The following is a 461,373-nucleotide window of genomic DNA, read 5'->3' on the forward strand; positions in this document are numbered from 1 at the left end:
GTCGTCCTCGCGGTCCAGCACCTGGCCGCCCGTTTCGATAATGCTCACCTGGCTGCCGAAGCGCCGGAACATCTGCCCAAACTCTAGCCCGATGTAGCCGCCCCCCAGGATGAGGAGGTGGGTAGGGACTTCCTGAATGTCAAGCAATTCGGTAGTCGTCAGGAAGCCCGCCTCGGCCAGGCCGGGTATCTCGGGCACAGCGGCGCGGGTGCCGGTATTAATGAAAATTTGTCTGGCCTTGATAACGCTGGCGCGCTCCTGGGTTTCCTGCACCCGCACCTGGCGCGGCCCGGTGAAAGTAGCGTGGCCGTGCAGCACGGTAATATTCTCGTGCTCCGGGGTCAGCGACTCGCGCAAGTGGCGGCGCGACTTATTGAGCAGGGCATCCTTGCGGGCTATCACGGCGGGCATGTCAATGGTGACTTCGCCGCCCGGCCGAATGCCCAGCTCGGCGGCCGTGCGCACCTCGTGCGCCCGATTGGCCGAGGCTAGCAGGGTTTTGGTAGGCACGCAGCCGTAGTTGAGGCACGAGCCGCCCAGGTGGGCTTCTTCCACTAAAATGACTTTTTGGCCGGCTTCGGCCAGCGCTTTGGCAAGTGGATTACCGGCCTGGCCGGAGCCGATAATGAGAGCATCACAAGAATAATCAGGCATATACAAGTAGGAAATCCGCCGAATGAAGCGGTGCAGGCTATACGTATTTTGGGCTCTGAGTGAACAACCGGCTGCAACGTTTGAGCGCCCGCCCGGCTCTAGGAGGGGGGTAGGCTACTGCGCTTTAAGGTACTCTAAGCATACGATTCCCGCCTGTTTCGCGCGCGGCTGGTCGCTCATCAACCGGATTGACTTTGCCGCTACCAGCCCCAAGAGCGGCGGCCGTTTGGGTTCCGAAAGCCGCACCTTCGCGCAAAATAACCAGCATGAGCTGGCCGTGGGCACCAGCCAGCCGCTCGGTATAAGTATTTTTCCGCACCTGTTTTGGGAGCACTAAAGTCCCGCAGCTGACTGAAAAAAGCTGGTTTTTGGGGTAATAAAAGCAGTATTTAAACCGTAGCCTGCGCCGGGCTGGCGTCTGATAAGTCGCACATTGGCTTTGGAAAGTGGGCGGCCGAGGCCCGTTGTTTGCGGTGCATTAAGTAGTTGATACCTCTATCCTCTTTCATTCATGAAAACTCTTTGCTTCGCCTGCCCCCTCGTGCTTGGCCTGTTGCTCGGCGGCTGCGCCGTGTACGTGCCCACCGTGCCCAGCACGCCGCTGCTCACCCAAAACCAGGTGGAGATAACGGCTGGCCTGCGCGGCATCAACTCGCTCGAAGTAGCTGCCGCCTGGGCGCCCGCCGCCCACCTGCTGCTGGCCGGCGAGTCGGCCTTCCAAGGCAGCACTACCGAAATGACCACCAATAACAATGTCACTACTACCTACCACGACTCGCACCGGCAGGTGGGGGTAGGGCTGGGCTACTACCGCGCGCCCACCGCCCGCTCAGCCTGGTACCTGGCGGCGGTAGGGGGGGTAGGGTTTGCCAGCGTCGAGCTGCATAGCATAGATTTTGCCGCTCCTTCCGTCTTCCTGCCCCTTCCCCTGCCCTACGTTTCGGGTTTCTACGAGGCGCGGTACCGGCGCTACTACGGGCAGCTGTACGCGGCGCACCCGCTGAGCCCGCTCGTCACGGCCGGAGCCTCGGTACGCGGCACGCTGGTCGATTATACCCAGCTCACCTACGAAGGCCAGCCGCTGGCGCCTACCAACCGCTTTTTCCTGGAGCCAACGCTGTTTATGCGCATCGGCCACGGGGTGGTGCAGGGCGAAGGCACGCTGGGCCTGTCGCTACCCACCAGCGGCGACCGCAGCAACCCGCTCAACCCGCGCACCGCGCCGGTTTCAACGCTCGTGAGCATCGGCGTCATCTTCCGGCCCGACTTGCTGGGGCGCGGCGGGTGGTAAGCTAGCTGGTTACTGCTTAGTTTCGAAAAATTTGCTCAAGGGGCGCTTGAACAGACCGCTGGTGGTACCGATGTATACCGTGTCGCCTAGTTGCTCTAGACCACTAACCGAGGCCTGCTCCAAACCGTCGTTTTTTAGGAGTCGAACACGGTAATTTGAGCTATTCCAACGCAATGTAAAAAGCGTATTTCCCCCAAAGCCGTGCGTGATGCCTACCAAGCTATCACTAATTACGTGGTATGCATTGAAGGCAAAAATTCCCGGGGCATCTGCACGCCGCTGCCAGGTAGTGCCGTCATCTGTAGAGGATAGTAGAATATTATATTCTTCCAGAGCATAAAGCGTGCCTTGCCACTTATAGAAAGTATCGACAATAGCGGGTTGATAAACCCGTGTTAGTACACCATTTTCCTGGATTTTATAAATGCCTTCGTCACCACAATCAGCTAAAAAATAGTCGTCTATTGCTGTCAGCATTCGTATGTAAGAGGAGCGGTAGCGAGAAGTACGTGGGATATTTAGCACCTGGGGCTGCACCTGGACTTGGCCAGCGACTAACCTGACGCTAGCCAGTATGAAGTGTAACTGCGGGTCGGCTTGACCAAGGTCAGTTTCATAGCCGAATAACAAAAAATTATTACGGCTAAAAGCACCAAACTTGGCAAACGATAAATAATTGGTTGCTACGCCGCTGGCTCGTGAATCTAGCTGGCGGAGGACAATCGCGGCATTTGCGCCACTATTAACCGGGTCTTTGGTACTCGACACTATTACGTTGGCACCCAAATAAGGCCGCGCAAAGAAATCAGCAGTAATAGGAATGCGCAGGTTGATATCGGAGGGCATCGCTGCGGAAGCTGACGTATAATACTGGCGATAAGTCGGGTAACTTTTGGCCGGCGACAGAATACCTAGTGCATTAGGTACTTGTAAATACACCGTATTAGCATCTTTTGCCATACCCAGTACAATCCTATCGGTGCCGTACAGTTGCTTGGCTTCCGACCAACTATATGTTTTATCTACCTGCTGCACCACAATTTTCTCCACTTCCTTCTTGCAAGCCGTAGCCAGAACCAACGCTGCTAAAGTCGCCCCGTAGGCAAACCAACTAGTTAGCCCTTTCATAAAGCAGTTTCTTATCTATGTGTGGCACAGACCGCTAATATAGCCCATAAAAAAGCCTCGGTGTAAACCGAGGCTTTTTGGGGTGAAACTGAGTAGTAATTACTTCGTGCCCAGCACGCGCAGCATGGTCTCGCCAATCTCGGCGGGCGAATCCACGACGTGGATGCCGCACTCGCGCATGATGGCCATTTTGGCGGCGGCCGTGTCATCGGCCCCGCCCACGATGGCGCCGGCGTGGCCCATGCGGCGGCCGGGAGGCGCGGTTTGGCCGGCAATAAAGCCCACGACGGGCTTCTTGTTGCCGGTTTCCTTAATCCAGCGGGCGGCTTCGGCTTCCATACCGCCGCCGATTTCGCCAATCATCACGATGCCTTCGGTTTCGGGGTCGTTCATCAGCAGCTCCACTGCCTGCTTGGTGGTGGTGCCAATGATGGGGTCGCCGCCGATGCCAATGGCCGTGGTCTGGCCCAGGCCGGCCTTGGTGAGCTGGTCAACGGCCTCGTAGGTGAGCGTGCCCGACTTCGACACAATCCCTACCCGTCCTTTTTGGAAGATAAAGCCGGGCATGATGCCCACCTTGCACTCGCCGGCCGTGATAACGCCGGGGCAGTTGGGGCCGACCATCGTGATGCCGGGGCGGTCCTTGAGGTAATGCTTCACGGCAATCATATCCTTAGTAGGGATGCCTTCCGTGATGGTAACGATGACTTTAATACCCGCCTGGGCGGCTTCCAGAATGGCATCGGCGGCGAAGGCCGGGGGCACGAAGATGATGCTGGTATCGGCGTGGGTGGCGGCTACGGCGTCGGCCACGGTGTTGAACACGGGCCGGCCGAGGTGCTCGGTGCCGCCCTTGCCGGGCGTTACGCCGCCCACTACCTGGGTGCCGTAATCCATCATTTGCTGCGCGTGGAACGAGCCTTCGGAGCCGGTGAAGCCCTGCACGATGACCTTGGAATCTTTGTTGACGAGAACGCTCATGGGCGGCTAACTTGTTGGGAAGAATGAATTGGGGCAAAAGTAGGGCCGGGGCGGGCATTACCCGCCCGGCGGCCCCCGCCCGGCCGCCGGGCCTACCTTTGTGGGCCACTCAGCCCCCTACCCCCTCCCCACCTGGCAGTATGTATTACGACCATATTATCGACACCCTCGGCAACACGCCGCTCGTGCGGCTCAACAAAGTTACCCAAGGCATCAAAGGCACTATTCTGGCTAAGGTTGAGTACTTTAACCCCGGCAACTCGGTGAAGGACCGCATGGCCCTGCGCATGGTGGAAGACGCCGAAAAGGCCGGCCTGCTCCAGCCCGGCGGCACCATTATCGAAGGCACCAGCGGCAACACCGGCATGGGCCTGGCCCTCGCGGCCATCGCCAAAGGCTATAAAACCATCTTCGTGATGAGCGACAAGCAGAGCAAGGAGAAGCAGGATATTCTGCGCGCCGTGGGTGCTGAGGTTGTCGTGTGCCCCGTCGATGTGGCCCCCGACGACCCGCGCAGCTACTACTCGGTGGCCCGCCGCCTCAACGCCGAAACGCCTAACTCGTTCTATCCCAATCAGTACGATAACACCTCCAACACGGCGGCGCACTACGAAACCACCGGCCCCGAGCTTTGGGCCGGCACCGAGGGGCGCATTACGCACCTGGCGGCGGGCGTGGGCACGGGCGGCACCATCTGCGGCAGCAGCAAATACCTAAAGGAGCAAAACCCGGCCGTTTTCACGCTCGGCATCGACACTTACGGCTCCGTTTTCAAGAAATACAAGGAAACTGGCATCTTCGACCCGAACGAGATTTATCCCTACAAAACGGAGGGTATCGGCGAAGATATTTTGCCGAAAAATGTGGACTTTAGCGTTATCGACCAGTTTATTAAAGTGACTGACAAGGATGCCGCGCTGATGACGCGGCGGCTGGCCCGCGAGGAAGGCTTGTTCGTGGGTTGGAGCTGCGGCTCGGCCGTATTCGGGGCGTTAGAATATGCCCGTGAGCACCTTACGGAACAGGATACGATGGTCATCGTTCTGCCCGACCACGGCACGCGCTACCTAGGCAAGATTTATAATGATGACTGGATGCGGGCGCAGGGCTGGCTGTAGAGGTGGCTTTCCTTGCCAAATCGGACCCGATTTGCTAACTTCGTTGACTTAATTCCAAATGGCTTATGACGGACGCGCTCAACCACATCGTGCTGATAGAGGACAATGAAACGACGAGCTTTCTAAACAACCGTTTGCTAAGCCGGCTGGGCGTGGCGCGGCAGGTCAGCTCCTTTTCGAAGGCCGATGAAGCTACGCAGTTTTTGTGGGGTAGTGATTCTGCCGCGGCTCAGGACGCGCCCGATTTGATATTCGTGGACCTGAAAATGCCCGGCATGAGCGGCTTCGACTTCCTGGAGCGCTACAGCCAGCTGCCCGCCGAGGTCCAGGAACGCACCGTGGTGGCCGTGCTTACAACCTCCATGCATTCCGCCGACACCGCCCGCGTGGCTCAGTACCCCAACGTAGAATACCTCACCAAGCCCCTGACCGAGGAAAAAATGCAGCGCCTGCTGGCCAAGCGCTTCGCCTTGAGTCAGTAGGGGGCAACAGGCGTAATTGCTCCGCGACGATACCCTGGAGCGGTCTTGCAGCAAAGGTGAGAGACGAGCCCCGTCATAGCCCTGCTGCTAGCCCCCAAAGCCCCCGGTGTCCCCTTTCGGCTGGTTTTCAATCGTGTTGGCGGGCTTGTTAGTCCCCAGAAACCAGGTAAAGCCCAGGTAGCCCACGCGCGTTTCGTATTTGGTTCGGATGTCGGAAGTAAGCCCATCTGCCCCCAGTTGGGTGTACTGGCGGCGCGTGTTAAACAGGTCGCTGACCCGCAGGGTAAGCGCGGCCCGGTCGTGGAATAGGCGCTGGCGCAGGGCCGCATCAACGCCGTACACGGCCAGCAAGCGGCCTTGCGGCACCACCAGCGGGGCGCGGTAATTGCCGCTGAGCTGCACGGCCAGCGTCTTGGTGGGGCTGAAGCTATTGAGCAGATACGCCGTGCCGGTAAAGTTGGCGCGCGTCCCGTCGCCCGAGTAGCTGGCCACCTGGTTGCGGTAGAAAGAACCGTTTGCCGTAAGTTTCCACCACGTTGTCAGAGGCCGCGTCAGCGACAGTTCGAGCCCGTAGCTGGCCGTATTCCCAAAATTGGCGTAGCTGGTGCGAGTGATGAAATCGGGCTGGCCGCTGAGGTGGGTCGCCAGCGTATCAATGGTGCGCAGGCTCTGAATAGACTGGCTGGCAAAGTGCCCGAAAAGGGTCGTGTTCAGCGTTGTGGCCTGCCACGCTAGCTGGTGACTCAGCTCCGCGACGTGGACGTACTCGGGGCGCAGGTCGGGGTTACCTACCACGTAATTGCGGGCATCGGAATAGATGGGCAGGGCAATAATTTGCAGAAAATTGGGTCGGTTCAGCCGGCGCGAGTAGCTGAACTGCAGGCGCTGGTCGTGGGGTAGGGCACGCGCCACCGTGGCCGAGGGAAACAGGTTGAAAATGCGTTGGCTGGCCGAGCCGGTGGGTAGCACCTGGGCGCGCAGCCCCGTGTATTCGGCCCGCAGTCCGGCCTGGTAGTCCCACGAACCTGCTTTCTGCTGATAGGAGCCATAAGCCTGCGGAATTACCTGCTGGTAGTGGTAGCGGTACGAACCCGCCTCCTGGCGAATGAATTCGCCGCTGGCCGCCGGCTGCACCGCATAATCGGCCGTGCCAGGACTTACGAGCAGGTCCGTCTTCACCCCCGCGCCCCAGCGGCGCTTGTCATCCAGCGGCTGCACGTAGTCCACCTGCGCCGAAGGCATGTGAATAGTTACGTCGAGTATCTGCTGACGGGCGTTTCGCGCATAGCCAGCGGGTCCGCCCAGTACGCGCTGCTGGGTCGTGACGGTGCCGCCATCCCGGTTGTAGGTGGCGCTGGCGGTCAGCTCGCGGCCGGGGCGCGCGGCCCAGGTGCGCCGGTAGTTGCCCGAAACGCGGCCGTCATAGAGGTTATCGACTTCCAGATTCTGGTTTTGCAGGGCAACGGTGGGGTCGCTGTCGTGGGTGAGCAGGGTGGCAAAGTCCTGCGTGGTTCGGAAATCCTGTTTATTACCCTGGACCGTTAGGGTAAGGCGTTGTTCATTGTTAAGGGCGTAGTCAACGCCCAGGCGCAGATTATAGTTGGTTTGATGGCGCGTGCTGGCCCCCGTCTGGTCAGTGCGGGTGGTGCGGCCTTCCACCGTGGCGACCTGCTGCAAGGCCGAGCTGCCGCGAAACTGATTATTCAGCCCGTCGGCATTGCCAAAAAAATTAAATTTGCCGACCTGCCGGTTGAGGTTGAGCGACGCGCTGTATTTATCGCGGGTGCCCCCCGTGGCCAGCGCATCGCCGTTCCAGCCGGCTTGGGTCTGTTTTTTCTGCATCAGGTTAATGATGCCCCCCGTGCCCTGGGCCGAGTACTGGGCACCGGGATTAGTGATGATTTCAATGGTTTCGAGGCGGCTGGCGGGCAGTTGGTCGAGGCGCAGGTTGCTGGGCGCGGGCTTGCCGTCGAGGTAGAGCGTCACGCTCGGGTTGCCCCGCAGGCTCACTTGCCCGTTCTCATCCACAACTACGGCGGGCACTTTCTGGAGGATATCCGCCGCCGTGCCGCCCGCGCTGTTGAGGTCTTTGCCCACGTTGAGGATGGTTTTGCCCAACTCGTTGACTATTGCCGCTTTTTCGCCCTGCACCACCACGCCGCCGAGCTGCACGGCCGCCGGCACCACCAGCCACTCGCCCAGGCGGACCACCGGGGCAGCCACGTCCAGCGTGATGAGCTGGTGGGCGGGTCGATAACCCAGCGCTTCGACCCGCAGCAGGTAACGGCCCAGCTTGACGTTAGCCAGCGCAAAGCTACCGTTTTCAAGCGTTTGGGTAGTGGCTACGACGGTCGAGTCCGGCAGACGCACCAGCAGGACGTTGGCAAAAGAAAGCGGCTGGCGCGTGGCCTCGTCCAGCAGCATGCCGGACACGGTGCCCAGGGTCTGAGCGGCCAGCGCACTGGGCATCAGACCAACCAGTAATAGCACGAGCCACCGAAATTGCCGCCCGCCCCGACGGGCAACCAGTAAACCCGCAGAAAGCGGATGTGGTAACCAGGTCTTTGCCTTTTTGTTTCCTTTCGCAATCGCTTGATTATTAGAGCTTATTGCGATACAAGTTACCAGGCAATACCTAGTAGATTGCACTGTAAATTCCTGCTGATTCATCGGGTTTGGAGAAAAGGTAACGGAAAAAGGGTACGGTGGAGGAATAGATTCCCCCCGCCGCTACTCCTGCGGCCGAGAGCATCGCAAGAGGTTGTGAAAAAAGAGTTGCGCGGGTTACTTCGCTTGCCGGCGCAGGTAGAGGTAGTAGGCCAGGAAGCCGAAAGCCGTGCTGAAAAGCAAGATGATGATGGAGTGAATGCCCAGGGGCAAGTACCAGCTGCACGCTGCAAGCCCCGCCCCACTGCTGAAGAGCAGCGCCATCCACTTTACCACTCCGTTTTGCTCATCCTGCGGACTGGGCAGCAGGCGCTCGACGATACTCTCCGAAACGGCCGCCGCCACTATCTGCCGCTTCAGCAGGTAGTTCAAGACCAGTTTGATAGCCGCCAAAACGAAGTAGCCAAGCAGGAAAAGTGCGATGGTGGGAAAAATGACCCGTCGCGCAATCTCCACTAAGTTGGCATCAAGGGCCGGTACCAGGGCACTTTGGGCCGAAGCTTCCCAGGTAATCAGGCAAAAAAGCGGGAGCAGCAAAAACCTTTTCATACGTCGGGCTGGGGGTAGTACCGCATGAGACCGGCCAGTGCCGGTCGTGTTGCAAAAAATTACGAAAAAGTGAGCAGGCGCATTTGCCGGCGATGCCGGGCCAGCAACTCCAGACACTGCCCAGCCACGACAAAGCCAGCCACCACTACCAGTCCGGCCCCTAGTAGAGTGAATAAGCCCTGGAAAGCCTGCGCCAGTACGCCGCCAAACAGGGCCAAAAACGCGACTACTACCCCCAGCACAGGGGCGGCTACTAATGTGAGTGCCCAGGGGAAAGCCGGTTTCGCCCTGGGTAACTGGGCCAGCACCGCCGCCGCGAGGTCAAACGCAAATGCGGGCTGTGGCAGGCGGGCCGTGGCGGCAAACAGGTGCTGGTAAGTGGCCAGCCGGGCCTGGCACTGGCCGCAGCCATTCAGATGAGTTGCCGCGGCAGCCGGCAACGGGGCGGCGTCAGCGGCCAGTTGCAAGTCGCGGTCGGAAAGATGGAGCGTCATAAGTCGTCGCGTTGATAGGTAGCCAGTAGTCGTTGTTTCAATAGTTTTCTCGCCCGAAACAGGTAGTTTTTCACCGTCCCGTCCGGCAGAGAAGTTATCTGGCCGATTTCCTCGTAACTCAATTCCTGTTGGTGATACAGGGAAATCAGCGTGCGGTAGAGCGGAGGGAGCTGCTCGATGGCCGTACTTAAAATACCGGCCAGGTCCTGGTCAAAAAGGGCCGTTTCGGGGTCGTAGTCCGGCCCGGTAGCCAGGGTTGGCGGGACCCGGCGGCCTGCTTCTGGCGAGTCATCGGGCGGTTGCTCCGCTAAGTCCACCAGCACCAACTGCTTTTTTTCCAGGTAATGCAGGCAGGTATTGTAAGCAATCTGGCCGACCCACGTCGAGAGCTTGGCCTGAAACTTAAACCCGGCCAGGTTCTTAAAAACCTTCAGGTACACTTCCTGCGCCACATCCGGGCGGTCGGCGGGATGGCGAATCATCTTGAACACCAGCTGCGTTACCAGGCCCTCCGTGCGCCGCACGAGCTGCCCGAAAGCCGCCTTGTTGCCCCCCAGCACCTGCGCCACAAGCTGCTGGTCTGTCACGGAAGGGGTAGGCAAATGGCTCATCTACGGATGTGACCGGTCAGCCGATAGGATGTTGCACCAGGACATTTTGGGGGGTGCTAGCCGGCGCACATTTTCCTAACCGCTGCCTCCGTTTTTCAACTCTTGCGCTACCCCTACTACCGGTCAACTGTGAAAACGCCCTACCCCCCCCCTTACTCGTTTACCCACCTGCTCATTTACCGCTCCACGAAGGCAAACCGCTCGCCGTCGAACAAACCCTTATCGCTGAGCTTGAGGCTGGGAATAACCAGCAACGCCATGAACGAGAGCGTCATAAACGGCGCTTGCAGGCCCGAGCCGAGCCGGGTTTTGGCAAAGTCATCGAGAGCCGAGTAGGCCGCCGCCACGTCGGGGCCGGGCTGGTCCGACATGAGGCCGGCCACGGGCAGGGGTAGGACATGTTCAGCGCCACCGGCACCCACGGCGGCCAGGCCGCCCCGCGCGGCCACCACCAGGTTGATGGCGCGGGCCAGGCTCTCGTCGTCGTAGCCCACGGCCGTGATGTTGTGCGAGTCGTGGCCCACGCTGCTGGCCAGCGCACCCTGCGTCAGCCCAAAACCTTTGATAAAAGCCACCGCCGGCGGCGCGCCGGGCGCGTAGCGGTTGAGCACCACCAGCTTGAGCACATCCTGGGTCGGGTCGGGCAGCACCAGGCCGTGGGCGAGGGGTAGGGGCAAGTCGCGCCGCGCCGTAATGAGCTGGCCATCAAAGCACTCAATCACGGGGTAAGTTTTCGGTTCCTGGTTGTTGGTTCCTGGTTGTTGGGTTTTGGCGGGGTAGGCCAACGCGGCAGCCTCAATGGGCCGAGCGTGGAAGTTATTGACCACCGCCACCGGCGCGGGGGGTAGCAGGCACTGGCCGTTTTCAGCCACCAGCACGCCGTCGAGGTAAGTTTGCTGCACCGCAAATTCAGTGAGATTATTCACCAGAATAAAATCGGCGGGGTCGCCCACGCGCAGTTGGCCAACCGGTAACTGATAGTGCGCCACGGGGTTGAGGCAGGCCACTTGCAGCACGTCGAACACCGAGTAGCCCAGCGCCACGGCCCGCCGCACCAGCTGGTTGATGTGGCCCAGCAGCAGCGTGTCGGGGTGCTTGTCGTCGGAGCAAAACATGAGGCTTTCGTAGTGCTGGGGCAGCAGTTCGATGAGCGCGTCGAAGTTGCGGGCGGCCGAGCCTTCCCGAATCAGGATTTTCATGCCGGCCGCCAGCTTGTCGCGCGCTTCGGCGGCCGTAAAGCACTCGTGGTCCGTGCTGATGCCGGCGCTGGCGTAGCGCGCGGCGTCTTCGCCCTGCAGGCCGGGCGCGTGGCCATCCACGGGGCGGCCGTAGCGGTGGGCCAGCGCTATTTTTTCGAGCACGCCGGGGTCGCGGTGCAGCACGCCGGGCCAGTTCATCATCTCGGCCAGGTAGCCGATTTTGGGGTTTTGAAACAGCGTTTCGATATCCTGGGCCGTGATTTCGGCACCGGCCGTTTCGAAGGGGGTAGCGGGCACGCAGCTCGGCGCGCCAAAGCAGAACTTGAACGGCACCGGGGCCGCGTTGTCCAGCATATACTGCACGCCGGCCACGCCCAGCACGTTGCCGATTTCGTGGGGGTCCGAGACGGTGGCCACCGTGCCGTGCGGGAGCGCCAGCCGCGCAAACTCGCTGGGTACCAGCAAAGAACTCTCGACGTGCACGTGCGCATCCACGAAGCCGGGCAGGGCGTAGGGCAGCGCCGGGTCGGGGGTAGGCGCGCCGGTGGGCTCGATGGCGGCCACGCGGCCCGCCGCCACGCGCACCGTAGCCGGCAAAATGGTGCGGGCCAGAATATCCACCAGATTAACAGAAAGCACGAAATCAGCTGCCATACCGTTCAGAAAAAAAAGAAGGCCCGGTTATCGGACCGAAAAAAGACTATTTTTGTAAAAAACCGCGCCGTGAAGCTATCTATAAACCTCCACTTGCTGGCTCGGCCGGCAATGCTACTGGTCCTGGCGGCCGGCCTGGTCACCAGCGGTTGCGCGGGCCACGGCTCCTTGCAGAAAAAAACGCGCTGGTACAAACACCACAGCGGCGGCAAATCAATACCTTGCCCGTGTGGTCACTAGTTGGCTTTCTTGAATTTTAGCACTATGTTAGCTACTGCTTCCGTCCAACAGCCTGCTAACTAATGAAATATCAATACCAGTTAGGACTATTCTTATTGCTGGCAGGTCCGGCCGCCGCCCAGCAGCCCGCCACGCACCTGCCGCCCACAAGTTTTCGGAGTGGTTCTTACCAATTAAAAAACGGCGACTGGCAGCGGGCCAAGCTGCTCTACGACCCGCAGAGCCTGCGCGTGAGCGATGCTGAACACAAGCCCGACTACCCGCTTGAGTTTCCAGCCGAGCAGGTGCAGGCGTTCGTGATAGGCCGCGACACGTTCACGGTTGTGCGCGAGGTCGATATTCCGCGGCCCACGCAGCATCTGCGCAGCGCGTTCGTGCGGCAGCTATACCGGCGCGGGGGCTTCCAGGTGTGCGAATACGTGGCCGCGCAACTGCCGCCCGATTCGCCCCTGGCCTACACGGTGCTTGCCCAAGGCGATAGGCTGGCGGCCGTGCTACCCCCCGGCAACGTGGGGTTTCGGCTGGCGCTAGCCAAGGCGCTTCAGGATTTCCCGGCCCTATCGCACCAACTGGAGCTGGACCCTAGTATCTTACCCGTGCAGCTGCCGCAGCTGCTGAGCGCCTACGGCACCTGGAAAAATAGTCATTCAACGGCATTAAAATAGTAAACATTTTAGTATTCAAATACATTATTTACTATTTTGATTGATAATTCTTCTGAAGTAGATTCGTTGCAGGCCGCCGCCGAGCAAGTGCGCCAGCAGCTCAACCTGCCCGCCTTCGATGCCGCCGCCGTGCTGGAGCTCGACCATTTCATCGAAGTGCAGCGCGCCGGGCTGCCCGCCCAGGCGTCTGAGCGCGAAGGCGTGGTGACCGCGCTGGGTTGTTTTCTGGGGCAGTGCCTGGTGCACGCCTACCACGCCGAGTGGGCCGCCGGCCCCGACGGCAGCACGGGGGTAGGGCTGGCGAACAAGCTTTTTTTTAACCCTTTTTATTTAGTTAATCAACAGCTCACTAAGGGCGAAGCGGCGTCGGTAGCGGCATTTTTTCGGTCGGTGCCGCAGCGGCTGGTGGCCGCGAGCAGAGCGCGCAAGCGCTGGATTTCGTAATCTTGCGGGGCCAATGGCCGAATCCGCGCGTTTATGAAAAACCTCGTCATCGCCATTGATGGCTACTCTTCCTGTGGCAAAAGCACTACTGCTAAGGCAGTTGCCACTATCCTGCACTACGCTTACCTCGATACCGGGGCCATGTACCGGGGCGTTACGCTTTTCTTACTGGAAAACGACATCGCCTTCGACGACATGGCGCGGGTTGAGCAGGCCTTGCACCATGATATCCGGCTCAGCTTTAAGCGCAACCGCCGCACGGGCCGCAACGAGCTGTGCCTGAATGATAAAATTCGGGAGGATGACATTCGCCAGATGCGAATTTCTAACTCCGTGAGCGAAGTGTCCGTGATTCCGCAGGTGCGCCACGCGATGGTGGCCCAGCAGCAGCAGATGGGCCGCAAGCGGGGGGTAGTGATGGACGGCCGCGACATTGGCACCACCGTTTTCCCCGATGCCGAGGTCAAGATTTTTATGACTGCTGACGTGGCTATCCGCGCCCGCCGCCGCCAGGACGAACTAACCGCCACCGGCGAGCAGGTGGCGCTCGATGCCATTATCGAAAACCTGCGCAAGCGCGACCACATCGACTCAACCCGCGCCGAAAGCCCCCTGCGCCGCGCCGCCGACGCCGTGCTGCTCGACACCACGCACATCACCATCACCGAGCAAGTTGATTTTGTGCTCGATAAAGTGTCGTCGGCCCTCTTCGCGGCCTACGCGCATAAGATAAATGGTTAATGACGAGTGACTAATCATTCAGAGCTTACGCAGAAGACGTTTGTCATTGCGAGCAAAGCGAAGCAATCGCACCCGAACGATGCCCGAACGATTTCGTTCTGATGCGATTGCCGCGCTTCGCTCGCAATGACAAACGATTTGCGTAAGCCCTGAATGATTAGTTATTCGTCATTAAAGCAATATCAGTGGCCAGGCGCTGGCTGAATTCGCGGGCGGCACCGCGCCAGAGGTGGTTGCCATCGGTGGTGAGGTAGGGCTGGCCGGCGTAGTTGAGGTAGGGCACGCCAAGTGAGCCGCCGGTTTGCCGCATAAGCTGGTCAAAATCAGGCTGATAGGTGGTTTCAATTGCCGTCATGGCCCGGCCCGTGGGCACGCGCACCAGCACTACCCGGCCGTGCGGCTTCAAAAAAGTGATGAGCTGGCGCAGGCTGGCTAGCCGCGCCGCCGAGGGCTGGCTGGTCGTGGCCAGCTGGCGATACGTGGCCAGGCGCTCAGTTTCACGTTGGCGGGTGCGGGCGGGGGTAGTGAGCGGCGAAGGCAGCGCGATTTCGAGCCAGCCATCGGGATGCAGGCGCTCGACGGTCGTGGCGGTGTCGTGCAAAAAGGCTCGGTAGAGCGGAAAGTTCAGGTAATGAGTCAAGTAGCCAAAATTCGGGTTCTGGTTGACGTTGCGCAGCTGCCCAATCATCAATTGGTTCTCGGGAAAAGCCACGGATTTATACGCCCCCGTGGGCCGCGCCACCGACAACGACCACGGGTCCACGGTCAGCACGAACAGCCCGTTGCGGGTGCCGGGTGCCAGCTTGCGCCGGATGCTGGCCACATAAGCCGGCCCATAGGGCGACTGGTAGAGCGTGAACGCGTAGTTGAGCCACGGCCCGGCGTAGCGCCCGCCCAGCCGCGCCCGCAGCACGCCCGGCAGCACCGCCTGCGCCGCCCGCGAGGTGCCCAGCACCAGCGAGGCCGCCGGCGCTGCCGTGAAGCGCGCGTAAAACGCGTCGAGGTAGGGCCGCCGCAGCGCCGGCCCCAGCGCCAGCCCCGCCACCAGCCCTACCCCCCCCAGCAGCAGCACTAGCTGCGTAAGTAGCTTTTGCATAGGTAGTTGTTGATAAGTGGTTGTTGATAGTTGACTGTTTGGGAATTTAGTAGAACGTCATTCCGAGCTTGCCGAGGAATCTCGCCCGCATCGGTGAACGACACCCAAACGGCGCGGGCGAGATTCCTCGGCCAGCTCGGAATGACGGGCTGAAACAGCTTCAGTAATCAATCAAGTAACAACCAGCTCAAAATTGAAAATAAATAAACTGCGTGCTGTTGAAAAACCCGAAGAACAGCATCGCTAGCAGCAGTGCCGCGTAGCCGGCCCAGCGCACGGCCGGCACCGGCCGGGTCCAGCGCGCCGCCAGCGCCGGCACCTCATTGTGCAGGTCCACGGCCAGCAGCAGCGCGCCGGCGGCCAGCGTCACTGCTATTTCGGGCGGGTAGTTGAGCAGAAAATGGCCCACCGTGAGCACCGCTTCGTGGCGCGTGAGCTGCCCCCAGCCCCGGAATAAATGGGTGCTGACGTACCAGGCATCAGCCAGCGAGTTGGCCCGGAAGAATATCCAGGCGTAGGCCACCAGCCCGAGGGTAGTGGCCACGCCCAGCGCGTGCAGCAGGCGTGGCCGGGCCGCCAGGCCCAGCCCGCGCGCCAGCGCAGCCCGGCCGGGTTGCGTAAAAGCCTCCACCACCAGGTACAAACCGTGTAGCGCGCCCCAGGCCACAAACGTCCAGCTGGCGCCGTGCCACAAGCCACTCAACAGAAAGACGGCGAACAGGTTAGCGTAGCGCCGCGCCGGCCCGCGGCGGTTGCCACCCAGCGGAATATACACGTAGTCTCTGAACCAAGCCGAGAGCGACATGTGCCAGCGCCGCCAGAAATCACCCACCGAGGCCGCGAAGTAGGGCTGCCGAAAGTTGAGCACCATCTGGTAGCCCAGCACCCGCGCCGCGCCGCGCGCCAGGTCGGTATAGCCCGAAAAGTCGGTGTAAATCTGGATGGTGAAGCCCGCCACGGCCAGTAGCAGGGGTAGGCCCTGGTATTGGCGCGGGTGGTCAAAAATGGGCGTTACCATCTGGGCCAGGCGGTCAGCGATGACGACCTTTTTAAACATGCCCCAGGCCATGAGGCGCAGCCCGCTGGCCACCCGGCCGTAGTCGAACCCAGGTGCCTGCCGAAACTGCGGCAGCATCTGCCCGCCCCGCTCAATCGGCCCGGCCACCAGCTGCGGAAAAAACGCCACGAACAGCGCAAACCGCCCCAAATTCTGCTCGGCCGCCAGCCGGCCCTGGTACACATCCACGATGTAGCCCACCGACTGAAACGTGTAGAACGAGACGCCCACCGGCAGCGCCAGCGCCAACACCGGCGCCACAAACGGCAGGTGAAGCGCCGTGGCCAGGCTGCCCGCCGCGCCCCAAAAGAAATTGAAGTACTTGAAAATGAATAACGTACCCAGATTGCTAATCAGGCTTAGATAAAGCCAGGGCCGGCGCTCGGCCTTGGTGGCCAGCCGGCTCATGCGCACCCCGCTGATGTAGTCGAGCAGGGTAGTGGCCGCCAGCAGCAGCCCATATATGGGCTTCCAGCTAATATAAAAATAGTAGCTGGCTGCCAGCAGCAGCGGCCCCCGCCAGCGCGCCGGCAGGCCAAAATACAGCCCGACGACGACCGGAAAAAAGACGAGGAAGTGAAGCGAGTTGAACAGCATGGGCGGGGGTAGGGCGGCAAAGTTCGGGCGAAAGCGCGTTGCAAGCGCCGGTGCGCCCCTGGCCGCCAGGGCGGGGGTAGGGCCAGCGCCGCGCCAACGGACTCCGCCGCCTCATTCGCAACCATCTGTTACTTGCGTACCTTTGCGGCCAGCGAACCCAAGGGCACATCGGGGGGTTTGATTGCTACTATGCAGGTAACCATCGATAAAAACTCCGGATACTGTTTTGGGGTCGAGTTCGCCATTCAGATGGCCGAAGACGAGTTGCAGCACAGCGGCGGCACGCTCTATTGCCTCGGCGATATCGTGCATAACCGCATGGAAGTGGAGCGCCTCAACCAGCAGGGCCTGCGCGTTATCGACCGCGAGCAGCTCGGCACGCTGCACGACTGCAAGGTGCTCATTCGGGCGCACGGCGAACCGCCCGAAACCTACCAACTGGCCCTGCAAAACAACCTGGAGCTGATTGACGCCAGCTGCCCGGTGGTGCTCAAGCTGCAAAATCGCGTGAAGCACGCCTTCGACGCCACCACCCGCGAAAACGGCCAAATCGTCATCTATGGCCAGCCCGGCCACGCCGAAGTCATCGGCCTCACCGGCCAAACGCGCAACCAGGCCCTCATCGTGATGACCGAGGCCGACCTCGACCAGATTGACTTCGCGCGGCCCGTCACGCTCTTCAGCCAGACCACCAAAAGCACGGCCGGCTTCTACCAGATGAAAGCCCTGATAGAAGCCCGCATTGCCGCCGCCGGCGGCGCGCTCGAAAGCTTCGACGCCAACGACAGCATTTGCCGCCAGGTGAGCAACCGCGAGCCCCAGCTGGCCCGCTTTGCCCAGGAGCACGACGTAATTCTATTCGTAAGCGGCCGCAAAAGCTCCAACGGCAAAGCCCTGTTCTCCGTAGTAAACGCCGTGAACCAGCGCAGCTATTTCATTGAGAACGAGCACGAAATCCAGGAAGAATGGTTTGCCGAAGCCACGTCAGTAGGTATCTGCGGTGCCACCAGCACCCCGCTCTGGCTCATGCGCCAGGTAGCCGACCGCGCGGAGAGCCTGGAAGTAGCGGCGTAGAGAGGGGGTAGGGCTACGGGTTATAGTACCTTTGGCGGATGACCCCTTCCTTTAACCTTCCAGAGAGTAGTCCCATCCGGCGGGCGTTGCTATTAGCTAATGGGGCGCAGTTTTACCGCTGTGCATTGCAGGTCAATCCATTTTCTTACACGTTGGAAAACGGTAAGATGCAGCATGGTTTTACTACCGAGGCTGATTATAATGTGGCTTTGGTGGCGGCGCTGGTAAAGGCTGAAATACAGGTCATTGCTATTACCGACCACTGGAAGGCGCGCACGGCGGCGGGCCTGCGCGACGCGGCTGAGGCGGCGGGCATTTCGGTGTTTCCGGGGTTTGAGGCAGCAACTATTCTTGGCCATCATGTTCTGTGTCTGTTCAATCCTGGCTCCGATTTGGAGCGCTTGGAATACTTGGCTAGTGAGTTACGCGGTAGTTCCGGGCCGGTTCCTGACGGAGATACCTTTGATGGCGTGAAGACGATGGATGAATTGGTAGCGCGAGTGCAGTGCCCGGATTGGGGAGGTATTTGTGTAGCCGCCCACGTTACGTTGAAGAATGGAATATTGAAAAGCGATGGCGAGCAAAGCAGTAAGCCCTGGAGATGTGACCATCTGTATGCTGCTGCTATTCCAGGGGCCATCAAAGGTTTATTGCAAGGCCCTTCGGACATTGTTTACAACAAAGTGCCTGAGTATCGCCGCAAGCGTTTGATGGCACTCCTGAATGCGGGTGATATTAGCGGCCCGGACGAAGTAGTTAAACGAGGGACTTCGTGCAACATTAAGCTGGCCGAATTTACCGTGGAGGGACTACGGCAAGTCTTTCTCGACCCTACCCCCCGCATCCGGCTGGATGGTGAGCCGGTGCCCGCGGGGCATATGGAGCTGCTCGCCGCCGCGTGGGAAGGGGGAAAACTCGATGGGTTGGCCTTGCATTTCAATGCGGACTTGAATGTGCTTATCGGGGGGCGGGGAGCGGGTAAGTCCTCAATAATTGAAACGCTCCGCTACGCTTTTGAGGCCCCAATAGCGGCTAAGGAAGCGCGGGTTAATCACGAAAGCCTGGTAAAAGGAATGTTGGGGGCGGGTGGAAAAGTGTCCGTGGCCGTGCAGCGCTACACCCCGTCCCCGGTGTCGTATTTGATAGAGCGCACCTATCCGGGACCGGCCTCGGTGCGCGATGAGCAGGGCGACGTGCTGGACGTGAAGCCGCTGGATGTGCTGCGCCAATTGCCGGAAATATACGGGCAGCATGAAATTGCCGAAATGGCTAACGACCGGGGTAAGGAAGGGCACCTTACCAATTTATTGCGGCGTTTCCTGCCCGCCCGCGCGGCCGATGGGGAGGTTCGCAAGTCCGCGCTTCAACAGGCTCTGGCCGAAACCCGCGAACGGTTGCTCAAACTGGATAAGGAAATAAGTGTCGCGGATGAGCGGTTGGCTGGTTTGCAGACCTTACAATTGCGGCAAGCCGAATACGAAAAAGCCGACCTGCCCGCAAAACTTGACGCCAATGCGCGCTGGCAGCGGGAAGGCGGTTTGTTTCAGTTGACTCGTGACCGGCTGCGCCCCGTGCAAGCGGCCGTAGAAGCGCTGCGGGCAGCGCAAACCCTTGACCAGGATGGGTTGAACGAGGTAGCTCTGCGCGGCTTGCCCAACGCTGACCTGTTGCAAGCACTTCACCAAGCATTACGACTAGCTGAGACAGTAGCAAGCGAAGCTGCTGCAAGGGTAGCCGATGCATTGACAACCGCGCAAAATCAAGTCACGGCGGTAGAACAGACCTGGAAGCCGTTGCGAAAAGCGGCCGATGAGGCCATGCAAGTTCAACTCAGGGCGTTGCAGGCTGACAACGTGGATGGGTCAGATTACCTGAAGCTGGTGAAAGAGATTGACAAACTCCAGTCGGTAGAAAAGCATCGGCAGGCGCTCGCAAATGAGCGTAAAGCAGTGGACCAGCGACGGCGCAACTTGCGCAGCGAGTACCACGACCTGCTTGGCAACGAACGCCGTGATTTAGAGCGCACCGCCAGCCAGGTTACCGCTAAACTGAACAATCGGGTGCGGGTGCGGGTAACCCACGCGGCTCCGCGTACCGCCTTGCAAGACCTCATCCGAACCGCGCTGGCGGCCAATAATCCGGGAGGCATGAAATATGCGCCTATTTTGGAAGCCCTAAATAATAAGGATGAAATTTCTCTGGTCGGATTAGCGGAAGCGTGCCGCCGCAACGACGTGGCCGCCCTGCGCCAGGACTTTGGCCTTTCGCCTGGTCAGGCCGACCAATTGGCCAATATCGGCCCGGAGGCTTGTATGCGGCTAGAAGAATTAGAGCTGCCATCTACCACCGATTTAGAATTGAACAAAGCGGACAATGGGGCTGCGGAAGCCGATTGGAAGCCCTTGAGAGCATTATCGGCGGGGCAGCGAGCTACGGCCGTGCTGCGGCTATTATTGCTGGAATCGCCGGTGCCGCTATTGATTGACCAGCCGGAAGACGACCTGGATAACCGGTTTATCGCGGATGACATCGTGCCCATTATTAAGAAAGAGAAGAAAAAGCGGCAGTTTTTATTCGCTACGCACAATGCGAACGTGCCCGTGCTGGGCGATGCGGACCTGATAGTGGGGCTGGCGTATGAACACGACCACATCGAGGTGGATACCAGCGGGGCGCTGGAAACCCCGGCCGTTCATCGACTGGTAGAAAAAGTGTTGGAGGGTGGCAAAGAAGCCTTCGCCAGTCGCCGGGCTAAATATAATTTTTGATTTGCTTAATAATGCTGGCTGCCTTAACCAAAACTGACCTGCTAATTACCATTGCCACGGGCGAAAACTCGGCCGTAGAATTTAAGCGCGATGACATTCGGCCCGAGCAGTTAGCTAAGGAGCTGGTGGCCTTCGGTAATTTTGAGGGCGGGCGGGTGCTTCTGGGCGTGGAAGATGATGGTACGGTAAGCGGTTTGCGCTATAGTCAGGAGCGCGACGCGGCCCGCGTAGAAGAATGGGTGATGACCGTATGCCGCACCCACGTGCAACCAGGCATTATTCCATTTTTTCAGATAATCCGCGACGTAGAACCCGGCCGCGACGTGGCAGTTATTCAGCTCAACCGGGCCGTGCAGGTACTGTACGCCTGGCACAACCAGCGCCGTACGTACTACGTGCGCGCCGGCACCGTGAGCGCCGAAATGGACTCGTATGAACTGGCCCGCTTATTTCAGCAACGCGGACAGGTGCGGGCCGATGTGCAGCCCGTGGGCGGTACTTCGCTGGCCGACCTCGATTTGGGTCGTTTGCTCGATTATTTCCGGCGAGTGCGCCAGCAGGAGGACACCCCTGAGGCGGACGATGCGGCCGGCTGGACGCAATTGCTGCTGAATACCGAACTGATGGTGGAGTTGCGCGATGCCGTAGTGCCAGCCGGGACCCTGGTTTGTTCACTAGCCAGCTTGCTACTGTTCGGGCGAAATCCTAACCGCTTTTTACCGCAGGCGGGCATTACGGCAGTGAGGTACGCGGGGCAAGAAAAAGAGTATGCTACCCCCCAAAGGTTTCGTGGCCCCTTGGTAGCCCTGTTTCAGAAAGATGACAGCGGGCAAGTAGAAAAACTCGAAGATGGCGTCATTGACCGGGCGCTGGCCTTCGTGCAGCAGCACGCCAGCGACCCCGAAAAACTGGTGGGCGCGGTACGCACTGAACAGTGGCACTACCCCCCCGAAGCGGTGCGCGAGGCTATTGTCAACGCTGTGGCCCACCGCGATTACCTATTGGGTGCCACGGACATTGAGCTAGCTATTTACGCCGACCGGCTCGAAGTCATTTCGCCCGGCCGCCTCCCCAACGGCATCACCCCAGCCCGGATGCGCGCCGGCACCCGCGCCACCCGCAATCAGCTGGTGCTCGACGTGCTGCGCGATTATCGCTATATGGAGCACATGGGCATGGGCATCCGATTAAAAATTATTCGACTGATGCGCGAGTATAATGGCACCGAGCCGGATTTAGAAGTGAACGAGGACCGGTTTACGCTGCGCTTGTGGCGGTAATTATTCGCTACTGCCCGATTTCCTCCTCGTACAGCCGCTCGTTTTCCTGGTCAAACGCCACCAGCACCACCGCGCGCGGCCACTCGTGCGCCGCCAGCCACTGCCGAATCTCGCGCCCGGCAATGGCCGCCGCCTCCTTTTTAGAATAGCCATAAATGCCAGTGCTGATGCCGGGGAAGGCCACGGAGTCGAGTTGGTTTTCCAGGGCCAGGCGCAGGCAGTTGCGGTAGCAATTGGCCAGCAGTGCGGGCTCACCTTTCTGGCCGCCGTTCCAGACCGGCCCCACGGTGTGAATAACGTACTGCGCCGGCAGCCGCCCGCCGGTGGTGATAACGGCCTCCCCGGTTTTGCAGCCGCCCTACCGCGCCCGGATTTTTCGACAATCTTCCAGAATGGCCGGCCCGCCCGCGCGGTGAATGGCCCCATCGACGCCCCCGCCGCCGAGCAGCGACGAGTTGGCCGCGTTGACGATGGCTGTGGTAGCTATTTTGGTGATATCGCCTTGCTCAACGCGCAGGCGGGGGGTAGGGACAGGGAGCATGGGCCGAAAAACAGGGGGTAAGGCCCAAGGTACGCAACGCTTCGGGCGGCGTTTGGGCGGCTTGGGTGGGGTAGGAATACGGTTCGGCATCGGCCAGTTGCGGAGGGGTAGGGCAAAAGCTACTTTTGACCATCATCCTCAACCACTTAAACGACCCTAGCCATGCAGCCGACCAGCCCTACCCCCGCCTCCCTCCGCGACCAGCGCCTGTGGCAAGTTGCTCGTGCCCGCACCAAGTTTCAGAGCCATGTGCTCGTGTTCTTCGTCATCAATGCCGGCCTGTGGCTGCTGTGGGCCTTTTTGCCCGAAAGCCACGGCCGCCACGACGAGCTGCCCTGGCCCATCTGGACGAGCCTATTCTGGGGCATCGGCCTGGTGCTGCAAGGCCTGGCCGCCTACAGCCGCCTCAACAGCGGCGAGCGCACTCAGCGCGAATACGAGCGCCTGCTGGCCGGGGAGCAGAGCTAGGAACCGTTTGTCATTGCGAGCGCAGCGCGGCAATCGCCCCGGAACGATACCCGAACGGCTCGTTCTGGGGCGGTTGCCGCGCTGCGCTCGCAATGACAATTCCTGCTTTTCTTTACGGCTGATGACAGTGAAAAAACGCCCCGCCAAACGCCTGCTCGGCCGCCGTGAGCTCATTGACCTGCCCTTGCTAAATCTGCGGGGGGTAGGGGCCAAGGTTGATAGCGGGGCCTACACCAGCGCCATCCATTGCGCCGACCTGCACCTGGTGCCCGACCCCGCCACCGGCCAGCCCGTGCTGCACGTGCGCCTGCTCGACCCCGAGCACCCCGCCACCGACGGCCAACCGCTGGTTTTCCGCGAATTCACGCAGCGCGACATTCGCTCCTCCAACGGCGAGGTGCAGGCGCGCTACGTCATTCGCACCGTGGTGCGGCTGTATGGGCAGAATTTCGATACCGAGTTTTCGCTGGCCAACCGCTCCGACCTGCGCCACCCGGTGCTGCTGGGGCGGGCGCTGCTGCGGCAGGGCCGCTTCGTGGTCGATGTGGCGCGCCTCGAACTCTCGTATAAGGCTGAGCGCCGGGCCGCTGAGAAAGTGCGCCGCGCCGCCGCCGCGCCCGATGGGCCAGTTTAGCCGTAGTTTGGTAGCGAAATTCAGGTAAAAAACGGCCGCAAAGGTGGAGTAGCGCCCGCCTACGGTGGCGCTTGATTTCCTCAACCTGCTCACTCCTCCGCTATCCTGGGCACTGATTAGCTATATTTTATGAAACTGGCAATTCTCTCGCGCGAACCCAACTCGTACTCCACCAAGCGGCTGGTGGAGGCGGCCATCGCGCGCGGCCACGAAGTGCGGGTGCTCGACCACCTGCGCTGCAACCTGGTGCTCGAAAAAGGCCAGCCCAGCATCCTCTACCGGGGCCAAGTGCTGGACCGGCCCGACGCCGTGATTCCGCGCATCGGGGCGTCGGTCACGTTCTACGGCACGGCCGTGGTGCGGCAATTCGAGATGATGAAAGTGCGTACGGCCGTGGACAGCCAGGCCATCGTGCGCTCCCGCGACAAGCTCCGCTCGATGCAAATCCTGAGCCGGGCGGGGGTAGGGATGCCCAAAACGGCCTTCACCAACGACACCGACGAACTGCCCGCGCTCATCGAGCACGTGGGTGGTGCGCCGGTCATTATCAAGCTCTTGGAAGGCACTCAGGGTCTGGGCGTGGTGCTGGCTGAGAGCGCCAAGGCCGCGCAATCCGTCATCGAAGCCTTTCACAACCTGAAGGCCCGCATCCTGGTGCAGGAGTTTATTGATGAGGCCAAGGGGGCCGACGTGCGCGCCTTCGTGGTCGATGGCGAGGTGGTGGGGGCAATGCGCCGACAGGGTAAGGAAGGCGAGTTTCGCTCGAACCTGCACCGCGGCGGCACCGGCACCTTGGTCAAGCTAAGCCGCGCCGAAAAAGCTGCCGCCCTGCTGGCCACCAAGGCGCTGGGCCTGGGCGTGGCCGGCGTCGATATGCTGCAAAGCAAGCGCGGCCCGCTGGTGCTCGAAGTCAATTCGTCGCCCGGCCTCGAAGGCATCGAGAAAGCCACGGGCCTCGACATCGCGGGCCGCATCATCGACTACACGGCCGCCCTCACGCTGCGCAAGCGCGGCGGCAAAACCAAGCCCAAGCGCGCAAAGGCTGCCCCCGACCCGGAATAGATTTCCTGGTTGAACTCGTTCGTCCTTGCTTGATGCGCAACATGCTCGCAATGACGAACGATTTTAATCAGAACTGAGAAGCTATATGTTATTAGGCAACGCGCTGACTATAAACGGCCTGCATATTCAGCCTGGCGAACGGGTACTTACCCGGCTGGTTATTTCGCGCCTGCCCTCCGGCACGGTCATCGACGTGCCGGTGCACATCATTCGCTCGCTGGAGCCCGGCCCGGTGCTGCTGCTGATGGCCGGCATGCACGGCGACGAGGTGAACGGCATCGAGACCATTCGGCGGCTTATTCGGCGCGATTTGTTGCAGCCCACGTGCGGCACGGTCATCGCCATTCCAATTCTCAATATTTACGGCTTTCTCAATTTCAGCCGCGAAGTGCCCGATGGCAAGGACGTGAACCGCTCGTTTCCGGGGCACCCGCGCGGCTCGCTGGCCAGCCGCGTGGCCCACCGCTTCATGCGCGAGATTATGCCGCTCGTGGACTACGGCATCGATTTTCACACCGGCGGCAAGGCGCGGGCCAACCATTCGCAGCTGCGCTGCCTGCTGGGCGAGGAGCCGGCGATTGACGCGCTGGCCGCCGCCTTCGCGGCGCCGTTTACGCTGCATTCGCGGCTGCGCACGGGTTCACTGCGCGCCACCGCCCACGCGCTGGGCAAGCCCATTATTGTCTATGAAACCGGCGAAAGCCTGCGCCTCGACGAGCCCGGCATCGAAGAAGCCGTGGCCGGCACGCTGCGGGTGCTGCACCACCTGGGCATGGGCCCCGAGGGCCCTACCCCCGCCCGGCCCAACGTAGTGTGCCACCGCCACCGCTGGCTGCGGGCGCGCTACGCCGGCCTGTTTCGGGCCCACGTTTCGCTGGGCGACTACGTGGCGGAAGGCCAGATTTACGGCTCCATCGCCGACCCCTACGGTGAGCAGGCCGTGCGCCTCGAATCAACGCTCAGCGGCTACGTTATCGGCCTCAACTACATGCCCGTCGTGAATCAGGGCGATGCGCTGCTGCACCTGGCCGTGCCCGTGCAATGAACAGTGAGCAGGCCAGGACGAGCAAGCGTTGACTAATTGTTGCTTGTTCACTGCGCATTGTTCATTGCAAACTTACTTTTGCGACCATGAAAAACCCTGCCCAACTAGCTTTTAATGCCGTGCTGCTCCTGGCAGTAGCTGTTTTGTACTTTCTGCATTTCAACCAGCGCCAGGCCGCCACGCCGGCCGTGGCCCCAATAGCTGCTACCGAAGCAGCCGCACCAGCCGATACGGCTGCGGCCAACAGCCCTACCCCCCCCGCCGCGCCCGAAGCCGCTGCGGCAGTAGTTACGGCCGAGCCCACCGGCCCGGCCCCGGCCGCCGGGGCCATCGTGTACGTCGAGTCGAGCAAGCTGCTCGATGGCTACCAGGGCATGAAGGAAGCCCGCCGCGCGTTTGAGGTCAAGGCCAAGGGCTGGGAGAGCCAGAACCAGGCGCTGGTGAGCAGCTTCCGCACCGCCGTGGAGGCGTACCAGAAATCGGCCCCTACCCTCACCGCCGAGCAGCGCGCCGCCGCCGAGCAGAAGCTCCAGCAGCAGCAGCAGCAGGGTGGCGTGGAGCAGCAAAAAATTCAGCAGCAGGCCCAGGAAGCCGAAGCCAAGCTGACCCAGACCGTACTCGAAAGCGTGAATAAAAAAGTGGAAGCCTACGGCAAAGCCCACGGCTACAAGATGATACTCGTTGCCGCGCCCAGCGGCACCATCGCCTACGGCGAAAAAGGCCTCGACATCACGGCGCCCGTGCTCACGTACTTAAACAGCTCATACCGGAAGAAATAGTGAGCGTTCGCGTGTATATTCGCTCAGCTGTCTTTCGCCGCTTATTCCTCTTTTCTTTTCAATGAACGCCGACCAACGCCTCGACCAGCTCGAACCGCTCCTGTCTGAGAGCATGGCCATTCTGGACCAGCGTACCGCGCTGCTTAACCGCCACACGGTTCAGCTAAAACAACTGGTCACCACCGCCTTGCAGCATAGCGATAGCCTCAGCTACGTGCTGCACGAGGTAATAGAGATTAAGGAAAGACAGGGTGAGCTACTTGCTAATCAAGTGGGCTTATCGACCCGCATGGACGCGCTGGACAGCCGCATGGACGCGCTGGACAGCCGTATGGACGCGCTGGATGGCCGCATGGACGCGCTGGACGGCCGGATTGCTACGCTGGATAGCCGGATTGCTACACTGGATGGTGGAATTAAGCAAGTGGATGGCAAGATTGACCAGATTTTAGGCTTACTGAGCAACGCGAAATAAGCTCCTTTTTTTACGCTTCAAAAAGCGTCGGCCGGCCATCAGCAACATGCTGATAGCTGGCCGACGCTTTTTCAGCACGTCAGCACCACTTTGCCAAGCTGCTGGCCGGCTTCTAGGTAGCGTAGGGCGGCTTCGCCCTCGGCCAGTGGGAAAACCTTATCGACCACCGGCACGAGCTGATGCTCGTTTACCAGGGCCAGCATGTCGTCAAAATCCTGCTCCGAGCCCATCGACGAGCCCAGGATGCTGAGCTGCTTCCAGAACACCTTGGCGGCGGGCAGCTGCGGCACATTGCCCAGCGTAGCGCCAAAAAACACGAGGCGCCCGCCCGGCGCGGCCACGTCGAGCAAGGTGTCGAAAGCCGCACCGGCCGCGCTGTCAATAATCACGTCGAAGCTGCCGCCGGCCTGCTTGGTGAGGGTGCGGCCCCAGTTGTCATGCCGATAATTAATGCCGCCGCGCAGGCCCAGCGGCAGCGCCAGGGCGCGGGCCAGCTTGGCATCGTCGCCCGACGTCACCCACACCTCGGCCCCGCGCGCGGCGCAAAACTGCGCGGCCACCTGCGCCACGCCGCCGCCTACCCCCGTCACCAGCACCCGCTCGCCGGGCTGCACCTGCGCCCGTTTGAAGGCTGCGCGGTAGGCCGTGAGGCCCGCCAGCGGCAGCGCGGCGGCCTGCTCCCAGCTCAGGTGGGCCGGGCGGGGCCGCACGTAGTGGGCCGGTACCACGCTGTATTCGGCAAAGGTGCCAGGGTCGGGCATGCCTAGCACCCGGAAGTTGCGGCCCTGCGCCCGCTGCTCGTCGCCCCAGTCCACGCCGGGATAAATGATGACTGGCGCGCCCACTTCCAGGCCGGTTACGCCCGCGCCCAGGGCCGCGATTTCGCCGCTGCCATCGGCGCCCAGCGTGCAAGGCAGCTTAATGCCCGCGTATTGGCCCAGCTGAATCCAGACGTCGCGGTGGTTGAGGGCGGCGGCGTGCAGCCGCACCAGCACCTCATCGGTACCGGGCTGGGGGGTAGGGATTTCCCGCACGGCGGCGGGCTGGTGGGGAGCATCGAGTTGAAGAGCGCGCATGGGAGTTTTAATAACGAATGACGAATTTTAGTTTTGAGAGTCAGGTGCTGCTGATAGAGGCTTGAGCGAAAACGCCACGAATGGCCCGGCCACGAGTAGGCCCAGCAGCAGGCCGCCGAGGTGGGCAATATTATCAATATTACCGGTAAGGCCCGAAATCAAATTGCTGAGCACTAGGTATAAAACCAGACCCAGGAGCCCGCGGCGATCCCACTTATCCAACACCAGCTTTTTGCTGAGCAGCAGCGCCAGCAGCAGGCCATAGAGTCCAAAAATCGCCCCGCTGGCCCCCGTCGAATTAATGCCGCCACTGTGATACCAGAGCGTGGCCGCCGAAGCAGCGATGCCGCTGGCCAGGTAGGCGGCCAGCAGGCGCGCGCCGCCGGTGCGCACTTCCAGCAGCACGCCCAGCAGCCACAGGCTGGCCATATTGAGCAGCAAATGCGTGATACCACCGTGCACGAACAGGCTGGTAACCAACCGCCAGGGCTGGTGCGGCCAGGTGAGGCCCGACACGTTGGAGCCCCAGCGGGCCAGCTCATGCCCGGTGGGCGCGGTAGCCGATACGCCGCTTAGCGTCATGGCCAGCCACACCAGCAGGTTGAGGTCGATGAGCAGCGGCACGGCCCAATACTGCCGGGTGGGCCAGAACAGGCCGCGCAGCACCGGCCGCAGCAGCTGGGCCCAGGTTTCGTCGGGTGGCGCGGGGGGGGTAGGCGCTTCGGCGGGTGGCGGGGGGGGTAGGGGCGCGTCGGGCAGCAAGCCCCGGCGCTGCAGCTCGGCCACGGCGGCGGCCCCCACGGCGGGCGGGTAGCGGCTGGCGTGGCGGGCCAGGTACAGTAGCTCAGCATCGGGGCGCTGGGCAAAGTGCGCGGCCGCCGCCTCGGGGGTGGAAACATCCATGAGCAAAGTAACCGGCGAGGGGGCCGCTTGGGTTTCGGGAGCCGCCCTAGGGCTTCATGTGTAGCACGGTGGCGCGGTAGGCCCGGCCCGTGACCGGCGAGGTGGGTCGGATACCCCGCAGGAGGTCCTGCACGTCAGCTTCGCGCGCCACTAGCTCCTTATCGGTCAGAAACTTGCGGTTCGGCAGCAGCCCCGGCATCCGGTCCAGGATGTGCTGCTGGCTGCTGGCCACCTGCGCCATGCGCTCAAACTGGTCCTTCATCTTCGGCCCAAAATCGTAGCTGTACACCACGGCCTTGTTCCAGTCGCGCCAGGTGCCGCGCACGGCCAGAGCCTGGTCAGCAAACAGGTCGCCCGCCTGGCCGGCGTGGGCCTGGGTGGTGAGAAACTCGGTCTGGGTTTCGGCCGCCCAGAAGCGGCGGCATAGCTCCCGAAACTGGCGCAGCGACGCTGCCTGCTGCTTCTCGGCGGCCGGAATCCGGGCTAGCTGGGTGGCCACGATGGGGTCGGGGTCGTAGCTGGGCAGCGGATGGGTCGCTACTTCTACCAGTTTCAAGGAGTCGGGCGAGCGGTGGTGCGGGCGGCTCATGGTGACGGCGGCCGCGGCGGGCATGCGCTTTTGCCACAGCCACGCGCCGGCCAGTACCAGCACCACGGCCGCTATCCACAGCAGCGGCCGGCGGCTGGCCGCTGGTGCGGCATCGTCCAGGTCGTAGGCCGAAGCCGGGTATGCGGCCGGATGGGCCGGTTCGGCCGCCGCAGGGGGGTAGGGCTTGGCGGGCGAGGGCCGGAAGCAAGCGTTGGCCCGGCCGAAACCGGGCCGCGGTGCGTGAGCTCGCGCTGGGCAGCAGCCACGATGTCGGCGTGGTAAAAACTGGGGTTATCGACAAAAAACTGAAGTTCCGCGTTCGTTTTGGTGCGTAGCGCGTCGGTAGAGAAGCCATAGAAGCAGCGGGTGGCGCGACCCAGGCGCTGGTTTGGGCCGGTAAGATGGGCATAAATCCCTGAATACTGCTGCTAACCAGTCGCCCCCGGCTGCGTACACCCGCTACATCCTTTTCCCCTCACGCTAGGTCTGGAGGAATGAAGGAGGAAGAATTGCTCACCCCGTTGATTTTTCCTCCTCAATTCTTCCTTCCTAGTTCTTTAATTTCCTCAAAATGGTAACCCCCAACCCCGCCCCCAACTCCGGCCGCCCTGCCCCCATCGCAGAAGGCAAAAACCCCAGCACCGCCGGCCCCATCACCAACCCCGACGCTGACCGCGACCCCAACGCCAGCGGCAACCCCGAAACCGCCACCCAGAAAGACCTAGCCAGCAGCGACGGTGCCGGCATCCGGGGCGACTACGGCGATGCCGAGCAGACCAACGGCCTCGAAGGCGGCGAAAACTCACCCCCCGATGCCGGCCCCGACCGCGCCAGCAAGTAGAAGAGTTAAGAGTTAAAAGGGAAGAGTTAAAAAGGGAGCGCTAGCATTTCGGCTCCCTTTTTAACTCTTCCCTTTTAACTCTTAACTCTTCTCCCTGCCCGTACTTTGTGCTTGTGTTGAATTTCTGGTCGTCCTACCCCCGCTTTCTTTTTTATTGTCTTTTGAGCTTGCTGCCGCTGATTGGGCGGGCGCAAGCGCCGCCTACCCTCGGTGCCATTGCCGGTTCGGAAGACCTGCGCCCTGCCCCGCCCAAGCGCGAACTGCGCGGCTTTTGGGTGGCCACGGTGGCCAACATAGACTGGCCCAACCAGCGCGGCGAAGCGCCCGAACAATACCGCCGCGAGTATCGCCGCCTGCTCGACGCTGGCCAGCGCGCCGGCCTCAACGCGGTGTTCGTGCAAATCCGGCCCGCGTCGGATGCTTTCTATAAGTCTGACTTAGAGCCCTGGAGCAAGTACCTGACCGGCCGCCAGGGCCGGCCGCCCGGCGAAAACGACGACCCGTTGCCCTTCCTCATCGCCGAGGCGCACCGGCACAATATGGAGTTCCACGCCTGGTTCAACCCCTACCGGGCCACGATGGACACCGTGACGCGCTCGCTGGCTCCGCTGCACCCGTATAAAAAGCATCCCGAGTGGTTTATCAAGTACGCGGGCCAGTACCTCTACAACCCCGGCCTGCCTGAGGTGCGCAACCACATCAAGCGCGTAATTATGGACGTGGTGCGGCGTTATGATATTGACGGCGTGCATTTTGATGACTACTTCTATCCTTACCCCGAGCCGAACCAGGTATTTCACGACGAGCAGGCTTTTCGCAGCCAAAACCCCGATAGCCTGAAGCTGGCCGACTGGCGGCGGCAGAACGTGAACGTGCTCATTCACGACCTGCACGACAGCATTCAAGCAGCCAAGCGCTGGGTGAAATTCGGAATTTCGCCCTTCGGCGTCTGGATGAACAAGAGCGCCGACCCGCTCGGCTCCGACACCCGCGCGGGCCAGCCCAGCTACTCCAACCTCTATGCCGACTCGCGCCTGTGGCTGGCGCAGGGCTGGGTCGATTACATCCTGCCTCAGCTTTATTGGAGCACCAAATTCCGGCTCGTGCCCTACGCCACGCTGCTGGAATGGTGGACGCGCAACCACTTTCAGCGCCACCTCTACATCGGGCACGGCACCTACCGCATGCTCGAAAGCACCCGCTCGGACACCGCCTGGCGCAACCCGCGCGAGCTGCCCCGCCAGATTCGCCTCAACCGCGACTACCCCCTCGATGTGCAGGGAAGCGTGTTTTTCTCGGCCAAATCACTGGCTACCAACCCGCTGCACACCACCGATTCGCTGCGCCAGGACCTGTACCGCGCCCCGGCGCTGGTGCCCGTCATGCCCTGGCTCGATAGCCTGGCCCCGCGCCCCGTGCGCGAGCTGGTGCTCAATCGCCTGGGCCACACCGCTACCCTCACCTGGCAGCCCGACCTGCGCCCCGCCGCCGATGGCGACCTGGCCGCCTACTACGTGCTCTACCGTTTCGAGCGCGGCCAGGTGATGGGGCCGAATGACCCGCGCCGCATCCTGACCATCGTGCGGCCCGGCGGCCCGGCCCAGCCTGGCACCTTTGCCGACACCACCGCGCTGCCCGGCGTGGCCTACGCCTACTTCCTCACCGCCGTGGACCGCCTGCACAACGAGAGCCTGCCGGTGCGCATTTTCAGCGAAGGCAAGCTGCCCGTCGAAACGCTGGCCGCCGCGCCGCCCGCCGTGGCCGTGGCGCCGCCCGTGGCCGCCCGCCCGGCCCCACGCCCGCCGGTGGCCGTAGTGCCCCGCCCGCCGTCGCGTCCCGCCGCATCTGGCGCTGAAGAGGCCGCCAAAACGAAAATTAAAGTCAAGGAGAAGCCGCGCCGCCGCGGCTTCTTCGCCCGCCTCTTCGGGTTGAAATAGGGGGGTAGGGAGTTGGATTAAAAGTGAAGAATTACGCAAAAGGCGTTTGTCATTGCGAGCAACGCGAAGCAATCGCACCCGAACGACACCCGCGCCAGTCGTTCGTTCATCGTTCTGGTGTGATTGCCGCGCTTTGCTCGCAATGACAAACGCCTTTTGCATAGTTCTTTACTTTTAATTTTTAATTCACTCCCGCCCATGCGTCCACCCGCTACGCTCTCTACCCGCCTGGTTTCGCTCGATGTATTCCGGGGCCTCACCGTGATGCTGATGACGGTGGTGAACAACCCCGGCGACTGGGGCCACATCTACCCGCCCCTGGAGCACGCCGAATGGAACGGCTGCACACCCACCGACCTCGTGTTTCCATTCTTCTTGTTCATCGTGGGCGTGAGCCTGGCTTATGCCCTGGCCGGAGCCAAGCGCGACGGCGTGCCGCTGGGACCAGTGCTGGCGCGGGTGGCGCGGCGGGCGGCCGTGCTGTTTGGGCTGGGCGTGTTCACCTCGCTCTACCCGCACTTCGACTTGGCCACGGTGCGCATCATGGGCGTGCTGCAACGCATTGCGCTGGTGTACTTTGGGTGCAGCGTTATCTGCCTCACCACCAGTTGGCGCACGCAGCTACTGCTGCTGGTCGTGTTCCTGGGTAGCTACGCCGCGCTGATGCAGTTGGTGCCGGTGCCCGGCTTTGGCCCCGCCAACCTGGAGCCCACCACCAACCTCGGTGCCTGGCTCGACCGCACGCTGCTCACCGAGCCGCACCTCTGGAAAACCTCCCGCACCTGGGACCCCGAAGGCCTGCTCGGCACGTTGCCCGCGCTGGGCACCGGGCTGCTGGGCCTGCTGGCGGGCACGTGGCTGCGTCGGCCCGCCGCCGGGCTCAGCAAGCCGGTGGGCCTGGCGCTGGCCGGCTTGCTGGCGGTGCTGGCCGGCCTGCTCTGGAACGTCTGGTTCCCGATTAATAAAGCGCTGTGGACCAGTTCCTACGTGCTTTATGCGGGTGGGCTGGCGCTGGGGCTGTTGGCGCTGCTCTACTGGCTCTGCGACGAGCGGGGCTACCGGCGGGGGGTAGGGCCGGCGCTGGCCTTCGGGGTGAATGCCATCGCGGTCTTTTTCTTCTCCGCTATCCTGTCGCGCACCTTTGGGCTGCTGCGGCTGCCGGGGCCGGCGCGCCCGCCGGTCGGCCTCAAAGAATGGCTCTATGGCTGGGGTATTGTGCCGTTTTTCAGTGACCCGCGCAATGCGTCGCTGGCCGGCGCGGTGGTATGTTTGCTCATCTGGTGGGGCGTGCTCAGTTTTCTGCGGCGGCAGCATTGGGTCTGGAAAGTCTGATTTTTGATTTAAGCAACGTTGCTGCATTTATGTTTGAATTAAAATCGCATCAATGTTGCATTTATTATAAGATGTTAACTTTCAGAAGGTAAAGATTCCGATTCTAACTGTTTATTCTTCCTTATTGGTTACGGTCTGGCCACCCAAGTAGCTTGCGCGCTTGCCCAACCAAGCGCTGATGCGCCGAGCCGCTGACCCTTTCACTACATGAAAATCCTCATTATCGGCGGCGGCAACATGGGCCTGACCTACGCCCGCAGCTTTGTGCGCGCCCACATCACCTCGCGCCTTGACTTGCGCCTGCTGGCCCGTTCGCCCGAGCGCGTGCCCGCCCTGGCCGCCCACGAAATAGGCACCGTGTGGGGCCAGCCCGAAGACTGCGTGCCGGGTGCCGACATTCTCATTCTGGCCGTGAAACCGCAGGATTCGGCGGCGTTGTTTGACCGCCTACGCGGGCTGGTGCAGCCGCAGCAAGTGGTGCTCAGCATCATGGCCGGCGTGCGCATCGACACCCTGCGCGAGGTGCTGGGCACGCCCAAAATCATCCGGGCCATGCCCAACCTGCCCGCCCAGATTGGCATGGGCATGACCGCCTTCACCAGCACCGACGAGGTAACCCGCGCCGAGCTGGTGCAGGTCCAAAACCTGCTCTCGACCACCGGCAAAACTGTGTACGTGGAGCAGGAAAGCGCCATCGACGCCAGCACGGCCATTTCGGGCAGCGGCCCGGCCTACGTTTACTACTGCATGGAAGCCCTGATGGCCGCCGCCGCCCAAATGGGCTTTGCGCCCGCCGAGGCCGAACTGCTGGTGAGCCAGACCTTTCGCGGTGCCGTGGAATTGTATAGCCAGGCCGGCCTCAGCTGCCAGGACTGGATTGCCCGCGTGGCCTCCAAAGGCGGCACCACGGAGGCCGCCCTGGGCGCTTTCGGCCGCGGGGCCGTGCGCGAGAGCCTCATGGCCGGGGCCGAAGCCGCCCGCGCCCGTGCCGAGGAGTTAGGCAAAAAATAAGGTGGTAGGGCCGCAACCCGGCCGAGCGCTTTCGCTTCTTTTGCGTAAAGCAGATGCACGGCCACTTCTTTTGACGCGGGCTATTGGTTTCACTCGCTTGTCGCCCTTTTCTACCTTGCTGGCTATGAAAAAAACCGCGCTTTTGACTGGCGCAACTGGCCTCATTGGCAGTGCGTTGCTACCCCTGCTGCTGGCTTCGGACCGCTACGCCAAAGTCATCGTGGTGGGCCGCCGCCCGGTAAGCACTAGCCACCCCAAGCTCACGCAGGTAGTCACCGACCTGGGGCAGCTCGAAGCCGAGCGCCTGCGCCTCATTGCCGACGACGTGTACTGCTGCCTGGGCACCACCATCCGGCAGGCCGGTTCGCGCGTGGCATTCTATCAGGTTGATTTTCTGTACGTAGTGCAACTGGCGGCCCTCACGGCGGCCAATTTTGCGGCGCAGTTTCTGGTGGTGTCCTCGCTGGGGGCCGATGTCGGTTCGCGCTTCTACTATAGCCGGGTGAAAGGCGAAATGGAAGCGGCCGTGCGGCAGACGCCATTTCGGGCCATTCATATTTTTCGGCCCTCGCTGCTGCTGGGCGAGCGCCCTACCCCCCGCCTGGGCGAGCGGCTGGGCGCGGCCGTGCTGGCGCTCGCCCGCCCGCTGCTGCGCGGCGGCTGGGCCAAATACCGCCCCGTAGCTGCCGTCACCGTGGCCCAGGCCATGCTGCGCGCCGCCGAAGACGATGGGGGCGGCATCCGCATCCACAACTCCGAAACCCTGTAATGCGGTTTCAGCCAGCAAAAGCCCCCCGACGAACCAAGTCATCGGGGGGCTTTTGCTAGCTGAAATCGCGGAGCTATCGGCGGCCGCGGCCACCGCCGTAGCCCCGGCCACCACCACCGTAGCCACGGCCGTATCCGCCACCGTAGGCACGGCCATATCCGCCACCGTAGGCACCATAGCCGCGCCCGTAATAAATTGGCGGTGCGTAGTAGCGTGGCCTGGGCGCGTAATAAATGGGTGCCGGCGCGTAATACACGGGCGGATAATAGCCGCCGCCGTAGCCGCCGTAGCCACCGCCGTAACCGTAGCCGCCGCCATAGCCACCATAAGGAGTGCCAACCTGGGCGCTGATAACCACCTGGGCCGAAGCCGCACCTGCACTGAACAGACCCAGCAGGAGGGTAAATAAGAAGAGACGAAGGCGCATGACGTGAGTGGGTGCCGAAGCACACCGGTTAAAGTGAAAAAATGCGGGCCAGTGCCCAACGAATAGAGAAAAAACTATTTAAAGATTAAAAAAAGGATGTTACTACCGGCCGCGCCGGCCACCGTAGTGGCCACCACCGTAACCACCCCCATGACCGCCGTAGCCACCACCACCACGTACGCCGTAGCCGCCGCGCTCACCGCCGCCGTGCCAGCCACCCCGGTAAATGGGCTGCACGATAATCGGGCGCGGAGCATAGTAGCGTGGCCCGTAGTAGCCACCACCATAACCGTAGCCGCCGCCATAGCCAGGCCCACCAATGCTGGCTCCGGCATAAATGCCCGGCGTGCAGCTGCTAAGCCCTAAGCCGAGGCCCAAAATCAAAAACAAGGAAAAAAACAGGTTACGACGCATGACAGAGCGGGGCCGAAGCTCCCGGATTTAGTTGTTAAAAAACAACGCTCGGTTGGATAACAAATCCAGCGGCTGGTTTAATTCAGGTACCACTTTTCGTAGTACGTAACCAGCTAAAGTACCGTTCGACATGACTGATAATACCAAAACCCTGCCAAAAATGCTTGGCCGTGTCGAAGGTTAAAAATACTTTGTAATACGTTGATTATTAATGAAGTAAAAATGAAATAAGGGGAATCTAACGCGGGCTTGTCCTGTTTACTTATTACCTAACCACCTGCTTCCTCTTACTCCATGAAAAACCCCGCTGATTACCTGTCTGGCCACGTTTTCGAAGCTCGCCGGCCCCGCCGCGAGTTGCAGCAAGTGGTGGCCTACGCCGATGCCGAGCTAGCCATCACCCAAGCCCTGGCCGACGCCGAAAAGTATAAATACCTGCTCATGCGCGCGCTGCGTCACCATGCCGACGAGCTAACCACGCCCACCGCGAATGCGCCCCAGCCCGAACCAGGCCGCGTACTGCCACTTTACCCCGAAAACCTGCCGCTGGCCGCCTGAAAAAGTGGCTTGGATATTTCTGAAAAAACGCCGCGTTGGTACCCCCGGCGCGGCGTTTTCGTTGGCTGGTTTCAAGGCCAGGGCAGGGGGTAGGGAGGGCCCACGGCCAGCTTCACTTGGGAATAACCCGAATTAAGCCGGAACTTGCCGGCTGCTTATGCCTACCTTCCTGCTTTCGCTCGAAACCTCGTCGCCCATCTGCGCCGTAGCCCTGCACCACCTCGCCGACGGCCGCCTGCTGGGCCAGGCCGAGCTGCGCCTCGAAAAGTCGCACTCCACCCACCTCACCGTGCTCATTGAGCAGCTGGTGACCAATGCTGGTCACGCGCTGGCCGACCTCGGTGCCGTGGCGCTCAGCGATGGCCCCGGCTCTTACACCGGCCTGCGCATTGGGGCGGCCGCCGCCAAGGGCCTGTGCTTTGCCCTCGATGTGCCGCTGCTGGCCGTGGGCACGCTGCCCGCGCTGGCCCACCAGGTGGCCGCCCAGGTGCCGCGCCCCGACACTTATTTATATTGTCCCATGCTCGACGCCCGGCGGCAGGAGGTGTACACCGCTCTGTACCAGGCTGATGGCTCGGCGCTGCTACCCCCCACCAACCTCGTGCTCGACGAAACCAGCCTAGCCGAACATTTGGCCCACTATTCCGTGTTGTTCTTTGGTTCGGGCGCGGCTAAATTTCAGCCGCTGGTTGCTGCCAACCCAAACGCCATTTTTCTGACTGGCGTGCAGCCCTCGGCCGTGAGCATTGGCGAACTGGCCTACGCCGCGTATCTGCGCCAGGAGTTTCAGGATGTGGCTTATTATGAGCCATTTTACCTGAAAGAAGTATACACTACTACCCCTAAATCAGTTAACAGTTAACGTTTATCAATTAACAGCTTGGACTTGTGCTAAGCGGAAGTTACCCAGCCTGATAAGTGTTAAATGCTAAATGTTAAATGAAAATTATGGAACCGCTATTCGTCAACCGCGTCGCTGCCTCGGGCCTCGTCACGCTCAACCTGGAAGAGTTCATTCACCCCGGCGACCGGGTGGTGTACGATATGAAAGACAATCTTTTTCACGGGCTGATGCTGCGCGAGAAGGACTTCCGTGAGTTTGTGAAAACCCACGACTGGGCGCGGTACGACGGTCAGAACGTGGCCATTATCTGCTCGGCCGATGCCATTGTGCCCACCTGGGCCTACATGCTGCTGGCCAGCAAGCTGCAAAACCACGCCCACCGCTACGTATTTGGCAACCTCGAAGCGCTGGAGCAGTCGTTGTTTGAGGAAGCCATCGCCGGCATCAATCCCGCTGATTATCAAGATGCCAAACTGGTAATAAAAGGCTGCGGCGACAAGCCGGTGCCCACGTTTGCCTACGTCGCCATCATGCAGCGGCTGCTGCCGGTGGCGGCCAGCATGATGTATGGCGAGCCGTGCAGCACCGTGCCGCTCTACAAAAAGCCCAAGGCCATTGCTGCCATAGCCGAAGGGTAGGGGAGGGGAATGGCCGGGCTGGCCGCATCTTTGCGGGCGCAAGTTTCCGCTCATGCCCGACCCGTCCAGTTCTTATAAAATTAATTTTCGCACCGGAGCCGCCATTGTCATCGCCAATATGGTAGGCACGGGGGTTTTCACCAGCCTCGGTTTCCAGGTGCTGGGCATCCAGAGCGGCTTTGCGCTGCTGATGCTGTGGGGGGTAGGCGGCCTCATCGCGCTGTGCGGGGCCGTGAGCTACGGCGAGCTGGCCGCCGCCATGCCCCGCTCGGGCGGCGAATACCACTACCTGAGCCAGATATATCATCCGGCGCTGGGCTTTCTATCGGGCTGGGTATCCGCCACTGTGGGTTTTGCCGCGCCTACCGCGCTGGCCGCGCTGGCCCTGGCCCGCTATGCCCAAAGCGTGTGGCCGGTCCTGGCCGTGCCCCTGGCCACTGGCAGCGCCTACAGCTGGGGCACCGTGCTGGCCGTGGCCGTAGTGCTGAGTTTAGCACTGGTGCACGGCCGCAGCACCCGCGCTGGCAGCCGCTTGCAGGTAGTCATCACGGCCTTCAAAGTGCTGGTACTGATTGGGTTTATTGGGGTAGGGATGGTGCTGGGCAAGCCCCAGCCCATCGCCTTCGCCCCCGACGCGGCAGGCTGGCGCACGCTGCTGAGCCCAGCCTTCGCGGTGTCGCTGGTCTATGTCAGCTACGCCTACTCGGGTTGGAACGCCGCCGTGTACCTCACCGGCGAAATCGAGCGGCCGCAACGCAACCTCTCCCGCATCCTGCTCACCGGCACGGCCGTCGTACTCTTATTATATGTAGGGCTGAATTATGTGTTCCTGCGCGCTACCCCCCTGGGCGTGCTCAAAGGCCAGCTCGAAGTGGGCTACCTGGCGGCCAGCTGGCTATTCGGCCCCGCGCTGGGCCGCCTCATGGGCGCCGTAATCGCGGCCCTACTGGTATCAACCATCAGCGCCATGATTTTTGCCGGCCCGCGCATCGTGCAGACGATGGGCGAAGACCTGCCCGCCCTGCGCTGGCTGGCGGGCCGCAGTCCGGCCGGCATTCCGGTGCGGGCACTGCTGCTGCAAGTGGTTATTACGCTGGTATTTATTCTCAAACCCGATTTCAACGCCGTGCTCGTCTATGCGGGTTTCGTGCTGAATCTGTTCACGTTCCTCACCGTGCTGGGCCTGTTTGTGCTACGCTGGCGCCAGCCCGAGCTGCCGAGGCCCTACCGCGCCTGGGGCTACCCCTTCACGCCGCTGCTGTTCCTGGCCCTCAGCGCCTGGACGCTGGTTTTTATCATTCGCGACAAGCCCGCTGAGTCGGCCTATGGCCTGGCTACGGTAGCCAGTGGCCTGCTGGTCTATTTCGTAGCCCAAAAAGTTGGGGCCAAATCTCAAGTGCCTGCTTGATAAGAAGCTGTCTGTAAATAGTTAAGTTCTCAACCGGCGCTCGCTTCGCGGTGCCTACCCCCGCTAATTCAATTGCTCCTCGACATGCGTCTTTCGCTGCTATCCTTGCTCCCGGTCTTTGCTCTGCTGGCGGCCTGCTCCAATTCCTCCACCGAGCAGCAAACCACGACTACCACCAAAACGATGGCCGACACGGCCAACAAGGTAGCCGGCACCACCCGTCCCATTCCGCACCCGGATACGGCTCACACCAAGGCAACGCATAAGGCTCCGGTCGCGGCCCTTGCCCCCGATACGGCTAATGTGCAGAACGTAGCCGCTTATCTCGCCGGCCTACCCCCTCAGGCCGGCACGCCGCTGGCCAAAATGGCCGCCCAGCCCGCCTGGCAGGCCTTCGCCAAAGACCAGAATAAAAGCTGGGCCAAGTACCGCACCACTCACACCGACCGCATGAATCACTGGGCCGCCACCGAGCTGGATTCGGTGCGCCAAAACAGCCCCACGCTGTTCTACCCCTTCAGCGGCCCCGATTTCTTGAATGCCTTCACGCTTTTCCCCGATAGCCGCACCTACGTCATGTTTGGCTTGGAGCCCGTGGGCAGCGTGCCCAGCCAGGCCACGCTCGAAAACCCTACCCTATTCGCAGCGGTCAAAGCCTCGCTGTGGTCAGTGCTGAATTTCAGCTTCTTCCGCACCAACGACATGGCCGTGGACCTCAAGTCGGTGGACCTCGACGGGGCGGTGCCGCTCATTATGCTGTTCGCGGCCCGCACTGGCAACCATATTCAGTCCGTGCGCCCGGTGCAGCTCGATGCCCAGGGCCAGCTGCACGAAGCGACGGACACTACCCGCGCCCCCGGTTCCAAAGTCATCCAAGGCGCTGAGCTAAAGCTGCAAGCCGCCGACGGCTCCGAGAAAACTGTCTATTATTTCTCGGCCGACCTCAGCGATTGGAAGCTGAGCGGCAAAGATGCACCTCTGCGCTACGTGCGCAGCCTGGGGCCGCTCACCACCTATGTGAAGTCGGCTACCTACCTCATGCACAAGTCGTATTTCTCCAAAATTCGCAACCTCATTCTCGCCCAAAGCCAGTATGTGTTGCAGGATGACTCGGGCATCGCCATGAAATACTTTCCCAAAAGCAACTGGCAATTCACCTACTACGGCACCTACAAGCGCCCTATCAATCTGTTTGCCAAGCAGTATCAGCCCGAATTGACGCTCGCCTACCACGACAGCCTGCGCCGCGCCCGTCCACTGCCCTTCGGCACCGGCTACAACTGGCGCCAGACCGATAGCAACCTGCTCCTCGCTCGCCGCCGTTCGCGGCTCGCTCAGTAAAGAGGGGGTAGGGGAGGGCCGCAGAGCCGTCAGTTGCCAGCCAGCGCTGGCAAGCTGGCCGCCCCGCTCACGTTAGCAAGGCCGTGGTGTCCGCATCACGGCCTTTCCTATTATATACTGCATAAGAAAACGCTTGGTATGAAATTACTCCTCCTCCTCTGTGCCCTGTTGCTCGCCGCCGCGACTGCCTACGGCCAAAGCCCGGCGTCCGATTCGCCGCTCCTCGATAGCCTGCTGCACACCAATCCAGACCTGGCGCCCGTCCTGGCGCATCCCGAAACCTACCAGCTTCAGATTATCTACACCCAGATAAACCGCGACGCCCGCAACGTGCCGCATTTCACTCAGCATACCTACCACCTCAATCCCCGCCAGTATTTTAACCCCGCCAGCCTGGTCAAATTGCCCGTAGCGCTGCTGGCCCTCGAAAAGCTGCATTGCCTACCCCCCCCCATAAGCCGCAACACTATTATGTCAACCGGGGTCGCCGGGCGCTGCCAAACGCCGGTGCCCTTCGCCGCCCCCGCCGATTCCGACCGCCAGGCTACCGTTGGCAACTACATTAAAAGGATGCTTTTAGTCAGCGATAATCTTGCCTACAACCGCCTTTATGAGTTTTTGGGTCAGAAAACGATTAACGACCGCCTCCAGCAGTTCGGCTACTCCGGCAGCCGCATCGTGCGTCGCTTTGCGCCCTGCGACACGGCTGCCAACCGCTCTACCAATCCCATCTACTTCCACACGGCCACCGGTGATACATTATATAAACAGCCTGCCCAAACTAACCCCCGTACGCCTACCCCCCCACTAGGCCCCATCTACGCCGGCCGCGCTTATAAAGCAGGCGACCGCATCATCCATCGCCCCTACGACTTCACCACCGCCAACAACCTCCCCCTGCCCGACATCACGGCCCTGCTCCAAACATCTCTTTTCCCCGAGGCCATGCCGGCCGCCCAGCGCCCCCGGCTCACCCCCGCCGACTACGCCTTCCTCCGCCAATACCTCCACCTCACGCCCCACGGCAGCCAGTTCACGCCCTACGCCACCTCCAAATACTTCGACGCCTACAAAAAATACCTCTATTACGGCCGCCGCCCCGAAGCTCAGCTCCAGCCCGGCCTACGCATTTTCAACATCGTGGGCATGTCGCACGGCTATCTCGCCGACGTGGCTTACTTCGCCGACTCCCTGCATCAGTCAGAATTCCTGCTTAGTGCCGTCCTCTACGTCAACCAAGACGGCATTATTAACGATGGTGCCTACGAATACGACAGCATCGGTGAGCCCTTCCTAGCCCAATTAGGCCAGCTCTTCTACCAATACGAAGCCCGTCGCCCCCGCTCATTCGCCCCCAACCTGACCCTTTTCTTCCAGCCCGACCCGAAACCCTAAAATATCTCCTCCCGTAAAAGGTCGGCTAACTATCTGAGCCGCACCATCCACTCACGCCAGCCTACCCCCCATAGGCCCGCTCAACTCAGAAAATCTAGCAGCACCCACTTAAAACCACCACTTCCCCGCGTACTTTTGTACTCCCAAATCGAACGGATGAGGGCAACGGCCAAAAGAGCTTGAAAATAAACACTCAAACTGTTTTGCCGATTTAAAAATTCTAGTTGTACCTTTGCACCCCGTTTAAACCACTGCTTATTCGGATACGCCTGAAGAGAGGCTAAAAAATTATTTTTTTCGCCTTAAATTTGGAGAGTCAAAAAAAAGACTACCTTTGCACTCCCAAATAAAATAAAAGATAACGAAACACAAAAAGTAACTAAATCATCCTTAGTTAGTTGCGGAAAAAAACTTTACTCAATCGGAGTAAGTAAAACTTGAAAAGCTCAGTGAAAACATTATAAAAATATCACTTTAAGTTTTAAAAGTTAAAAACTCTTCTTACCTTTGCAGAACGCTTCAACCGGAAGCAAACGCAAAAAAGCCAAAATGAAAAAATAAAAAAATTTCGCTTTTAAACTTGTAAGAAAAGAGAAGCTTCTTACCTTTGCACTCCCAATTAAAACAGGGTATTGTAATCGGCAAGAAAATGAGCCGCTAAACAAGCTCACCATGTTGCTTCAATTGGAAGCAACAAACGTTCTTTGAATGACTGGAAAAGACAAATGGTAAGTATGCTTACGCAAGTAAGCAGAAACGTAATAGTAGAGTTGAACTCATTAATACGAGTCGGATTAGCATCTCGACATCAGCCATAGTTTGCTATGGTGCAGGAATTTTTACAATGGAGAGTTTGATCCTGGCTCAGGATGAACGCTAGCGGCAGGCCTAATACATGCAAGTCGAACGGTGGCAGCAATGTCACAGTGGCGCACGGGTGCGTAACACGTAACTAACCTACCTATACCTGGGGGATAGCCCGCCGAAAGGCGGATTAATACCGCATAAGCTATTAACCTGGCATCAGGTGATTAGTAAAGATTTATTGGGTATAGATGGGGTTGCGGGTCATTAGCTAGTTGGGTGGGTAACGGCTGCCCAAGGCGACGATGACTAGGGGAGCTGAGAGGCTGGTCCCCCACACGGGCACTGAGATACGGGCCCGACTCCTACGGGAGGCAGCAGTAGGGAATATTGGGCAATGGGCGAGAGCCTGACCCAGCCATGCCGCGTGCAGGAAGAAGGCTTTCTGAGTCGTAAACTGCTTTTGACAGGGAAGAATAAGCTTCACGTGTGGAGTGATGACGGTACCTGCAGAATAAGCACCGGCTAACTCCGTGCCAGCAGCCGCGGTAATACGGAGGGTGCGAGCGTTGTCCGGATTTATTGGGTTTAAAGGGTGCGTAGGCGGTCGATTAAGTCTGGGGTGAAAGCCCGCTGCTCAACAGCGGAACTGCCCTGGATACTGGTTGACTTGAGTACAGACGAGGTTGGCGGAATGGACGGAGTAGCGGTGAAATGCATAGATACCGTCCAGAACCCCGATTGCGAAGGCAGCTGACTAGGCTGATACTGACGCTGAGGCACGAAAGCGTGGGGAGCGAACAGGATTAGATACCCTGGTAGTCCACGCCGTAAACGATGGATACTCGCTGCGAGCTAAAGATTGTTCGTGGCTTAGGGAAACCGATAAGTATCCCACCTGGGGAGTACGCTCGCAAGAGTGAAACTCAAAGGAATTGACGGGGGCCCGCACAAGTGGTGGAGCATGTGGTTTAATTCGATGATACGCGAGGAACCTTACCTAGGCTAGAATGCGCGTGACCGGTTCAGAGATGGACTTTTCCTTCGGGACACAAAGCAAGGTGCTGCATGGCCGTCGTCAGCTCGTGCCGTGAGGTGTTGGGTTAAGTCCCGCAACGAGCGCAACCCCTATGGTTAGTTGCCAGCACGTAATGGTGGGGACTCTAGCCAGACTGCCTGCGCAAGCAGTGAGGAAGGCGGGGACGACGTCAGGTCATCATGGCCCTTACGCCTAGGGCGACACACGTGCTACAATGGACGGTACAGCGGGTAGCTACTGGGCGACCAGATGCCAATCTCGAAAAGCCGTTCTCAGTTCGGATCGGAGTCTGCAACTCGACTCCGTGAAGCTGGAATCACTAGTAATCGCGCATCAGCCATGGCGCGGTGAATACGTTCCCGGGCCTTGTACACACCGCCCGTCAAGCCATGGAAGTTTGGTAGACCTGAAGCTGGTGCTCCGCAACGAAGCCAGTTAGGGTAGAACAGGTAACTAGGGCTAAGTCGTAACAAGGTAGCCGTACCGGAAGGTGCGGCTGGATCACCTCCTTTCTGGAGCAGTTCGACTCGTGAGTTCAATTTGTTACGTGGTACTATACCACGCGTCTTTTCCGTCATTCAAATAATAAAGCTTGGTATATTGGGCTTGTAGCTCAGGTGGTTAGAGCGCTACACTGATAATGTAGAGGTCCCTGGTTCGAGTCCAGGCAGGCCCACTCTGCCATCTATACCAAATAAATTACTGGTTCAGCTTGAAGCAATTAGGCTACTCCACATTTATCACGAATTGCGTGATAAACGTTCTTTGACGTAAGGGAAAACAAGAGAGAGAAGTAAAAGCGGGCTTATATCCACAAGATATAAGCAGTTCATTCTACCCCGTGTAGGGTGAATCGCAAGCGAGAAGTAAGTAAGAGCACACGGGGGATGCCTAGGGTCTCAGAGGCGAAGAAGGACGCGATAAGCTGCGATAAGCTGGGGGGAGGGGCACATACCCGTTATATCCCTGGATTTCCGAATGGGGCAACCCCACTGGTTGAAGACCAGTGACTTATTCTTCAGTGAATAAGGGCAAACGCAGGGAACTGAAACATCTCAGTACCTGCAGGAAAAGAAAATAACCATGATTCCCCAAGTAGTGGCGAGCGAACGGGGAGGAGCCCAAACCACGGCGGTTACGGCCGCTGTGGGGTTGTAGGGTCGCGACATCTGATTGAATCGAGATAACTGAAGCAGGTGGGAAACTGCGCCAGAGACGGTGAGAGCCCGGTAAGTGACATTTCTGATTCACGGTAGCGATACCCTGAGTAGGGCGGGGCCGGAGAAACCCCGTCTGAAGCGAGCGGCACCATCCGCTAAGGCTACATACTCCTGAGACACCGATAGTGAACCAGTACCGTGAGGGAAAGGTGAAAAGAACCCCGAATAGGGGAGTGAAAAGAACCTGAAACCGTGTGCTTACAAGCAGTTAGAGGACTTTTGTAGTCTGATAGCGTGCCTTTTGCATAATGAGCCTACGAGTTACTCCTCCCTGGCAAGGTTAAGCGCTTGAAGGCGCGTAGCCGCAGCGAAAGCGAGTCTGAATAGGGCGCGTAGTCAGGGGGGGTAGACGCGAAACCTAGTGAGCTACCCTTGAGCAGGATGAAGGAGCGGTAACACGCTGTGGAGGTCCGAACCAGTTTCCGTTGAAAAGGATTTGGATGACTTGAGGGTAGGGGTGAAAGGCCAATCAAACTAGGAAATAGCTCGTACTCCCCGAAATGTATTGAGGTACAGCGTCGTGGTTAGGTTTGTTGGAGGTAGAGCTACCAATAGGACTAGGGGGTGTCAGAGCCTACCGAATCCTGATGAACTCCGAATGCCAGCAAATTCATACACGGCAGTGAGGCCTGGGGTGCTAAGGTCCCCGGCCGAGAGGGAAAGAACCCAGACCCGCCGCTAAGGTCCCTAAGTTCTAGCTAAGTTGAACAAAGGAGGTCCAGTTGCTTTGACAGCCAGGAGGTTGGCTTGGAAGCAGCCATTCCTTTAAAGAGTGCGTAACAGCTCACTGGTCGAGCGACCGGGCATCGATAATACGCGGGCATCAAGCTAGGCACCGAAGCGCGGGATTTGACATACTCCTCGGAGATAGTCAAGTGGTAGGGGAGCATTCTGGTTGCGGAGAAGCCGTCCTGTCAGGGCACGGTGGAGCGTCCAGAAAAGCACATGTAGGCATGAGTAACGATAAAATGGGTGCGAAACCCATTCGCCGATAGACTAAGGTTTCCAATTCAACGCTAATCGGAATTGGGTTAGGCGGGACCTAAGGGAGAGCCGAGAGGTGTACCCGATGGCAAGCCAGTTGATATTCTGGCCCCCGGATGTAGAAGTGATGCAGGGACGCAGGAATGAAAGTACCGCGAGCGGACGGAAGTGCTCGTTAAAGCCCGTACCTATTGGTTGAGTAGTTAAGTACGCTCGATTAGGGGAAAGGTGATAGTACCACACGGGCTTCGGCTCACGTGGATAGTGTACCTAAGGACTGCCAAGAAAAGCTGCTAAACGTTGTATCTACAATCGGCCCGTACCGCAAACCGACACAGGTAGTCAAGGAGAGAATCCTGAGGCGCTCGAGTGAATCACGGCCAAGGAACTCGGCAAAATGGTCCTGTAACTTCGGGAGAAGGGACGCTTCCTCTGTGCAAGCAGAGAAGCCGCAGTGAAAAGACCCAAGCGACTGTTTAACAAAAACACATGGCTTTGCTAACGCGTAAGCGGACGTATAAGGCCTGACACCTGCCCGGTGCTGGAAGGTTAAGAGGGGATGTTAGTCGCAAGGCGAAGCGTTGAATCGAAGCCCCAGTAAACGGCGGCCGTAACTATAACGGTCCTAAGGTAGCGAAATTCCTTGTCGGGTAAGTTCCGACCTGCACGAATGGTGTAACGATTTGGGTGCTGTCTCAGCCGTGAGCTCGGTGAAATTGTAGTCTCGGTGAAGATGCCGAGTACCCGCCACGGGACGGAAAGACCCCGTGCACCTTTACTATAGGTTGCCATTGGTGTTGGGTTCAGTATGTGTAGCATAGGCGGGAGGCGTCGAAGCGGGGCCGCTAGGTCTGGTGGAGCCAACGTTGAAATACCGCCCTTACTGTGCCTGATGCCTAACTCTGAGTATCTCAGAGAACAGTGGCTGCTGGGTAGTTTGACTGGGGTGGTCGCCTCCAAAAGAGTATCGGAGGCTTTCAAAGGTCCACTCAATCCGCTTGGTAACCGGATGTAGAGCGCAATAGTAGAAGTGGGCTTGACTGTGAGACTGACTAGTCGAGCAGGGTCGAAAGACGGATATAGTGATCCGGTGGTTCCGCATGGAAGGGCCATCGCTCAAAGGATAAAAGGTACGCCGGGGATAACAGGCTGATCTCCCCCAAGAGCTCATATCGACGGGGAGGTTTGGCACCTCGATGTCGGCTCGTCACGTCCTGGGGCTGGAGAAGGTCCCAAGGGTTCGGCTGTTCGCCGATTAAAGTGGCACGCGAGCTGGGTTCAGAACGTCGTGAGACAGTTCGGTCCCTATCTGTGGTGGGCGTTGGAGGCTTGAGAGGACCTGACTTTAGTACGAGAGGACCGAGTTGGACCAGCCGCTGGTGCGCCGGTTGTCCCGCCAGGGGCAGCGCCGGGTAGCTACGCTGGGAGCAGATAAGCGCTGAAAGCATCTAAGTGCGAAACTCACCTCAAGATGAGGCCTCCCAAAAGAAGGTTCGTGGTAGACGACCACGTAAATAGGCGGCAGGTGTAAAGCTAGAAATAGCATAGCTGAGCCGTACTAAGGAACCGAGGGCTTCCGCTGGCCCCGCGCAGGTGACTGCACTTTTGCTTCTTTCTCTTTTCCCTTATGTCAACGGTTTTGTTAACCTATCCTTGAACACGATAGGTAACGCCAGCAATGGTGGCTTTAGCCCGGGTGTTCACCTCTTCCCATTCCGAACAGAGTCGTTAAGCCCCGGTGCGCCTATGGTACTGCCTTCACCGGTGGGAGAGTCGGTCGCCGCCAACTTTTTGCTGCTGAGCCCCCGGCCAAGCGCTTTCATCAGCGCCTGGCCGGGGGCTCTTCGCGTTTAACTAGGCCCTCTGCCCTGTTAGACGTTCTGGCACGCTTCTGCCGTCTTAAGCAGGTCGGGTAGAAATGGACACGGAGAAAGTAACTTCCCCTTGTCATGGAAGCAGAAAAACCAGCCGGTAAACGGCAGCGAACCAAGTATGATGCGGCCTTTCGAGTCGAAGCGGTCCGCCGCGTAAGCCAAGATGGCCAAGCGGCGACGCGCGTGGCCCAGGCGCTGGGCATGAGCGAGGCGCTGCTCGGACGGTGGGTACGCGCCGCGCGGGCGCAAGCCGCCCGCCCCGCTGGCAGTGAGGCCCTGGAGCAGGAAAACAAGCAGTTGCGGGCCCAATTAGCCCGCGCCGAAACGGAGCGCGATAGTTTAAAAAAAGCGCTGACGATATCCCAAATGCTTGACGCGCATTTTCACAAAAGACGGGCCGATGAAACGCTTCGCTTTCATTGCCTTACACGCCTACCGCTGGCCCGTGTGCCAGCAGTGCCAGCTGCTAAGAGTTAGCCCCAGCGGGTACTACGCCTGGCGCAATCGTGCGCCCGCCCCGGCGGCCGAGCCCGCACCTGCCGCCTAGCAAGTAGCCGCCCAGCGCGTGTTCACCACCCATGCCGGCCGCTATGGCCAACGCCGCCTGCGGGCCCAGCTACGGCGCGAAGGCCATGCGGTGGGCCGGCAGCGTTTGCGCGGCTGGCTCAATAGCAGTGGCTTACGGGCCCTCTGCACGCGGGTCGGCACCCGGCCGCCGCGCACCACCCAGGCCGACCCGCATGCCATTGCCGCGGCTAACAAGCTCGCCAGTTGGCCCGCAGCTACGGCACCCAATCAAATTTGGGTGGGCGACATTACCTACCTGGCCACGGGCGAGTGGGCGTACCTGGCCTGCTGGCGCGATGCTTTTTCCCGGCGCGTGGTGGGCTGGCACGTGAGCGAATCCCTGCACGCGGACTTGATTCTAACGGCTTTTAATCGAGCGTGGCCGTCTGCCAGCCGCCACCCGGCCTGCTCGTGCATGCGGACCGGGGCAGCCAGTACACTAGCGACGTTTTTACCTCGCTGCTGGACCGCACCCAGGCTGTTGCCAGCTTGAGCCGGCCCGGCAATCCCTACGACAATGCCCTGGCCGAGAGTGGTTGGAGTACGCTTAAAACAGAGCTACTGCCCCGTGGAGCCTGCTTTGCTGACTTGGAGGAAGCCCGCTTAGAGCTGGTTGAGTACCTGCACCATTACTACAATACCCAGCGCCTGCACTCGGCCCTGGGTTACTGCACCCCGCTCGAAATCGAACTCCACTACCGTTTCAACCTACCTTAGCTTCGTGTCCACTGACACCCGACCCCCTCACTATCAAAACGTTCGGACTGACGCACAATACAAAGCGGCAACCGGGCTGAGTCAAGCGGCATTCAATGCGCTCTATCCCTGGTTTGCTCGGTACTATGAGCCCAAACAACTTATAGCGAATTCGCAAACGCTTAAACCGCTTTTTGGGCAGGTTTGGTGTGGTAGCCACAATGGTCAAACCAGTTTTGGGCGTCCTGACTACTAATCCAGTCGATGGCCTCACGTACGGCTTCTTTTAGGGCCTCGTAGGAACGGGCGGCGCAGGTGCGCAGCTTGGTTTTGAGCTTGCTCCAGGCCTGCTCGATGGGGGAAAAATCGGGGGAGTACGGGGGCAGAAAGACCACGTCCACGCCCCGCTTGGCCAGCCACTCGCGCAGGCCCGCGAGGTGGTGCACGGGCAGGTTGTCGAGCACTAGCACATCGCCCCGGCGCAGGGTGGGGGCCAGGCACCGGCCTACGTAGAGGGCGAAACTGTGCTTGTTGAGGGGCTGATGGAGCAATTGCAGGGCTCCAAGCCCGCGCACGGACAGCGTACCAATAAGGGTGTAGGAGCGGCCCCGACGCAGCGGCACGGCCCCCCGGACGCGTTGCCCACCCACCGCCCGGCCGTGGGTGCGGGCGTAATCCAGCCGCAAGCCCGTCTCATCCAGAAAATGGAACCGGGCAACATCGGGGCGGGTGCAGACCTGTTCGACATGGTCCTGACGGGCCTGGCGTACGCGCTCGGTGTCGCGTTCAGCCGCGTGGGGGCTTTTTTTTTCGCCGCAGCTCGTGTTCGTCCAGCACTTGCCAGAGGCAGGTTTGGCCCACGGGGCGGCCCCCGCTGGCCTGCCAGGCCTGGTTTAGCTCGGCCAGCGTAGCATCGGGGTGTTGCGCCACGTAGGCCACGAGCCAGGCTTGGGCGGCGGCATCGAGGTAGCGGGCCCGGCCGCCACTGGCCGGTTTGGGGGCCAGTGAGCCGGTTTGTTGCTGCTGGCGAACCAGGCTTTTGACAAAGGAGCGGCTCACATCGAAGCGCCGGGCAACGGCGGCTTTTTTGGCCCCCGGCTCCTGGCAGGCCGCCGCCACCCGGGTACGTAAATCAAGCGAGTACGGGTTCATAAACGCTAATACGACAAGTAACTGATAGTGGCTTAACTGTTTGCGAATCCGCTATAATCCTTATACTACTTCTGGTAGCCCGGTTTTGACAGATAAAAGGGAAGCCTTATTCTTTATCCTGCATTACTATAAAGCCTATCCAACCCTGCAAAATCCAGGTATGTATTTTGGATTTTCTAATTTCGCCGCGAGTATCTGCTTAAAACGAATAAAGCCGTGTTTAAAGGCTGCCTTACAGGACCAAGGAATTGATAAAAGTACGTTATTTAAGAATCAAGCCGACTTTGACCAACGCTTCGCGGAGGTGACAGACTTGGTGATTGATGTAACCGAAGTTCCTATCGAACGTGCTGTTAAGCAAGAAGTACAGGAAGAAGATTATAGTGGTAAAAAAAATTCCACCCGGTAAAGTGGTTACTTATTAGTACGCTTGATAGGCGTATTTTGTGGGTTAGCAAGTGGTATAATGGCAGTACCCATGACTTTACCATTTTTAAAGATATTTTTGCCCACTTAACCTTAGAAAATTACCAAGTTCATGTTGATTTAGGCTTTATGGTTATTGGCAAATTTATTGATTGTAAGTACGTTTTTATTCCATTTAAATCGCGAAAAAATTATCCACTTACTACTTGTCAAAAAACGATTAATCACTGTTTAGCATCTGTTCGGGTAGCCGTAGCCCATCTAAAAGCTTTTTTCGTATTGCGGATAGAAAATCGGATCAGAAAGAGGGAAAAATTAGCCGATGCCTTCTCCTTGTGTGCTGAGTTAGCCTGTTTCAAGCAATGTTACGCAAGTTCTTGATTTTTAACTACTAACAACTCTAATAGCGTGATTTTCTAGGTTCAGTTCGGCGTATAGCTGCTTTAATTGCTGATTTTCGGCTTCCAGGTGCTTGAGCCGCATCAACTCGCTGACTTGCAAACCCGCATATTTCGTTTTCTGCGTGTGAAACATGGCCTCGCTGATGCCGTGCTCCCGCACAATCTGGGCGATGGTTTGACCGCTTTATTGCTGCTGGAGAATGGCGACAATTTGGGCGTCACTGAATCAACTCTCTTTCATAAGGACAAGTTGGAGGTGAGGAAATTACGCCTTTCTCCACTCTCAACTGGCCTGCTTGCAGGGGAAGCTTATACCAGCGCCTTCTTCATGGCAAGTGTCTGTGGTTTTAAGATACTAGTAAGTGCCCGACTTTTTCTACTGTTAGCTTGGTCTAGTTTTATAGCAGGAGGTCAGTCAAGAAGCGCCTACCCCCAATAGGGTAGGTGCCTTTGTGGTTATAGCGTGGTTTAGCGTGATTCCCCCGAACTTTGCGGGCGATGTCCGTTTTCACCACTTACGTACAGTTGGGGTTTCTACACATTTGTAGCTGGCAGGCCACCGACCATTTAACTTTCTTATTGGCGCTGTGCGCGCCCTACGTGCTGGCCGATTGGCGGCGCGTGGTGGCGCTGGTCACGAGCTTCACCGTGGGCCATTCGATTACGCTGGCGTTGGCTACGTTGGGGGGGGTAGGGGTGAATGTAGTGGTGGTGGAAACGCTGATTCCGATTACGATAATGGCGACGGCGCTGGTAAATATGTACCAGGCCGGCCCGGCGCTGGCACGCCGGTCGCGCCGCGAAATGCCTATCTGGTGGACGGTGCCGAACGCGCTGGCAGCAGCTTTCGGGCTGATTCACGGGCTTGGTTTTTCGAGCTATCTGCGCGCGTTGCTGGGTCAACAAAGCCGCCCGGTGGCCGAGCTGCTGTCGTTTAACCTGGGCGTGGAGCTGGGGCAGCTATTGGTAGTCAGCGTTATTCTGTTGGTGGGGTTTGTGTTGCTGCGAATGATGGGCGTAGTGCGCCGCGACTGGATACTGACGACCAGCGGCGCGGCGCTGGGGGTGGCTTCGCTGCTACTGCTCCAGCTGCACAGCTAACTGCGGCGGGGCAAACCGCGCGGGCGGCCACAATGGCTGGCAACTAAAAGAGGCAATGGGCGCACAATAGACTGGCCATCCCGCAACCCGCTGTGTATCTTCGCCGACTTTAGGACTTGACCCTTTTTTACTTTCACTTTATGCGCATTTCGCTACTGGCTCTGGGGCTGGGGCTGCTGCTGGCTCCGGCGCTTAGCCGGGCCCAGACTACCAACTCCGGCACCGACAAATTCGCGCAGCTCGAAACGATGCTGCCTACCCCTAACTCGTACCGCACCGCCAGCGGCGCGCCTGGCCCGGATTACTGGCAGCAGCGCGCTGACTATAATATTCGGGTCAGCCTCGACGACCAGAAGCAGGCCATCACGGGTTCGGAGACGATTACTTACACTAACCTGTCGCCCGACGTGCTGCCTTATTTGTGGGTGCAGCTCGACCAGAACATCTTGGCCAAGAACTCGATAACTACGGCCACCAACGTGGGGCAGGTGACCAACGGCCGGCTCTCATTTCAGGAGCTGGACAACCAGTTGTCCACGGCCGAATTTGATGGGGGCTACAAAATCGGGGCCGTGACTGATGCCAGCGGCCGGCCGCTGCACTACGTTATTAACCATACCATGATGCGCATCGACCTCCCTACCCCCCTGCGGCCTCGGCAAGCGGTGTCTTTTGGGGTGAAATGGAGCTACAACGTGAACGACCAACTCAAAATTAACGAGCGCAGCGGCTACGAATATTTTCCGGCCGATAAGAATTACTTGTACGAAATCGCGCAGTTTTATCCCCGCATGGCGGTGTATTCGGACGCGACGGGCTGGCAGAACAAGCAGTTTTTGGGCAATGGTGAGTTTACGCTGCCTTTCGGTGACTTTCGGGTGAGCATTACGGCCCCGGCCGACCACGTGGTGGGCGCCACCGGCACGCTCCAAAACCCTGAGCAGGTGCTCACCGCCGCCCAGCGCCAGCGCCTGGTGCAGGCCCGCGGCGCTAAAAAACCAGTGCTCATCGTGACGCAGGACGAGGCCACGCGCAACGAAAGTAGCCACGCCACGGGCACTAAAACCTGGACTTTCGCCGCCAAAAACGTGCGCGACTTTGCCTGGGCCAGCTCGCGCAAGTTTATCTGGGATGCGATGGGCATTACGCAGAACGGCAAGCCGGTGCTCTGCATGAGCTACTACCCCAAAGAAGGCAACCCGCTGTGGGGGCAATACTCGACTGAGGTAGTGGCACATACTATTAAGACCTATTCGAAATTTACTATTCCCTACGCCTACCCGGTGGCCATTTCGGTGCATGGGCCGGTGGGCGGCATGGAGTATCCGATGCTTTGCTTCAACGGCGGGCGACCCGAGAAGGACGGCACCTACTCGGCTGACCGGAAATACGGGATGATTTCGGTAATTATTCACGAGGTGGGCCACAACTTCTTTCCGATGATTGTGAACTCGGACGAGCGCCAGTGGACCTGGATGGACGAGGGCCTGAACACCTTTTGCCAGTACCTGACCGAGCAGGAATGGGAGCGCAACTACCCCAGCCGGCGCGGCGAGCCCAAGAACATCGTGGACTACATGCGCACCGATAAGAGCCTGCAAACTCCGATTATGACTAACTCGGAGTCGGTGTTGCAGTTCGGCAACAATGCCTACGGCAAGCCCGCCACGGCCCTCAACATCCTGCGCGAGACGGTGATGGGCCGTGAGCTGTTCGACTATGCTTTCAAGACCTACGCCACGCGCTGGGCCTACAAGCACCCGCAGCCGGCCGACTTTTTCCGCACGATGGAAGATGCCTCGGCGGTGGACCTCGACTGGTTCTGGCGCGGCTGGTTCTACGGCACCGACCGCTGCGACATCTCGCTCGATGGCGTGAAGTATTTCCGACCCAATACCAAAAACCCCGGCCTCGAAAACGCCCGGCTGCAGAACGAGCGCCAGGGCCAGGTGCCTACCCTCTCGGCACAGCGCAATGCCACCGACCTCAAGACCACGGCCGTGGAGGACAAGCCCGACCTCAAGGACTTCTACAACGGCTACGACCCGCTGACCGTGACGGAGGCCGACAAGCAGCGCTACTTCCAGTACCTGAGCACCCTGAGTCCGCAGCAGCAAACGCGCCTCAACGGCAACCTGAACCTCTACGAGCTGAGCCTGCGCAACGTGGGCGGGCTGGTGATGCCGGTTATTATTCAGATGACGTATGATGATGGCACGCAGGATATTGTGAACATTCCGGCTGAAATCTGGCGCAAGAACAACGAGCAGGTGACCAAGCTCATTGTGTCGCCTAAGAATGTGGTATCGTTCGTGCTCGACCCTTATCAGCAAACTGCCGACACCGACCTGAGCAACAACGCCTACCCCCGCCAGCCGGTGGCATCGCGCTTCGAGATGTTCCAGGCCGGGCAGTTGAGTAATGGCGTCCCGCTGCCGCTCAACCCCATGCAACAGGCCGCCCGCGCCACGCCCGGCACCACCGATAAGCCGGCCCCGCCCTCGCCCATGCAGCGCAAGGAAGACAAGCCCAACCCCGATGGCCGCCCAGCCACCGGCAACCGCTAAAAGCCAAAAGGGTCAGCCGGATTCGGCTGGCCCTTTTGGTTTCTTTGCGAGATAATTAGCGGCGCGGGCGATTGTTCGAGCATGGGGAGGGGGGGTAGGGGGTAGGAAAACAAAGCTACTGGCAGCGCTGCTGAAACACCGCCGATTGCCAGCCAGCCGCTTTCTTGCAGCCCGTATGAAGCCCGCTACCTTGCCCGTGCTGCCGCTGGCGGCTTTTCCGCCGCCGCCAACGGCCCCCGCCGGACGCCGGCCCTACTACGTGCAACGGCTGGAAACCCACGCGGCCCGGTTTCCGGGCGTGAGCGCGCCGCACAGCCACGACTTCTACCTGCTGCTCTACATTACCCAGGGCAGCGGCGTGCATACTATTGGTTTGCAGGCGTATGAGCTGCGGCCGGGCGCGCTGTTTTTTCTGGCGCCAGGGCAAGTGCATGGCTGGGAGCTGAGCAACGACGCGGCCGGCTACACCGTGTTCTTCGAGGCCGAGTTTTACCAGCGGCGCTACCCGGCTGGGCGCTTGCAGGGCTACCCGTTTTTTGATGCCCGCCACCCGCCGGTGCGCTACCTGCCCGCGCCCGATAATGCCCTGGCGCCGCTGCTGGGCCAGCTGTGGCAGGAAACGGGCCCGCCCGCTATCCCCGACGACGACGTGGTTGCGGCCTACCTGTTTTTGGTGCTCGAGCTGGCGGCGCGCCACTACCCGGCCGTAGCCGCGCCCGAGGCAGCGCTGGGCGGCCAGCAGGTGCGGGCTTTCAGCGCGCTGCTCAATGAGTGTTTTCGGGAGGCGAAAACGGTCGGGTTTTATGCTGATAAGCTGCACGTTACGCCCAATCACCTCACGGCTATCTGCCAGCGCGTGGTGGGCCACCCGGCGCGCGACCTCATCCTGGCCCGCGTGATGGCCGAAGCCCAGCGTCTGCTGCGCCACTCGGCCAGCCCGGTGGCCGAAGTAGCCGCTACCCTGGGCTACGACGATGCTTCGTATTTCAGCCGGGCCTTCAAAAAACACGTAGGAACTACTCCCGATGCTTTCCGGCGGCAGCGTTGATTTGTGCGGTTTTTGCCCGCATGCGGTTCTGGCAGGGGGGTAGGGCGGGCAGTATCTTTGCTAGGTCATTTCAATAGTTCGTTTCCTATGTCCACTTCGGCCGCTCCCATCGAATCCTCCGCGCTCGCGCTGCTGGCGTTGCGTTGCCCGCGCTGCCACCAGGGCGACCTGTTTGAGTATCCCGCCACCAGCCTCACCAAGTTCATGGATATGCCCGCCGAGTGCCCGGTGTGCGGCCAAACCTACGAGCCCGAGCCGGGCTTCTACTTCGGGGCCATGTACATCAGCTTTGGTTTCGCGCTGGCTATCTTTCTGTTCTGTGGCATCGCACTCTATTACCTGGCCAACGACCCCGACTCGTGGGTGTACGTGGTTACGGTAGCCGTCATCAGCTTGGCCCTTACCCCCCTCATTTTTCGCTACTCCCGAGCCATCATGCTGTATTTGTTTGGCGGCACGCGCTACAACCCGCAGTGGAACACCCGGCGAACTTCCTGATGCGTTTAAACAACTGCCTGGTGAAAGGCTTGTCAATCAGTTGGCAAGCCTTTTTTTATTGAAGCGATAACCAGGGGGTAGCGATGGTGGTAGTGAACGAGGTACCTAGCCAGTATACTTAAGTTTAGCCCGAAATTCTGCTGTGAAAATGGTAAAAAAGAAGGGATTAGGATAAACAATCGGGTATCGCCAAGCGTATTGTGTTGTTGACTGACTCCCTACGTATTCGCTACTATATGCATCCCGACGACCAAACCCCCGCCGCGCCTACCCCCGCGAATGGCCCTTCGCGCCGCACGTTCCTGAAGCAGACGGGCGGCCTGCTGGGCGTGGCACTGGCCCCGCCCATCGCCAGCCAGGCCGAAGCCATCGCGGAGAAAATGGCCCCGGCCAGTCCCATTCTTTCGGGCCAGACCAACGTGAGCCTGAACATCAATGGCCAGGCCAAAAACCTGCGCCTGGAGCCCCGCACCACGCTGCTCGACGCCCTGCGCGAAAACCTGGACCTCACCGGCACCAAAAAAGGCTGCGACCACGGCCAGTGCGGTGCCTGCACGGTCCTTGTTGACGGCCGGCGCGTTAACGCCTGCCTCACGCTGGCCGTGATGGCCCAGGGCAAGCAAATCACGACCATCGAAGGCTTGGCCAAAGGCGACGAGCTGCACCCCATGCAGGAGGCTTTCCTCAAGCACGACGGCTTCCAGTGCGGCTACTGCACGCCCGGCCAGATTATGAGCGGCGTAGCCTGCGTGAAAGAAGGCCACGCCACCACCGATGACCAGGCCCGCGAGTGGATGAGCGGCAACCTCTGCCGTTGCGGTGCCTACCCCAACATTCTGGCCGCCGTGCGTGAAGTGGCTGCTCAACAAGCAAAAGGTTAGTCCAATGAATAACTTCAGCTATACCCAGGCTGCTTCCACCAAGGAGGCTACCACCGCCAAGGCAGCCGATAAGCAGGCCGCGTTCATCGGCGGCGGCACCACGCTCATCGACCTGATGAAGTCGGATATCGAGCAGCACTCGCTGCTTATTGATATTAATAAGCTCTCGATGCTGGGCATCGAAGACGCGGCCACTGGCCTGCGCATTGGCGCGCTGGAGCGCATGAGCGACGTGGGCGAGCACCCGCTGGTGGTGCAGAACTACCCCGTTATTTCGCAGTCGTTGCTGGCCTCGGCCTCGCCGCAGCTGCGCAACATGGCCAGCATGGGCGGCAACCTGCTGCAACGCACCCGCTGCGGCTACTTCCGCGACACCGCGTTTCCGTGCAATAAGCGGGTGCCCGGCTCGGGCTGCCCCGCCCAAAACGGCGACAACCGCACGCTGGCCATCCTGGGTGGCAGTTCCAGCTGCATTGCTACCCACGCCTCCGACCTAGCCGTGGCGCTGGTGGCCCTCGAAGCTAAATTGACGCTGGAAAGCCCCAAGGGCACGACCCGTACCGTGGCGCTGGCTGATTTTTATAAGCTGCCCGGCTCGACACCCAACAGTGAAAATCATTTGGCCCCCGGCGAATTAATTACCGCCATCACGGTGCCGGCCGCGGCGCACGCCCGCAAGTCGCACTACCTCAAGGTGCGCGACCGCGCTTCGTACGCCTATGCGCTGGTATCGGCGGCGGTGGGGCTCGATGTGCAGGCGGGTATTATTCGCTCGGCTCGGGTGGCGCTGGGGGGGGTAGGGACCGTGCCGTGGCGCGTGCCCGCCGTGGAGAAATATCTGGTGGGCAAGCCCGCCACGGAGGACAACTTCCGCGCCGCCGCCGCCCTGGCCGTGCGCGATGCCAAGCCTTACGAGCGCAATAAATTCAAGCTGGAGCTGGCGCAGCGCACCATCGTGCGCGCTTTGCTGGAAGTAGTGTAGCGGTGGCTACTGCGCGCTTTTTTGTCATTGCGAGCGCTCCATCTCTGCTTGATGCGCAGAATGTTGCGCTCGCAATGACAGGCGATTTTAACGACTGATAATTGCTTACTGCTTAAGAAACTACTATGTCTGCTGAACCCCAATTTTTTGACCAGCCCGGCGGTTTCGTGGGCCAGCCCATTGTGCGCGTGGAGGGCCGCGAAAAGGTAACCGGCAAGGCTAAGTATTCGGCTGAGTTTCCGCTACCCGGCCTCACCTACGGCGTGCTGGCCACCAGCCCCATTGCCAAGGGCAAGATTATGAGCATCGAAACGGCCGCTGCCGCCCGCGAGCCGGGCGTAATTGCCGTGCTCACCCACCAAAACCTGCCCAAGCTGGCTAAAACGCCCGATACGCCGGAAGGCAAGAAAGATACTGGTTCGCAGATGGGCTTCATGCCCCTCACCAGCGACGAGATTTTTTACGCTGCCCAACCGGTGGCGCTGGTGGTGGCCGACACCCTGGACCACGCCATGCACGCTGCTACCCTGGTGAAGGTGACGTATCAGAAAGCGGCCCCCATCGCCAGCTTCCACGACCCCAAGGCGGAGCTGTTTGACCCGCAGAAAATCCAGGACGGCAAGGCCGACGGCCACACCCGGCGCGGCGATGCCAAGGGCGCGTTTGCCAGCTCGGCCATTCAGTTGACGGCGACTTACAACCACCCGGTTTATAACCACAACCCGATGGAGCCGGGTTCGACCACGGCCGTGTGGGACGCGCCCGACCGCCTCACGGTGTACGAATCGACGCAGGGCATCACGCGCACGCAGTCGTCGCTGTCGGCCATGCTGGGCCTGCCGCGCGAACAGGTGCGCGTGATTACCAAGTACTTGGGCGGTGGTTTTGGCTGCAAGGGCTCGATGTGGCCGCACACCATTCTCACGGTGCAGGCGGCCAAGGCGGTGGGCCGCCCGGTGAAGCTGATGCTGACCCGCCCGCAGATGTTTACGAGCATGGGCCACCGCGAGGACCAGGTGCAGACCGTGCAGCTCGGGGCCACGGCCGATGGCAAAATCACGTCCATCGTGCACACCAAGACGGCGACCACCTCGCCCTGGGACAACTACACGGAGTCGAATTCCAAGATTCTCGACATGCTCTACGCCACGCCCAACTTCGAGGCGACGTACCAGCTGGCGCGGGCTAACGTGATGACGTCCACCTTCATGCGCGCGCCGGGCGAAGCACCGGGCTCCTTCGCCATTGAGTGCTCGATGGACGACCTGGCGTATAAAGTGGGGGTGGACCCCATCGAAATCCGGCTGCGCAACCACGCCGACTACGACTACAGCACCGGCCACCCCTGGAGCAGCAAGAGCCTCAAGCAGTGCTACGCCCGCGGCGCTGAGCTTTTTGGCTGGAGCAAGCGCAACCCTACCCCCGGCGTCACCCGCGACGGTCGCTTTCTGGTGGGCATGGGCATGGCCACGGCCAGCTACCCGGTGCATAGTTCGCAGGGCACGGCCCGCGCCCGCCTCTACGCCGACGGCCACGCCGTGGTGCAGGCCGGTGCCACCGACCTTGGCACCGGCACTTACACCGTGATGACCCAAGTGGCCGCTGATTCGCTGGGCCTACCTCTCGAAAAAGTGCGCTTTGAGCTGGGCGATACCAACCTGCCCACGGCCCCCAACTCGGGCGGCTCGGTGGCGGCCGGCACGGTGTCGTCGTCGGTGTACCTGGCGGCGCAGGACGTGTGGCAGAAGCTGATAAAAATGGCGGTGATTGACAAAAAATCACCGCTTTATAAAGCCAAGCCCGAGGACGTAGCCACCGAAAAAGGTCGGCTTTTCCTCAAAAAAGACCCGAAAAAGGGCGAAGCCTACGGCGACCTCATGAAGCGCGCCGACATGACCGACATCGAAGGCATGGCGCAGGGCAAGTACGGCGCGGGCTACGAGGCTGCCAGCGCGGCTGCCAACGCCGACCCGGCCCACAAGGACGAGGCGGCCCAGCATTCCATGCACTCCTTCGGCGCGCACTTCTGCGAGGTGCGGGTCGATATGGACCTGGGCACCATTCGGGTATCAAAATGGGTGAGTGTGATGGGCGCCGGCCGCGTGCTGAACGCCCAAACCGCTCGCTCGCAAATCATCGGCGGGGCCATTTTTGGCATCGGCTCGGCGCTGATGGAAGAAACGGTGCGCGACCAGAATTTCTCGCGCTACACCAACGCCGACCTGGCTGGCTACCACGTGCCGGTAAACGCCGACATCCCCAACATAACCGTCGAATTTGTGGAGGAGCACGACCCGTTCATCAACGCGATGGGCGTGAAGGGCATCGGCGAAATCTCGATGGTAGGGGTGGCTGCTGCCGTGGGCAACGCGGTTTTTCACGCCACCGGCAAGCGCCTGCGCGACCTGCCCCTCACGCCGGACAAGGTGCTGATGAGTGGGATGAATAGTTAGAAAGATATCTGTCATTGCGAGCAAAGCGAAGCAATCGCACCAGAACGAAATCGTCCGTGCCTTTTTGGCCTTCCTGGCGTAACTGTTCTGATGCGATTGCTTCGCTTTGCTCGCAATGACAGAATAGATTTGTCTCAGTTCAACAATTCACCCATCCAATAGATGCACAACGACCCTACCGCCACCGTGGGCCTGCTGCTGCTCGCCGCCGGCTCGTCCTCGCGCCTGGCGCGGCCCAAACAGCTGCTACCCTACCAGGGCCAGACGCTGCTGCGCCACGCCGCCGAAGTAGCCGTGGCCTCGCCCTGCCGCCCGCTCGTGCTCGTGACCGGCGCGCTCCACGACGAGCTGCTGCCCGAAATCGACGGCCTACCCTTCCACGTGGTGCGCAACGATGCCTGGGCCGATGGCATGGGCGGCAGCATCGCCGCCGGCCTCGCCGAGTTGGAAACCGCCGCCGAAGCGCCCAAAGTAGATGCCCTAGTAGTTATTCTCTGCGACCAGCCGCTGCTGACCGAAGAGGTTATTGGCCGGCTCATCGTGCAGTTCCAGGCTACCAATCAGCCCGTCGTGGCTTCGGCCTACGCGGGCACGCAGGGCGTGCCGGCGCTGTTCAGCCGGGCGGTGTTTCCGCAGCTGTTGGCGTTGCGCGGGGCCAGCGGTGCCCGCGAGCTGTTGCAGCAATACAGCCACTTGCCCACCGTAAACTTCCCCGGCGGTGCCACCGACGTGGACACCGAGGCGCAATACGCCGCGCTGGGGGGGTAGGGCGGACGCTGCGAGTCCGCGCGCAGAAGTGACCAACTGCCAAACAGGCCCGCCGAACTTCGGCGGGCCTGTTACTTTTGGGGTATTCCGACTTTTTAGTTTTCGTACAATGGCTGCTAAACCAACTCCGCCGCCCCCGGCCTACTTCCTCTCGCTGAGCCTGGAAAACGTGCGCAGCTTCGGCGAGAAGCAGACGATTTCGTTTGCGCGGGAAGATGGTCGGCCGGCGCAATGGACGATTATTTTGGGAGATAATGGGGTAGGGAAAACGACGGTTTTGAAGAGTTTAGCGGCGTTGATGCCAGTTAATTTTGATAAAGAAGATAGTATTTATTGGCCTGATTTTGATTCTACTTGGCGTAGCAAATGGTGGCCAATTAGATATAGTGGAGAAATGACATCTTTAATGATGTTTCGGATAGAAATAGGTGAAAAATTAAACTCTGTAACAACTAACCTGAGTTACACAGACCTTGACGCAAGAATACCAGGTAAAGCTAAAGCTACTTTTCTGGCATCAGGAACAGATGATGCAGTTGGAGGACTAATATGCTATGGCTACGGCGCAAGCCGCACCACCGGTAACTCTACCCTCAGCGAAACCCCCGAAACCATTGATACCTGCGCCAGCCTCTTCGATGACCGCGCCGACCTGCTAAACCCCGAGGAGTGGTTTCTCTTTGCCGATTACCGCATAGCAAAAGACCAAGACCCGCTCACTACCCAAAACTTCAACCTGATAAAAGCTGCCCTGCTCAAAGTGATGGAGGAGGGTGAAGTGACTGAATTAGAAGTAATATCACCTTCGTTGCCCGGCCGTGGCAGCCCCCGGCAGGGCGTGCGCTTCAAAACGCCCTACGGCTGGGTGCGCCTGCGCGACATGAGCCTCGGCTACCAAACGCTGGTTGTCTGGCTCACCGACTTTGCCGATAAGCTTTTTGTCCGGTATCCTGACAGCAAGAATCCGCTGGAGGAGCCAGCTATTGTGCTCATTGATGAAATCGACTTGCACCTGCATCCCAGCTGGCAGCGCAAGCTGCTGAAGTCGCTGAGCGAGATTTTTATCAATACCCAATTCATTGCCACCGCGCATAGCCCGCTGGTCGTGCAGGCGGCCGGCGACGCCGGGGCCAACGTGGTGCTGCTGCGCCGCGAGGGCGACCAGACGGTGGTGGTGCCGGATTTGCCCGACGTACACCGCTGGCGCATCGAGCAGATTCTGAGCAGCGAGCTGTTTGACGATACCTCCCCGCTGTCGCCCCAAACCGAAGCAGATTTGAAACGCCGCAACGAGCTGCTGCTGAAGAAGCGCCTCACGGCGAAAGACAAAGCAGAATTAGCGCAGCTTGATGCGGCGCTGACTACCCAGCCCATTGGCACTAACGCCCCCGAGCGCCGGGCCGAGGACCTGTTGGCGCAGCTGGCCCGCAACCTGGGCAAAGCCGACGTGCTGCAATAGGCCGGCTGGTATGATTCAGATTACCAAAAGCCAACCCGCGCCCCTACCCCTGCCTAGCAGCGGCACGCGCCATCGCCAAAAGCTGGAGGCCCGGCAAGCTGCCGACCCCGCCGCCTGCCAGGTGCCGGATAATAAAGTGCTGGCTACCCGCGACGGTATCTATAACGATGCGCGGGTGAAGGAGCGCCTTCGGGCCGACCAGCACGACAAATGCTGCTACTGCGAATCATATTTCAGCAGCACCAGCTATGGCGATGTCGAGCACTTTCGGCCCAAAGCTGGCTACCGGCAAGCTGCGGCCGACGACTTGCACAAGCCCGGCTATTACTGGCTGGCCTACGAATGGAGCAATCTGTATTTTGCCTGCCAGCTCTGCAACCAGCGCTACAAAGGCAACCTATTTCCGTTGGCTGACCCTACCCGGCGGGCTGTCGCGCATACTGATGCGCTGGCCGCCGAACAGCCCCTTTTGCCCGACCCGGCAACCGAAAACCCAGCGACTCACCTAACATTCGTGCAAGATGCCGCCCAGGCCCTGGATGCGTGCGGGGCGGCCTGCATTCAGGTTTTCGGGCTCGACCGACCAGAATTGATTAAGCGACGTTTGGACAAGCTGAAATCGCTGAAGCAGGCTCACTTTCTGAGTGGACTTGACATGAGTTTGCCGCTGAATCCAGTTATTGAGGCTTATTTTCAGAAACTAAGATTAACGTATGCTGAAAGCGTAGATATGGTTGCTTATGCCAAGCAAATTTGGGAAGCCGCCGCTCTGGATGCCGCCGAGTTTGCCGGCATGGTGCGGGCTAATTTTCCGGCGTTACCCCGGCGCTAGGGGGGTAGGGACCTACCCGGCGATATTCAACTTCCTCTTCCACGCCCGGCAGCTGAGGCCCCACCGGGAAGGCCAGCACCAGCGTGCGGCGAGCCAGCTTCTGCACCTGCTGGTCGTGGAAAGACGAGCCATCGGCGCTGCCGGGGCTGCTGGCTTGCAGGTGGCCGTTGGTTAGGGAATAGGTGCCGGCTTCGGTGCGTTGCTGCTGCCTGTTGCGGGTGATGGTGAACTGGTAGCTGCCATCGGCCCGAAACTCGACCAGCAGGTGCGCCTCCCCCATAAAAATGGCCTGGTTGAGGTCGGCGATTTCGGGGTCGTCGAGCTGGTCGCGCACCGAGTCGGGAACGGCCGCCGTGGTGGTGAAGGCAATCTGGCGGGTTTCCCAGCGGCCCAGCAGGGTAGGGGGCTCCTTGGGCGCTTTTTGGGCCAGGGCCGGCGCGGCCGAAAGCAGCAGAAACAGGCAGCCAGTAGCTGGCAGAAATTTAGGGAAGCGGCGCATGAAGGACCAAAAATAAGGTTTAGGCTTAACTTGGCTCTCGCCGGGAGCCGGCCGCCCACTGGGGCCGCCCGTGCTGCTAAGCCAAGTCGTAGGCTAGTACGTATTACCCGAATTTCTGTGCTTTCGCTATGCCTTTTCGCCTGCGCCAACTCTGGCAGCCCCTACGTGAGTCGTTGTGGTTTGTGCCGCTGCTGATGGTGCTGGCCGCGCTGGGGCTGGCCTACGGGCTGGTGCAGTTCGACCAAAGCACCAGCGCCAACGGCACGCGCCGCCTACCCCTGCTGTTTGGCATCGACGCGGGCGGCGCGGGCGGGATGCTCACGGCCATCGCGGGCTCCATGCTGACGGTGGCGGCCCTCACGTTTTCGCTGCTGCTGGCGGCCATCGCGCAGGTTAGCAACCAGTATTCGCCGCGGGCGCTGCGCAATTTCATGCGCGACCCCGTGAACCAGTTCGTGATGGGCTACTTCGTGAGCGTGTTCACGTTTGGGCTGCTGGTGCAGGGCACCATCCGCGATGGGCAGACTGATAAGTTTGTGCCCACCACGGCGGTGCTGGTGGGCCTGTTGCTGGCGTTGGGGGGGGTAGGGGCCTTGATTTTTTTCATTCACCACGTGGCCGAGTCGCTGCAAACCGGCACCCTCGTGCGCCAGATAACGGTCGAAACCGAGCGCGAAATCGACCGGCTCTTCCCGCTCAACTTTGGCCAGGAGCTGCACGCCGAAGACCGCGCCGCCGCCGAAGCCTTCGCGGCCGCCACCGCCGGCTGGTTTCCGGTGCTGGCCACGGATGCCGGCTATTTGCAGTATATCGACGCGCCGGGGCTGCTGGCCTGGGCCACCCGCCACCGCACGGTGCTGCGCCTGGAAGCGCACATCGGCGACTTCGTGGGCACGGGCCAGCCGCTGTTCAGCGTGCGGGCGGGCATGGAGCGCGCCGCCACGCCCCAGGCCGACTGGCCCGCCGACCTGCTGGGCCACGTCAGCATTGGCCGCCACCGCAACCCCGACCAGGACGTGGCCTTCGGCTTGCAGCAGCTGGTCGATATTGCCCTCAAGGCGCTGTCGCCGGCCGTGAACGACACGACCACCGCCATCATGGCCATCGACTACCTGGGCGAGCTGGCGGGCCGGCTCGCCCGGCGCGAGTTTCCGGGCGTGCTCCGCTCCGATGGCCAGCACCTGCGCGTGCTGGTGCGGGTTTATTCGTTTGCCGAATACGTGCGGCTGGCCTTCGACCTGGTGCGCGAGAACGCCCGCGGCAACCCGGCCGTGCTGCGCCGCCTGCTGCGCGCGCTGGCCCTGGCCGCCCAGCAGGTGAGCGGCCCCGTCCGCCTACCCCCCCTGCGCGAGCAGGCGACCCTGCTGCTGGCCTGCGCCCAGGCCAGCCTCGGCACCGCCTACGAGCGCCAGGAAGTGCAGGCGCTCTACGACGAGCTACGCGCCGTCTGGGAGGGGTAGGGCGGCGTTTCGCCACCCTGGAGCAGGGTTTCGCCAGCCCCAAGCCGGCTGCCTTGCACCCCGAACCAGGGTTCTTTCCCATAAAGTAGGATATCTTCGAGCCCAATTAGGATATATTTAAGACTGAGTAGCCTGTCTTCGGCTAAAAGTAGGATATCTTTAAGACCAAGTAGAATATCTCTGAGCCTAAGTAGGATATCTCCGGGTAAGAGTAGGATATCTTTTAGGACAGGCGGCGGGTCGGCGGGGACGCTGGCCCAACTGCCGCCTTTTCGGGCGTTGCGGAGAGGTTCTCAGCGCAACCTTTGCCCTCACTCTGTATCTCGGAGGGCCAGACGCAGCAGTTTCTTTGGCGGGTGCGGCTTGCGGACCGGGCGGGGGGTAGGGCAGTGGGGCTAAGCCGCACGCGCTAAAGCGGATGCTACGTTGCCTAGTATCTTGGCAGCGGCCAACCCCTACCCCCCCCGCATGACCCCTACCCTCCCCACCGTCGAAAAAGACAACAAGCGCATCACCAATGGCTGGACCTTCTACGACTGGGCCAACTCGGTGTACCCGCTCGTCATCACCAGCTCGATTTTCCCCATCTACTGGGGCAGCATCACCAAAGAAATCAACCCTACGGATGTGGTCGATTTCCTGGGTTTTCAGGTGCCGGGCTCGTCGCTGCTCACCTACGCCATCTCGGCCTCGTTTCTGATTATCGCGCTGGTGAGCCCGTTTCTTACTTCGCTGGCCGACTATTCGGGGCGTAAGAAGCTATTTATGCAAATTTTCTGCTACCTCGGGGCGGCGAGCTGCGCGGGGCTGGCTTATTTCACCAAGGACACGCTGACGCTGAGCACGTTTATTTTCATCGCAGCCACGGTAGGCTTCAGCGGCAGCATCGTTTTTTATAATTCCTACCTGCCCGAAATTAGCTCCGAAGCGAAGTTTGACTCGCTTTCGGCCAAAGGCTTTTCGATGGGCTACGTCGGCTCGGTGCTGCTGCTGGTTATTTGCCTGGGCATTATTATGGGGCCGCACATCGCGGGCGGGCCGGAGGGCGTGGCGCTGTTTGGCATGAGCACCGGGGCGGCCACGCGGCTCAGCTTCTTGCTCACCGGCGTGTGGTGGGTGGGCTTCGCCCAGATTCCGTTTTTCACCCTGCCCCCCGATACCGGCCGCCCCGCCGACGCCCCCGCCAGCCAGGATGGCTGGCTGCTCAACGGCTTCCGCGAGCTGGGCAAGGTCTGGGACCAGCTCAAGCAGCTGCCCAATCTCAAGCGTTTCCTACTGGCCTACTTCACCTACAACATGGGCGTGCAAACGGTGATGTACGTGGCTACTATCTTCGGCGACAAGGTGTTGCAGCTCGATAGCACGTCGCTCATCGTGACCATTCTGCTGCTCCAAATCGTGGGTATTCTCGGGGCCTGGCTGTTTGCCAAGCTCTCCGAGCGCATCGGCAACACGCGGGCGCTCAGCTGGGCGGTGTTCATCTGGATGCTCATTTGTATTGCTGGCTACTTCGTGCAGAAGGGCTGGAGTTTCTTCGCGCTGGCCGCCGTCATTGGCCTCACAATGGGCGCGGTGCAAAGCCTTTCGCGCAGCACCTACTCCAAGATTATCCCCGAAAACACGCCCAACTCGGCCGCGTTTTTCAGCTTCTTCGACGTGGTGGAGAAGCTGGGCATCGTTATCGGCACGCTCTCGTTTGGCCTCATCGGGCAGCTCACGGGCTCCATGCGCAATAGCATTCTCTCGCTCATCGTATTCTTCATCCTGGGGCTGGGCTTCCTGCTGACCCTGCGCGGCAAGAAGCTGCGCGATGACCCCGCCGAGGACAGTTTCCTACCCCCCCCGCCCGCCTCGGCCTCGGTTGAGATGGGCCGCCGCTAAACTGTTTGGCTTATTAGCAGTTGACTAAAGAATTTACCTACCCCCCTTGCCCCATGCACACTTCCTCCATCCAGCAAAATATTCTCGAAGAACTCGACCGCGAGCTAGTCGTGACGCGCGAAGTCCTCGCGCGCGTGCCCGACGATAAGTTTGACTACCAGCCCCATCCCAAGTCGATGAAGCTGGGCCAGCTGGCCTCGCACGTAGTGAATATTCTGAAATTTCAGCAGCTGTTTGTAGAAGCCGACGGCCGCGACTTTCTTGACCCCAACGCGCCCAAGCCGCCGCCCAGCCCCACCACCACCGCCGAGCTGCTGACTCGCTTCGACCAGTTTAGCGCCGAGCTGCGCGATGCCCTGCGCGCCAGCAGCGACGAGGCGCTAACCGGCAACTTCCGCCTCCACCGCGGCGAGCAGACCCTAATGGAGCGCCCCAAAGCCGCGGCCCTGCGCATCATGGGCCTCAACCACAGCATCCACCACCGCGGCCAGCTCACGGTGTATCTGCGCCTGCTCGATATTCCGGTGCCCGGCGTGTATGGCGCCAGCGCCGACGAGATGGGCGGGTTTTAGAGCCGAATCAACCGAATAAAAGAACGTCATGCTCATCTGGCGTCCGCTTGCCGAAGCATCTCTACCGCGTAAGTAATCCTATTAATTGGAAATTACTTACGCGGTAGAGATGCTTCGGCAAGCGGACGCCAGATGAGCATGACGTTCTCTTTTAGGGTATTGCGTTGAACACCCGCTTACCACCAATCCACGTCTGCTGCACTTTCAGGTCGTGCAACTTTTCGTTGGGCGCGGTCAATAAATCGGCGTCCAGCACCACGAAATCGGCCAGCATTCCGGGTTTTATCTGGCCTTTGCGCTTCTCTTCGAAGGCGGCGTGGGCGGCCCAGGTGGTCATACCGCGCAGGGCCTGCTGGCGGGTGAGGGCGTTTTCCATCTGGAAGCCGCCGGCCGGGAAGTTCTTCGCATCCTGGCGCGCCACGGCGGCGTGAAAGCCATAGAGCGGGTTGATATCCTCGACCGGGAAATCGGAGCCCAAGGCTAGCTGGCCATATTGCTTCAGCAAATCCTGGTACACGTAGGCCGTTTTGAGGCGCTGTGGACCCAGGCGCTCGCCGGCCCAGTACATATCGGAAGTAGCGTGGGTAGGCTGCACCGAGGGCACAATGTGGTACTGGCCAAACTTATGCACATCCTGCGGGCTCACTATTTGGGCGTGCTCGATGCGCCAGCGCCGGTCGGTTTGCCCGGCCAGCGCCGCCCCGTAGATGTCGAGCAGCAACCGGTTGCTGGAGTCGCCGATGGCGTGAGTGTTCATCTGAAACTTGGTGGCGGCCAGCTCTTTAGCTATTGCCCGGTAGTACTCGGGGTGTTGCAGCAAAAAGCCTGTTTCGTGCGGCCGGTCGGTGTAGGGGGCCAGCAGCACCGCCCCGCGCGAGCCCAGCGCCCCATCGGCGTATATCTTGAAGGAGCTGATAGTCAGATTATCGCTGAAAAATGGCCCCTTGGGCAGGTAATACGCTTTATTAGAGGGGGTAGGGTTGAGCATGGCGTAGAGGCGCAGGTGCAACTTGCCCGCCCGCTGCAACGCGGCCATGCGCTCGATGTCTTCGCGGTCGAGGCCCGCGTCGGCGAGGCTGGTGAGGCCCACGGCCAGGCAGTTTTGCTGGCCGGCCAGCAGTAGCTTCTCGGCCTCAGCAGCACTAGGCTCGGGTATTTTGGCCGCGACTAGCTTCACGGCGTTATCCACCAGCAAACCCGTGAGGTGCCCTTGCGCATCGCGCCCGATGATGCCGCCGCTGATGGGGGTAGCGGCCGTGACGCCCGCCAGGTCAAGCGCCTTTTGGTTGACGAGCGCCGCGTGGCCATCCACGCGGACAATGAGTACGGGCACGTCGGGAAACAGCCGGTCCAGGGTGTCTTTGGTGGGGTAGCGCTGGCCGGGCCAGTCGTTCTGGTCCCAGCCCCGGCCCGTGAGCCAGGCGGCAGTGGGCTGCTGCCGCCGCTGCGCACTGAGGCGGCCCACCGTTTCGGCCCATGACCCCGCGCCCACCAGATTAGCTGAGCGCAGGCCCAGCGCGTAGCGGTAGAAGTGGCAATGCGCGTCGTAAAAGCCGGGATATATAAACTGCCCATGCGCATCTACCGTCTGCGCCGCCTTATACCGGCCCTGCAAATCGGCCGCGCTGCCCACGGCCACAAAGTGCCCGTCGCGCACGGCAAAAGCCTGCGCCTTGCTAAACGTAGAGTCAACCGTGTACACCGTGGCATTGGTTACCAGCAAGTCAACCGCCTCACGCTGAGGCTGGCAGCTCGCTAATCCAAACGCAAAGCCAAAGCAAAGAGCACTCCCAAGTTTAAAAAGAAGGCGCATAGTACAAAAGGGTATGCAAAGTTCCAAAACCAAACCAACCCACAAAGCTAAGCCCGTTCTCCCCAGAGAACGGGCTTAGGTAAATCGTCCACAAAATCCGTGAAATCCGCGTAATCCGTGATTTATTCGAAGCGCATGTGCTTCACCGACTCGCCCGAATTCTTCAATTCCAGCAGCGAATCGATGCCAATGGCCAGGTGCTGCTTCACATAGTCAGCAGTCACTTTTGAGTCCGATTCGGCCGTTTTCACGCCTTCGGGCGTCATTGGGTTGTCGCTCACCAGCAGCAGCGCGCCGTGCGGAATGTCATTCATGAAGCCGCACACGAAAATAGTGGCCGTTTCCATGTCCACGGCCAAAGCGCGCACGCGCTTGAGGTAATCCTTAAACTCCTCGTCGTGCTCCCACACGCGGCGGTTGGTGGTGTACACGGTGCCGGTGTAGTAGTCGAGCTCGTGCTTCTTAATCATCGAAGAAACAGCGCGTTGCAGGCGGAAGGAGGGTAGAGCCGGAATCTCCTTGGGCAGGTAATCGTCGGAAGTACCATCGCCGCGAATGGCCGCGATGGGCAGCACCAGGTCGCCGAGCTTGGTCTTCTTCAAGCCGCCGCATTTGCCCAAAAACAGCGCCGCTTTAGGCTTGATGGCCGAGAGCAAATCCATGACTGTAGCCGCCATTGGCGAGCCCATGCCGAAGTTGATAATGGTGATGCCGTTGGCCGTGGCCGACTGCATCGGCTTGTCGAGGCCATGCACTTTCACCCCAAACTGCTCGGCAAACATGGTCACGTAGTTGCTGAAGTTGGTGAGCAGAATGTATTGCCCAAACTCGTTGAGGGCCACGCCTGTGTAGCGCGGCAGCCAGTTGTTTACGATGTCTTCTTTGGTCTTCATAAGGTGAGTTTTGATTTGGTTATCAGGTACAGATTGTTTTTTAGAACGTCATTTCGAGCTTGACGAGAAATCTCGCCGGCATTCGTTGAACAACGACACCCGAGCGACCCCAAGCGAGATTCCTCGGCAAGCTCGGAATGACGTTCTCGTGGAATTAGCAATAAAAAAAGCCGCCTACCCGGTAGGGTACGGCGGCGCAACGGGCGGAAAACCCAACGAAATGCGACAGCCAAACCCATACCTTTGGAGGTGATGCAAGTGCTCGACCTGCCGCCTTTCGACCACAAAATTAGGCAAAATTCCGCGGATATCCTTGAAATATGGGATGAGCTGCGCCGCAAGTACGTGGTGCTGACCCCCGAAGAGTGGGTGCGGCAGCACGTGGCGCATTACCTGATGACTCACCTGGGCTACCCGCGCGGCCTGCTCAGCCTGGAGCGCGGCCACCGCTACAACCAGCGCCAGAAGCGCACCGACCTCGTGGCGCTGGGCCCCGATGGCCGCCCGCTGCTGCTGGTAGAATGCAAGCGCCCCTCGGTGGCCATCACGCCCGCCGTGGCCCAGCAGGCCGCCACCTACAACCAAACTATGTGCGCGCCCTTGCTGCTGCTGAGTAATGGCTTGGTGCACTACTGCTGGAGTGTCGATTTTGAGCGCGGCGCGAACGAGCGTCTGGCCGAAATTCCGACGTATGCGCAGGCCATTGGCTTGGCTGGCGACGAGGGGGGTAGGGCGCTCAGACCTTAACGCGCACGACGACCGGCGCGTTGGTAGCGGCATCCAGGCCCTTAAACTCGATATAGCGCACGTTGGGCACCCAAAACGTGCCGCCCTCGATGCGCAGGTACACGCGGGTGAGCAGAATCTGCTTGTTGGCCACCACGGTATAAACGTGGAACGTCTTATCGGCCGCCGATTTCAGGAGGTAAAACGGCACCTTGTCGTAGGCGGCAAATTTCAGCTCGTACTTATCAGCCGTCAGCTTTTTGGCCGTGAGGCCGTAGGCAAACTTGCGTTGGATGAAGTTCAGCTCCTTGCGCTGGCCCCGCTCGTCGTAGCGCAGCCAGAACACGTTAATCGGCTCTTCCTCATCTACCTGGCCCGCGTTGTTCACATTGAGCTGGTAGATGATGGTATTGGTATTGGGGTCGCGCTGCAAGTAAAACAGCTGGTTGGTCACCCCCGTCGGCACCGGATACGTGAGCATGGGCTGGGCCGGCTGCGCGGGGGGTAGGGGCCGAGCCACCCCAGCAGCAGCAGCAGAGTGGGCAAAAAAGAGAATAACATAAGCTTGAAGCAGGGAAAGGGTACACCCGGCCGGGCCGATTTGTTCACGCCAGCTCGGCTGCCCACCAAAAAAGCCTGCCGGACGCTCGTCCGGCAGGCTTTTTAGCAAAGCGCGCAGGCTCACCGAGCCCGCGCAGTATATTTATACGGCAGCGCCTTCCAGCACCGATTCCACGTCCACGAGGGGCAGGTTCCAGGCTTCGGCCACGCCCTGGTACACCACGTCGCCGTGCACCACGTTGAGGCCGAGGCGCAGGGCCCCATCGCGGCGGCAGGCTTCCTGCCAGCCCAGGTTGGCCAGCTTCACGGCGTAGGGCAGGGTAGCGTTGGTGAGGGCCAGCGTGCTGGTGTAGGGCACGGCACCCGGCATGTTGGCCACGCAGTAGTGCACCACGTCGTCGATGATGAAGGTCGGGTTTTCGTGGGTCGTGGGGCGGCAGGTTTCGATGCAGCCGCCCTGGTCCACGGCCACGTCCACGAGCACGGTGCCGGGGCGCATAGTCTTGAGCATGTCGCGGGTGATGAGGTGCGGGGCCTTCGCGCCCGGAATCAGCACCGCGCCCACCACGAGGTCGGTCGTCTTGATGGCTTCGCGAATGTTGTACTCGTTCGAATACTGCGTCACCACGTTCTTGGGCATGAAATCGTCGAGCTCGCGCAGGCGATTCAGGTTGATGTCCATGATGGTGACCTGCGCGCCGAGGCCGGCGGCTACCTTGGCAGCCTGCGTGCCCACGATGCCCGCGCCCAGCACCAGCACGTGCGCCGGCTTCACGCCGGGCACGCCGCCCAGCAGAATGCCGCGGCCTTTAAGGGGTTTTTCCAGGTATTTCGCGCCTTCCTGCGGGGCCATGCGGCCGGCCACCTCGCTCATCGGAATGAGCAGGGGTAGGGCGCGCGAGGGCAGCTCCACCGTCTCGTAAGCGAGGCACACAGCCTTGCGCTCAATCATGGCGTGGGTCAGCTCCTCGCCGCTGGCAAAGTGGAAGTAGGTGAACAGCAGCTGGTTCTCCTTGATGAGCGGGTACTCCTCGGCAATCGGCTCCTTCACCTTGATAATCATCTCGGCCTGCCCATACACGTCGGCGATGGTCGGCAGCAGCTTGGCACCCGCCTGCTCATACTCCGCATCAGCAAAGCCCGAGCCTTCGCCGGCGCTCGCCTGCACCAGCAGCGAGTGGCCGTGCTTGCGCAGCTCGGCAACACCGGCGGGCGTCAGGCCCACGCGGTTTTCATTATTCTTAATTTCCTTCGGAACGCCGATAATCATGGGGCAGGGGAGGGGGGTAGGGGAAGAGAAAACGTGCCGTAAAGATACGGTTGCTACCACGCCGCGCGGCCGGTTTTAGTTCGCCAGGCGCAGCAACCCCGGCAGGTCAAGCGGGTGGGTGTACATGGCCAGCTTGCCGTCGGGCGTGGTGGGCCACTCGGCGCGGGGGCGGTCCCAGTACAGCTCCAGGCCGTTGCCATCGGGGTCATCGAGGTAAATGGCCTCGCTCACGCCGTGGTCTGAGGCCCCGTTTAGGGGGTAGCCCGCCGCCAGCAGGCGCTTCACTACGGCTGCCAGCCCAGCCCGGTCCTGATATACAATAGCCGCGTGGTAGAGGCCCGCTACCCCCTCGCGCGGGGCCGGGCGGCCACCTTTGCTGTGCCAGGTATTAAGCCCGATGTGGTGGTGGTAGCCGTCGGCCGATAAAAACGCGGCCGAGCCCATATCCAACATCACTTCAAAGCCCAGCAGGTCATGGTAAAAAGCCAGGGCACGCGGCAAGTCCGTGACTTGCAGGTGAATGTGGCCAATGCGGGTGCCGGCGGGCACGGTGTAGAGAGTAATTTTGGGAGCGGGGTTAGCGGGGTTCATGGTGGAAATAACTAAACGACTATGGACTGTAAGTCCATAGGTTTGAAAGCGAATGGAATTCGGCGGTTTCGGCTAAAGCCGACTGAAAGAAGCCACTGAAAGTGGGTCGCTTTAGAATAAAATTCTGCTGGCTAAACGCTGGCGTCGGTCATTGAGCAAATAGCAATAACTAACTGACAATCAAAAATTAAACAGCCTTGCCTGAACAAGACCGGCAAAAGTGAGTAGCAACTAAAGTCTTGCCCTAAAGGGCATAGCTTTAACTAGCGTACTTGAAAAGTAAAGCAGATGCAAAAATAATGTATCTACATTAATCAACAAGCGAGCCTAAAAAAAGCCCTGCCAATCCGGCAGGGCTAGCAGCAGGGCTTGTTAAAACCAGTGGTTGGCCTGGGTGAGCATTATAGCTTATCGTACACGTCGCGGAACGTGAGCATTTCCCAAACCCGGCGCTCGTTGTGGCGCGGAAACCCGCAGGCGGGCGCAAAGTCGTCGGCTTCCTTAAACGTGCCAAACAGCCGGTCCCACCAGGTAATGTCGCCGTAGTTGTAGCGGTGCACGCCGAGCTGATGATGAATGCAGTGGTGCTCGGGCCGCTGAAGGAAGTAGCCCAGCCACCTGGGGGTAGCGATGTTGGAGTGGTAGAAATACTCGCCGGTGGTGCCAAAAAGCGAAGTCCAAGCGGCGGCTTCGGCCGTGCCGCCCAACACGAAGAACAGGCAGAAGCTGGTGAGGAGCGAATCGGCGAATATCTCCACCGGGTGCTTGTAGAAGGAGGTGAGCAGCTCGATGCGGGCGGGGCTGTGGTGCAGCTGATGAAACACCAGCCAGAAGCCGTTGGCGTGCCGCAGCCGGTGCCACCAGTAAAATACGAAGGTGCCGCCAAACCAGTAAGCTAGCCCCTCCGTCAGCGGCGTGTGCCAGTGGCCGACATGCAGCAGGGAATACTGTCGAAAATACGTGTTCCAGGTGAGGCCACCCAGGCCAATCAGCAGTACCTGGGCGGCATTCACGGCCACCGCCCGCAGGTACCAGTTTTTGGCTTCGGGCAATTCCCGGCCAGGAAATTTCCGCTCTAAAACAAAGAACAGCAGCGTAATCAGGCAAATTAATATTCCCTGAACGCCCTGCGTGGCCAGGGGTAGTTTGGCTTCCATACGACAGTGGGGGGGCGGCAAGCAGCACGTGCTTCCGGCCACAAATTTCCGATGCTGCCTTTAGTGAGCACTTGACAATTATCAAGTTCGAGCCAGCAGGCGCGGTCAGCGGGCTAGAGGCAAAAATCCAAGAAGTAGTGTTCGTCGCCTTGCCCAATCAGTAGGGTAGAAGCTAATTTATCGTCTTGCAGTAGGAAATACCAAATAATTTTTTGCTGGTAGCGGGCCACGTACACGTGGGCCGTAGAGCCCAGCATATGAAAGGGGCAAGGGGGTATTTCGGGACCCGGTAAGGCGTCGTAAGCCGTGAATACTATTTCTGTGAGGTGGAGGTCTTGCGTCCACAAAAATTTCCGCTGCTGGTCGAGCCAAAAAATTAATTCCTTGCGAGCTTGCTCCCCGCTCTGGCCCGGAAAATGCAGCAGAGCCGGGCAGAAATACTTCTGCATGAGCGCGGCGCTCGTGTGCGTGCTGTCGGCCGCGTCGCTTATAAAGCTGCGCAATGGTAAAGTATCCTGAGCGAAGCAGCCACTAGGTAAGAGGCTGATTGTCAAAGCGGAGAATAAGTTTTTCATACGGGAGTTCGCAACTAATAATAGCTAGTCCTGAACCGGAATGCCGTCTTGTTTGCGCCGCAAAGCTTGGCTGGCAAAAAGCAGCAACCCTTAATAGATGTCAAGTTCGCTGAGCGCGCAGCCGGCTCAGAACTTTGGGCGTGATGCCCAAGCGGGAAGCCAGTAGTTTCGAGAAAATTCGCCGAAGGAGCTTCGGAAACTCTTGTAGCAGCCGGTGGTAGCGCTTTTAGTTGGGTCTAATGGCAAAAGTCAAGAAAATAATATTCGCCTCCTTGATTAATAAACATTGTGGAGGCGATTTTTTTTTGATCGTCCTGCAAAAGGATAAACATAACAATTTTCCCTTGATATTGAGCCACGTAAACGTTTGCAGTATCGCTAAGCATATGGAATGGTTTTGGCGGCATCTCCTCTTCAGTCAACTTATTAAAGTGCTTAAGGATAATATTATTTTCCTTTATTTGTCGCCTTCTTAGATTAATGCGATGTTCTGAAATAGTAGATTCTAGGTAACTGCGCGCCTCAATTCCATATTTATCAGTACGGTGTAGTACGGTAGTGCAAAAATATTTATCACCAATCTCTATGTTATTCAGCTTGCCATCGATAATATCGCGAATAAACTCTCTGATTGATGCCGGGTCATTTTCCGTCCGGATTCCTAATAAGGGAAGGAGGAAAATTAGGAGTAAGGAAAAAAATCTCATATTATTAAATAAATTAACATCCTCCTGTATTGGCTGGGGAAACCCCATTTCCTCCTCTCTGAGCACCTGCTGGCAGTAGCATTGTACTAATATCCCGTCCTAAATTACCAGGATTACTTCCGCCGCTTATTCCTCCCCACTGTCCCCAAGTGTCAGGTAAATTTAAGCCCGCTGCGGCAGCAGCACCGATGGCAAAATCCGTACAATTGTAAAGAGGTAATTCATAACTTGCGCCCGCTTTTATATAAGTATATTGCAAAAGACTGTACAAATTACCCCCAAAAATCTGTTTGGACATACTCACTGTATAGGCAGTTTGGCTATTATCGCCGAAGATACCTGGCGAGTCCGATATAATAGCAGCTTTCGAAGTAGGGTAAAATCCAAAAACACGTGTAATACCATTCTGGCTAATTGAAATGAAGGCGTGTCCTACCCCGCCGTTTATGGACCAAGTGTCACTCGTCCCAGGTGTTGGTTGCCGGACATACACTGTTAAAGTAGCAGGTTGATTGGTATCAAAGCACTTTAAATATTGTTTAATATTAGTAACAGGAATATCGGGCGGGACAACTAGTATTGTGGTAGCCGTAAGTGATGAGGTAGGATTGGTATTCGGGCCAGGAGCATGCGGCCCGCCGCCGTAGCCACCGGGGCCGGGGCCGGGGCCGCTGCCGCCCGAGGCGCCGGGGCCAGTATCTGCCCCGTTGCCACCTGCATCCCCGCCTTGCGGACTGCAATCGCCCGTTGTAGTGATGTATACTGAAGAACCATCGGGCATGACCTGATACCAATCGGTGCAGGTCGAGGGGGGCATGTTATTGGGATGCGCCCCCCCTGGCGACGGCAACTGGGCGGCCGCTACGCTAGCAGCCTTGGAGCCCCCAGCCGGAAAGCGTAAACGCACACTACCAGGCAGCCAGCGCCCTTGCTCGAAGCGCTGGCCGGTCAGGTATTGATAATCGGCCGAATACAGGAAGATAGAACCTTTAGTCAAGCTAGGAGCAGTGGACTGCCCGCTTTGGTAGCCGCGGTACAAACTTGTAAACAGGGCCAAGGTATCGACGGGTTGGCTGGCGCGTGGCACCAGCACCTCGATAATTTTACCATCCAGTGCATTGGTCGCTTGCTTGGCGACGATAAGGTAGCGCAGGCCAGTATAGATACCGTGCGTAAACAAGGCCGCGTCGTCGGCGAAGGGCACTAGTACTAACTGTTGCGCGCCTGCGCCCACGGTCAAGGCACGTTGCCAAGCTAGCTGCGCCATAGTGGAAGCCGAAGGGCTAGCTGCCGCTAGGTTAGCCGTAGTCGCGGAAGGTTCGCTAGGTATAGCTCCCGTTAGCCAGCCCGGATAAGTAGTTTGGTACCAACGCTGAGCTTCCAAGATGGACGGCCCATTGCTGAGCGCTTGGAGCGTGGGAGCTGGTAAGTCGGCTGGGCGACGCGAGCAGGATTGGCCCGTAAGTAAGCTCAGGGTAAATAAAACTCCGCGGAGGATGGTGGAGGAAAAGCGCATGGGTAGGGACTGTTAGCGGTGTTGCCTTTTGTATTACAAATCTCTACTCTTGCTATCAACTATAAATTGACAAATGTCAATTTCGCTTGGCCCGTAGCCGGCTCAGGGTTTCGGGCGCGATGCCCAGGTAGGAAGCCAGCAGATTCAGGGGAATGCGCCGGACGAGCGCCGGAAACTCTTGTAGCAGCCGGTGGTAGCGCTCAGTGGCCGATAGCGTGCGGAGCTGAAAAGCGCGCTGCTCGCTCAGCATGTAGTACCGTTCGGTGAGCACCCTCCCCACCAAGTTGAATTCGGGAAACTGCTGGTACAGCTCCTGTAGCCGCGCGTGGCTGATGGAATAAAGCACGGCCGGCTACAATAATTCTATATATTCGCTTGAAGGCTGCTGGGTGAAAAAGCTAACGACCGAAATAATAAAGTCGCCCTCGGCCATAAACCAAGATGAGGTTTCCTGCCCGGCATACAAGGCATACCCACGTACTAATCCCATTTCCACGAAATACAGCCGCTGTGCGACTTGCCCCGGCCGCAGAAGCGCGTGCTTGGCCGGCAACTCTTCGTGCCGTATGCTGGCCAGTATAGCTGCTTGTAAGGCCGGGCTAAGAGTAAGCACCGACCGCACCGCCTCCAGTAGCGCTATCATGTCATTTAAACGGCACCGACGAGCCACTTTCCTTCACCAGGCTCGTGGGTACTAAGTCCTTCACCACGTTGGCCTTAAGGGTCAGCTTAGTGTCGCCGTGCATATCATTAGAGTCCAGCGTCACGACCTCCGCGGCTGGCCCCACGGCGCGCTGCCCGTACACCAGTTCCACCACGGCGCTCTGGCCGGGCTTAATGGGCGCGGGCACCGTGCGGTAGCCCACGCAGTAGCACGGCGACGACACGGTGCTCAGCACCAGGTCTTTGGGCCCAGTGTTGCGCACCCCAATGCGCGCCACCAGCTGCTGGCCGGCCTCCATGCGGCCAAAGTCGTAGGTGCCGCGCTCCAGCACCAGCCTGGGCGAGCTGGCCAGCTGGGCGGGCGTGAGGGCAGCCCGAAGCTCCTCTTTGGTGAGCACGGTGCCCTTGAGGCTGAGGACCTTGCTGGCCTCGGTGGCGTTGCTCATCACGGTCACGGTCTTGGCAAACACGCCGGGCCGGCCGGCGCTGTTATACACTGCCTTGATGACGCCCGACCGGCCCGGCAGCACCGGCGATTTGGTCCATTCCGGGGTGGTGCAGCCGCAGCTAGCCTGAGCATTGGCAATAACAACGGGCTGATTACCTGTGTTTTTGAACTTGAACTCGTAGGTCGCCATCGTGCCCTCGGGCACCTTGCCAAAGTCGTGGTTGGTATTTTCGAAGGTGATGACGCCCTGCGCGTGGGCGGCCAGCGCCAGCAGACACAGCACGATAGTAGAAGCGATACGCATGGGAGAAGATAAAAAATCAGGCCCTGACCGGAGCCATTGTGCGGAATAACAATTACTTAACTCCGACTGGCGGGGCCAGCCAGACAAATATACGGCCCGCCCCCACGCGATTTCGTAAATTTGCGTCCCTGCCCTACCCCTTCCCCACCCACCACTTCCCTATTTCCCCCGAATTATGTCTGAGACGCTGCTTGCCCCGGCCGAAGCCCTCCCCGGCACCGCCCCCCTGCACCAGTCCCTCTCCCGAGCCGAGCTGCTGGACGACTACCGCCTCGGTTGGGAAAGCCGCCACGCCTCGCTGGCCGGCCGCCGCGAGGTGTTTATGGGCAAGGCCAAGTTTGGTATCTTCGGCGATGGCAAGGAGCTGCCGCAGCTGGCGATGGCTCGGGCCTTCCAGAACGGTGATTTCCGGTCCGGCTACTACCGCGACCAAACCTTTATGGTGGCCATCGGGGAGCTGACCTGGCAGCAATATTTTGCCCAGCTCTACGCCCATGCCGACCCCGAAGCCGAACCTAGCACCGCCGGCCGCGCCATGAACGGCCACTTTGGCACCCGCCTGCTCGACGACGACGGCCAGTTCAAGCCCCAGACTTCGACCAAAAATTCCTCAGCCGATATCTCGCCCACCGGCGGCCAGATGCCGCGCCTCGTGGGCCTGGCCTACGCCAGCAAGCTCTACCGTCAAAACCCGGAATTGCACCAGTTTACCGATTTTTCGGTGAATGGCAACGAGGTGGCGTTCGGCACCATTGGCAACGCCAGCACCTCGGAGGGCGTGTTTTTTGAGGCCATAAACGCGGCCGGCGTGCTCCAGATTCCGCTGCTGATGTCGGTGTGGGACGACCACTACGGAATTTCAGTACCCGCTGAATACCAGACCACTAAGCAAAGCATCTCGGCTATTCTGGCCGGCTTCCAGCGCGAGGGTGAGGGCCAGGACGGCTTCGAGATTTTCGTGGTGCGCGGCTGGGACTACCCCGCCCTCGTGGACACCTACCAGCGCGCCGCCGCCGTGTGCCGCGCCCAGCACGTGCCGGTGCTCATCCACGTCACGGAGGTGACGCAGCCGCAGGGCCACAGCACCAGCGGCTCGCACGAGCGCTACAAGCCCAAAAGCCGCCTCAGCTGGGAAGAGCAGCACGATTGCCTGACCCATTTTCGCGCGTACCTGCTCGCGGAGGGGGTAGCGACGGAGGATGAGCTGACGCAGATTGAAAAGACGGCCGCCGCCACCATCAAGCAGGCGCGCACCACGGCGTGGTCGGCGTTTTTCGACCCCATTCAGCAGGAGCGCGAAGAAGCGCTGGTGATTCTGAATAAAATGGTGGCCGAAGCCGGCGAAGAAAATCAGCTGGCTGAGCTGGTTAAGTCGCTGAAAACCAACGTCACGCCCATTCGGGCCGACATTGTGCGGACGCTGCGCCGGGCGCTGCGCCAGATTCGGGGCAACCGGCCCAGCGCCGGCCGCCGCGCCGCCCAGCGCCTGCTGGAGCAGTGCGAGGCCGAAAACGCCGACCGCTACAACTCTTACCTCTTCAGCCAGAGCGAGGAAGCCGTGGGCAATATCGCCGAAGTGCCGGTAGAATTTGCCGCCGACGCGCCTCTGGTTGATGGCCGCGAGGTGCTGCAAGCCTGCTTCACGGCCAACTTCGAGCGCGACCCGCGCATCTTCGCCATCGGCGAGGACGTGGGTCAGATTGGCGACGTGAACCAGGCCTTCGCGGGTTTGCAGGAGAAATTTGGCGAGCTGCGCGTCACCGATACCGGCATTCGCGAATGCACCATCGTGGGGCAGGGCATCGGCGCGGCGCTGCGCGGCCTGCGGCCCATCACCGAGATTCAATACCTTGATTACCTGCTCTATGCCATTCAGGTGCTGAGCGACGACGTGGCCTGCCTGCAATACCGCACCAAGGGCGGCCAGAAGGCCCCGCTCATCGTGCGCACCCGCGGGCACCGCCTGGAAGGCATCTGGCACTCGGGCTCGCCGATTCAGATGATTCTCGGGGCCATCCGGGGCATGCACCTGTGCGTGCCGCGCGACATGACCCAGGCGGCGGGCTTCTACAACACGCTGCTGCGGAGCGACGAACCGGCCATCGTTATTGAGTGCCTCAACGGCTACCGCCTCAAGGAAAAGCTGCCGGCCAACATCGGCGAATTCACCCTACCCCTCGGCCGGCCCGAGGTGCTGCGCGAAGGCACCGACCTCACCATCGTCACCTACGGCTCGATGTGCCGCATCGTCATGGACGCCGCCCGGCAGCTCGCCGACGCCGATATTTCGGTAGAAGTCATTGATGTGCAGACGCTCCTGCCCTTCGATACCGACCAGCTCATTGCCGACAGCCTGCGCAAAACCGGCCGCGTCATCTTCGCCGATGAGGACGTGCCCGGCGGCGCCACGGCCTACATGATGCAGCAGGTGCTCGACGGCCAGCAGGCCTACCAGCTCCTCGACTCGTCGCCGCGCTGCCTCGCCGCCCAAGCCCACCGCCCGCCCTACGGCTCCGACGGCGACTACTTCTCCAAACCCAACGCGGAGGACGTATTTGACCTGGCCTACGAGATGATGCGCGAGTCAGACCCAGCCCGGTTTCCAGCTATTTATTGAATTAAAAAGTAAAAATGATAAATTAAAAATGGGTCGGGTAACGCCTCTGTGCTAGGGTGTGAGGACAATAAAGCGGGCTAATATATATTTGCGTTAAATTTAGTCTCTTATGCGTCGCCACGAAGTTTCGGATGCCACCTGGGTCCTGGTCGCCCCCCACCTGTCAGGCAAAGTTACCGACTGCGGAGTAACGGCCAAAGATAACCGCCTGTTTTTCAATGCGGTGCTTTGGATTGCGCGCACCGGCTGCCCCTGGGCTGACTTGCCGGAGCGCTTTGGCAAGTTCAATTCCGTGTGCAAGCGCTTCCGCCGAATGGCCCAAAAAGGGGTCTGGCAGCGTCTGTTTGCCGCAGTCCAGGCCCCCGACCTGGCCTGGGTCCTGCTCGATTCGACCGTATTGCGAGCCCACCAGCACTCGGCGGGCCAAAAAAAAGTAACCCCGAAACCGAGTGTCTCGGGCGCAGCCGGGGCGGCATCAGTACCAAAATCCACGCCTGCGTCGAGGCTCAGGGCCACGGCGTGCGCTTGATTGCCACGGCCGGCCAGGCGGGCGACTCGCCGCAAACTTTACCCTTACTGGCGGAGCTGCGGCCGGGCAAAGTACTGGCCGATGGAGCCTACGATAGCGATGAAAACCGGGCTTACTGTGCCCAGCAAGGCATTGAGGCAGTCATTCCGAATCGGCCCAATCGCCTGGAGCCCGTCGAGTTGGACACAGCGGCCTACCGGGAGCGCAATAAAATCGAGCGCTTTTTCGGTCGCCTCAAACAGTACCGCCGCCTGGCCACGCGCTATGAAAAAACCATCGTTTCTTTTCTGGCTTTCTGGCATATTGGAGCAGCGATGGATTGGCTTAAATGATTTTTTATTTGTCCTCACGCCCTAGACGTTACCCGACCCATTTATCATTTTTACTTTTTAATTCAAGCTACAGCGGCGCGATAACGATGCTGTCGGTGCGAATGGTATTGCTCAGGTGCAGGGCACGGTCGGCAATGCTCACGTCGAAGCGTATTACGTCGCCAGCACTGAACGGAGTGCTGTAACCAAAGGCGATGGTGCGGGTCAGGGTGCCTTTGATGGGCGACGTTTTGCTGTCGGTGAGGCCGGTAATGTGGTCAAAACGGCCATTATATTCCCCCATTGTTCGCCCTAGCGCGATTACCGTTGACACGAACTTACCCGTCTTGGGGTCCTTCAGAAAAGGCTCAACGAAGTAGTTATTGTTGAAAATGCTGGGGTAGGCGTAGGGCGCTACCTGGCTCTCAGCGGCCGTCAGACCCAGGTCGCCGTCGCCATCCTGAAAATTGATGGTGATGAAAACCGAGTCGATGGGTTGCTGTTTGGGGTCCGCATATTTGTAGCGCTGCACCCGCACGTTGTTGTTGCTGATGGAGGGGGTAGTAGAATATTCGGGGGCCTTGAGGCAGCCGCCCAGCCCCGTAGCCAGCAGCGCCAGCCCGCTCAATGAAAATACAAATCGAAACGGTTTCATACGCAAACACAGTCAAAAATTGGATGCCCGACCCGCCTACCCCCGCCCGCGTGGCCAACGCTCTGGCGCCGGGGTTTGTTGTGCCGGTGTAAATGTAAGCCGCCCGCTGCCAGTAGCTCCGGCCGCGTATTTTGCCTAACCCTCGTTGCTCACTATGAGTTTCCGCACTTCTTTTCTGGGCCCGCACTACCAGGCCCTTACCCAGCTCGCTAACGCCGATTTTGCCGCCGCCGCGCTGCAATTGTTTCGCCACCAGGCGGCGCACTGCCCGCCCTACGCCGCCTACCTGGCCGGCCTGGGCCGCGACCCGGCCGCCGTGCGGGGGGTAGGGGACATTCCGTTTCTGCCCATCGAGTTTTTCAAAACCCAGGAGGTGCGCACCGAGCCGGCCGCCTGGCAGCCGCGGGAGGTGTTTCGCAGCAGCGGCACCACCTTGCAGCAGCGCAGCCGCCACCTCGTGCGCGACCCCGCCCTGTACCGCGCCAACGCGGCCGCCATCTTCGAGGCTGCCTACGGGCCACTCACGGGCTGGACGTTTCTGGCCCTGCTGCCCTCTTATTTAGAGCAAGGCGAGTCGTCCTTAGTGGCGATGGTGGCTGATTTTGCCCAGCGCTCGGGGCAGGCGCAGCCGGCGTTTTTCCTGCGCGACCACGCCGGCCTGGTGCGGGCGCTGGCCGAGGCCAAAGCGCAGCCCGGCCGCCGCGTCCTGCTTTTCGGCGTCACCTACGCCCTGCTCGACCTGGCCGCCGAATATGGGGGTAGGGCTGAATTGCAGGACGTAGTGGTGCTCGAAACCGGCGGCATGAAGGGCCGCCGCCGCGAGATGATTCGCGAGGAGCTGCACCAGGAATTGCAGGCCGCCTTCGGCCCCGCGCCCATCCACTCCGAGTACGGCATGACCGAGCTGCTGAGCCAGGCCTACTCGCCCGGCCACGGCCTCTTCTACTGCCCGCCCCAGATGCAGGTGCTGCTGCGCGACCCCGCCGACCCGTTCTCCGTGGCCGCTGACCGCCCTGAAGGCGCCATCAACGTCATCGACCTGGCCAACGTGGATAGCTGCGCCTTTATCGAAACCAAGGACCTGGCGCGGCGGCATCCTGATGGCGCGTTCGAAGTGCTGGGGCGGCTGGATAACTCGGATATTCGGGGGTGCAGCCAGTTGGTGTAGTTTTCAATCGTTTGTCCTTGCCGCGCTCCACTTCGTTGCGCTCGCAAGGACAAACGATTTTATTTGCCCGCAAACGCCTTAGCGTCAGCTTCTTCAATCGTAGCGTCGCTCATGATAACCAAGCGCTCCACCACGTTGCGCAGCTCGCGGATGTTGCCGCGCCAGTCGAGGCTTTGCAGGTAGGTCAGCGCGTCGGCCGAGATTTTCTTGGGCTTATTGCCGTAGTCGGCGGCAATGTCCTGCAAAAATTTCTGCACCAGCTCGGGAATATCCTCGCGGCGCTCGTTGAGGGACGGCACCTGGATGAGAATCACCGACAGGCGGTGGTAGAGGTCCTCGCGAAAGTTCTTGTCGGCAATTTCCTGCAAAAGGTCCTTGTTGGTGGCGGCCAGCACGCGCACGTTCACCGAAATCTCCTTTTCGCCGCCCACCCGCGTGATTTTGTGCTCCTGCAAGGCGCGCAACACCTTGGCCTGGGCCGAAAGGCTCATATCGCCGATTTCGTCCAGGAAAAGCGTGCCGCCGTCGGCTTGCTCAAACTTGCCGATGCGCTGCTTCACGGCCGAGGTAAACGAGCCTTTTTCGTGGCCAAATAGCTCGCTCTCAATTAATTCTGAAGGAATGGCGGCGCAGTTGACTTCCACCAGCGGGCCGTTGGCGCGGGGGCTGAGCTGGTGCAGCTGCCGCGCCACCATTTCCTTACCCGCGCCGTTGGGGCCGGTGATGAGCACGCGCGCATCGGTGGGCGCGACTTTTTCAATGGCCTTGCGCACGGCGCCCAGGCCGGCCGAGCCGCCAATCATCTCAGAGCCCTTGGTGGTGGCAAGCTTCTTCTTGAGTGTCTTGGTTTCGGAGGTCAACTTCGTGCGTTCCAGCGCGTTGCGCACCGTCACGAGCAGGCGGTTGAGGTCGAGTGGCTTGGCGATGAAGTCAAACGCGCCCTTCTTGGTGGCGTCCACGGCGGTTTCGATGTTGCCGTGGGCCGATACCATGATAAACGTCGCGTCCGGGGCCAGGGTGCGGGCGCGCTCCAGCACTTCGAGGCCGTCCATCTTGGGCATTTTGATGTCGCAGAGCACCACGTCGTACTTCTGCTGAATCAATAAATCAAGCCCCGCCGGCCCGTCCTCGGCCTGGTCCACCTGGTAGTCTTCAAACTCCAGAATTTCCTTGAGGGTGTTGCGGATGGCCTTTTCGTCGTCGATGATGAGAATGCGGGGCACGGTGGGGAGTTAAGAGTTGAGAGTTAAAAGTTAAGAGTTAAAAATTGATAGGAAGCTCAGAGGACGAGCAGCCAGTAAGGCAACTCTTAACTCTCAAGTCTTAACTCAAAAAAAGGCGGCTGCCTCCGAAGAAGCAGCCGCCGAAATTACGCAATGAGCCGATAAGCCGGGTTCTGTCCGGCCCCGCGTTTCCGCCGGGCCGGCCCCACCATTTATCTAGGCCCGTCGTCGCCGACGGGCTCCAGCGACCTACCCGCGAACCCGGACGGGCCGCCCGGTGCCAACTGCCCGAAAGCCGCCGACGTGTTCGCTTATTTGGTCTTGCAACCCCTGAGGTTTACCCAGCCGGCGTGGTCACCCAGCCGCTGGTGCGCTCTTACCGCACCTTTTCACCCTTACCTTTTTTAAGAGTTAAGAGTTAAGAGTTAAGAGTTAAGAATTAACCGAACGTTAACTCTTAACTCTTAACTCTCAACTCTTAACTCAAATAACGGCGGTTATTTTCTGTGGCACTGGCTGTACTGGCCCGATTGGCCAGTCCTACCCGTTAGGTAGCAGGGCGCCCTGCGTGGCCCGGACTTTCCTCCCCGCCCGCATTTGCGTTGGGCGCGGCGGTGGGGTGGCTCACTGCGGGGGCAAAGATAGGGGTTATTTGGTGGGGGGTAGGAAATCTTCGCGCGCGGGGCTGAACGAGTCGAGCAGCGTGCCGGCCTGCCGGGCCACCACGCCGTGCGGCACGTTGGGAGCGGCGTAGAACGAGTCGCCGGCGTACAGGATGCGGGTTTCCTCGCCCACCGTCACGGTAAACTCGCCGCTCTCGATGTACGAAATCTGGCTATGCACATGGTGGTGCAGCGCGCCCACCGCGCCGGCCTCAAACTCTACTTTGACCAGCATAAGGTCATCGTTATAAGCCACTAACGTGCGGCGGACGCCGGGTGTCATCTTCTCCCAGATGAGGTCGGTGGCTGGTCGGAAAGCAAGGGTTGAATGAGTCATGGGAAAGGGAAAGGGGGGTAGGGCCGCGCTATGGCACCCACACCAAATGGTCAGCGTTCAGCGTCTGCTCGCCATTCCAGCGGTAGCCGATGAGCTGGCCGCCGCGGGCCACGCTGTAGTCGAGGCACACGGCGTAGGGCTGCAAAAGCCGGGGCGTGCCACGCAGCCAGTAGTGCCCGAAGAAAACGGGCTTTTCGTCCTGATAGTGCCAGGGGTCCAGATTATTTTTTTCGACGGGCTGGCCGCGCAGCTCGGGCAGGTCTTCGAGGTAATAATCGCGGTAGGTGGCGGTGGCGGGGTTTTGCCACCAGCGCACGCGCATCAGCTCGCGGCGGTGGCCGTCTTTATCAGCGAACGACAGGCCGCCGGGCAGCCGCACCTCGCGGCCCTTGAGCGTCACTTCCACCGCCTCGTACTCGGGGCTACCGCGCCGACTGGCTCGTAGCATAAAGTCGGGCGTGAGGCGCAGGCCAGGCAGCTCGCGGCGCAAATATTCCACGTGGCGCGGCTCCCAGCAGGCGTGCACCGCGCGCAGGCCGGGCAGCTCCAGCAGCAGGGGTAGGGTCTGAAACCAGGCCAGGTAGTCGAGCCACTCGCGGTACAGCTCGGGCGTGCTAAATTCCTGAATAGTAGCCCAATGCTGCTCCATGTGCCAGGGCCGGTGCGGCCGCAGGTAGCCGCCGGCCGGGTCTTTTTGCCAGAAAGCCAGCGCGTTATATTCGTGGTTGCTCAGGATGGCCAGCGCCGCGCCGCCCTCCACCATGCCACGCACCAGCTGCAAAGTTTCGCGGATTTTGGGGCTGCGGTCCACGTAGTCACCCAAAAAAATAACCTGCCTACCCCCGCGTGGCGCGGCACGCCGGCCGCGTCGGGCCGGTAATCCAAGTGGTGCAGCAAGGCCCGCAGCTCGTCAACGTGGCCGTGAATGTCGCCGATTATAGCGGATTCGCAAACAGTTAAGCCACTATCAGTTACTTGTCGTATTAGCGTTTATGAACCCGTACTCGCTTGATTTACGTACCCGGGTGGCGGCGGCCTGCCAGGAGCCGGGGGCCAAAAAAGCCGCCGTTGCCCGGCGCTTCGATGTGAGCCGCTCCTTTGTCAAAAGCCTGGTTCGCCAGCAGCAACAAACCGGCTCACTGGCCCCCAAACCGGCCAGTGGCGGCCGGGCCCGCTACCTCGATGCCGCCGCCCAAGCCTGGCTCGTGGCCTACGTGGCGCAACACCCCGATGCTACGCTGGCCGAGCTAAACCAGGCCTGGCAGGCCAGCGGGGGCCGCCCCGTGGGCCAAACCTGCCTCTGGCAAGTGCTGGACGAACACGAGCTGCGGCGAAAAAAAAGCCCCCACGCGGCTGAACGCGACACCGAGCGCGTACGCCAGGCCCGTCAGGACCATGTCGAACAGGTCTGCACCCGCCCCGATGTTGCCCGGTTCCATTTTCTGGATGAGACGGGCTTGCGGCTGGATTACGCCCGCACCCACGGCCGGGCGGTGGGTGGGCAACGCGTCCGGGGGGCCGTGCCGCTGCGTCGGGGCCGCTCCTACACCCTTATTGGTACGCTGTCCGTGCGCGGGCTTGGAGCCCTGCAATTGCTCCATCAGCCCCTCAACAAGCACAGTTTCGCCCTCTACGTAGGCCGGTGCCTGGCCCCCACCCTGCGCCGGGGCGATGTGCTAGTGCTCGACAACCTGCCCGTGCACCACCTCGCGGGCCTGCGCGAGTGGCTGGCCAAGCGGGGCGTGGACGTGGTCTTTCTGCCCCCGTACTCCCCCGATTTTTCCCCCATCGAGCAGGCCTGGAGCAAGCTCAAAACCAAGCTGCGCACCTGCGCCGCCCGTTCCTACGAGGCCCTAAAAGAAGCCGTACGTGAGGCCATCGACTGGATTAGTAGTCAGGACGCCCAAAACTGGTTTGACCATTGTGGCTACCACACCAAACCTGCCCAAAAAGCGGTTTAAGCGTTTGCGAATTCGCTATAGGTCATAATGCATTGGAAAACTACTATTTAAAATAATTTTTCCTGTAAAGCAGCATTTAATATGGAATTTAATAGCAACATTGTATTAGTTATGAAATTATTAAAACCAAGACTGCCTTCGATTGTACTTAATTCATCTACTTTGCCTATTTCTAAAAGGGTTTGATTCGCATTATGGCCTTTGTGAGCCATTGTAGAATTACGAACAAGATTAAAGTTCTTGGAGTACTTCTTGTCAAGTACCTTACGCTCCTCGACCACTAAGGCTAAATTACTCAGAAGACCTAATCTTGATAATAAGAATGTATCACTTATCAAGTCTCGTAACTTTGAGCCAGTGAGAAATTTACTGTCTTGCAACAGCTCATAGCACAGCATTGCGAGTTGTCGAGCGAAGAGATTCCTGGATTTAGCGCTATACAAGTCTTGTTTTTTTGTTGGCATGATAAAAATAATTTTGAATATATATATATAAATCAGTCTTATAAATTAGCAAAAACAATCCAAGATTACAAAGCTCTGCGAATTTGTTTTTGATATTTATATCGATAGGAACGGACACTCCAATTATATTTTGAATATCGATGATTTGCTTCTGAAGGGCACTTAGTGCTGCTAAATTGCTTTCACCATAAGGTAATTCAATTCCTAAGCGGCGCTTAATACTAGATAATATTTCCATAAACACTAATTATTTACTTTTCAAGTACGCTAGTTAAAGCTATGCCCTTTAGGGCAAGACTTTAGTTGCTACTCACTTTTGCCGGTCTTGTTCAGGCAAGGCTGTTTAATTTTTGATTGTCAGTTAGTTATTGCTATTTGCTCAATGACCGACGCCAGCGTTTAGCCAGCAGAATTTTATTCTAAAGCGACCCACTTTCAGTGGCTTCTTTCAGTCGGCTTTAGCCGAAACCGCCGAATTCCATTCGCTTTCAAACCTATGGACTTACAGTCCATAGTCGTTTAGTTCAGCCTCACCAGCGTGGCCCCATAGCCAAACTTCTCCTTCTGGGCTTCTTCAAAGAACTTGATGTCCTTGTTGCGGCTCAATTGGCGGTGGATTTCCTTGCGCAGCACGCCATTGCCGGTGCCGTGGATGAAGATGATTTCGTGCATATTGGTGGCCAGGGCACGGCTCAGCGCATCCTCAAACGCATCGAGCTGGAGGCGCAGCATGGCCGTGTTGCTGAGGTCGGCGGCGCCTTCGGGGCGCAGGGCTTCGAGGTGCAGGTCGAACTCGTGGGGCGGGGCCACCAGGGCGGCGGTCGGCCGGGGGGGGGTAGGGGCCAGCACGGCCGGCGTGGGCGCGGGCTTGTCGCCGCCCAGCGCCTGCTGGAGCTTGGTGGCCTGCTGGCTATCGAGCACGGGCGGGGGGGTAGCGGCAGTTTCGAGGGCGGCTTCGGCCTGGGCAAGCTTTTCGGGGGTGAGGGCCGGGGCGGGGCGCTCATCGAGCTGAAACAAATACGCCTCCTTGCCAATGACCGGCGCGGGCCGGCGGCTGGTGTAAAACGTGGTAGCCTTGAACGACTGGCGCTTGGTGAGCAGGTCGTAGGCTACGTCGCTGTTCAGCTTAAAATTTAATAGCTGAAACACTACGGCGGGCCACTGCTCGAAGTCCTTGAGGTGCAGGTGGGCGAGCGGGGCGCTGGCGGCCTTGGCCTGGAGCTGGCCGGTGGCCAGGGCGCGGTACTTGCCCGCGCGCTCCTCGCCGTAGGTGAAGACCACCTCGGCTTCGGTGTTATTGAGCAGGTGCAGGGCCAGCAGCTCGGGGGCCTGGTGCACCAGCGCCAGGTAGAGGCCCTTGGCGGCGGGCGGCGGCGGGGTTGGTGCTTGGTGCTTAGTGCCTGATGCTTGGGCTTGGGCGGAGGGGGTAGGGCCGGCTTGGGGCTGGCCGGGGGGGGTAGGGGCGGGGCGCGGGGCTTTGGGCTGGCCGCCCTGGGGCTTGTTCTTTTTGCTGCCGGTGGCGGGGCGGGCAAATTCCGGCGCGGCGCGGCGGAAAGCCTGGCCTTCTTCGGCGGCCACGGGCACGAGCTCGCGCAGCAGCACCGGAATGGTGAAATCGTTGTCGATGGCCACTTCCACGAGCTCGCTGTCGAGCACGCGGGTGATGATTCCTTCTTCGGTGCCCGTGAGCAGGCGTACTCTATCTCCTACGTTCATAATCTACGGCTTTTGGCGAATCGTACAAAGTACGCGTCGCCGCCGGGAAAGGTCGCTGCGGCGGGTGGCGCGGGCACTGGCGGGGCCCTGAGCCGAGGGTAAAACCGGCCCTGGGAGAGCGCAAACGTTTGGGGTGGCTATCCGAAAAAAACGAGGAATTTCACCTAAAATGTGCTCGCAGTGGTGGTATCTTAGCCAAACACTCGCAGAAGCGCGACGCTCGCGCTCGCTTTCGCAGCTTTCCCCACCCATTTTATGAAAAAACCTCGACTCCACGGGCAGTGGCTACTGGCCTTGCTAGTGCTGCTGGGCTGGGCCTCGGCGGCCCAGGCGCAGGTCACGGCCAGCCCGGCCGCCTTCACGGCCGATACGCCCGTGACCCTCACCTACGATGCCACCCAGGGCAACGCGGCCCTCAACAACTTCACGGGCGACGTCTACATCTATACCGGCGTGGTCACGACCGGCCCCACCGACATCGGCTGGACCTACGTCAAGAGCCCCACCTTCGGCCAGGCCGACCCGGCGGCGAAGATGACGCGCAGCCCTACCAACCCCAATCTCTACACCATCACCTTCACGCCCCGCACGTTTTACGGGGTGCCGAGCGGCACGCCCATCTACCGGCTGGGCATGATTTTCAAGGATGCGGCCGGTGCCACGGTGGGCCGCACCACCGCTGGCGGCGACATTTTTGTGAACGTGGCGCAGAACTCCTTCAACCTGCGCTTTGCCAGCCCCAGCGGCGCGGTGCCCTACTACTTCCCGCTGAACACGGCCACCAGCGTGACCGTGGCGACCAACTCGGCGGCTACGATTACGCTGTTTCTCAATGGCGTGCAGGTGGCGCAGCAGGCCAACACGACCAGCCTGACCGCGCCCATTACGCTGACCTCAGCGGCGGCGGGCACGCTCACGGCCACGGCCACCGATGGCACCACTACGGCTACCATTCAGGCGGCGGTGCAGAGCTACCCGGCCGTGACGGTGGCCGCGCTGCCGGCCGGCGCCAACGTCGATGGCATTACCTACCTCAACGGCGGCACGTCGGCCATTCTCACCCTCACGGCCCCGCGCAAGCAGTTCGTGTACGTGGTGGGCGATTTCAACAACTGGCAGCCCACGGCGGCCGGCTTCATGAACCGCACCACCGCCAGCAGCCCCGCTGCGCTCAGCGACCCGGCCTCGGCGGCCGACGCGGCCAGCGCCCGCTGGTGGGTGCAGGTTGACGGCCTCACGCCCGGCACCGAGTATGCCTACCAGTTTTTGGTAGATGGCCAGCTGCGCGTGGCCGACTCGTACTGCGCCAAAATTCTGGACCCCGCCAATGACAAGGCCATTCCGGCCAGCACCTACCCCGGCCTGGTGGCCGCCTACCCCACCGGCAAGGCCACGGGCATCGTGTCGGTGCTGCAGCCCGGCAAAGCTGCCTACCCCTGGACGGCCACCAACTTCCAGCGCCCGACCCGCCCCAACATGGTGGTGTATGAGCTGCTGGTGCGCGACTTCGTGGCCGCCCACAATTACCAGACCCTGCGCGACACGCTCAACTATATTCAGCGCCTCGGGGCCAACGTGATTGAGCTGATGCCGATTAACGAGTTTGATAACAACGATAGCTGGGGCTATAACCCGAGCTTCTACTTCGCGCCCGACAAATACTACGGCACCCAGGACGCGCTGAAAGCCTTCATCGACGAGTGCCACCGCCGCGGCATCGCGGTGGTGCTGGATATGGTGCTCAACCATTCGACCGGCAACAGCCCGATGGTGCAGCTCTACGGCAATATTTCGAGCGGTCCCACGGCCGATAATCCCTGGTTCAATACCGTGGCCCCGCACCCGTACAGCGTTTATAACGACCTCAACCACGAGAGCCCCTACACCCGGCTCTTTACCAAGAACGTCATCAAGTTCTGGCTGCAGGAGTACCACGTCGATGGCTACCGCTTCGACCTGGCCGGCGGCTTTAGCCAGGTGCCCAAAACGACCGACAACTACGGCAACTACGACCAGTCGCGCGTCAACATCTGGGAAGATTATTACAACTACCAGATGAGCGTGGACAATACCTCCTACCCCATCCTGGAGCACTTTCCCAACGGCGTGAGCAGCACCAACCCCACCGACGAGGGCAAGGTGCTGAGCGACTACGGCCTGATGCTCTGGAGCAACCTGAACCCCAACTACACCCAGGCCGCGATGGGCTACAGCTCGGGCTGGGACCTGAGCTACGGCTACTACGGCGGCCAGGGGGGGAGGGGCTGGAGCGCGCCCAACGCCATCGGCTACATGGAAAGCCACGACGAGGAGCGGATGCAGTTTAAAAACACGGCCTATGGCAATGCCAGCGGCAGCTACAACGTGAAGGACCTGGCCACGGGCCTCAAGCGCGATGAGCTGGCGGCGACGCTCTTCTTTACCCAGCCCGGCCCGCGCCTGGTGTGGCAGTTTGGCGAAGTGGGCTATGATTACAGCATCAACACCTGCTCGGACGGCACCACCATTACCACCGACTGCCGCACCGCGGCCAAGCCCATTCGCTGGAACTACTACCAGGATGCCAACCGCCGCCACCTCTACGACACCTACCGCGCCCTCATTGCCCTAAAAAAGCAGCCGGTATTTACCGCGCCCACCGCCTACACCCAAAACCTGGGCGGCGCCGTGAAGACCATCAGCCTCACGAGTACGGACCTGAGCGTGGTGTCGTTTGGCAACTTCGATGTGGTGGCTAACACGGCTACCATCACCTTCCCGGCCACCGGCACCTGGTATAACTACCTCGACGGCACGCAGTTGAGCGTCGCGAACCCTGGCACGGTCCTCACGCTGCAGCCCGGCCAGTACGCCGTGTACACGAGCCGCAAGCTCACGGCCCCCACCGGCTCCACCCTGGCCACCAAGTCGCCGGAAACCGCCGTGTTCCAGCTCAGCGTGGCCCCCAACCCGGCCGCTGGCACCACCACCCTGGCCTACGCGCTGCCCACGGCGGCCACCACCACCATTGTGGTGCAAAACCTGCTGGGCCAGACCATCCGGCAGCTGCCTGCCGCCCGCCAGGCCGCCGGCCCGCAAACCCAGGCGCTGCCGCTGCAAGGCCTGGCCCCCGGCGTGTACCTGGTGCGCCTGCAAGCCGATGGCCAGACCCAGACGGCCCGCCTGCTGGTGCAGTAAATAAGTTGAAAAGAGGGGGGGTAGGAAATACGCGCCACGTTTTCCTACCCCTCCCCTCTGCGTGGTGAGCTGTTAGCTGGTTGAATTTTACCTTTCCTTTTGACTAATAGCTTATTGCAGACAAAAAAGCGTTGATTTGATTTCGCCTGCCTACCTCCTGAACCAGGCCGGGAGGTCGTCTCGGATTCACTTATTCGAAAAAAAACACTCGCAGCGGGAACCCTTTGAAAATAGTGTGAAAATAAGTTGACCTTTTCACTCATTTAACAGAATCTTTTTAATATATTTACCACGTAAAATGATGCTTGCCAAGCAGGTTAGGCGTCGCTTGTATTTCCACTTTATTTCCACTCATTTTTTCACCATCATGAAAAAAATCTTTACCCTTGCCGCAGCCGGTGTTTTAGCGGCTGCTTCTCTGAGCGCCCAGGCGCAAGTAACCGTTGACGGCGTGCTGAACACGGCCGAAATTGGCGGCACCGGCGGCTACGTGCTCATCGGTAAGTTTACGATGGCCCGCGGCTTCGGCAATGCTGGCCTGCTGAGCTTGTACGCGGCCACGACGGCCACTAAGGTTACCTTCTTTTTAGGCGGCACGGTGGAGCCTAACGGCAACACGGACCCCACGAAGAACCCGAACGGCAACGCGTTCCAGCTCTACTTCAAAACGCCGGCGGGCGCGGGAGTGCCGATGGGCACCGCCTTGCCCAAAGGAGCGGTAGGCACTTCTTTTGAAAATATGGGGGCCAAGATGGACATGCCCGTAAACCTGGCGCTGGCCATGCACAGCACGGCGTCGGTGCTGCCCGCCAACTCCACTTACGTATTGGAAGGGATTTCCTATACCAACGCTACTACCGCTACTACTGGCGTTATCGCCACCGGTGTTAAGGGCGACGGCACGGTAAGCACCGTTACCAGCGCGACCATTCCGGCGCTGGTAGGGGCACGGCTGGCCTATAAGAATACTACGAATAGCGGGGTAGACATGAACCCCGGCAACACTACCCCCAACACGGGTGCGAGCTACGGCGCGGCGGGTAGCTACGGCATGGAGGTGGAGATGGACCGCGCGGCTACCGGCCTGGTCGGCACGGCCGTGCTCCAGGTTTTCGCGCTTCAGAACAGTGGGGATGGCGGCTACCTCTCCAGCGATTACATCCCGCAAAATACTGGCCCGCTGCCTGCCGGTGGCACCTTCAGCGCCACCAACGGCAACCTGCAAGGCAATCCTGACTTCGCGCTGGTGCCCGGCACGCAGGCCGCCACCCTCAACCTGTCGGCCACGAGCGTGACCCTGGGCGCGAAGGCCGCCGCCGCCGCCGCCGTGGGCCTGAGCGTCTATCCCAACCCGGTGCAGGGCGCTTCCACCGTTACCTACCAAGTGACGGAGCGCGCTGCCAACGTCAACATCGTCCTCACCGACCTGCTGGGCCGCACGGTGCGCACCGTCGAAAGCGGCCTGAAGCCCGTGGGCACCCAGACTGCCGCCGTGGATGCCTCGGCCCTGGCCGCCGGCACCTACCTCATGCGCGTGCAGGTGGGCGACAACGTTTCGACCAGCAAGGTATCGGTATTGTAAACTGCCTGCTAAGTAGTTAACTAAAAATCCCCGCTGCGCAGGCAGCGGGGATTTTTTGCGTTTGGGCCCAATGAGGGGGGTAGGGATTTTCGGGGCCCTACCCTCTGCTTATAGCTTCACGAGGCGCTGAGTGCTGGTGTAGCCGTCGTGGCTGAGCCGCACCAGGTACACGCCGGCGGGCAGGCCGTTGAGGGTGCCCAGTGGGAGGCGGTGCGGGCCGGCCGGGGCACTGGGCAGCATAGCCAGCGGGCGCACCAGCTGCCCGGTGAGCGAATACAGGGCCACGGCCACCGCCGCCGGCTGGTCGAGCACGTAGCTGATGGTGAGGCTGCCCGTGGTGGGGTTGGGGTAGAGCTGCGGCGCAACCGCGGCCGCGCTGGCGGGGGTAGTGGCCAGGGCGGTGCCGGGCACCAGCTCCACCTCGTCGAGGCTACAATAGTTGCCGGCAGCCGCCACCGAGCGCAGGCCGATTTCGCACTGGCCATTGGCCACCACGATACCCGGTATCTGTATCTGCGTCCAGGTGCCCACGGTGGGCAGCGTCAGGCTCTGCGCGGCGGCCGCGCCGCTGGCCTGGGCGTAGAGCTGGCAGGTGGTCTGGCCGCCGCCGTTCTGCACCCAGGCGCGCAGGGTGTAGGTGCCATTAGGCAGGTTGCTGATAGTCTGGGAAGTAGTGACCTGGTAGGCCGTGGCCTTGTAGTGCGTGAGGCGAAACTGGCTGGCATGTCCGCCCGTTTCGGTGTAGTCAGCGTCGGCGTCGCCGGTGGCCGAAGCGGTGGCCCAGCCCAGCGGGTTCTGGGTAGCGGCCGAATACTCAAAGCCAGGGTTATACACCAGCGGGGGGGTAGGCGGGGGCAAAAAGCCATCCATGCCCACGGTGGCGTGGCCGTCGGTGCCCCAGGCACCCAGTGCGTAGCTCTGCCAGTTATAAGCCTCAGGCTCCCAGTATAATACACCCAGGCCCGCACTGTTGGGCACGGCCTGGGTTTTGGCGATGAGGTCGAAGAGAAACTCGCGCGTGGCGATGGGCAGGTAGGCGGGCATGCCGGCTTCCACCACCATCACCTGCTTGCCGGCGTAGCGGCTCACCAGGTCATTCATGTTGGCCTGCGTTTGGGCGGTGTAGGTGGGCCAGGTAGCCGCGTCGGGGTAGAGGGAAAGGCCCATCACGTCCCAGCGCGCGCCGGCCGCCTGCAAGCCGTCGAAAATGTAGCGAAATGTGCCGTTGCTGTAGCCGTTGGCGATGTGCATCACAACCTTGGTAGTTGGGCTCACCGCCTTAACGGCCGCGTAGCCCTGGTCCACGAATGCCGCGAAGTTGCCGAAGCCATTGACCGTGATGCGTCCTTCGGGCCACAGCATGCCGTCGTTGGTTTCGTTGCCCACCTGCACCCACTCGGGCGTGATGCCGTTGTTTTTGAGGGTAGTAAGTACCGCCGTCGTGTGGTCATACACGGCCTGCTTGAGCTGGTCCACGGTGTAGCTCTGCCAGGCGGCGGGCTTGGTCTGCTTGCCGGGGTCGGCAAAGCCATCGCTGTAGTGAAAGTCGATGAGCAGCCGGTAGCCCAGGGCCTGCGCGCGCTGGGCCTTGGCCAGCACGTTGGCGGGGCCGCAGTAGCCGCCGGGCGGGTTCACCCACACCCGTAGCCGAATGGCATTCAGCCCATAGTCACTCTTGAGCAGCCCAAACAGGTCCTGCTGCGCCCCGGCTTTGTTATAAAATTTGTAGTTGTTGGCCTCCATTTCCGTCACCCAGCTAATGTCGGCGCCCTTGGCGAAGGCCGTAGGGGTTTGGGCCGCCGCCGGCCGCCAAAAGGTACTAAGCGACAGTAGAACAATGAGTAAGCGAGTAGAAGTAGCCATCGGGAAGGGAGGGGTAGGGCCGCGCCACGGCGCGTTGCTACAAAAAAAAGGCAAGGGGCTGCGTAACAGCAGTAAATTAATCCAGCGCCACCAGCTCTGCTTACGCCCGCGGCGGCTCGGTGAGGCCGGTCGAGCGCCACGGGCAGCACCGAGCCGCGCCGACCCGGCCGGGCTATCCAAGAGGGGGTAGGAAAACCGGGGCCGGATGCCGGGCGCTCCCCGGCGCGGAATAACACGCAAAAAAGCCCGTCAGGCTGAGCCACGCTCAGCCTGACGGGCCGCTTATCACAAAAAAACCGGGGCCCTACCCCTCGTGAAAGCTCACCAGGTCGTCGATGGGCGAACGCACAATCTTGCCCACCTGCATGCCGTGGCCGTTGGCCACCTGCGTGAGCGCGTCGCGGAAATTATACGCTACCGACCCGATGCAATTAAAGCTCAGGTCCCGATAGCCAGGGTAGTGCACGACAATGTTTTGGAAGAATGCCTCGAACGCCTCCACCACAATCTGGCGGCAGTAGCTCACGTTGTTGTGGTCGTAGGCAAACTTGGCGAAGCTGGCCAGGAAGCGGTTGGGCAGCGGCTGGTTATAGAGCCGGTCGATGATATCGTTGCGGTTGCCGAGCTGATATTCCTGTTTCAGGGCTTCCTGCAAGCCGTCGGGCAGCAGGTTGCGCAGGTAGTCGCGCAGCAGGCGCTTGCCCAGAAACGAGCCGCTGCCCTCATCACCCAGAAAATAGCCCAGCGAATCCACGTTGTGCGTAATTTTCTCGCCATCATAGATGCACGAGTTGGTGCCCGTGCCCAGAATGGCCGCGAAGCCCGGCGCGTGGCCCAGCAAGGCGCGGGCAGCGGCCAGCAGGTCTTCGGTCACCTCCACCTTGTTGGCACCGGTAAAAACCTGGCGCATGGCGGCGGCAATCACCTCGGCCTTGGCCGGGCTCGACACGCCCGCGCCGTAGAAGTAGATTTCGCGGGCCTCGGCGCGGGGCAGCGTATCGGGCAGGTTTTTTTCGAGCGAAGCCACGATGAAGGCCGTGTCCACAAAGTCAGGATTGTAGCCTTCCGTGTTGAAATACACGCGCTGGCCCGTATCAAAAAGCTGGCACCAATTGGTTTTGGTCGAGCCACCGTCGGCAATGAGAATCATGGGCAATGAGGTAATGGGTAGTAGGTAATGGGTAATTCGTTCGTAAAGAAAGGGCCGGTTAATCGTTCTTGCTTCCAAGCGTGAGAAGCAGGCAGCTGCTTGTCTTTATAAGCAGCGCTGGCATTACCCATTGCCCCTTACTTAGTGCTAATTGCCGAAGGCAGCAGGTCAATCCAGCCGTCTTCGCTCACCACGATGGCCAGGCAGGGGTAAGGCGAGGAGCTGACGTAGCGCACGGCCGAATTGTAGCGCGCCCCGCGGCTGCTGTCGCCCTTTTCGGTGGCCTGCCCGTCCAAAATCACCCCAATGGCGTGGCACACCCCATCGGGCTCGATGAGCACCGCGCCGTCGATGCTGCTGGCCTGGCGCAGCACCGGGGCCGTCATGGGCCGGGGCACCACCCGGAAGCACTGGCGGCGCAGGCGCTCGGCCTCGGGCTTGGCCCCGGCCGTGATGCAGAGCATGGTGCCGTGGCTTTGGTTGGAGGCCTCCAGGGCTAGCTCCCAGAGGTAGTCCACGCCCGCATCGTCCACGGCCGGAAACACCTGCCGAATGGCGCGGGCAAAGTTGTCGGCCTGCACCTTGCCCTGGGGCAGGCGCGGCGTGTTGCTCACCACCCGCATGAGGGTGTGGCCAGCGTGGCGCAGCTCCCAGCCATAGTGGTTGGTGAAGTGCACCGTGGCCAGCGGTTCGTAGCGGGCATCGGTTTCGGCCACGGCGTGGCCCAGGCCAAACACGTGCGTTGCGTCCGACACCAGGCCCGTCGGGCCCTCCGTCAGCTCCAGCAGCTTGCGAATGGAGCGGTGGTCGCGCAGGGTCACGGGCGTTTCCAGGGTCAGGACCGGCACGATGGCCGCGTGCTGACGCCGCCCAATGAGCATGGTGCCGCGGCCCTCGTCGCCCTCGTGGCGCAGGGCGGCCACGCCCAGGCAGGCATCATACAGGCCGTGGGCATTGGCCGGCGAAATGCGCAGCATGAGGCGGCGGCCCGCCCCGCGCAGCACCTCGTTGTAGTCGCGGTCCAGCACCGGCTGCTCGTTGTCGGCGGTGTCGGCCTCGCGCAGGGCGCGGGTGCATTCGTGCAAAAACTCCAGCACCGCCGCGTGGGGCAGCGAGCTGGGCCGGTTGGGCCCCGGCTTGCCGGGTAGGGTGTAGTAAGAGTCATAAGTGTCGGCCGCCAGCTGCACCACCACCACCACCAGGTAACCATTGAGGCTGAGGGGGGTAGAGCAGAAGCAGCGCCGCTTTTCGCCGCGGCCTTCCACCAGCTCCCGCAGGGTTTGGTCGGTGGCGCGGCACACCAGCTCGTACCAGTGCTGCTTCTCCAGGCGGTCGTGGTCCTGCGGGTGCAGGTGATACACGCTGTCGCGCGGGCTCAGGTCGGCCGCCTCAAAAGAGCCGGCCAGCGTTTTGATGCCCCCAAAATCGGCCGGGCCGTAGCGCAGGCTGGTAGGCTCCACCACCACGCTCTCGGGGTCGTCTTCCTCGCGGCCCGACGCCAGGCCCAACAAAAAAACCTCGGGCCGCAGGTTGCGGTCGAGCAAATTAAAAATTCCTTCGGCAAACAACTGTGCCGAAACGCGAAACAAGCTTTGGTGTTCCCACATAGGGGTAGTCGGGGTGGGGGGCGATGGGGCGATGGCCGCCAGGGCCGGAAGGGCCGCCCGCGCAGGCGAAGCGGCACTGGCTTTTTGCGCATACGTAAAGTTTCGACAAATAGTAATGAGTGAGGCGTAAAGCCGCTCGTTTTTACGTAGCCAAGTCGTATCTTCGGGCAACCGCCCGGCCCAGCTCACCAGCGCCTCACTTTCTACCCGCCCATCCTATGCCTCTCGTTGACATACTTCTGATGGTGTTGGCGGGAATCTCGTTCATCCCCATCGTAACCGGCTACTGCGCCGCCTCGCGCGGGCGCTCGTTCTGGGTGTGGTTTGCCCTGGGCTGGCTCTTGCCCATCGTGTCGTTTCTGCTGCTCTTCGCCCTCATCGCCCGCGACGAGCTGGACCCCGGCCGCCGGCTGCTGCGCGAGGCCCGCCAGATTTTGAAAGAAGCGGAGGACAAGAAAGTGGAGCGTTTGTAAACAGGAATGGCTTATGCAGGCAACTATCTGATTGCAAAGGGTTGACATAAATAAGCTAAGCAGCATTACGCTGGCCGGCTTGAGCAAGTGGCCGGTTTGGGTAAGTATCCCTGTGCATGAGTAAGCAATACCTGGCCCAGGCCCGCCTGTTGCGGCAGCGCATTCCCATCGGGCTGCTAGAAGCATTGCAAATGCTGGCCGCTGTGGATGGCGACCTTAATCGAGCCGAGCAGCAGGCGCAAACGGCTTATAGCCAGCAAATTCAGGAAAAAACCGGAATAATTGCCGCCGTCGCGCTCGAAAAGCTTCACCGGCTGCACTACGATAGTGGCCGCGTGCTGGACGAAGTAGCGCGGGAGCAACACCGGGAAACGGAGCTCGTATTGCAGCGCTATGCGACCCGCAAAGCCGAGGCCCTGCCCCGCCTTTACGCAGCTATTGCCCATGCTACCCTCCTTGAGCGCGAGCAAGGCTGGCTGCTCCTGGGGCACTTCAGTGCTACCCTAAGCCCGCCGCAATACTGCGTAGTGGTATTGAGCGAATGGATTGAATACGCAGACTATGAAGGGTTTGATTATGCGCTATGCTTCTGGCCCGATGAGGTGGCCGGCGTAATAACCCAGCAGTTGAGGCTGCCCGAAGTGGCCAGCTACCTCTGGGTGGCCCGCCACCGCCAGGAGCATTTTTGGGCGTCCGTCAAAACCAATGACCAGCAGCAAGCTTTCCGGGCGGCATCCCTGCTGGCCAGGGACCCGGCGTTTCGGGCCGCCGAGCAGGGTTTTGACCAAAGTCGCCAATTGCTGCTCGAAACCCTCTATGACTACGTGCAAGAACGTGTGACAGAGTTTCCGTAGCTGCTATCGGGTCAGCTTTGGCTGGTCAAGTACCCACCCACGCCCGCCGCCACCCACGCGCCCATGCTGAAGCAGCCTTGCAGCAGGTAGCCGCCGGTGGGCGCTTCCCAATCCAGCATTTCGCCCGCCACGAAGGTGCCGGGGCGGCGGCGCAGCATCAGGTGCTCATCCACCTCCGAAAACGGCACCCCGCCCGCGCTCGAAATAGCCTCGGCCAGTGGCCGCAGGCCCGCCACCGGGATGGGCAGCGCCGTGAGGGCTTCCGCCAAATCCGGGGGGGTAGGGCCGGCCAGCTCGCGCAGCAGCGTGGGCACCGGGTTTTTGAGCCGGAGGGCTTCGGCCAGGAAGTGGGGTAGGGAGGTGCCGGGCCGCCGCCGCGCCAGCCGCGCCCGCAGCTCGGCGAGCGGCAGGTCGGGCTTCAGGTTCAGGTGCAGCAGGGGGGTAGGGCCGCCCGCCGCCAGCGCCGCCCGCAGGTGCGGCGTGAGGGCGTACACGGGCGTGCCCTCCAAGCCGTAGTCGGTCAGCAAAATTTCGCCCCACACGGTATGGCCGCCGCAGCTCAGGGCAATGTTTTTGAGCGGCGCGCGGCCCACTTTCTCCCGAAAAAAGGCTGACCACCCCACCTCGGCCCCGCAGTTGGCGGGCTGCCAGGGCCGGCACGGCACGCCTATTTCGTGTAAAAACTGGGTCCAATGCCCATCGGAGCCGGTTTGGGGCCAGCTCGCGCCGCCCAGCGCCAGCACCGTGGCCGCGGGCTCCAGGGTGAATTCCCGGCCGGTTTTTTCATCCAGAAACCGCAGGCCCGCTGCGCCCGCGAAACCCAGCCAGCGGTGGCGCACGTGGATTTCTACCCTCAGCCCGGCCAACCGGTGCAGCCAGGCGCGCAGCAGGTCGGCGGGCTTGTGCTGGCTTTCGGGAAACACGCGCCCGCTGCTGCCCACGAAGGTGCTGATGCCCAAATCGGCGGCCCAAGCGCGCAAATCAGCGGGTGAGAAATGCGCTAGTAGCTTCGCAAAAAAAGCCGCCGCCGCGCCGTAATGCACCGCAAAGGTCCCTACCCCCTCGCCATTGGTCAGGTTGAAGCCGCCGTGGCCGGCCACCAGAAACTTGCGCCCCACGGTGGCTTTCTGCTCAAAAACATGCACCCGGTGCCCGGCTTCGGCCAGGCGCTGGGCAGCCAGCAGTCCCGCCGGCCCGCCGCCGATGACGGCCACCAGCGGCGCGGAAATAGCTAACGGAACGAGAGGCTGGGGCATGTGCGGGAAACAAAATTAGGAAGCTGCTCAGGAAGTCGTGGGATGAACACGACGCTACAAGCGGCGCAAACCGGAAACGAAACTTTTTGCGCGGCTATTCAGTATTTAACCAAACGGTTAACTCTTCCCGCTATGCCCGACACGCCCAAGCTTTCGACCGAGCAGCTAATCCTGGAAGCCGCGCAAGCCGTGTTTCTGGAAAAGGGCCTGGCCGGGGCGCGGATGCAGGAAATCGCCGACCGCGCAGGCATCAACAAGGCGCTGCTGCACTACTATTTCCGCAGCAAGGAGAAGCTCTCCGAAACGGTGGTGCACCAGACGCTGGGGCTGCTGGTGCCGCGCCTGTGGCTGGTGCTGGAAGCCGAGGAGGAGCTATTCGAGAAAATTCGTCGGTTGGCGCACGAGTACGTGGAGTTTTTGCAGGAGCACCCGCTGCTGCCGTTGTTTATCGTGAACGAGCTGAACCGCAACCCGCGTTTTTTTGCCGGTTTAGTAGCGGGCGATGAGCCGGGCGGGCGGCTGGCCAGCTTCCGGCGGCAGGTGGAAGCTGCGGAGGCGCAGGGGCACATCCGGCCCGTCGGCACGACGCAGCTGCTGCTTAATATCGTGTCGATGCTGATATTTCCGTTTCTGGGCCGCCCGCTGTTTCAGGCGGTACTGGGGCTGTCGGCGGCCGAGATGCAGGCGGAGCTGGCCAAGCGGCAGCACGCGGTGGCCGAGTTTGTCATTCAGGCAATTACGCCCTGATATTTTTTTAATTCTTCCTTAACCAAATGGTTAACTTTTTTTCATCTTCCCCCTTTTCACCCATGAGCAAGCTACCTGATGCCCCGGTCGCGCTGGTGCCCGAAACCAACCCCATTCTGATTATAGGAGCCGGCCCCACCGGCCTCACCGCCGCGCTGGAACTGTCGCGGCTGGGCGTGCCAGTGCGCCTTATTGAGCAGCGCACGGAGCCGGCCACTACTTCGCGGGCGCTGGCCGTGCAAGCCCGCACGCTGGAGCTGCTGGCCCCGCGCGGCGTGGCCGCCCCCATGCTGGCGCTGGGCAATCGGGCCTGGGCCACCACTATTTACGACTCGGAAAAGCAGCTGGCGCAGGTGAATTTGCGTGATATTCCGAGCCGCTACAACTTTATTTTGCTGCTGGCGCAGTCCGAAACCGAGCGCCTCTTGCGCGAGCAGGTGGCGCGGCAGGGCGTGGCCGTGGAATGGGGCACCGAGCTTGTGGCGTTGGCCCAGACCGAAGCCGGCGTGCGGGCCGTGCTGCGCGGGCCGGGCGGGCAGCTGGAGGAGCTGGCCGCCGCCTACCTCATCAGCGCCGAGGGGGCGCACAGCCTGGTGCGCCACACGCTGGGGCTGGCCTTTCCGGGCACCTCCCTACCCCAGCATTACGCCCTGGCCGACCTGCACCTGGACAGCGACTTGCCCAATGATGAGCTGTCCATTTTTCTGGCGGAACACGGGCTACTGGCGGTTTTTCCGATGAGCAACCAGCGGTTTCGCCTCATTGCCACCGACCCCAACCCGGCCGGCGTGGCTCCGCCCACGCTGCCCGAATTACAGCGCCTCTACGATGCCGGGGCCTGCCGCCCGGCCCGCCTGCGCGATTTGGTGTGGAGTTCGCGCTTCTACATCAACAGCCGCATGGTAGAGCAACTGCGGGTGGGCCGGGTGCTGCTGGGCGGCGATGCGGCCCACCTGCACTCGCCGGCCGGCGGGCAGGGTATGAATACCGGCATTCAGGACATGCTAAATCTGGGCTGGAAGTTGGCCCTGGTCTGGCGCGGCCAGGCCCCGGCCACGCTGCTGGACACCTACGCGCAAGACCGGCTGCCCGTTATTCGGGGGGTAGTGAACACCACCGAGAAAGCCACTGATGCCCTCAACTCGACCAACCCGCTGGTGCATACGCTGCTCACCCACGCCTTGCCGCTGCTGCTCAGCTCCGACTTCGTGCAGCACAAAGGGGCGGCCGTGCTGAGCCAGGTGGCGGCCGACTACCGCGCCAGCGACTTATCCCAAACGCCCCACGCGGGCGGCCAGCTGCGCGGCGGCGACCGCCTTCCCGACCCCGACGTGCAGCCCGCCGCGGCCCCCGGTCCCGTGCCGCTCTCCTCGCTGCTCGACCCCTCGCGCCTCACGCTGCTGTGCGTCGGCCCCGAGCCGCTACCCGCCGCCTGGTTGGAACAGCTGCGACCCTGGCAGCCCCTGCTGGGCGTGCAAATTATCGCCGCCGCCGCCGGGGCTGCGGGGCCATTTACCGACGCTTTTGGCAGCGGCCCGGCGCTGGTGCTGGTGCGCCCCGATGCCTACGCCGCCGTGGTGGCGCGCCCCGATGCCAACGGCCGCGCCGCCGTGCTGGCGTGGCTGCAACGCTGGCTGCCGCGCCCGGCCGGCGCGTAGCCGCCCCCAAGCCGCCCACCCCGGTCCCGCGCAAAAGGGTGGGGTAGGGCCTGGGGCGGGCAGCACAAATACCGGCTGCCCGCCAACGCGGCCCGGTTTGGCCCGTACGTGTACGCCGCATGAGTTCCTATAGCATCCTGATTGGCCTGAGCCTGGCCGTAATTCTGTCCTACCTCTTCAACCTGGCCTCGCGGGCCACGCGGGTGCCGTCGGTGCTGCTGCTGCTGCTCACCGGCATCGGCCTGCGCCAATGGGCCGAATACCAGGGGGTGGACTTCCATATTCCCAAGACGCTGCTAGAAATATTCGGCATTATCGGCTTGATAATGATAGTGTTGGAGGGCGCGCTCGACCTGCGCCTGAGCCGCGACAAGGTGGCGCTCATCCGCAGCTCGTTCTTCGCGGCGGCGCTCATGCTGGTGGCGCAGGCCGCCGCCATCGGCGGGCTGCTGCACCTGTGGCTGGGGGCCAGCTGGCAAACCTGCCTGCTCAACGCCGTGCCGCTGGTGGTCATCAGCAGCGCCATCGCCATTCCGAGCGTGGCCAACCTCACGGGCGAGAAGCAGGAATTTATCGTGTATGAAAGCACGTTTTCCGATATCCTGGGCATTATGCTCTTCAATTTCGTGGACCAGGAGGACTTCTACCAGAGTCAGGGCCTGCTCACCTTTGGGCGGGGGGTAGTGCTGATTATCGTGGTGGCCATTGTGAGCACCGTGCTACTCAGCTTCCTGCTGGGCCGCCTGCGCGAGCACGTCAAGTTTTTCCTGCTGTTCGCGTTTCTGATTCTGATTTACAGCTTGGCCAAACAGCTGCACCTCTCGTCGTTGCTGCTGGTGCTGGCCTTTGGCCTGGCCGTGAACAATGCCGACCTGCTGCTGGGCTGGCTGCGCCTGCGCACCGGCTGGCGCGGCTTCACGGCCGAAGACTTGGCCCCCGACCTACATCAGCTCAAAAGCATCACGGCCGAGTCGGCCTTTCTCATCCGCACGTTCTTCTTCCTGCTCTTCGGCTATTCCATCACCCTGGCCAGCCTCATGAGCTGGCAGCTGCTGGGCCAGGGCCTGCTGATAGTGGGCGTGCTCACGGCCATTCGCTACGGCTACCTGCGCTTCATCGCCAAAACGGACCTCATGCCCGAGCTGTTCATCGCCCCCAAAGGCCTCATCACCGTGCTGCTTTTCTACAGCATTCCGGCCCAGCATCTGCTGGGCGACGTGAGCGAGAATATCCTGTTCGTGGTCATTCTCCTCACCAGTATTTTGATGATGATAGGCCTGATTGTCAGCCACCAGCGCCAAACCGAAGCCATCGAGTTCTGAGCAGGGGGTAGGGAATTGGCTGTGCGAGCTATGCACCTCCTTTAGTAGTTAGGGCTTACGCAAAAGACGTTTGTCATTGCGAGCAACGCGAAGCAATCGCACCAGAGCGACACCCACGCCAGTTCTGCATCCATCGTTCTGGTACGATTGTCGCGCTTCGCTCGCAATGACAAACGATTTGCGTAAGTCCTGTACTCAATAAACCACCGTGAGCGAGCCGCTGTAAGATTTGCCGCTGCTCAGGGTAATGACGTAGTAGTAGGTGCCAACTGGCACGGGCTGCCCGCCGGTAGTGCCATTCCACTCGCCGCCGCGCTGGTAGCCCGAGGCATCAAAAATTTTGCCTCCCCAGCGGTTATACACCAGCACGTGATTGGTCGAGTAAGCGCCGATGTTTTCAATCTGCCAGGTGTCATCGCGGCCGTCGCCGTTGGGGCTGAACGCGTTGGGAATGCGCAGGCGCGGCAGCACCGTCACCGTCACCGAGCTTTGGTCGGTGCAGTCGCCGACCTTGGCCGAGAGCGTGTAGGTCGTCGTGACCGTGGGGGCGGCCACGGGCCGCAGCGGGTTGCCAGCCCCGATAGTCAGGGTCTGGGCCGGCGTCCATTCCACCGGGTAGTTGCCGTTGGCCTGGCCTTCGAGCACCACCTGGTCGCCATCGGTAATAGTCTTGTCCGGCCCGGCCTTCACCGCCACGGGCGGGGTCACGCGCACGCGCACCCCGTTGGAAACCACCGTAACCGGCCCGCAAACCGTGAGCGCGCGCAAGGCTAGCGTCACGGTTTGCCCGTCGCGCAACGTGGTGCTGCTGAACGTCGGGCCCTGGGCACCGGCCACGGCCACGCCATCCACCTGCCATTGGTACTGCGGGCTGCTCCCCTGGTTGGTGGCCTGGTCGAGGTTGAAAGCCACCGCCGCGCCCACGCACACCGGCAGGGTAGTGGGCGTGCTGATGGTTGCGGTGGGAAGCGCTACCGGGGTCAGGCTCACTACCACCGTGGCCCCGGCCGGGCCGTTGGTGCAGCTGCCAGCCGTGGCGGTCAGCTCCACCCGCACCTGGTCGCCGTTGCCCAGCGTAGTGCTGGTGTAGGTGGGGCTAGTGGCTACCAGCGCGTTGTTGACAAACCAGCGGTAGGTAGGGGCCGCCCCGGCGTTGGTGGGCACCGGGCTGAACGTGAGCACCGTGCCGGCGCACTGGGTAGGCGGAGTGTCCAGGGCTACCCCCACCGTCAGCACTGGTTGCAGCCGCACCGCCACCGCGCTGGTCACGGCCGGGTCGCACCCGCCCGAGGCCACCCGCCGGTAATACGTGATGCCCGTCGCCGGGCCGGGCGCGTAGCTGGGGCTGGTAGCACCCCCGATGGCCGTCCAGGTCGCATTGTCGGGCGAGGACTCCCACTGGTACGTATAGGTGCCGTTGCCCCCGCTCGCGCCCGCCGTGCTGGTGAGCACGCCCGGCGCGGTGCCCGGACACACGGCCTGGTCGGCCCCAATGCTACCCGCCTGCACGGCCGGGTTCACGGTAACGGCCACCGTGGCGGTGGCGGAGCAGCCAGTGGGGCTGGTCGTGGTCAGGGTGTACGTCTGGGTAAGAGGCGCGCCGGTGGCATTGGGTAGCGAAACGGTAGGGTTGGCCACGCTGGCGCTGCTCAGGCCCGTGGCCGGGCTCCAGCTATAGGCAAGGCCGGCGGCCGGGACCGCGCCCAGCTGGGCCGAGCCGCCCGCGCACAGCGTGGCCGCCGCCCCGGCCAGGGCCGTTGGCAACGGGTTTACCGTGACGGCCACCGTGGCGGTGGCGGAGCAGCCGGTGGGGCTGGTCGTGGTCAGGGTGTACGTCTGGGTAAGAGGCGCGCCGGTGGCATTGGGTAGCGAAACGGTAGGGTTGGCCACGCTGGCGCTGCTCAGGCCCGTGGCCGGGCTCCAGCTATAGGCAAGGCCGGCGACCGGGACCGCGCCCAGCTGGGCCGAGCCGCCCGCGCACAGCGTGGCCGCCGCTCCGGCCAGGGCCGTTGGCAATGGCTTCACCGTAATCGTAGCCTGGAAGGTGCTGCTGCAGCCGGCCGCGTTGGGCACGTCCGCGAAGGTGTAGGTCGTCGTCTGGCTCGGGCTCAGCACAAAGGGGCCGGCCCCGGCCAGGGGGGTAGGGCCACCCGTCACGGTGTAGGGAGCCGTGCCGCTCGTCACCGTTAGCGTAGTGCTGGTGCCCTGGCAGATGGTGAGGTTGCCCGCCACTACCAGCGGCGGCACGGGCGCTACCAACACGGGCAGCGCGACCGAGTCAGTGGGGCAGCCATACTGGGTCAGGCCGCGGGCTACGAGCGTGCCGGTGCCGGCCGCCGTCCACTTCACCTGCACCGAATTGCCGGTGTTGCCCCCCACAAAAGTGCCCCCTACCACGCGCCAGCTGATTTTGGGCGCGGCGCCCCCGCTGGCTGAGTAGCTGTAGGGCGTGTTGAGGCTGCATACCTGGGAGTTGCCGCTGATGGCCTGGGGCCCGGCGGGCCGGGTCACGGTAATGTGCAGCACGTCGGCCACTGTTTTGCCGGCGCAGCCGATGTCTTTCACCGTCAGGGCCACGTCGTAGGGGGTAGCGCGGGCATCGCCGCAGCTCGCCACGAACACCAGCGTGCCCGTGATGGTGCCGTTGGTGCCTTTCACCATTGCCACGCCCGTGGGGTTGCCCGGTGCCACGGTGCCAGGGTCGCCGTCGAGCGCGGCGTTGTAGCCGCCGGGGCCATCGAGCAGCACGCTGTTCAGCGCCATCGTCAGGGGGTGCCCGTCGGCCTGGGTGGCCGTTATCGGAATGGTCAGCGTGCTGCCCGCTTCCATCGTGTAGCTGCGCGGCGTCACGGCAGGGGGCGGCAACACCGGAATTTTGGTCGGCGGGCACAACGCCACTACCAGCTGCAGGTCGCGCCGGGTAGTGCCAATGAGCACTTCCTGGCCGTTGAGCGTGCGGTACTCCTTCACGTCCACGGCCACCACATATTTGCGGCCCACTACGGTCGCGCCATACTTGGCCAGGCCCGTCGAAGGATTGAGCAGGGCAAAATTGCCCGCGCTCGTGCCAAACGGCGTGGCGGGCGCGTAGCCGGCCCCGGTGTTATACTGCGCCAGCAACGGCGGCGGGGTGAAGCTGGTAGTAGGCAGCACCGCCGTCATGGCGTAGGGCTGCCCAAAGGAGTACACCAGCCGGTCGCCATCGGCGTCCACGGCATTGTTGAGCAGGTAGGTGGTGTCGTTGGCGCACACGATGGCCACGGCCTCATCCGAAAACACGGGCGAGTGGTTGGGTAGCTGGGGGGGAGCCAGGGCGGTATAGAGCGTCAGCGCCTGGGTGCCGGGGTCGTAGAGGTTGGTGATGTCAACATTGCGGGCCCCGTCCGTAAACAGGGCGTAGTAGCCGGTAGTCGTCAGGGGCAGGTTCACTATCCCCACGAATTTCTGGAGCTGGTAGGGCTGCGACACGCCCGATATCGTGCAGCCAGGCGGAATAGTGGGCGAAATGCAGGCCGAGAGTGACGTTTGCGGAATGCTCATCATCCCCGTCTGGTTCGTAAACGTCGTCGTGTAGAGGTAGTTAGTGGTCGTCAGCGCCAGGCGTTTCCCGGTGCCCTGTTCATATATACCTACGCTGGCCGAAGGGCGCGGCGCGGTAATGCCAGGGCTGCCGCAGTTGTTGTAAATCATCACGGTCAGCTCGTAGCGCAGGGGAGCCCCCACCGGGCCATTGGCGTCGAGGTAGCGGTAGGTCATCTCGCCGCCCAGCAGGTGCGTTGCCCAGGCCGGGCCCGCTACCCCCAGCAGCAACCCCAGCAACACCAGGCCCGGCAGTAGCCCCAGGCGGCTCAGTAAATTTGAAAACATAGCAGAAAAAAGAAGGAGCAGTGATGGCAGGACCCTGGCCCCGGCAGCTACCCGCCCGGCAGGAGGCCGCGCGCCGGGGTTGCCCGGCTACCAGCCATCGCCGGGCCGGGGTGGACTATCGCGTGGAAATACAGGAAAGTGAAATGGCCCGGCCGCGGCGGCGACCAACGAGGCCCACGGCCAAGGGTCGGAATTTTTGGCCAAAATAGCTAAATACTGATTTATTAACGTGCCACGGTTAAAAAACGTTGTGCTCCAAAGATACTTACGCCCACCTGGCTTTCACCAAACTCTCATCGGGTAAAAGTCTATAAAAAAATGGCCTGGTGTAAATCTATTCCGCGCCGCCGTCGGCTCACGCCTGCCCTTCCTCAATCAGCTCGCGGCGGTAGCGGGCCAGAATGGCAGCTTTCACGATGAAGCCCAGGTAGTTGCCATTGTCGTCGCACACGGGTAGGGCGGTGCTGGCGGTGCGTTCCAGCAAGTCTAGGGCGTGTTCCACGCGGTCGGTGCCGAGGATGGTCATAGGCGGCGGCTGCATCAGCTCGCTCACTTTAATGGTGTTGTAGTGCTCTCCATCGAAGAGCGTGTCGCGCACCATGTCCAGCGTCACGATGCCGCGCAGCAGACCCGTGCGGCCCACCACCGGAAACACGTTGCGGTGCGCGTGCCGAAACACATCAACCAGCTCGCCGAGGGTAGTGCCGGGGCGCAGCGTCACAAAATCGGTGTCGAGGAGGCGGTGCAGGTCGAGGCGCGCGAGCAGGTCGCGGTCGCGGTCAGCATACACGTCCACGCCCTTCAGCATAAGCTTGCCCGTATACACCGAGTAGGGCTCGAAGTGCTTGGTAATGAGGTAAGAAAGGCTGGTCACGAACATCAGCGGCACGAACAACGCGTAGCCGCCCGTGATTTCGGCAATCAGAAAAATGGCCGTGAGTGGCGCGTGAATTACCCCCGCCAGCACGCCCGCCATGCCCAGCACCACGAAATGCACCTCGGGCACGGCCACCAGGCCCGTCATATTAAGGAGCCGCGCAAACAGAAACCCGCCCAGCGCCCCTGCCACCAGCGACGAGCCAAACATGCCGCCGTTGCCGCCCGCGCCCACCGTAATGCTGGTGGCTACCACCTTCATCAGCATCGTGAAAAAGACCAGCAGAATAAGCAGCCACACGTTGTTGTCGCCATACACCGAAAACAGGCTGCCGTCGGTCAGCTCCTGGGCGTGGCCGGCCAGCAGCTTTTCCACCACCGTGGTGTAGCCCTCGCCGTAGAGTGGCGGAAACAGGAAAATGAGCGTGCCCAGCGCCGTGCCGCCCAGCAGCACTTTTTGCCAGCGCAGCCCCGGCCAGCGCGCCCAAAAGTGGTCAAACCAGTTATATACCCGAATCATATACACCGACAGCAAAGCCATCAGCAGGCCCAGCACCAGGTAAAACGGCACCGTGTTCACCACCCACGAGTGGGTAATAAGCGCAAACGGCTGGCCCGCGTACAGCGCCTTCGACACCACCGTGGCCGTGGCCGACGAGATGAGCAGCGGAATAAAATACTGCGCCGGCAGCTCCAGCAAAATGCTTTCCACCGCAAACAGCACCCCCGCGATGGGCGCGTTGAAGATGGCCGCGATGCCCGCCGCCGCCCCGCAGCCGGTCAGCAGCCGCCGCCGCCGCCGGCCCGCCCGCAGCACCCGCGCCGCGTTGGAGCCAATGGCCGCGCCCGTCACCGAAATCGGGGCCTCCATGCCCGCCGAGCCCCCAAACGACACCGTGAGAAAGGCCGTAATGAGCTGCGAATACAGCTTGGAGCGCGGCACCAGCGCGTTTTCGCGGGCCGTATTATAGATGATGGCCCCAATGCCCCGGCCCAGGTTACCGTGCAGCAAGTATTTGGTTACCAGCACCGTGAGCGTAATACCGATGAGGGGGTAGAGCGAGAGCGCGAACACCCGGTTGGGCTCCGTCACGGCCGAGGCCAGGCGCTCCTGCTGCCAATGCACCGCCGTTTTGAGAGCCACCGCCGCCAGGCCCGCCAGCACGCCCACCAGCACCGCTAGCCACACCACATACACCCGCTCGCTCACGTGGCGCAAGCGCCACAATAAGAAGGGATTAAGCAAGCAATAGAGGAGCTTTTTCAATGTTTCTGGTTTCGGATTAAATCGTTTGTCATTGCGAGCGCAGCGAAGCAATCTTTCCTAATCGTTGAATTACTAACCCTAACAGAAAGGAAAGATTGCTTCGCTACGCTCGCAATGACAAACGATTTTAAATGGAAACTTACCGCGCGCAAATGCCGCGATACGGGCAATATTCGCACTTGGCCAGGTCGTCGGTTTTGCGGATGGGCTCGGCGGGGTCCAGCATGCGGCGCGCCAGGCGGCCCACCAGCTCGGCGCTGGCCCGCAGAAAGTCGGGCTCGCCGGTGCCTTCGGTGATGAAGTCGAGCGGCGCGCTCAGCAGGCCCTCGTCGATTTTGCGCAGCGACATAATGGCCGCCTCTGAACCGGGCGGCGCGGGGTTCAGCTCGTCGCTTTCCAGCATGAAGCGGTAGAGCCAGAGCTGCCGCACCTTGTCGGCCCCGCTGCTCGATTCGCTGAGCAGGCGCTCCACCGTTTCGGCGGGGGGTAGGGGCTTTTGGGTGCCGCGCAGGTTCAGCTCGCGGCGCTCCACGAGGCCCGTTTTGTAGTCCACCACCCGGCGGCGGCCGTCGGGCAGCGCGTCGATGCGGTCGGCCCGTCCAAACAGGCGCACCGCCAGCGGCGCGGCCTCGCCCGGCAGGTCGGCAAAAACGGTGGCCGCCATCGGCTTTTCCTGGCCCACAATGCGCAGCGGCAACACGCCCGGCTGCCCCGGCAGGCTCTCCAAGTACTTGCGAATGAGGCGCGTCGCCACCTGGCCCAGCACGTGATTAAGGCCATCATCGGGCCGGGCCTGGCGGTCGGCTTCCTCCTGGCGCAGCTGGCGCGTCACCTCGGCCGGCACCCGCTGGATAATGGCCGGCAGGTCGGCGGCCGTCAACTCGCGCTGCTCCAGCTCGAAGGGCTTGAGCAGCATTTCCAGCGCGTCGTGCACCACCGTGCCGAAGCCATCGGCCCCCAGCGCCTCCTCTACCTCCTCATTTTCCTGAAAGCGGGCCAGCCGCGAAAAGTAGAATTTGAGCGAGCAGGCCAGGTATTCGTTCAGCGCCGAGGGCGACAAGCCGCGCTCCAGCACGCCGCGCAGGCCGGCCAGCATGAGCGCGTCTTTGTGGAGGGTGAGGTCGCCGAGTAGTTCGCCCTCCGCGTTCACCTCACCCCCTAGCCCCCTCTCCCGTGGAGAGGGGGGACTAGTTTCTAGTTTTAGACTAGGGCTAGAGACTAGTCCCCCCTCTCCACGGGAGAGGGGGCTAGGGGGTGAGGTGCCCACCGGGGGCGTCACCACCTCAACCACCCGGTCTTCCAGCGTCAGCTGCGGATTCTGCGGGGCCAAATCAAACTCCAGCTGCCGCAAAAACCTGCTCCTTTCTCCCGTCCTTACCCCCTCGGCCCCCGGCAGCACGTGCACCAAATCGACGCGGCCGGCGCGCTGCAACAGCCGCCAGAAATTGTAGGCCGCCGTGGCCTCGCCGTCGGCGTAGGTGGGCAGCTTGAACTCAGCCAGCACGTCGTAGGGAAAGAGCGAGTTCTGGCGTTTAGGGGGGGGTAGGGCGTTCTCGTTGCAGCTCAGAATAATGACGTGGTCGAAGTCTAGCGCGCGGGTTTCGAGCAGGCCCATTATCTGCACCTGGGCCAGCGGCTCGCCCGCGAAGGGCAGCCGCGTGCCGCGCATCTGCTCATACAAAAACCGCCGGAACGAGCGCACGCTCAGGCGCTGCGCCCGGCAGTCGAAGGCCGAATCGAGCTGCCGCACCAGCGTGTAAAACAGGTATAAATATTCCGCCTCAATGGCCCCGTGCTCGTGCAAATACACCTGCTTAAGCAAGTCAACGAGCCCGTAGCAGGCCCGGATAATGTCGTCGCAATTGTTCCAGGGCTTGAATAATGCCTCGATGAGTGGATGGCCCAGGCCCAGCTTCAGCAGCGCGGGGGCGGGTAGCAGCACCAGGTGCCGCTGCACTATCTGGCGGCAGATGCCGTCCAGCAGGCCGTGAAACTGCGGCACCTCCGCCTGCGCATCCAGATACTGCTGGTAGCGGCGCAAAAACGGGTGCGCCAGCAGCTTGGTCACCGCCTGGTGGTGGTACTTGGGCACCCCAAAATCGGAGCCGTCCGCGCCCTCCCGAATGCCCGTCAGATGCACCTCAAACAGCAAATCGACCAGGTTAAACAGGGCCGTGCTCTGAAAGCTCAGGCCCATCGTCACGTTGAAGTCGGGCACCAGCTCGGCGGGGGGTAGGCCGTGCAGCACGGGCAGCAGCAGGGTTTCGTCGGGCAGCACCACGGCCACGGTGGCCTGGGGGTTCAGCCGGCGGGCCTCGGCCAGCAGCTGGCCGGCCAGCTTGCCTTGCATACTGGCGTTGGCCACGCCCAGCAGGCGTACGTGGTGGGGGCGCTCGCGCAGGTGCTCCTGCCGGGTGTAGGTGTCGCGGGGCAGGTCCCACTTCTGCCAGTAGCGGCGCAGGGCCTGCCCGGCGCGGTTGGGCGAGTCGGCATCGAGGTAAAACGGGTCGGCGTCGAAGCGCAGCTCGGCCCGCCCCACGCGGTGCAGGCGGTCAATAAACGTTTCCTCGGCCTGGCTGAGCCCGCCCAGGCCCACGAAGTAGTGGAGGGGGGGTAGGGGGCGCTTGGGGTCAGCCAGCTCGGCGCGCAGGTGCTGCACGGCGCGCCGGTAGGCCAGGCCGGGGTAGGCCAGGTGGTCCTTGTTGAGCAGCTTTTTGAAGCGCAGATACACCCGGTGCAGCTGCCCCCAAAAGCCGAAGTAGCGATCCAGCCCGGTGGTTTTCAGCTCGGGGTCGAGCTGCCAGCGCTCCAGCGCCTTGGCCTCGGCCAGGTAGGCAAACACGCCCTTGGTGTCGGTCAGGTTCTGGTCGAGGCTCGAAAAATCTTGCAGTAGCAGCCCGCCCCAGCCCACGAAGTGGTCGAAGCGCAGCTCGGGGTCGATTTCCTTGAAAATATCAAACAGCCGCAGCTGCAACGCAATCGGCTCCTCCACCTGCACGCCGGCGCGCTCCACCAGGTAGTCCTCCATCGCCGCGATGCGCGGCGCCCACAGCGCCTGGCCCAGTGGCGTGGCCAGGGCCAGCTCATTTTTGAGGTACACCACGGCCCGGCGCGTGGGCACAATCACCACCAGGTCGGCCAGGGCGTCGGCGTCGTAGGTGGCCAGCAGCTCGGCGGCCACTTCGGCCAAAAAGGAGGGGGTAGGGGCCAGGGCCGCGGCCAGCGGCGCGGCCAGAGTTGGGGAAGGCAACATGCTACCCAAAGGTACAACTTCCGCAACCCCGGCCCGGCCAGCCGCTTTGCTGGCCCGCTGGCCCGCCGTTTTACCCCGGCGATTGGCCGCTCCTTCGTCCACAGCGCCAAGGCTTAAGCTCCGCTAGCAGAAGTACTCATTCACATGGTGCAACTTTTTAATCGCCGATTGAGTCTGACCTTTGAATTATTCTACTTTGCGTCCCCTCGCAAAGCCTGCTCTTCTACTACCTCCGCTCACTACTTATTCAGCTATTGCAAAATGAATTATCAACCCGCTAAGGGCACCACCGAAGGTGTGCCCGAGCTGCTCGTGCTGGGCAGTGGGTGCACGAAGTGTTGGGCTGCGGGCTATTGCGCCGTTTTTTCGCCCACTAGCCCCACGCCGCCGCCCGCCTGCCCGCTGCTGCTGCCCGCCCCCCGCCCGCCCGCTCCCAACCCCAAAGGGGTCCGCGACTAAATCTTTTGCCGTTTCGAATAACTCCCGCTTTCGCGCTATTTCGTAACCTACTTGTTGCAACGGCCGCTACGAGGCCGGTGAGCTGCCATTGGGTGGCTCACCGGCCTTTTTTGTGGGGGTAGGCGGCCGCATCCGGTAACTTCACGGCCCTAACCGGTTTACCGCACATGTCCCACACGTTCCGCGCCGCCCGCCTGCTCCTGGCATTTCTACTTGTTAACTGTTCCTGGATACTCGTCAAGGCTCAGGCACCCAAAACCTACTCTTCTTCAGAAATTCTGCAAGGGTTGAAAAAACTCGACGTGCTAGGCTCGGTGATGTACATCGCCGCCCACCCCGACGATGAGAACACCCGCCTGCTGGCCTACCTGGCCAACGGCCGCCACCTCGAAACGAGTTACCTCAGCCTCACCCGCGGCGACGGCGGCCAAAACCTCATCGGCCCCGAACTGCGCGAGCAGCTCGGCGTTATCCGCACCCAGGAACTGCTGGCGGCCCGCCGCCTCGACGGGGCGCACCAGTTTTTTACCCGCGCCAACGACTTCGGCTTCAGCAAAACGTCGGCCGAGGCGCTCAGCATCTGGGACCACGAGCAGGTGCTTTCGGATGTGGTGTGGGTTATCCGCCAGCAGCGGCCCGACGTGCTCATCACCCGCTTCCCGCCCGATGCCCGCGCCGGCCACGGCCACCACCAGGCCAGCGCCATCCTGGCCGCCGAAGCCTTCGACGCCGCCGGCGACCCCAAGCGCTTCCCCGAGCAGCTGAAATTTGTGCAGGCCTGGCAGCCCAAGCGCCTCTACTGGAACACCGGCAGCTTCTTCGTGAAGCCCGGCGAAAATATGGACGGCTACCTCAAGCTCGACGCCGGCGGCTACAACCCGCTGCTAGGGCAGAGCTACGGCGAAATCGCGGCCCACTCGCGCTCGCAGCACCGCAGCCAGGGCTTCGGCTCGGCCGCCCAGCGCGGCGAGGCCATCGAGTACTTCCAGTTCGTAAAAGGCACGCCCGCCAAAACCGATTTATTCGAAGGCATCGACCAAACCTGGAACCGCGTGCCCGGCGGCGCGGGGGTAGGGAAATTGGTGGGGGAAGTGATTAAGAAATATGACGCGGCGAATCCGAGCGCGAGCGTGGCGGGGTTGCTGGGGGTGAAAAATGCTCTTGAAAAGTTACTCTCCGCCGCTTATGGGAAAGATGCTGGCCTGCCAATCAATAAGCCTAAAGCCGATAAGGAGTTTTGGCTATCAGAGAAGGATGATGAGTTAGAGGTATTAATAAACGCAGCACTGGGGCTTTATGTGGAAGCAACAACCAGCGTTGCAACAGTGGCGGCAGGGCAGCCTATCGAAGTGACTTATGAAGTGATAAATCGTTCGGGTATAGCTGGTCAATTGAAGAATATTGAAAGCTCTCCTAAAGCCATTGGTGGGGACACAATTTTTCGCACACCTCTCGAACTAAGTAAAACCTTGCGCATAACCAAGCGCCAGCTTATCCCGCTTTTTGTGCAGGAAACTCAGCCTTACTGGTTGCGTGAGAAAGGAACGATTGGGATGTACACTGTTCCAGAAAAATCTCCCATAGGTGTTCATTCACAGTCGGAGAGTATCGTGAGGTCATACACCCGCGCAGAATACAAGACATTTAGACAATCACTAGAAGTTAAACCTAATGACTTTCTAGAGCTTCAATTCTTAATTGGTTTGCCTCAAAATCCGATACCAATCGAAGCGTATTTAGGGTTGAGTTTTGAAGAGAATAAGTATTACGTGAGGCTGCGTGTCCCCGTCCAATACAAGCACACCGACCCCACCCTCGGCGAGCTATACCAGCCGCTGGTGGTGGTGCCGCCGGTGCTGGTGAATATTCCCGCCGCCCGCGCCTACGTCTTTGCCGACCAGCAGCCGAAGGCCGTGCCCGTGACGCTGCGGGCGGGGGCGGCCGGCGTAGCAGGCGCGTTGGCCTTGCAGGTGCCCGCCGGCTGGCAGGCCGAGCCGGCCGCGGTGCCCTTCGATTTAAAGAATAAGGACGAGGAGCAGACCATCACCTTCACGCTGCGCCCGCTGGCCGGCGCGGCCGAGGGCAAAACGGAGCTGCACGCCGTGGCCACCGTGGGCGGCGTGGCGTATAGCCGCGGCATCCACCAGATTGCCTACCCCCACATTCCGACCCAGACGCTGTTTCCCGAGGCCACGGCCCCGCTGGTGCGCCTGCACGTGGCGCGCGGCCACACCCAAACCATCGGCTACCTGATGGGGGCCGGCGACGAGATGCCCGAGGCCCTGCGCCAGCTCGGCTACACCGTGACCCTGCTCGACCCCGCCACCGACCTCACCCCCGAGCGCCTGGCGAAGTATGACGCCGTAGTGCTCGGCGTGCGCGCCTACAACGTGCTCGACCGCCTCAAAACCCAGCAGCCCGCCCTGCTCCAATACGTCGAAAACGGCGGCACCATGCTGGTGCAATACGTGGTGAACCGCGGTGTGGTGCTGCCCCAAATAGGTCCCTACCCCCTCACGCTCTCCAGCAACCGCATCACCGTCGAAAACACGCCCGTTACCTTCCTCAAGCCCACGGTGCCCGTCCTCACCGAGCCCAACAAGCTCACCCCGCAGGACTTCGACCAGGGCTGGGTGCAGGAGCAGGGCCTCTACTACCCCTCCAGCTGGGACGCACACTACCAGCCCGTTATCGCCAGCCACGACCCCGGCGAGGCCGACCAGCAGAGCGCCATCCTGGTGGCGCCCTACGGCAAGGGTCGCTACATCTACACCGGCCTGTCGCTGTTCAGGGAGCTGCCGGCCGGCGTGCCCGGCGCGTTCCGCATCTTGGCTAATCTGGTAGAGTCGAACGGGAAGTAGGGGCTGGATTAGACGGTTACCTTTGCCAGCAATATGCGCGAGTTTGTTACCTACGTAGATGCTAAAGGCCATGATGTTATCGCTGGCTTTATGGCGGACCTATCCGCCCCGGAGGTTGCTAAGCTGCTAACTATGCTCGAAGCGCTGACGCAAGTGGACGAGTTGCGAATGCCTTATTTCAAATCGTTTCGAGGCTTTACGGTGACGCTGGGCGAGTTGCGGATTGGCGCGTTTCGTATCTTCGCTCACCGGCTCGACGCGCTGCCCGGCCAGGAACGCTGGCTGCTCGTGCATATGTTTCGGAAGAAGTCGGAGCGCACGCCGCACCGCGAAATTGACCTTGCCATCAAACGCATTATCGCCTACCGCTATGAGCACGACTAAAAAAGCCAACGCCCCCGGCCTTACCCTGGTTCAACTCAAAGAAAAGCTTTTGGCCGAAGGCAAGGTCACAGAAACCGACCTAACCAAAGCGCGCCAGGCACTAGCCGCCGACCCCACCTGGCAGGCTTTCGTTGCTAATCAGCCCCAATCCCAATCTTAAAGCCGTCTTTTTGATGGTTTGACTTTTAACTTGCCAGCCGTTTGCTTTTTCAAAAGTAAACGGCTGGCTTCTTTATTAAGAAAAGCCCTCCCTAAAAAGCTCCGCTCCGCCGTGGCTCCCCCTCTCCCGAAGGGGAGGGGGCCGGGGGTGGGGTGAACGCGGAGGGCGACCCCCACATGCTCACAGTAGAAAAAATCGGCGGCACTTCCATGACCGCCTTCGCCGATGTTCTCCAGAACATCATCTTCCACCACCGCCAGGGCGAAGAATTATACAACCGCATCTTCGTCGTTTCGGCCTACGCCAACGTCACCAACTGGCTGCTGGAGAACAAGAAAACCGGCGCGCCCGGCGTGTACCACCGCATCACGCAGCACCAGGAGTTTCGGATGGCGCTGCAAGGAGTGGCCGACCAGCTCAAGGAGCTGAATAAAAACTACGCCCCGCTGGGCCTCGACCTGGCCGCAGCCGACGCCTTCATTCAGCAGCGCATCGACCAAGCGCAGGCTTACCTGGCCAGCCTCACCAACGTGCTGGCCTCGGGCTACGTCAACGGCCCCAATATCCTGCAGGCGGCCCGCGAAATCCTGGCCAGCATCGGCGAGGCGCACTCGGCCTTCAACGCGGTCAACATCCTGCAAAACCGGGGGGTAGGGGCCACGCTCGTGGACCTCAGCGGCTTCGACGATGCCCGGCCGCTCACCATCGACGAGCGCATCCGGGATGCCTTCGCCCACATCGATTTTGCCCAAACCATCTGCATTGCCACCGGCTACTGCAAGGGTACCGAGGGCATTATGCGCGAGTTCGACCGTGGCTATTCGGAGGTGACGTTCAGCAAGATAGCCGTGGCCGTGAAGCCGCAGGAGGCCATTATTCACAAGGAATATCACCTCTGCTCAGCCGACCCCATGCTGGTGGGCGTGGACCAGTGCCACCCGGTGGGCTTTACCAACTACGACGTGGCCGACCAGCTCGCCGACGTGGGCATGGAGGCCATTCACCCCAAAGCCTCGAAGCCGCTGGAAATCAACGCCATCGACCTGCGCATCAAAAATACTTTCGAACCCGACCACCCCGGCACCCTCATCACCCGCGACTACGTGGCCGCCAACAAGCACGTCGAAGTCATCACCGGCACCGATAAAGTGGTGATAATCGACATCTACGACCCGCTGATGGTGGGCGCGGCCGGCTTCGACCTGCAGCTCATGCAGGCGTTTTTTGACCTCGGCGTGAGCTATATTTTCAAAGCCACCAGCGCCAACAGCATCTCGCTGGTTATCTGGCAAAAAGACCTCAAATCCGAATTGGTACCCACGCTCGAAGCCCGGTACGAGAAAGTGACCGTGGAGCAGGCGTGCATGGTGTGCCTCATCGGCTCCAACATCGACCAGCCCGGCCTGCTGGCCCGTGCCGCCGGCGCGCTGGCCGAGGCGGGCGTCAACATTCGCAGCGCGGGCTTCGCGCTGCGCAAGGTGAATATTCAGTTTATCCTGGCTCGCGAGGATTACAAAAGTGCCATCGTCGCGTTGAATAAGGCGCTGGGATAAAAGGGTAGGGTAAGCTTTAGCTTGCCCGGCGAGTACCTGCGGAGTACTTCCGGCAAGCTAAAGCTTACCCTACATTCATTCACGGCAAGCTAAAGCTTACCCCACACTCCCTTACTTCCTACCCCCCTTCTTGGCTTCGGCAATCAGCTCCTCGTCCATTTTCACGTAGTCGCCGTTGGGTGGCAGGGCCTCCAGGGCGAGCTTTTTGGAGCGCTCGGCGGCGGCGATGGCCCCGCGGTAGTCCTTCATTTTGAGGCGGATTTTGGCCTCCGTGTTCACGTTCCAGTACTTGGGCTGGGTAGCGTTGGCCTTTTCCATCCAGGCCAGGGCCTGCTTCGGGTCCTTGTTATTATCATTGTAGTACACGGCGGCCCCGGCCAGGTCATTGGCCGACGGGTTGGCGTTTTTAACCACCTTCTCGTCAATCTGGGCCATCACTTTGCTATCGACATCGCTGGTGATTTTGAACTTGATGGCCGTGTTTTCCCACTCCATCACCACGTTGGTAGTGGCCGGCGTCAGGTCCGCGAAATTGATGGTAAACGTCTCGACCTTGGCCGGCAGCTGGTAGGGCTTGATGGTGAAGCGCGCCACGTCCTGGTCGTCTTTGAAGCCGTCCACGTCGGCTCCCTGCTTGAGGCTTTTGTTGAGCACCACGGTCCACTCGTTGGCCTGCGGCACGGTGTACATCCCATACTCGCCGGCCGGAATCTTCTGACCCTCAATGGTTACCTCATCCGAAAACTTGATGCTCGTGGTGGCGTTGGCCCCCGTGCGCCAGCGCTTGCCGTTGGGCACCACCGAGTTGTCGGCCCCAAAAATGGCCCGGCCCTTGATACTGGGCCGCGAGTAGGTGATGGTGACGTCGGTGAGGCCCACGCGCTGCATCACCGTGGCTTTGGGGCTGGGCTGGGGGGTAGTAATCTGGGCGTGGGCGGCCGGCGCGGCCAGCAGCGTAGTGGCGAGCACTACGGTAGCACCGAGGTGCGTGGCAAAATTTTTCATAAGGCGCAAAAAAAACAGGGCAGCAACTGCTTGCCGCCCCAAAAGTAACAAAGCCCGCCGGGAGGGGCGGGCTTTGGTCAGTTTCACCTGCGCGGCTAGCCTATTTTTTCGAAGCCGCAGTAGCTGTGCAGCACCGCTGGCAGCCGAATACCGGCGGGCGACTGGTTATTTTCGAGCAGCGCGGCCACGATGCGGGGTAGGGCCAGGGCTGAGCCATTTAGCGTGTGCAACAGCTGCGTTTTGCCGCCTTCGGCCCGGTAGCGGCACTTGAGGCGGTTGGCCTGGAAAGTCTCAAAATTGGACACGGAGGAGACTTCCAGCCAGCGGCCCTGGGCGGCGCTCCACACTTCGAGGTCGTAGGTGAGGGCCGAGGTAAAGCCCATGTCGCCGCCGCAGAGGCGCAATACGCGGTACGGCAGCTCCAGCTTTTGGAGCAGGCGCTCGACGTGCGCCACCATCGTTTCGTGCGCGGCGTAGGACTCTTCGGGCCGCGTGATTTGCACAATCTCCACTTTATCAAACTGATGCAGGCGGTTCAGGCCGCGCACGTCGGCCCCCCACGAGCCCGCCTCGCGCCGGAAGCAGGGCGTGTAGCCGGTGTTGCGCACGGGCAGCTTCTCGACCGGAATAATCTCGTCGCGGTACAGATTGGTAATCGGCACTTCCGACGTGGGAATGAGGTAGAGGTTATCGGCCGCGTCGTGGTACATCTGGCCCTCCTTGTCGGGCAGCTGGCCGGTGCCGTAGCCGCTGGCCTCGTTCACCAAAATGGGCGGCTGTATCTCCGTATAGCCCGCGTCGCGGGCCTCGTCGAGAAAGAAGTTGACCAGCGCCCGCTGCAAGCGCGCGCCCTGGCCCTTATACACCGGAAAGCCCGCGCCCGTTATTTTGATGCCCAGCTCAAAATCAATGATATCGTACTTCTTAATCAGGTCCCAGTGGGGTAGGGAGCCGGCGGGCAGCGCGGGTTTGGTGCCGCCTTCGCGCACCAGCTCGTTGTCGTCGGCCGAGCGGCCGGCGGGCACGCTCTCGTGCGGGATGTTGGGGATTTTATAGAGCAGCTCGGTTTGCCCTTTTTCCACGGCCGTCAGCTCATCGGAGTGGGCGCGAATCTGGGTTTTAAGCTCGGCAGTGCGGGTTTTGAGGGCGTCGGCCCCGGCGCGGTCGCCGCTTTTCATTAGGCCGCCAATCTGGCGGGCCAGCTCATTAGCCTCGGCCTGGGCCGCGTCGTGCTGGGTTTGCAGGGCGCGCCGGCGCTGGTCGAGGTCCAGAATCGCCTGCACGTCGGCCTCGGCCGTTTGGTAATTGCGTTTGGCAAGGCCGGCCAACACGTGGGCGGTTTGCTCTCTAAGAACGGAAAGTTGCAGCATAATGAGGCAAAGGTAGTTTTTTAAGAAAGAAGCGGGCCGATATCCCGCAGGGAAGCTCCCACTACGCTGCCGACGTGGCCGCTCCCGGAAAAAGCACGTTCAAGCCCCACGGCTTTCCGCTCGTCTTGTTTCGACTTTCAAACAACCAAAATGCGACTTACGCAGCCTCACCTGCTCCTGGCGCTGTGCGCCCTGTGCGGTGCCAATCTGGCCCCGGCTATGCCCATCCAAGTCCCTACCCCCCTCGGCAGCGCGGAAACGGCCGCGGACCAGCCGGGCGCGATGGTGCTGCTCAACGCCAACGATATCAGCAACTTACGCCGTACTAAAGAAGCCTACGCCGCGCTCATCCGGGCGGGCACGGCGCAGCTGGCTTACGTGCCCCAGCCCGTGGCGGTGCTGGCCCCCGACCCGCACTACACGGCCGATGGCGTCAACGAAAGTGGCAACACGGCCAAGCAATTGGCCGCCGATGCCCAGGTGGCGTACCGGGCCGGGCTGTGCTACCTGCTCACCACCGACCCGCGCTTTGCCGCCACCGCCCAGCGCATTCTGGATGCCTGGGCCGGAACGCTCCGGCAAGTAGGTATGCCGCAGGGCAAGGCCGATGTGAATTTCAACCTGCCCTATATGATTATGGCGGCCAGCTGGGTGCGGGGGGTAGGCGGCTGGAACAGCGCGTCGTTTGACCAGTTTCTGCGCACTACGGTGCTGCCCGTGTCGCAAGCTGCCAACCCGCGCAACCACGGCCTCTGGGGCGTGCTGCTGGATGCCAGCGCCGCCGCCTACCTGGGCGATGCCCCGCGGCTGCGCGCGGCAAGCGCGCGCTGGCAGCAACTACTGCGCGGCGAAGTGGCCGCCGATGGCACTCTGCCGGAGGAAATGCAGCGCAGCGGCACCAGCAACTGGCGCGGCGGCCCCGACAAAGGTTTCAAGGGTCTGGCCTACACGCACTACGCGCTGCTGCCGGCCAGCCTGGCCGCCAAAATTTTTGCCGACCAGGGGCAGCCCGTGTGGCGCACCCGCGGCGGGCTGCTGCTGCAAGCCGCCTTCGCGCGGGCGGCCGCCTGGACCCTGCACCCCGACACGTTTCCGTACTTTGCCAGCAACGGCGGCCACCTGGAGGGCGTGCGCAATGCCGCTTATTTTGCCCTGCTGCTGCATTATTACCCGAATCAGGATGCCGAAGCCGTGCTCCGGCAGGGCAACGTGGGCATGAACGGCTTTCAGCTGCTGGAGCTGTTTGGCCCGCCGCCCGCCGGCCAGTAGCGCCCCGGTTGCCACGCACTGAATTTTTCGAACCCGTTGGCCGTTTGCTCGTAATGGCTTAATATTGCAGCAGCAAGCCGACCCACGGGGCCGGCGGGGCTAGCCTACTAGGCCGGCCCGCTGCGTGGCCGGCTCAATCAGGTTGCTTTTGGTGGAGCTGCCGGCTACCCTTCTCACACCTCACTCATTTCCTGTTTGTTGCCCCCTGCCTGGCTGGTTAAGTGGCGCGTTGGCGCTTCGTGTTGTTGGTTTCCGACCCCCGCGGCCGGCCTGGCCCCGCGCGGCCGGGCAGCTGGGTCCCCCAGGCTGTCCCACGAGCCGGCTCCGTTCTGATTTCCCCTCCCTCCCTAGTATATGTATACCCTTAATGAGCTGAAGGACCGGCTGTTGTCTGAGCTGAAAGAAGTTGCTGAGCAGCTGAACGTTGGTAACTTTAAGCGCCTCAGCAAGCAGGATTTGATTTATAAAATCCTCGACCATCAGGCGTCGCTGCCCACCGGCCAGCTGCCCGATAAAAAGCCTACCCCCCCTCCGGCGGCCGAAGCGCCCGCGCCGGCCAGTGCGGCCCCCGCTGAAGCCGAAGCGGCCCCCGCGCGCGGCAGTCGGGGCGGTGCCGGCCGCCGGCGCTCTTCCGCCGATGAAACGCCCGGCGAATTGCCATTTTCCGATGTGGCGGCCCCCGCCCCAGTAGTGGCTAAGCCCGCCGAAACCGCTGAGCCAGCGGCAGTTGTGACCGAAGAAACCTCGCAGCCTACCCGCCTCGAAAAGGTAGAAGCCGATGAAGAGGCCGTGGCCAACGTGTCGGTGCAAGCCGAAGAAGCCACGGTGCCACCCACCGAAACCAACCCCACCGCCGAAACGCACTCGGCCGACGAGAACTCCCCGCCCCGCCGCGAGCGGCGCGAGCGCGTGGACCGCGCCGGCCGGCCGCTGCCCCGCCGTGAGCCCGGCCAGCCCGTGGCCGCTGCCGGTGGGTCGGCTCCCGTAGCTTCTTCCGACACGGCGCAGCCTGAGCCAGAAGCAGTTGCCGACACCTACGCCGACCGCCGCGAAACCCGCGAACAGCGCTTCGAGCGCGAAAACCGGGACGGCCGCGACAGCCGCGACCCGCGGGACAACGCCCCGCGCCTGGGCCGCAACGACCAGCCCCGCAATGAGTTTCGCGAAAACCGGGAGCCGCGCGAGAACCGCGACAACAACGGCCAGCCCCGCCAACCTAACGGGGTAGGGGCCACCGACCAGCCCCGCCTCAGCCGCGAGGAGCGCTATGCCCAGCGCGAAGCCCAGCGCCAGCAGCGCCGCGAGGAGCGCCAGCGTACCGGTGCCGATGGCCAGCCCGTAGCAGTTGAGCAACCCGCAGGCAGCCAGCAAAATGCGAGCGGCCAGCCGCAACAGGAGCGCCGCGACGATGGCCCGCGCCAGCCGCAGCCGGAGCGCCGCGACGACGGCCAGCGCCAGCCGCAGCAAGCGCCGCGCCCGGCCCGCGCCCCGGAGCTTGACCTCGTGGTGCCCGGCTCGGGCACGATGGAGCTGATGGCCGACGGCGGCTACGGCTTCCTGCGTTCGCCTTATTATAACTACCTGTCCTCGCCCGACGACATCTACGTGTCGCCGCAGCAGGTGCGGCAGTTTGGCCTCAAGGCTGGCGACACGGTGAGCTGCACCATGCGCCCGCCCCGCGAAAATGAGAAGTATTTCGCCTTGGTGAACGTGGAAAACATCAACGGCCGCACGGTGGAGGAAGTACGCGACCGCGTGCCGTTCAGTCACTTAACGCCGCTTTTTGCTGATGAGAAGCTCAAGCTTAGTACCAAGCCGACCCAGGTGAGCACCCGCGTGCTCGACCTGTTTGCCCCCATCGGCAAGGGTCAGCGCGGCCTCATCGTGGCGCAGCCCAAAACCGGCAAAACGGTGCTGCTCCAGGAAATCGCCAACGCCATTTCGGAAAACCACCCCGAGGTGTATCTCATTATCCTGCTGATAGATGAGCGCCCCGAGGAAGTAACCGATATGGCCCGCTCGGTGAAGGCCGAGGTGCTGTCTTCGACCTTCGACGAAATGGCTGACCGCCACGTGAAAATCGCGGAATTGGCCCTCGACAAGGCGCGCCGCCTCGTGGAGTGCGGCCACGACGTGGTGATTTTGCTCGACTCGATTACCCGCCTGGCGCGGGCCTACAATACCGTGCAGCCCAGCAGCTCGCGCATCCTCTCGGGTGGCATTGATGCCGGCGCATTGCAAAAGCCCAAGCGCTTCTTCGGCGCGGCCCGCAACATTGAAGGCCCTGGCTCCCTGACGATTATCGCCACCGCGCTCATCGAAACCGGCTCGAAGATGGACGAGGTTATCTTCGAAGAATTTAAAGGTACCGGCAACATGGAATTGCAGCTTGACCGCAAGCTGGCCAACAAGCGCGTTTTCCCGGCTATCGACATTCCGGCTTCCGGCACCCGCCGCGAAGACCTGCTAATGAGCCGCGACGAGTTGAGCCGCGTGTGGGTGCTCCGCAAATTCATGACCGACATGAGCGCCACCGAGGCAATGGAATTCCTCAAGGACCGCATGAAAGGCACCAAGGACAACGAAGAGTTCCTGTTGGCTATGAACGGGTAACGACCTCTAAGGCCCTTGGGCATTTGGTAGCGGCTCCACCAGATTTTGCTGGTGGAGCCGCTATTTTTATGCACTTATCTCACGCCTGGCATCTTGGAGCTATGACTACCTTTTCCACGCGTAACTATTTGCTGGCCGCCCTATTGGGGGTGGGCCAGCTAGCCTATGGCCAGGCCGCCCCGTTCCGCTATCCTCCGGCTGTCCGCTCCGATGCGTGGATGGATAGTGCGCGGCGGCTGCCACTGCCGCAACAGCTAGCGGCTGTGCGCGCTCGAATGCTGGCCGATACGGTGCTGCGCCATCCCCAGCAATATGCCTGCATAACGCTTTTTTCGGCTGCTCAGCGCGCGGCTTACGACCAGGCTCAGCGGCCCAGAGAACAGGCCGAAGCGGCTCGGCCGGCAGGTAGCTTACTGCTGTATATGGTTGACGGAGAGTCGTTAGCCACCAACTACCCAGCGCCAACGAATGCTTTTCTGCAAAAGATGGCCGCGTATGCAGTGCAGCACATCGAGTTTTTGAGCGGCCCTATGGCCACGGCAATCTATGGCTCGCGAGGCGCTAATGGCGTTGTTATCCTATCTGGTAGCCCACCTAGGCACCGCTAGTGCCCGCAGAGCAGCATCGCCAAAAACGCCAGGCTCAGGCATACTGACGACACTTGGTTCATGCGCATGGTCCACTCGAAGTTGGCCAGCGCCGGGTCGCGCCACGCCAGCCAGGCCCAGCGCGAAAACAGCGTCACCACCGGCCCGGTGGCCACCAGAAAAATCAGCAGATTTTGCAGCTCGCCGCGCTGCCAGTAGGTGAGGCCCATGAGCAGCGCGCCCGCCAGCAGCCCGCCCGCCGCGAACCCAAACGTGCCCCGAATACCCAGCCGCAGGCTCAGCGTGCGGTCGCCGCGCCGCGCATCTTCCTGGTGTTGATAGATTTGGGTGAGGGGGTAGGAGCCGCACAAAAACAACGTGCTCACCAGTGCCAGCCGCAAGTTGCTGGGCTCGGCCAGCTGCGCCGAGGTGGCCCCTACCCCCACCTGCGCCATCAAAAAGGTGAAGGCGCCCTGGAAAATCACGACCACAACGGTGCTCAGCAGCGGGTATTTTTTGAGGCGAATTCCCTCGTAGCTGTAAGCTCTGGAAACCAGAATATACACCACTACCATCGCCGCGAACGGCCAGCCCAGCAGCAGCGAGGCCACCAGCGCCAGCGTTTCGAACAGCCACACGAGATGCAGCAGCTCGGGCGTGACCGGCGGCGGCGCTTTCAGCCCCCCGATACTGCCCTCATCCTTATCATAATACGAGTTGTAGCCATTGGAAGCCGGGTACACCAGCAGGTGCAGAATGGCGAACCCCGTCGCCGCCCGGCCCCAGCCAAACGGCGCGCGCAACGCGCTGAGCCCGAACCAGAACACCGGCATCAGAAACAACGAAAACGGCAGGCGCAGCAGCGCGAACGCTTGGCGGTAGCTTCGGATTCCTGGTTCCTTCAAGTTCCTGGCTCCTGGTTTCTCGTTGCTAATTCTCGGTTGCGGGTTCTCGGTTGTCAAAATGACTATCAGCGAAGTAAAATCACTCCCAAAGGAAGATGAAAATTAGCCAGAAATAAGAAATCCGCCACAAGAAACCAGTTGAACTGACAAGTTAAAGAGCCGTTCGCTTCTGCGTCTTCTGCGCAAACCTCTGCGTCTTCTGCGGGCTAAAAACTCCCGAAGCCATATGCCAATTCAACCAGCAATCAGGGACCAGGAACTTAAGAAGAACAAGGCACCCCAATAAGATACGTCACGCGCGGCCCCCACCAGTGGCGTAGCTGCCCGGCGCACCAGTAGTAGCGCCCGGTGGGGTCGGCGCGGTGGGCCAGCGCCAACAGCTCCTCGGGCGGATACATGCGCAGGATGGACACCGTGCCATCCCAGATAGTAGCCAGCGGAATAATGGGTAGCAAGTAGGTGAATACCAGATTGCTGAGCCGAAAGGGCCGGAAAAAAGGCGTCAGCAGCAGCTGGGCCGCCGGCAGCACCGTGAGCGCCAGCCCGATTTCGAGCCAGCTCTTGGCCGCGCCCTCAAACACGCCCACGCCTACCCCCCCCGCCACGGCATCGCGCAGCAGGGCCTCGGCCTGCGGCGGCGCGAAGTGGTGAAACGCCGAAAAAATGACCCGGAACCCCGGCTGGTCGGCCGGCACTTGGAGTGCATCGAGGGGGGTAGGGAGGCCCCGAATGGCGCTGTGGGTGCGGCGCGCCACGTCGGCCCAGGCGGCGGGCTGGGGGTAGAGGTCGGTGAGGGTAATGGTGGCGGTAGGCATTTGCTGCGCGCGCAGGGCCGCCAGCACGGTTTCGGTGCCGCCGCCCGCGCCCGCGCCCAGCTCCAGCAGGTGCGTTTGGGCGGTGCGGCGCAGGGCCTCGGCCAGCAGCGGGGCCACCGGCCGGTAGGTGCCCAGCCGCGAAATCATAAACCGCAGATAATCCATCATCCCGGCCCGGATGACGGCCGGAAACCACGGCAGGTCTTCAAACTCGAATAAGCGCAGGCGAAGCTTCACGGGAGTGAGGGGGGTAGGGAAGGCCGCTTACGGAAAAAGGCGGTCAAACGGCGGCAAGTCAAAGCCTACCCTGCAATTCAGTACTCGTGCGGACAGGTATAAAAAGAACGTGATTCCGAGCTTGCCGAGGAATCTCGCGTGCGTCGTTCGGGCCTTGTTCAACGACGCACGCGAGATTCCTCGGCAAGCTCGGAAGGACGTTCTTTTTACCCAATCCCTTTTGACTGATTGCTTAGTTGCCGCCGATGCCGAATACCTTTTTCAGCAGCGAGGTGGTGCGGGCCACGGGGTTTGCCCGAATGTCGGCCTCCTCCTGGGCGATGAGCGTGAACAGGCCATCAACGGCCCTATCAGTGGCATACTGGTTGAGGTTGGTTTGCACGGGCGTCACCAGCGGCAGCCGGTTGTAAATGGTAGTGAGACTGGTGTAGTACTTGGTAGCGTCCACTTTATCCAGGCTTTGCTGCATGATGGGCGCGAAGGCCGTGGTCAGCTGCGAGGTGGTGGTGCGCTTGAGGTACTGGGTGGCGGCGTCCTTCTGGCCGGTCAGAATATTCCACACATCAGTGAAAGTCAGGCTCTTGATGGCGTTCAGGAAAATAGGCTTAGCGCTCTTGGCCGCGTCCTCCGCGCCGCGGTTCAGCGACAGCTCAAACTTATCGACCTGGCTGCCCAGCCCAATGCTGCGCAGGGTAGTGGCCACGCGCTGCGCATCGGGCGGAAACGGGATGCGGATGAGCTTATTCAGGTTGAAGCCATCCGTAGCCGACGCCTGGTCCGCGCCCTTCGAAATGCCCTGGATAAGCGCCTCTTTGAGGCCGTTGGCCGCCTCGGTGTTGGTGAGGCCGGCCACGCCGGTAGTCGTGGTGGTCGTCGTAGTGGTCGTGGTTTTTCTGACAGGCAGCTTGAAACCGCCGATGCTGCTGGGCAGGCTGAACTGGGCGTGGGCGGTGAGTGTGAAACCAAGGAGCGCTACGGTAACGAGAAGAAGACGATTTTTCATAAGAAAATGGAAGCCTGAAAACTAAAAAGAACCAGCAGCGCCGCAAAGCAACTGCCAGGCTGCCCCAAAAAGTGCTTGCGCCGCAACAGTAGCCAAAAGACGTACCATTCTCTGATGCCAGCCAACTACACTCGGCCAACCCCCGTTTTTTAACGACCTGGCCGCTGCAAGTTTAGTGAAAATGGCCCTTTCGAAAGCGCTCTCCAAGCAAAGTTGAGTGCTTGCCGGAAAAAATAAAAAATAGTGACTCGCGGACGCAGGCCTATGGCCTCTTTGTAGTAGCTTTGCAACACAAAGTACTTCACACATCCACATGAAGCCCGCCGCCCAAGACCCCCTGGCCCAGCTTACCGAAATCCGCGCCATCATGGAGCGCAGCTCGCGCTTTCTGTCGTTGAGCGGATTGAGTGGGGTAGGGGCCGGCGTGGTGGCGCTGGCGGGCGTGCTGCTATTGGAAGGCGTGATTTCTATAGACTATGAGCATGAAGCAAGCACGGGCTTTAGTCACTTCGTAGCCTTGTTGGAGCGCGACCCGGCACTTCGAGCGCTGTGGCTGTGGCCCTTGCTGGGCTTGGCGGTAGGTATGATAGTGCTGGCGCTGCTGGTGGCGGCGTTTTTCACGCTGCGCCGCACCCGGCGCGAGGGCCTGCGCTCACTGTGGACGGCCCCGGCGCGGCGGCTGCTGGCAGCCCTGGCCATACCGCTGGTGGCGGGCGGGCTTTTTTGCCTGGAGTTATATATGAGAGGCGCGGTGGCCCTGGTGGTGCCGGGCCTGCTGGTGTTCTACGGCCTGGCCCTGCTCAACGGTGGCAAGTACACGCTGGATGAGATTAAGTACCTGGGCCTCACGCTGGTGGCGCTGGGGCTGGTGGCGCTGCTGCTGCCCAGCTACGGCCTGCTGCTGTTTGGGGCGGGCTTTGGGCTGGGGCACATCGGCTACGGCCTGCTCATGTATAATCGCTATGAGCGCCCCTTGCCGGCCAAGGCGGGCAAGCCGAACTTTGCCCCGTGAAGTACGCCATCCACACCCTCAACAAGGCCTTCGACCACCGCGTGCGCCTCGGCGTGATGGCCGTGCTGCTGGCTAATGAATCAGTGAGCTTCAACGACTTAAAAGAAAGCCTCGACCTCACCGACGGCAACCTGGCCTCGCACGTGGCGGCGCTCGAAAAAGCCGGCTACGTGCTGGTCAGCAAGCAGTTTATCGGTAAAAAACCCAACACTACCTACGTCGCGACCATTGAGGGCAAAGCCGCCTTTCAGGCCCACCTGGCGGCGCTGGAGAAACTTCTGCGGGGGTAAGAAAACTTCCGCCTTTGATTGCGAGTGAACGTTTGTCATTGCGAGCGCAGCGAAGCAATTGCCTCAGAACGAGTCGTTCGAATGTCGTGCTGGGGTGATTGCTTCGCAGGCTCGCAATGACAAACGGATATCAAAACTCTTTTTTTTACTTAATCACTTTGAAAAACAAAGTTCTTTCCAAATGAATCCAACTGCTTCCTGGTCGGCTCCGGCCGCCGCCGCGCCTACGCCCATTTACCGCATTTCGACGCTGCTGGGCAGCTTGCTGGTGCTGGCCACGGGGCTGAGCGACTACTTGTTCTGGAGCCAGAGCCTGGGCCTGAACGTGCTGGTTTACCTGGTGTTCCTGGTGGGGGCGCACTTGGCGCTGCTGCCGCGCTACGCCCCGGTGCGGCGCACGGCGGGCTTCTGGGTGGCGCTGGCCGGCTGCCTGCTGAGCGGCGGGCTGGTGGCCTGGTACGGCTCGGGCGCGGCGGCGCTGGCGGCGTTGGTGTCGGGCCTGCTGCTGGTGGGGCTGGTGAGCCAGCCGCCGCTGCGCCTGGTGAGTTCGGCCGTGTTGACGGCCGCGCTGGGGGTAGGGCCGGCCGTGCGGGCGGTGCTGGGCAACGTGCGGGCGCCACGGCAGGTGGGCAGGCGGCTGCGGCGGGGCTGGTTCTACGCCCGGCTGCTGGGGCTGCCGCTGCTGGCGTTCGTCGTTTTCCAGACGCTCTTCGCGGTAGCCAATCCGCAGTACGGGGCGCTGAGCGCGCGGTTTTTGGGGGCGCTGGGCGACTGGCTGGGGCGGCTGCTGGACGCGATTTCGGTGCCGCACGTGCTGTTTTTGCTGCTGTGCGGGGTGGGGGCGGCGGGCGCGCTGGTGGCGGTGCCGGTGCATTTTTTCACCGATTACGAGGCGCGCTTTGGCGAGTTCGTCGGGCGGCAGCGCGACGGCGTGGCTTCGCTGGGCGTGCGGCGGCCCGATTTCCGGCGCACCGACCGCCGCCTGCTCGACCTGCGCAAGGAGTGGCTGGCGGCCGTGGCCTGCTTCGGCCTGCTGAACGCGCTGCTGCTGCTGGTGAACGCGGTGGATATCCGCTGGCTGTGGTTTGGCTTCGAGCCGGCCCCCGACTTCGACCTCACGCAGTTTGTGCATGAAGGCACGTACGTGCTGATTTTCAGTATTTTGCTGGCGGCGGGCATCATGCTGTGGTTTTTCCGGCGCAACCTCAATTTCTACCAGCCCGGCCTACCCCTGCTGCGCTGGGGCGCCACGCTCTGGACCGGGCAAAACCTGGTGCTGGCCGTGAGCGTGGGGCTGCGCAACTACTACTACATCGTGCATACGGGGCTGGCTTACAAGCGCATCGGGGTCTATGCGTTCCTGCTGCTCACGGCCTATGGGCTGGGCACGCTGCTGCTCAAAATCTGGCGGCGGCGCTCAACTTTCAGCCTGGTGCGGCTCAATTCGTGGGCGGCCTACGCGGTGCTGCTGGCGCTGGCGGCCGGCAACTGGGAAATCTGGATTGCTGAGTATAATCTCCAATCTCGCTTTCCGCGCCTCGACATCGGCTTTTTGCTGGCCATGCCGCCCCGCGTGCTGCCCGTGCTGGCCGCCCACGAGGCCGCCCTCGACCAGGTGAACTACCTGTCGGCGGCGGATGGCGATGGCTACACCGTCCCCATCGAGCGCGCCGAAGCCCACCGCCAGCTGCGCCAGCGGCTGCTGGCCTTCCGCAACGCCTACCCCCTGCAAAACTGGCAAAGCCGCACCGGCGCGAATGAGCGGGCTTATGCGGCGCTGGTCGGACACTGAAAAACTGGTTGAGAATGCTACCCTGACTGCTTTTCTGAGCTAAAAAACAAACTTCTCTACCCCCCTCAATTCTCCCGAAGCCATGACCTTCACCGATTTCAAAACCTACTTCGAGGCCAACCAAGGCCACTACGCCGACCTGGCCTGGGACGACCCGCACCAGCTCACGGCGGCCGAGCTGCGCGCCGTGCGCGCCTCGCTCCAAACCTTTCAGCGGGGCGAAAGCTCGGAGGGGCACTTTCTCTACGCCCGCGCCAAGCGGCTCGGCGATGACGAATACCTGGCCGCTATGCGCCTGTTTATCAAGGAAGAGCAGACCCATGCCGCTGTGCTGGGGCGCTTCCTGGACCAGCAAGGGATTTCGCGCCTGCGCGGCCACTGGCTCGACACCGTATTTCGGGGCCTGCGCCGGGTCTTGAGCCTGGAGCACACACTGCGGGTGCTGCTCACGGCCGAGGTGGTGGCCGCCGTGTACTACCGGGCGCTGTTCAGCGCCACCTATTCGGGGCTGCTCCAGCAGTTGTGCCGCCGCATTATGTTGGATGAGGAGATGCACCTCAACTTCCAGTGCTTCACCCTGCGGCACCTTTCGGCCGGGCGGAGGGGGGTAGGGAATTGGCTGCGCCGCCACGCCTACCGCGCCCTAATGGCCGGCGCGGCGCTGGCCGCCTACGCCGCCAGCCGCCCCACCCTGCGGGCCGGCGGCTACGGGCTGCTGAGCTTTCTGGCGGCCATCGCGGCCGAGTATCGGCGGGTGGAGGGGATGCAGCGCGCCGGGGCGCTCATCGCAGTGCGGGGCGGGCAGCCGGTGGCGCCGGTGGTGGCCGGGCCGCTGGGCGCGTGGCAGTGGCCGACTTTCGCCCGGTAGGGTGCGGGGCTTGCCCCCGCCCGTCGTTGAACGAAACACTTGGTGACGCCCGCCAAAGTCAAGCATCTTACGCAGCTTGCCCCCGCCCGTCGTTGAACGAAACAGTAGCGAATCGTTCAACGATGGGCGGGGGCAAGCCCCGCACCCTACTTGCCGATAAAGCAGTAGCTTAGGGGCACCTTCCCACTCCGCCTTTCCCCCGTATGGCCAGAACCTTACTCCTCTTTATCCTGGCTATCGCGATTGTGCTGGAATTGGCGCTCACGGTCGGCGCGTTTTTCTTTCCCGCGGCCACGCTGGCGCAGTTTGGGGTAGTTTACGGGCCGGAAACCACGTTTCTGGCGTTTCTCACGGGCTGGTTTTTGCTCTTTGTGACGCTGGCGGCGGGGCTGGCCTGGCAGTGGGTGCGGCAACGCCACGCCGGCTACGCGGGCCTGTGCTACCTGCTGGGCATTTGGTGGATAGGCATCGGTATCGGCATTTTCGTGGTTTTCGGCAAGCCGGATAATTTACTGCTCGATAGCCTAAAAGGCGTGTTTATCGTACTACTAACCTGGCGCAGCCAGCTGGGCGATTCCGTTCGCCCTACCCCTGCCTTGACTGCCTAAGTACCTATGAACCAAACCCTACCCCACCCAACGCCGCGCTCGCGCCCGGCAATGCGCCACGAGCCCAAGCAGCTGTCGCGGCTGGGGCAGGTGCTGGCCGGCCTGCAGCTCGCCAAGGAAACGCTGACCATCGTGCTGCTGGGCGTGCCGCTGCTGCTGGCCCAGCCGGTGCTGGCCCCGGCGGCGGTGCCGGGCGTGGTGCTCTATCTGTTTCGCTGGGTGATGGTGCTGGGCCGCATCCGGCGGCGCGCGGCGGCCGGCATCTGGTTCTTCACGCTTATTGATGAGCTGTGGGGCCTGAGCCTGTACCTGCACGCCTACGATGAGCCCACCGCCCGGCAGCTGCGCTACCTCAAGTGGAGCGTGGGCCTGGGGCTGACTTTCACGCTGGCCGCGCTGGCCGAAATCGGCTACCAGCGCTACCGCGAGGGGCGTCGCCTGCGCCGGGCACTGTTGCGGGCGGCCTAGCGTTGGGCCTGGCTGGTATCTTTGCCATTTCCTGCCCCTGATTTGCCGTTCATGGCCGACGAAAACCTGCCACCTGCCGCCTCCGATTCCACGCCCGCCCGCCCTGCCGCTTCGCGCCCAAGCCTCAAGCGGCCCGGCCGGGGCACCCGCCGCCTGGTGCGCATTGCCTGGACGCTTTTTTTCATCGGGGTAGGATTTTTTCTGACGTATCCGCTGCTGGTGCGCAGCAACTTTCTGTTCCTCTTCGGCAAGTCGCCGAGCCTCGAAGAGCTGGAAAATCCCAAAGTAGAGCAACCCTCGCAGGTCTTCACGGCCGATGGCGTGCTCATGGGCCGCTACTTCCGCGAAAACCGTTCGCCGGTGCGCCTCCGCGAGATGTCGCCCTGGCTCGTGAAGGCCCTCATCGCCACCGAAGACGCGCGCTACTACGACCATTCGGGCATCGACGCGCCCTCGCTGGCGGCCTCCATCTACTACGGCTTGCGGGGCGATAAGCGCGGCGGTTCCACCATCAGCCAGCAGCTGGCCAAGAACTTATATAAAACCCGTCGCGCCGAGAACCGGGGCGCATTGAGCCACATTCCGGGGGTAGGGACAATGGTAGCCAAAACCAAGGAGTGGATTACGGCCGTGGAACTGGAGCGCCGCTACACCAAGCGCGAAATCCTGCGCATGTACCTGAATACCGTTGAATACGGCTCCAATGCCTTCGGTATCAAGGTGGCGGCCAAGACGTTTTTCAGCACCTCGCCCGACAGCCTCAACGCCGTGCAGGCCGCTACCCTCGTCGGGTTGCTGAACAATCCCACGGCCTTCAACCCACGCTTTCACCCGGCCGCCTCGCGCCGCCGCCGCAACGTGGTATTGCAGCGCCTGGGTCAGGCCGGCGACTTGAAATTAGCCGAGGTGAAGGCTCTGCAAGCCGAGCCCATCGTGCTTGATTATCAAGTGGAAAAGCACGTCGATGGCCCCGACAACTATTTCCGCGGGGCCATTAGCCAGACGGTGAACCACTGGTGCGAAGCCCACGGCTACGACATGTACCGCGACGGCCTGCGCATCTACACTACCCTCGACTCACGCATGCAGGACCACGCCGAGCAGGCCGTGCATCAGCGCATGAAAATGCTTCAGCAGCAGTTCGATAGCTTCTGGCGCAACCGGGACGAAAATCCCTGGGTGGACGAGGAGGGCCACGAAATTCCCGGCTTCATCGAAACCCAGATGAAGCGCACCCAGAGCTACCACAGCCTGGCCGCCCGCTACCAGGGCCAGCCCGCGCGCCTCGATTCGGCCCTGCACGCCAAGCGCCCGATGAAGGTATTTACCTGGAAAAAGCAGGACGGCGATACCACGCTGGTCCTATCGCCGCTCGATTCGCTGGCCTATTATAAGCGCTTTTTGCAGGCCGGCATGATGACGATGGACCCTTTCACGGGCTCCATCAAAGCCTGGGTGGGCGGCTTGGATTACCGCTTTTTCCAGTATGACCACGTGAAGCAGGGCAAGCGCCAAGCCGGCTCCACTTTCAAGCCCTTCGTGTATCTCACGGCGCTGGCCAACGGCTACTCGCCCTGCGACCGGATTCGCGACCAGCGCGTGACGATTAACTACGTCGAAAACGGCAAGCCGATGGAATGGCAACCCGACAACGTGACCCGCGAATACACCGGCATCAACATGACGCTGCGCTCGGCGATGGCGCGCTCCGTCAACTCCGTCACGGCCCAGCTGACCGAGAAAGTGGGCTGGGGTAAAGTGGCCGAGTACGCGCATAAAGTGGGGATTACCAGTCCGTTGCTGCCGGTGCCGAGTATCGGCCTGGGCTCGGCCGGCGACGTGAGCGTGTACGAGATGGTGGACGCCTACGCCACATTTCTCAACAACGGCTTTCGGTCGGAGCCCCGCCTCATCACCCGCATCGAGGACCGCAACGGCAACGTCATCCAGCAGTTCGACCCCGTGCAGCACCGCGCCATCACGCCCGAAACGGCTTGGCTGATGACCTACATGTTGCGCGGCGGCATGGAGGAACCGGGCGGCACCTCGCAGGGCCTCTGGGATTTTCAGGACCTGTGGCGCAAAGACAACCAGATTGGCGGCAAAACCGGCACCACTTCCAACTATTCCGACGGCTGGTACATGGGCATCACCAAAGACCTGGTTTCCGGCATTTGGGTGGGCGGCGAAGACCGCAGCATCCACTTTTTTCGCTCGCAGCAGGGCGAGGGCGGCCGCATGGCCCTGCCCATTTTCGGCCGCTACATGGAAAGCATTTATAAGGATAAAAGCCTGAGCTACGACTACGGCCCCTTCCCCAAAGCCCCCGCCGGCCTCAAGCGTAAGTACGTGTGCTACACCGAGTACGAGCCCCGCCATCGCGCCGAAGCCATTGACACCCTAGCCGCCGATAACCTGCTCGACCAGCTGAACCGGGGGGGTAGGGATAGCGTGCAGTAGGGAGGAGGTTTACTCCGTCCACAATTCCATCGGAAGTTTTAATTCACGGGCAATAGATTTTAAAGTATTGCGATAGTGTTTATTGGTTTTCGACCTCGCAAATTCACTGGTAAATAAATTTAGCGCTTCCTGCTGATAGCCAGCGTGAAACATAGTTTCTATTTGTGCAGCAGGATAATCCGAATGATGACCGGCAATCAGAAAGGCATAAATATCTTCTCGGCCTTTTATGCTGAATAAATAAGGGTGAACATACTGAGTAAAATCATCAACTAATTGCTGGCTGATTTTTGCCATGTCAGATGTATCTGTGAGTTCAATCCAACTATCGGACGGACTGCTTTTAAGCTTTCCGTAGCGTTTGCGAACTGCGCAGACTACTTCTTGAAATTTTGGTCCTGACTCTTGGCCACTCAAATAGCGCTCAAAAATTTTCAAGTAAAACCCAATATTAACTGTGAATGCTAAGCTATCAGTAGAATTAGACTGAGACTTTTGGAATTGAACGATTCTCCCCCAACCATCTGGATTATAATACCGAAAATTGTTACCTGATTTTTTATAACCTAACGCTTTAAATTTAGGCCATAAAGTAGCTTTTACTAATTGGTCGAAAACTAAGTTGAGGTCAGCCATTTTTCTGAATTTATATTATTTCGATTTAAAAGCGCCTGGCTTGCAAGTAAATGCAGATTAAAGCTTCAAGTAGCTAAAGCTGCGCCAGGGCCGCCAGCGGATTAAGCACCGGCACTTGCGGCGTCGGAAAGCCTTTGGGGTCGCGGGTTACGAGGGCATTGGCCCGCACGTGCAGCGCGGCGAAGAGTTGAACGGCATCCTCAAAATCGGGTAGCCCCGCGCTCAATGCTTGTCGAACCATCTCGGCCGTAACGGGAGCTATCAGCACAACGCGGGCTAATTCAGACAATGCCGACATTACTTCGATTTCGGCTGTGCCGTGGCGGCGCATCAGGTAGTACACCGTGCTGAACGAGAGGCTGGAAACAGATAGCTGAAGCGCGCCTTTGGTGCCCAACTCCATGAGTTGGGTTGCCGGTCCAACAAATGGTCTTCTCGCCAACAAGAAGTCAAACACTACGTTGGTGTCCAGAAAATAATGTTTCACAGGTGGTATTTGGTTCGCATGGCTTCCCAACGCAACTCGTCGTAGGATTTATGCTCATCCTCGGGCTTGAGTTTGAGGCTACCTCGTAAAGCAGCTACGGCGGGCGATACCGGAAATTTATTATACAGCGCCTGCGCCTCCGGCGAGGTGTAATAATCCCACTCGGCCGCTTCCTGCGGGGTAAGGTTAGCGGGCCGGGGCGGTAAGACATAGGCCGGCGGCGCGGCGGGTTGGGGCTGTTTTAGAATGGCCTCCAGTTCCTCAATGGAGAACTCAGCGGGCACCTCCGGCATAATTTGCAGCAATTGTTCCTTGGTAAACATAGCGCGGGAAATGAATGAATGAATGAATGCTGGGTAAGTTACAGTTGGCCGGCCCAAAAAGATTCCTGTACCAAAAAGCGCCCGGCCCGCACGCAAATGCAGACCGGGCGCTTTCACCCAAAGGCGAGGATAATTTACTGGCGCTCGATGGCGGTGGCGGTGCTGGCCGTTACGGGCGCGGCCTTGGCTTTGGCCGAGGTGTAGGCGGGGCAGGTGCTGCGGCTGCAGGCACCGAGGCCGAAGGTAGCGGCCCCAACGGTGAGGATAAGAAGCTTTTTCATAAGGAATGTAAAAATGGAATGAAGTCGCGGTCAGGCTTCAAAGATAGGGGTAGGGAGCGCTTAGGTGGTTGAGAGCGTGCGTAGTTAGATGCTTTTCTGGGAATAGTGCCGCGCCAACTTCTTTGCCTCCTACCCCTGCCTAACGACTCGGTCGTCCTATTCCGTATAGCCCAGGATTTTTAACATGCTGGCCGCCTCCTGCTTGGGGGCAAAAACGGTGTCGGTGAGGGTGCCATCGGCGGCGCGGTCGAGGATGACGTGCTTGGGCGCCGGAATGAGGCAGTGCTTGATGCCACCGTAGCCGCTCAGGCTTTCCTGGTAGGCCCCAGTGTGGAAGAAGCCCACATAGATGGGTTCGTCGGTAGCGGGCTGGCTGCGAGCGGGTTGCAGCTGCGGCAGGAAGGTCTGATAGATGTGCTTCTCGGAGTTGTAGTAGTCCTGCGAGTCGCAGGTGAGGCCGCCGAGCTGGATTTTGCGGTAGGGCCGCTGCCAGCCGTTGAGGGCCAGCATAATGAAGCGCTGGTTCAAGGCCCAGGTATCGGGTAGGTTGGTGATGAACGAGCCGTCAATCATATACCACAACTCCTTGTCGTTCTGCAACTTCTCATCCAGAATGGAATAAATCGTGGCCCCGCTCTCGCCCACCGTGAAGATGCCAAACTCAGTGAAGATGTTGGGTTCCGGCACGCCCTCCTCAGCGCAAATGCGCTGGATGGTGCGCAGGATTTCGGCAATCATGTACGGATAGTCGTACTCCAGCTGAATAGAGGTCTGGATGGGCAGGCCGCCGCCAATGTCGATGGTTTGCAGACTCGGGCAAATCTTGCGCAGCTCGCAGTATTTGTGAATAAAGCGCGACAGCTCAGACCAGTAGTACGACGTGTCCTTGATGCCGGTGCTGATAAAATAATGCAGCATGGTCAGCTCGAAGCGCGGGTCATTCTTGATTTTCTGCTCGAAAATCGGCACCGCGTCGGCGTAGCGAATGCCCAGGCGCGAGGTGTAAAACTGGAAGCGCGGCTCCTCGTCGGAGGCCAGGCGCAGGCCCATTTTGACCTTGGTACCGGCGTTGACGTGGGCCGTGTAGTAGTCGATTTCGTTGGGCGAATCGAGGATGGGCGTGCAATTAGCGAAGCCGTCGTTGAGCAGCGCCGTGATATCGTGCTTGTACTCTTCGGTCTTGAACCCGTTGCAAATGATGTACTTAGCCTTGTCAAACTTGCCTTGCTCGTAGAGTGAGCGAATGATGCTGATATCGAACCACGATGAGGTTTCGAGGTGCACATCGTTCTTCAGCGCCTCATCGAGCACGAAGCGGAAGTGCGACGACTTGGTGCAGTAGGCGTAGGAATACGAGCCCGTGTAGCCGGTTTCGGCAATGCCGTCGGCAAACCACTTTTTGGCCCGCTGAATCTGGGAGCTGATTTTGGGTAAGTACGTGAGGCGCAGCGGAGTGCCGTGCTTTTTGACCAGGGCCATTAGGTCGATGTCGTGAAAAAACAACTCGTTGTCACGTACCTGAAAATCGGCGTTTGGGAAATCGAAGGTTTGGGTGATAAGGTCCTGGTAGGTATCCATTTACGGTAGTTGGTTGCTGGGTTTGGTTGTTAGTCGCTTGTCATTGCGAGCCTGCGAAGCAATCGCACCGGAACGATGGCAAAACGAAGAGGCGCGGGTTTCGTTCCGGTGCGATTGCTTCGCAGGCTCGCAATGACAAGCGTTGAGCAATCCAAAACCCAAAAAAAAGCCCGACCTTTGCGGGCAGCGTACCAAAAGTACCGCCGGGGGCCGGAAAGAGTTCAGCCCTCCGCATCGGTTTCCGATGGAAAGAAGCGACATGGCTACGGCGAAGTTTCGCCGCAAGGCAGCGCTCGCCTACCCCCCGCCGGGGGGGTAGGCGGCCCGATGCCGCGCCCCCGTGTCCCTACCCCCCCCTTCCCACCCGATGAAACGCATCAAGCTTATTGAAGTCCGCTCCGAACTCGGGGCCGGCACGCGCGGGGCCAGCCTCGGTCCCGACGCCCTGCGCGTGGCCTGCCTCAACAAAGGCTCCGACTATTTTCGGCGCTACAACGCCGTGGTGACGCAGGATTTGAACCACGTGCTGTTCGACAAAAATTCGTTTGCCCACGCCAAGCACATCGACGCGATTTATACCGTGCAGAAAGGAATTGCCAGCGCCGTGGAGCAGACGCTGCGCTTCGGCGAATTTCCGTTGGTGCTGGCCGGCGACCACAGCAGCGCCAACGCCACCATCGCGGGCATCAAGGCCGCCTACCCCCACAAAAAGCTGGGAGTCATCTGGATAGATGCGCATGCCGACATCCATTCGCCCTACACCACGCCCAGCGGCAACGTGCATGGCATGCCGCTGGCCGCTGCGTTGGGCGAAGACAACCGGCCCTGCCAGCGCAACCAACCCGACGCCGACACCGAGTTTTTCTGGCGCCGCCTCCAAAACCTGGCCGAGCCCGGCCCTAAGGTGCTCCCCGAACACTTGGTTTACGTGGCCGTGCGCGACACCGAGCCCGAGGAAAACGCCATTATCGAACGTCTGCATATCAAGTGGATAAAGCTCGACGAGTTTCAGGCGAAAGGCTCGCGCCAGCTCACGCGGGAGATTTATGAGCACCTGCGCTTCTGCGACCTCGTGTATATTTCTTTTGATGTAGATAGTCTCGATTCGGAGTTCAGCAAGGGCACCGGCACGCCCGTCGAAAAGGGTTTGTACCTCTCCGAAGCCGAAAACCTGTGCCAGGATTTGCTGGAAAACGAGCGGGTCGTGTGCTTCGAGATGGTCGAAATCAATCCCACCCTCGACAACGAAAACACGATGGCCAAAAACGCCTTCAATATTTTAGAAAAGGCTACCGCTGCCATCGAGCGCCGCCTGCGCATGGATGAGGTGGTGAGCCGGTAGGGGCGGTAGGGGCGGCCAGCGCCGCCGCCGGGTATTTGGGCCCGCCGCCCCGCCGTACCTTTGCCGCCGTGCAACAGCTAGAACAAACCCTCCAAACCGCCCTGCAAGCGGCCGCCCAGGCCACTTTCGGACAGGAAATTCCCGCCGCCAGCCTCGTGCTCCAGCCCACGCGCAAGGACTTCGCCGGCAGCTTCACCCTCGTCACGTTTCCGCTCACCAAAGCCTTCGGCAAAGGCCCCGAAGCCATTGGCCAGGCGCTGGGCGAGTGGCTGCAAGCCCACGCGCCCGCCGTGCGCGGCTACAACGTGGTCAAGGGTTTCCTGAACCTCGAAATTGCCGATGCTGAGTGGCTCAAGCTCTTCGGCGAGCTGCTGAGCCAGCCGGCCGGCGCGCCCGTGCCCTTCGACGGCCCCAAAAATGTGGTGGTTGAGTATTCGTCGCCCAACACCAACAAGCCCCTGCACCTGGGCCACTTGCGCAATAACTTTCTGGGCTACAGCGTGGCCGAGATTCTGAAGGCTACCGGCGCTACGGTCACCAAGGCCAATCTCGTGAACGACCGCGGCATCCACATCTGTAAGTCGATGATTGCCTACCAGCGTTTCGGCGAGGGCACCACGCCCGCGAGCGCGGGCCTCAAAGGCGACCACCTGGCTGGCAAATATTACGTGCTCTTCGAGAAGCATTACCGCGAGGAAATCAGGCAGTTAGAAGCCGAAGGCGTGGCCAACGAAATCGCCAAAAAGCAGGCGCCGCTGATGCTCGAAGCTCAGCAGATGCTGCAACAGTGGGAGGCTGGCGACGAGGAAGTAATGGCCCTCTGGCACCGCATGAACGGCTGGGTTTATGACGGTTTCAACGCCACCTACGCCAACATCGGCGTCGATTTCGATAAGTTTTACTACGAGTCGGGCACCTACCTGCTGGGCAAGGAGCGCGTGGCCGAAGGCCTGCAAAAAGGCGTGTTTTTCCAAAAAGAAAACGGCTCGGTGTGGGTTGATTTACAGGCCGAAGGCCTCGACGAAAAGCTGCTGCTGCGCGCCGACGGCACCAGCGTTTACATCACGCAGGACCTGGGCACGGCCGAGCTGAAATACCAGGATTTTGGCTACGACAGCAGCATCTACGTCATCGCCGACGAGCAGAACTACCACATGCAGGTGCTGCAAGCCACGCTCAAAAAGCTGGGCAAGTCCTACGCCGACGCCATTCACCACCTCAGCTACGGCATGGTCGATTTGCCCTCGGGCAAGATGAAAAGCCGCGAAGGCACCGTAGTGGATGCCGATGAGCTGGTGAAGGAGGTGGAAGAAGCCGCTAAAGCCGCGACCCTCGAAAAAGGCAAAACCGAAGGCCTCGGCGACGAGGAATTAACGCAGCTTTACCACACGCTGGGCCTGGGCGCGCTCAAGTATTACCTGCTGAAAGTTGACCCCAAAAAGCGCATGCTCTTCAACCCCGAGGAGTCGGTGCGGCTGGAAGGCGACACGGGGCCGTTTATCCAATATTCCTACGCCCGTATCTCGTCCATTCGTCGCAAAGCGCTGGAGCAAGGGGTAGCCGAAATTACCGATTTCAGCCAGTTAGACGCGCTGCAACCCACTGAGCAGGAGCTGATTCAGCAATTGGCCGGCTACGCGGGGGTAGTGGCCGAAGCAGCCCGTTCGCTCTCGCCCGCCGTGGTGGCGCAGTACGCCTACGACGTGGCCAAAAGCTACAACCGCTTCTTCACCGAAGTGCCGATTTTGAAGGAAGATATTAACCCGCTGAAAAAAGCTTTCCGCGTGGCCCTTTCCGACAAAACCGCCGAAATCCTCAAAACCAGCCTCGGCCTGCTCGGCATCGACGTGCCCGAGCGCATGTAAAGGTCCAAATAGTAAATTTAAGAACGTCATGCCGAGCTTGCCGAGGAATCTCGCTCGCATCGTTCGGGCCTCGTTCAATGAAGCGGGCGAGATTTCTCGGCAAGCTCGGAATGACGTTCTTAATTTACTGATAATGAATAATATGAAAAGCGTAGCAGTGTACTGCGGCTCCAGCAGCGGCAACCAGGAAATTTATACCCAACAAGCGCAGGAAATGGGTCGTGAGCTAGCTCGTCGCGACCTCACCCTCGTGTACGGGGGCGGCTGCGTGGGCCTCATGGGCACCATCGCCGACGCCGTGCTGGCCGAGGGGGGTAGGGTAATTGGCGTCATCCCCGGCTTTTTGGCTGATAAGGAGCTGGCGCACAGGGGCTGCACCGAGCTGCATATCGTGGACACCATGCACCAGCGCAAGCTGCTCATGGCCGACCTGGCCGAAGGCTTCGTAGCCATGCCCGGCGGCTTCGGCACGCTCGAAGAATTATTCGAAGTGCTGACCTGGGGCCAGCTGGGCCTGCACGGCAAGCCGGTGGGCCTGCTCAACACCCAGGGCTTCTACGACGCGCTGCTGGCGCTGCTCGACCACATGAGCGCCGAGGCCTTTTTGCGTCAGGAAAACCGCGGCCAGGTGCTGCAAAACCCCAACGCCGCCGCCCTGCTCGACGCGATGGCACAGTACCAGCCCGTGCGTCTCGAAAAGTGGCTCACGCCGGAAAAAAGCTAAGCGGCTGATTTAAAAACAAAAAAGAACGTCATGCTGAGCCTGTCGAAGCATCTCGCTCGCGCCGCTGGGTTACTTAACGGCGCGAGCGAGATGCTTCGACAAGCTCAGCATGACGTTCTTCTGCTCCCTGCTCACCACCTAACGCGCTAGCCGCAGGCCCGTGAACTGCCAGCGTTTATCGGCGTGGAAAAAATTGCGGTAAGTGAGGCGGATATGGCTCTCGGGCGTGGCGCACGAGCCGCCGCGCAGCACCAATTGATTGACCATAAACTTGCCGTTGTATTCGCCCAGCGGGCCGGCCGCGCGCTGGTAGCCGGGGTAGGGATGGTAGGCCGAATAGGTCCATTCCCAGCAGTCGCCGAGCAGCTGGTGGCACCGCGTGGGGTCGGCGTCGGGGGGTAGGGGTAGGGGGTCAAAATGGCCGCTTTCGAGCCAGTTGCCGCCCTCGGGCGTGGCGCCGAAGTGGCGGGCGGCCGTTTCCCACTCGGCCTCGGTGGGCAGGCGCGCCCCGGCCCACTGCGCGTAAGCATCGGCCTCGTAGAAGCTGATATGTGACGCGGGCGCCGCCAAGTTGAGCGGTGCCAGGCCGGTCGGGCCGTAGCGCTGCCACTGGCCCTCAGCGGTTTGCGACCAGTAGAGCGGGGCCGCCCAGCCCTCGCGGTTCACCAAATCCCAGCCCTCGCCCAACCAGAACTGAAACTGCCGGTAGCCGCCCGCCTCAATAAATTGCAAAAAATCGCCGTTCGTCACCAGTCGGTTTTGCAGCTCAAACGGCGCGACCAGCACCTCATGCACCGGCAGCTCATTATCAAACGAAAAACCCTCCTGCTGATGCCCAATGGCATAAATGCCGCCCGGCACCGGCAGCCAGGTCGCTTCGCTGAGTGAAGAGTTATTAAGTAGATTATTATCGGCTAACTCTTCACTTTTCACTCTTAATTCTTCACTGTCTAAATAGCCCGGTGCCAACGGGTTGGTGCTGAGGATGTACTTGATATCGGTGGCCAGTAATTCCTGGTGCTGCTGCTCGTGGTGCAGGCCCAGCTCGACCAGCTCGGTGGCGGTGGCGGGCAGCTCGGGCAGGCGGGCCAGCAGCGCAGCCATGTGCTCATCCACGTAGGCGCGGTAGCGGTGCACGTCGGCCAGCGGCGGGCGCGAGAGCGTGCCCCGGTCGGCGCGGTTTACCCTGGAACCCAGCGAGTTGTAATACGAATTGAACAGGTAGGCGTACTGCGGGTCATACACTTCGTAATCGGGCATAAAGCGCTGGAGCAGCATCGTTTCCCAAAACCAGGTGGTGTGGGCCAGGTGCCACTTGGGCGGGCTCACGTCGAGCGAGGGCTGCACCACCGTGTCTTCGGGCAGCAGGGGCTGCACCAGGGCCACCGACTGGGCGCGCACGGCCTGGTAGTGGGCCGGCAGCGCCGCTTGCGGCGCGGGGGCCGCGGGGGGGTAGGGCAGGGAAGCAAAATTCATAAGCGAAGGAAATCAGCTGGGCGCGAAACTGCTGCTGTAACTGCCAGATGCCGCCCTGGGTTATGGACGCCGGCCCCGTTGGCAACCCGGCAAAATGCTGCCCTGCCGGCGCTCTGCGGCGGGGCGACACGCAGCTAGCGGCAACAGCGCGGAAAATTTTTGGCGCGACGGAATTTCTGCCTTGCTAACATGGTTTGCATTGGCCAGCACCCACTGGCGCATTTGCCAGGCCATTATCACTACATTTTAGCTAACAAATTCTCCCCTTAAATGAGTACGAGTAGCCTAAACCCAAGCCGGCCGGTTTCCCTGTCGCCTACCCCCCCCAACGTGCCCAAGCGCCCCGCCCGGCGCGTGGGTGAAAAAAGCCGCCGCGGCTTCGCGGCCATGTCGCCCGAGCAGCAGCGGCGCATTGCCAGCGACGGCGGCCGCGCCTCGCACGAGAGTGGCCGCGGCCACCGCTTTTCGGCGGAAGAAGCCCGCGCCGCTGGCCGCAAAGGAGGCCAAATAAGCCGTCGCGGCCCAAAAAAGAGTGAGTAAGTGATTGAGTGAGTTGGTCCTTGCCTGAACGGTCCTTGCCTGATGCGCAGGTTAGAAGGCCAATCGCTAACTCACTCAACCAGTTAATTACTTACCTTGCGCGCTCATGCTAACACTTTCTTACCAGCGGCGGGCGCTGCACTTCAACTTCCCGGCCCGCACCTCGCGCGGGGCGCTCACCGAGCACGTGGCCTATTATTTGGCGCTGCGCACTGCGCGCCAGCCCGGCCTCGTGGGGTGGGGCGAAGCCGCGCCGCTGGCGGGCCTCAGCCCCGATTACAGCCCCGACTTTGAAGGCGCGGTGGCTGATTTTTGCCGGCAGTTCAACCAGGCGGGGCACTCGGTGTTGCCGGCCGCGGCCGCCGCGGCGTTGGTGCCCGCTACGCTGCCGGCCCTGCGTTTCGCCCTCGAAACAGCCGCGCTCGACCTGGCCGGGGGGGGTAGGCACCAATTGTATGCCAACGAATTTAGTCAGGGCCGGGCCGGCCTGCCGATAAATGGACTGGTCTGGATGGGCGACGCGGCCTTTATGCGTGCGCAAATCAGGCAGAAGCTGGCCGCCGGCTACGCCTGCTTGAAGGTGAAAATCGGCAGCCTGGATTTCGAAACCGAGCTGGCGCTGCTGGCCGAAATCCGGGCTGAGGCCGATGCCGCGCGGCTCACGCTGCGCGTTGATGCCAATGGCGCTTTCGCGCCCGCCGAGGCCCCGGCCCGACTGGCCGCGCTGGCCCGCTTCGACCTGCATTCTATTGAGCAGCCCATTGCGGCGGGGCAGTGGCCGGCTCTGGCGCGGGTGTGCCGCGAGTCGCCGGTGCCCGTGGCGCTCGATGAAGAGCTTATTGGCCTCACCGACCCCGCTCATCAGGAAAAAATGCTCGATGCCGTGCGCCCGCCCTACCTGGTGCTCAAGCCCACGCTGCTGGGCGGCCACGCCGCCACCCGCCGCTGGATTGCCCTGGCCGAGGCGCGCGGCATTGGCTGGTGGATAACCTCGGCCCTCGAATCCAACGTGGGCCTCAACGCCGTGGCCCAGCTCACGGGCGAATACGACGTGGCCGGCTTTGCCCAGGGCCTGGGAACCGGCCAATTGTACGATAACAACCTGGCCGCGCCGCTGCACATTCGCGCCGGAATGCTGCACTACGACCCCGCCGGCACCTGGGCAAGCGTGGGGTAGGCGCTGGCTTGCCGGCCGGGGGAATGTGCGGTAAGCTTTAGCTTGCCTTGGCCGGCAAACGGCAAGCTAAAGCTTACCGCACATTGCCTTGCGTAGGCTGCTAACTCGTTGTATATTTAACCTTTCTCTGGTTAAAGCTGCCGAGTGCTATGCAAATTTCTGCGTTGTTGGGTTGGGTGGCTGGCCTGCGGGTGGGCTGGCTGGCGCTGGGGCTGAGTCTGCTCCTCCAAGCAGGGGTAGGGCAGGCCCAAACCACGCCGGCGACGTTTATCATTAGCCGGCCCGGGCGGCATAAGGCGCGGCTGCCCTTCACCATGCAGCGCAACCTGATAATCGTGGCCGCCCGCCTCAACGGGCACGGACCCTACAATTTTCTGCTTGATACCGGCGTGGGCACCAGCCTGCTCACCGACCCTACCCTGGCCGATTCGCTGCACCTCGCGCGCGGCTCCGAATACAAGCTGCTGGGCGTGGGCGGCACCGATAGCGGCCTGCGCGCCTACGAGGCCACCAACGTGCGCGTGAGCCTGAGCGGCCGCGCCGAGGCGCCCGGAATGACTTGGCTGCTGCTTAGCAATGACGTGCTCGACTTGTCGGGCTACGTGGGCATGCCGATTCACGGCATTCTCGGCGCCGACCTCTTTCGCTCGTTCGTGGTCACTATTCGCCCCGAGCAGCACGAGCTGCTGCTCACCAACCCCGCCAACTACCGCGCGCCCCGTGGCCGCCGCTGGGCCCGCCTGCCGCTGCTGCTGGACCACGACAAGTCCTACCTCACGGTGCTGGTGCAGCAGCAGTCCGCCACCCCCAATGCCGTGGCGCTGCCCTTGCGCCTGCTGCTCGACACCGGCGCGGGCCACGCCCTCAGCCTCGAAACCACTTCCGACCTGCGCCTGCACCTGCCCGCGGCCCGCCTGCGCACCGACCTGGGCCGGGGCCTCACGGGGCTCATCAGCGGCTCGCTGGGGCGGGTGGCGACCATGCAGCTGGGCCACTACCGCCTGCCCCAGGTGCTCACGTCTTTCCCCGATTCGACGCAGGTGCATGAGCGCCTGAGTGGCACCGAGCGCCTGCGCAACGGCAGCATCGGCTACGAGGTGCTCAAGCGCTTCACCACCGTCATCGACTACCCCCACCACCAGCTGCTGCTGCGTCCTACGGCAACTCTGCGCGAACCCTTCGAGCATGATATGTGCGGCCTCGACCTGCTGGCCACCGGCCCCGACTACCGCCGCTACCTGGTGCAGCGCGTGGTGCCCGGCTCGCCGGCGGCTTCGGCCGGCATCGCCGAAGGGGAGGAGCTGCTAAGTGTCAATTTTCTTCCCATCAACGTCCTGTCCCTCACCGACCTGAGCCACCTGCTGCACTCGCAGGATGGCCGGGTGCTGCTGCTGCTGCTGCGCCGCCACGATGGCGAGCTGCACACGACCAGCATTCGGCTCAAAAGGCAGATTTGATTTCTAATGACTATAGGACTTACGCGAAGAGCTGTTTTTTTAGTCCCAGTGGGGCTGGTTGTTAACCATTTTGCGTAAGTCCTGGACTAGTGACGAATGACTAGGAACTACTAATTCTTCATCCCTTTTTAATCATTTGTCGCTAGTCATTTGTCATTAAAATCCTATCTTTCGCGGCCGCTTATTTTTGCCCTATGCCCGCCCCTGCTGCCGCTCCCGATACGCTACCCCCGCCGCTCATTCGGGCCAATCAGCACATCTACCGCGAGCATTTTCACGAGGAGTTTACCCAAACGCTGGACGAGAACATCCTGCAGCTGCTCGACCGGGTGTGGTTTCGGTCGCGGCTGGTGGGCTTCGAGCCCTACCCCCAGCGCAACAACCCGGCCCGGCCGCTGATTTTTGCCTCCAACCACTCGGGCATGGCTTTTCCCTGGGATGCCATTATTTCGCTCTCGCACCTGTGGCGCTACCTGATGGACACCCGCGGCAACCTGCGCGATTTGCCCCGGCCGCTGTCGGCGCCCATGCTCTCGGCCACCCGGCTGATGAACCCCTACCTCATCACGGATTTCTGGAAAAAGTGCGGCAGCGTCGATGCCACCACGCTCAATTTCGAAACCATGATGTATTACCAGGAAAACAACCTCATGCTGTATCCCGAGGGCGTGCCGGGCATCGGCAAGGGCTTCAACCGCAAGTACCAGCTCCAGCGCCTGGCCACTAGTATGGTGAGGCTGAGCCTGATGCACGGCACCGACATCGTGCCTTTCTACACTATTAATGCCGAATATCTTAACCCCCACGCTTATAGCTTTGAGTGGATAAACCGGCTGACCCGAAAAATCGGCATCCCGTTTTTGCCCATCACGCTGCTGCTGCTGCTGGTTATCGTCCAGCCCTGGGCCTTTTACCTGGCCCTGCCCGCCCAGCTCACCTACGTGATGGGCACCCGCATTCGGCCCACCGACCTCACCGCCAAAAAGCATGACGAGCTGAGCCGCGACGAGCTGCTGGCCCTGAGCGAGCAAATCAGGCAGCGCATGCAGGCCGAGATGGACGCCGCCGTGCGCGCCCACGGCCAGCACCCGTACCGCTGGCGCGAGCTGTGGCAGCGCATGAAAGAAAACCGCCGCTACTTCCCGTTTTTCCTGCCCTTCGCCTGGCCCGCGGCCTTCACCGAGTTTGAGCGCCGCTACGTCAAAAACGGTGAGCGCGACTTCAACATGCACCTCGACCGGCCCGGCACATTCTGGAAATTGTTGTGGCGCAACCCGCTGGTGCTGGCCTATTTCATCCCAGTGCTGGGCTGGATTCCGCTGGCCATCAAAGGCTACCGCGCCAATAAGCTGAGCCGCCTGACGCGGGGTAGGGTCGCCCCCACCGGCCGCTAGCGCCTACCCTCCCGTCGCGGAATAATTTGCGTAGGGTGCGGGGCTTGCCCCCGCCCGTCGTTGAACGACTCGCACGCCAATCGGGCAACGACGGGCGGGGACAAGCCCCGCACCCTACCTTGCGAGGAATATAAGTTTGGGGCCAATGGCAGGCTGGCCTACCGTTTTTACTCCTTAAAAACCCGTTTTTTCCTCTCACCCATTTCCCCCGTTTTCACTCATGGACGACCTGTTTAAGAAATTCATCAATACCGGCGTCGGCTTCTTGTCGCAGGGCAACAAAGCCATGCAGAGCGCCATCGAGAAGCTGGTGAAAGAGAGCAAGATATCGGAGCACGAGGGCAAAAAAATAGTGGATGACCTGCTAAAAAGCAGCGAATCCAAGCGCGCTGACCTCGAAAAGCAGTTCAAAGGCCTCACCGATGACCTGAAAAACCGCGTGGGCCTCGCCCCCGACGCCAAGAAAAAGCCTACCCCCTCCGCCAAGGCCAAAGCCGCCAAGTCCGCCGCCAAAAAGCCCGCCACCAGCGCCACCGCCCAGGCCGCCGGCACCGTAAAAAAAGCCGCAGACAAGGTGAGCGCCGCCGCTGGTAAAACCCAGCGCTCGGCCGCCGCCAAGGCCGGCGCTGCCAAAAAAGCCACTACTACCTCGGCCAGCGATAGCGGCTCCAAAACCGGCGAGTAGGTCCTCACTTCCACATTTCTGGCGGAGTAGGGTAAAAGAAAGAACGTCATTCCGAGCTTGCCGGGGAATCTCGCTCGCAATCGTTCAGGCTTCGTGCAACGACGCGAGCGATATTCCTCGGCAAGCTCGGAATGACGTTCTTTTCGCAGTTCTTTTCTCGCTGAGAATAAACCAAAAAAACGGCCCCCGCTGCACTAGGCAGCGGGGGCCGTTTAGGCTAGATAGCGCAGTCGATTTAGGCTTTTGCGTAAGTTACTTCCTTCACGGCCTGTAGGATGCGAGCCACGTTGGGCAGCGACGCTTCGATGAGGGTAGGGGCGTAGGGCAGCGGCACGTCGGCGCAGGTGATGCGGATAACCGGCGCGTCGAGGTAGTCGAAGGCGCGGCGCTGCACCATGTAGGCCAGTTCGCCCGAGATGCTGGCCAGCGGCCAGGCCTCTTCTACCACCACCATGCGGTTCGTCTTTTTCACCGAGTTGATAAGCGTGTCGTAGTCGATGGGGCGCACCGAGCGCAGGTCAATTACCTCAGCGCTAATGCCTTCTTGGGCCAGCTCGTCGGCGGCGGTGTAGAGCAGCTTCATCATTTTGCCGAAGCTGACCAGCGTCACGTCCTTCCCCTCGCGCACGATGTTGGCCTTGCCAATTTCGAGGATATATTCTTCTTCGGGCACCTCGCCCTTGTCGCCGTACATCAGCTCCGACTCCATGAAAATCACCGGGTCGGGGTCGCGGATGGCAGCTTTCAGCAGGCCCTTGGCGTCGTAGGGGTTCGAGGGCACTACCACTTTCAGGCCGGGGCAGTTCGCGTACCAGTTCTCAAAGTTCTGCGAGTGCTGCGACGAGAGCATCCCGGCGTTGCCAGTCGGCCCGCGAAACACGATGGGGCACGAATACTGCCCGCCCGACATCGAGTAGATTTTAGCCGCCGAGTTGATTACCTGGTCAATAGCCACCAACGAGAAGTTGAAGGTCATAAACTCGATAATCGGCTTAAGGCCATTAATTGCCGCCCCTACCCCGATGCCGGCAAAGCCCAGCTCGGCAATCGGCGTATCAATCACGCGCTCGGCCCCAAACTCATCCAGCATTCCCTGGCTGACCTTGTAGGCCCCGTTGTATTCGGCTACCTCCTCGCCCATCAGGAAAACCGACGGGTCGCGGCGCATTTCTTCGTTCATGGCCTCACGCAGGGCCTCGCGGAATTGAATGGTACGCATCTGTTAGAATAAGTTAACGGGGTAAAGTTAAGGCGCGGGCGTGGGTAATGAGGATGAAAACATACTATCAATGCTACCAAGGGACAGAAGCATCAACCTCATCAAAGTTTGTGCAACATTTTTGTACAACTTTGGCTATCTTTACTTCGTTCTTAAATCGAAAAAGAAAGGGAGCCAGGCCCTAACCCGACTCCCAATCCCAACTACCGCAGGTAATGAGCGATTAAGTAGAGGCCGAAGCCTTTAGCTAATCCTTTCAGGACCTCCAAAAAAACCGGCTTGCACCAGGTTTTAAGTAGTCTCTTCACGCTGTCCTTTTTCATCTGGTTGGAAGAAAAAGGGTTCTACGAAAACCCCCACACTTCTCGAAGCCCTGGCTGCGTCAACAGTCGGGGCTTCTCTTTTTCAACAGAGTAGCCGTCGGCTGGGGGACTTACCTACGCGAGTGCGCCAAAGATAGCGCCTCAGCAAGCCCCGGCCTACCCTACAATTTCAGCGCTTCCCGGAAGGCGGGCCGTTGCACATAGTCCTGAAATTCTAGGTCCTCAGTGGCCTGGGTGGCGAGGTCGTGGTCGAGGCGCACGGCCTGGTGCAGCTCGGTGGCCAGCGCGGGCTCGTCGTGGCGGCGGGCGGCGGCCACGGCCAAGCCGTAGTGCGGGGCGGCGGCCTGTGGGCGCAGGTCGAGGGCCAGGTGATACTGAGCGGCGGCGGCATCATACGCGCCGCGCTGCACCAGCAGCAGGCCCTGATTCAGGTAGTTCTGGTAGCTGGGGCCGGCCAGGCGCAAGCTGGTGAGCGCCTGCTCGGGCTGGCCAATCTGGATTTCCAGGGCCGCTTTATCCGAAAAAACCTTGCGCAGGATGTCGCGCTCGCCGCCCAGCTTAATGGCGTAGTCGTAGTCCTGCAAGGCTTCGAGGCGCTCCTGAGCGTGGTGGTGGGCCGAGGCCGCACGGTAAAACAGCTCGGCCGTGGGGTGGCGGTGGGCCGCCAGCGTAAAGTTGATGGCCGCCCGGTGGTAGTAATTCTGCTGCACGCGCAGGCTCGATTCTTTCTCGGCGCGCAGGGCCAGCACCGTGCCCAGGTTGTAAAAAGCCTCCCAGCGGGCTGTGCTGGCAGCGGCCAGCTCATAAATGCGCTGCTTCTCGGCCAGCAGGGGGGTAAGGGTGGCCGAGTAGCGCAGCTCTTCAGGCGTGAGGGCGTCGAGCTCGGCTTCCTTGGCCAGAATTTTTTTGCTCAGAATATACACTTCCGAGTCGTAGCGCGGCGGCGCGGTGTAGGTTACGGCCACCGTGCCCCAGCGCAGCACCGGGTAAATATAGTCCTCAAGGTAGTCGAAGTAGCTGAGTTTGTGCAGCGCCTTTTCCTTCTCGGCAAACGTGCCGTGCGTGTCGTTGATGATGCTCACCACCGAATCCTGCTGCGCGGGCTTCAATACGGAGTGCTGCACTTGGCTGAGCAGCAGCTCCCAGCTGCGGCGGTAGGCCAAGGTATCAAACTTAATATCTTCCACCTTATTAAGATATGAAAAGCCTTTCACCCGCTGCTTATAGTAATAAAGCAGCATCTTGACCCGCTTGCTGGCCAGCGCCGGCTGGTGGGCATCGAGGGAGTCGGGCGAGTGGCCGGCCGCGATGAGTACCCGCTGGGTGTGCTGGTTCTGGTCAATCAGGTCTTCGAGGGCCGTGATGTTGGTGCCCAGGTGCGAGCGGATAAACCACTGACCCTGGTCAAAATACAGGGGTAGGATGCGAGTGCCGCTCATCACGTTGCTCACCGTTTCGGGCAGCAGCGCCAGCAAGGTGTCTTCGAGCACCACGCGGCGGGCGGGGTCCGAGATGCCGCGCGCCACCAGCGTTTCGGTGCTGGCCGTCAGCGTTTTGCCGTGGGGCTTTAGCTCGCGCACCTGGCCGCGGGCCATGAGCTGGCCAGGGGAGCGCTGCGGCGTGTTGGGGATGGTGAAGCGGCGGCGGCTCACCAGGCGGCCCTTCACCGAGTCGTCGTAGGTGAACTCGCCCGGCGCAAACGAGAGCCTACCCACCGTGTCGAGGCGCAGGTCGTGGTCGTAGTGATACGTGAGCAGCACTTCGTACACCGCCCCTTTGTGCAAATGTTTGGCGGCGGTTTTGGCCGTGGCTTCGAAGGGCACCGACTCGCCCACGGCCGTGAGCGGGGCCGGCTCTACGCGCACGCGGCGGCCCGTTTCGGCGGTTTTGAGCATGGCGGGCAGGGGCGAACAGCCCGTGAGCAAAGCCAGCAACAGACCCGACAGGCCTACCCCCACCTTCGGCTTACTAATTGAGAATGAGCGCAAATGAAAAGAAATTAGCGACGGCTAAAACGAGCCGGATGGCAACCCGACCCGAGCCTGAACGTAAGGACAATCGTAACGTTGGCGGCTAATTAAGTTGTATATTAGCACGACAAAGTTGCAACGCGCCATCCAAAGCGCCATCCAAAATTCACTTTATGCACCGCCTCACCGACTTTATCGAATCGCAGTCCTTCGGGTTGTGCTCGGCGCTGGGGCAGCGCTGGGGCTTTAGTACGCGCAGCATCCGGCTCTCGTTTGTGTACGCGTCTTTCTTCACGTTTGGCTCGCCCATCGTGCTCTATTTCGCCGGTGCTTTCTGGATGAACGTGCGCCGCGCCATGCGGGAACAGCGTAGCACGGTCTGGGATTTATAGCGGCAAGTCACGCTTCTCGAATGAGCCGGTACAGTCGCTCGCGGTAGGTTTCGCTGACCGGAATCAGCTTGTCCTGAATATAAATCGTGTTGCCGTCCACCATCCGAATCTTGTCCAGCGACACGATGTAGGGCTTGTGGACGCGCAAAAAGGGCGGTTGCGGTAGCGTCTCGGTCAGCTCTTTCAGGCTTTGGTAAGTGATAATGCGCTGAGCGGGCAGGTGAATACTGACGTAGTTGCTCAGCCCTTCAATATATAAAATATCCGCGTGATTGACGCGCAGAAACTTGTTCTTGGTTTCCCCCTTCACGAACAGGTGGCCAGGGGGTAAGAAAGCGGGAGCCGCCGCCGAAACGGCGGCCGCCGTCGTTTCGGCGGCCAGGGTAGGGTGCAAGGTCAGCGCCTTTTGGGCGGCCTTGAAGAACCGCTCGAGGGAAATCGGCTTGAGCAGGTAATCCACCACGTCATTTTCGTAGCCTTCGAGCGCGTATTCAGGATAGGCCGTAGTGAGGACGACCTTGCAACGACTGCCAGCCAGCTTCAAAAATTGCAGGCCCGTCAGCCGGGGCATCTGGATATCAAGAAAAACCAGGTCAACCTGGCCCTGCTGCACCAGCGTGAGGCCCTCCACGGGATTGGTAGTCGTGCCCACCAGCGTCAGAAAAGGCACCTGGCCGATGTAGTCGGCGAGAATGGCCAGGGCGGGAGCTTCGTCATCAACAACGAGACAGCGAATCATGAGGGGGGGGTAGGGAGGTAAGTGCGATGGGCGATGGGCTACCCCACCAGTCGCAGCAAGGTCCGAAATTCCTCCTCCGTTTCTTCCACCCGCAGCGTGTGGCGCTCGGGATACAGCAGGTGCAGTCGCCGCCGCAGGTTGGGCAGGCCGATGCCGGTGGTGGCATCCTTGAGGCCGTCGGCGCGGTGGTTTTTGACTTCAAACCGCAGCTCGTCGGCCGCTACGTGCAACTGCACGCTTACGGGGTGCGCCGGGTCGTCCAGCACGCCGTGCTTGATGGCATTTTCGACGAAGGGGATGAGCACCAGCGGCGCGAGGCGGCGGCCGGCGGGCTCGCCGCACACGGCGAAATCAACGTGGAAGCTGCCGGGGAAGCGCAGGTGGTAGAGGGCCAGGTAATTATGCAGGTACTCGATTTCTTCGCTCAGCTCCACCTGGCCATCGGGGTTTTCGTGTAGCATGTAGCGCATCAGCTCCGAGAGCTTCAGGATGGCGCTGGCGACGGGCCGGGCCACGGGATAGGCCAGGCTGTAGAGCATGTTGAGGGTGTTGTAGAGAAAGTGCGGGTTGATTTGAGTTTTGAGAAAAGCCGCCTCCGCGGCGCGCTTTTCCGTGCGCAGCTGCCAGTTTTCGCGCTCGCGCAGCAGGGCTTCCCGCCTGGCCCACACGGCCGCGCTCGCAAAAATCATGGGGCTGCCGTAGAAGAGATTGTCGAAAATATAGTAAATGGTGGTGGTGTCGGGCGAGTAATTACGGAAGCCCAGCACGGCCGGAAACAACGCTTCCTCAATGAGCGCCCGCGCGCCGATGTAGCCGGCCAGCGCGGCGGCCAGCCGCAGCCCCCGGCCCGCGCGCAACAGGCGCGGATACACCACGAGGTAGCAAAAGTAGAACTCGGCTATGCTGATGAACAGCTCTGAAGCCGTAAGCCAGAGGCTGATGCGCAAGCTCGTCCGGAAGTGAAGAAATCCGCCTGCGAATGCGTAGCCGCCATATAGCAGCCAGCCCAGTAGGAGCCAGCGAAACGTGAGCTTGGGAGTGGGGGTAGGCATGGCTGGGGCAAGAGGTAGGGGGCATCAAAACTACCGCTGCCTAGTAGCGCCCCGCACCTTTTTTATGCAAAAGCCGGGGTTTGGAATGCGAACCGGAAAAACTCCAGCGGTGGCCGGTGGCATCAGGTTCCGGGCGGTTGGGATAATCTTTTTTCGGGTAGAAAAGAGGCAACTCACCTTTGCTTCATCACGCCGCCTACCCCCCGTTGTCCGATGAAGCTACCTCCCTCTTTTCGCTACCCTGCCTTGTTGCTATTAATTCTGCTGGGGCTTGGGCAGCGCGCTGCGGCCCAGACTCCGGTGGCCGGCACCGTGCTTGACCGGGCCGGGCAGCCGCTGGCCTTTGCCACGGCCGTGCTCGTGCAGCTGCCCGATTCCAGCATTGCTGACTCCCAAATAGCTACCGGGCAGGGGACTTATGCGTTTGCCAACGTCCGGCCCGGCCGCTACTGCGTGCGGGGCCTGTTGCTGAGCTACCGCAGTGCCCGCAGCGCGGCTTTCGTGGTGTTCGGCGCACCCGTCACCGTGCCGGCCCTGCGCCTTGCGCCTGCCGCCACGGCCTTGGCGAATGTGACGGTGCGCGGCACCCTGCCCGTGCTGGAGCAGCTGGCCGACCGCACGGTTATGAACGTGGCGCGGCTGAACACGGCCGGCGACAACGCCCTCGAAGTACTCAAAAAAGCCCCCGGTGTGACCCTCGACAAAGACGAGCACCTCGTGTATCGGGGTAGCGCAGGCGTGACGGTACTAATTGACGGCAAGCTGAGCTACCTGAGCGGCGAGGCGCTCACCACCTACCTCAAGTCGCTGCCCGCCTCGGCCATTAGCCAGGTGGAGCTGATTCCGAACCCGCCCGCCTCAATGGATGCGGCCGGCACGGCCGGCGTGCTCAACATCCGGCTGCGGCGCTCGCAGCTGCCCGGCCTCAGCGGCACGGCCACCGCCACCGCTGGCTACGGCCGCTACGAAAAAGGCTCCCTCAGCACCGACCTGGCCTATAATATGGGCAAGGCGCGCCTGTTTGCCCGCGTCAGTGCCGGCCGCTACAACTCCTACAACCAGTTGAACGTGGTGCGCCGCATTCGCGACAGCCTCTTTCAGCAGCAAAACTACTGGCACCCCATTACGCACACGCTGAGCTACGCCGCCGGGGCCGACCTACCCCTCACGGCCCGCCAAACCGTGGGCGTGCAGGTGCGCGGCGGGATTTCGCCCCAGACCACGCAGGCCAGCGCCGAATCCGCCACGACCGATGCGGCCGGCCAGCCTGCCGGCCGCCGCACCCTCAACAATCCCCAAACCAGCCAAAGCAACAACTTCGGCCTCAACCTGAACTACCGCTGGGCCTTCGACAGCCTGGGCCACGAGCTGAGCGCCGACGCCGACTACGTGCGCTACACCAGCCAGGAGGACCAGCGCTTCAACAACCTGCTCTTTGCGCCACTCAGCGACGTGGCCCAGGATGGCGGCCAGCTGCGCAGCGCGCAAGCCGCCGCCGTGGCCATCCGGGCCGTCAAGGTGGACTACGTGCGACCCGTGCCGGGCACCAAATGGCGGGCCGAAGCCGGGGCCAAAGCCAGCTGGGTAACCACCCGTAGCAGCATTCAATTCGATAAATTGCTGGCCGGTAACTGGCGGACTGACTCGCTGCGCACCAACCAGTTTCAGTACAACGAAGCCATCACGGCGGCCTACCTCAGCCTGAGCATTACCCTGGGCTGGCTTGAGCTAAAAGGCGGCCTGCGCGGCGAGCATACCCACTCCCTGGGCGAGTCGCCGACCACCGGACAGCGCGTGGCGCGCGATTATTTTCAGCTTTTCCCGAGCCTGTTTGCCAATTACAAGTTCAGCGATAACGACCAGCTGGGGCTGTCCGGCAGCCGCCGTATTACCCGCCCTTCCTACCAAAACCTGAACCCGTTTATCTCTTACACCGACTTCTATACCGTCAACGTGGGCAACCCCTACCTGGCCCCGTCGCTATCCAACTCGCTCGTGCTCAACTACACGCATAAGGGCTTTCAGGTGCTGAGCCTGAGCTACCTGCGCGAAACCGCCGCGATGGGCGACGTCATTTTTCAGAACGACCAGACCAAGGTTACAACTCTCACCACCCAAAATCTCAACCAAGCCACTACCCTCAGCCTGACCTCGGGCGGCCACACCAACATCGGCAAGATTTGGGGGATGGACAACCAGTTGGGAGTCACGTACGGCGAAGTGCAAACCCGCATAGAGGGGCAGGACGTGCGCCTGTCGCGCTTCGGCTGGTCGGCCAGCTCCGACCACACGTTTGCGCTGCCGCGCAATTACAAGCTGTTGGTGGGCGGCGATTACCAGTCGGCGGGGGTGAGCGGCTTGTTTGCCCTGAAAGCCAGCGGCGCGTTCAACCTCGGCCTCAAAAAGCAGCTGTGGGCCGACCGTGCCACCCTCAGCCTCAAGCTCAGCGACCTGTTTTACACCAACGGCTGGTTCAGCACCGTGCGCTACAACAACATCAACATGGACTGGACCAACCGCTACGAGAGCCGCCGGGTGTCGCTCAGCTTCACCTGCAAATTAGGCAGCGGCAAAACTCAGGCCCGGCACGCCGCCGGCAGCAGCGACGAAGAAGGCCGCGCCGGGCATTGAGGGTAGGCTTTTAGGTTGGTATAGCTGCGGGCTGCCGGCTTTTGGGCCGGCTGTCCGCTCGTCGTTCGCGCCGCTTGTTCTCGCGACGAGTGGACAGCCGGCCCAAAAGCCGGCAGCCCGCCGCGAACCACGCTAGGCCCGCATGTTATCCATTACCTGCGAAAAATATTTCCTACCCCTGCCAAAATACGCCCACACCAAACTGCCCGCATAAGTGCCCGCGCGCTGCCGCACCAGCAAATGCGGCTGGGCTAGGCGGCGGCGCTGCCGCCAGTAGCTGAGTTTCTGGAAAAAATGCCAATGCGCCCTACCCACCGCCTGCGCCTCGGGCCAGTTGCGGGCCAGCAGAAAGCGCAGCCCGGCCACCCAATCGAGCAGCAGACGCAGCGCGAATGCGTCGGCTAACTCGCTGGGAGCTGAGTTTTTATAAAGCAGCGCCAAACCATTGCGAAAGTTGAGATACGTCTTGCGCGGGCTCGATTTGGGCAAAGTGCCGCCGCCCACGTGCTGCACCACGCTCGCGCCGCCCGTGTACCAGATTTCGTAGCCCGCGTTCTGCACGCGCCAGCAGAAATCAATCTCCTCCATGTGGGCAAAAAACGCCGGCTCCAAGCCACCCAATTCGCGCCAGACGCTAGCCCGCACTAGGCAGCAGGCACCGCTGGCCCAGGCCACGGGGCGCGCGTCGTCGTACTGGCCCCGGTCGGTTTCGAGCGTGTCGAAGAGCCGGCCCCGGCAGAAGGGGTAGGCCAGCCGGTCGAGGTAGCCGCCGCCGCCGCCAGCGTACTCGAAGAGGGTAGGGTCGCTGAAAGACAGTACTTTGGGTTGCACCGCAGCAATGCGCTCATTGCTGACCAGCAGCGCCCGCAGCGGCGGCAGCCAGCCCGGCTGCACGGCCACATCGGAATTGAGCAGCACGAAAAATGGGCTGTCGAGCTGGGCCAGGGCCTGGTTATAGCCCTCACAAAACCCCAAATTCTCGCTGAAAACCAGCACTTCGACCTGCGGAAAGCCGTGGCGCAACAGCGGCACCGAGTCGTCGGTCGAGGCGTTGTCAGCCACTACCACCCGCGCGCCGGCCGCGTGCGCCAGCACCGCCGGTAGGAATTGCCGCAAAAAATGTTCGCCATTGTAATTGAGAATTACAATGGCCACGTCGGCGCAGTTCAAAGGGGAAATAGAATTAAATTAAGATTGAGGGTTTGCAAATAACGGTCACAAGCGAACGCCAGATGAGCATCACCGTTCTTTATTTAAGTAAGAGCGACCGCTCAAAACCCCTATATCCCAAAATTATTCAAATCCAAACCCGGCAAGTTGGGCAGCAGGCCGCTGGTTTGGCGCTGCAGTTCGCTTTTGGCCATTTCTCCGGCGGCTTCGAGGGCTTTGTTGACGGCCGCTACCACGAGGTCGGGCAGCATTTCGCGGTCCTCAGGCGTCAGCAGCGATGGGTCAATTTCGAGCTTCACAAGGGTGCGGTGGCCGTTAGCGGTGGCTTTTACCAAGCCGCCCCCCGCCTCGCCGGTGGCGGTAATGTGCTGGAGCTGGCCCTGGGCCTGCTGCATCTTGTCTTGCAGCTCCTTCACCTTGCCCATCATGCCCATCATGTCAAATGCCATAGTAAAAAATGCTCTGTAATGAGCTTAAATGAGGTTTTTTAGTTGATGCCGGTAAAAGGTCAATAGGGAGCCGGTAAAAAGATTATTCTCTGAAATCAAGTAAACATTCATCTTTAACCTTCTTTGAAATGTCCAAAATCGGCTTTAAACTCCTGCAAACTTCTAAAGATGCAGATGAAAGACAAATTTACGTGATTCACCGTCATAAGAACTCTGACTTCATGCGTAGTGTAGGACTGAGCATCTTACCAGCCCACTTTGATTTGAAGACTGGTAGGGCTGCTGGTGTCTCTAATGCTCCTGAAATCAACAAGACTATTCAAGCTCTAGTTTCTGATATGGAGACAGCAGCTAGAAATTGTGAAGGCAAGGGTCTAGAGCCTACCAAGCCAGTAATACAGGTTGCTTATGAGGAGCTACTAGTTAAGGCATCTTTAAGCACTGTTTTAAAGCCTCAGACAGCTCAAATATTAGGCTCAGCACTAGAATGTCTTTATGAGGAATTGAGAGGCTTAGAGGCTGCTGTAATAGCTAAGAAAGTAGCTATTGAATCTGAGGAGCTAAAGCAAGGGTTGTTTAAAAATATGCTTTTGGCTGATTACGTTGACAAGTACATTCTAGCTAGGAAAGAAACTTTAGCAGCTAATTCAATTCGCCTGTTCCCAAACCTCAAAGAATGGATTATAAAATTCAGCCCATTATGGAGGATTGACAACATCACCAAGACTACCTTAACTGAGTTTCAAAATTTCTTGATTAAGCAGGATAAGAAGTCCGGTTCTATTGCTGACTTAGTAACCAAGCTGAAAAGCGTAGTTTTATACTATGAAGATGAATTGCAACTTGACCTTAAATCTTTCCGGTCTTTTAAACTTGGGTTTCAGAAGAAGCGGAATGATAATGTCATCTACCTTAATAAATATGAGTTACAAGCTCTTTTAGACTTGGATTTGAGTAAACCAACTGACACTATTACTAGAGATGTATTCTGTTTAATGTCTCTTACAGGTTTACGTTGGGCAGACTGCTATGTAAAGCCTGAGCAGATTGAGAAAAATAATCTCAGAGTCATTACCGAGAAGACTGATACTGATTTGCTGATTCCAATCAGTTTGCAGGCTCATGAAATTCTATGTAGGCTGTTTGCTCGTGAGGATTATAAGCCACTGGTTAGCCAGCACTTTAATGAGCGTATTAAGAATATTTGTGCTCTAGTTCCTGAAATTGCTGAGAAGAAGGAGCTTGTGAAGACTTATAAAGGCAAGAATAAGGCTGATAGTAAGGTGTACAAACCTAAACCCAGCCTGATTACTTGCCACACAGGTAGGCGCACATTCATTAATCTTGCTTTATCTAAGGGCATTTCACCAGCTACTATTGCCTCAATTGTAGGACATGAAGGCACTGAATTGATTATGAAGACGTACTCTAATAAGTCAGTTGGAATTGAGAAAATCAGTGAGCTACTTGATTAACTAGTGTAGCTGAGGCATAAAGAAGAAGCACAGGAAAGGAAACTACTCCTGACTCTGTGCTTCTTTTTTCAATCACCTGAAATATAACCTCAGCTAAAAACCTGAATTGTTATCACTCGTAATCAAAGTAGTTATTTAGAATAATTATAAATACTATATCCTCTAATTAATTATTATTGTGTGTCGCATTATTCTTACAAAAACTCTTATTAAATGAATTCTCTTGAGAATATTTTGTGACAGACTACAATTTGAAATTAATTGCTTTAGAAGCACCAATTACTATTCCATCAACCCGCTTACCTGTTTTTGGATGCTTTATTTTTTGAGAATGAATGCAATAATAATCTTCTAGGTTCTTAGCAGTGGGCTTGCCATCAATTTGTAAAATGGAATAAGCTGCCTGCAACTTTTCTTTCGCTTGAGGAAGAGTAAGTACGTCATTTGGTTTCAAGCATAAAATGTTTCTCACTCTTTGATGGTTTTTAGTCTTCTTATCCTTTTTAATTATTTCTTCTTTAAATGCCTTTTGTCTGTAGCCTAATGCTTTCATCTTCTCTGACCCTAATTTCTCATAAGCTTGTTGAATAATATCTAATGTATCTCCATCTCTAACGTCTGGTAATACTTGATTAAAAAGTGAAGCAAATACGTAATTTTGTTGATAATCGATGTAATCTAGACACAGAGTTTCAAAGTCTGGTTTCTGAGCTAATGCTAACTTATTTATACCTTCCAATTCAGGCAAAGGATTACCAACGTAATTATATTCAATGTCATTTATTTTGAATGTATGAGATTTATTCTCACTTCCTTTTGCTACTTTGTATGTAGCATGTTGAGTGTCAAAGGCATTTAATCTTGATAGTTGAGCAATGTCATTAACTATTAATTCATCAGTTTCTTTTCTGTAAAATAAATATTCGCTCTTAGCAGCACCATTTTTAAGCATCTCTTTGGTTCCCTCTTTTGAAGTTGGATAATCATCAACTGCATCTTTAGCTTTTGCAAGCTGCCCCATTACTTGAGCTTCATAAGTGTCTCTGTCTAAGTATTTATCAAACTCATCAGCAGAATAAAGCATTACTAGCTTGTTTCTCACCTCTGCGTTTCTAATTCTGCCAATAATTTGAGGAATAGTGGTGGTAATGTCAACTTTAGTATGGTCTTTTCTCCCATCAACAATTACGTAGCTGACAGCATGTGTATCAAATATGTCTTGTCCAGAAAATGCAGTCGAAGTATAGAAATTTATTTTTTTAGCAGTATCGGTAGTGCATCCTATCTTGTAAGCAGTGCCTAAGTCATTCTTTAATTTAGCTCTATTTTCACTAGTATTCGCGGTAACTATTTTTATTAGATTAGCTAAATTAGTGCCCTTGTAAGCCTTTTTTACCTTTCTAATAATAGCAGTAATACTAGTGACTGAATTTAGAAAAATATGAGCATTAAATAAAATTAATTCTTCCTGAATTAAATAATAAAGAACTAATAATGCTGAATAATCATCAATATTCTTTTTAGAAGTTCTGCGTTCAATACTTACAGTTTCTATATTTTCCCACTCCACTTTGACTTTAGGAATATTTAATAAAGCAGGTAATTGATATTTTTCTCTTACAGGTGTAGCAGTCATTAGGCAATAAGATTTAAATTTACTCATATTATCCATGATATTATAAATAGCGCCATATCTGTAAGCACCTGCTTCTAACATCATGTGAGATTCATCAACTAGTAATTTCCAATCCCTCACTTCATCTTCTAATGCAGTTACTATGTTTGGTAAGGAGTCATAAGTAACTATTATTTTCTGTCCACCATCCTTAATAAATAATTTCACCTTCTCAATCCTAGCTGCTGCTCCTTTCTCATCATTTTCATTAACTGCATCCCCATCAATAACACAAATATTTACTTTATTTTATTATCTTTGGCCCAGGTTTGTTTATTCTCTCCTATTCCTTTAAATGGCATAGCAATAACATACTTCACTTGATTCTGTAGAGCTACAGTAGTTCCACCGCATCCAGTAAGTACTTTATTAAAATGGCAATTGTCTGGTAAGTCATCAAATCCTTCAATATCTGATAAATAACGTTGATTGCCTTGTGCATCTATGGCAGAGCCTGCTTTGATGATTCTTTCCTCTTGTAAATTACTCATAGTTGATATTTTAAGTTTATTATCTCTTATTAAATTGTCTGATTTTGCTCCTTTAAAATCTTCTTTATATAGGGTTCTTGCAAGAATTTCCCGACAGCATAAAGCAAAAAGAGAGGCAACTATTAGCTGCCTTTGATTCTGCTGTTTTATCTTATACAAAGATAGTGAATAATTATTTAATATACAAGCTTTTATATGTAAATTTTTGATTTATTTTCTCGAACTTTTCACTACATTGCAGTAGCTTCTAGCACGTTGAGTGCATTTGAAGCCAAATTCAGCCTATTCTACCCACTTTAGCAACCTTTCATCATGCTTGCATTCATTGGATTCATAGTCCTCTTGATTTTTGGTAAGTTTCTCTGGGATACCTATGTTACTGGTAAGACTGATAAGGATTGGGAATCTCACAAGAAGAATGAGCCTGAGAAAGCTGCTCGTATAACTAACAGCGCCACATTTGACATGAGCAGTGATTACAAGCCCAATTCTATGCACCAGCAAGCAAGCCTTAACATGATTGCAGCACAGCTTCAATGTGAGTCATCAGAAGCTAAAGAAACTTATCAAAACGTAATCAGAGAAGAATTAGCTAATGAAGCAGGCAGCTTTGAACAGTTTAAGCAGTCAATCAAAGAGATAAGACAGCATAAATATAAGCAAGCTCTCTCAATGCAATTTGACCCTGATGATACTCCTGCTGCTTTTATGGAGCGTTGGATGCAAGAACTGCTAGATGAAGTTAGTAAACCTAGTGTAATTATTAATATTAATGCTAAGGATTATTTAGCAAAAGCTAATGAAGCTATAGCTAAAAATAATCGTGAAGAAGCTATTGATTTATTAGAAAAATCACTGCTTTACATAGATAAGAAATCACCTCATTATCTGCAAAATGCTGTTGGAGAATGCTACTTAGCTTTACACCTTTACATAAGGGCATATGATTGCTTCAAAAAGGCTTGGTGTAATGTAATCTTATTTGAGCTTAATAATAAGACTTTAGTAGATAAAATCATCACTAACAAAGATAACACGCTTTTACTCGCCTTGATTGAATCCACAGAAGCTATTAAAAATTAAGCCTAAGCTTACTATCGACCATAAAGAACAAGGGGAAACTACCCATTCACCAGAAATTCTTGCAGACTCTAATGAAGCTGAAAGACGAGCAGTAGCTAAAGCTCTTGCTGGCAACAAGTATGCTCATCTTGCTGCTAAAGCTTCTACTCCAATTGTAGAGCCTGACCCTTCTACTGCTAAAGAATCTTTTGAAGCAGGGGATGAAATGTCTCTTTGAATCAAATTCTCTGTGTCAGCAAGGAAGTTAGGTTAAGCATACAAGCTCTATTTTGACTAATCAGCTTTTTGCTTGTTATTCAATCACCCTATTATATAGCTTAATTTTAGAAATTTCTAAATTTTTTATTTATGTTAAATTTAAAGGTTACATCTAAAACAGACCCTGCCTAAGATTTGAGGTTGATGTACCCAACCACTTTTTCAATAGTTAATTAATCAGCCGAATGAAAAATCTATTACAGATTGCACTCATCATACTTTGTTTCCCTACACTTTCCGCTGTAGCTCAAACGGGCAGTTACTCAATGTATAGTTTAAAGGTATACGCACATGGTGGATTACAAGCTAAGCGTGAGTTAGAAGCAGGTAAACATATTTTAGTTGTTAATGAGACAGAATCTAAGATAACTTATGGGGATGATATTTTTAAAATAGTTGGCAGAGGAACCCAACACGATGACAAAAATGTGGTTGTATATACTGTAGAGCAACCATCTGATAATGCAGAGACAGTTAGTAATTATATAAGTGTAGACACATTTTTTAAAATGATTCGTTTTATTAGTCCTGAAAAAGATAAAAATGGATACACACCATACATTGAATTTAATTTTAGATAGTTATTGTCACTTTGCTGTTAGGCTGAGCTTTATCCAGCGAAATGAGGATGAAAGTATTGTTACTCATAAACCATTTGCTCTGCTCTTGTTATACTGACTTTTAATCCCTTTCATTTCAGCCAGCATTGGCAGGCTAAAATAAACAACTTTACACCAAGCAGTAATAGGTTTTGAACCACTTATTACTGTGCTGCCCTGATAAGGATTTGAGCAAAATGTAACATTTATGCTTACCTTATTTCCTTGCCATGTGTAAATAACAATATCAGTATCCAACCAGGTCTTAGTATTTACCACTTTTGGTTTACCATAAAGGGACTTGTAGAGCTGTATCAATTCTTTTCCCTCATAGGTTTCTACAGAGAAATCTACTCTCCTAAGCCTTTTATTAAAGAAGTAGTATATAGGAGGGTATATTTTCAAGTCTCCAATAGTTGAATGCTTGTTTTTGGCTCCATAAGTCTTCAATTCCATTTTCTCTAAATACCAGTCAAGCTTTTCGTTAAAAGATTCATCGTATTTAGTCATCACAAACCCATCGAAGACTAAGCCTTTGCAATTATCAATAGTTGAGCCGAATATATAGCCTTTAAAACCATTCTTTGCGTCTAAGGCAGTTATTGAGCCTTGAGCTATTGAGTGATAAGAGACTACTAAGCCAAGCAGAAGGAACAGGAGGGTATTTAGATGCTTCATAACTAGGTAGATTTCCGCTAAATGTAAGTGACTTACTGTAAAGTGCAGGCACTCTTAGCCCTCAAAAATTGCTCATTATCGGGTAAGTCCAATTTTGGCAATCTATAACATAAGATGTATTAGCCTGATGTAAAGGCTTTTGTCAGTCATTTAAGGAGCATCTTACCGGCATTTGTTGTATCTTCCGGTAATCTAGTGAATGAGACTCTTAAAAAGTGCATTTAGAGCTAATAGAGACACATTTAAGGCATTGATGACCACATGCCCATCATGTCAAATGCCATAGTCTTATTCGCTTTATTTCCAGTGAGCTGGAAAGTTTTGGTAAAAAATATCGGGTCAGTTTTTCCTGCCTGATACCAAAAAACCGGTCTTCAAACAACTGCCAAAACCGGCCCGTAGGTGCTAAACCAGTGGTGGCAGCAAAAAGTGACCTGCCGCTGCAAAACTACTGCCGCCAGTGTGCGGGCAACTCAGTACTTGTTCAGCAGCAAGGTAGTAGCGCGAACTGGAAAGTTCGCGCTACTACCTTGCTGCTGAATAAATTATCTAGCGAGCGGGGGGGTAGGCCACTGGTTTGCAAGGCGTTAACCACAGTTTCGGCCAGGCCGGCGGGCCAGCACCTCGGCCAGCAGGGCGGCGCTGGTAGCTGGCCCAGCCGGCCGGGGCCTGAAAAAAAGCCGGCCCGCAGACGGCCGAATGATAGAAAAACAGCGTGGTCTAAAAGTAATTATTTCTGATGGCGTATGATTCCTGGGCCAGCCCTACCCCCCCTCACAGCGAGCGCAGCCTGTGAGCGGCGCGCCGGCCAGCAAATGCATAAAGCCCGAAAAAGCCCAGCCTGGCGCGCCGCGAGAGTCGGCTAGCCAAGCTGGGCTTCAGGAATATAAAATGCACTAGGCCTGCGCTTTAATTACGCAAGTTCGCGGTACTACTCCAGGTGGCTGAGGGCCGTATTGAGGGCCGTGAGCACGGTTTGCAGGCTTTTTTCGGGGTCGGGGCCGAGGTTAATATGCAGGGCGCGGCGGCCTTTGTCGCGCAGAGCTTCGAGGTCGCCCTGGGCCTGGGCATTTTCAAAGGTGCCGAAGGTGTAAGTGCGGCCGGGCAGCGGCAGGTCCTGCGGGTGGTCGGCGGTGAACTGCACGAACAGGCCGGTGTTGGGGCCGCCCTTCTGGTACTGGCCGGTCGAGTGCAAAAAGCGCGGTCCGTAGCCCGAAGTGGTGGCGATGCGCAGCTTGTCCTGCACCTGCTTGCGGAAGGCGGCCAGCTGCTCGTTGAGGTGGTCGGTTTCGTGCAGGTAGGCTTGCAAGGTCATAAAATTGCCGGGCCGGGTCTGCTGGAAAAACGCCAGCAGCACGCCGGCCGCATCCTGCCCGCCTACCTCGCTGTAATACGCCACGCCGTCCTGAGTGGCGGTCGGCTGGCCGGCGTCGGGCAGCTTGCCCTTCTCGGTTACTTCCTTCATCAGCTTGTCGGTGGCCGTTTTGGCGGCCTGCACGTTGGGCTGGTCAAAAGGGTTGATGCCGAGCACGATGCCCACCACGGACACCGCGATTTCCCAGCGGTAAAACTCGCGGCCCAGGTCCATCGCCTCTTTCAGGCGAATGATGATGACCGGGTGGCCCGCCTTTTCCAGGGCCGTCAGCTTGTCCAGGTTGCCCTGGTCCGTAAATTCCTCGTAGCCCACGTACACGAACACGCGGTCTTGGCCATACTCGTCGGGGCGGCCCAGCGGCTCGCCGGCCACCGGCAAAATGCCCTTGCCTTCCTTGCCCGTGCTTTCGGCCATCAATTGCTCCAGCCACAGGCCCAGGCTGCTCAGCGAGTCGGGGGTGATGAGCGTGAGCTTGTCGCGGCCCTGCTGGGCCAGCACGCCCAGCGCCGCGCCCAGCGCCAGGCCGGGGTTGCCGGCCACCGGGCCCTGCGCGCCGCAGTTGTGCATCATCTCCACGGCACCGTGCAGCAGGCTGCCAATGTTGATGCCGCTGAGCGCCGCCGGCACCAGACCGAAGTACGTGAGGGCCGAAAAACGCCCGCCAATCTCCGGAAAATTCAGGAAAATCTTGCGGAAGCCTTCCCTAGTGGCCTGCTCCACGAACTTGGAGCCGGGGTCAGTGATGGCCACGAAGTTTTCGCCGGCCTTGTCGCCCTTGATAGCCTGGAGCTTGTCATAGAAATAGTCGCCGAAAGCCAGCGGCTCAGCCGTGGTGCCCGACTTGCTGGCCACCACAAACAGCGTGTGGCGCAGGGGTAGCGACTGCTCCAGCTCGGCCACGGTGCCGGGGTCGGTGGTGTCCAGAATGGAAAGCGTCAAATCGCCCTGGCCCCGGTGAAACGAGCGGTCGAACACAATCGGGGCCATCGAGCTACCCCCCATGCCCATTACCACTACGTGCTGAAAGCCAGCTTCTTTCACCTCGTGCACGAAGTGCTTGATGTCGGCCACGGCGTTAGTCATCACCTCCGGCGTGTTAAGCCAGCCCATAAAGCTGCGGATGCTCTGCTGCGCCTCGGCGTTCTGGGTCCAGAGGGTGGCATCTTTCTGCCAGAAGCGGGAGGTAAAATCCTGGTCGTTGAGGGCCTTGATTTTGGCGTCGATTTCGGGCTGGTACTGCCCCAGGTGGTAGGTGGCAGCGAATGAGTTATCGGGCATGGGGTTGGGGGTTGGGAGGAAAGAACGTCATGCTGAGCTTGTCGAAGCAGCTCGCTCACATTGTTGAACGGTTGAGGTTACTTTACCATGCGAGATGCTTCGACAAGCTCAGCATGACGTTCTGGATAAACATTCTTACCTAATTATTTCAAAATCGTAACGGTGCCGGTCTGGCTGAAATTCTGGCCCACCTCGTCGCGCAGGGTGAGGTGCCAGACGTAGGCCCCGTTCACCGGCGCGTGGCCCCGGATGGTGCCATCCCAGGTTTGGGTGCGGTCGGTGGCGCGGAAGGCTTCCTGGCCGTTCTTGTCAATTACTACGAAAGAAAAATTATTTAGGTAACGGCCCTTCAGCGCCAGCACGTCGTTGAGGCCGTCGCCGTTGGGCGTAAACGCATCGGGCACCACCAGGCGCGGCTGCCGCACGAGGGTGGCCACGTTGGAATAGCTCACAGTGCCGGCCGGTAAACCTGCCCCGCTGGCCTCAATGCGGTAGCGCAGCACCTGGCGGTCGGTAGGGGGGGTAGGGTCGAAGTAGCTCAGGCCGGTAGTAGCGGCCGAAGTGGCCAGCACCGTGCCATCGGGGGCCAGCGTGAGCACCCGGTAGCTAGCGCCCGCCGCCGGGCTGCCCGGCCCCCGAAACGCCGACCAGTTCAGCTGCGCCGTGAGGCCGTCGGGGTCAGCAGCGGCCACGGCCAGCAGGCTGGGGCAGGTGGGGGGGGTAGGGGCCGAAGCGTTGCCGCACACGTCTTGCAGGCGCAGGGTGTAGCAGGGCGGCGCGGCCAGCAGCGGGGCCAGCGCGGCGGGGTCGCGCAGGGTATCGGTGGCGGTGGGCAGGGCCGCGAAGTCGAGCGCGCCCGGCCCGCCCTGGCGGCTATACAGCAGCTGCCCGCCCGTCGGCAGCGCCGCGCCGCCCGCCGGCGTGGCCGTGAGTGTGAGGCGGCCCGCCAGGTCAAAACTGGCATTGAGCAGCGGCGTGGCGGGGGGCAGGGTCGAAACTGCCTGCACCACCACGTCGTTGGAAATGCTTTGAGCGCTGCCCGCTACGCTGGCTTGCAACTCGTAGGTGTAGCTAGTGCCGCAGGTCACCGCCGCGTCAGCGTAGGCCGTAGCCGAGGGGGGTAGGGTGGTTAGCGCGGTGCCGTTGCGCAACAGTGTGTAGCCCACCACCGGCCCGGCCGTTTGCCAGCTCAGGCTATTGACGTTGTTGGCCGAAGTGCCCGCCAGCTGAATCGTCGGCACCGGCGCCGAAAAGGTCGAGTCAGTGCCGCACACGTCGCGCCGGCCGATACGGTAGAGCCCTGCCTGCGCGTTAGTGAGCGTAATAGGAGTACTCCCTGCCCCGGCAAAGGCGAGTACCCGCCGAAAGTTCCCAGGGCTGCTGGCAGCGGCGCGCTGCAAATCGTAGCGATAACCAGCGGGTAAGCCTGCTGCGTCAACACCCAGCGTGATAATAGGCAGCAAGGTTTGCACTGTGAGACGGCTGAGCACCGGCGTTTGCGGCGTGGCTAAGACCGGTACCGTTTGGATAGACTGATTAGCGCACAAAAAACCCGTGCCTAAGTAACGCCCAATGATAGTAACAGTGCTGCCCGCAGGAGCGGGTAGGGTAATAGGGCCGCTCGTGGTGAGTGGACCCACGGTAGGTCCGTTATTTACCTGTGCGAAATACTGGTCGTAGCCGCTGTTTGCCAGCGTTACCAAGACGGTGCCATTTGAGCAGGGCATTAGTTGGAAAGTCGGTACGATGCCACCGCCAATCTGGAAGGTGCGCACATATACCGTGCCCGTGCCCCCCGCCATGCTCGAATTAGTCAGCTCCGATACTGTAAATGTGCCAGTAGTGGTAAACGTATAGGTATTACCCGGCAGTTGGCCAGGCACGAAGTCGCAGTTAACAGGCGTGGTACCGGTACCCGGCAGTACGTTGTAGTATAGCAGCTTGGGGTCAATAGTGCCCCTGCAGGCCGCCGGCTGAAACCGGACGACCCGCCCAATACAGGTGTTTTGCACCTCCTGTCCCAGCAGCACATCAATCAGCACGAAGGGTGGGTCGCAGGTAGCGGATGGGGTGCTTACTACGCATTGCGCCGAGGCCAACCGAGGTAGGCCCAAACTCAGACCCAGCAGTAGCACTGGTAGCCAACGACGCAACGCCAACAAAATAAACAGTTTCATGCCCAGCATAATTGCTTTTTATATCCAATTGTATTCCCGCACGAAGCGGGCGGCGCGGTGCAGGTCGGGAGCCAGCAGCCGGTCGGGAGCCGCGAAGTTAACTGCCTCGCCAAACGCCGCCACCATTGCTGCCAGCGTCGGGCTGCCGGGCGCGGGCCGCTCCGGCATTTGCGCCGCCGCCAGCAGCTCCAGGCCCAGCAGCTGCTCGGTGTTTTCGACCACGCGGCGCACTTCGGGCGGGGCGGGGGCGAGGCCGCTCAGCCGCTGGCCAGCAGCGGCCAGGCTGGCCGCCACGCCCGGCAGGGCCAGCAGCCCGGCCGGAGCCCCGGTGGCCAGCAGGCTGCCCGTGCGTTGGGCCGAAGCCTGGCCCATTTCCGCTACCGTGCGGGCCAGCTGACCGAGGGCCAGGGGTAGCGACGCGGCCCCCCCCGCGTTGCAGACCGCCTCCACCACCTGCGCCACTTGCGTCAGCTCGTGGCTGGTGTCGGGCGCGGGCGCGCCCGCGCTGAGCGCGGCAATGACCAAGCTGGCGCGCAGCAGGTGGGTAGCGCGCTCCAGGGCTTCGGTGGCGTAGGCCAGCGCAAACTCAGCGCCACTGAGCAAGGGTGGGCCGGCCTGCGCCGGCAGCGCCAAAGGGGCCCAGCCAAACAGCTCCAGCACGTCGGCCGCGGCCAGGCGGTAGCCCTGGTAATTGACGTCGCCCAGCCCCAGCAGCGGCAGAGCTAGGTGCGCCAGGGGCGTTTCGGCGGTGCCCTGCTCGTACACCACCGGCCACACCTCGCGGTTGTAGAAGTCGAGCAGGCGCTTGGCGACGGCGGCGGGCGCGCCGGCCGGCACCTGGCTCAGCTGGTGGGCTTTCAGCAGCAGCAGGCGGCGCACCAGCTCGGGGGACACTTCGGGGCCGGTGCCGCAGGCGAGGGCCAGCAGCCAGGAGGCCGGCCGCGCGCCGGCGGCCGGCGCGGGTTCGGGGGGGTAGGGAGCGCGTAGCCGGGCCTCCGTCTCAGCAGGCAGGCGCTGGGGCTCCTGGCTGCGGAGGGCGGCGGCCAGCGCGGCCAGCGTGAGGGGCTGCGCGAAGGAAAAGTAGTCGTTCAAAAGCAAGTGCGTTGTTAGTTGCTGGTCGTCAGCCAATGGCTTATGCAGGAAATTCCTTTGAATGACTTGGCTCTACCCTGCTCACACCGTGAGCGCCGCCACTACCTCGCTCAGCGCCAGCGTCTTTTCCTCGCCGGTTTTCAGAATCTTAATCTTCGCCGTGCCCGCCGCTAGCTCTTCGGGCCCTAGCACCAGCACCAGCGGAATGCCCTTTGCATCGGCATACTTGAACTGCTTGGGCAGCTTGCCGGCGTCGGGATACAGCTCGGCCGGGATGCCGGCGGCGCGCAGCTCGGCCAGCAGGGGTAGGGCGGCCCGGCCGCTGGCCTGGTCGAAGTGCGTGAGCAGCACCCGCGTGGGTGTTTCGCCGGTTTCGGTGAACAGGTCGAGGCTTTCGAGGCAGTCGTAGATTCTATCGACGCCAAACGAAAACCCTACCCCCGACACGCCGGGCAGCCCAAACGCGCCGGTCAGGTTGTCGTAGCGCCCGCCGCCGCTCACGCTGCCCATCACCACGTTGTTGATTTTCACCTCGAAAATGCAGCCCGTGTAATAGCTCAGGCCGCGGGCCAGGGTAGGGTCGAATTCCAGCTTATCAAACTGCCGGAAGCCCGAAGCTTGCAGCAGGTCGCGCACTTCGGCCAGCTCCTGCAGGCCGCGGTAGTAGGTGAGGTCGAGGTTGTCGTCGTCGGTTTCGGGGGTGGGGCGGGGGCCGTCGGGCTCCACGCCGGCCGTGACGAAACCAGCCAGCAGGCGCTCCAGCTTCCCGGCATAATCGCCTTCTACGCTGAGCAACGCAACCAGCGTGTCAATGGTCGGCTCGGTAAAGCCTTTTTCCAGCAGCTCTTTGCGCACGCCATCCTGCCCAATTTTGTCAAGCTTATCAATGGCCACGAACAGGTCCGTTTCCCGGCCCTCGCCGCCCAGCGCCTGGTAAATGTTGCGCAGCACGCCCCGGTGGTTGATTTTGATGGTAAAATCTTCCATCCCCAGGCCATTAAAAACCTGGGCCATCATCAGCACAATCTCCGCCTCGCAAAGCAGCGAAGTGGTGCCCACCACGTCGGCGTCGCACTGCCAGAACTCGCGGTAGCGGCCGCGCTGGGGGCGGTCGGCGCGCCACACGGGCTGCATCTGGTAGCGGCGGAAGGGGAAGGTGAGCGTGCCCCGGTTCATGGCCACGTAGCGGGCAAAGGGCACGGTGAGGTCGTAGCGCAGGCCCTTTTCGGCAATCTTGGGCAGCACGGCTTTATGGCCGGCTTCGAGGTCTTCGGCCGTGAGCAGGGGGGTAGTCTCGCCGCGGCGCTCCTTCACCAGGAAGTTGCCCGAGTTCAGCACTTTAAACAAGAGCTGGTCGCCCTCGTCGCCGTACTTGCCGGTGAGCACCGACAGGTTTTCCAGGGTCGGGGTTTCGAGTGGCGCGTAGCCAAACAGCTCGAACGTGCGCCGGATGACGCTGAAAATATACTGGCGGCGGGTCACCTGGGCCGGCCCAAAATCGCGGGTGCCTTGCGGAATGCTGGGTTTTTCCATTACGGGGCAAAGGTAGTTTTTAGAATGACTACTGAGTAGTGACTGATGACTGCGAAGGCCAACTCTACGTATGCGGCTCACTGCTCACTTGCGCTTCCCGATGCCCCGTTTCTATGTCTGCCTGGCCTGGCTGCTGACCCTGGCCGGCCCCGCCGCCGCCCAAAACACCAAGCTGCTCAACGATACCCTGCGTCATAAGGAGCAGTATAATGTATTCAACCCCACCCCCCGCCGCCTCATGCGGCCGATGGTGCCCGACCGCCCCGGCATCACCGAAAGCCCGTATTCGGTCGATGCGGGCCACTTTCAATACGAAACCGACGTGCTGCGCCTGCTCACCCGGCGCGAGGGGCCGACCCACGGCCACGACTGGTACGCGAACCATTTTCTGGCTAAAATCGGCCTCACCGACCGCACCGATTTTCAGGTGGCGCTGGATATGTTCACCTATTCGCACAACTTCGACGACAGCCAGGTGGGCCAGAATCCGTTCAACCAAAACCAGCTCGTGCGGGGCGTGGGCGACGTGACGCTGCGTCTCAAACACACCCTGCTGGGCGACGACGACAGCCGGGGCGCGCTGGGCGTCATTGCCTACGTGCAGCTGCCCACCGGCGGCGCGGTCGGCGATGGCGGCTACGAGCCCGGCCTTACCCTAACCGGCGTGTTTCAATGCACCCAGAAATGGAGCGTAGGCGGCCAGGTAGCCAGCAATTTCTTCTACGACCCCGAGGCCGGCCAGCACTACTTCCAGCTCACGCCCACCGTCACCACCGACTACCAGTTCACGAAAGTCGTGCAGGCTTTTGTAGAGCTGGTGGGCTACTGGGACACCCGGCAGGCCGCCTGGCGCAGCTCCATTAACCTGGGTCCCCAGCTCGACATCAGCGACAATGTGCAGCTCGATTTTGGCACGCATCTGCCCATCACGCACTCCGTGGACCGGGAGTATTTCCTGGGAATAAGCTTCCGCCGATAATGCGTAGGGTAAGCTTTAGCTTGCCAAAAGCGCGTGCGGTAAGCTTTAGCTTACCATTGAAAAAAACGCTACCCCCTCATTTTTTGAGGGCCGCCGCTGATGCCCGCCAACCGTTCGCTTCCAGTGCCCGAACTCTTGTGATGACACCCGGAACGACCGCGCACGCACCCCGAACGACCGCGCACGCACCCGGAACGACCGCGCACGCACCCCGGACGACCGCGCACGCACCCGGAACGACCGCGCACGCACCCCGGACGACCGCGCACGCACCCCGGACGACCGCGCACGCACCCCGGACGACTGCGCACGCACCCCGGACGACCGCGCACGCACCCCGGACGACCGCGCACGCACCCCGAGTCATTGAAACGAGGGGGTAGGAGCTTGGGAGCGAGTGCCAATGGCTTCGCAACAAGTAGGGAGCGGGGCTTGTCCCCGCCCGGCGTTGCACGATGCGCAGTTGTTTCGTTCCACGAGGGGCGGGAGCAAGCCCCGCCCCCTACTCCTTCGTTAACACGAAACTGCCCCCGCCCTGCCGGAGCGTAAACGTGGGTGTAGCCGCGTCGAACTCCATGCGAATGCCGGCCGGGTCGAACTTAAACACGCCCGCACTCACCGGCTCCAGCAGCAGCGCGCCCTGCCCGGTGGCCTGCGCCTGCAACGTGCCCTTGTCGGTAGTTACCGTGATTTTCAGCGCAAACCCAGGGCTGGCGTAGGTGCCGGCGTAGCGGGCGAGGTCGGCGGGGGTAGGCACGTAGGTGCTGGCCCGGAAATCCGGGATTTTGTAGGGCTGGCCAAAGTAGAGGCTGAGCGCCGCCGTTTGCAGCTCCTCGGGCGAGAAAGAGCCGCCATTGCTGCAAACCGCCACCGCCAGCTTATCGGCCGGGTAGTAGGCCCCCACCGACCGGAACCCGTCGATGCTGCCGTTGTGGCCGTAGCCCTGGTGCGGCCCGAAAGGCATCCGAAACATGGCCCGGCCGTAGCCATCGCGCACGTCCTCCATCGCCGCCAGGCTGGCCGCCGACACCAGCTTACCCCCGAACAAAGCCGTTAGAAACTGGTCGAGGTCGGCGGGCGTGGACACGATGGCACCCGCGCCGCCGGGCACGCTCATGTCGGTTTCGGTCTCGGGCTGCCAGCTGTCGGCCTGCCATTTATAGGAGAAAGCTTCCTGCTTTTGGAGTGAGATTTTGCCGCCGTAGTAGGTGTTTTGGAGGCCAGCCTTCGCCAGCACGCGCTTTTGCAAAGCCTGGGGGTAAGGCATTTTCGTAAGCTTTTCCACGAGGTAGCCCAGCAGCACGAAGTTGGAGTTGCTGTACGCGGCCTTGGTGCCGGGCGCAAAGTCGGGGGCCGGCTGCGCGATGAGGGCCACCATCTCGGCCGGCGAGTGGGGCTGGGTCATGTAGCTCGCGAAGTTTGCGCCCCCGGTGAGGTTGTGGATGCCGCTGCGGTGGCTCAGCAGCTGGTCCACGGTGATATCCTGGGCATTGGGCACCTGCGGAAAAAATGTGGCTAGCTTCGTGTCCAGCGTCAGCTTTTTCTCCTCAATAAGCTGAAAAATCATGACCCCCGTGAACATCTTCGTGATGGAGCCGATGCGGTAGCGCGTGGCCACCGTGGCCGGGGTAGGGGGCACCACCTGCGCCTCGCCAAAGGCGCGGCGGTACACCACTTTTCCGTCGTGCGAGAGCGCCAGGCTACCCATCAGCTTATGATTGGCCGCCAAAGAGTTGAGCAGGCTATCGAGCTTGGCGGTGTTCAGGGTTTGGGCCGGGGCGGCAAAGCTGCCGAGGGCCAGCAGGGCGGTGGCGAGGGTAAAGCGTGTTTTCATCAAGGGTTGAGAAAAAGGGAGGGGGTAGGGACTGGCGGGTACATCGCCGGGGCCGCAAAATAATTACGGGCAAGACTCGTGCAGCCAAAACGCAACACCCCGTCGCCACCCACCGCCCTATAAGGTTTCGCGCCAGGCGGCGGGCAGCAGCAGGATGCTACGTTTCAGCTTGTTTTCAGAGCAGGTAGTTAAGGGCTGTTATGCCGTCAGCGTCGCCCTCCCTACCCCCCGAAGCCGCCGCCGCCGCTCGGCGCGTTGTCAATGCGACCAGCCTTGGCCTTGGTGGCCCCGATGTACCAGGTGAAGCCCAGCCAGCCCACGCGGGTCTCATACTTGTTGCGGAGGCTGGTTTGCAGCTCGGGCGTGGCCAGCTCCGTGCGGCGCACCTGGGTGTTGAGCAGGTCCGAAACGCGCAGCGTGAGGGCGGCGCGCTCGCTGAACAGGCGCTGGCGCAGGGCCAGGTCGAGGCCGCCGGTGGCCAGCTGCCGGCCCTGGGCGGTAAGCACCGCCGAGCGCACGGTGCCGGTGAACTGGACGTCGAGGCCCTTGCGCGGCGTGAAGGAATTGGCGAGGCGGGCGGTGCCGGCCAGGGCCGAGCGATTGGCCGCGTTCTCGGCGTTGGTGGCAATCTGGGAGCGGTAGAGCGAGCCGCTGGCCGACACGCGCCACCACTTGGTGAGCGGCTGCGCCCAGGTCATTTCGAGGCCCAGGTTGGTGGTGCTGCCCAGGTTCTGGAAAGTGGTCTGGGTCACTACCCCCACGCCGGCCGTGCGCGTCGCCACGGTGTCCACGAAGCGGAGCTGCTGAATGGCCTGCTGCGTGAAGCGCGCAAACACGGTGCTCGTGATGCTGGCCCCGCTCTTCAGATTCAGCTGGTGGCCCAGCTCAATATTATGGCTGAACTCGGGTAGCAAACCGGGGTTGCCCTGGCGGTAGGAGCGCGGGTCCTGGTAGAATTGTAAGGGCAATTGCTGCATGAAATCGGGCCGGTTCAGCCGCCGGGCGTAGCTGAACTGCAGGCGGCTCTGGCCGGGCTCCTTGGCCAATTCCTTCGCCACGGTGGCCGAGGGAAAGAAGTTGACGTATTGCCGGTTCACGCTGGCCCGGCCATCGGTTAGGCTGCCATTAATAAACGTGGCCTCGCTGCGCACGCCACCCTGGGCACTCCAGCCGTGGGCCAGCTGTTGCGAATACGTGGCGTAGGCGGCCGGCAGCACGTTGTTGAACACGTAATCGAACGAGCGGGCCGGGTCGCGCCTAAACTCCCCGTTGCTGTCCACGGTGGGCGCGAGCAGCGCGATGCTGCCCGTGTTGTGGCTGGCCTGCATCTTGAAGCCCGTCTCAAATTTGCCCTTGCCATCAGCGCTCGGCCGGGTGTAGTCCAGCTGCCCAAAATACAGCTGCACCTGCACCGTCTGGTCCTGCCGGAAACCACCCAGCCCCGTGCCGCTCAGCGTCTGCAGCACCGGCACGGTAGCATCAATGAGCACCGCCCCGCCGCTGGCGGTCAGCTCGCGGCCCTTGTGCGCCTCCCAGGTGTGGCGGTAGTCGGCCGAAGTTTGCAGCACCTTCACCTGCACGTCGGAGGTTTGCAGGCCCTGCTGCACCAGGGGGGTAGGCGCGCCCACAGGCTGCTGGGTCAGGGTCTGGTTGATGGTTTCGCGCTCGCGCTGGTACTGCGGCTCCACGCTCACGCTCACGGTCTGCTCCTTGTTCAGGTCGTAGGTCAGGCCCAGGCTGAGGTTGTGGTTCTGGTTGCGCTGGCTGCCCTGGCCCGCCTGCGTCGTAAACAGCGAGCTGCCATCGGGCAGCAGCGCGGTTTGGGCGCTGGTGCTGTGGCTGCGGTAGGTTTGGTCGTTGCCGTCGTAGCCCAGGTTCCAGGTGGCTTTATTATGGTGCCGGCTCAGGCTCAGACTGGGCGAATACTTCGCGTGGTTGCCCACCACCAGGGCCGCCTGGCCGTTCCAGCCCTCCTTTTTATTCTTCTTGGTGATGATGTTGATGACGCCCGCCCCGCTGGCATCGTACTTGGCCGAGGGGTTGGTCATCACCTCAATCTGCGAGATTTGCGAAGCCGGAATCTGGTCCAGCCGCGGCCCCGGCCCGCCGTTGCTGGTGCCCGCCGGCTTGCCATCAATGAGAATCGTCAGGTTGCTGGACCCGCGCAAACTCACCGTGCCGGTGGCGTCCACGGCCACGGCGGGCACGTTTTGCAGCACGTTCACGGCCGTGCCGCCCACGCTGCTCAGGTCCTTCTCCACGTTAATCACCGTCTTGCCCAACTCCTGCTGCACCACGGCCTGCTGGCCGGTCACCCGCACCTCGCCCAACTGCTGGCTGCCGGCGCGCAGCTTCAGCCGCCCCAGCGCCACGTTGGCCTGGCCGGGCACCACCCGCACCGCCTGCACTAGGCTTTGGTAGCCCAGCGCCAGCACCCGCAGCCGGTAGGCTCCGGCCGGCACCTGGGGTAAGGCAAAGGTGCCATCGAGCGCTGTCTGCCCGCTGGCCACCAGGGCCGTATCGGCCGCCTCGGCGTGGCGCAGCAGCACCGTGGCGAAGGGCAGCGGCTCGGCAGTGGCCCCGCCATCCACGGCGGTGCCGCTGACGGTGGCGAGGGGGGTAGGGGCCGTTTGAGCCGCCATTGTCAGCGGCAGGCCCAGGGCGGCCAGGAAGAGTAGCGAGTTGATTTTCAAGGCGTAGTTCATGGCGCGAAGAATGAAAAAGGCGTTCAGGCAAGGGCATGGCGATTCCGTTCCCAGCCGGCCGCGGTTCCGGTGGGGAGAGAAATGCTGGAGCCCGGTGCCGGGGCACGCAGGCAAAAATGAGGGGTAGGCTGACTAGCGGGCTAGCCGAGGGGGGTAGGCCGTAAGGGTTTCCGGCGCAACCCAGCGGCCCGGTTGGCGACTGGTAGCTACCTCGCTGGTGGCGCAGCTAGGCGCGGCCAGGTTGTAGGTAGTAAGGTGGTACTTGGCTTTTGATAGAACAAACTTACAACAGGTACTTTGTTTCGCATAGTACTGCTGTGAAATATTTTTACTAAACTGCACTGCCAGCATTTAAAAGCAGATTTTCAGTTGAAAAAATGCTGGGGTAGGGAACCCAAGTCTTCTAAACCTGCTTAACTTTTCCCGACTACCATCCCATCCCGTCAAACGTTACAACGAGCCAGATGAAAAAACCGGAACTGGGGTTGCCCCGGCTCCGGTTTTTTCATCTGGCCCCCAAGGTGTAGGGTGCGGGGCTTGTCCCCGCCCGGCGTTAAACGAATCCAGCTCCAATCGTTCAACGCCGGGCGGGGGCAAGCCCCGCACCCTACGCCAGCCATACTCCGGCAAGAAAAACAGCTTTAGCCGCTATCCAGAGGCATAACGGCCAACTGCCTCAGCGAGCGCCCGCGCACTGGAACGCGTGCCCGATACTCAGCAGGCCCATGCCCGCCAGTAACAGCCGGCCGTAGCTGTCGTGCAGGTGGCCCGGCGAGTCAAACTTTATGCCGGCATCCAGGGCCAGTAAGAGCAGCATAGACACTGGATAAATGAATAACTGGAAGGCCGACCGAAGCGCGAGGGCGGCCAGCGCGCGCCCCAGGTCGTAGAAGGGGAGCGCCAGGGCTAGGCCCGCCAGCCAGCACACGGCCGGCTGGCGGGCCGGCACCAGCCAGGCCGCTACCAGCACCCCCAGGCCCACCAGCATCCCGTACTGCGATGCCAGCGCCCGGTCGTGGTAGGCCGTGAGATAGGGCCGGGCGGCCGGGTCGCGGCGCAACTGCAATTGGGCGGGTAGCTGGAGCGCGCTCAACACCGGAAAAAACAGCAGCAAAAGCCAGGTCTGCCAGGGCCGGCGGCCGGCCGGGTAGCCCCGCCCCACTTCTGCCAGCGCTAAGCGGGCCATCAGCCACTTCATCAGGCGGCGCTCCAGGCGGTAGGATGCGTAGCGGCGCAGCAGCACTTCAACCACGCCCACGCGGGCCAGTGCGAAGTCAGGGTCGAGCCGCAGCGCCTCGCGGTAGTGGGCCAGGGCCTCCGCGTCGCGGTTTTGATTGAGCAGTAGTAGGGCCAGGTTATTATGCGCTTTGGGGTTGGCGGGGGCTACCCGCAACAGCTGCGTATAAGTGGCCTGGGCTTCCGCGTCGCGGGTCAGCTCAGCCAGGCAAATGGCCCGTTGCAGGAGGCAGTCGGCGTGGGTAGCGTCGAGAACCAGCCCGGCATCGGCGGCCGCCAGGGCCGGGGCCAGCTGATTTTGCTGGTAGAGGATGCTGCTCTCAATGGCGTAGAACTGGGCCTGGGCCGGGCCGAGGCGAATGGCCTCGCGCACGCACGCCAGCGCGTCGGGCAGGCACTCCCGGCTGAGTTCGAGCCAGGCCAGGCCGAGGATAAAGTGGGCATACGCCCGGTCCGGGGCCAGGCCCACGGCCGTTGCGGCCGCCTGGCGGGCATCGGGTATCTCCCCCTGGTCAAACAGGCTTTGGGCCAGCAGCAGGTGGGCATCCGGGTCATTAGGCTCCTGGGCCAGTCGCTCCCGCGCCAGCTGGGCGGCTTGCGCGGGGCGGTTCAGGGCCCGCAGCTGCTCGGCGCGGCTTAGCCAGTCGGTAGCGGCATTTTCCATAAGGGTTGCCTACGGCCAGCGTCGGCGCGAGTTCTTTGGGCCGAACCAAAACGCGCTGCCGAAGCCAAGTGCTGCCGCTGGTTACACGATAGGTGCCGTCAAGTACAGGACTTACGCAAAGTGGGTAACATAACGCCCCGCTGGGGCTGAAAAAACGGCTCTTTGCGTAAGTCCTAAAGTAGCAAAGCCTCGGCCGCCGCCTACCGCCCGTAGCTAATCTTTGGGCCGGCTGGCCGCTCTTTAGCCGGGCCAGTGGCGCGCCCGACGAGCGGACAGCCGGCCAAAAAGCCGGCAGCCCGCCGCACAGCCTGCTTCCTAAACAGCTTCAATAAGTACTCACCACGGTTCAAGCTACCGCCCAAAAAATGACAGTTTTTAGCTAATTTCCCCTCAAATGCGCCCGACCTCCCACGGGTTGCCTGGCGCTTAGCCAAGGCAACCCGCTCGGGCAATTTGGGGGTAGGGGCCTGTGTTTCTGGATGAGCTGGATATTTTTGTCCCGCTGGCCAGGGCAGTTCCGGCTGTTTTCGTCCGGCCTGCTGTTGCTTCCCTAGCGCCCGCCATAAGAGGCCCTTTACATTCCTAATGTCATGCTAAAACGCTTTTTTTGCGCGGCCCTGTTGCTGGGCGCGGCCAGCTTAGTGGCCCCGGCGGCCTCGGCCCAAACCTTTGCCAAAGGGGCCGACGTGGGCTGGCTCCAGCAGATGGAGGCCACGGGCTACGTGTTCTACAACGAGCAGGGGCAGGCCCAGGACTGCCTGGCCATTCTTAAAGACCAGGGCATTAATGCCATCCGGCTGCGGGTGTTCGTCAACCCCTCCAACGACAAAGCCAGCGGCCATTGCAGCCCCGCCGAAGTGGTGGCGATGGCCAAGCGCGCCACTGACCAGGGCTTTCGGGTGATGATTGACTTTCACTACAGCGATACTTGGGCCGACCCCGGCAAGCAGGCCAAGCCCGCCGCCTGGGCCAGCCACTCCTTCGCGCAGCTGCTCACCGACGTGTATGACCACACTTTTAGCACGATGACGATGCTGAAAGCTGCGGGCGTCGCGCCCGAGTGGGTGCAGGTGGGCAACGAAATTCCCGGCGGGATGCTCTGGCCCGAAGGCAGCACTAAAAACTTCCTCCAGCTCACCCAGCTCATCAACAAGGGCTACGAGGCGGTGAAGGCCGTGAGCCCTACCTCCAAAGTGGTCGTCCACCTGGACCGGGGCAACGATAACGCGCTGTACCGCAACTTCTTCGATAACCTTACCAAAAACGGCGGCAAGTTCGATGTCATCGGCATGTCGTACTACCCCTTCTGGCTCAAGCAGGACTACACCGCCTCCATCGCCGACCTGCGCGCCAACCTGCTCGATATGGTGGCCCGCTACCCCGGCAAGGAAGTAGTGGTGGCCGAAGTGGGCAACGACTACACGAAAGTGCAAAACACTTACGATATGCTGATGGCCACTCAGCAGGCCGTGCGCGCCGTGCCCCAGGGCAAGGGCCTGGGCGTATTTTATTGGGAGCCCGAAGGCGCCAAAAGCTGGAGCGGCTACCAGCTCAACGCCTGGAGCGACGATGGCAAGCCCTCGCCTGCGCTCAAAGCCTTCCGGGCTGGCCCGACACCGGCCAAAAAAGCCAGGTAAAAAAGGACGGTCATGCTGAGCTTGTCGAAGCATCTCTACCGCGTAAGTAATCTTAACGTTTGAGGCTGGTTACGCGGTAGAGATGCTTCGACAAGCTCAGCATGACCGTCCTTCTAGGCGGTTTAACGCTGTGCGAGATTCAAAAACTATCGCCCGTAGCTTATCAAATTCTCCACCATGCCCTTGAAAATGATGCCGTGAAAGGGCAGCACCGAATACCAATACAGGCGGCCCAGCAGGCCCTCGGGGCGGTAGGCGGCGAGCTGCTCCAGGGCGTGGCTGCCGTCGGGGTTGTCCACGATGCGGAATTGCAGCCACGCCTCGCCGGGTAGCTTCATCTCGGCATAAAGTAGCAAGCGCCGGGCGGCGGGGTCGGCCACCAGCACGCGCCAGAAATCGAGCGGGTCGCCGGCCCGCAGGTGGTTGGGCGAGCGCCGGCCGCGGCGCAGCCCTACCCCCCCCACCAGCTTGTCCATGATGCCGCGGATGCGCCAGAGCCAGTCGGTTTTGTACCAGCCGCGGTCGCCGCCAATGCGCCAGATATTGTCCAGCACCTCGGCCACCGGCCGCGTAAAAGTGCGCCGCTGCCGGTCGAAAAACATCCCGTTTTTGGGAATCTGAATGGCGTTCATGTAGTCGGGGCGCAGGGTGCCGCTGCTCATGGCATCGCTCCAGCTGCTCACCACCTCATTCTGCTCGATGCGCCGGAAGGCCAGCTTCAGCGCCTCGCGGTAGCCCATGCAGGCGTGCGGCACCACCCGCGCGATGCTGCGCGCCGGGTCCACCACGGTGTCGTTCTTGAGACTTTCGACCAGGCTTTGGGCCAGTGAAAACGAGGTGCTCGTGACCAGGTACAGCCACCACGACGAGAGCCGGGGCGTGAGCACGGGCACCGTGACTATCCAGCGCCGGTAGCCGCGCACGGCGGCCAGGCCCATAAGCATCTGCTTGTAAGTCAAGACATCAGGTCCGCCCAAGTCGAAGCGCTGGCCCAGGCAGGCGGGATTATCCAGCACGGCTTCGAGGTAAAACATCACGTCGCGGATGCCCAGCGGCTGGCAGCGCGAGTTAAGCCAGCGCGGCGTCACCATCACCGGCAGCTTCTCCACAATGTCGCGGATTATCTCGAACGACGCCGACCCCGAGCCGATAATAATGCTGGCTCGCAGCACCGTGAGCTGCGCCGTGTGGGCGCGGCCCAGCACGTCTTCCACCGCGCTGCGCGAGCGCAGATGCACGCTCAGGTCGTGGTCGTTGGCAATGCCCGAGAGGTAGATAATCTGCCGCGCCGTGGTGCGGTCTATATACTCCGTAAAGTTTTGGGCCGAAGCCTGTTCCAGCTGAAAAAAGTTTTCCCCGCCCTCGCCGCTCATTGAATGCACCAGGTAGTAGGCCGCGTCAATATCGGGGGGTAGGGCGGCCAGGGTGTCGGGCTTCAGCAGGTCGGCCTCTAGCACCTGCACCAGCGGGTGCTGGCCTTCGGGCAGCGTGTCGGGCAGGGCGAAGCGGCGGGCATCGCGCACCAGGCACACTACCTGGTGGCCGGCGGCGGCCAGCACCGGCAGCAGCCGCTGGCCAATGTAGCCGGTGGCCCCGGTGAGCAATATTTTCATGGGCGGGAAAGCAAGGGGTAGGAACGGGTCGGAACGCGGAGTAAGAACGTGAGAATAACGCACTTGTTTGCCGGCGCTGCCCCGCCGCTGGCCCGTACTTTTGTGACCATGCCTACTTCCTGCCCCCTCGCCCTGGCTGCGCTTGCCCTGCTGCTGGCCCCCGCCGCCCACGCCCAAACCCCGCTCACCGTGCCCCAGCCCAGCCCGGCCGTCAACATCCGCGAGGCGTTCTCGACCTCGTTCGTGGAGCTGAACTACTCGCGGCCGTCGCTGAAAGGCCGCACCGCCTTCGGCGGGCTCGTGCCCTACGACCAGGTGTGGCGCACGGGGGCCAACACGGTTACCAAAATCCGCTTTGGGGAGGCCGTAACGCTGGGCGGCCAGGCCGTGCCGGCCGGCACCTACGCCCTGCTCACCATCCCCGGCAAGGCCAATTGGACCGTCATTCTCAACCGCGACACGGCCCAGTGGGGCGCGTATGAGTACAAGCAAAGCCTCGACGTGCTGCGCGTGTCCGCCAAGGCCACCAGGCTGGCCAACCCGCAGGAAAGCCTGAGCATCAGCCTCGAAAACCTGCGCCCCGCCGCCGCCGACATTACCCTGACTTGGGAGCGGGTGCAGGTGGCCTTACCCCTCGCCGGCAACCCCGACCCCATCGTGCTGGCCCAGATTCGGGAGGCCATGAAGGGCGAGAAGAAGCCCTACATCACGGCCGCGCAGTACTACTACAACTCCAACCAGCCCGACCTCACGCCGGCCGTGGGCTGGCTCGACGAATACATCAAAACCACGCCCGCCTCGGCCTACTACGGCTACTACTGGAAGGCTAAGCTGCTACAAAAGCAGGGCAAAAACCAGGATGCCGCCGCCGCCGCCCGCAAGTCGCTCGACGCGCTCGGCACCAACAAAAACGAAATCGCCCGCGCCGAATATACCCGCCTCAACACGCAGCTGCTGAGCGAAGTGGGGGGTAGGAAATAGCCATCTTGCCCGGCCGGGCGAGGCTATCAACTTCAACGCCAACCAACTCGTATTCAAAGAGTAAATCAGTAGTTTTTAGCTGCATATTACTAGAAAGTCGGCTCCCTGTCATTCTTTTCTGCCCCGCTTATGTCCGCCTCTGCCCTCCTGCGTGCTACTGTGCTGTTAATCATCGGCTTATTCTTCCTCTACGCGGGTATTTTCAATCCGCACATGATGAACGAAGGAGCCACCAGCGCGCCCACCGTCAGCGAGGGCACCAGCCGGCTCTTTGACCTGGCGGTGGGGGTAGGCGGCGTGCTGTTCGGCCTCTGGGTAATCCGGCGGCAGTTGCGCAACGCGCCCCAGCCCCTGGTGTTTGGGCCGCAAACGAGGGTGCCGTTGGCGCTGGCCGGGGTGTTGGGTCTAGCAGCGGTCGGGTATGTGGTCTGGCATAATGCGCACCAGACGCACGTGCCACCCACCCGCCACGAGCAGCCAGCCAGTCCCGCCCCTGCCGCGGACGCCGGCCCCGCGCCGGCTCCCGCACCCTTGCCGCCCACTGCTTCAGGTGAGGAGCCAGCATCAACCCCCGGCCCGTTGCCGGCTGCCGTGCCGCAGGCGGGCGGCCCCGCGCCGGCTCCCTTGCCGCCTACTGGCAAGTAGAGCCAGGTTTTTGCAGGGGGTAGGGGCCGCTTAGCGCGCGCCGCGCCACGCTTTTTTATCTTCCCACACGCGCCTCTGCAAGGCGTGCCCCAGCAGTTCTTCGGCCGACTTAAAGCGCTCGGTGACGGCCCCGCCCGCCCGCTCGTAGGCCAGGTAGGGTAGGGCTCCGGCGGCCGGTTCGTAGGCGTACAGCAGGCCCTGGTCTTCGGCCAGGTAGAGCCGGGATGCGGCGGCCGGCTCCGCCAGCCGCCAGGCCAGGTTGGTGGCCACGAAATCACGCACGCACACGGTGGGCTCGGTAACGAGGGGGTAGGGACCGCTGCCGTAGATGAGCAGGTCGTCCCAGTTCAGCCCGTCAACCAGGCGCAAAAACGTGAGGTAGCCGGCTGGCACGGGTAGGCCCAGCGCGGCCCGCGCGCGCGTCTGCAACGCGGCCAGGGTCACTTCGGAAGCTCGGGGCTGCAACACGGCTTCGTAGGCTTGCAACCAAGGAACCACTTGGGCGAGGGTCCCGGTCAGCATTTTGTGCAGCTCCCAGCTGATATGTTCCTGGTCAATTTGGTCGAGCACGGCCGGGTCCAGAGAGGAGAGGGAAGGGCTCTGCGCTCGCTGGTCCGGGCTACCTCGGCTAATAGTAACGCCTAGCATGTCAATATAAGACTGTTCCATCCGAAATTGGCCGCCGCGCTCATAGAACAGAATAAGTGGCTCGTAGAGGTCGGGCAGGGCCAGTGCCCGCACGGCGGGGTAGTTTTTCAGCGCTTCCCAGTGCACATAAAACCGGCAGGTGCTGTCTATGTGACGATTAGCCAGGCGTCGGCTGTCTAACTCCTTATACAGGGTAATTACCTCTTCTTCCAGCGGGTCGGTCCTGGGTTGCTCGTAGTCCAGATGTGCATAGCCGGGCAGCGTGCTGTCCACTGCGGCGGGTACCAGGTTTAGCCCGTGGACGGGTAGCGTGAGCCGGGTCGCCGCGTCGAACCAGGGCCAGCCAACTTCACCCAGCTCAAGCGCCACCAGCGCCGCCCGATGCAGATACTCTTGCATCAAGGCTATCTGGGAGCCCAGGCGTTCGTGGTCGTCGGACTGGTTCCACTCGATGTTATTTATGCGCACGAGAGCAGCCCGCGCGGCGGGGAAGTCCAGCACCGGAACCGGCAGGTAGTCGAGGACCTCAAGCCCGTTGGCGCGGATGCGCTCGGCGTCCTCCGCGCTGGGCTCCGGCGCGGCCTGTCGCAGCAGCTCCAGAAACCGATTTAGCAGGGTGCGGGCCATCGTGCCGTCCACGCGGACCAGCGGCGGCAGCAGCTGGCTGGCCAGGTAGAGCTGGCCCGCCAGCTGGGTGCGGGACAGGGCCCTGCTCACGGCTGGCCCCAGCTCCGCGGCCAGGGGCGGCTCCAGGGCCAGCAGGGCGGCTTTCAGGCCCGACTCAAAAAAGCACGGGCCGTACAGGGCCAGCAGCTTGCCCAACACGCGCAGCTGCGCCGGCCGCTCAGTTCCCGGCGCAAGGCCGTAGAGGCCCACGGCGCGGGCCATTTCGTCGTACCCGTTGTCGTAGCCCCCCATTGGATGCGGGGCCAGCGCCAGCCGCTGGTCCACGCGCCCATCTATCAGCTGTTCCAAATGCCGCAGGCCCTGGGTATCGCCCCAGGCCGTGAGCACCAGGGCCGCTTGGTAGGCCAGGTACTCATCGGGGCTGCCTAGCAGCGCCCGCGCCGGGTTCAGGCGAGCGGGGGGCACCGGGGCTAGGCGCTGCACGCCCGCGAGGCCAACGACGCGGCCGGCGTCATCCTCGTAGAGTAGGTGCTGGATTTCGGCGGAGTAGAGCGGCATGTCGCAGACAGAATTAAGTGAAAGTATCCACGCGGCAGCCGGCGAACCCCAATAATGCCGCAGGCGGGTGGCCCCGCGCCGGCTCCCTTGCCGCCTACTGGCAAGTAGAGCCAGGTTTTTGCAGGGGGTAGGGGCCGCTTAGCGCGCGCCGCGCCACGCTTTTTTATCTTCCCACACGCGCCTCTGCAAGGCGTGCCCCAGCAGTTCTTCGGCCGACTTAAAGCGCTCGGTGACGGCCCCGCCCGCCCGCTCGTAGGCCAGGTAGGGTAGGGCTCCGGCGGCCGGTTCGTAGGCGTACAGCAGGCCCTGGTCTTCGGCCAGGTAGAGCCGGGATGCGGCGGCCGGCTCCGCCAGCCGCCAGGCCAGGTTGGTGGCCACGAAGTCGCGCACGCACACGGTGGGCTCGGTAACGAGGGGGTAGGGACCGCTGCCGTAGATGAGCAGGTCGTCCCAGTTCAGCCCGTCAACCAGGCGCAAAAACGTGAGGTAGCCGGCTGGCACGGGTAGGCCCAGCGCGGCCCGCGCGCGCGTCTGCAACGCGGCCAGGGTCGCTTCGGAAGCCGGGGGCTGCAACACGGCCTCATAGTCGTGCAGCCCGGTGGCCGCCTGGGCGAGCAGCCGGGCCAGCATTTCGTCCAGGCTGCGCCGGGTGTAGTCCTGGTCGATTTGGTCGAGGGTGGCCGGGTCGAGGGAAAGGGGCGAAAACTGAGCAGCCTGGGCGGAGGTGCTTCTACCCGTCATGGTACTGCCGAAGTCAATGTAGTCGCCGTGCTCCATCCGAAACCAGCCGCCGCGCTCGTACAGCACAATGAGCGGCTCGTAGGGGTCGGGCAGGCCCAGCGCCCGCACGGCGGGGTGGTGCTTGATGGCCTCCCAGCGCAGGTAATAAAAGCAGCTTCGGCGCATGTGATACGTAAGGTGGCCGGCCGACAACCGCTGCGATAAGGCAAGTACCTCGTCCTCCAGCGGGTCAACGCCGGGACCCCAATACGCCGGCTCATCTTCGAGGAGCGAGTAGCCGGGCAGCGTATAGTCGTACACATCATGAATTGGCTCCGGACCCGCGCTCCCATCCTCGTCCGTGTCGGCCAGCCAGGCGGCGGCGTCGAACCAGGGCCAGGCTACCTGGTACGAGCGAAACTGCCGGACTGCCTCTATCACCAGGCCCGCCCGGCGCAGGTACTCGCGCATCAGCGCCTGGGCTGACCCCAGCCGGTGGTGGTCAGGCTCGCCCCACTGGATGTTGCCCACGCGCGCGATGGCGGCGCGCACGGCGGGGCGGTCCAGCGCCGAAACCGGCAGGTAGCCGAGGGCTTCGAGCACGTTGGCGCGAATGCTATCGGCCTCTCCCGCGCTGGGCTTCAGCGCGGCCTGCCGCAGCAGCCCCGGAAACCGGTCGAGCAGCGTGCGGGTCGCCGCGCTATCCACGCGGGCCAGCGGCGGCAGCAGCTGGCTGGCCAGGTAGAGCTGGCCTTTTTCCTGGGTGCGGGCCAGCGCCGCGCGTATGGCGGGCCCCAGCTCCGTGGCTAGGGGCAACGCCAAATCCAGCAGGGTGGCTTTCAGGTTCGACTCAAAAAAGCACGGGCCGTACAGCGCCAGCAGCTTACCCAGGACGCGGAGCTGCGCCGGCCGTTGGGCCTCCGGCGAAAGGCCATACAGGTCCACGGCCCAGGCCATCTCGTCGTACCCGTTATCGTAGTCCCAGATTCGGTGCGGGGCCATCGTCAGCCGCTGGTCCACGCGCCCGTCGATGAGCTGCTCCAGGTGCCGCAGGCCCGTGGCATCGCCCCAGGCCGTCAGCACCGAAGCCGCCTGGTAGGCCAGGTACTCGTCGGGGCTGCTCAGCAGTGCCCGCACCGGGCCCAGGCGGGCGGTGGGCACCGGGTCCAGCAGCTGCACTTTATCAAGGCCGATGACGCGGCCGGCGTCATTTTCGTAGAGTAAATGCTGAATTTCCGGCGAGTAAAGGGCCATGAGACGTAAGGACGTTGGTCGCCCGCCCAGACGCTGAGCCAACGAGGTGAACCGGCCGAAAGTAAGTTGCCTTCCCGAAACCAATCACCCTATTGCCCCAACCAGCTACGCGGCGGTCAGGAGAAAAGATAGCGGAGCAGTGGTTTGACCGCGGGAAAGGTAACGTGCATTATTTCCTCCAGAAAGTTGGCCCAGAGAAAGAACAGGGGCACTAACGCGCCAATGGCCGGCAGAAAGACGGGTGGCACGGGCATCGGGCTCCGCGGCGATTTGCCACGCCACGCCAGCCAGTGCAGCATCAGCGGCACGAACGTAAAGACGGCCGCGACCACCAGGCACCAGATGAGCACGACCGGCGATTGCCGCAGGGCCAGGAAAACGAGCAAGCCGACCGTCAGGCCTACCACCAGTAGGCGCAGCAGCGGGGTAAAGCGCGCAGTAGCTTGCGGCGGCCGTAGCGCCAGGGCGCACAAACCGATAAATCCGCCCGGCAGCCCCAGCAGCAGCAGCAGCGCGACGGCCAGGCGTACCTTCTCCGGCCACTCAATAACCACGGCCATCATGCTCGCCCGCTCGCTAGAGCAGCGTAGGTTCGGGCGGCTCGGCGGCCAGCCGGTGCCGCGCCAGCCGCGCCCAAGTAGCTGGCCGGGCCGGGCAACCGGCGGGCGGCGGCGAGCCAGGGCCCCGGCCGATGGAGTGCGAACAGCTTGGGTTCCATAGGTTGTTCCTAACGACGAATTGCTGGTTTGGTTAAGGCCAGCGTAGCAAACTGCCGGCTTGCGGATGAGGAAGTGGAGGCTCTGGGCTGCCTGTTGCGTGCGCCCGGCGCGCCCGGCGACCCAGAGGCAGCCCAAATGGGTTTTTTACCGTAAAGCTCCCGTCAACTCTCTCGCTTATGCCCGCCACCGACCCGGCCCTCCAGCCCCTGCTCGACGCCCTGCAATTTTCGCCCGACAACCTGCCCCTGCGCCAGCACCTGGGCGAGCTGCTGCGCCAGGCCGGCCGGCACCAGGAAGCCGAAACGCTGTACCGCGACGGCCTGCATCTGGCCCCCGCTACCCCCGCCCTTCAGTTGGGCCTGGCTGAAGCCTACTTTGCGCAGCGCAAAACCTCGGCCGCGCTGGTGGTGCTCGAAGAATTGCTGGCCGCCGGCCCCGCCAGCGGCCCCGCCTACCTGCTGCACGCCCGCCTGCTGCTCGATGAGCAGCAGCCCGCTGCCGCCCATGATGCCTACCAGCAAGCGCTGCGCCTGGACCCGCACCTGGCCGACACGGCCCTGGCTGCCAAGCTGCAAGCGGCCGCGCCGGCGCAGCCGGTGGCCGCGGCGGGCCTGGTGCCCCCGCCGCCGGCCCCCGCCGAGCAGGCCCGCCTGCTGGGCCTCGAAAAACCGAAAATTACCTTCCGGGACGTGGGCGGCATGGAGGCCGTGAAGGAGGAAATCCGGCTCAAAATCATCCACCCGCTGCGTTTCCCTGATTTATATAAAGCCTACGGCAAGGCCACCGGCGGCGGGCTGCTGCTCTACGGCCCGCCCGGCTGCGGCAAAACCTACCTGGCCCGCGCCACGGCCGGCGAGGCGCAGGCCAACTTTATCAGCGTGGGTATCGCCGACATTCTGGATATGTGGCTGGGCAACAGCGAAAAAAACCTGCACCAGCTCTTCGAGCTGGCCCGTTCGCAAACGCCCTGCGTGCTGTTTTTTGACGAAGTAGATGCCCTGGCCGCCAACCGCCACGACCTGCGCCAGAGCGCCGGCCGCACCGTCATCAACCAGTTTTTGGAAGAGCTGGACGGCGTGTCGGCCTCCAACGAGGGCGTGCTCATCATGGCCGCCACCAACGCGCCCTGGCAGCTCGACCCCGCCTTCCGCCGCCCCGGCCGCTTCGATAAAATCGTGCTCGTGACCCCACCCGATGAACCCGCCCGGACCAGCATCCTGGAAATTTTGCTTCAGGGCAAGCCGCTAGCGGCCGGCGTAAACCCGGCCGCCGTGGCTGCCCGCACCGCCAGCCTCAGCGGGGCCGACCTCAAGGCCGTGGTAGATGCCGCCGTGGACACCCGCCTGCGCTTGTCCATGCAGAGTGGCCAGCCGCTGCCCATCGAGCAGAGCGACCTTCTCGGCGCGGCTAATACCATCAAGCCCAGCACCAAGGAGTGGTTTGCCACCGCCCGCAACTACGCGCTCTACTCGAACGCGGGTGGCCTCTACGACGACATTCTGGTGTATCTGGGCCTGAAAAAGCCGGAGGCCGGCAGCTAGGCCATGAGCGAAACCCCAGGTACACCCAGTTCCCGGCCGCGGCTGACCAAGAGCGAAACCACCCTGTATTGGCAGCTTATTCAAACCGGGCGGGCTGACTTGGTTGTGGACCTGACCCGCCAACACCTGGCCCGTAACCCGCTAAATTCGACCGCGCAGCTGTACCTGGCGGAGGCGCTGGTCAAGCTCAACCGGATACCCGAAGCCTTGGAAGCGGCCGAAGGGGCCGTGGCCCTGGCCCCGGAATGGTGCGCCACGCACTTCATTCTGGCCAGGGCGCGCTGGGAAAACGGCCACTCCCTGACGGCCAACGAGCCCCTGGCCGAGGCCCTGCGGCTCGACCCGCTCCGGGCCTACTACCACGGCTGGCAGGCGCAGCTTTTTTTCTTTCAAAAGCGCTACCCGGAGGCCGTAGCCGCGGCCGACACCGGCCTGCGGCTCGACCCGCAGCACGCCGACGTGCTGCTCTGGCGGGCCGAGGCCAACGAGGCGCTGCGCCGCCCCCACCTGGCCGACCAGGATTACCGCCGGCTGTTTGACGTGTCCCCGAACTACGCGCTGGCGCACCACAACCGGGGCATCTCGCTGCTGCGCCGCTTTCTGCCCGCCGCCGCCAGCGAGCACCTCGCCGAGGCCCTGCGCATAGAGCCCGAGCGAGCCCCCGAATTAACCCGGCTGCTAAACTTGGCCTGGCGCTGGCAAAACTGGCCCCGGTGGCTGGCCGGCCACCGGGCGAAATATCAGGCGAGCCTCGCCGCCAACCCAGAGGGGTAGGGGCCCGCCACCAGCTACGCGGCTGCTACGAGCCGGCCGGGGGCGACTCCGGCGCGGCCGGGTAGCGCTGCTTCACCATCTGGGTGAAGCTGCTGGCGGCGTTGGAAAACTCGGAGGGCAGCAAAATAACCGTCGTCGTGTTGTTGTCGATGCCGATTTCCGAAAGCATCTGCATCCGGCGCAATTCCAGCGAGTAGGGGCTTTTTTCCATCTCCTGCGCGCCCTGCGTGAGCTTGAGCGAGGCTTCCAATTCAGCCTCGGCCTTGATGATGCGGGCCCGCTTCTCGCGAATAGCCTCCGCTTCGCGGGCCATCGCCCGCTGCATGGACTCGGGAATCTCCACGTCCTTAATCTCGACCAACTCAATCTTGACGCCCCAGGCTTCGGTGGCGGCGTCCACTATTTGCAGCAGCGAGCCGTTGATGTGGGCCCGCTCGCGTAGCACCTCATCGAGCTGGTTTTGGCCAATAATGTTGCGTAGCGCCGTCACCGAGAGCTGATACACAGCCTGGTTGAAATTAGCTACCTTAATCACGGCATCGGCGGGGTTAATGACCCGAAACCAGAGCACGGCGTTCACCTTGATGGTCACGCTGTCCTTGGTAATGGTTTCCTGCTGCTCCAGCTCCACGGTTTTGGTGCGCATGTCGATGGTCTGTTGGCGCTCGATAAACGGGATGAGCCAGTACAGCCCCGGCCCGCGCGTGCCGGTGTAGCGCCCCAGCCGAAACACGATGGCGCGCTCGTATTCCTGGGCAATGCGCAGGCTCATAGCCAGCAATATAAGAGCGATAATCAGGGGCGCGAGGAGGAGCATGGCGGGAGGAGCAAGAAAGGTTTGGCGAATGTATCGCGCCTGGAACCAATGCATTACCAAGCGCCTAGTTCTCAGCGGCGGCCTGGGCCAGCAAGCGGCGCAGCTGGTCGGCCAGGCGGCGCTGTTCGCGCAGCAAATAAGCCGCCGAATCGTTGGCCGGGCTCACGGCCTGGTAACGCAGCCGGCCCCGGCCGAAATAGCTACGGGTAGTCTGAATGGTGGATTTAGCGAGGTCAAAAGCCTCCGTATCCGCATTGGCGCGCATTGCCGCCGAATCGTAGGTAATGGGCCGGTTGTAGTGATAGTCCTGCTCCACTACCAGCGTAGGCTGGCCGCTTCGCAAGTAAAAAGTCGTGCGCTGCTGATATGTTTCGCCCAGGTAGCGGGCCACGATTTTCCGTAATGCGTGCTGCTGATAATAAAAAACTGCTTCGCCGCCCTCCAGCGATTCGTATAGCTCCACTCTTCGCACGTTCGACCAGGCAGCAGGGGGTAGGGTATCCAGGCGCACCACAAACCGCGGGCTGGCCGCGGGCCGGGCATTGGCAGTGGAGTCGGGCGCGTCGGATACGGGCGTAGCTACCCGCGCCCGGCTGCCCGCCGCAGTGGTAACCACCGCGCCCGGCTGCAACGGGCCGGCCGCCGTAGTCGCAGGCGTGGTATCGGGCTGGCAGCCGCCCGCCACTACCAGCCCGCCCCAGACAAGGCCGACGTCCACCATCCGCAGCAACTGATGAGTCAGGATTTTCAAGTCATTGCTTTTATAAGCCAAGCAGCTCCAAGGTCTTAGTATCAGGCCCGCCCCCAAAGTACGCGTCCAGCACCGCCCGAAAAACCGGGTCGGCCCCCGGCACCTGGGCAAACAGCGTCATCGAAGAGCGCAGCTTCAGGTCGTCGGGCGAGCCAAAAACGCGGCTCGCATCGCGGCTCGCCAGCTTCAGCAGCTCGCCGGAAATTTCGCGCAGCCGCGGCCCCAGCACCGGGTGCGCCAGATACGCCGCCGCCTCGGCCGCGTCGCGGATAGCGTAGTGCTGCGAGGTCGAGCTAAAGCCCAGGCCCTGAATTTGCGGAAAAATGTACCACATCCAATGGCCGCGCTTGCGGCCGGCTTTTAGCTCGGCCAGCGCCTGGGGGTAGGCCGTGGCCTGGGCGTCGAGGAAGCGTTGTAAGGTGTGCTCGTTGGTCATGAGGTGCCGGGTATGTTTCCCGCTGCCATACTGGCAATTGGCGGCTTGGGTTGAGCCCCGCCGGGCTATGCGTTTTAACGCTTCGCCGCCAAAGCAATCCGCTCCGCATCGCCCGGTTCCAGCGGCGTCACCCTATTTTTGGGCATGGCTTCGTATTTGCAAGGAGCATGCGCGAAAGTTGGTTGTCAGCGCGTCAGGCGGCGTCAATCGCACCCAAGCAACCCCCGCACGACGGCGGGCCAGGGCAATGCCCGCGTTCTGGCTTGCCGCGCAACCTGCTCGCGCTGACCGATGGTTTGCGTAAGCCCAACATAAAAAATATTTTTTTCGCAAACCCGAATACCGCCCAGACACTTTTTCCGTAGGTGCGAAATTCGCTTCGGAAATTTCTTTTGGTTGAATTAAATTTTGCTAAGCACCTGCGGTAACGTTTTATGATTGTTTCTTGCGCGAAAGAGCTTTGTGTTCAGTATGATAAGCTATTGGATGTGCTGCGGGTGGCCTGGGTGGAGGGGGGTAGCATGCGGGGCTTTCGCGATGCGTTCAGCAAATTGCCCGCGCTGGTGGCCCAGCTGGGGGTAGGGCGCGTGGTGCTTGACCTGAATGCGCTGCCCGATATTTCGGTGTATGACCAGCTGTGGCTGAGCACCAATTTTATGCCTTTGCTGGTAACGCTACCCCTGCGGCAAGCCATCGTCGTGCTTTCGCCCAAGCGAGTATATAATCATCAGGTAATAGAAGGACTTCTGATGGCAGTGCAGCTGCTTATCCGGTTCGACGTGCAGTTTTTCGCGCAGGCCGACGCGGCTATGCAGTGGACAACCGACTACTCGCCTCGCCTTGCTCATCTGCAGCAGGAGTGGAGCCAGCATTGCCCACCCACGGCTCGGAACACCGACGAGGTGGCCGAGCCCCTGCCTGGCTACGGCCTCAGAAAGCCGCCCCAGCTGCCATCCTGACAGCCTGTTTCCCCTTGGAATAGCCTTTGAAAGACGAGGCTGACCAGCAGGCGCTGCCTGTTAGTCAGCCTTTTGTTGTTTTTCAACCTTTTACTATTCCCATGTCTGAAACTGGCTCCATTTCCATTCATACCGAGAACATCTTCCCCATAATCAAGAAGTTCCTGTATTCTGACCACGAGATTTTCCTGCGCGAACTGGTCAGCAACGCCGTCGATGCCACCCAAAAATTGCAAAGCCTGGCCCGGCAGGGCGAATTCACGGGCGAGATGGGCGAGTTGAAAGTGCGCGTGACCGTGGACAAGGAAGCCCGCAAAATCACGGTGTCGGACCACGGCCTGGGCATGACGGCCGACGAAATCAAGAAGTACATCAACCAGATTGCCTTCTCCGGGGCCACCGAGTTCGTGGAGAAGTATAAGGAGACCGACGCGCAGGCGAAAGACCAGATAATCGGGCAGTTTGGCCTGGGTTTCTATTCGGCCTTCATGGTGTCGAAAGAAGTTGAAATCTGGTCTAAATCCTATAAGGAAGATACCCTGACGGCACACTGGATTTGCGACGGCAGCACGCAGTTTACCCTGGACGAGCCGACCGGCGAACACGCCAAGGCCGAGCGCGGCACCGACGTGGTGCTGCACATAGCCGATGACTCGGACGAGTTTCTGGAAGAGGCCCGCCTGCGGACCATCCTCACCAAGTACTGCAAGTTCCTGCCCGTTCCAATTGAGTTTGAGGGTCAGCTGATTAACGACACTACCCCCATCTGGACCAAGCAGCCCGCCGACCTCACCGACGAGGACTACCAGAAGTTCTACCACGAGCTGTATCCGATGAGCATGGACGAGCCGCTGTTCTGGATTCACCTGAATGTGGACTATCCGTTTCACCTCACCGGCATTTTGTACTTCCCCAAGGTGAAGGACGAGCTGCAATTCTCGCGCAACAAGATTCAGCTTTACTCGCGGCAGGTGTTCATCACCGACGAGGTGAAGGACGTGGTGCCCGAATTCCTGATGTTATTGCACGGCGTCATCGACTCGCCCGACATCCCGCTAAACGTGTCGCGCAGCTTTCTGCAGGCCGACGCCAACGTGCGTAAAATCAATACCTACATCACTAAGAAAGTCGCCGACAAGCTGGCCGAGCTGTTCCGCAAGGACCGCGCCGGCTATGAGGAGAAATGGGCTGATATTGGGATGTTTGTGAAGTATGGGATGCTCTCGGACGAGAAGTTTTACGAGCGCGCCAAGGATTTTGTGCTGCTGAAAAGCGTGGAGAATAAGTTGTACATGCTCACCGAGTACACCGAGCATATTCAGGCTAACCAGCAGGACAAAGATGGCAACACGGTGGTGCTCTACACCACCGACGCCGAGCGCCAGCACGGCTTTGTGGCGGCCGCCCAGGAGCGCGGCTACGACGTGCTGGACTTCGACCAGGTGCTCGACCCGCACTTCATTGGATTGCTGGAGCAGAAATTGGAGAAAACCACGTTCAAGCGGGTGGATTCGGCCACGGCCAGCCAGCTCATCGAGAAAGAAGAAGCGCCGGCCAGCGTGCTGAGCGAGGACGACCAAAAGAAGCTGGAGGAGGTATTTACCGGGGCCATCAGCAACCCCACGATGCATGTGAAAGTGGCGGCCCTCTCGCCGCAGGACGCGCCGGTGGTTATCACCCAAAACGAGTTTATGCGCCGCATGAAGGACATGCAGCGCACCGGCGGCGGCGGCATGCAGATGTTCGGTTCCCTACCCGACTCGTTTGACGTGACGGTGAACGCCAACAGCCCGCTGGTGCAGAAGGTGCTGGCCGACGGCGGCGCAACCATCGCCAAGCAGGCCTTCGACCTGGCCCTGCTCACGCAAGGTATGCTAAGAGGCGAGGCGCTCACGGCCTTTGTGAAGCGCAGCACCGAACTGCTGTAGTTTATAAGCAGTTAGCTACTAGTTTAGGACTTACGCAAATCGTCTGTCATGGCGAGCAAAGCGAAGCAATCGCCCCAGAACGACACCCGCGCCAGTCGTTCTGGGGCGATTGCCGCGACCTTGCTTAATGCGCAACATGCTCGCAAGGACAGACGTCTTTTGCGTAAGTCCTATGATTATTAAGTGGTAGCTTTTTTGGAGAAATCCTGCTGCCAGTCGATAGCTATGTTCTTATTCAAAACTTAAAAAGCCCTTCCGGCGTGGTGTCGGAAGGGCTTTTTTGAGCCCTTGTTCGTCGGTTTTGGCAATTTCAGGGCTTACGCACGGCGCGGTACTGGGCAGTAGCCAACTAAACTGGCAGCGGGCATAGGGGTAGGGCCACGGCTGGGTATCTGGCTTTGAGTGGGCCAGCCGACGGGCCAGCCGCAAACGCGTGGAATGACCTGGCAAAAAACAAAGGTGGGAGAGCTAATCAGCGCGCGCAGCGACTTCCGCAACTGAGCAGGCAGGCAGTTGTCTTCGCTGGCTGCCCCATGCGTTTGCCTGCCTACCTTGCGTTTCTAACATGCTTTTAAGTCATGTGGGGTAGGCTCGCCTTCATTATTTTGCGGCACCAGCGCCTACTGGTGGGCTTGCTGCTGCTGCTTACCGGCATCTTTGGCTGGTATGCCCGCAAGGTCGAGATTACGTACAACCTGGCAAACGTGGTGAGTCCGACGGACCCGGACCTACGGTACTTTCAACAGTTCCGGCGCACTTTTGGGGAAGATGGGAACGTGCTCGTTATTGGGCTGGCTGACCCGCGCGTGTATCAACTGGTGGGCTTCGCGGCCCTGAAGGACTTTAGCCAGGACCTGGCCCAGGTGCCCGGCGTGGAGCGGGTGCTGGCCTTGCCTACGCTGCCGCTCATCGAGAAGGATTCGCTACGGCAACAATTCACAACGCGCCCGCTGTTTGTGCCCTTCCCGGCTACGCAGGCGCGCCTCGACAGCCTGCTGACGCTGGTGCGGCAGCAGCCACTCTACCAGGGGCAGCTGCTCAACCCCCGTTCGGGGGCTACCCTGCTGGCGCTCACGCTCGACCCGGCCTACGTGAATTCGGCGCGCCTGCAGGCGGTGGTGCAGCAGCTGATGCAGCGCGTTGACCAGTTTCAGCGCCGCACGGGCATGCGCCTGCACCTGGCCGGCCTGCCCTACATTCAGGCGGTGGTCACGGCCAAGGTAACCAGCGAGATGCGGTTCTTCCTGGTGTTCTCGTTCCTGCTCATGGCCCTGACGCTTTACGCGTTCTTCCGGTGCTGGGCCGCCGTAGTTATTCCCCTGCTCGTGGTGCTCGTGGTGGTGGTCTGGACGGTGGGCTCGTTGGTGCTGCTGGGCTATCACATTACGCTGCTCACGGGGCTGCTACCAACGATTATGGTCGTCATCGGCCTGCCCAACTGCACTTACCTGCTCGCCCGCTACTATTACGACTACCGCAAGTCGGGCAACCAGATGCTGGCTATGGTGCGGGTGATGCGCAAAATCGGGCTCGTCACGCTGCTCAACAACACGACCACGGCCATCGGCTTTTTCGTGTTCTGCTTCACCGACATTGCCGTGCTTTTTCAGTTTGGGCTGATTGCCACGCTCAATATTTTCGGGGCTTTTATAGTGTCGTTTATCCTGATTCCGGTGCTGTTCACCGCCCTACCCCCCCCCACCGCCCCCCAGCTGCGCCGCCTGGAAGCCCGGCTGCTGGTGGGACTGCTGGCGCTGTTCGAGCGGCTGGTGCTGCGGCACCGCCCGGCGGTGTATGGGCTCACCGCGGTCCTGCTGCTGGTGGCCGCCCTGGGCCTCTCGCGGATAACTTCGGTGGCTACAATGGTGGACGATATTCCCCTGGGCAGCCCGGTGCGCGCCGACCTGCGTTTTTTTCAGCAGCAGTTCGGCGGGGTCATGCCCCTGGAAATCGTGGTGGACACCGGCCACAAAGGGGGGGCCGCGCAGCTGCCCAACCTGGTGCGCATCGACCGGTTCGAGCACTACCTGGCCACCGTGCCCGGCCTCACGCCGTCGCTGAGCGTGGTGGCCGGACTTAAAGCCGCCACGCAGGCATTTTATAGCTACGCGCCCGGCTCCTACCGCCTGCCCGATGCGACGGAAGCCGCGTTTATGCAGCCCTACCTCACGCACCCGCCCGGCGCGGCCCTGGGCCTGCCGGCGCTGGCAGACCCCAGCGGGCGGCAGGTGCGGCTCTCGCTGCGCATGGCCGACGTGGGCTCTAACCGCCTGGCGCGCCTGCTGCCGCAGCTGGCGGGCCAGGCCCGGCACCTGTTTGCCGGGTCGGGCCTGCGTGCCCACCTCACGGGCACCACGCTCATCTTCACCAAAGGCACTGCTTACCTCATTCATACCCTGAAGGATAGCCTGCTGTTGGCCTTCGTGCTGGTGGGGCTGGTGGTGCTGCTGCTGTTTCGCAGCGTGCCCACCGTGTTCTTCGCCCTGGTGCCCAACTTGGTCACGCTGCTGCTCACGGGCGGGCTGATGGGCTACCTCGGGATTCCCCTCAAACCCAGCACGGCCCTTATTTTCAGCATCGCCCTGGGCATTGACGGCGATAACTCTATTCACCTGCTGGCCAAATACCGGCAGGAGCTAGTGCTCAACGGCGGCCTGGCCCGGCTGGCCATCGTCACCACGCTGCGCGAGGCGGGCACCAGCATGCTCTTTACCAGCGCCATTCTGCTGCTGGGCTTCGGGATTTTTATTTTCAGCGACTTTGGGGGCACCCAGGCCCTGGGCATCCTGATGGGGGCTTCGCTGCTGCTCACTAATTTTTCCAATCTGGTGCTGCTACCCTGCCTGCTGCTGACGTTCGCGCCCGACTCTCTGGCTGCCCACTAAGGAGCCGGTGCGAGCGGCAGCCGGCATCCGCACTGGCCGCCGGCCATCGCGCAGCCCCTGGTGAGGTTTTTTGAGCAGTAAAGTAGTGAGCGAATTATTCGCCATTGAAGAGTGCGGAAGAGCTTTTCAATCGACTAAAAAGACCCCCTGATTTCGCTGACCACCACGGCTTGGACCACCGCTAAAAAATATGGGGGTAGGGACAAGTTATCGGCCGGCACCGGAGCTTTTTTGGCGCGTGCGAAGCAGCAGCTGCGCATTATCTTTCAGCATGAAATCACTGCTTTTCCTACCCCCCCTTCTCCTGGCTATCGCGGCCGTGGCCCAAAAGCCTACCCCCGACTTGGCCCACAACCAGGTGCAGGTGGCCGGCGGCCGGCTGGCGGGTGCCACTGCCGCCAGCGGCATCCACGAGTTCAGGGGCATTCCCTACGCCGCGCCGCCCGTGGGCAAGCGCCGCTGGCAGGCCCCGCAGCCGGCCGCGAAGTGGACCAACGTGCGGCCGGCCACGCAGTTTGGGCCGCGCGCCATGCAGTTGCCGCTGTTTGGCGACATGAACTTTCGTTCGAACGGCGTGAGCGAGGACTGCCTGTACCTGAACGTGTGGACGGGCGCGAAAACGGCTCAGGAAAAGCGGCCGGTGCTGGTGTATTTCTACGGTGGCGGCTTTGTGGCCGGCGATGGCTCGGAGCCGCGCTACGACGGCGAAAGCCTGGCCCAAAAAGGAATTGTGACCGTGACGGTGAACTACCGCCTGGGCGTGTTCGGCTTCCTGGCCCACCCGGAATTAACTAAGGAGTCGCCGCACCACGCCTCGGGCAACTATGCTTTGCTCGACCAGGCGGCAGCCATCGCGTGGGTACGGGCCAATATTGCGGCCTTCGGCGGCGACCCGCAGCACATTACGATTGGGGGCGAGTCGGCCGGCTCGTATTCGGTGAGCGCCCAGCTGGTCTCGCCGCTGGCGAAAAACCTGCTCGTGGGGGCCATTGCCGAAAGCGGCTCGCTGCTGGGCTTGCAGCCGCTGCCCACGCTGGCGCAGGGCGAACAGACGGGGGTAGGGTTTGCCGCCAGCCTGGGTGCCACCTCGCTGGCCGCGCTGCGGGCGCTGCCGGCCCAGCAGCTGCTGGAGGCCAGCGGCAAGCCGGGCGCGCCACGCTTTTCTCCCATCGTGGACGGGTATTTTCTGCCGCGCTCGCCCGCCGAGATTTTTGCCGCCGGCCAGCAGGCGCACGTGCCGCTGCTGGTGGGCTGGAACTCGCAGGAATCGGGGGCGGCTGGCTTATTGGGACCAGCCGCGCCCACGGTGGCCAACTACCAGGCCGCCGTGCAAAAGCTGTATGGCGAGCAGGCCGCTGACATTCAGCGCCTCTACCCCGCCACTACCGCCGCGCAGGCCGAGCAGGCTGCCACTGACCTGGCCAGCGACCGCTTCATCGCCTACAGCACCTGGAAGCTGGCCGACGCCCAGCTTCAGACCGGCGGCCAGCCAGTGTACCGCTACCTCTACGCCCGCCCGCGCCCGGCCATGACGCCTGAGATGGGCAACGCCACCGCCAACCTGGCCGGCGGCGTCACCAAGGGCACGGGCGCCGCTACCCCCGCCTCGCCCGCCAAAGGTGCCGTGCATTCGGCCGAGATTGAGTACGCGCTGGGTAACCTGCCCACCAACAAGGTATTTGCCTGGACGCCTGATGATTACCAGGTATCGAAAACCATGCAGGGCTACTTCGCCAACTTCATCAAAACCGGCAACCCCAACGGCGCGGGCCTACCCCCCTGGCCAGCCGACAGCCAGCAGAATGGCCAGGTGATGCGCCTCGATGTGACCACTCAGGCCGGACCCGACCAGACGCGCGCCCGCTACCAGTTTTTGGAGCAGCACGCGGCCAAATAATTCCTTTTCCCTTTGCAAAAAAGCCTGGTCGGAGATGTCTCCGACCAGGCTTTTTTGCAAAGGGAAAAGGAATATTTATAGAAAAAGGCCGGGTGCGAGGCGTAATCGGCTTCATCTTGCGTTAACGTATGAGTGGCCCCGACCGGCCCGGCGGGCGCTATTTTTGTCCGATGTCCTTTAATTACCTTTTCTGATGCGAAAGATTCTGCTTGGTTTTCTGGTGTTTGTGGTGCTGCTGATGGTGGGCCTGGTGGCCGCGCCGTTTTTATTTAAAGACAAGCTGCGGGCGCTGGCCGACCAGCAGATTGCCCAGCGCGTGCGCGCCAAGGTGCAGTACAACCCCGCCGATATCGACGTGACGCTGCTCAGCACCTTCCCCAATTTGGGCCTGGATATCAAGAACCTGCGCGTGATTGGGCTCGACTCGTTTAGCCGCGACACGCTGGCTTACCTGCCCGATTTGCGGGTAGGGCTGGATTTGATGAGCGTCATCAAAGGCCAGCAGATTGATGTGAAAAGCGTGGCCCTCGACCAGCCCGACATCGCCATCAAGGTGCTCAAGAGCGGGCGCGCCAACTGGGATATCATGATTTCGAACCCGGCCGCCGCCGCGAAGGGGCAGGATACCAGCTCGGTTAACCTGGCCATTCAGGGCTGGAAAATCACCAACGGGCGCTTGCGCTACGATGACCGCAGCATCCCGTTCAGCCTGGACGCGCGCGGCGTGAACCACACCGGCAAGGGCGATTTTGCGAAGAATATCTTCGACCTGACTTCCAACACGACCATCGATAAGCTGACAGCCAACTACAACGGCATTGATTACCTGACCAACAAGCAGGTGAATGCTGATGTGGCGATGGCGATGGACCTGAACAAGAACCTCTATACCTTCAAGGAAAATCAGGTGAAGCTGAATGATTTTCCGTTCAGCTTCGCGGGCGCGATTGGGCTGCCCAACGCCACGGACATTACTTATGACGTGACGTTCAAGGCCTTGCAAACTGACTTCAAGAACATCCTGAGCCTGGTGCCGGGTGTTTTCAACGCCCAGTTTAAGGACGTAGCGGCGAGCGGGCAGGTGGCTTTTAGCGGCTACTACAAGGGCGTGCAAAACAAGCTGCGCATGCCCGGCTACGGCCTGAACTTGGCCGTGACCGACGGCCGCTTCAAGTATCCGCAGCTGCCGCAGGAGGCCAAGAACATCAACGTGGCGATGGTGGTGGATAACCCCTCGGGCTTCACTAACAACGTGAAAGTCAACGTATCAAAATTTCACCTCGACCTGGGCACCAACCCCGTGGATGGCAACGTGACCATCGACGGCCTGGAGCCCATGAAGGTGGATGGCCGCGTGAAAGCCAATGTAAACCTGGCCGAGGCGCTGAAAGTGTACCCCGTGGCCGGCCTCATCCTGCGCGGCCAGCTTTTCGTGGATGCCACCGGCAAGGGCACCTACTCAAAAACCCAGATGCCGGTGGTGAACGCCGCTATCAAGATGACCGATGGCTACGTGAAATCAGATAAGTTTCCGGCCCCGATTGAGGATATTAACCTGAGCGGTACGGTAGTCAATAGTACTGGCCAGGTGAACGATACCTACGTGAACCTGCCGCAGTTTCACATGATGCTGGAGGGCGAGCCGCTCGACGGCCGACTGGCGGCGCACAACATCAACGCGCCCGTGTTCGACGCTGACGTGAAGGGCACGGTGGACCTCACCAAAATCACCAAGATTTTTCCGCTCGACGGCATGACCGTGACGGGCCGCGTGAGCGGCAACATCGCCGCCGCCGGCAACATGGCCGACGTGGACGCTGGCCGCTACCAGAACGTGAAAGCCAGCGGCACGGTGCAGGCTAAAAACGTGACCTACAAGAGTAAAGACCTGCCGCAGGGCGTGAATATCAGCAGCGCGACGGGCACGTTCAACAACAACCAGATTGTGATTCAGCAGTTAAATGGCACGGCTGGCACCTCCGATTTTGCGGCCAACGGCACGGTGAGCAACTACCTGGGCTACCTCTTCACGCCCGGCCAGTCGCTGAAAGGCACGATGAACGTGACCTCGCACAACTTCAACGTGAACGAGTTTATGGTGGACCCGGTGAGCGAGAAATCGACGGCCACCGGCAAGGCTACCCCCACCAAAGCCACCGGCGTGGTGCCGATTCCGAAATTCTTCGACCTCGTGCTGAACAGCAAGGTCGATAACGTGACCTACGACAATTTGAAGCTCACCAACGCCAGCGGCACGGTGGCGGTGAAGAACGAAATAGCTTCGCTCAAAAATTTGACCTTTAATACGTTGGGCGCTACGTTTGGCACTTCGGGTAGTTACAACACCCAGGATTTGGCGCACCCCAAGTTTGACCTGGGCCTGAATATTCAAAACCTCGATTTTCAGAAGGCGTTCGCGTCCTTCAACACTATTAAGGCGCTGGTGCCGCTGGCGGCGGTGGTTCAGGGCGTGTTCAACACCAAGTTCTCGGCCAGCGGCGAAATGGGCCAGGATATGCTGCCCAAGCTGAGCAGCCTGAGTGGCACGGGTATCTTTGACATTTTGAAAGCCAGCGTGTTGCAGTCGCCTACCCTCAACCAGATTGCCAGCCTCACGACGCTGCCCGAGCTAAAGAATCTGAGCATCATCAACAAGGTTGTGGACGCGCAGATTGTGGACGGCAAGCTCATCGTGAAGCCTTTCTACTTTACGGTGGGCGACCTCAAGCTGACGCTGGGCGGCACCAACAGCCTGGCCGGCATCGTGGACTACGTGGCCGCCATCAACGCGCCCACCGGCAAGCTCGGTAATGCGCTGAGCAGCAAGCTCACGCAGCTCACCGGCGTGCAAAACATCCAGGGCACCGACCGCGTGACGCTGGGCCTCGACATCGGCGGCAACATCAGCAGCCCCACCGTGAAGCTGACCAGCGGCAGCCTCAAGGACCAGGGCAAAGCCATTGTGACCAACGTGGTGAAAACCAAGCTTACCGATGCGCTGCTGGGCCTCGCCAACAAGAACAAAGCCAAGGGCGACAGCACCCAGAAAGCCACCGCCATCACTCAGCAAAACGCCCAGGAACAGCTGAACCTGGAGATTCAAAAGAAGAAGCTGGAGGCCGAGGCCAAGGCGAAACAAGCCATTGGCGCGGGCCTAAACAGCCTGTTTGGTGGCCGCAAAAAGGCCACTACGCCGGCCGCGGCTGATACGACCAAGAAGCCATAGCCGTTATCTGAACCACGGATTCCTGCGGATTTTTCGGATTAATCGGATTTTGTGGACGATTGACAATCGCCGGTACACCTGCAAAAAAGGCTGCTCGGAAGAGCAGCCTTTTTTAGGTTTAGACCCATCCTAATAAAATTGATGCTAGCGAATCGTCCACAAAATCCGACTAATCCGAAAAATCCGCAGGAATCCGTGGTTCAGATAATTACTGCCAGCCGCCGCCCAAGGCGCGGTAGAGGTTCACGCTTTGCAGCAGCTGCGCCTGGCGGGCATCGGCGAGGCTCAGCTCGGCTTCGAGTACGCTGCGCTGGGCGGTAATTACTTCCAGGTAAGTGGCATAGCCAGCGATGAATAGCTCATTGGAAGTTGCCACGGCGCTTTGAAGCTGGGCTACTTCGCGGGCGCGGAGGTCGGCCACGGCGCGGTAGTTTTCGAGGCCTTGCAAGCCCACCACCACTTCGCGGAAGCCCGCTTGCAGGGCCTGCTGGTAGCGGTAGTAGCCCTCGTAATTATTGGCCACGGCCTGGCGGAAATCGGCGCGGTACTGCGCGCGGTTGAGAATGGGGCCCGCCAGGCCCCCGAGCACGCCGTAGGTGATGGAGCCGGCATCGAGCAGCAGGTTGGCGCTGAAGGCGTTGAGGCCCAGGTAGGGGGTAAGGGTGAGGCTGGGCAAAAAGGCGGCGCGGGCGGCATCGACGTCGGCGGTGGTGGCGCGCAGCTCTAGCTCGGCCTGGCGCACGTCGGGGCGGCGCAACAGGGCCGTGGCGGGTAGGCCGGCCCCGAGGCGGGTGGGTAGGTCCTGCTGGTTAGGCAGCGCGAGGCCCCGGCTGATGGGCTGCGGGTAGCGGCCCAGCAACTGGTTGAGGCTGGTTTCGGTTTCGGTGATGCGCTGACGGGTACCGTAGGCCAGGCTTTCGGTGCGCAGGGCCTGGGCCGCAAACTGCTGCACGGCCAGCTCGGTAACGCGGCCGGCTTGCTTCTGAATGCGAATCAGCGCCAGGCCATCCTGCTGGAAGCGAGCGTTGCGCTCCAGCGTAGCCAGCTGGTTATCAAGAGTTAACAGCTCGTAGTAGGCCCTTGCCACGTCGGCCACTACGTTGGTAACTACCAGGTTGCGGCCCTGCTCCGAACCTAGCACGCGCAGGTAGGCCGCCTTGCGGCGGCTGCGCAGCTTGCCCCAAATGTCGATTTCCCACGAGCTGCGCAGGCCCACGAAGTAGTCGGGCGTGAGGCCGGTAGCGATGCGCTGGTTGCCATCGATGTTCTGCGAGAGGTTGGTATCGTAGTTGCCCACGCCCGTCATGGTGTACTTGCCGTAGCGGTCGAGGCCCGCCGAGCCCACGGCCGTAACCGACGGAAACAGTGCCCCGCGCCGCGCCAGGTACTGCGCCTGAAATACTTCCACGCGCTGCACGGCCACCCGCAAATCGAGGTTTTGCCGCAAGGCCGTGTCGATGAGCCCCACTAGGGCGGGGTCCTGGAAAAACTGCCGCCACGGCATGGCCCCGATGCTGCTGGTATCGGTCAGGGGCTTTTGGGTGAAGGACTTGGGGGTGTTAGGGCTGGTGGCCGGGCCAGCGGGCGCGGCCACGCGGCAGCCGGCGGCTAGGCCCAGAAGGAGGAAGCTGGAAGCTATGGAAGCGAGAAAGCGCATGGAAAGGTTGTTCGGGCGGGAAGCCCTACCCCCGGCCCTCTCTGCTTAGTGCGCGGAATCCTGCGGGGGAGGGGAGCCAGATGAGTTTAATTAGTATATAAATGGCTAATTTTTAAGCGAATAGTAATTGTGCGGCTCCCCTCCCCCACAGGATTCCGCGCATTTAGCGGAGAAGGGCCGGGGGTAGGGCTGTCTTAATGCGCCACCAGCTCCGGCGTTGCCGCCGGCGCAACGGCCACTGGCACTTCCTCGTCCTCGTTCGAATCCAGATTTTTCACCTTCTCGAAGCTGGCAAACAGCACGTAGAGCCCCGGTATCAGCACCAGGCCGAACACCGTGCCCAGCAGCATGCCGCCCGCCGCCGCCGTGCCAATGGAGCGGTTGCCCAGCGCCCCGGCCCCGCTGGCGATAACCAGCGGAATGAGCCCCGAAATGAAGGCAAACGAGGTCATCAGAATGGGCCGCAGGCGGGCCACGGCCCCCTGAATGGCGGCCTCCACCACGGTGGCCCCGGCGCGGCGGCGCTGCTCGGCAAACTCAATGATGAGAATGGCGTTTTTGCCCAGCAGGCCAATCAGCATGACCAGCGCCACCTGCGCGTAAATGTTGTTTTCGAGGCCCAACAGCTTGAGCGCCAGGAAGGCCCCAAAAATGCCGGTGGGCAGGCTCAGCAGCACGGGCAGCGGTAGCAGCAGGCTTTCGTACTGCGCGGCCAGCAGCAAATACACGAATAGTAGTACAATGCCAAACACGTAGAGGGCCTGGTCGCCACTCAAAATCTGCTCGCGCGTCATGCCGCTCCACTCGTAGGTGAAGCCCTTCGGCAGCACTTTGGCCGCCACCTGCTGAATGGCCTCGATGGCCTGGCCCGAACTGTAGCCGGGGGCCGCGTCGCCGGTTATCAGGGCCGAGTTGTACATGTTGTAGCGCGTCAGCTGGTCGGGGCCAAACACGCGCTCCAGGCGCACGAAAGTGGAGAACGGCACCAGCTCGCCCCGGTTGTTTTTCACGTGCAGGGCCAGCAGGTCGTCGGGCCGGCTGCGGTACTGCGGGCCGGCCTGCACCATCACCTTGTACATCTGCCCGAAGCGGATAAAATTACTGGCGTAGTAGCTGCCCAGCAGCGTTTGCAGCGTGCTCATGGCCTGGTCCACGGTCACGCCCTTCTTGGCGGCCATGTCCTGGTCCACGTGAATGAGGTACTGCGGAAAGTTGGGGTCAAAGCCCGTGAAGGCCCCGCTGATGGCCGGCGATTTGTTCAAGGCCGCCAGAAAGGTCTTGGAAGCTGCGGCGGTTTTTTGCAAGTCGCCAGTGCCCGACTTATCGAGCAGGCGCAGCTCGAAGCCGCTGCTGTTGCCGAAGCCCGGCACCGTGGGCGGGGGCAAAAACTGAATATCGGCGTCGGCGATGCCCTTCGTCTTGGCTTCCAGCTCTTTAATGAGCTCGGGCACCGACTGCTGGCGCTGGTCCCAGGGCTTGAGGTTAATCATAGCCATGCCGTAGCTGCTGCCCGCCACTTCGCTGATGAGGCTGTAGCCGGCCAGCGTCGAAACCGACTCCACTGGCCCTAGCTTCTGGGCAATGCGCTGCACCTGGGCCATCACGGCCTCGGTGCGCTCCACGGTAGCCCCGGCGGGGGTCGTCACGTTCACGTAAATCATGCCCTGGTCCTCGGTCGGGATAAAGCCCGAGGGCAGCACCCGGCTCACGCCCCAGGTGCCCGCCGCGAAGGCCGCCAGCACACCCAGCGTGAGCACGCGGCGTATTACGGTGCGGCCCAATAGGTGCTCGTAGCGGCTGGTCATGGCTTCAAACTGTCGGTTGAAGGCCGCGAAAAACCGCCCTTGCAGCCCCAAGCGCTGGCCCGGCTCGCTGGCCTCGTGGCGCAGCAGCAGGGCGCACAGGGCCGGCGTCAGGGTAAGGGCATTGATGCCCGAAATGACGATGGCAATGGCCAGCGTGAGCGAAAACTGCCGGTAGAACACGCCCACCGGCCCATCCATAAACGACACCGGAATGAACACCGCCGCCATAACTAAGGTAATGGCAATCAGTGAGCTGCTGATTTCGTGCATGGCCGCAAACGTGGCGGCCCGCGGCGGCAGGTGCTTGGTTTGCATATTGGCATGCACGGCCTCCACCACCACAATGGCATCATCGACCACGATGCCGATGGCCAGCACCAGCGCAAAGAGCGTGAGCAGGTTGATGCTGAAGCCGAAGAGCTTCATAAAAAACAGCGCCCCGATGAGGGCCACCGGCACGGCCAGCGCCGGGATGAGCGTGGAGCGGAAATCCTGCAAAAACAGGTACACCACTACGAATACCAATATAAAAGCCTCCAGCAGCGTGCGCAGCACTTCGTGGATGCTGGCATCGAGAAAGCGCGATACGTCGTAGGCGATGCTGTACTTCATGCCCGGCGGGAAGCTGCTTTTTTGCAGTTCGGCCATGCGATTTTTCACGCCCGCGATTACCTCGCTGGCGTTCGAGCCCGGCCGCTGCTTGAGCATAATGGCCGCCGAGGGCTGCCCGTCGGTTTTCGACGACATGCCGTAGGTGAGCGAGCCAAACTCGATGTCGGCTACCTCCTTGAGGCGCAGCACCGAGCCGTCGGGATTGGCCCGAATCACGATGTTGCGGTACTGGTCGGGCTCAAACAGCTTGCCCGTGTAGCGCAGCACGTACTGCATAGCCTGGCCCTGGCCCGCGCCCGAGCTTTCGCCCGACTTGCCGGGGGCGGCCTCCACGTTCTGGGCCCGAATGGCCTGCACCACCTCGTCGGTACCCACCTCGTAGGCCATCATGCGGTCGGGCTTGAGCCACACGCGCATCGAATATTCGCGCGAACCCATGATTTCAGCAAAGCCTACCCCGTTGATGCGCTTGAGTTCCTGCAATACATTGATATCGGCGAAATTATAGATGAACTTCTCGCCCACATCCTTGTCGTCACTCGTGATGTTGAGGTACAGCAGCATCGAGTTTACTTCCTTCTCCGTGGTTACGCCGGCCTTGATAACTTCCTCCGGCAGCTCATCCAGAATGGTCGTCACGCGGTTTTGCACGCCCACGGCCGCCAGGTCGGGGTCGGTGCCCACCTCGAAAAATATCGTGATGAGCGTCACGCCGTTGTTGCTGCTCACCGACGACATATACGTCATGCCCGGCACGCCATTAATAGCGCGCTCCAGCGGCGTGGCTACGGCCTTGGCACACACCTCGGCGTTGGCCCCCGTGTACTTGGCCGTTACAATCACCGAGGGCGGCACGATATCGGGAAACTGCGTGATGGGCAGCGTAAACAGCGCCAGCCCGCCCAACAGCACCAGAAACACGGAGATAACCAGCGACAGAATAGGCCGGCGAATGAAAATATCGAACATGGAGGTAGCGAGGAGTCGGGGCGTCCGCGGCGGGCTGCCGGCTTTTTTGCCGGCTGTCCGCTCGTCGTTCACGCCGTTTGTTCTATCAACGAGCGGACAGCCGGCGAAAAAGCCGGCAGCCCGCCACGGACGAAATCAGAGAACTATTTTTAACCAGTAAAAAAGCTATTTCTAGTGCGCGGCTACAGCTGCTGAGTCCAGCAGCACGGCTTTAGCCTGAATAAGCTGGCCGTCGCGCAGCTCGGGGGCACCTTCGTACACCACGCGCTCGCCGGGCTTGAGGCCTTCCTTCACCACGTAGTTGTCGCCGATGCGGGCCTGCGGCACGAAGTTGCGGGTGTGCACCAGGCCGCTCTTGTTCACCACGTACACGTAGTTTTTGTCCTGCACCTCAAACACGGCTTTTTGCGGCAGCAGCAGCGCCGTGGGCAGCTCGCTGGTGAGGCGCACCTTGCCCGAGGCGCCGTGCTTGAGCAGCCGCTGCGGGTTGGCAAAGCGGGCCTTGAGGGCGATGGAGCCGGTGTTGGGGTTGAACTCGCTCTCCGCCGTTTCGATGTGGCCGGTAAGGGGATAAAGCTCGCCGTTGGCTAGGGTAAGGTGCACGGAATCAGGATGTTGCTCGGGGTGTAGCTGCCGGGCCTTGTTATAGTCCATGTAGCTGCCCTCGGCCACGTCGAAGTAGGCAAATACGGAGCTCAGGTCTGACACCGTAGTAAGCAGGGTGCCTTCTTGCACCACGCTGCCCATTTTGAGCGGAATGCGGTCGATAACGCCATCGAAGGGCGCGCGCACCAGCGTGTAGCTCAGGCTGAGGCGGGCGGCGGCCTCGCCGGCGCGGGCAGCCGCAATCTGGGCCTGCGCGTCGTTGACCTTGCTATCCGAAAGCGCCAGCTCCGACTTGGCAATCACGTTTTTATCCACCAGCAGGCGCACGCGGTCGCGCTCTACGCGCACGGCGGCGGCCTGGGCCTGAGCGCTGGCCACAGCGGCGCGAGCCTGGGCCAGCCGGTTCTGGTAGGCGCTGGCATTCAGGCGAAACAGCAGCTGGCCCTTCTTCACGGGCTTGCCTTCCTCCACGTAAATGTGCTCCAGAAAACCCGCCACCTGCGCCCGCACCTCCACGTTGCGCACCGCCTGCACGTCGGCCACGTAGTCGCGGTGCAACTCCTGGCTGGAGGTTTTGAGCGTGACCACCGGCACGATGGGCGGCGCTTCGGCCGTGTCTTTTTCGGCTTTGGCTGAGCAGCCGCTGAGCACGCCGGCCGTCGCGCCGGCTAGCAGGAAGGAGGCCAAAAAGGCGCGACTAAAAATAGTAGGCATGGGGTAGGGAAATGAAGGGGAAAAGGCACCGCGCCCGTTACTGGGCCGACAAGGTGGCCGTGGGTAGGGCCGCCGGCGCGGGCGGGCGCAGGGCCAGCAGGCTGTCCTGCAGTTGGTGGTCGGCCTGGCAGCGGGCCAGCAGCTTCTGGGTCAGGCGCAGGTCAGCTTCGGTTTCCTGCAAGTCGTCGAAGTCGGCGGCCATTGCCGGGTGTGAGTACAGCAGGAAGCCATTGAGTAGTAATGACAACACCAGCGCTCCAGCCAGCAGCAAGGCCAGGAAATTCAGGGAGCGGGTTTTGGGAGACATGGGCAAGCAGTGTGATTCAACTACTTGCAAAGGACCCCAGCCGGCATTAAAACGGTATGAGAACCGTATTAGAAAAGATGAAACCGAGATGAAAATAAGTTCGCCGCGCCGTAGCGCGAAGTTTCCACTTCGTGCGCGAGCATAGCGAGCATGGTCGGGCGCGTCGGGTGGTGCTGCCTGCTCGCTACACTCGCACCCGAACCGGAAACTTCGCGCTACGGCGCGGCGGGCAGCCACATCGTGGCCGTGGTCCCTATCCCCTCCGCTGAGGTCAACACCAGCTGGCCGCCGTGTCGCTGCACAATGCGCCGCGCCAGGGACAGACCCAAGCCGTAGCCAGGGCGGCCCAGCGCGCCCGGTGCCCGGTACAGCGGCTCGTAGATATGGCCCAGCTCGTCGGGGGTAAGGCCGGGGCCGCGGTCAATGATGCGCACGCGCAGCAGGGTAGGGCCGTCATAGCCCAGCTCGGCCAGCACCGGGCCGGCCGAGTATTTGCCGGCATTATCCAGCAGGTTGAGCAGGGCCGTGGTCAGCAGCTCGGCGTTGCCGGGCACCATAAACACGTCGGTGTCGGCGGCCGGGTCGGGCAGCGCGCCGAAGGCCAGGCGCAGGTCGCGGCTGGGATACTTGGCGCGGGTATATTCCAGGGCCTGGCCCAGGCACTCATCCAGCCTCACCGGCGCGAAGGGGGGTAGGGAGCCATCGGCTTTAGCTAAAGCTAAAAGACTGGCCGTGAGGCTTTGCAGGTGGCGGGTGGCTTCCAGCGAGTGGGCCAGGCTTTCGCGGGCGGCGGGCAGGGTAGCATCGTAGGCCAGGGCCGTTTCGAGGGTGCCGGCTAGGGTAGTGAGGGGCGTGCGCAGCTCGTGCGAGGCGTGGCTGAGAAAGCTCTTTTGGGCCTCAAACGCCTGCTCCAGCCCGGCCAGCATGCCGTTGAAGGCGCGGGCCAGTTGCGCCAGTTCGTCGCGCCCGTTGCCCTCCGGCAGCCGCCGGCCCAAATTAGTAGCCGAAATGCGCCCCGCCTGCCGGCTGATGCGCGCCACCGGTGCCAGCGCCGCCCCCGCAAACAGCCAACCCGCCAAAATGGTGAGCGCCAGCGCTCCCACGTTGCCCAGTAGCAGCAGCAGCCCCAGCTGGTACTGCCGGGCCCAGCCCATGTAGTCTTCCGCCGACACAAAAATCTGGTACTCTTTGCCCTCGTGCTGGTAGCCCAGGCCCACCGCCTCGCGCCGCCCGCCCGCCCCAAACGCCACATACCGGCCCGGCCCCAGCGCCGCCAGCCGCGCTCGGTTCGGGGCCTGGTCCAGGTTATCGGCGCTGCTGTAGTGCAGCGTATCGCCCGGCCCATAAATGCTGATTTGCTCCTCGGGCAGCGTCAGCAAATCGCGGCGGCGCAGGGTGCCCAGCTCGCCGGTCGCTAGCCGGCCCGGCCGCACCAGCAGCCGCGCCGCCAGCGTAGCGCTGGTACTCAGCCGGTGCTCAAAGCGTTGCGCCCGCGTGCTGGCATTGAAATAATAGATAAACGCCGAAAAGCTGACCTGAATCGCCAGCACCACCAGCGTAAAGCGCAGCATCAGCTTATTGCGAATCAGCATCTTAGCATTCTGGATTGTAAGGCTATTTTGTCATTGCGAACGTAATGACAAACGATTCCTACCCCTCCCGCATCACGTAGCCCATGCCCACCACGGTATGGATGAGCTTGGGCGAAAAGTCGCGGTCCAGTTTCTTACGTAAGTAGCTCACATACACGTCAATTACGTTAGTCGTCGTGTCGAAGTTCAGGTCCCAGACGCGCTCCGCGATGTCCACGCGCGAGATGACGCGGCCGCGATTGCGCAGCAGGTGTTCCAGCAGCGAGTATTCGCGGGTGGTGAGGTCGATGCGCTGGCCGGCGCGGGTCACGGTTTTGGCATCGAGGTCGAGCACGAGGTCGGCCATGCGCAGCTCGCGGCGCTCGTCGCCAGCGGCGGCGTAGCGCTGCGTTAGGGCGCGGGCCCGCATCAATAACTCCCTGAATTCGAAAGGCTTAACCAAGTAGTCATCGGCCCCGGCCGCGAAGCCGGCTTCCTTGTCGTCGAGGCTGTCGAGGGCCGTGAGCAGCAGCACCGGCACCCGGCGGTGGCCCGCCCGAATGCGCTGGCACAGCTCCACACCGTTGAGGTAGGGCAGGTTCACATCCAGAATCACGAGGTCGTAGGGCTGCTGGTCGTAGAGCGACCAGCCCGTGCGCCCGTCGTAGGCCACGGTCAGGTCGTAGCCCTCGTGCTCAAAGCCTTTTTTGATGAACGAGGCCAGCGGCGGCTCGTCCTCCACCAGAAGAATTTTCATAGACGGAAGGCCCACGCGGGCGAGTACCTCAAAGCTAAAAACCAAGCAGGCGGCCCGGCCGCAAGGTGCCGGGCCGCCTGCGCAAGGAGGAGGGGGGTAGGGCCGCCTACAGCTGCGGGGTTACCTGGCCGGCTTGCTCGCGGCAGTAGGTGATAAAGTCCGAATTGACGGGCTCTAGACCGCCTTCGCGCATCTTGGTGGCTACCTGGCCACGGTGGTAGCTGGCGTGCACCACGCAGTGCGTCAGGATGTCGCTCACCTGCGAATCAAAGGCATCGCCTTGCGAATTAGAATATTGGATGTGACGGTTCAGCTCAGCCTCGTCGGCATTAGCGCACAGGTTGGCAAACTTCTGTGAAGTTTGCTCATGCCAGTGGTGCAGGCCGGCCAGGTCGTGCTCCTGCCATACTTTGAGCGGGCTGGCCGTGCCGCTGAGGCGCGCAATCCAGATGGCCTGGGCATTAATGACGTGGCTGAAAATGCGCAACGCGGGCTGCGGAGCCTCCTTGCCGGCGGCCACCGACGAGTCGAGGCGACGCAACAGCGTTTCGTTGGCCCACACGTTGAACGTGCCGAGCTTAGCGATGGTGTTAATCATGAATCAGTTAAGAGTTAAAAGTTAAGAGTTAAAAAGTAAGAGCTAAAGGTCAAAGCTCACACAAAGTTGGTGGCAACGACGGACGTTTCTACCCAAATCATAAATTCATAGCTCATAACTCTTAATTCACAATTCTCAACTGAAAAACTCACCGAGGGTCCTGCCACACCAGCTGCTCGTTGGTTTTGCGCTTGTCGAAGTTGCCGCAGCGGCCGTCACCTTTGCCCGTTATGCCGCCTTCGGGGTGGCACAATACCTTGCCTTGCAGGTCGTAGAGCGTCGATTGCTGGTCGCAGCACGGCGCCGACTCATAATACACCGACTCGCCATCGTAGCGGTAGCGCGTGATGCGGATAATTGGGTTGCGCTTGCGCGTGGCCAGAATGCTCTGGATGCGGCGCTCCAGCCACGCGGGGCGGGCAGTGCTGTCGAGGCGCATGTCGCGGGCGGGCACGGCATCTACGGTGTTGGCGCTGGTAGGGGCGCGGGTATCGTCCGAAACGAAGGTTTCGGACGATGGGGTAGTGGGGGTGTTCACTACCACCTCTTGCTGGCAGGAGCTCAGCGACCAAGCCAAGAGGGTAATTGTAACGGGAATAAAGAAACGGCGCATAAAAGGGGGGTAGGGAAATACGAGACCTAGAAATAGGCTTACGGCAACCAGCCTGCATAGTTGAAAAGCGTGCGGTAAGCTTTAGCTTGCCGTTTGGAGTGCTGAACCTGCTGCATAACGGCAAGTTAAAGCTTACCGCACAGCGCCCAGATTTTGGGGCCGAACACGCAGCCGCCCACCGCCAGCGCGCCCAGCGCGGCCAGCAGCACGGCACCGGCCGCCACGTCTTTGGCGCGGCCCGCCAGCGGGTGGTAGCCCGGCGAAGCCAGGTTGGTAAGCGTTTCGATGGCTGTGTTAAATAGCTCGGCGGCCCACACGCCGGCCACCGCCAGCGCCACCAGCGCCCACTCCGTGGGGCTCAATTGAAAGTAAAACCCTAACCCCAGCACCGCCACCGTAGCCACCGCGTGAAACTGCAAGTGCAGCTCGGAGCGCAGCGCCGCGCCTACCCCCCGAAAAGCGTGCCCGAAGCTGGCCGCCCGGCGCCGCAGTAGCCCCGGCCGGCCACGGGGGGGTAGGGGCTCGCCCTCAGACATTGTACTCGGCAAATGTGGTGCGCCGTAGCTCGTGCCACTCGGGCCGCAAGACGCTGAAAATGACCGTATCGCGCCGGTAGCCATCGTGCAGAATGCGGTGGCTGCGCAGCGTGCCTTCCTCGGTGGCGCCCATGCGGCGCATGGCGGTTTGCGACTGGTGATTGCGGCTGTCGGTTTCCAGCTCCACGCGCTCGCAGCCCAGCTGGTCGAAGGCATAGCCCAGCAGCAGGTGCTTGGCCGCCCGGTTGAGGCCCGTGCGCTGAAACTCCGTGCCCATCCACGTGTAGCCCACGCTCAGCTTCTGATTATCGAGGTCGATGTTGTAGTAGCTGGTGCTGCCCGCCAGCCGCCCTGTGGCTCGGTCAATAATTACAAAGGGGTAGCGCTGCCCGGCCTGCCGCGCCTGCTCGGCCGTCGCGATGTAGGCGGCCAGGCTCAGCACGTCGTCGGCGCGGGTAACGGTGTACTGCCAAATGTCGGGAGTAAACGCGATGGCCTTTAGCGCTTCAAAATCAGTGGCTTCGAGCGGGCGCAGCCGCACGCGGCTGTTTTCCAGCACGATATTTTGGGAGGTATCCATACAGATGACAAACGCTGATATGAGCCGCAAAGATGCCCGGTGGCGGCGAATTGTCAAGGGGTTTACTTTGAGAAATCGTATAAGTATAAAAATACTGGAGAAGATAATTATCTGCACCCCCTAATAGCCGGGGCCTAGCGCACCAGTCTGCCCGTGCAGGCATTGTACTGCTGCGTTAGGCTGATAAGATTGGCCTCTACAAACTTACCCGTGACGGCGGGTGCATGGGGGCAATCACTGAACAGGCTGCGCAAATCGGACCGAAAGGTGCTCGACTGCAGCAGGTAGGGCGGGCGGTCAAACTCGACGTGCTCCGTATGGCGCTCGATGTAATAGTACATCGTGTAAAAAGTGCTTAAGGCGAGGACATCCGCATTATTCGCAAACACGTTGTAGAGGCTGCGATAGAGCGTGGCCCGGCCCCGCACCAGCGGCTCAAGCAGCAGGTGCAGCGTGTCGCCGAAAGCCACGGGCTGCATGGTGCGCTCCAGGTAGGTGCGGCCGCTTGCCAGGTGCAGGGCCTTCACTATTTTCACGGGGTAGAACACGGGCTCGGCCGCAGAATTTTTCTTGAGCTTCACCCCGCGGGCCACCGTGCCGATAGTGGGGGTTTCGAGCAATCCGCGCAGGGTGTCGCCGCGTTGCAGCACCAGGTAGCCCGGCTGATATTGTTTTTGGGCCTGCGCCGCCGGGGCCACCAGTAGTCCGGCGGACAAGAGCAGCGCCACTAAATAAATTCGCATAAATTGAAAATCAGGCAAAAATCCGTTTGTGTAAATACCCGTTGCTAATTAATTTGCTATAAAGCACGTCACCGTCTGTTTTAATCTAAATCAGCAACGGGTACTTGTAAGCATCAAATTTCAAGTACTTACTGCCCCGCTACCGGCAGGCTTTCGCGCCCTGCGCATTTACGCTTATCACATCAAGGCTAGCGACTGATACGCAGCCGGTCATTTTTGAAAACAGTAAAGCGGTGGGGCAACTCCGAACCAAATTCCCGCACGATGCGGCGCATGGCATCGGCTTTTTCCGGGCCGGTGGCGTCTTCCATGCGCAGCAGTACAACGCCCGCGTGCGGCAGGTGCTCCTTCCAGATTAAATCGCCAAAATCCTTATCCATCGTCACAACAATAGCCTGCTCGGCTACTGCCCAACGCAAGATTTCCTGGTCAGCCAAGTGCGGGTCGCGGTCGCGAACGGGCAGCACGTCGTAGCCATCGGTGGCCAGCTGTATTTCTACGCTACGGCCTACCCCTACGTCTATGACGAATTTCATCCGACGCTCAAGCGATATACCCGCTGGCTCTGCACAGCATCCGCCGCGAAAAGCAGGACGGCCCGTAAATCGGCCAGCTCCAGTTCGGGATATTCCCCGAGCAGGTCGGCTTCGGTCTGGCCCGCCGCGAGGGCTTTCAGCAGCTGCTCCACCGAAATGCGCAAGCCCCGCACTACAGGCTTACCGGTGAGGATGCTTGGGTTAGTGGTAATGCGGTCGAGTAAAGCGGCAGTTTGCATGGTGTGCTAAAGATAATCGCTAACGAGAAGCAACGCAATTTCTACCGCCCCACCACTGGTGTTACTGGCAGGCTCTCATGCCCCGCGGCATCGACGCTCACCACGCCAAAAATATAGTTGTCCTTGCTGATGGCCAGGTCGGCGGTAGTGCCGCTGATGGGGAAGCGCTGCTGCCACTGCGGGGCGCTGGTTTCGCGCACCAGCACCACGTAGCCCGAGGGGGTAGGGCCGCCCTGCGGGGCCTGCCAGCGCAGCTCGGTGCGGTTGGTGAGCTTGGCGGTGAGGACTTCCACTTTGAGTGGGGCGGCGGGGGCGCTGGCCAGGCCGGCCAGGGTAGCCAGGTTTACCTGGGCGGTGCGGCGCAGGTAGCGGAAGTCCATAAATTCGGGCTTGTCGCCGTATTCGATGCCGTTTTCGGTGCGCAGGTCCTGGTGCTGGTGGTTGAAGTTCTCGTTGGTTTCGGTGAAGCGCACGGCCGCGTAGCCCTGCTGGTTGAAGGGCGTGTGGTCGCCGCCGCGCAGGAAGCGGTCGGGCCGATACTCCAGCAGCACGCCGTAGCCGCCGGCGCTCACGTACTGGCGGGCGGCCATCTGGGCGTAGCGGGCAAGCTGGCGGCTGCTGGCGTCGTTCTCGTTGCTGAGCTGGCGGCGGGCCTTGGCCTGCTCGGGCGTTTCGGTGGCCGGCACGCCCTCGCTAAATACGCGCAGGTGCAGTGAGTCCGTGATTTCGGGGTCGTAGCCGTGCGAGCTGCCCACGATGTCGTTGTTGAGCATCGCCACCAGGTTCCAGCCCTCTTTTTTGGCGCGTTTGGCTAGGTGGTCGGCCCCTAGCAGGCCCTGCTCTTCGCCCTGCACGGCCACCAGTTTTATGGTGCAGGTAAATTTCTGGCCGGCCAGCACGCGGGCCACTTCCATCACGGCGGCCACGCCGCTGGCGTCGTCGTTAGCCCCCGGCGCGTCGGCGGTGCGGTTCATCACGTCGGTCACGCGCGAGTCGATGTGGCCGCTCATCAGCAATACGCGGGTGTCGGTGGGGTCGGTGCCGGGAATGGTAGCCAGCACGTTGGCCATCAGCGTTTTCTTGTCCACGCGGCGGCCGTCGGGGTTGTAGGTGAAGGTGTCCATCTCCACGGTCATGCGGCCGCCGCCAGCCTTACTGTATTTCTTGAATTCCTCGAACACGTATTGGCGCGCCGCGCCGATGCCGCGCTTCTTGCTCTGGGTGTCGCTGAGCGTGTGGCGCGTGCCGTAGCTGACGAGCTTGCGCACGTCGGCTTCGAGGTTTTTAGCCGAAACCTCATTCACCAGCCGCTGAATGGTCGGGTCAACGGGGGGTAGGGGATTGGCGGATTGGGCCAGGGCGGCGAAGGGCAGCAGGCCGGGGAGGAGTAGGAGGATTTTCATAAGAAATTGCAAGAAACGACAAACGCCGCCAGTCGGCAAGACCAGCGGCGTTTGAAAGAAACAGTTTTGTGGACCTGGTTGCGGCTACTGCTGCTGCACTATCACGCAAACGCCGCTTTTATCGAGCAGCGCGAATTCGAGCAGGCCCCAGGGCTTGCGCGTAACGCGGTTGCCATTGGGGTGCAAAAGCTCGGGCGCAGCGCGCTGCACCTCGGCAAAAAGGCTGCTAATGTCATCGGTAGCGAGCCGGATTTCGGGCCGGTCCAGCGCGGCGAGGGCGGCGTTTTGGGCTAGGTGAATTTCCACCCCGTCTTTTTCCAGAATGCAAAAAGGCTGCGTACCACTTAGCTCTTCGTAGCGCAGCGCAAAGCCCAACCCCTGCCCAAACAGCTGCTTGCCAGCGGCCAGGTCGGCATAAAAAATCGTCGGAATTAGTCGGAGCAGCGTCATGATTTCCTACCCCATCGTGTGGTACACGGCCTGCACGTCCTCGTCTTCTTCGAGCTTGTCGATGAGCTTTTCGACCTCCTCGGCCTGCTCATCAGTGAGCGAAACCGTGGTGTTGGGCACGCGCTGCAAGGTGGCGCTCACGATATTTACGCCCTTGGTATCCAGCGCTTTCTGCATCTGGCCGAAGTCGGTGAAAGCGGTTTCGATGACCATGTACTGGTGCTCGGCGCCGTGCTCGTCGTCCTCGGTGGTTTCGTACACGTCCTCGGCCCCGGCGTCAATCAATTCCAGCTCTAATTCGTCGCGGTCCAAGCCTTCGGCGGCCAGTTTGAAGACGCCCTTGCGGGTGAAGGTATAGTCGGAGCTGCCGGCCGTGCCCAGCGCGCCGCTGTTGCGGTTAAAATAGAGGCGCACGTTGCTCACGGTGCGGGTGGGGTTGTCGGTGGCGGTTTCGACCACGATGGCCACGCCGTGGGGGCCATAGCCCTCATACACAACCTCTTGGTAATCCTTTTCTTCCTTGCCGGTGGCGCGCTTAATGGCGGCTTCCACGCGGTCCTTGGGCATGTTCACGCCCTTGCCGTTTTGCATGGCGGTGCGCAGGCGAGCGTTGGAGTCGGGGTTGGGGCCGCCTTCTTTCACGGCCATCACGATTTCCTTGCCGATGCGAGTAAAGTCTTTCGACATCCGGTCCCAGCGCTTCATTTTGCGGCCTTTCCGGAATTCAAATGCGCGTCCCATCTTTTCAATTAACAGTTATCATTTAACATTTAACAGTTGTTCGGGCGGGCCGAACGCGAACGCAAGTTACAGCGGCTGCCGGGGGGTAGCAACCCGGCCGGCGCTAGCGCCCGGCCGGTGGCGCGGTGGCCACCAGCTCATACACGCCTTTGTTGCCGGTTGGGTAGCCGTCGAGAGTGATGGTGAGGCGGCGCGTTTTGGCCACGTAGCGGTAGGTACCGCGCTGCACATCAGCGCCTTTCAAGTCAGCAAACCGAAATACGATGCTGTCGCCTTTGGTGGTGAAGCGGCCGTGCTGGCTGAACAGGCGCGGGCCGGTGTTGCCCATGAGCAGGCTCAGGCGCTTGTCGTAGGTGCCATCGGCGCGCAGGGCCAGCGTGCCGCCTACCCCCGGCACCTTGGTCGGCGGTTCGCCGGTGGTGCGGTCCACCACGGTGTAGCCGGTGTACGAATACGTGGTGTAGAACGCGGCGGGGGGGGTAGGGGCAGGGGCGGCCAGCAGCCCGGCCGCCAGCAAGTAGCGCGTCATAGAGCGAGGTAAGATAAAAAAACGGGGGTAGGGCCGGCTCGTGAAGCGCCCGCCCTACCCCCGTCAAAAATAGCGCCCGGCCTTACGCGCCGGGCCGGCGGCCGGGCTTCGCATAGCGGGTGCTCGCGTAGCTTTTGGCCGGCTTGGGGTGCTTGTGCTTTTTGCGGCGGCCCCCCATAAGCAGCCAAGTAGCGCCGGCTATCAGCAGGCCCACGCCAATGGCGGCGGCTTGCTTGGGCAGCTTGTCTTCCACGGGCGGCGGCAGGTGCTCGACGCCGCTGGCATCAGTGAGGGCCGGCTCGGTAAGGTAGCGGCCCTGAGCCGGCAACTGGTAGTTATCGGCCAGCTGGCGCAGGCCGGCGGCCGCCACGGGGTCTTTGATAACCGGGCCGTGGCCGCAGCCAATGGCGGCGGGGTTTAGGTCGGCTAGGGTCTGCACCGACTGGCGGCACTGCGCCCAATCGTAATTAAAAGGCGAGCCTGCCACGCTGATTTCGGGAATACCCAGCAGCACGGCCGGCAGCGACTCGTGGTTGGTGGTGGCAAAGGCATCGCCGCCGAGGAGCGTGCGGTCGGCCTCGCGGAAGAACGCGAGCTGGCCCGGTGCGTGGCCCGGCACGTGCAGCCAGCGCCACTGCGCCAGGTAGGGCGGCTGCTCATCGTCGAGGAGCATGGCCTCGACCACGTCGGTCAGGTCGGGCAGCTGTTTCGGAAAGAAACGGCTCATAAAGGCCAGCGAACCGCCTACGGTCGGGTCGCTGGGCGGATACAACGCCTTGGCCGTGAGGTAGGGCAGCTCCAGTGGGTGCGCGATAACCGGCACCTTCCAGTGCGCCGCCAGCTCTTTGGCCGCGCCCATGTGGTCGAGGTGGCCGTGGGTCAGAATGATGGCTTCGGGGCGGGTGCCGGGGTAGAAGAGATTGTCGGCGGCGGCGATAATTTCCTTGTCCGAGCCCGGCAGGCCGGTGTCAATCAGCACCCACTCGCCGGGCGTGCCGGTTTCGACAAAATACACGTTCACAAAACGCTTGATGCGGAGCTGGTGCACGCCAGCGGCTACTTGGTCCATAGGAAGTTTCTGATTTTAGGATTTCTGGTTGCTAGTTCCTGGTTTCTGGTTGCTAGTTCCTGGTTTTTGGTTCCTGGTTAACCCAAGAACTAGGAACCAGAAACCAGGAAATAGCAACTAGTAACCAACCTACCCGATACGCAAAAGCTGGCCGTTGGGCTGCCTCACCAACTAGTAATCTGAATAGAAAAATAGGATTCTGGTGAAGAAAGACGCGGGCCACTGGTATATTTGGAAGCTCTTTTCCTCTGCGATTTCTAAAACTGAATGCGTTTACTCGCTACGTTGCTCTGTTGCTTACTGGGCCAGGCCGCTCTTGCGCAGCCGCCTGGCCCGACCTGGGATTTATTGAAAACCGGGGTCAGTGGCCCGCCGCCGTGCGCTACCGCGCCGCGCTGCCCGGCGGCGGCCAGCTCTTTGCCGAAGCCGATGGCCTGCGCCTGGCCCTGCTCGCCGATGGCGCGTTGTCCCACCACGCGTCCGAGGCCGTCGGCCAGCGCACCGCAACGGCGGCCAGCGCCGCGCCCAGCCCTACCCCCAGCGGTGCCCTGCGCGCCCACGCCTTCGACCTGCGCTTCGTGGATGCCACGCCCACGGCCCACCCGGTAGCGGCCAGCCGCACCGCCGAGCATCGCAATTTTTTCCAGAGCAAAGACCCCGCGCACTGGGCCGCCGACGTGCGCAGCTACCGCACCCTCGACTATGCCGGGCTGTGGCCGGGGGTAGGGGCGCGCTTCTACGAAAACGACCAGCAGCGGCTGGAGTATGATTTTACGGTGGTGCCGGGTGCCGACCCGGCGGCTATAGCGCTGCGCCACGACGGCGCCGCGCTGGCCCTCGACGCGGGCGGCAACCTGGTGCTGACGACCAGCGTGCGCGAGCTGGCCCCGCAGGTTTGGCAGACCGACGCGGCCGGCGCGCGTCGGCCCGTGGCCTGCCGCTACGCGCTGGGCGCGGGCGGCACCGTGCGCTTCGCGCTGGGTCCGTACGACCGCGCCCTACCCCTCACCATCGACCCCACGGTGGTGTTTGCCACCTACACTGGCTCCACGGCCACCAACTGGGGCTTCACGGCGACGTATGACGCGGCGGGCAACTTCTACTCAGGCGGCATCGCGTTCAGCCTGGGCTACCCGGCCAGCCCCGGCGCGTACCAGACCACCTTCGCAGGCATCATCGACATGGCCCTCATCAAGTACGACGTGACCCGGACCGGGCCGGCGGCGCGGGCCTGGGCCGCCTACCTGGGCGGCAGCCTGGCCGATTTTCCGTCGAGCCTCGTCACCAATGCCCAGGGCGAGCTGCTGGTGCTGGGCACCACTGGCTCGGCCGATTTTCCGGCCACGGCCGGGGCGGTGCAGCGCACCTTCAGGGGCGGGCCGGCGGCCGACCCGTTTGGCGATGCCGCACAAAATGCTACTTATCAAGTCAATGGCTCCGATATCGTGGTATGCCGACTGTCGGCTTCGGGCGCGGCTTTGCAGGCCAGTACCTACCTCGGCGGCTCCGACAACGACGGCCTGCTGCCGCTGAACCCATACACGAACGCCCCGCAGCTGGCCCACAACTACGGCGACTCGTTTCGGGGTGATATTCTGGTCGATGCGGCCAATAACGTGTACATCGCGTCCAGCACTTCGTCGAGCAATTTCCCGATGGCGCGCGGCTTCCAGAGCACCTACCGCGGCGGCCGCTGTCTCAAAGGCTGGCTGGAAGTGATTAAGTAGACGTTGGCTAATAGCCGTTTAAACCCAAAGCAGGCGGCGCTTAACAGGATAATTCACCCTGTCAAGCGCCGCCTGCTTCCGCGTCTTCCGCGCAACCCTCCGCGTCTTCCGCGGTCAAAAAACACCAGGAGGCAGGCGCGGGGGCCGACTGGCAGAGAAGAATTGCCAACAGGACAGTTCGCACGGAGCAAAGCCAGGACGTTGCCTAGCTTGCCGTCGCAGCCAACCGGGCGGTTTGGCTGTTATAGCCCCACTCCCGTAAAATTTACCCATGCCTACCCCTTCTTCCGCGCCGCTGCTTACTCCCGAGCGCTTGGCCTCAGCCCATTCGTATAGTGCTTATCGCCAACTGCTTGACAAGCTGCTGGCCGCCGGCCAAACCACCGGCCCCGTGCAAACGCCCGAACTGCTGGCCTACGCCCAGCTCAACGAGCAGCGCATGAGCCGCCTCGACAAAACCGTGAAGCTGCTGCCCGAAGTAGTGGCCGCCCTCGCCAATGTGCGCGAACACTATATCTGGCTGATACTCACCGAAGGCTGGTGCGGTGACGCCGCCCAAACCGTGCCCGTGGTGGAGGCCGTGGCCCAGGCCAGCGCCGGCCACCTGCGCACGGCCTACCTGCTGCGCGACGAAAACCCCGACCTCATCGACCAATACCTCACCAACGGCAGCCGCTCCATTCCCAAGCTGGTGGTGCTGCACGCCGACACGCTCACCGAAGTAACGCATTGGGGGCCGCGCCCCGCCGAAGCCCAGGCCCTGATTGTCAGGCTGAAAGCCGAAGGCATGGCCCACGATGACTTCATCAAAGAGCTGCACACCTGGTACGCCCACGACCGCACCCAAACCACTCAGCGCGAGCTGCTGGCCCTGGTGAAGCAACTAAAATGATGACGAGTGACTAATCTGCTGTTACGCCCTATCTTATTCGAGATGGCAAGGGGGAGTAGCGCGAACGTTGTAGTTCGCGCTACTCCCCGTTGCGTAACAGCAGTGACTAATGTCGTTCAAAAATCAGAACGGCATTAGTCACTCGTCATTAGTCATTAATCCCTACCCCCTTCTCCAGGGCCAGAAGCGTGAGGGGCTGGCGCGGCGAGCCAAAGCGCGTAGTGGCCGGAAACGGCTCGCTCGCGCCGGTGCGCCGGTAGCCCTGACGCTCGTACCAGGCCAGCAGCTCGGCGCGCGCCGCCAGCACGCTCATCTTGATTTTGACGCAACCCCGCGCCTGGGCGTGGGCCTCGGCCGCGCGCAATAATTGCCGGCCTAAGCCGTGCGCCTGCGCCTGGGGTATCACGGCCAACATACTGAGATAGAGCACGTTATCCTGCGTTTCGAGATAGACGCAGCCGGTGGGCTGGCCGGGGGTAGGGGCCACTATCAGCAGCACGGCGGCGGGCGCGGCCAGCATATTGCGCAGGGTTTCGGCGTCGATGCGGGGGCCGGCGAGCAGGTGGCCTTCGGTGGTCCAGCCAGCCTGGGCGGCCTCGCTGCGGTAAGCGCGGTTGATGAGGTCAACGAGCGCCGGCACGTCGGCCAGCGTGGCGGGGGTAGGGGCGGCAATTGGTTCCACGGCGCAAAGGTAGCCGGGGGCCGGCGGCGGGTTTGGCGTCCGTCGGCGCAGGGCGGCTTAGCCTTAACCCAGCACCTCCGCGCTCTGCACGAACCGCACGCCCAGCGCGAGTAAGTCGGCCTTGGCGGCGGCTATGCTCTCGGGCGCGATGCCGCGGGTAGCGTCTTCAATCACCGCTACTTCGAAGCCTTCGCCGTGGGCATCCTTGGCCGTGAAGTACACGCAGTAGTCACTGGCCAAGCCGGCCACAAACACTTGCGTGATGCCGCGCGCCCGCAGGTAGGCGCTCAGGCCGGTGGCGCGGCGGTGCCCATTGTCAAAAAACGCGCTGTAGCTATCCAACTCGGGGTCAGTGCCTTTGCGAAAGATGGCCTCCACGCGGTTGAGGTCCAGGCCGGGGTGCAGGGCAGCGCCCGCCGAGCCCTGCACGCAGTGGTCGGGCCACAGCCGCTGGGGCAGGCCCTGCCACTCAATTTCCTCAAAAGCAGCGTGCTGCGGGTGGGTGCTGGCAAAGCTGCGGTGCCCGGCCGGGTGCCAGTCCTGAGTTGCCACCACGAGGTCGAAGCGCGGCTGCAAGTCGTTGAGCAGGGGTAGGAGGGCGTCGCCCTCCGGCACGGCCAGCGCGCCGCCGGGTAGGAAATCCAGCTGAAAATCAATGAGTAAGAGAGCGGTCATGGAGTAGGGGGTAGCGATGAATGAGTAATCGTCTGTCATTGCGAGCTTGCGAAGCAATCGCACCCGCACGATAGAAGAACGAGTGGCGCGGGTGTCGTGCGGGTGCGATTGCTTCGCAAGCTCGCAATGACAGACGACTACTCATTATCCAGCCCCAGCACCTGCGCCGAGTGCGCACGCACGGCCGTCGTCAGGCCCGCATTATCGGCCAGATGCTGGCCAAATGACGGCACCAGGCGGCGAAACGTAGCCTGCCACTCGGGCGAGGCCGCCTGCTCGGGAAAGCAGCGCTGCACCAAATCGAGCATGATGCTCACGGCGGTGCTCGCGCCCGGCGAGGCCCCGAGCAGCGCCGCGATGGAGCCATCGGCCGAGGTCACGACTTCGGTGCCGAACTCCAGCACGCCGCCCTGCTTCTTGTCCTTCTTAATGACCTGCACGCGCTGGCCGGCCGCTTCGAGCTGCCAGTCTTCGGGCCGGGCCTCGGGGTAGTACTCGCGTAGGGCCGCGACGCGCTGCTCAGGCGTTTGGAGCACCTGCCCGATGAGGTAGCGCGTGAGCGGAATATTGCGCGCCCCGGCATACAGCAGCGGCCGGATATTGCCCAGCTCAATCGAGCGAAATAGGTCGGCGTAGGAGCCGCGCTTGAGAAACTTGGTGCTGAAGCCGGCGTAGGGGCCGAACAGCAGCTCCTGGCGACCGTTTATTTGGCGCGTGTCGAGGTGGGGCACCGACATGGGCGGCGAGCCCACGGCCGCCTTGCCATACACCTTGGCGTCGTGTTGGGCGATAACGGCGGGCCGGGTGCATTTCAGCCACTGCCCGCTCACCGGAAAGCCGCCAAAACCCCTGGCTTCGGGGATTCCTGATTTCTCTAGCAGCGTGAGCGAGCCGCCGCCCGCCCCGATAAACACGAACCGCGTGCGCACCTTGCGGCTCTTACCCGTGGCCAGGTCGCGGATTTTAACGCGCCACAGGCCGTCAGGTTTATGTTGGAAATCTTCTATTTCCTGCCCCAGCTCAAACGCTACCCCCGGCTGCTGCCGCAGGTGGTCGAACAGGGCGCGGGTGAGGGCACCGAAGTTGACGTCGGTGCCAGCGGCCATGCGCGTGGCGGCCACCGGCTGGGCGGGGTCGCGGCCGGTCATCACCAGCGGAATCCACGCTGCCAGCCGGGCCGGGTCGTCGCTAAATTCCATGCCCGCGAACAGTGGCGAGCCCAGCAGCGCCTCGTAGCGCTTGAGCAGATACGCCACGTTTTCGGCACCCCACACAAAGCTCATATGCGGAATGCTGTGAATGAACGACCCTGGCTCGGGCAGGTCGCCAGCCTGTACCAGGCTAGCCCACAGCTGCTTACTCAGTTCGAATTGCTCGGCAATTTTATCGGCCTTCGAAATGTCGATACTGCCATCGGGTAGCTGCGGCGTGTAGTTAAGCTCGCAAAAAGCCGAGTGGCCGGTGCCGGCGTTGTTCCAGGCGTCGGAGCTTTCGGCGGCCACCGCGTCGAGGCGCTCATACACCGCCAGGGTGAGGGTAGGGTCCAGGGTCTTGAGCAAAACGCCCAGCGTGGCGCTCATAATGCCGGCCCCAATGAGCACCACGTCAGCGGTTAGAGGCTTGGCGGGAGGAGTTTTCAGATTCATGCAAGGAAAGCAAGTAGTGTTGGATAAAGTATATTTGTATTAGAGGCTCGGCCTACTATTCTGATTGGTCAGTGATAGTATTTGTAGAAAGCAATAGGGGTGTGCGAGTTGCACGGTGTGAGTGAGTATGAAGATAGCAGAAGGCCGATGTCACAGCATCGTTTACGTAAGTACGGCCATTGCCAATTTAAGTGAGGCAGCCATGTTGCAATTGCTTCGACATGCCCGGTGCGCCAACCAGTGGGCAGGCATCACGGGGGTGCTGATGGGCGGCGGCAGCCAGTTTCTGCAAGTGCTGGAAGGTTGCCCGGCCGCCGTGCGCCGCCTCTACGCCCGCATCGAGGCCGACCCGCGCCACAGCCGCCTCGAAAAGCTGGCCGACGGCCCCCTGCCCCGGCGCGAATTCGCGGGCTGGTACATGAGCTTCGCGCCGCTACCGACCACTCATTTCGACGCAATCCCCGGCTACCTCATGGCACCGCAGCTGGTTCTGAGCGGGGCGGGCACGTCGGCGCAGCCGCTGCTCCGCGAATTCCTGGCGCACAGCAACCAGCTGCTGCTGGTTTAGCCCGGCCCCACAAAGGGAAATAGTCGCCGCAGCTCCCAGGGGCCGCCGCGGTAGGCCCACAGGGCCAGGCCAGTTCCGGTAACATCAAATGGCTCAAAACCAGCGCTTAACTCGACTAAAAGGGCGCGCGCTACGGCGGGGTCCACCTTATTCTGCACCGTGATGTGGGGCCGCAGACCCTGGGCATCCTGGGCCGAAAGCCAGGGCTGCCACCGCTGCTGCAAGCGGCGGTGCAGGGCCGGCAGGTCGGGGTTATCGAGGGTGTACATCACGCCCCGGCCCATGAACTTGACGCCCGTCACGGCCAGGGGCAGGGGCGCGGACTGCGCCGTCGCCACGTCGGCCAGGTAGGCCTCGATGGCCGGCACCTCGGCCGCGGGCAGCGCGTGAAAAAGCGTGAGGTGCGCGCTGAGGTAGTTGATTTTGGGCGGAAAGTAGCGCCGCCGCTGCTCGTCAAAAAAAGCCTGGCTGGCCACGTCGAGGGTGAGCGTGAGAATAAGGGGAGCGGAATCAGTCATGGCCCGGCATACGGGAAAACGGGGCGAGGCGCTCGGGTGATGATAGTAAAAAAAGATGCGCTTTCGGTGCTAAAAATCTGTAAGTCAGCGCTAAAAATGAGGGATAAAAAGGGCCGGATTCGACCTATTTCGGGGGGGTAGGCGTTTAGTAATTTATGCAGACTGACCTCTTTTTGCTCGTTCTCAACGCTCCCGCGCCCGCCCCGCTACCCGCCTCGCTGGAGGCGGACGCGCCCCGCACCCACGGCGCGAAGCTCTGGCTGCCCAAGCGCGTGCTCTTCACTCCCGCTGCCCTCGATGAGGATTACGGCCAGCAGATTCTGGCCCGCGCCACCGCTCTCAACCTAGATATTGAATTGCTGAAGAGCAACCGCCTCACCGGCCTGCGCGGCGACGACGAGCGCGCCACCTACCGCACCGCCAAAACCACGCTGGCCGTCGTGAACGCGCCCGCCGGGGCGCTGCGCCTCCAGCCTACCCCCCCCTCGGCCGACTACCAGCTCAACCTCGCCGAGGGCTGCCCCGCGCACTGCCAGTACTGCTACCTGGCCGGCAGCCTCAGCGGCCCGCCCGTGGTGCGCGCCTTCGCCAACCTGCCCAAGCTCCTCGAAAACACTCAGGCCTACGAGCGCGCCGACCGCCCCGTGAGCTTCGAGGCCAGCTGCTACACCGACGTGCTGGGCATCGAGCACCTCACCGGCGCGCTGGCCGAAACCGTGCGCTACTTCGCTGGCCGCGAGGGGGGTAGGCTGCGCTTCGTAAGTAAATACGACCACATCGAAAGCCTGTTGGGCCTGCCGCACCAGGGCCACACCCGCGCCCGCGCCTCGCTCAATGCCGAGCCGCTGGCCCGGCAGCTGGAAGGCGGCACGGCCAGCATCGAGGCGCGCATCCAGGCGCTGCGGCGGCTGGCGCTGCCGGTGGCGCAGGGCGGCGGCGGCTACCCGGTGGGCGTGGTGCTGGCCCCCATTATGCCGCTGCCTGACTGGCAGCAGCACTACGGCGAGCTGCTCGACCGCCTGCAAGCGGCCCTCGATTTCGACTGCGACCTCACCGTAGAATTCATCACCCACCGCTTTACGCCCGGCTCGAAAGAAGTGCTGCTCGGCTGGTACCCCAACACCAGCCTCGACCTCGAAGAAAGCACCCGCGCCGTGAAGCGCAACAAGTTTGGCGGTCTCAAATACGTCTATGACCTGCCCACGATGCGGGAGCTAAAGGCCTGGTTTTATGCCGAGTGGCAGCGTCGGTTTCCAGCCGCGCCGGTGCAGTACTGGACGTAGGGGGCAGTAGTTTTGAGGCCCACGTAGAGCGCAGCTACTATGACAATCGGCGAGTTTTGGAATCAACAGGAGTTTGCTTATTTGGTCACGTATTCTTTCAATCGAGGGCCAAAGCTGGCCGCTTTAAGGGAAGCGGCAAAATTGCTGTTTCAGCTAACGAGGAAAAAATTGCTGACTTCTCCTGCGGCTCAGTTACCAGCATTGCGAGAGCAGTTGCGCTTGCTGGAAAGAACTTACGACCTTGATTTGCTGACCTTAACTCAAGGGAATTTTGCTTTTCATATCACTGCTTCGCCGGTTGTTAGGATTGGGAAGAATGATATAGCTGCTCAAGATTTTGAGGCCATCTTGCGGGAGCCGGTACTTAATCGGATGCACTGGATGTGTGCCCCTATTTATCGGGATGCGCTAGCCTTTTATGATGCGCATGACAATTTGGTAAGCGTCCTTAACATCTGTTTTAGTTGCGACCGAATGGTCACGGATACCGGGCGGGAGGTTCAAGCTGATACTACCACCTACCAAATATTACGTGACTACCTAATTCAATTGGGACACTTAACTGTGACCGGTGAACGGTAGCAGCTTGCTTAATTCCACCTCAGCACCCGCTCCGAAAATCGGGGTAGTCGGCGAAGCCCGGCGCGGGCGTGTCATCCATTTTAATGATGTGGTCGAGCCGGATTTCCTCGCCCGAGGCCAGTATAGCGTACTCGGCCCCATCGCGGGTGGCGAAGGTTTTGAGCACGGCCGAACCCTGGCAGAGCTGCCGCAAGTCGTTGAAATATTGCAGGTACACCTGTTTCTTGCGGGTGGCCGCAGCCTCCAGCTCGTCGTAGAAGCCGCAGGCAATGGGTTGATAATCGGTCGGCATGGGGAGTTTGGATAGGGGGTAGGGAAGGCTTACGCGCTGCGCCGCCCTGGCGTTAGCCGTAGCATCTAAGCGGTTCGTATCTTAGCCCATACTAAACCCCGTTTCCGTTATGACGCCCGTCCTCGTTGAACCCCTGAGTGAGCAAGCCTACGAGCTGCTTCGGCAGCTGGAAGCGCTGCATATATTGCGCGTGGTGCCGCCCGAAGCGCCGGCCATCGCGACAGTTGCGGCCCTACCCCCACGCCAGTGGGCAGGCGCGCTAGCCGGAGCCGACGCGGAAGCCTGGGACCAACATCTACACGAAATCAGGAACGAATGGGAGCGGGATATTTAGCTGATACCAACGTCCTAATTGACTTGGTACTGGGCCGGTTACCTGCTGCTAGCGCGGCTTGGCTCGATGCCCGCTTGGTAGCGGGGCAAGTGGCGATGTCCGTTGTTACCCGCATCGAATTGTTAGTAAAAACCCAGCCCGCCGACGAGTACGCCACGATGCTGGCCCTCGTGCGGAGCGTGCCAGTCCTACCCCTCGATGAGCCGGTCATCCAGCAAACCATCGCCCTGCGCCAGCAGCACCGCGTGAAGCTGCCCGACGCCATCATTGCCGCCACGGCCCTGGCGCACGGCCGGCCGCTGCTCACCCGCAACGCGGCCGATTTCCGGCGGGTAGCCGACCTGCTTATCCTGGACCCGCACGACCCGGCGCGGCTGCCGGCCGCCTAAACCGCCTACCTCCCCAACCGGCGTAGCGCCAGCAGGCACAGCGCCACCGAGCCCGACACCCGGATGTCGCCCCGCAAAACCAGCCCTTCGACCTCGGCCAGCGGCACCAATACTACCTCGATATTCTCGGTGGGGTCGAGGTGCTGCGCGGCCACCGGGCGCACGTCGCGGGCCAGAAAAAACGAAATCTGGTTGGTGTCCTTGGTGGGATTGTCGTACACGGTGAGCAGCGGCTCGGGGGGTAGGGGCGGGGCGTAGCCGGTTTCTTCGAGCAGCTCGCGGGCGGCCGCGCCGGCCACCGAGGTTTCGCCCGCATCGACCACGCCGCCGGGTAGCTCCAGCAATATCTGGCCGGCGGCGTGCTTGTATTGGCGCACGAAAACCACCTGGTCGTCAGCCGTGAGCGGAAACGTGAGCACCACGTGGGGCCGCACGCTCACGAAGTAGTCGTCCAGCTCCTGGCCATCGGGCAGGCGCACGTGGTCGCGCCGCAGCTGGTACCAGCGGTGGTCAAACACCAGCTCCGAGTGCAGCGTGCGCCAGGGTTCAAGCTTGGTTGGCATAACGAGAGGGGGTAGGGGGCGAAGGCCACAAAGGTGGGGCGACGCTACGCGTCTTGCTCGTCCTGGCCGGCCGTCACCTGCGCGTGGTTGAGAGCCGCCACCAGCATCACGCCGCCCAGAATATTGCCCAGCAGCGCCGGCACCGTGAAGCTACCCAGCGCCGCGCCCCAGCCCGTTTGGCCCATCGCGGCCAGCGTAAACACCTCCACCGAGCCGGCAATGACGTGGCTGAAGTGCGCCACCCCCACGAGGTAGGTCACGAAGATGATAACCCAGATGCGCCCTTCCTCCGCAAATGGCAACAGCCACACCATGAGCGCGATAAGCCAGCCTGCGAAGATGCCGCGCAGCAGTGTGGTGCCGAAGCCGTGCGCCAGCGCCTGCTGGCCCAGGTGCGCAAACTCGGCCCTGGCTTCGGGCTCAAAAACCGTAGAATGCGCGGTGACCAGGCTCAGCGCCAGGCACCCTAGCAGGTTGGCCGCCAGCACGATGCCCCACAGCCGGGCCACGTTGCGCAGGCAGCTCCACTCCAGGTTTTGCAGCAGCGGCAGGATGGGCGTGAGTGTGTTTTCCGTAAACAGCTGCTGCCGGCCCAAAATAACGATGAGAAAGCCCAGGCTGTAGCCAAAGTTGGCCACCAGTGGCCGCCAGGGCGCATCGGGCAGGTAGCGGGCCAGCAGGCCTTCGGCAATCATCGAAAAGCCCATCGAAAGCCCGGCGGCCAGCCCCGACCAGAACAGCGCCGCCGAGGGCCGCTTCAGCTCCTCTTCGCCCTCGGCCAGAATGGCCTTGTAAATGACCTTGCCCGAGGGTGCGCTGCGCTCTTTGGCCTCTCGCTCGTCAGTTCGTTGCTGCTCGGCAGCTTGCGGGTCTGGTTTCATATGGGAATAGCAGCTTGGCGGGACAACAAGCCGCGCGGCTAATGTTTTGGAACAGCCCAGCCGGCCAGGGTATCTTGCCGACTGATTTCAGCCCGTTTTCACCTATGGAGCAACCCGTTACCTCTTCGCCGGCCGCTACCCCGCGCGCTGCCTCGCCCCGCGTGGGGGCCATTGACGTGGTGCGGGGCCTGGCGATGGTCATCATGGCCCTCGACCACATCCGCGAGTTTTGGAGCCCGACCCCGGTGCGGCCCGAAGACGTGGCCCACGCTTCGGTGCTGCTGTTTTTCACGCGCTGGGTCACGCACTTTTGCGCGCCCACGTTCGTGTTTCTGGCCGGCACCAGCGTCTTCCTCTTTCAGCAAAAGCAGGCGAGCCGGGGTGCCGTGAGCCGCTACCTGCTCACGCGTGGTTTGTGGTTGGTAGTGCTTGAAATAGTGGTAATTAACTTTCTGCTGCAATGGAATTACAACTCCTTTTTGCTCCAGGTAATCTGGGCGCTGGGCTGGAGCATGGTGCTGCTGGCGGGCCTCATCTGGCTGCCGCGCGGGCTGGTGGCCACGCTGGCGCTGGGCTTCCTGCTGGGCCAGCACCTCCTCCTCCTCCTCCAACCCGTGACGGCCGCCAACCTGCTGCCGGCCCTGCTCTACGACCGCCCGTTTCTATTCTCGTTCACCCCCAAACTGTCGGTGCTGGCCGCCTACGCCATCCTGCCCTGGGCCGCCGTGATGGCCGCCGGCTACTGCCTCGGGCCGTGGTTCCGGGCACCGCTGCCGCTGCGCACCCGCTGGCTGCGGCTGGCGGGGGTAGGGGCGCTGCTGCTGTTCGCGGGCCTGCGCTACGTCAACCACTACGGCGACCCCGCGCCCTGGAGCACGCAACCGCGCGGGCCTTTGTACACGCTGCTCTCGTTTCTGAACGTCACCAAATACCCGCCGTCGCTGCTGTTTCTGAGCCTCACGCTGGGCGTGGCGCTGCTGCTGCTTTCGGTGAGCGAAGGGGGGGGAGGGCGCTTCGGCCGCTGGCTGAGCATCTATGGCCGGGTGCCGATGTTCTACTATTTACTGCACTTTTGCCTCATCAGCGGCGGCGCGTTCGGGTGGACGGCCCTGGCCTTTGGGCACCCGTTCAACCTGTCGTTTGCGCCGCCGGGCGTGGCTCAGCCCGCCGCCTACCACCCCAGCCTGCTGCGCGCCTACGTGGTGTGGGCCGTGGTGGTGGCGCTGCTCTACTGGCCCTGCCGCTGGTACCAGGCCTATAAGCAGCGGCATTCGTACTGGTGGCTGGCGTATTTATAAATAAGATGATTCAGAAAATCGTCAGAACGTCATTCCGAGCTTGCCGAGGAATCTCGCTCGCGTCGTGGAACGATACCCGAACGGCGTAGGCGAGATTCCTCGGCAGGCTCGGAATGACGTTCTTGTTTACCCTTTTTTTCATGACGGGCATAACTTGCCGCGCATCTTTGCGGCCGCCCGTTAAGCCGCCGGCTGTTCGTTCTTTCTTCTCTCCATATGACTACCCCCATTTACCAGGTCGATGCCTTCGCACGCCGGCCCTTCACCGGCAACCCGGCCGCCGTGTGCCCGCTCGCCGAGTGGCTGCCCGCCGAAACCATGCAGCTTATCGCGGCCGAAAACAACCTGGCCGAAACCGCTTTTTTCGTGCCTTTGACCGGCGAGGAAGCCGATTTTCACCTCCGCTGGTTCACGCCCACCTTCGAGATTGACCTCTGCGGCCACGCCACGCTGGCCACGGCCCACGTGCTCTGGCAGGAGCGCGGCTACGCCAAGTCCGAAATCGTTTTTCAAAGCAAAAGCGGCCTGCTGAAAGTGCGCCGCGAGGCCGATGGCCGGCTGGTGCTCGACTTTCCCAGCCGTCCGCCGCGCGCCCTACCCCCCGCCGAGCACCCCGAAGTGCTCACGCGCGCGCTCGGCCCCGGCGCGGCCACGCCGCTGGCCGTGCTGGCCTCGCGCGATTTAGTGGTCGAGTTTGCCCACGCCGACGAAGTGTTGGCCCTGCGGCCCGACTTCGCCGCGCTCGAAGGCCTGGGCTACATTGGCCTCATTGCCACCGCGCCGGGCAGCGGCGCGGTCGATTTCGTGTCGCGCTTTTTCGCGCCCGAGGTGGGCGTGCCCGAAGACCCGGTGACCGGCTCGGCGCACAGCACGCTCATCCCGTTCTGGGCCGCGAAGCTGGGCAAAACCGAGCTGTTTGCCCGCCAGGAATCGGCGCGGGGCGGCGAGCTGTGGTGCCGCCTGCGCGGCGACCGGGTGGCCATTGGCGGCTACGCGGTCACGTTTTTGCGCGGCGAGGCGCAGCTGTGAGCGTCCTGGGCAGCAGGTAATATCTTTGCCTGACCCGCACTCTCCCCAAGTCATTTTGGGTTCCGCTCCACGCTATGACAAACACTGCCCCACTCACCTGCATCATCGTTGATGACAACGAAATCAACCGGCTCACCCTGGAGCATCTGGTTGACCTCACCCCCGAGCTGCAGCTGCTGGCCTCGCTGCCCGGCGGCCTCGAAGCACTGGCGTTTTTTCGGCAGGGCGGCCACTGCGACCTGCTGCTGCTCGACGTGGAAATGCCCACCCTCACGGGCCTGGAGCTAGTCAGGCTGCTGCCCAAACCCGTGCCGGCCATCGTGCTGGTAACCACGCACCGCGATTTCGCGGTAGCAGCTTTCGAGCTGCAAGTGGTTGATTACCTGGTAAAACCCGTGGAGCTGGTGCGCTTCAACCAGGCCGTTGGCAAGGTGCTGGCCGCGCGCGCGGCCGCCCTGCCCCCCTCCAGCCCCGCCAAGGCCGAGCCGGCCCCCGAGCTGTTCGTGAAAGTGGGCACCCGCTCCATCAAGATTAATTTCGACGACGTGCTCTACATTGAGGCGCTCTCGACCTACTCGGTGCTGGTGACGACCACCCAGAAACACATCGTGTACCTGACGCTCAAGGCCCTGAGCGAGCGCTTGCCCTTTGCCCATTTCGTGCGCGTGCACCGTTCCTACATCGTCAACATGCGGCGCATCGAGGCCATCGAAGACCACATGCTCAAGCTCGGCAACTATGAGGTGCCCGTCGGCAAGTCCTACCAGGAAGAATTTGCCCGCCATTTAAGGAGTTTGTAAATGGTGAGGTGGTGAGTAAAAAAGAACGTCATGCTTATCTGGCGTCCGCTTGTCGAAGCATCGCGCTCGCATCGTTACACGATTGGGTTTACTACCCCACGCGAGATGCTTCGACAAGCGGACGCCAGATAAGCATGACGTTCTTTTTTACTCACCATCTCACCACTCACACTTCCCGCGGCAGCTCGGCCAGCACGCGCTGCACCTGGGCGATTAGCTGGGTGGCGGCGGCGGGCAGCCGCGGGTAGTGAGCGGGCGTGGCGGCTTCGAGCTGCTGCACGGCGGGCGTCACGTGGGCCACGCCCACCGATTCGAGGCTGGGCTTGATGTGGTGCGTGATGCGGGCCACCTCGTCCCAGTGGCCAGTGGTGGCGGCTTCCTGCAGCCGGGCGAGGCTGTCGGGCATGTTGCGCAGGAAAGAGTGAATGATTTTCACCACGAACTCCTCGCGGCCCCGCGCCAGGGCGCGCAGCTTGGTCAGGTCGTAGCTCGGCGGCGCGTTGTCGGCCGGGGCAGGGGGTAGCAGCCGCGCCAGCGTGTGGTACACCTCTTCCTCCTCAAAGGGCTTGGCCAGGCAGGCATTCATGCCGGCGGCCAGGTAGCGCTCGCGGTCGGTGCGGAAGGCGTTGGCCGTGAGGGCCACGATGGGCACCCCCGCCCGCGCCGGGTCGGGCAGCGTCCGGATGGCGGCCGTGGCATCGAGGCCGTTGAGGCCGGGCAGCTGAATATCCATCAGCACCACGTCGAATGCCTGCGCCTCGTCGCGCACGCGGTGCACGCCGGCCAGGCCATCCTCGGCCTCTTCCACGATGGCCCCCCAACCCTCAAAAAGCAGCCGGGCCACGGTGCGGTTTATCTCGTTGTCTTCGACCACCAGCAGCCGCCGGCCGTGCAGCACCCCAGTGTCGTAGGCGTCGGTGGCGAGAACGGCGGCGGGGCCCTTGGCCTTGGGCAGCGTGAGGCTGAAGGCAAACGTGCTGCCCTGCCCCACCCGGCTGCTGAGCGTGAGCTGGCCGCCCAGCTGCTCGGTCAGCGCCCGCGAAATGCTCAGGCCCAGCCCAGTGCCCCCAAAGCGCCGCGTGGTGTCGGAATACGCCTGCGTGAAGCCCTCAAAAATCAGCTCCTGCTTGTCGGGCGCGATGCCGATGCCTGTGTCCTCCACGCTGAAGCGCACGGTGAGGGTAGCATCGGTTTCGGCCAGCTGCTTGCCAATCACAATGATGCGCCCGCCGGGCTCGGTAAACTTTATAGCATTAGCCACCAAGTTGATAAGAATCTGGTTGAGGCGGTGCGGGTCGCTCAGCACCCAGGGGTAGGCGCAGGTGGTGCGCAGCGGCGTGCCGGCAAAGTGCAGCCCTTTTTCCTGGGCCTGGGCCACGAGCGGGCGCAGCGCCTCACTCATCGAGTCGCACAGGTTGAAGGCCACGGCCTCCAGCTCCAGCTTGCCCGAGGTAATTTTGGCCATGTCGAGCACGTCGTTGATAACGTGCAGCAGGTGCTGCCCCGCGTGCCGGATGGTGCGCACGAAATCCTGCTGGCGCCCGTCGAGGCTGGTTTTGCTGAGCTGGCTGGCCATGCCCAGCACCCCATTGAGCGGCGTGCGAATTTCGTGGCTGATATTGGCCAGAAAGTTTTCGCGGGCCCGCACGGCCGCCTCGGCGGCAGTTTTGGCGCGTTTCAGCTCGCGCTCGGCCAGCACGCGCTCCGTAATATCCTGGCCGTAGCCAATAACGTACGGCTCCTGGTCAGGTTCGCGCACCACGTGGTTGTCGTAGAGCAGGTAGCGGGTAGGGCGGCCCTCGCAGGTCAGGGCCATCGTGCCATGCTGATTATCAGCGGTCGCGAAGCGCCGCAGGTACTCGGCCACCCCCGGCTCGTGCTCCAGGGCGCACAGCCCGCTCAGGTGGCGGCCCGGCAGCGCGGCCAGGGGCAGGCCCAGCAGGTCGGCGGCGGCGGGGTTGGTCGTGAGCAGGTGGCCCGCCAGGTCGTGGGTACAAATGAGGGCCTGCGAGTGCATCATCAGGTCGCGGTATTGTTTTTCGCGCTGGGCCAGGGCCTGGCTGGCCTGCCGCTGGGCCGTGATGTCGTTGCTCACCACCAGCACCTGGCGCGTGCCGTCGGGCCGGTTGAGCGGGCGCTTCACCACGTAAAAATGATGCAGCTCGCCCGAGGCCAGCGTCACCTCCGCTTCCGTCGTCAGCTGCTCGTTGGTGGCCAGCACCCACGCGTCGGTGGCCAGGTGCCGCGCCTGCTGCGCGGCTTGGTGGGGGGTAGGCGGCCGGGCCTGCGTGGGGTGCAGGTAGCCGGTGCGCTCGCGCAGCTCGGTCGCCGCGCGGTTTTCGAAAGCAAAGCTGCCGGCCGCGTCGCGCACGAAAATTGCGCTGGGCGTGGCGTCCAGAATAGCACTAATAAAATCCTGTTGCTCAGCTAGCTGCTGCTTGGCCCGCACCCGTTCGGTAGTTTCGGCCAGGAAAACAGTGAGGCAGCCCGGCCGCGCGGGCATGGCCACCACCTGCATGTGGAAGTGCCGCTCGCCCACCAAAATTGCCTGCCCATGCGCCTGCGGGCCCAGGGCCGCCACGCCCCGCAGCTGCTGGCGCACCCGCACCTGCTCGGCGCGGCTCAGGCCCTCGCGCAGCGCCAGCGCGGCCGGATTGGCGTAGAGCTGCCGGCCGTTGGCATCGAGGCTAATAATGGGGTTGGGATTGAGCTCGGGCAGGCTGGCCAATAGCTGCGCCTCGGGTGGCCGGGGGGGGTAGGGCGCGGCGCGGCGGATAGCGTAGGGGCGGATAGCATAGGATAACACAAATGGGAGGACTAAAGTACTCACCCTCCGCAATGATACCAGCCCTCAGCCCTCGCGCCCGCCACAACTCACCCAGAGGTGCAAAAAAAAGCTCCTTTCGTGCAAGAAAGGAGCTTTTTATTCGAAAAAATACAACTCAGGCTGCGTGCGCTTAGCGACCCAGCACCATGTGCACCAACTGCGGCGTGCGGCTGTCAATAGTTACCCGGCTGCTACCCAGGCCCACGTAATCGGCTTGCAGGCTCAGGGCCATCTGGGCCGGCACCTGCAGGTGGAAGTTGCCTTGCGCATCGGTCACTGCCACTTGGCGGGCATTAGCGGCGGGAAAAACGCACACGCCGGGGCAGGGCCGGCCACTGGGGTTCAGCACCACGCCCGTCAGGCACACCAGCTGCGGCTCGGCCACTACGGGCTGGGCGCTGGGGGTAGGGGCCGCGGCGGGCGGCGGCGCGATAGCTACCGCATGGGTGCCGGTTCGGGGGGCACCCTTACTTCCGGCCAGGGCAGCAGCTTTGGCTGCCGCGCCTGGCCGGGCCGTCGCACTTCGGCGGGCAGGAGCGGTGGGCCGGTTGGTTTTTGAACCAACCGGCTGGGTGCGAGCCGCCAGTGCCGGCCCGGCGAAGAGCAGGGAGCAGGCAACGGTGGCGGCGAAAAAAGAGCGAAGGCTTAACATAGAAGAGCGAGGTAACATAAATAGTATTTCCGGGGGAATTACTGTAATAAAAGTAGTCCAAACCTAGGTACTCTGGTAGCTCTTCTAGCTGAATAGCATATTCTGCTAGCTGGGTTATGACTTTTTTCAGGTCAGTGCAATTCTAAAACGTATTAGTTCAATCTGATTCTTAAGTTTATTGCTCGGCATGAATGCGGGCTGTTCAAAAAGCGAAAAGCCACCTGCCAGGACCTGGCAGGTGGCTGAAAAGCGCGGGCGAGCGGAGCAGGAGCTATTGCCCCAGCGTGATGCGCAATGGCTCGGCCGAGGGCTTATCGACCGCGACCCGGCTGCTACCCACGCCGAAATACTCGACTTGCAGCACCAGGGCCGTGTCCGCGGGCACGGATAGTACAAAAGCGCCTTTGGCATTGGTCACCACGAGCTGCCGCGGGGCACCCGCCGGAAACACGCTGGCACCGGGGCAAGGCCGGCCGTCGGGGTTCAGCACCAAGCCTTTGAGCTGCACCAGCTGACTAGCAGGGGGGGCTACGCTGACGGTTGCCAGGGCGGCGGCACTGGCTTGCGCCGGGAGCGCCGCCGGGCTGGCTTTGTCGGCCGCGGCGGCCTTTTTGGGAGCGGGATGGCCCACGGGCGGGCCGGCGGCGTGGGCCACGGCCTGGCCCGCCGCCGTGGTCAGGGCCAGGGGCAGGGCCACGAGCACGGCGCGAAAAGTGTAGAAGGAAAACATAGAAGGAATAAGAAGCGGATAGGAGCGGCCAGTAAGGCTGCGGCACTTACGGGGGAGCGCCGCCAGCCGATGTCGCTGCTTACCCGCTCTTCGCTGAGCAGGGGATTTTCGTGGCCCAAACCAGGATTTGGCTTAGCCGACGAGAAATTGCGCGCCGCTAGCTGGCCCGGCGGGGGGTAGGCTTGCGCGGGGCACCGGTGGTGGCCAGGGCGCGGGCAGGGTTATCTTCCAGAAACTTGCCCCAGCTTTTAGAGCCGGCCTTCACGTTGTTGCCCTGCTGGTAGTGGTGGCACAGGGCCACGGCCAGCGCATCGGTGGCGTCCAAAAACTTGGGCGCTTCCTCGATGGGCGGCAGCACCAAGGTTTGGCGCAGCATGCGGGCCACCTGCTCCTTATCGGCCGAGCCCGAGCCGGTGACGGCCTGCTTGACCTTAGTGGGCGCGTATTCCACAAACGGAATATCGCGCGACAACGCGGCGGCAATCGCTACCCCCTGCGCCCGGCCCAGCTTGAGCATACTCTGCACGTTCACGCCGTAGAAGGGGGCCTCAATGGCCAGTTCATCGGGTAGAAACTCGTCAATCAGCTCCAGCATCCGGGTGAAAATCCGCTTTAGCTTTACGGCGTGATTCGTACCCAGGGCCTTCATATTGATAACGTCGTATTGCAGCACCTTCACGTGCTGCCCGCGCACCTCAATAACGGCGTAGCCCATAATCTGGGTGCCGGGGTCGATGCCCATGATGACCTTCTCGGCCGGGGGCAGCCGTTGGAGGGGGGTAGGGGGCAAGGTGCGGGAAACGGCCATGTTCTTCAAAGTTACGCCCCCGCGCCCCCCGGCCGGCCGCGCCGGGGCCCGCGCTGGGTCACGCTGGCCAAAATCGGCGTCACGCTGCTCACGCTGGGGCTGCTCTACCGCTCGGTGTTTGCCGCGCCCGACACGGCCGCCGCCTGGCGGCAGCTGCTAGCCACCACGCTCGGCGGCGCGGGCCGCGGGGCGGTGCTGCTGGCCCTGGCCCTGGTGCCCCTCAACTGGGGCCTGGAAGCCTGGAAATGGCAGCGCCTGGCGCAGCATTTGGAGCCGGGCCACTCGTTTGGGCGCAGCCTGCGGGCAGTGGTGCTGGGCCTCACGCTGGGCTTCGCGACCCCCAACCGGGTGGGCGATTACGCCGCCCGCATCCTGACCCTGCACTCGCGGCAGCGGCTCGATGCCGTGGGGGCCGTGTTTCTGGGCCGCTACGCGCAGCTGGTGGCCACGCTGCTGGCGGGCGGGGCGGGGCTGCTGTTTTTTTTGCTGAAATTTTACCTCGTGGGCTACCCGGCCGCGCAGGTGGGGGTAGGGCTGGCGGCCGGCCTGGGCGGCGCGCTGGCGCTGCTGCCGCTCTACCGTTCGCGGCTGCTGCTGGCGGCCCTGGCGCTGGTGCGCCCGCTACGCCGCTTTCGGCGCTACCTGGCCGTGATGCCCACCTACTCAGCCACCGAGCTGCACGCGGTGCTGGGCATTTCGGCGCTGCGCTACGCGGTGTTTTGCGGGCAGTTTTTGCTGCTGCTGACTGCCTACGGGGTGCGCGGCCCGCTGGGGCCGGCCGTGGCCGCCGTGGCCGGCACGTTCCTGTTCAAGTCACTTGTCCCCTCGCTCAATGCCCTGGCCGATGTGGGCGTGCGCGAGCTGTCGGCCACGCACCTGTTTGGGCTGCTGGGCCAGCCGGCGCTGCCCGTGCTTAGCGCCAGCCTGAGCCTGTGGGTCATCAACATCGCGCTGCCCAGCGCGCTCGGGCTGCTGCTGCTGCCCGGCCTGCGGGTGCTGCGCGAGCGCCGCAAGCGGTGATGACAGGAGCCATGCTACTGCTCCTGTTGGGGCCGGCGCTATACGCGGGGGTGTGGGCGTGGCTGCGCGGGGGCACCTCACCCCCTAACGAAACCTCACCCCCTAGCCCCCTCTCCTGCGGAGAGGGGGAACTAGTTTCTAGCTCTAGTCTAGAGCTAGAAACTAGTTCCCCCTCTCCGCAGGAGAGGGGGCTAGGGGGTGAGGTGCCGTTGCTAAGCGTCCTCATCGCCGCCCGCGACGAGGCCGCCGCCCTGCCGCACCTGCTACGCGCCCTCCAAACCCAAACCCTACCCCCCCATTCCTTCGAGGTCCTCATCGCCGACGACCACTCCGCCGACGACACGGCCGCCCTGGTCCTAGCCGCCGCCGAAAAGGCCCCGTTTGCCCTGCGCCTCATCGCCCTACCCCCCGGCCGCACCGGCAAGAAAGCCGCCCTCACCGCCGCCGAGGCGCAGGCCCGCGCCCCCTGGGCCATCTGCACCGATGCCGACTGCCGCCCCGCCCCCGGCTGGCTCCAAACCTACGCCGAGCATATTCACCCATTCACCCATTCACCCATTCACTTCATCAGCGGGCTGGTGCGGCTCACGCCGGGTGGGGCGTGGTTCGATGGGCTGCTGGGGCTAGAGTTTGCCGGGCTGGTGGGGGTAGGGGCGGGATGCATCGGGCGGGGCCGGCCCACCATGTGCAACGGGGCCAACCTGGCCTTCCGGCGCGCCACCTTCCACGAAGTGGGCGGCTACCGAGACAACGCCGGCCTGGCCAGCGGCGACGACGAGTTTCTGCTCCACAAAATCCACCAGCGCTACCCGGCCGGCATCCGGTTTCTGGCCGCGCCCGACGCCGTGGTGGACACGCCCGCGCCGGCCACGCTGCGGGCGCTGCTGCGGCAGCGCGTGCGCTGGGCCAGCAAGTACCCGCACTACCGCACTGCCGCCCCGCGCCAACTGGCCCTGCTGGTGCTGGGCACCAACCTGAGCCTGGCCGGCGGGGTAGGGCTGGCCCTGTGGCAACCGGCGCTCTGGCCCTGGGTAGGGGCCGCCGGGGCGCTCAAGCTGGGGGCTGATGCCTGGCTGCTGTGGCCGATACTGGGCCTGCTGAAGCGCCGCCGCTGGCTGGCCTGGCTGCTGCCTTTACAACTGCTCTACGCGCCCTACGCGCTGGCCGTGGGCCTGGCTGCCCGGCGCGGTAACTATTACTGGAAGGGCCGGCAGGTAAGGTGAAACCTATCCATCCAGATGGTGTGAGTTTTTTCTGAAAAAGTGATTTTCCCGATAAGCAAAAGCGCCATGAAGCGGTTTGTAATCGGGACCTTTGCACTTACCTAACGCCCTGCTGCTATGCGCTCCAACCCGGCTGCCTTCGCCCTATCCCTTGGGATGGGCCTGATTGTATTGTTGATAGGTTTTCTGGCGCTGAGCGCGGCGGGATTGGTGAGCGTGGGGCCGGTCGAAAAGGATATTGCCGGGATGCCCGCCGATAGTTTAGTTGAGGGACCGATGATGATTGCCAGCGCTGAATCGCGGCCCCTACCTCCCGTTTCTTTTCCTAACGGCGAAGCTATCGCAGCTGGCAACGCGCTTTTCAAAAACAACTGCGCCCAGTGCCACGCCGTTAATGACAAAGTAGTGGGCCCGGCGCTGGCTGGTATCAGCAAGCGCCGCCGGCTGCCGTGGATAGTTTCCTGGGTCCATAATTCGGCCAAAGTCATTGCCAGCGGCGATGAATACGCCTTGAAACTTTACGATGATAACGGCAAGCAGCAAATGCCTTCCTTTCCAAACCTTTCGGCCAAGGAAATAACCGGCATAATGGCTTGGGTAGAATGGCAGGAAAACCCCGCGAATGCAGCCGGCGCAGTAGCTGCTAACTGACGTTACGAAGTGCGCAGTAGCGCGATTTTTGTAAATCGCGTCCCCGCGCCGTTACAGCCATTCCAACGGCGCGGGGACGCGATTTACAAAAATCGCGCTACTGCACACTGCGGCGCTTTTAACGCAGGAACCGCGTAACAGTAGCTGCTAACTAAGCCGCACCGTTGGTAGGATATTTTTTGATTCAGAAAAATACCCTACCAGCACAGTAGGGTATTTTTCTGAATCAAAAAATATCCTACCAGCGCTACTGCACCAGCACCAGCGCCGAATAGCCCGGCACTGCCACGCCGCCTGCCTCGGCGCTCAGCATTTCCAGGCCGCTCGGCTTGATTTCCAGCCCGCGCAACACCACCTTATAGCTGCCGGCCGGCACGGGCACGGTGGCCGGCTGGCGCTGGCCGTTGAACAAGACGGTAATCGTCTGCCATACGTCGCCGCCGGCGTGGTCTTTCAGTTGGTAGGCGATGGTGCCGGGGGGTAGGCCGGGCAAAAATTCCAGGTGCTGCGCAATCAATTCCTGCGAGGGTAGGCGGAAGGCCGGGTGCGCCCGGCGCATCGCCAGCAGCTGGCGATAGAACGCGGCTACGGCCGCGTATTTTGCCTTGCGCCCCCAATCAATCTGGTTGATGCTGTCAGGTAAATTATACGAGTTGGAAGCGCCTTTTTTGGTGCGCAGAAAATCGTCGCCGATAGGCAGGAACGGCACGCCCTGCGACGTGAACACGATGGTGTTGCTGAGCGCGTCCATGTGGATTAGCTCGTCCTCGCTGGCCGTGGGGTTGGCGATGCGCAGCTTGTCCCACAGCGTGCGGTCGTCGTGGCAGGCCACGTAGTTGATGGCCTGGCCGGGCTGGCTGGCCCAGGGCGCTTTGCTGTAATTGACTCTTTGATAATCAAGCTGCGGATGCTGCGTAGCAGCCACGATGCCGAATTTCACGCTCTCTTCCAGCCCCGGCTGGCCGCCCACGAAGCCAGCCGCTGCCTGGTGCGCGTAGTGGCCCTTCACGCCGTCGCGCAGCTCGTCGCCGAAGGCCGCGATGCGGGGTAGGCGCGCCACGTTGGCCTTCACGGCGCGCTGGCTTTCGGGCAGCGGGCTGGGGCCGGCCGCCCAGCCCTCGCCGTACACGAAAATGCCGTGGTCCTGCTGGTCCAGGGCCACGCGCACGGCCCGCATCGTCTCCAAATCGAGCACGCCCATGAGGTCAAACCGGAAGCCATCGACGTGGTAGGCCCGCGCCCAGTGGCTCACGGCATCCACGATGAGCTTGCGCACCATCGGCCGCTCCGAGGCCACCTCGTTGCCGCAGGCCGTGGCATTGGAGAGAGAGCCATCGGCAGTATGCCGGAAATAATAGCCCGGCACCAGCTGCTCAAACGCGCTGGTACGCGCGTCGGCCACGTGGTTAAACACCACGTCGGCCACCACCGCCAGCCTGTGCTGATGCAGCGCCTGCACCAGCTCCCGGTACTCGCGAATTCGCACCGCCGGGTCAACCGCATCGGTGGCATACGAGCCCTCGGGCACGAAATAATTCAGCGGGTCGTAGCCCCAGCTATACCGCGCCGAAGAGGGGGGTAGGGCCTCATCAATGGCCGCGAAATCATTGACCGGCAGCAAATGCACGTGCGTAATGCCCAGCTCCTGCAAGTGCTGCAAGCCCGTGCTCACGCCCTGCGGCCCGGTGGTACCGGTCTCCGTCAGGCCCAGAAATTTCCCTTTGTGCTGAATGCCCGACTGCGGGTCGCTCGACAAATCGCGCACGCTCACCTCGCCAATCACCACGTCGGTGGGGTGGGGTAGGCGCGGGCGGCGGTCGTCGGCCCAGCCGGCGGGCGCGGTCCGGTCGGGGTCGAGCCAGGCCCCGCGGCGGCCGTTCACGCCCACGGCGCGGGCGTAGGGGTCGGGCACCTCGGCCATTTTCCGGCCTTCAATAGTGGCCTGCACGGTATAAAAACCATCTGTACCGGCCGGCAGCGCCAGCTGCCAGGTACCGGCCGGCCCGCGCTGCATGGCGTGGGTAGCCAGGGCCGCGCCGCCCGCACCGGCCGCGTATAAGCGCAGGCCCAGCGCCGCGGCAGTAGGAGCCCACACGCGCAGCGTGCCCTGCCCGGCGCGGTCAAACGTCAGCCCCAAATTCGGCCCCTGGTAGAACGGGTAGCGGCTGAGGGGGTAGGGGTCGGCCGCGGGCGGCGCGGCTGCGAAAGTGGGAAGCAGCACGAGCAGCAGCAAAAAAGAGCGAAGCATAGGCCCGAAGTTCGGGAGGGGAGTTTATACAAAACCGTTTGTCATTGCGAGCGCAGCGCGGCAATCGCCCTAGAACGACACCCGCGCCAGTCGTTCGTCCATCGTGCAGGGGCGATTGCCGCGCTGCGCTCGCAAGGACAGATTACCCAACTCCCGCCATCGGCAGCGTAAACGTGAAGCAGCTGCCCGCGCCGGGCTGGCTCTCGACCCACAATTGCCCGCCCTGCACCGTGATAAATTCGCGGGAAATACTCAGCCCCAGCCCCGAGCTGCCGCGCTGCTGCCCGGCCGGTCCGCCTACCCCCCCAAACCGCTGGAAGATGCGCTGGTGATACTCCCTGGCGATGCCCGGCCCCTGGTCCTCCACGCTCAGCTGCACCATCTCGCCCCAGGGCACCGCCCGAATGGTGAGCGCCGCCCCGTGCGGCGAGTAGCGAATGGCGTTGGAGAGCAGGTTGATGAGGACCCAGGTCGTTTTCTCCACGTCGGCCAGGGCGGGGGGTAGGGCGTCGGCGAGCAGCACCACCAGGCGCAGGTCTTTGTCAGTGAGCTGGGCGCGCACGATGTCGGTGGCGTAGCGCACCACTTCGGGCAGCGCCACCGGGGCCAGGTTGAGGCGAATATCCTTGCCCGCGTCGAGCCGCGCCACCTCAATGAGCTGGCCCACCATGCCCAGCAGCCGCTGCGTTTCGGCCCGGATGCCGCCCGCGATTTCCTGCCGCCGCCCGGCGTCGAGCCGCTCGTCGTTCATCAGCATCAAACTCAGGTTGATGCTGGCCAGCGGCGTTTTCAGCTCATGCGAAATAGTAGCCAGAAATTCGGATTTCACCTGGTCGAGGTTTTTGAAGGCCGACACGTCGCGCAGGCAAAAAACGTGGCCCGCCGGCACGGCCTTTTGCAGCTCCTCGTTCACCTCCGTCACCTCGCTCACCGTGAGTTGGTAATGCAGGTTTTCGCCGTGCGGCCGCACCTTAAACACGGGTCCGGCCGACCGGCTGGCTTCGGCCGCATCGGGGGGGGTAGGGCCGGGCGCGTCGAGGGCGCGCAGCCACTCGCGCAGCATCTCGTTGTGCTGGGCCACGGCGGCGGCGGGCTGGTCGAGCAGCTCCTTGGCGGGCTGGCCCAGCAGCAGGCAGGCTACGGGGTTGGCCAGGGCAATAATGCCTTGGTGGTCAATGAGCAGCAAGCCTTCGTCGAGGCCGCGCACGAGGCTGTCGGTGCGGTTGCGCTGCGTGATTAATTCGGCCAGGGTAGTGCGGCGCTCGTCCTCCGCCTGGCGCAATACGCGGTTCACGGCCGCCGCCACCGAGCCCACCTCGTTGTTGCGCGTCACGGCCACGCGCGTCACGGGGCCGGGCGCGGCCACGCGCTCCACATCGGCGGTGAGGCGCGTGAGCGGGCGCGTAACCAGTCGCGGCAGCCGCACCATCAGCACGATGCCCAGCAAAATACTGATTATCAAAAACAAATACACCGCCCGCTGGGCCGCCAGCGCATTAGTCTGCTGCACGCCGGGCGCCTCGGTTTCGAGCCGGTGAATGGCGAGAATAACATAGCCGCCCAGCCCCAGCAGCAGCCCCAGCATCAGGAAAACGCCCAGGCGAATTTGAATTTTTAAAGACATAGCACGGGGTAGATAGCCAGGGCGATAAAATAATTACGCAGCCAAGGTGGCGCGCCCTCAACCTTCCACGCCGTACTCCTGCAATTTTCGGTACAAAGTCGTGAGCCCGATGCCCAAACGCTTCGCCACCTCCGGCTTGCTGCCGCTCAGCTCTTCCATCAGGCGCTTGATGTGGCGCGCTTCCAGCGCCCGCAGGCTCTCATCATCGGCGGAGAAAACCGGCTGCCCGCCGCTTTGAAATTCTTCGGGCAAGTAATCCAGCGTCACCAGTTCGCCGGCCGGGGCCAGGATGGCGGCGCGCTCCAGCACGTTTTTTAGCTCGCGCACATTGCCCGGCCAGGGGTAGGCTTGCAGCGCGGCCCCGGCCTCGGGCGCGAGGCCGGACAGGCGCTTGGACAGCCGGGCGGCGAAGTGCCGCAGGAAAAAATCGGCCAGCAGCGGCACGTCCGTCGCCCGCTCCTTCAGCGAAGGCACCAGGATGGTAAACACCGAGAGCCGGTAGTACAAATCGGGCCGGAAGCGCCCCTCGGCTGCCTCCTGCTTAAGGTTGCGGTTAGTAGCCGCCACCAAGCGCACGTTCACGCTCGTAGGCTTGGTGTCGCCAAGCTTGGTAAACTGTTGCATCTCCAGCACCCGCAGAAACTTCGCCTGCACATTCAACTCCAATTCCCCGATTTCGTCCAGAAACAGCGTGCCGCCGTTGGCTTCTTCCAGTAATCCCTTTTTATCAGTCAGCGCCCCCGTAAAAGCCCCTTTTTTGTAGCCAAATAGCTCGCTTTCCAGCAAATCTCTCGGAAAAGCGCTGCAATTGACGGCCACGAAGGGCTTGCTCTTGCGGGCGCTGGCCTCGTGCAGCGCCTGGGCAAACAGCTCCTTGCCCGCGCCGGTGGGGCCTTCGAGCAGCACCGTGCTGTCGGTGGGCGCTACCTGCCGGGCCAGGTGCTGGGCGCGGCGCAGCGCCGGGGCCTCGCCCACCATGCTCTCGAAGCTATGGCGCTGGCCCACGCGCTTTTCCAGCTCCGCCACCCGGTGCTGCAAGCGGGCCTTTTCGGCGGCGCGCTCCACCACTACCACCAGCTGCTGCTCAAAATCGCCCTTGGTGAGGTAGTCAAACGCCCCGAGCTTCATCGCCTTCACCCCGTCGGGAATGGTGCCGAAGGCCGTGAGCAGCACCACTTCGGCCAGCGGCGCGGCGGCGCGGTAGCGCGGCAGCAGCTCCACGCCGTGGCCATCGGGCAGCTTCACGTCGCTGAGCACCACCAGCACCTCTGCCGCGTGCTGGCTCAGCAGAGCCAGGCCCCGGTAGGCGTCGGGCGCTTGCAGCACCGTGTAGCCTTCCAGCTCCAGCACCTGGGCCAGCAGCTGCCGCAGGCGCGCTTCGTCGTCAATGAGGAGCAAGGTTCCGGTGGGCATAGGGGGGTAGGGATAGCCGAATCAGGCCGCAAGTACGTAGTTTTGAAGTATGCTAAAGCGCCTCCACCTCCAGAATTTCACCGTTTTCGCCGACGCCGACTTTGAGTTTGGGCCGGGGCTGAATGTATTGGTTGGGAATAATGGTACGGGGAAGAGCCACGTGTTGAAGGTGGGGTATGCGTTGTTTGATACAATCGCTAATCTATCAAAAGGTGAAGTCGATACTTTTAAACTTGAATGGAGCAAGGAAAATTTTCGCACTTACTTATCTAAGAACTTGAAAGGTGTTTTTCAGCCAGAGCGTGATGAACTGGGAAAGCTTAGTAGGTGGGGAACGCAAAAAGTAACATCTATAACCGGTGAATTCAGCCTTGTGAATCAGTTACAAATGAGTGTCGTTCTCCCTTTTCAGGATAGTTCGCTACAAGTAGTTCAAGTACAATCATTGGGTGAAGGACCTAAACTGGGTGAAATAGAAAATCCTGTTTTCATCCCAGCTAAAGAAGTATTGACGTTATCTTGGATTAGTAGATTAGATGAGCGATACAAATTGCCAATAGATACTACCTATTTGAATTTATTGTCTTCTCTAAGACCACTTGCGTTAAAGAAACCTGAGGAAGCTGCTACAGAGTTGTTGGTTAAATTAGAAGATTTAATAGGCGGTACGATAGAGCAAGCGGGTGAACGTTTCTACCTTATACCTAAAAAGGGTGTCTCGATAGAAATGAATTTAGTAGCTGAAGGAATTCGTAAATTTGCTATACTTTCCCAATTATTAGCTAATGGTAAACTTAACACTAGTACTACCCTATTTTGGGATGAACCCGAAGCCAACCTAAATCCCGCGCTCCTGCGACAACTGGCCGCTATTCTCGCCGAACTCGCCCGGCAGGGTTTCCAAATAATCCTGGCTACGCACAGCATGAGTCTGCTCAAAGAATTTCATATCCTATCGCGTCAAAAAGATGCTAAGCCATTACCGATAAAATACTTTGGATTGAATGCCGAGCTAGGCGAGGCTACCCGCATTGTCACAACGGATAATTTTGAATACCTGCCCGATGTGGTAGCCCTGGAAGTAGAGTTGGAACAGGCCGATGAACTGGACGGAATTTTTGCCAAAGAAGACCGGGAGCGCCATGCCAATATTTAGGGAGAAAAAGCTGCTTTTCAATTTCTCGGATAATTGGCAAGTCGTTCACTACGATGTGAAAGCGGACCCAATAATGGGAGTAACAGCTGGATTCTACCGCCGCATTTTAACGGGCGGTGGCGTGAAGCACGTTCAAGCGGTTGATTTTATTTGCCTGCTACCAACTATCCCCAAAGCGCTGCAATTTATTGAGGTAAAAGACGACCGCTTAGATACGCGGGCAGAAGGTGAGCGCCGCACCCAACTCTACGAAGCAATAATGAGCAAAGTGGCGAGCACGTTAGCTGGCCTGATACTGGCGGAGCGGCTGGGCGAACAACTAGATGACGATTTATTGCGCCCGATGGCCTGCCTGGGTCAGCAGCCTGCAATTGAGGTCGTATTATTTTGGATTGAGCCCCCGATAGCGGGTACCACACTGCGACGTAATGTTAAAAAGAGCGGTAAAATAATGTTGCAGCAGCGGCTGTCGGCTAAGCTCAAGCAGTGGGGAATGCCCTTCTTTTTGTATAACCTCACTGATGCTGATAGAATACCTCCCGATTGGCAAGTGAGCGAGATATAGATTTGAGAATGTCCTACTATGCCTACCCCGCCACCCGCGCCAGCAACTCCGCCACTTGCTGCTCCAGGGTTGCCACGCGCTCATCGAGGCGGGCGGGCGGGCGTAAGTGGCTGGTAAAAACACCCTTCACCGCCCAGATTTCCAGGGCCTGGCTCAGGTCCAGCTCCTGGGGGCTGTAGTCGGCGTTGTCGGCGCGGAGCTGGAGGCGCTGGCCGTCGGCGAGCTGGCCCGCCACGCGGCGCACCAGTATTTTGCCCGGCGTCACGAACACGTAGATGCTGCCCACCTGCACCGTGGGCTGGGCCGGGTTGACGCGGGTGCAGAGCACGGTATCCTTGTGGCGCAGGCCTTGACGCTTAGGCAGTTGCATCTCTGCCCCGCGGATTTCAAAAGCCCGTGTGGGGCCGCTGAGCTGGTGCGGCAGCTTCAGCCACGGCAGCCCGGCGAGGTAGGCGGAGTCGTGGTGCTGCACAATGTATTCGAGGTTGCGGCTGCCGGGCACATAGGGCGTCACGTCGGCGGGCGGGCCGGCGGCTTGGGGCGCGCCGGGGGGGGTAGGGGCCGCGGTAGCTTCCTTGAAAATATCGAAGTTATACAGCTCGTTTACCGTTAATTCTTTCGTAAGTAGCAAGTCTACGGATAAGCCAAAATACTGAGCAATTTGGATGAGCGTCTCCATTTTGGGCTCCGAGCGGCCTTCTTCGTACGCCCCCACGCTGGGCCGCGCCAGGCCAAAAAGCTCCGCAAAAGCCGCCTGACTCAGTTTTTTAACGGTTCGGATTTTGCGAATATTCTTGCCGACGTAGGACATAGCAGAAAATTAAGGATGCTCAAAGAAAGAGCATATCAAAAACTTTTCGTAAGATTGTGGCGTAAAGCTAGCACCGGTGCTGGAACGCGGGCCGGGTAGGGCGCTAGTTTTTTGAGCAGGATTCACAAACAGGTACTTATCCCTCCATTTACCCCGTGCCGATGACCAACACTTACTTCCCCAAAATCAAGTCCTACCTGTTGGAGCTGGGCTTCACCATTTGCCACGCCGATGAGCGGGAGAATATCCTGGTGGTGGACAAGCCGGAGCTGGGTATTCGCAACCTCGTTATCGGCTGCGGCGACCCGCTGCTGATACTGGAACAGTACTTGCTCGACCTCCCCGCGCCTTCGCTCGACATCTACCGGCAGCTGCTGCAAAAGAACCGTGATATTATCCACGGCGCGTTTGCCCTCGACGACACCGGCCGCCGCCTCATCTTCCGCGACACGCTCCAGGTTGACCCGCTCGACCTGCCCGCGCTCGAAGCCTGCCTCAATTCGCTGGCCCTGCTGCTGAGCGAGTTTGCCGCCGAGCTGATTCAGTTTTCCAAACCCTACCCCGCTTAATTTTTCGCGTCATGAATATCTTGCAGCGTCTCTTCAAAATTGGGCAGTCGGAGGCCCACGCCGCCGTCAATCAGCTCGAAGACCCCATCAACCTCACCGAGCAGGGCCTGCGCGACCTGCGCCGGGACCTCGACAAAAGCCTCCACGGTCTGGCCGAAGTGAAGGCGACGGCCATCCGCGCTCGCAACGAGGCCGAGGGCTTCCGCGCCAAAGCCGCCGACTACGAAGCCAAGGCCGTGCTGCTGCTGCAACGCGCCCACAAGGGCGACCTCGACCGCGCCGAGGCCGACCGCCTGGCCACCGAAGCCCTGCTCAAAAAGACCGAAAACGAAGTCCACGCCACCCGCGCCAGCGCCGACCAGGAGCGCTTCGGGCAGTCGGCCGCGCAGCTCGACCAGAACGTGCAGGCCCTCAAAAGCACCATCAGCCAGTGGGAAAACGAGCTGAAAACGCTCAAGGCCCGCGTCACGGTGAGCACTGCCACGGCCACCATCAACAAGCAACTAGCGCAGCTCGACTCGTCGGGCACCGTAGCCTTGCTAGAACGCATGAAGGAAAAAGTAGCCGTGCAGGAAGCCTTGGCCGAATCATACGGCGAGATTGCCCAGGAAAGCAAAAGTATTGATGCCGAGATTGATAAGGCCGTCGGTCGGGCGGGGGTTGGCAAGGCCAGCGAAGACCTGGCCGCGCTGAAAGCCAAGCTGGGCCTGAATGAGTAGCGCGGCACGCCCTACCCCCTCGGCGCTGGGCCAAGGGGGTAGGGCCGTAATGCTAATGTTATTTCCGCGATATATTACCCACCTATGACCGAACTGCTACGCGCCGCCGTCCTACCCCCCAACTTGGTGCCGACCGGGCTGCTGGTATTCGTGCTGCTATATTGGCTCACGGTTATCATTGGCTTACTGGACTTTAAGACCACCGACTTGCACCTGGACGGGGGCCATCACTTATCGGGTGATGCCAATTGGTTCAACGGGGCGCTGGCGTTTTTCAACCTGGGCCGGGTGCCACTAATGCTCTTCGTCAGCTTCGTGGTGCTGCCGCTGTGGGTGGGCAGCATTTTGGTCAATTACTACACCGGCAACTTGTCGCTACTGCGGGGGCTGGTTTTTCTGCTGCCGCTGCTGCTGGGCAGTCTGCTGCTGGCCAAGTTTTTGACAATGCCCTTCGTGGGACTGTTCGCGGCACTCGAAAAAAACCACGATGGCGGGGCCGTCGCCCTGGGCAAAGTCTGCACCGTGTTGCTGCCAGCCACCACCGAGCACCTCGGCCAGGCTACCGTGCGCATCGATGGCGCGCCGCTCATGTTAAATGTGCGCGCTCTCAATCGGCCTATTAATAAAGGCGAAACGGCGCTGGTAATTGACTATGACGTGCCACGTCGCTGCTATTTAATTGAGCCTTACTCGTTGACTTAGAAGTAGTCAGACACAAAATGAACAGTCATGCTGAGCTTGTCGAAGCATGACGTTTTTCTAATTAATGCTAATTAGTTAAAAATCCCCGATAACCACTTTCACTCTCCCTGCTTATTTAACACCTTTTTACACGCATGATTACACAACTTTCCTGGGCCATTCTGGTCATCCTCGGCGTCCTGTTGCTGGGGTTTTTGGCCATCGTGGCGCGCATGTACCAAAAGGCCGTGCAGGGCGAGGCCCTGGTCCGCACCGGCATGGGTGACACCAAAGTATCGTTTTCCGGTATTCTCATCGTGCCCATCCTGCATAAGCTGGAAGTGATGGATATTAAGCTGAAAACCATTATTATAGCGCGGGCTGGTTCGGAGGGTTTGGTGTGCAAGGATAATATGCGCGCCGACGTAAAAGTTAATTTTTTCGTGCGGGTTAATAAAACGCACGACGACGTGGTAAACGTGGCGCAGAGCATCGGCGCGCACCGCGCTTCTGACCCCGCCGCGCTCGAAGCCTTATTCGATGCTAAATTTTCGGAAGCTTTGAAAACCGTGGGTAAGCACTTCGATTTTATCGAGCTGTATAATTCCCGCGAGCAGTTCAAGCAGGAGATTCTGCGCATTATCGGCACCGATTTGAACGGGTACGTTCTCGACGACTGCGCCATTGATTATCTGGAGCAAACCCCGCTTAATGCGCTTAACCAGGATAATATCCTGGACGCTGAGGGTATTAAAAAAATAATTGCCCTCACTTCGGAGCAAAAAATCCAGGCTAATCAAATTCAGCGCGACCAGCAGAAAACCATCAAAAAGCAGGATGTCGAGGCGCAGGAAACTATTTTGCAGCTTGAAAAACAATTAGCCGAAACTCAGGAAAAGCAATACCGCGAAATTGCCAGCATCAAGGCCCGCGAAGCCGCCGAAACTGAGAAGGTGCGCCAGGAAGAGCGCCTGAAAGGCGAAAAAGCCCGCATCACGACGGAGGAAGAAGTGAAAATCGCGGAGCAAAACCGTGACCGGCAAGTGCTGGTAGCCGAGCGTAACAAGCAGCGCACCGACGCCATCGAAACCGAGCGCGTGGCCCAGGCGAAAGCCCTGGAAGCCAACGAGCGCGAGCGCCTGGTGGCCCTGGCCCAAATTGAAAAAGAAAAGGCGCTGGAAGAGGAAAAGAAGAACATTCAGGTAATTATCCGCGAGCGCATTACGGTGGAAAAAGCGACCGTGCAGGAGGAGGAGCGCATCAAGGACACCCGCGCCCAGGCCTTGGCCGAGCGCGAAAAGTCGGTGGCCGTGACTGCCGCGCACCAGCGCAACGAAACGAGTTCTATCAACATGGTGGGCTCAGCCGATATGGAGCGTCAGGCCGCCGAATTCCGGGCTAAGCAGACGGTGATTGATGCCGAAGGCGAACGCACTGCCGCCGACCATCGCGCCGCCGCCGTGCGTATTATGGCCGAAGCCGAGGCCAGCAAAGCCGCCGCCGTGGGCCTGGCCGAAGCCCAGGTGATGCAGGCCAAAGCCACTGCCCGCCAGAAGGAAGGCGAAACCCACGCCGCCGTAATGCAGCTCACTTCCGCGGCTGAGGCCCAGGCTATTCAGGTGAAAGCCACTGCGCAGGCCGAAGCCGACGAGAAAATCGGCTTTGTGGCCGCCAAAGTCAACCGCGAAAAAGGCCTGGCCGATGCCGATGTGGTAGAGGCTCGCGCCACCGCCGACCAGAAAAAAGGCTTGGCTGAAGCTGCCGTCAACGAGCAGAAATTCACGGTAGAAGCCAAAGGTATTGAGGCTAAGGCCGATGCGATGAAAAAACTCGATGGGATAGGAAAGGACCATGAGGAATTCAAGCTGCGCTTGGACAAGGAAAAATCGGTGGAGCTGGCTCAGATTAATATCCAGAAAGACATTGCCGCCTCGCAGGCCGACGTAATCGGTGCGGCTCTCAAAGCGGCCAAAATTGACATCGTGGGCGGCGAAACGATGTTCTTCGACCAGATAATCGGCTCCATCACCAAGGGTAAATCCATTGACCGCGCCGTGCACAACAGCGAGGTGCTGAGCACGGTGAAAAATACGTTTTTCGACCACAACGGCGGCGGCGATTTCAAAACCAACCTGCGCAAATTCGTGCATCAGTTCGGCCTCAGTAGCGAGGAAATGAAGAACCTGAGCGTGTCGGCGCTGCTGCTGCAACTGATGAATAAGGCGAGCGACGAGCCGACGCGCAGCACGATTTCGCAGTTGGCGAGTACGGCGGCAGCCCTCGGCATCAGCGATAAGCCGGTGAAATCCATTGATTTAAAATAGCCGCCCCGGCCCTACCTCCTTGCCAGAGCCGCGAGGGGGTAGGGCGGCAGTGACCACCACATGGAACCAACTCCCCAACTCGAAGGCGGGACCTACGAAATTCTGCGCGGCCGCCTGCAAAAAAGCGGGGCCGACCTGCAAGTCCGGCTCTCAACCCTCAATACGGAGCGCAAAGCCGTATTTGGGGCCATTGATACGCGCCTGCTCGGCACGGGCCGCCTCACGACCACCAATAATTGCGTGCCGTGGGATATGGTGCCGGTGGGCAACACGTTTATTTTCGGCTTTAATGTCGTTATCGGTCTGAAAACCGAGACGGAATTAGCCGATGTTTTTGGCGTGTATGAGTATGTCAATCACGAATTTCGGCCGCTGGGTTTACAGCTGCTGGAAGCGCCACAGTTTTTAGAGGAATTTCGGAATTTATATCGGTATTATAAAAACACGCAATTTGTAAAATTCGCGGTCTTGGGGCCGCATTTATTCATGGTATTTCGGGTGGGTAAAACCCCGAACGATATCAAGACTTTTAAGTGGCTGCTGAAGGATGACACGCTCACCTACCTCGACAACCGCAGCGACCACGAATATATATTTCCGCCGCAGCACGAGTTTGCCTGGAAACGGGCCACGCGCGACATGCAGGTGGCGGGTAAATACCCGCATATTAGCATCGAGGACAAGGTTTTTGTCGAAACTATCGGCGGCGACCTCACCATTAAGGTGGAGAATAATACCGAGTCGGGCCGGGGAATTCTGGCCGAGCCGGTGGCCGATAAAGACCAGACGCTCGACGACTCGGAAATTTATTACGCCGTCATTGATAATTTAATTCTGCTGAAAATCCGGCCCTACCAGGAGCCGGCGTATCGGTATTTTTTATTCAATACTAAGCTACGCACGGCGCAACGACTGGACGCTTTGGCCGATGCCTGCGTGCTGCTGCCCGATAGCCAAGGACTAATTTTTCCGCACGGGTTTTATCTGCAAACCGGGGAGGGAAAATTATTCGAGAATGGCCTGCACGACATGCTGTTTGAGAAGCGTATCGCGTCGCCCAACGGGGAGGATTTTCTATATGTTTTTTACAACAAGGAAAACGGGACGTATTTATTATTATCGTACAACCTGATTGCGCAGCGGGTGGATAACCCGATAATCTGCAACGGGTACGCGCTGTTTGAGAACGGGGAATTATGCTATTTGCGGCCCGATGCGGAAGCCAAGAAGCACCACGCCGTGCAAATCTGGCAGACGCCCTATGTAGCCCCCGATTTTGAGCTGCCCGTGACCCAGGATTCGGCCCTCTATAAGCTGGGTAATAAGGAGATTGTGCGGGCGATGGCCGAAGTGCAGGAAGTGCTGACGCTGGTGGGTAAGGAGGACAGCTACGCGGGGCTGTACCTGGACCTCATCCGGCGCACGACCACGCTGGCCGACGTATACCACTGGCTCGCTGAGCCTGCCACGCAGGACCTGGCCGCGCCGCTGCGCGATATTCAGCAGACAGCCACGGCGGCGGTGGAAGAGTTTGATAAAGTGCGCAGTATCCGCAAGAGCACGGCCGAGGCGGTGCAGCGTGGGCTGGGCCAGGCCGACGAGCTGCGCGCCCGCATCACCCGCATGGCCGACGTGACGGAAGTCAACGAATACGTGCGCCTGCTGGCCGAATTACGCGCCGTGCGGGGCGAAGTAATTTCGCTCAAAGAATTGCGCTACGTGGATGCGCCGGCCGTGGAAAAAGCCGCCGCCGAACTGGCCGACGTGAGCCAGCAGGTAGCCGGCCAGACCGTGGCGTTTCTACTGCGGCCCGACGCGCTGAAACCCTACGCCACCCGCGTGCAGGCCATTGCCGAGAGCGTAGAGAAAGTGCAAAAAGTAAGCGAGGCAAACGAGCGCGAAAAAGAAGCCAACGCCGTATCGAGCGAGCTGGAATTATTGATTGAAGTGGTGGGTAGCTTGCCGATGGACGACCCCACGCAAACCACGCAGATTATTGATACTATCTCCACGATTTACGCGGGCTTTAATCAGATTCGGGCGGCGCTGAAACGGCGGCGGCAGGCGCTGGCCGGCACCGAGGCGCAGGCCGAATTCACGGCGCAGCTTAAGCTGCTGGAACAATCGTTGGTTAATTATCTCGACCTGAGCGACACGCCGGCCAAGTGCGACGAATATAGCACCAAGCTGCTGGTACAGTTGGAGGAACTGGAAGGTAAATTTCCGGATTTCGACCAGTTTCTGGCACAATTAGCCGAGCGGCGGGAGACGGTGTATGAGGCATTTGAGTCGCGCAAGGTGAGCTTGGTGGCAGCCCGTAACCAGCGCGCTTCGGCCCTGGCGCAGTCGGCGGAGCGCATTATCAAGGCGGTGCAGAGCCGGCTGGCGCGCCTCGAAACGCTGGCCGACATCAACGGCTATTTTGCCGCCGATATACTGGTGGAAAAAGTGCGCCAGACCGTGCAGAATTTGCTGGACCTCGGCGATACGGTGAAGGCCGACGAGCTGCAAAGCCGCCTCAAAACGGTGAAGGAAGATGCCGTGCGCCAGCTTAAGGACCGCGCCGAACTATTTACCGATGGCGGGCAGGCGCTCAAATTTGGCCCCTATGCTTTCACTGTCAACACGCAGCCGCTGGATTTGACCATTGTGCTGCGCGAGGGCGAGCTGCATTATCACCTCACGGGCACCAATTTCTTCCAGCCGCTCATCGACCCGGCCGTGCTCAGCGCCCGCCCGGTGTGGGACCAGGCCGTGGTGTCGGAAAACGCCGACGTGTACCGCGCCGAGTACCTGGCCTGGCGGCTGCTGGAAGCCGCCGCGCACCCTACCCCCCCCCACGGCGACGAACCCGCTACGCTCTCCATTGCGGAATTAGCCAAGCTAAGCCACGAGCAATTAACCGCTTACGTGCAGCACTTTATGGCCCCGCGCTTTGCCGAGGGCTACCTCAAGGGCGTGCATGATGCCGATGCGGCCCTGCTGCTGGCGGCCCTGGTGCGCCTCACCCAAACCGCCGATTTGCTGCGCTACCCCGGCCCGGTGCGGGCGGCCGCTGCGCTCTACTGGCAGCGCTTCGCGCCCGAAGCCCGGCGCGCCGGCTGGCAGCGGCAGCTGCACGGCATCGGGGTGCTGCTCCAGGTTTTTCCCGATGCCCGCGAGTTTCGGCCCCTGATGCTCGAATTGCAGCAGGTGGTGGACGAATTTGCGCTGGCAACCGGGCTATTTAATTTGGAAGATGTGGCCGAGGCGGGCGAATATTTATTTTACGAATTAACCCGCGGCGAAACGTTTAGTATTTCGGCGGAAGCGAGCGAATTAATTACCCAATTTCAACAATCTTTAAAGGAGCGCCGGGCCACCGAGCAGTACGAAACCTCCGTGGCGGCGCTGGCCGAGCAGCCGGCCGCGCAATTTGCGCTGGTGCGGCAGTGGCTGCGCTCGTTCGGGCAGCAGGGGGGGGTAGGGCCGCTGGCGGATGGCCAAGACGAAGCCGCGCAATTGCTCGTGACGGACAGCTTTAGCCTCGCTCGCGTGGTGCCTACCCCCCTGCGCGAGACGCTGACCGGGCTGCAAGGCAGCCACCCGCGCATTCAGGACCGCACGTATCAGCTGAATTTTCCCGAGTTCCGGCAGCGGCTGCGCCGCTACGCGCTGGGCGTGGTGCCGCAGTTTGAGGCATTTCAGGCTTTGAAAAAAGACCTGCTGGCCCGCGCCGTGGAGGACCTACGGCTGAGCGAATTCCGGCCGCGGGTGCTGGCCTCGTTCGTGCGCAACAAGCTGATTGATGAGGTGTATCTGCCGCTCATCGGGGCCAATCTGGCGAAGCAAATTGGCACGGCGGGGGCCGATAAGCGCACCGACCTCATGGGGCTGCTGCTGCTGATTTCGCCGCCCGGCTACGGCAAAACCACGCTGCTCGAATACGTGGCCAACCGCCTGGGGCTGATTTTTATGAAAATTAACGGTCCGGCGCTGGGCCACTCCGTGGTGAGCGTGGACCCCGCCCAAGCCCCCAACTCCGGGGCGCGCGAGGAGCTGCTGAAGCTCAACCTGGCCTTCGAGATGGGCGACAACGTGATGATTTATCTGGATGATATTCAGCACTGTAACCCGGAGTTTTTGCAGAAATTCATCTCGCTCTGCGATGCGCAGCGCAAGATGGAGGGCGTGTACCAGGGCCGCGCCAAAACCTACGATTTCCGGGGCCGCAAGGTGGCCGTGGTGATGGCCGGTAACCCCTACACCGAATCGGGCGAGCAGTTCCGCATCCCCGACATGCTCGCCAACCGCGCCGACATCTACAACCTCGGCGACATTATCGGCGATACCCGGCCGGCGTTTTTGCTTAGCTACCTCGAGAACGCGCTGGTGGCCAACCCCACCCTGGCCCGCCTCGCCGCCAAAAGCCAGGCCGACGTGTACCCGCTGCTGCGCCTGGCCGAAACCGGCGACAGCACCGGCCTCAGCTTCGAGGCCAGCCACTCGCCCGAGGAAATCCGCGAGTACGTGGCCGTGCTGCGCCACCTGCTGCGGCTGCGCGACGTGGTGGCCCGCGTCAACGAGGAGTACATCCGCTCGGCGGCGCAGGCCCACGACTACCGCACCGAGCCGCCCTTCCGGCTCCAGGGCTCGTACCGCAACATGAGCAAGCTCGCCGAAAAGGTGCGCCCGATTATGAACGACGCCGAAATCGAGGCCCTGCTCGCCACCCACTACACCAGTGAGGCCCAAACCCTGACCAGCGGCACCGAAGCCAACCTGCTCAAGCTCCGCGAGCTGCTGGCCTGGCTCACGCCCGCCGAAGCCACCCGCTGGGCCGACATCAAAGCCACCTTCGTCCACAACTTGCGCACCAGCAGCGGCGGCCAACTGCTCCAGGTCCTCACCCAGCTAGAGAATATTTCCGGTGGGATTGGGGGAATAAGGGAGGCGCTGGGAAGGGAGGGGTAGGGGGATGCTATTTTTACTTTACAAATTAAATAGATTTAATCTTGGAGATAATGCGAGAAAAACTTGAACAACTGAGAAGAAAACTGATTATAGAAAATTTGTTTGAGGAATCAGATTCAGCTGAAGTAAGTCGGCTGCTCAACGATATTTTTGCGCAAATGATAGGAAGTTATGATTCTTATTTAGAAAATATTCCTTTGTTATTATTAATTTTAGAAGAGAACGACGTTAAAATATTTCCTTATTTGGGTGAAATTTTTTACAATTCTTATGCTAAATTCATAGAAAATGTTCAAGTTAGGCCATTTGATATGTCATTATTCGATGAAAATTATGAAAATGTGAATGGTATTGCTAGCAAAATCGAAGAATTGCTTAACGTTAAATATAATAAAAAATTTGAGTTGAGAATGTCCGAAATAGTATACAATACTGATGGTTTTTCCGCAATTGAGATGAAATTTCATTTGTATATGATAAATAAAATTATAAGTGATGATGCTAGTAAAATAATATGGTCATTAGAGGATGTGAGTTCTAATTATTTTCTCCTGGCTATTACTAGAAGAGTTGCTTTAGCAAGTGGTTATGAAGAATTCTTTTATTTTATGTTTGGTATATTTCTTGACAGATTAAACACGTCTGGATTTAGTCAAAAGGCAAGGGATGTAGCTGAAGAATTTCTGATATGTTCTTTTAAAGATGATGTGAAACAATGGGGGTTCTATCTGTCATTTCGAGCTTTTTCCAACCAATCAAATGCTCTAGTGGGTTTGGTATATGGAATATTGACATTATACAGCGTTTTGAGTATTGAAGACAAAACCATTAATAATAAATTATTCGTTGAGATAGCATGGGAGTCAGTGAGACTTTTTAGAAATATCAGATTTAAAACTATTTTAAAAAGTGTGTATAACCTTAGTTTGTCTAGAGATGTTTATAGCCCATTTCAGCGTAGGCAATTAGCTCATGGGTATTTGTCTTCATTGTTTTATGAGGGTGATGATAGCTTAGTAGGCCTATGTGAAGATTTGCTGAATGCAGGTAGAGAAGAAATTATTGATGGGGGTGAACATGAATGTATGCCGTGGCTAGCTATGTTGTATAATATGAAAGTGTACTACGCAACTAAAGGTTACTTTAATTCTTCTCTGCCTTTTTATGAGAAATTATTTGAGTCAATAGTTTCGCCTGATAAATTAAAAATTCAAAAAGAAATTATATTTTCTGACCCTGAAAAATTAAAAGTGCATTTTTTACAAGCATTAAATCAGCTAAATGAAACTCGTTATAAATCTGATTTAGTCCATGACGTTTCTTATGCTTTACTTTTAGCAAATAAGTTAATAAAAGTATCTTATCACTTTCAAGACCCAGAGAAATTTCTTCTCGCGATGATTGCAAATGCTGATTTTAGTTTTGTTTTTAATGAAAAGATAATTCCTGAAAAAGTTGCTATTAAATATGTCCCCGATGTTAATGAGATAGCCCAATATTATGAAAACATAACTGAATCTGTTAAGAAAATTAAACAAAATAATCAACATATTTTGTTATGGCTAGGTGTTGCTGATAATGTCGTTTATCAAATGATTTATAAAAATAGTTTTGAAATATTTGAATTAACTAGTTGGACTTTAGAGGCTAATCAGCATTGGGCTTCTTATTATAAGCCATTACTTAAATTAGTAACAACTAAGAGAGAAAAGAATATCCGGATAATTTTTCCGGAAGAGCATTATGCAGAAGGTGAAAAAATAAAAGAAAATTTGATTTTTTCAAAACTTTCATTTGTAACTGACGAAACATTGTTGGTCATAAAAGATATGGACATATCAGGATTTCCGCATAATCTACTTATTAATAGTGACAATACATATGTTATGTTTAAGCATCCCATTATTAATGTTATTTCATCCGAGTGGATGTTGAAAAACGGTTCCTCTTTTACTGGATTGAGCCGAAATTATACTAAGCAATTATGGATACCTATAAGCGATGAGGATTATCCGTTGTTGCAAATATATTCTAAGCTGGAGTCTTTTTTGAGTGTTAATTCGTTCCAAGTATTTACTAATTCAAAAATAAATTTACCTATTAGCGGAGACGTGAATATTGTCATTGCACATGGAGGCAGTAATATACATTCTTTTTATGCTTTGTATACTGGTGATGACAATGCTATTAATAATGTAGAAAATATTATTGGTTCTGGGAAGTTACTCATATTATTTGTTTGTCATGCCGGGGTTGCAGCTAAGGGCACCTTTGATAATAAGATTCAATCTTTTGTTAGATTATTTTTAGAATCCGGCTATGAGGCAGTTATTGCTCCTTTCTGGGCATTAAACATAGATATACCTGTAGTATGGCTCCCGGTTTTTATTAATTCATTAGATAGTGGAAGTAATGTATCAGAGGCATTTCATCAGGCTACACTTGCTGTAAAGGAAGCTTATCCAACACCAGCAGCTTGGGCTTGTCTGCACTTATATGGTAACCCGTATCTTAAAATAAAGAATGAGTAGCCCACATTAACGGAGAAAAAGCTACTTTCGCGGCTCCATGACCCTGCACTGGACCACCAAACCCTTCGAGGCCCTGACCCTGGCCGAACTATACGCGCTGCTGCGCTTGCGGAGCGCGGTGTTCGTGGTGGAGCAAAACTGCCCGTTTCAGGATATGGACGGGCACGACCAGGCCGCCTACCACCTGCTGGGCCACACCGCGGCGGGCGAGCTGGCAGCCTATGCCCGGCTGCTGCCGGCCGGGCGCAGCTACCCGCAGGTCAGCATTGGGCGGGTCGTGACGGCACCGCGCTACCGGCGCGCCGGCCTGGGCCGCGAGCTGCTGCGCCGGGCCATCGGGGAGTGCGCGGCGCGGTTTGGGGAGCAGCCCATCAAGATTGGGGCGCAACAGTACCTGCGGGCGTTTTATGAGAGCTTCGGCTTCGTGGCGGCGGGCGCGGGGTATCTGGAAGACGGGATTCCGCACGTGCATATGGTGCGGGGGTAGGGAAGTAGCGCGGCCTTGGTAGTCCGCGCGGGGAGTCGTTACTACCCCCGCGCGGACTGCTAAGGCCGCGCTACCGGTCAATTATTGCGGATTTCCTGCTTCAGCTCTTCCACGAACCGCGTGAATTCCGGCTCGGCTTCCACGCCGGGGTGCCAGGCCAGGCCGCGCTGGGCCAGGTTGTACTGGTGGCGGGGGCTGATGGTAGCGCCCGGTAGCAGCTGGCCGGTCGCGGGGTCGCGCTCGGGGGCCAGCAGCCAGAGCTGGTCGGCGAGCGCGGTAGTTGTAGTAATATCGTGCGAGACGATGAGCACGGTGTTCAGCTCGTGCAGCGTCGTCACTTCCACGATGAGGTGCTTCACCTCGTCAATCATGGCCACGTCGAGGCCCGAAAACGGCTCATCGAGCAAAATCAGGTGCTCGGAGCACAGCAATTGCTGCGCGATGGCCGCCCGCTGCCGCTGCCCGCCCGAGAGGTGCGCCGGGTACTTGCGGGCGTGCGCCGCCAGCCCGAAGCGGCTGAGGTAATCCGCGGTACGGGCCTGCGCCTCGGCCGGGTCGTGCTGGCGGCGGGCGGCCAGCAGCAGGTTATCCAGCAGGGTCAGGTGGTTGAACAAGGGGTAGCGCTGCTGCACGTAGCCCACCGCGCCGGCTTGCACGGCTTGCTGGGCCTCGCCCACCCGCACGGTGCCGGTGCTGGGGGCCGCCAGCCCCGCCAGCAGCCGGCACAGCACCGACTTGCCAATGCCCGAGCGCCCGTAAATGCCCACCACCTGCCCCTGGTTGAGGCCGGGCCGAATCACGTCGAGCACCTGCACATTAAGGTCGCGCAGGATAATTTCGGAGCCGAATTGCATAGACACGTCTTGCAGCGTGAGCAGCGGTTCCTTATAGGAGTGGGGTAGGGCGGTCATGGTGGTTTGAATTATCGCCCTCCACGTGCGCCTCACCCCCAGGCTCCCTCTCCAAAGAGGAGAGGGGGAGCCGAGGCGACGCGGTTCGGGCGTTAGGGTTGAGTAGTTGAGATTTTGAAAACGCGCTCGTCTGGCTCCCCCTCTCCTTTTCGGAGAGGGGGTAGGGGGGTGAGGCGCACGCGGAGGGCGACCTATTAAGCTGCTACCCCCAGCCCCGCGTAAGGAAAAAACACCCGCCGCAGCGCCTCAAACCCATAATCCTGGGCCACGCCCACGGCCAGAATTACCAGCTGAATCGCTACCACGCCATCGAGGTGCAGGTAGCGGTTTTGCTTATATAATAGGAGCCCGATGCCGCCTTCCGACTGGTACAGCGTCTCCACCAGCGTTATCAGCGTCCAGATGATGGCGAAATTCTGCCGGACTACTTCGAGCATGTCGGCGAGCTTGCCGCGCACTACCACTTCCCAGAAGCTGCCCCACTCGCCCAGGCCCAGGGTGCGGGCGTGGTCCAGTTCCTCCTGCGTAGTGCTGAGGATGACGCGCGTCATGCCCGTCACCAGATACACCGTGGCCCCGAACACCAGCACCGAAAGCTTCACTTGGTGCCCCGAGCTGAGCAGTAGCGCCATAAAAAACGTGAGCCCCGTGAGGGTGAGGTAGCGCAGCTTGCTCGCCGCGAAGGCCAGCGGCCGGAAGAAGGGTAGGGCCGTGAGATACGAAATAAACAGCGCCAGCACCGTGGCGATGCCCAGCGCCTGCAACGCCGTGAGCAGGCTGGCCCACAGCTCGGGCAGCAGGCCCTGAGTAGTAATAAGGTCGCCAAGGGCGCGGAACACTTCGCCCAGACTAGGAAAAAGTTGGAGCGGGTAGAAAAGCCACAGCGCCAGCAGAGTCAGCACCTGGCCGGCCACGAGCGCGGCCAGCGTGGCGCGGCGCGGGTGGGCGTTGGGGGTGAATAAGGGGCTCATGATAAGGGTTGAATTAAAAAAGTAGAACGTCATGCTCATCTGGCGTCCGCTTGTCGAAGCATCTCTACCGCTTCGTTGCAACGGTATGGATGAAGCGGTAGAGATGCTTCGACAAGCGGACGCCAGATGAGCATGACGTTCTTTTTTAGCCTTTTAATGCTTGTTAATCAATTCCCCAGTACCACTTCCACGCGGCGGTTCTGGGCTTTGCCAGCTTCGGTAGCGTTGCTGGCTACCGGCTCGGCCGCACCGTGGGCGTACACCTGCACCCGGCCCTGCGGAAACGCGCTGGTGCTCTTGGCTTCCAGCCAGTGGTCCACGGCTTCGGCGCGGGTTTCGCTCAGTTGTTGGTTGGCAGTGGGGTTGCCGGTGTTGTCGGTGTAGCCATGCACGGCTATTTTGAGGCGGCCGGCCACCACGAGGTCGTTGAAGAGCTGGTTCAGCTCGCGCTGGGCGGCGGGCGTGAACGTGCTCTGGCCGGTGTTGAACTCGATGTTCCAGGCCCGCTTGCTCACGCTGCGGCGGATTTCATCGTCGGCCGCGAACTGCTGCGTTTCGGCTGGGGCCAGGTTCTTGCCCTTGTACTGGGCTTGCAGCTTGCGCAGCAGGCTCAGGTCGAGCATATTGGCCAGCGGCACGTAGCTGGGCAGCTCCTTGGGGTAGAGGTGGCTCTGCACGTCGCCGAAGGTCTTGTACACGGCGGCGTAAATGTTGGTGCCGCCGTTATCCAGCCCGAACAAGGTCAGGTTGTCGTTGAAATTGAAGGCTTTGCTACCCCCCAATTCTACCACCTGGCCGGTGCGGTCGGCCTCGCTGGTGCCTTTGTAGTACTTCAGCCAGTACGCGCCGGGCTTGTCCTGGTCGCCATAAACCTGGGCCGAGATGTCGGCGGCGCGGGTCAGGGCTTCGGGGTGGCTTTTCACCTGGTCGCCGGCCACGGCGAAGGCGGTCATCAGGTTCAGCACCGCCGGTTGGTGGGCGTCGTACCAGCGCTTGGTCGTCACCATAATGTTAGGCATCTGGTTCGAGTAATCCTTAGTGCTCACGATGTTGACGAGGCCGCCTTTCTGCTTGGCGATGTTCACGTCGCCGGGCGTCCAGGTGGCTACGGCGTCGGCCACCACGTCCACTTTCACACCGGTGCTGTGGCCGCTCACCACTTTGGTGCGCGACTCGGGCTTGCCCACGATGTACTTCTCGGCGGCCACCAGGAAGTCGCTGGCAGACATGAAGTTCACGGCTTCGGGGTCGTAGGTAGTTTCGTCGGGGTTCACTTTCAGGCCGTTATCAGCGCACCATTTCAGGGCAATGTTCTGGTCGCCATCGCGCAGGTAGCAGGCAATGGTTTTGCCGAGCGCCGCCTTAGGGTTATCAAGCCATTCTTTCGGGCCCATCAGCTTGTCTTCGCCGAAGGATTTGCCCACCGAGTACGGGATAATTTGCAGGCTGGTGCCGGCCTTTTCAAGCTGGCTCTGCACGGCCGAGAAGGCGGGTAGGCCATCGCCCATGATGCTCACAATCAGGCCCGGCGTTTCCGGGTTGGCTTGCAGGTCGAGGGCGTTTTTCACCAGGTCGGCCTGCATCTTCGATACGTCGTCCTGGCGGGTAATCTGCATGTCTATCTTATTGGCGGCCAGGGCCGAGCCCATTGTGGTGCGGGGGCCGCCGTTGGCGAGCATCCCGGCCATCTGGGAGTTCCAGGCCATCACTTCCCACACCACGGGCGTGCCGTTTTCGGCCGGGGCGGTGCCGGGCAGCGGGGCCAGCGGCACCACCAGGGTAGCGCGGTTGCCGCCGGCCGCCGGCAGCTCAATCGAGCTGAGCAGCACCGACTGCGTATCGGCCTTCTGAAAGATTTTATTGCTGGCAATCAGCTTATTGATGCCAAAGTACAGCAGCGCAAAAACGATGGCACCGAGTACGATTTTACCACGAGTTGTCATGAGTAGGGTGCGGGGCTTGTCTCCGCCCGTTGTAAGGGTTAGTAATCAAAAAGTCAAACTGCGCGGCCGGCTTACCTCACCCCCTGACCCCCTCTCCCGTAGAGAGGGGGCACCGGTCATGCGCTATCGTTTGTTTCGGTAGGTTCCCCCTCTCCACGGGAGAGGGGGTAGGGGGGTGAGGTGCGCGGTTACAGCAGCACGGCGCACAGCAGCAGCGCCAGGCAGCCACTAATCAAGCAGGCTAGAATAGGCATCATCGGAGCGTTTTTTAGTGGCCGCTACCGAGGTAGCAGCCGGGGTTTTATCGTTGGTTAACAAGGCGTTGAAGTCGCCTTTCTGGTAGCGGTCCAGCAGGCGCTGGCCCTTTTCGCTCATCACGCCGTTCTGGATGTCCATCTCCTTCACGAACTCCTGCGAGTAGCGCATAGCCTGCTTAATCTGGCCCAATTGCTGAGCCATGTCCTGGGCCACGCGGTCGGTGGCGAGGTCGAAGAAATACTTCTTATCAGGGTCGCCGCGCAGGATATTCATGGCGGCGCGCATGCCCGAGCTGGTACGTTTCACCAGCTCATATTCGTCTTTCAAAAGGCCGACTTTGAACTTGCTGCCGTCAATCTGGCGCAGGGCAGCTTTCAGAATCTGGCGCATCACCACACTCACGTTGGCCGTGGTGGTGGCCATTGGTTGCAGGCGCTGGTTGTAGTCCAGGATTTGGGCGGCGCGGCTGGCGTAGGCTTCGGCGGCGTCCTTTTCGTTTTGGCGGGTCGCCGAGTCGGCCAGGGCCAGATACTCCTGCATCTGGGCGTCGTTGGCGGCCAGCTTGCGCTTCACCAGCTCGTGCGCGCCCTCGATGTGGCCGATTTCGCCTTCCATCTGGCGGGCCTCCTTCTCGGTGTTCGAGATATAGTCCTCCATGATGCCAATGGGGTCGGTGTTGACGAAAATGCCCGCCAGCGTGCGCAAAATCCGCTGCCCGGCGTACCAGAGGCCAATCTGAATCCGCTTGTTCGTTGCCAGCAAAAACAGCAAGAACAGCACCCCCAGCCCGATGCCCAGCTTCACGCTGTTGAACACGATGTCCACGAGGTAGGGCACTATCTGGCCCCAGTAGTACACGCCGGCCCCGGCCCCGGCGGCCAGCACTACCCAGCCGGCCACCTTTTCGGGCTGCTGCCACTTGGGCAGGGTAGGGCTAAGGTCAGAAGAAAGCAAAGTTTTCATGGCTCAGAAAGGGGTTTAGTTACTTAGTTAATAATGATTTAGCGGCTTGCTGGTGCGCTTGCAACTCGGCCCCGGCGGCCGCGTTGGCCAGCTCGTAGGAGGCCAGCGCGGCCTGGGTTTTGGCGGTTTCCTGGTGCAGTTGCTGCTGGGTGTCAGTGAGTTGCTGGCTTTGCTCGGTGAGCTGCTGGGTGAGGCTGGCCACGGCGGCTTGCAGCCTGGTCTCCTGCTCGCGCAGCTGGGCCAGGGCGCTGGACTTGCCGGGTGGCCCGCTTTCGCCCATTTTTTCGCGGTGGCGGGCCAGCACCTGGGCGCGGTCGTCGGCTAGCTTTTGGGCCAGCGCATCGGCCGAGGTGAGGAGGGTAGGGAGGTCGGTGCCCGTCACAGCGGCGAAGGCGTTGAAGGCCGTCTGGTACAGCAGCGGGCCACTGAGGCCACTGGCTGCCAGGCTTTTCACCATCTTGACGAAGGCCCCAAAATCTTTGCCATCGCCGGCCAGCACCTGCGCAATGTGGTCGAGGTGGCGCTGCTCGGGCTGGGTGGTGCCGGGCGGCAGGCCGGCCAGCGGGGGGGTAGGGCTGGCCAGCGGCCCGGCCACGCGCGGGGCGGCCGCGGCCGCGGCTTCGCCGTCGGGCTCGACGAAGAAGTCTTTGGCGGCTTTCGCCAGGTTATCGAGAATAGCCATGTCGGAGCGGGCTGGTAGGTGAGGGATGCGTACCTAATGCCAAGACCAGTGCCGATTCAGGAAAAGCGAAAGCTGATTTTAGTTAAAAATCAATTAATCAGCATACTAAATAAAAAATCCCGCCCGGCGCGAGGCCGGTCGGGAAGCTGTTTTTTCCAAAATGGAAAGCCGTTTTTGCTAAAAGGGCAAACGGCGGGGCCACCTAGCCGGGGCCGAAGTGGTAGCGCAGACCCAACGCCATCGTGGCTTGCGTGCGGGAGTCATGGTTATTGTTGGTAACCGGAAGGTCAAACGTGAAGTCATACGCGGCCTCCAGCCGCGAAACCAGCCGGTAGTGCAGCCCAAAACCCAGGCTAAGCAACGGCTGCGTGTAGGTAGAAGGGCTTTCGTAAGGCGTGACGACCGGCGCTGCCTGGTCGTGGGTGGTCTGGGTGCCGGTGTTGCCATAGCGGGTGTATTCAAACTTGGCCCCGCCCAGCGCGTCGGCCTGAAAGCGGTGGGTAGGCTTGCGCGTCAGCCCGTAGCGGGCCAGCAGCGTGGCCGTGGTGCTGCGCTCCCGGTAGGTGCCGGCGAAATCTATGACGGCGCTCGGCGGCGACGGATAGTAGGAGCTATAAGAAGTGGAATAGGCGTAGTTGCTGCTATTGCCGCTGTAGGCCAGGCCCAGCTGCACCGCCAGGCGCGGCCGCACCTGGTAGCCCACCACGGCCTGCACCGGGATGCGCGCCTGGCCGTTGCCCCAGCTACTCAGATTCTGGTGGCTGCTACTATACACGTTCAGACCGCCGTAGAAGTGGGGCGACGTCGGCAGCTCAGCAGTTTGCGCGTGGCTGGCAAGCGGCAAGCCCAGCAACAGGCTGCCGGCTAGGCAAAGTAGAATTCTCATGGCAGGAGTACGTATAGAAGTGTTGCAAGTAAGTAGCCTTTAGGCGGCTAAGCGTTGCATAGCCAACAGAGAAAACCGGCGACTTCTTTACCGCAGGCCACCAAAGCGGTAGCGCAGGCCCAGGGCTCCGGCTAGGGTGGGCGGCGACTCCAACCGGGCCAGGCGGCTGTTGAGCGTTGCATCCAATACGGCTTCCAGGTGGCGGCCCAGGCCATAGCGGGCACTTACGCCGCCCGTAAGTAGCCACAGCGAGTAGGTGTAGCCCTGCTCATTGAAGCTAGTGGAAGTAGTGGTGCCGGCCTTGTCAGTAAACGTATGGGTGTACTGGTAAGCACTCGCGAAGCTATGCTGCTCTAGCGTAGCGCCTCCCAGCATATCCACCTGGAGACGATGCGCGGCCCGGCGAGTCAGCGTGTAGCGCGCCAGCAGCGAAAAGGAATGGCTGCGCGCCACTGATTGTCCGAAATAGTTGTCAATAGCCGTAAAGTCGGGCGTTATCTGGGTCTGCGACAGCCTCCCCCAGTCAGATGTATATTGGCTATAGGCTAAACTGGCCTGCACCGCCAGGCGCGGCCGCAGCTGGTAACCTAGCGTGGCCTGCACCGGCACCGACAAATCCGAGAAGGAATTGCCACTTACGTATTGATAATCACTGCTATAGAGCGCCAGTCCGCCGTAGTAGCGGTAAGCGGGCGGGGAAGGCTGCTGGGCTTGGCTAGCTAGCGGGGCGACCAACAGCGCCGCCAAGATGTAGTAAGATTGCTTCATGAAGTTTTGATGGACAAGGATGAGCAAACGTACTAAAAACTAGCTAACAAACAAGTATATAAACTAAAAATGGCTAGAAAATTAAGAAATCATTTTAAATATCCGGCCGGGCGCGGCGTAACAAATCGCGTTGGCCGCTGGCAGGTTGGTCAGCGGCTTAAGTGGATTACTGCGCCGCGCCCGGCCGCATATTTTCTTTAGAGCAGTTTCCAAGTCGGTGTACAGATTGACCGGTGCGGGCTGCCGGCTTTTCGCCGGCTGTCCGCTCTTCGTTCGCGCCGTTCGTTCTCGTGAAGAGCGGACAGCCGGCGAAAAGCCGGCAGCCCGCCCTGTACACCGACTTGGAAACTGCTCTAGTTGAAACCGACTTTTCAGACGTCCTTGAGAAAACCTGGTGGGCGCAGCGTGCCCGAACCGGCGACTTCTTTACCGCAGGCCACCAAAGCGGTAGCGCAGGCCCAGGGCCGTAGTGCCGGTCAGCACCGAGGAGCTAGAGTGGTGTTCGTAATTGAAGTCGTGATTGAGGGTGAAGCCGAGCATCGCCTCCAGGTGCCGGCCAAACCGGTAGCGGGCGCTAGCGCCCGCCGTTAATAAAAAGTTATTTTGCGCACCCGCCGAGGCATAGTTGGCAGTAGCGACAACCGCGTAGGTGCTGTCGCTATCGGTGCGCACTTGGGACGTGGCCTCACGCCGGTTTACCAGCGTGAGGCCGCCCAGCACGTCCACCTGGAAGCGATGCGTAGCTTGGCGCGTGAGCGTGTAGCGGGCCAGCAGGGTAGTGGAGGTGGTGCGGAGGGAAGAAGTGCCGTTATATTCGAAGTAGGCGGCGGGGCTGGCTGCCGCCGAGGAGCTGCTATAGTACTTGCCCAGACCGAAGAAGCTGGTGTTTGCGTTGCTATAAGCAATGCCGGCCTGCACCGCCAGCCGGGGCCGCAGCTGGTAGCCTACCGTGAGTTGCACCGGCACCGTAACCCCCCGGTAATAGGCCCCGCCAAGTGGCTGGTAATCGCTGGCGTACAAGTCCAGCCCCACGTAGTAGCGGGGGTAGGGACTGGCAGTTTGGGCCAGACCGAGCAGTGGCAAAATGGTCAATAAGCCACTGGGGGCTACCTGAAGCAAGCGCATAGGTTCTCAGAGGAAAAGAAACACAAGTATAAGTGCCGATTGACACGTTAGCCGTTGCAAGCCTGACCCAAAAAAATATCCCCTGAAAAACGCTTTCCTACCCCCACGCCCCCAGCAAACGCCGAATCAACACGATTTCGCCCACGTGGTACGCCGCGTGGTCGCCAATGAGCAGGGCCTCGCGGAAAATGCTCTGGCCGTCGCCGTGGGGTAGGGGGGCAAATAAATCGGTAGTGGGATTTTCCAGCAGGTCGATAAACTGCTGCTGGTCGTGGGCGATGGCGCGCAGCGCGGCCTGCCAGCCGGCCTCGTCCACGGCTAGCGCTTTGTCGGGCCAGTAAGCGGCGGGCCACTCGGGCGCTACATAGTGGGGGTTCACGCAAAACTCCAGAATGTCGGCCTGCGCGATGCGGATGTGCTCGACCAGCTGCCAGATGGTGTAGGGCACCTGCGGCACGGCCTGGTTGCGCAGCGGCGCGGGCAGGTCGGCCACGGCTTGGTCAAAGGTGGCGTGGGCATTGCCGCCGGCCAGCAGGGCGGTGAGCTCGGCCACGAGGGCTTGTCGGGTTGGGGCGTCCATGAGGGGGTAGGGAAAAGGGTGCGACTTTTCAACCGCCGGGCCGGCAAACAGTTGCTAGACGCCAGCACCCAGCAGCCCCAGCCGGGTGGCAAACACGCGCCCGATTTGCAGCGCCTGCTGCTTGGCCAGCGTGGCCGTGGGGCCGGCAAAGTGCGCATCCACGGTTTCGTGAAACAGCGCCAGCCAGCGCTCGAAGTGGGCCAGGCCGATGGGCAGCGGAAAATGCTTGCGCATCGGAAAGCCCTGGTAGCGGCTGGTGCCCAGCAAGATGCCGCTCCAAAAATCGTAGAGCTGCGGCAGGTGGTGGCCCAAATCGACGTGCGCGAAGTCGATGAACACGGCGGCCAGCAGCGGGTCGGCCAGGGCGCGCGCGTAGAACTGGTCCACCAGCAGCTGTATGTCGGCTTCGGTCGTGATGTCGGGCATGGGGGGTAGGAACGCGAACTTTGTGGTTCGCGTCTCCGAACGACTCGGATGGCGCGGGGACGCGAACTACAAAGTTCGCGCTACGGAGCACAATGAACGACCCCGAAATCCGCGCCCGGCTCTACCCCTTATTACTAGGCGGGGTCCACATCGACGAGCTGCCCACCGGCAGCACCCGCGCCGACGTGGTGCACATCACCGAGCACTTCATGCACGGCTACGAGGTGAAGGGCGACGGCGACACCCTGCAACGGGTGGAAAACCAATTGCGCTGCTACGCCGAAGTCTATGATTTCGTCACGTTCGTAGTCACCGAAAAGCACCTGGCCAAGCTGCTGCCGCGCCTGCCCGCCTGGGTCGGCGTGCTGGTGGCCGCGCCCGACGGCCCCGCCCTGCGCTGCCACCGCGAAGCCGGCTACAACGCCACCGTGCAGGCCGCCCCGCTGGCCGGGCTGCTGTGGGTGGAAGAAATCAAGCAGTTCCTGTTGGCGCGGGGCCTGGCCGGGGCCAGCACCCTGCGCCAGCGCGAGGTGGCGCAATATCTGCGCACGGCCCACACGGTGCCGCTCTCGGCGCTGGCCCAGTACGTGCGCGAGCGCCTCATGGCCCGGCTGCCCGAGCGCCTGCTGCTGCGCGAGGCCCGCCAGGCCGAGCGCGCCCGGCTGGCCGGCCTGCGCCAGCGGCGGCTGGCCCGGCGGCAGGGGTAGGGCCAGGTTGCAACCGCCAGCCTGGGGAATGGCAGCCGGGGCCGGCCGGCCAAAAAACAGCCCTTTGGGTAAGTCCTGTGTTTTTACCAATCTTGATGAAATCGAAGCCTTGAAAACGGCTGTTTTTAGCTCTCCGGCTCCATCGGGCCCATCCAAAACAACTGTTTCCAAAGCTCCGGCTCCATCGGGAACAGCAAAAACAGTTGTTTTTAGCACTCCAGTCGCGCCGGGCCTACCCAAAACAGCTGTTTTCAAGGCTCCGACCGGGGCCGGAGTCTTAAAAACAGCTGTTTTTGCCAGGTGGGTTGCGGCTGGTCTTGAAAAAAGACTAGTTGCCGGCCTTAAAGCAGTTTTCAAGTTAGTGTGCATCTTGGACGGGGCGGGCTGCCGGGGTTGAGCCGGCTGTCCGCTCGTCGTTCGCGCCGTTTGTTCTGCCGAAGAGCGGACAGCCGGCTCAACCCCGGCAGCCCGCCCCGTCCACTAACTCCGAAACTGCTCTAAGCGGCCACGCCGTCCGCCGGGTGCGGCTGGGGCAGGGCGGCCAGGTTGCCATCGGTGGCGGTGCCGGTCGAGTTGGGGAAGGGGAAGTAGGCGTAGGCCATTTCGGGCTGCGTATAGTGCTGGTGCAGCAGGCCGGCGTAGGCCCGATACAGGCCCTCACACACGGTTTGCTCCTCGGCATCTACGGCGGCCGAGCCCCCGCGCTTGTCGGCGGCGGCCGTGACGCGGCCGGTCAGCGCCGCTTCCAGCGCCTGGTATTGGCGGGCGGCCTCGGCGGCCGTCACGCCCGTTTGCTTGCCGTAGGGGCCGCTTATTTTGTCGAGGTAGTACTTAGCCCGGCTCAGCACGTTGGTCTGGTCGGCCTGGTAGAGCGCCCCCATTCCGCCCGGAAAAATGTCAATCCGCTCGGCCTGCCGCTGGTCAGGAAAGGCGGGGAATACGTGGGTCGTATTCGTCAGCCTGGCCCATTGCAGGAAGGCGCGAACGGCGTTTTGCAGCGTGGCCACGCTGGCCGACTTGCCCCCCACGCCGCGCTGGGTGTGGGCCGCCCGCAACGCAGCCACTTGCGGCAGCAGGCTGGCCAGGTCGTCGGCGTTCGCGCCAGCATCGCGTTGCAGGTTGGCCAGGGCCGCCTCGGCAAAGGCCAGAAACTCATCATCGCTGAGCGAGGCGCACAGCGGCACGAAGAAGTTGGTGAAATACATTTTGTTGGTCATGGCAGGCGGGGTAGGTGAATGTAGATAAGATGAATAATCTTCGCAAGTACGGCCCTAAACCCGTAAGCGCGCCGCCGGCCGTCCCCCGTCTGCCCGCTGCCCCGGCCCGCAGCGCGCCCCCCCAGCTGGCCGCCGCGCTAAGGCAGGCGCGGGCTTACCTTGCGCCAACATCTGCCTACCCCCCTCTTTTTAGTTAAGCTGCCATGCCTACCCCCCTTGCCGCGCTGCCCCGCTTACCCAAGTCGCCCACCGGCATCGAGGGCCTCGACGAGATAACCGAGGGCGGCCTGCCGCTGGGCCGCCCCACCCTCATTTGCGGCAGCGCGGGCTGCGGCAAAACCCTGCTGGCCATCGAGTTTCTGGTGCGCGGCGTGGAGCTGTATAATGAGCCGGGCGTGCTGATGACCTTCGAGGAAACCGCCGACGAGCTGGCCGCCAACGTGGCTTCGCTGGGCTTCGACCTGCGCCAAATGCAGGCCGACAAGCTCCTGCGCCTCGACCATGTGCATGTGGACCGCTCCGAAATGGAAGAGTCGGGCGAGTACGACCTCGACGGGCTTTTTATTCGCCTGGGCCACGCCATCGATTCCATCGGGGCCAAGCGCGTGGTGTTGGATACGATTGAGGCGCTGTTTTCGGGCTTCAGCAACCAGGCCGTGCTGCGCTCCGAAATCCGCCGGCTGTTTCGCTGGCTCAAGGACAAGGGCGTGACGACCATCATCACGGCCGAGCGCGGCGAGGGCACGCTGACCCGGCAAGGTTTGGAAGAATACGTGTCGGACTGCGTGATTTTGCTCGATAACCGGGTGATTGACCAGATTACGACCCGGCGGCTGCGCATCGTGAAGTACCGCGGCAGCACCCACGGCACCAACGAATACCCCTACCTCATCAGCGAGGACGGCATCTCGGTGCTGCCCGTGACGTCGCTGCGGCTGGAACATAGCGTTTCCGACGAGATTGTCTCGACCGGCGTGCCGGGCCTCGATGCCATGTTTGCGCAAGGCGGCTGGTACCGGGGCAGCAGCGCGCTGCTCACGGGCACGGCCGGCACCGCCAAAACCACGCTCGCCGCCGCCTTCGCCGCCGAAACCTGCCGCCGCGGCGAGCGCTGCCTGTATTTCACTTTTGAAGAATCGCCGGCCCAGCTCATCCGCAACATGCGGACCGTGGGGCTCGATTTGCAGCCCTACCTCGACCAGGATTTGCTGCGCATCGAAGCCTCGCGGCCCTCGCTCAACGGCCTGGAGCGCCACCTCGTGACGCTGCACCGCGACGTGCGCGAGTTCCGGCCCCAGGCCGTCGTCATCGACCCCATCAGCAACCTTATCTCGGTGGGCAGCATCAGCGAAGTGCGCAGTATGCTCACCCGGATGGTTGATTTTTTGAAAATCAACAACATCACAGCCCTGTTTACGGCCCTCATCAACGGGCGGCACGGGCAATTGGAATTGACCGAGGAAGGCGTGTCGTCGCTGGTCGATACCTGGGTGTCGGTGCGCGACCTGGAGGGGGTAGGCGAGCGCAACCGGGGCCTGAGCATCCTCAAGGCGCGCGGCATGGCGCACTCCAACCAGGTGCGCGAATTCGTGATAACCAACCACGGCGTGGACTTGCTGGACGTGGTAATCGGGCCGGAAGGCATCATTACCGGGGCCGGCCGCCTCACGCAGCGCATTCAGGAAGAAGCCCAGTTGGCCGTGCGTCAGCACGAAGCCGAGCGCCGCGACCGCGAGCTGGAGCGCCGCCGCCGGGTGCTGGAAGCCACCATCGCCAACTTGCGCACGGAATTTGAGTCGGTGGAAGAAGAGCTGCGCCACCTCAGCCAGCAAGAGCACGCCCGCGACACCGCCCAGCGCGAAGGCCACGCCGCCCTGGCCGCCGGCGGCGCATCCGCCGATTATTTCCCTACCCCCCCCAACGCCCGGCCCTGAGCGCCGTATGCCCGCTAGCTATGATAGATGTTGATGATGTGAGGGAAGAACCGCTGGAAGCCGCCGCCCTACCCCCCGGCGAAACCTGGGAGCTGCGCCTGTACGTGGCCGGCCACACGGCCAAGTCTATCGCGGCGCTGGCCAACCTGCGCCGCTACTGCGAGCAGCACGTGCCCGGCCGCTACCGCCTGGAAATTATTGACTTGCTGCAAAACCCGCAGCTGGCCGAGGGCGACCAGATTCTGGCCATCCCGACGGTGGTGCGCAAGATGCCCGAGCCCATTCGCCGGGTTATCGGCGACCTTTCGAACGAGGAGCGCGTCATCGTGGGGCTCGACCTGCGGCTTTCCGTTTAGCCCGTGCTGCCCCTCCCTACCCCCCCCGCCCCGGACGAGCCGCTCGCCTACGAGCTGGTGCTCTACGTGGCGGGGGCCACCCCCAACTCAACGCGGGCCGTGCGCAACATCAAGGCCATTTGTGAAGAATATTTGCCCGGCCGCTACGCGCTGCGCATTCTGGATATTTACCAGCAACCCGAGCTGGCGCAGCAGGCCCAGCTGGTGGCCTTGCCCACGCTGGTGCGCCTGCGGCCGCTGCCGCAGCGCCGCCTGGTGGGCGACCTCTCGAACCGCCCGGTGGTGTTGAGCGTTCTAGGTCTGAACCAACTACCGCCCCCCGCCCCTGCCCCATGATGCCCACCGCCGCCGACCTGGCTCGGGAAAATGAAGAGCTGCGCGAGCAGCTGCGCGAAGCCGAAGAGCTAATTATGGCTGTGCGCACGGGGGCCGTGGATGCGCTGGCCATTCAGGGCGCGGAGGGGCCGCGCATCTTCACCCTCGAAAGCGCCGACCACGGCTACCGCACCCTGGTGGAGCAGATGAGCGAAGGCGCGGTGCTGCTGGGGGCTGCCGGCGAAGTGCTCTACGCCAACGCCGCCCTGGCCGCCGCCCTGGGCTGCCCGCCCGATGAGCTGCTGGGCCACCCGTTCACCGAGTTCGTGCCGGCCGGCTACCTGGCCTACTGGACCGAGCTGTGGCAGCAGGGCTGGGCCAGCCAGGCGCGCGGCGAAATGCCCCTGCAACACTGCCGCACCGGGGCCCTGCGCCCTTTTTCGGTGTCTATGAACGTGCTCACGCTCAGCGGCGCGCCCACGCTGGCCGTGCTGCTGGCCGACGTGTCGGCGCGCCAGGAGATTTTTTCCATCCGCTCGATGGTGGCCCGCCAAAACAAGCTGCTTGACCGCAAGAACGAGGAATTGGTGCGCCAGCAGGCCGCCCGCCAGGCCGTGGAGCGCGCCGCCGCCGAGGTGAGCCGGGTGCTGGAAGGCATTCCGCAGATTGCCTGGACCGCCGACGTGGCCGGCGAAACCACTTACCTCAACCACCGCTGGTTCGACTATGTGGGCGAGGAAGCCGTGACGCCCGAGCAGATAGCCAGCCGCATTCACCCCGACGACCTGGCCCCCAGCTTCCGCACCTGGGAGCATGCGCTGGCCACCCAGCAGCCCCTGGAGCTGGAATGCCGCATCCTGAACCAGGCCGGCGACTACCGCTGGATGCTGGGCCGCGCCCTGCCCTCGCGCAACGAGCAGGGCGAGGTGGTGCAGTGGATTGGCACCTATACTGATATTCACGAAAACAAGCTGGCTCAGGAGCGCGTGATTCAGGCCCAGCGCCTGCTGCGCGACAACAACGAGGAGCTGACCCGCGTCAACGTGGACCTGGACAGCTTCATCTATTCCGCCTCGCACGACCTCAAGGGGCCGATTACCAACATCGAAGGCTTGCTGCAAGCCCTCGTCGATGAGCTGCCCATCGAGGCCCGCCAGCGGCCGCCGGTTTATACTATTCTGGGAATGCTGACTACCTCGGTCGAGCGCTTTCAGCACACCATCGAGCAGCTCAGCGACGTGGCCCGGCTCCAGCGCGACCATGCCCTACCCCCCGCCCCGGTGCCGCTGGCCCCCGTGGTGCAGGGCGTGGTGCTCGACCTGGCCCCGCTGGTGCACGCGGCCGGCGCGCAGCTAGAGCTGGATTTGGCCGAGGGGGTAGGGGCGCGCTTCCTGGAAAAAAACCTGCGCAGCGTGGTCTATAACCTGCTCAGCAACGCCCTCAAGTACCGCGCTCCCGCGCGCCCGGCCCACATCCGGCTGCGCGCCTACCCCGACGGCCCCCACCTGCGCCTGAGCGTGCAGGACAACGGCCTCGGCATTGACGCCCCCGGTCAGCGCCGGCTGTTCGGCCTCTTCGAGCGCCTGCACACCCACGTGGAGGGCAGCGGCGTGGGCCTGTTCATGGTCAAAAAAATGGTAGAAAACGCTGGCGGCCGCATCCTGGTGGAGAGTGAAGAAGGCACCGGCTCCACGTTCACGGTGCTGCTGCCGCGGTAACGAACCAAGATGCTGCGCAAGATTATTCACCTCGACATGGATGCCTTTTATGCCTCCGTGGAGCAGCGCGACGACCCGGCCCTGCGCGGGCGGCCGGTGGCCGTGGGCGGCACCCGCGCCCGCGGCGTAGTGATGGCCGCCAGCTACGAGGCCCGGCAATTTGGGGTGCGCTCGGCCATGCCGGCCGCCACGGCGGCGCGCCTCTGCCCCGAGCTGCGGTTCGTGCCGCCGCGCTTTGACGTGTATAAAGAGGTATCAGGTCAGATTCGGGAAATCATGGCCGAATACACGCCGCTTATCGAGCCCGTGGCCCTCGATGAAGCTTACCTCGACGTGACCCACAACCTGGCCGGCCTACCCCTCGCCAGCGAGGTAGCCCGCCAAATCAGGGCTAAGATTTTAGAACGCACCCAGCTCACGGCTTCGGCGGGCATTTCCTACAATAAATTTCTGGCCAAGCTGGCCTCCGACCGCCGCAAACCCAACGGGCAGTACGTGATTCCGCCCGAGCGCGGGCCGGCGTTCGTGGCCGGGCTGGGGGTAGGCGAGTTTCACGGCATCGGGCCGGCTACGCAGGCGCGGCTGCACGCGCTGGGCATCTTCACCGGAGCCGACCTGCGCGCCCAGCCCGAGGCGCTGCTGCGCCGGCACTTCGGCAAGGCGGGCGGCTTCTACTACGCCATCGCCCGCGCCGAGGACCTGCGCCCCGTGCGCCCCGACCGCCCCCGCAAGTCGGTGGGGGCCGAAATGACTTTTGCCCAGGACCTGCACGAATTGCCCGACCTGCTGGCCGCCTTGCTGCCCGTGGCCGCCAAGGTCTGGGCCTACTGCCAGCGCACCGGCCAGTCGGGCCGCTGCATCACGCTAAAAGTAAAATACGCTGATTTCCAGCAACTAACCCGCAGCCGCACCCTGCCCGCCGCCGTGCCCGACGAAGCCGCCCTGCTGCGCCTGGGCCAGGATTTGCTGACGGTGTTGCTACCCCTGCCGCAGGGCGTGCGGCTGCTGGGCCTCTCCTTGTCCGCCCTCGATGAGCCCGACGCGACCACCGGGCAGCTGGCGCTTTTTTAGGGGGTAGGGGTGAGTAGGGAGTAGTGCCAATTGAAAAAGCGTCGCCGAACCAACTTGCGCTCACGCCACTGGTTTCAGCAGTGTCAGAATCAACTACTAATCACTGACCCCTACTCCCTAAAAAATGTCTGCCATCCAAGAAATCGAACAGCTCGAACGGAAGCGCTTCGCGGCGCAGGTTGCCAAAGACCTGCCGACGCTCGAAACCATCTTTGCCGACGACCTCATTTACACCCACTCCAACGGCCATCAGGATGGCAAGGCGAGCTACCTGGCCTCCATCGCCAGCGGCCAGAGCCGCTACGATAAGGTTGATATCGAGGCCATAACGGTGCGGCCCTACAACGACGACCACACGGCCATCGTCAACGCCCTCATCCAGATTGACCTTGGCCCCGGTGCCGACGGCCAGCCCAGCTTCACGCGCATCAAGTACGTGGTGGTGTATATCAAGGACGCCGCAAAAGGTTGGCAGCTAGTGCTCTGGCACGCCCAGAAGCAGCAGTAACGCGAACTTTCCAGTTCGTGCGCGAGCGTCAGCTAGCAGGCGGGGCCGCGCGGCGCGCACGACGATGCTCGCTGGCGCTCGCGCACGAACTGGAAAGTTTGCGCTACTGCACCGGCAGCGTCAGCTTGGAGGCATGGCCGGGCTCGTGGTAAATCCGGATGGTAGCCTTCTGAAAATCAGCCGCATTAGCAGTCGAGATGTTGATGAACTGCTGCGGATTGCGGTCCACCAGCGGAAACCAGCTGCTTTGCACCTGCACCAGCAGGCGGTGGCCTTTTTTGAAGGTGTGCAGCACGTCGTTCAGCTCGTATTTCACCTCGGTGGGCACGTTGGGCTGGAACGGTTCGGGCTGCGTGAAGCTGTTGCGGAACCGGCCGCGTAGCACGTCGGCGCGTACCAGGCGCTGGGTGCCGGGTAGGGTGGTATTTTGCGCCCCCGGCGCGGGGTCGGCTGCATCGTCGGGCAGCACGTCGATGAGCTTCACCACGAAGTCGGCATCGGTGCCGGAGGTGCTCACCCACAGGTCCACGGCCAGCGGGCCGGCCACGGTCAGGTCGGCGGGCAGGGGTAGGGTTTGGAAGGTGAGCACGTCGGGCCGCTCGGCCGCAAAGCGCTGGTCGGCAATCATATACTCGTTGCTGCGGCTGCTCAGGATGCCGGGCGCGTAGGGCACCGGGTGGGCCGGGTCGCTGAGGTATTCGGAGAAGGCGGGGGCGGGTGGAGGTGGTAATGTTTGTGGCGTGTGCGTAATAGTCGGTCCTGCTACCATGCTTTGAATAGCCTCTCCTACTTTATTTTCATAAGCAACCAATCCCCCGCCCGGCTGAAAATAAAACGGCCGTGCCTGCGCCGCCTTCGGCGGCCAGGCGGAGTAGGTTTTCCACTCATTCGTACCGGTATTGAACACCGTGGCTTCGGCCGCGTCGAAGTGGCCTTTGTCTTTCAGGTAGAAGTTGAAAAACGGCGTTTCCAGGGTGCGGCGGTAGTATTCGGCGGTGTTTTGGCCAAAATTCAGGGGGCCGAATTTGCTCCAGTCGGCGCGGCTCCAGGCCCCGTGGGTCCAGGGGCCCATCACGAGGCGGTTGGTGGCGGCGGGGTTCTGCTTTTCGATGGCCTGGTAGGTGTGCAGCGCCCCGAACAGGTCCTCGGCATCGTACCAGCCGCCGACGACCAGCACGGCCGGCCGCACGCCGGTTAGGCTCGGGCGGCTGTTGCGCGCCTGCCAATAGGCATCGTAGGTGTCGTGGGCCAGGTACTCGTTCCAGATGCGGGCCCGGCCGTTGAAATACTGGCTTTGGTTGGCATTTTTAATGGGGCCCAAATCCAGAAAAAACTGGTAGGCATCGGCGATTTTTAAGGGAAACAATTCCTCGTACTTGGCCAGCGGCTGGGGCCGGGGCACATCGAAAGAATTCGTGAAATCAAAGTTATCCAGCAAAAAAAATGCCCCGCCGTGCCGGGCATCGTCGCCGATAAACTCGTCCGTCACCGGGGCCTGCGGCGACACGGCCTTGAGCGCCGGGTGGGCGTTGGGCAGGCTGGCCGAGGCGTAGAAGCCGGGGTAGGAAATTCCCATGACGCCCACGCGGCCGTTGTTGTAGGGCACGTGTTTCAGCAGCCACTCGATGGTGTCGTAGGTATCGGTGCTTTCGTCGTGAGCGGCGTTTTTGCCTTTGCCCTTGCTGGGCTTGCCGCGGCCGGCGGGGGGTAGGGCGGGGGTCATTTCCTCAAACTGACCTTCGCTGAGGTAGCGCCCGCGCACGTCCTGGTACACGAAAATATATTTTTCCTGGCTCAGCTCGCGGCTGGGGCCGGGGCCGCGGGTGGGGTAGGCATCCGCGCCGCGCGGGCCGGCCGAGTAGGGCGTCCGCTCCATCAGGAAGGGGTAGGGGTTGGCCCGGCTCGCATCGCGCGGCACGTACAGAATGGTGGCCAGCCGGGTGCCGTCGCGCATCGGAATGAGCTGCTCCAGCTTGCGGTAGTTTTGGCGCACGAAGAGCGAGTCCTCGGCGCGGGTGGGGGTAGGGGCGGTTTGGGCGGCGGCGGGCCGGGCGAGGGCGGCAGCCAGCAGGGCGCTGAGCAGGACGGAGCGAAACATAGTCGCGCAAAGTAGGTATGAGGGGGTGATTCTCACGGCGGAGTTGCGCTACACTCGTATGTCATTGCGAGCAAAGCGAAGCAATCGCACCCGCACGACACCCCCGCCGTTTGTTCGGCCATCGTTCCGGTGTGATTGCTTCGCTTTGCTCGCAATGACGAACTAGCTCCATTACCCCCTTACCAACAATGACCTACCAACCCAACCCCGCCCGCTACGAGGCGATGGAATACCGCCGCTGCGGAAATAGCGGCCTCCAATTGCCGGCCGTGTCGCTGGGCCTGTGGCATAATTTCGGCGAAGTGGACGCGCTGGCCAACTGCCGGGAAATCCTGCGCACGGCCTTCGACGCGGGCATCACGCACTTCGATTTGGCCAACAACTACGGCCCGCCGCCCGGCGCGGCCGAAAGCACGCTTGGGCAACTATTGAAGACTGATTTTAGGGCCTACCGCGACGAGCTGGTTATCTCCACCAAGGCCGGCTGGGGCATGTGGCCCGGCCCCTACGGCGACCTGGGCTCGCGCAAGTATTTGATGGCCAGCCTCGACCAGAGCCTGCGCCGCATGGGCCTCGACTACGTGGACATCTACTACCACCACCGGCCCGACCCCGCCACGCCGCTCGAAGAAAGCATGGGCGCGCTCGACGCGCTGGTGCGTCAGGGCAAGGCCCTGTACGTGGGTATTTCCAGCTACTCGCCCGACGAGACGCGCCGCGCCTGCGCCATTTTGCGGGAATTAGGCACGCCCTGCCTCATTCATCAGCCCAAGTACTCGATGCTGGTGCGCGACGCGGAAAACGGTCTGCTCGACGTGCTGGCCGAAGAAGGGGTAGGCTGCATTCCGTTCTCGCCCCTGGCCCAGGGACTATTGACCGACAAGTACTTACAAGGCGTGCCCGATGATTCGCGCGTGGGTCGCCACCTCGGCAACGGGGCCATCGAAGCCGATGCTTTAACTCCCGAAAACCTGGAAAAAGCCCGCCAACTCAACGACCTGGCGAAGCAGCGCGGCCAAACCCTGGCGCAACTCGCCCTGGCCTGGATACTCAAGGACCCGCGCATTACGTCCGTGCTCATCGGCGCCAGCAAGCCGAGCCAGGTAACTGATGCGGTGGGCAGCTTGAAGAAGTTGAATTTCAGCGCTGAGGAACTGGCGCGGGTGGAGGAGATTTTGAAATGACAGCACTTACGCAAAAGGTAGTTTGTCATGGCTGCGCGTTGTCTGCCACGACAAACTACCCTTTGCGTAAGTTTTAATCCGGATACTTAGCAAATTTTAGTACTAAAGTAGTCGCATGAAGATAAGTTGACATTGGCTTATCTACAACGTCCTGCTGGTTACACAAAAGCTAGCAGTTGAGGGCTTCTTTAACAGCCTCGTCAAAGGCTGATAAGCAGTTTCTTAGTTGGCTCGGTTGCGTTCTTCCTGCCCGGCCCCTTCGCGCTGGCTCTTGCGGGCTAGGCCAGTGTTGCCGAGCTTGTAGGTGAAGGCGAAGCGTAGCAGCCGGGTGTCGTTGCGGCGGTAGAAACCGAAGTCCTGGCTGGCGTAGTGTACGTCGGCCGCGCCGCGCTCGGTGTAGAGCACATCGGCCAGGCTGAGGCTAAGAATCGCCTTGTTATCCAGCAGCTTGAGGGTAGCTCCGGCGTTGAGAGCGTAATACGATAAGGAGCGGTAGAAACCCTGAATAGTGGGCGAATTGTAATAGCCCGTTAGCTGCGCCGTGAGGTGGGGCGTGATAGTAAAGGAATTGGTGACGTTCAGGTTATATACAAAAAGGCGGCTGCGCTGCGGCTCGGCGGCGTAGGTCGAGTGGAAAGCTTGCTCATATATAGTCAGGTTGTTGTCCACTTTCCAGCGCTTGCCGAGGGCGAACGGAGCGATGACCGTGACGCCGTAGTTGGAGGAGGAGCCCAGGTTGCCGAAGGTGTAGGTGGTTTCGCGGGTGGCCAGGTTTTGCAGCGGGTATTCGGAGGCAAACTGGCGGGTGTAGTTGAAGAACGGGGCCACGCTCAGCTCGTGGGCGAAAACGTTGGTCCACTCCACGGCATCGGTGAAGGAGGGTAGCAAAAACGGATTGCCTTGGTTGGAAAAGTACTAACTTTGGTAGCTCAAAAACGGGTTAAGCGAACTGTAAGCGGGCCGCTCGATGCGGCGCGAGTAGCTGAGGTTGAGCTGGTAGGCCGGCGAGAACTTGTACTGCGCATAGACCGTCGGGAATAGCTGGAAGTAGTTGTTGCGGTGGCTGGTCTGGGTGGTGCGCGAGGTGCCCAGCGTGTGCGTGTACTCGGCCCGCAGCCCCACCTGGGCCGAGAATTTCGCCCAGTCGCGGCTGGCCGAGGCGTAGGCAGCGGCGTGTTTTCCTGGTACTCAAACTGGTTGGTGCGCTGGGCATCCGTCACCCAGTCGCTGCCCTGCTGGCGCTGAAACCGGAAGTCGTTGCGGGCATCCACCCGGCTGTACTTAGCCCCGGTTTCCAGCTTGAAGTGGGGGTAGGGCAGCGTTACATCGGCCTTGAGCGAGTGGATGACCGTGCCGCCCGCCAGCTGGCTGCGCAACTGCTGCGGCCCGCCCACTGGCTGGGCGCGGGCCTCGTCCACGGTCTGGTTGGCGAAATCCTGCTGCTGGTCGGTGCCGAAGCGGGCGTAGTTGGCATCCACCGACACGGTTTTGCCCACCGAGTCGAGCCGCACGGTGTAGTAGCCATCCACCGAATAATTGTAGGAGGCATTGCCCAAGTGGCTCTGGGTCTGCACGGTGGTGTCGGTGGGCTGCGCGCCGCTGAAGGTGCGGGCGGTGCCCGTGCCCTCGGCGGGGTTGTTGAGTATATAGAGGTTGGCCACCAGGCCCGCGCTGGATTTGGGGCCGGTTTTCACGTCCAGCTGGGCCTTGGCATCGTGGTAGCGGGCGGTACGCAGCTGGTGGCTTGTGGCTCGCAGTTCGCTGGGTAGCGCCTGGCCCGGCGCACGTTGGGTAGCGTATTGGGTAATGTCCTCAAACGAGCGGGTGCGGCCCAGGAAGTAGCTGCCGTTCAAGTCAATAGCTTTGCGTTTGATGCCCACCACCGCCCCGCCGCTGTAGCGGGAATAGTGGCCCTGCGCCCCGCGCAGCGTCAGGTCGGTGTTCCAGCCCGGCTGCTGCCGCTGCCGGGTGCGGATGTTGAGGATGCCCGCGTTGCCCTCGGCATCGTATTTGGCCGGGGGCGTGGTGATGACTTCTAGCGTCTGAATGCTTTCGGCGGGCATGTTGCGCAGCATATTGGCCAGCGCGTCCGGGCTGAGGCGCACCGGCCGGTCGTCGATGAGCACCAGCACGCCGCTTTTGCCCTGCATCCCGATGGCATCGGTGGCCGAAATCGTGACGCCCGGCGTGCTCTTAATCACGTCGTAGGCGCTGCCGCCGGCCGCGGCCGGTAGCTGGTCCACGTTGACTACCAAGCGGTCTATCTGACGCTCAATTACCGGCTTGCGGCCCGTTACCTGCACTTCGCCCAGCGCCTGCGCGGCGGGGGCCAGCACCAGCGCCGGCAGTGCCAGGGCCGGGCCGCCCGCCACCCGCACCACGGCCGAGCGGCCGTCGCGGTAGCCCAGCTGCTGCGCCCGCACCCGGTAGCGGCCCGGCAGCACGTTGGCCAGTGTAAACTGGCCCTCCGCATCGCTCAGCGTCGCTTTAACTAGCACTGAGTCAGCGGCCCGCAGCAGCAGCACATTGGCGTATTCGAGGGGCTTGCCATCGAGGCTTTGCAGGCGGCCGGTGAGGCCGCCAGTACGCACCGTGTCGGCCGGGTTAGCTTGCCGGGGCGAATTGACGGACCTTAGTGCCGGACTGGATTTAGCTAAAGCTGAGAAAATTAAGCCCGGCAACAACCCCAAAAAAATTGACACAACGAGGCGCATCGCGCCCAGGCGGCGGGAGGAAAAGAAAGCCATAAAACAAGCGAAATGGAAGCGAAAAGAAGCGGCGCGGTTGGGTTGCTCAGGGCACGCCGGGGCCAGCCAGCGCACGAACGGTCACTGGTAAGGGGAGGGTAGGGAGCCGGAAGTGAGTCGCTGTGACTAGGGCAGGCTCATAGTCATCGTGGTGGTGCAGCCCGCCGAGCTTGGGAAGAGCAGCAGGGGCCTATACACTGCCAGGCGGCCGGCCGGCTGCAGCTGGCCGTTGAAAAGCAGAACCCCATCCTTGGTCAGGGTCACCTGAAAATACCGGGCATTGGGTGGTATCAGGTCGTCTTGCCGCAGTTGGCGCAGCAGGGCGGCGCATTCGGGGGCCGGCTTGGTGGCCGAAAAATCCACCTGGTACGTCACCTCATTGCGGGTTCGATACGTGGTGGTTGCCGTCATGAGGTGGCCCGTTGCGGCCTCATACAGCCGTTGGTAGCGGGGCAGCAGCGCGGCCGGCTGCGGCTGGCTATTAACCAGCAACTGCTTGCTGGTTAATTCTATGTCATACGCATCGGTGGTGGGGAGCAGGCCATCGGCCAATAGCTGCTTTTGTATCATCAGTTGCAGGGCATCGTCCGACGCGGCCAGGGCCGGGCGGGCGGTGCGGGAAGCATTGAGGTGCGCGTACTTGGTGGTGGTGGCGGTGCGGGTGCGCGTGAGGTGGGGGCGGCGGGCGGCCTGGGCGCTGTGCAGCAGCCCGCCCAGCCCCAGGCTGAGCACCAGCAGCGCCAGCGTGGCCGGCCACAGGCCCGACGTAGCGGCGGGCCGCCCGTAGGCCAGGCGGCGCACCCGGCCCAGCAGCGAGCCGCGCGGCCCGCCGGCCGCCAGCGTGAGGCGGGGTAAGGGAGCCGCCCCGGCCGTTAGCGCGGCCAGCGCGGCCAGCGCGCGGGCCAGCTGGCGCGGGTTGCCGCCGAGCTGCGCGGCCAGGTCGTCGCAGCAGTTTTCACGCTCGGCGTGCAGCACGGCGGCCAGAAACCAGACCGCCGGATGGTAGAAAAATACCGTTTCGGCCAGCGTTTGTAGGAAGTTGAACAGGTAGTCGCGGCGCAGAATATGGGCCAGCTCGTGGGCCAGTATCATCTCCAGCTCGGCCGGGCGCAGGCCGCTCGCCACGCTCAGCGGCAGCAGAATAACGGGCGTGAAGTAGCCGATAACCAGCGGCGAGGGCACTAGCGCCGAGGCCCGCAGGGCCACCGGCCGGGCCAGCCCGGCGCGGGCCACCAGCCGCGCCAGGGCCTGCTGCCAGGCCTCGGGCACCGGGCTCACCCGGTGGCGCAGCCGCTGCACGTAGCTGAGGGCCAGCAACAAACGTCCCAGCATCAAGGTAAAGTCCAGCAGCCACAGTCCTACCCCCACCGCCAAGTGTTGCTCCAGATAAGTCAGCCCGCTGCGCCAGCCGGGCAGCGCGTGGGCCGCCGCCTGCTGCCGAAGCTTCAGCGCCGCGTAAGTTGGCTGCGACACGAAGTGCGCCGCGGTCGAAGCTGCCGGGGCCGGCGCTTGCTGGTAATAGTGAGCAAACGTGACGGCTGCCAGCCCCACCAGCGTGGCCAGCGCCACGGCAACCAGGCGGTAGCGCACCAGGGCCGCCTGCCCCCGCAGCAGCCCCCGCAGCAGGGCTACCCCCAGCCCCAGCCCGGTGCCCTGCCACAGCGAATGCAGCAGCGTGAAGCCCAGGGCCCGCAACAGGGCCGGGGCCAACAGGTGGTCAAGCGTGGGCATCGGCGTCGGCGGCTAAGTCCTCTTCATCCAGCTGCCGGAGCACCTCCCGAATCTGGTCCATTTCCTCCCGCGAGGTGCGGGGGCGGCCCAGCGCCCGCAGCACCAGCTTCAGGGCCGAGCCGCCGAAGGCGGCCTCCACGAAGCGGTCGAGCAGCTGGCCCTGGGTTTCCTCTTCGCGCACGGCCGGCCGGTAGATGTGCGGCTTGCTACCCTCGCGCAGCACCAGCCCTTTTTCCAGCATTAGTTGCAGCCACTTGAGGGTCGTGGTGTAGCCCACTTCCCGGCGGCGGTTCAGCTCGTCGTTCACGAAGCGAACCGTTTGGGGGCCGTGCTGCCAGAGTACTTGCAGAATCTCCAGTTCTGCCTCGGTGGGCTTGGTAAGAGGGTCGTCAGCCATAACAAAGAGTCATTACGAATTTATTCGTAATGCAAAGATAGTAGCTGATTTTAAACCAGCAAGGGTTATTACGAATAAATTCGTAATAACCCTTGCTGGTTTAAAATCAGGACTCACCCCCTAGGCTCGCGATGATGGACTACCAACTACCCATTGCCTCACGGCGACACGACGAGCGGTGCGCCGGGCAGCAGGCGCAGCGTGGTGTCGAGGCGCTGGGTGATGATGAGCTGGCGAAACTGCTTGCGTATGTCGGCCTGGGCCTGGCGCTGCTCCTGCTTTTGGAAAAGCTTGACGCGGTATTTGGTGTGGGGCGCGTCGCGGCTCAGGTTCACGTAGGTGAGCGGGGCGCGGCGGCGGCGCACGGGGTCGCCGGCCTGGATGCGGGCCACGCGCTTGTCGTTGTTGCCGGTGAGGGCGTGCAGCACGTTGAGGCCCACGTAGAGGTCGGCGCGGCCATCCAGGTCGTAGCGGCCGCTCACCTGCAGCTCGGTCAGGTTGCTGTTCAGGCGCAAATTCGGGATGAGCAGCTGACCCCGGCTCAGCACGAACTCGGTGCTGACGGGCTCGAAAAACAAGTGCCCGGTGCGTTTTTTGAAGAGTTTAAACGTTTCCTCCAGCATTTCCACGTTCACCAATTCCAACTCGCGCAGGTCGGCCTTGAGGTAGCCGTTGGTGTTGTCGAGATTGGGCAGAAACTTATCATCGAGGTCGGTGCGCAGGGCGGCGGCGCAGCGCAAAGTACCCTGAATGTTGCTGCGTTCCAGCACGTTGAGCTTCATGGCCGTGGCTGTGCCAAACAGCTCGGGCAGCTGAATGTCTTCGAGCAGCGCCTGCACCTGCAAGGGATGGTGCTGGCGGCCGGCGTTGGTGACGAGGTGCCCGCGCAGCGTGACGCGGCCGCCCAGCGTGTTCACGGTGCAGTCGTCGAGGATGGCCTCGCCCTCCTGCAAGCGCGTCTCCAGCCGAAACTGCGAGCCCTGCACGGCGGCGTAGCGCACCTGGTCGGCCTCCACGCGCAACAGCGCCGTGAAGCGGCCGCTCGTGAGCAGCGAGCCGGGCGCTGCGGGCGGCCCAACGCCGTTGCCCTGGCGGGCGGCGCGCCGGGCCGCCCGCAGCGTGCGCCGGGCGGCCGCGGCCGCCGAGTCGGTGCGGGGCGGGGCCACGCTGGCCAGCATCCGCAGCAGCTGCGGCACGTCGAGGGTGGGGTAGCGCAGGGAGAGGTTGGCATTGGCCTTCACAATGCGCAGGCCCTGCACCTCCGCCGTGGCCGAGCCGCTGCCTACCCCCCCCTGCGGCGCCATAAAGTAGAGGTAAGGCAGATTGAGCTGCGAGCCGTTTTTGTCGAAGCGCAGGCGCAGGTCGCGCACGTTGTCGCCGTTGGGCAGTATCAGGCGGTTGATTTCGTAGTTAATCTTGCCATTGGCGGCCAGCAGCAGCTCCCGAATGGCGGGGCTGCCCGGCGACTTGGCCGAGTGCCGCGGCGGCCGCGACAGCCGCTCCAGCAAGGCTTTGTAATTAAGTGTATCGAACCGAAAATCAAGGTTATACACCACCGGCACCACCCGGTTGGCCGAGTCGGTGGGCCACTGCGCCTCGCCGCGCACGCTCCCGTCCCAAAGCCTGCCCTGGATGCCGGTTAGCCGCACGCGCTCACCATCGTGGCGGATGCGCACGGCCAGCTCGCGCAGGGTGTCGGTGGCCAGCGCCAGCCGGCCGCAGCGCAGGGCCACGTCGAGGTGCATGCCGCTGGGAATGAGGTGGCTGCCCAGCGTGGTGGCAATGCGCCGCTTGGCTTCGAGCGAGCGCGGAGCGCGGTGACCGGGAGAGCGAGGGGGGGTAGGGCCAGCGGCCGGGGCCAGCAGCGGCGCGGGCTGCAACAGCTGCCGCAGGCTGCCCAGGTCCAGCTCATCCACCGCAAAGCTGCCCGCGATAGTGGTGGTCGGGTGCTGGCCCGTGAAATAATCGAGCAGATACGTGGTGGTGGCCGAGGCGCTGAACTTCATGCCCGCCAGCACCCCCGAGGCGTGAGAAAGGTGCCACACGCTGTCATTCAGGCCAATGCGCACGTTGAGATTGCGCAAGTCACCGGGATGGCCCACCCGCTCAAACACCGCGTTACGCAACGTAGCCACGCCGCGTATCGACATGTTGCGGCGAAAATCGCCCCGGTGGTGCGGCCCCATCGCGGGCAGCAGGCCCCGCAGGCGCACGTCGAGGTCGGCGGTGCCCCGCTGGGCGTGCCAGCGGCCGTGGGTGCCCAGCAGCGCGGCCAGAGCAGGCAGCTCGGTGCGCCCATGCAGCCGGCCCTGCACCACCGGCCGCCGAAAATCGCGCAGCAGAAAAGCCATGTCGAGCAGGCCCGACGGCGAGTAGATGCGGCACTGGCTCAGGTTGAAGGACATCGTCTGGGGCAGGTGGGCCGGGCCGTTGTCGTAGGTGCCCTGCAAATCCCAGCGGTCGATGCGCCGCGCCGAGTCGGGCCACTGAATGCGCGCGCTGCGCATCCCAAAGTGCAGCACCACGCGCGGCCGCACCTTAGGCCCGCTCAAGCCCGACATCAGGTACTCAATATGGGCTTTGCTGGGGCTGGTTGCCCCGGTGAGCATCGGGCGCAGCGAGGGGGGTAGGGCGGCGTGCAGCACATCCAGTAGCGGCTGATTGCCGGCAAAGCGCAGGTTAAGCACCGTGCCGGCGGGCGGGTCGCCGCCCACCGCCACCGCCGCCGTGTGCGTGCCGCTCACGTGAATCGTGTCGCCATTGAGCGTGGCGCGGGTGTTGAAAAACGTGCCCTGCCGCTGCCCAAAATCATAGCGGTAGTTGAGCCAGGCCTGCACCGGCTCATTGGTCAGCAGGTCGCCGCTGCGGTTGCGCAGCTGCACCAGCCGCCCCCCAAAGCGCCCCCGCACCGCCAGCACGCCCTGGTGCAGCGAAGCCGACACGCGGGCCTGGTAAATACGCCCCCGCAACACGCTGTGGGTAAAATCGTTGCGGGTAAAAATTCCAAAATTGTGAATGATAATGGAGTCCAGCGCCAGGTCAATAGTCGGCGGCGCGCTGTTGGCCGCGTGCTTTTTGCCGCGCAGGCCCCAGGTGCGGCCCAGCGAATCGACGCGCTGGCCAATGGCCACGTCGCGCAGCGTGAGGCGCGTCACCTCCACCCGGTGGTGCAGCAGCGCGCGCAGGTTCAGGCGCAGGTCGGCGCGGCCCAGGCGCAGCACGGGCAGCGTGCGGTGGTGCGAGCTGTCGCGCAGCGTAAGGTGCCCGAGCGAGGCCGTGAGGTGCGGAAAGTCGTGCCACACCGAAAATTCCACCTCAAACGGGTCCAGCACCAGCTCCGAGTTGCGGGTCAGCTGCTCGCGCACGAGTTGCTTCACGTAGGGCTGGGCATAGCGGCTATACACCAGCCAGCCCGCCAGCCCCAGGGCCAGCAGCAGAAGCAAAAAACCAACACCCAGCACGCGCCAGAGGGGAAACGACTTCATACGGCAAGCTACGGTAGCCGGGTTAATGTAGGCCCGCAACACCCGCCGCGGGCCGGGCGTTCGGCTGCCTACGTAGTTAAGTGCAATTTAGCCGCCAGCCACTTATTGCCAGAGCACTCACCCGTTACTAGAAACCCTAAACCCCATCTTTGCAGTTGTTATTGCTCGTTACGCTTCCGCTTTTTCCCGCTGCCCCATGAATCGTCGCGCCTCCATTACCGACCTGGCCAAAGCGTTGGGCTTGTCGCCTTCCACTATTTCGCGCGCCCTGGCCGACCACCACGACGTGAGCGCGGCCACCAAAGCGCGGGTGCGGGCGCTGGCCAAAGAGCTGCACTACCAGCCCAACCCACTGGCCGCCGGCCTGCGCCGCGGCCGCAGCAACACGCTGGGCGTCATCGTGCCGCACATCACGGGTTATTTTTTTCCCGAAGTCATCCACGGCATCGCCAGCGAGGCCAGCGCGGCGGGCTTCAACGTCATGATTTGCCAATCGAACGAAAACGCCGAGCAGGAAAAGCAGATTATCGAGCTGCTGATGGGCGCGCAGGTGGCCGGTATCCTGCTCTCGCTTTCCGATACGACCACTGATTTTGAGCACTTTGAGGCCGTGCGCCAGCAGGGCGTGCCACTCGTGTTTTTCGACCGCCTGGTGCAGGGATTTAAGGGCCAGCACGTAACGTCGGTCACGCTCAACGACTACCTTGGGGCCTACCAGGTCGTGGAGCACCTTATTGAGCAGGGCTGCCGCCGCATCGCGCATTTCACTGGTCCGCTGCACGTTAACATCCACCAAAACCGCCACCAGGGCTACCTCGACGCCCTGACCGCCCACGGCCTCGCGCCCGACCCGCGCCTCGTGGCCTTCTGCGAGCTGAGCCAGCAGGGCGGGGCCGCCGCCATGCGCGGCCTGCTACGCCTCTCGCCGGCCCGCCGCCCCGATGGCGTGTTTAGCTCCAACGACTTAGCCGCCGTAGGGGCCATGCAGGTGGCCAAGAAACTGGGTTTCCGGGTGCCCGAAGACGTAGCCATCGCTGGCTTCAGCAACGAGGTGTTTACCCAGCTCACCGAGCCCGCCCTTACCACCGTGGACCAGCGCTGCGAGCAAATGGGCCGCACCGCCGTGCAGCTGCTCCAAAAAATGCTCCCTACCCCCGACCACAAGGCCAGCACGCCCCGCGGCATCGTCCTCAAGCCTAAGCTAATAGTGCGGGATTCGTCGCAAAGAGGGGGGTAGGGAAATGACTATCTCTGCTACGCTCGTAAGGAAAAGTAGTTTTTTTCTAAGCCCTGCTTAAAAGCAGGCTCCAGATAAGGCAACTAAGCGAAGCCGGGCCGCCATATCTTTACTCAAACTCACCTCCTAGTATTATGCCTGCCCCCGCCCCCAGCCCCAAAAAGAAAGTGGCCCCCGCCAAAGGCGGCGCGGCCCCGAAGCCCGCGCCCAAAAAGCCAGAGAAAAAGTCTAATTTTATTCCTAATTTTCTGAAAGGAAAGCTCATTGTGCATCCCGATTTTTTTGACGAGCACGACCGCCCAAAGAACTGGCCGAGCGGCAAATGAGATACTTGCTCGATACGAATGCCTTTATAGTAGGTATTACCGATTTTGAGGCCCTGCGGCCGAGCTATCAGCAGGTGCTTACAGACGTTACGAATGAGTTGGTTATCAGCCCGGCTAGTATCTGGGAAATGGCAATTAAGGTAAGGCTGGGCAAGCTGGACCTGAGTGGCATATCGCTGGAAGATGCGACTGGTCGGCTCAGGGCGCAGCAGAAAATCGGGTTGCTGACCATTAAGCAAAGCCACTTATTACGCATCGCTACGCTGCCCAAAGTGAAAGACCACGGCGACCCGTTCGACTTGCTGATTATCGCGCAGGCCCTGACGGAAAATTTGCCGGTGCTCACGTCAGATGGTAAGTTTCACCTCTACGGCGTGGGCGTAGTGCAGTAGTCCATAGTTAAGCTGTTAGTGCCGTTCAACAAAAAAGCTAACGGCTTATAAAGCATCAGCTTAGCATCTTGGCAAAATTCACTTTGATTTTCAACTGAAAATCGGCGATAACCTTGAAAATCTCCTTCAGCGTTACGCGCTCTACTTTGGTTAAATTTTTGGGGTCCAGGTAATTATCGGGGGGTAGCTTGTCGTGCATCATCTGGGCGGCCTGCTTTTTCAGGCGCATCCCCATGAGGTAATAATATGATTGCAGCAGCTCCTGATATTCTTTTTCGGTGAAGACGCCGAGCTGGCGCAGGGCCGCCAGGCGCTGGCCGGTGTTGGTGGCAAATACGCGGTTTTTGAGCGCGAAAACCCGCACCGCATCCACGATGGGCGACATGATTTTCTTGAGGTTCACCACCTGCTGCTCGCCCACGGCGAAGGTGCGGATGTTGTTGAAAAACGTGAGCGGCGGCTCGTACTGCACGGCGTTGGTGGCCATGTAGTGCAGGAAGCGGTCGAGCGGCTTTTGCAACTCCGTATCCAGAAAATCGTGCAGCTCGTCCAGGATTCCGGCCTCGCCATACAGATAGCGGATGTCAAAAAAGGCGGCGAAGCGCATCACGTTTTCGGGGTTCGACTCGTGCAGCCACTCCGTGTAGTTGCGCTTCCAGTGCGAGAGCGAGTGGGTCCACTTGGGGTTTTTGGCCATGAAGCCGCCCTCGCAGAAGCTGAAGCCAATCTCGTTGAGGCGGTCCGATACTTCGGTGGCGAAGCGTAGGAAATAGTCGCGCACCAGCTCGCGCTGCTCGTTGGCCTTGTCTTCGTAAATAATGGCGTTGTCCTGGTCCGTGAGCAGGGTTTGCTCCTGCCTACCCTCCGAGCCGAGCACCATGAACACGAACCGCGCCGGCGGCGGCCCCAGCTCTTTTATCACGTCCTCAATGACTTTGAGGGCAATCGTATCGGCCACGGTCGTGATAACCTGGTTCACGATTTCGGATTTCACGCCGCGCTCCAGCAGCTGCGATACGATGTCGGGCACCTTCTGCCAGTTGCGCCGCAGCTCGCGCAACGACACGGCCTGCTTCACGCCCTGAATAAACAGAAACGGCGACTGCGCCACCTCGGCCAGCAGCTTATTGCGCGAGATAAAGCCCTGGTATTCGCCCGGTGCGCCTTCCACCAGCAGGTAGCGCGTCTTGGTCCGAAACATCAATAGCAGCGCTTCATAAATAAAGGCTTCGCTGCTCACCGAGCGGGTAGGGGCGTCGAGGTAGGTGCTGATGGGCAGGCGCGCATCGCCGAGGCTCGCCACCACTTTGTCGCGCAGGGTAATGTCGGTGACGTAGCCGGCTATTTTTTCGTCGTTTTCAGCGAGCACGAAGTAGCAGCTGGTACGCGCCTTGGCCATGAGCCGCGCCACCTCGTGGGTGGGGGTAGGGCCGGGGCAGGCCAGCACGGCGCGTAGCTCCACGCTGCCCATGCGGCGCGAGTACAGCTCATCGGCGGCAATGAAATTCTGGGCAGCCTGCGGGCCGGGGTGCACCAGCTCGGCGTACTCGGCATTGAGCATCAGTCGGCCGTAGCGGCTGGTGAAGTAGTGAAAAAACGCCTCGCAGCCCAGGCACAGGCCCCGAAAGCTGCTGCGGTGCAGGAAATAAACCCGCGTGCCGGCCCGCGCCTGCACCGTGCGCAAGGAGCGCTTTTTGTTAAGCAGCACCGACACGCCGCCGTAGCACGCGCCGGGGCCGTAGGTTTCGGGCAGCCGCCGCGCCTGCTGGCCATCGAAGAAAAACGTGTCGTAGCCACCCTCGATGATTAAATCCACGCCGCGCAGCTTGGTTTCGCCCTGCCGGTAGATGACGGCCTCGCGGGGGTGCGTCACCTCGTGCAGCAGCGCGGCCACCTCCTCCAGCACCTCGGGGGGTAGGAGGTTGAAGGGCTCAACGGTGCGTAGAAAAGCCAGGCGGTTTTCCATATTGAATAAATAAGCAGGAATTGGCGGCAAGTACGGGCGGGCGGCGCGAAGGAGAAGGGTAGGGGGTGGGGTGAGCCGGGGAGGGCGACCGGATAAGGCAACCTAAAAATCACCCCAACTGCCCAGAAAACGCTGCGAAAAGCCCATTGGCCCAAACTCCAGTCCGCTACCTTGTCTTCCAAATGAAAACCTTCCTATTCTTCCTAACCGCGCTGCTGGCCGGCTCCGCCCGCGCCCGCGCCCAAACGCCGGCCGACTCGTCGGTGCTGCGGCTCTGGCACCATCCCGACAAGCCCTTCAACGCCCCCGGCAACGGCAACCCGCTGCTGCCCGGCTACTACGCCGACCCGACCATCATTGAGGACAAAGGCACTTACTACCTCTACGCCACCAGCGACCTGACCGACTGGAACGGCATCAACCGGATGGCGGCCTGGACCTCCACCGATTTTGTAAATTGGCAGTGCCAGTACCTGAACTGGCCCACCAAGGCGCTGTGTACCAGCTCGACTTCGCAAACCGCCGGCGTGTGGGCCCCCAGCGTGGTGAAAGCGCCTAACGGCAAGTTCTACATGTACGTGTCCATCGGTGAGGAAATCTGGGTGGGCGTGGCCGACGCGCTGCTCGGCCCCTGGCGCAACGCCCGCCCCGATGGCGGGCCGCTCATTCGGCACAAGTCGTTTTTCTTCGTCGAAACCATTGATGCCGAGTGCTTTATTGATGACGATGGTCAGGCGTATCTCTACTGGGGCTCGTCGCATTCCGACTTCGATATTGAGGGCCGCTGCCTGGCCGTGAAGCTCAAGCCTGACATGATAACCTTCGACGGCGTGCCGCGCGACGTGACGCCGCCGCACTACTTTGAAGCGCCCTACCTGCACAAGCGCGACGGCCAATACTACTTTTCCTACTCCTGGGGCCACACCTGGGACAAGACCTACCAGGTGCGTTATTCCACCGGCCCTACCCCCTTCGGCCCCTGGACCGAGGGCCTGATGCGCCCCATCCTAGGCACCAACACCACCGACGCCACCATCTTCTCCACTGGCCACCACACCCTGCTGCACAAAGGCGCGGACATGTACATCATCTACCACCGCTTCAACACGGTGAACGAGTATAACATCTCCGCCAAGCTGCGCCAGGTTGCCGCCGATAAGCTCCTCTATAATCCCGACGGTTCCATTCAGCGCGTGGTGACTACGCACATTGGGGTAGGGGCCCTGGGGCCAGTGCCGCCGCGCAAAAACCTGGCCTACCGCGCCCCCACCACCAGTTCCGGCGACCTCGACCCCAAAACTAAGGCCAGCTACGCCACCGACGAAAACAACGGTACGCTCTGGATTAGCAAGCCCGGCCCCACCGCCTGGCTCACCGTGGACCTGGGCACCGCCAAGCCGGTGAAGGAAGTCGCCATCTACCCCGAATACCCGATTTATACGTATCAGTTTGAGGTACTTACCTCTAATGATAACCGCACCTGGACCCCGGCCGGCCGCCAACCCAGCACGCCGGCCCTGGCCTCACCGCTTACCGTGACGTTGCCTGCTACTAAGGCCCGGTACGTGCGCGTGCAGCTGACGCAGCGCACGGGCGGGCCGCGGGCGGGGGTGTGGGAGGTGAAGGTGTATTAGGGATGGTTTCGCCCTCCGCGGGTCACCTCACCCCCGGCCCCCTCTCCCGTGGAGAGGGGGAGCCGAACGATTCAGGTCCGCGCCGCCGCGGCTCCCCCTCTCCACGGGAGAGGGGGCCGGGGGGTGAGGTAAGCCGGTCGCGCCGCTACCGCCCTACCCCCCAATTCTGGTTCGGCTGCGGCCCCATTTGCAGCACTAGCTTCCCGCCCTTTACCAGGTCGGCGTGCGCCAGCAGCGGCCGGTCCAAAGGCTGCCCGTTGAGGGTAGCGGATTGAATATAAACGTTGGTTTCGGAGTTGTCTTTGGCCTCGATGGTGAAGGTGCGCCCACCGTAATATTTCTTATCAAGGTGCAGCACTACGCGGCTGAAGAGCGGGCTGCTGAGGTCATAGGTGGGGCGCACGGCGGTGCCACCGTCCATCTCGAAGAGGCCCATCGCCAGCAGCACGTAGAAGGAGGAAAGCTGGCCCTCGTCTTCCTCGCCTACCCAGCCGCTCAGGGGCGAGTTGTTGTAGAACTTGTGCAGCACGTAGCGGGTGTATTTCTGCGTGAGCCAGGGCTTGCCCGAGTAGTTGAACAGGAACGGGGCTTGCAAATTGGGCTGGTTGCTGAGGTCCACGTAGCCTTCGGCAAAGCCTTCTTCCAGCCGCTGGTTGAAACGCTCCGGCCCTACCATGCGTACCAGCTCGGGCACGTCCTGAGGCACGAAGAAGGAGTAAATCCAGGCCGTGCCCTCCATCCAGCCCGAGGAGTTCCAGTCGCCCACGGTGCCGAATTTGTGGTTATCAACCGGCGACACCCAGCTGCCGTCGCGTTTGCGGCGGCGCATGTAGCCGGTTTGCGGGTCAAACTGATTTTTATAAGACAGCGCCCGCTTGGCGAAATACGCCTGGTCGTCGGTTTTGCCCAGGGCCTGCGCAAACTGCCCGGCCACGTAGTCATCATAGGCATATTCGAGGGTGTTGGACGAGGCCCCGTCCTCATCGGGCACGTAGCCATAGTGCAGATACGGCCCCAGCTGGCGGTTGCCGGCGTAGCCCCCGCAGGGCATGTCCTGGCCGGGCGTGGTGAGGTCGTGCTTGGTGGCGGCCCAGGCTTTGTTCACGTCAAAATCCCGGATGCCTTTTTGGTAGCTACTTACTATCAGCGCCTTGTGGTGTTGCGCGCCCATCACGGGCGAGTATTCCAGGCCCACCGGCGCGTCGGGTATCCAGCCACCCGTGTCATAGAGCGCCAGAAAGGAATTGACCCAGGAGTTGGCCTTGGCGGGCGTGAGCAGCGTCATCAGCGGCGTCAGGTTCCACTGCGTGCCCCAGAACGAGTCGCTGCTGTAGGCGGCATCGGCGGGGGCGGTAAGCTGCTGGGTTTTCTCGCAGGCGTCGGTATACTGCCCGTTCACGTTGCTCATAATGGCGCGGCCGGTGTAGGCGCGGTAGAGGTTGGTGTAGAACGTCTCCTTGTGGGCTTCGCTCCAGCCCGTCACTTCCACCCGGCCCAATAGCTCGTTCCACTCGCGGCGGCCGGCGGCGGCCACGGCGTCGAAATTGAAGCCGTAGGACTTGATTTCGGTCTCCAGATTAAGCCGCGCCTGCGCCACGCTCACGAAGGAAATACCCGACTTCATCACCACCTGCTCGCCCGCCTTGGTATGAAACGAGAGCCACACGCCGCAGTCGTCTTTGCCCTCAAACTCCTTGATATTGTTGTGGATGGTGGCCGGGTTGCGAAACGCGGTGCCGTAGGTGGTAGCCGTGCCCGTGTAGGGCGGCGTCTGCCAGCTGCTGAGGCTGTCGGCGGCCTTGCTCAGCTGCGTCACGAAGTACACCGTGTACTGGTCGGGGTAGCCGCTCTTTTGTTGGATGGAGCCTTCTAATTCCGTGGGACTTACCTGACGCACCTGCACCTTCTGGATGGCCACCTGCTCCTCGGTCGGAAAGTCAAAATCGAACAGAATGCGGGCCGGGCCGCTGGTGTTTTCGTCGCCCTGGCGGTTGCCGGTTTCGGGGAAGGTGAAGCGCAGCCAGCCGGTGCGGGTGGTGGCCGTCAGCTCGGCTTTGGTGCGGGCGTCAATCAACTCCACGCCATAGTAGCCGGGCGCGGCGTGCTCGGTGCGCTTGTCGAAGCGCGAGCGGTAGCCGGCGGTCCACATCGTGCCGAAGGGGCCGTCGGGTTCGCCGAGGTAGGTTTTGGTCTGGTTGAGATTTTCCAGATGGCCGGTGGCGGGCATCACGCTCAGGCCGCTCAGGCCGAAGGCGTGCAGGTGGCTGAAGCCCGAAATGCTGCTCACCGTGTACTCGTAGCCGGCCGTCCACACCTGCCCCTGGTTGTTGGGGCTGAGCTTGACCATGCCAAACGGCACTGTCGGCCCCGGAAACAGCGCCCAGCGCGAGTTGGAAGTGCCCGTGAATACGTTGACGTAATCAACCGGCTGCTTGGCAGATGCCTTAGTGGCTGTTGCCGCCGGTCCCTTCCACCGCGCCTGGGCCGGAGCCAGCAGCGGTAGGGCCAGCAGAGCCAACAGGCAAGCGAGTAGTAGCCTGGGTGCATAATGCTGATGAACAGCAGTTTGGGTGTGAGAGGAGCAGTCCGGTGTAGTCATGGAAATAGGGCGTAGAGATAAGGGCAACCGGCCGGCTCAATTCATTCGCCAGGTTAAGGGGGGTAGGGCCGCCCTTGCTTTTTTGGTTGAAATACCAGAATTAGAGCAAAATAAACGATTATTTCAGTCAAATAAAAAATTATTTTGCTCACTTTAGTAGTAAACAAACATTTTTAACATCAATATTTGCGGTAGCTAGCCAATACGGCCTTGCCTTGATTCTATGCGTCGCTCGAATTACGATAAATACCCCTTCGTGTCGGTAGCCGCCGGGGCCGACGCTTGCCACCTCGGTTGGGCGGCCATCGGCGCGGTGTTGCGGGCGGCCCTACCCCCCTTCGGCCCGGCTGTGCTGGCCATCGAGTGCTACCCCGGCACCGACCTGGCGCGTCTGCGCCGGGAATTGAAGCCGGCCCTACCCCCCCAAGCCCACTGGGTGGTGGCCGAGTCGCTGTACCGCCCCCCGGCCGAGATTGACGCGATGGTAGCCGGCCCGCTCACCTACGACCCGGTATTTGGCCGGCTCAATGGGCTGATGGTGGCCAATTTTTTTGACCCCAATAAGCTGCAAGCGGCTCAGCAGCAGCTGCGCCAAGCCGATAGCGGCCTGATAGTAATTCTAGGGACTGGGGCCACGCTTATCTGCCCTACCCCCGACCTATTGGTGTATGCTGACCTAGCCCGCTGGGAAATCCAACTGCGGCAGCGACGCGGCGAAATCGCCAACCTAGGCAGCGAGAATTTCGCCGAAAAAGCTAGCCTGAAGTACAAGCGGGCCTTTTTCGTGGATTGGCGGGCCGCCGACCGGCTCAAGAAGCAAGCCCTGCCCCGCGCCGATTTTCTGCTCGATGCCCACGACCCCGCGCAACCCAAGCTCATTACCGGGGCCGACTTGCGGGCCGGGCTGGCGGCGACGGCGCGGCGGCCGTTTCGGGTGGTGCCGTTTTTCGACCCCGGCCCCTGGGGCGGGCAGTGGATGCGCGAGGTGTGCGACCTGCCCGCCGGCCCCGCCAACTACGCGTGGTGCTTCGACTGCGTGCCCGAGGAAAACAGCCTGCTGCTGGGTTTCGGCGCGGCGCGGGTCGAAATCCCGAGTATTGACCTCGTGTTTACCCACCCCCGCGAGCTGCTGGGCGAGGCCGTTCATGCCCGTTTCGGCACCGAGTTTCCCATCCGCTTCGACCTGCTCGACACCGTGGGCGGCGGCAACCTCTCGCTGCAAGTGCATCCGCTCACCGAGTACGCTTTCGACCACTTCGGCCTACCCTACACGCAGGATGAAAGCTATTATATGCTCGATGCCGAGCCGGACGCGATGGTGTATCTGGGTTTGCAGGAAGATGTTGATTATCAAGCCATGCTGGCTGATTTAGAACGGGCGCAGCAAGACCCCGCCCAGCCCTTCCCAGCCGAGCGCTACGCGCAGCAGTTTCCGGCCCGTAAGCACGACCACTTTCTGATTCCGGCCGGCACCATTCACTGTTCCGGGGCGGGAAGTATGGTGCTGGAAATTTCGGCTACCCCCTTCATTTTCACCTTCAAGCTCTGGGACTGGAACCGCCTGGGCCTGGACGGCCGGCCCCGGCCCATTCACCTGGCCCACGGGGCGGCCAATATTCAGCCCGAGCGCACCACCGCCTGGGTAGCGCGCCACCTGGTGAATGCGCTGGAGCCCGTGGCCCAGGGCGCGGGCTGGTGCGAGGAGCGCACCGGCCTGCACGAGCGCGAATTCATCGAAACGCGCCGCCACTGGTTCACCGGCCCCGTGCCGCACCACACGGGTGGCGGCGTCAACGTGCTCAACCTGGTGCAGGGCGCGGAAGCCGTAGTGGAAAGCCCGACCGGCGCGTTCGCGCCGTTCGTGGTGCATTATGCCGAAACGTTTATTGTGCCGGCCGTGGTCGGGGAGTATACTATTCGGCCTCATGGGCCGGCGGAGGGTAGGGAGTGCGCCACGCTGAAGGCGTATGTGCGGACGTGATGTTAGGGGTCGCCCTCCGCATTCACCTCACCCCCTAGCCCCCTCTCCCGTGGAGAGGGGGGACTAGCTCTAAATCTAACTACTAGCTCTAAAAATTTAAAAGCTAGTAGTTTAAAACTAAAAACTAGTTCCCCCTCTCCGCAGGAGAGGGGGCTAGGGGGTGAGGTGAACGCGGAGGGCGACTATGCAAAACGATTTAAATTAACCACTCATGAACAACCTCCTACCCCCCGAAAACCCCGCCGCCGCCCGCGCCCAAACCATCGTCGAAAAGCTGCTGCACACCGGTACCGTCACCGTGGATGAGCTGGCCGAGCAGTTCGACGTGTCGGTAGCCACCGTGCGGCGCGACTTGGTGGAATTGGAGCAGCGCGGCCGCCTGCGGCGCACCCACGGCGGGGCCGTGCCGATTGAGCCGCTGCTATACGAGCCGTTTCGCTACGACTCCAGCTTTCACGAGCAGATGGACCGCAACCTGGCCGAGAAGCGCCGCATCGGACTGGCCGCGGCGGCGCTTATTGAGCCCGGCGAAACCATCTCGCTCACCGCCGGCACCACCACCACGCAGGTAACCCGCAGCCTGCGGCCGGGGGCCAACGTGACGGTCGTAACCAATACCGTGAACGTGGCAATGGAGCTGAGCCAGCGCGACGACGTGCGGGTGTTCGTGGCCGGCGGCTTCCTCACCGGGGGCTGGTTTTCGCTGGTCGGCGCGGCCACCGCGCAGGCCCTGAGCCAGTTTTTCGTGGATAAAGTCTTCATCGGCGTCGATGGCATTGACGCGCAGAAGGGCCTGACCTCTCTGCACCCCGAAGAGGCGGCCGTCATTCAGGTGATGCTGCGGCAAGCCCGGCGGCGCATCGTGGTGGCCGACCACACCAAGCTCGGCACCGTAGCCACCGCCCTCATCTGCCCCACGGCCGAGGTCCATCAGCTCATCACCGACTCGGGCGCTACGGCGGCGCAGCTCGCGCCTTTTCGGGAAATGGGTATGGAGGTGCTGGTGGTTTGAGAGTATTTGATGGGGTTTCAAAGAATAAAAAAGGTCGTCATGCTGAGCGAAGCGGAGCGTAGTCGAAGCATCTCTACCGCATCGTTGAACGGCGTGGATAAAGCGGTAGAGATGCTTCAACTACGCTCCGCTTCGCTCAGCATGACAGCTCTTGTAAACGCTGAATAAAACCATTCACCACCCATTCCCACCCATGCCTGCTTCTCATTCGCCCGGCCCTCTGTCCCGCGAGCCGGCCGGCCCGGCGGCCTTCTCGGCCGCGGCTGGCTCTACCGGCTACGTGTACCTGATTGCGGCGGTAGCGGCGCTGGGCGGGCTGCTGTTCGGCTTCGATACGGCCATCATCAACGGCGCGCTGGTGTTTCTGAAAAAAGACTTTGGGCTGAACGACACGCAGACCGAGTTGGCGGCCAGCAGCATTCTGTTCGGCGCGGTGGTGGGGGCGGCGGTGGCCGGCTGGCTCACCGACCGCTACGGGCGGCGGCGGCGGCTGTTTGGGGCGGCGCAGCTGTTCACGCTTTCCTCGCTGGCGGCGGCGGGGCCGCGCACGCTCCCCGAATTTGTGGTGGCCCGGCTGGTGGGCGGCCTCGCCATTGGCGTGGCCTCCTTGCTGGCCCCGCTCTACATTGCCGAAGTTGCGCCGGCACCCATTCGCGGCAAGCTGGTGACGCTCAATCAGCTGGCCATCGTGACGGGAATTTTATTGGCCTACGTCACCAGCTACTACCTGGCCGACCTGGGGCTGGTGGCGTGGCGCTGGATGTTCGCCTCGGCGGCGCTGCCCTCGGCGCTATTCATGTTCGCGCTGCTGCTCGTGCCCGAAAGCCCGCGCTGGCTGCTGGGCCAGGGCCGCGAGGCCGAAGCCCTGCGCACCCTTACCCGCCTCAACGGCCCGGCCGCCGCCGCCGCCGAGGCCACCGAAATCCACGCCGCGCTGGCCGCCGAGCGCGATGAGTCCACCAGCCTGTTTCAGCCGCGCCTGCGGCGGCCGCTGCGCATTGCGGTGGTACTGGCGGTGTTGCAGCAGGTGACGGGCATTAATACTATTCTGTACTACGGCTCCATTATTTTCACTGAGCACAGCGGGTAAAGCGCATCCTCCGCCATCGGGGCCAACGCGCTGATTGGCGGCATCAACTTCGCGGGCACCGTCGTGGCCCTGTTCGTGATTGATAGGGTAGGGCGCAAGCCGCTGCTGCTGGCGTCAGGCGGCATGGCGCTGGCGCTGGGGGCGCTGGTGGTGGCCTTGCGATTGCACGCGCCGGGGCCGTGGCTGCTGGGTTTGATTATGGGTTACATGGCCTGCTTCGCCGTGGAGCTGGGGCCGGGCGTGTGGGTCGTCATTACCGAAATTTTTCCCACCGCCGTGCGCGGCCGGGCCGCCTCGGTGGCCACGGTGGCGCTGTGGATAGCCTGCACGGTCATTTCCTTTACCTTCCTCTCGCTAGTAAAAGCCGCCGGGCTGGCTGGCGCGTTCGGGCTCTACGCGGTGTTGTCGGCCTGCACGTTCGTGTTCGTGTGGCGCGCCGTGCCCGAAACCAAAGGCCGCACGCTGGAGGAAATTGAGCGCACCTGGCAGTAGGGGAGGGGGTAGGGCCTACCCCCTCAAATCATCCCCAGCCAGTATTTCCAGAACGGCCGGCGGGCGGCGGCCAGCGCGGCGTGGGTAGGCGGCGGTTGCAGCGCGGGCTGGCTGGCCAGAGTTTCGGCGTCAATGTCGCCGGTGCGGCGCAGCTCGAAAAAGCACTGCGCGGTGGCCTCGGCATCGGCCAGGGCGTCGTGCTGCTTGCCCATCGGCCGGTTGAACTGGCGCTGGTACAAATCGGCCAGGCGCAGATACTGCTGCTGCAAGGGCTGCCAGAAGCGCTTGGTGAGGCGCATGGTGCAGAAGGTGGGCAGCCCCAGCAGCGCGTTATCCAGCCCCGCCCGGTGAAAGCTGACGCCCACCATGTGGTAATCCAGCTCGATGAAGTGCCCCACTACCAGGGGTTTATAGTATAATAAATCGTCTTGGAGACGCTGCATCACGGGGCGGCGGGCCTGGCCGTGCTCGTGCAAAAAGGCCAGCGTGAGGCCATGCACCTGCATCGAAGCGGGCGTGAGGTCGTAATCGCTGGGCTTGATGTAGTAGTTTTCCGTCTTCACTAATTCGCCCGCGGCCGTATACACGAGCCAGGCCACCTGCGCCACGTGCGGCCACGCGCCGGGTTCGGCGTAGGGCCGCCGCCAATCGGCGGGCAGGCCCGACGTTTCGGTATCAACGAAAAGCAAGTACTCGGGCACCTAACAAAAGTAGCGCGCAACGACCAGGCAACAGTGAGCAATTACTCAGCGAGCCACTGCGTACTGCTTAGGACGCGATTTCCGAGTGATTTGATAGAATATTAACCAGCAAAAAAAGGTGTTTATGGGGCTTTAGAAGCTAAAATCAGTTGCGCTATGGGGCTGAGACGCGGCCCTTGCGGATGGCAAAAACCGCCGTGTTACGTGAGTCCGGCCGGCAGCAGGGGGGTAGGGAACGGGCGTGCCCCGCGTTATTTTGCGGGTATGTCCGACTTTCGCCTACGCGTATTTGCCGCCGTGGCCCGGCACCTGAGCTTCACCAAAGCCGGGCAGGAGCTGTTTATCTCGCAGCCGGCCGTGACCAAGCACATTCGGGAGCTGGAGGCCCAGTACGGCCAGCGGCTGCTGGCGCGGCGCGGCAACCGCGTGGCCCTCACCGAAGCCGGCCGCCTGCTGCTGCTGCACGCCGAAGCCGTGGAGGCGTCGGCCCGCCAGCTCAATGAGCAGCTGCTGGGCCTGCGCGACCCCGACGAGGCCGCCGGCCACCTGCGCCTGGGGGCCAGCACCACCCTCTGCCAATACGTGCTACCGGCCTGGCTGCCAGCGTTTCAGGTGCGCTACCCGCAGGTGCGGCTGACGCTGCTCAATGTCAATTCCGAGCGCATTGCCGAGGCGCTGCTGCGCGGCGACCTGGACCTGGGTTTCGTGGAGGGCCGCACCAAGAGCCGCGACCTGCACTACGAGCCGCTGCTGCCCGATGAGCTGGTGGCCGTGCGCCGCGCCACGCCCGCCGGCCCGCCGCCTACCCCCCTGCCGCTGGCCGAAGCCCTGGCGCACCCGCTGGTGCTGCGCGAGCGCGGCTCGGGCACGCTGGAGGTGCTGGAAATGGCCCTGCGCGAACTCAAAATCAAGCTTGGCGAGCTGCGCGCAGCTATTTACCTAGATAACACGGAGGCCATTAAGGGCTACCTGGCGGCGGCCCCGACGGCGCTGGGCTTCGTGTCGCGGCGGGCGCTGGCGCGCGAGCTGGCGGCCGGCGTGCTCGAAGTGGTGCCCATCGCGGGCCTGCGCCTGGCCCGGCATTTCGAGGCGGTGTGGGTGCAGGGGCAGCCGCTGACCCGCCCGGCCCAGCGGTTCCTGAGCTTTGCGCAGGCGCAGGGAAAAATTCAGGCAATTATCAAGGAATAAATGCTTTGCGTAGGGTGCGGGGCTCGCCCCCGCCCGTCGTTGAACGGAGCCAGCCCAAGCCGTTCAACGACGGGCGAGGACAAGCCCCGCACCCTACTTCGTGGCGAGGGGATAGGAAAAAAACTCCGGTGTCGGCGGGCCATCGCCTAGCGCCGCTACCGCGCCCTGGTAGCCCGCGCCCGCTGCCCAATGGTGCAGCCTCGCGCCCGCCGGCGCGGTGAAAATCAGCGGCTGGCCGGGTTCAAAATCTAATACTGAAAAGGTGTTGAACGGCATCCCTACCCCCCGGCCCAGCGCTTTCGCGTAGGCCTCCTTGCGCGTCCAGATGATGTAGAACAGGTGCCAGCAATCGGCCGGCGCGGCGGCGCGCAGGGCCGATTGCTCGGCGGGCGCATACAGCTCCCGGATGAGCGCCGCCGCGCCGGCCAACGGGGTCAGCGGCTCCACATCGACCCCGACGGGGTGGGTGTTGGAGATGGCCAGCAGCGCCCGCCCCGGCCGGTAGGAAAGGTTGAAATGCAACGTAAAGCCAGGCAGCACGGGCTTGCCCTGGCTATCGGGATGGATACTTAAGTCGCTGGCTGGCTGATCAGTGTACCGGCTCAGCACCGCCCGCAAAAAGCCGTGGGCGCGGCCGTAGGTCTGGCGCAGGGCTGGGTTGCGCAGGCGCGCCTGCCGCGCCGTTTCGGCTGCCGACAAAGTGGCTTCGGCTGCTGCCCAGGGGGGTAGGGCGGCGGCCAGGTCGGCTTGCCAAAGGTGCAGAAAGGGCGGCATAAAGAAGCGCGGGCGGCCCTACTGCCCGCCCGCGATAAAGGTGCTCGGGATGCCCTGCCAGCGCGTGCCGGCCGGCAGCTGCTCGCCTTTCATCAAGAGGCTGAGGCTCTTAAGCGTAGCGCCGGGGCCGATGACCGAGTCGTAGAGCACCACGCACGACGTGCCCACCGTGGCGTAGCGCCCGATGCGCAGGTTCGACATCTTCATCACGCGGTCCTCAAACAGGTGGGTCTGAATAGTGGAGCCGTTGTTGAGTATGGCGTGGTCGGCGACCCAGGCCAAGTCAAATTCGGTGATTTCGGTGGTGTCCATATATACCGAACGGCCAAAGTGACTGCCCATGAGCCGGAAAAACCAGGTGGCGAACGGCGTGCCCAGTAACGCGGCTTCCCAAAAAGGATATACATAACTCTCGCACAAGGAGTTGACAAACTCGTTGCGCCACACGAACGACGACCAGAGTGGCTTCTCCGAAGGCCGGTAGCGGCCGATGAGCACCCACTTGAGCAGGGCCGTGAGCAGGGAGAAGCCAAAAATCAGCCCGACTAATACGCCCGTCCCTACCCCCACGCTGCTCCAGAACGAATAGTAAAGCAAGTGTAAATGGCAGTAGTGATACAGCACCGCGAACGTGATGAACGTGAACGTGAACGGCAACACAATCTTAAACAGCTCAATAATGGACCGCGCCCACACCAGCCGGGCTGGCGGCGCAAACGTCAGCTCGGGCGCAAAGGCCGCCGACACCGGCCGGTTGGGCAGCAAAAAGGCCGGCGAGCCCACCCACGACGTGCCATCAGGCGGCGTCTCGGTGGGGGCCGACGAGAGCGCGCCAATCAAATTGTTGGCACCCAGCACGGTGCCGCCGGCCAGCACCGCGCCGTTGCCCACGAACGTGCGCGGCCCCACCACCGTGGGCAGCACCAGCACCAGCCCGTGCTGCACGCGCGGCGCGCCCACGCTCACCGAGTCGGCCAGAAAAGAGCCGGCCCCCACCGTGAGGTGGTCGGCCGAGATGTGATTGAGGGTCGAAACTTCGGCCCGGTGGCCGATTTTAGCACCCAGCAGCCGCAGCCAGTAGGGTGTGTAAATGGTGGCGTAGAGCGGGCGCAGCAGGGTCAGGCTCTGGGCCAGCACGGCGTCGGCCACCCAGTGGCGCACGTAGGCCAGGCTGTAGAGCGGGATGGTGCCGTCGGCCTGGCGGCCGGCCACGAGGCGCTTGGTGCCGGCCAGCATCACTATCAGAAGCAGCACGTAGAGCGCCGACAGCGGTAGCAGCGCCAGCAAAAAGCCGTTAGGATTAAGGGTTTCTAGAAATTCATAGAGGATAGCAAACACTGGCAGGGCGGCCACCGTGGGCACCAGCAGCAGCAGCGCGATGGCCGCCAGCTGGGCCGCCAGGTAGCCCGCGCCCGGCCCAGCCACCGGCCGCAGCGGCGTGAGCGGCACCGCCCGCACGCGCTTGGCTGGCGAGCCCAGCCAGCCCTCGCGGTCGGGCACCTGCTGGCCGGCGGGCAGCACCGACAGGTCATCCAGCTCGGCCCCCGCGCCCAGGCTAGTGCCGCCTTCCATGATGGCGCGCAGGCCCACATAGGCCTCGCGGCCCACCGTGGTGGGGCCGATGATGAGGCGGTCGCGCTCGATGCGGTAGCCCAGCAGCGCCGCCTCGCGGGCCACGCTGGCCCCCTCGCCGATGGTCAGCAAATCGAAGCACAGCACGCGGGTGGTGCCCAGGTACACGTTTTTGCCAACCTTGGCCCCCAGCAGGCGGTAGAAAATGGCCAGGAAGGGCGTGGCCGATAACAGGGGGGTAGGGGCCGCCTCCACCAGCTTTTTCACCACCCAGAACCGGAAGTAGTACATACCCCACAGCGGATACTCACCCGCCCGGAACCGGCCGATAATCAGCCACTTCACCAGCACCACCAGCAGGCAGGCCAGCGGCACGTAGCCCACCACCGAAGCCGCGCTGGCCAATAGCAGCGCGGGCCATGACCACTCGGCAAAGACCGGCCGCAGGTGCAGCGTCACGTTCAGGAAAAACACCGGCACGGCGTAAAACGCGGCAATGGACAGCAGCTGCAAAACGGCCGTGAGCAGCCGCGTGGCGGTGCTGGCGCGCCGCAGGGGGGTAGGGCGCGTTGGTTCGGGGGCCGGCATCGCGGCGGCCGTGGCGGCATCGGCGGCCACGGCGGCGGCCAGCCCCTCGATGGTGCGCCGGGTGTACATCTCCTTCACCGACAGGCCCTGAAAATCAGGTTGCTGGCGCAATTCGGAGATGATGAGCGAGGCCAGCAGCGAGTTGCCGCCGAGGTCAAAAAAGTCGTCGGTAACCGAAATGTCGGCCGTGCCGAAGCGCTTTTGCCAGGCGGCGTAGATGGCGCTTTCGAGCGGGTTGCGGGGCAAGGTCAGCTCGCGGGCCGGGGCCTGGTCGCCGCTCACGGGGTAGGGTAGGGCCTTGCGGTCCACTTTGCCGCTGGTGAGCAGCGGAAATGCCAGCAGCGGCACCAGCGCGGCGGGCAGCATGTAGGGCGCCAGCCGTTCGCGCAGGTAGGCGCGCACCGCGGCTGAGTCGAGCAAATGGTCGGGGGTAAGGATGAGGTAGGCGATGAGCTTTTTGACCCCATCAGCATCTTCCTTGAGCGCCACGGCGGCGTTGCGAATGCCCGGCCATTGCAGCAGCAGGCTCTCAATCTCAGCCAGCTCAACCCGGAAGCCCCGGATTTTCACCTGCGTATCAATCCGCCCCAAAAAGTCCACGTTGCCCTCGGCCTCGAAGCGGGCCAGGTCGCCGGTGCGGTAGAGGCGGCCGCTGAAGCCGTTTTGCAATTCGCTGACGGTGTTGAACTTAGCAGCGCTCAGCTCGGGCCGGTTGAGGTAGCCGGCGGCCAGCGCAAGCCCGCCAATGCACAGCTCGCCGGCCCCGCCCAGCGGCACCAATTGGCCTAGCTGGTCGAGCAGTAGCACCTCGTAGCCCGCCAGCGGCCGGCCGATGGTGAGGCGCTGGCCGGGCACGAAGTCGGCGGCCGTGGCCACCACCGTGGCTTCGGTGGGGCCGTAGGTGTTCACCACCCGGCACTGGCGGCTGGCCCACTTGGTGAGCAGCTCGGGCGGACACACCTCGCCGCCCAGAATGAGCAGCCGCAGCGTGGGAATGGTGGCCGGCAGCAGCGAGAGCAGCGTGGGCACCGTGGAAAAAATCGTCACCTGATTCTCCACCAGAAAGTCCGGCAGCGCGTCGGGCGCTTTCATGGTTTCTTCGGGCACGGGCACCAGCGCGCCACCCGCGCCCCAGGCCAGCCAGAGCTCCTCCAGCGAGGCGTCGAAGGCCACCGAAAAGCCCTGCACCACGCGGTCCTGCGGCGTGGGCTGAAACAGCACCTGCTCGGCCCGCACCAGGTGGCAGATGCTGCGGTGCGGAATGAGCACGCCCTTGGGTAGCCCCGTGGTGCCGGAGGTATAGATGACGTAGGCAATGGCATCGGGGCCGCCCGCCACCGGCGTCAGTGGGGGGGGTAGGGCCGGCGCGGGCTGCGCCAGGTCGAGCACCAGGCCGGGCCAGGTGTCGAAGCCCGCGGGCAGCGGCCGGTTAATCAGCAAAGCCCGCGCCCCGCAGTCGCCCAGAATAAACATCACGCGGTCGGCCGGAAACGACAAATCGAGCGGCACGTAGGCCGCGCCGGCCTTAAGCACGGCCAGCATTCCCACGTATAATTCAATGGACTTGGCCAGGTACAGGCCCACGAAGTCGCCGGCCCGCACGCCTTCGCCTTGCAGGCGAGCGGCCAGCCGGTCGGCCTCGGCGTTGAGCTGCGCGTAGGTGCGGGTGTCGCCCAGCCAGCTCAGGGCCAGGTGGTTGGGGTAGTGGCCGGTGGTTTCTTCAAATAAATGATGGAGCTGCTGGGGACCGCCCTCGGTCACGTGCTGCGGCACGGTGCGGAAATCGCGCAGCAGCCGCATTTCTTCCTCGGCCAGAAAAAATACGTAGCCCACCGACACCCGCGGATTGCTCCCAAGCTGCTCAAACACTCGCTGCACGTGGGCTGGCAGGTAGGCCGCGCCCCAGGGCCCCGGCAGCCCGTCGGTGCAGGCGAAGCTGACGGCCACGGTGTGGTCGGCGGCGAAGTCCAGGGTCACGCACCACTCATGGTCGGCGCGCTGGGCCTCGGGGGCCGGAAACGAGATGCGCGCCCGCGTGATGGCCGCGCCTAACTGCTCGGCCACGCCGGCCAAGCCCATCACAAGCTGGCTGGCGGCCTCCGCCGTCACCTCGGCCAGCGTAAGTGTGTCGCTGATATTCAGCAGAATAGTGGCTGGCGGAAAGTCCGCCTCCGCGTTTTCGACCCGCAGCGTGGCTTGCAGCTGGATGGCGCTGCGCTCGGCCGGCTGGCGGAAATACACCACCGCGAAGGCGGCGAGATAGCCGGCCAGCAGCGTTTCTTTTTGCTGAAAAGCCAACTCAAAATCGGCGGGCGGGGCAGGGGGTTCGGCACCCGCGGGGGGGGTAGGGAGCAAATCGGTGGTCGTACTCATCGGGGAGCGAAACCGCGCCGGCCAGCGCGGCAAAAGAAGCAAAGAAGCAAAGAAGAAAGCAGCGGGCGGCCGCCCTGGGCCAGTTTACGAGCCAATGCCCGCCGCCGCCGAAATCAGCCAGTCAGCTCCTCAAATAGAGCGGGCCAACGTGAACCGAACGTGAGGGGGTAGGGCCAGCAAACGGGACAAGCAAGTTAAGGCAAAGCCTACGCCAAAACGGTCAGTGAGGGTGCGCAAAAAAAGCCGGCCGACACTTCGGGCAGAAGTGCCGGCCGGCGTAAGCTGCTGCATCGCTCACGTGCTACGATAGCAGCCCGTGGGCCACGGAGCGAATGCCGAAGCAAAGCGCCCCCGTAGTCGTCAAACCGTCTTTACAGATTGCAGTTCAGGACGGCGACAAAAGGCATCACCGTGTTGTCTATCTGAACCGGAACACGACAGTCCCATTCGGTTAGCTACCCCGAAAAATACTTTAGGCGCATTTCCTTTTCATTTCGCGCATCAGGCGGCGTAGGAGGCCGGCGGCTGAGGCGCACGCCGGAGTAAGAACGTAAACTACTTCCGAAGCCACCCTTGCCCTGGTTTCTACCCCCTCCCGCCAACGCAAAAAGGCGGCCATGCCTTCCCGAGACATGGCCGCCTTTGCAAGCTGCTTACGTAAAAAATGCTACCCGCTTACTGCACGCTCAGCTGGCGGCTCAGCACGGCACCGTCCACCACGAGGCGGTAGGTGTAGAGGCCGGGTGCCAGGCTGGTGGTGCTGAAATCGGCGCTGTAGTCGCCGGCCGGGCGGGCCTGATTCTCAAACACGGAGGCGGCGCGGCGGCCTAGGGCATCATACACGGCCAGGCTCACCACGGCTGGCTTCTGCAGGCTATAAGGCACCGAAACCTGCCCGGCGGCGGGGTTGGGGTAGGCGGGAGCCAGGGCGGCGGCGCTGGTGCTGGCCAGGCGCGCAGCCGTGACGGTGGAGGCAAACGCCGGGCCCGTCAGGTCGTCAAAATAATACGTCTTGGTACCCGCGACGGTGGTGGTGGTGTTGGGGGCGATGAGCAGCGCGAGCTGGTCCACATCGGTAGCCATTACGGTAGGGTCGAAGCTGCCGCCTCCGCCGGCGGTGTAGGTGAAGGTGAGCGTTTCCCAGGTGTTGGCCGTGGCCGAGGTGGTGGCGTTAAAGGTGCCGCCGTAGTTGCCGTTGGGGTAGTTGAGGGCCACCTTAGTCTTGTTTTGCAGCACGAGCTGCACGGCCGTGCCGGGGTCGGGGCTGCGAAATTTCAGCGTAATTTTCTGCGTGCCGTTAGCGTAACTCGATACGTCGCCGAACATGCCGCTCTTGGGCTGAATGGCGATGGTGGCATAGGGCATCGAGCCGTCGCGGGCGAAGCTGGCGCAGGTCGTGCTGGTGTTGCCCGTGCTGCTGCCGGGGTTGGCGGCGGCCTGGTTTAGGGTGCCCTGGGCACTGGGGTAGTTCACCAGGCGGGTATTCTCAAAGTTGTCGAGCAGGATGGGCGGCACCAGGGCGGGCGGCGGCGTCAGGGCACCGGCCACCAGCTCGGGGCCCATGATGTCGTCGAGGTAGTAGGTAGTGGCTGTGTTGATGCCGGGAGCCACCAGCATCACCAGCTGGTCCACGGTGGTGGCCGTCACGGTGTTGTCGTTGTCGCGGGCGGCAAACGTGAAGTTCAGCGTTTCCCAGTTGTTGGCCGCGGCCGCGGTAGTAGCGCTGAAAGTGCCGGCGTAGTCGCCTTTTGGATAGACGTTCACCGCCGCTTTGGCCTTGTTCTGCAGCACCAGCTGCACCACGATGCCGGGGCCAGCGCCGCGAAATTTCATCGACAGCTTCTTGGTGCCCGCCGCGTAGGCGCTCACGTCGGCCATGTAGGCATTGGTCGGGTTCATCACCACCACCGCGTACTGCGAGGCGTCGCGGTCGTACTTGCCGCAGGTGGCGCTGGTGTTCACAGTGTTAGTGGTGGTGGCGCTGCCGGGGTTAGGCACGGGGGCCAGGGCCCCGCTCACGTAGCCGTAGGTGACAATCCGGGTGTTCTCAAAATTGTCGTAGAGCACCTGCGCCGAAGCCGCGCGGTTGCCGAGGGTCGCCAGCCCGGAGGCCAGCAAAAATGTAGTAAAAATTTTCATGCGGGTGAGGAAAAGAAGTGAAAAAAAGAAGTGAAAAAAGAGGGGGGTAAGGACAGCCGGCCCTACCCCCCTCCCAAAGAGCTTATTGCTTGTACTGCAAAAACTTCACGTAGTCAACCTGCATCGTTTGCGGGAAGGTGGTGCTGGCGTCGGGGTTGCCGTCGAAGTCGCCGCCCACGGCCAGGTTCAGAATGGCGTAGAACGGGTTATTGAAGGGGTAGGGCGAAACGTCGTTCGAGGTGAGGGTGTAGTACTTGGTGCCATCGATGTAGAAATCCATCTGGTTCTGGCTGCGCACCATACTAAAGATATGAAAGTCAGTCGAAAAATCGCCGCTGGGCAGGGGGTAGGCGGTGCCTTTATACTGGTGCGTGGCCACCGTGTTGCCAAAGTGCACGGTGCTGTAGTTGACGGTGGGCGCGCTGCCCTTCATCTCCATAATGTCGATTTCGCCGCAGGCCGGCCAGGCTGCCTGGCTGTCGTTGGCGCCCAGCATCCAGATGGCCGGCCAGATGCCCTTGCCCTTGGGCAGCTTGGCCCGCACGTCATAGCGCCCAAAAACAAACTCCTTCTTGCCCTTCGTATCGATGCGGCCCGAAGTGTACTGGTGCCCGTTATAGTTCTCCTTAATGGCCGTGATGTTGAGGTTGCCATTGCTCAGGTTCACGTTGTTGCGCGAGCTGGTAGTCGATTCCAGCTCGTTGTTGAACCACTGGTCCTGCACCTCATAGGTCCACTTGGTGGCGTCGAGGCTGGTGTCGTTGAATTCGTCGCTCCACACCTGCTCGGTGTATTCGGCAAACGGATGCGGGTCGGCATTGGTCGTGGTGCTGACCGTGGCGCTGCCGGCCGTGGCCGTAATGACCGGGCCGGGCGGGTTCTGGGTGCAGCCGCCCGTGGCGAGCAGCAGCGTGAGGCCCGCGGCCAGGTGGCGGGCAAACCCGGAATTAACAGAATACGTCATCATGCAGATAAAAATAATGGGTGGGAAAAGGCGACTATTTCACGCGCATCTTGATGGTGAACAGCGGGTCGTCGGAGGGGCCGCCAGCGCGCAGCACCATATGCTGATTATCAATGGACAGGATGCGGTAGATGCGGCTGGCCGGCGCGTCGGTGACGCCGATAAAGGTGCCCGCTTTGCCCAACACAAACTGCGCGATGCCCGTGCCCGAAGCCGGCCCGAAGGTGAAGGTGGTGTTGTCGGAGCGCGGGGCCTGGCAGCCTCCTCCGCCCGCCACGAAGGTTTCGGCCTTGGCGTCGTAGGTAAACGTGTTGGTGCTGGTGAAGGTGTATTCGTCATCGGCCTGGCAGGGGGGTAGGCTGCCCAGCGCGCCGCCGGGGTAGTAGCTGGTAGGCGCAGCCTCATTGCCCACCACAATGGTCTGGGCCACGGTGTTATCGAGCATCCAGGTGCGCGACGAGCCGCCGGTCAGCAGCTGCCGGGCCTTGTCGATGGCCGAAAGCTGCGGAATGTAGGTGGTCACCGTTTTGGTGCCGTCGGGGTTGGTGCCTTGCAGGCGCAGGCGGGTAGCGGTGGCCTCCACGATGTCGTAGGTCTTGTTCACCACCGAGTCGGGCAGGCCGATAAATGACTTGTTGCGTTGCAGAATAATCTGCCCCAGCGCGCCATTGGGCTTGTAAATAAAGTCGGAATTGCCCGACTGCGCGGCCCCGCAGGTGCCGTTGGCAAAGGTGCCCGCCCCGGCATCGTAGGCGTAGCTGAAAGTGCCGGCAAACGAGAAGGAGTCGTCGAGCTGGCAGGGGTCGAGCGTGGTCGAGCTGGCGAGCACCGCCCCGCTGGCCGAGAGCTTCACCACCGCGCCCGGCTGGTCCGAGAGCGTCCAGGAAGTAGCGCCGGTGCCGCCGCAGGCCGTGAGCACCGCGTAGGCCGCGTTGCCGCAGATGGTCGGAATGACCACCGGCGTCTGGGGCGAAAAGCCCGTGCCACCGCGGCCGGCGGCCGTCAGCTTCACGCGGTAGGTGCCGGGCACCTTGTAGGTGTGGGTCACGTTGGGGCCCGACGCCAGCGGCGAGCCATCGCCGAAGTCCCACTGGTAGAGAAAGGCGTCGGTGGTGGTATTGGTGAACGTGGCCACCACCGGGTACTGCGTGGTGTTGAGGGCCACCGTGAAGCCGGGGGTAGGTATCGGCCCATCGAGGGTCGTAACGCCATCCTTGCGGCAGGCCGCCAGGGCCGCCACGCCGGCCAGCACCAGGGCAAATTTGCGAAAAGTAGTAAGCATGGAATAACAGTGATTAATGGCGAGTGATTAATGATTAACGACGAGTGACTAATGAGTAATGACTAATGTAAGACTTACGCAAATCGTCTGTCATTGCGCGCGAAGCGCGGCAATCGCACCCGAACGATGCCCGAACGATTTCGTTCTGGGGCGATTGCTTCGCGTTGCTCGCAATGACAAACGTCTTTTGCGTAAGTCCTATAATGATTAATCACTTGTCATTAGTCACTCGTCATTAATAATTAAATTAATAGCCGGTGTTTTGTACCAGACTGGGGTTGGCGTCGCGCTCACTCTGCGGAATAGGCAGCACGATGTTGAACGGCTTGATGCCTTTGGCCAGCAGGGCCGGGTTGTTAATCAGGTTGTTGGTGCGCTTGAGGTCAAACCAGCGGTCGTCCTCAAACGCCAGCTCGTAGCGCCGCTCCTTGATGACAGCCGCCTTGAAATTGGCGGTGTTGGCGGCCGTGAGGTCGCCCAGGCCGGCGCGCTTGCGCACGGTGTTCACGGCGGTGTAGCCTTCGGCAGTTGGCCCCACGGCCTCAGCCAGAATCAGGTACATCTCCGAGAGGCGCAGCACCGGAAAGTTGAGTGGCGAATCCCAGATGTTAGTGTTCACCTTGCCCACGAACCACTTTTTGCAGTTGTAGCCATAAGGCGAACCGGGCAGCACGGCGGGCTGCGCGGTCGTGGCGCTGCCGGCGGGGTAGGCATCGCCGGGCGACCAGATGGTGACGGCCTTGCGCGTGTCGCCGGCCTCGTAGCCCTGCACGAACTCCAGCTCCGGAATATTAAAGCCGTAGCCGCCCTGCGGCACCAGGCCCTGGCCGCGCGGCGCGAAATACTCGTTGCCCACGAAGCCCAGCCCGTCCACGGTGTAGCCGTTCAGGCCGTTCACGTACTGCACCTCAAACAGCGACTCCTTGCCGTTCTCGTTGGCTACCTTGAAGTTGTCGCCGTAGTTGGGCCACAAAGTTTTGCCCGAGCCCGCCAGCACGGCGCGGGCCTGAATGGCGGCGTTGGCCAGGTCGCCCTGCGTGAGATACACCTTGGCCAGCAGGCCGGTAGCGGCCCACTTGCTGGCCCGGCCCAGGTCGGTGCCGCCGTAGCTGCCGGGCAGGTTGCCAATGGCCGCCTGCAGGTCGATTAAAATCTGGGCATAAATCTGGGCGGCCGGCGTGCGCGGCAGCTGGGCATCGGAGGGGCTGGCCGGCGGCGTCAGGATGAGCGGCACGTCGCCGAAGGCCCGCACCAGGTCAAAATAGTACTTGGCCCGCAAAAACTGCGCCTCGCCCAGGCTGCGCTTGCGGACGTCCGCGTTCATCGTAACAATACCGGGCACCTTTTGCAGCACCAGATTGCAGGCCCCGATGCCCACGTAGCAGCCGCCCCACAGGCGGCCCACCGGGTCGTTAGAGGGCGGAATGTTGAAGAAGTCGAGCTGAATCTGGGCCGCCCCGTCACCGCCGCCGCCGCCGCCGGTAAAGGAGTTGTCCGACATAATCTCGCCGATGCTCCACAAGGCCCAGTTGTACTGCCCGCCTACCCCCAGCTGCGAGTAGCAAGCCGTCACGGCCTGCACGGCGTCGGACTCGGTCTGGTAAAAGTTAACGGTCGTTATCTGGTCAACGGGCTTCAGGTCGAGGTATTTCTTGCCGCAGCCGCCGAGCAGCGCCAGGCTGAGCAAGGCGCTGGCAGTTAGTTTAGTAGGAAGTGAGCGCATGGGTGGGGTAGGGAATATAAATCGTCTGTCATTGCGAGCCTGCGAAGCAATCACCCCAGAACGGTGGGCGAACAACTGGCGCAGGTACCGTGCGGGTGCGATTGCTTCGCAAGCTCGCAATGACAGATAAAGGTTCACTTAAAAGCCAATATTCAAGCCCGCGATAAACACGCGCGACTGTGGGTAGATGCCGCGGTCGATGCCGTAGGCACCGGCCTGGCTGCCGATTTCGGGGTCATAGCCCGTGTATTTGGTCAGCGTCACCAGGTTCTGGGCCGTCACGTACACGCGCAGCGTCTGGCCGCCAAAGCGGTTGATGAGCGGCTTGGCGAAATTGTAGCCCAGCGTCAGCACCTTGAGGCGCACGTAGGAGCCGTCTTCCACGAAATAGCTGCTCACGCGCAGGTTCTGGTTGGGGTCGCCGGCCACGGCGCGGGGCACGTCGGTGCTGGTGTTGGGGCCGGTCCAGCGGCCCAGCACGCGGGTGCTGCTGTTGCCGTTGCTGTAGAGGCCGCCCTCCGTGTACACCCGGTTCAGGTCATAAATCTTACCCCCCTCCGAGCCCTGGATAAAGGCCGTGAGGTCGAAACCCTTAAAGCTGAGCGTGTTGTTAACGCCAAAGGTGAAGTTAGGGTTCGGATTGCCGATGAATACCCGGTCCTTGTCGTTCACTACCCCATCCCCGTTGATGTCCCGGAACTTGATGTCGCCGGGGGCCGTGCCCGAGAACTGATACACGCCCGTGGGCGAGTTCTTATTGAGCGTGGCCAGCTCGTCGGCGGTCTGAATCAGGCCATCGGCCACGTAGCCATAGAACGAGCCGATGGATGCCCCCTGGTCGAAGCGCGAGATGGCCGTGCCCGTGCGGGTGGTGGTGCCGTTGAAGGGCGTGGCCACGTTCAGGTTCTGAATCAGGTTGCGGTAGGCCGAGAAAATGATGCCCGTATTCCAGGTCAGGCCGCCATTGCTGCCGTCCAGGTTGCGGGTGTTCAGCGAAAACTCGATGCCCTTGTTCTTCGATGCCACGGCATTGGTGGGCACAGCCTCGTAGGTGCCCGACACAAGAGTAGGCGGCACGTTGCTGATGAGGTTGGGCGAGCGGCGGTCGTAGATGTCCACCGTCAACTCCACGCGGTTGTTGAACAGGCCCACGTCCACGCCCAGGTTGGCCTGGTAGTTATTTTCCCAGCGCAGCTGCTCGTTGGCACCGCGGGTGGGGGCGGCGCCCTGAAACACCGTGCTACTGGAGCCAAAGGGGTAGCTGATGCCGGTGTTGATGGTAGCCAGGTAGGCAAAGCGCCCGGCGTTCAGGGGGTTACCCACCTTGCCGTAGCCGCCGCGCACCTTCAGGTTGCTGATGGCCGGAATGTCCTTGATGAAATTCTCCTCCGACAAGCGCCAGCCCAGTGAGGCCCCCGGAAAGAAGCCAAACTGATAGCCGGGCGCAAACTGCGAAGTGCCGTCGTAGCGGGCCGTGGCCGTGAGCAGGTATTTGCCCGCATACTCGTAGTTGATGCGGCCGAAGTAGCTGGCCAGGCGGTCGGTAGTCGGCTCCACGCCAATGCCGCCATTGGTGACGGGGTAGGCGGGGTTGGCGGCCGGCCCGGCGTTGATGTTTTGCAGGTTGTTGCTGACGTAGCCCGAGCGGTTGGCGCTGAGGAAAGTGTATTGAAACTGCTGCGCCGACTGCCCCGCCAGCGCCGTGAGGTGGTGCTTCTCGGCGAAAGTGTGGTCGTAAGTCAGCGTATTCTCAATGAGATACGTCGGGTTGTAGTTGCTGCTGGAATAGGCCGAGGCCACCGAGTTGCGGGGCGAGTTTGGCCCGAGCGAGGGTGTGAAGCCGTTGTTGTTGTCGAAAATCAGGTCAGCGCCCACGTTGGTGCGGAAGCGCAGGCCCTTGAGCGGCTCCACCTCGCCGAAAAACGAGCCGATAATGCGGTTGCGGCTGAATTTGGCGTTCGTAATCAGCGATTGCAGCACCGGGTTGGGCTCGATGAAGTTGTCGGCCGTGGCGGTGGGCTCGTAATACGTGCCGTCGGGGTTATACACCGGAATGGTGGGCGGCAATTGAATCACGTTGTTGAGCACCCCAAACTCGTCGTTGCCGGTGTTCAGCTGGCGTTCTTCTTGGTGGGTCACGGCCAGGCTGTTGCCCACCTTCACGTACTTATTGAGCTGAATATCGCCGTTGGCCCGAATCGTAAAGCGCTCAAAATTAGAGCCGTTCAGGGTGCCATCCTGCTGGAAGTAGCCCGCGCTCAGCGCGTAGCGCGCCTTGTCGCTACCCCCATTGGCCGAGATGTTGTAGCTCTGAATCACGGCCGTGGGTCGGAACACCGCCTTCTGCCAGTCAGTGTTGACGGTCAGGGCCGAAGGGTCGGCATACTTGGGGTTAATGGGCTGGCCGGCTGCCAGCAGGCTCTCGTTGTTGATGGTGGCGTACTGCTGCGAGTTCAGCAAATCCAGCTTGCGCCACACCTGCTGAATGCCCCGGTAGCCATCCACCGAGATGGTAGCGTTGCCGGCCTTGCCGCGCTTGGTAGTAATAATGACTACCCCGTTGGCCGCCCGCACGCCGTAGATAGCCGTAGCCGACGCGTCCTTGAGCACGTCGATGCTCTCGATGTCGTTGGGGTTGATGGAGTTAAGCTGGTTCTCCACCGCGTTGCCGTTGGCATCGGCAGTGGGCAGCGGAAAGCCATCGACCACGTACAGCGGCGAGTTGTTGCCGGCCGACGAGATGCCCCGGATGCGCACTGAGGTGCCACCGCCCCCACCCGGCGCGCCCGAGTTCTGGGTCACCGTCACGCCGGCCGCCCGGCCTTGCAGCGCCTGGGTAGGGTCGGCCACGGGCTGACTGGCAATGGCCGCGCCCGACACGGTGGCAATTGCACCGGTCACATCGGCCCGTTGCTGCGTGCCGTAGCCCACCACCACCACCTCGCCGAGGCCCTGGGCACTCTCGCGCATCGTCACGCCCAGGCTGCCGGCGTTGGCGCTGGTGACTACCACCGACTGCGACACGAAGCCCACGAAGCTGAACAGGATGGTGCTGTTTTCGGGGGCGCTAAAGCTAAAGGAGCCATCGACCCCGGTAGTAGTGCCGGTGCTGGTGCCGCGCACCAGCACCGTAACGCCGGGCAGGCCCGTGCCATCAGCACCCACCACGCGGCCCTTCACCGGAATGCTCACCGCCGGTTGCCGGAGGGCGTTGGCCAGTTTGAGGGAGGTAGGGGCGGGGGCAGCAAGGGCAAGGGCAACTGGAAAGCTACAGGCCAACAGCACGGCCGACCGACGCAACAGTAAACCCATCGGATAGTAGTGTCTCTTCATACAGAGGTGGGAAAAAAGAAGTAACAGCAATTATACTTCAAAGTTAGGCACTTGTGTTCAGCAAATGCAACCCCAAAACCTTGTTTCTGCTGCGTATAAAGCTTTTCATGAGTTTGCGTTGCCAGGGTTTTTACGGTTAGTGCACAAGCCCGGCCGGTGATTGTGCGCCCGTTGCCACAGGAAAGCACTATTAGGCCAGGGTGAATTTCCGCTAATAAACAACCGCCTGAAAGAGGATTTTTTCAAAAAAAACTTATCCTTTCAACCAGTCAACTCCCTACCCCCTTAGCTTGCACAAACGCTGCCGATAGCTTGCCACCTTTTGCTGGTTTATTGCAACTCGATAGCCTCTACTTCCTCCGATTCGGTGTCGGCGATAGAGTCATCGAGTAGCACATGGGTCCAGGGTTCGCCCTCCTCATAGTTAGGAGCCTGGCCGCGGCGCTGCAAGGCCGCCAGTACTTTTTGGGCAAAGGCCCAGCTGGTGGCGGGCCGCAGCTCCAGCACCCGCGCCAGCTCGGCGGGCGCGTAGCGGCCCCGGTGGGCGTGCAGCAAAAACACCGCGTACAACGCCTTCACGATGGGGAACTTGCACTTCTGGAGCAGCGTGCCCGTGGTAGCCGACTCCACGTAGCGGCAGCGGGTGCAGCGGCGGGCAAAGGGTTCGCGCGCCTCGCAGCTCTTCTCGTGGCCACACTTGCGGCAGTGGTAGCCGTGCTGCCACTTGAGGTCGGCGAGGTAGCGCAGGCAGGCGTCCTTGTCGGGGTAGAGCTGGCTGAACTCGCCAAAGTCGAACTCGCGGGCTTCGAGGCGGGCCTCCTTCTGGTCGCGCAGGTCGCGGCTCAGGTCGCGGTTGAGCTGCTCAATGGCGGTCGACTGCAGGGCCAGCAGGCCGTTGCGCTCCAGCAGCTCATTGTTGCGGGCCGCGATGATGTCATTCTGCTGACTCAATTCATCAGTGCGCAGAGCTACCAGCGCTTCCAGCTCTGAATTAAGCTGGTCCTTAAGAACTTGATTTTGGCGCAACTGCTCCACTAGCTGGTCCTGAGCCTGGTGCTTTTTGCGCAGCTGTTTCAGCAGGCGGCGTTGCGCGCGCAGCGTCGTGTCCATAATGCCCTTAATCTTATCGGCCAGGGCGTAGCTGAGCACGGCCACCTCTATCACGAAGGCCACGTTGAGGCTATAAACGGTGTAGGCGTTGTTGTAAAACTCGATGCCCAGCTTGCGACTGATAAGAAAAGCCAGGCTGCCCGCCACCATTGCCTGGGCCAGCAGCAGGTAGCGGGCAGCCCGCAGCCCGCCCCGGTAGGCCCGCCAGGCGGTGTAGTAAAGCAGCCCATAGGGCAGCAGATAAAGCCAGAAGCTGAAACCCGAATGCACCACCGCCGCATCGAGCACCAACAGCCCCGCGCTCAGTAACACTACCCCGCGCACGGCCCGGTATAGCGTCGGCAGCCGGGCCGCCATGTCCAGAAAGGAGTAGGCATACTGGGCAAACGTGAGCAGCAGCAGCACAGGCGCCACCGCCCCAATGAAGTGGTTGAGCAGCGGGCTGCCCGGCCACAGGTACTGAAAACCCAGGCCATCTTCCGACAAAAAGAGCAGCGCCCCACTCAGCACGTAGAAGACGTAGTAGAGGTATGACCGGTCCTGAAGAAAGAAAAACAGCAACAAATTATACAGCACCATAATGAGGATGATGCCGTAGAAGCCGCCCAGCAGCCAGTATTGCAGGCTCATCTCTGGCAGCAGGCCCGGCCCGCTGTGCAGCATGGCCCGGAAGCTGGTAGGCGAGTCGGAGCGCAGGCGCAGGTAGTACGTCACGGGCCCGCCGTGGCGCAGGGGCAGGTCAAACAGGAAGTTCTTGTAGGGCAACGGCCGCGTGGCAAAGGGGTAGTTTGCCCCAGTAAGCACGCTATCGTAGGCCAAGGCCGCGCTACCCGGTCGGTATATCGGCCGAAACAGCGTAGCTGTTCCGGTGTGCGAATCATACAGCTCCAGGTACCAGTCAGACGCCGGCCCGGCCTCAGTCCGCACCGTGAAGCGCAGCCAATAGGTGCTGCGCGGGTGCCGGATATTGGGCGGCAGCCGGGTGCCCGCCAAGGTGGTAAAGCGCCCTGCCCAGGCCGGGCTGCTGACCAGGCGCAGGGGTAGGCGGCCGGTGGGGTCCTCCAACACGCTATAAAAATGGTCTTCAACAAACTGGGTGGGCCGGGCCGGGCGGGCCACCAGGGTGTCTTCGGGGGTGGTGGCTGGCAGGGCCAGCACAGAGATACTGCCCGCCAGCCAAGCTAGTCCGGCTAGCAGCCCGCGCATAAGCCAACGTAACATAGAAAATGGGGTCGTGTGTTGATTCCGTAGATAATTAAAAGAAGAAATGGAATATAAATAAAGTAATCAGTCCATCATGGAAGAACTGTTTTTTCGAGAAGCAAATCGTCTTACGGGTTAGCCGCTTGCGTCGAGTACGCAGGGTTAGATGCTTGCGTTCTAGGCGTTGCATCGGGCCTTTGCCTATTTGCCGCTGCGCGTCCGGCAAACAGGCCTCATACGCTCCCCAGGCATCCGTAAACCAGGTTTCTACAGCCCAGCCCGCCGCTTTGAGCACCGCCAACAGCCGCCGAAACGTGGCATGGGTGCGCCGCCCGAAGACAAACGCTACCACTTGCCCGGTGGTAGCATCTTCGACCCACCAGAGCCAACGTTGTATCTTTTTCGTGCGCACAAACGACCACATTTCATCGGCGCACAACCGCAAACTGCTTGCTGTTGGCGGCGCATACGTGGGATGGCACGGCAGGTATTGATTTACCGTTTCAATCTTTTTTTTAGTTCCCCCATCACCGTTTGTGGACTGATACCCAGCACCCTAGCGGTGTCCCGTATTCCACTGCCGTTCAGCGCCAAATCCGTGATTTTCTCCCGTACTCCCGGCTCCCGTACTTTGTGCTGGTAGCGCAGTTGAAAGGTGCGGCGACAAGTCACGCAGCGGTAGCGTTGCGTCCCATCGGGCGCTTTGCCATGCCGATAGACCGCATCCGGCTGCTCACAAGCCGGGCAAAGAACGGGTTCCAAAACCATCCCCAAAGATAACGCTCTCTATAGAAGCAACACACGACCGAATTCTCGCTGCTGAACTCTGCCTTCCAACCGCTTCAGCTCCTCGTATTATGCCATCCACCGCTAGCATTTTTATCTGCCTCCCAGCCTTTCGGGCCGTGACTATTGGCTTGGGCCTGTTCCACCTCGTGGCCGCCTTGGCGTTTGCGCGGCCCGGCGCCGTTGTGGATTTTGGTTGGCCGGACCGTTTTGATTTCGGGCCGAGTTTTTTGCTAACCATGCTGACGCTCTGCGGCGGGGCTTGGGCGTTTAGGGGGCGGGCGGGCACTCGGGCGCCGCAACGCGCCGGCTGGCGGGGCGCGGCCTACGGCGTGCAGATGAATTCGTGTGGGGTTTTACCCCGTAGGGTTTGAGCCGTTTACCGTAAACCCTAAACAGCCTCACTGTTACGCTTCGAAATAACTGCAAAATAGATAAGCAGCCGCTTAAAAAAGCCCTCCCAGCCATGTGCTCGGAAGGGCTTTTGATTTTTGGGTAAGGACAGGCCTTTAGGCCCGACCGGCTAAAGCGGGCTTGCAGTCGGCACAATTGGCCCGGTGGTCGGGGGTAGGGGAGGGCCGCGCGCCGGTCAGGCTATTTTTGACCGGTTTACTTCATGGAGTTGTCATGCCCACGTTCTCGTTTCAGCGCTCTCTAACGCCCCTTATTCATGTGCTGGCGTGGGGGCTGCTGGCGCTCACGCTGCTGCTGTTTCAGCCCATGCAGGGGCGCATCGTGCTACCCCCCCAATACTGGGTGAAGCAGGGCGCACTGCTCCTGCTGTGGGGGGGCGCCTTCTACCTCACGGCACGGGTGAGCGTGCCGCGCCTGTTGCTGCGCGGGCGCACCGGCTGGTTTGGGCTGGCTTTGATGGCCACGGCGCTGGTTATTGTGCTAATGGGCTACTTACTCGAAAGCACCCTGCACCTGACGGAACTCATGCGCCAGGCTTTTCACGCGGCGGAGGCGGCGCGTCAGCGCTTCGGCCCGCTCCGGCCGCGCGGTAGCCGCTTCGACCTGATAAGTATGCTCATTACGCTGCTGGTGCTGGGCATTGCCACGGCCATTACGGTGGTGCAGCACTGGCAGCAGGAAGCCCGCCTGCGCGAGCGCCTCGACCAGCAGCGCGTAGAAGCCGAACTGAGCTTGCTGAAAGCTCAAATCAACCCGCACTTCTTCTTTAACACTCTCAATAACATCTACTCGCTCACGCTCATTGATGGCGAGCGGGCGCGGGCGGCCCTGCACCGCCTCTCGCGCATGATGCGCTACGTGCTCTACGACACGGCCGCGGGCCAGGCCCAGCTGGGCCAGGAAGTGGCTTTCATTCAGGATTATATCACCCTGATGCAGCTGCGCCTCACCGACCGCGTGCAGGTAACTTTTGAGCACCCCGAGCCGGTGCGCGAGGTGCTCATCGCGCCCATGCTGCTGCTGCCGTTTGTGGAAAATGCCTTCAAGCACGGCGTGGCGGCCACGGCACCCAGCCGCATCTTCATTGGCCTGCGCCAGCCCACGCAGCAGCAGCTCGAAATCGTGGTGCGCAACACGCTGTTTGCTAAGTCCAGCACCGACCTGGCAGGCTCCAATGGCATCGGCCTGGTCAATACCCGCCGCCGCCTCGACCTGCTCTACCCCGGCCGCTATACCTTGCAGGTGACCGAAAAAACTCCCGACGACGAGTTTGAGGTAAAGCTCAGCCTGGTGGTGGATAACAAGCTTGTCGCCAGCACGCTGCCCCACTCAACTCTTAAAACCGTATAGATGATTCCCGTTACCTGCATTGCCGTTGATGATGAGCCGCTGGCGCTGGCGCTCCTCTGCACGTTTATCGAGCAAACGCCTTTTCTGAAGCTGGTGGGCCGCTATGGCAGCGGCGTGGAAGCCCTCAAGGGCCTCCACGAGCTGACTGAGCCGGTAGAGCTGGCTTTTCTCGACATCCAGATGCAGGAGCTGACCGGCCTGGAGCTGGCGCGGGTGCTGGGCCAGCAGGCCGCGCCGCCGCGCATCATTTTCACCACCGCCTTCCCGCAATATGCGCTGGAAGGCTACAAGGTCGATGCCCTCGATTACCTGGTGAAGCCGTTCAACTACGAAGAGTTTCTGCGGGCCGCCAACAAGGGCCGCGCCTACGCCGAGCTGAGCCACGCCAGCGCCGATGCGCCCGCCCCTACCCCCCCCAACGTGGAGGAAGAGCACATTTTCCTGAAAGTGGAGTACCAGCTCGTGCGCGTGGCGCTGAGCGATATTCTGTACGTGGAAGGTCTGAAAGACTACGTAAAAGTGCATCTCAAAAGCACGCCGCGCGCCCTGCTTTCGCTCATGAGCCTGCGCGCGATGGAAGAAAAGCTGTCTGTCCGGCGCTTCCTGCGCATCCACCGCTCCTTCATCGTGGCCCTCGACAAGATTGAGGCCGTGCGCCGCCTCACCGTGCAGATTGGCACCGAAACCATTCCCGTGGGCGAACAATACAAAGAAGCCTTCCAGCAGTTCCTGAGCCGCTGGAGCTGACCCAGTGTAGGGTAGGCTTTAGCCCTGCCGTCGATAGTATTTATGAGCCTACTGACGGCAGGCTAAAGCCTATCCTATAATCGCCTACTTAGGGATAGAGCCGGGCACCTGCATCTCGGGGGCGCGGGGGGTAGGGCGCAGGCCGCGCAGTTCCTGGTACTTTTCGAGCTGGGCGGGCGTGAGCGCCGCCTCAATCTTGGTTTCGAAATCGGCCTGGCGGGCCAGGCGGGCCGCGTGCTCGTTTTCGTCGGGCCGATGCGTGAGGCGCTGCTTGCGCTGCGCCCGCTCCTCATCGAGCACGGTGGCGATGCGGGCCAGCTGCGCGGGGCTGAGGTCGAGCTTTTGCAGGAGGGTAGCGCGTTTGTTGTGGCCCAGCACCACTACCTCCGGCAGGGTTTGGGCGCGCAGGCGACCGCCGGCCAGGGCCGCCACCAAAAAAACGAAGCCAAGCAGAAGGGTGCGCATGATGCAAAGCTAGCCGTTGCGCCAGCAAGCCGCCGACAGTACGGGTAAAACCCGGCCCGGCCACGAAAGTGCCCGCAATAGCGCTATCACGCCTCCCTGCCAAGTACTCGTGCAGAAGTAAATTAGGTACTGCTGTTACGCCCTATCTTATTCGAGATGGTAACGGGGAGTAGCGCGAACTTGGTAGTTCGCGTCCCCGCGCCGTTAAAGCCAGTATAACGGCGCGGGGACGCGAACTACCAAGTTCGCGCTACTCCCCGTTGCGTAACAGCAGTTAGGTATCCAGAGAACGTCATTCCGAGCTTGTCGAGGAATCTCGCCCGCATCTTATGGATGTCGTTCAACGATGCGGGCGAGATTCCTCGGCAAGCTCGGAATGACGTTCTGCTTACTCAATTAGTTTTGACTGACTACTTAAACAACGCCCCGTGCCTGCGGGGCACGGGGCGTTGAGCTTCTATAGTAATCAATAACAGAGCGGAAGGGCTAAAAGCTAATAAGGGGAGCTAGTTGCTTGGGCGCTGGCCGCGCTGCGGGCGCATGGCCTGGTACTTGGTGTACTGTTCGGGGGTCAGGATTTCCTTCATTTTGGCCTCCATTTCGGTGCGGCGGGTTTGCATGGCCTGGCGCTCGGCATCGGTGGGCGGGCCGTTGGGGCGAGCCGTGCGGTTGGCGCTCATCAGGGCGTCTAGCTTGGTTTGCTGGTCGGGGGTCAGGTTCAGCTCTTTCATCATTTCCGCCTGGCGGCCCATGCGGCTCTGGCCGGCTGCGGCGGCTGGGTCCTGGGTGACCTGGGCGTGGGCGGCGGGCGCGGTGGCCAGGGCTCCGGCGGCCAGCAGGCCAACCAGGTAAAGGGAGCGGGAGAACATAGTAGTAAGGAAAAGGAGGTGAGTACTACTGCCTTGCGTAGGAATAGCTCCCCAAAGATAGTGGTTACCGGCGCGGTGCTAGGCGGCTAGTCGGCCAGCACCCGAATTGTGCCGACAAACCGTGTTCCTACCCCCGCCAAGACTTCCGGCGTGAAGAGTGCGTGAGGAAAGCCGGATTTCCCAACCCGCGCCCTATAATTGCCGTCTAGTGCCTGGCCGTCGGGCTTGCCGGCGGCCGGCTGTTCACCTTCTGACTCCTTCTTTCTTTATGCCTACCCCCACTTCGTCCCGCTTGTCGGGGCAATTCGCCCTGGTCACTGGGGCCAGCTCCGGCATCGGCGCGGCCGTAGCTAAGTCGCTGGCCGCCCACGGCGCCGGCGTCGTCGTCAACTACATCGGCAACCCCGACGCGGCCGACGCCGTGGTCAAGGAAATCACGGACGCGGGCGGCGTGGCCCTGGCCATCCAGGCCGACGTGAGCAAGGAAGACCAGGTGCAGGCCATGTTCAAGCAGGCCGTGGACCACTTCGGTACGCTGCACATCGTGGTGGCGAATGCTGGTATTCAGGTCGATGCCAAATTCATGGATATGAGCGTGGCGCAGTGGCAAAAAGTGCTCGACGTGAACCTGACCGGCCAGTTTTTGTGCCTGCGCGAAGGAGCCCGCGAGTTTATCCGGCGCGGCCCGCAGCCCGAGGTGAGCATGGCGCTGGGCAAGATGATATGCATGAGTAGCGTTCACGAAGTCATTCCTTGGGCCGGCCACGTCAACTACGCCACCAGCAAGGGCGGCATCATGGAATTGATGAAAAGCTCGGCTCAGGAGCTGGCACCCCAGAAAATCCGGGTGAATGCCATCGGGCCGGGTGCCATCAAAACGCCCATTAATCACGATGCCTGGGCTACCCCCGAGGCCGAAGCCAAGCTGCTGACCCTCATTCCCTATGGCCGTGTGGGCGAGCCTTCCGACATCGGCCAGCTCGCCGCCTGGCTCGTCTCCGACGAGGCCGACTACATCACCGGCCAGACCATTTTTATGGATGGCGGCATGACCTTGTACCCTGGCTTCGCTACCGGAGGGTAGGGCAGTTATAGTGTAGGGTGCGGGGCTCGCCCCCGCCCGTCGTCGAACATCAAGCGTTGGATTCGTTCAATACCAATCGTTCGACGACGGGCGGGGGCAAGCCCCGCACCCTACTTTCATTACTTATTTAACTGATAAGCAACTTGAACGCGGAAAACCAACGCCTCGAAGAAGCAAACACCGGGAAAAAAGACTGGCGGCACTACGGCTCCTACCTCTCGGAGCGGCAGTGGGGCACGGTGCGCGAGGACTACTCGGCCGGCGGCGATGCCTGGAATTATACCAATTTCAACATGGCCCGCTCCTACGCCTACCGCTGGGGCGAGGAGGGCCTGGCCGGCTTCTGCGACACGCGGCAGCTATTGTGCATGGGCCTGGCGCTCTGGAACGGGCAGGACCCGTTTCTGAAAGAGCAGCTTTTTGGCCTGAGTGGGCCGCAAGGCAACCACGGTGAGGACGTGAAGGAATTGTATTATTTCCTGGATGCTACCCCCACGCACTCGTATCAGAAGCTGCTTTACAAGTATCCGCAGGCCGCTTTTCCCTACGAAGAGCTGGTGAAGGAAAACTGCGCCCGCAACCGTCAGCAGCCCGAATACGAGCTGCTGGACACGGGCATTTTCAACGAAAGCCGCTACTACGACGTGTTCGTGGAGTTTGCCAAAGCCGATGCCGATGACTTGCTGATTCGGTACACTGTCGTGAACCGCGGGCCGGAAGCCGCTACCCTGCACGTGCTGCCGCAGCTCTGGTTTCGCAACACCTGGACTTGGGGCAACGACGACTATCGCCCCGCCCTCAAAGCACTGAGCGACAAGGCGGTGCAGGTCAGCCACCGCGAGCTGGGCGAGCTGGCCTGGTACCTGGATGACGCGACCGAGCTGCTGTTTTGCGACAACCACACCAACGTGGAGCGCATTGACGGGCACCCGTCGGGCGAAAAGTTTTATAAGGACGGCATCAACGGCTATGTGGTGGAGGGTAAGGCCGGGGCCGTGAACCCGGCGCACGTCGGCACCAAGGCCGCCGCCCATTATACTATCACTTTGCAGCCCGGCGAAACCCGCCAGGTGCGCCTGCGCCTCGGCCCCGCCGGGCTGGCCGCGCCCTTCGCCGATTTTGAGCAAATTTTCGCACAGCGCCAGCACGAGGCCGATGAGTTTTACGCTGAGCTTCAGCACGATATTACCGATGCCGATGCGCGCCTGGTGCAGCGCCAAGCCTACGCCGGGATGCTGTGGAGCAAACAGTTTTACGACTACGATGTGCCACGCTGGCTGGCCGGCGACCCGGCCCTACCCCCCCCGCCGCCCGAAAGGCTGAACGGCCGCAACGCGGAATGGAAGAGCCTGAGCAACTACGACATTATCTCGATGCCCGATACCTGGGAGTACCCCTGGTACGCGGCCTGGGACCTGGCTTTTCACTGCCTGCCGCTGGTGCAGCTCGACCCGGAATTTGCCAAAAGCCAGCTCCGGCTGCTGTGCCACGACTGGTACATGCACCCCAACGGCCAGCTGCCGGCCTATGAGTGGCACTTCTCGGACGTGAACCCGCCGGTGCACGCCTGGGCTGCGTTCCGGGTGTTTAAGATTGACCAGAAAGCGCGCGGCGATGGCGGCGACGTGGTATTTCTGGAAACCGTGTTTCATCGCCTGCTGCTGAATTTCACGTGGTGGGTGAACCGCAAGGACCGCGACGGGCACAATATTTTTGAGGGCGGTTTTTTGGGATTGGATAATATTGGGGTGTTTGACCGCTCGGCGCCGCTGCCCTTCGGCGGCACGCTGGAGCAGGCCGATGGCACGGCCTGGGTGGCCATGTTTGCACTCAATATGATGCGCATCGCGCTGGAGCTGAGCCAAACCAACCCCGTGTACCAGGACTTGGCCTGCAAGTTTTTTGAGCACTTCCTCTACATCGCCGAGGCCATGACCAACGTGGGCAACACCGCGCTGGACCTGTGGGACGAGGAGGACGAGTTTTATTACGATGCCCTCAACAAGCCCGACGGCAGCGGCCACGAGCTGCTGAAAGTGCGCTCGATGGTGGGGCTGATTCCGCTTTTTGCGGTGGAAGTGCTGGATGAGGATGTGCTGATGGGCGCGCCCGTATTCCTGGCCCGCATGAACTGGCTGCTCGCCAACCGCCCCGGCCTGGCCGACCTGGTGAGCCACTGGCAGGAGCCCGGCAAGGGCGCGCGCCGCCTGCTGAGCCTGCTGCGCGGCCACCGCATGAAGCGCCTGCTGTTCCGGATGCTGGACCCCAACGAGTTCCTGTCCGACCACGGTATCCGCAGCCTGTCGCGGGTGTATCTGGATAATCCTTATGTGTATAAGGCGGACGGTAAAGCGTTCGTGGTGAACTACCAGCCGGCCGAATCGCAGAGCGACATGTTTGGGGGTAATTCCAACTGGCGCGGGCCAGTCTGGTTCCCGGTTAACTTTCTGATTGTGGAGTCGTTGCAGCGGTTTTACCACTATTACGGCGATGATTTCAAGGTGGAGTGCCCTACCCACTCGAACAACTACGTCACCATTCTGGACGTGGCTGACGAGCTATCGCAACGGCTCAACCGGCTCTTCCTGCGCGATGAGAAAACCGGCCGCCGCGCCTGCTTTGGCCCCCGCGACATCATGCAAAACGACCCCAACTTCCGCGACTACGTACTCTTTAACGAGTACTTCAACGGCGACACCGGCGAGGGCCTCGGCGCGAGCCACCAAACCGGCTGGACCGGCCTGGTCGCCAAGCTCCTGCTGCCGCGCTACACGATTGAGTCGCACTACGAAAGCCGAAAGTAGATATTAACGTTTGTCATTAGTCACTCCTCATTAGTCATTAAAACTATGCCTACCCCTGCTCCCTGGCTCGATGCCACCACGACCATCCGCGACGGCATGGTGCATTGGCCCGACAACCTCGGCGTTACCGTGAAGCGCACCCTGAGCCAGGACCGCGGCGATGCCGCCAACGTGACTGAGCTGCACATGAGCGCCCATACTGGCACCCACGTGGACGCGCCGCTGCACTTCACCACCGGGGCCGGCGACACCACGACCCTCGACCTGGGCCACCTCATGGGGCCGGCTACCGTGGTAGCCATTCAGGACCCAAAAAGCATCAGTCTGGCCGAGGTGCAAAAGCTGGATATCAAACCCGGCGCGCGGCTGCTATTCAAAACCCGCATCTCAACTAGTGAGTGGAGCACCGAGCCGTTCAAGCCCGATTTTGTGGCCCTGGATGGCGACGCGGCCCGCCACCTGCGCGACGCGGGCGTGGTGTGCGTGGGCGTAGACTACCTCTCCGTGGGCAAGGCCGATGCCCACCACGCGCTGCTCGACGCGGGCATTTGTGTCATTGAAGGGCTGGCCTTGCAGCACATCGCGCCCGGCGAGTACGAGCTGCTGTGCCTACCCCTTAAAATAGCGGGTAGCGACGGAGCCCCGGCGCGCGTGCTGCTGCGGCCGGCTTAGGTCGGCCCGGCGTAGCGCATTCAGCCAATGCTTACTAAGGCGGGTATAAGTTGCGGTTATTTCCTGCCCTGCCCATGCCTGCTGCCGCTATTGCCGCCACGCCCGGCGCGCTCGCCGCGTTTTTTCAACTGCACGATGCCGGGCGGGTGCCCGCGCTGCTACCCATTCGCTACCACCGAATGCAGGTCGATGCGCTGGCGTTTTTTCGCGGGAGCGCGCCGCTCTATTACGCCCGCTTTGGGGCCGCGCCCGCGCTGGCGGGCGGCCCGGTGGGCTGGCTCTGCGGTGATGCGCACATCGAGAACTTTGGCTCGTACCGGGGCGATAACCGGCTGGTTTATTTTGATTTAAACGACTTTGATGAGGCCGCGCTGGGCCCGCTGAGCTGGGATGTGGGCCGCCTGCTGGTGAGCGTGCGGCTGGCCGCCGCCCACTTTGGCCTACCCCCCGCCGCCCAGCACACCCACGCCGAAACCCTGCTGGCCGCCTACGCCGCCGCGCTGGCCACCGGCAAAGCCTACCTGCTGGAACGGGCCACCGCGCGGGGCCTGGTGCGCCAGCTGCTCAAGAACGTGCAGCAGCGCCGCCAGCGTGAGCTGCTGGCCGGCCGCGTCAGCCGGCGCGGCGGCTGGCACTTTCGCACCCATAAGTCGGCCGTTTTGCGGCCCCTACCCCCCGCCGAGGCGCTGGCCGTGCTGCGCGCTGTGGAAAGCTGGCGGCTGGCCCAGCCCCAGCCGCCCTGCGGGCCGCTGCTCGACGTGGCCGGGCGCGTGGCCGGGGTAGGCAGCCTGGGCGTGCCCCGCTACGCGCTGCTGGCCAAAAGCCGCCACGCCGGCAAGCTGCCCCGGCTGCTCGACCTCAAGCTGGCGCTGCCGGCCGCGCCCGCACCGTTTTGCCCGGTGCCGCAGCCGGCGTGGCCCACCGAGGCGGCCCGCGTGGTGGCGGCGCAGGGCTACTTGCAGGCGGTGTGCCCGGCCCTGCTTCAGCCGCTGGAGCTGGGCGGGCGGCCCTTCGTGCTGCGGGCCTTGCAGCCAGTGGCCGACAAGCTGGACTTTATCAATTTCACCCAGGACGCGGCGGGCTTCCAGGGCGCGCTGCCCGATTTTGGCCGCCTGCTGGCCTGGGCGCACCTGCGGGCGGCCGGCCACCGCGGCGCGGCTGGCCCCGATGCGCTCCGGGCCTTCGGGCAGGGGGTAGGCGAGTGGTGCGCCGCCGTGCTCGGCTTCGCGGCCCAGGCGCAGGCCGCGGTGGAAGCCGACTACGCGGCGTTCGCGCTGGCGTGCCGGGAGGGCATTTTGCCCACGGCCGCGCGGTAGCCGGGCGGCATCCATTCACAGGCTCATCAGCTCCCGAAACAGCCCCGACTGCGCGCGCGAAATTTCCACGTCGGGGCCGTGGCGCAGGCTGATTTTGAGCGTGTTGCTAAACCACGGCTCAATGCCCGCAATCCACTGCAGGTTGATGATTTGCTGGCGGTTGGCCCGGAAAAATACTTTGGGGTCGAGGCGCGCCTCCAGCTGCTGCAAGCTGCGCGCTATCAGCGGCTGGTGCTGTTCAAAATACACCCGCGTGGCGCTGCCGCTGATTTCGAAGAGCCGGATATCGGCCAGCTTCACGAACCAGCAGCGCTCGCCATCCTTCACGAAAACCTGGTCGTGGGCCGTGAGCAGCGGCGCGGGCGCTTCGGGCGCGGGGGTAGGGACCGCCGGCACCAGCGCGGCCGGCCGAAGCTTAGCCAGCGCGGCCGCCAGCCGGGCTTCGCTCACGGGCTTGAGCAGGTAGTCCAGCGCATTCACCTCGAAGGCTTGGAGCGCATATTGGTCATAAGCCGTGGTGAAAATGACGTGCGGCACGGCCCCTTCCAGCGAGGCCAGCAGGTCGAAACCCGACTCGCCGGGCATGTGAATATCCAGAAACAGCACCTCGGGCCGCAGCGCCTGAATCTGCTGGCGGGCCTCGTCGGCGTGGCGGGCTTCGCCCACCACTTCCACATCGGGAAAAGCGCGCAGCAGGTGCCGCAGCTCGGTGCGCGCCAGGCGCGAGTCGTCAATGAGTAAGGCGTTCATTTAGTAATGAGAAAATGGGTATTAAAAGAACGTCATGCTCATCTGGCGTCCGCTTGTCGAAGCATCTCGCGTGGGGTAGTAACCTCAACCGTTTAACGATGCGAGCGAGATGCTTCGACAAGCTCAGCATGACGTTCTTTTAATACCCATTTTCTCATTACCAACCGGCAGGCGCAGCTCGGCCAGCACGGTATCAGGCCGTAGCGGGTCGGGGCCGATGCGGAAGCTGGCGGCGGGCCCAAAGAGCAGCCGCAGCCGCTCGCCCACGTTGCGCACGCCCACGCCGGGGTGGCCGGGCACCGGTTGGTAAGTGCCCGTGTTGCGCACGGCCACCAGCAGGCCGGTGCCCGCCCCGTCGAGCTGGGCGCTCAGGCTGAGGCAGCCGCCGGCCGGGCGCGGGGCCAGCCCGTGCTTGATGGCATTCTCCACCAGCAGCTGCACCGTCATGGGCGGCAGCAGCACGGGCAGGGCCTCAGGGGCTACGTCGAGGGTGTAGCGCAGGCGCTCTTCGAGCTGCATGGCTTCAAGCTGGAGGTAGTTTTCCACGATTTCCAGCTCGGTGGCCAGCGGCACCTGGGCCAGGGTATTGCGCTGCATGGAGTAGCGCAGCAGCTCGGCCAGGTGCGTCATCATGGCGCGGGCGCGGGCGGGGTCTTCCATCACCAGGGCCCGGATATTGTTCAGCCCATTGAACAGGAAATGCGGGTTGAGCTGGGCTTGCAGCGTGCGCAATTCGGCCTCGCGGGCAATGGCAGTCAGCTTCCAGGTGTCAATTTCGGCCAGCCGATAATTGTCCAGATAATGCAGCCCGAAATAGACTGCCGCCCAGCCCCACATCACGAAAAAGACGTTCAGCGCGTAGCCGATGTACTGCGCCCAGGGCAATCCCTGCCCGCTCTCCTGGGCGTGAGTAAGGGCTAGTAAGCTCGTAATCAGCAGGCCAATAAGTAGGATGCCACCCAGGGCGATGGCTAGGTGCGCCAGCAGTAGCCGGGGCAGCAGCGCCGCCAGCGACAACGCCACCCACTTGTGCCGCCGGGCGTAGAGACGCAACAGATGACTACAGCCCAATAGCGTACCCGCCACGATGATTTCAACCCCGATGAGGGAAGGCGTAAAGCGCCCGAAAATACTTGCCAGCACCCCGCCCAGCACGCCGTAAAGCGTCCACCCCATAACCTGGAGTGCCCAATAGAGGCCAGGGCGAGTGGTGAAGTGCATCGGAGAACGAGCTGAATAGGTGGAGAAGCAGCCGAAGCTAGCGCGTGAGGAAACCAATTGCGTCGGTCACAAAGTGGCCGAACATATTCGAGGGTAAGTCGCGCCGCCAGACGTACAACAGGGCAAGTACTGCTCCGCTGAGGGCTACCGCGCTCAAGTGAACTGCCCCCCACCCCCGGAGATGAGCGAAAGTAAACGCCGCAATTGACACCCCAACGGCCAAGCTAGCGCTACCGGAAAGCTGCCGGACTTTTTCAATTAAATAACCGCGGAAAAGTATTTCTTCAACTACGGCAGCGCGTAGAACCAGCAAAATCCGGTACCAGTAGGGCGTGTTGAGAATAGCCTGGGCCTGCGTCAGCGCAGCAGTTGAAGCGGCGGGCGACTGATGAGCGATAACCGCAAACTGGATGCCCATAATCACAGTCACAATAACGGCTGCCAATAAGCCAAATAGCAGGCTTTTTCAGGTAGGGCGGCGAAAGCCAATCGAACTAAGGGGTAAGTGTTCCACGGCCGTCAGCCAATAGAGAATGGCGAGCGCGAAAGACCACCAGATTGCTTCTCGGGCAAGCAGAGCGGACATGGAAGTGCCGGAAATGAGCCAATGCCCAATTGGCAGCAGACAGAAGAGTAAAGTGCCGCCAAGTCCGCAGAGCGCAAGCATTGTTGTGCGCGGTGACGTAGGGTAAGCGAAGCTGTTGTCCATCTTTAGGGAGGGATTAAAAATAGTACAATAAATTATGCTTGCCAGTAGGCCCGCGCGTGCCGGCGGTATGACCAGTAGAGCGCGCCTGCCAGCCCCAGCAGCGCACCCGCCACAAACACCGGCACCCAATAGGGCGCGCTGGCCGCCGTGCGCACCCCAATAAACAGGCAGCCGAACGAAATCAACCCCGCCGCGAAGGCGTAGGGTAGGGCATCGTAAAACCAGGCGTAGGGAAAGAGATGCGCGCCTGTGATGATGCCGTAGGTCATCACGAAGTACGCCGGGTGCTGGCCAAAAATGAAGAACAAGAACGGGAAATAGAACAACTGAGCAAAATTCAGCCACAGCCCCAGCGGCTGCAAGGGGTTGTGCGGCAAGGTCCAGGTAGTGCGCAGCAGCTTTGAAAAAAGCCAGGCCAGCGGCAGCAGGGGCACCCCCACGAAGAAGGTTATGAAGCTCTTGGACTGCGGCGGCAGCGGCAGCGTCCACACGTAAGCTATTGCGGCCCACACTACCGTAGCCGCCAGAATAAAATCGAGCCCATTCTTGGCCTTTACTGATAATTCCAGCCGTAGCGCATCTAAAAGGGTTGCGGCGGCTGGCTCGTGATTTTCTGGCTTAGTAGTCAGCATGGCTGGGGATGAAGGTTGGAAAGGTGAAACCAGTGCCCGAACGACTGCAACGAGGCCCCGAACGGCTGGAAAGAGGCCCCGAACGACTGCAATGAGACCCTGAACGGCTGCAATGGGACCCCGAACGACTGCAATGGGACCCCGAACGACTGCAATGGGACCCCGAACGATTGGGACGACACCCCAAACGACTGCAACGAGGCCCCGAACGACTGTGATGAGACCCCGAACGACTGCAACGACACCCCGAACGGCTGAAGCGACCCCCGGAGTCGTTGGGGCGGGGACTGGGATGATTGGGGCGAGTGCTAGGGCTGGTTGCTATCGGCCGGCCGTGGCCCGTCATGGTTACTGTGAACGCGGGGTGGGGACTCGGGGCCGTTTGGGCGGGCGGTGGGCAGCGCCAGAACAAAATTCCAGCGAGAAAATAGGCGAGCGGACATGCTGACCAGCAGGTTGAGGTGAAAGAATGCCCAAACCTAGTCGCGGCCCTACCCCCCTTCAAGCCACCAAGAGCCGAGCGGTCGGGGGCGGCGCTGAGTGGTAAAAAAGGCGGCCCCAACCGCCCTCAGCGGCTACTCACCCTGCGCCCGCGTTATTTGCGGCTATGAACAGACCAATCATCGTCCTGATGGGCGTTTCGGGCAGCGGCAAAACGACCGTGGGCGAATTGCTCTCCCAACAAATCGGCGTGCCGTTCTTCGACGGCGACGATTTTCACCCGCAGGCCAACATTGACAAAATGGCCCACGGCACGCCCCTCACCGACGCCGACCGCGCCGGCTGGCTCGCCGACCTGGCCCAGCACATCGGGCAGTGGGAACAGGATAAAGGCGCCATTCTGGCCTGCTCGGCCCTCAAGGAAAGCTACCGCACCACCCTGCAGGCCGGCGCGCGGCAGCCGCTGGACTGGGTGTTCCTGACCGGCGACCGGGCCTTGCTGCTGCAACGCATGGAAGGCCGCCAGGGTAGCTATATGAAGGCCAATATGCTCGATTCGCAGCTCGCCACCCTCGAAATGCCCGCCTATGGCCTGCACCTCAACGTGGCCGATTCGCCCCAGCAACTGGTGGACAAAATAAAGGCCGGGCTGCCGCAAAGCCAAGGGTAGCCGGTTATTAAGTGATGTTACGCAAAGCTTATCGCCCTCCGCGTTCACCTCACCCCCTAGCCCCCTCTCCTGCGGAGAGGGGGGACTAGCTTTTAGTTTTAGCTCTAATTTAACTAATTGATTTACACTATAAAATTAAGCTAGAGCTAGTTCCCCCTCTCCGCAGGAGAGGGGGCTAGGGGGTGAGGTGAACGTGGAGGGCGATAAGCTTTGCGTAACAGCAGTTTAATAAACCGACTTGTTACTTACCAAAACGTGCGGCTCACGGCCAGCGTGCCGTAGAAAAAAGCGCTCGTGTTGCCGCCCGTCGGAAGGTGCAGCGGCACCAGGTAGCTGGGCGTGGCGGCCACCACGTAGCGCCCGGCCGCGAAGCTGACCGGCAGCGAAAGCGTGTAGCCCAGCGCGCTGAAACCCGGCGTGGCCGGCTCGGCAAACGCGGTAGTGGTGGTGCCATTGCGCCTGGTTTTGACCACGGTGGTCTTGCCCAGCGAGGTGGCGTAGAAGTGCTGGCTGCCCGCCCCAACCTCCACGGTGGGCTCGATGCTGAGCGTGTCGTGGGCCAGCACGGGCAGCTCAAAGCGGTGGCTGGCGTTGAGCGTCAGCACGAAATCGGTCTTACTACCCAGAAATAAATCGGCGCTGACGCTGGCCGTGACCAGCCCAAAAAACTGCGTGAGGCTGCCGCTGAGGTCATTGCGCAGCGAGGCCTGCACCAGCGCGCTCTCGCCGTAGGCAAACAAGCGCGTGTACTGCACGGTCCAGTACGTGTCCGAATTGCTCACCGATTGCCAGCCGGCCATCAGCTCGCCAAAGTTGTAAAACGGCTCGTGCAGGTAGGTGTAGGCGTAGGAGTGGTTGAGGTAGCCCGACGCGAGGAAGCCGCTGGGAGCCTGGTAGGTGAGGGTGGTGCCGAGGTAGCCGCGGTCGTCGGCGGCCTGCGGGGCGCGTTGCAGGTAGGTGGTGCGGTTGGCGGTGCTCAGGCCCAGCGTGAGGCGGGGCGGGTGAACGGTGGCGGCCGAGTCGGGGGGTAGGGAGGCAGCGGCCACCTGCCCCGTCAGGAGCAGGAGGGCCGCCGGCAGCCAGTGGCGTGCGGAACGAAGCATGAAGGAGGGGATAGGAAATTCTTCAAAAGCAAGCAGCCGGCCATGAGGAAGTCATGAACCCGCCCGGCTCACGCAAACCTCAACCAACAGGACGGATGTTTGTGGCTGGCCTGGGGCCGGCAGCCAGACGGACGCCGCCCCCGATGGTTTAGCGTTGTTGGAAAAAATGCCCATTTTTTGCGCTGGCTTGCTCCCATCCGGGTTCGGCCGGACCTTTGTGCCCATGAAAACAGTAATTTGGCGGAGCGTGCTGGCGGGTTTAGTGCTGTGGCTAGGCAGCCTGGCCCCGGCCCGCGCGCAGGGCCCGGCCCCTACCCCCCCGCTGCTGCGCAGCCTCTCGCTCACCTTCGACACGGTGCGCTACAGCCTCGGCGAGCAGATGCTGACCGTGGCCGGCGAGCCCCGGCTCTATTTTTATTACCACGACGACAACCAAGTGGCCGAGCTGCGCCTGATGCCCAGCCGGGCGGGGGGTAGGGCACCGCGCCTGCTGCCCTCGCCCGATTTCGTGCTGCAAGACTCGCTCATCGCGGGGCCCAACGGCGAGTATCGGGGCATGATTCAATTCCATAATCTCACCGGCGCGCCGTTCGTGCGGCTGGCCTTCGCGCCGGCCGCCGACTCGGCCGGCCGGCCGGCGCGGGCCACGCAGCTCGTGAGCCTGCTGCCCCTCACCCGCACCACGCTCGACGCGCGCCTCACCAACCCCGAGCTGTTTATTGGCGAAGAAAAAGTGCTGGAGCTGAGCACGAACAACCTGGCCAACGTGCGCGTGCCCAACGAGTGGACCAAGAACCAGGACATTGACTACAAGCTGGCGCGCGAAAAAAACGGCTTGTTTCTGCACCTCGTGCCCAACACGCTGGGGCCGCACACCGTTATCGTGCGCGCCCAGACCGAGCGGCCCCATCTCGACGGGGCCGGCCGCCTCAGCTACCAGCTCTCGCCGCTGCGCCTGGATTTTGTGGTGCGGGCCAGCCGCCTGCGCTTCCTCACCGCCGACCGCAAGGACATTACCTACGACGAGGCGGGGCGCACCACGGGCACCGAATTGATTCTGGACGATGGCCACAACTTCGACCTGCGCCGCACCTACCGCATCGAGGGCCAGCAGGACCCCGGCGGCGCGCTCATCGCCGAGCTGTTTACCCGCAGCTATTTGTCGAATGACCGGGTGCTGTGCCAGCTGCGGGTCTATAATACCCACCGTCAGGCCGACGGCTACCTCTACATCAAGGACGGCGACGTGGCCAAGTATATTACTAATTTCGACATCACGCCCCGGCCGCGCATCGCCACGCTCAGCGTGCTGCACCGGGGCGGCGACTGGACGACCAGCACCACCATCAACCCCGGCGAAACGGTGGACGTGCGCCTCGAAGGCGAGTCGCTGCTCAAGGGCCGCTACCACTTTGATGGGGCCAACATCATCCCTTCGGACTCGTCCACGCGCTCCGAGAAAACCGTGATTTACCGCGTGCAGGTGCCCCTGAGCAGCGTGCGCCGTCGCGTGGTGGTGTTCGATGGCAACGCGCCCACCGACTTTGCCCTGACCGTGAAGGAGGCCCAGCGGCCCCACCCGCTCAACTTCGTGCAGGTGAATTATGGCAACGGCCCGCACCCCATCACGCAGCTCAACGGCCCCATTCTGTATGACAAAACCATCCCCGACGTGGTGTTCAGCTTCAACACCAACGCCATCGACGAGAGCCGCGACCTCTACGGCCGGCAATATCTGACGATGGACGTGCGGACCGTGGACGACAAGGGCAACCTCATCGACCAGCGCACCGTGGACCAGCTCGTCATTTGCCCCGGCGAGGCGTCGCCGCGCTACGCCTACTACCAGGGCAGCGACTGCCAGGCGGGCAATTTCAGCCTCAACAACATCTTGGGCCGCAAAACCTACGACCTCGACGCCTGGTACCGCATCATCATCACCGTGCGCGACGATGCCAAGCAGTACAGCACCAAGGGCTACTCGCAGCAGGTGGAATTGGTGTTGCGCCGCCACGTCAACTTCGACGTGAACGTGAGCTTCCCGGCGGGCCTGCTCACCAAGGTGCAGGGCGTGGATGGCTACGGCAGCTTCAGCGGCATCAGCCTGGCCACGCTGGCGCAGCTCAGCTTCTATGCCCCCGACAAAATAAACCGGCAGCGCCCCTACCGCATCGGGGCCGGCTTCGTGGCCCTGAACGCCTTCAACCTATCCCAAAATGCCACCGGCCGCGACCTGGGCATCGTGGTGCTGGGCTCCGTCACGCCCATCCGCACCGGGGCGCGGCTCACGTTTCCGCTCTACCTGGGCGGCGGCTATTTGCTGTCGGCGGGCAAGCCGTTCTTCCTGCTCGGGCCGGGCATCGGGGTCACGTTGTAGGGGGGGTAGGGAGTTAGCCCCGCCCGGCGCTGCGGCGGGCTGCCGGCTTTTTCGCCGGCTGTCCGCTCGTCGTTCGCGCCGCTCGTCCTTTCAAAGAGCGGACAGCCGGCGAAAAAGCCGCCCGCCCGCCCGGATACTCCGCCCCCATACGTTTCATGCCAATGCTTATCTACTTCCTGTCCCGCCGCGTGGCCTCGGCTCAGGATAGCACGCTTACCCGGCTCATCCATCAGAACCAGTACGCGCTTACCCCCCAGGGCAGCCAGTTCAGCGGCCCCGGCTGGGACAAGCTGCGGGCTTCCATCCAAAAAAGTCAATTTGTCTTACTTGGCGAAGACCACGGCACGGCCCAGATTCCGCAGTTTGCCGCCGCCGTGGCGCGGGAGTTCAGGCCGGCCGTGTTTGTGGCGGAAGTGGACCCTTACGTAGCCCAGACCCTTACGCAGCTGGCGGCCCAGCCCGGCTTGCCCACCGCCTACGCCCGGCAGTATCCGCAGGCGCTGTGTTTCTACGACTGGCGCGAAGAGTTTGAGCTGATTCGGAGTCTGCGGGCGCAGCAGGTGCGCCTCGTGGGCCTAGACCAAGTGTTTCTGGCCAATGCCGCGCCTACCTACGCCCGGCTGGCCAGCGAGGTAAAAAGCAAAACGGCCAAAGCCTACTTTCAGCGCCGCGCCACCGCCTTCCAGGCCCGCGACCAGGCCAACGAGCGCCTGGGCAAAAAGGACTATATACTGGCTAGCCAGCCCGCCGCCGCCCTCGACAGCCTGCGCACGCTCACCCAAGGCGAAAGTCCCGCCGTGCGGCAGCTGGTGCAGGATTACGCCGCGAGCTACGCCATCTACCAGAGCCAGTTTAAGGGCACGGGCGGCCACCAGGAACGCCTCAACCTGATGCGCCGCCACTTGCTGCAAGAGTTTCAGCGCTACCAGCCGGCCACCACCCAGCCAGTATCCAAGATGCTGTTCAAGTTCGGGGACGCGCACCTAGCGCGGGGCCTCAGTCCCATTACTGGGGATGATTTTTACGATGTGGGCAACCTCGCGCAAGACCTCGCCCAGGCTCAGGACCAAACTTCCCTGCACCTGTACGTAGCTGGCCGGCAAGGCAGCGCCGCCATCAGCCTCAACCCTACCTTTCCCGACAAAATAGCCCGCACCTACGCCGCCACCGACAAACCAAAGCTCCAGCTATTCTTTGCCCAAATGAGCAGCCCGGCCTGGTCGGTTTTCGACCTGCGCCCCGCCCGCCGCGCGCTCACTGCCGGCACGCTGCACCTGGCCAGCCCTGGCCTCCAGCGTATCATTCAGGGCTACGACTACCTCGTCGTCATCCCCGAAACCACCGCCAGCCACCCCATGTAACGAAGTAGGGTGCGGAGCTGGCCCCACAACCCCGAAACTGCATTCGGCCAGCCGCAGCCGTCCATCTCCTGCCCCGAGCAGCGTGTCGGCGGTCAAGAGTAGGATATCTTTTAACCCGAGTAGGATATCTGCCATAGAAAGCAGCCTGTCGGGTACCCTAAGTAGGATATTTGCGAGACAGAGTAGGATATATACGGGTCGGAGCGGCATTTCTTCAACTTATGAAGGCCTTTCTGCTCGGAATAGGAGCTAGCTGCCGACATCTTTCAACCTAAAACCCTACCAGCGCCAGCCCACCACGGCCCCGCCGTAATAATTGCGCCCCGGCGCGGGCTCGAAGGAGCGTCCGCCGAAGGCGTTCAGGTCGTTGCCGAGGCTGTAGCGGCGATTGGTGGCGTTGGCTACCCCCCCGTAAAGTTCCAATTGAAGCTGGCCCAGCGTGCGCCGCCAGCCGGCCCGGCTGCCCGCCACCCAGTAGCCGGCCGCGTAGTCGGTGTTGGCATCGTTGAGGGGTAGGGCGGATTGGTGGCTGATGGTGGGGCTGAGGTAGAAGCCCTGCGCCTGGCTGAAATCCAGGCCCGCGCTGAGCGTGTGCGGCGCGGTGCCGGTGAGCTGGTTGCCGCCGTAGGCTTGCCCGGTGGCCGATTCGTACGTGCCAAACCGAAAGTAATTGTAGGCGTAGCTGGCCCAGGCGCGCAGGCCCGCCGCCGGGCTGTCTGCGTCGGGGGGGGTAGGGGGCTGCCAGAGGTAGCCGTTGGCCGCCACCTCGGCCCCGCGCTGGTGGGTGGTGCCGGCGTTGGCGAAGAGCTGGATGCCCTGCGCGTTGGAGCGCGAAACGATGGTATTGCGCAGCTCCAAATCAAACAGCGCCACGTCGAAATTCAGCCGGCCGCCCAGCAGCGTGCCCCGGCTGCCCACCTCGTAGCTGGTGCCGCGCTCGGCCTGCAAGTCGCGGCTGATGGTGCCGTCCGAAGGCCGCAACTCGGCCTCGGTGGGCGGCGAAAAGCCGGTGCTCACGTCAGCGTAGGCCGAAATATTGCTGCTCAATTCCTTGAGCAACGCCAGGCGCGGCGACACCTGGGGCCGGAAATCGCGCCCTACCCCGTAGCCCGTGGGGTTGGCGGCGGCCGACGAGATTCGGTCAATCTGGTAGCGCAGGCGGTTGTAGCTGGCCCCGGCCGTGAGCAGGAAGCCGGCCGGCAGCTCGTAATCCGCTTGCGCAAAGACGAAGCCCGTGCGGGTCCGTATCTCGTCGTCGTAGCGCAGCGTAGTGGGCGCGCCGCCCACGTTGAGGTAGCTGCGCGAATCGGTGAACGAGGCTTGAAACTCGCCGCCGCCCTGCACCCGCAGCACTCGCCCGGCCAGCCGGCCCCGGTAGTGCAGCGCCGCCCGCCCGCCGCCGCCCAGAATGGCATCGCGCTCCCAATCCACGAGATAAGGCGTTTGCACGCTCGTGTTACGGCCGTAGAGCGTGGCCACCGTGCGCCAGTTGTCGGAAATCCGGTACTCATGCGTGACGCCCAGCAAGCCGGTTTGCGAAGCGTAGCTGGCCCGCTGGGTCACCGTGCCGGGGCCGGTTGGCGCGTCGGGCCGCGCCTGGCGCGAGTCCTGCCCGAACTCGGCGCGGGTGAGGCCGCCCGGCAATTGATAATACAAATCGGTGTAGAGCGCGTGCACGGCCAGCGTCTGCCGGTCGGTGGGCGAGGTTTGGCCATCGAGGGCGAACACGTCGCGGCGCAGCGCGCTCTGCTCGCGGTAGCCGTGCAGCTGCTGGTGCGCGTATTGGGCGCGAAAATAATCGCCGTTCGCCTTGCTCGTTTCCACCGAGGCCGTGAAGCGCCGCAGCCCGAACGAGCCCACCGAGTAGCCCACCTGCGCCCGGCCCTGGCCCACCGCGCCGGCGGAGGCCAGGGGGGTAGGGCGGCGGTTTTCGAGGCGCACCACGCCGCCCGTGCCGGCCCCGTACACGCTGCCCGCCGGCCCCTTCAGCACCTCGATGCGCCCGATTTGCGCCGGGTCCAGGATGTTGAGCGGGCTCGTGCCATTCGCCTCCGTAAACGGAATGTCGAAGTAATACATTTTCACATTGCGCACCCCAAACGGCGAGCGCAGCGTGCTGCCCCGCACGCTGATGCGGTAGCTGCCCGTGGCCCGCTCCTCCAGCCGCACGCCCGGCAGCGTATTCACCGCCGAAGCCAGCGAGCTTTCATTAAACCGCTGAATAATCGTCTGGTCAAGCACGCCCACCGCCGCCGCCGTGCACCGCAGCGGCAGCCGCTCGCCGTAGCCCACCACGGTAGCGGCGGGCAGGGCGCGGGCGTTCAGCGTATCGGGGGGACTCGGGGCGCGCTGCGCCGCCAGGCGCAGGGCTGGTAGCAGCAGTAGGGATAGCAGGGAATAGCGTGGCAGCATGAAGGCATAACGAGGTTGCTTCGCCAAACGGTTAGGGTGGGGTAGGGGTTGGCGAAAGTGTCGGCGCGCCGGCAACTTCTTTGTAAAGTAGGGTGCGGGGCTTGCCCCCGCCCGTCGTTGAACAATGCTTATGCGAGTCGTTCAACGATGGGCGGGGGCAAGCCCCGCACCCTACGCCACCCAGTGCTGTACTGCTGCCAGACAACCACTACAAGCAACCAGCTTCCCCCACGGCCCAAAATCCCCACAGAATCGGCCAGTAGTTTTGCGCTTTATTCAGAGGTTGCTATCCCATGTCGTTTATTAAAAAAATTACCGCCCCGCTAGCTCTACTGGCGCTACTCAGTGCGCCCGCGCTGGCCCAAACCCAGGCCGGCGCGGTGCGCGGCACGCTGCTCGATGCCGCCACCGGCCAGCCGATTCCCTTCGCCTCCGTGGTGCTGCTGCGCCTGCCCGACTCCACGGCCGTGGCCGATGTGCAGACGACGGAAGCCGGCGTTTTTGCGCTGGAAAAGCTGAAGCTTGGTGCCTACGTGCTGCGCGCCAACGTGCTGGGCTACCGGGTGGGTAGGCGGGGAGTAACCTTGAGCAGCGCCGCGCTGGTGGCGCAGCTCGGCAGCCTGCGCCTGCGCCCGGCCGCCACCCGCCTCACCGAAGTGGTGGTGACGGCCGAGCGACCGCCCGTGAGCACCGACCTCGACAAGCGGGTGGTGAACGTGGCCAAGGACCTCACCGCCGTCGGCGGCACCGCCACCGATGTGCTCCAGAACGTGCCCTCGGTGGCCGTGGACCAGACCGGCGCGGTGAGCGTGCGCGGTAAGAGCGGCGTCACCATCTTCATTGATGGCAAGCCAACCGGGGCGGCGGGCGGTGCGGGTGGCGGCAGCCTCGACCAGATTCCGGCCAGCAGCATCGACCGGATTGAGGTGATTACCAACCCCTCGGCGCGCTACGACGCGGCCGGTTCGGCGGGCATTATCAACATCATTCTCAAGAAAAACCAGCGCGACGGCTTCAATGGCGTGGCTTCGGGTGGGGTAGGGACGCGCAATAAGTACAACACCTCGCTCACGCTCAACTACCGCAAGGGCAAACTGAACGCTTTTGGCTCGTATGATTTCCGGCGCGACCCGCGCTTCACCAACGGCAGCCTGGACCAGGCGACCACCGGCCCGGTGCTCGATTCCGCCACCGGCCAGCCCACCACCACCGACCACACGCTGTTTCTGCACCAGAGCCGCCAGGGCCAGACCGCCCAAACCTCGCACGCCGTGCGCGTGGGTCTGGAATACGCCCTACCCCACGACCAGACCCTGACGCTGGCCGCCCAGCCACGCTTCAATACCTACCAGAACGACGAAACCATCCTGTCGCGCCAGCAGGACCAGACCCTCAACCAGCCGGTGTACGTGGGCACCAGCGACCGCCAGAACGCCAGCCTGGGCCACAACAACTCGGCTGATTTTACCTTCGACTACCGCCGCCTATGGCCCACCCGGCCCGGCCGCGAGCTGTCGGCCGGGGCCGTGTACACGCCGCTTTCGGCTGATAATAACCTGGCTGCCAACCTGCGCTACCTCGGCGATGGCACCGCGGCTACTCAGCAGCAGGCTTTTCACACGTCCCTGCACCAGGGCGCGGCGCAGGTCGATTTTACGCAGCCGCTGGGCGAAAAAGGGCGTTTTGAAACCGGGGCCAAAAGCACCTGGCAGCGCTCCGACAACCGCTACGATTTCAGCAGCACCGCCACCAGCGCCAGCCCGGCGCTGGCGCAGCAGTCGGTTTTTTTGTATCAGGAATACGTGCAGGCGCTCTATGCCAGCCTGGGTGGCGAGCTGGGCAAGCTGCGCTACCAAGGCGGCCTGCGCCTGGAGCAAACTAACACCCACGGCCAGCAGCAGCAAACGGGCGAAGAGTTTCGGCGCAGCTACCTCAACCTTTTTCCGAGCGGCACGCTGGCCTACGGGCTGCCCCGCGAGCAGCAGGTGCAGCTCAGCTACTCGCGCCGGGTGCAGCGCCCCAACCAGGGTGAGCTGAACCCCTTCCTCGACCGCTCCGACCCGCTGAACCTGCGCGCCGGCAACCCCGCCCTGCTGCCCGAGTACGAGGGCCAGGCCGAGCTGGGCTACCAAAAAGGCTTCGCCAACAAAGCCTCGGTGGCCGTGACGGGTTTTTACAGCCTCGAAACCCAGACGATTACCAACTTCCGGCAGGTTATCAGCGACCCGCTCACCGGCAACCAGGTGACGAGCAGCAGTCGCCTCAACATCGGCCAGGAAACCAACTACGGGCTGGAATTGGTGGGCTCCCTACCCCTCGCCGCGTGGTGGAAGCTGAGCGGCTCGGCCTCCGTCTTCCGCCGCCTCGTGCGCACCACGCTGCTGGCCTCCGACTACACCAACAGCAACATCGTGGGCACGGCTCGCCTCAACTCGACCTTCACGCCCATCAAGAAGCTTGATATTCAGGTGTCGCTCAACTACCGCTCGCCGGTGGTCACGGCCCAGGGCCGCCGCCTCACCTCCGTTAATACCGACCTCGCCGCCAAGTACAGCTTCCTACCCCAGGACCGCGGCACTATCACGCTGCGCGTGTCGGACGTGTTCAACACCTTGCAATACAACTTCCTGGCCTACGCCCCCGGCCTCGACTCACGCAGCTACAATAAACGCGAGTCGCGGATAGCCTTCCTCAATTTCAGCTACCGCTTCGGCCGCGATGGGGAGGCGGCGAAATCCAAGCGCAAAGAGGAAAAGGACGATGCCGGCCGGGGGTTTGAGTAGAAGACAGGGTAGCAACAATATTGAAAACTCGCTAATGAGCCTTTATAATGTCGATTTCGACCAGATTTTAGCGCTTGATGAACAGCGCGCCGCCTTACTTGCAGCCCTAACCTGTGAAAAAATATACCCGAATTATTCGCAATTCAACCGAGAGGCAAAATGGAGAAATGTCGAAGATTTAGCAAAGGCTGTTGAATTTCTTTATACAGCCGCTATTGATGGAAAGTGGTCTCAAAAAGCTGCTAAAAAAGCGCAGATTAACGTTGGAGAATCAATCCCAGATATTGATAATTTTATTGAGTATAACAGTGTTGGCTATGCTTTTGATGCATCCTTAGCAATAGATGCAGCATTAAGCTTCCTGGTTACTGATGATAAGCAGCACGTTATTGACTGTGTCACACATGCGCTCAATACTGTAGATATGTTTGTCCAATAATTGAATGACTTGGACCCAAATCGACCTGACTTAAATCAGGTAGTTGATGATAGCCAGTACATGCAACATGAAAGTCAGCGGCAGCAAGGTCTACTGGCGTTGTTAGCGAAAACACAGGCGCTAACACCCGAACTTGTATCAATGCTTCGCCAAGAACAGAAGCTGACTGAGGCAATGATTAATCTTAATTTACTGCCAGCGTAGCCAATTCCCTGCATCTGACGCAAATACCGCGCGTTATCCTTAATTCAAGGGGGATTAAAAGCGCACATCGTTTTCAGCCGGCACATGCACCGTGCCCGCCCGCTCGCGCAACGGCCGCCCCTGCCGCCCACTGTGCTGCGCCTGAATCTCAGCCACAATAGCCAGGGCAATTTCCTCGGGCGTCTCACTCCCCAAATCCAACCCAATCGGGCTGTGCAGCCGCTCGCGCAAGTGCTGCACTAAGTCGGCTGGAAACGCATCCAGCTCATCCAGCAAGCGTTGCGCCTTGAGGCGTGGCCCCAGTAGGCCGATGTAGGGCGCGGGCGAGGCCAGCAGCGTTTGTAGCGCGGCCAGGTCGTAGGCGTAGTTGTGGCTCAGCAGCACGTGGTAGGCGCGCGGGTCGGGCATGGTCATTTCCAGCTCGCGCACGGACGTGAGGCGTACTTCGGCGGCTTCGGGGAAGCGCAGGGGGGTAGGGAGGTGGGGCCGGCCATCGACCACCGTAATGTGCCAGCCCAGCGAAGCAGCCAGGTGCACCAGCGGCTGCGCGTCGTTGCCGGCCCCGTACACCACCAGGCGCAGCGGCGGCACGAGCACTTCCAGCGAGGCCCGCACCGGGCCGGCATCGGTGTCAATGTCCAGCACCCGCGGCTGGCCCAGCGCCAGCGTGGCGCGGGCGGCCTCGGCCAGCGGGGCGGCCAGTAGTGGCGTGCCGCGCACTACCCCCGTTTCGGACAGCAGCACGCGCTGGCCCACGGCGGCTTTCAATCCGCTGGCATCGGTGGCAAACACGGTGGCCAGTACGGCGGGGGTAGGGTGCCGGGCAAAGTCGCGCAACAGCTCCAGCGGGTTATCAGCATTGTTAAAATCGAGCGGCTCCAGCAGGATGCGGACCACGCCCTGGCAGCCGGGGCCGAGGCCGTGGCGCGGGTCGTCCTCGTCGCGCGTGTCGTAGGTCACGAGCGCCGGCTCGCCCTGGAAAATGGCCCGCCGCGCCCGCTGCCGCGCATCGCCCTCCAGGCAGCCGCCGCTAATGGCCCCGGTCAACTCGCCGTCTTCGGTCACCAGCATCCGCGCCCCCGGCCGCCGGTAGGCCGAGCCGATAACCTCCACCACCGTGGCCAGGGCGCAGGGGTGGTGCGCGGCGCGGTGCTGGTCGTAGGCGAGGAAGAGGCGTTGGAGTTCAGTCATAGCAGCAAGAAGGCCGGTTGGGGCAGTACGCCCGGCGTCAGGGCCGGGTTATCCAAACCATCGGCCCGCGCCCGCAGTTTTGGGGCCGCGGGTAAAACCTGCTCCAAAACGGCCTACCCCCCAGCACCGCCGCCGATGTCGTGGACATCTACGCCAGCATGAATAACGGCGCGCTAGGCGAAGATTACGAGCAGCACAAGCCCACGCTGGGCCAGGTGAAGCTGGAGGATTTTGCTAAGGAGTTCGCGGTGGCTTTTTGAAGTCAACAATAGGCGACCATAGCTCCACGCAACGAGAAAGCGCCCCGCAGCCAATCGGCTACGGGGCGCTTTCGTGTGCTACCAACTGCCACCTACAGCAGCTTATCAATCGTAATCGGTAGCTCCCTAACCCGCTTGCCGGTAGCGTGATACACGGCATTAGCCACGGCCGCCGCCACGCCCAGCATCCCGATTTCGCCTACCCCCTTCACGCCGATGGGGCTGGCGATGTCGTCTTCCTCCTCCACGAAAATCACGTCGATTTTGTGAATGTCGGCGTTCACCGGAATGTGGTATTCGGTCAGGTTGTGGTTCATGTAACGGCCCTGCACGTTGTCGAGGTAGGCCTCTTCCATCAGGGCCATGCCGATGCCCCAGACCGTGCCGCCGAGCACCTGGCTGCGGGCAGTTTTGGGGTTCAGGATGCGGCCGGCGGCCACGGCGTTCACCACGCGGGTGACGTGCACGGTGCCCAGGTCCTCGTCCACTTTCACCTCCACGAAGGCTGCATTGTGCGAGTGCATCGAGTACTTCAGCATGTTAATCGGGTTGGGGCCGGCTTTGCCATCGGCCTCCACCTGCTCCTCGCCGCTGGCTCGCAGAATATCCTTGATAGCCACCGACTTGCGGATGTCTTCGTTGGTGCGAATGTGGCCGTCCACGAATTGCACGTTCTCGAAATCGAGGCCAGCCAGCGGGGAGCTGTCCATCTTCTGGGCCAGCTTGAGCAGCTTTTTGCCTACTTCCTGGCAGGCATCTTTCACGGCCGCGCCCACGGAGTTGGCGGTCCAGGAGCCGCCCTGCACGGGGGCGGCGGGGTACTCCGTATCGCCCAGGTTAAACTGCACCTGCTCCATCGGCAGGCCCAGGGTTTGGGCGGCCATCTGGGTCATAATCACGTAGGTGCCCGCGCCCTGGTCGTTGGTGGCGCTGTTCACGGTCAAGGTGCCGTCGGCTTTCAGTGTGGCTTTGGCGGCGGCCTTCTGCATGGAAGCATCCCAGCAGCCAGTGGCCATGCCCCAGCCCACCAGCAGGTGGCCGTCGCGCATCGAGCGCGGCTCAGGGGTGCGCTGGTCCCAGCCGAAGCGGGCGGCACCTTCGTGGTAGCAGTCAAGCAACCGCTTGCTGCTAAAGGGCTTGTTCTCGGTCGGGTCCTCGTAAGTGTAGTTGAGCAGGCGGAATTGCAAGGGGTCCACCTTGGCTTGGTACGACAGCTCATCCACGGCGCTTTCGATGGCAAACGAGCCGGTAGCCGCGCCGGGCGCGCGCATGTCGGCTGGCGTATCCACGTCCAGCTTGGCCAGCTGGTAGGCAAACTTGCTGTTGGGCGTCTTATACAGAATGCCCGACCAGTTCACTACTACTTCGGTTTCGTCCTCAAACTGCGAAGTCTCAGCAAGAGCGTTGTGCTCAAGGGATTGCAGGTAGCCCTGGTCGTCGGCCGACAGCTTGATATCCTGAATGGTGTGCGGCCGGTGGCCCAGGCCAAACATCTGCGAGCGCGTGAGCGACACCCGCACCGAGTGTTTCAGCTCCAGCGAGGCCAGCACCGCCAGAAAAACCTGGTGCTGCGGCCGCAGCCCCGAACCGAAAGCCCCGCCGGTGAACTTCGAAATCACCCGCGCTTCCTCCTTACTGAGCCCGAAAATCTTGGCGATGTACTGCTGGACGTTGGGCGCGCCCTGCGTTTTGTCGTAGATTTTCAGCTTCTTACCATCGCCCAGCCACTCCACGGTGGTGGCAAACATCTCCATCGGGTTGTGGTGCTGCGCGTGGTGCGTGTACTCGCCCTGAATCTTGTGCGGCGCCTCGGCGTAGGCCTTGTTGGCGTCGCCCTTGGGCTTGGGAGGGGGTAGGAAGCCGGTTTTGCCCTTGGGCGCGTCGAAGGCGTCGCCGCGCGCTTTTTCGAGGTCGGTGTTGTACTCGGCCACCTCGTATTCTACCCGCAGAATGGACGCCGCGTAGCGCGCCAGCTCAAACGTTTCGGCAATAACCAGCGCCACTGGCTGCTGGCTGAACAGGATTTCGGCATCGTGCAGCGGGCGAAACGGCGAGCCGCCGGGGGCCACGTCGTCCTTGTAGCTGCGGTCGAACCAGGCCAGCGAGGGCACATTCTCGTGCGAGAATATCTGCTTCACACCGGGTAGCGCCAGCACCGGCGCGGTATCAATCTTCGTGATTTTACCCTTCGCGATGGGGCTGCTCACCACGTAGCCGTACCACAAATCGGGCACGTTGAACTCGGCGGCGTAGGTGGCCGAGCCCGATACTTTGGCCGGGCCGTCGGTGCGGTTTAGTGGCCGGCCAATAACGTCGGTACCCAGGCGGACGGTGGGTGGGGTGGCAATAGTCTGACTCATATAGCTTACGGATTAGAATTTAGAAAAGCGGCAGAATCAAGCTCCTGGCTCATTTCGGTGGCCTGCTTGAGGGCGCGCACGATGGCGCGGCGGCCCAGCTCAATCTTGAAGCTGTTCGGCCCGTATCCTTTAGCTTCGGCAAAGACCTGAGCGGCCACCTGACGGAACAAATCGGGCGAAGCCGGCTGACCTTCCAGCAGTTGCTCGGCTTCCGGGTTGCGCCAGGGCTTGTGGGCCACGCCGCCCAGCGCAAAGCGGGCAGTTTTGATGGTGCTACTCTCCATTTCCAAACCCACCGCCACGCTCACCAGCGCGAAGGCGTAGCTGGCTCGGTCGCGCAACTTGAGGTAAGTAAAATTCTTCTCAAACCCGCGCTTGGGCAGGTCGATGGCCGTCACCAACTCGCTCGGCTTCAGTGTGTTGTCCAGCTCTGGCTTGTCGCCCGGCAGGCGGTGAAAGTCCTCAAACCGGATTGTCCGCTCGCCCTCGGGGCCTTGCACGCGCACCACGGCCTCCAGCGCCGCCAGGGCCACGCACATATCGGAGGGGTGGGTAGCGATGCAGCTCTCCGAGGTGCCCAGCACGCCGCACACCCGGTTGAATCCCCCGATGGCCGAGCAGCCCGAGCCCGGCTCGCGCTTGTTGCAGGGGGTAGCGAGGTCGTAGAAATAGTAGCAGCGGGTGCGCTGCAACAGGTTGCCGCCGTCGGTGGCCATGTTGCGCAATTGCGGCGTGGCCCCGGCCAGAATCGTCTGGCTCAGCAGGGGGTAGCGCGCCTGCACCTGCTCGTCGTAGGCGGTGGCCGAGTTGGTGGCGAGTGCGCCCAGGCGCAGGCCGCCGTCGGGCAACGACTCAATCTGACTCAGCGGCAGGTGGCCGAGGCCGGTGAGGTGGGTAGGGCGGGCCACGTTGTACTTCATCAGGTCGATGAGGTTGGTGCCGCCGCCCAGGTAGGCCGCGCCGATGTGGCTGGTATTATCGGCCACGGCCGCCTGCACGGCCTCGGCTTGGGTGAGGGTGAAGCTGTTCATAGGGGGCTGATAATTAGTTAACTGAGCTGGCAGCGGTGGGCTGCGCCGGAATGGTAACCAGCGTGCCATTATCGACCACGACCTGGCCATTGTGCAGCACTTCCATCACGGCCGACAGAATATTGGTGTAAGCCCCGCAGCGGCAGAGGTTGCCGCTCATCAGCTCGCGCACCTCGTCGGCGGTTTTGGCGCGGCCCTCGTTGATAAGCCCTTGGGCCGAACAAATCTGGCCCGGCGTGCAGTAGCCGCACTGAAAGGCGTCATGGTCGATAAACGCCTGCTGCAAGGGCGACAGGTTGTCGGCGCTGCCCAGGCCCTCAATGGTCTGAATATCCTTATCTTGATACACCGTGGCTAGCGCCAGGCAGGAATTGATGCGCTGGCCATCCACAAGTACCGTGCAGGCGCCGCACTGGCCGTGGTCGCAGCCTTTTTTGGTGCCGGTCAGGTGCAGGTACTCGCGCAGGGCATCGAGCAGGCTGGTCCAGGGCGCGATGTCGAGGGTGTGGTCCTGGCCGTTTACGCGCAACGTCACGGGCTGGGTAGGCACCACCGCGGGCGGCGTTTTATCGAGCGGCTGTTGGATGAAATGTGGGCTCATACAGCGGTAAGTAAGAAATAGTGGCTTTGGCAGCCGGGAGTTTACAGTGCTAATCCCTACGCACCAAGAGGTTGGTTTGATGTTTTTATTAGTCTAAATAAGACTGTCAGCTAATCTTAAGGTAGAATTAAGTCTTGAAAATCAACAGTGCAGCTTGTTTGCTGCCGAGCTAGATTATTTGCAAAAAGGCCGCATCAGCCTACGTACTATAAGTCGTTGTGTTCGAACGGGTATAGCGCGCTCTTTCACGGGCGCCCGCGTTCTGGTTGGTGGCTGGCGGCCGCCCTACCCCCTCCGCTTGGCCCGAAGCCGGCGGCCGGGCTACCTTTGCGGCGCTCCCTCACCGGGGCCCTTATCAAGAAAGGCGGAGGGACAGGCCCTGCGATGCCTTAGCAACCGGTAGCAATACGAGGTGCTAATTCCTGTTTCGAGGCGCGGCACCAGCCCGGCTCGGAAGAAGATAAGCCAAAAGTGCCCGCGTTGGCGGTAGCTCTTCTGACTTGTCGGGAGGGCTTTTTTTAAGCACTTCCGGGAAGAAAACTTGATGTGTGGCCGGGTAGGGGAGGAGTCGTTTCAGTCTGCTACCCCCTTCTTTTTTTATGACCCGCACCAACCTCCACATTGGTCTTTTTGGCTTTGGCGTCGTGGGCCAGGGCCTGCACGCCGTGCTGGCGCGCACGCCCGGCCTGCGCGCCCGCATTGGCCGCATCGCGGTGAAAAACCGCCAGAAAGCCCGCTCGCTGCCCGCCGGGCTGTTCACGTTTGATAGAAACGACTTGCTGAACGACCCCAACCTCACGGTTATCGTGGAGCTGATTGACGATGCTGATGAGGCTTATCTTATTGTAAAAGAAGCCCTGCTGCGCGGCAAAGCCGTGGTGACGGCCAACAAAAAAATGCTGGCCGAGCACCTGCCCGAACTCATTGAAATCCAGCAACAAACCGGCACGCCCCTGCTCTACGAGGCGGCGGCCTGCGCCAGCCTGCCGGTCATCCGCAACCTGGAGGAATACTACGATACCGACCTGCTAGAATCGGTGGAAGGCATTATTAACGGCTCGACCAACTACATCCTCACGGCTATGAGCCGCGACGGGCAGCCCTACGCCGCTGCCCTGGCCAGGGCGCAGGAACTGGGCTTTGCTGAAAGCAACCCGGCCCTCGACGTGGAGGGCCTCGACGCCCGCAATAAGCTGGTGCTGCTGCTGGCCCACGCCTTCGGTGCGGTGGTGGCCCCGACTGATTTATTGGCTGTGGGCATCACTGGCATCAGCGAGCGGGCCACGGCCTACGCCCGCGAGCAGGGCCTGATAATCAAGCTGGTAGCGGAGGCGCGGCGGCTGCCCGGCGGCGGGCTGGCGGCGGCCGTGCTACCCACCCTGGTGCGCCCCGGCCACGAGCTGGCGGGCGTGCACGACGAGTTCAACGGTCTCGTGATGCAGAGCGGCTTTGCCGACCGGCAGTTCTTTCTGGGGCGCGGGGCGGGGGCGTTTCCCACCGCCTCGGCCGTGCTCAGCGACCTCTCGGCGCTTACTTATGGCTACCGCTACGGCTACAAGAAAATCCATCAGAATGCTCACCTCGCTCTTACCCCCGATGCGGCCGAAGTGGACGTGCTCGTGACTTTTGGCGATGAGGCCGCCGCGCCCGACAAGGCCGATTTTACGGCTGTACACGAGGAGTTTCGCTCGGCCACGCGGGGCAATTACCTTACTGGTACCATCGGGCTGGCGCGGCTGGCACAGGCGGCCTGGCTTCGTGCGCCCGGCGTGGGCGTGGTGCGGCTGGCCGCGCCGCTGCGGGCGGCAGAAGGTTATAAATTAAGAAAAAGCGGTCATGCTGAGCTTGTCGAAGCATCTCTACCACGCAAGTAATCCCGACGTTAGAGGTTACTTACGCGGTAGAGATGCTTCGACAAGCTCAGCATGACCGTTCTTTCAGCATGACCGTTCTTGCTGACTATTAACTTATCACGCATCACATGACCCCTTCCGATTCGCCCATTGTCACGGGCTTGCTGGCCTACGGCATGTCGGGCAAGCTCTTCCACGCGCCGTTTCTGGCGCTGCACCCTGGCTTTGCGCTGCGGGCGGTGGCCGAGCGCCACACTCCGCGTATGGCCGCCGACTACCCCGGCATTGTTTCCTACCCCAGCACCGAGGCGCTGTTCGCCGACCCGACCATTGAGCTAGTGGTGGTGAATACGCCCAACGATACCCACTACGACCTGGCTCGGCAGGCGCTGCTGGCCGGTAAGCACGTGCTGGTGGAAAAGCCCGTGGCCACCACCGTGGCCGAGTGGCAGGCGCTTATGACCCTGGCCCGGCAGCAGGGCCGCCAGCTGCTGGCCTACCAGAACCGCCGCTGGGACACCGACTTCGGGGCTGTGCGCCGGATAGTGAAAAGCGGGCAGCTGGGCCGCCTCATCGAGGGGCACTTTCGCTACGACCGCTACCGGCCGGCCCTGCACACCAAGGTTTTCAAGGAAGACGGCCGCCCCGGCTCGGGTCTGCTCTTCGACCTTGGGCCGCATCTCGTGGACCAGGCCATTAGCTTGTTTGGCAAGCCATTGTCGTTTGAGAAAACGATGGGTAGCTTCCGCTACGGCTCGCGGGTGCCCGACCATTTTACCATTCAATTGCGCTACCCCCAAGGTCTGAACGTGTGGCTGACCGCCGGCCTGCTCGTGGCCGACCCCGGCCCCGCCTTCGTGCTGCACGGCACCCTGGGCAGCTACCAAAAAGACCGCACCGACCCGCAGGAAGCTCAACTGCTGGCCGATATTAAGCCCGATGACCCGGCCTACGGCCGCGAGCGCCTGGCCGACCAGCCTGGCCGCCTCGTGCTCGCTGACCCCGCCGGCCACAACCGCGTGCTACCCCCCGTGGCCGACGTGGCCGCGCCCGGCAATTACCTGGGTCTGTTTGAGGCTGTGTACCAAGCCATTCGCCACGGTCAGCCCTACCCCATTACCGATGAGGAGCTGGAGTGGCAGCTCGAAATACTGGCGTAAAAACGAGTGTAGGGTAAGCTTTAGCTTACCCTACACTCGTTTATTTGTCCAGCAGGTCGGCGTATTGCTGGTGGTGCTCCTGCACGTAGCCGGCCATAAATTCGCAGCTGGTGCGCACGCGCAGGTGCTGCTCGCGGGCATAGGCAAGGGCCGCTTTAGCCAGTTCCTGGGCCAAGCCCTGGCCCCGCTGAGCCTCGGGCACAAACGTGTGCACGAAGTCGATAACGCCCGCGGCGGGTAGCGAGTAGGCCAGCTCGGCTTGTGGAGCGCCCGAGTCAATGGTAAATGATTGGTTAGCAGCGTTGTGGTGAATATTCATGCGGAGAGCAAAGTGGTTTAATTAGCTAAATGAATGAGTCGTGTACGTGCCGGTCTCAAAAAATGGTCGGCCAAAAACCAGGAATCAGCAACGCGAACCGGCAAACCACAGTACACCATTTGTCGGGCCCGGCCCGGCCAATGCCCGACTCTTTTCCTTCCCTCCCATGAGCCCTTCTTCTGATAACCTGCCGATAACCAATGGCCAGCGTGAACGCGCCGCTGCCGCCCACCTCAACCCCAACGACCCCGCCCACGAGGCCGAAGCCGGTACGCCCGCCTACGGCAACTTCGGCAAGGCCGACGAGACGGAGCCCGCCGCGCCAGTGGCCAGCAACGATGGTAGCAATGATAACCCCGACGAATTCAGTGAGTTTCGCGAGCCCACGGCCTCCCAAAACCCCGGCCAACAGCCCAACGGGGAGCCCGACACCCCCAACCCCGGCCCCCAGCGCGGCCACGCCGAGCAGAACAAGGACCCTGAATCGGTAGTGGCCGCCAAAAACGCCGATGCCGACGTGCAGCGAGCTGCCTGGGCCGACGACGACCGGCGCTACGCTGGGGGAAAGCCCAAGGCAACCTGGGCTGAAAACAACGATAAAGAACACGATAACAACTAACCCTTATGGCCTCTATCCCGCAAGTAGCCCCCGGCAATAACCTCAATGGTAAAGCCGCCGCTCAACCCAAAAACGAAGACTCGAAAGACGCTCGCACCGCCACCGAAAAAGAGTCGGACAGCTTTCTGAACCGCGAAACGGCCGGCCAGGTATTCGACGAGAACAGCGGCCAGCAAATGGCCGATATGATGGACGACTCGCTGCGCTCAGACATGCAGGCCCCAATGGGCTCCGCCCCCGCCTCGGCCGAAAACGTGCCCGACGAGCTATCAAGTCCTAGCGAAGCCAGCTTCACGCTCCCCGAAATGCAGCACCAGGGCAAAACCCTGACCGCTGAGGGCGACGCGGAGTAAGCTTCCGGCAAATTTTCAGAGAGCCTGCGGCCACCCGGCCGCGGGCTTTTTTGTGCATTTTGGCTTTGGCCGGCATCGGGGGGTAGGGGCAGCCCAAGCTGCCCGCCGTTGCTTATGCTGGTTCCGCGTCGGGTGCGTCGTCGTTTATTGTTGCCGCCGGGTTGGGTGGCGCTGGGGTTTCTGTTGCTGCTGGGTTGCCAGGCGCTGCAGCCGTGGGCGGGGCAGCTTAAGCAGTGGAACGTGATGCAAGTCACGATGTTTCCTCTTAAAGCCGATACAAGCGCAAGCTATTTGAGTTTTTTAAAAGAGCACCCAGAGCATAATGCAAGAAATGAATTTAATCCTTATGTCACACCACTGCAGGCTGTTGCGGCGAATACTTTACAGAAAATGAGGCCTTGGCATAACGCGGAATTTAGTGGTAATCGTTTGGCCGATTTTTTAAGCGCTGCCACTACTGAATCAGCAATCCGAAAAATAATTGCCGATACCAGCCATGCCGGTGGCGTCCGCATTCGCTTTCTACCTGGTGCTACTTATGCGAATTTGGTAAAGGTTTTGGACATTATGAACTACACCAACCAGAAGAAATATTTTCTGGATATCCATCACAAGCCGACTACGCTTTACGCGATTACTGATGAGCCATTGCCAGTTAATTCAACACCACTATTTGTGTGCGACTTTGTAAACACTCACCCAATCCCAGCCAAGCATACATTACAACAGTTGATAGTTCAGTTTGGGCAGCAGATAAGTCTTTTGGGAAACCAAGTTTGGCGTTTTCCAATCCTCTTATTGGTATTAATTGGCAGCTTGAATTTATGGCGATTGTTCTATGCCAGCCTTAACCGGCGTAACTCTTAACTCTCCACTCCTAATTCTTAACTCAAAGAATTGCCCGCCCTACCCCCCGCTTTACGCCGCGCCTTGCTCGACCTTCCTCAACGGGAAAAAGACCAGCTTCTGACCCGCCTCGTGGCCCAGGATGCGGTGCTGACCGAGCAGCTCACCTACCGCCTGCTCGAAGGCCCCGAGGCGCTGGAAAACCGCCGCGCCGCCCTGCGCCAGCAAGTGGACGACCCCGTGCGCGGCTTCCACCAAACGCCTAACGACCTGCTGGTTATCCTGCGCCAGCTGCAGGCGCGGCTGGCCTACCACGCCCGCATCACGGAAGATGCCTTTGGCGAGGTGGAGCTGAGCCTGCGGCTGCTGGCCAACGTGTTTGAGCACCAGCCGGCGCTGGTGGCGCGGCTGCACGGCCCTACCCAGCCGCTGCTCCAGCACCTCGTGCGCCGCACCCACGACGCGCTGAAACAAGCCGAAAAGCTGCACCCCGACTACCACCTGGAATTGGCCAACAGCGCCCAGGCCGTGCTGGCGGGCCTGTATGCCTCCGGGGCCGCGCCACTGGCGCGCGAGGCTGGGCTGCCTACGGCCGTGGCGTGGGGGTAGGGTAGGGGCGACTTATTATCCTTCGCCTGGCGGGTCGCGATAGCACAAATAAGGGGAAAGAATGCACCCTGTTCAGGGCGAAAATTAGCGACCCTACCCAACTCCTGCAATTAGCAAAAAAAGCGACCAAATCCCACCGGATTTGGTCGCTTTTTTCGTAGATGAGCCACCCGCAAGTTTACCTTTACCATCAGTTATTTTTTATCCAGTTAGCTATGAAATTATTTTATACCTTGTTGTGGTTAAGCTTCTTAGTGGGGGTAGGGCCGGCGCTTGCTACCCCCCCCACCATACCGGGCCGGCTGGTACTCAAGCTGCGGTCCGGGGCCGGGCCCCCGGCGGCCGAATTACCCGCCCTGCAAGCCGCGCTAAAGGCGCTGCACGCGACGAGCCTGACGCAGAAGTTTCCCCTTAGCCAGGCACCCAATGCGGAGCGCGCGGGCAGCGTGGACCTGCGCCGGGTATTTGAGCTGCGCGTGCCCGCCGGCCTGTCGCTGGCCAAGGCCCGGACGGTGCTGCTGGCCACGGGCGTAGTGGAATACGTGGAGCCGCTGTATAGCCGCGAGCTGCTGTATCAGCCCAACGACCCGCTGGCCGACTCGACAACCGGCAAGCAGTATGCCCTGCGCCTTACGCACGCTTACCAAGCCTGGAACTATACCAAGGGCGACACCAGCGTGGTGATTGGGATGACGGATACGGGCATTCGCTATAGCCACGAGGACCTGCGGCGGCAGGTAAAATATAATTATGCCGACCCTATTAATGGGGTGGATGACGATGGTGACGGCTACATCGACAATTTCCACGGCTGGGATTTTTCTAATGGCAATAACGACCCTAGCGCCAATGATGACAACGCCGTTCATGGCACCGAAACGTCGGGGGTCGCGGCGGGGCAGGCTGATAATGGGGTGGGCATCACGGGGATAGGATTTCAGAGCAAGTTTTTACCGCTGCAAATTTTTCCGGGCACTACTACCGGGATATTCGCTGGCTACGAGGCCATTGTGTACGCTGCCGACCACGGGTGCCGGGTCATTAATATGTCGTGGGGCGGGGCGGGGGGCTATTCGCGTTTTGAGCAGGATGTGTGTACCTACGCGGCCATAAACCGCGACGTAGTGTTGGTGGCAGCGGCCGGCAACACGCCTGCCGAGCTGCTGTTTTACCCCGCCTCCTACGACCACGTGCTGGCTGTGGCAGCCACCGACCCGGCCGATGCTAAAGCTAGCTTCTCGACCTATAGCCACCGCATAGACCTGTCAGCGCCAGGGGTAACTATTTTTTCGGCTTATGGCTCGAAGAATGGCAGCGTAAATGCTGACTATTGGTATAGCTCAGGCACTTCCCTGGCCTCGCCACAGGTGGCGGGCGCGGCGGCGCTGGTGCGGGCGCGGTTTCCGCGGCTCAACGCCGAGCAGGTGCAGGCCCAGCTGCGCCAAAGCGCCGATACTAGTATATATGACGTGCCAGCCAACATGAATTACCGCGGCTACCTAGGCACGGGCCGCCTCAACATCGAGCGGGCCGTGGCCGCTCTGGCCCAGCGCGAGGTGCGGATAGTGAGCAGCGCGCTGGCCCCGGCCCGGCCCGCCTACCTGCCCGGCGATACGGCGCGGCTGGCCATCACGGTGCGCAACCTGCTGCTGCCGGTGGCCGATGTCATGGTTACGGTCACCTCGCTTTCGCCCTACCTCACGGTGCGGCAGGGCAGCTTCGCGGTGGGCAGCCTGACCACGCTGGCGCAGGCTACCAACGCGGCTAGCCCCTTCCGGCTGGCCGTGGCGGCCACAGGCATCCCGCTCAATACCAGGGCTACGCTGCTTTACCACCTCACGGGGGCCAATGGCTACCACTCGGACCAGTACCTGGACCTGCTGCTCAACCCCGACTACGTGCAGCTCGATGCCGGCGACCTCAGCCTGAGCCTCACCAGCCAGGGCACCATTGGCTACGACGACGGGACGGGTGCCGTGGGCCAGGGCGTGAGTTACCTCACCAATTCGTCGCTGCTGAGCGAGGGCGGCCTGCTGCTGGCCACCTCGCCCACCCGCGTTTCCGACCACCTGCGCGCGGCCACCGGGGCCACCCGGCAGTCGTTTTTCGTGCTGGCGCAGGTGCAGCGCCAGGTGCCCGGCCCCCGCGCCGACCAGGAGGCCAGCGGCATGTTTCGCGATTCGCTGCCCGACCCGCAGCAGCCCCGCTCGGTGGGCGTGCGCGTGCGCCAGCACGGTCAAAGCTGGGCTACCCCCGCCGCCCGCCGCAACGTCATCCTGCTCGACTACATCCTGCGTAACCTCACCGCCGATACTCTCAAGCCACTGTACGCCGGCATGTTTGCCGATTGGGACCTGCCCGGCGAAGCAACCCGCAACGTAGCCCGCTGGGATTCGGTCAACCGCGTGGGCTACTGCTACGACCCCCTCACCCCCGCCGTGTATGCGGGCGTGCAGGTGCTGGGCACCCGCGCGGCCGGGGTGTATTCCATTGACAACGCGGCCCCGGCCGGCACGCCCATTTACATGGGTGATGGCTTTAGCCCCGCCGAAAAATACCTGGCTCTGAGCGGTGGCTTTGGGCGGGCGCATCGGCAGGTGGGCACCGACACGGCCGCCACTGACGTGTCGCAGGTGGTGAGCACGCTGGTGCCCCGCCTGGCTCCCGGCGACTCGGCCACCGTGACGTTTGCCGTGCTGGCCGCGCCCACCCTGGCCGAGCTGCAAGCCGCCGCCCAGGCCGCCACCGCCGCCCACCAGCAGGTGCTGGCTACGGCCCGCCCGGCCGCGCCACCCGGCTGGCAGCTCTACCCCAACCCGGCGCAGAGCCAGCTGCAAGTGCGGCTGCCCGTCAGCGCCGGCGCGGCCACTCTGCAAGTGTTTGATAGCCAGGGGAAATTAGCTGCTCAGTTTGCGCTGCCGGCCGGCGGCGGGGCCGTGGTGCTAGCCGCCCTACCCCCCGGCCTTTACGTGGTGCGCGTGCAGGCTGCCACTGGCAGCTGGACGCAGCGCATCAGCCACGAGTAGCGCGAACTTTCCAGTTCGTGCGCGAGGGTAGCGAGCAGGCGGGGCCGCGTGGCGCGAACGATAATGCTCGCTGCGTTCGCGCACGAACTGGAAAGTTCGCGCTACTGCCCCGCTTTTGATAAGGACCAAAAAAAGGACCGACTTGCGTCGGTCCTTTTTTTAATTGCTACCCCCCGCTAAACGGCAGAAGGCGCTGCGTTTTACATGCCGTCCGTAGATTTCACCTTCACCTTCTCGTCGCCTTTCATCGCCTTGCGGGCTTCCTTGCGCGACTCCTTATAGTCTTTGCGCTCGTCTTTGGTGCGGGGCTTGGTGGTGGCTTTCATACGGTTGCCGGCCTGGTCATAGCCTTTCACCTTCATCTTGCCATCCGCTTCTACTTTGGTCTTAACGGTCATGCCGTCGGTGGTGGTGATAACTTTATCGCCGCCGTCTTTGGTCACCGTGGTGGGGGTAGTCTGCGCCTGGGCGGCCGTAGCAAACAAGCTGATTACCAGGGCAGAAAGAAAGGTCTTTTTCATGATTCGAAAAACAAAAGTGTGCGCCCTATACGTTCATCCTGGCGCAAAGTTTAGAATGCCGCGTGGCTAGGGCCGGCGGTTCACGGCGTTCAGGTCTTCAAAAGCCCGCTTGAGGCGCGCCACGAAGGTTTTTTCGCCCTCGCGCAGCCACACGCGCGGGTCGTAGTACTTCTTGTTGGGCGAGTCGGGCCCGTTGGGGTTGCCAATCTGGCCTTGCAGGAAGCCCTCGTTCTTCACGTAGTACTGCTGAATTCCTTCCCAAAACGCCCATTGCAGGTCGGTATCGATGTTCATCTTGATAGCGCCGTAGCTGATAGCCTCGCGAATTTCTTCCTGCGACGAGCCCGAGCCGCCGTGAAACACGAAGTCGATGGGCAGCGCGTCCGCGATGTGGTGCTTGGTGCGCAGAAACTCCTGCGAGTTGTGCAGAATCTTGGGTTGTAGCTTCACGTTGCCGGGCTTGTACACGCCGTGCACGTTGCCAAAAGCCGCCGCGATGGTGAAGCGCGGGCTGATTTCGCGCAGTTGCTCGTAGGCGTAGGCCACTTCCTCGGGCTGGGTGTAGAGCTTCGAGCTGTCCACGTCCGAGTTGTCCACACCGTCTTCCTCGCCGCCGGTCACGCCTAGCTCAATCTCCAGCGTCATGCCGATTTTGGCCATGCGCTGGAGGTATTTCTTGCTGATTTCGAGGTTTTCCTCAATCGGCTCCTCCGACAAGTCGAGCATGTGCGAGCTGTAGAGCGGCTGGCTGTGCTCGGCGTAGTATTTCTCGCCGGCATCGAGCAGACCATCAATCCAGGGTAGGAGCTTTTTGGCGGCGTGGTCGGTGTGCAAAATCACGGGCACGCCGTAGGCTTCAGCCATCAGATGCACGTGGTGCGCCCCCGAAATGCCGCCCGCGATGCTGGCCTGCTGCTTATCATTAGGCAAGCCTTTGCCCGCAAAAAACTGCGCGCCGCCGTTTGAAAACTGAATAATAACCGGCGAGTTGAGGTCGCGCGCCGTTTCGAGCACGGCATTTACCGTGTCGGTGCCGGTTACGTTAACGGCCGGCAGGGCGTAGCCGTGGGTTTTGGCGTGTTGAAAGAGGGCCTGCACTTCGTCGCCGTGCAGCACGCCGGCCCGCAGGCCGGTTAAGGTGGAGTTTGCCATTAGACTAGAGGCGGGGCAAAAAGGACCCGCGTCCGCAAAGAAAACAACCACACCGCGTTTTTGGCGCACGCTCACCAAAAACCGGGCGGCGCTAAGCTCAATATGCTCCGCTAGTGAGTTGAGGGCAAAGGACTAACGCCGGGGGGTAGGGCGCTCAAAAACCGGAAAATACTTATCGGGATTTTGCAGCTGCTTCCAGGTAATATACAACTTCGTCAATTGTGAGGCGGCCGCGCGTAAAGCGGTCGAGCACTTGCTGCTGATAAGGCTCCAGCGAAAAAGGTGTGCCGTTGGTGAAGGAAATAATGGCCGACACCAGGCGCTGGCGGGTTTGCTCGGTAGCAAGAGTAGATACTTGCAAAGATTGAATAGAGCGGGTAGGATAGTTCATGTCCTAAAGCTAAGGCAAGTTTGCCAGAACGCCATACTGTTTTCGTCCTACTTGGAAAAATTATTGCTTACTTCGTTCTCAGACAGCGTTAATCTCAATTCTCTATTTCCAAAGTACCACCACCGGCCAACTTCCTGTTGAGAATAGGTTGCCCAACAGAAGCAAGCTTTTGCGCCTCAGCGCCGGGTGGGTCTCCTTGGTAGCAACAGGCAATAAAATTACCTCAAGCAGTCTGCGGCGGCTTGCGTAGGCAGAAATTCAGCCCGCCGCTACCCCGCGTGGCGAAACATTAGGGGAGTCGCGCCGGTAGGCTTGCCGGCCACCCTTCCGATTAGCGACTTTTGCGCGTAAAAATTACTCTCTTGAAAGAAAAATCGCAGATAGCCCCGGTGCCGGCTTTACCGGTCCTCATCATTGGTGCCGGTCTGGCGGGCCTCACGGCGGCCCGGACCCTGCACGCGGCCGGCCGGCCGGTGCTGGTCCTCGAAGCCCGCGACCGGGTGGGCGGCCGCACCCTGGCTGTTGCCGCGCTGCCCGGCTCGCCGGAAGGGGAGGGCCTGGACCTGGGCGCTACCTGGGGGTGGTCGCACCATCCCTATTTGCTTGATTTATACCAGGAACTGGGCCTGCAACCCTTCGTGCAGCCCAGCACCGGCGCCACGGCCTACGAGACGGCCGCCGGCACGCACCGCCTGCCGCAGCACCCTTCCGGCTCGGCGGGCTACCTGCGCCTGCCGGGTGGGGCGGCGGCCCTTTGCCGCACACTGGCCCGGCAACTGCCGGCTGACAGCCTGCTGCTCAATGCGCAGGTAACGCAGCTGCACGCCCCGGCCGGCCACGCAGCTATTGCGGTTGAGGTCCTGCACGAGGGGGCCACGCGCACCTACCAATGTTCGGCCGTTATCGTGGCCCTACCCCCCCGCTTGGCGGCGCATAGCCTGCACTTCACGCCGGGCTTGCCGGCGGCGCTGCGGCAGGCGCTGCGGGAAGTGCCCACCTGGATGGCCTATTCGATGAAGGCCGTGGCCGTGTATGCCACGCCCTTCTGGCGGGCAGAAGGCTGGTCTGGTTTCGCGGCCAGCCAGCTGGGGCCATTGGTGGAAATCCACGATGCTTCCCCGGCTACTGGCCCGCTAGGGGCTTTATTTGGCTTTTTCGCGCCGCTGCACCCGCTGCGGGATGCGCCGCTTGCGCAACGGCAGGCGGCTGTGGTGCAGCAGCTGGGCCGGTTGTTCGGCCCGGCCGCCCGGCATCCGTTGGCCTACCACGAGCTGGACTGGAGCCGGGAGCCGCTGACCAGTATTCCCGGCGATGAGCAGTTTCCCGACCAGATTCCCTTGCAGGGCCCGGCCCGGCTGCGTCAGCCCTACTGGGAGGGCCGGCTCTACTGGGCCGGGGCCGAAACGTCCACCAGCGAATGGGGCCGGTTGGATGGGGCCATTGAGTCCGGGCAATGGGCCGCCAAGCAGGTGCTGGCCGGCTTGTAGCAGCGGTGAGATACACTGTCGCACTTGCTGTGGGATGTCTTGGCTTTCTGCTACTTCAACTGCCAGCCTGTCTTTCAGAAAAAGCCTGCGCCTTCAATGGAGCAATGCGGGGCTTTTACCAGTAGCTAAAGCTGACAACCGCAGACCCGTTGACCTGAAAAAAGGCGCGGGGATGTCTGAGTTTTTACCGATTAGCTAAGGGTAAAATTACTGGCTGTATGCCCCAACGTAGGCCCTTTGAAAACAGAAACCCCGTTTCTGACTCAGAAACGGGGTTTTAAGTGGGCACATTAGGAATCGAACCTAAATCTAGAGCTTCGGAGGCTCCCATACTATCCGTTGTACTATGCGCCCAGTGGTTCGGGCTGCAAAAGTAGCCATAAAACCCGGCGCGGCCAAACCCAGCGGGCTCTTTTGGCTCGTGGAGGGGATAGGGGCAACCCTGGGCGCAGAAAATCGGTTAGCTTATCCTGAACGTAAGTATTTACTCATTTCTCATGGATTCTACTAAAAAGACCCTCTATACGGCCGATGCTACGGCCGTGGGTGGCCGCAGCGGCCACGTGCGCTCCGCTACCGGCATCATCGACCTCGAAATGTCGGTGCCCGAAGGCCTCGGCGGCAAGAAAGGTGCCACCAATCCCGAAGAGCTGTTTGCGGCCGGCTATTCGTCGTGCTTCCAACAGGCGCTGCTCGTGATTGCGCAGCGCGCCGGCGACAAGCTGGACCCCGGCACGGAAGTAAAATGCTCAGTATCATTGTTTCAGGAAGGCGAGGCCTATGGTCTGAGCGCTATTCTGGATGTGGACCTCAAGTCATTTGACCAGGCCAAAACTATCGAAATGGTGCGCCAGGCCCACAAAATCTGCCCGTATTCAGTTGGCACCCGTGGCAACATGGAGGTGGAGCTGAAAGTGAAAGGCGAAACCGTACCGGTGCAAGCCGAAGAAAACGCCGGCGTTGCCGAAGGCAAATAAGCTGGTTCAGTCAAGAGTTAAGAAGTAAGAGTTGAGAGTTAAAAGCGGTAATGTGAACCTGACGCATTACCGCTTTTAACTCTCAACTCTTACTTCTTAACTGAATCCCAGCACCGGATGCGGCTGGTAGGGCTCTTCGAGGCGCTTGATTTCATCGGCCGAGAGCTTGACATCTACGGCGGCTATGGCGTCTTCGAGGTGGCCGGGCTTGCTGGCACCCACGATGGGCGCGGTGATGACAGGCTTGCTCAGCATCCAAGCCAGCGCAATCTGGGCGTTGGGCAGGCCGCGCTCCTGCGCAATTTCCGTCACGCGGTCGGCCACGGCGAAGTCGTCGTCGCGGCCGTAGAGGCTTTTGCCAAAGTTGTCGGTTTTGGCGCGCTCGGTTTCGTTGCGCTCCCTACCCCTGCCGCCGGTGAGCAAGCCGCGCGCCAGCGGCGACCACGGAATGACGCCGATTTTCTGGTCCTCGCACAGCGGCAGCATCTCGCGCTCCTCCTCGCGGTACACCAGGTTGTAGTGCGGCTGCATGCTCACGAAGCGCGTCCAGTTGTGCTTATCGGCCAAATATAGCGCTTGCGCAAACTGCCAGCTGAACATCGACGACGCGCCAATGTAGCGCGCCTTGCCGGCCTTCACCACGTCGTGCAACGCCTCCAGTGTTTCCTCAATGGGTGTGTTATAATCCCAGCGGTGAATCTGGTAGAGGTCCACGTAGTCGGTGCCCAGCCGCTTCAGGCTGGCGTCGATGGCGCTCATGATGTGCTTGCGTGAGAGGCCTTTATCATTCGGCCCCGGCCCCATTGGGTTAAATACTTTGGTGGCCAGCACTACCTCGTCGCGCTTGGCAAAGTCGCGCAGGGCGCGGCCCACCACTTCTTCGCTGGCACCGTTGGAGTACACATCGGCGGTGTCGAAGAAGTTGATGCCCAACTCCAGGGCTTTTTGAATGAAGGGCCGGCTGGCATCTTCGTTAAGGGCCCAGGGCCAGCGCTCGGTGGGCGTGCCGTAGGTCATCGTGCCCAGGCAGATTTTGGAAACCTGGAGGCCAGTATTTCCTAAGCGGGTGAATTCCATCGTGGAAAGGGGGGTAGGGATGAGTTGGAAATCAATGAATTAAACCAGAACGTCATGCTGACGAAGGAAGCATCTCTACCGCGTAACTAACCTCTAACACTTAAGATTACTTACGCGGTAGAGATGCTTCCTTCGTCAGCATGACGTTCTGATTCATGCAGTTATAACCTAGAAAGCCCGCCCGAGTTACCAGGCGGGCTTTCCAAAACCAAAACCAACCAGCTGCTTACGCGGCGGCCAGCACTTCTTTCACGCGGTCGGCGGCGTCCTTCAGCAGGGTAGCCGACTTCACTTTCAGGCCGCTTTCGTCAATGATGCGCGCGCCTTCCTCGGCGTTGGTGCCTTGCAGGCGCACGATGATGGGCACGCGGATGTCGCCGATTTTCTTGTAGGCTTCCACCACGCCGTTGGCCACACGGTCGCAGCGCACGATGCCGCCGAAAATATTAATCAGAATCGCCTTCACGTTCGGGTCCTTCAGGATGATGCGGAAGCCCGCCTCCACCGTCTGGGCATTGGCTCCACCCCCGACGTCGAGGAAGTTGGCCGGCTCGCCACCGCTCAGCTTGATAATGTCCATCGTGGCCATTGCCAGGCCCGCGCCGTTCACCATGCAGCCCACGTTGCCGTCGAGCTTCACGTAGTTCAGGTTGTTTTCGCTGGCTTCTACTTCCAGCGGGTCTTCCTCGTTGGTGTCGCGCAGGGCCATAAAATCCTTGTGGCGAAACAGGGCGTTGTCGTCCAGGGTCACCTTGGCGTCCACGGCCAGGATTTTATTGTCCGACGTTTTCAGCACCGGGTTAATCTCGAACATGGCCGAGTCCGTTTCGTCATAAGCCTTATAAAGGGCCGTCACGAACTTCACCATTTCCTTGAATGCATCACCCGACAAGCCGAGGCCGAAGGCAATCTTGCGGGCCTGAAAGCCTTGCAGACCCACGGCGGGGTCGATGAATTCTTTCAGGATTTTTTCGGGGTGATGGTCGGCTACTTCCTCAATATCGACGCCGCCCTCGGTGGTGTAGATGATGACGTTCTTGCCGCTGGTGCGGTCAAGTACTACGCTCATGTAGAACTCCTTGGTGGGGCTTTCGCCGGGGTAATATACGTCCTGGGCGATGAGCACTTTGTTGACCAGGCGGCCTTCGGGGCCGGTTTGCTTGGTCACGAGCTGCATGCCCAGAATCTGGCCGGCGATGTCTTTTACCTGCTCCAGGTTTTTGGCGAGCTTAACTCCGCCGCCCTTGCCCCGGCCGCCGGCATGAATCTGGGCCTTGATGACGTACCAGCTAGTACCGGTTTGCTCGGTGAGCTTTTTAGCGGCTTCAACGGCCTCTTCGGCGGTGTCGGCGGTGAGGCCTTCCTGCACGCGCACGCCGTATTTTTTCAGGATTTCCTTGCCTTGATACTCGTGAATATTCATCGGAGGGGGTAGGGGTGGAGTATTATTTACTGGCGCGAAGGTAAGGGTGGATGGGGTAACAGAGAATCTGAAACCCGTCTGTCATTGCGAGCGCAATGACAGACGGGTTTTCTTCGTATTCCTAGTCTCCAACGCCCGGCCGCCTTTCAACGTAGCTTTGTCTTCTTTAAAAGCTGTATAAGTTTACTACCCTTGCTGCAAGCCATTAATCTTCGCAAAAGCTACAACTCGCTGGAAGTGCTCAAGGGCATTGACCTGACTATTCAGCGCGCCGAAATCGTGAGTATCGTGGGCTCGTCGGGGGCGGGCAAAAGCACGCTGCTGCACATTCTGGGCACTCTCGACGAGCCCGACTCGGGCGAGGTACTCTTTGATGGACAGAATATTACCAGCCTGGGCCGCACCGCGCTGGCCCGGTTTCGCAACCGCCACATTGGCTTCGTGTTTCAGTTTCATAACCTGCTGCCCGAGTTCACGGCCATCGAGAACGTGTGCCTGCCCGCCTACCTCGCCGACCGCTCGGAGAAGGAAGTGCGCGTGCGGGCCCGCGAATTGCTCGGCCTGCTCAACCTCGACCACCGCGTGGACCACAAGCCCAGCGAGATGAGCGGCGGCGAGCAGCAGCGCGTGTCGGTGGCCCGCGCCCTCATCAACTCGCCCGAAATTATTTTTGCCGATGAGCCCAGCGGTAACCTCGATTCGAAAAATGCGCAGGAGCTGCACGAGCTGTTTTTCTGGCTGCGCAAAGAATTTGGCCAAACTTTCGTCATCGTGACCCACAACGACACGCTGGCCCAAATGGCCGACCGCACCATCGTGATGCGCGACGGCCACATTGAGGGATAGGGGGTAGGACTTCGGGTCAATCAAGTCAAAAAGAACGGTCATGCTTCGACAGGCTCAGCATGACCGTTCTTTTTATTTTTTCTCCACTAAAATCTGCCCAAGTAGCTTGGAAAACTAAGCCATCAAAAAAGATTTTCCTGACCCTCTTAAACCCCTTGATAATCAATGCTAAATTTTACTAAAAAAATTGGCTTTTCTGGAACACTCTTTGTCATAGGTTGGTTATCCACTCGTACTACAGAACGATAACCGGGCGCTGCCCACCCTTCCCATGACCGAAGTCACCAAAACCCCCAAGGAAGCTACCGTCGCCAAGAAAGCCGCTCCCCGCGCGGAGAGTTATGACATCGCTAAATCGGACGAAACGCTCGACTTAGCGAAGGACCTGGCCAAGTTTATCAAAGACAACAAGCTTAGCACGCAGGTGCAGGGCAAAGAGTTTGTGAACGTGGAGGGCTGGCAGTACGCCGGCTCGCGCCTGGGCATCGTGCCCATCGTGGAGCACGTCATCAACCTCAGCAACGAGCAGGAGATTAAGTACCAGGCCAAGGTGACGCTGTTTGACCTGCGCCACGGCACCACGGTGGGTGCCGGCTTCGCCATCTGCTCCAATAAGGAGAGCGGCAAGAAATTCTACCAGGAGTTTGCCATTGCCAGCATGGCCCAGACCCGCGCCATCGGCAAAGCGTATCGCAACATCTTGGCCTGGATAATCCGCGCCGCCGGCTACGAGCCTACCCCTGCCGAGGAGATGGAGTATTCCGGCAACGTGCCCGCGCCCGCCGTGGCCCCGGTCGTGGCCGAGCCTACCCCCGTCATGCGCGCCGTAACCACGGCCCCTACCCCCCCCGCGCTGGCCGAAGCCCCCGCCGCCGAGGCTGCTGCCGCCCCGGTGCAGTACGCCACCGCCAGTCAGAAGGAAGAGATTATCCGCCTGCTGAACCACCCGCTCATCACGCGCCAGGAAAAGACCAAGATGCTGCTCAACATTAACCGCCTCGATGAGGAGCGCGCCACGCAGGCCATCGCCAAGCTACGCAAGGCCATTGAGGACCGCGAGGGCACCACGGCCGTCGCCGCGTAAGTAAGGTGGAGTTTTAGGAAAGAGCCCGGCACCGTGAGGTGCCGGGCTCTTTTTGTATGCTTGCTCAAGCAACTGTCCTGCTGAGTTCACGAAATATTTTTGGGGTGGTCGGGTAGAAATGAATATGGGCAAAGGGCCTTTTCCTTTGAGCGTGTGCATTCGCTCGTTTGATACAAAAGCCTCTAGGTATACAGGTGGAAAGGCAACCATCGGGCGGCAGAAAGGCTTATTGGCAATGCGTAAGAGGCCCCTACCCCCTTCCCGTACGGGAAGGGGGTAGGGGCCTCTTACGCATATTCTCTGCTACCATGGATTGCTGTTCAGCTTCTTAATCAGGTCAGTTTCGTCTTGGTGGTAGGGCGTGCCGTCTTTGTGGAAGACCTCGTGGAACCACTCATTCGGCTCCGAGCCGTCGGCCAGGGGGGTGTCCCAGGCGTATTTAGTATTGGTTTTGCCATCCACGAGGCCCCAGTTGATGGCAGCCACGTGGTACTTCTTGAGTAGGGGTAAGATGTTAGCGAAGCGCGAGTTGCGGGGCCGGGCCATATACTCGGTGCAGATGAGCGGCCGGCCGTGGGTTTCGAGCAGCTCAATCTCGCGCTGGTGGGCCGGCACCTCATCGTAGTTGTGGTAAGTAATCACGTCGGAGTGCAGCGCCTGGAAGGTGTTGAGGGCCCGAAAATCCAGGTTCCAGATGCCAATGCTCAGGGGCTGGTCAGGGCGCACGGCCTCGGCCCAGGCGAAGACGTTGCGCACCAGCGGCAGCGAAGCATTGTCCTTGCTATTGTTGCCGGGCTCGTTGTATAAGTCCCAGAGCACGATGCGCTTATCGTGGGCGAAGCTGGTGAGCATGTCGGTCACGTAAGGCCGCAATTGCACGAAGGTAGCCGAGTCGCGCGAGGCCGGGTCGCCGGGGTCCTGCATCCAGCCCGAGTTATGAATGCCGGTTTTGGGCGCGGGCTGCGTTCCGATTTTGGGGTCCTTGTTCCAGCAGTCATCAAAGAAGACGAAGATGGTACCAATGTGGTGCTTGTCGGCGATGGCCAGGTAGTCGTTCACCCGCTTCTTGAAGCCCGCCGGGTCCTCTTTCCAGACCAGGCTGTGCAAAAATACGCGCATGGTATTGAAGCCGATACCCTCGGCCCAACCCAACTCCTTGTCGATGGTGGCGGGGTCGAACGTGGCGGCCTGCCACATCTCGAGCTGGTTGATGGCGGTGCTGGGGATGAAGTCGGCACCCGTCATCCAGGGGCGGGCGGCGTACCAGGCATTGGCCTTATCGGCCGACCAGCGGCTGGTTTGGCCGGTGGCCAGCATCGCGGTGCCACCCTTGGTTTTGGTTTTGACTTTCTGGGCCTGGGCCAGCGGGGCGCCGAGCAGCGACAAGCCCAGCAGCAGCATGGATAGTTTCTTCATGCGGGAAGAGGAGAAAAGAGGGGGTAGGAAATGAAGTAGTAGAAATGCGCCACGGCGTAGTGGCAATGACGCGCCCGAAACCGGCGAACCGCTCAACAGTGGGCCACGCTAACTATGCGGGCTCACTCGCCTGATGGCACAGGTTGAGGAGTACTTAGCGCGGCGGGCACGCCAAAATCAGGCGAACCGTCGGGCCGCCAGCTAAAGCGCTGGGCGCGGGAGCTACGGCCTTCGCACTTGCCATCGGCCGCCGCCTTGGCGTGGTAGATAATCCAGTTTTCGCGGCCGTCGGGCGAGGTGGTGAAGCCGTTGTGGCCGGTGCCCCACACGCCGTTTTTGGCTGAGGGGTGAAACACGGGCTCCGGCGATTTCACCCACGAGCTAGCCAGGAGCGGGTCGGCGCCGGGCCGCGCCGTGAGCATCCCCAGCGAGTAATTATCGTCCCAGCAGGCGCTGGCTGAGTATATAAGGAAGAGTTGACCTTGCTTGCCAGCCAGGAATTCAGGCCCTTCCAGAATCTGGCGGCCGCCGCCCTTTTCCCAGCTCAGGGTGGGGGTAGCAATGGTAGTTTCGCGCGCGGCGTCGAGCGTCCAGGGGTTTTTCATGGGCGCGATGGCCAGCACGCTCTGCGGCCCCACGTAGGCCGAGTACACGAAATAGCGCCGGCCCCCGTGCTCAAACACGGTGCCGTCGAGGCCGCTGTATTTCGTGTCAACGCGGCCCTTATCTACCCAGGTGCCGGTAGTGGGGTCGGGGCTACTGTTCTCTAACACAAACACGTAGCGCGTCTTGTCGCTAAAATTGGCCTTGTCTGTGGCCGTGTAGTAGAGATACCATTTGCCGTCCAGGAAGTGCAGTTCGGGAGCCCAGATTTCGTAGGAGTTGGGGCCGGTGGCGGGCGGCGTCCAGACCACCGCGCCGGGTGCATCCTTCACGCCCTCCAGGGTCTTCGACTTCCAGAGGGTCAGGTTCTTACCCATCGTGTTGGTGTAGTAGTAATAGCCGCCGTGGCGGATAATCCACGGGTCGGGGCCATTCACCTTCAGCGGATTGGTGAAGGTGCGCGGGGCCGGGGCCTGCGCCTGCGCGCTGGCCAGGTGGCTAATACCCAGCAACGCACTCATAAACAAGATTTTACTAGAAATCATGGGTTAGGGAATAATGGGTAAGGCCACCACGCGCAGCTTGGTGCAACCGTAGGGGATGAAGGTGAGAGTTTCGGGGGTGGCGTCCACCAGGCCCTTATACACGCCGTCGCGGGGCGTAACGGGCTCCGGGGCTACCCCCTCATCGAGCTGCCAGGCCGGGATGCGCCGGCCGCTGACGGTGATTTCGACCGGCGCGTTGGCGGCGTTCCAGTAGAAGCCATTAGCACTGGCCGCCAAAGGTTTAGCAGTTACGGTGGTGGCGCGGATGGGGTCCTCGACCACGGCGCGGGGTAGGCCGTAGTTCCAGGGGCTGCCGGGCGTGAGGGTGAGGTAGCGACCTTCCTGTTCCTGGTGTCCCTCCTGCCATTGCTCCTTGATTCGGAGGGCGTAGGCCAGCGGGCCGCGTTCCAGGGTGCGCGAGTTGCGCGCCCAGCTGCTGGTGCGCACCGGCATGGGTAGGCGCAGGGTGAGGCGGTCGGCCGGGTGCCAGGTGCGGTTAACGGTGATAACCTGGCCGCCCTTGTCGGTGCGCAGCGGCTGGCCGTTGAGCAGCACCGTGGCCTCGGCGCACCAACCCGGCACGCGCAGCGCCAACGGAAACGCAACGGGCTTTTTCAGGCCCATTACGAAGCTTACCTCGTCGCCGAAGGGGTAGGCGGTTTCCTCCTTAATCGTGACGAGCACGTTGCCGTTTACCTTCGTAGTCAGCACGTTGGGGGCATATTCCAACGCGGCCACGCCCTGGTCGGGGGTGGTGTACCAGAGGTGGGTAGCAAATTTCGTCCAGCCCTGGTGCATGTTGGCCGTGCAGCAGGTGTAGCCAGCGTAGGGCCCAAACACGTTGTTCATGCCGTGGTCGAAGGGCAGCGTAAAATCGAGCACGCCGCGCTGCACCTGCACTTGGTTGGCCACCTGAAAATACTGGCGATTTTCGTATTCGTCGGTGGTTTGGGTAGGGAGGGCGTTGTAAGCAATGCGTTCCAGCGCGTCGAGGTAAGTAGCATCGCCGGTGATGGCGGCCGCCTGCTCCAGCGAAAACATGGTTTCGACCACCGCGCACAGCTCCGTACCTTGGGTCGGCAGGTTGCCGTGCAGGTCCTCATCGGCCGAAAACATGCCGGTGGGCAGGCCGTGCAGGGTCATAATATCGCGCCAGCCGGTGCGCAGCGCCTGGGGCAGCGCGGGCTGCTCGGGGTGGGCCTGGCCATACACCACGGGCAGCTTCAGGCCCATGCCCACGTTCACGCCGTGGCGGTCCATCCAGTGCGCGCCGGTCTGGTTGGCAGCGGCTTCCATCACCCAGTCGCGGTTGCTGAGCAGGGTCGTCCAGGGGGTAGTTTGCTGGTATAACATTTCGCCCAACTCGCGCAGGAACGCCTCCCCGGTCTGCCGATACAACCAATACACTACCAGTAGATTATCGCCGCCGCGCACCGTGCTCCACTCGGTCCACTGGCCCAGCGGGGCGACCTTCAGGTTGGCGAGCTGGTAGCGGAAGTACTTGGTCATGAAGGGGATAACCCGCGCGTCGTGCGTGGCCTGGTAGTGCTGCTGCAACACCTTGAGCATGACCATGCGCGGCCACCAGTCTTCGCCCTGCGTGCCCTGCACATCCAGCAGCTTGCCGGCTGCCTGCTCTGCCTTGGTCAGCGGGCCGAAGTAGCCCGAGGGCCGTTGGTGCTGAATGGACCAGTCCACGTAGCGCTGTACCTTGGCCAGCAAGGGTTTATCTTGAAGCAGGTGGGCCAGTGGCACGGCTCCGTCGAGCCAGTAGGGCGTTTCCTCCCAGCCGTCGCCGGTGCCGCCGAGCCAGCCGTTGCTATCGCGCAGCTTGGGATAGGTTTCGTCCAGGTGCCCGGTGCTGTGGTCGCGCATGATTTCGAGCTGCGTGCGCAGCCAGCCGGTCGGCCGGATGGCACTTGGAGCCAGCTCCTGGTAGGCGAGCGGGGCCAGCGGCGCGGCGGGCGCGGTCGGCTGCGCCCCGGCGTTGGTTGCGCATAGCAGCAGCGTAGCCAGACCCCACCGAGCACAGGGCGGACAAGTCACAAAAAAAGGCATGACGAGGGGAAAGAGATGGCGCGAAGGTAGCAGACGTAAGTGCAAACGTTTGCATATTTTTTCAGAAAAAATTCATTCTGGTGCTGGTCCCGGCTTACCTGCCCTAGCCCTATTGGCCCAGGCGCAAGGACGAGGCCCGCACGAATAAATCGGGCTGCAACACCACGTGGCGCGGTGCATATTGCTGTTCGCGCTCCTCCATCACTTGCAGCAACAAGCGGGTGGCCGAACGCCCCATCAGCTCGCAGTGCTGGTCGATGGACGTAATCTGAGGCACCGTGAGGCACGAGAATAGCTCGTTGCTGAAACCAACCAGGCCCATATCCTGGGGCACGCGCAGGCCGCGCTCGTTGAGCACCTGCAGCGCGCCGGCCGCCGAAAAGTCACTGCCCGAAAACACGGCGTCGGGCGGTTGGGGTAGGGCCAGCAGCTGCCGCATCCCGTCACTGCCGTCTTCTATCTTCATATCGCCTAAGATGATAAGCTCTTCCGCCACCGGCAGGCCATACTCGCGCAGGGCATCTTCGTAGCCCTGGCGGCGATATTTGTAAATGTTCAGCTGTTGGGGGCCGCTGAAGTGCGCAATGCGCCGGTAGCCCTGCTCCAGCAAGTGCCTGGTGGCGCGATAGCCGCCGGCCCGGTCGTCGAGCACCACCGCATTCACGTCGTAGCCAGCCAGAATGCGGTCGAAAAAAACCAGGGGAATATCACGCTTGCGTACTTTCTCAAAGTGCTTTACCTCGCGAGTAGTGCGCGAAAGCGACACCAGAATGCCTTCCACCTGTGCGTTCATAAGGGTTTCTACGTTAGCGCGTTCATGCCCTACGTCTTCGTTCGACTGGCAGATGAGCACCTGGTAGCCCGCCTTGCTAGCAGCGGCCTCAATGCCTTTTACCACCTTCGAAAAGAAATTTCCATCAATGTGCGGTACGATTACCCCCAGCATATTGCTGCGTCCCTTACGCAGGCCTGATGCTAAGCTATTTGGTTGATAACCAACTTCTTTGGCCAGGGTCGTCACCCGCTTAACGGTAGCTTCGCTGATGGCGCTGTGACCGCTAAGGGCTCGGGAGACTGTGGAAGCGGAGATATTGAGCTGCTGAGCCAGGTCCGTAATGGAGGCGCGTTTTTTAGCCACGAAGTAGAAATGGTAAAGGGAACTCGCGCCAGCTATACGGCGCGCTCACGGCAACAATTTGTGCACAGGATGGTGTAAAGATTGCACCAGATATCCGTGCTTTGCGCAAGCAGAAACAAAAAATCTGCTTGCGCAAACGTTTGCATCAATCGACTCGGGTTTCTACCTTGCGGGTCCGATACTACGGCCGGCAGCGTGCGACCACAGCCGGCGGATTTCCCTTCTAGCTTAATTTTCATGTTCCACCCCCTCCACCTGTCGGTGGCTGGTAGTATAGCCGGCCTGCTATTGGCCGCCACTGCCTGCTCGCCACAGCCAGCCTCCGAAACGGCCACTTCTGCCATGACTACTGATTCGACCCGCACTGACGCCGTCACGCTGCCCGTGGCTACGCCCTTTGGCAAAACCAAAGAAGGAATTGCTGTTCAACTTTTTACGCTGACAAATGCTCAGGGTATGAAAGCCACGATTACCAACTTTGGTGGCACGCTGACCAGCATGCTGGTGCCGGATAAAACCGGCAAGCTGGGCGATGTGGTGCTTGGCTTCGACGACCTGGCAGGCTACACCAGCGACCTGTTTAGAAAGGAAAATCCCTATTTCGGGACCCTGATTGGGCGCTACGGCAATCGCATCGCGAAGGGCAGGTTCATGCTGGATGGCACGGCTTATCACCTGCCCATTAACAACGCGCCCAACTCGCTACACGGCGGCACCAGCGGCTTTAACCAACGCGTGTGGACGGCTACGCCCGGCACCTCAGCCGAGGGTGAAACGCTGACGCTCAGCTATCTGAGCAAGGATGGGGAGGAGGGCTACCCCGGCAACCTGCGCGTGAGCGTAGTTTATACGCTCACCAACTCGGGCGCGTTGCGCCTCGCCTACACGGCCACCACGGATAAGCCCACCGTGCTCAACCTCACCAACCATAGCTACTTCAACCTGAACTATGGGCAGGACAAGGATATTCTGGGCCACGAGCTAACGCTGAACGCCGAGCGCTTTACGCCGGTAGATAACACGCTGATTCCGACTGGTAAGCTGCAAGCCGTGGCTGGCACGCCAATGGATTTTCGGCAGCCACACGCCATTGGCGCACGCATTGGGCAGGTGCCGGGCGCGGCTCCCGGCGGCTACGACCACAATTGGGTGCTGGCCGACAGCCTGCGCAACACGCCCGCGCTGGCTGCCACCGTGTATGAGCCCATCACCGGCCGCACGATGCAGGTGTACACCGACCAACCGGGCGTGCAGTTCTATTCGGGTAACTTTCTGAAAGGCAACCTGAAAGGCAAGGGCGGCGTGGCCTACCCCCAGCACTACGGCTTCTGCCTCGAAACCCAGCACTTCCCTGACTCGCCCAATGAGCCGGCTTTTCCGAGTACCGTGCTGAGACCAGGCGCGACGTTTCACTCAGTGACGGAATACCGGTTTGGGGTTCGTAAGTAGCGGGGCAGCTTAAGTCGCTACGCCTATATAGTTGCGTTAAGTAGTAAGATTGGCTTTTTATTTCTTAATTATCAAAATAATATATTTTCCTAATTTATATTTAATTCTGGCTGCTTACTTAACTGCAGTTACGCAAGCCATCCCTTAGCAGTAGCCGTCCTGGCAGGGGCCTTTTGCTGAGCAGGCAGTTTATTGATTATCAAGCTCAAAGCGCTCAAAGGTAGCTGTGGCCGAAGCTGGCCCCTGCGCCACCACGCCCACGCGCACGCCCCGGTCCCAGGGGGGTAGAAACTGGCCATCGGCGGGGTCGGCGGCGGGCAGCAGCTCGGTCCAGGTGCGGCCGTCGGGGCTGTAGGCGAAGCGGTAGTGGCTGCCATCCTGGTCCTGCACGCGCAGGTGCAACGCCGCCGAGGGGGGTAGGGCGGCCTCGGCCAGGGTGCGGGTTTTGCCGTCGCGGCGCTCCTGCACTTGCAGCTTGCCCCCGCCGGCCAGCACGCTCAGGGCGTTGTTGGGGTCGCCGAGAACGGCCAGGCCGGCAGTGGTGCCGGGGGGTAGCGCGCCGGGGTTGACCAGGATAGTAGTGGCCGCATAGCTAGCCACCAGCGTAGGCCGGCCCAGTGCCGTGCCGCCCTTGTCGGGCCGCGCCGTGAGATGCAGCTGGCCATTGCGCAGCGCGAACTGCGGCTTGTCCTCCACTGGCCATTCCCAGGTGGGTGCCAAGGCAGCGCCGGCAAACTCGTCGGCGGTGGCAGCCGGCACCTTGGCTGCAAGGGTGGGGGTCGTGTGGTTGTTCAGAAATTCGGGCCAGCCGCTTTTAGTCCACCCAAACTCACTGAGCACACCCTGCCGCCCCACGTTCTGGAAGCTGCCAGTCTGGTAGGCGTGGTGCAACATATACCAGTGGCCAGCGCGCTCGATAGGCGTGCCGTGGCCGGGGCAGGTCCAAACGTCGTTTTTGGTCAGGATAGGGTTGCGCTCGTATTTCTCCCAGGGGCCGAGCAGTTTTGTGGCGCGGGCCACGCCGGTGGCGTAGGTGCAGCCGGGGCCGCAACAGCCATTGGCGGCATAAAACAGGTAGAAATAGCCGCCGTGGCGCACCACGCTGGGGCCTTCCACGAGGTTGCCCTCCCAGGCGGCGGTGTTGCGGAAGAGCTCGGTTTTCTCGCCCACCAGCGCCGTGCGGTCGGCGTTGAGGCGTTGCGCCCAGAGGGGGGTAGGCTTTTTTTGGCTGTTGCCGTCCTCCTTCCAGATGAGATAGGGCTGGCCGTTTTCATCGCGCATGGGAAAGCCGTCGATGGAGCCGTCGGGCTGGCCCACCAACGGGCCGTGGTCGCGGTAGGGGCCTTCGGGGCGGTCGGCGCTGGCCACGCCCACGGCCAGGTTGCCGCCGCGCTTATGCGCCGTATAGAAGACATAGGTCTTGCCGTTCGGGTCGTGGTTGATTTCGGGTGCCCAGAAGTAGTAGTCGGCCCAGACGGGCCGCTCGGCCGGAAACACGTGCCCCACCAGGCTCCAGTGCTGTAAGTCAGTCGATTTCAGCAGTGGAAACGTCGGTCCCCAGTTCGAGGACGTGGCCGTGGCCCAGTACGTGTCGCCCACCTTGGTCACCGACGGGTCGGGATAGTCGCCGGCCAGCACGGGGTTGGCGATGGGGGTAGGCGCGGCGGCTTTGGCGGCCGCAACTTTGGTTTTTGCCGTAGCGTGCTGGGCGGCGGCGGGCACGGCCAGCAGCAACGCGCCCGCCAGCAAGGTGCGGGAGATGGTCGAAATCAGCATCCGGTAAAGGTCAGCGAAATTTTAACGGCGCGGGCGGGCGCGTGGCGTGGGCCTGGCGGCGGCCGGCAGCGGAGCGGTTTGGTAAAATGCCTGGCACTTGTCGCCTTCAAACTTGAGCGCCACCTCCAGCACCGTGAGGCCATCGACGCCGGGCAGCAGCTGCGAGCTATAGTTGGGGCAGGGGTTATCCTTGGCGTCGGGCACCGGCACGGGGGCGGGCACCTCCGTCCAAGGGCCCTGGCCACTTTGGGTATTTATCATGTACACGCGGCCATTGTCGGGGGCCACGGTGTTGTCGGTGTTATAGAGCAACAGCTGGCCAATGGCCAGCAGCTGGCCCTGCGGGTTGCCAGCCTGCGGGGCCCAGGCCACAGTGGGCGCGTGGGCAAAGTGGTGCCCGGCCGTGGACTCAATGCGCTGGCCGGGGTCAGCGGGGTTGCCCCAGCTCACGCCATCGGGCGAGGTGCGCAGGTAGGCGTCGCAGCCCAGGCCGCAGATTTCATAGCTCATCACGTAGCTGCCGCCGGGCAGGCGGCGCACAATGGCCATGCCTGGCCGCAGGTGCCCATCGGCCGTGCCCACGTCGATTGCTTCGGGGCCCCACGTCAGGCCGCCATCGGCCGAGACCTTGTGGGCTAATAACTGGTTGTAGCCCTCAGCTTTGTGCTCTTCGCTGGAATAATATACCACGAGCTGGCCCTGCGCATCGAGCCCAAACTCGGGCTCCCAAAGCCCGATAAAGCCGCTGACCGGTGTGCTGAAAAACTGCCAGCTGCGCCCACCATCCCCGCTGCGGTAGAGCCGGATGCTGCACGGCCCGCGCCCGCCCTTATCGGTGCCCACCGACGTGGCCCACAAGAGCGTGCCGGCCGGAGTAGCGCCCACCTGCTTAGGCACTTCAAACAGGCCCGAGCAGCACATGCCCGGTGGCGTCGGCTCGGCCACGTCAGTGAGGTGCTGCCAGGTTTTGCCATTGTCGGGGCTCTCATAGATGGCGCCGGCGCGGCCCGCGTCGAAGCTGGCCAGCAGCCGGCCGGCATTGGCCCCTTGGCTAAGCCGGATGACGCGGGGGTAGTAGTTGGGCCGGCTCAGGTCGAGCGCCTTTTGGGCGTGGGCCGCACTGGCTAGCATCAGCAGCCCGGCTAGCTGGAAACTACGAAAAATCTTTCTCATTGCTCAGAAATACAAGGTGTTAAGTTGCCAGCGCGCTTACTCGCCGGCTGGCCGGGTTTGCGGCGCGTTGATGGGGGTAGGCGTGCCGAAATTAGGCGAGTTGTCGGCGTTCCAGGTAAACTTTTGGATGCGCGGATTACGGTTATCACCGCAGCCCTGGCCCACCAGGTTGTTGGCGTGGTACACTAGCCAATCCTCGGTGCCATCCTTCGACTTAAAGAAGCCGTTGTGGCCCGGCCCGTAGGCCCCGCCCGCCGCGTTGGTACTAAAAACCGGCGTGGCCGATTTCGTCCAGGCGCTGGCTTTCAGCGGGTCGTCGGTGCTGGTCATGGTTAGCATTCCCAGGCAATAGTCGTCGGTAAAGCAGTGGCTGGCCGAGTAGATGAGGGACGTTTTGCCGCCGTGCTGAATAATTTCCGGACCTTCGTTCACCGGCAGCGGGCCCGATTCTTCCCAGGCATACTGCGGACTGCTCAGCTCCACGCGCGGGCCCGTGAGCGTCCACGGATTACTCATTTCCGAGATGTAGATACGCTGCGTATCGTTGGTATCGGTGCTGTGGCCCGACCAGAGCAGATACCGCTTGCCGCCCTGCTCAAACACGGTGCCGTCGATGGCCCAAAAGTCGGCCGTGGGGTTGTAGATGCGGCCCTTCTCGGTCCAGGTGCCGGTGGTGGGGTCAGCATTGGCGTTTTCGAGCACCCATAGGCGCTGGCCGCCGCAGCAGCTGCCCGGCCCGGCCGTGACGTAGATGTACCATTTGCCATCCAGAAAGTGCAGCTCGGGAGCCCACACATCGTGCGAGTTGGCGGCGCTGGTGGGCGTCCAGGCAATCACGATGGGCCCGCTGGCCAGTTCACTCATCTTGGGTGTTTTGCGAATGCGCACGTCGCTGCCCGTCGTGCTTAGGAAATAATAGTAGCCATCTTTCTGGTACACCCACGGGTCGGGGCCAGAAGCCAGCAGCGGGTTGGTGAAGGTGGTGCTGGCTACGGGCGTTGTGGGGGGGGTAGGGGCCGGCGTGACGCCCGTAGTCATCTCCTTGTGGCACGACCCCAAGCTCAGGCCCAGCAGCAGCAGAATGTTAAAAGAGGATTTTTTCATGCTGTACTTTTGATAGTTGAAATAATGACTTGGATTTAGCATCTGCTCAGTATTTTGCCAGCGTGGCAGCGGAATGAGGTAGAGCCACTTAGTGAAAAAATTAAGTAGTAAGACAAAAGTGATAAGTAGTAAAATTAACTTATTCGCTTGATTATCAGTTTGCCACGTTCTTGCTACTTGCTACTTAATTCTGGCTGCTTACTTAGTGCGCTACCACCAGTTTGTGCGTAACCACGGCTCCGGCCGTGGCGATGGTGACGAAGTAGCTGCCATTGGCCAGGTCGGCGGTGCTGGGCAAGCGTTGCGCACCCGTCCCGCGCAGCGTTTGCTGCTGCACCAGCCGGCCCAGGTTGTCCCGGATACTCACGCTGGCTTCCGTAAAATCAGCGCCCAAATCAAGCTGCACCGGCCCGGCCGTGGGGTTGGGGTAGGGAGCCGGCACAGAGGCGGCGTGGGCGGCGGCCGTCCCCAAGGTCGTGCGGTCAGCGTACTGAATGGCCTGGCCGCCCAGCTTGTTATTCAGCAGCTCATTGTTGGTGAAAGTCATGTGCGTATCGGCATACTGTACGAAGCGCTCCAGAATACCGTAGCCGTCGTTGTTGTTGCAGTGATTGTTACTGACAATCACGCCATCGCAGCCGCCGATGTTGTTCTGAAACGTCAACCCGCTCTTGAAGTGCGTGTAGTCCACGGTGTTGCTGTCGAAGCGCGTGCCGTTCGAAGCATCGGTGCCAATGCCGCCTACCCCCCGGTTATCGGTGTTGTTGAGGTGTATATAGTTGTTATACACGTAGTTGTTGTGGCTGTTCACGTCCACGGTCAGGCCCTCGGCGCCGTTCTCGTAAAGCTGGTTGTCGCGAACAACACCGTCCGAGTGGCCATACTGCGACACGCCTACCATATAGTTATAGTACACCTTGCAGCCAATCACGGTATTGAAGGCGCACACCGTATGGCCCCCGTCGAGCAGAATGCCCGCGCCCAGCGCCGCCGCGCTGCCGCAGTTATGCACGCTGCTGTTCGACACCGTGTTGTGCTGGCCATAGATGAGGATGCCCGCCTCCGGCAGGTTGCCGCCGTCCAGCTCAATGAGGTCAATGGTGTTGTTATTACCCGTTATCTCAAAAGCAGCGGCATTGTACGAATTGGGCGCCTTGCGCACCACCGCGCCCTGCTCGCCCCGAATGGTGATGCCGTCCTTGCCCAGGGGTAGGCGAATGGGCACGTTCACGTAGTGGCTGCCCGCCCGCAGGATAATCACGTCGCCCGCATTGGCTTGGTCCACCAGGCTTTGAAAGGCCGAGTTCTGGCTCGGCGCGCTCTGGTAAAAAGTCGTGGCGTGAACGGCCGTAGTCGCCAGCGTCAGCGCGGCGGCACCCAGACAAGAGAAGAGGTTTTTCATGAAAAAGAGGGGGGTAGGGAAAACAGTTTGTCGTTGCTTCGCGCTGCTCATAATGACAAACTGTTTTTGTGTAAATTTCAGGGTTAACATTCTAACTATCAGTACAATCACTTTCGTGTTTTTACCTGCCGCACCACCGGCGCGGGCACCGCCTCCACGGAGGGCGTGCCGTGGTTGGGCACCACGCGGGGCCAGCCATCCACGTACTCCAGGCGGTCCAGGAGCAGGACGCGGCGGGAGTCCTCCTGCTCCTTGTTCACGGCGGCGAAGGTCTTTTTCCGCGTGCTGATGGCGTGGTAGGCCAGCCAGTCGTGGCCAGCCGCATCGGTCACCACTGAGTTATGGCCAGGAGCCAGCCACCAGTCGTTGTGCACCAGAATGGCGCTGCCCGGCTGCCCCGTGGCCTGGGCCAGCGTCTCGAACGGCCCGGTGGCGGCGCGCGCGCGGGCCACCTGCACGGCGTAGTGGGCTTTATCGCCGCAACAGTTGTCGCCGGAGTAAAAGAGGTAGTACCAGCCGTTGCGTAGTACTACCCAGCTGCCTTCCACCAATTTCTGGTAATTATTGGCCCGGCGGCTGGAATCGGGAAACAGCAGGTCCTTCACCTCACTACCCGGCGCGAAGTGCAGGCGGTCAGCGGCCAGCTCCCGCACCTTCAGCGGCCCGAAGCCCGAACCCCAGTACAGCAGCCGCTGCCCGGTGGCCGGGTCGTCGAACTGCATGGGGTCAATGTTGACGAAGCCCGGCCCGCACTGCAAGGGCTCGGCCGTTGGCCGGAACGGTCCGGCCGGCGAAGTGGCCGTGGCCGTGGCCAGGCACAGCCCCGCGCCGGGGTCCTTGCTGTCCACCGCGTTGTCGGGCTTGGCCGAGAAGTACATATAGTACTTCCCGCCCGCCTCGCTCACGTGCGGGGCCCAGAACGAGTCGGTGGTGTGCGCCCAGGTGGGCTTCACCGGCAGCGCGTCGCCCACTAGCGTCCAGTGCACGAGGTCGGGCGAGCGCATCACCTGAATGTTGAGCACTTTACCCGCCCGGCGCGTTTCGGTGCCGTAGGCGTAGTAATACCCGTCGCGGGCATGAATAACGGTGGGGTCGGGAAAATCAGCATCCCAGACGGGGTTGGTGTAAGTGAGGGGGGTAGGGCTGGCCGCCACGCGCTGCGCAGTGGCCGGCTCAGCCGCGCCGGCCAGCAGCAGTGCCCCGGCCACGCCGGCCAGTTTTCCAGTCACTTGTAGCATAAGCATTTGTCGAGGATGCTGAAATTATCGCCAACGACAAGGCCGCCGGAATGCAGCGATTCCGGCGGCCCGTCAGGAGCAAGGGGGGTATGGATGGCCGCCCGCCGATGCGCAGTGGCTAGTAGCCGGGGTTCTGCTTCAGCTTGGGGTCGGCCGTGAGGTCGTTGCGCGGAATGGGCAGGTACTCCGACTTGCCAATCACGTAGTTGATGAAGTCGGGGTCGTGGCTGGGCACTTTGAGCACGTCAATGCTGGCCTGGTTGCTCAGCAAGCCCCAGCGCTTGAGGTCGAGCCAGCGGGTGCCTTCGCCGGCCAGCTCACATACCCGCTCGTGCATAATCTGGGTGCGCATTCCGGCCTGGTCGAAGGTGGTCGCCAGGGGCGGAATATCTACGGAAGGACGGGTGCGTACCTGATTAATGAGCGGCAAGGCCGCGCTCGTCTGCCCCAGCTCGTTCAGGGCCTCGGCCTGCATCAGCAAGATGTCGGCGTAGCGAATCAGGCGGAAGTTGATGCCTGAGAAGTAGTTCTCAAAATCCTGGGTGCGGTCATCCTCATACTTATGCCAAAAGGTGTCGGTAGTCGGCACGCCGCGCTGCTGATAGGTTTGGCCAAATAGCAACATGGGGTAGTGAAACTCGGTAATGTCGCGACGGGAATCAAACGCGTGCTTCGTCTTGCTACCGGATACCAGGCTTACGGTGGAGTCTTTAAACTCCGTCGCCAGCCAGGGCCGGGCGCGACCATCGGTCCAGCCGATGCCGGGAGGGCCAAAAAACTGGGGCCGCTCGAAGCCTTCGCTCGCACCAGCTACGTCCTGCCCGCCACCCTGGTTGACGCTGGAAAACTGGACCTCAAAGACTGACTCGCTATTGTTTTCGTTGGCCGTTGTGAAGTTATCCAAGTAGTTATCTACCAGCTTATACTTGCCGGAGCTGATAATTGCGCCGAGCATTGTTGAGGCCGCCTGCCACTTATGCTGCTGCATATAGAGGCGGCTCAACAGGCCCTCGGCCGAGCCCTTGGTGGCGTGGCCCACGTCGTTGCTCACGGGCAGGTCGGCGATGGCAGCCAGCAAATCCAGCTCTACCTGCGCCTGTCCCTGGTCCACAGTAACCTGGGGGGTAGTAGTGGTGACGGTAGAAGGGTCCAGCAGCATCGGCACGTTGCCGAAATGCTCCACTAGGTTGAAGTAGTACACGGCCCGCAGGAAGTGCGCTTCGGCTAGTATGGTTTTCTGCAACGTGGCGTCCATCTTGATGGTCGGCACGTAGGCCAGCAGCTGGTTGCAGCGGTATACGCCCCGGTAGTGGTCCTCGTAAATAACGCGGGTTGGCTCCAGGTTGTAGTCAAATTGCACGAACCGCGTGAAGTTGGCCAGGTCCGTCCACGGGCTCAGGCTGTAGCCTTCATCTGAGCGAATGTCGTTGGCAAAGTGAATCCAGCGGGCGTAGGTGCCCGGAAACTGGAGCGCCGAGTAGGCGGCTGTTAGGCCCGCCTGGGCGTCGGTCGAAGTTTGCCAGAAGTTGCCGACTGTAGGCTGGTTGGGGTTGACTTTGTTCAGCAAGTCCTTCTGGCACCCCGTGCTCAGCAGCAGGGTGCCGAGCAGAACGGTAGCGGTTGCTTTGTAAAAATTCATGACGATAAAAGCATTAAGTTGAGATTAAGCTAACGGCGGGGCTAAAAGCCCAGCTGAATACCCCCGATGTAAGTGCGCAGATTGGGGAAGGCACTGAAATCTACCCCGCGCTGAAAGAAGTCACCGTTGACAAATTCCGGGTCGGGGCCACCGTATTTCGTCATTGTAATCAGGTTCTGACCCGTCACGTACACCCGCAGGCTGCTAAAGCCTTTCACGCGGCCCAGCACCGACTTGGGAATGGTGTAGCCCAGCGTCACGTTTTTGAGGCGGGCGTAGGAGCCATCCTCCAGGAAGCGTGAGCTGCCGCGCGAGTTAGAGCCGGCCGCCGCCTGCAGGTCGCTGGTAGCGCCACCGGCCTGCAAAGCGCGGGGGGTCGTGGTCGAATGGTTGTCGGGCGTCCAGGGCTGGAAATCTGCCCGGAAGTTGCTGGGGTCGTCGGTGCGGTCCATCGTGGAGCGGGCCACATTAAACACCTGGTTGCCATACGAGCCCTGAATCAGGAACGACAGGTCGAAGCCCTTGTAGGCCGCGTTGGCGCTGAAGCCGTAATTAAACTTCGGAATATCAGTGTCGTAGTACACCCGGTCGCCATCGTTGATTTGACCGTCACCGTTTGTATCCTTGTAGCGCACGTCGCCGGGCTTGGCAAAGGGCTCAATTACCTGACCGGCCGCGTTCTTATAGTTGTTTACCTCATCTTGGGTCTGGAAAATCCCGTCGAACGGAATCAAAAAGAACGCCCCCACCGGGTGACCCGCCGCCGTCTGGGTTACGCCATCGCCGATTACCTGGCCTTCCTGGGCCAGTTGCAGCACCTGGTTTTTCACGGTCGAGAGGTTGGCCGAAAAGCCGTAGGTGAGGGCATTGCGGCTCTCTTGGTAAGTGGCCTGAAACTCCAGGCCCTTGTTTTGTATACTGCCGATGTTGGCGAACGGGTAGCTACCGGCATTGCCCAGATAGGCGGGTAGATAGGGATTAATCAGGGCACCCTTAGTGGTCGAATGGTAGTAGTCGGCCGAGAATGTTAGGCGGTCGTTCAGCACTCCGATGTCCAGACCCACGTCAGTAGTGTAGCGCGACTCCCACTTAATGCCTGTGCTGGGCAGGGCCGTCTGAATCTGGCCGTTGGTAATAACTTGGCCCCCAAACGGATAGTTGACGTTCTGGTTAATAACTCCTTGGTAAGCGTAGTTACCAAGGTTATCGTTGCCGTTTACCCCGTAGCTGCCCCGCAGCTTGAGGTTGCTGATGGCCGGCACCGCCTGTTTGAAGAAGTCTTCCTCGCTAATGCGCCAGCCCAGCGAACCCGCGCCGAAGTTGCCGTAGCGGTTTGTTGGGTCAAAGCGCGACGAGCCGTCGCGTCGGAAGCTGCCCGTCACCAGGTAACGGCTCTTGTAGTCGTACACCACCTGGGTAAAGTACGAGCGCTTGGAATATTCCTGAATACCGCCGAATACGTTGGTGGTGCCGGTGCCCGCGTCGAGCACGTAGCCATTCTGCGCCCCCGGCAGGTTGTTGACGAAGCTGCGAGCAGTGGCCCCGGAGTTCGTGTCCTTGCGGCGCTGCTCCGAGTAGCCCACCAGAAAGTTCACCCCGTGGTCGCCGAAGCGCTTATTGAAATTCAGGGTATTTTCCGCTAGCAGGAAGGTGTTGTCACCCCGGTTCTGCGTTAAAAACGACGGGTCGGTAGGCGCGTTCTGCGAGATGCGGCCGAAGCGCCGGGCATCGCTGTCCACGTAGTCCAGCGACTCTACCCCCACATTGAGGCGGTAGCTCAGGAAGTCGAAGAAAGAATACTCGGCCGTGACGCTGCCCTGCAGGCGGTTGTTGTACTGCGTGCGGGTTTCAATGGTCTGCGAACCCACCGGGTTGGTACCAAAGGTGTTGGCCGCCGGCGAGCCGTAGCCGTAGCCCGCCGTGTAGGGCGACTCATTCGGGTTATACACCGGGATGGTGGGCAGCAGGCGAATGGCATCCTGAAACGGCTGGCCGTTGGCCAGCGTCGTAAAAGCGTGCGCCAGTTGCATGGATTCAGTCACCTTGAGCTTACCATACGTCAGGCCCGAGTTAAGGCGTAGCGTGTAGCGGTTGAAGTCGGTGCCAATCAGCGCGCCCTTCTGGCTGAACACATCGCCCGAAATCAGGAAATTGGAGCTGTATTTATCACCCGTTGAGCCGCCCGACAGGTTGGCGCTATAGTCCTGCACCGAGCCGGTGCGCAGAATCTCGCTCTGCCAGTCGGTATCAGCGTAGTTTCCGGGGTTAGCTACCGAGCCGGGCAGGGGTAGGCCAGCGTTGTTATACGCCTGTTGCTCAATGGCCGCCCACTGCGCGGCGTTGGTCAGCTTCCAGCGGCTCACGGTGTTTTGCACGCCCGCATAGGCATTGACGCCCACTGTGGGCTTGCCCGGCTTGCCCCGGCGGGTCGTGATGATAATCACCCCGTTGGCCCCCCGCGAGCCGTAGATGGAGGTGGAAGAGGCATCCTTGAGGACCGTCAGCGAGGCGATGTCGGCCGGGTTCAGGTCCCGGATAACATCCGTCCACAGCCCGTCCACTACGTAGAGTGGCGCGCTACCCCCGTTGATGCTGCCCAGGCCCCGAATAACGATGCTCGGATTCTGACCAGGGTTGCCGCCGTTGTTGATTTGCACGCCCGTCACCCGGCCCTGAATAGCTTCGGTAATAGTGGCGACCGGGGCTTTCTTAGCTTCCGCTATGTTGGCGGTGCTCACGGCGCTGCTCAGGTTTTGGCGGTCCTGGGTAGTATAGCCCAGCACTACTACCTCATCGAGCTGCTTATTATCCTGCTGGAGCGTCACGGCCAGCGCGCGGCCATCGGTCGGGGCGGATACTTCCTGGGTCGTAAAGCCGATGGACGACAGCACCAGGGTGGCCCCGGCGGGCGCGTCGAGCGAGAATTTGCCGTCCGCATCAGTATTCGTGCCGGTGGTGGTGCCCTTCACGAGCACCGTCACGCCCGGTATTCCCTCGCCCTTGGCATCCACGATGCGGCCGGTAATGGGCGCAGCAGGCTGCAAACCTTTGTGAGCCAGCATCGTGGGCATTGCCAGGGGCGTAGCGGAGGCCGCTCCCAGCGGGAGGCAGCAAGCCAAAACGGGAATCAGCAACCGCCCGGTAGGGGGTATCAGCTTTTTCATATGGGTGGGATTGAAATGAAGTGAAGAGCAACGCAGTCAAAATCAGCCTTTTTTTGTGCAATCGTTTGCACTAATGTGCAAAAAAAAGGTAATTCTGGCAAAATGTGATTAGCAGGGGTGCCCTAACTGGTAGTAATAGGGCAGTAGAGATGATACATATTAGTTCCCTAAGTAGATTTAGTCTGGCATCGACATCAACTATGATGACGAGGACACAACTACATCCCAGCACTTTGCGGCGTAAAAGTAGCGGAATTTCGGAAAAAAGCAAGACTAAAAAGAGAATTTTTGGTAATCTGATTTTTTATTTTCGCTGTGATTTTTATACAAAAAACAGCTTAACAACTTTTTTCTGAGGTCCTCATTTCCAATTTGCGCCTTTCTACGCCAGGTGTGACTGGTAGTTTATTCCTGATTTAGGTGCCACGCCTCCACTGCCAGCACATACTAAATGGAGTAATTTCCAGGTAAGACTTTTTGCTTTATCGGTGAAGAAAATGTTAGCCAATGCTAATATTTTAGCAAAATAAAAAATTGATTGTCAACGTGTTGAAATAAATTTTTATTTTATATTTACCAAAAGAACAAATTTATTTTTATAATTATAAAATTAACGATAAAATGCAAACGTTTGCATTTTTTGGCTCCGCGCCTCAAGCATAATCCTCCTCAGTTGCCGACTGCTTTACGAAGGCTTGCTTAGGCTCGCTACTGGTTGAAAAACATTCACTAATTGAGGTTGCGGGTTAGGCACCTACTTCAGCAAGGGTGTGAGGGAAGATAAAAAGGCAAAGTTTCAAGGTAAAGCTCTGAGCAGTAGCGGCGTGAATGGACTTAGGAGTATAAGCTCCTCCGTAAAGTGAGCCAGCCAAAAGTAGAAGTCAGGCCGCTTGGCAAAATTCGTTGGGTGTTAAGAAGTTAAGGGCCTTGGGTAGTTATAATCGGGCTGCCAGCTTCGGCACTGTTCGCGCGCCTGGCGCAGACTGGTGAAGAGGTAGGCGTTGAGCAGTTCGCGGCGAAACGAGCCATTAAAGCGTTCAACATAGGCGCTTTGGGTCGGACTGACGGGCTGAACTAGTGTAAGTCAAGCTGTTGGTTCTGGCACCGGGTCTGGAGCACTTGGCTGATAAGCGCAGGGCTGCCCTACCCCCCTGCCGCCCGGCTCACGACCGGAATCAGCTCCAGCACGTCAGTGATGAGGGGGGGTAGGTGGCTGGCGAGCGGCGGGCTGGCCCGCAGCTGCTGGGTCAGCGGACCGTAAAAAATCAGTTGCGGCTCGGGGCACTGTTGGCGCAGGTCGGCGGCGTAGTGGGTTACTTCTTCGGGTAATAGTCCGGCGGTGAGCACCGTGAGCAGGGCGGCCGGCCGGTACGACTGGCAGGCGGCCGCCACGGCGGCCAGCGGTAGGTTCTGGCCCAGGTACAGCACCTGCTGGCCGCGGGTGCGCAGGGCATACACCAGAAAAAGCAGCGCCAGCTCGTGCAGCTCCCCTTCGGGCAAAAACAGCAGCCAGCGTGGGGCACCGGCCGGCGGGGCGGCCGGCAGCGCATCGAGCAAAGCCAGCAGCTTTTGCCGCACCAGCTGCGACACCAGGTGCTCCTGGGCCACGTTGGGCATCCCTACCTGCCAGGCCAGCCCGATGCGCTGAAGCAGCGGATAGACGAGTTGAAGCATCGCCGACTCGGGTCCGTGCTGGCTGATGGCGGCGGTCAGGAGCCGGTGCAGCAGGGGTTCGTCAAGGTCTAACATGGCTAGGGTCAGGGCGTTGAGCTGCGCCTCGTGGTTGTCCGGCACGGTGGCGGCAAGGGCCAGCACGGCCTGCGCCCGCTCCTGCTCGCTCAGCCGCATCACCCGCGAAATGCGCTGGCCGTGGCCGCACAGCGAGGCTACGTGCAGCAGGCGGCGCAGGTCCTGCTCATCGTAATAGCGGATGTTGGTGGCCGTGCGCCGGGGTTGCAGCAGGTCGTAGCGCAGCTCCCAGGTACGAATGGTGTGGGCCTTGATGCCCGAATACTGAGCCAGCTCGCGGATGGAATACTGTCGCACGGGTAACAACGGAAAAACGGGCGGCTGCCCGGTAGAGAGCCCCTAAATTACGTTGCCCGCCACAACGACCCGGTGCGGGCCGCCACGACGGGCAACGTAATTTAGGAACGCACTGGTTTAGAAAGACAGCCAGAACGGAGAAGCGATTAGTTGTATAGTAAAAATTGGATTTATAATAATATTATGGAGTAATTCAAATTTCAGCCGTCGAATTTTAATTTGACTAACAGCATTTTGCTGCCAGTCGAAAGTCGGTTTGCTAGTGTAGGCAGCCACTTGGGTGAGTGGTCAGCCCCTGGCGTAACTTGCGGGCTATGTCCGCTCCGCCCGTCATTACCACTATTCCGCTCGATTTGCTGCGCCAGTATTGGGGGCACCAGCAGTTTCGGCCGGGGCAGCAGGAGATTATCGAGGCAGTGTTGGCCGGGCGCGACGCGCTGGCGCTGCTGCCCACCGGCGGCGGCAAGAGCGTGTGCTTCCAGGTGCCGGCGCTGGCCCGGCCGGGCCTGTGCGTGGTCGTAACGCCACTTATTGCCCTCATGCGCGACCAGGTGGAAAACCTGCGCCAGCGCGGCCTCAAGGCCGAGGCCGTGTACGCGGGCATGAGCCACCAGGAAATCGACCAGGCGCTGGACAACTGCGTCTATGGCCGCCAGGTTAAGTTCTTGTACGTCAGCCCCGAACGACTACTCACCGACTTGTTTCGGGCGCGGGTAGCGCGCATGAGCGTGGGCTTGCTGGCCGTGGATGAGGCGCACTGCCTCTCGCAGTGGGGCTACGATTTCCGGCCGCCCTACTTGCGCATCGCCGAGCTACGGGCGCTGCTGCCGCCCGAGGTGCCGTGCATTGCCCTCACGGCCACGGCCACCGCGCAGGTGCGCCAGGATATTGTGGAGAAGTTGGCTTTCCGGCCCGGTTACGGCATTTTTACCCAAAGCTTTGCCCGGCCCAAGCTCTCGTACTCGGTGCTGCTGACCGAGGACAAGCAGCGCCGGCTCCTGGAAGTTTTACGGGGGGTAGGGCCGGGCAAAACCGGCATCGTGTACGCCCGCACGCGCCGGCTGGCCGAAGACACGGCCGCTTGGCTCAGCAAGCAGGGCCTGCCCGCCGCCGCCTACCACGCCGGCCTCAGCGCCGAGCAGCGCACCCGCACGCAGCAAAACTGGCTTGCTGATAAAACGCGCATCATCGTGGCTACCAATGCCTTCGGGATGGGAATTGATAAGCCCGACGTGCGGGTGGTGGCCCACCTCGACGCGCCCGCCACCCTCGAAGCCTACTACCAGGAGGCCGGCCGCGCCGGGCGTGATGGCCTCTATGCCTTCGCCGTGCTGCTCAGCGGCCCCGCCGATGCGGACGATTTGCGCCGGCAGGCCACGCTGGCCCACCCGCCGCCCGACGTAGTGCGCCGCGTGTACCAGGCGCTGGCCAACTACTCGCGCACGGCCGTGGGCGGCGGCGAGCTGGTGGCGTTCGATTTCGACCTGGGCGCGTTTGCCGAAACCTACCGCCTCAAGGCCGTCGAAGCCTACCAGGCCCTCAAGGTGCTGGAGCAGCAGGGCTTCGTGCAGCTCACCGAGGCCGTGAACCAGCCGGCGCGGGTGCAGCTCATTAGTAATCAGGAAGATTTGTACCGCTTCCAGGTGGCTAACGCGCAGCACGATTTGCTCATCAAAGCCCTGCTGCGGCTCTACGGCGGCGAACTGTTCGTGGCTTTTCAGGGCATTTCGGAAAGCAAGCTGGCCCAGCACCTGCGCCAGAGCACCACCGACGTAACGCGCCAGCTGCGCTACCTGCACGGCGCGGGCGTGCTGCACTACCAGCCGCGCCGCGAGCTGCCGCAGGCGCTCTTTACTACCCCCCGCTACGATGCCGCCCAGCTGCCGCTCGATGAGCGCCGCCTCAAAGCCGCCAAGCACCTGACTGAGCACCAGACGAAATCTGTCATTGACTACGCCGCCGGCACCATCCGCTGCCGCCAGCAAACGCTGCTCGACTACTTCGCCGAGCCCGACGCGCCCGCCTGCGGGGTGTGCGACGTGTGCCTGGCCCGCAAAAAAAACCGCCAAGCGCCCGCCGATTCCGCCGCGCTGCCCGCCGCCCTGCTGGAACTAGTGCGCGCCGCGCCGCTACTGCCCCGCGAGGTGGTAACCCGCTACCCCCCCGCCGAGGCCGAAGCCGTGACGGCCGCCCTGCGCGGCTTGGTGGAGCTGGGAAAAATCGCCTACGCGCCCGATGGCAAGCTGCGGGCGGCCGCTCGTTAATAATTCATAGGACTTACGCAAAAGACGTCTGTCCTTGCGAGCATGTTGCGCATTAAGCAAAGCGAAGCAATCGCCCCAGAACGACTGGCGCGGGTGTCGTTCTGGGGCGATTGCTTCGCTTTGCTCGCCATGACAGACGATTTGCGTAAGTCCTAATTCAATAAGTTTTGAGCATCCAATCATTGTCTTTTCGCTTGAAAAAAGCAATCGCCTGCTGAAGTTGTTTAGCTAGACGCAGCGGCATGAAGCCGCTACCTCACCCTTTAACGACTTGGTAAGATGAACATTGGAATAATTGGGGCCGGCCACATCGGCAGCGCCCTCGCGGTGCGGCTCACCAGCCTCGGCCACTCGGTGCTTATTGCCAACTCGCGTGGCCCCGAAACGCTGGCGGACGTGGCTAAAAAAACCGGCGCTACCCCTGCCACCGCCCAGGAAGCGGCCCGGCACGGCGAAATTATCGTGGTAACCATTCCGCTGAAAAATATTCCCGACCTGCCCAAAGACCTGTTCGAGGGCGTGCGCGCCGACGTGCCGATTATCGACACCAGCAATTACTACCCCCTGCTGCGCGATGGCCGCATAGCCGAGCTGGACGGCGGCGACCTCACCGAAAGCGAGTGGGTGCAGCAGCATTTGGGCCGGCCGGTGGTGAAGGTATTCAACAATATCTACGCCGCGCACCTCGAAAAATCGGGGAAGCCGGCCAGCACGCCCGGCCGCATTTCGCTGCCCGTGGCCGGGGCCGAGGGTGCCGCCAAGCAGCAGGTAATGGCGCTGGTAAATGAGCTGGGCTTCGATGCCGTGGACGACGGCACGCTGCATGAGTCGTGGCGGCAGCAGCCCGGCACGCCCGCCTACGGCACCGACTTGCCCGCCGCCGAGCTAAAGGCGCTGTTCACTAGCATGGGTACGAAGCGCACGCCGGAGCAACAGCAGCAATTCGCGGCCAACCACGCCGAGCAGGAACGCCAGATGATGAAGCAAATGCAGTCGTAGCCGGCTGATTTTGCTTTGTAAAATGCTTTAAAAGAAGGGGTTGGCTGAACGTCCATGCTAAGCCTTACGAAGCATGACCGTTCAGCCAACCCCTTCCTCTGTAATCAATCTACTAATGCTGATTCTCCATCGGGCGGCGTAATCATTTTTATGGGGCCTACGCAAATTGCCTTCAACGTCAGGTTCCCGCAGAGGTGCGCAGAGGAAAACGCGGAGGTGCGCAGAGCGCTACTGGTGATTGGCGTAAGTCCTATTTTAGTAAGCCAAGATACCGCCTTCCAGGTTGCGCACGTTGGTGAAGCCTTGCTGGGTTAAGAACGCCTTGGCGGCCGCCGAGCGCGAGCCGCTCCTACAGTGCACGATAACCTCCTGGTCTTTCAGCTCTTCGAGGTCGTCGAGGGCCTGGGGCAGCGAACTGAGTGGGATATTCTGGCTGCCGGCGATGCGGCTTTCCTCGAATTCCCAGGGCTCGCGCACGTCAATGATGGTGGGCGTTTCGCCGGCTTGCTGGCGCTGGTGCAGTTCGGTAGCGGTGATGTCGGGCATGGGGGTAATATGGATAAAAAAATGATTCAGACAGGCGGCAGATTTTCTAAATCCTGTATGTCCTGGGGCCGGTTGGTAGCGGCTTTGGTTTTGCGCAAAGCCGCCAGATTGATATAGCGCACCGGCACGCCAGCGGTTTCAGTGACCAAGGCATTTGCCGCGCATTCTTCAAAGGAAACTTCCTTGACCTGCGTAAGCAAGTCAATCCATAAATCCTGACGACTAAACGACAAAAAATTAGGAGTGGTCAAAAAATCTGCTTCTTCAAACTCGCCCTGCACGAAGCCGTATTTTTCCAATGCCCGCACTGCCCGCTGGGCATTCTCCGGCGTCGGCCGTACCAGGATATCAATGTCGCCGGTGGTGCGGGGGAAACCGTGCGCGATAACCGCATAGCCGCCAACTACCACGTAATCAACGCGCTCGTCGTGGAACAGGCGTAATAGACTTAAGTATTCGCTCTCCATGCGGGCGGGGCGGGTTGGCGGGATTAGAGTCGTACACCTGCCGGGCTTCGGCCATTAGCCGGGCGGCGGCAGCCAGGCGCTGCTGGGGCGTAAGGCTCCACCAATACGCGCGTTGGGCGGCATCTACCTCGGCTTTATGTTGCGATTTAATAACCAGCATCGGCCGCGAAGTTACTCCACCACCAGCCGGCGCGTGGCCACGCGGCCATCAGCCAAATTTAGCTGCACCAGGTACACGCCACCGGGCAGCCCGGCGGGCAGGTGCAGGGCCGGCTGGCCAGCCTCGGCGGCAGCCTGCTGCCACACGGGGCGGCCCAGCACGTCGAGCACGGCGGCGCGCCGGAAAGCCGGGCCGCTCACCGCCACCGTGGTGCCGGTGGGCGCGGGGTTGGGGTAGAGGGTAAACTGCGTATTGACAGCCTGTTGCGCCTGGGTGGCCAGCGGCACGTTGTTGGTCATCACGGCCCGCATCATGAGGGTGCCGGGGATGGACAGCTTGGGGTTCGACCAGGTATTCTGCATGTTGTAGAAGAGGGTAGGGGCGGTGCTCGTGTTGTTCAGGTCGTAGCCATAGGGCAGAAACTGCCCGCCCGCTGCCTGTCCAAACCCAATGTAGAAGCGCCCCGACACGGCCACCGGCATGTCAAACGCGATGTCTTTGGCAAAAATCGAGTCGCGGCCCAACGGATTGCGCAACGTGATGACCTTGGTAGCCAGCGGGGTAGCGGCGGGCTGGCCGTTGTTGTCGGCCCACACGGCCACCGTCACCGAGCGGTTCAGGAAGTTTTCGCCGCCCTGGTTCAGCGGAATATTATTGAATATCGGGGCCAGCCGAATGGCCCGCACCTGGTCATTCTTCGCCGCCACGATGGGGTAGGCGTAGTAGCTGAAGGGCCCCGAGCTCGCGGGCGGTATCGCCAAAGACAACTCAGCCGTGCCATCATCAAAGGCGTAGTAATCAGATAATTCCAGGTCGCGATAAGTAGTGTCGTTGGGCAGCGTGAGCGGGTTGGCCTCGTTGGTGGTCAGGGCCAGGGTGTAGCGGTAGCGGCGGGGGGTAGGGGCCGCCGGCAGCGGTGCCGAGCCGGCGTTGCCCTGAATCGCGACCTGCCGCGCCCCGGCCAGCAGCGGTTGATTGCCCGCCACCCAGGTGGCCGCCGCAAAGCCGCCACTGGTCAGTTCGGCCACCGTGCCGAGCCAGTTGATGGGGGTAGGGTTGCCGCTGGGCAGCAGGTTGTTGACTGTGGTGCTCATGGCCGGGTTGAGGGCGCTAGCACCGGCCACCGCATACTGCCAGGCGGGCATGGCCGTGTAATTCTGCAACGGGCTGGTGAGCCCCCTGCTGGTGGCAATGTCCTGGAAGATAGTATCATTGGCCGCGCGGTTGCGGTTCAGGTAGATGTAATCGACCCCAAACGCGTCGCGGCTCGACGACTGGTTGCCCGCCGCCCGAAACCGAAACCGAAACCCGCTGTGGAAATAGCTGGCCTGGTCCAGCGGAAAAATCTGCTGCCGAAAATTGGTCGTTTTGTTCGCGCCGTTGTAGGTCCAGATGCTGTTCCAGCGACCCACATTATCCAAAAACTCCAGTGTCAGATACACCGGCGAGCCGCTGCCGTTGCTCACGGGCGCGCCCGCTAGCGTGCCCGCCTGCCAGGCGTAGCTCAGATACACCTGGTTGGTCGTGGTGAGCCCGCTCAAATCAATGGGCTGCGAGGTAAGCGTATCGGTGCCGCCGTACGCCGAGGCCGAGGCCGGGTTATACGGCAGACCGTTGGCCCGCAGGCCGTCGAGCGTGGCCGTGCCGCGCGTCAGCGGGTTGATGGCCAGGCGGTTGCTCACGTAAGCGCCGCCCCCGCCATACTGTTGCGTCAGGCCGTTGCCAATCGGGTAGTTGGGGGCTTTATCCTGCCAGCGCAACGGGCTGGGCTGCCCATCGCGCGGCAGCGTAAAGTCCTCAAAAAAAGGCAGCGTGAGCGCCGCTGTGCGTTGGGACGCTGCCGAGGGGGTAGGGGCCCGCGCCGCCGCGGCCGCCCGGCTGGGGTCGGCCCCCAGCGGCTGCGGCGTGAGCACAAGGGGCGTCTGAGCCCGTGCCGCCAAGCTCAGCAGGGTTAGCAGGGGTAGGAAGCGGAGAAGTAGTGAGCGCATAAGGCATTAAGTTATGAATAAAACCGTTTGTCATTGCGAGCAGAGCGAAGCAATCGCACCCGAACGAGTTATTCGGGTATCGTTCGGGTGCGATTGCTCTGCTCGCAATGACAAACGATTTTACTCTGCAATCCACAAATCCACCAGCTGGCCCATGCGGATGGTGGCGCCGGGCGCGGCCACCGGGCGCTGGCGCACCACGGTGCCCGGCTTCTGGCCGGTTTCGGCGGCTTGCTTGAAAACCTCGCCCACCTCCAGGTGCTGGCCGGCGAGCAGCGTGCGGGCCTCATCCTCCGGCATATTCACGAGGTTAGGCATCTCAAACTCGGTGTTGCCCAGGCCGTCGCCCACTTCCAGGTCCACCTTGGTGCCTTTGGCGATGGGCGCGCCGGGCGCGATTTCCCTACCCCCCACCAGCTGCTTGAGCACGGCGTTCTGAGCCACGTTGGGCACCATTTTGAGCTGGCCAATTTCAAGGTCGTAGCTCTTGAGAATAAGTTGCGCGTTCTTCACCGAGCCATCCGTGAGCTTGGGCATCTTGATGACCGGCGGCCGGCGCATGGCCACCGAAATGTAGATTTTGCGGTCCTGCTTCACCTTTTCGCCCGGCGCGGGCTCCTGGGTCAGCACCGTCAGGGGCCGGGTGCCGGGCGCGTAGCTGCTGTCGTCCACGAAGTAGGCCAGCTTGCGCGCATCGAGGTAGCTTTCCAGGTCGGCCACGTTCATGCCCGTGATTTTGGGCACCACGATGGTTTCGCCGTGGTGCGTAGTGATGGGCAAATACACGTAGAAAAAGCCCAGCACCAGCGCCACGCCCAGCGCCGCGATAAGCAGCAAGTGCAGAAATACGTCGAACCAGGTGTCCGCTTTCAAGAAAGACATAGTAAAAGGTATGCGTTAGGCCAGTTGTCATTGCGAGCGAAGCGCGGCAATCGCACCGGAACGATAGCCGAACGACCGGCACGGGTGTCGTTCGGGTGCGATTGCTTCGCAGGCTCGCAATGACAAACGATTATAGATGCGGCTAAGAATTTACAGTTTTCTCTGCCCGCGCCTTGCCAAAATCCAGAATCCGGTCGATAAACTGGTACGGCGTGTAGCCAGCCAGCGCCGTTTGGTGAAAAATGCAGGTCGCGGGCGTCATACCGGGCAGCGAATTAACCTCAATAATAAGCACTTCAACCGCGCCGCCGGCCCGCACCCGCACAAAGGCATCGATGCGGGCGTAGCCCTCGATATGCAGAATCTCGGCCACCTGGCGCAGCACCCGCTTCACTTCCTCCGAAATGCGCTGGCGCTCAACCGGGTCGGCGGCGTAGCGGGCGGGCGTGATATTTTGCCCCTCGCCGGCCAGAAATTTCTCCTCCAAACTCAGCACCTCGCCCGTCGCCAGCGCCTCGCTGGCCTCGAACACCTCGATTTTCAACGCGCCGCTTTCATCGTAAGAAGTCAGCAGCCCGCCCGTGATTTCCAGGAAGGTAGCCGCGCCGTCGGGGCCGATGAGCGTTTCCACCAAAAAGGCTCCCTTCTGCGGAAATTCCTCCTTGAAGCCCAGGTGCAGCACCTCAGCCGGGCCGGCCAGCAGCGGCTCGTCGCGCCGGAAAATCTGCTCGCTGAAAGCGGCCAGCTCGGCGCGGTTCTTAATCTTTTTCACCGCCGAGGAGCAGCCATCGTCGGCTGGCTTGGCGATGAAGGGGTAGGGAAACTGGCTTTCGAGGCCCAGGTAAAACGCTTCCGCGTCGGCGGCCCACTCCAGGCGCTGGGCCAGGCGGTGGTCGGCCACGCGCAGGCCGGCCGCGCGCAGGCGGCGGTTGGTTTCGAACTTGTTGATAGTCACGGCCGAGCTGGCCGCACCCGAGCCGTTGTAGGGCAGCCCGAATTTCTCCAACTCCTGCTGCAACGCGCCGTCCTCGCCGGGCCGGCCGTGCAGGGCAATGAATACCTCATCGACCTTTTCGGCCAGTTCTTCGAACGAAACGCGGCGCGGCGCGGCAATGGCCTGCCCGGCGTAAGTGCCCGTGATACCCGCGGCTTCCGCCCGAATCTTATCCAGCACCGGATGCGCGGCCTCGCCCGCCTCGGCGTGCTCGATTTTCTCGCGAATATCGTCGGCGTTGTCCTTGAGCATCACGTTGATGGGTAGCTCGTAGAGGCGAAACTCCGCGCTGCTGCCAGCCAGGAAAACCGGTACCGGCCGGTACTTGGTGCTCGACGAAAGCTTCTCGTAGATATTGCGCCCGCTCTCCACCGAAATGTGCCGCTCCGAGGAGTAGCCGCCCATTATCACGGCCACCCGAATGCGCTCATCGGTGCCGCCCTGCCGCCCGCGAATGGCGCTGTCCAGCTCCGCCAGCCGGGTTTGCAGCTGCACCGGCTTCAGGCCATTGCGCCGCCGCGCCGCCAGCGAGGTGCGAATAATATAGGTCAGGAACTGGCTCGGGTTCAGCCCAATCTCGGCCGCCTGGTGGAAGAAGAACGAGGCCGGCAGCATCCCGCTCGTCGTGTTCGGGTCGTTGAGAAAAATCGTCCCGTCTTCCTGAATAAAGCCGTCCAGCCGCGCATACACCTCGAAGCCGAAAGTGCTGAACATCGTCTGCGCTTGCTGGCGAATGCGCTCAATGTCCGCCTCCGGCAAGTCAATCGGCGTGATTTTGCGAGCCAGGCCCGGCAGGTACTTGGCGCGGTAGTCGAAAACCTCGCTGCCCTTCACGATTTCGGTGGGGGGTAGGGCGAGGGGCTGGCCGTCTTGGTCTTCGATAACGATGCAGGAGAATTCGCGGCCGGCGATGAATTGCTCGACGAGGACCTGGGTTTCGCCGGTCAGGCTTTGCAAACCTATAGCAGCAAAATCTTTAAGCTGTGCTTCTAAATAAGTAACTAGCTCTTCAGGGTGCGTAATATTCTGTGGCTCGTGGTTGGGAACTAAATGACCATACTGCATTGGGTAGGCAACTATTGGCAATCCAATACCCTCGCGCACATCGCATAGCTGCCGTACTAATCCAGTACGAGCGTATTCGTCTAATGGCATCCATTCACTCCAATCAATTATACGCCGAAATAAAGCTCTTCCTACTGCCTCAAAGAATGCTACTTGCGCAGCAGCTGTACCTTGGTCTGACTGTTGTTTTCCTGATGCAGTTATGCGAGTAAAAAGGCTTCCTCGCTCAGTAATTTTTTTTACGATACTAACACCTAAGCTACTACCTTGACGGGGAGCTTTGACTACTAAAGGCAATCCCAATTCACGGCTCACAGCCTCGAAAGGTGTAACTACATCAGCTCCCCAATTCCAATCTTTTTCCGTCAATACCCGAAACTTCGGCGTGGCCAGCCCCACGGCCTGCATCAGCCGCTTCTGCGCGATTTTATCGATGCCGAGGGCCGAGGGCAGAATGCCGGAGCCCGAGTACGGCAGCCCGACCCACTCCAGCAGGCCCTGAATGGCGCCGTCCTCGCCGCCCGGCCCATGCAGGGCCAGGAAGGCAAAGTCCATGAGCTTGGGCAATTCGCTGGCCTCGACTTGGCGGCCGATGTGGCTGATAAGGTCAGTCAGCGCCTCGTCGCTGAGTTCGCCCAGGCTTTCGATGTACACCTGCCAGGGGTGGCGGGAGGGGGGTAGGGCCGCCACGGGCGGGTAAAAATCGCGGATGGTGCCTTTGTAGAGGTACTGCCAGTCGAGCAAAATGAAGTGCCCGAGGCTATCCACAAAAATGGGGACGGGCTGAAACAGGCCTTTGTCCAGGTTATCAAAAACGGTGCGCCCACCGGCGAAGGAAATCTCCCGCTCGCGCGAGGTGCCCCCGAAGAAAATGCCGATTCTCATCATACTATCCGCAAAGGTAGATTGTAGGGTAAGCTTTAGCTTGCCTCCGCCCGCCCTACCTCCCTTCCAATGCCCCAGGCGGCCCCACCCGAACCACCCGCCGCCGTAGCCGTTAACACCTTGCCGGGCCTATTCACGGCAAGCTAAAGCTTACCCTACCCCCTCATGAACACCCTCGCCAACTACAACTTCGCCGGCCACCGCGCCGTGGTGCGCGTCGATTTCAACGTGCCGCTCGACAAGGACCTGCGCATCACCGACGACACCCGCATCCGGGCGGCCACGCCCACCATCATGAAAATTCTGGGCGACGGTGGCTCGGTGGTATTGCTCTCGCACCTGGGCCGGCCCAAGGGCGGCTACGAAAAGAAATACTCGCTCGAAAGCCTGCTGCCGCGCCTGGCTCAGGAGTATGGCCGCTCGGTGCAGTGGGCCGGCGACGTGCTTTCCGAGGAGGCGCTGGCCACGGCCCAGGCCCTGCGGCCCGGCCAGGTATTGCTGCTCGACAACGTGCGCTTTCACCCCGAGGAAGAGGCTGGCGATGAAGCATTTGCTCAAAAGCTGGCGCGCCTCGGCGATGTGTACGTGAACGATGCCTTTGGCACGGCGCACCGCCGCCACGCCTCCACGGCCGTGATGGCGCACTACTTCGCGCCCCAGGACCGGGTAGGCGGCCTGCTGCTGCAAGGCGAGCTTAGCAACGCCCAAAAAGTGCTCGACAACCCCGAGCATCCCTTCACCGCCATCATGGGCGGGGCCAAGATTTCGGATAAGATTGAGCTTATCGAACGCCTGCTCGATAAGGTGGATAACCTGCTCATCGGCGGGGCGATGGTCTATACGTTTGCCGTGGCGCAGGGGGGTAGCGTGGGCAATTCGCTGGTCGAGGCCGATAAGGTGGACTTGGCTAAGCGCCTCATTGCCAAAGCTGAAGAGAAAGGCGTGAACCTCATTTTGCCCGGCGACAGCCTCATCGCTGACAAATTTGCCAACGACGCCAACGTGGACGTGGCCGGCAACCACGATATCCCTGTGGGTTGGATGGGCCTCGACATCGGCCCCGATGCCCGTGAGCAGTTCGCCAGCATCATCCAGGATTCCAAAACCATTCTCTGGAACGGCCCGATGGGCGTGTTCGAGATGAGCAATTTCTCGCTGGGCACCGAGTACGTAGCCCGCGCCGTGGCCGAGGCCACCGACGCCGGGGCCTACTCGCTCATCGGCGGCGGCGACTCAGCGGCGGCCGTGCAGCAGCTCGGCTATGCCAACCGCGTGAGCTACATCAGCACCGGCGGCGGCGCGCTGCTGGAGTTTATGGAGGGTAAGGAGTTGCCCGGCGTTACGGCACTAGGGTAGAAATTATGACGAATTACGAATGACTAATCCACAACGTCATGCTGACGAAGGAAGCATCTCTACGGCGTAAGTAAATTCTGACGATTGGGATTAGTTATGCGGGCGAGATGCTTCCTTCGTCAGCATGACGTTCTGAATTAGTCATTCGTCATTACCCAAACGCAGCTAAATTGAAGTGGTACCCGTATGCACGGGTACCACTTTTTCTTTTCCATACCCATGACCGACCACGAACAAGAATACGCCAAGATGGCCCGCCAGGTATATCGCACGCTCACCGACCAGCGCCCCCAGTGGGAAGCGCGCAGTCCCGCGATGGTAGCCGACTTCGAGCAGCTCAACAACTTTTTGCAAGCCTATGAGGAAGTATCGGGCCGGCAGGGCGACAAGAGCGCCAAAGACTCTTCCGATGCCCGCGACCGCGCCGAAGCCGCTGCGGAGGCCGCCGCCGGCCGCATTGTGCGGGGCCTGCGCGTGCTTCAGCTGAGCGTGCATAACCCCGCCCTGGCCGAGGTAGCCGGCTATACGCCCGACGTGCTCAACCCGCTGCACGGCCAGGAATTGCTGGGTGCCCTCCACACCGTAGCCTCTGCCGCCGACGGCGTAGCGGCGCTGCTCGCCAACGAAGGCGTGACCGCTGAGCACCTGCAAACCCTCGACGACGCCATTGCCGTGTACGAGCCGATGGCCAACCTCAACAACAGCGACGCCGAGCAGGGTAGCAGCCTCAATTTCACCGCTCGCCAGGTAGTAAAAGGCCTGCGCAAAGTGCTCAAGCGCCTCGATACTCGCATTGATAACCTGCGCGACGAAATCCCCAGCCTGGGCCAGGCCTATAACGACGCCCGCGCCGCCGCTGAGGCCGGCGACCTGGCCGAAGGCGAAAAAGGCCCCGATGGCGGCATCGGCCGCGCGGCCGCCGGCAACGCCTACGGCCCCGAGCGCCAGCCCGGTCAGTAATGCAGCTTCACCTTCCAAGAGGGGGGGTAGGGATTACCCAAAAAGCCCCGTCACTACGCCGTGACGGGGCTTTTTGGGTTGTGTAGTTAGGAATTGTTTGGAAGACAGACAGTCATCAGAACGTCATTGCGAGCTTGCCGAGGAATCTCGCTCGCATCGTTGACCGACCCCCGAACGGCCCGCGCGAGATTCCTCGGCAAGCTCGGAATGACGGGCTGGCGACTCCCTAAACAGCTTCAATAATTCAATTCACATACGGCGCTTCCAGCCGGCGGCCCATGCTTTTGAAGCCGCGGCCGGGCAAGCGGCCGGTGAGGCGCGTGGCCAGCGCCTGGGCCTCGGGCGTGCTCAGCACGTCGAGCTTGTGCAGCCAGGCCAGGCGGCGCAACTGCGGCTCAATGAGGCCCAGCGGGTTCACGGGCGCGTATTCCTGGCGCAGGTAGCGCTTGGTGTGGGCTTCCACATCCTGCACGAACGCGCGCAGCCGGCGGCGGTCGCGGGGGTGGTCGGCCAGGGCCACGCTTAGGTTGGCCGTGTGCACGATGACTTTGTGCCACCAGTTGCGGTGGGCATAGGCCACCAGCAGTCCCAGCCCGACGAGCACGCCAAAGGCCCAGCCCCAGCCCTCGTCCGTTAGCTCGGCCGGCCGCACGGCCCGCAAAATATTAAGCAGGCCAAATAAAAGGAACACGACCCAGCGGCCATTAAGTTGGGGCACGCTGCGCTGATACTCCAGCCGCACGGGTAGCACCTCTTCGTAGGGAATCTCCACGGCGATATCGACGGCCCCCCGGCTATCGCGCTGGCTCACGAACAAGCCATCCTGGCGCAGAGAAAACTGGGTGGAACGGGTAAGCTGACTTTGCTGAAACTGCATATTTTCCTAACAATACCACGAAGCTAGCCCCTACGGCTACAGCACGACAAGCGGGGCCGGCGAAAAGCATAAAATAAATAATCCCACCATCACCCAGCCCAGCACCTGCCGGCCCCGGCTGAGAGCGCGGTCGTCGGGCGCGGCCGGGTGATACACGCCCGAGAGCCGCCCCAGCAGCAGCCCGAATATGAGCCAGCCCGGCTGGCCCAGCGTGCCCGGCCACCGGCTGGCAACGGCTAGTTGCGCCAGCCACACCACCGCGCCCACCGCCAGCCCCCACGAGGCGCGCGGCAGCAGGCGCCAGAATATCAGCCCCAGATACAGCGCATAGGGCACGCCCCCATACAGCCACATCTGCCAGCTGCTGCGCACCGAAAACAGCCCCAGCCCCGCGTAAAAAATGAACGCCACGAACAGCAGCGCCGACAGCCGCCCCGCCCGGCGCGGCCCCAGCAACCCATACAAGATATGCCCGCCGTCGAGCTGGCCGATGGGCAGCAGGTTGAGGGCCGTGAAAAACAGGCTCAATTCGCCGGCCACCAGCAGCGGGTAGCGCAACAGCAAATTGGGAGGGGGTAGGCGGTGCGGGTCGGCAAAGAGGTGCTCCAGCAGCCGGTACAGCAGCGGCTGCGCCAGCGTGAACTCGGGGGCCGGGTAGCGGGCCAGGCTGCGCGTGGTCACTAGCAGATACTCGGCCTGGTCGGGCAGGGTAGCAAAGGCGTAAATGAGCAGCGGCACCGCCACCAGCAGTCCCGCCAGCGGCCCGGCCAGCCCGATATCAAAGAATTCGCGGCGCGAGAATATTCGGTCCTTCACCCGAATAACGGCCCCAAACGTGCCCAGCCCCAGCGGCATTGGCAGGAAAATGGGCAGCGACGTGCGCACTTTATTGTAGCGCGCCGTGAAGTAGTGCCCAAACTCGTGCACCGCCAGCACGCCCAAAAACGGCCCCGCGTACAGCAGCCCCCAGCCCAGCTGCGCCCAGCGCTCGGCCGCCGGCAGCCGCAGCACATCAAACGACGGCAGCTCGACGGGGCCGCTGCGCACCAGCTGCACCCCGGCCAGCACGGTCGAAACCAGCGTGAGCAAAAACAGCCCCAGGTGCAGCGCGTAGCGCCAGCCCGGCCGCATCGGCGGCCGCTCGTAGCGCCGGAACAGGCGCTGCGCCCAGGCCCGGCGGGCGGGCGGGGGCTCAGCTACCGCATCGGCGGGCCAGCCCAGCAGCAGGTCCTCGATGGGCGGCTCAGGCAGGGGTAGGGGAGGTAGGGTATTCTCGGGGGTAGGCACGCAGGGCTTCGGGCAGGGCGGTGGTGAGGGTCAGGGGCGGGGCCAGGTGCAGCACCCGCAGCCCCAGGCGGCGGGCCGTAGCAATGTGCTGCGGGCTGTCTTCAATGAATAACGTCTCGGCGGGCTGCCAGTTCATTTCGCGCAGCGCGTGCCGAAACATCTCCTCGCCCGGCTTGCGCAGGCCCACTTCCTGCGAGTAGAACACGCGGTCGAGGCAATCGGCAATGCCGTTTTTAAAACCATACTGCCGCGCCAGCCGCCGGTTTATCTCTTCAATGTGCAGCTGGTTGGTATTGCTGAGCAGGGCCGTGGCGTGGCCGGCGCGGCGCAGCTCGCCCAGCAGGACCAGGCGCTCGGCGGGCACGTCGAGCAACAGCGCGTGCCAAGCGGCGTCAATTTGCGCGTCGGTGGCCTCCAGGTCGTAGGCGGCGCGCAGCCCGGCCCGGAACTCGGCCGTTGAAATGTGCCCGGTCTCAAACTGGTCAAACAGCTCGGCTTGGCTGGCCTGGGTGTATTCGGCGGCGCAGCCCGCCCGGCTCAGGCGGCGAAACGCCTCGGGCGTGCGGTCGTAGTCAATATCAATGAGCACGCCGCCGAAGTCGAACAGAAGATTAGGAAGCATGTAGCAGAACCGGTAAGCTGGTGGTGGGCCGGCAAAGGTCGGGCTGAAAAGATGCCGGGGCGGCTTAAAATGCACACGCGATTACGCCCATTCGGAGTAACTTTGCAGCGCCTACCCCCTCGCGGCGGTGGCATCGGGCCTATAGCTCAATCGGTTAGAGCAACTGACTCATAATCAGTAGGTCCTTGGTTCGATTCCAAGTGGGCCCACCCAATTGGACTGCCGGTCAATTTTGACCGGCAGTTCTTTTTTTTGCCCTTTGCTAACGGCTGACATTTCGCTGATTAGTTCGAAAATAACATTAGGCCGGCCGGTTCGATAAAGCCCATTTTTCTTATCAAAGCCGGTGCCTTCGGGAAAGACTAGGTTTTGCAAGCGACGCCGGTTATTTAGGGCAGCATTGTTCCACAAAGTAGGCAGATTAACAGCTAGTTGCAGGGCTTGTGCGCCGAGTTCAGCCAGGTTCGATAATCCGGTGCCCAGCCGCTGCGCCTCAGCCTGTGCCGGGGTCAGCTGCTCGGCCCGGATTTTAGTTCCGTACTTCTCAAACTGCGCCCCGGTTATCTCGCCCATTACGAAGCGCTCCTCCAGTGTTTCCAGCTTCTGCTTGGCCTCTCGCAACTGCTGTTGTGCGTCATTGCGCTGCTGGGTTTGTCCTTGATTCAGCTGCGCGAAGACGGCGGCCAGCTGCGCCCCTAGCGGGCCGATTAAGTGGTCTGGCAGGGTGTAGTCCGCTAACAATTCCTCGAACTGGGTGTGCAGGGTCTTGGCGCTGATGTTGACCCGGCAGGCTTTAGTGTTGCACTTGTAATACCATAACCCCTTTGCCTTGACTTGGTAGCCAGTTAAAGCCGTCCCACACTTGCCGCAACGCACGTGTTGCTTCAGCGGGACCTGGGGCACTTCGGCGCTCACCTCATAGCCGGGCTGTTTGCCCGGCCGCACCTCATTGACCTGCAAGAACATTTCCTGACTAATCAGCGCGGGGTGGCGGCTGGGAATCAACTCGCCGGGCAGCAGGCTGTGCGTTAGCAGGCCGCAGTAGAAGGGATTGCAAAAGACGGTGGTCAGATTGGAAAGCTGGATGGCTACGCCTTGTACTCGCAGGCGGCGCACAATCTCGGTGTTGGGCACCTGGGCCGCCTTCCACACAAATGCCTGCCGCAGCTTGTGGCCTGCGGCCGTGATGACGAGCCGCTCCTCTTCCTTACTGGCGTGGACCACGGCATAGCCTAGCGGCGGGCGGCCCACCCAGCAGCCGCGGCGCAGCTTCTCGCGCATCCCGGTGACGGCCTTCTCGCGGCGCTGCTGGTTGTCGTAGTGGCTAAACGAGAGCCCCATGTTTTGAAATAGCTCCCCGGCCGAAGTGCGTGCATCGGTGGGCTGGGTCACGGATTCAAGCGCCACGCCCGCTTTGCGCAGTTCGGCGGCAATACCGATGGCATTGGCCCCGGAGCGGGAGAAGCGGTCCAGGCTGTACACAATGATGCAGCCTACCCGGTGCCGGTGTACATAATCCAGCAGTTGCTTGAACTCGCGCCGTTCGTCACCCTTGGCGCTTTCGTAGGTGCCGCCAAATTCGGCCACCACGGTGTAGTCCTTGCGGACAGCATACTCGCGGCAATAGCGCCGCTGCGTGTCCAGGCTGTGGTTTTTGTCGGCCTGCTCTTTGGTCGAAACGCGGGTGTAAATAACGGCGCTGGTCAACTCGACCTGCGGCGCGTTACCTTGCTTGGCGAAGGCGTGGAAATGAACCGTCAGATTAGCCATTCGCGGAGTCAGGGGTAGATTGGTGAATATGGTCGTACAGCAGGTGGGCCAGCATCGTTAGGTGGTTGAGAATGGCGATAGCCTCCATTTCGGTGTAGTGCTCGCAGCCGGGAAATTGCCGAAACTGGGCGACGGTAAGCGGCTGGGCAGTCGGGGTAAAAAGGGAGGGGAGAGGGGAGGGGGAATTGGATGAGGTGACCACAGCGCAACGGGGGCTGGTGCTGCGGGGGGAGGCCTTCCTACCGGCAACGGGTCATCAAAATAGGGCCGGCTTATCCGGTACCGAAAAAAGAAAGGAGACGAAAACTAGCGGGTGATTTCAGCGAGGTAGCAGGTCAATCCAGTTGCTGGCGTGTTTGCACTTCCACATACAGGCCCCCGTCTCGGTGGTGGCGGAGGGTAAGTTGCCCATGCGGTGGCACCCGCAGGTTCGCCGTTGTGGGCAACTCATCCTGGCTCCATTCCCGATGGGTCGTGACCAGCATATCCAGGTGGGTGCGCGGCTTACTGTGGCGCGGTTGCAGCAGGAGCTGTTTGAAGGCCCCCTCGCGCACGGTACGCAGCAGCGTCTGCTCGCCTGGACTCAACGAGTCGGCCTTTACGCCGAAGCTGAGCCACTGCGCCGGGTCTACCATTTCCAGCAGAAACAAGGTCAGCGGCAGGTAAAGGTGGGGCGCAATGGCCTCCCCTGCCCGTGTGGGAGAGTCCTCAATGCTGACCAGTACTAGTTGGCTGGCGTAGTAGCGCACCCCGACCCAGGCGCGGTTCACCAGGCTCACACTCAACACTCGCTCCAACTCCGTCAGCGGCACTTCTCTCGCTACGTCATCCCGGTAAGCGGGGTCCGCAAACGCTGCCTGGGCGAAGTCGCATTCTTCGGGTGGAAAGCCGACCCGCCGCTGCCACTGCAACGCGGCGGCCACTTCCTGGGGCGAAGCCAGTGCCTGACTGGGTGGCCAGGGGGCGAACAGCGCCTTTTGCAGGCGAGCGACAATGGCGGGCGACGTTTCCAGCGCTTCCAAATATTGCAGAGCCCGCAGCCAGACGTAATGCAGCGGCGTGGGCCGCTTGTAGCGGCTGAGCGGGCCGGGCAGCCAGCCGGCTGCGTGCCAGCGCTCACATTCCTCAAAACGGACTGGTGTGGTAGCCAAGTTCATGGTTGCGGTGGTCAGCGGGTCAAGCACTTGCGTCAGCACGTCAAGCGAGTAGGTAACAGGCAAGTGCCAGCCTGTATCGGAAAAAATAGGCGACGATAGCATAGTCATGGGCAGAAAAGGCCGGGAAGCGGTACAAATGTACCCTATTGTTTACTTGTAAGCAAAAGTAAAAAACATATCTTTGTTCTATGTTAACTCTTCCCCAACGGTTGCGCGCCTTGCGCCAGGAGCGCGGCCTGACCCAAACGCAAGTCGGCGAAGCCCTAGGCGTGGGCAAGATGACCGTCTCCCAGCTGGAGACCGGCCGCCAAGCCGTTGCCCCGGCCAAGCTGGCGAAGCTGGCACAGTTCTACGGGCTGAGCGTGGGGGACCTTTGCGCCTTCGAGCCGGCCCCCGCCGCCGCACAGGCTGCGCGGGAGGAGGAGCACCTGCGCGCGCGCCTGGCCGCAGCCGAGCGCGCCCTGCGCGAGCAGGACCAGGTACTGGTCGAAATGCGGGGCTTCTTTACCGAACTCGACCGTCTGGTGGGCCGGAACGCGCTCGCTGCGGCCCCCCTGGCCAGCCAGTTCGCGCGCTTCGGAGAGGTGCTGACGGCGGCCGTGACGGAAGGGCTCTCGCCCGCGGGCACGCGGGCAGCAACTGGCCGGGCGGCACGAGGAAAGCAGATGGCCCACCCAACGGCCCCCGCGGAGGAGGACGAGGTAGCGCAAATGCTTCAACTTGTCCTGCGCGGCGTCCGGCTGCGCGCGTTGCTGAACTTGCCCCTGCCCGGTGCCGCGCCCCCCACCGGTTGACCGGGGACGAGCCCTGTTCCGTCATTCTGCGGGGGTTTATAAATCCACCTAAAAAGAACTAAAATGGGTTTGTAAATTCTTCTAAAACCAGTTATGAACCCTTGCTAAACCCCCCGAGGCAGGCATTGCGAAGCGCCGCAGCTGGGTTTTCGTGAGGCCATCGCTGCCGTACTGGTTTGAGACAGGGCTTTGCGCACTCGAAAAGGACCGTAAACGCTCTGCGGACAGTGGCGGCACCCACCGCGCGGCGCGTAACGGCGATGTGGAGCGGGCCAATTGCTGGCGCACGGCAACGACCGCGAGGTGGGGGCATCTTAGGTGCGCTGGAGGAGAAAGAACTCAACCATTTCCAGGGCTTCGGCCTCCGGTGATAATCTGGGTTTTGTGTGACATCAAGGACGACCAAAGGCGCACGAAGGCGGCCAAAGTGTGCAAGAGGGCGGGGCCATACGCATTGTTAGCAGCCTCCAACGATGGGCTTAGGCACCGATGACGACGAGCGGGATATTATACGTCTCTTTCAAGTACAGTTTGGTCACCGCCGGCGAGACCACCAGCGCCATCCTAGCCTATCTCACCGCGCAGGGCTACGCTGTGTGGCGACAAAACATCACCGGCATCTACGACCCCGACACGAAGCGTTGGCGCGTCAATCCCTAGGGCCGGCGCGGCGGCCCTAACATCATCGGCTTCCGCAAGTCGGATGACGTGTTCATCGCCGTCGAAGTCAAGGCGGGCCGCGACCGGCTACGCGACGACCAGCGGGCTCTCCTCGATGAACTAAAAGCTACCTACGGCTTGCCCTTCGTGGCCCACAACCTAGCCGGCTTCACCACCTCTTTCGAGGCCCGCGGCCTTCACCTGGAGCACCGCCAGCCATGATTAAACTTCCTACTATCAGCACCTACTACGGCGGCAAAGGCAGCAGCGGCACCTATCGAAAAATCATCAACCACGTCCGCCCCCACGACACGCTACTAATTCCTTTTTTGGGAAACTGCGCCCTCACTCGCCACATCCGCTGGCCCGCCCAGGTCATCGCCAACGACCTCGACCCCTTCATCATTGACCAGTGGCGCGACGCCCGGCTAGGCCCCCGCTTCGACCTTTACAACCTGCCCGCCCTCGACTTCCTGGCCATCGTGCTCAAGCTCCCTGACCTCGGCCGCGTCGTCATCTACTGCGACCCACCCTACCCCCTCGACAGCCGCAAGAGCCCCCAGCTGCGTTACACTTCGAGATGACCGACCGCGACCACGAGGAGCTGCTAACAGCCCTCCGGTTCCTGCGCGTGGATTGCCTCATTTCCACCTACCCTAACGACCATTACGCCCAGCAGCTCAGACTGGAACCGCACCGAGTTTCAGAGCCAAACCCGCCACGGCCTCGCCACCGAGTGGCTGTTCTACAACTACTCTACTCCTGACGTGCTGCACGACACCCAATTTGCGGGCAGCAACTACCGCGAGCGCAAGTACATCAAGCGCAAGTCGGCTCGGTAGGTAGCCAAGTGGAAAGAACTGAAGCCCCACGAGCGCCAGCACATTCTACAGCAGCTTCTCCAAGAAACTCGCTCTGACCTGCGACACTTGGCCAGCACCACCCATAACTAGGCGAGCAGGTATAGAAAACCGGACCTGCTACGTAATAAATTAGTGGTAATAGCGATAAGGTCAGTGAACAAAGTTCATTTACTGCGCCCGATTTAATTATTCCCACAGAAGCAGAAAATTAATATTTTAAAAGCGCATGGACAAGATATTAGAAGCTTTTCTGCCCAAAATCCTTACAGAGCGTGTACTGCTTGGAGTCATATTTCTAATCCTTTTCACGGAAGATTATCTATTAATCAACCACGGGCATGATTTAACTTGGCTCGACCAGGCACTGCTAAAACTCGGTGCAAGGGAAATATTTTACTTTTCAAGTACGCTAGTTAAAGCTATGCCCTTTAGGGCAAGACTTTAGTTGCTACTCACTTTTGCCGGTCTTGTTCAGGCAAGGCTGTTTAATTTTTGATTGTCAGTTAGTTATTGCTATTTGCTCAATGACCGACGCCAGCGTTTAGCCAGCAGAATTTTATTCTAAAGCGACCCACTTTCAGTGGCTTCTTTCAGTCGGCTTTAGCCGAAACCGCCGAATTCCATTCGCTTTCAAACCTATGGACTTACAGTCCATAGTCGTTTAGTTTCTTATGGCACTGGCTTTGAACTGGCTATGGATATTGCCTTTTATCAGGGTAGCAGTTGGTTTTTCTTATGCACTAATTAGCACTTCTGCATTTATCAATTCCATTCTGCCGCACCGAGCAGATAAACAATTCCATCAACCAAGATACTTAACAGGCGCTCAACTCCTCTCTCAGGCGTTAGACAAGCGGAGTTCTGTTGCTTACCAACACTTCAAAACCCACCTAAAAGAAGTGAAAGAACAACAGATAACGCGCGAACTTTACTTCTACATTCTAGTCTCGGCCAGTGTAAATATTAGTTTTCCCGGTTCGCTCATGCGCCACCTATTTTTTTGGTCTGTAGTTCAGATTCCTATTGGAAGTCTTATTGTGTTGGTGCTTGGCATTTCAGCATTTGTGCTGGGGGTGGTTCGTACTGTTGATAATGAAGATAATTGGACAGACGTGCAGGTCGTTGCGCCTAGAAATTCAGAGACAACCAGGCCACCTAGGCTTCCTTCTCATTTATAACGCCCCTAGCTTGCATAAGCACGACAAGCAAGGTCTTCCTATTCAGCAGGTGGGCTATCCCATCACTCCCCGCGCAATCTTGCGCACCGCCGCTGGCGAATCCCCAAACTTGCACAGCGCCTCGCAGTGCTGCCGCAGTTCCGAAAAAAGGATGTAGTGAATCGTGGCCCCCGCCGCCCGGATGGCCGGCCGCGACAGTTGCGCTTGCACCTCCTTTTCGCGGGCATCGGGCACTACCAGGTACAGCGCCGTTTCGTGCTCCGGCATCGAAAACGCCAAGTCCGTCAGGCGCAAGATGCCGCTGTAGATGCTGGTGCTTTTCTCGACCTCAAAAGCGGCCACCACCCGGCTGGTGCCGGGCGCAAACCACACGATGTCAATCAGGCGGATGGTGGCGGCTACGTCGGCGGGCACGGGCAGCTCAGGATGCTGGTCGAGGCAGAGAAACGACAGCTTTTGCCCCTGGCACAGGCGGTTGCGGTCGTTGATGGCCGTCGTCACGTCGCAGCCCAGGGCCTTGCCGATGCGCAGCAGGTGGTGCTGCATCTCGGTGTGCAGGTTGTTTTCCTGGGCTTCGGTCTGCACCTCTTGGTGGCGCTTCCGGGCCTGCTGCTGGTACTTCTCGCGCTCTTCGTCGGTGGCAAAGGGCTGGTCGCCGGCCAGAATTTTCTTCACCCCCACGTCGAACAGCAGTCCGGCCAGGGCCCCGTAGTCCAGGCTCAGGTGCTGGCGATGCGTTTGGTTGAGGTCGCGCAGCCGCTCGCGCATCCGCAGGTACTCGGGCCAGGAACCGAGCTTGATTTTCTCGCCAAACAATTGGTTAAAGCCGTTGACGATGGCCGTGTTGCAGGGCGGCATCAGCGTGGGGTGCAGAAAGTATAGGATGCTGGCCACGGCCGGCCCCAGGCCCTTCACCTTGCGCCGGTCCAGCAGGTCTATTTCCCGCAGGAGCTGCTGCTCGGTGGTGGCCGCCAGGCAGCTTTCTAGGAATTGCCCGAAGGCCCGCTTGTTGTCCTCGTGCTCATAAATGTCGGGGATGCGCAGCTTGGGCTTCCAATAAAACGGGTGCGCCGCGCCCTGAAACACCTGCTTTTGCTCGCCGATGACACCGAGCACGAATTCCAGCGAAGTGCCCTTGAAGTCGTTGCCGAACGTGCCGGCCTTAATGTCCCGGACCACCTGTTGCACCCCGCGCCGAATGGAGCGAAAGGCTTTTAACCGTTCCTCATTGTTGATGAACCAAGTGTTGTAAACGGATTCGGGGTCAGCCTTGTAGCGTTGAATCAGCGGGGGTAATTGTTCGGACATCGAATAAGGTAGCCTAAATGAGGTAGCGAAGATGCACCACCCATCGCTAGCAGACAACGAGGGCCATAAAAAGCAGCGAGGCAGAAGCCCCGATGCCTTGAAATTGATTGCTACGTTTTGTTCCTTTGAACTTCTGCCCAAGCGAATACGGGCCTTATTTGAACAGATAATGCTATGTTGCTCAATCAGAACTAAGTTCCTAACTTTAGCTTAGGACTTGTAGTCAGCCTTTTCTAACTTTTAAATGGACAGCACCGAAGAACAACGCATACTTGACGAGAAAATCAAGCTTTTTAGGGAATGGGGTGAAAGCGGTGGTTGGAAAACTATTATGTTTCCTGACCTCCTCGAAGACTTGATAAAGGTGAAATCGATGGCTGATGATAGCGGACGTACTGACCCTAAGACTGTCAGCTCTCTAGTACGCGCCGCCCTAAATGCATTATACGCTAGCCAGTTGATGCCACCGAACGTACATGAATCGTATATCTCGACTTACCAATCTTTCGTGCAAAAAGATAATTTCTTTGAGCAACGATGCATTGAAACTGAACAGGAGGCAGAACTTCTACTAGAAGAATTCTCGCCGAAGAAAAATTACCTGTTTCGGGGCATGAACGAAGCCAAATTCATGCTCTATAGCTCATTGCAGCGCGATTGGATTCTCAAGAAGCGGGAGGCTCAATCTGTAAACCATCAGGAATTCTTGGAAAGGCTGGTTGCTAACGCTCGGTTGTATTGTGGTGGAGCATTGGCCATGTACATCGAGCAGCACGATGGCGATTACAACAATGATGTTTGTGTACTGAGCATTTTGCAGCACTATGGTTGCCCTACCCCCCTACTCGACTGGACTTACAACTTTCTAGTTGCTCTCTACTTCGCGGCCCTAGGCACCACTTGTCCCTTTCCGCAGTCTGCGCGGGAGATTGACGAGTATGTGAGCGTTTACTATATCGAGGAAAAATGGTTCGCCCAAAGCGGCCTGCGCGCTATGGTAGAGATAGCTATGAAAAGAAACCTGCCTTTGATTAAAACGGCAATTCGTGAGAAAGCCAACCAATTAAAACAGCAGCTTGGAACTATGGCTAGCTTTTCCAAGACTTTTTCCGATGAGAACCTGAAGAAGTTTGCTAACGATGATGGTGTAGCTCTACGCCTAGCTCTCGCTTCTTATCCAAAAATTGGCCTCACAAACTACCTCTGCGAGATTGAAAAGCTCAAGCCAATCCCCGTTTCTTACTTCTCCGACCGTGACGAAGAGTACCTTCCGATTGGCTTGCAGAACAGCCCCAATGTAATAAATCAAGAAGGCGTATTCACCTGGAACAGCGTTCCTGCTCATCCCATTGAGCATACTGTCCGGCAACAAGTATTACAGGATAATCCAGATGCTGGCCACGTTTACACTAACTGTTTCAATCTGAATAAAAATCTTATTCCCTATTTGCTGCGCCGCTTAGAAGAACTTGCTATTACAGATGAATTTATTTTCCCCGAACAAGACCAGTCTTACTTACGAAATTTGGTCTGGCGCATTTTTGAAATTACAGCGTCGGAGTTTGAGTAGCACTTACAGTAATGCATCCAGACCCCGCTACGTCAGCTGGGCCTGACTGCTGAAAATTTGGCTTTAAAAGGGTAGTTCGGCCGGCTTACATCCTCATTCCCTTACGCCCCGTGCCGCCCATGCGCATGTTCATCCGCGGGGCAATAATTCGCAAAAATACTTCAAAGGAAAGCGGGGTCTTACCGTAGGCGTTGACCAGCGCGGCGTCGCCGGTGTTGAAGGCGTTGAGAGTGCCAGTGGCCCCCAGGTCCACCCAGGCGGCGCTGGTTTTGGCTAGGTATTTCGACGCGCCGAGCGTGAAGGCCGCCACCTGCCGGTTGGCGTTCAGGGCCTGGTCGGTGGCCGCCGGCAGCAGCAGCTCGTCGTAGTTGAGCTGCAAGGTTTCGAGGCGGGTGAACACGTTGAACTGCCGGCCCTGGTAGTTGCTTTCCAGCAAAAACGAGCTGGAATAATCCACGCCCGACGTGCCGCCGCTGTTGCGGTTCATGCCCCACACGAAGGCCGAGGAGAGAATGGCCCCCTTGCCCAGCGCGGCATTGTGCAGCACCGAGGCCGTGGTGCGGTCCTGGTTGCGTTCGGGCGACAACTCCTCCGGGCTTTTGATGTGGGCGAAAGAAGCTTGTAAGGCCAGGCTGCGGGCCGGGTTCACCGAAAACCGGGCGCTGTACGAGTCGAGCCGGATGGGGTCGAAGCTGTAGCGGTTCTCGTTCGGCTCGCGGCCGGTGAAGAGCGAGCCTTCGAGCTTGGCGTTGCGGTAGCGCACGCCCAGCGTGGCTACGCCAAATTGAATGTGGGTGGCATCCTGCCAGTGGTGGCCCAGCGGGGCCGACGGAAAGTTACTCGCCGAGGGCCGGTGCATGAACACGGGTGGCCCGATGGCCGGCTCGCCGGGGTAGCCCACGTAGGCGGTCAGGTCCACGTCGGGGTTCACCTCATAGGTGTAGGCCACGCCCAGGGCGCTCACTAAATCGTGCGGGTGCTGGTGGTCGTGCAGCTTCACCCCGTGCCACGACTCGCCGGTCTGGAACAGCAGCGGGTAGCCCGGCCCGCCCACCGTGAGCGCGTCGGCCGAGAGCATGGCGTGGATGGTGAACAGCCCGTGCTGGCCCACCAGGTGGTTGGCCATCGCCATTGCGTAGGTGTTGGCGCGGAAGTTGGCGTCGCCGCGCCGGTCACTATGGTTGAAATTCTGGCTCGTGTAGCGCAGAAACACCGAGTACATCAGCATCACGTCCCAGCCGCCGGGCTGGTACATTTTCATGTACATCGGCGAGTTATCCGGGTGCCAGCTCGTACCCGAGCCCTGGCGGGTCATGGGCAGGTTTTTGGAGAAAGCGTTGCGCATTCCCATCATGCCCATGCCGTCGGCGCTATCCATCTTCATGCCGCCCATCCCGTCCATCCCGCTCATGGAGTGGCCCGGCATCTTCTTAGCCGTATCGGCGGGCATCGTGCTGCCGGGCATGGGCTTGGCCGCCGGGGCGGGCGGCATATTCATGCCGGGCATGGGTTGTTGAGCCAGCGCGGCGGTGCCGGCCAGGAGCAGCAGCGAAGTAAGGGGTAGTGATTTCATAGCAAGTGGTTTACCGTGAAGTTTTTTAAATAGTTGTCATCTGCGGCTGCGTAAGCCGCTACTTGGCCGCGCTGACCATGCCCGGCATGGTTTCCATTGCCCCGCCCGGCCGCATCGACAAGTCGCCGTAGCGGGCGGCCAGCCAGTAGCCCGCCGCCAGCATCAGCAGCGTGAGCAGCGTAACGGCCGCCTTGCGCCCGCCCGAAACCGGGGCGTCGGGGTCCAAGTCCATGCCCGCCATCGGCGCGGGCCCGGTGGGGACCCCCGCCGCACTGGCTACCGGCGGGCCGGGGCTCATTTCCGCCATGCCGGTCATTCCCGCCATATCGTGCTCCGCGGTGACCGGAGTGCCACCCTTGCCCAAGGCTCGTTCGGTACCCATGCCGTGCTTGAGCTGGTGCTGCACCAGCCAGTAGTTCACGGGGTAGGCCACCGCTACCCCCACCAGCGTGGCCGCCGACATGGCCGCCCAAAACCAGGGCGAAGTGGCCGACATGGCCCGCACGTCGCGGCTCATCAGAATGACCATCGTGGGCAGCATCCCGGCCATCATGGCGTTCATCGACATCCATTCCGGCAAAAACGACTCCCGCACCGCCTGGCCGTAACCCAGGTTCATCATGTCTTTCATAAACAAAGCCTGAAAGATAAACAGCCCAAACGCGAAGCCGGCCGCGTATTCCACCCAGATATCCACCCCCATCCGCAGACCCAGGACCCCGGTAATACCGGCCGCCACGATGATGCCCGTCGCGTCGCCCGCCGCGCAGTGGATGGTGGAGCCCACGGCTTGCTTCCACAGCGGCGCGATGAACTGCTCGTGCGCACCGGGAGCCGGCTCCCGACACGAAAACCAATAAATGGCTAACCCCACCGGCCCCGTGTAGAGCGTCACCAGCACCCAGCCCCATTTCATCACCTTCATTTCCGGGGTTCGGGTAAACAGGTCCCAGGTCACGTACAGCGCGGAAATAAGCGTCAGGCCAAACCAGGCCCACAGCAGCCAGCCGGGGGCCCAGGACGCATCGTGCATTTGCATACGAAGTGGAGAAGTAAAGTAAAAAAGCAGCGGGGCACGCGCCCCGCTGCTTCGGTTGGTGCCAGCCGGGGCCCCTAGAACTTCTTATTTTTCAGCAGCCAGGCCTGGAACTGGTCGATTTCCATTTTCTGGTCGGTGATGATGTTCTGCGCCAGGGTTTTGGTGGTGGTTTCGCGGCCGTACTTCAGCTCCAGGTCGGAGTTTTCAACGGCGCTCTGGTGGTGGTCCACCATGAGCTGGGCGTAATCGTAGTCCGTGTCGCCGGTCAGGGGCCGCAGGTCGTTGGCCTGGTCCATGCGCATCATGTTCGCGTCCTGCATCATGGCAAAATCGGGCAGGAACGGCGCGTGGGCCGGGTGCGCCGTCAGGAAAGCGGTGAACTGCTTGATTTCGTCCTGCTGCTTGGCGATGATGCTGGTGGCCAGGGCCCGCATCTCGGCGTCCTTGCCGTTTTTTAACTCCTCATTGGCCATGTTGACGGCCCCCTGGTGGTGCATGACCATCATCATGGCGAAGTCGTTGTCCGGGTCGCCGGTGGGCTTCATCAGGCTCATATCCTTCATCATGGTATGCATGATGGTCATGAGGGCGCTTTGGTCGTGGGCCTGCACTTGCAGCCCCGTGGAGTTATCCTTTTTGCAGGAAGTAAATGCGCCCAGCGCGAGGGCGGCGGCGAATAAGGGTAAACGGACGGCACGTAGCATGGGGTAGTTCGTAAGTAAATGAGGCAGTTGGTAGGGAGACAATTCACCTGTATAAACGGTGAATATTAGTTTGCTGGTTGCCCACGATTCACCCGTATTCGTTGTAAGATTCCCAGCCTTCACGCCAGATTATCCAGGCCCAGGCGACCGGCGCTGCCGGGTCCTAATTGCTGAAACGCGGTGGGCGACATTCCCGTGACCTGCCGAAACTGGTTGGTGAGGTGCGCGGCACTACTGTAGCCCAGCTGCCGGGCTACCGCCGCCACTTTGGTATCCTGGTAGCTCAGCAGCTCCTTGGCCCGCTCCACTTTCTGGCGAATAATATACTTCTCTAACGTCAAGCCCTCGCGGGCCGAAAACTGATGGGAGAGGTAGGCGTACGAGCGCCCCACCCGCTCGCTGATGAAATGCGAGTACGTCTGGAACGGTTGGGCCGCGGCCGGCGTGTAGTGAATCAACTCGACCACCAACGCCTTCACCTGCTCCACAAGCTGGTCGCGCGGGTCATCAACCACGGCAAAGCCGTGGGGCTCCAGCGCGGCCTGCACCAGCGCCGCATCCACGGGGCCGCCATCGGCGGCACGCACGTCGGCCCCGCCCAGGGCCACCGCCGCCACCACCAGCCCCGCTTTTTCCAGCTCGCGCTGCACCACCCGCAGGCAGCGGGGGCACACCATGTTGCGGATGTAGAGCCGGGTGGTGCCGCTGGGCGGGGCCGGCAGGGCAGCCGCCGCCACGTGCGCTGCCGAGCTCATTTGACCACCAGGCTGCCCCGCAGCATGTGCATCCCGCAGGTGAACTCAAACGTGCCGGCCTGCTGGGGCAGGAACTCGATGGCCGTAGTTTTATAAGGGGCCAACTCGCGCCGGATGTTAAAATTGGGCAGCAGCAGCTCTTCCGAGCAGCTGTTGTCCTCGTCGCGGTAGAAATTAAGCTGCACCGGCTGGCCGTGCGTCACCTCGATTACGTTGGGCGAGTAGCCGCCCTTCACGGTAATATCGACCTGCTGAATGCCCGCCGCCGCCGACACCGCCGCTGCTACCTGGTGCGGGGCCAGAAAGAAGAACCAGCCCACGAAGCCCAGCAGGCCCAGCCCGCCAAGCGTCACGAAAATTTGGGAAGCATCCATTTTTTGGGGATTAGAAATTTAAAGTCGTTTGTCATTGCGAGCGCAGCGCGGCAATCGCCCCAGAACGAACCAGTTGAGCGACCGACGCGGTTGCCGCGCTGCGCTCGCAATGGCCGACGGGGCCTTACTTTTTAGCCGGCGAATACCCGCGCAGCCGCAGCGAGTTCGTCAGCACCGATACCGAGCTGAGCGCCATCGCCCCGGCCGCCAGCATGGGCGAGAGCAGCCAGCCCGTGAACGGGTAGAGCAGCCCCGCCGCGATGGGAATGCCCAGCGTGTTGTAGATAAAGGCAAAAAATAGGTTCTGCTTGATGGTGCGCATCGTCTGCCGCGAGAGGGCGATGGCGGTAACCACGCCCTGCAAATCGGAGCGCATGAGGGTGATGCCGGCGGCTTCCATCGCCACGTCGGTGCCGCCGCCCATCGCCAGGCCGATGTCGGCCTGGGCCAGGGCGGGCGTGTCGTTGATGCCGTCGCCCACCATCGCCACGGTGCGGCCCTCGGCTTGCAGCTCTTTTACCTTACCGGCCTTGTCGGCGGGCAGGACCTCGGCAAAAAAGCGCGTGATGCCCACCTGCTGCGCCACCTGGGCAGCGGTTTGCTGGTTGTCGCCGGTCATCATCACCACCTCGATGCCCTGGGCTTGCAGGGCCCCCACGGCGGCCCGGCTGGTGGCCCGCACCGTGTCGGCTACCCCAATCAGGGCCGCCACCTGCCCGCCCACGGCGGCATAAAGTACCGTTTTGGCCTGGCCCAACAGCTGGGCTGCCGCCTGCTCGGTGGCGGTTGAAAGCGCAATGCCCTGCTCTTCGAGCAGGCGGCGGTTGCCGAGCAGCACGGGCTGGCCGGCCACGGTGGCCCCGGCACCCCGGCCCTCGTAGGCCTGGAAGTCGGTGGCTGGGGCCGGGGCCCCGCCCTGCGCGTCGGCGTAGCGCACCACGGCTTCGGCCAGCGGGTGCTCGCTCTGGCGCTCCACGGCGGCCAGCAGCGGCAGCAAGTCGGCGGGTGCGTGGCCATTGGTAGGCACGAAATCCGTTACGGCCGGCTGGCCCTGGGTAATGGTGCCGGTTTTGTCGAGCAGCACGGTGGTGACCTTTTCGGCTTTTTCCAGGGCCTCGGCGTTGCGAATCAGCACCCCGTACTCGGCTCCCTTGCCGGTGCCCACCATGATGGCTGTGGGCGTGGCCAGCCCCAGGGCGCAGGGGCAGGCGATGATGAGCACGGCCACGAAATTGACCAGGGCCAGCGGCAGGCGCGTGGCGGCGGGGGCCAGGTCGAACCACACGACGAAGGTAGCGATGGCCAGCATCACCACCACGGGCACGAACACGGCGCTGACCTTATCGGCCAGCCGCTGAATGGGGGCCCGGCTGCCCTGGGCTTCCTCCACCAGCTTCACGATTTGCGCCAGCATGGTTTCGGCCCCCACTTTCAGCACCCGGAAGCGGAAGGAGCCGGTTTTATTAATCGTCGCACTAAACACCGCGTCGCCTTCCTTTTTTTCCACCGGCAGGCTCTCGCCGGTGAGCATACTCTCGTCCACGGCCGAGTGGCCGGTGAGCAGCACCCCGTCGGTCGCCACTTTCTCGCCGGGCCGCACCACCACTTCGTCGCCCACGAGCACTTCGGCAATCGGCACGTCCAGTTCCTGGCCCTGGCGCACCACCCGCGCCGTTTTGGCTTGCAGGCCCATCAGGGCCTGGATAGCGGCCGAGGTTTGCGACTTGGCCCGGCTTTCCAGCACCTTGCCCAGCAAAATGAGGGCGATGATGGTGGCCGTCGTGTCGTAGTACACTTCCGGCACCAGGCCCCGGCTCCTGAACCAACCCGGTACGAGCGTAGCGGCCAAGCTGTAGCCAAATGCCGCCCCGGTTCCCACGGCAATGAGCGTGTCCATGCTGGCGGTGCGGTGCCGAAAGCCATTCCAGGCCGACACGTAGAACTCGCGCCCGCAGTAGCCCAGCACCGGCAGCGTGAGCAGCAGAAGCACGTAATTGAGCACAGGCGTCGAAACCCGCTGCATCGCGGCCGGCCACAGCATGAGCATACTCAGCGCCATCACGACCACCGCCAGCCCCACGGCCACCCCGAACCGCTGCTTGAGGTGCTGGTACGCGGCGGCTTTGCGGGCCGTCAGTTCTTCATCGCTCGCCAGCACGTTGGCCGCCGCGGCGGGGCTGGCCTCATGGACGCCGTAGCCGGCCTGCTCCACGGCAGCCGCCAGGCCGGCGCGGGTTATCTGGCCGGGTAGGTACTCCACGGTGGCCTTTTCGCTGGCCAGGTTCACGGTGGCGCTCGTCACGCCGGGGGTGCGGGCCAGGGCTTTTTCCACGACGCTCGAGCAGGACGCGCAGGTCATGCCCTCGATGTTGAGCGTGGCCGTGGCGGTTCCCGCCGCCGGGGTGGGCGGGGGCGCGGCGGGGGTCGGGTGATGAGCCAATGTTTCCACGGGAAGGGATTGAGTTTAAAAGCAAGCGGACGGCAAAATCTGCCGCTTGTTTAACAAGTAGTAAACTCCCTTCCCACCCGGTTGGATGTGTAGAATTAGACCTGGCGCTTGCAACATTAGGCGGATGTTGCTGAATAAGCCCCGCCCCATGCACGATTCAACCACCAGACTTACAAGGTTTCCAGAAATAAAGCCGCCGCACGAAGCGGCTGCGTTCGAGTCGGTGGGGCCATCAAGCCTGCGAATTTCCTGGTGCAGTCCTTGTTAATGGCCAAAGCAGCCCCGCCGGCCGGGGCCACCGGCCCGTGTCCGCCCCTCAACTGCTGCCCTTGCTGTTTGGGCGTGATAAACTTTTTGGCGAATTTCACCGTTGCTTTGCTCTGATGTTCCGGCTTTCATCCCATTCCCGACGCGCTACGGCGGCCACCTTGCTGGTGGTCTTCCTCCACGTGTTCTTTGGGCAAGCCGTGTGCGCCTTGACGATGCCCGCCATGCCGACTGCCGCGCCCCATGCGCACGCACACCTGGCTGGTACGCCCCCGCACCACCACGAAGCCGAGCCGTCGCCTGACCACGCCGCGCTGAGCGCCCCTCACCACGCGCACCCCGCCCCGCACTCGCACAAGTCCCCTTCCAAAGACAACTGCTGCCAGGACGATGCCGCCGCCGTGTGGGCTACGCTGGCGCACCCGCCCAGAACTGACGTAGCCAAGCTGCTGTCGGCTTTTACCCCGCTGGCCGCGCCCTACGCGCTGCCGGCCCGCTTTCAACGCTGGGACCGCACCCGGCCCGTCGCACTTGTGGCCCGCCGGCAGTTGAAACCCAAAATCCCCGACATCCGAATTTTCATTCAGTCGCTGATTGTCTGAGTTCTTTCGTGTCCCAGGCCCGCGCCGGCATAGCTTCGCTATGACCCGGCCGGGCCTTTTTGCGTGGGTTGAGCGGCCGTAGGTCCGGCCCAGGCCCCCTTTTTTTCTTCTGGGCAGCTCTTCTTGCCAACAACGAAAAGTTGTTGCGAACTGGCTGGTGTGCCGCCCCCGCAGGACCCCGCGCACCGCACCCGACTCATGCGCTGCACGCTGCCCTGGCCGCCCTTACTGGCTTCGCGCGGTGGCAGCCGCCGCGGGCGCAGCGCCGCTTTTCCCGCTGGGTAGCCCCGTAAACCCTGCCCGGCAGTCGGTCCGGCGTATCCCATCGTCGCCACGTGGTGGCGACTTCTTCCCGTCTTCTTTTTGCTCGAATGAAAAACTTACTGTCTTGGGCCGTACTGCTCGCCGGCCTCGCCTTTTCCGTGGCCAGCTGCTCGTCGAATACCGACGCAGCCGATAAATCGTCTTCCACCACCCAAAAGCCCGTTAATGTGGCCCCCGACCACGGCGACATGGCCGGCATGGACATGCACGCGGCCGGCGCGGCGCACAGCGGCGGCCACGTGTACGCCTGCCCCATGCACCCCGAAGTGCGCAGCGACAAGCCCGGCACCTGCCCCAAGTGCGGCATGACCCTGGAGCACACCGATAAGCCCGCCGGCGGCGACGGCAAGGTGTACCAGATGCTGATGACCACCCAGCCCACCCAACTCAGGGCGGGCCAGCCGGTCAATTTCTCCTTTCTGCCCCAACTCGCCGGCCAGGAGAAAGCACCCGTGCCGCTAGCCGTGGTTCACGAGAAAAAGATGCACATCATCATCGTGAGCCGGGACCTATCCGAGTTCTTTCACGAGCACACCACCTTCACCGCCCAGGGCAACTACGACGTACCGTTCACCTTCAAGACGGGCGGCGACTACGTGGTATTCGAGGACTACACGCCGGTGGGCGAGTCGCATCAGCTGGGCCGCCAGGTGCTGCGCGTAGCCGGCCCCCGCAAGGCCCCGGTGGTATTCAAGCAGGATACCCGGCGCTGGGCGCAGGGCGGCTACGAGGCCACGCTGAGCTTCGACAAGCCGGTGCGGGTAGGGCAGCCGCTATTCCTGCAAGTAAAAGTTACCAAGGGCGGCCAGCTCGTCGCGGACCTCTACAATTACCTCGGGGCCCTGGGCCACATGGTCGTCATCAGCCAGGATACCAAACAGTACCTGCACGTGCATCCGCAGGACCAGGCCGACAAAGGCCCCGTCATCGGCTTCCACACCGGGTTCGACAAGCCGGGCTTGTACCGGGTGTTTCTGCAGTTCAACCACGCCGGGCAGGTGCGCACGGCCGATTTCACGGTGAACGTGGCCCCGGCCGCGGCGGCTTAGCTCCCCCTTTTTTCACTTGCTCATGAACACGCTGCCGCTGCTGTTTGCTTTCGCCGGGGCCCTACTCTTGTCGGGCTGCGGCAGCGACGCGCCCCCCGCGCAACGCCCCGCACCGGCCCGCACCGGGACCCCCCAGGTTGCCGGGGTGCCCTCCGACCTGGTCATTCCCTCCCTCGACTCGGCTTCGCTGGAAGACGTGCAGCAGCAGGTGTTGGCGCAGCTGCACACCGACCCGCTGGTGGGCAACGTGGGCCACGACTTTGCGCACGTGCTGGCCATTTACCAGCGCGGCATCCTGGCCGGGGCGCGGGCAGAGCTGCGCGAGGGGCACGACCCGGCCCTGCGCAAAATAGCCGCCGCCGTGCGGGACCGGGCCCAGCGGACCCGCACCGCCGCCGACCAGCTGGCCCAGCGCCTGCACGGCCAGGCCCGCAACTACCACCCCGACGACCTGGCAGACCCGTTCACGCGCAGCGTTCGGGGTGCGGTGAAGGCATCGTTCCGGGCCCACCCGGTGGCCCAGGTGCCCGACCACGATTTTGCGGCCCTGCTGCTGGCCCAGCGCGGCGGGGCGGCGGCCATCGCACGGGCAGCCCTGGGCACGGGCCGGCTGCCGGCCCCCGCGCGGGCTTTGGCCCGGCAGGTGCTCGCTGAGCAGCCCACCGAAACCCGCTTGCTACGGGCGGCCCTGAAAAACCACGGCGCAGCCCACTGACCCGGCCACGCATTCCTTTTTTACCCTACCCCAGCCCCCGTTACTCATGAACAGTCCCCTGCTTCCTTCCGCCGCCCTGGCTACGGCCTTACTGAGCGCCTGCGGTAACGACAAAGCCACGACGACCACGATGGAAACAACGGCGGCCCCCGCCCCGGCGGACTCGACCAGGAGGGCCGATGGCCCCGCCGGTACGAGTAGCCCCGCCACCACCAGCACCGCCGCCACCGGCTCGCTGACCGGCGCGATGGCCAAAATGTAGCCCGGTCCTTACCGCTAAATCCCCCCACTTTATTTTCTTTTTAATACCGATGAAAAACCTTCTTAATGCCTTCGCGCTGGCCGCTGTACTAGCCGCCACCCCCTTCGTTTCGCAAGCCCAGCATACCCACGGCGCGGGCGGGCAGCCTGGTCAGCTGGCCCCCGGCGAAATGCACGCCCACGTGGCCCCCCACGGCGGGGTAGTGCGCTCGGCCGGGGCCTACCACCTGGAGCTGCTGATGCAGGCCACCAGCTTGGACGTGTACTTGCTGGGCGCTAAAATGAGCGCCGTGCCTAACCGGGGCACTACGGGTTCGGTGCTGGTGCAGTTGGCGAACAACACGACCGCTACGCTGCCGCTCGTGCCGGCCGGGGCCGACCACTTCAGCGCTAAGCTGCCCACCGGCGCGAAGGTGCGCACGGCCATCGTCACGCTCAACGCCAGCGGCAAAACCGTTAACGCCCGCTTCGATAAGCTTGACGGAGCCGCCGGCAAGGCCGTGGGGGCCGTCTATACCTGCCCCATGCACCCGGAAGTAACCAGCCGCCAGCCCGGCAAATGCCCCAAGTGCGGCATGGCCCTGGTGAAAAAATCCTGATTAGCGGCCCGCCCCGGTCTGGCCGGGGTAGCCTGGCTACCTCGCGCGGCGTGAATGGCCACCCAAAGTTTTTAGGGCCGGGGCGTTCGTTTGCCTGGTTCCTCAACTTCTTCTTTATGAATAATATTCCCTTAAAAACCGGGCTGCTGGCCCTGCTGCTGCTGGCCGCTGCCCCGGCCTGGGCGCAGCGCGTGGTGGTGCGGCTTGATAGCGCCGAGGGACGGGCGCTGCGCCTGCACCCGCGCCTGCGGCAGTCACAGCAGGAGATTGCCGAGCAGCGGGCGCTGCGGCGCGGCAGCTTTTCGCTGCGCAACCCCGACGTGTTATTTTCGGCCCCCACGGGCTACCAGTGGGCCCCCGGCGTGGTGCAAACCATCGACTTCCCGACCGTGTACCAGCGGCAGGCGCGGGCCGCCGAAGCGGGTATCGCCCTGGCCGAGCGGGGCCGCGACGTGAACCGCGCCACCGTGCGCCGCGACGTGCGCACGGCCTACCTCACGCTGCAATTTGCGGAGGCGCAAATCCGGCAGCTCACTTACCAGGACAGCCTGTTCCGGGCCTTGCAAACGGCTACCGACCGGCTCTTCAAGGCCGGCGAGGTAACGGCCCTGCAACGGGTGAGCACGGCGGCCGAAGCCCGCCAGGTGCGCAACCAGCTCGACCAGGCCACCGTGGACCTGCGGGCGGCCCAGCGGCGGCTGGGCCTGCTGCTGGGCCAGCCCACCGCCGAGCTGCACGCCGATGCCGACCTGCGCCAAACCGGCCCCGACCTGGCCCGCACCGGCAGTACGCTGCTCGCCGGCCTGCCCGCCGAAGACAGCGTAGCCGTGGGGCAAAGCCCGACGCTGGCCTACGCCGCCCAAAGCGTAGAGCTGAGCCAGTCGGGCATCAGCCTGGTGCGGGCGCGGCGCAACCCGGCCCTGACCGTGGGCTACCAGAACCAGGGCCTGGCCGACTCGCCCACCCGCTACCGCTTTCAGTTTGGGGTGTCGGTGCCGCTGTACTTCTGGACCTACCGCGCCCAGCTGCAAGCCGCCACCGCCCGCGCCAACGTGGCCCAGGCGCAGGCCCAGGTGCAGCGCCTGGAGCTGGGCACCAACTACCAGCAGCGCCTCTCGGACACCCGCAAGTTTTCGTCGTCGCTGGCTTATTACGAGCAAACCGGGTTGCCGCAGTCGGCGGCCATTATCAGCCAGTCGCAGCGCCTGTTCCGGGCCGGCGAAATCGGCTACCTGGCGCTTATTCAGAGCCTGAACCAGGCGTTTACCATCCAGAATACTTACCTGACCACCGTCCGGGAGTACAGTCAGGCCCTCATCGAACTCAACTACCTGCGCGGACAATGAAAAAGAACCTGCTGCCCAAACTACTGCTCAAACTGCTCCTGCTGCTGGCCTGGCTGGCGGCGGCCCCCGCTTTCGCCCACGGCGGCGAAGACCACGGCGACGCGGCCAAAGCTACCCCGGCGGCCGGGGCCACTACGTTTAGCGCGGTGGCTACTTCCGACCAGTTCGAGGTGCTGCTGCGCTACCCGCCGCTCCAGCCCGGCGGCGATGCCGACATGCGCTTTTTCCTGGCCGACTTCGCCACCAACGCGCCCATCCGTGGGGCCAAGCTCACCTTCACTTCTCCCGAGGACCCGAAGCTAAAGTTTGAAGTTACCGAGAAGGGCCCCGGCGAATACCTGGTCGAAACCAACTTTCCGGCCAAGAAAACCTACAGCCTCACGGCGCAAATCGTGGCCGGCTCCCAGGCCGATTTGCTGCTGCTCGAAGGCATTGCCGTGGGCAAGGCCCTGCCCGTGGCGGCGGCCCCAGTGCCCGCCGCCCAGCCCTGGCTGAGCTGGAAAACCGGCCTGCTGCTGCTCGGCACCTTCCTGCTCGGCAGCGCGGCGGCGGCCCTGCTCCTGCGCCGCCGCCGTCCCGCTCCCGCAACCGTTGCCCAAACCCCCGTTTACAAATGAAAACGACCCCCAAACTCCTACTGGGCGGCCTGGCCCTGACGGCCGCGCTGGCTACTTTCCTGCCCGCGCCGCGCCCGGCGCAGGCCCACGGTGGCGAAGACCACGGCGAGGCCAGGCCGGCCGCCACTACCACCGGCGCGACCGACGAAGTGGCCCTGCCCAAGGAAAGCCAGTTTCTGTTCGACATCCGCACCCAGCTCGCCCAACCCGATTCGCTCACCACCCGGCGGACCCTGCTGGGCGTGGTAGCGGCGGCCCCCGGCGGCGAGGGCCAGCTCGTGGCCCCGCAGGCGGGCCGGCTGGTGAGCCTAAGCGTGCGCGTGGGCCAGACCGTGCGGGCCGGGCAGGTGCTGGCCGTGCTCGACCAAACCCTCGACGCGACCCAGCAAATCGGCCTCAGCACCGGCACCGCCAACGCCCAGGCCGAGCTGCGGGCCGCCGAGCAGGACTACGCCCGCCTGCAGAGCATCGCCGACATCGCCGCCCGCAAAGATGTGGTGGCCGCCGAGCTGCGCCTGCGCCAGGCCCGGCAGAACGCCGGCATCCTCGCCGGGCAGGGCCGGCAGCGGCGGGTGGCCCTCACCGCGCCCATCGGCGGCACGGTGGACGTGTTCACCCTCGCAATGGGCCAGCAGGTCACGGCCGGCCAGCCGCTCTTGTCCATCATCAACCCCCAAAAGCTCGCCGTCACGGCCCAGGTGTTTGCCGACGACCTGGCCCCGGTGCAGGCCGCCAGCCGCTTCGTGGTGGAGGGCTTGCAGGGCGGCGCGGGGGCCCCGGCCCGGCTCGTGTCGTTCAGCAACGTGGTGAACCCCGTGAACCAGGCCCGCCAGCTCGTGCTGGCCGTGGCCGGCGGCGCGGCGGGCCTGCGCCCCGGCCAAAGCGTGCAGGTGCGGGTGCAGGCCCGCGCCGGCAAGCCCCAACTAGCCGTGCCCACGGCGGCCGTGACCGACGTGGGCGGCAAGCCCGCCGTGTTCATCCACACCAGCCCCGAAGTGTTCAAGCTGCGCTTCGTGCAGCCCGGCCCGGCCGACAACCAGCGCACCGTGATTCTGGGCGGCCTGGAGCCGGGCGAGCGGGTCGTGACGCAGAACACCTACCAGCTTAAATCAGTGTACCTCAACCAATAGCCGGCCTGTTTTTTATGAAATCCTTTCCGCATTGCTCGTTTCTAGGGGCGCTGATTTTCGCGTTGGCGGCTCGCTCCGGCGCGGCCCAATCTGCCCCGGCGACCTCCGATGAGCTGGCGGTGCGCCAGGTATTGAGCCGCTACCAACGCGCCGTTGAAAAGCTCGACACCACCGGCACCGACCGGCTCTTCACCCCCACCTCCGTGGTGCTGGAAACGGGCAGCAAGGAGGGCACCTACCGCCACTACGCGGCGCACCACCTCGCCCCGGAGCTGAAAGAATTCAGTGCGTTTATCTACGGCGACTACGCGGCCGACGTGACCGTGGACGGCCCCTACGCCTTCGCGGTGGAAACCTACACCTACACCATCGCGCTCAAGAAAGACCCCAAAACCCTTATCAAACGGCACGGGGTCGCCACGTTGGTGCTCCGCAAATCGCCGGCGGGTAGCTGGCAAATCAGCAGCAGCCACAATTCGGCCCGCAAGTAGCTCACTGGCTATTGGCTGGTCCTGAATTCTTTACGTCACCGCTGCCCTTCCCTAAACTAGTATGCTCGACCGCATCATTCGCTTTGCGCTAGAAAACCGGCTGCTCACGCTGGCCTTTGCCCTGGCGCTGCTTATCGGCGGCTTCACCACCCTGCGCGGCCTGCCCGTGGACGTGCTGCCCGACCTCGACCGGCCCCGCGTCACGGTCTTCCTCGAAGCCCAGGGCATGGCCCCGGAAGAAGTGGAGGCCCTCGTGACGCGCCCCGTGGAAGTGGCCCTGAACGGGGCCACCGCCGTGGAAGCCGTGCGCTCCAACTCGGCCATCGGCCTGGGCCTGGTGTTCGTGGAGTTCAGCTACGGCACCGATATTTTCACCGCCCGCCAAATCGTGGCCGAAAAGCTGCAAACCGTGAGCGGGCAGCTCCCGGCCGGCATTACGCCGGTGCTGGGGCCCATTTCGTCGGTGATGGGCCAGATTATGCTCATCGGCCTGAGCAACACCGGCCGGGGCCCCACTACGGCCGCCGACCTGCGCACCCTGGCCGACTACACCGTGCGCCAGCGCCTGCTCAGCATTCCGGGCGTGGCCCAGGTCATTCCCATCGGCGGCGACTCGCGCCAGTACCAGGTGCTGGTGAACCTGGCCCGCCTCAACGCTACCGGCCTGACCATCAACCAGCTGGAAGATGCCTTGCGCCGCTCCAACCTCAACACCACCGGCAACTTCTTCGACCGCAACGGCTCCGAGGTGCTCATCCGCAACCTGGGGCGGCTGCGCTCGGTGCAGGACATTGAGGACATCATCGTCGGCTACCGGGAGGGTTCGCCCGTCACGGTGCGGCAGGTGGCCGACGTGCGGTTCGGGGCCCGCTTCAAGCGCGGCGACGGCAGCGTGAACGGCCGGCCGGCCGTGATTCTGAGCGTGGAAAAGCAGCCGGGGGCCAGCACCCTCGACCTCACCAAAACCGTGGAAGCCGCCCTGGCCGACTTGCAGCCCGCGCTGCCGAAAGATGTCAGCTTCAATACCCGGCTGTTTCGCCAATCGGAGTTTATCGATAACTCGCTCACCAACGTGGAAGACGCGCTGCGCGACGGGGCCATCCTGGTGGTCATCGTGCTGTTCGCGTTTTTGCTGAACGTGCGCACCACGGTTATCTCGCTCACGGCCATTCCGTTGTCGCTGCTCGTGACGGCCCTCGTCTTCAAAGCGGCGGGCATCACCATCAACACCCTCACGCTGGGCGGGCTGGCCATCGCCATCGGCGAGCTGGTGGACGATGCCATCGTGGACGTGGAAAACGTGTTCCGGCGGCTGCGCGAAAACCGCGCCCTGCCCCAGCCCCGGCCGGCGCTGCAAGTCATTTACGCGGCCAGCTCGGAGGTGCGCAACTCCATCGTGTACGCCACCGTCATCGTGGTGCTGGTGTTCCTGCCGCTGTTTGCCTTGTCGGGCATCGAGGGCCGCATTTTCGCCCCGCTGGGCGTGGCCTACATCACCAGCATCGTGGCCTCGCTGGTGGTGTCGCTCACCGTTACGCCGGTGCTCTGCTATTATTTATTACCCAAAATGAAGATGAGTGCCGAGCAGGACAGCCGCCTGGTGCGCTGGCTCAAGGACCGGGACACGCGGCTGCTACACTTTGGCTTTGCGCACCCCCGGCTGATTCTGGGCCTTACCGGGCTGCTGTTCGTGGCCGCCGCCGCCACGGTGCCCTTCTTTGGCACCGAGTTTTTGCCGCCCTTCAACGAGGGCTCACTCACGGTCAACTTCGCTACCCCGGCCGGCACCTCGCTCACCGAGTCGAACCGCCTGGGCACCCTGGGTGAGCAGCAGTTGCTGACTGTGCCCGAAGTGGCCTTCACCGCCCGCCGCACCGGTCGCGCCGAGCTGGACGAGCACGCCGAAGCCGTGAACAATTCCGAAATCGAAGTGGCCTTCAAAACGCCGGAGGAATTGAAAAAAGCGGGCCTTCAACTCCGGCCCAAGGCCGCCGTGCTGGCCGACGTGCGCCAGCGGCTCAGCATCCTGCGCGGGGTGAACGTGAATATCGGCCAGCCCATTTCCCACCGCCTCGACCACCTGCTGAGCGGGGTGCGGGCCCAGGTGGCCATCAAGCTGTTCGGTAACGACTTGCTCGAACTGCGGCGCTACGCCAACGAGGTGCGCACCGCGGCGGCCACCGTGCCGGGCGTGGTCGATTTGCAGGTCGAAAAGCAGGTGCAAGTGCCGCAGCTGCTCATCCGCCCCCGCGAAGAAGCCCTGCGGGCCTACGGCATGGAGCGCGGCCGGGTAGTGCAGGACCTGGAAACGCTGTTTCAAGGCTCCGTGGTATCGAGCATCCTCGACGGCCAAAAGAGCTTCGACCTCATCGTGAAGCTACCCGAAAACCAGCGCCAGGACCTGGCCACCATCGGCAACACTCGCATCGAAACGCCCGGCGGGGGCTTCGTGCCAGTATCCGCGGTAGCGGATGTGAGCTACGAGCCGGGGCCCAACACCATCAACCACGAGAACACCCAGCGCCGCATCACCATCTCGCTGAACGTGGCCGGGCGCGACCTGGGCAGCACGGTGAAGGAAGTGCAGCAGCAGATTCAGCAGCGGGTCAAGCTGCCCACGGGCTACTACCTCACCTACGGCGGGCAGTTCCAGAGCCAGCAGGAAGCCAGCAGTAAGATTCTCTGGCTGAGCCTCTTCTCCTTTATCGGCATCTTCCTGGTGCTCTACTCGCACTTCAAATCGGGGCTGCTGGTGGCCCAAATCATGCTCAACATTCCGCTGGCGCTCATCGGGTCGGTGGCGGCGGTGCTGCTCACGGGCGGCACGCTCAGCATCGCCTCGCTGGTGGGCTTCATCACCCTCACCGGCATCGCCTCGCGCAACGGCATCATGATGATTTCGCACTACCTCCACCTGCTGGAAAAAGAAGGGGAAGCGTTTTCTGACCACCTCATCGTGCGCGGCTCGCTGGAGCGCCTGGTGCCGGTGCTGATGACGGCCCTGGTGGCGGCCCTGGCCCTGGTGCCCCTCACCCTCGATGCCAGCGCGGCGGGCAAGGAAATCCTCTACCCGGTGGCCGTCGTCATCCTGGGCGGGCTGTTGTCCAGCACGTTGCTCGACATCGTGGTCACGCCCGTCGTGTTCCGCCTGCTGGGCCGGCGGGCCCTGGCGCAGTACCGCGCCAACCACACCGGCCCGCACCTGGGGCCCCTGGCCGACCCTGTGGACGCGCCGCCCTTTGCCCCGCCCGCCGACCAAAGCACCCTCGCGCCCGCCTGATACTCCCCGCAACGCCGCCAGCCAGCCGGCCGCTCACCGCTGCGGCTCTCCACACCTAACGACCTGACCAATGGCCTCCACCGTCTTCTACATCCGGCACATGGTCTGCGCGAAGTGCATCCTGGTAGTGCGCGAGCACCTGTTGGCCCTGGGCTTAACGCCGTTGCGCGTGGAGCTGGGCGAAGTGGAGGTACGAACCGCCGCCGCCGCCATCGACTGGCCCCGGCTGCGGCAGAGCCTGGCGGCTGAGGGCTTTGAAATCCTGGACCACCTTTCGCCCCCGCAGCGCCTGGTGGCTCACATCAAAGCCTTCGTTGCCGACCTGCTCCGCACCAACCCCGCCGCGTTGCGCAGCGGCCATTTCTCCAAGCGGCTCAGCCAGCAGCTCAGCCGCCGGTTCACCTACCTCAGCGATGTTTTTTCGGCCGCCGAGGGCTACAGCCTGGAGCAATACGTTATTCGGCAGCGCATCGGGGCGGCCCGGCACCTGCTGGCCACCAGCACCCTGCCGGTGGGCCGCATCGCCCGCGCCCTGGGCTTCAGCAGCCTGGGCCACCTGTCGCGGCAATTTCAGCGCGAAATGGGTATTTCGCCCAGCGGCTACCGGCGCGGGGGTTGCGGGTCGCCGGCCCTTTCACTCGACAACCAGTACCAGGCGAGCGGATATTCTGGCATTGCCAACGCCGCAGACTGACTCTGTAGACTGCCAGCTCTTTTCCCGTGCCTGCCGGGACCAACTTACTGATAATGATTTTCTAAAAGGCTCACAAATTATGCAGCAGTTGCCTGCGAATCGTGTAAAACTGCTGGGTAGTCGGCGCGTAAACAAGTTCGTCATTCTTCTTCCCTAACCTTGAATTTTATGCCCGCCCAAAATCAATCCCTACTTGATGCCCTCAACGCCTGCGTGGCTTCGTGTGAGAACTGCGCCACCGCCGGCCTGCGCGGCGACGATATCCAGATGATGGCCCGCTGCATTGAACTCGACCGCGACTGCGCCGACTTCTGTGCCCTCACTGCCCGCTTCGTGGCCCGTGGCTCCGAGCACGCCCAGCATTTGCTAGACGAATGCGCCGAAATCTGCAAAGCCTGCGGCGATGAGTGCGAGAAGCACGCCGCCCATATGGAGCACTGCCGGGAGTGCGCCGAGGCGTGCCGTCGCTGCGAGCAAGCCTGCCGTCAAGGCATGAGCGTGGCCGCTTAACGCGGTGAATAAAAGAAACGCCTGAGAAGCTGTCCGAGTTAACCCAAATGAGCAATTATCGGAGTGGAAACGCAGTATTTTGTGTTTCTACCCCGACAACTGTTTGTTCGGTGGCGGCCCAGTTGGACAAAAAAGACTTCGGGGCTTGCCCCAAAATAGGTTCCTGCGCAGCCGAGTACCCGGCGGGCATCCCGCCAGAGAATGTGAACAGCTACGGGATTTCCAGCGAGACGATGAGTACGGAGATGATGAAAGCCCCGCAAGAGAATGCTAATTTCTACGCCTCGTCCGAGGAAACGGCGGCCCCGGTCGAAAAGTCGAACGATGCCACGCCACAGCGCCCGGCCGGCACCCGCCCGCTCAATGCGCCCCTGCTCGTGTTCGACCTAGCCCAGGCCCAAGCGCAAATCAAGCAGGAGCCGGCCTGGCACCATAGCGACCGGAACGCCCTGACCTTGCTCCAGGCCGACGGGCTACGCCTGGTGCTGATAGCCCTGCACGAAGGCGCGGAGATGAAAACGCACACCGCCCCCGGCATTATCAGCGTGCAGGTACTGGAAGGCCACCTCGGCTTCCAGGCGGAGGGGCAGACGGTGGAGCTGAAACCCGGCCAGTTGCTAACGCTGCAAACCGGCGTTCTGCACAGCGTGGTGGCCCGGCAGGAATCGGTGTTTCTGCTCACTATGGCCAACCCCGCCGCTCGGCAGTAGGCGGTGTAGTCAAAGGCTCGTGCGTGCATCCGAAACAGCTTCAGTACGAAAATCCTTCGCGCAATAGCTAGCTGCCAAGTGCGACTTTTGGACCACGCTTTTAACCAAGGCCATTCTTCTGTCGGGTGCTTTCCTGGCGAAGCCGCTCCGTCAGGGTAGGCAGGTCCGTCGTCAACCACGGCGCTTTCAGCGGGGCGCTGGGTGCGCCGTGGTTGCTGGCGGACCTGGGGTACGCACGCAATTTCGGTGAAAGTGAGAAAAATACGCTGGCCTGCGAGGGCTTCCGCAAAAATTGACGGGGAAGCCAGCCCGGAAGACCGCTAAAACCGCACCCTCAGGCCGCCGCCGCCGCCAAAGCGGTTATCGTAGCTACCCATCAGCGAGAAGTTGCGGGAGAGCCTATACTCCAGCCCGCTGTTCCAGACTACTTGCTTAGCGAAGCTGCGGTTGTTTTCCAGCTTGTTTACCCACCCAAAGTCAGCTTGGTACTCATAATAGCCGAACGCCAGCAGTCGGGGGAAAATCATAATCTCGCGGCCCAGGCTGATGCGGGGGCGCAGCTTGCTGTCGATGCGGGCATCGAGGCTGAACAGGTAGGGCGTCAGGAAACGCAGGCCGACTACGGCCGTCGTGGTGGTTTTAGTCACCACCTTGCCGGTCGCCTGGTCTGTGACGGGGTTCATCATTCGTTGCCGGAAGTTCTCCACGTTTACGCCCCCGAACACGCGCAGGTAGTCGTAGAGGTAACGCTCGTAGGTGGCCTCCGTTTCCATGTTGCGGTTCCAGCCGTTCTCCACGCTCAGGTTAAACTGGTTGCGGATGTTGGACGACACCAGGTTCAGCGTGCCCATGTGCGAGGCGGCGTCGAGTATGCCCCAGGTGTAGTACTTATCGGTTTCATGTATTAGTTTGCTCACCGGCGAGCCCTTCAGGCGCGGGTCGCGGGGCGTATCGTAGCTCACGATGCGGCCCATCCCGCTGGCGAGGTGGTAGAGGACGTGGCAGTGCAGAAACCAGTCACCCGACTCATCGCCCAGCACCTCAATCGTGACCTGCTTCATGGGCGGCACGTTCACGACGTTCTTCAGGGGCGAGTACGCGCCGTTTTCGTTGATGACGCGGAAAAAGTGCCCGTGCAGGTGCATGGGGTGGTGCATCATCGTCAGGTTGTTGTAAGTAATGCGCGTAACCTGGTTGCGCCGAATCTGGATTTTATCGGCCGATTTCAGGGGCACCCCGTTCATGCTCCAGACGTAGCGCTGCATGTTGCCGGTGAGGTTGAGCAGCACGTTATGCACGGGTAGGCTGTCAGCGTAGGCCGTCCGCTTCAGCGCGCGCAGGTATTCGTAGTTGTACTCCGAAAACATGTCCATGCCACCCATGCCTCCCTTTTTCTGACCGCCACTCGTGTCCATACCGGCCATCTTCTTGTTGCCGCTCATGTCCATGCCGGCCATCGGCTTATCAGCCGTCATCCCGCTGCCGCTCATCGACCTATCGTGCCCGGCGTGGGCCGTGTCGGCGGGCATTTTCATGCCATCCGTCTTCATGCCGGCCATAGCTGGCTTAGCTGAAGTAGGCTGGTCGCCCATCTTCATGCCAGCCATCTTCTTGTTGCCGCTCATGTCCATGCCAGCCATCTTCTTGTCGCCGCTCATGTCCATACCGCCCATGTCCCCTTTTTGACCCTTTTTGCCCATCTGCATCCCCCAGTTGGCTTTCATCTGCTGAGGGTCAACGTGATTGGGCCGGAACTTGAGGGCCGGCGCGCCCATGCGCATGTGCATTTTGGCCATCTGCTGCATGAGCGCGATTTTGTCGGGCCGGGGCAGCACGGGGGCGGCTACTACCGGCCCCGCGCCCAGGTAGGTCACGGTGGTGCCAGAGCCATCCTGCGCCATCGCCCGCAGCTCCAGCTTGCCGGTGGGTGGAATCGTGACCAGGAAATCGTACGTCTCCGCCACCGCGATGTAGGTCTTGTTGTGCGGCACCGGCACCACGTCCTGCCCGTCGGCCGCCACCAGCAGCGGGTCGGGTCCGCCGAAAGTCATCCAGAAATTCGTCGAGGCCGAACCGTTGACGATGCGCAGGCGCACCCGCTCGCCGGGCTTCAGCTCGGGATACTGCTGTTCCGGCTGGCCATTGACCAGGAAGGCGTTGTAGTACACGTCGGCGATGCCGAAGCCGTTCATGCGCTGCTTCCAGAAGTTGAGCTGCGCCCCGAAGGCTCCTTGGGCAATTACGCGGTTGAGCGGCGTGGCCGTGCCCTTGGCAATGTTGTACCAGTCGGTGCCCCGCTTGAGGTAGCGCAGCACGTCTTTGGGCTGCTGATTGGTCCAGTCCGAGAATACCACTACCAATTCCTTGTCATACTTCAGGCGCTCCTGCTTGGCCTCAATGACGATAGCCCCAAATTCCCCGCTCTGCTCCTGGAGCATCGTGTGCGAGTGGTACCAGTAAGTGCCGGCCTGATTGAGGGGAAACTGGTATTTCTGGGTATGGCCCGGCTCAATGGGCGGCGTGTTGAGGTAGGGTACGCCGTCGTAGAAGTTGGGCACCAGCAGGCCATGCCAATGCACCGATGTCGCTACGGACATCTCGTTCTTGACGTAGATAACGGCGTAGTCACCTTCCGTGAAGTGCAACGTAGGACCGGGAACGCTACCGTTGACGGTCATACCCAGCACGGATTTGCCCGCCTTGTTCACCAGCTCTTCCCGCATGGTCAGGCGGTACACGGTCGTATCGGTTTGGGCCCCGGCCGGCCGGACCAGGAGTAACAGGCCGATTACAGCCAGGATTTTACTAAAAGTAGCAGTCATCACGAAAATTATTTAATGGACTAAAAGGCCCACCAGCTACCGGAAATAACCGGCGCTGACCTATAAAACGGAGTGGGTTTCTGTTACTCTCCCTGGGAGAGTACGGTTTGGCACAATTACGCGGCCGACTTGCATAATTTGCGGAGGATAGGTTAACTACCAGTCCACCGCTAGTGCCTTCTTCCCAGCTGCTTAACCCGGATTGCGGAGCAGGGAGAAGGCTAAAAAAGCTGTTTTGGAGAAAAAGAGCTACGCCCTTTCAGGTGCTTCGTCATGGGACAACCTTCTTCGTCGCCGCTTGCTATCAAGTATGCGCTCAACGACATCCGCGTTACCTTGAAAGGAAGCAGGGTTTTAGCATTCGCCCCCTGCCAGCTGCTCACGCTGTAACAGAACAGACTGTAGCAACGCAAGAGTTTCACCGAAAATATTTTGTACTATTACGAGGCAATCCGGCTCAGAAGAAGAGCTGCGCCGCCAGCGTGAGCCCCAGCGTGACCAGCAGGCAGGCCACAACGACCGTGCGGATTTCCCAGGTGGGTGCGGGCGGCGCTGGGGGGCCGGGAGCGGCGGCGAAGTACATGGCCACGATAATCCGGCTGTACACGGCCAGCGCGATGGCGCTGTTGAGCACGGCGACCACGGCCAGCCAGGTGTAGCCGGCCGCCATCGCGGACTCAAACAGCAGCAGCTTGCCCGTGAAGCCGGCCAGGGGCGGAATGCCGACCAGCGAAAACAGGAAGACCGTCATGGCCAGGCCCGTGAAGATGCGCGTGGTGCCGAGGCGCTTGAAATCGGCGAGCGTGCGGCCGGTGTGCAGCACGATGGCAAACGCGCCCGTGTTCATGGCGGCGTAGGCGGCGGCGAACACCACCAGGGCCGGCAGGGCCAGCGCCCCGCGCACCCCCACCAGGGGCAGCAGAAAAAACCCAGCCTGCGCCACCGTAGAGTAGGCCAGCAGCCGCACCAGGTTGGTTTGCAACAGGGCCAGCACGTTGCCGAAGGTCATCGACGCGACGGCCAGCAGGGCCAGCACCAGCGGCCAGTCCACCGCGGTGGCGGGCAGCGACCGGCACACCTGCGCCAGCCCGAAAAAGGCCCCAATCTTGGGCACCACCGACAGGTAGGCGGCCACCGATACCGGGGCCCCCTCCAGCGTGTCGGGCGTCCAGAAGTGGAAGGGAAATACCGACGCCGCGTACCCCAGGCCGGTGAGCAGGGCTACGAAGCCGAACGCCAGCAGCGGCGCGGGCAGGTTGGGCTGGCTCAGCGCACTCAGCAGGGTGCTGCCCGTGAGGCCCACCCAGTAGCTCAGCCCAAACACCAGGACGGCCGTCGTGACGGTGCCGTAGATGAAGTACTTCAGCGCGCCCTCGGTGCCGGCCTCGGTTTTGGCGTAGGCCGCCAGGGCAAAGCCGCTCAGGCTGGTCATGAGCAGGCCCAGCACGAGCAGCATCACGTCGCCGCTGCCGGCCAGCACCAGCGCCCCCAGCGTGCCGAAGCAGAGCAGGCTGTAAACGGTGCCTTCGCGCGGGGTGCCGCGCAGCTCCTGCCGGGCCAGCAGGCCGCACAGTACCGCCGTTGGGCACAAAATCAGCACGCTCCAGTGGTTGAGCAGCCCGACCCGGAACGTGCCCGAAAACGCCGTGGCCTGCACCGCCAGCCGGCCGGCGCTCACCACCGTGGCCGCCCCCAGGCCCACGGCCACGGTGGCCAGGCCCGCCCGTCGCCAGCGCAGCATCTCGGCTACCAGGGCCAGCATGGCCGTCAGCAGCACGATAAGCTGCGGCAGCACCAGGCGCAGGTCCTGGGCCATGCTCCCGCCGCTATTCATGGCCCAGCACCTGTTGCGTGGCGTGAATGACCCGCAGCAACGCCTCGGGGTAGAGGCCTAGCCCCACAATCAGGACGATGAGCGGAACGATGGCCCACAGCTCGCGGCCGGACAAGTCGGCCGGGGGGAGGGCGGTGGCGGGGGCCTCCCCCAGAAATACCCGCTGGATGGCGCGCAGGTAGAGGGCCGTGGTAAGCAGCAGCCCCAGCAGCAGCAGCGCCGTCATCACGGGCGCTACCTCGTAGCCTCCCAGGAAAATCTGGAACTCGGCGGGGAAGTGCGCCAAAGCCGGCAGGCCCAGCGAGGCGAAGGCCGCCAGGATAAACAGGCCGCTCAGCAGCGGGTAAACCTGCGCCAGCCCGCCGAGCTGGTCCATTTCGCGGGTGTTGGTCCGGTCCTGGATGGCCCCGATTAGCAGAAACAGGCAGCCGGTGACAATGCCGTGGCTGACCATTTGCAGCACGGCCCCGTCGAGCCCAAAGGCGCTGCCCGTGGTGGTGAGCGCCGCTGCCCCGACCCCGAACACCACGTAGCCCATGTGGTTGACGCTGGTGTAGGCCACCAGCCGCTTGATATCGGTTTGGCCCAGTGCGGCCAGCGCCCCGTAAATGGCCGAAAACAGGGCCAGGGCCATCACGTAGGGCGCAAACTGCCGGAAAGCGTCGGGGGTCATCTGCAAACTGAAGCGGATGAAGCCGTAGCCGCCCAGCTTCAGCATCACCCCCGCCAGAATGACGCTGCCCGCCGTTGGGGCCTCGGTGTGGGCCACCGGCAGCCAGGTGTGAAAGGGAAACAGGGGCGTTTTAATGGCGAAGGCCAGGAAAAAGGCCCAAAAGGTGAGCGCCGCCGCCGTGCCGGTCAGGGGCGGGTGGGCCAGCAGCATCCGCATATCGAAGGTGTGCGGAGCGGCATTGAGGTAGAGGGCCAGAAAAGCCAGCAGCAGGAATAGGCTGCCCACCAGGGTGTAGATGAAAAAGATGAGAGCGGCCTTTTTGCGGTTCTCGTGGCCCCAGCCGGCAATGATGAAGTACATGCCCACCAGCGTCAGCTCGAAAAAGACGTAGAACAGCAGCAGGTCCAGCGCCAGGAAAGCTCCCAGGCAGGCCGTTTCCAGCAGCAGCAGCAGGGCCACGAAGCTGCTGGGCTGTTCCGAAACCTTCGCCGAGTAAATCATGGCCACCAGAAACAGCACCGCCGTGAGCAGCACCAGCGGCAGGCTAATGCCATCGACGCCCACGCAGTAGGCGGCCCCCAGCGACGGAATCCAGCGCAGCTCCTCCACCTGGGCGAAGCCGCCAGGCACGCCGCGCACCCAGATGAGCGCGGTGGCCACCACCGTAAGGGCCGTGGTGCCGATGCCCAGCGCAAAAGCCAGTGCCCGGCGCTGGGTGCGAAGCAGCAGCAGCACCAGCGCCCCCAGCAGGGGCAGAAAAATACTGATGGAGAGTAGCGGAATATGCTGCATAAGTGCGAGTTAGAGAAGCGTAAAAAACAAAACGGCCCCCAGAACCAGCAGCCCGGCCACCGTCCACAGCAGCTCCTGGTGAATCAGCCCGGACTGGGTTCGCCGGCTAAGCTGCCCGGCTGCTTTCACCGCGGTGCCTACCTCGTCAACGGCCCCCGCGATGCCGGTTTCCGCCGCCTGGCGAATGCCGTCGGCCAGGTCCAGGGTGCGGCGGCCCGCCGCCTGGGCGGCACCGTTCAGGCCGGCATCGGCGGTGGTACCGACGCTGGCCAGGCCCAGCGCAGCCTGGCCTACCCCCAGCACGAGCTGGTGCAGGCGCAGGTCGAAGTCCCGGCACCAGGCCGCCAGGGCCAGCACCGGCCGCCCCACCACGGCCGGGAAGCCGCCGGCCAGGGGGTAGTTCTGCTGCGCGAACCGGAGCACGGGCTGCCGGAAATCAGCGGCGCGAAACAGGAAGAAGCCGACTCCCAGGCCCCCCGCCGCCGCCGCCAGCCCGCTGAATTGGGCCGTCGCATTTTCCGGCAGCGTCAGCCCCACGAAGCGCAGCGCCGGGGCCAGCAGCCCCCCGCCCACCACCACGCCGCCCACCAGCAGCGCCAGCCCCGCCCGCATAAACCAAATGCCGCGGACGGCGGCAGTCGGCGGGCGCTCGGGACCAGTCCAGAGCAGCCGGAGGGAGCGCCCCATGTAGAGGGCCGTGAGCGCCGCCCCCAGCACCGCCACGCCGAAGTACGGCCCCGGATGGCCGGACTGGTAGCCGGCCGTCAGCACCGCGTCCTTCGACCAATAGCCCACCAGCGGCGGCACCCCGGCCAGCGCCAGGCCAGCCAGCGCCCAGCCGCCAAACGCCCAGGGTGCCCACCGGCCGCTACCGCTGATGCGGGGAAAGGCCGTGTCGTCGTTTTGGTGCTGAAAGATGCCCGCACTCAGAAACAGGCTGCTTTTCATGAAGGCGTGCGCCAGCAGGTGCGCCACGGCCGCCGCCGGCGAACCGGCGGCCAGGGCCAGCAGCATAAACCCCAGTTGGCTCGACGTGGAGGCGGCCAGCAGCTGCTTGATGTCGTTGCTGACCAGGGCCGTCAGGCCGGTCAGCACGATGGTCAGCGCCCCCACGGCTCCCACAAACGGCAGGCTGGCCGGGGGCAGCAGCGGGTAGGCCCGGAGCAGGAGCACCACCCCGGCGGCCACCATCGTGGCCGAGTGCAGCAGCGCCGACACGGGCGTCGGGCCCGCCATCGCCCCCGACAGCCAGCTCTGGAACGGCACCTGCGCCGACTTGCCCATCACGGCCAGCAGCAGCGCCAGCGCCCCCACCAGCGAGAGCAGCCGGCCCGGCTGCGGCTCGATGAGGTTGGTGCCGGTTTGCAAAATGATGAGCACCACGCCCAGGTAAAGGCCCAGGTCGGTGCCGCGGGTGAGCAGAAAGGCTTTGAAGGCCCCCTGTCGGGCTTTTTCTTCCCAGTGCCAGGTCGCAATCAGCAGGTAGGACGCCAGCCCCATCAGTTCCCAGCCGGTGACAAACAGCAGCCAATCGGCGGCCAGCACCAGCAGCTGCATCGCGGCAATGAAGAGCATCATACTGCTCCAGAACCACACCTGGCCCCGCTCGCTGGCCATGTAGCCGCGGGCATACGTTAGAATCAGCAGCGCCACGACGGCCACCACCAGGGCCAGCACCGCCGTAAAGGGCGTGGCTTCCAGCCGAAACGGCAGGCCAGGCAGACCCGGCAGCGTGAGCCCGGCCGCCGTGTGCTGCCGCACCTGGTAGAGCAAGCCGCCCGCCCCGGCCAGCGAAGCCAGCCCGCCGGCCAGCCCCAGCGCCGCCGGAAACCGGCGCAGCGCCACCATCAGCAGGCCCGCCAGCAGGGGCGCAAGGAGAATCAGCGCTATCATACGCTTTCCTCCTTTAAGTCAGCGGCCTCTTCTACTTCCACCGAGCCCCGGCTGCGGAAGCGCTGGGTCGCCAGGGCAAAGCCTACCGCCGCTTCCAGCGCCATCACGGTCATCACCACCAGCACGAACATTTGCAGGGCGTAGGTGTGGGGGTGCAGCAGCCGCCAGAACGCCACCAGGTTCAGCATGGCCGCGGCCAGCATCAGCTCCACGCCCATCATTATCATGACCAGATTTGTCTGGCTGATGACGCCGTACAGGCCCAGGGCAAACAATACGGCGGCGATACTCAGGCAAATTAGGAGAGCCATACTCAGTCGGGTTGCGGGGGATAAACGAGGGCGGTAGCCGCGGCGGCTATCATGGCCACCAGGATGGTGGTGCCGGCAGTTTCAAAAATCATCATGGAGCGGGTCATCAGCTCGATGCCCAAATCGTGGTTCTGCTGGGTGGCGGCAGGCACCCGCGCGAGCGGCGCGGGCCAGTTGGTGCTTAGCAGCAGGGCCAGCACCAGGGCGGCCACCGCCGCGCTGAGGGCCGTGGCGGGCTTCTGCTGGTGGGTCATGTTCATGTTGCCCAGACCGCCGGGGTCCATCATGTACATCATCATGAAGAAGGCCATGATGCTCATCTCGGCCGCCATCATCATGATTTGCAGCACGCCCAGAAACTCGGCCTGCAACACCAGAAACATGGCCCCCAGCGCCACCATGCAGGCCAGCAGCGACATGGCCGAGCGCACCATCGAGTGGGTGCGGAACACCCGCCAGCCAAACCAGACGGCGGCCAGGCCAAACCCGGCCAGAAAAAACAGTTGCAACGGGTTCATAGCAGTAGTAAGCTAGAGCGGTTTCCAGGTTGGTGTACGGAGGCGGATGGGGCGGGCTGCCGGCTTTTCGCCGGCTGTCCGCTCGTCGGGCGCGCCGTTCGTTCTTTCAAAGAGCGGACAGCCGACTCAACCCCGACAGCCCGCACGTACATCAACCTGGAAACCGCTCTAAGTAGGTGATGAAAATTATTTTACGGCTTGGTAATTAGGTTCATAGCAGTAGTAAAATCCCGACCCACAGAATATTGAATAGCGCGGCCGGCGTGGCGTATTTCCAGCTCCATTCCAGCATAAGGTCGTACCGAACCCTCGAAACGTAGCGGCCGACTCCGAAAAAGGAGGCCGCGACCAGCAGCGTTTTCAGGAGCGTCCAGACTACGCCCGGCAGCCCGGGACCCTGCCAGCCGCCCAGGTAAAAGACAGTAATGGTAACGGCCAGGCTCATCACCAGGCTCAGGCGTCCCAGCCGGAGCAGCAGCCGCCGGGCACCCGTGAAGTCGGCCCAGGCCCCGCCGGCCAGCTCGCCGGCGGCCACGGGCAGGTCGAAGGGGGGTAGGAAGGCCAGGGCCAGCGCCGCCAGGTAGAACAGGCCGAAGCCGACCGGCTGGTAAACAATGTTCCACAAGCCGCGCTGGGAAAGCACAATCCGCACCGGCACCATCGACTCGGCCCGCATCACGGTGGCCGTCAGTGCCATCACCATCGGCATGGAGTAGGCCAGCAGCTGCCCCAGAAAGCGCCAGCCCCCTATCATGGCGTATGCGCCGTTGCTCGACCAGCCGCCCAGCACCAACGCCACCATCACGTAGGCAAACGCGGCGTTGACGAACAAAGCCCCCGTGGCCAGGCTTAGCAGCGGCGCGCTGGCCGACCAGGGCAGCACTGCGGCCGCCAGCGTGCCGGCGGCCAGCAGCAGCACGGGCGCGGTTTCGTAGAACACGGCATCCCGCTGGCGGGGCCTGATTTCCTCGCGCGCCAGTAGCTTCAGCGCCAGCCGCACCGGCCGGGCCCAGGCCAGTCGGCCGGCCACCGACCAGTATTCGAGCACGGCCAGCGCGTACACGCCGCCCGCGAAAAGCAGCACGACCAGCAGCGTAGTTGGAAGGGTAGCACTATTTTCCATCGGCGGCCGGGTCGTGAGTCAGCTCCCAGGGCGAGATGTCCAGGGAGGCAATGGTTTTCAGCGCGTCGCCCAGCTCCAGTTCCCGCACGCCGGCCCGCACCAGGGCCGCGTGCGGCACGGAGGGCGGGTGCAGCACCGCGCTGATTACCTGGCCCTCCTGCACTTGGATGGTCAGGGTGGCCGTGCCGCGGGGCGTCTCCACGGCGGCGCTGCCCTGCCCGGTGCCGGCCAGGTCGGTTAGTAGCGGGGCCGCTGCCGGGCCGGTCTGGTCGGCTTGGATGGCGCGGAGCAGTTGCTGGCTCTGCGTCAGTTCGTCGAGGCGGATGAGCAGCCGGCCCCAGGCATTGTTCTCATCAATTACCAGCGGCACAAAGCCCAGCGGCTGGTAGGCGGGGTCGGCCAGGCGGGCGTCGTGGGCCAGGCCCGCGGCCCTGGCTACCGGCCCCCGGCAGTGGTGCAGGAGCAGTTCGGGCAGCTCCCCGACCGGGCTCAGACTTTGCCGCAGCAGCGGCAGCTGCTTAACCCGCCGCACGAAGTCCGGTAGCTCATCCGGCGCGGCCGTTTCCTGCACTGGGCGGCCGTGCAGCAGCACCGCCGCCTGGTGTAGCCAAGGGTTGCCAATCATCAGGCCGAAGCCCGCCAGCCAGTTGAGGTGACTGGCGAGGCGGGTCTGTTCCAGTTGGCTCACCTGCCAGCGCTGCGCCGCTGCCGGAGCCGGCTGCCCTATGGCTTGGCTGAGGGCGCGGTGCGCCAGCACGCGGTAGGCCGCCGGGGCCAGCCGGTCGTGGCCCGCCAGCCACTCGGCAAACTGCGCCGCCGGCACGGGCAGCGGCGGGTAGTCGGGAGCTATCGTGCCGGGCACCAGCTGGGCCTTCGTCACCGTGTCGCCGTCCAGGTGCAGGCGCAGCTGCAAGCCACCGGGCAGGCCGGGGAAGAAGGGGCCGAACGCAACTTCCGTCGCTTCCATCGGCAACCCGTCGGCGCTGCGGGGCAGGTCCTTGGTCATGGCTACCATCGACATGAAGCCCATGTCCATACCGGCCATATCTCCACCGGCCATGTCCATACCGGGCATGTCGCCACCAGGCATATTCATACCAGGCATTTCCTTGCCGGCCATGTCCATACCGGCCATATCCTTGTCGGCCATATCCTTGTCGGCCATGTCCATACCGGGCATATCGCCTTGCTTCGTAGCCATCTTACCGCTCATGTCGGCCATGTCCATATCGTGCGCACCCATATCATGCGCGTCCATATCCATTTTTGGCTGATGGTCAGCCATATTCATATCGCCCCCCATCGTCTCTTCAGCTTTTTTACTGTTTCCCTCACCGCTCATATCCATGCCGGCCATGTGGTGGTGCCCTGCTGGGTGAGCCTGGTCGGCGGCCGGTGGGGCGGGCGTGGGGCTGGGCTGGTCGGGGGCATGGTGCGCGTGCTGCCCGGCTCCCGCCGCCGGGGTCTCCTGCGCGGCTGCCGGGGCCGGCATGGAGGGCTGGTCGTGCATAGCATGGTGCGCGTGCGCACCGTGTTCAGGATTGGCCGGCTCGGTGGGCTTCGATTCCACAGTAGGCGAAGGGTGGTTGTGGGCATGGTCGTCCGCCGGGGGCTTCTGCTCTTCGGCCTGCCGGATGAACGCCGGTTCGTAGGGCCGGGCATCGGGACGCCAGCCGTGCGCCGCTAGCTGCTGGCGGACGGCCGGGCCGAGCTGTTGCAGCCCGGCCTGGTGCAGCGGAATCACCACGTCGGGGGCGGGCAGCGGCGGGGCGGCTTCCAGGCCGGCGAACACCAGCAGGCGGGGCCGGGGCATCTGGGCGAAGAGCACGGCGGCCTGCTCGGCCAGCTTGGGGGGTAGCGGCCCCGTCACCAGCAGCACGTCGGCGGCGTTGGGGGCGGCGGCCGTTTCCAGGCCGGCCGCGCCCAGGTCCAGGCCCAGGGCGCGCGCCACGTCCGGCCCCGGCACCATCAGCACCCGCAGCACCGACGCGCCAGCGCCCAGCAGCCACTTCTTCAGCGGACTCAACAGGCCCAGCCGGGCACCAGACAGGAGCGCGTCTACCATGTTATTGCCGTTTCAGTCCGCCCTGGTTCCAGGTGTACACCAGGCCCAGGAATAAAATAAGCAGGAAAACGCCCATGTCCAGCAGGGCCGTGATACCCAACTCCTTGTACACGACCGCCCACGGATACATGAAGGCCATTTCCATGTCGAAGCACAGAAAGAGCAAGGCAAAGCCGTAGTAGTGAACGTGGTACCGCACCCAGGCGGGCGGCACGGCCAGCCGGCCGCTCTCGGCGGGCACGTCCTTGCCCGGCTCGGCTACCGGCTGGCCTAGCGAGGATTTAACCAGGTAGAGCAGCCCAGCAAAGGCTCCGGTGCAAGCCAGCATTCCCAGCAGCAACAGGTAGCGGGAGTCGTTTGCCATTGGGGTAGAGTCGTTTCGGGGGTATAATTCCGGGCTACGTTATCCCTGGTATACTGGAAACGGCCTCTACGGTTTACCCCGCCGGGCCGCTGCCCGCTGCCGCTGGCCAGATTAGCGCCCGTCCGGTGGTCTTGCTGCGCTCAGCGCGGCCGGTGGCCGGGCCGTATCAGCCGCGCCGCAGTTCGCTCGTGTCCAGCAGCTGCTTGTGCTCCTGGTACTGCTCAGGGGTGATTTGCCCCGCCGCGAGGCGCATCCGCAGCACATCGAGCGGGGTGCTGGGCCGGTGGCGCTGGCCGGGGATGCTGAATGGGGTGACAAAAATCCAGAACAGCAGGACAATCCACATGAACCACCAAACGAAGTTCATGCCCCAGAAATAATTACCATACATCATGGCTTTTGTGGTTGAGGGTGAAGAAAAAAGGAAAACGTGGCAAGCGGGAAAAATCGAGCTGGGGACCTAGCGGCCGGGCCGGAAGCGGACTGGCTCACCAGCCCAGCTTCTTGCGCTGCAAAGGTGCCCGCCGCCAGGGCCGCCCGCCCATGACGATTATCAGGCTGGTAGCTGATTGTCGTCATGGGCGGGCGGGCGGGCGGCGGGCACCTTTGCGGCCGGCTGGTTTCCTCCCCGTTGGTCCGCCACGTAACCGAAGCCCCGCCCCAACTATCTCCGCGCCGAAGATGCGGCGGGGTATTCCGCATCGGCAAGCACGGCGGTGCACGGAACCAACCAGTACTACACCTGGGGCATACTCGACGCCGCCTCGCACATGGGCACGCTGAACCTGGTGTCGTCCAACATCCGCAACCAGTTTAACCTGAGCGTGGAGAACGGCTGGAACCGCAACATGGAAACGGAGGCCACCTACGAGCGTTACCTCTACGACTACCTGCGCGTGTTCGGGGGCGTAAACGTGGAGAACTTCCGGCAGCGGCTGCCCGCCCCGCTTACCGAGCCGGGGGTAGCGGGCCGGATGATAACCAAAACCGATACCAAGGCCGTGGTCGGGGTCCGCTTCCTGACGCCCTACCTGTTCAGCCTCGATGCCCGCATCGATAATCAACTGCGGCCCCGCCTGAGCCTGGGCCGGACAATTATGCTGCTGCCGCGGCTGCTCGTGTCCGGCTACTATGAGTACCAGGCCGACTTCGGCTGGGTGAACACGCTGGAAGACAACCGTCGCTTTGAGAAAGAAGTCGTCTGGCATACGGGGGCCGAATACCTGCTCTCGCGCAACTTCTCGCTGATGGGCAGCTACGACAACCGCTTCGGCGGCAGCGGGGGCCTCAGCTACCGCTTTTAAGCCCGTAGTCGGCTGGGGCCGGCGCTCAAAACCGGCCGCAACCCAAGCTCTTCTGGCTGGCAACCTTCGTTTCCTTTTTCCTCACTTTTCTCCCTCAATTTCCCCTTCCCCATGAAAAATGTCCTGAAACTATTACCCGTGCTACTGCTCAGCGGCGCTTGCACCCTGGCCCAGGCCCAGACCACCCCCGCCACCAAACCCCTGAGTAGCAAGATGCACCACGGCCAGATGGCCAAGACCGGCTGCACCATGAAAGACGGCAAAATGATGACCATGACGGGCGGCAAGATGATGCCCATGACCCAAGACATGACCATGAGCGACGGCAGCGTCTGCAAAACCGATGGCACCTGCACTAGGAAAGACGGCACTACCATGACCATGAAGGATGGCCAGTGCATGATGATGAACGGCAAGATGACCACGATGGCGGAAATGCACAAAAGCGGTAAAATGAAGCCGGGCACCAAGATGGATAATATGAAAATGTAGCCCCCTAATCAGCCCAAAAAGGCCGTTCCGAAACCGGAACTGCTTTTTTCGTTTTGTCGCTCATCAGCCCCCGGCCTCGAAATCATGCAAGCCCCCGGCCTAATCCTGCACCCCCGCCCCGGCACCGGCCGCTAGCTTTGTCTGTTGTAATCCCGTAGCCCGACGTGCTCGGCTACCCCAGCTTTCCTCGCAATGCAAACCCTGAAATTCAAAACCAACATCAACTGCGGCGGCTGCATCAAAGCCGTAACGCCCACCCTCAACGGTGAAAAAGCCATCCAAACCTGGCAAGTAGACACCACCAACCCCGACAAAATTCTGACTGTGAACACCGACCTGAGCGCCGACCAGGTACGGACCCTGGTAGAAAATGCCGGCTTCAAGGCCCAGGCAGCATAGTAATCTCAAACCGCATCCGGTTTACAAAAAACGCCCGCAATGCGGGCGTTTTTTGTTTACAACAAGCCAATCAAGAACCAACTAATTACACGACTGCACCAGCGCCGTCACGCTAAGTGTAGCTGTGGCATCGGTTCGGATATTATCGTTGTTGACGCACACGTAAAGCCGGCGCGTGCCCGGCGCGAGCGTCAGGGGCCGGGTTTCGGTGGGCGTGTTTTGCTCTGCTCGATAACACGCGCCGGGCTTACTGATAGTGCCCTTCGTGTCCAGAAACTGCTGCACGGCCTCGGGGTCGGCGGTAATGTACCAGCGGCACTTCGTGTCTTTGGTCGGGGCCTCCCCGGTTCCTTGCTTGGTCAGCGTCGAAGCCGCCATTGTAAGCAGGGTCATCGTCCCGGTGGCGGGGTTGCTCAGCGCCCCCGCTAGCCCCAGCGCCGTGGACCACGATACTGCTGGCTGCCCCTCGTCGCGCACGTCCAGCTTATACACAATACCCACCGTACCCACCGGCACATCTATTTCAAATACTTTGCGGCTCAAATACATACAAGTCGAACAGTGAATATCGGCCTTGCTCAGCGGTAAAGCATCTTGCGTCGTGTAACGACACTTGATTTCGCGCCCGGCTTCGTTCCAGCTCTGGGAGCCGGCTTGCGCCTGCCCATTCACGTAGGTGCCGCGAAAGCTGAGCTGCCCGTTCTCGTGCCAACCTGTGCAGATGCCCACCAGCACGTCGGGGCTTTCGTGCAACAGCTTGCCTTCACCCTGCTTTTTCCAGGACGGATAAAAGTAGTCGCGCACCGTGCCCACGCTTTTCCCATCCGCCGTTCGGTGCGCAATCCGGGCGTAAGTTACTTCCTCCAGCGTCTCGGTACGCGCCCAGTCCCGGTCAAAATACACGGTGTCGGCCGGCGGCAGGGTCACGGCTGCGGGCCGGAGCCGCTGGGCAAATGTTGTCAGATTTATGAATACAAAGCCAACGAGAATCAGGTAGATTTTAGCCATGAAGCGCATTCCGAATTTTAACAGGGTAATTGAGGGTAAACTGAGTAGATGAACTGGAATTAGCGCGATGGTGGGAAGCAACAAAGCTTATACAGCCACTAAAACAGTCTCTTCCACCGGCGACAGCATCGCCTCATAATTTGCATTCAGCGCTGGGTAGAGCAGCAGGAGTGCCGCAATGCGCCGCGCAATGTGGGTGAATTCCATCATTTCGTGCAGGTGCAGCGAACGCCCCAGCACGTCGAAACTGCGGTAGCTGAGCCATTTTTTCAGCACCTGGTAGCCCCCCAACGTGTAGCCCCACACGCCCACCGGCAAATTGGCCCAATACACGTCTTCGTTCAGATGCACATCTACAACCTCAGTGCCCCATTCTGCCGCCCGGTATTCGCCCACCACGCGCGGCGCACTCAGCAGGCCCGGCCCCGGCATTACCTGCCCCGTATGCCCGGCACGGCCCCAGCGGGCTTTCACCTTGAAATGCCCCTCGTTTTCATCCAGATGCCGCCCAGCGTCTCGATGTCGGGCGACAGCCACCGCGGCTAACTCCGTTTCAAAGGGGGCCTGCGTCACTCCCTTCACCGGCTTAGCCACGTCGAGCAACGCCGCCAGCCGCCGGCCCAGCGCCGCGCTGCTGGCGAGCACCGCCGGGGCGGGCGGCAACGGCAGCCGCGGCCAATCCTGCTGCAAAGCGCCCGCGTTGTGTGCCCGGTAAGTCGGCGCGTGCATCACAGCCAGCGCGTGGTAAAACAACGTTTCCGGGGCTTCTTCAGTCTCGTACAGATATTTCCAAGCCAGCTTGGACAGGTTAAATACGGGCTCCGCGTCGGCTACTTGCGGTGTGCTGTATAAAGGGAAAAAGTTTGTCCCTCGCTCATTGACGTGCAGGCTACCGGCTACGGTTGTGTAATTGGATGGAGAATAAGCTTTGCGACTAGCCTGCATGGCTTCCAGCCACATGGTGCCATACGCTAAATTGCGCTGGTAGTCCGGGCGTTTTTCATCCAGCAGCTTCGTGTTTGGGTTCCAATACAGCCAGCGCAAATCAAAAGGCCGATAGAGATAAGGGATAATTTGGCCGGATTCATAGCCATGATTCAGCAGCGTTTGACGTGTTTGAACGGGGTCATAGCGGTTGCCGCGTTCCATCAGTCGAGGAGCTATTTTTACCAGTTCCTCATTTGATATTACAGGGTTAAAATACGCCCGTATTCGCGCCTCCAGCCGCTGTTTGTCCCCATCTACCAAAACTTCATCCCGGCTGGTCTTAATGCCGGTAAACGAAACCGGGAAAAGCTCTGGTAACGTCGGATTTTCTAAGTAGCCCGCTCGCACCTCACGGGGCAAAAACGTAAGCCCCAACTCGGGTATGGGCGTTATTTGCTGATAAGGCACCTCCGGCCGGCCCAAGCTGCTCAAATCATCGGCCGGTGCGGCCAGCAGCTCCAACTGCCTCAACTTATCCGACCCGCGAATGTCGCGGTACGCTATGGCCGCCGTCCCATCGGTGGGGCCGGTGCGTACCAGCGTGGCCACGGCCGTGCCCACCTGAATGCCTTCGCGGTTGGCCGGCGAGCTAAATACGCTTGGGTCGGGTTTGCCCTCAAACGTCTTGCCGGTGCGGTACTTGTCACCGTGCAGGTTGTCAATGTAAATCAGGTCAAACGCCGTCAAGAGCCGCTCCCGCAGGCCGGGGTGGCTCAGGCCATCCAGCCACGAATTGTTCGAGACGTAGCACACCAGCCCGCGCCCCGACCGTTCGGCAATCTGCCGCTCCGCAATTCGAAAGAACCGCACGTACAAATCGTTCAGTCCTTGTCCCTGCGGGGCCGTGGTGCGGGCCGGGTTGCGATAGGCATCCGCCAGCCGCCGCTCCTCGGATATGGCCAACCCCGAGAACCCGTCGTAGGGCGGGTTTCCCAAAATGACCATGATTTGCTCCTCGCGCTTCACGTGCCGCGCCTACTCCGCCTCTTGGGCCAGCGCTGGCAAAATAGCTAGCTGCTTTTCGTGTTCGGCCGGGTCCCAGCCCGTCAGCGCATTGGTCAGGTAGATGGCCGCTTTCTGGCCGTCCGCTAGCGGCGCGCCCGCCGCCCGCAAGGCCAGCCCCAGCTGCAAGTGCGCCACCACAAACGGCGCTGTCAGTATCTCGAAGCCAAACAAACGGCGGGTTGCCGCTTCCCGCAGCATGGCTCCGGCCAACTGCCCGTGCGTTTCCAGTAGCCGCCGCCCCACAAACCGCAGCACTTCCACCAGGTACGTCCCCGTTCCGCAACAGGGGTCCAACACAACTACCCGCTCATCAGCCAGCCCTTCTTCAATGCCTAGCTTCTCTTTCAGCATCCGGTCCACCTGCGCCACCATGTAGGCGGCCAACTCCGGCGGCGTGTACCACACGCCCATTTCCTTGCGCAGCTGCGGGTCGTAAGCTTCCAGGAACGGCTCGTAGAAATACTGAATGGCCGTAGTGTCAGCAAACCGATTGAAAAACCGTTCCCGGCGCACCCGGCGCAAGGTCCGGCCTGTGCGCGTCATCAAGTCCCGCATTTTCAGCCGGTCCACGCTCGACGAGGCCCCGATGTGCTCAAACAGCACTTGCAATACTGGGATTTGCAAGTAGTGCGCCGTGGTGCGCCAGTCGAATTCATCGGTGCGGTCAGGCTGTTCCCGGTGCCAGAGCACCCAAGCCGAGAACACCCCGTAAAACAGCGTCTGCACAATGGTAGCGTGCAGAAACCGCACGCCCTTTGGCCCGTCAAACCGCGCCCCCAGGCTTTGTTCCAGGGCCGTAACCAACGGGTCCAGCTCGTGCAGGTCCACGCCGCTGAGCCGGTCGCGGGCCTCGCGGGCGAAAGAGGCCAGCAGCCAGGCCAGTTCCCGCGGCTGGTCGAGCGGTGCCCCGTGCAACATGCACCGCGCCAAAAACTGCTCGGCCGCGTCGGCTTGCGCCGCCGGCAGCGCATCCGGGTGCGCGCACAAATTCCAAAAGCTGGCTTCGTCGGCGGCCAGCTCCAGCGTGTCCAATATGACAAGCTGGTCAAGCTCATTTCGACCCAGAAAGGCGAAGTGCCGCAGGTTGGTCACCAACACCTGCCCGTAGTGCTTCCAGTATTTGGACACCTGCTTGCCCTTCAGCAACGGTTCCAGCGACTCGCCCGGCCCCTTCACTTCGCCAGCCCCGCGCTCGGGCTGCTGCCCGTTCTGCCGCACCGGTCGTGGGGCGCGGCCCGTAGGCACCGCGAACAGCCCAAAGTCAGGACGTCCTGCCCCCAGGTCTTGCAGTTGGAACACCGAGCGTACGGGCTGCCGCAACGTTGCCCCCACCGCATTCAGCAGGTTCTCCAACGGCCCGTAAAAAGAGGTTTCCGACGTACCCCCGCCCGTCTGATGGATAAAGTATAAGTCGTGAAGATAGCGGGATAGTAGCGGTTTTGTCATACGTCATGTAGCTTACTGGAATTGCCAACGGTAGATGGGGCTGCAAACTACAAAACAGCAAGCATAGCCTCCACAGTCGGCCTTATGCCCCCTCCTACCTGTAAGCCTCAACAAGCACCCGCCACCAAAATAGGGCCAGCCCGCAGGCCGGATTTAGGATGCGCACC

At 61.5% G+C, this 461,373-nt stretch carries 366 protein-coding genes, 3 tRNA genes, 3 rRNA genes, 1 other RNA gene, 8 pseudogenes and 1 other annotated feature (2 of these 382 only partly in view); of the genes and pseudogenes, 184 read left to right on the forward strand and 197 right to left on the reverse strand.

What is annotated here, in order from left to right; translation table 11 throughout:
* Positions 1 to 654 carry the beginning of a hypothetical protein gene (locus tag A0257_19345; GenBank protein AMR29040.1) on the reverse strand. 747 nt of this gene lie to the left of the window's left edge, so only the first 654 of its 1,401 coding nucleotides appear in the window; it begins with the start codon at positions 652 to 654; the stop codon falls past the left edge of the window.
* 511 nt (positions 655 to 1,165) lie between these two features.
* On the opposite strand from A0257_19345, the gene A0257_19350 reads away from it, so the two are divergent.
* Positions 1,166 to 1,945: a hypothetical protein gene (locus A0257_19350; GenBank protein AMR29041.1), complete on the forward strand. Its 780-nt coding sequence runs from the start codon at positions 1,166 to 1,168 to the stop codon at positions 1,943 to 1,945.
* Between the two features lie 9 nt (positions 1,946 to 1,954).
* Here the strand turns inward: A0257_19350 and A0257_19355 are convergent, their stop codons facing one another.
* Positions 1,955 to 3,073 (reverse strand): hypothetical protein, encoded by a 1,119-nt coding sequence (locus tag A0257_19355; protein AMR29042.1) that lies wholly within the window; start codon positions 3,071 to 3,073, stop codon positions 1,955 to 1,957.
* Positions 3,074 to 3,172: 99 nt separating this feature from the next.
* Complete coding sequence (locus tag A0257_19360; protein ID AMR29043.1) at positions 3,173 to 4,054, reverse strand: succinate--CoA ligase subunit alpha; 882 nt, start codon at positions 4,052 to 4,054, stop codon at positions 3,173 to 3,175.
* Positions 4,055 to 4,194: 140 nt separating this feature from the next.
* Between A0257_19360 and A0257_19365 the strand changes: the two genes are divergently transcribed.
* A complete protein-coding gene (locus tag A0257_19365; protein AMR29044.1) occupies positions 4,195 to 5,172 on the forward strand; it encodes a cystathionine beta-synthase in 978 nt (325 codons plus the stop codon).
* A gap of 65 nt (positions 5,173 to 5,237) precedes the next feature.
* Entirely contained in the window at positions 5,238 to 5,654 is a 417-nt protein-coding gene (locus tag A0257_19370) for a hypothetical protein (GenBank protein AMR29045.1), read from the forward strand.
* A gap of 87 nt (positions 5,655 to 5,741) precedes the next feature.
* Here A0257_19370 and A0257_19375 read toward each other — a convergent pair whose 3' ends face one another.
* The 6 genes from A0257_19375 to A0257_19400 all read right to left on the reverse strand — a co-directional run bounded on the left by A0257_19375 (position 5,742) and on the right by A0257_19400 (position 12,022).
* Complete coding sequence (locus A0257_19375) at positions 5,742 to 8,123, reverse strand: hypothetical protein (GenBank protein AMR29046.1); 2,382 nt, start codon at positions 8,121 to 8,123, stop codon at positions 5,742 to 5,744.
* 315 nt (positions 8,124 to 8,438) lie between these two features.
* Entirely contained in the window at positions 8,439 to 8,870 is a 432-nt protein-coding gene (locus tag A0257_19380) for a hypothetical protein (protein AMR29047.1), read from the reverse strand.
* A 59-nt stretch (positions 8,871 to 8,929) separates the two neighbouring features.
* Positions 8,930 to 9,364 (reverse strand): hypothetical protein, encoded by a 435-nt coding sequence (locus A0257_19385; GenBank protein AMR29048.1) that lies wholly within the window; start codon positions 9,362 to 9,364, stop codon positions 8,930 to 8,932.
* Positions 9,361 to 9,975: an RNA polymerase subunit sigma-24 gene (locus A0257_19390; protein AMR29049.1), complete on the reverse strand. Its 615-nt coding sequence runs from the start codon at positions 9,973 to 9,975 to the stop codon at positions 9,361 to 9,363. The genes A0257_19385 and A0257_19390 overlap by 4 nt, the downstream gene beginning before the upstream one ends.
* A gap of 176 nt (positions 9,976 to 10,151) precedes the next feature.
* Positions 10,152 to 11,828: an adenine deaminase gene (locus tag A0257_19395; GenBank protein ID AMR29050.1), complete on the reverse strand. Its 1,677-nt coding sequence runs from the start codon at positions 11,826 to 11,828 to the stop codon at positions 10,152 to 10,154.
* A gap of 5 nt (positions 11,829 to 11,833) precedes the next feature.
* Positions 11,834 to 12,022: a hypothetical protein gene (locus tag A0257_19400; GenBank protein ID AMR29051.1), complete on the reverse strand. Its 189-nt coding sequence runs from the start codon at positions 12,020 to 12,022 to the stop codon at positions 11,834 to 11,836.
* A 108-nt stretch (positions 12,023 to 12,130) separates the two neighbouring features.
* Here A0257_19400 and A0257_19405 point away from each other — a divergent pair, with 108 nt between their 5' ends.
* The 3 genes from A0257_19405 to A0257_19415 are packed head-to-tail and all read left to right on the forward strand — an operon-like array spanning position 12,131 to position 13,918.
* On the forward strand, positions 12,131 to 12,733 hold the full coding sequence (locus A0257_19405) for a hypothetical protein (GenBank protein AMR29052.1): 603 nt from the start codon (positions 12,131 to 12,133) through the stop codon (positions 12,731 to 12,733).
* 36 nt (positions 12,734 to 12,769) lie between these two features.
* Positions 12,770 to 13,177, forward strand: coding sequence for a hypothetical protein (locus A0257_19410; protein AMR29053.1), 408 nt, complete (start codon positions 12,770 to 12,772; stop codon positions 13,175 to 13,177).
* A 33-nt stretch (positions 13,178 to 13,210) separates the two neighbouring features.
* Positions 13,211 to 13,918 carry a cytidylate kinase gene (locus A0257_19415; GenBank protein ID AMR29054.1) on the forward strand — a complete coding sequence of 236 codons (708 nt, stop codon included), beginning with the start codon at positions 13,211 to 13,213 and terminating at the stop codon, positions 13,916 to 13,918.
* Between the two features lie 157 nt (positions 13,919 to 14,075).
* Here A0257_19415 and A0257_19420 read toward each other — a convergent pair whose 3' ends face one another.
* Both A0257_19420 and A0257_19425 read right to left on the reverse strand, forming a co-directional pair.
* Positions 14,076 to 15,014, reverse strand: coding sequence for a hypothetical protein (locus A0257_19420; GenBank protein AMR29055.1), 939 nt, complete (start codon positions 15,012 to 15,014; stop codon positions 14,076 to 14,078).
* 187 nt (positions 15,015 to 15,201) lie between these two features.
* Positions 15,202 to 16,668: a hypothetical protein gene (locus A0257_19425; protein AMR29056.1), complete on the reverse strand. Its 1,467-nt coding sequence runs from the start codon at positions 16,666 to 16,668 to the stop codon at positions 15,202 to 15,204.
* 189 nt (positions 16,669 to 16,857) lie between these two features.
* On the opposite strand from A0257_19425, the gene A0257_19430 reads away from it, so the two are divergent.
* The 3 genes from A0257_19430 to A0257_19440 all read left to right on the forward strand — a co-directional run bounded on the left by A0257_19430 (position 16,858) and on the right by A0257_19440 (position 21,790).
* On the forward strand, positions 16,858 to 17,742 hold the full coding sequence (locus A0257_19430) for a 4-hydroxy-3-methylbut-2-enyl diphosphate reductase (GenBank protein ID AMR29859.1): 885 nt from the start codon (positions 16,858 to 16,860) through the stop codon (positions 17,740 to 17,742).
* Positions 17,743 to 17,867: 125 nt separating this feature from the next.
* Positions 17,868 to 20,510 (forward strand): hypothetical protein, encoded by a 2,643-nt coding sequence (locus A0257_19435; protein AMR29057.1) that lies wholly within the window; start codon positions 17,868 to 17,870, stop codon positions 20,508 to 20,510.
* 11 nt (positions 20,511 to 20,521) lie between these two features.
* Positions 20,522 to 21,790, forward strand: coding sequence for an ATP-dependent DNA helicase RecG (locus tag A0257_19440; protein AMR29058.1), 1,269 nt, complete (start codon positions 20,522 to 20,524; stop codon positions 21,788 to 21,790).
* A 7-nt stretch (positions 21,791 to 21,797) separates the two neighbouring features.
* On the opposite strand, the pseudogene A0257_19445 reads toward A0257_19440, so the two are convergent.
* Positions 21,798 to 22,331, reverse strand: a pseudogene (locus A0257_19445) (RNase III inhibitor).
* 162 nt (positions 22,332 to 22,493) lie between these two features.
* On the opposite strand from A0257_19445, the gene A0257_19450 reads away from it, so the two are divergent.
* The 6 genes from A0257_19450 (at position 22,494) to A0257_19475 (ending at position 26,794) form a co-directional block, all read left to right on the forward strand.
* Positions 22,494 to 22,799 carry a hypothetical protein gene (locus A0257_19450; GenBank protein ID AMR29059.1) on the forward strand — a complete coding sequence of 102 codons (306 nt, stop codon included), beginning with the start codon at positions 22,494 to 22,496 and terminating at the stop codon, positions 22,797 to 22,799.
* Positions 22,800 to 22,920: 121 nt separating this feature from the next.
* Entirely contained in the window at positions 22,921 to 23,433 is a 513-nt protein-coding gene (locus tag A0257_19455; GenBank protein ID AMR29060.1) for an ATP-dependent zinc protease, read from the forward strand.
* 129 nt (positions 23,434 to 23,562) lie between these two features.
* Positions 23,563 to 24,495: an alpha-L-glutamate ligase gene (locus tag A0257_19460; GenBank protein AMR29061.1), complete on the forward strand. Its 933-nt coding sequence runs from the start codon at positions 23,563 to 23,565 to the stop codon at positions 24,493 to 24,495.
* Between the two features lie 85 nt (positions 24,496 to 24,580).
* The gene (locus A0257_19465; protein AMR29062.1) at positions 24,581 to 25,540 is read left to right on the forward strand and encodes a succinylglutamate desuccinylase; all 960 of its coding nucleotides are present in this window, start codon (positions 24,581 to 24,583) and stop codon (positions 25,538 to 25,540) included.
* A gap of 86 nt (positions 25,541 to 25,626) precedes the next feature.
* Entirely contained in the window at positions 25,627 to 26,319 is a 693-nt protein-coding gene (locus A0257_19470) for a hypothetical protein (protein AMR29063.1), read from the forward strand.
* 61 nt (positions 26,320 to 26,380) lie between these two features.
* Complete coding sequence (locus A0257_19475) at positions 26,381 to 26,794, forward strand: hypothetical protein (protein ID AMR29064.1); 414 nt, start codon at positions 26,381 to 26,383, stop codon at positions 26,792 to 26,794.
* A gap of 71 nt (positions 26,795 to 26,865) precedes the next feature.
* Here the strand turns inward: A0257_19475 and A0257_19480 are convergent, their stop codons facing one another.
* Genes A0257_19480 through A0257_19490 form a run of 3 tightly spaced genes read right to left on the reverse strand, consistent with a single transcriptional unit; the run spans position 26,866 to position 29,428 of the window.
* On the reverse strand, positions 26,866 to 27,870 hold the full coding sequence (locus tag A0257_19480; protein AMR29065.1) for an alcohol dehydrogenase: 1,005 nt from the start codon (positions 27,868 to 27,870) through the stop codon (positions 26,866 to 26,868).
* 27 nt (positions 27,871 to 27,897) lie between these two features.
* The gene (locus A0257_19485) at positions 27,898 to 28,773 is read right to left on the reverse strand and encodes a hypothetical protein (GenBank protein AMR29066.1); all 876 of its coding nucleotides are present in this window, start codon (positions 28,771 to 28,773) and stop codon (positions 27,898 to 27,900) included.
* Between the two features lie 46 nt (positions 28,774 to 28,819).
* A complete protein-coding gene (locus A0257_19490; GenBank protein AMR29067.1) occupies positions 28,820 to 29,428 on the reverse strand; it encodes a hypothetical protein in 609 nt (202 codons plus the stop codon).
* Between the two features lie 505 nt (positions 29,429 to 29,933).
* Between A0257_19490 and A0257_19495 the strand changes: the two genes are divergently transcribed.
* From A0257_19495 to A0257_19515, 5 genes are all read left to right on the forward strand, one after another.
* The gene (locus A0257_19495; protein AMR29068.1) at positions 29,934 to 30,203 is read left to right on the forward strand and encodes a hypothetical protein; all 270 of its coding nucleotides are present in this window, start codon (positions 29,934 to 29,936) and stop codon (positions 30,201 to 30,203) included.
* 107 nt (positions 30,204 to 30,310) lie between these two features.
* Positions 30,311 to 32,140: a glycoside hydrolase gene (locus A0257_19500; GenBank protein ID AMR29069.1), complete on the forward strand. Its 1,830-nt coding sequence runs from the start codon at positions 30,311 to 30,313 to the stop codon at positions 32,138 to 32,140.
* 198 nt (positions 32,141 to 32,338) lie between these two features.
* Positions 32,339 to 33,472, forward strand: a complete 1,134-nt coding sequence (locus A0257_19505; GenBank protein AMR29070.1) for an N-acetylglucosamine transporter — start codon at positions 32,339 to 32,341, stop codon at positions 33,470 to 33,472.
* 207 nt (positions 33,473 to 33,679) lie between these two features.
* Positions 33,680 to 34,483 carry a pyrroline-5-carboxylate reductase gene (locus A0257_19510; protein ID AMR29071.1) on the forward strand — a complete coding sequence of 268 codons (804 nt, stop codon included), beginning with the start codon at positions 33,680 to 33,682 and terminating at the stop codon, positions 34,481 to 34,483.
* A gap of 124 nt (positions 34,484 to 34,607) precedes the next feature.
* Positions 34,608 to 35,252 carry an oxidoreductase gene (locus A0257_19515; protein ID AMR29860.1) on the forward strand — a complete coding sequence of 215 codons (645 nt, stop codon included), beginning with the start codon at positions 34,608 to 34,610 and terminating at the stop codon, positions 35,250 to 35,252.
* Positions 35,253 to 35,325: 73 nt separating this feature from the next.
* On the opposite strand, the gene A0257_19520 is transcribed toward A0257_19515, so the two are convergent.
* Positions 35,326 to 35,679 carry a hypothetical protein gene (locus A0257_19520; protein ID AMR29072.1) on the reverse strand — a complete coding sequence of 118 codons (354 nt, stop codon included), beginning with the start codon at positions 35,677 to 35,679 and terminating at the stop codon, positions 35,326 to 35,328.
* Positions 35,680 to 35,753: 74 nt separating this feature from the next.
* Positions 35,754 to 35,999, reverse strand: coding sequence for a hypothetical protein (locus A0257_19525; protein AMR29073.1), 246 nt, complete (start codon positions 35,997 to 35,999; stop codon positions 35,754 to 35,756).
* A gap of 388 nt (positions 36,000 to 36,387) precedes the next feature.
* Here A0257_19525 and A0257_19530 point away from each other — a divergent pair, with 388 nt between their 5' ends.
* The 12 genes from A0257_19530 (at position 36,388) to A0257_19585 (ending at position 49,482) form a co-directional block, all read left to right on the forward strand.
* The gene (locus A0257_19530; protein ID AMR29074.1) at positions 36,388 to 36,651 is read left to right on the forward strand and encodes a hypothetical protein; all 264 of its coding nucleotides are present in this window, start codon (positions 36,388 to 36,390) and stop codon (positions 36,649 to 36,651) included.
* Between the two features lie 157 nt (positions 36,652 to 36,808).
* Entirely contained in the window at positions 36,809 to 37,513 is a 705-nt protein-coding gene (locus tag A0257_19535; GenBank protein AMR29075.1) for a tRNA threonylcarbamoyladenosine biosynthesis protein TsaB, read from the forward strand.
* Positions 37,514 to 37,599: 86 nt separating this feature from the next.
* A complete protein-coding gene (locus A0257_19540) occupies positions 37,600 to 38,133 on the forward strand; it encodes a hypothetical protein (GenBank protein AMR29861.1) in 534 nt (177 codons plus the stop codon).
* Positions 38,134 to 38,185: 52 nt separating this feature from the next.
* Positions 38,186 to 39,541 carry an amino acid permease gene (locus A0257_19545; protein AMR29076.1) on the forward strand — a complete coding sequence of 452 codons (1,356 nt, stop codon included), beginning with the start codon at positions 38,186 to 38,188 and terminating at the stop codon, positions 39,539 to 39,541.
* An 84-nt stretch (positions 39,542 to 39,625) separates the two neighbouring features.
* Positions 39,626 to 40,882: a hypothetical protein gene (locus A0257_19550; GenBank protein AMR29077.1), complete on the forward strand. Its 1,257-nt coding sequence runs from the start codon at positions 39,626 to 39,628 to the stop codon at positions 40,880 to 40,882.
* 138 nt (positions 40,883 to 41,020) lie between these two features.
* Entirely contained in the window at positions 41,021 to 42,277 is a 1,257-nt protein-coding gene (locus A0257_19555) for a hypothetical protein (protein ID AMR29078.1), read from the forward strand.
* An 839-nt stretch (positions 42,278 to 43,116) separates the two neighbouring features.
* Positions 43,117 to 44,637, forward strand: a 16S ribosomal RNA gene (locus A0257_19560).
* Positions 44,638 to 44,722: 85 nt separating this feature from the next.
* Positions 44,723 to 44,796: transfer RNA gene (locus tag A0257_19565), tRNA-Ile, on the forward strand.
* A 185-nt stretch (positions 44,797 to 44,981) separates the two neighbouring features.
* Positions 44,982 to 47,901: ribosomal RNA gene (locus A0257_19570) — 23S ribosomal RNA — on the forward strand.
* 100 nt (positions 47,902 to 48,001) lie between these two features.
* Positions 48,002 to 48,113 (forward strand): 5S ribosomal RNA (gene rrf / locus A0257_19575).
* Together the 16S, 23S and 5S rRNA genes with 1 tRNA gene alongside form the textbook arrangement of a ribosomal RNA operon.
* 160 nt (positions 48,114 to 48,273) lie before the next feature.
* Positions 48,274 to 48,675: a hypothetical protein gene (locus A0257_19580; GenBank protein ID AMR29079.1), complete on the forward strand. Its 402-nt coding sequence runs from the start codon at positions 48,274 to 48,276 to the stop codon at positions 48,673 to 48,675.
* A gap of 612 nt (positions 48,676 to 49,287) precedes the next feature.
* Positions 49,288 to 49,482 carry a hypothetical protein gene (locus A0257_19585; protein ID AMR29862.1) on the forward strand — a complete coding sequence of 65 codons (195 nt, stop codon included), beginning with the start codon at positions 49,288 to 49,290 and terminating at the stop codon, positions 49,480 to 49,482.
* 161 nt (positions 49,483 to 49,643) lie between these two features.
* On the opposite strand, the gene A0257_19590 is transcribed toward A0257_19585, so the two are convergent.
* Both A0257_19590 and A0257_19595 read right to left on the reverse strand, forming a co-directional pair.
* Entirely contained in the window at positions 49,644 to 50,147 is a 504-nt protein-coding gene (locus A0257_19590; protein ID AMR29080.1) for a hypothetical protein, read from the reverse strand.
* A gap of 100 nt (positions 50,148 to 50,247) precedes the next feature.
* Positions 50,248 to 50,613 carry a hypothetical protein gene (locus A0257_19595; GenBank protein ID AMR29081.1) on the reverse strand — a complete coding sequence of 122 codons (366 nt, stop codon included), beginning with the start codon at positions 50,611 to 50,613 and terminating at the stop codon, positions 50,248 to 50,250.
* 85 nt (positions 50,614 to 50,698) lie between these two features.
* Here A0257_19595 and A0257_19600 point away from each other — a divergent pair, with 85 nt between their 5' ends.
* From A0257_19600 to A0257_19655, 12 genes and pseudogenes are all read left to right on the forward strand, one after another.
* Positions 50,699 to 51,022 (forward strand): hypothetical protein, encoded by a 324-nt coding sequence (locus tag A0257_19600; protein ID AMR29082.1) that lies wholly within the window; start codon positions 50,699 to 50,701, stop codon positions 51,020 to 51,022.
* Positions 51,023 to 51,486: 464 nt separating this feature from the next.
* Positions 51,487 to 51,879, forward strand: a complete 393-nt coding sequence (locus A0257_19605; protein AMR29083.1) for a hypothetical protein — start codon at positions 51,487 to 51,489, stop codon at positions 51,877 to 51,879.
* Positions 51,880 to 51,938: 59 nt separating this feature from the next.
* Entirely contained in the window at positions 51,939 to 52,541 is a 603-nt protein-coding gene (locus tag A0257_19610) for a HupE / UreJ protein (protein ID AMR29084.1), read from the forward strand.
* Positions 52,542 to 52,681: 140 nt separating this feature from the next.
* Positions 52,682 to 54,997: pseudogene (locus tag A0257_19615) on the forward strand (aminopeptidase).
* Between the two features lie 286 nt (positions 54,998 to 55,283).
* Positions 55,284 to 56,156, forward strand: a complete 873-nt coding sequence (locus A0257_19620) for a hypothetical protein (GenBank protein ID AMR29085.1) — start codon at positions 55,284 to 55,286, stop codon at positions 56,154 to 56,156.
* Positions 56,157 to 56,366: 210 nt separating this feature from the next.
* Positions 56,367 to 56,654 carry a hypothetical protein gene (locus tag A0257_19625; GenBank protein ID AMR29863.1) on the forward strand — a complete coding sequence of 96 codons (288 nt, stop codon included), beginning with the start codon at positions 56,367 to 56,369 and terminating at the stop codon, positions 56,652 to 56,654.
* Positions 56,655 to 56,890: 236 nt separating this feature from the next.
* Positions 56,891 to 57,535, forward strand: coding sequence for an oxidoreductase (locus A0257_19630; GenBank protein ID AMR29086.1), 645 nt, complete (start codon positions 56,891 to 56,893; stop codon positions 57,533 to 57,535).
* Positions 57,536 to 57,539: 4 nt separating this feature from the next.
* The gene (locus A0257_19635; GenBank protein ID AMR29087.1) at positions 57,540 to 58,517 is read left to right on the forward strand and encodes an FAD-binding molybdopterin dehydrogenase; all 978 of its coding nucleotides are present in this window, start codon (positions 57,540 to 57,542) and stop codon (positions 58,515 to 58,517) included.
* Positions 58,518 to 58,642: 125 nt separating this feature from the next.
* Entirely contained in the window at positions 58,643 to 60,970 is a 2,328-nt protein-coding gene (locus A0257_19640) for a xanthine dehydrogenase (protein ID AMR29088.1), read from the forward strand.
* Between the two features lie 162 nt (positions 60,971 to 61,132).
* Positions 61,133 to 61,738 (forward strand): hypothetical protein, encoded by a 606-nt coding sequence (locus tag A0257_19645; GenBank protein AMR29089.1) that lies wholly within the window; start codon positions 61,133 to 61,135, stop codon positions 61,736 to 61,738.
* Between the two features lie 808 nt (positions 61,739 to 62,546).
* Complete coding sequence (locus tag A0257_19650) at positions 62,547 to 63,197, forward strand: hypothetical protein (protein AMR29090.1); 651 nt, start codon at positions 62,547 to 62,549, stop codon at positions 63,195 to 63,197.
* A 10-nt stretch (positions 63,198 to 63,207) separates the two neighbouring features.
* Positions 63,208 to 64,029, forward strand: a complete 822-nt coding sequence (locus A0257_19655) for a hypothetical protein (protein AMR29091.1) — start codon at positions 63,208 to 63,210, stop codon at positions 64,027 to 64,029.
* Here the strand turns inward: A0257_19655 and A0257_19660 are convergent.
* Entirely contained in the window at positions 64,001 to 64,528 is a 528-nt protein-coding gene (locus A0257_19660; protein AMR29092.1) for a hypothetical protein, read from the reverse strand. The genes A0257_19655 and A0257_19660 overlap by 29 nt on opposite strands.
* 128 nt (positions 64,529 to 64,656) lie before the next feature.
* Here A0257_19660 and A0257_19665 point away from each other — a divergent pair, with 128 nt between their 5' ends.
* The 3 genes from A0257_19665 to A0257_19675 all read left to right on the forward strand — a co-directional run bounded on the left by A0257_19665 (position 64,657) and on the right by A0257_19675 (position 68,441).
* Positions 64,657 to 65,988, forward strand: a complete 1,332-nt coding sequence (locus tag A0257_19665; protein ID AMR29093.1) for a hypothetical protein — start codon at positions 64,657 to 64,659, stop codon at positions 65,986 to 65,988.
* 468 nt (positions 65,989 to 66,456) lie between these two features.
* Positions 66,457 to 67,869, forward strand: coding sequence for an MFS transporter permease (locus A0257_19670; GenBank protein AMR29094.1), 1,413 nt, complete (start codon positions 66,457 to 66,459; stop codon positions 67,867 to 67,869).
* A gap of 20 nt (positions 67,870 to 67,889) precedes the next feature.
* Positions 67,890 to 68,441 carry a hypothetical protein gene (locus tag A0257_19675; GenBank protein AMR29095.1) on the forward strand — a complete coding sequence of 184 codons (552 nt, stop codon included), beginning with the start codon at positions 67,890 to 67,892 and terminating at the stop codon, positions 68,439 to 68,441.
* Positions 68,442 to 68,592: 151 nt separating this feature from the next.
* On the opposite strand, the gene A0257_19680 is transcribed toward A0257_19675, so the two are convergent.
* The gene (locus A0257_19680) at positions 68,593 to 70,254 is read right to left on the reverse strand and encodes an amidohydrolase (protein AMR29096.1); all 1,662 of its coding nucleotides are present in this window, start codon (positions 70,252 to 70,254) and stop codon (positions 68,593 to 68,595) included.
* A 122-nt stretch (positions 70,255 to 70,376) separates the two neighbouring features.
* Positions 70,377 to 71,147 (reverse strand): AMP nucleosidase, encoded by a 771-nt coding sequence (locus tag A0257_19685; GenBank protein AMR29097.1) that lies wholly within the window; start codon positions 71,145 to 71,147, stop codon positions 70,377 to 70,379.
* A 252-nt stretch (positions 71,148 to 71,399) separates the two neighbouring features.
* On the opposite strand from A0257_19685, the gene A0257_19690 reads away from it, so the two are divergent.
* Positions 71,400 to 71,894 (forward strand): restriction endonuclease subunit R, encoded by a 495-nt coding sequence (locus A0257_19690; protein ID AMR29098.1) that lies wholly within the window; start codon positions 71,400 to 71,402, stop codon positions 71,892 to 71,894.
* Here A0257_19690 and A0257_19695 read toward each other — a convergent pair.
* From A0257_19695 to A0257_19720, 6 genes are all read right to left on the reverse strand, one after another.
* Positions 71,884 to 72,447, reverse strand: a complete 564-nt coding sequence (locus A0257_19695; GenBank protein AMR29864.1) for a hypothetical protein — start codon at positions 72,445 to 72,447, stop codon at positions 71,884 to 71,886. The two genes, A0257_19690 and A0257_19695, sit on opposite strands and share 11 nt — an antisense overlap.
* Before the next feature lie 129 nt (positions 72,448 to 72,576).
* On the reverse strand, positions 72,577 to 73,704 hold the full coding sequence (locus tag A0257_19700) for an alanine dehydrogenase (GenBank protein AMR29099.1): 1,128 nt from the start codon (positions 73,702 to 73,704) through the stop codon (positions 72,577 to 72,579).
* 75 nt (positions 73,705 to 73,779) lie between these two features.
* The gene (locus A0257_19705) at positions 73,780 to 74,295 is read right to left on the reverse strand and encodes a glyoxalase (protein ID AMR29100.1); all 516 of its coding nucleotides are present in this window, start codon (positions 74,293 to 74,295) and stop codon (positions 73,780 to 73,782) included.
* Positions 74,296 to 74,696: 401 nt separating this feature from the next.
* Positions 74,697 to 75,434 (reverse strand): desaturase, encoded by a 738-nt coding sequence (locus A0257_19710; protein AMR29865.1) that lies wholly within the window; start codon positions 75,432 to 75,434, stop codon positions 74,697 to 74,699.
* A 131-nt stretch (positions 75,435 to 75,565) separates the two neighbouring features.
* On the reverse strand, positions 75,566 to 75,955 hold the full coding sequence (locus tag A0257_19715; GenBank protein AMR29101.1) for a hypothetical protein: 390 nt from the start codon (positions 75,953 to 75,955) through the stop codon (positions 75,566 to 75,568).
* Between the two features lie 308 nt (positions 75,956 to 76,263).
* Positions 76,264 to 76,734 carry a hypothetical protein gene (locus A0257_19720; protein ID AMR29102.1) on the reverse strand — a complete coding sequence of 157 codons (471 nt, stop codon included), beginning with the start codon at positions 76,732 to 76,734 and terminating at the stop codon, positions 76,264 to 76,266.
* A 928-nt stretch (positions 76,735 to 77,662) separates the two neighbouring features.
* Here A0257_19720 and A0257_19725 point away from each other — a divergent pair.
* Positions 77,663 to 77,941, forward strand: coding sequence for a hypothetical protein (locus A0257_19725; GenBank protein AMR29103.1), 279 nt, complete (start codon positions 77,663 to 77,665; stop codon positions 77,939 to 77,941).
* Between the two features lie 385 nt (positions 77,942 to 78,326).
* On the opposite strand, the pseudogene A0257_19730 reads toward A0257_19725, so the two are convergent.
* Positions 78,327 to 78,893, reverse strand: a pseudogene (locus A0257_19730) (Crp/Fnr family transcriptional regulator).
* A 391-nt stretch (positions 78,894 to 79,284) separates the two neighbouring features.
* A pseudogene (locus A0257_19735) lies at positions 79,285 to 79,665 on the reverse strand (hypothetical protein).
* A gap of 175 nt (positions 79,666 to 79,840) precedes the next feature.
* Between A0257_19735 and A0257_19740 the strand changes: the two are divergent.
* The 3 genes from A0257_19740 to A0257_19750 all read left to right on the forward strand — a co-directional run bounded on the left by A0257_19740 (position 79,841) and on the right by A0257_19750 (position 83,143).
* Positions 79,841 to 82,282, forward strand: a complete 2,442-nt coding sequence (locus A0257_19740; GenBank protein AMR29104.1) for a transketolase — start codon at positions 79,841 to 79,843, stop codon at positions 82,280 to 82,282.
* Positions 82,283 to 82,391: 109 nt separating this feature from the next.
* Positions 82,392 to 82,811, forward strand: a complete 420-nt coding sequence (locus tag A0257_19745) for a hypothetical protein (protein ID AMR29105.1) — start codon at positions 82,392 to 82,394, stop codon at positions 82,809 to 82,811.
* On the forward strand, positions 82,757 to 83,143 hold the full coding sequence (locus tag A0257_19750; GenBank protein AMR29866.1) for a transposase: 387 nt from the start codon (positions 82,757 to 82,759) through the stop codon (positions 83,141 to 83,143). Before A0257_19745 ends, A0257_19750 begins: the two co-directional genes overlap by 55 nt.
* 67 nt (positions 83,144 to 83,210) lie before the next feature.
* Here A0257_19750 and A0257_19755 read toward each other — a convergent pair whose 3' ends face one another.
* Entirely contained in the window at positions 83,211 to 83,750 is a 540-nt protein-coding gene (locus A0257_19755; protein AMR29106.1) for a hypothetical protein, read from the reverse strand.
* 181 nt (positions 83,751 to 83,931) lie between these two features.
* Here A0257_19755 and A0257_19760 point away from each other — a divergent pair, with 181 nt between their 5' ends.
* Positions 83,932 to 84,945, forward strand: a complete 1,014-nt coding sequence (locus A0257_19760) for an acyl transferase (GenBank protein ID AMR29107.1) — start codon at positions 83,932 to 83,934, stop codon at positions 84,943 to 84,945.
* Positions 84,946 to 85,004: 59 nt separating this feature from the next.
* Here the strand turns inward: A0257_19760 and A0257_19765 are convergent, their stop codons facing one another.
* From A0257_19765 to A0257_19780, 4 genes are all read right to left on the reverse strand, one after another.
* Positions 85,005 to 86,168: a Fis family transcriptional regulator gene (locus A0257_19765; GenBank protein ID AMR29108.1), complete on the reverse strand. Its 1,164-nt coding sequence runs from the start codon at positions 86,166 to 86,168 to the stop codon at positions 85,005 to 85,007.
* 146 nt (positions 86,169 to 86,314) lie between these two features.
* An RNA gene (gene rnpB / locus A0257_19770) (RNase P RNA component class A) lies at positions 86,315 to 86,799 on the reverse strand.
* 17 nt (positions 86,800 to 86,816) lie between these two features.
* The gene (locus A0257_19775) at positions 86,817 to 87,167 is read right to left on the reverse strand and encodes a cupin (GenBank protein AMR29109.1); all 351 of its coding nucleotides are present in this window, start codon (positions 87,165 to 87,167) and stop codon (positions 86,817 to 86,819) included.
* A 28-nt stretch (positions 87,168 to 87,195) separates the two neighbouring features.
* On the reverse strand, positions 87,196 to 87,990 hold the full coding sequence (locus A0257_19780; protein ID AMR29110.1) for a hypothetical protein: 795 nt from the start codon (positions 87,988 to 87,990) through the stop codon (positions 87,196 to 87,198).
* Positions 87,991 to 88,159: 169 nt separating this feature from the next.
* Between A0257_19780 and A0257_19785 the strand changes: the two genes are divergently transcribed.
* Positions 88,160 to 89,128: a hypothetical protein gene (locus tag A0257_19785; GenBank protein ID AMR29111.1), complete on the forward strand. Its 969-nt coding sequence runs from the start codon at positions 88,160 to 88,162 to the stop codon at positions 89,126 to 89,128.
* 983 nt (positions 89,129 to 90,111) lie between these two features.
* Here the strand turns inward: A0257_19785 and A0257_19790 are convergent.
* Positions 90,112 to 91,308 carry a hypothetical protein gene (locus A0257_19790; protein AMR29112.1) on the reverse strand — a complete coding sequence of 399 codons (1,197 nt, stop codon included), beginning with the start codon at positions 91,306 to 91,308 and terminating at the stop codon, positions 90,112 to 90,114.
* A gap of 255 nt (positions 91,309 to 91,563) precedes the next feature.
* Here A0257_19790 and A0257_19795 point away from each other — a divergent pair, with 255 nt between their 5' ends.
* Together A0257_19795 and A0257_19800 are read left to right on the forward strand one after the other, a co-directional pair.
* On the forward strand, positions 91,564 to 94,485 hold the full coding sequence (locus tag A0257_19795) for a 1,4-alpha-glucan-branching protein (protein AMR29113.1): 2,922 nt from the start codon (positions 91,564 to 91,566) through the stop codon (positions 94,483 to 94,485).
* Positions 94,486 to 94,813: 328 nt separating this feature from the next.
* The gene (locus A0257_19800) at positions 94,814 to 96,067 is read left to right on the forward strand and encodes a hypothetical protein (GenBank protein ID AMR29114.1); all 1,254 of its coding nucleotides are present in this window, start codon (positions 94,814 to 94,816) and stop codon (positions 96,065 to 96,067) included.
* A gap of 855 nt (positions 96,068 to 96,922) precedes the next feature.
* Here A0257_19800 and A0257_19805 read toward each other — a convergent pair.
* The 3 genes and pseudogenes from A0257_19805 to A0257_19815 all read right to left on the reverse strand — a co-directional run bounded on the left by A0257_19805 (position 96,923) and on the right by A0257_19815 (position 100,648).
* Positions 96,923 to 97,930 (reverse strand): annotated as a pseudogene (locus A0257_19805) (hypothetical protein).
* Between the two features lie 304 nt (positions 97,931 to 98,234).
* Positions 98,235 to 99,080, reverse strand: a complete 846-nt coding sequence (locus tag A0257_19810) for an N-acetylglucosamine kinase (protein ID AMR29115.1) — start codon at positions 99,078 to 99,080, stop codon at positions 98,235 to 98,237.
* Between the two features lie 137 nt (positions 99,081 to 99,217).
* Positions 99,218 to 100,648: a hypothetical protein gene (locus tag A0257_19815; GenBank protein ID AMR29116.1), complete on the reverse strand. Its 1,431-nt coding sequence runs from the start codon at positions 100,646 to 100,648 to the stop codon at positions 99,218 to 99,220.
* A gap of 281 nt (positions 100,649 to 100,929) precedes the next feature.
* On the opposite strand from A0257_19815, the gene A0257_19820 reads away from it, so the two are divergent.
* Both A0257_19820 and A0257_19825 read left to right on the forward strand, forming a co-directional pair.
* Positions 100,930 to 101,160 (forward strand): hypothetical protein, encoded by a 231-nt coding sequence (locus A0257_19820; GenBank protein ID AMR29117.1) that lies wholly within the window; start codon positions 100,930 to 100,932, stop codon positions 101,158 to 101,160.
* Between the two features lie 116 nt (positions 101,161 to 101,276).
* Complete coding sequence (locus tag A0257_19825) at positions 101,277 to 102,014, forward strand: hypothetical protein (protein ID AMR29118.1); 738 nt, start codon at positions 101,277 to 101,279, stop codon at positions 102,012 to 102,014.
* 11 nt (positions 102,015 to 102,025) lie between these two features.
* On the opposite strand, the gene A0257_19830 is transcribed toward A0257_19825, so the two are convergent.
* On the reverse strand, positions 102,026 to 103,270 hold the full coding sequence (locus A0257_19830; GenBank protein ID AMR29119.1) for a hypothetical protein: 1,245 nt from the start codon (positions 103,268 to 103,270) through the stop codon (positions 102,026 to 102,028).
* 132 nt (positions 103,271 to 103,402) lie between these two features.
* Between A0257_19830 and A0257_19835 the strand changes: the two genes are divergently transcribed.
* The 3 genes from A0257_19835 (at position 103,403) to A0257_19845 (ending at position 106,997) form a co-directional block, all read left to right on the forward strand.
* A complete protein-coding gene (locus A0257_19835; protein AMR29120.1) occupies positions 103,403 to 104,017 on the forward strand; it encodes a hypothetical protein in 615 nt (204 codons plus the stop codon).
* A 62-nt stretch (positions 104,018 to 104,079) separates the two neighbouring features.
* Positions 104,080 to 105,675: a hypothetical protein gene (locus tag A0257_19840; protein ID AMR29121.1), complete on the forward strand. Its 1,596-nt coding sequence runs from the start codon at positions 104,080 to 104,082 to the stop codon at positions 105,673 to 105,675.
* Between the two features lie 119 nt (positions 105,676 to 105,794).
* The gene (locus A0257_19845) at positions 105,795 to 106,997 is read left to right on the forward strand and encodes a hypothetical protein (protein ID AMR29122.1); all 1,203 of its coding nucleotides are present in this window, start codon (positions 105,795 to 105,797) and stop codon (positions 106,995 to 106,997) included.
* Positions 106,998 to 107,192: 195 nt separating this feature from the next.
* Here A0257_19845 and A0257_19850 read toward each other — a convergent pair whose 3' ends face one another.
* The 3 genes from A0257_19850 to A0257_19860 all read right to left on the reverse strand — a co-directional run bounded on the left by A0257_19850 (position 107,193) and on the right by A0257_19860 (position 116,362).
* Positions 107,193 to 110,864 carry a hypothetical protein gene (locus tag A0257_19850; GenBank protein ID AMR29123.1) on the reverse strand — a complete coding sequence of 1,224 codons (3,672 nt, stop codon included), beginning with the start codon at positions 110,862 to 110,864 and terminating at the stop codon, positions 107,193 to 107,195.
* A 355-nt stretch (positions 110,865 to 111,219) separates the two neighbouring features.
* Positions 111,220 to 112,968 carry a hypothetical protein gene (locus A0257_19855; protein AMR29124.1) on the reverse strand — a complete coding sequence of 583 codons (1,749 nt, stop codon included), beginning with the start codon at positions 112,966 to 112,968 and terminating at the stop codon, positions 111,220 to 111,222.
* A gap of 178 nt (positions 112,969 to 113,146) precedes the next feature.
* Positions 113,147 to 116,362: a hypothetical protein gene (locus A0257_19860; GenBank protein AMR29125.1), complete on the reverse strand. Its 3,216-nt coding sequence runs from the start codon at positions 116,360 to 116,362 to the stop codon at positions 113,147 to 113,149.
* A 159-nt stretch (positions 116,363 to 116,521) separates the two neighbouring features.
* Here A0257_19860 and A0257_19865 point away from each other — a divergent pair, with 159 nt between their 5' ends.
* The 4 genes from A0257_19865 (at position 116,522) to A0257_19880 (ending at position 121,677) form a co-directional block, all read left to right on the forward strand.
* On the forward strand, positions 116,522 to 116,719 hold the full coding sequence (locus A0257_19865) for a hypothetical protein (GenBank protein AMR29126.1): 198 nt from the start codon (positions 116,522 to 116,524) through the stop codon (positions 116,717 to 116,719).
* A gap of 167 nt (positions 116,720 to 116,886) precedes the next feature.
* Positions 116,887 to 119,580, forward strand: a complete 2,694-nt coding sequence (locus A0257_19870) for an LmbE family protein (GenBank protein ID AMR29127.1) — start codon at positions 116,887 to 116,889, stop codon at positions 119,578 to 119,580.
* A gap of 33 nt (positions 119,581 to 119,613) precedes the next feature.
* Complete coding sequence (locus A0257_19875) at positions 119,614 to 119,964, forward strand: hypothetical protein (protein ID AMR29128.1); 351 nt, start codon at positions 119,614 to 119,616, stop codon at positions 119,962 to 119,964.
* 336 nt (positions 119,965 to 120,300) lie between these two features.
* A complete protein-coding gene (locus tag A0257_19880) occupies positions 120,301 to 121,677 on the forward strand; it encodes an aspartate kinase (GenBank protein AMR29867.1) in 1,377 nt (458 codons plus the stop codon).
* Between the two features lie 111 nt (positions 121,678 to 121,788).
* Here the strand turns inward: A0257_19880 and A0257_19885 are convergent, their stop codons facing one another.
* Positions 121,789 to 122,682, reverse strand: coding sequence for a hypothetical protein (locus A0257_19885; protein AMR29129.1), 894 nt, complete (start codon positions 122,680 to 122,682; stop codon positions 121,789 to 121,791).
* Positions 122,683 to 122,777: 95 nt separating this feature from the next.
* Positions 122,778 to 124,052, reverse strand: coding sequence for a serine--tRNA ligase (locus tag A0257_19890; protein ID AMR29130.1), 1,275 nt, complete (start codon positions 124,050 to 124,052; stop codon positions 122,778 to 122,780).
* 150 nt (positions 124,053 to 124,202) lie between these two features.
* Between A0257_19890 and A0257_19895 the strand changes: the two genes are divergently transcribed.
* From A0257_19895 to A0257_19905, 3 genes are all read left to right on the forward strand, one after another.
* The gene (locus A0257_19895) at positions 124,203 to 125,321 is read left to right on the forward strand and encodes a hypothetical protein (GenBank protein ID AMR29131.1); all 1,119 of its coding nucleotides are present in this window, start codon (positions 124,203 to 124,205) and stop codon (positions 125,319 to 125,321) included.
* Between the two features lie 354 nt (positions 125,322 to 125,675).
* On the forward strand, positions 125,676 to 127,934 hold the full coding sequence (locus A0257_19900) for a hypothetical protein (GenBank protein AMR29132.1): 2,259 nt from the start codon (positions 125,676 to 125,678) through the stop codon (positions 127,932 to 127,934).
* 101 nt (positions 127,935 to 128,035) lie between these two features.
* Positions 128,036 to 128,542 carry a hypothetical protein gene (locus A0257_19905; GenBank protein AMR29133.1) on the forward strand — a complete coding sequence of 169 codons (507 nt, stop codon included), beginning with the start codon at positions 128,036 to 128,038 and terminating at the stop codon, positions 128,540 to 128,542.
* On the opposite strand, the gene A0257_19910 is transcribed toward A0257_19905, so the two are convergent.
* The 3 genes from A0257_19910 to A0257_19920 form a co-directional block, all read right to left on the reverse strand.
* Positions 128,539 to 129,426 (reverse strand): prenyltransferase, encoded by an 888-nt coding sequence (locus A0257_19910; GenBank protein ID AMR29134.1) that lies wholly within the window; start codon positions 129,424 to 129,426, stop codon positions 128,539 to 128,541. The genes A0257_19905 and A0257_19910 overlap by 4 nt on opposite strands.
* A gap of 260 nt (positions 129,427 to 129,686) precedes the next feature.
* Complete coding sequence (locus tag A0257_19915; GenBank protein ID AMR29135.1) at positions 129,687 to 130,478, reverse strand: hypothetical protein; 792 nt, start codon at positions 130,476 to 130,478, stop codon at positions 129,687 to 129,689.
* A gap of 232 nt (positions 130,479 to 130,710) precedes the next feature.
* On the reverse strand, positions 130,711 to 131,481 hold the full coding sequence (locus A0257_19920; GenBank protein ID AMR29136.1) for a hypothetical protein: 771 nt from the start codon (positions 131,479 to 131,481) through the stop codon (positions 130,711 to 130,713).
* A gap of 313 nt (positions 131,482 to 131,794) precedes the next feature.
* Here A0257_19920 and A0257_19925 point away from each other — a divergent pair, with 313 nt between their 5' ends.
* The 7 genes from A0257_19925 (at position 131,795) to A0257_19955 (ending at position 138,979) form a co-directional block, all read left to right on the forward strand.
* Positions 131,795 to 132,493: a hypothetical protein gene (locus tag A0257_19925; protein AMR29137.1), complete on the forward strand. Its 699-nt coding sequence runs from the start codon at positions 131,795 to 131,797 to the stop codon at positions 132,491 to 132,493.
* Positions 132,490 to 132,783, forward strand: coding sequence for a transcriptional regulator (locus A0257_19930; GenBank protein AMR29138.1), 294 nt, complete (start codon positions 132,490 to 132,492; stop codon positions 132,781 to 132,783). Before A0257_19925 ends, A0257_19930 begins: the two co-directional genes overlap by 4 nt.
* Positions 132,784 to 132,964: 181 nt before the next feature.
* Complete coding sequence (locus A0257_19935; GenBank protein AMR29139.1) at positions 132,965 to 134,575, forward strand: hypothetical protein; 1,611 nt, start codon at positions 132,965 to 132,967, stop codon at positions 134,573 to 134,575.
* An 82-nt stretch (positions 134,576 to 134,657) separates the two neighbouring features.
* The gene (locus A0257_19940) at positions 134,658 to 135,443 is read left to right on the forward strand and encodes a hypothetical protein (protein ID AMR29140.1); all 786 of its coding nucleotides are present in this window, start codon (positions 134,658 to 134,660) and stop codon (positions 135,441 to 135,443) included.
* Between the two features lie 203 nt (positions 135,444 to 135,646).
* Complete coding sequence (locus tag A0257_19945) at positions 135,647 to 136,051, forward strand: hypothetical protein (protein ID AMR29141.1); 405 nt, start codon at positions 135,647 to 135,649, stop codon at positions 136,049 to 136,051.
* A gap of 6 nt (positions 136,052 to 136,057) precedes the next feature.
* A complete protein-coding gene (locus tag A0257_19950) occupies positions 136,058 to 136,519 on the forward strand; it encodes a hypothetical protein (GenBank protein AMR29142.1) in 462 nt (153 codons plus the stop codon).
* Positions 136,520 to 136,702: 183 nt separating this feature from the next.
* On the forward strand, positions 136,703 to 138,979 hold the full coding sequence (locus A0257_19955) for a transglycosylase (GenBank protein AMR29868.1): 2,277 nt from the start codon (positions 136,703 to 136,705) through the stop codon (positions 138,977 to 138,979).
* Positions 138,980 to 139,688: 709 nt separating this feature from the next.
* Here A0257_19955 and A0257_19960 read toward each other — a convergent pair.
* From A0257_19960 to A0257_19970, 3 genes are all read right to left on the reverse strand, one after another.
* Entirely contained in the window at positions 139,689 to 140,018 is a 330-nt protein-coding gene (locus A0257_19960; GenBank protein ID AMR29143.1) for a hypothetical protein, read from the reverse strand.
* Positions 140,019 to 140,098: 80 nt separating this feature from the next.
* Positions 140,099 to 140,425: a hypothetical protein gene (locus tag A0257_19965; protein AMR29144.1), complete on the reverse strand. Its 327-nt coding sequence runs from the start codon at positions 140,423 to 140,425 to the stop codon at positions 140,099 to 140,101.
* 437 nt (positions 140,426 to 140,862) lie between these two features.
* Positions 140,863 to 142,284 (reverse strand): arginine decarboxylase, encoded by a 1,422-nt coding sequence (locus A0257_19970; GenBank protein AMR29145.1) that lies wholly within the window; start codon positions 142,282 to 142,284, stop codon positions 140,863 to 140,865.
* 367 nt (positions 142,285 to 142,651) lie between these two features.
* Between A0257_19970 and A0257_19975 the strand changes: the two genes are divergently transcribed.
* The 3 genes from A0257_19975 (at position 142,652) to A0257_19985 (ending at position 146,215) form a co-directional block, all read left to right on the forward strand.
* Positions 142,652 to 143,626 carry an arginase gene (locus A0257_19975; protein ID AMR29146.1) on the forward strand — a complete coding sequence of 325 codons (975 nt, stop codon included), beginning with the start codon at positions 142,652 to 142,654 and terminating at the stop codon, positions 143,624 to 143,626.
* A 68-nt stretch (positions 143,627 to 143,694) separates the two neighbouring features.
* Positions 143,695 to 145,491: an arginine--tRNA ligase gene (locus A0257_19980; GenBank protein AMR29147.1), complete on the forward strand. Its 1,797-nt coding sequence runs from the start codon at positions 143,695 to 143,697 to the stop codon at positions 145,489 to 145,491.
* Between the two features lie 142 nt (positions 145,492 to 145,633).
* Positions 145,634 to 146,215 carry a Rossman fold protein, TIGR00730 family gene (locus A0257_19985; GenBank protein ID AMR29869.1) on the forward strand — a complete coding sequence of 194 codons (582 nt, stop codon included), beginning with the start codon at positions 145,634 to 145,636 and terminating at the stop codon, positions 146,213 to 146,215.
* A gap of 138 nt (positions 146,216 to 146,353) precedes the next feature.
* On the opposite strand, the gene A0257_19990 is transcribed toward A0257_19985, so the two are convergent.
* Positions 146,354 to 147,616 carry a hypothetical protein gene (locus A0257_19990; GenBank protein AMR29870.1) on the reverse strand — a complete coding sequence of 421 codons (1,263 nt, stop codon included), beginning with the start codon at positions 147,614 to 147,616 and terminating at the stop codon, positions 146,354 to 146,356.
* A gap of 462 nt (positions 147,617 to 148,078) precedes the next feature.
* On the opposite strand from A0257_19990, the gene A0257_19995 reads away from it, so the two are divergent.
* From A0257_19995 to A0257_20015, 5 genes are all read left to right on the forward strand, one after another.
* Positions 148,079 to 148,231, forward strand: coding sequence for a general stress protein (locus A0257_19995; GenBank protein ID AMR29871.1), 153 nt, complete (start codon positions 148,079 to 148,081; stop codon positions 148,229 to 148,231).
* Between the two features lie 106 nt (positions 148,232 to 148,337).
* A complete protein-coding gene (locus A0257_20000; protein ID AMR29148.1) occupies positions 148,338 to 149,408 on the forward strand; it encodes an o-succinylbenzoate synthase in 1,071 nt (356 codons plus the stop codon).
* 149 nt (positions 149,409 to 149,557) lie between these two features.
* Positions 149,558 to 150,865, forward strand: coding sequence for a hypothetical protein (locus A0257_20005; protein AMR29149.1), 1,308 nt, complete (start codon positions 149,558 to 149,560; stop codon positions 150,863 to 150,865).
* A 194-nt stretch (positions 150,866 to 151,059) separates the two neighbouring features.
* On the forward strand, positions 151,060 to 152,259 hold the full coding sequence (locus tag A0257_20010) for a hypothetical protein (GenBank protein ID AMR29150.1): 1,200 nt from the start codon (positions 151,060 to 151,062) through the stop codon (positions 152,257 to 152,259).
* 220 nt (positions 152,260 to 152,479) lie between these two features.
* On the forward strand, positions 152,480 to 152,944 hold the full coding sequence (locus tag A0257_20015; GenBank protein AMR29151.1) for a hypothetical protein: 465 nt from the start codon (positions 152,480 to 152,482) through the stop codon (positions 152,942 to 152,944).
* A gap of 235 nt (positions 152,945 to 153,179) precedes the next feature.
* Here the strand turns inward: A0257_20015 and A0257_20020 are convergent, their stop codons facing one another.
* The gene (locus A0257_20020) at positions 153,180 to 154,163 is read right to left on the reverse strand and encodes a pyruvate dehydrogenase (protein AMR29152.1); all 984 of its coding nucleotides are present in this window, start codon (positions 154,161 to 154,163) and stop codon (positions 153,180 to 153,182) included.
* Between the two features lie 484 nt (positions 154,164 to 154,647).
* Entirely contained in the window at positions 154,648 to 156,444 is a 1,797-nt protein-coding gene (locus A0257_20025; GenBank protein AMR29153.1) for a hypothetical protein, read from the reverse strand.
* A 185-nt stretch (positions 156,445 to 156,629) separates the two neighbouring features.
* On the opposite strand from A0257_20025, the gene A0257_20030 reads away from it, so the two are divergent.
* Entirely contained in the window at positions 156,630 to 156,848 is a 219-nt protein-coding gene (locus A0257_20030) for a PspC family transcriptional regulator (protein ID AMR29154.1), read from the forward strand.
* A gap of 7 nt (positions 156,849 to 156,855) precedes the next feature.
* On the opposite strand, the gene A0257_20035 is transcribed toward A0257_20030, so the two are convergent.
* Entirely contained in the window at positions 156,856 to 157,587 is a 732-nt protein-coding gene (locus tag A0257_20035) for a DNA-binding response regulator (GenBank protein ID AMR29155.1), read from the reverse strand.
* Positions 157,588 to 157,625: 38 nt separating this feature from the next.
* On the reverse strand, positions 157,626 to 158,639 hold the full coding sequence (locus tag A0257_20040) for a hypothetical protein (GenBank protein ID AMR29156.1): 1,014 nt from the start codon (positions 158,637 to 158,639) through the stop codon (positions 157,626 to 157,628).
* Between the two features lie 213 nt (positions 158,640 to 158,852).
* On the opposite strand from A0257_20040, the gene A0257_20045 reads away from it, so the two are divergent.
* Complete coding sequence (locus A0257_20045; GenBank protein ID AMR29157.1) at positions 158,853 to 161,270, forward strand: hypothetical protein; 2,418 nt, start codon at positions 158,853 to 158,855, stop codon at positions 161,268 to 161,270.
* Positions 161,271 to 161,402: 132 nt separating this feature from the next.
* Here the strand turns inward: A0257_20045 and A0257_20050 are convergent, their stop codons facing one another.
* Together A0257_20050 and A0257_20055 are read right to left on the reverse strand one after the other, a co-directional pair.
* Positions 161,403 to 162,440: a glycosyl transferase family 2 gene (locus tag A0257_20050; protein AMR29158.1), complete on the reverse strand. Its 1,038-nt coding sequence runs from the start codon at positions 162,438 to 162,440 to the stop codon at positions 161,403 to 161,405.
* A gap of 110 nt (positions 162,441 to 162,550) precedes the next feature.
* The gene (locus A0257_20055) at positions 162,551 to 162,889 is read right to left on the reverse strand and encodes a DNA-binding protein (protein ID AMR29159.1); all 339 of its coding nucleotides are present in this window, start codon (positions 162,887 to 162,889) and stop codon (positions 162,551 to 162,553) included.
* A gap of 128 nt (positions 162,890 to 163,017) precedes the next feature.
* On the opposite strand from A0257_20055, the gene A0257_20060 reads away from it, so the two are divergent.
* Positions 163,018 to 164,364, forward strand: coding sequence for a hypothetical protein (locus A0257_20060; GenBank protein ID AMR29160.1), 1,347 nt, complete (start codon positions 163,018 to 163,020; stop codon positions 164,362 to 164,364).
* A gap of 2,478 nt (positions 164,365 to 166,842) precedes the next feature.
* Positions 166,843 to 167,613: a hypothetical protein gene (locus A0257_20065; GenBank protein AMR29161.1), complete on the forward strand. Its 771-nt coding sequence runs from the start codon at positions 166,843 to 166,845 to the stop codon at positions 167,611 to 167,613.
* 2,466 nt (positions 167,614 to 170,079) lie between these two features.
* Here the strand turns inward: A0257_20065 and A0257_20070 are convergent.
* From A0257_20070 to A0257_20085, 4 genes are all read right to left on the reverse strand, one after another.
* Positions 170,080 to 171,801 (reverse strand): hypothetical protein, encoded by a 1,722-nt coding sequence (locus A0257_20070; GenBank protein AMR29162.1) that lies wholly within the window; start codon positions 171,799 to 171,801, stop codon positions 170,080 to 170,082.
* Positions 171,802 to 171,944: 143 nt separating this feature from the next.
* Positions 171,945 to 173,843: a hypothetical protein gene (locus tag A0257_20075; GenBank protein ID AMR29163.1), complete on the reverse strand. Its 1,899-nt coding sequence runs from the start codon at positions 173,841 to 173,843 to the stop codon at positions 171,945 to 171,947.
* Positions 173,844 to 173,996: 153 nt separating this feature from the next.
* Entirely contained in the window at positions 173,997 to 175,070 is a 1,074-nt protein-coding gene (locus A0257_20080; GenBank protein ID AMR29164.1) for a hypothetical protein, read from the reverse strand.
* An 81-nt stretch (positions 175,071 to 175,151) separates the two neighbouring features.
* The gene (locus A0257_20085) at positions 175,152 to 176,603 is read right to left on the reverse strand and encodes a histidine--tRNA ligase (protein ID AMR29165.1); all 1,452 of its coding nucleotides are present in this window, start codon (positions 176,601 to 176,603) and stop codon (positions 175,152 to 175,154) included.
* 100 nt (positions 176,604 to 176,703) lie between these two features.
* Here A0257_20085 and A0257_20090 point away from each other — a divergent pair, with 100 nt between their 5' ends.
* Positions 176,704 to 177,582 carry a hypothetical protein gene (locus tag A0257_20090; GenBank protein AMR29166.1) on the forward strand — a complete coding sequence of 293 codons (879 nt, stop codon included), beginning with the start codon at positions 176,704 to 176,706 and terminating at the stop codon, positions 177,580 to 177,582.
* Positions 177,583 to 178,084: 502 nt separating this feature from the next.
* On the opposite strand, the gene A0257_20095 is transcribed toward A0257_20090, so the two are convergent.
* The 3 genes from A0257_20095 to A0257_20105 all read right to left on the reverse strand — a co-directional run bounded on the left by A0257_20095 (position 178,085) and on the right by A0257_20105 (position 184,021).
* Positions 178,085 to 179,416, reverse strand: a complete 1,332-nt coding sequence (locus A0257_20095; protein AMR29167.1) for a hypothetical protein — start codon at positions 179,414 to 179,416, stop codon at positions 178,085 to 178,087.
* A gap of 221 nt (positions 179,417 to 179,637) precedes the next feature.
* On the reverse strand, positions 179,638 to 182,121 hold the full coding sequence (locus A0257_20100) for a hypothetical protein (GenBank protein AMR29168.1): 2,484 nt from the start codon (positions 182,119 to 182,121) through the stop codon (positions 179,638 to 179,640).
* 676 nt (positions 182,122 to 182,797) lie between these two features.
* Complete coding sequence (locus A0257_20105; protein AMR29169.1) at positions 182,798 to 184,021, reverse strand: hypothetical protein; 1,224 nt, start codon at positions 184,019 to 184,021, stop codon at positions 182,798 to 182,800.
* Between the two features lie 617 nt (positions 184,022 to 184,638).
* On the opposite strand from A0257_20105, the gene A0257_20110 reads away from it, so the two are divergent.
* Complete coding sequence (locus tag A0257_20110; GenBank protein AMR29872.1) at positions 184,639 to 185,658, forward strand: arabinogalactan endo-1,4-beta-galactosidase; 1,020 nt, start codon at positions 184,639 to 184,641, stop codon at positions 185,656 to 185,658.
* A 146-nt stretch (positions 185,659 to 185,804) separates the two neighbouring features.
* Here the strand turns inward: A0257_20110 and A0257_20115 are convergent, their stop codons facing one another.
* Positions 185,805 to 187,271 (reverse strand): epimerase, encoded by a 1,467-nt coding sequence (locus A0257_20115; GenBank protein AMR29170.1) that lies wholly within the window; start codon positions 187,269 to 187,271, stop codon positions 185,805 to 185,807.
* 108 nt (positions 187,272 to 187,379) lie between these two features.
* On the opposite strand from A0257_20115, the gene A0257_20120 reads away from it, so the two are divergent.
* Entirely contained in the window at positions 187,380 to 188,252 is an 873-nt protein-coding gene (locus A0257_20120; protein ID AMR29171.1) for a hypothetical protein, read from the forward strand.
* Positions 188,253 to 188,381: 129 nt separating this feature from the next.
* Complete coding sequence (locus A0257_20125; protein ID AMR29172.1) at positions 188,382 to 188,897, forward strand: hypothetical protein; 516 nt, start codon at positions 188,382 to 188,384, stop codon at positions 188,895 to 188,897.
* Positions 188,898 to 188,927: 30 nt separating this feature from the next.
* Here A0257_20125 and A0257_20130 read toward each other — a convergent pair whose 3' ends face one another.
* The 3 genes from A0257_20130 to A0257_20140 form a co-directional block, all read right to left on the reverse strand.
* Positions 188,928 to 190,730 carry a hypothetical protein gene (locus tag A0257_20130; GenBank protein AMR29173.1) on the reverse strand — a complete coding sequence of 601 codons (1,803 nt, stop codon included), beginning with the start codon at positions 190,728 to 190,730 and terminating at the stop codon, positions 188,928 to 188,930.
* 138 nt (positions 190,731 to 190,868) lie between these two features.
* Positions 190,869 to 192,704 carry a hypothetical protein gene (locus A0257_20135; GenBank protein AMR29174.1) on the reverse strand — a complete coding sequence of 612 codons (1,836 nt, stop codon included), beginning with the start codon at positions 192,702 to 192,704 and terminating at the stop codon, positions 190,869 to 190,871.
* A gap of 116 nt (positions 192,705 to 192,820) precedes the next feature.
* On the reverse strand, positions 192,821 to 193,267 hold the full coding sequence (locus A0257_20140) for a hypothetical protein (protein AMR29175.1): 447 nt from the start codon (positions 193,265 to 193,267) through the stop codon (positions 192,821 to 192,823).
* A 332-nt stretch (positions 193,268 to 193,599) separates the two neighbouring features.
* On the opposite strand from A0257_20140, the gene A0257_20145 reads away from it, so the two are divergent.
* Together A0257_20145 and A0257_20150 are read left to right on the forward strand one after the other, a co-directional pair.
* The gene (locus A0257_20145; GenBank protein AMR29176.1) at positions 193,600 to 194,964 is read left to right on the forward strand and encodes a cell division protein; all 1,365 of its coding nucleotides are present in this window, start codon (positions 193,600 to 193,602) and stop codon (positions 194,962 to 194,964) included.
* 3 nt (positions 194,965 to 194,967) lie between these two features.
* Positions 194,968 to 195,738 (forward strand): hypothetical protein, encoded by a 771-nt coding sequence (locus A0257_20150; protein ID AMR29177.1) that lies wholly within the window; start codon positions 194,968 to 194,970, stop codon positions 195,736 to 195,738.
* A gap of 25 nt (positions 195,739 to 195,763) precedes the next feature.
* Here A0257_20150 and A0257_20155 read toward each other — a convergent pair whose 3' ends face one another.
* The 3 genes from A0257_20155 to A0257_20165 all read right to left on the reverse strand — a co-directional run bounded on the left by A0257_20155 (position 195,764) and on the right by A0257_20165 (position 197,742).
* Positions 195,764 to 196,555: a hypothetical protein gene (locus tag A0257_20155; protein ID AMR29178.1), complete on the reverse strand. Its 792-nt coding sequence runs from the start codon at positions 196,553 to 196,555 to the stop codon at positions 195,764 to 195,766.
* A gap of 64 nt (positions 196,556 to 196,619) precedes the next feature.
* Positions 196,620 to 197,327 carry a hypothetical protein gene (locus tag A0257_20160; GenBank protein ID AMR29179.1) on the reverse strand — a complete coding sequence of 236 codons (708 nt, stop codon included), beginning with the start codon at positions 197,325 to 197,327 and terminating at the stop codon, positions 196,620 to 196,622.
* On the reverse strand, positions 197,317 to 197,742 hold the full coding sequence (locus A0257_20165; GenBank protein AMR29180.1) for a calpastatin: 426 nt from the start codon (positions 197,740 to 197,742) through the stop codon (positions 197,317 to 197,319). The genes A0257_20160 and A0257_20165 overlap by 11 nt, the downstream gene beginning before the upstream one ends.
* Positions 197,743 to 198,224: 482 nt before the next feature.
* On the opposite strand from A0257_20165, the gene A0257_20170 reads away from it, so the two are divergent.
* The 5 genes from A0257_20170 (at position 198,225) to A0257_20190 (ending at position 208,637) form a co-directional block, all read left to right on the forward strand.
* A complete protein-coding gene (locus A0257_20170) occupies positions 198,225 to 198,701 on the forward strand; it encodes a hypothetical protein (GenBank protein AMR29181.1) in 477 nt (158 codons plus the stop codon).
* A 101-nt stretch (positions 198,702 to 198,802) separates the two neighbouring features.
* Positions 198,803 to 200,629 carry a molecular chaperone HtpG gene (locus A0257_20175; GenBank protein ID AMR29182.1) on the forward strand — a complete coding sequence of 609 codons (1,827 nt, stop codon included), beginning with the start codon at positions 198,803 to 198,805 and terminating at the stop codon, positions 200,627 to 200,629.
* Positions 200,630 to 201,207: 578 nt separating this feature from the next.
* Positions 201,208 to 203,514: a hypothetical protein gene (locus A0257_20180; GenBank protein AMR29183.1), complete on the forward strand. Its 2,307-nt coding sequence runs from the start codon at positions 201,208 to 201,210 to the stop codon at positions 203,512 to 203,514.
* 271 nt (positions 203,515 to 203,785) lie between these two features.
* Positions 203,786 to 205,411, forward strand: a complete 1,626-nt coding sequence (locus A0257_20185) for a carboxylesterase (protein ID AMR29184.1) — start codon at positions 203,786 to 203,788, stop codon at positions 205,409 to 205,411.
* A 193-nt stretch (positions 205,412 to 205,604) separates the two neighbouring features.
* Positions 205,605 to 208,637: a hypothetical protein gene (locus A0257_20190; GenBank protein ID AMR29185.1), complete on the forward strand. Its 3,033-nt coding sequence runs from the start codon at positions 205,605 to 205,607 to the stop codon at positions 208,635 to 208,637.
* A gap of 208 nt (positions 208,638 to 208,845) precedes the next feature.
* Here the strand turns inward: A0257_20190 and A0257_20195 are convergent, their stop codons facing one another.
* The 18 genes from A0257_20195 to A0257_20280 form a co-directional block, all read right to left on the reverse strand.
* Positions 208,846 to 210,294: an RND transporter gene (locus A0257_20195; GenBank protein ID AMR29186.1), complete on the reverse strand. Its 1,449-nt coding sequence runs from the start codon at positions 210,292 to 210,294 to the stop codon at positions 208,846 to 208,848.
* 194 nt (positions 210,295 to 210,488) lie between these two features.
* On the reverse strand, positions 210,489 to 213,680 hold the full coding sequence (locus A0257_20200) for a multidrug transporter AcrB (GenBank protein ID AMR29873.1): 3,192 nt from the start codon (positions 213,678 to 213,680) through the stop codon (positions 210,489 to 210,491).
* Positions 213,681 to 213,851: 171 nt separating this feature from the next.
* A complete protein-coding gene (locus tag A0257_20205; protein ID AMR29874.1) occupies positions 213,852 to 214,973 on the reverse strand; it encodes an efflux transporter periplasmic adaptor subunit in 1,122 nt (373 codons plus the stop codon).
* Positions 214,974 to 215,037: 64 nt separating this feature from the next.
* Positions 215,038 to 215,307 carry a hypothetical protein gene (locus A0257_20210; protein AMR29187.1) on the reverse strand — a complete coding sequence of 90 codons (270 nt, stop codon included), beginning with the start codon at positions 215,305 to 215,307 and terminating at the stop codon, positions 215,038 to 215,040.
* Positions 215,308 to 215,522: 215 nt separating this feature from the next.
* Positions 215,523 to 216,899 (reverse strand): hypothetical protein, encoded by a 1,377-nt coding sequence (locus tag A0257_20215; GenBank protein AMR29188.1) that lies wholly within the window; start codon positions 216,897 to 216,899, stop codon positions 215,523 to 215,525.
* Between the two features lie 58 nt (positions 216,900 to 216,957).
* The gene (locus A0257_20220) at positions 216,958 to 217,635 is read right to left on the reverse strand and encodes a DNA-binding response regulator (protein ID AMR29189.1); all 678 of its coding nucleotides are present in this window, start codon (positions 217,633 to 217,635) and stop codon (positions 216,958 to 216,960) included.
* Positions 217,636 to 217,741: 106 nt separating this feature from the next.
* On the reverse strand, positions 217,742 to 218,233 hold the full coding sequence (locus A0257_20225; protein ID AMR29190.1) for a damage-inducible protein DinB: 492 nt from the start codon (positions 218,231 to 218,233) through the stop codon (positions 217,742 to 217,744).
* A 148-nt stretch (positions 218,234 to 218,381) separates the two neighbouring features.
* On the reverse strand, positions 218,382 to 218,846 hold the full coding sequence (locus tag A0257_20230) for a hypothetical protein (GenBank protein ID AMR29191.1): 465 nt from the start codon (positions 218,844 to 218,846) through the stop codon (positions 218,382 to 218,384).
* A 125-nt stretch (positions 218,847 to 218,971) separates the two neighbouring features.
* The gene (locus A0257_20235; GenBank protein ID AMR29192.1) at positions 218,972 to 219,382 is read right to left on the reverse strand and encodes a diacylglycerol kinase; all 411 of its coding nucleotides are present in this window, start codon (positions 219,380 to 219,382) and stop codon (positions 218,972 to 218,974) included.
* A complete protein-coding gene (locus A0257_20240; GenBank protein ID AMR29193.1) occupies positions 219,375 to 219,962 on the reverse strand; it encodes a hypothetical protein in 588 nt (195 codons plus the stop codon). The genes A0257_20235 and A0257_20240 overlap by 8 nt, the downstream gene beginning before the upstream one ends.
* Before the next feature lie 134 nt (positions 219,963 to 220,096).
* Positions 220,097 to 220,705 (reverse strand): hypothetical protein, encoded by a 609-nt coding sequence (locus tag A0257_20245; protein AMR29194.1) that lies wholly within the window; start codon positions 220,703 to 220,705, stop codon positions 220,097 to 220,099.
* 188 nt (positions 220,706 to 220,893) lie between these two features.
* A complete protein-coding gene (locus tag A0257_20250; GenBank protein AMR29195.1) occupies positions 220,894 to 221,241 on the reverse strand; it encodes a hypothetical protein in 348 nt (115 codons plus the stop codon).
* Positions 221,238 to 221,480, reverse strand: coding sequence for a hypothetical protein (locus tag A0257_20255; protein ID AMR29196.1), 243 nt, complete (start codon positions 221,478 to 221,480; stop codon positions 221,238 to 221,240). The genes A0257_20250 and A0257_20255 overlap by 4 nt, the downstream gene beginning before the upstream one ends.
* A 41-nt stretch (positions 221,481 to 221,521) precedes the next feature.
* Complete coding sequence (locus A0257_20260; protein ID AMR29197.1) at positions 221,522 to 222,883, reverse strand: peptidase M28; 1,362 nt, start codon at positions 222,881 to 222,883, stop codon at positions 221,522 to 221,524.
* An 84-nt stretch (positions 222,884 to 222,967) separates the two neighbouring features.
* A complete protein-coding gene (locus tag A0257_20265; protein ID AMR29198.1) occupies positions 222,968 to 223,333 on the reverse strand; it encodes a hypothetical protein in 366 nt (121 codons plus the stop codon).
* A 6-nt stretch (positions 223,334 to 223,339) separates the two neighbouring features.
* Entirely contained in the window at positions 223,340 to 224,074 is a 735-nt protein-coding gene (locus tag A0257_20270) for a transcriptional regulator (protein AMR29199.1), read from the reverse strand.
* A 103-nt stretch (positions 224,075 to 224,177) separates the two neighbouring features.
* Positions 224,178 to 224,603 (reverse strand): hypothetical protein, encoded by a 426-nt coding sequence (locus A0257_20275; protein AMR29200.1) that lies wholly within the window; start codon positions 224,601 to 224,603, stop codon positions 224,178 to 224,180.
* A gap of 82 nt (positions 224,604 to 224,685) precedes the next feature.
* On the reverse strand, positions 224,686 to 225,672 hold the full coding sequence (locus tag A0257_20280; protein ID AMR29201.1) for a hypothetical protein: 987 nt from the start codon (positions 225,670 to 225,672) through the stop codon (positions 224,686 to 224,688).
* A gap of 293 nt (positions 225,673 to 225,965) precedes the next feature.
* Between A0257_20280 and A0257_20285 the strand changes: the two genes are divergently transcribed.
* Both A0257_20285 and A0257_20290 read left to right on the forward strand, forming a co-directional pair.
* Positions 225,966 to 227,399 (forward strand): hypothetical protein, encoded by a 1,434-nt coding sequence (locus A0257_20285; protein ID AMR29202.1) that lies wholly within the window; start codon positions 225,966 to 225,968, stop codon positions 227,397 to 227,399.
* Between the two features lie 313 nt (positions 227,400 to 227,712).
* Positions 227,713 to 228,291 carry a hypothetical protein gene (locus A0257_20290; protein AMR29203.1) on the forward strand — a complete coding sequence of 193 codons (579 nt, stop codon included), beginning with the start codon at positions 227,713 to 227,715 and terminating at the stop codon, positions 228,289 to 228,291.
* Positions 228,292 to 228,439: 148 nt separating this feature from the next.
* Here the strand turns inward: A0257_20290 and A0257_20295 are convergent, their stop codons facing one another.
* The 3 genes from A0257_20295 to A0257_20305 all read right to left on the reverse strand — a co-directional run bounded on the left by A0257_20295 (position 228,440) and on the right by A0257_20305 (position 231,294).
* Positions 228,440 to 228,964: a hypothetical protein gene (locus tag A0257_20295; protein AMR29875.1), complete on the reverse strand. Its 525-nt coding sequence runs from the start codon at positions 228,962 to 228,964 to the stop codon at positions 228,440 to 228,442.
* Between the two features lie 72 nt (positions 228,965 to 229,036).
* A complete protein-coding gene (locus A0257_20300; GenBank protein ID AMR29876.1) occupies positions 229,037 to 229,648 on the reverse strand; it encodes a nicotinamidase in 612 nt (203 codons plus the stop codon).
* A gap of 137 nt (positions 229,649 to 229,785) precedes the next feature.
* On the reverse strand, positions 229,786 to 231,294 hold the full coding sequence (locus tag A0257_20305) for a malate:quinone oxidoreductase (protein ID AMR29204.1): 1,509 nt from the start codon (positions 231,292 to 231,294) through the stop codon (positions 229,786 to 229,788).
* A 202-nt stretch (positions 231,295 to 231,496) separates the two neighbouring features.
* Between A0257_20305 and A0257_20310 the strand changes: the two genes are divergently transcribed.
* The gene (locus A0257_20310) at positions 231,497 to 231,862 is read left to right on the forward strand and encodes a hypothetical protein (GenBank protein ID AMR29205.1); all 366 of its coding nucleotides are present in this window, start codon (positions 231,497 to 231,499) and stop codon (positions 231,860 to 231,862) included.
* On the opposite strand, the gene A0257_20315 is transcribed toward A0257_20310, so the two are convergent.
* On the reverse strand, positions 231,859 to 232,380 hold the full coding sequence (locus tag A0257_20315) for a hypothetical protein (GenBank protein ID AMR29206.1): 522 nt from the start codon (positions 232,378 to 232,380) through the stop codon (positions 231,859 to 231,861). The genes A0257_20310 and A0257_20315 overlap by 4 nt on opposite strands.
* Positions 232,381 to 232,640: 260 nt before the next feature.
* On the opposite strand from A0257_20315, the gene A0257_20320 reads away from it, so the two are divergent.
* Both A0257_20320 and A0257_20325 read left to right on the forward strand, forming a co-directional pair.
* Positions 232,641 to 233,663, forward strand: coding sequence for a radical SAM protein (locus A0257_20320; GenBank protein AMR29877.1), 1,023 nt, complete (start codon positions 232,641 to 232,643; stop codon positions 233,661 to 233,663).
* 39 nt (positions 233,664 to 233,702) lie between these two features.
* On the forward strand, positions 233,703 to 234,245 hold the full coding sequence (locus A0257_20325; GenBank protein ID AMR29207.1) for a hypothetical protein: 543 nt from the start codon (positions 233,703 to 233,705) through the stop codon (positions 234,243 to 234,245).
* Between the two features lie 19 nt (positions 234,246 to 234,264).
* On the opposite strand, the gene A0257_20330 is transcribed toward A0257_20325, so the two are convergent.
* Positions 234,265 to 234,537: a hypothetical protein gene (locus tag A0257_20330; protein AMR29208.1), complete on the reverse strand. Its 273-nt coding sequence runs from the start codon at positions 234,535 to 234,537 to the stop codon at positions 234,265 to 234,267.
* Positions 234,538 to 234,646: 109 nt separating this feature from the next.
* On the opposite strand from A0257_20330, the gene A0257_20335 reads away from it, so the two are divergent.
* Both A0257_20335 and A0257_20340 read left to right on the forward strand, forming a co-directional pair.
* Positions 234,647 to 234,871, forward strand: coding sequence for a hypothetical protein (locus A0257_20335; GenBank protein ID AMR29209.1), 225 nt, complete (start codon positions 234,647 to 234,649; stop codon positions 234,869 to 234,871).
* Positions 234,872 to 234,966: 95 nt separating this feature from the next.
* On the forward strand, positions 234,967 to 235,260 hold the full coding sequence (locus A0257_20340) for a hypothetical protein (protein AMR29210.1): 294 nt from the start codon (positions 234,967 to 234,969) through the stop codon (positions 235,258 to 235,260).
* Between the two features lie 5 nt (positions 235,261 to 235,265).
* On the opposite strand, the gene A0257_20345 is transcribed toward A0257_20340, so the two are convergent.
* Together A0257_20345 and A0257_20350 are read right to left on the reverse strand one after the other, a co-directional pair.
* Entirely contained in the window at positions 235,266 to 235,823 is a 558-nt protein-coding gene (locus A0257_20345) for an NUDIX hydrolase (GenBank protein ID AMR29211.1), read from the reverse strand.
* A 44-nt stretch (positions 235,824 to 235,867) separates the two neighbouring features.
* On the reverse strand, positions 235,868 to 236,704 hold the full coding sequence (locus A0257_20350; GenBank protein ID AMR29212.1) for a transporter: 837 nt from the start codon (positions 236,702 to 236,704) through the stop codon (positions 235,868 to 235,870).
* A gap of 104 nt (positions 236,705 to 236,808) precedes the next feature.
* Between A0257_20350 and A0257_20355 the strand changes: the two genes are divergently transcribed.
* From A0257_20355 to A0257_20365, 3 genes are all read left to right on the forward strand, one after another.
* The gene (locus A0257_20355) at positions 236,809 to 238,002 is read left to right on the forward strand and encodes a hypothetical protein (GenBank protein ID AMR29213.1); all 1,194 of its coding nucleotides are present in this window, start codon (positions 236,809 to 236,811) and stop codon (positions 238,000 to 238,002) included.
* 216 nt (positions 238,003 to 238,218) lie between these two features.
* Positions 238,219 to 239,031: an isomerase gene (locus A0257_20360; protein ID AMR29214.1), complete on the forward strand. Its 813-nt coding sequence runs from the start codon at positions 238,219 to 238,221 to the stop codon at positions 239,029 to 239,031.
* A gap of 74 nt (positions 239,032 to 239,105) precedes the next feature.
* Positions 239,106 to 239,831 (forward strand): hypothetical protein, encoded by a 726-nt coding sequence (locus A0257_20365; GenBank protein AMR29215.1) that lies wholly within the window; start codon positions 239,106 to 239,108, stop codon positions 239,829 to 239,831.
* Between the two features lie 166 nt (positions 239,832 to 239,997).
* Here A0257_20365 and A0257_20370 read toward each other — a convergent pair whose 3' ends face one another.
* The 4 genes from A0257_20370 to A0257_20385 form a co-directional block, all read right to left on the reverse strand.
* A complete protein-coding gene (locus A0257_20370; protein AMR29216.1) occupies positions 239,998 to 242,637 on the reverse strand; it encodes a hypothetical protein in 2,640 nt (879 codons plus the stop codon).
* Between the two features lie 151 nt (positions 242,638 to 242,788).
* Positions 242,789 to 243,310 carry a hypothetical protein gene (locus A0257_20375; GenBank protein ID AMR29217.1) on the reverse strand — a complete coding sequence of 174 codons (522 nt, stop codon included), beginning with the start codon at positions 243,308 to 243,310 and terminating at the stop codon, positions 242,789 to 242,791.
* A gap of 271 nt (positions 243,311 to 243,581) precedes the next feature.
* Positions 243,582 to 244,040 (reverse strand): hypothetical protein, encoded by a 459-nt coding sequence (locus A0257_20380; GenBank protein ID AMR29218.1) that lies wholly within the window; start codon positions 244,038 to 244,040, stop codon positions 243,582 to 243,584.
* A gap of 157 nt (positions 244,041 to 244,197) precedes the next feature.
* The gene (locus A0257_20385) at positions 244,198 to 244,782 is read right to left on the reverse strand and encodes a crossover junction endodeoxyribonuclease RuvC (GenBank protein ID AMR29878.1); all 585 of its coding nucleotides are present in this window, start codon (positions 244,780 to 244,782) and stop codon (positions 244,198 to 244,200) included.
* 27 nt (positions 244,783 to 244,809) lie between these two features.
* Between A0257_20385 and A0257_20390 the strand changes: the two genes are divergently transcribed.
* The 3 genes from A0257_20390 (at position 244,810) to A0257_20400 (ending at position 247,742) form a co-directional block, all read left to right on the forward strand.
* A complete protein-coding gene (locus tag A0257_20390) occupies positions 244,810 to 245,868 on the forward strand; it encodes a hypothetical protein (protein AMR29219.1) in 1,059 nt (352 codons plus the stop codon).
* Positions 245,869 to 246,077: 209 nt separating this feature from the next.
* Positions 246,078 to 247,091 (forward strand): hypothetical protein, encoded by a 1,014-nt coding sequence (locus A0257_20395; GenBank protein ID AMR29220.1) that lies wholly within the window; start codon positions 246,078 to 246,080, stop codon positions 247,089 to 247,091.
* Between the two features lie 156 nt (positions 247,092 to 247,247).
* Complete coding sequence (locus A0257_20400; protein AMR29221.1) at positions 247,248 to 247,742, forward strand: hypothetical protein; 495 nt, start codon at positions 247,248 to 247,250, stop codon at positions 247,740 to 247,742.
* 247 nt (positions 247,743 to 247,989) lie between these two features.
* Here A0257_20400 and A0257_20405 read toward each other — a convergent pair whose 3' ends face one another.
* The 3 genes from A0257_20405 to A0257_20415 all read right to left on the reverse strand — a co-directional run bounded on the left by A0257_20405 (position 247,990) and on the right by A0257_20415 (position 253,027).
* Positions 247,990 to 249,960: a hypothetical protein gene (locus A0257_20405; GenBank protein ID AMR29879.1), complete on the reverse strand. Its 1,971-nt coding sequence runs from the start codon at positions 249,958 to 249,960 to the stop codon at positions 247,990 to 247,992.
* A gap of 172 nt (positions 249,961 to 250,132) precedes the next feature.
* Positions 250,133 to 251,614 carry a hypothetical protein gene (locus A0257_20410; GenBank protein AMR29222.1) on the reverse strand — a complete coding sequence of 494 codons (1,482 nt, stop codon included), beginning with the start codon at positions 251,612 to 251,614 and terminating at the stop codon, positions 250,133 to 250,135.
* Between the two features lie 57 nt (positions 251,615 to 251,671).
* Positions 251,672 to 253,027, reverse strand: a complete 1,356-nt coding sequence (locus A0257_20415) for a sigma-54-dependent Fis family transcriptional regulator (GenBank protein AMR29223.1) — start codon at positions 253,025 to 253,027, stop codon at positions 251,672 to 251,674.
* 1,142 nt (positions 253,028 to 254,169) lie between these two features.
* Here A0257_20415 and A0257_20420 point away from each other — a divergent pair.
* Positions 254,170 to 254,748, forward strand: coding sequence for a hypothetical protein (locus A0257_20420; GenBank protein AMR29224.1), 579 nt, complete (start codon positions 254,170 to 254,172; stop codon positions 254,746 to 254,748).
* Positions 254,749 to 254,770: 22 nt separating this feature from the next.
* Here A0257_20420 and A0257_20425 read toward each other — a convergent pair whose 3' ends face one another.
* Complete coding sequence (locus A0257_20425) at positions 254,771 to 255,559, reverse strand: hypothetical protein (protein AMR29225.1); 789 nt, start codon at positions 255,557 to 255,559, stop codon at positions 254,771 to 254,773.
* 161 nt (positions 255,560 to 255,720) lie between these two features.
* Here A0257_20425 and A0257_20430 point away from each other — a divergent pair, with 161 nt between their 5' ends.
* From A0257_20430 to A0257_20450, 5 genes are all read left to right on the forward strand, one after another.
* Positions 255,721 to 256,128, forward strand: a complete 408-nt coding sequence (locus tag A0257_20430) for a molecular chaperone Tir (protein ID AMR29226.1) — start codon at positions 255,721 to 255,723, stop codon at positions 256,126 to 256,128.
* An 11-nt stretch (positions 256,129 to 256,139) separates the two neighbouring features.
* Positions 256,140 to 256,847 carry a phage shock protein A gene (locus tag A0257_20435; protein ID AMR29227.1) on the forward strand — a complete coding sequence of 236 codons (708 nt, stop codon included), beginning with the start codon at positions 256,140 to 256,142 and terminating at the stop codon, positions 256,845 to 256,847.
* An 84-nt stretch (positions 256,848 to 256,931) separates the two neighbouring features.
* Entirely contained in the window at positions 256,932 to 257,549 is a 618-nt protein-coding gene (locus A0257_20440; protein AMR29228.1) for a hypothetical protein, read from the forward strand.
* Positions 257,550 to 257,683: 134 nt separating this feature from the next.
* Positions 257,684 to 259,852, forward strand: a complete 2,169-nt coding sequence (locus A0257_20445; GenBank protein AMR29229.1) for a flotillin — start codon at positions 257,684 to 257,686, stop codon at positions 259,850 to 259,852.
* Between the two features lie 60 nt (positions 259,853 to 259,912).
* Positions 259,913 to 264,805 carry an AAA family ATPase gene (locus tag A0257_20450; protein ID AMR29230.1) on the forward strand — a complete coding sequence of 1,631 codons (4,893 nt, stop codon included), beginning with the start codon at positions 259,913 to 259,915 and terminating at the stop codon, positions 264,803 to 264,805.
* 1,346 nt (positions 264,806 to 266,151) lie between these two features.
* Here A0257_20450 and A0257_20455 read toward each other — a convergent pair.
* Positions 266,152 to 266,355, reverse strand: a complete 204-nt coding sequence (locus A0257_20455; protein ID AMR29231.1) for a hypothetical protein — start codon at positions 266,353 to 266,355, stop codon at positions 266,152 to 266,154.
* A gap of 1,018 nt (positions 266,356 to 267,373) precedes the next feature.
* Between A0257_20455 and A0257_20460 the strand changes: the two genes are divergently transcribed.
* Positions 267,374 to 267,823, forward strand: coding sequence for a GNAT family acetyltransferase (locus A0257_20460; GenBank protein AMR29232.1), 450 nt, complete (start codon positions 267,374 to 267,376; stop codon positions 267,821 to 267,823).
* 77 nt (positions 267,824 to 267,900) lie between these two features.
* On the opposite strand, the gene A0257_20465 is transcribed toward A0257_20460, so the two are convergent.
* The 10 genes from A0257_20465 to A0257_20510 all read right to left on the reverse strand — a co-directional run bounded on the left by A0257_20465 (position 267,901) and on the right by A0257_20510 (position 277,336).
* Positions 267,901 to 268,734: a hypothetical protein gene (locus A0257_20465; protein ID AMR29233.1), complete on the reverse strand. Its 834-nt coding sequence runs from the start codon at positions 268,732 to 268,734 to the stop codon at positions 267,901 to 267,903.
* Between the two features lie 194 nt (positions 268,735 to 268,928).
* Positions 268,929 to 269,744 (reverse strand): hypothetical protein, encoded by an 816-nt coding sequence (locus tag A0257_20470; protein ID AMR29234.1) that lies wholly within the window; start codon positions 269,742 to 269,744, stop codon positions 268,929 to 268,931.
* 128 nt (positions 269,745 to 269,872) lie between these two features.
* Positions 269,873 to 271,648 (reverse strand): hypothetical protein, encoded by a 1,776-nt coding sequence (locus A0257_20475; protein ID AMR29235.1) that lies wholly within the window; start codon positions 271,646 to 271,648, stop codon positions 269,873 to 269,875.
* Positions 271,649 to 271,876: 228 nt separating this feature from the next.
* The gene (locus A0257_20480) at positions 271,877 to 272,869 is read right to left on the reverse strand and encodes a hypothetical protein (protein ID AMR29236.1); all 993 of its coding nucleotides are present in this window, start codon (positions 272,867 to 272,869) and stop codon (positions 271,877 to 271,879) included.
* Between the two features lie 19 nt (positions 272,870 to 272,888).
* Positions 272,889 to 273,551: a hypothetical protein gene (locus A0257_20485; protein AMR29237.1), complete on the reverse strand. Its 663-nt coding sequence runs from the start codon at positions 273,549 to 273,551 to the stop codon at positions 272,889 to 272,891.
* 202 nt (positions 273,552 to 273,753) lie between these two features.
* Positions 273,754 to 274,404, reverse strand: coding sequence for a hypothetical protein (locus A0257_20490; GenBank protein ID AMR29238.1), 651 nt, complete (start codon positions 274,402 to 274,404; stop codon positions 273,754 to 273,756).
* Positions 274,405 to 274,524: 120 nt separating this feature from the next.
* A complete protein-coding gene (locus A0257_20495) occupies positions 274,525 to 275,205 on the reverse strand; it encodes a hypothetical protein (GenBank protein ID AMR29239.1) in 681 nt (226 codons plus the stop codon).
* A 426-nt stretch (positions 275,206 to 275,631) separates the two neighbouring features.
* A complete protein-coding gene (locus tag A0257_20500; protein AMR29240.1) occupies positions 275,632 to 276,330 on the reverse strand; it encodes a hypothetical protein in 699 nt (232 codons plus the stop codon).
* Between the two features lie 97 nt (positions 276,331 to 276,427).
* Positions 276,428 to 276,910 carry an ABC transporter gene (locus tag A0257_20505; protein ID AMR29241.1) on the reverse strand — a complete coding sequence of 161 codons (483 nt, stop codon included), beginning with the start codon at positions 276,908 to 276,910 and terminating at the stop codon, positions 276,428 to 276,430.
* A gap of 54 nt (positions 276,911 to 276,964) precedes the next feature.
* Positions 276,965 to 277,336, reverse strand: a complete 372-nt coding sequence (locus tag A0257_20510) for a sec-independent protein translocase TatC (GenBank protein ID AMR29242.1) — start codon at positions 277,334 to 277,336, stop codon at positions 276,965 to 276,967.
* A gap of 92 nt (positions 277,337 to 277,428) precedes the next feature.
* Here A0257_20510 and A0257_20515 point away from each other — a divergent pair, with 92 nt between their 5' ends.
* Positions 277,429 to 278,043, forward strand: coding sequence for a hypothetical protein (locus A0257_20515; GenBank protein AMR29243.1), 615 nt, complete (start codon positions 277,429 to 277,431; stop codon positions 278,041 to 278,043).
* Positions 278,044 to 278,540: 497 nt separating this feature from the next.
* On the opposite strand, the gene A0257_20520 is transcribed toward A0257_20515, so the two are convergent.
* Complete coding sequence (locus tag A0257_20520) at positions 278,541 to 279,260, reverse strand: hypothetical protein (protein ID AMR29244.1); 720 nt, start codon at positions 279,258 to 279,260, stop codon at positions 278,541 to 278,543.
* Positions 279,261 to 279,463: 203 nt separating this feature from the next.
* Here A0257_20520 and A0257_20525 point away from each other — a divergent pair.
* From A0257_20525 to A0257_20550, 6 genes and pseudogenes are all read left to right on the forward strand, one after another.
* A pseudogene (locus A0257_20525) lies at positions 279,464 to 281,095 on the forward strand (KaiC 1).
* Positions 281,096 to 281,214: 119 nt separating this feature from the next.
* Entirely contained in the window at positions 281,215 to 281,550 is a 336-nt protein-coding gene (locus A0257_20530) for a circadian clock protein KaiB (protein ID AMR29245.1), read from the forward strand.
* A gap of 6 nt (positions 281,551 to 281,556) precedes the next feature.
* Positions 281,557 to 281,886 carry a circadian clock protein KaiB gene (locus A0257_20535; protein AMR29880.1) on the forward strand — a complete coding sequence of 110 codons (330 nt, stop codon included), beginning with the start codon at positions 281,557 to 281,559 and terminating at the stop codon, positions 281,884 to 281,886.
* A complete protein-coding gene (locus A0257_20540; protein ID AMR29246.1) occupies positions 281,883 to 283,583 on the forward strand; it encodes a hypothetical protein in 1,701 nt (566 codons plus the stop codon). Before A0257_20535 ends, A0257_20540 begins: the two co-directional genes overlap by 4 nt.
* Positions 283,584 to 283,592: 9 nt before the next feature.
* Positions 283,593 to 284,654, forward strand: a complete 1,062-nt coding sequence (locus A0257_20545; protein ID AMR29247.1) for a DNA polymerase IV — start codon at positions 283,593 to 283,595, stop codon at positions 284,652 to 284,654.
* A 124-nt stretch (positions 284,655 to 284,778) separates the two neighbouring features.
* The gene (locus tag A0257_20550; protein ID AMR29248.1) at positions 284,779 to 285,162 is read left to right on the forward strand and encodes a hypothetical protein; all 384 of its coding nucleotides are present in this window, start codon (positions 284,779 to 284,781) and stop codon (positions 285,160 to 285,162) included.
* Positions 285,163 to 285,265: 103 nt separating this feature from the next.
* Here the strand turns inward: A0257_20550 and A0257_20555 are convergent, their stop codons facing one another.
* A complete protein-coding gene (locus A0257_20555) occupies positions 285,266 to 287,260 on the reverse strand; it encodes an X-Pro dipeptidyl-peptidase (GenBank protein ID AMR29249.1) in 1,995 nt (664 codons plus the stop codon).
* Positions 287,261 to 287,448: 188 nt separating this feature from the next.
* On the opposite strand from A0257_20555, the gene A0257_20560 reads away from it, so the two are divergent.
* Positions 287,449 to 288,444: an L-glyceraldehyde 3-phosphate reductase gene (locus tag A0257_20560; protein AMR29250.1), complete on the forward strand. Its 996-nt coding sequence runs from the start codon at positions 287,449 to 287,451 to the stop codon at positions 288,442 to 288,444.
* A 222-nt stretch (positions 288,445 to 288,666) separates the two neighbouring features.
* On the opposite strand, the gene A0257_20565 is transcribed toward A0257_20560, so the two are convergent.
* The 5 genes from A0257_20565 to A0257_20585 form a co-directional block, all read right to left on the reverse strand.
* On the reverse strand, positions 288,667 to 289,332 hold the full coding sequence (locus A0257_20565) for a hypothetical protein (GenBank protein ID AMR29251.1): 666 nt from the start codon (positions 289,330 to 289,332) through the stop codon (positions 288,667 to 288,669).
* Positions 289,333 to 289,373: 41 nt separating this feature from the next.
* Positions 289,374 to 291,191 (reverse strand): hypothetical protein, encoded by a 1,818-nt coding sequence (locus tag A0257_20570; protein ID AMR29252.1) that lies wholly within the window; start codon positions 291,189 to 291,191, stop codon positions 289,374 to 289,376.
* Between the two features lie 126 nt (positions 291,192 to 291,317).
* Entirely contained in the window at positions 291,318 to 292,922 is a 1,605-nt protein-coding gene (locus A0257_20575) for a hypothetical protein (protein AMR29253.1), read from the reverse strand.
* Positions 292,909 to 293,319 (reverse strand): transcriptional regulator, encoded by a 411-nt coding sequence (locus A0257_20580; protein AMR29254.1) that lies wholly within the window; start codon positions 293,317 to 293,319, stop codon positions 292,909 to 292,911. The genes A0257_20575 and A0257_20580 overlap by 14 nt, the downstream gene beginning before the upstream one ends.
* 158 nt (positions 293,320 to 293,477) lie before the next feature.
* The gene (locus A0257_20585) at positions 293,478 to 296,804 is read right to left on the reverse strand and encodes a hypothetical protein (GenBank protein AMR29255.1); all 3,327 of its coding nucleotides are present in this window, start codon (positions 296,802 to 296,804) and stop codon (positions 293,478 to 293,480) included.
* Between the two features lie 196 nt (positions 296,805 to 297,000).
* On the opposite strand from A0257_20585, the gene A0257_20590 reads away from it, so the two are divergent.
* The 3 genes from A0257_20590 to A0257_20600 all read left to right on the forward strand — a co-directional run bounded on the left by A0257_20590 (position 297,001) and on the right by A0257_20600 (position 298,759).
* A complete protein-coding gene (locus A0257_20590; GenBank protein AMR29256.1) occupies positions 297,001 to 298,041 on the forward strand; it encodes a hypothetical protein in 1,041 nt (346 codons plus the stop codon).
* A 134-nt stretch (positions 298,042 to 298,175) separates the two neighbouring features.
* Complete coding sequence (locus A0257_20595) at positions 298,176 to 298,367, forward strand: hypothetical protein (GenBank protein ID AMR29257.1); 192 nt, start codon at positions 298,176 to 298,178, stop codon at positions 298,365 to 298,367.
* Between the two features lie 5 nt (positions 298,368 to 298,372).
* Positions 298,373 to 298,759 carry a hypothetical protein gene (locus tag A0257_20600; protein AMR29258.1) on the forward strand — a complete coding sequence of 129 codons (387 nt, stop codon included), beginning with the start codon at positions 298,373 to 298,375 and terminating at the stop codon, positions 298,757 to 298,759.
* Positions 298,760 to 298,814: 55 nt separating this feature from the next.
* Here the strand turns inward: A0257_20600 and A0257_20605 are convergent, their stop codons facing one another.
* On the reverse strand, positions 298,815 to 300,725 hold the full coding sequence (locus A0257_20605) for a signal transduction protein (GenBank protein AMR29259.1): 1,911 nt from the start codon (positions 300,723 to 300,725) through the stop codon (positions 298,815 to 298,817).
* Between the two features lie 182 nt (positions 300,726 to 300,907).
* Between A0257_20605 and A0257_20610 the strand changes: the two genes are divergently transcribed.
* On the forward strand, positions 300,908 to 302,359 hold the full coding sequence (locus tag A0257_20610; GenBank protein AMR29260.1) for a hypothetical protein: 1,452 nt from the start codon (positions 300,908 to 300,910) through the stop codon (positions 302,357 to 302,359).
* A 145-nt stretch (positions 302,360 to 302,504) separates the two neighbouring features.
* Here A0257_20610 and A0257_20615 read toward each other — a convergent pair whose 3' ends face one another.
* Positions 302,505 to 304,877: a hypothetical protein gene (locus A0257_20615; protein ID AMR29261.1), complete on the reverse strand. Its 2,373-nt coding sequence runs from the start codon at positions 304,875 to 304,877 to the stop codon at positions 302,505 to 302,507.
* Between the two features lie 304 nt (positions 304,878 to 305,181).
* Here A0257_20615 and A0257_20620 point away from each other — a divergent pair, with 304 nt between their 5' ends.
* The 4 genes from A0257_20620 (at position 305,182) to A0257_20635 (ending at position 309,533) form a co-directional block, all read left to right on the forward strand.
* On the forward strand, positions 305,182 to 306,939 hold the full coding sequence (locus A0257_20620; GenBank protein ID AMR29262.1) for a mannose-6-phosphate isomerase: 1,758 nt from the start codon (positions 305,182 to 305,184) through the stop codon (positions 306,937 to 306,939).
* Positions 306,940 to 307,150: 211 nt separating this feature from the next.
* The gene (locus A0257_20625) at positions 307,151 to 307,951 is read left to right on the forward strand and encodes a DeoR family transcriptional regulator (protein AMR29263.1); all 801 of its coding nucleotides are present in this window, start codon (positions 307,151 to 307,153) and stop codon (positions 307,949 to 307,951) included.
* Between the two features lie 193 nt (positions 307,952 to 308,144).
* Positions 308,145 to 309,041 carry a hypothetical protein gene (locus tag A0257_20630; protein AMR29264.1) on the forward strand — a complete coding sequence of 299 codons (897 nt, stop codon included), beginning with the start codon at positions 308,145 to 308,147 and terminating at the stop codon, positions 309,039 to 309,041.
* A 63-nt stretch (positions 309,042 to 309,104) separates the two neighbouring features.
* Complete coding sequence (locus tag A0257_20635) at positions 309,105 to 309,533, forward strand: hypothetical protein (GenBank protein AMR29265.1); 429 nt, start codon at positions 309,105 to 309,107, stop codon at positions 309,531 to 309,533.
* 23 nt (positions 309,534 to 309,556) lie between these two features.
* Here A0257_20635 and A0257_20640 read toward each other — a convergent pair whose 3' ends face one another.
* Entirely contained in the window at positions 309,557 to 310,234 is a 678-nt protein-coding gene (locus A0257_20640) for a hypothetical protein (GenBank protein AMR29266.1), read from the reverse strand.
* 264 nt (positions 310,235 to 310,498) lie between these two features.
* Here A0257_20640 and A0257_20645 point away from each other — a divergent pair, with 264 nt between their 5' ends.
* The gene (locus tag A0257_20645; protein AMR29267.1) at positions 310,499 to 311,422 is read left to right on the forward strand and encodes a hypothetical protein; all 924 of its coding nucleotides are present in this window, start codon (positions 310,499 to 310,501) and stop codon (positions 311,420 to 311,422) included.
* A gap of 93 nt (positions 311,423 to 311,515) precedes the next feature.
* Here A0257_20645 and A0257_20650 read toward each other — a convergent pair whose 3' ends face one another.
* The 9 genes from A0257_20650 to A0257_20690 all read right to left on the reverse strand — a co-directional run bounded on the left by A0257_20650 (position 311,516) and on the right by A0257_20690 (position 328,907).
* Positions 311,516 to 312,196: a hypothetical protein gene (locus A0257_20650; protein AMR29268.1), complete on the reverse strand. Its 681-nt coding sequence runs from the start codon at positions 312,194 to 312,196 to the stop codon at positions 311,516 to 311,518.
* Positions 312,197 to 312,214: 18 nt separating this feature from the next.
* A complete protein-coding gene (locus A0257_20655) occupies positions 312,215 to 316,729 on the reverse strand; it encodes a hypothetical protein (GenBank protein ID AMR29269.1) in 4,515 nt (1,504 codons plus the stop codon).
* A 675-nt stretch (positions 316,730 to 317,404) separates the two neighbouring features.
* Entirely contained in the window at positions 317,405 to 318,868 is a 1,464-nt protein-coding gene (locus A0257_20660) for a hypothetical protein (protein ID AMR29270.1), read from the reverse strand.
* Between the two features lie 82 nt (positions 318,869 to 318,950).
* A complete protein-coding gene (locus tag A0257_20665; protein ID AMR29881.1) occupies positions 318,951 to 319,775 on the reverse strand; it encodes a hypothetical protein in 825 nt (274 codons plus the stop codon).
* Between the two features lie 91 nt (positions 319,776 to 319,866).
* Positions 319,867 to 321,114 (reverse strand): hypothetical protein, encoded by a 1,248-nt coding sequence (locus tag A0257_20670; GenBank protein AMR29271.1) that lies wholly within the window; start codon positions 321,112 to 321,114, stop codon positions 319,867 to 319,869.
* 247 nt (positions 321,115 to 321,361) lie between these two features.
* Entirely contained in the window at positions 321,362 to 322,837 is a 1,476-nt protein-coding gene (locus tag A0257_20675) for a hypothetical protein (protein ID AMR29272.1), read from the reverse strand.
* A gap of 138 nt (positions 322,838 to 322,975) precedes the next feature.
* Positions 322,976 to 326,149: a hypothetical protein gene (locus A0257_20680; GenBank protein AMR29273.1), complete on the reverse strand. Its 3,174-nt coding sequence runs from the start codon at positions 326,147 to 326,149 to the stop codon at positions 322,976 to 322,978.
* Between the two features lie 351 nt (positions 326,150 to 326,500).
* A complete protein-coding gene (locus A0257_20685; GenBank protein ID AMR29274.1) occupies positions 326,501 to 328,486 on the reverse strand; it encodes a hypothetical protein in 1,986 nt (661 codons plus the stop codon).
* A 49-nt stretch (positions 328,487 to 328,535) separates the two neighbouring features.
* A complete protein-coding gene (locus A0257_20690; GenBank protein ID AMR29275.1) occupies positions 328,536 to 328,907 on the reverse strand; it encodes a hypothetical protein in 372 nt (123 codons plus the stop codon).
* A 433-nt stretch (positions 328,908 to 329,340) separates the two neighbouring features.
* Between A0257_20690 and A0257_20695 the strand changes: the two genes are divergently transcribed.
* The 3 genes from A0257_20695 (at position 329,341) to A0257_20705 (ending at position 331,780) form a co-directional block, all read left to right on the forward strand.
* Positions 329,341 to 329,643 carry a hypothetical protein gene (locus A0257_20695; protein AMR29276.1) on the forward strand — a complete coding sequence of 101 codons (303 nt, stop codon included), beginning with the start codon at positions 329,341 to 329,343 and terminating at the stop codon, positions 329,641 to 329,643.
* A 253-nt stretch (positions 329,644 to 329,896) separates the two neighbouring features.
* The gene (locus A0257_20700) at positions 329,897 to 331,033 is read left to right on the forward strand and encodes a hypothetical protein (GenBank protein AMR29277.1); all 1,137 of its coding nucleotides are present in this window, start codon (positions 329,897 to 329,899) and stop codon (positions 331,031 to 331,033) included.
* Positions 331,034 to 331,036: 3 nt separating this feature from the next.
* Positions 331,037 to 331,780: a DNA-binding response regulator gene (locus tag A0257_20705; GenBank protein ID AMR29882.1), complete on the forward strand. Its 744-nt coding sequence runs from the start codon at positions 331,037 to 331,039 to the stop codon at positions 331,778 to 331,780.
* A gap of 84 nt (positions 331,781 to 331,864) precedes the next feature.
* On the opposite strand, the gene A0257_20710 is transcribed toward A0257_20705, so the two are convergent.
* Together A0257_20710 and A0257_20715 are read right to left on the reverse strand one after the other, a co-directional pair.
* Positions 331,865 to 332,245: a hypothetical protein gene (locus tag A0257_20710; GenBank protein ID AMR29278.1), complete on the reverse strand. Its 381-nt coding sequence runs from the start codon at positions 332,243 to 332,245 to the stop codon at positions 331,865 to 331,867.
* A 506-nt stretch (positions 332,246 to 332,751) separates the two neighbouring features.
* Positions 332,752 to 333,114, reverse strand: a complete 363-nt coding sequence (locus tag A0257_20715; protein ID AMR29279.1) for a hypothetical protein — start codon at positions 333,112 to 333,114, stop codon at positions 332,752 to 332,754.
* A 268-nt stretch (positions 333,115 to 333,382) separates the two neighbouring features.
* On the opposite strand from A0257_20715, the gene A0257_20720 reads away from it, so the two are divergent.
* The 4 genes from A0257_20720 (at position 333,383) to A0257_20735 (ending at position 338,990) form a co-directional block, all read left to right on the forward strand.
* The gene (locus A0257_20720) at positions 333,383 to 334,198 is read left to right on the forward strand and encodes a sugar dehydrogenase (protein ID AMR29280.1); all 816 of its coding nucleotides are present in this window, start codon (positions 333,383 to 333,385) and stop codon (positions 334,196 to 334,198) included.
* 143 nt (positions 334,199 to 334,341) lie between these two features.
* Positions 334,342 to 337,002 (forward strand): glucosidase, encoded by a 2,661-nt coding sequence (locus A0257_20725; GenBank protein AMR29281.1) that lies wholly within the window; start codon positions 334,342 to 334,344, stop codon positions 337,000 to 337,002.
* Between the two features lie 45 nt (positions 337,003 to 337,047).
* The gene (locus A0257_20730) at positions 337,048 to 337,674 is read left to right on the forward strand and encodes a hypothetical protein (protein AMR29282.1); all 627 of its coding nucleotides are present in this window, start codon (positions 337,048 to 337,050) and stop codon (positions 337,672 to 337,674) included.
* A 74-nt stretch (positions 337,675 to 337,748) separates the two neighbouring features.
* A complete protein-coding gene (locus tag A0257_20735) occupies positions 337,749 to 338,990 on the forward strand; it encodes a hypothetical protein (GenBank protein ID AMR29283.1) in 1,242 nt (413 codons plus the stop codon).
* Between the two features lie 15 nt (positions 338,991 to 339,005).
* Here the strand turns inward: A0257_20735 and A0257_20740 are convergent, their stop codons facing one another.
* From A0257_20740 to A0257_20760, 5 genes are all read right to left on the reverse strand, one after another.
* On the reverse strand, positions 339,006 to 339,740 hold the full coding sequence (locus tag A0257_20740; GenBank protein ID AMR29284.1) for a DNA-binding response regulator: 735 nt from the start codon (positions 339,738 to 339,740) through the stop codon (positions 339,006 to 339,008).
* A 123-nt stretch (positions 339,741 to 339,863) separates the two neighbouring features.
* Positions 339,864 to 340,961: a hypothetical protein gene (locus A0257_20745; protein ID AMR29285.1), complete on the reverse strand. Its 1,098-nt coding sequence runs from the start codon at positions 340,959 to 340,961 to the stop codon at positions 339,864 to 339,866.
* 37 nt (positions 340,962 to 340,998) lie between these two features.
* A complete protein-coding gene (locus A0257_20750) occupies positions 340,999 to 341,406 on the reverse strand; it encodes a hypothetical protein (protein AMR29286.1) in 408 nt (135 codons plus the stop codon).
* Positions 341,407 to 341,702: 296 nt separating this feature from the next.
* Positions 341,703 to 342,302, reverse strand: coding sequence for a hypothetical protein (locus A0257_20755; GenBank protein AMR29287.1), 600 nt, complete (start codon positions 342,300 to 342,302; stop codon positions 341,703 to 341,705).
* On the reverse strand, positions 342,296 to 342,541 hold the full coding sequence (locus A0257_20760; GenBank protein ID AMR29288.1) for a hypothetical protein: 246 nt from the start codon (positions 342,539 to 342,541) through the stop codon (positions 342,296 to 342,298). Before A0257_20760 ends, A0257_20755 begins: the two co-directional genes overlap by 7 nt.
* Positions 342,542 to 342,909: 368 nt before the next feature.
* Here A0257_20760 and A0257_20765 point away from each other — a divergent pair, with 368 nt between their 5' ends.
* On the forward strand, positions 342,910 to 343,413 hold the full coding sequence (locus tag A0257_20765; GenBank protein AMR29289.1) for a hypothetical protein: 504 nt from the start codon (positions 342,910 to 342,912) through the stop codon (positions 343,411 to 343,413).
* Positions 343,414 to 343,658: 245 nt separating this feature from the next.
* On the opposite strand, the gene A0257_20770 is transcribed toward A0257_20765, so the two are convergent.
* Entirely contained in the window at positions 343,659 to 344,516 is an 858-nt protein-coding gene (locus A0257_20770; GenBank protein AMR29290.1) for a hypothetical protein, read from the reverse strand.
* Between the two features lie 223 nt (positions 344,517 to 344,739).
* Between A0257_20770 and A0257_20775 the strand changes: the two genes are divergently transcribed.
* Both A0257_20775 and A0257_20780 read left to right on the forward strand, forming a co-directional pair.
* Positions 344,740 to 346,893, forward strand: a complete 2,154-nt coding sequence (locus tag A0257_20775) for a hypothetical protein (GenBank protein AMR29291.1) — start codon at positions 344,740 to 344,742, stop codon at positions 346,891 to 346,893.
* 161 nt (positions 346,894 to 347,054) lie between these two features.
* Positions 347,055 to 348,254, forward strand: a complete 1,200-nt coding sequence (locus tag A0257_20780) for a hypothetical protein (protein ID AMR29292.1) — start codon at positions 347,055 to 347,057, stop codon at positions 348,252 to 348,254.
* A gap of 279 nt (positions 348,255 to 348,533) precedes the next feature.
* Here the strand turns inward: A0257_20780 and A0257_20785 are convergent, their stop codons facing one another.
* Positions 348,534 to 350,666 carry a hypothetical protein gene (locus A0257_20785; protein ID AMR29293.1) on the reverse strand — a complete coding sequence of 711 codons (2,133 nt, stop codon included), beginning with the start codon at positions 350,664 to 350,666 and terminating at the stop codon, positions 348,534 to 348,536.
* A 293-nt stretch (positions 350,667 to 350,959) separates the two neighbouring features.
* On the opposite strand from A0257_20785, the gene A0257_20790 reads away from it, so the two are divergent.
* Both A0257_20790 and A0257_20795 read left to right on the forward strand, forming a co-directional pair.
* Complete coding sequence (locus A0257_20790; protein ID AMR29294.1) at positions 350,960 to 353,449, forward strand: hypothetical protein; 2,490 nt, start codon at positions 350,960 to 350,962, stop codon at positions 353,447 to 353,449.
* Between the two features lie 34 nt (positions 353,450 to 353,483).
* Entirely contained in the window at positions 353,484 to 353,888 is a 405-nt protein-coding gene (locus A0257_20795) for a hypothetical protein (protein AMR29295.1), read from the forward strand.
* A 258-nt stretch (positions 353,889 to 354,146) separates the two neighbouring features.
* Here the strand turns inward: A0257_20795 and A0257_20800 are convergent, their stop codons facing one another.
* The 4 genes and pseudogenes from A0257_20800 to A0257_20815 form a co-directional block, all read right to left on the reverse strand.
* Positions 354,147 to 355,283 (reverse strand): hypothetical protein, encoded by a 1,137-nt coding sequence (locus A0257_20800; GenBank protein AMR29296.1) that lies wholly within the window; start codon positions 355,281 to 355,283, stop codon positions 354,147 to 354,149.
* 352 nt (positions 355,284 to 355,635) lie between these two features.
* Positions 355,636 to 357,903: an aldehyde oxidase gene (locus A0257_20805; protein ID AMR29297.1), complete on the reverse strand. Its 2,268-nt coding sequence runs from the start codon at positions 357,901 to 357,903 to the stop codon at positions 355,636 to 355,638.
* A 5-nt stretch (positions 357,904 to 357,908) separates the two neighbouring features.
* Positions 357,909 to 358,934: an FAD-binding molybdopterin dehydrogenase gene (locus A0257_20810; GenBank protein ID AMR29298.1), complete on the reverse strand. Its 1,026-nt coding sequence runs from the start codon at positions 358,932 to 358,934 to the stop codon at positions 357,909 to 357,911.
* Positions 358,935 to 359,028: 94 nt separating this feature from the next.
* A pseudogene (locus A0257_20815) lies at positions 359,029 to 359,535 on the reverse strand ((2Fe-2S)-binding protein).
* A gap of 349 nt (positions 359,536 to 359,884) precedes the next feature.
* Positions 359,885 to 360,002 (forward strand) — a binding site (SAM riboswitch class I).
* Between the two features lie 132 nt (positions 360,003 to 360,134).
* On the opposite strand from A0257_20815, the gene A0257_20820 reads away from it, so the two are divergent.
* Both A0257_20820 and A0257_20825 read left to right on the forward strand, forming a co-directional pair.
* A complete protein-coding gene (locus A0257_20820; GenBank protein ID AMR29299.1) occupies positions 360,135 to 361,409 on the forward strand; it encodes a hypothetical protein in 1,275 nt (424 codons plus the stop codon).
* Positions 361,410 to 361,516: 107 nt separating this feature from the next.
* Positions 361,517 to 362,548, forward strand: a complete 1,032-nt coding sequence (locus A0257_20825) for an oxidoreductase (protein AMR29300.1) — start codon at positions 361,517 to 361,519, stop codon at positions 362,546 to 362,548.
* Positions 362,549 to 362,588: 40 nt separating this feature from the next.
* Here the strand turns inward: A0257_20825 and A0257_20830 are convergent, their stop codons facing one another.
* Positions 362,589 to 362,867, reverse strand: coding sequence for a hypothetical protein (locus A0257_20830; GenBank protein ID AMR29301.1), 279 nt, complete (start codon positions 362,865 to 362,867; stop codon positions 362,589 to 362,591).
* Positions 362,868 to 363,033: 166 nt separating this feature from the next.
* Here A0257_20830 and A0257_20835 point away from each other — a divergent pair, with 166 nt between their 5' ends.
* The 5 genes from A0257_20835 (at position 363,034) to A0257_20855 (ending at position 368,320) form a co-directional block, all read left to right on the forward strand.
* Positions 363,034 to 363,486: a hypothetical protein gene (locus tag A0257_20835; GenBank protein AMR29302.1), complete on the forward strand. Its 453-nt coding sequence runs from the start codon at positions 363,034 to 363,036 to the stop codon at positions 363,484 to 363,486.
* A gap of 5 nt (positions 363,487 to 363,491) precedes the next feature.
* A complete protein-coding gene (locus A0257_20840) occupies positions 363,492 to 363,839 on the forward strand; it encodes a hypothetical protein (GenBank protein AMR29303.1) in 348 nt (115 codons plus the stop codon).
* A gap of 147 nt (positions 363,840 to 363,986) precedes the next feature.
* Positions 363,987 to 364,706: a hypothetical protein gene (locus A0257_20845; GenBank protein ID AMR29304.1), complete on the forward strand. Its 720-nt coding sequence runs from the start codon at positions 363,987 to 363,989 to the stop codon at positions 364,704 to 364,706.
* 30 nt (positions 364,707 to 364,736) lie between these two features.
* Entirely contained in the window at positions 364,737 to 365,294 is a 558-nt protein-coding gene (locus A0257_20850) for a hypothetical protein (GenBank protein AMR29305.1), read from the forward strand.
* 161 nt (positions 365,295 to 365,455) lie between these two features.
* Entirely contained in the window at positions 365,456 to 368,320 is a 2,865-nt protein-coding gene (locus A0257_20855; protein AMR29306.1) for a hypothetical protein, read from the forward strand.
* 200 nt (positions 368,321 to 368,520) lie between these two features.
* On the opposite strand, the gene A0257_20860 is transcribed toward A0257_20855, so the two are convergent.
* The 3 genes from A0257_20860 to A0257_20870 form a co-directional block, all read right to left on the reverse strand.
* Positions 368,521 to 368,841 (reverse strand): hypothetical protein, encoded by a 321-nt coding sequence (locus A0257_20860; protein ID AMR29307.1) that lies wholly within the window; start codon positions 368,839 to 368,841, stop codon positions 368,521 to 368,523.
* 66 nt (positions 368,842 to 368,907) lie between these two features.
* Complete coding sequence (locus tag A0257_20865) at positions 368,908 to 369,993, reverse strand: class II fructose-bisphosphate aldolase (GenBank protein AMR29308.1); 1,086 nt, start codon at positions 369,991 to 369,993, stop codon at positions 368,908 to 368,910.
* Between the two features lie 172 nt (positions 369,994 to 370,165).
* Positions 370,166 to 370,384, reverse strand: coding sequence for a hypothetical protein (locus tag A0257_20870; GenBank protein AMR29309.1), 219 nt, complete (start codon positions 370,382 to 370,384; stop codon positions 370,166 to 370,168).
* A gap of 389 nt (positions 370,385 to 370,773) precedes the next feature.
* Between A0257_20870 and A0257_20875 the strand changes: the two genes are divergently transcribed.
* Positions 370,774 to 371,871, forward strand: a complete 1,098-nt coding sequence (locus A0257_20875) for a hypothetical protein (protein AMR29883.1) — start codon at positions 370,774 to 370,776, stop codon at positions 371,869 to 371,871.
* A gap of 282 nt (positions 371,872 to 372,153) precedes the next feature.
* Here A0257_20875 and A0257_20880 read toward each other — a convergent pair.
* Positions 372,154 to 372,225 (reverse strand) — tRNA-Arg (locus A0257_20880).
* Between the two features lie 143 nt (positions 372,226 to 372,368).
* On the opposite strand from A0257_20880, the gene A0257_20885 reads away from it, so the two are divergent.
* A complete protein-coding gene (locus tag A0257_20885; GenBank protein ID AMR29310.1) occupies positions 372,369 to 372,848 on the forward strand; it encodes a hypothetical protein in 480 nt (159 codons plus the stop codon).
* A gap of 96 nt (positions 372,849 to 372,944) precedes the next feature.
* On the opposite strand, the gene A0257_20890 is transcribed toward A0257_20885, so the two are convergent.
* Together A0257_20890 and sucC are read right to left on the reverse strand one after the other, a co-directional pair.
* Positions 372,945 to 373,925 (reverse strand): aldo/keto reductase, encoded by a 981-nt coding sequence (locus A0257_20890; GenBank protein AMR29311.1) that lies wholly within the window; start codon positions 373,923 to 373,925, stop codon positions 372,945 to 372,947.
* A 226-nt stretch (positions 373,926 to 374,151) separates the two neighbouring features.
* On the reverse strand, positions 374,152 to 375,348 hold the full coding sequence (gene sucC / locus A0257_20895) for a succinate--CoA ligase subunit beta (GenBank protein ID AMR29312.1): 1,197 nt from the start codon (positions 375,346 to 375,348) through the stop codon (positions 374,152 to 374,154).
* A 192-nt stretch (positions 375,349 to 375,540) separates the two neighbouring features.
* On the opposite strand from sucC, the gene A0257_20900 reads away from it, so the two are divergent.
* Positions 375,541 to 376,194 carry a lipoprotein ABC transporter ATP-binding protein gene (locus tag A0257_20900; GenBank protein AMR29313.1) on the forward strand — a complete coding sequence of 218 codons (654 nt, stop codon included), beginning with the start codon at positions 375,541 to 375,543 and terminating at the stop codon, positions 376,192 to 376,194.
* 271 nt (positions 376,195 to 376,465) lie between these two features.
* Positions 376,466 to 377,278, forward strand: coding sequence for a hypothetical protein (locus tag A0257_20905; GenBank protein ID AMR29314.1), 813 nt, complete (start codon positions 376,466 to 376,468; stop codon positions 377,276 to 377,278).
* Between the two features lie 303 nt (positions 377,279 to 377,581).
* Here the strand turns inward: A0257_20905 and A0257_20910 are convergent, their stop codons facing one another.
* The 4 genes from A0257_20910 to A0257_20925 all read right to left on the reverse strand — a co-directional run bounded on the left by A0257_20910 (position 377,582) and on the right by A0257_20925 (position 382,846).
* Positions 377,582 to 378,595, reverse strand: coding sequence for a 1,4-beta-xylanase (locus tag A0257_20910; GenBank protein AMR29884.1), 1,014 nt, complete (start codon positions 378,593 to 378,595; stop codon positions 377,582 to 377,584).
* A 221-nt stretch (positions 378,596 to 378,816) separates the two neighbouring features.
* Positions 378,817 to 379,842: an alpha-N-arabinofuranosidase gene (locus A0257_20915; GenBank protein AMR29315.1), complete on the reverse strand. Its 1,026-nt coding sequence runs from the start codon at positions 379,840 to 379,842 to the stop codon at positions 378,817 to 378,819.
* A gap of 3 nt (positions 379,843 to 379,845) precedes the next feature.
* On the reverse strand, positions 379,846 to 381,900 hold the full coding sequence (locus A0257_20920) for a hypothetical protein (GenBank protein ID AMR29316.1): 2,055 nt from the start codon (positions 381,898 to 381,900) through the stop codon (positions 379,846 to 379,848).
* Between the two features lie 109 nt (positions 381,901 to 382,009).
* Positions 382,010 to 382,846 carry a hypothetical protein gene (locus A0257_20925; GenBank protein ID AMR29317.1) on the reverse strand — a complete coding sequence of 279 codons (837 nt, stop codon included), beginning with the start codon at positions 382,844 to 382,846 and terminating at the stop codon, positions 382,010 to 382,012.
* Positions 382,847 to 383,380: 534 nt separating this feature from the next.
* On the opposite strand from A0257_20925, the gene A0257_20930 reads away from it, so the two are divergent.
* Positions 383,381 to 384,487: a galactose mutarotase gene (locus A0257_20930; protein ID AMR29885.1), complete on the forward strand. Its 1,107-nt coding sequence runs from the start codon at positions 383,381 to 383,383 to the stop codon at positions 384,485 to 384,487.
* 189 nt (positions 384,488 to 384,676) lie between these two features.
* Here the strand turns inward: A0257_20930 and A0257_20935 are convergent, their stop codons facing one another.
* The 8 genes from A0257_20935 to A0257_20970 form a co-directional block, all read right to left on the reverse strand.
* On the reverse strand, positions 384,677 to 386,137 hold the full coding sequence (locus A0257_20935) for a glycoside hydrolase (GenBank protein AMR29886.1): 1,461 nt from the start codon (positions 386,135 to 386,137) through the stop codon (positions 384,677 to 384,679).
* A gap of 147 nt (positions 386,138 to 386,284) precedes the next feature.
* Positions 386,285 to 387,436 (reverse strand): hypothetical protein, encoded by a 1,152-nt coding sequence (locus A0257_20940; protein ID AMR29318.1) that lies wholly within the window; start codon positions 387,434 to 387,436, stop codon positions 386,285 to 386,287.
* A 36-nt stretch (positions 387,437 to 387,472) separates the two neighbouring features.
* The gene (locus A0257_20945) at positions 387,473 to 388,540 is read right to left on the reverse strand and encodes a hypothetical protein (GenBank protein AMR29319.1); all 1,068 of its coding nucleotides are present in this window, start codon (positions 388,538 to 388,540) and stop codon (positions 387,473 to 387,475) included.
* A 202-nt stretch (positions 388,541 to 388,742) separates the two neighbouring features.
* A complete protein-coding gene (locus A0257_20950) occupies positions 388,743 to 389,942 on the reverse strand; it encodes a hypothetical protein (protein AMR29320.1) in 1,200 nt (399 codons plus the stop codon).
* Between the two features lie 107 nt (positions 389,943 to 390,049).
* On the reverse strand, positions 390,050 to 391,132 hold the full coding sequence (locus A0257_20955) for a glycoside hydrolase (protein ID AMR29887.1): 1,083 nt from the start codon (positions 391,130 to 391,132) through the stop codon (positions 390,050 to 390,052).
* Between the two features lie 166 nt (positions 391,133 to 391,298).
* A complete protein-coding gene (locus tag A0257_20960) occupies positions 391,299 to 392,819 on the reverse strand; it encodes a hypothetical protein (GenBank protein AMR29321.1) in 1,521 nt (506 codons plus the stop codon).
* A 41-nt stretch (positions 392,820 to 392,860) separates the two neighbouring features.
* Positions 392,861 to 395,983 carry a hypothetical protein gene (locus A0257_20965; GenBank protein ID AMR29322.1) on the reverse strand — a complete coding sequence of 1,041 codons (3,123 nt, stop codon included), beginning with the start codon at positions 395,981 to 395,983 and terminating at the stop codon, positions 392,861 to 392,863.
* Positions 395,984 to 397,126: 1,143 nt separating this feature from the next.
* Positions 397,127 to 398,038, reverse strand: coding sequence for a hypothetical protein (locus tag A0257_20970; protein AMR29323.1), 912 nt, complete (start codon positions 398,036 to 398,038; stop codon positions 397,127 to 397,129).
* Positions 398,039 to 398,343: 305 nt separating this feature from the next.
* Between A0257_20970 and A0257_20975 the strand changes: the two genes are divergently transcribed.
* Both A0257_20975 and A0257_20980 read left to right on the forward strand, forming a co-directional pair.
* Positions 398,344 to 400,293, forward strand: a complete 1,950-nt coding sequence (locus tag A0257_20975; protein ID AMR29324.1) for a recombinase RecQ — start codon at positions 398,344 to 398,346, stop codon at positions 400,291 to 400,293.
* A gap of 279 nt (positions 400,294 to 400,572) precedes the next feature.
* A complete protein-coding gene (locus A0257_20980; protein ID AMR29325.1) occupies positions 400,573 to 401,292 on the forward strand; it encodes an NADP oxidoreductase in 720 nt (239 codons plus the stop codon).
* A gap of 255 nt (positions 401,293 to 401,547) precedes the next feature.
* On the opposite strand, the gene A0257_20985 is transcribed toward A0257_20980, so the two are convergent.
* The 5 genes from A0257_20985 to A0257_21005 all read right to left on the reverse strand — a co-directional run bounded on the left by A0257_20985 (position 401,548) and on the right by A0257_21005 (position 408,282).
* On the reverse strand, positions 401,548 to 401,838 hold the full coding sequence (locus tag A0257_20985; protein ID AMR29326.1) for an NADH oxidase: 291 nt from the start codon (positions 401,836 to 401,838) through the stop codon (positions 401,548 to 401,550).
* Positions 401,839 to 401,864: 26 nt separating this feature from the next.
* A complete protein-coding gene (locus A0257_20990) occupies positions 401,865 to 402,305 on the reverse strand; it encodes a hypothetical protein (GenBank protein AMR29327.1) in 441 nt (146 codons plus the stop codon).
* Positions 402,306 to 402,476: 171 nt separating this feature from the next.
* A complete protein-coding gene (locus A0257_20995; protein ID AMR29328.1) occupies positions 402,477 to 404,453 on the reverse strand; it encodes a hypothetical protein in 1,977 nt (658 codons plus the stop codon).
* Between the two features lie 120 nt (positions 404,454 to 404,573).
* Positions 404,574 to 405,335, reverse strand: a complete 762-nt coding sequence (locus tag A0257_21000; protein ID AMR29329.1) for a penicillin-binding protein — start codon at positions 405,333 to 405,335, stop codon at positions 404,574 to 404,576.
* Positions 405,336 to 405,477: 142 nt separating this feature from the next.
* Entirely contained in the window at positions 405,478 to 408,282 is a 2,805-nt protein-coding gene (locus tag A0257_21005; protein ID AMR29330.1) for a D-alanine--D-alanine ligase, read from the reverse strand.
* A gap of 162 nt (positions 408,283 to 408,444) precedes the next feature.
* Between A0257_21005 and pgk the strand changes: the two genes are divergently transcribed.
* Entirely contained in the window at positions 408,445 to 409,635 is a 1,191-nt protein-coding gene (pgk, locus tag A0257_21010; protein AMR29331.1) for a phosphoglycerate kinase, read from the forward strand.
* A gap of 186 nt (positions 409,636 to 409,821) precedes the next feature.
* Positions 409,822 to 410,595: a hypothetical protein gene (locus tag A0257_21015; protein AMR29332.1), complete on the forward strand. Its 774-nt coding sequence runs from the start codon at positions 409,822 to 409,824 to the stop codon at positions 410,593 to 410,595.
* A 244-nt stretch (positions 410,596 to 410,839) separates the two neighbouring features.
* Here A0257_21015 and A0257_21020 read toward each other — a convergent pair whose 3' ends face one another.
* Genes A0257_21020 through A0257_21030 form a run of 3 tightly spaced genes read right to left on the reverse strand, consistent with a single transcriptional unit; the run spans position 410,840 to position 413,381 of the window.
* Positions 410,840 to 411,472, reverse strand: coding sequence for a hypothetical protein (locus A0257_21020; protein AMR29333.1), 633 nt, complete (start codon positions 411,470 to 411,472; stop codon positions 410,840 to 410,842).
* Positions 411,473 to 411,508: 36 nt separating this feature from the next.
* A complete protein-coding gene (locus tag A0257_21025) occupies positions 411,509 to 412,759 on the reverse strand; it encodes a hypothetical protein (protein ID AMR29334.1) in 1,251 nt (416 codons plus the stop codon).
* Complete coding sequence (locus A0257_21030) at positions 412,716 to 413,381, reverse strand: hypothetical protein (protein AMR29335.1); 666 nt, start codon at positions 413,379 to 413,381, stop codon at positions 412,716 to 412,718. The genes A0257_21025 and A0257_21030 overlap by 44 nt, the downstream gene beginning before the upstream one ends.
* Before the next feature lie 135 nt (positions 413,382 to 413,516).
* Here A0257_21030 and A0257_21035 point away from each other — a divergent pair.
* Positions 413,517 to 413,593, forward strand: a tRNA-Met gene (locus tag A0257_21035).
* Positions 413,594 to 415,486: 1,893 nt separating this feature from the next.
* Here the strand turns inward: A0257_21035 and A0257_21040 are convergent.
* Entirely contained in the window at positions 415,487 to 416,416 is a 930-nt protein-coding gene (locus tag A0257_21040; GenBank protein ID AMR29336.1) for a hypothetical protein, read from the reverse strand.
* Between the two features lie 80 nt (positions 416,417 to 416,496).
* Here A0257_21040 and A0257_21045 point away from each other — a divergent pair, with 80 nt between their 5' ends.
* The 3 genes from A0257_21045 to A0257_21055 all read left to right on the forward strand — a co-directional run bounded on the left by A0257_21045 (position 416,497) and on the right by A0257_21055 (position 419,070).
* Entirely contained in the window at positions 416,497 to 417,102 is a 606-nt protein-coding gene (locus A0257_21045; protein AMR29337.1) for a hypothetical protein, read from the forward strand.
* An 878-nt stretch (positions 417,103 to 417,980) separates the two neighbouring features.
* Positions 417,981 to 418,346 carry a hypothetical protein gene (locus A0257_21050; GenBank protein AMR29338.1) on the forward strand — a complete coding sequence of 122 codons (366 nt, stop codon included), beginning with the start codon at positions 417,981 to 417,983 and terminating at the stop codon, positions 418,344 to 418,346.
* Positions 418,347 to 418,851: 505 nt separating this feature from the next.
* A complete protein-coding gene (locus tag A0257_21055) occupies positions 418,852 to 419,070 on the forward strand; it encodes a hypothetical protein (protein ID AMR29339.1) in 219 nt (72 codons plus the stop codon).
* Between the two features lie 787 nt (positions 419,071 to 419,857).
* On the opposite strand, the gene A0257_21060 is transcribed toward A0257_21055, so the two are convergent.
* Complete coding sequence (locus tag A0257_21060) at positions 419,858 to 421,111, reverse strand: hypothetical protein (protein ID AMR29340.1); 1,254 nt, start codon at positions 421,109 to 421,111, stop codon at positions 419,858 to 419,860.
* Between the two features lie 244 nt (positions 421,112 to 421,355).
* Here A0257_21060 and A0257_21065 point away from each other — a divergent pair, with 244 nt between their 5' ends.
* Positions 421,356 to 422,681, forward strand: coding sequence for a hypothetical protein (locus A0257_21065; protein ID AMR29341.1), 1,326 nt, complete (start codon positions 421,356 to 421,358; stop codon positions 422,679 to 422,681).
* Between the two features lie 85 nt (positions 422,682 to 422,766).
* On the opposite strand, the gene A0257_21070 is transcribed toward A0257_21065, so the two are convergent.
* The 6 genes from A0257_21070 to A0257_21095 all read right to left on the reverse strand — a co-directional run bounded on the left by A0257_21070 (position 422,767) and on the right by A0257_21095 (position 429,575).
* Complete coding sequence (locus tag A0257_21070) at positions 422,767 to 424,254, reverse strand: hypothetical protein (protein ID AMR29342.1); 1,488 nt, start codon at positions 424,252 to 424,254, stop codon at positions 422,767 to 422,769.
* Positions 424,255 to 424,312: 58 nt separating this feature from the next.
* Positions 424,313 to 425,287: a copper oxidase gene (locus A0257_21075; protein AMR29888.1), complete on the reverse strand. Its 975-nt coding sequence runs from the start codon at positions 425,285 to 425,287 to the stop codon at positions 424,313 to 424,315.
* 80 nt (positions 425,288 to 425,367) lie between these two features.
* On the reverse strand, positions 425,368 to 425,997 hold the full coding sequence (locus tag A0257_21080; GenBank protein ID AMR29343.1) for a hypothetical protein: 630 nt from the start codon (positions 425,995 to 425,997) through the stop codon (positions 425,368 to 425,370).
* A gap of 119 nt (positions 425,998 to 426,116) precedes the next feature.
* Positions 426,117 to 426,674, reverse strand: coding sequence for a hypothetical protein (locus A0257_21085; protein ID AMR29889.1), 558 nt, complete (start codon positions 426,672 to 426,674; stop codon positions 426,117 to 426,119).
* Between the two features lie 74 nt (positions 426,675 to 426,748).
* Complete coding sequence (locus A0257_21090) at positions 426,749 to 427,126, reverse strand: copper-transporting ATPase (GenBank protein ID AMR29344.1); 378 nt, start codon at positions 427,124 to 427,126, stop codon at positions 426,749 to 426,751.
* A gap of 124 nt (positions 427,127 to 427,250) precedes the next feature.
* Positions 427,251 to 429,575, reverse strand: coding sequence for an ATPase (locus tag A0257_21095; GenBank protein ID AMR29345.1), 2,325 nt, complete (start codon positions 429,573 to 429,575; stop codon positions 427,251 to 427,253).
* A 482-nt stretch (positions 429,576 to 430,057) separates the two neighbouring features.
* On the opposite strand from A0257_21095, the gene A0257_21100 reads away from it, so the two are divergent.
* The 13 genes and pseudogenes from A0257_21100 (at position 430,058) to A0257_21160 (ending at position 442,170) form a co-directional block, all read left to right on the forward strand.
* Complete coding sequence (locus A0257_21100; GenBank protein AMR29346.1) at positions 430,058 to 430,444, forward strand: hypothetical protein; 387 nt, start codon at positions 430,058 to 430,060, stop codon at positions 430,442 to 430,444.
* Positions 430,445 to 430,815: 371 nt separating this feature from the next.
* The gene (locus A0257_21105; protein AMR29347.1) at positions 430,816 to 431,817 is read left to right on the forward strand and encodes a hypothetical protein; all 1,002 of its coding nucleotides are present in this window, start codon (positions 430,816 to 430,818) and stop codon (positions 431,815 to 431,817) included.
* A gap of 22 nt (positions 431,818 to 431,839) precedes the next feature.
* Complete coding sequence (locus A0257_21110; GenBank protein ID AMR29348.1) at positions 431,840 to 432,532, forward strand: hypothetical protein; 693 nt, start codon at positions 431,840 to 431,842, stop codon at positions 432,530 to 432,532.
* A gap of 46 nt (positions 432,533 to 432,578) precedes the next feature.
* Positions 432,579 to 432,794, forward strand: a complete 216-nt coding sequence (locus tag A0257_21115; protein AMR29349.1) for a hypothetical protein — start codon at positions 432,579 to 432,581, stop codon at positions 432,792 to 432,794.
* Positions 432,795 to 432,843: 49 nt separating this feature from the next.
* Complete coding sequence (locus A0257_21120; GenBank protein ID AMR29350.1) at positions 432,844 to 433,392, forward strand: hypothetical protein; 549 nt, start codon at positions 432,844 to 432,846, stop codon at positions 433,390 to 433,392.
* A gap of 116 nt (positions 433,393 to 433,508) precedes the next feature.
* Positions 433,509 to 434,738 carry a hypothetical protein gene (locus A0257_21125; GenBank protein ID AMR29351.1) on the forward strand — a complete coding sequence of 410 codons (1,230 nt, stop codon included), beginning with the start codon at positions 433,509 to 433,511 and terminating at the stop codon, positions 434,736 to 434,738.
* A complete protein-coding gene (locus A0257_21130; protein AMR29352.1) occupies positions 434,735 to 435,355 on the forward strand; it encodes a hypothetical protein in 621 nt (206 codons plus the stop codon). The genes A0257_21125 and A0257_21130 overlap by 4 nt, the downstream gene beginning before the upstream one ends.
* Positions 435,352 to 436,485, forward strand: a complete 1,134-nt coding sequence (locus A0257_21135; protein ID AMR29353.1) for a hypothetical protein — start codon at positions 435,352 to 435,354, stop codon at positions 436,483 to 436,485. The genes A0257_21130 and A0257_21135 overlap by 4 nt, the downstream gene beginning before the upstream one ends.
* A 62-nt stretch (positions 436,486 to 436,547) precedes the next feature.
* Positions 436,548 to 436,976, forward strand: coding sequence for a hypothetical protein (locus A0257_21140; GenBank protein AMR29890.1), 429 nt, complete (start codon positions 436,548 to 436,550; stop codon positions 436,974 to 436,976).
* Between the two features lie 61 nt (positions 436,977 to 437,037).
* On the forward strand, positions 437,038 to 440,256 hold the full coding sequence (locus A0257_21145; protein AMR29354.1) for a multidrug transporter AcrB: 3,219 nt from the start codon (positions 437,038 to 437,040) through the stop codon (positions 440,254 to 440,256).
* A gap of 70 nt (positions 440,257 to 440,326) precedes the next feature.
* Positions 440,327 to 440,950, forward strand: a complete 624-nt coding sequence (locus A0257_21150) for a hypothetical protein (protein AMR29355.1) — start codon at positions 440,327 to 440,329, stop codon at positions 440,948 to 440,950.
* Positions 440,951 to 441,118: 168 nt separating this feature from the next.
* On the forward strand, positions 441,119 to 441,460 hold the full coding sequence (locus A0257_21155; GenBank protein AMR29356.1) for a ferredoxin: 342 nt from the start codon (positions 441,119 to 441,121) through the stop codon (positions 441,458 to 441,460).
* 314 nt (positions 441,461 to 441,774) lie between these two features.
* Positions 441,775 to 442,170, forward strand: a pseudogene (locus tag A0257_21160) (hypothetical protein).
* Between the two features lie 320 nt (positions 442,171 to 442,490).
* Here A0257_21160 and A0257_21165 read toward each other — a convergent pair.
* The 10 genes from A0257_21165 to A0257_21210 all read right to left on the reverse strand — a co-directional run bounded on the left by A0257_21165 (position 442,491) and on the right by A0257_21210 (position 454,959).
* The gene (locus A0257_21165) at positions 442,491 to 444,992 is read right to left on the reverse strand and encodes a copper oxidase (GenBank protein ID AMR29357.1); all 2,502 of its coding nucleotides are present in this window, start codon (positions 444,990 to 444,992) and stop codon (positions 442,491 to 442,493) included.
* 457 nt (positions 444,993 to 445,449) lie between these two features.
* Positions 445,450 to 446,808 (reverse strand): oxidoreductase, encoded by a 1,359-nt coding sequence (locus A0257_21170; GenBank protein ID AMR29891.1) that lies wholly within the window; start codon positions 446,806 to 446,808, stop codon positions 445,450 to 445,452.
* Between the two features lie 10 nt (positions 446,809 to 446,818).
* Complete coding sequence (locus tag A0257_21175; protein AMR29358.1) at positions 446,819 to 448,291, reverse strand: oxidoreductase; 1,473 nt, start codon at positions 448,289 to 448,291, stop codon at positions 446,819 to 446,821.
* A 9-nt stretch (positions 448,292 to 448,300) separates the two neighbouring features.
* Positions 448,301 to 450,184 (reverse strand): hypothetical protein, encoded by a 1,884-nt coding sequence (locus A0257_21180; GenBank protein AMR29359.1) that lies wholly within the window; start codon positions 450,182 to 450,184, stop codon positions 448,301 to 448,303.
* Positions 450,181 to 450,501, reverse strand: coding sequence for an NADH-quinone oxidoreductase subunit K (locus A0257_21185; protein AMR29360.1), 321 nt, complete (start codon positions 450,499 to 450,501; stop codon positions 450,181 to 450,183). The genes A0257_21180 and A0257_21185 overlap by 4 nt, the downstream gene beginning before the upstream one ends.
* The gene (locus A0257_21190; protein ID AMR29361.1) at positions 450,498 to 451,013 is read right to left on the reverse strand and encodes a hypothetical protein; all 516 of its coding nucleotides are present in this window, start codon (positions 451,011 to 451,013) and stop codon (positions 450,498 to 450,500) included. Before A0257_21190 ends, A0257_21185 begins: the two co-directional genes overlap by 4 nt.
* Before the next feature lie 211 nt (positions 451,014 to 451,224).
* Complete coding sequence (locus A0257_21195; protein AMR29362.1) at positions 451,225 to 452,136, reverse strand: NADH dehydrogenase; 912 nt, start codon at positions 452,134 to 452,136, stop codon at positions 451,225 to 451,227.
* Positions 452,126 to 454,201 (reverse strand): hypothetical protein, encoded by a 2,076-nt coding sequence (locus A0257_21200; GenBank protein ID AMR29363.1) that lies wholly within the window; start codon positions 454,199 to 454,201, stop codon positions 452,126 to 452,128. Before A0257_21200 ends, A0257_21195 begins: the two co-directional genes overlap by 11 nt.
* Position 454,202: 1 nt before the next feature.
* On the reverse strand, positions 454,203 to 454,565 hold the full coding sequence (locus tag A0257_21205) for an NADH-quinone oxidoreductase subunit I (protein ID AMR29364.1): 363 nt from the start codon (positions 454,563 to 454,565) through the stop codon (positions 454,203 to 454,205).
* Positions 454,566 to 454,731: 166 nt separating this feature from the next.
* Entirely contained in the window at positions 454,732 to 454,959 is a 228-nt protein-coding gene (locus tag A0257_21210; GenBank protein ID AMR29365.1) for a hypothetical protein, read from the reverse strand.
* 322 nt (positions 454,960 to 455,281) lie between these two features.
* Between A0257_21210 and A0257_21215 the strand changes: the two genes are divergently transcribed.
* The 3 genes from A0257_21215 (at position 455,282) to A0257_21225 (ending at position 456,760) form a co-directional block, all read left to right on the forward strand.
* On the forward strand, positions 455,282 to 455,869 hold the full coding sequence (locus A0257_21215) for a hypothetical protein (GenBank protein AMR29366.1): 588 nt from the start codon (positions 455,282 to 455,284) through the stop codon (positions 455,867 to 455,869).
* A 111-nt stretch (positions 455,870 to 455,980) separates the two neighbouring features.
* Complete coding sequence (locus tag A0257_21220; GenBank protein AMR29367.1) at positions 455,981 to 456,361, forward strand: hypothetical protein; 381 nt, start codon at positions 455,981 to 455,983, stop codon at positions 456,359 to 456,361.
* 192 nt (positions 456,362 to 456,553) lie between these two features.
* Complete coding sequence (locus A0257_21225) at positions 456,554 to 456,760, forward strand: hypothetical protein (protein ID AMR29368.1); 207 nt, start codon at positions 456,554 to 456,556, stop codon at positions 456,758 to 456,760.
* Positions 456,761 to 456,841: 81 nt separating this feature from the next.
* Here A0257_21225 and A0257_21230 read toward each other — a convergent pair whose 3' ends face one another.
* The 4 genes from A0257_21230 to A0257_21245 form a co-directional block, all read right to left on the reverse strand.
* The gene (locus tag A0257_21230; GenBank protein ID AMR29369.1) at positions 456,842 to 457,777 is read right to left on the reverse strand and encodes a hypothetical protein; all 936 of its coding nucleotides are present in this window, start codon (positions 457,775 to 457,777) and stop codon (positions 456,842 to 456,844) included.
* 78 nt (positions 457,778 to 457,855) lie between these two features.
* Complete coding sequence (locus tag A0257_21235; protein ID AMR29370.1) at positions 457,856 to 459,658, reverse strand: hypothetical protein; 1,803 nt, start codon at positions 459,656 to 459,658, stop codon at positions 457,856 to 457,858.
* 72 nt (positions 459,659 to 459,730) lie between these two features.
* Entirely contained in the window at positions 459,731 to 461,113 is a 1,383-nt protein-coding gene (locus A0257_21240) for a hypothetical protein (GenBank protein ID AMR29371.1), read from the reverse strand.
* Between the two features lie 200 nt (positions 461,114 to 461,313).
* Positions 461,314 to 461,373, reverse strand: partial view of a hypothetical protein gene (locus tag A0257_21245; GenBank protein AMR29372.1) — the 3' portion only. Its footprint extends 387 nt past the window's final position; the window shows 60 of its 447 coding nt (coding positions 388-447); the start codon falls outside the window, past its right edge; the stop codon is at positions 461,314 to 461,316.

The organism is Hymenobacter psoromatis (assembly GCA_001596155.1).
In the GTDB taxonomy this organism is placed as follows: domain Bacteria; phylum Bacteroidota; class Bacteroidia; order Cytophagales; family Hymenobacteraceae; genus Hymenobacter.

Coding starts and splice junctions, on each gene's coding strand:
- A0257_19350 (AMR29041.1), top strand. CDS start 1,166: ATGAAAACTCTTTGCTTCGCCTGCCCCCTCGTGCTTGGCCTGTTGCTC.
- A0257_19355 (AMR29042.1), bottom strand. CDS start 3,073: ATGAAAGGGCTAACTAGTTGGTTTGCCTACGGGGCGACTTTAGCAGCG.
- A0257_19360 (AMR29043.1), bottom strand. CDS start 4,054: ATGAGCGTTCTCGTCAACAAAGATTCCAAGGTCATCGTGCAGGGCTTC.
- A0257_19365 (AMR29044.1), top strand. CDS start 4,195: ATGTATTACGACCATATTATCGACACCCTCGGCAACACGCCGCTCGTG.
- A0257_19370 (AMR29045.1), top strand. CDS start 5,238: ATGACGGACGCGCTCAACCACATCGTGCTGATAGAGGACAATGAAACG.
- A0257_19375 (AMR29046.1), bottom strand. CDS start 8,123: ATGCCCAGTGCGCTGGCCGCTCAGACCCTGGGCACCGTGTCCGGCATG.
- A0257_19380 (AMR29047.1), bottom strand. CDS start 8,870: ATGAAAAGGTTTTTGCTGCTCCCGCTTTTTTGCCTGATTACCTGGGAA.
- A0257_19385 (AMR29048.1), bottom strand. CDS start 9,364: ATGACGCTCCATCTTTCCGACCGCGACTTGCAACTGGCCGCTGACGCC.
- A0257_19390 (AMR29049.1), bottom strand. CDS start 9,975: ATGAGCCATTTGCCTACCCCTTCCGTGACAGACCAGCAGCTTGTGGCG.
- A0257_19395 (AMR29050.1), bottom strand. CDS start 11,828: ATGGCAGCTGATTTCGTGCTTTCTGTTAATCTGGTGGATATTCTGGCC.
- A0257_19405 (AMR29052.1), top strand. CDS start 12,131: ATGAAATATCAATACCAGTTAGGACTATTCTTATTGCTGGCAGGTCCG.
- A0257_19415 (AMR29054.1), top strand. CDS start 13,211: ATGAAAAACCTCGTCATCGCCATTGATGGCTACTCTTCCTGTGGCAAA.
- A0257_19420 (AMR29055.1), bottom strand. CDS start 15,014: ATGCAAAAGCTACTTACGCAGCTAGTGCTGCTGCTGGGGGGGGTAGGG.
- A0257_19425 (AMR29056.1), bottom strand. CDS start 16,668: ATGCTGTTCAACTCGCTTCACTTCCTCGTCTTTTTTCCGGTCGTCGTC.
- A0257_19430 (AMR29859.1), top strand. CDS start 16,858: ATGCAGGTAACCATCGATAAAAACTCCGGATACTGTTTTGGGGTCGAG.
- A0257_19440 (AMR29058.1), top strand. CDS start 20,522: ATGCTGGCTGCCTTAACCAAAACTGACCTGCTAATTACCATTGCCACG.
- A0257_19450 (AMR29059.1), top strand. CDS start 22,494: ATGCAGCCGACCAGCCCTACCCCCGCCTCCCTCCGCGACCAGCGCCTG.
- A0257_19455 (AMR29060.1), top strand. CDS start 22,921: ATGACAGTGAAAAAACGCCCCGCCAAACGCCTGCTCGGCCGCCGTGAG.
- A0257_19460 (AMR29061.1), top strand. CDS start 23,563: ATGAAACTGGCAATTCTCTCGCGCGAACCCAACTCGTACTCCACCAAG.
- A0257_19465 (AMR29062.1), top strand. CDS start 24,581: ATGTTATTAGGCAACGCGCTGACTATAAACGGCCTGCATATTCAGCCT.
- A0257_19470 (AMR29063.1), top strand. CDS start 25,627: ATGAAAAACCCTGCCCAACTAGCTTTTAATGCCGTGCTGCTCCTGGCA.
- A0257_19475 (AMR29064.1), top strand. CDS start 26,381: ATGAACGCCGACCAACGCCTCGACCAGCTCGAACCGCTCCTGTCTGAG.
- A0257_19480 (AMR29065.1), bottom strand. CDS start 27,870: ATGCGCGCTCTTCAACTCGATGCTCCCCACCAGCCCGCCGCCGTGCGG.
- A0257_19485 (AMR29066.1), bottom strand. CDS start 28,773: ATGGATGTTTCCACCCCCGAGGCGGCGGCCGCGCACTTTGCCCAGCGC.
- A0257_19495 (AMR29068.1), top strand. CDS start 29,934: ATGGTAACCCCCAACCCCGCCCCCAACTCCGGCCGCCCTGCCCCCATC.
- A0257_19505 (AMR29070.1), top strand. CDS start 32,339: ATGCGTCCACCCGCTACGCTCTCTACCCGCCTGGTTTCGCTCGATGTA.
- A0257_19510 (AMR29071.1), top strand. CDS start 33,680: ATGAAAATCCTCATTATCGGCGGCGGCAACATGGGCCTGACCTACGCC.
- A0257_19515 (AMR29860.1), top strand. CDS start 34,608: ATGAAAAAAACCGCGCTTTTGACTGGCGCAACTGGCCTCATTGGCAGT.
- A0257_19520 (AMR29072.1), bottom strand. CDS start 35,679: ATGCGCCTTCGTCTCTTCTTATTTACCCTCCTGCTGGGTCTGTTCAGT.
- A0257_19530 (AMR29074.1), top strand. CDS start 36,388: ATGAAAAACCCCGCTGATTACCTGTCTGGCCACGTTTTCGAAGCTCGC.
- A0257_19535 (AMR29075.1), top strand. CDS start 36,809: ATGCCTACCTTCCTGCTTTCGCTCGAAACCTCGTCGCCCATCTGCGCC.
- A0257_19540 (AMR29861.1), top strand. CDS start 37,600: ATGGAACCGCTATTCGTCAACCGCGTCGCTGCCTCGGGCCTCGTCACG.
- A0257_19545 (AMR29076.1), top strand. CDS start 38,186: ATGCCCGACCCGTCCAGTTCTTATAAAATTAATTTTCGCACCGGAGCC.
- A0257_19550 (AMR29077.1), top strand. CDS start 39,626: ATGCGTCTTTCGCTGCTATCCTTGCTCCCGGTCTTTGCTCTGCTGGCG.
- A0257_19555 (AMR29078.1), top strand. CDS start 41,021: ATGAAATTACTCCTCCTCCTCTGTGCCCTGTTGCTCGCCGCCGCGACT.
- A0257_19580 (AMR29079.1), top strand. CDS start 48,274: ATGGAAGCAGAAAAACCAGCCGGTAAACGGCAGCGAACCAAGTATGAT.
- A0257_19595 (AMR29081.1), bottom strand. CDS start 50,613: ATGAACCCGTACTCGCTTGATTTACGTACCCGGGTGGCGGCGGCCTGC.
- A0257_19610 (AMR29084.1), top strand. CDS start 51,939: ATGTCCGTTTTCACCACTTACGTACAGTTGGGGTTTCTACACATTTGT.
- A0257_19620 (AMR29085.1), top strand. CDS start 55,284: ATGAAGCCCGCTACCTTGCCCGTGCTGCCGCTGGCGGCTTTTCCGCCG.
- A0257_19625 (AMR29863.1), top strand. CDS start 56,367: ATGCCCGCCGAGTGCCCGGTGTGCGGCCAAACCTACGAGCCCGAGCCG.
- A0257_19630 (AMR29086.1), top strand. CDS start 56,891: ATGCATCCCGACGACCAAACCCCCGCCGCGCCTACCCCCGCGAATGGC.
- A0257_19635 (AMR29087.1), top strand. CDS start 57,540: ATGAATAACTTCAGCTATACCCAGGCTGCTTCCACCAAGGAGGCTACC.
- A0257_19640 (AMR29088.1), top strand. CDS start 58,643: ATGTCTGCTGAACCCCAATTTTTTGACCAGCCCGGCGGTTTCGTGGGC.
- A0257_19645 (AMR29089.1), top strand. CDS start 61,133: ATGCACAACGACCCTACCGCCACCGTGGGCCTGCTGCTGCTCGCCGCC.
- A0257_19655 (AMR29091.1), top strand. CDS start 63,208: ATGATTCAGATTACCAAAAGCCAACCCGCGCCCCTACCCCTGCCTAGC.
- A0257_19660 (AMR29092.1), bottom strand. CDS start 64,528: ATGCGCCGCTTCCCTAAATTTCTGCCAGCTACTGGCTGCCTGTTTCTG.
- A0257_19665 (AMR29093.1), top strand. CDS start 64,657: ATGCCTTTTCGCCTGCGCCAACTCTGGCAGCCCCTACGTGAGTCGTTG.
- A0257_19670 (AMR29094.1), top strand. CDS start 66,457: ATGACCCCTACCCTCCCCACCGTCGAAAAAGACAACAAGCGCATCACC.
- A0257_19680 (AMR29096.1), bottom strand. CDS start 70,254: ATGCGCCTTCTTTTTAAACTTGGGAGTGCTCTTTGCTTTGGCTTTGCG.
- A0257_19685 (AMR29097.1), bottom strand. CDS start 71,147: ATGAAGACCAAAGAAGACATCGTAAACAACTGGCTGCCGCGCTACACA.
- A0257_19690 (AMR29098.1), top strand. CDS start 71,400: ATGCAAGTGCTCGACCTGCCGCCTTTCGACCACAAAATTAGGCAAAAT.
- A0257_19700 (AMR29099.1), bottom strand. CDS start 73,704: ATGATTATCGGCGTTCCGAAGGAAATTAAGAATAATGAAAACCGCGTG.
- A0257_19705 (AMR29100.1), bottom strand. CDS start 74,295: ATGAACCCCGCTAACCCCGCTCCCAAAATTACTCTCTACACCGTGCCC.
- A0257_19720 (AMR29102.1), bottom strand. CDS start 76,734: ATGAGATTTTTTTCCTTACTCCTAATTTTCCTCCTTCCCTTATTAGGA.
- A0257_19740 (AMR29104.1), top strand. CDS start 79,841: ATGTCTGAGACGCTGCTTGCCCCGGCCGAAGCCCTCCCCGGCACCGCC.
- A0257_19745 (AMR29105.1), top strand. CDS start 82,392: ATGCGTCGCCACGAAGTTTCGGATGCCACCTGGGTCCTGGTCGCCCCC.
- A0257_19760 (AMR29107.1), top strand. CDS start 83,932: ATGAGTTTCCGCACTTCTTTTCTGGGCCCGCACTACCAGGCCCTTACC.
- A0257_19775 (AMR29109.1), bottom strand. CDS start 87,167: ATGACTCATTCAACCCTTGCTTTCCGACCAGCCACCGACCTCATCTGG.
- A0257_19785 (AMR29111.1), top strand. CDS start 88,160: ATGAACCCGTACTCGCTTGATTTACGTACCCGGGTGGCGGCGGCCTGC.
- A0257_19790 (AMR29112.1), bottom strand. CDS start 91,308: ATGAACGTAGGAGATAGAGTACGCCTGCTCACGGGCACCGAAGAAGGA.
- A0257_19795 (AMR29113.1), top strand. CDS start 91,564: ATGAAAAAACCTCGACTCCACGGGCAGTGGCTACTGGCCTTGCTAGTG.
- A0257_19810 (AMR29115.1), bottom strand. CDS start 99,080: ATGATTCTCATTGCCGACGGTGGCTCGACCAAAACCAATTGGTGCCAG.
- A0257_19820 (AMR29117.1), top strand. CDS start 100,930: ATGGTGTTGGCGGGAATCTCGTTCATCCCCATCGTAACCGGCTACTGC.
- A0257_19825 (AMR29118.1), top strand. CDS start 101,277: ATGAGTAAGCAATACCTGGCCCAGGCCCGCCTGTTGCGGCAGCGCATT.
- A0257_19830 (AMR29119.1), bottom strand. CDS start 103,270: ATGCCCCAGCCTCTCGTTCCGTTAGCTATTTCCGCGCCGCTGGTGGCC.
- A0257_19835 (AMR29120.1), top strand. CDS start 103,403: ATGCCCGACACGCCCAAGCTTTCGACCGAGCAGCTAATCCTGGAAGCC.
- A0257_19840 (AMR29121.1), top strand. CDS start 104,080: ATGAGCAAGCTACCTGATGCCCCGGTCGCGCTGGTGCCCGAAACCAAC.
- A0257_19845 (AMR29122.1), top strand. CDS start 105,795: ATGAGTTCCTATAGCATCCTGATTGGCCTGAGCCTGGCCGTAATTCTG.
- A0257_19850 (AMR29123.1), bottom strand. CDS start 110,864: ATGTTTTCAAATTTACTGAGCCGCCTGGGGCTACTGCCGGGCCTGGTG.
- A0257_19865 (AMR29126.1), top strand. CDS start 116,522: ATGAATTATCAACCCGCTAAGGGCACCACCGAAGGTGTGCCCGAGCTG.
- A0257_19870 (AMR29127.1), top strand. CDS start 116,887: ATGTCCCACACGTTCCGCGCCGCCCGCCTGCTCCTGGCATTTCTACTT.
- A0257_19875 (AMR29128.1), top strand. CDS start 119,614: ATGCGCGAGTTTGTTACCTACGTAGATGCTAAAGGCCATGATGTTATC.
- A0257_19880 (AMR29867.1), top strand. CDS start 120,301: ATGCTCACAGTAGAAAAAATCGGCGGCACTTCCATGACCGCCTTCGCC.
- A0257_19885 (AMR29129.1), bottom strand. CDS start 122,682: ATGAAAAATTTTGCCACGCACCTCGGTGCTACCGTAGTGCTCGCCACT.
- A0257_19890 (AMR29130.1), bottom strand. CDS start 124,052: ATGCTGCAACTTTCCGTTCTTAGAGAGCAAACCGCCCACGTGTTGGCC.
- A0257_19895 (AMR29131.1), top strand. CDS start 124,203: ATGCGACTTACGCAGCCTCACCTGCTCCTGGCGCTGTGCGCCCTGTGC.
- A0257_19900 (AMR29132.1), top strand. CDS start 125,676: ATGTATACCCTTAATGAGCTGAAGGACCGGCTGTTGTCTGAGCTGAAA.
- A0257_19905 (AMR29133.1), top strand. CDS start 128,036: ATGACTACCTTTTCCACGCGTAACTATTTGCTGGCCGCCCTATTGGGG.
- A0257_19920 (AMR29136.1), bottom strand. CDS start 131,481: ATGAAAAATCGTCTTCTTCTCGTTACCGTAGCGCTCCTTGGTTTCACA.
- A0257_19925 (AMR29137.1), top strand. CDS start 131,795: ATGAAGCCCGCCGCCCAAGACCCCCTGGCCCAGCTTACCGAAATCCGC.
- A0257_19935 (AMR29139.1), top strand. CDS start 132,965: ATGAATCCAACTGCTTCCTGGTCGGCTCCGGCCGCCGCCGCGCCTACG.
- A0257_19940 (AMR29140.1), top strand. CDS start 134,658: ATGACCTTCACCGATTTCAAAACCTACTTCGAGGCCAACCAAGGCCAC.
- A0257_19945 (AMR29141.1), top strand. CDS start 135,647: ATGGCCAGAACCTTACTCCTCTTTATCCTGGCTATCGCGATTGTGCTG.
- A0257_19950 (AMR29142.1), top strand. CDS start 136,058: ATGAACCAAACCCTACCCCACCCAACGCCGCGCTCGCGCCCGGCAATG.
- A0257_19960 (AMR29143.1), bottom strand. CDS start 140,018: ATGGAGTTGGGCACCAAAGGCGCGCTTCAGCTATCTGTTTCCAGCCTC.
- A0257_19965 (AMR29144.1), bottom strand. CDS start 140,425: ATGTTTACCAAGGAACAATTGCTGCAAATTATGCCGGAGGTGCCCGCT.
- A0257_19970 (AMR29145.1), bottom strand. CDS start 142,284: ATGGATACCTACCAGGACCTTATCACCCAAACCTTCGATTTCCCAAAC.
- A0257_19975 (AMR29146.1), top strand. CDS start 142,652: ATGAAACGCATCAAGCTTATTGAAGTCCGCTCCGAACTCGGGGCCGGC.
- A0257_19985 (AMR29869.1), top strand. CDS start 145,634: ATGAAAAGCGTAGCAGTGTACTGCGGCTCCAGCAGCGGCAACCAGGAA.
- A0257_19995 (AMR29871.1), top strand. CDS start 148,079: ATGTCGCCCGAGCAGCAGCGGCGCATTGCCAGCGACGGCGGCCGCGCC.
- A0257_20000 (AMR29148.1), top strand. CDS start 148,338: ATGCTAACACTTTCTTACCAGCGGCGGGCGCTGCACTTCAACTTCCCG.
- A0257_20005 (AMR29149.1), top strand. CDS start 149,558: ATGCAAATTTCTGCGTTGTTGGGTTGGGTGGCTGGCCTGCGGGTGGGC.
- A0257_20010 (AMR29150.1), top strand. CDS start 151,060: ATGCCCGCCCCTGCTGCCGCTCCCGATACGCTACCCCCGCCGCTCATT.
- A0257_20015 (AMR29151.1), top strand. CDS start 152,480: ATGGACGACCTGTTTAAGAAATTCATCAATACCGGCGTCGGCTTCTTG.
- A0257_20020 (AMR29152.1), bottom strand. CDS start 154,163: ATGCGTACCATTCAATTCCGCGAGGCCCTGCGTGAGGCCATGAACGAA.
- A0257_20030 (AMR29154.1), top strand. CDS start 156,630: ATGCACCGCCTCACCGACTTTATCGAATCGCAGTCCTTCGGGTTGTGC.
- A0257_20035 (AMR29155.1), bottom strand. CDS start 157,587: ATGATTCGCTGTCTCGTTGTTGATGACGAAGCTCCCGCCCTGGCCATT.
- A0257_20040 (AMR29156.1), bottom strand. CDS start 158,639: ATGCCTACCCCCACTCCCAAGCTCACGTTTCGCTGGCTCCTACTGGGC.
- A0257_20045 (AMR29157.1), top strand. CDS start 158,853: ATGAAGCTACCTCCCTCTTTTCGCTACCCTGCCTTGTTGCTATTAATT.
- A0257_20055 (AMR29159.1), bottom strand. CDS start 162,889: ATGGCATTTGACATGATGGGCATGATGGGCAAGGTGAAGGAGCTGCAA.
- A0257_20060 (AMR29160.1), top strand. CDS start 163,018: ATGTCCAAAATCGGCTTTAAACTCCTGCAAACTTCTAAAGATGCAGAT.
- A0257_20065 (AMR29161.1), top strand. CDS start 166,843: ATGCTTGCATTCATTGGATTCATAGTCCTCTTGATTTTTGGTAAGTTT.
- A0257_20070 (AMR29162.1), bottom strand. CDS start 171,801: ATGCCCGATAACTCATTCGCTGCCACCTACCACCTGGGGCAGTACCAG.
- A0257_20085 (AMR29165.1), bottom strand. CDS start 176,603: ATGGAAAAACCCAGCATTCCGCAAGGCACCCGCGATTTTGGGCCGGCC.
- A0257_20090 (AMR29166.1), top strand. CDS start 176,704: ATGCCCCGTTTCTATGTCTGCCTGGCCTGGCTGCTGACCCTGGCCGGC.
- A0257_20095 (AMR29167.1), bottom strand. CDS start 179,416: ATGAAAACACGCTTTACCCTCGCCACCGCCCTGCTGGCCCTCGGCAGC.
- A0257_20100 (AMR29168.1), bottom strand. CDS start 182,121: ATGAACTACGCCTTGAAAATCAACTCGCTACTCTTCCTGGCCGCCCTG.
- A0257_20105 (AMR29169.1), bottom strand. CDS start 184,021: ATGGAAAATGCCGCTACCGACTGGCTAAGCCGCGCCGAGCAGCTGCGG.
- A0257_20115 (AMR29170.1), bottom strand. CDS start 187,271: ATGAAAATATTGCTCACCGGGGCCACCGGCTACATTGGCCAGCGGCTG.
- A0257_20120 (AMR29171.1), top strand. CDS start 187,380: ATGCCTACTTCCTGCCCCCTCGCCCTGGCTGCGCTTGCCCTGCTGCTG.
- A0257_20125 (AMR29172.1), top strand. CDS start 188,382: ATGTCCGCCTCTGCCCTCCTGCGTGCTACTGTGCTGTTAATCATCGGC.
- A0257_20130 (AMR29173.1), bottom strand. CDS start 190,730: ATGCCGCTCTACTCCGCCGAAATCCAGCACCTACTCTACGAGGATGAC.
- A0257_20135 (AMR29174.1), bottom strand. CDS start 192,704: ATGGCCCTTTACTCGCCGGAAATTCAGCATTTACTCTACGAAAATGAC.
- A0257_20140 (AMR29175.1), bottom strand. CDS start 193,267: ATGATGGCCGTGGTTATTGAGTGGCCGGAGAAGGTACGCCTGGCCGTC.
- A0257_20145 (AMR29176.1), top strand. CDS start 193,600: ATGCCCGCCACCGACCCGGCCCTCCAGCCCCTGCTCGACGCCCTGCAA.
- A0257_20150 (AMR29177.1), top strand. CDS start 194,968: ATGAGCGAAACCCCAGGTACACCCAGTTCCCGGCCGCGGCTGACCAAG.
- A0257_20155 (AMR29178.1), bottom strand. CDS start 196,555: ATGCTCCTCCTCGCGCCCCTGATTATCGCTCTTATATTGCTGGCTATG.
- A0257_20165 (AMR29180.1), bottom strand. CDS start 197,742: ATGACCAACGAGCACACCTTACAACGCTTCCTCGACGCCCAGGCCACG.
- A0257_20175 (AMR29182.1), top strand. CDS start 198,803: ATGTCTGAAACTGGCTCCATTTCCATTCATACCGAGAACATCTTCCCC.
- A0257_20180 (AMR29183.1), top strand. CDS start 201,208: ATGTGGGGTAGGCTCGCCTTCATTATTTTGCGGCACCAGCGCCTACTG.
- A0257_20185 (AMR29184.1), top strand. CDS start 203,786: ATGAAATCACTGCTTTTCCTACCCCCCCTTCTCCTGGCTATCGCGGCC.
- A0257_20190 (AMR29185.1), top strand. CDS start 205,605: ATGCGAAAGATTCTGCTTGGTTTTCTGGTGTTTGTGGTGCTGCTGATG.
- A0257_20195 (AMR29186.1), bottom strand. CDS start 210,294: ATGCGCTTTCTCGCTTCCATAGCTTCCAGCTTCCTCCTTCTGGGCCTA.
- A0257_20200 (AMR29873.1), bottom strand. CDS start 213,680: ATGTTCGATATTTTCATTCGCCGGCCTATTCTGTCGCTGGTTATCTCC.
- A0257_20210 (AMR29187.1), bottom strand. CDS start 215,307: ATGTCTCCCAAAACCCGCTCCCTGAATTTCCTGGCCTTGCTGCTGGCT.
- A0257_20215 (AMR29188.1), bottom strand. CDS start 216,899: ATGCTGATTCGCAATAAGCTGATGCTGCGCTTTACGCTGGTGGTGCTG.
- A0257_20220 (AMR29189.1), bottom strand. CDS start 217,635: ATGAAAATTCTTCTGGTGGAGGACGAGCCGCCGCTGGCCTCGTTCATC.
- A0257_20225 (AMR29190.1), bottom strand. CDS start 218,233: ATGATTAACACCATCGCTAAGCTCGGCACGTTCAACGTGTGGGCCAAC.
- A0257_20230 (AMR29191.1), bottom strand. CDS start 218,846: ATGCGCCGTTTCTTTATTCCCGTTACAATTACCCTCTTGGCTTGGTCG.
- A0257_20235 (AMR29192.1), bottom strand. CDS start 219,382: ATGTCTGAGGGCGAGCCCCTACCCCCCCGTGGCCGGCCGGGGCTACTG.
- A0257_20240 (AMR29193.1), bottom strand. CDS start 219,962: ATGGATACCTCCCAAAATATCGTGCTGGAAAACAGCCGCGTGCGGCTG.
- A0257_20245 (AMR29194.1), bottom strand. CDS start 220,705: ATGCGAATTTATTTAGTGGCGCTGCTCTTGTCCGCCGGACTACTGGTG.
- A0257_20250 (AMR29195.1), bottom strand. CDS start 221,241: ATGAAATTCGTCATAGACGTAGGGGTAGGCCGTAGCGTAGAAATACAG.
- A0257_20255 (AMR29196.1), bottom strand. CDS start 221,480: ATGCAAACTGCCGCTTTACTCGACCGCATTACCACTAACCCAAGCATC.
- A0257_20260 (AMR29197.1), bottom strand. CDS start 222,883: ATGAAAATCCTCCTACTCCTCCCCGGCCTGCTGCCCTTCGCCGCCCTG.
- A0257_20265 (AMR29198.1), bottom strand. CDS start 223,333: ATGACGCTGCTCCGACTAATTCCGACGATTTTTTATGCCGACCTGGCC.
- A0257_20270 (AMR29199.1), bottom strand. CDS start 224,074: ATGGGACGCGCATTTGAATTCCGGAAAGGCCGCAAAATGAAGCGCTGG.
- A0257_20275 (AMR29200.1), bottom strand. CDS start 224,603: ATGACGCGCTACTTGCTGGCGGCCGGGCTGCTGGCCGCCCCTGCCCCT.
- A0257_20280 (AMR29201.1), bottom strand. CDS start 225,672: ATGGACCAAGTAGCCGCTGGCGTGCACCAGCTCCGCATCAAGCGTTTT.
- A0257_20300 (AMR29876.1), bottom strand. CDS start 229,648: ATGACCGCTCTCTTACTCATTGATTTTCAGCTGGATTTCCTACCCGGC.
- A0257_20305 (AMR29204.1), bottom strand. CDS start 231,294: ATGAATCTGAAAACTCCTCCCGCCAAGCCTCTAACCGCTGACGTGGTG.
- A0257_20310 (AMR29205.1), top strand. CDS start 231,497: ATGTTGCAATTGCTTCGACATGCCCGGTGCGCCAACCAGTGGGCAGGC.
- A0257_20315 (AMR29206.1), bottom strand. CDS start 232,380: ATGACTGATTCCGCTCCCCTTATTCTCACGCTCACCCTCGACGTGGCC.
- A0257_20325 (AMR29207.1), top strand. CDS start 233,703: ATGACAATCGGCGAGTTTTGGAATCAACAGGAGTTTGCTTATTTGGTC.
- A0257_20330 (AMR29208.1), bottom strand. CDS start 234,537: ATGCCGACCGATTATCAACCCATTGCCTGCGGCTTCTACGACGAGCTG.
- A0257_20335 (AMR29209.1), top strand. CDS start 234,647: ATGACGCCCGTCCTCGTTGAACCCCTGAGTGAGCAAGCCTACGAGCTG.
- A0257_20340 (AMR29210.1), top strand. CDS start 234,967: ATGTCCGTTGTTACCCGCATCGAATTGTTAGTAAAAACCCAGCCCGCC.
- A0257_20345 (AMR29211.1), bottom strand. CDS start 235,823: ATGCCAACCAAGCTTGAACCCTGGCGCACGCTGCACTCGGAGCTGGTG.
- A0257_20350 (AMR29212.1), bottom strand. CDS start 236,704: ATGAAACCAGACCCGCAAGCTGCCGAGCAGCAACGAACTGACGAGCGA.
- A0257_20355 (AMR29213.1), top strand. CDS start 236,809: ATGGAGCAACCCGTTACCTCTTCGCCGGCCGCTACCCCGCGCGCTGCC.
- A0257_20360 (AMR29214.1), top strand. CDS start 238,219: ATGACTACCCCCATTTACCAGGTCGATGCCTTCGCACGCCGGCCCTTC.
- A0257_20365 (AMR29215.1), top strand. CDS start 239,106: ATGACAAACACTGCCCCACTCACCTGCATCATCGTTGATGACAACGAA.
- A0257_20375 (AMR29217.1), bottom strand. CDS start 243,310: ATGTTAAGCCTTCGCTCTTTTTTCGCCGCCACCGTTGCCTGCTCCCTG.
- A0257_20380 (AMR29218.1), bottom strand. CDS start 244,040: ATGTTTTCCTTCTACACTTTTCGCGCCGTGCTCGTGGCCCTGCCCCTG.
- A0257_20385 (AMR29878.1), bottom strand. CDS start 244,782: ATGGGCATCGACCCCGGCACCCAGATTATGGGCTACGCCGTTATTGAG.
- A0257_20400 (AMR29221.1), top strand. CDS start 247,248: ATGGGCCTGATTGTATTGTTGATAGGTTTTCTGGCGCTGAGCGCGGCG.
- A0257_20410 (AMR29222.1), bottom strand. CDS start 251,614: ATGTCTTTAAAAATTCAAATTCGCCTGGGCGTTTTCCTGATGCTGGGG.
- A0257_20415 (AMR29223.1), bottom strand. CDS start 253,027: ATGCCCACCGGAACCTTGCTCCTCATTGACGACGAAGCGCGCCTGCGG.
- A0257_20420 (AMR29224.1), top strand. CDS start 254,170: ATGCCAATATTTAGGGAGAAAAAGCTGCTTTTCAATTTCTCGGATAAT.
- A0257_20425 (AMR29225.1), bottom strand. CDS start 255,559: ATGTCCTACGTCGGCAAGAATATTCGCAAAATCCGAACCGTTAAAAAA.
- A0257_20430 (AMR29226.1), top strand. CDS start 255,721: ATGACCAACACTTACTTCCCCAAAATCAAGTCCTACCTGTTGGAGCTG.
- A0257_20435 (AMR29227.1), top strand. CDS start 256,140: ATGAATATCTTGCAGCGTCTCTTCAAAATTGGGCAGTCGGAGGCCCAC.
- A0257_20440 (AMR29228.1), top strand. CDS start 256,932: ATGACCGAACTGCTACGCGCCGCCGTCCTACCCCCCAACTTGGTGCCG.
- A0257_20445 (AMR29229.1), top strand. CDS start 257,684: ATGATTACACAACTTTCCTGGGCCATTCTGGTCATCCTCGGCGTCCTG.
- A0257_20450 (AMR29230.1), top strand. CDS start 259,913: ATGGAACCAACTCCCCAACTCGAAGGCGGGACCTACGAAATTCTGCGC.
- A0257_20455 (AMR29231.1), bottom strand. CDS start 266,355: ATGTTGATTATTTTGTTTAATTTTCTTAACAGATTCAGTTATGTTTTC.
- A0257_20460 (AMR29232.1), top strand. CDS start 267,374: ATGACCCTGCACTGGACCACCAAACCCTTCGAGGCCCTGACCCTGGCC.
- A0257_20465 (AMR29233.1), bottom strand. CDS start 268,734: ATGACCGCCCTACCCCACTCCTATAAGGAACCGCTGCTCACGCTGCAA.
- A0257_20470 (AMR29234.1), bottom strand. CDS start 269,744: ATGAGCATGACGTTCTACTTTTTTAATTCAACCCTTATCATGAGCCCC.
- A0257_20475 (AMR29235.1), bottom strand. CDS start 271,648: ATGACAACTCGTGGTAAAATCGTACTCGGTGCCATCGTTTTTGCGCTG.
- A0257_20480 (AMR29236.1), bottom strand. CDS start 272,869: ATGAAAACTTTGCTTTCTTCTGACCTTAGCCCTACCCTGCCCAAGTGG.
- A0257_20485 (AMR29237.1), bottom strand. CDS start 273,551: ATGGCTATTCTCGATAACCTGGCGAAAGCCGCCAAAGACTTCTTCGTC.
- A0257_20495 (AMR29239.1), bottom strand. CDS start 275,205: ATGAAGCAATCTTACTACATCTTGGCGGCGCTGTTGGTCGCCCCGCTA.
- A0257_20500 (AMR29240.1), bottom strand. CDS start 276,330: ATGCGCTTGCTTCAGGTAGCCCCCAGTGGCTTATTGACCATTTTGCCA.
- A0257_20505 (AMR29241.1), bottom strand. CDS start 276,910: ATGGACGCCCCAACCCGACAAGCCCTCGTGGCCGAGCTCACCGCCCTG.
- A0257_20510 (AMR29242.1), bottom strand. CDS start 277,336: ATGCCCGACATCACGACCGAAGCCGACATACAGCTGCTGGTGGACCAG.
- A0257_20515 (AMR29243.1), top strand. CDS start 277,429: ATGAACGACCCCGAAATCCGCGCCCGGCTCTACCCCTTATTACTAGGC.
- A0257_20520 (AMR29244.1), bottom strand. CDS start 279,260: ATGACCAACAAAATGTATTTCACCAACTTCTTCGTGCCGCTGTGCGCC.
- A0257_20530 (AMR29245.1), top strand. CDS start 281,215: ATGATAGATGTTGATGATGTGAGGGAAGAACCGCTGGAAGCCGCCGCC.
- A0257_20540 (AMR29246.1), top strand. CDS start 281,883: ATGATGCCCACCGCCGCCGACCTGGCTCGGGAAAATGAAGAGCTGCGC.
- A0257_20545 (AMR29247.1), top strand. CDS start 283,593: ATGCTGCGCAAGATTATTCACCTCGACATGGATGCCTTTTATGCCTCC.
- A0257_20550 (AMR29248.1), top strand. CDS start 284,779: ATGTCTGCCATCCAAGAAATCGAACAGCTCGAACGGAAGCGCTTCGCG.
- A0257_20555 (AMR29249.1), bottom strand. CDS start 287,260: ATGTTTCGCTCCGTCCTGCTCAGCGCCCTGCTGGCTGCCGCCCTCGCC.
- A0257_20560 (AMR29250.1), top strand. CDS start 287,449: ATGACCTACCAACCCAACCCCGCCCGCTACGAGGCGATGGAATACCGC.
- A0257_20570 (AMR29252.1), bottom strand. CDS start 291,191: ATGGCTTTCTTTTCCTCCCGCCGCCTGGGCGCGATGCGCCTCGTTGTG.
- A0257_20575 (AMR29253.1), bottom strand. CDS start 292,922: ATGCCCACGCTTGACCACCTGTTGGCCCCGGCCCTGTTGCGGGCCCTG.
- A0257_20580 (AMR29254.1), bottom strand. CDS start 293,319: ATGGCTGACGACCCTCTTACCAAGCCCACCGAGGCAGAACTGGAGATT.
- A0257_20585 (AMR29255.1), bottom strand. CDS start 296,804: ATGAAGTCGTTTCCCCTCTGGCGCGTGCTGGGTGTTGGTTTTTTGCTT.
- A0257_20590 (AMR29256.1), top strand. CDS start 297,001: ATGAATCGTCGCGCCTCCATTACCGACCTGGCCAAAGCGTTGGGCTTG.
- A0257_20595 (AMR29257.1), top strand. CDS start 298,176: ATGCCTGCCCCCGCCCCCAGCCCCAAAAAGAAAGTGGCCCCCGCCAAA.
- A0257_20605 (AMR29259.1), bottom strand. CDS start 300,725: ATGGAAAACCGCCTGGCTTTTCTACGCACCGTTGAGCCCTTCAACCTC.
- A0257_20610 (AMR29260.1), top strand. CDS start 300,908: ATGAAAACCTTCCTATTCTTCCTAACCGCGCTGCTGGCCGGCTCCGCC.
- A0257_20620 (AMR29262.1), top strand. CDS start 305,182: ATGCGTCGCTCGAATTACGATAAATACCCCTTCGTGTCGGTAGCCGCC.
- A0257_20625 (AMR29263.1), top strand. CDS start 307,151: ATGAACAACCTCCTACCCCCCGAAAACCCCGCCGCCGCCCGCGCCCAA.
- A0257_20630 (AMR29264.1), top strand. CDS start 308,145: ATGCCTGCTTCTCATTCGCCCGGCCCTCTGTCCCGCGAGCCGGCCGGC.
- A0257_20645 (AMR29267.1), top strand. CDS start 310,499: ATGTCCGACTTTCGCCTACGCGTATTTGCCGCCGTGGCCCGGCACCTG.
- A0257_20650 (AMR29268.1), bottom strand. CDS start 312,196: ATGCCGCCCTTTCTGCACCTTTGGCAAGCCGACCTGGCCGCCGCCCTA.
- A0257_20655 (AMR29269.1), bottom strand. CDS start 316,729: ATGAGTACGACCACCGATTTGCTCCCTACCCCCCCCGCGGGTGCCGAA.
- A0257_20660 (AMR29270.1), bottom strand. CDS start 318,868: ATGAAAATTTTTACTACATTTTTGCTGGCCTCCGGGCTGGCGACCCTC.
- A0257_20670 (AMR29271.1), bottom strand. CDS start 321,114: ATGCTTACTACTTTTCGCAAATTTGCCCTGGTGCTGGCCGGCGTGGCG.
- A0257_20675 (AMR29272.1), bottom strand. CDS start 322,837: ATGCGCTCACTTCCTACTAAACTAACTGCCAGCGCCTTGCTCAGCCTG.
- A0257_20680 (AMR29273.1), bottom strand. CDS start 326,149: ATGGGTTTACTGTTGCGTCGGTCGGCCGTGCTGTTGGCCTGTAGCTTT.
- A0257_20685 (AMR29274.1), bottom strand. CDS start 328,486: ATGCGCGGGCTGCTAGCCGGACTAGCTTGGCTGGCGGGCAGTATCTCT.
- A0257_20690 (AMR29275.1), bottom strand. CDS start 328,907: ATGTGGTCGTTTGTGCGCACGAAAAAGATACAACGTTGGCTCTGGTGG.
- A0257_20695 (AMR29276.1), top strand. CDS start 329,341: ATGCCATCCACCGCTAGCATTTTTATCTGCCTCCCAGCCTTTCGGGCC.
- A0257_20700 (AMR29277.1), top strand. CDS start 329,897: ATGCCCACGTTCTCGTTTCAGCGCTCTCTAACGCCCCTTATTCATGTG.
- A0257_20710 (AMR29278.1), bottom strand. CDS start 332,245: ATGCGCACCCTTCTGCTTGGCTTCGTTTTTTTGGTGGCGGCCCTGGCC.
- A0257_20715 (AMR29279.1), bottom strand. CDS start 333,114: ATGTTCTCCCGCTCCCTTTACCTGGTTGGCCTGCTGGCCGCCGGAGCC.
- A0257_20720 (AMR29280.1), top strand. CDS start 333,383: ATGCCTACCCCCACTTCGTCCCGCTTGTCGGGGCAATTCGCCCTGGTC.
- A0257_20730 (AMR29282.1), top strand. CDS start 337,048: ATGCCTACCCCTGCTCCCTGGCTCGATGCCACCACGACCATCCGCGAC.
- A0257_20735 (AMR29283.1), top strand. CDS start 337,749: ATGCCTGCTGCCGCTATTGCCGCCACGCCCGGCGCGCTCGCCGCGTTT.
- A0257_20740 (AMR29284.1), bottom strand. CDS start 339,740: ATGAACGCCTTACTCATTGACGACTCGCGCCTGGCGCGCACCGAGCTG.
- A0257_20745 (AMR29285.1), bottom strand. CDS start 340,961: ATGCACTTCACCACTCGCCCTGGCCTCTATTGGGCACTCCAGGTTATG.
- A0257_20755 (AMR29287.1), bottom strand. CDS start 342,302: ATGCTGACTACTAAGCCAGAAAATCACGAGCCAGCCGCCGCAACCCTT.
- A0257_20765 (AMR29289.1), top strand. CDS start 342,910: ATGAACAGACCAATCATCGTCCTGATGGGCGTTTCGGGCAGCGGCAAA.
- A0257_20770 (AMR29290.1), bottom strand. CDS start 344,516: ATGCTTCGTTCCGCACGCCACTGGCTGCCGGCGGCCCTCCTGCTCCTG.
- A0257_20775 (AMR29291.1), top strand. CDS start 344,740: ATGAAAACAGTAATTTGGCGGAGCGTGCTGGCGGGTTTAGTGCTGTGG.
- A0257_20780 (AMR29292.1), top strand. CDS start 347,055: ATGCTTATCTACTTCCTGTCCCGCCGCGTGGCCTCGGCTCAGGATAGC.
- A0257_20785 (AMR29293.1), bottom strand. CDS start 350,666: ATGCTGCCACGCTATTCCCTGCTATCCCTACTGCTGCTACCAGCCCTG.
- A0257_20790 (AMR29294.1), top strand. CDS start 350,960: ATGTCGTTTATTAAAAAAATTACCGCCCCGCTAGCTCTACTGGCGCTA.
- A0257_20795 (AMR29295.1), top strand. CDS start 353,484: ATGAGCCTTTATAATGTCGATTTCGACCAGATTTTAGCGCTTGATGAA.
- A0257_20800 (AMR29296.1), bottom strand. CDS start 355,283: ATGACTGAACTCCAACGCCTCTTCCTCGCCTACGACCAGCACCGCGCC.
- A0257_20805 (AMR29297.1), bottom strand. CDS start 357,903: ATGAGTCAGACTATTGCCACCCCACCCACCGTCCGCCTGGGTACCGAC.
- A0257_20810 (AMR29298.1), bottom strand. CDS start 358,934: ATGAACAGCTTCACCCTCACCCAAGCCGAGGCCGTGCAGGCGGCCGTG.
- A0257_20820 (AMR29299.1), top strand. CDS start 360,135: ATGACCCGCACCAACCTCCACATTGGTCTTTTTGGCTTTGGCGTCGTG.
- A0257_20825 (AMR29300.1), top strand. CDS start 361,517: ATGACCCCTTCCGATTCGCCCATTGTCACGGGCTTGCTGGCCTACGGC.
- A0257_20830 (AMR29301.1), bottom strand. CDS start 362,867: ATGAATATTCACCACAACGCTGCTAACCAATCATTTACCATTGACTCG.
- A0257_20835 (AMR29302.1), top strand. CDS start 363,034: ATGAGCCCTTCTTCTGATAACCTGCCGATAACCAATGGCCAGCGTGAA.
- A0257_20840 (AMR29303.1), top strand. CDS start 363,492: ATGGCCTCTATCCCGCAAGTAGCCCCCGGCAATAACCTCAATGGTAAA.
- A0257_20855 (AMR29306.1), top strand. CDS start 365,456: ATGAGCCACCCGCAAGTTTACCTTTACCATCAGTTATTTTTTATCCAG.
- A0257_20860 (AMR29307.1), bottom strand. CDS start 368,841: ATGAAAAAGACCTTTCTTTCTGCCCTGGTAATCAGCTTGTTTGCTACG.
- A0257_20865 (AMR29308.1), bottom strand. CDS start 369,993: ATGGCAAACTCCACCTTAACCGGCCTGCGGGCCGGCGTGCTGCACGGC.
- A0257_20870 (AMR29309.1), bottom strand. CDS start 370,384: ATGAACTATCCTACCCGCTCTATTCAATCTTTGCAAGTATCTACTCTT.
- A0257_20885 (AMR29310.1), top strand. CDS start 372,369: ATGGATTCTACTAAAAAGACCCTCTATACGGCCGATGCTACGGCCGTG.
- A0257_20890 (AMR29311.1), bottom strand. CDS start 373,925: ATGGAATTCACCCGCTTAGGAAATACTGGCCTCCAGGTTTCCAAAATC.
- sucC (AMR29312.1), bottom strand. CDS start 375,348: ATGAATATTCACGAGTATCAAGGCAAGGAAATCCTGAAAAAATACGGC.
- A0257_20905 (AMR29314.1), top strand. CDS start 376,466: ATGACCGAAGTCACCAAAACCCCCAAGGAAGCTACCGTCGCCAAGAAA.
- A0257_20910 (AMR29884.1), bottom strand. CDS start 378,595: ATGCTGGCCACCGGCCAAACCAGCCGCTGGTCGGCCGATAAGGCCAAT.
- A0257_20915 (AMR29315.1), bottom strand. CDS start 379,842: ATGATTTCTAGTAAAATCTTGTTTATGAGTGCGTTGCTGGGTATTAGC.
- A0257_20920 (AMR29316.1), bottom strand. CDS start 381,900: ATGCCTTTTTTTGTGACTTGTCCGCCCTGTGCTCGGTGGGGTCTGGCT.
- A0257_20925 (AMR29317.1), bottom strand. CDS start 382,846: ATGCTGGGGGTAATCGTACCGCACATTGATGGAAATTTCTTTTCGAAG.
- A0257_20930 (AMR29885.1), top strand. CDS start 383,381: ATGACTACTGATTCGACCCGCACTGACGCCGTCACGCTGCCCGTGGCT.
- A0257_20940 (AMR29318.1), bottom strand. CDS start 387,436: ATGAGAAAGATTTTTCGTAGTTTCCAGCTAGCCGGGCTGCTGATGCTA.
- A0257_20945 (AMR29319.1), bottom strand. CDS start 388,540: ATGAAAAAATCCTCTTTTAACATTCTGCTGCTGCTGGGCCTGAGCTTG.
- A0257_20950 (AMR29320.1), bottom strand. CDS start 389,942: ATGAAAAACCTCTTCTCTTGTCTGGGTGCCGCCGCGCTGACGCTGGCG.
- A0257_20960 (AMR29321.1), bottom strand. CDS start 392,819: ATGAATTTTTACAAAGCAACCGCTACCGTTCTGCTCGGCACCCTGCTG.
- A0257_20965 (AMR29322.1), bottom strand. CDS start 395,983: ATGAAAAAGCTGATACCCCCTACCGGGCGGTTGCTGATTCCCGTTTTG.
- A0257_20975 (AMR29324.1), top strand. CDS start 398,344: ATGTCCGCTCCGCCCGTCATTACCACTATTCCGCTCGATTTGCTGCGC.
- A0257_20980 (AMR29325.1), top strand. CDS start 400,573: ATGAACATTGGAATAATTGGGGCCGGCCACATCGGCAGCGCCCTCGCG.
- A0257_20985 (AMR29326.1), bottom strand. CDS start 401,838: ATGCCCGACATCACCGCTACCGAACTGCACCAGCGCCAGCAAGCCGGC.
- A0257_20990 (AMR29327.1), bottom strand. CDS start 402,305: ATGGAGAGCGAATACTTAAGTCTATTACGCCTGTTCCACGACGAGCGC.
- A0257_20995 (AMR29328.1), bottom strand. CDS start 404,453: ATGCGCTCACTACTTCTCCGCTTCCTACCCCTGCTAACCCTGCTGAGC.
- A0257_21000 (AMR29329.1), bottom strand. CDS start 405,335: ATGTCTTTCTTGAAAGCGGACACCTGGTTCGACGTATTTCTGCACTTG.
- A0257_21005 (AMR29330.1), bottom strand. CDS start 408,282: ATGATGAGAATCGGCATTTTCTTCGGGGGCACCTCGCGCGAGCGGGAG.
- pgk (AMR29331.1), top strand. CDS start 408,445: ATGAACACCCTCGCCAACTACAACTTCGCCGGCCACCGCGCCGTGGTG.
- A0257_21015 (AMR29332.1), top strand. CDS start 409,822: ATGCACGGGTACCACTTTTTCTTTTCCATACCCATGACCGACCACGAA.
- A0257_21020 (AMR29333.1), bottom strand. CDS start 411,472: ATGCAGTTTCAGCAAAGTCAGCTTACCCGTTCCACCCAGTTTTCTCTG.
- A0257_21030 (AMR29335.1), bottom strand. CDS start 413,381: ATGCTTCCTAATCTTCTGTTCGACTTCGGCGGCGTGCTCATTGATATT.
- A0257_21040 (AMR29336.1), bottom strand. CDS start 416,416: ATGACTATGCTATCGTCGCCTATTTTTTCCGATACAGGCTGGCACTTG.
- A0257_21045 (AMR29337.1), top strand. CDS start 416,497: ATGTTAACTCTTCCCCAACGGTTGCGCGCCTTGCGCCAGGAGCGCGGC.
- A0257_21050 (AMR29338.1), top strand. CDS start 417,981: ATGATTAAACTTCCTACTATCAGCACCTACTACGGCGGCAAAGGCAGC.
- A0257_21055 (AMR29339.1), top strand. CDS start 418,852: ATGGACAAGATATTAGAAGCTTTTCTGCCCAAAATCCTTACAGAGCGT.
- A0257_21060 (AMR29340.1), bottom strand. CDS start 421,111: ATGTCCGAACAATTACCCCCGCTGATTCAACGCTACAAGGCTGACCCC.
- A0257_21065 (AMR29341.1), top strand. CDS start 421,356: ATGGACAGCACCGAAGAACAACGCATACTTGACGAGAAAATCAAGCTT.
- A0257_21070 (AMR29342.1), bottom strand. CDS start 424,254: ATGAAATCACTACCCCTTACTTCGCTGCTGCTCCTGGCCGGCACCGCC.
- A0257_21075 (AMR29888.1), bottom strand. CDS start 425,287: ATGCACGATGCGTCCTGGGCCCCCGGCTGGCTGCTGTGGGCCTGGTTT.
- A0257_21080 (AMR29343.1), bottom strand. CDS start 425,997: ATGCTACGTGCCGTCCGTTTACCCTTATTCGCCGCCGCCCTCGCGCTG.
- A0257_21085 (AMR29889.1), bottom strand. CDS start 426,674: ATGGTGTGCCCCCGCTGCCTGCGGGTGGTGCAGCGCGAGCTGGAAAAA.
- A0257_21090 (AMR29344.1), bottom strand. CDS start 427,126: ATGGATGCTTCCCAAATTTTCGTGACGCTTGGCGGGCTGGGCCTGCTG.
- A0257_21100 (AMR29346.1), top strand. CDS start 430,058: ATGCCCGCCATGCCGACTGCCGCGCCCCATGCGCACGCACACCTGGCT.
- A0257_21105 (AMR29347.1), top strand. CDS start 430,816: ATGAAAAACTTACTGTCTTGGGCCGTACTGCTCGCCGGCCTCGCCTTT.
- A0257_21110 (AMR29348.1), top strand. CDS start 431,840: ATGAACACGCTGCCGCTGCTGTTTGCTTTCGCCGGGGCCCTACTCTTG.
- A0257_21115 (AMR29349.1), top strand. CDS start 432,579: ATGAACAGTCCCCTGCTTCCTTCCGCCGCCCTGGCTACGGCCTTACTG.
- A0257_21120 (AMR29350.1), top strand. CDS start 432,844: ATGAAAAACCTTCTTAATGCCTTCGCGCTGGCCGCTGTACTAGCCGCC.
- A0257_21125 (AMR29351.1), top strand. CDS start 433,509: ATGAATAATATTCCCTTAAAAACCGGGCTGCTGGCCCTGCTGCTGCTG.
- A0257_21130 (AMR29352.1), top strand. CDS start 434,735: ATGAAAAAGAACCTGCTGCCCAAACTACTGCTCAAACTGCTCCTGCTG.
- A0257_21135 (AMR29353.1), top strand. CDS start 435,352: ATGAAAACGACCCCCAAACTCCTACTGGGCGGCCTGGCCCTGACGGCC.
- A0257_21145 (AMR29354.1), top strand. CDS start 437,038: ATGCTCGACCGCATCATTCGCTTTGCGCTAGAAAACCGGCTGCTCACG.
- A0257_21150 (AMR29355.1), top strand. CDS start 440,327: ATGGCCTCCACCGTCTTCTACATCCGGCACATGGTCTGCGCGAAGTGC.
- A0257_21155 (AMR29356.1), top strand. CDS start 441,119: ATGCCCGCCCAAAATCAATCCCTACTTGATGCCCTCAACGCCTGCGTG.
- A0257_21165 (AMR29357.1), bottom strand. CDS start 444,992: ATGACTGCTACTTTTAGTAAAATCCTGGCTGTAATCGGCCTGTTACTC.
- A0257_21170 (AMR29891.1), bottom strand. CDS start 446,808: ATGGCCCAGGACCTGCGCCTGGTGCTGCCGCAGCTTATCGTGCTGCTG.
- A0257_21175 (AMR29358.1), bottom strand. CDS start 448,291: ATGCAGCATATTCCGCTACTCTCCATCAGTATTTTTCTGCCCCTGCTG.
- A0257_21180 (AMR29359.1), bottom strand. CDS start 450,184: ATGATAGCGCTGATTCTCCTTGCGCCCCTGCTGGCGGGCCTGCTGATG.
- A0257_21190 (AMR29361.1), bottom strand. CDS start 451,013: ATGAACCCGTTGCAACTGTTTTTTCTGGCCGGGTTTGGCCTGGCCGCC.
- A0257_21195 (AMR29362.1), bottom strand. CDS start 452,136: ATGGAAAATAGTGCTACCCTTCCAACTACGCTGCTGGTCGTGCTGCTT.
- A0257_21200 (AMR29363.1), bottom strand. CDS start 454,201: ATGGTAGACGCGCTCCTGTCTGGTGCCCGGCTGGGCCTGTTGAGTCCG.
- A0257_21205 (AMR29364.1), bottom strand. CDS start 454,565: ATGGCAAACGACTCCCGCTACCTGTTGCTGCTGGGAATGCTGGCTTGC.
- A0257_21210 (AMR29365.1), bottom strand. CDS start 454,959: ATGATGTATGGTAATTATTTCTGGGGCATGAACTTCGTTTGGTGGTTC.
- A0257_21220 (AMR29367.1), top strand. CDS start 455,981: ATGAAAAATGTCCTGAAACTATTACCCGTGCTACTGCTCAGCGGCGCT.
- A0257_21225 (AMR29368.1), top strand. CDS start 456,554: ATGCAAACCCTGAAATTCAAAACCAACATCAACTGCGGCGGCTGCATC.
- A0257_21230 (AMR29369.1), bottom strand. CDS start 457,777: ATGCGCTTCATGGCTAAAATCTACCTGATTCTCGTTGGCTTTGTATTC.